The sequence below is a fragment of the Cyclobacteriaceae bacterium genome, assembly GCA_013141055.1.
Lineage (GTDB): Bacteria > Bacteroidota > Bacteroidia > Cytophagales > Cyclobacteriaceae > ELB16-189.
Genome location: JABFRS010000001.1, coordinates 1,384,114 through 1,845,486, shown reverse-complemented (window position 1 = coordinate 1,845,486; position 461,373 = coordinate 1,384,114). Strand labels below are relative to the sequence as shown.

Below are 461,373 nucleotides of genomic sequence, written 5' to 3'. Positions count from 1 at the left end.
AATATCAAAGAACTTCAGTTGACATTAATAATCAACTGGCGCAAAATAAACAGATAATTCCAACAGTAACTTCGAAAACTAACAGCATTACAGATAACGAAATTGTAACGGCTGCCACGGAAAAAATGATTCTATTGAAAGGAGAAAGCCATAGTGAAAAATTAGAACTGTTGGAGAAGGATTTATGGATTTTAGCTACAGCAGATAATTATATCAATATTGTTTATAGAGCGGATGGAACAATAAAACACACATTGTTCAGAAGTACATTAACAAGAATGGAACGACAGGTTGCAGGTTTTGATAATATAATAAGGTGTCATCGTGGGTTCATCATTAATGTGTCTAAAGTAGAAAAAACCATACCCACTGCGCAGGGTTTGAGCTTAAAATTGGAGCAGCAGGTAAAATTGATACCCGTAGGAAAAACCTATTTGAATAGAATAAATGAATTACTCAGGTCGTAAGAGTCTTTTGGCTTCTCGTACTTTTTTCGGATTGAAGGCTTTCGCCCCAAAATTTTGTTTTTAGCCCCAAATGTGCAGCGGCGTTACCCTGGTGCTTAATATATTAATGAAAGCTGCCATAAATTTGCTTGAAAAAAATAATGGACATTTTAGATATGTTGAAAGGAATTCACATTGCCGGTGGCGCAACTGCATTGATAACTGGTGTGCTGGCGATGGCAACAAAAAAAGGGCATGTGAATCATCGACTCTTTGGAAAAATATTTTTCTGGAGCATGGCTTTAACTTGTCTTCTGGGCTTGAATGCAGGCATCTTTCGCTCAGGTTATTTACTATTTATTCCAATAGCCCTGATTAGTTTTTACCAGGTAGCCACAGGATATAGAATACTGTATATCAAAAAATTGCATGAGGGTCAAAAACCATTATTAGTTGACTGGGCACTTACCATTGGTATGCTCATTACCACGATGGCGTTCATTATTTGGGCGATTAACAGTTTACAAACCGATGCCTTTTTGTCGATCGTACTTTTCGCCTTCTCAACAATTGGTATGTATTGCTGTGCCGTAGATCTATTTCATTACATAAAGAAGCCTATTGAAAAAAATTACTGGCTGTTCATCCATATTTTTAGAATGAGCCACGGATTCATTGCAGCACTTACTGCCTTTTTAGTAAATAACTCGAGACTATTTAAATTTTTACCGCAGGTGCTATTGCTTATAATACCTATATCGATCGGTCAACCCATTATAACGTATGTAATATGGACGTATCGTAGGAAAAAGACCAAAGCAGACCTTCTCATTGCTGAAGCCAGGATTTAAAAGCATCCGAAGAATATATTTACGGTTTACGGGACGTTTTTCTGTAAACAAATGCTTCCCTTGTTCCAGAAAAAGCCAACGTGAACAGGAAGAAAAAAAAGAGGCTTGTTGAAATCAGAAAAGTGAGTTCCCTTTCTATTTAAAACAATGAAAATTTCTTTTAAGATATGAACCGGAGATTAAGAAGTTACATATCATTTCTAATCAATGATCTCAATCATCTCGATTAGGAATGACTTGCTATCCATTTGGTTTGAATAAATGATTTTCACCGAATGGAACGCAAATACCCCGCCCGCTTTGAATTTTTGAATAGATCCATCTGGCAGCTCAATGCTACCGCTAAGGTATTTTAACCTATTTCTTCCAAATACACCGAATACAGATTTTCCAATTTCAAGTCGGTCGAATGTCAATTGCGTATTCTCTTTTGCAAGAAAGGTGCAGGTACTGATTACCTCTTCACGACTCGTCGTCCGATTGAATAGGATTTGAGTACGAATAACGCCGTTTCCATTTTTGTCCATTATGGAAGTACGAGTGACTGGTCTTGGACTATCGTTAAGATTTGTTGACTGAATATTTCCGGTATAGAAGACCAAAAGTACAAGCGTGAGTAAAAGTTTCATGTTTATTGCTGGTAGTGTGTTCCTTTTAAAAGTACCACCTATCCCGATCATAACTTTGTATGACTTTGTAAAATGATGTCATGGTATTGTAACACAGTATCATAAACCAAACGTTTTTGGCATGCTTTGCCTTTTTTAATTGGGTATAGGGTGACCACTAATATTGATTGATAAGGCAAGGCGTCATACCAGCACATGCTTAAAGCCTTCATACAAAGTGAATTCTTGTTTAAAGCGCTTTACTTTTTATTGGATCAAGAAAAAGATTTCATTAGTTTGTTCCCCTCCTCGGGGTGCTGAATCTTAGCAGAAGCGTGGCTTTAAAAATGTAATGTGGGTAAGAATATTTCTATGAATAAATGAACTAATCGAATTCTTAAGAAATTCAAAATTCCATAAACTACTCTTACTCATAGGAGATGATTTGCTCCACAATAAGCAGTGTTTAATCAAAGGCTATCTGCCTCTTATCGATTTCTTCGCTTACAATTCTCGAAAGGTTAAGAAAAATAATAAAAGATTCGTCAGCCAATAATTTCTCTCTGGTAACCAAATCAATAGTTTCATCCTGAATGGCCTGCAATTCGGATTTCAATTCTTCCAAACTTTCCTGACTCTCCGATAACTTTACTCTTTTCCGTATGTTCTGTAATCGCTGATAATAGACGTCAATTTTATTCTTCTTTCTTCTGCGTTGCCATTGAGTAAGGGTATAAAGCGCACTTACCAACGTAACCAGAATTGTGACAACTACGCCCATCACTTCCGCATAACGCTCAAAGACAGATGGAGCATCACGATTAAGATACTGGCGCGCACCTTGGTGAATCGAAAAACTGAGTTCGCGCGAGTCAAAATCAGGTGAAAAATGATACAGCAGCGGATTAATGTTTTTTAGATCCTGACTGTTTTCTGAAAGAGTATGAATAACACGGTAGACATAGTCAGCATCGAGGTCGCTCCGGCAAACGAGGACAGCATCCATTTTAAGGTAAGTATTGGGCGCTGTGTAAACGAGCCATACAGATCCTGAGCAATGATGTAAGGCTCAAGCTGAGGATGCCTCGTGCAGATGCCATCAGCAAGGGAGCCTCTCCCCAGATTTGTAACAGTGTCAATACTATATAGTTGGTAACCCTCCAGATCTCTCAGCTCTTCCTGTGTTAACAGATCTGTAAATGAAAAAATTACATCGGCTTCAAAAAAGTCATAAATATCCACGAAAGTGCACTCCGATTTCTTAATACCGATATCGATCATCAGTTCATCTACAAACATTCTTGTCCCGCTTCCGTCAATGCCGGCAAATATTTTACCCATTCTGAAAAGATCACTCAACGAGTGAGGATTCTTTTCCTTTCGGTAGAGTATATGTAAAACTTGAGGATAAAGTGGCAATACAGCCGAGACCTTATCACTAAAACGTGAATGGTTGTCGACTATTCCAAAATCAGCCTTACCTAATTCCAGGGAATCTAAATTGGCTAACGAACCTACTCCCCTAATAACTTTTAAGCTATCGGAAAGGTTGCTATTATGCACAGAAGAAATTGTAATGGCAATTTGATTTTGTGGATCTTCAATGTTTCCCAAAATGGTATAAGTATCGCGATGCTGTACACACCCCTGAAACAAAAATAGAATGAATACTAAATACCACTTATGCAAAATAGCTTTCACTTAATCTTACCAGTGTCCCTATAAAGGGTATAATTATTTGACGCAACCTTTTCATTCGTCTTTGGGTCCATAAGCCATAGCTCGCGCCCGTTAACAGAGATCGTTCGCTCAAACAAATACAATTTACCTTTGATAATTGTAAAATTGTCATACTTTGGGGTGGTTGCTCTTCCCATTGCAAGTGTCATGGAACACCAGCCCCCGAACTGAGGAAGATACTTTGTCGGGTTAGAAACAAACTTCTCTCGATTGGCTTCGGATGAAAATTGATAAGTAACACGCTCAAAGACAGCATTAAATTTTTCAATTCCGGGCAAAGGTTTTCTCCCCTGAAAATAACTAACAGGATCATAGCCGCCGACACCAATGCTTCGCTCGGTGATGCAATATCTCAATGTATCCGCAACTTGCGAATAAGCAACCTGACCAAAACCTAAGGCAAAAAATACTGCAAGTAGTTTCATTTAATGGTTCATTTATCCAAAGATAGTAACATACGAATGACATTCTTATACAATGAAAATGTCTTGTTGACGACAAATTCTTAGGTGTCAGCATTGTTTCAACCAGAGTGTGGAAACGATTACCTGACTTTGTAATACATCAACGAAGGAGTTTCAAAGCACGTGATCCGTTAAGAATAAGCTTGTCAATTACTCCAGGTATTAACTTTTTTTTAGAAACTTTTTCATGGTTAAAAATATTGCCCTATCCCAATAACCAATCCTGCATTTTTGTTATAATCGTATCCATAATCAATACGAAACATAGTGTCAAAAGCCCGCTTGTAGATGAGTCGAAACCCAATACCCGAAAAGGCACGCATATTCCTACTTTCAGTAAAATCTTTAAAGCTTCCTCCAGGTTTACGCCACGAGCCAAAATCTAAAAATCCTACACCTTGTGCTGCCAGTATTCGTTTATCAAAAAGGGTATAGCGTAATTCTGTATTGAATACAATGGACCCGGTGCCGCGGTCGACCCTGTTGCCTACTCCACGAATATTCAAGTAGCTGTCCAGTACAAAAGGGGCAAATGGGTTATCCTCATTTGTAGCAATGCCCGAACGAATACGACTAGCCCAATTAAAACGCCTCCCCATTTGTCTAAAAAACCTGAAGTCGTTAAACACTGTTACAAAATTTTCCGCTTTATCGAGCGAATGAATAATTTCAACATTGAGCTGATTGTAAGTTCCGCGTAGGTAGAAGGTTTCGTAGTTAAGATGGTTACTTTTGAAAATGAGTTTGGAAAGCACCTTGTTTCCCTGAACGATTTTTCCAAATTCATTTTCTTGTGGCTGTTGCGCTTCAAATCGCTCATTAAAAATACCAGCACCCAAATCAATCGTTTCGCGAAAAGTTAAAAACCACACGGCACTGGCGTAAGCGGTATGGTTTGTATAGTCATAATTCAATACCCCTATTTCGGAATTCAGGGGTTCAATGGTTGCCCACTTAGTCAAAGACGCGGTAGTACCCCAGTGTGATTTGCCAATCCGATCCGTGGCATACTGAATATAGAAAGAATGCCTATCATAGTATTGATAGACCGCAAAAAATTTATCTCCACGACCACTAAAATTCAGGCTTTGAACGCCAGTCTTAACCCAGAAATTATCATCCGTTTTACCCAACGCCAGCACAGGCAGGGTGCTGATCATCTCGCTACAAGCGAACACAATTTTTACACCGATATCTTTCGTTTGTATCCTTGTTCCGACTGTAGCAAGAATGCCAAGGTTCAGTAGCCGCTGCCTGTCAGCAGAAAGTTGAACTGAGTCATACTTCTGGCCCGCTGTTACGGTAAGGTATTTCCTTAGAAATGAATCTTTCGTTTTTGTCAGTCCTTCAAACTCAACAGAGGCTATTACTTGTTGTGCTGATAAGTCAGCGCAAACTCCAAAGGCAATAGCCTGTAATACCATCGCCATGCACCGTTTGTTCATGAAAGACTACTTTGAAGTCTTGACATCGAGCATTACAGTTACTTCATCCGAAAGGTTGAAACTGTTCCCGCCTACACCAAAGTCCCTTCGATTAATTTTAAATTGCCCCTTGAATTGCAGGCCAACATTACTCGCTGAATAGCCGAATGGAAATGTGATTTCCTTCGTGGTCTTCTTGATGGTCAACTTACCCGTCAAAATTAGTTCATTAGGATTGCGTGAGACAACAACTCCGGTGGAAACAAATCGTATCGTGGAAAAGTCGGCTACTCCAAAGTAATCAGCCTTGCGCAAATGATTGTCCCGCATTCTAATCCCGGTATCAATAGTGGTTGCATTAACGGCAACATCAAACTTCGCATTTGAAAGATTCGCGGGGTCAAAATCAATAGTGCCATTAAGACCTTTAAAAGTTCCGTCGACCGTCGAGCCAAAGTTTTTAATTTTAAAACTAACCTCTGAGGTAGCATCAATAGGGAGATACGTCTGCGCAGATGTATCTGAATATAGACCCAGTAGAATAAAAACTAAAATGAAATTCATCTTACTGTATTTCAGCTTTACCGAAGAGAACTGAAAATTGCTGGCACCAGATAAGCGTAAATTTGAATTGATCAATATCCGTCCCGTCTGGTATCGCATATGTTTGCTTACCACTGGTTGACTTCAATTTCCCCAAATTTACAAAGGAAGAGGCGTTCGTAGTAGTGCTTAAATAAACTCGCAAGTCAGGTCCGTTGTTACTTGAGAAATTATTGAGTAATAAAATATTTTTTCCATTTTGAGCATAGATCTGCGCTACTCCGCTCACAACATAGCTTCCACTTCCCATCCACGCTCCTTCACGAATTAAAGTTGCCGTCGTTTCATCAAAGACGTCACTTGCAGTCATGGTGGGCGTTGTATCCTCAGGTTTACACCCCGTCAACAATCCCAACATTAAAAGTATCATTAGCTTTTTCATAGACTTAAAATTGTTTAGTTATACCCAGGCTGAACAAACTTGACTTGTTGCGAAACCGGTCGTTGGCCTCTGGTAGCTGCTGCACCTTATTTTCTGTGGTGTATTCTGTAAATAAATATTGATACGCCAGTTTGATGGCAAATTTTTCTTTAATGAAGTAGCGCATGTAAAATTCGGAGTTTAGGGTTCCGCGGTCATTATCACCCACCAATAAAACATTGAACGATGTTGGCTTAGCAGAAACAGCCTGTCCTTGATTCCCATTAACATAAGAACCCGATTGGCTGCCACCCAACGAAAATCCCAACGCATCAATGCTGAATCCTACACCAAACTTTGGCAAAATCCTATATCCCAGGTTGATTGCAATATTTAAAGCATTTACCTGAGGTGCTTGCACCAAAATAGAGTCAGACTTTCTTTTATCTCCAGCAAGGTCAGCTGGAGCGGAAGAGTAGTATTGTGAAGTTCCAAAATAGCTTGTGAAACGACCTCCCAGTCCTACTTCAACTTTCCCCGATCTGCCGAATTTCCAAAGGTGGAAATAATCAACTGAGACGGTTCCTTGACTGCTTCCAATAGCACCTGTGAAATCGCTATAGTTGGTTGTCTTAGAATTCTGCGCTAAAACTGACAATGAGAAAATGCAAAAGAAATAAGTAATTAAAACTCTCATTTTTTATTTTATGTTCTGAACAAGATAACAACTAATTGCTCGAAAAGCTTGGCTCGACTTGTCCTGCGCGTGATAACAAGGAACATTTTGTTATTGTTTCTAGCATTTTTCAGTCATTTTATCTCGGCATTGATTCTTGCTCAAGCGTTCCTGAGATTCGGCAAAGTAATGATGTTAGAACAATTAATTTGTGTGTGAGGAAAATTCGACTGCATCCGGGTATCACGATATTATTCGTTAATAGTGCCTTGTCTCTTAAGCACAGGGCATCTCCAACGTATGATCCAATTAAAAGGGAATTCGTTACACCGTTATAACTTCACTCTAGCCTTCCGCTATTGCAAAAGGAAAATTTGATAGCCTACTTACCACCTGGAATTCTTTTGGCTACCAAGTCTGCATTTTACGCAAACTGTGTCTCGGTAAATCTGCTTTTTTTCATATCCCTTAAAATTAAAAATTCCGAGTTTTAAATTCTTCGTTTTTCGGGCAAGTTTACGGGCTCTCTTCTTCCAATTTCCTTACCGTTTTGAAAGATCATTCAGCATCCTTAGCTTTTTTGCTAAAGAGGGTTAGTCTCCAAGGTATCTTTATACTTTTGGAATCCAACGCCAAAACAGCATATTAACAAATCAGTGTTAGTCTCCAACTCGGCAAAACTTTATTTTGATTAGACTGATCTACCTTAATGCTAAACCGTTAGAGCAATTGGAGTTACATTCAATTTCTTTATTCAGTAGTTAGCATATAGGTCCATACGTTTGGCAATCTTGAATTGCCTCCGATGGTGGAACTATGAAACGAAAGCGCAGAAATGGATAGAGAAAGAGAGTGTGAGCCAAAATATGGTGGCATCAAATCATCCACTACGATTGGGTTTTGGTCAGGCGAAAGTAACCCCAAACCTTTCAAATTTGCGACCTGATTATTAAAAGGAACAATTTCGTCTTTGACGTGAAGCAACGAAAAATGTCTTGTTAAAGGGGTGTGCCCACTTACCGTCAACCAATTTGCAGCAGTGCCATAATATGTGCTATAGTCATTAGGACCAGAGAACATTAATACCCTATTGACTAGTATCTTCTTTCCTATATAGCAAGCATGGCCCGACCCTTGGGAATGTCCCGAAAGAATTATTTTGTCCCACTGCAAGGTATTTGAACTGGTTATATATTGTCCCCAATTCTGTTCTGGATACAGATTTTTTAAGTATAAAACTAATTTCGTTGCTCGGGTTGTTATGCAATTGAAGACATCTACTGATACTTCATCGCTGACCGAATTTCCGAAGCACAGTTCATCCCTGTAATTATCAAAAATGAAGCGATCAGAACTTGTTCCTAACGGAGCAGTAGCCACGCTGTTAGGATAAGATAAACTAATCACATCTAGGCCGATAGATGCAGCGCTTTGGCAAATTAATTCATAATTTTTAGGCACACTGAAACTGCCGCCAATAAACAGCAGCAACTTATTTATGTGAGTTACATTATTTCTTACAATGTAATGAGCCTGTTCGCTTGCGCCATATTTCGCATCGACTTGAACTGGTTGAACCTGAAATGAAATATTTTCTGTACTTGGATCAGTACTCTCGCTGCATGTGAAAAGGACTAGAGTTAGAATGAGAACAAATAATCGTGCCATAATTTTATAATATTTGGTGATCTTCCCGAAATAGTTTTATGGAAATCATGATAGCTCAGAGGCTATTAGTGAAGTAGCAATTTTTTTCCACATTGGCGATGACTGCAAAAGGGTATGTGAATCACCGACTCTTCGGAAAAATATTTTTCTGGAGCATGGCTGCAACTTGTTTTTTGGGGTTGAATGCATGGATCCTTCGCTAAGTTATTTAGTATTTATTTCATAGCTTTTTTTGGTTTTACCAGGTAGTCACAGGGTATCGGATACTTTATATCAAAAATTGTATGAGAGGCAAAAACCATCGGTGTTGGATTGGGCACTTACCATTGGTATGCTTATTACCAAGCTCGCGTTTATCATTTAGGCTATACTAAGTTTGAAAACCGAGGGTTTTTTGTCTGTCGTACTTTTTCTATCCCAATGGTAATATTTTCGACTTCCAAGAATCAAAATGCGATTGATACGATCTATTCATTGGGCGCAAATTACTACATTTCCAAACCTTCCAATTTCGAAATGTTAAAAGAGGCCATAAGCAAATTACTTTCAATAAACAGAGAAGCCCTTTGCGATCGTCCGTCCCGAGATCAATATTATCTCGTTTATTAAGATTTACTCTGTCTTTAAATTCCTTATTCCGGCTGCCCAGTAGAGAGTAGCCTTTAATTTTTCATACTCCGCTTTTAATTTCAGAAGCTTAGACTGTGATTGAATTAGTTTTTCCTGCTGAACGTTAATCTTAAAAAGATCACTTTCTCCATTTTCGAGATTGAGAAGTTCGGCCTGCAAGAGTCGCTCATAGTTATGTGCCATGGCGTTTTGCTGATCAATGATTTTATTGGTAGTGATAATCTGGTTATAAACTGAATTAACCTGATTGATAATCTCCCGTTGTGTTTGTGTAAGTTCATAGTCTGTGCTTTTGATTTTAATCCTGGTTTGTGCAAGTTTTGCACGTTCCTTCCTGATTAGAATGGGCATTGAAAAATCGAGTCCAAATTTATAGTTGTCACCAAGAGTGAATGGCTGAAATTCTCCTGTCGGACGGATGGGTTGATTCAAAAACGTGTAACTCAAATCAAGTCGTGGCTTAAGATACTCTGCGGCGAGCTTTCGATCGATCTCAAGCTGGTCGAGCTTAACGCCCAGCTTTATCAATTCCGGATGATTCTCTTTCGCGAGCAAGGTAAGCTCACTCAGTGTTTGAAGTTCCAGTAAAGTACCATCGTTCCTTTCAAGCACCGGTGCCGCCTTCGATGACAGACTTAACGGGCCACCCGAGGCGTCCCATAAATAATTCGAAATCCTGATTCCGGCAAGCGTAAACTCGAGGTATGATTCCTGCTGTTCCACGAGTCGCTGTTGAAGCGTTATTTTTGCCTGGACGGTATCTACCCCAGACGCTTCGCCGAAGGTAGCATTCAATTTTACACGACTAAAAATCTCCTTGGCTATCGTCGCATTTTGCGATAACAAACGATAATTATAATAATGGTAATACCACTGCCAGTAATCTTTGGCCGCTTCCAGTAATATTTTATTAATCAGTTTTATCTGTTCGGCTTCCGCCATCTTCGTGAAGAGCTTTGCCTGAAGCAATGCTGCCCTCCGGTCATCAATCAACAAGCCTTTTCCAACAGGAAGGGAAATTCCCGTAAAAATCTGCTGATTGTTATCTGCTGCTGGTACGGTATTCTCAGGATCAATAAAAAGACCGCTGTTTTGTTCTATCCCAACCTTTGGATCCAATGGCAGCCAGGTAGGAACGGTAAACGCTGCAATCCATTTGTTGTAGTATTCTTTATTATTAAGTTCTTTAGTACTCAGCCGGGTTTCAATTTTCGGGTCAAACGAACCGCGCGCCAACCTGATTTCCTGTTTTGCTACTTCGCTCAGTAGCCGAGTCTGTTTCACGATCGGATGAGATTCCAGAATCGTGGTGTAAAGTGATTCAATGGTGAAAGCGACCACGGTATCAGGCAAAACAAAAACTGAGTCAAGCGAGCTTCTGGTTTGAGCCTTTGCCATGGTAAAGTAAAAGCTGAGAAAGAGTATAAAAATTATCCTCATACCGCCGATGCTTCAGTATCCTTCTTTGCTTTTTTTGAACCAGGCTTATCGCTGGACGGTTCAGCGTAAAGACTTGCAGGAAATCCGTTCAATTGTCTCCATAGCTCATACCACACAGGAACACTGTCCAGCATTACCCAACTCTTCGTACCCGATCCCACACGAATTTGCTTTGGCCATGAGATATCACTCGAATCGGGAACGACAAGTATTCTGAATTCTCCGGGATGAGTATTCACCACATCGATTACTTCCACTGTTCCGCCAAAAGAACCCACCGAGATACTGGGCCACCCGGAAAATTGTAACGCCGGGAATCCGTCAAATTCAATTCGCACATTTCTTCCACGGCTGATCAGCGGAAGATCCATTGCCTTCACATACATTTCTACCGCGACATCGGTCGATAAAGGCATAATAGAGCATATCGATTCGCCTTCCTTCATAGTCTCGCCAATTCCTGCTTTGGTTGCCTTCACCACCTGGCCCGCCTGCGGGGCCAGTATGAAATATTGCTGACTCCTTATTTCCATATTGACATATTCATTCTGGAGCTTTGAAAGATCGGCCTGAGTTTCAAACTGCTCCGCCATTGTATTATTAAGATCGGATTCAGCTTTATTAATCTTATCAAGAGCATCCGCCTGCACACGATCTATTTCAATTTCAGCACTGATGAAATCGGCTTCACTTCCCTGATATTTGTATTCTATATCTTGAAACTTTGTGAGCGGAATGTTACCCGCTTCAAACAGTTTTTTGTTGCGTTCATATTGATTCTTTGCATTGTTGAATCGTACCCGCTCGGCTTCGAGTTTAGCCTTTGACTGTTCCACTTTTATGTTCATTCCATCTTCCAACGCGTTGATCTGACGTTTGAGAGCTTTGGCTTTGAGCTCTTTTGAGGCAAGGCCTTTCTCTTTGGAATCAATAATCTCCCGAAGTCGCAGCAGCATTTTCGGATCAAAGTATTTTTCCTTGACTTCACTGATGATGGCGATGGTGTCTCCTTTCTCTACGAATTGACCCTCCTGCACTTTCCAATCCTGAATTCTTCCTGCAATAATGGTTTGTATGGTTTGGGGACGATTGCTCGGTGAAAGTGCTGTGACCTGGCCTGTTCCGTGAATGTTCTGTTGCCAGGGAAGAAAAAGAATCAGAATAAAAACTAGCCCCATTCCCAAAAGCCATCGGGCCAGAATTTTTCCGGCCATCGGTGTATTGAGCGACCGTAATGAATACAGCTGATCCTGAGGAAAGAGAGGGGTGGTAGATTTTTTGAGAATAGATGACATCGTCTTGCCTTAATAGGTATACTCTTTTAACTCACCACTCTTCAACAGCACCTCGAATGACCCTTCACTTTTAATCCGTCCACTTTCCATCAGAATAATTTTCTCACAGGCACTCATTATGATCGGATCATTGGAGATAATAATCAGCGTCCACGTCCGGTCTTCCTGAATCAGCGAACCGAGAAGTTTCAACTTATCGGCTTTGGTTAACAGCGCGAAGAAATCATTCAATACAATCAGCTTAGGTCTCTTTATAAGACATCGGGCAAGAATCAATTTCTGGGCAACGGTATGTGAAAGACCTTTGCCACCACTGATAACCGCCGCCTCAAGTCCGCCCGGCATTCGGTGAATGGTATCACTAAGTCCAACACTGTCAATCGCGGCCAATACATGCTCAATGCGCGCGCTCGATCTCCCAACCGTCAGATTTTCAAGCACCGTTCCATCGAACAAATCCTCTTGTGATATATTTTTGGCTATCTGATCACGTAGGTGCGATAGATCAAGGTCCCGTAAAGAATAGTCGTTTATCGTTGCTACTCCCTGAAACTCCGAATAGAATCCGGTAAGGATATTTGTAAGTGTAGTTTTTCCGGCGTCTCCCGGCCCGGCAATACAAACAATTTCACCTGGATTAATGTGAAGGCTAATGTTTTGGAGTGCCGTTGATTGGGTTTCCGGGTAGCGATACGACAAATCTTTTAGTATAATGCTAACACCTCTTTTATCAACGGAATGAAAATCAAATCCACCTGTTTTTTCGATAGGGATGTCCGTCACATGAGAGACCTTGTCAACAGCCGTCAAGAGATCATACACCACATCCATGTACATTATTATTTTTTCAACAGCATTCAGGATAAGAATGATAACGATTTCTGCCGCAACAAACTGGCCCAGCGTTATTTTCCGATCGACTACCAGAAGCGTTCCCATGATCAAAAGACCACCCGTAATCAATGCCTTGAACAGGACAATAAATGAAAACTGGGTGACCAGTGTGTTGAAATGAATCCTCCTGTTCTTCAAATAGTTATTGACATTGTAATCCGTTTTTCGCAGTGGCAAATCTGTATTACCGGCCATCTTGAAAGAGGGTAACGCCCGCGCGAGTTCTTCAAGCCATTGGGCAACTTTATATTTATATTTTGATTCGAGGATGGAGGATGATAATCCCCTTGGTCCGGTGAGGTAGAAGATTACTACAAGTGTTGTCAGTAAAATCAAACCAAAAAAAACAAAGAATGGGTGGTATAGTGAGATGAGCAGGAGACCAAACAGAATCTGTATCGCCGACGAAGTAAGATCAATAAGGAGCTTTGGTAAACCTTTCTGAATGGTCATCACATCAAAGAACCTGTTCACCAGCTCTGGCGCGTAACTTTTATGAATCGCTTCCATTCGTAATCGCGGCAAACGATACGCGAATTCAAAGGCTGCCTTCGAAAAAATTCTTCGCTGTAAAAATTCAACAAGGCTGATTTGAACGATTTGTAATCCACCCGTTAAGAGGACTCCGAGAATCACCAGACCAATCATCACATAGACAGAACTAAACACAACACCGCCAGACACCAGTTCCACTGTGGTTTGAATTCCGAGCGGTAAAATCAAGCTGACGAAGCCTATGACGATAGCATAAAAAAGGATGTAAAAGATTTCCTTTCGTTCCGTTCCCAATAAAGTCAATAATCTTCTGACGGGACTCAACGGCATTCCTTCTTGCGGATTGCCGAGCGGCGAATCATAATTGAATATTGCAAAAAACTTTATTTCTCCATGCTCATTTTGGAATAAGGCAAGATCTTCAATACTTGTGGTTGATTCCTGATTGCGATCTGAATCGAGCGTAATGCATTTCCATTTTTTCTTTTCAGGAACAAGCAATGCAGGCCGTAGACCGTCCGAATATTGTAGCAATGTAAACACGGGGCCGATTTCCTTTTTCAGGAAATCACTGAAGGCTTTCTTCTCAAGATTATATTCCAGGAATAGTATCCTGATTTTGTTACCAGCTTCAATTAAATCACGGAGGTACTCGTTTAACTGCGTGTCATCATATGTTCGTTGATTGGACTCGACGTGATGGATGTCTTCCAGATCAAAATCATGACCTGTAATAAGGGCTGCCTCTCGCAGGGTCCGGTAAATCTGGCCGTTGGTAAGCATTGCTATTTCTTAATGGTATTAAAAACCAGTGACTCCAGAAAAAGGTAAAGGTTCTGGTGGAACTTCTTGTCGTTCTTTAAGTTAGTCAACGATGGCAGATGCTCCGCGAAAAAATGCTGCTTCTTCGCGGCAAGAAGTGCGGTACTAATTAAACCATTTGGATATGGGTATTGAGGATTGATCTCTTTAATAATGGCAGCAATTTTTTTGCAAAGGGATTTGAAACTCAGAAAGAGACCTTCTTTGTTATCGGTATCAACCCATTTTGTCAGAAACGTCTTGTCGAATTCTTCCATTACGATTCTGTCGAGCGCTTCTTCATCGACAAACTCAAAGGTTGGGTCGAATTTCTTCTCTTCGGCGACAATTTTAAGAAATGCCTTGAGTTTATCGCTGGGATTCGTCAGGGAGTTTGTTGCCAGGTCAACTTTATATTCCAGCCAGTTCCAGTACCAGGAGATAAGGTATTGTAATAGACGATGTTTATTCTCAAAATACCGGTAAACTGACGCTTCGGTTGATTCTATTTCCTGGGCGAGCTTTTTAAAAGTAAAATGCTCAAATCCCAGTTGGTCGATCAGATCAACGCTCTTTCTAATAATGTTCTGACCAAGTTCAGTATGCTGCGGATCGCGCAGATACAGGTGTTCATTAAGCTTAAAAGAGAGTACTGATGCCATAAATATGATATTTACATACAAATATAATAGTATTACTATTATAAACAACCATTTAACCTGTCAAGTGAATGAAAATCAATCCCATAGTATCAAGATGCCGTGAGCTAAAACGCGTGCCGGATGTTTCTGTGAAAGCGGAGCACTAATTATTTTATTGCTCAGGTAGGCTTAAAAAAGACTTTTAGCATTCAATGAATTCGTTGATTCGTACATTTAGCAAATATTCGGACATGACTACATTGCAATTCACACCTATTAACAGATCAAACTGGACGGACCTGGAAAAACTATTTGAAAGCAAAGGTGGCCCGCATGATTGTTGGTGTATGGCATGGCGTAAAATGAATGAAGGAACTGACCGAGCAAACAAAGCTGACAAAAAATCATCTTTGAAAAGCTATGTTGATAATAAATCTCCAGTTGGCCTTATTTGTTATGACAACTCTGAACCAATTGCCTGGTGCTCTATCGCACCAAGGGGGAGTTACAAAAAGTTATCGGGTGACATTTCACTCACCGATGTTTGGTCTTTGGTGTGTTTTTTTATCAAAAGAGAATATCGCGGAGAAGGAATAACCGAAGAATTAATAAAAGAATCAATAAAGTACGCAAAAGACAATGGCGCAAAATACTTAGAGGCTTATCCAGTTGACCTTGAATCACCCAGTTATAGATTTATGGGTTTTAAGTCAACATTTCAAAAACTAGGTTTTGATTTCAGACATAAAGCTGGGCAACGGAGACATGTCATGGCCTTAAAACTATAAAAAACACAAACTATTAGCTAAATAGGCACCACCGAGAACAAACGCTACTCGGCTCTCACACGACTGTAGTCTCCGATTACAATAGTCAAATTGATGAAATGTATCACGGATTATGATTATGTCCGCAAACTTCTTGGCATTGCTTATCCTAGATTTCCATCTAATGTTATGGATAAAATCCAAAATATCCTGTATCGACGAATTCGCTAGTTAATATAAAAAGCAAGCCTCATTGATTACACAGTTAAATTTATCCAGTAAGAAAAGTGCGGTTTTTTCTTTTCAGTTTAACATAAAGTGAGTCTTGGGACAGGACCATAATTTCATAGTGACACTGTCTGATATTTTATTATGCAGCGTTATGGTGTGGTCTCTTCTTTTCGTTTTAAACAAATGCTTAATCGTATCCGTAGTGTAGGTAAATCGACCGTTACGAAATTGCTTTTTCAAACATGTGTTTGTGTGCCAGATCCACTTCGTTCAAGGATCATTCTTTCCAGCGAACCGTATCCTGTATTTAAGATAAAAGCCTGTACATCATAAAATTCCGGATGAATGAGCTTATTGAAAGATTCTGTCGGTTGAATTACAGTATTGCCATTAAATTTCAGTGCGAATCGCATCTACATCGCTGACGCATTAGCTACCTCATGAGGCCAGTTCACTTTGTAAAGATAATTTGTATTACTAGAACTTCTGAACACTTTTTAAAACATAACCTTAACTCCTCCAATTACCCATCGCGATGGCATGATGGATCCCAGAATATCGCTATAGTTCTCATCAAAGATATTATCAATCTGAAGAAATATGCTCACCTTACCTCTAACAACAAAGTATTCCACTTTAACATTCAAAACAATGTAGCTGCTTGAAATCGGCGTAGTGATCGTTGATGCAATTTGTTCCGGTCTTGTTTTATAAAGTCCGGTTATGCTGAACGCATAGCGTGGAGTCGAAAATCCAGCAGTGAGGTTTGTCATAAATCTTGCGTGACTTGAAAGATAGAGTGATGGCGTTCCTTCCGGACTTGACGAATCGAGGATAATGAATCCAAGTGCTGAGAAAAGAGCTGACCCATTACCCGTGGTATGTCGCATTGAAATATCAACCTCTGCACCAGAAGTTGTAACATCGGAAATATTTCTTGCCAACGCGTATGTTCCTGAAGGCGAAATATTTTCCTGACGAGGCATCTCTGCGTAAGGCGTGTTTACGTAATCAATCAGCTTATTGAACTTCTGCTGAAAAATGGTGCCGGAAAACTTTACATCTTTTCCCGGGAGCCAATAATCAACCCCTGCTTCGTAGCTAAACGATCGTTCAGCAAAAAGATCCGGATTACCAATTCTGCCACTTGTTACCAATGTTTTGTCATAATTGTTATACCTCTCTGTAAAATCTGCCTGCCGGATTGTTTTTCCACCACTCGCGCGTAACTGAAGGTTTCCTGTGGCGAAGCTAACGTTGAGCTGGGGTACAAATTCAGTCCCACTTCGTTCATCATTATCCAATCGGAGCGTCGGGCTTATCGTCAAATGTTCACCGATAGTCTGTTTGAGAACCAAAAAGATTGCCTGTTGATTGATTGTATGCTGACCGCGGTCGTTCGACGATATATTTCTTTGCTGCAATTGAAGCCCGGCAATAACATTTGTTTTTTTAGAGAAAGAGTACTCATACATAGCAAGTGATTGCAATAATTTCGATTTGCTTTGATTCGCTGCTGACACGGAATTAAATTGATAAGTATCGTTCACTTCTTTGTAACCAGCCTGTAACGAAATGCGGTCTTTTGCGCCAGCATGAGCAATCATAACCTGATTCCAGCTCGTAGTAACTTTTTCATTAGCAGTATCTGACACGAACGTGGTGTAAAAGTTTTGCGCGGCAAATTCACGCGAGTCATATGATGCTCTCAACGCTGCTGACCAGCCACGACCAAGATTTTGGTTAAGCCCTGCAGACAATGTCGTATTATGAAAAAATCCTTTGATACCACGTTGTTGTTGTCCGGATGCATTGTTCGATAAAATACCAGCGTCTATCGATGTATTTTCTGTATTGTATGACCCACCTCCATTTATATTATACAATCCGAATTGTCCCGCAATAACTTGCCCGCCAAACGAATTCGCTTTTGTCGTTATGCTTGCAAATGCTTTGGTAATAATGTGAATCACACCACCCACTGCGTCAGATCCATACAATGCAGAGGATGCTCCCTTTAAAACTTCAATTCGATCGATTTGCGCGGGGGTGATTGGAATATAGGAGGTGAAATGTCCTGAGTTGGGATCATTCAATCTCAAGCCATCAAGAATCACAAGCACTTGTTGGAAAGTCCCGCCACGAACAACAAAATCACTCTGGGATCCCATTGGACCACGCGATTGAACCTCAAGTCCCGGAACATAGCGCAATAGTTCTTCAACCGAATTCACGGGAAGCTTGGCAAATGTGTCACCAGAAATTGTTAAAATATTTCGGCCTGTCTGTGATACACCTGTTGGAATAATACTGGACGTAATCGTTACCTCCTGAAGTAGCAATGAGTCGCTCTGCGCGTTGGCCGTAAATGATGCAAATAAGAAAACCAGTTTTATCAGGTCTGCTGAATAAACGGTGTTGAGATAAGGGATACGCATTTGTAAATAACGTGCAATGATAGCAAGGAAATATCAAATAATAATTACACCAATTTTATAGATGATCAATGCATACCCTGTTATATTTCAAATGAAACTATTTTTAGCATTGAAAGTTTAATGCTGCTAACCTAAAAAACTGAAAGAACATATTTACAATATCAACCCGCAACAAACGAGAAAAGGAATCTTGCTTTAGCCTCCAATGTAGTTAATGACTATGTCTGTCAATTGACTGATAATTTTTGCTTAAATCCTTATGCCTGAATTACGTTAACCTTCTAAATAAACAGGAGGCTTTGAAGGAAATTGTTTGATTCCAAGATTGAAAACCATAAATCGGCAACTATCTAAACGAAATGGCAGCAAAGGGATTTGAATTTTCTGACGAAATAGAAGCTATCGTGTCAAAGCTCAATTTCAAGAATAATGCGTTAAAATTGTAGGTGTCGTCGATAATTTTCATCCACTGGGCTTACGCAAATAAAATCTATCCAACCGTTTTTGATTTTCGAGAGACCGAAACTATTTTATATTGAGTTTCCGCTACGCATCAACAAGAAACCCTAAGCCAATCGAAAATCTGTTTAAAACTTAGGATGCCGATTAAAAATACTTTTTAATTAATAAGGCAATTGAGCGAGGCATTTCCATTATACATGATAATTGTTTGGCGGCTATACACTAGATTTAGGTTGATTACTTTCAAAATCCGTTTGTCTTCAGTAGGATTACCAAAACCTCAGCATGGGTGAGATGAAGGCAATCTTGCTGCAGACTTTGTGTTCAACTTGCCCATGTTGCTTTTTTATTTAAAAAAACCAGTAGTTCTAAAAGTCAATTAATTTAAATCTATGAGTAAAAAAATTGTAATAATCTTCGTGGCAGTGTGCTTGAGTTTTTTCTGCTTCAGCGGTACCAAAAAACAAATGAAATCATCTATTGAAAAACTGGTTACCTCGGACAGCACACAGTACTGGAAAAACAAAGCAAGACTTTTAGAAGAGCAGTCCCATAACATGGCTCGACTCAATGCTGATGAAGCTAAGCGCCAATATCAGCTAAACATCGAATGTGGGAAGCAAAATGAGACCTTACGGAAATTAGTTGACCAACAAAAAAATGAACTAGAAAAATTTAAGGGAGGTAAGCCGTAGTATATCGAATAAGTCAATTATTCGATTGAATTGAACTTCTACACGAATTAATAAAATATTGAAGAGTTTGATGATTGAGATACAGACTTACCGAATGATTTTACTTATTGCCGTAAATACTTCGAATGCCTAGATACTCCTTCTGTTTATATTCCATAATCATTGTTATCTGACTGCCCTTCCTCGGGTGGTATGAAGGAGCGTACTTCATGTATCCTAACCGCTGAAGTTCTTTGATTGCCTTATGATAGGTGGCTTTGGAACGAATGTGCGAGGCTCTCATAAGACGCTTTCGTGAAACACGGTAACGACTCTCAAATTGACTTTCAATCCAGGAGTGACAGAGCGCCATAGAAAGGGATAAGTGGACTGGTTTCAGTCGTTCATCTGAAACCATCTTATCTATATAACAGGTAAGCTGTTGATGTAAGCTATCCATTGTTATCCTTTCTAGTGATGCAGTTGTCTTCCAAAAGTTTAAGAATGTCGTCATGCTTGTAGAATACAATGCCGCCTATCTTTGTGTAGGAGAGGGTTCTATTGACTCTAAGATTTTGTAGAGTGCCAGGTGAAACTCCCAGTATCTTTCTAACTTCAGATGTTCGAAGCCATTGCTTTGGTGATTGACCATTTGAAGTCTTAAGAACGCTTTTGATTTCAAGCAGTAATTCGTTTTTAACGGCTTCCAGATCACCAATTGTTAATAACTGATCGCGATACGTTGACGACCTCTTTAAATTGTTATCATTCGAATTAGATGTATCCATTCCTTTTCCGCTTTACGGCTTCCACTGGTCTACGAAGCAAGGTGTGAAATGAGCTTTAGAAAATTCCTATCTTCCTAACAACATGGAATAAAAAAATTAGTCTTGTCACTTAGAAAGTAAACGATGACTATTCAGCGAAGGTTGGGTTTTAAAAATGGTTTGATTCTGTTTGTGCAGATTTGGAGAATGGCAGCTCGAAAGTCAACGATGGTAATTTGAATTAATCTAATTTGAATTGGAATGAATGCAAAGTTCTTACATTGTGGTATCAGTAATAGTAACTTTTCATATCCCATATGGACCTTAATTCTAAGGGTACGATTCGAAAAGACTAACAATAAAAGAGTTACCGTTGTTAATTAATTTTCTTAAATTGAAAATACTCCCGATTATTATCCATGAAACTCAAGATCGCCATTGCCGAGGATAACCTGCGTTTCAGAACGGCCTTCCAGCGTTATTTAAAAGAACAACAAGATTTGGAATTCGTGATCGTCGCTGAAAATGGCGCGGACTTACTTCTTCAATTAGAATCAGTGATCGCCGATGTAGTTCTTTTGGATATCAGAATGCCAGTGATGGATGGTTTTGAAGCGGCAAGGTTAATTCGCAAAAAATTTCCTGACATAAAGATCGCCGTTCTTACTCAGTTCGATATTGAAGAGAACATTATTGAGATGAACAGGATCGGGATCAACAGTTTCATTGGAAAAGACCAGGTCGAGGAAATTCCAAGGATTCTTGATATTATAGGTCAGGGAGGTGTTTATTATCCTGACCGTGTAGCTGAAATAATTAAAAAATACCTTAACCGGATTTCAGTATTAAATGCAAAATGTCCCGTCCCATTGTCTGAATTGGAGAGGATTTTGCTGCAAAGTATATCTCAGGGAAAAAGCCCGAGTCAGATTGGTGAGCTGATCAACAAAAGCCCTCGGACAGTAGAAAAATACAGAAATGACTTGTATCAGAAATTCAATGTTGCCAACCAGCAACAACTGATTTTCGAAGCTTCAAAATGGTCTTTGCTTAAATAAACACCCAAATCTTACACGGATCTTACATCAAAAATGTAGTAAGGTTACTATAGATTCTTGGTAAACTGAATGTTAGATTTGTTACAGATTGTTAAGCTCCTGTAACTTGGGTGGACAAATAACCTTCCACCGAAAATGAAAACAACTCAATTTAGTACACCCATTGTCATCGTGGTGACTTCACTGTTGGTGTTCAATGCCTATCAAGCAAGTATAAACTTTGAGCGAATGTCCGTAGTAATTATTATTTCCAGCGTTGTACTTGCCTCGGTCGGCCTTCTATTCTATAAGTTGGACATTGCCATAGACTCCGAGCGAATTTTTATGAAATTCGGCATCGGCCTCATCAGGAAAACGATTCCTCTGGAAGCGATCGCAGACACCAAACAGGTAAAAAACTCTTTTTTTGCTGGTTGGGGTTTACGGTATCACGCAAAATACACTTTGTATAACGCTAGCAGTCAAAAGGCCGTTGAACTTTCTTTCAAGGACAAGTCAATGAAAATTCGAATAGGAACCCGCCATCCTGAAGAAATCATAGCCTATTTATCAAGTCACATCCATCGAAATCAAGATTTATGATAGCGACCATTAGAAAGATCAATAAAAGCAAAGGGATTATTTTGTTCTTGTGCACATCCATAATACTTTTTAGTTGCAAGGAATCGGTAACGGGTGTAACCACTACCAGCTATTCTGGCGAACAACTCTTCGACGGGATAATTTTTGGGCTTGGACCCGTAGCGAAGGAACTGTCTGGTATCGGGTCGTTGACAAAGATTGAGGACTTTATGAATATAAATGATCCACTATACAAGGAATTTTTAGCAACCAAGGATTTGATCTTTAAAAGCATCGTAGAGGTTGACAAAGATTATTTTAATAACTTCAAAAAAGGAGTCTTCAGTGGTGACCATAATACAATTCAGGAAACCCTATTGAATTCGTCTCTTAAATTCAAGGAAGCAATGGTTCGGATTTCAGGATATTCTGACGAACAACTGACTCAACTTTCATCTGAAATGGTGGTGAAATATAATATTCTTGATAGCGAGGGTAAGTATTCTGTTGATGGATTGAAAAAATCAATTAAGTCAATAGGGAAAGAAGCTTCCGATATTCAATCAAGAGACGCTTGCTGGGTTCCAGTTGCTATCGCGCTTGCAATTGTAATTGTAGTAGTAATTGCACTCGCTCAGGTTTACGCTGTGTATTTTCAATGGGCCTATGCCGCGCAGGATTATTATGCGGTACCTGAAGCCCCGGAACTACAGCGGTCGGCAGGCTCCCTTTATAGAGAACAACTGGTTAACCATATTTACATAACCTTCACGCCGCGATTCCCTAACTGAGCTTTGACGTGAGGTCGTTGGTCCTGTTGTTTAAGTTACTCATTGCGTTTTCGTGGGTGTGGGTCATAGGGCTTGTCGCAGCATCCTATTTACCGCATAATCCTTTGTCACCCTCTCATCGGGTAAAAGTAATTATCCAGGCATTTTTTCCGCAAGGCTGGGGTTTTTTCACTCGCAATCCAAGAGATGTGGAAGGATTTGTTTATTTCCAGCAAGACACAGCTACCTATTTATCAGCGTTAAGAATTCCCAATGCCGCTGCTGTGAATCTCCTTGGACTACGGAGAGATTCCAGAACGCAGGGCGCAGAATACGGACTGCTATTAAGCCAGTTAGAAAAGGATACATCTATCTGGGTCGGCTGCAAGGGGCTAAGTCACATCGAATGCATTAAATTCCGGCGGGACATATCGGCCATAAAAGTCTCCAATAATAAAAAGAAGCCTACACTCTGTGGGCCGATCTGGATAATTGTCCAAGAACCGGTTCCATGGGCCTGGTATCAATCTGCCGCTAAAATGCCATTAAAACTTGTTAAGCTAGATGTGGAATGCCTTAACTAAAAGCCTGGATACAAGCCTCAAGTCATTTGGGATCAATGCAAATACCAATGTAACGGGACTTGCCAGAACGCTGCTTGCTTTAAGCACACTGCTCACACTTACCTTTAATGATACTGGAATACTTTTTACGGCTACCGTCGAATCGAATCCCCCCTATTGTACTGGACCGTCGGTTATCAGTATTTTTTGCCTATTTGCGCCGCACTATGAGCTTGCGCGATTTGTTGCAATCTTCATTCTAGTCTTGGTTGCTTCAGGATGGCGCCCGCAGATTACATGCCTTTTTCATGCCTGGGTTGCGTTCAGTTTAAAGGCATCCTCATCCATCCTCGAAGGAGGCGATCAAGTCGCATCCATCTTAACGTTATTGCTGCTTCCAATATGCTTGACGGATAAAAGGACTTGGCATTGGGAGCGCTCTACATCAACCTCAACGGCAACAAGTGTTTTTCAAGAACTGACGTATTTTGTTCATGCATCCGCTCTTTTGGTGATACGTCTACAGATTGCTTACCTTTATTTTGACGCCTCCATTAAAAAATTTCATGTGGTTGAGTGGCTCAATGGAACGGCTTTATATTACTGGATATCGAACTCGTACTTTGGTGCTAACGATATAGGCAGATCAATCCTCATGCCATTGGTCCTCAATCCAATAATTGTTAGCCTTATGACCTGGTCTGTTTTGGTATTTGAAGTATTCCTTTTTACTGCGATCGTTGTTCCTGAAAAATACCGTCGGCCATTGCTTATCCTTGGAATTGCATTTCATTTCATGATTGGAATAATACACGGGTTGATGCCATTTTTTTTCTCAATGTGCGGAGCGCTGGTTTTATATCTTAGACCGATCAACGCAGAATTTAATTTTCGACCCTTTCGGTCCAGACCTAAGGAAACTTCACATGCATTAAATTCTGTCTACATAAAAAATGAATAAACTCATTATTGGTCTCATTTGTTTCGCCTCGTCGTGCTATGCGCAGATGCAAACACCCTCTAACGATTCAGTCATCGGAGACTGGGAAGGCACAATTCAGCAAGTCGGTCTAAAGCTTGTCTTCCATATTAAAACAGAAAATGGATTGTTGCAATCAAGTATGGATAGCCCCATGCAAGGGGCTTTCAAGATCCCATGCTCTCTTACAGAATTAAAGAATGGCGAGTTGCTCATAGAATTAGCGGCACTTAATGCCTTTTACAAAGGAACCCTTAACATTTCTGACCAGACAATTTCAGGCTCCTGGAACCAGGGAGGTGCAGCACTGCCATTGGTACTAACAAGGAAAACGGAAAAAATAGAAATAAAGCGTCAAACTCCGTTACCGCCATTCAGTTACTCATCCAGAGAAGTTGAGTTTACCAATTCACAAAAGGATGTTACGTATGGGGCTACGTTAACGTATCCTAGTCAACAACGCCAGAATCTGACTGCCATAATACTTGTGAGTGGAAGTGGACCTCAAGACAGAGATGGTACTATTGGCTCACATAAACCTTTTCTGGTAATTGCAGATGAGCTTTCAAAAAAAGGGTTCGTGGTTTTAAGAATTGATGATAGAGGTGTTGGTAAAACCACTGGAGCATCAGGTAAATTCACAACAAAGGATCTTTCAAATGATTTGATGGAAGCTGTTAAGTACCTCAGAAGTTTAAGAGATTTATCGATCGCTAAAATCGGGCTATTGGGCCATAGCGAGGGGGGTATTGTTACATCAGAGGAAGCTGCAAATGATACCGGCATTGCCTTTGTTATACTGTTGGCAACCCCGGGCATTGCGATACGGGATTTATTGGTGGAACAAAATGAAGCAATTATGCAACAGGCTGGGATAAAACAGGAGACCATTGATTCATACCTGCAATTCTACAAGGATATCACCTCGACTATCCCCAAATCAAAGTCTCCCGCCGAGGCATTGACGACGACGCAACGTAAATTTCGCGAGTGGTCAAGAAAGGCTGGTAAGGAAATTACAGAAGCGTCAACTGGTGTGACCGATTCAGTTACTGAAAAGGCATTCATTAAAACAGTGGTCGGACAATTTTATAGTGATTGGTTCAGAACACTAATTGACTACGAACCTAAATCGGTGCTGAAAAAAATAGTTTGCCCTGTTCTGGCGCTTAATGGCGAAAAGGATGTTCAGGTATTGGCCAAGAGTAACCTAAACGGGATACGACTTTCGTTAAAATTCAATCCAAAAACTGAAATAAAGGAGATCTCAGGATTAAACCATCTTTTTCAAACTTGTAAATCCTGTTCCCCGGTTGAATATTTTGCATTAGAAGAAACATTTTCACCAGATGTTTTGAACATAATAACAACTTGGCTGGAGGGCGTCGCCAACTGATAATATCACTAATCAGTCCTGAGAAATTTGTCTGAATAATGGCAGGCATTGGTTTCTCAATTTGCTGATTTAATGTGTTTATACTAAATTTAACTTAGAATTGCAGTCACGTTAGTGAGTCATCTGGTGAGTACAGAGATTCAATAATATAAGATATTGGTTTTCAGCATAGAAGAATATAGGTTCACAAACCTCCTCCTCTGCGATCGAAATACACGACCCCTGGCATAGCCAGGGGTTTTTTTATTTGGTCACACGAACGAAGCGAGGGAGAATTTTGATAAACACGAAAATGAATTATTCATCTCTTAAATACCGGATCGGATTTGTAAATGCGGCACCCAATGTAACCTTCAAAATGGCGACCAGTGTGATGATCACAACGATCGATATGCCAGCTGCAAAAGAAAGCACATTGATTGAAGTGTGATAAGCAAAACTTGAAAGCCACTGATTCATAAAATATATAACCATCGGTGCAGCCAGTACCGCAGCCAATACCGATATGATGAAAAATGGCAACGAGAGTTTTATCATTAATGAGATCATGCCTGAGCCTAGCAGCTTGCGAACACCAATCTCTTTTCGCTTTGCTTCAGCTGAGTATGCTGCAATGGAATATGCACCCATCATTGCGATGATAATGGCAATCACAGCGAAGTAAAATATTACCCTTCCGAACTTCTGATCATTCTCATGAAGCTTGTCAAAACTCTCGGAAAGTGAAACTACATAAAAAACCTCTGACGGATTGAGATTAACCCAATATTGCCGAATCATATCCAGTGTCTTAGAATTAGCATTGTGAAGCTTAATTGAAATAAAATTTCTCATGAAGAGATCCCAGTCAGTAGCGGCGAGCATCACCATCGGAGGTATTTTTTCATGGATGGATTCAAGATGATAATCATTTACAACTCCAATGACTTCACCCTCAATCGCTCCAGACCAAGTAAGTTTTTTCCCAATAGTGTTATCAATGGTCCAACCGAAAGACCTCATAGCTGTTTCGTTGATCACGAATTTATTAGAATCTGCCTTTGATTCACTATCGATGTTGCGTCCTGCCTTTAATCGAATATCATATACTTCCAGAAATGAGGATGAGATAAAGCAGCTTTGAACAAGGAAGGGATCGGCGTGACCATCAATCCTCACCCTTCTACCATCGTAGTTTAGAGAATTAACCGGAAGCCGCTGCGAGTATGCTATTGATTTTATTTCAGGCATAGTCAATAGTCGCTGCTCAAGCACACGAAGATTTTCGGAATAAGGCAGTGCTACAATGCCATCCACCGTTACACCTTTATCAATGTTGCGGATAAATCGCAGTTGATCTCCGATAATCAGTAAGGAAATAATAAGCGTGCTTGAAATTAGCAGCTGAAAAAAAATAAGGAAGTTTCTCAAATTCAGACTTCCTGGCTTTGAAGAAATCTGCTTTTTAAGGCCATTCACAATTGAGTACGCAGCAATGCCCCTTGAAGGAAGATATCCTGCCAAAATGATGAAGACCATAAAGATACCTATCACGATAAACACAAAATGGATATTGAAAATAAACTCCATCAGCAATGGGGCGCCAGTCATTTCCTGAACAGAAGGCAGCACGGTAATAATCAGCAGTGCCGACATTATCAATGCACACGCAAAAGCAACCGCTACTTCTATAGCAAAATGAGTAACCAACTGTCCTCGTACCGCCCCCATCGTTTTGCGGATACCTACTTCTTTTACACGGATCAGAGCCCTCGCAAGACTATGATTAATAAAATTTACGCAGCTCATTAATAGAATCAGAATTCCTGTGAGTCCGAGAATACGAATCAAACTAAGGCTCCCAGTTGGCTTCATCGGTCGCTCTGCCGCTGATTCAAGATGAAGGGAGGTGAGTGGCTCCAGTATGAACTCAAATTCTTTAACACCTTCTTTACGATCCAGCAGATGCTTGTTGATAAAGGCTGGAAATTTTTCCTTTATCTGGGAGACCTGTGCACCTTTGTTAAGTACTACATAAGTCCATACGGGCTTGAATGATCCCCAGTTGATCAATTCGCGGGTTACAAGTGCATCGAACGAGGCAAGAAAATCAAAAGTGAAGTGAGTATTAACAGGTAAGTCTTTAAATACCCCCGTTACCGTTAATGATAATTTTCCTGAAGGATAGCCATTGTACTCAATAACCTTTCCTATCGGATCATCTTCTCCAAAATATTTTATTGAAGTTGATTCGGAAATTACTACCGAGTTAGGACTTGCAAATGCCTTGTGCTTGTTGCCTTTCACAAATGGGAAATCAAACACTCTGAAAGCTGAAGAGTCCGCAAATATGAATTTGCGCTCCTGAAAAATGTTGTCTTTCCATTTGACAGTAGGCAAATACGCTCTCCAGAATCTAACTGTGTTTTTAAATTCTGGAAATTCTTCTTTCAATGCAGGACCTAATGGTACAGGTGCGCCAGAATCCATATGCTCGACATTGTCAAACGAAACGGAACGGTTGGAAATCCTGTAGATCGATTCATATCCTTTAAACTGTTTGTCGAATGAGAACTCGAACAACATATAATAACTAATAAGCAAACAGCAAGTTAAACCAACTGCCAGCCCGATGATATTAATGAAATTGTATGATTTGTTTTTAGCGAATCCACGGAAAATCACTTTCAGATAATTGAGTAGAAGGGGAGGCAGAATCCTGCGTGAGACACGGAGATAAGTGCGCTCATGCATAATGCGATGCTCAACAACCAACTCATCAACTCTTCCGATTTCGGTTGTTGCGATCAGAAATGCCTTCTCTTCACTAACCCCATTATTTACCAAATTATCTATGCGCCCCAGTAGGTGAGATACAAGCTCTTCCGCTTCTCCATCCTCCACTCCGCCACTCGCTTGCAGTCTTTTGCGCCATTCCTTGATGGCTTGATTCAATTCAAAATTCATAACAGCCGGTTTTCAATCTTCATTTCAGGCATTTCCCACATCCGCATCAATGTATTATGAACGTCAATCCAGGCAAGTTTTTCTTCCTTAAGATTTTTTTTCCCCTTAACCGTTAACTTATAGTATTTCCGTTTGCGGTCATCGATTATCTGCCACTCCGAAGCAATCAATCCTTCTGATTCCATTTTATGCAATACAGGATATAGCATCCCGTCCGACCATTGAAGCGCACCTCCCGAAACTTCCTTGATCCGTTGAATGATCTCGTAACCGTAATTTTTCTTGCCATCAAGAATCGAAAGAATAAGTGGCTTGGTGGAAGCCGCCATAAGACCTTTTGTTATCATATACGTAGAATATCTATGTAAAGGTATGTATTCCATTCAATTCACCAAATGATGAACTTAATGTCCTTCTGGTCTATTATGAATTTAGAGTGAAATCAAGCAGCAGCAATAATCCTTTCATGGGATTTCATGCTCAGGTCTTGGTCATGCAGGCAGTGAAAAATCCAATCAACTCAAATAGATTGGATATCAACAACCGTTTACGAGCGGAAATATTCTGGGTATTCAAAGCACTTTAATATCACTGCACCAAACTTATATTACTATACACCACACTCAGATCCGCAACCGCTGCACCAAAGACACTCGTATAGATATTAAGCCCTACTTGCACACTGGCAGGAAGATCCGGCCGGCTATAGGTTGCCAGCAACACCCAGTTAACATCCGTCGAAGACTTCTTATATAAAGTGAATGAACTTCCTGTGCGTTGTATCCTCAGATCATGCGCCGTTTGTCCATCAGTATGCGGAAGCTGATTGGCTCCGGTTGGTGAATAAAGTGAAGCGCTGTTGGTTGTATTCTTTGTTTCTGCACCGCGACCACCCGGCGTGATGCCTGTTACAAGATGAACATAGTCTTCATCCGCATTTGTCGACGCTGGGTTACGAACCATCAGACCGCCAAGACAAACCATGCAATCTGCTTCCTGACTATTATTGGTTCTTTTAACAGAACTCACCGTTGCCGTAAGTGTAAAATCTCCTGTTACCATCCGATGGATGAGGCCACCTTCACTGTTGTTAAACCATAATGCATTTCTTGCAAGATCCAGTTGCAGTGTTGCACCATTGTTGGACTTTATGCTGTAAACATTTGTGTTGAACAGATTCCAGACAGCACCGGCAAGAGCAATCTGATCGTTATCGGTTACGATCACTGTACAACTTGAAGTAAGACTTCCTTGTGTGGCTGTAATGGTTGTTGTTCCTGAAGCAATGGCTGCTATCTGGCCGGTAGAATTAACAGTCGCGACAGCATTACTGGATGAAGACCATGTAATACTTTTATCAGTAGCATCTGCAGGAGTAATGGTTGCGGTCAATTGCGACGTAACTCCTTTAACAAGCGACAGCGTAGCAGGAGTTACTTCTATTGTTGTGGTAGCAACATTAACAGGTGATGCGGGAGGAATCGGAGTTATTGGTGGTGTAGGTGCAGGTAAAGGTGCTGGAACTACCGGTGGAGGTGTATCTTCCGAACATGCGATCACGGCAAGGAAAATGAATAACAAGAACTTGTTCACAGTCATTTTTTTCTTTGTAGGACTCTTTATCCATGACTGCTTAAAAAATGTAACCGGATCGTTAATTCTCGTCCCCCAAATCGGTGAAGGTCTTCTTCAATTCTTTTTCTGTTGGCACGCCCTGTGGCCTGGCGGATAATTCCAATGTTGTCAATTGATCTGTGTTGAGCAATCTTACTAATTCATCTCTGTCAAACTCAAACTCTGAAACTCTGCGAATAGATTTCAATGCATACTTTCTTGCAAAGAAATTTCCTTTCAGCTGAAGCTGTGTTCTCAGATCACGATTGGTCTTGATGCGATTCTGATATTCTCCTGCAGAGCGGCCGATTACTTGCCCTGCTTCCAATGAATTCAATGTAAGAACAGATGTTCCTCCCACGACTGAAACCCCCTTCGATCCATCGGAATTTAATACCAATGGCGAAATACCCGTCACTGCTCCAAGGGAAGCCGTAAGAATCGTTCTCTTCTTCTTTCCTTTCTTGGCACGGTTGAACGTTCCCTCAAGCTTTTCATTATTCTGATCCAGTAAATCGATCAGATTCTTGGTGGCCGCCAGCGTGTTGAAATATTTTTGATACAGAATCTTGTCTTTTTCTTCAATATTCTCAGCATCGATCACGATCACCCGAATTTTTCTTTGAACACGGTTGCTGCTTTTGTCGAATGCAAAGAATGTTAACAGCACTTCAACTTTCTTTTCTGCTTCATCAACGAAATCGTAACCTGGAGACCAGGTGAATTCGCGCTGTACTTTGGAATTTTCTTTCAACGCACTCTTCGGCACTTTTACATTTGAGCTGATGAAATCAACCTGATCAATATTGTCATCACCGTTGGGATCGGAAACATAGATCTTGAGATTGATCCCTTCATTTTCTTTGATGGTCCAAAGAGTATCTGCCGGAACCAGCAAAAGTTCAGGGGGAAGATCAAGTTGTGTCTGACCCACACGGATCTTGCCAATGGTCTCTGCCTTGTCAGGCTGATCCTGAACTATAAACTCTATATCCAATGGTGTAGTGCGAAGACTGTTGAATTGTGTTCGCGAAGGTGTCCAGGTGATCTGTCCCAATGATGTCATGACCGCACCCTCCGGCATTACCGACTCACGTGCCTTGAAAATAACGGGATCTCCATCCGGATCGTGAACATAATCTGCAGGGATCTGATATTTGGAAGAAGTATTCTGCTTTACATAAAAAGTGGGAAGGTCACCTACTACCGGTGGCCGGTTGACATGCGTTACAAAGAAATTAACAGCATGGCGTGTTCGCTTTCCATCTTTAAGTTCTGCCTGAAAAATAACACTGATCTCTTTTTGCTTTGCAAGACGATCAACAAGATCATATGAAGGTGTCCATGTGAAATGCCCGATCGAGTCAAGCTGCATCCCGAGATCGTTTCCTCCGTCAAGAGAAAATCTTACCACTTTGCTGTTGTCCGTTAACCCAACAGTGAATGAAAATTCTTTTCCTTCTTCCAGCTGTGTCCAGCCTGACTGACTTGGGAAGACCAGTTGCTGTGCGACAAGGCTCAACGCTCCTGAGAGAAATAAAAATAACAGAACAACTCGCATGCAGCCAGATCTAGGTTTCGCAAAAATAAACCATGAGGGTGGATCGCTTACTATATTTTAGATAAAAGCTATCTTTCATATACAATTTGGCATTTATTCATGGCGACCAGCAAAAAAACACCGAAGCGACATAATTTTTTTGAAGATGTTTTCGAAGTAGCGAAGCTTATTCCGAAAGGAAGAGTCACCAGCTATGGAGCGATTGCGCGATATCTCGGAACAGGAATGAGTGCACGCATGGTGGGATGGGCAATGAATGCCGCTCATTCAGAGAAGAAGGTTCCTGCTCATCGCGTCGTCAACAGTCAGGGATTACTGACGGGTAAGCATCACTTCCGGCCACCAAGCTCTATGCAGAAGAGTCTTGAAAAAGAAGGAGTAAAGGTTGTCAAAGACAAAGTGCAGGACTTTGAAAACAGATTGTGGGATCCGGCGAAGGAACTGATGTGAAGAATGTACAGGGTTAAGATCAGGCGTGCTTAAAATCTGATAGGCCTTTCTTCGATATTGACCACAGCAGTGCAAATGTAATGGCACCATTCATGATCAACACTTCACTTCCGATCTTGTATCCTGAAAACCATTGAGTGGAATGCGAGCTGATCCAATAGGAAATCAGCGGAGCAATGACACACACAACCGGTACTGCAATGCCTTTCACCTGGCGTGAAGTATAAAGTCCGAATACAAACAATCCTAACAACGGACCATAGGTATAGCCTGCTACCAATAGAACGGTATCGATCAGTGATCGCTGGTTGAGTTCTTTTGAGATCAGAATGATGACCAGGAAGATCAGCGAGAAGGCAAGATGCACTCTGTTCTTCTGTTTCTTCTTGACAACTTCTGGCTTGTTTTTAAAATCAAGAAAGTCAATGCAGAAAGACGTTGTCAGGGATGCAAGTGCTGAATCGGCACTCGCATAAGAGGAGGCAATAATTCCAAGCAGAAAGAATATACCCGCCAGCAATCCGAATTCATTCAATGCAAGTCTTGGATACAATTCATCGGTGAATTCAGGGATGGCAAGACCTTTCGTGTTGCTGTAAATGTAAAGCAGCGCACCGAGCGTCAGGAATAACAGATTCACAATGACAATGGAGACGGTAAGCCAGAACATGTTCTTCTGTGCTTCGCCAAGATTTTTGCAGGTAAGATTCTTTTGCATCAGATCCTGGTCAAGTCCTGTCATGGCAATGGCAATGAAAGCTCCCGCCAGAAACTGTTTAGGAAAGAATAAGGTGCTGTTGACATCATCAAAGAAAAAGATCTTTGAATAATCACTGTTGCTGACGGTTGAGATCATCTCACCTAATGACAAGCCAAGTCTTTGGGAGATCAGGTAGACACTGATCACAACGGCTGACACCAGAAAAATAGTCTGAAAGGCATCGGTCCACACAATGGTTTTGATGCCACCTTTAAATGTATAGATCCAGATCAGGAAGATGGTGATGGCAACTGTTACGTAGAACGGAACATTCCATGCATCGAAAAGGAATAGTTGCAGTACGGTAGCGGAAAGGCAGAGTCGTAACGCTGAGCCCATCGTTCGCGAAAGCAGGAAAAAGAAAGCGCCGGTGCGGTAAGCCCACTTATCAAAGCGTTGTTCGAGGTAAGTATAGATGGAAACAAGATTGAGTCTATAATATAATGGCATCAGGATGGTCATGATCACGGTATATCCAACGATATATCCCAGCACCACCTGAAAATAGGAGAAGCCGACCTTGCCGACATTTCCGGGAACGGAAACAAACGTGATTCCCGAAAGGGAGGAGCCGATCATTCCAAACGCGACCAGATACCAGGGAGATTGGCGGTTGGCCGTGAAAAATGTATCTGTAGTGGCGCCTTTGGAGGTAATGATAGATATAATAATAAGGGCCGTGAAGTAAACCAGGATGATGGAAAGGACGAGATATGGACTCATAGCGATTTGAGGGGGCAAACTTGTTAAAATTTTTTACTTTTGGAACCAGTATCGCAAACTAATTGTACATCCACCGATGGGAAAAGTTGTGAAGCCGGCATATAAAGAGGAGAAAGCAGTTGAGGTGCTGGAAGAAGAGATTGACGTTAAGGACCTTGTTGTCTTTAATGATGATGTCAATACCTTCGAACATGTGATCAATACGTTGATGAGAGTTTGCAAGCATACCGCAGAACAAGCGGAGCAATGCACAATGCTCATTCACTATAAAGGCAAGTGTGCAGTGAAGACAGGTTTGTTTGAAGAGCTCAAGCCTATGCGGGATGGGATTTGTGAAGCGGGGATCGATGCAAAGATTCTTTGATCGATCAGTTTTCTTAATTTTTACTTTTTGACATTTTGGAATATCCCTCAAAACTTATTGAAGATGCTGTTAATGAAATAGCCAAGCTGCCGGGCATTGGAAAGAAAACTGCCTTGCGCCTGGTGCTTCATCTTGTTAAAGAAAATGAGAACAAGACCTTGGCGCTGACAGAATCATTAAATAAGCTCAGATCCAACATCAAATTCTGCAAGACGTGTCATTCGATCTCGGATAGTGATGAATGCTCGATCTGCACCAGCCACCGCAGGGATAAAACTATTTTATGCATCGTGGAGGAAAGCCGTGATGTCATGGCCATTGAGAACACCGCTCAATACAGGGGTGTATATCATGTTTTAGGTGGAATCATTTCTCCTATGCAGGGAGTTGGCCCTTCGGAATTAACGATCGACTCACTGATCACCCGTCTGTCACATCCGTCAGTGGAAATCAAAGAGATCATTCTGGCCATCAGCCCGACACTGGAGGGAGATACAACGGCGTTTTATCTTCACCGGAAATTAAAAGAGTATCCGGTTAAGATCACATCCATCGCAAGAGGTATTCCCATGGGTGGAGATCTTGAGTATGCAGATGAAATTACCCTCGGTCGCAGCATTACCTCACGCATACTGTTCAGCTAACGTTTGCAGATCTGCTGTTAGCGTCAGCATTCTTTCAATTTTTCATTCTTTAATTCCTCATTCTTATTTGCGTTCTTTGCGGCTCACATAATGCCTTTCTTTTGCCATGAATCAACTTTCCCGCCGCATCGAATCCATTGAAGAATCAGCAACACTTGCCATGGCAGCCAAAGCCCGGGAGTATAAATCCAGAGGCATTGATGTTATCAACCTGAGTCTGGGTGAACCGGATTTTAAAACTCCGCTTCATATCTGTGAAGCAGCCAAGAAAGCAATTGATGATGGAAAGTATTTCGCCTATCCTCCGGTAGCGGGTTATCAGGATCTGCGTGAGGCCATCGCGGCCAAGTATCAGAAGGAAAATAATGTTCCTTATAAAGCAGAGAATATTGTCGTATCCAATGGAGCTAAACAATCCATTGCCAATGTCATGTTCTCACTGATCAATCCTGGTGATGAAGTGGTTGTATTCTCTCCTTACTGGGTAAGTTATGATGCTATTGTACGTTTGGCAGAAGGTGTACCGGTAACCGTAAAGGGAGGAATTGAAAATGATTTTAAGGTAACGGCTGACCAACTCGAAAAAGCAATCACTAGCAAAACGAAGGCTATCATTTTTTCATCGCCTTGTAATCCTACCGGTTCAGTTTTTTCAAAGAAGGAACTTGAGTCCATTGCCCAGGTGGTATTGAAGCATCAGGGACTTCTCATCATTGCCGATGAGATCTATGAACATATTAATTTCAGTGGTGATCAGTTGAGCATTGCTTCCCTTCCGGGGATGTTTGAGCGCACGATCACCGTCAATGGTTTTGCTAAGGGATATGCGATGACAGGATGGAGAGTGGGATACATCGCTGCTCCGAAGTGGATCGCTGATGGCGCCAACAAGATGCAGGGTCAGCTTACATCTGCTAACAGCTCTATCTCACAGCGCGCTGCCTTTGCAGCTATCACAGGCGACATCACACCAACCAATAAAATGGTAGAAGAGTATCGCAAGCGCAGAGATATTGTTTATGCTTTGCTGAAAGATATTCCGGGGGTGAAAGCAAATTATCCACAGGGAGCTTTTTACTTCTTCCCTGATGTAAGTTTCTATTTTGGAAAATCGGATGGACAACAAACCATTAAGAATGGTGATGATCTGTGCCTTTATCTTTTGGAGAAAGCACACGTGTCACTGGTTCCTGGTGGAGCTTTTGGTGACCCGAACTGTGTTCGCATATCGTATGCTGCTTCTGAAAAGGATCTGACTGAAGCCATGAAACGTTTAAAAGAGACACTTTCAGGATTAAAAGAAACGCGCGCATCACATGCAGTCGTGGCCTGATATCTTTTCCGGTTTTAATAATCTTAATGTCCTCATCATAGGTGACGTGATGGTGGATGCCTATACCTGGGGTGCTGTGGAGAGAATTTCTCCGGAGGCTCCTGTTCCTATTATTAATGTTGTAAAGAGAGACTATCGTCTGGGTGGTGCAGCGAATGTTGGTCTGAACATCCTTGCCCTGGGTGCAAAGCCAATTCTTTGTTCGTTGATCGGTGATGACGACAATGGAAAAAAGCTTCTGGATCTGCTGGATGAGAAGGGAATGAGCAAGGAAGGAATTGTGAAGAGCTCAACCCGTCCGACTACAGTAAAGACCAGAGTGATTGCTGCTCATCAGCATGTTGTAAGAATTGATGAAGAGTCGGATGCCGTTGCTACCGATAAAGAAGAGGCTGCACTGCTTGAAAGAATCAATAAGCTGATCGTGAACTGTCAGGTAGTCATCTTTGAAGACTACGACAAAGGCGTGATCACTCCGAAAATGATTGATGCTGTTGTGAAGCTGGCGAAGTCAAAGAACATTCCAACAGTCGTAGACCCCAAGAAGAGAAACTTCCTGCATTATAATAATGTCACATTGTTCAAACCGAATCTCAAAGAACTTCGCGAGGGATTGAAAGTTGATATTGATGCCAGAGAAGAATCATCCATTCATCATGCAGTGGAGCAGGTCAGGAAGAAGCTTGGAGTTGAGGGCGTGATGCTTACGTTATCAGAGCATGGTGTTTTCATAGTTTATAAAGATCAGACGCTAAAGCTTAAGGCTCATAAACGTTCTATTGCAGATGTCTCCGGGGCGGGAGATACCGTTATCAGTATTGCTGCACTCTGCGTTGCATTGCAATTAAGTCCTGAAAAGATTGCTGCACTTTCTAATCTCGGTGGGGGATTGGTTTGTCAGCAGGAGGGTGTAGTTCCGATTGATAAAGAGGAACTATTGCGCGAAGCTTCCGGGCTCTGAATATTCCCATTTAACATAACCTTACCAGTGCCATCCTGACATCATTTCTCCTTTTGTGGAGTGGGTGTCATCTGAATCTCTATGATTGTTGAGCAATCCTTAAAACTTAATTTTTAAGTGTTTAAAGCCATCTTTCCCAGTGTTTTATCTGAGTTTTTCCCATCTCTTCTCAGAGTCTTATCGGATAAAACAGGGGGGGGTGACCGTGGGGTGACTGTGGGGTGACCGTGGGTCGACCGTGCTTTTGAATGATTTTCTTTGAATTGATGCTGGAAACGCTGGTGCACGCTCAAAAAAGTGTGCAACTGAGCAAATTATTAGGTTTTTGACTTTTCGAATTTGCTCTTTTTCCCCTCGGATAACTATCAGAAATGTCAAAATGTCCTGATAGTCCTGAGAATACTAATGGTTATCGGGATCAGAAAACAAACGAAAAAGTTAAAGGGATGGATAAAGGAAAACTACTTTTTTTCGAACTGTCTTTCAAGCGGTCCTTCTCTCTCAAGATCGGTAACGATCTTTTTATCGAGAGGGCTTTCCTTGATGACGTTATAGTTGTCCCAGAATTTTTTATTGTAAGGCTGATCCTGATACTGAAGGCCGTAGCTTCTCATCCTTTGTGTGATGGCAATTTTTTCTTCAGGTTCTGCATAGACATGATTGATCAGAAGCTGTTGCTGAAGCTCTGTTTCGAACTTAAGTTTGTTTGATTCAGGATCATACCAATTCAATTTATAATCGATGGTCAGGTAGTTGAGAAAAAACTTTCCTTCGAAATACTTGAAGTCAACAATTCTTTTGATGCTTTCGAATCTTCTGATCAATCCTCTTTTCTTGCCAAGGTCTTCCGGGATATTGTTTTCATACTCAACGCGAATGATCCCGAAACTCTTTTTGTCGATGTAGAGCTTCAGTTTGAATTCATTCATGTGTGACACTACAAAAATCTCATGGCCGTTGTAATAAGAGTCGGTCTCACGGTGGAGGTTGCTGAAAAAGAATTCTTCTTCAGGAAAGAGACGATAGCGAACGTCGTTGTTGAGCAAGAGAACTTCCAGCAGATTATCCTGATCGAAATAGGTTGTGAATTTATTGGAGTAGCCTAAGCTTCTTCTCACTTCCTGTAATGAGACCCTCTCGCGTAATTTTGATTTATTTCTTGGCTGCTGGTAGTTATCATCATAGATCTTGATGGCGGCTTCGAGAAGAGAAACATACGTGCCTCCGACTTTTTTAAGATCACGATAGAATCCATCCAGCAGAAACGGACCATCGGGATAGTTCTGATCAATTCTTCTCAATGCAATCCGTAAGATATCTCCACCCTGCAATGAATCAGAGATCACCACCGTATTCAGGATAGTTGTAGACTTCAGCATCAGGATCTCAATATCTTTTTGGCCTGCCAGTGTTGATGCAGGCACGTCATAATTTTCATAGCCGAGCATGCTGATGACAAAGGACTCGCTGCGGTATTCCTCCGGGAAGTGAAAATCGAACTCACCGGATAAATTGGTGATGGTACCAATCGGCTTGCCTTTAATTCCTACCGATGCAAAGGGAAGGGGCTCTTTGGTTTCTTTATCCAGAACTTTAGCAGAGATCGTCAGATTCTGACCCTGTGCGGAAAAGCAAACAATAAATGCTAACCATACTATTATGACAAGACGCATCCAGATTATTTGGTGAGGTACCGGGGTTAAAGTTAACAGTTTGAATCATTCTCTTTTCAGACCGTTTAACGACTAAAACATCGCTTTAACTCCATAATTCGCGATTTGACGGCCAATTCATTCAATTCTCTAATTTTATACTGGAGTTTACATCTTTCTGATCTACCTGATTTAAAGACTTTGAAGTGGTTTGATAACATTCCTAAAATCTGGAAAAGGGCGTATTTGCTTATCTGCGTCTGGTATCTGATCAATTTCGCGGTCAGCACTTTTTTTGAGTGGAAGCTCAAAAGACCCTTCCCGTATGTGCTGTGGAATGGTTTTTACTTATGGGAATGTCTCTGTGCTTTAATTCTTCTCATTTTCCTATGGACGCATTTTCTGTTTCGATTCAAGGGCGTGATTCAGCTCATTGGACACGGAGTGGGCATTGCATCATTTTTTATGGTGATGGGAACCCTTTCCTATTATTTCACAGATTATGTTGATGGACTCGTTTATTATGAAAACTGGAAAGAGTTTATGGTGGAACTCCTTAACTGGGATGCCCTCAGATTCTATGATCAGTATATCATCACCGTCGGTATTTATTATGTCATCCGTTATTTCCAGGGATTGCAGAAAGAAGAAAAGGAAAAAAGTGAGCTCGCATTAAAGAACAAGGAAATGCAGATATCACTTCTCAAATCACAGATCAATCCTCATTTCTTATTTAATACTTTGAATTCCATTTCAACATTGATTCATTCCAGCAAGGACCAGGCAAGAAAAGTGATCACGCAGCTTTCTGATATTTTCAGATATGCGCTCGATTCTCACAGCGGTAAGATGGTTCAGCTTCTTCATGAGATTGACTTCATTGAAAATTACATACGCATTCAGCAAGTACGTTTTGGTGATCGTCTTAAATTTCAGAAGCAAATTGATGCGTCGTGCCTGAGCCTTAGCATTCCGCCGATGATCTTACAACCTCTTGTTGAAAATTCAGTGAAGTATGGTATTGGTCCAAAGGAAGATGGCGGAACGATTAACCTGATCGTAAAGCATGTTGCCGGCGCTGTGTTTTTTGAAGTACGCGATGATGGACTGGGCATTCATGCAAAGAAAGTTATGGATGGAAGTGCAGGTGGAGTGGGAATGAAGAATACAGACTTAAGACTCAAGAGTTATTATGGTCATTTTGCCGGATTGAAAGTTAAGTCTACTGAGTACGGTTACTCCGTCAGCTTTTCAATCCCTATCCATGAGCCGCTTAGTAAAAACGGAGAAGTAATGCCAACCCAATACGAAAATCAACTGTTATGAATACAACGTGTTTAATTATTGATGATGAAAAGCTTGCGCGCGAACTTCTTCACGAGTACCTGGAAGGGTTTCCGGATATAGAGATCATTGGAGAATGTTCAAAAGGAAATGAAGCAGTTGAAAAGATTAACAAGCTAAAGCCTGATCTTATTTTCCTCGATGTCCAAATGCCCGGCATGACAGGTTTTGATGTGCTGGAAGAAATTGATCATGAACCTTATATCATTTTCACAACGGCCTACGACCAATATGCTATCAAGGCTTTTGAGAAAAACGCTGTTGACTATCTGTTAAAACCATTGGATGAAGAAAGATTCCGGCTTGCTGTAAACCGTGCGATGAAACGCAAGACCAGCGAACAGGGTAATCTTGAAGAACTTCTGAGGAGCTTTAAGTCTGAAGGAAAGAGTTTTGAGTCTCACATCTTTGTTCAGAAATCAGAAAAGCTTTTCAATCTTCCGGTGGAGGAGATCGTTTATCTCGAAGCTTCAGGTGATTATACTGTCATCACTACCAAGAATGATCAATTTGTAAGTTCTTCAGGAATTGGAAAGCTTGAAGAGATCATGGATCCGGATACATTTATCCGTGTTCATCGCTCCACGATTATCAATCTTAACTATCTCAAGGAAATTGAGCGGCACTTTAATGGTGGAATGGTTGTGAAAATGCAAAGCGGGAAAAGTTTTCCGGTCAGTCGCACCTATGCAAAGCTGATCCGCAAGAAGGTAGTTTAGATTACCTGGCTTTTTTGGGATCAAACTTCACCCGCACTTTCACGAGGGTTTCAACGGCAACATCGTCAAGAGTATTGGGGGTCCACTTCGGGCCTTCCTTTACCAGACGAAGTACTTCTTCGTCACAGCCGTAACCCAGCTTTTTGATAACGTTGAAGTCTGAGAGGACTCCGTTAGGGTCAATGCTGAATTGTACGATCACTCTGCCTTTGATCTGCTGTGCAAGTGCCTGACGGGGATACCGCACACTGTCTTCGAGATATTTATTATATGCTTTGATACCTCCTTCCGGAGAAGCTGTTTTAATGACAGGGTTCTCTGACTCTTTTGTTGATACACCTGTAACCACCACTTCGCTCAGTTGAGAAACATCTTCATTCATTACGATCTTTAACGGGTCGCTGTCCTTTGCTTTTGCCTGAACGGTATGCATCCCAATGAATGAGAAGATAAGCTCGGGATTAGCCACTTCTGTTTTAAGCTGGAAATTTCCTTCGGAGTCTGTAACTGTTCCGGTCTTACTGTTTTTCACCATTACATTGACTCCCGGAATAGCAGACCCATCTTCAGAGGAAACAACCTTGCCTGATATTTTTTTGGCGTTGTCAGCATCGTCAGCAGCATAGCTGGCTTTTAGTTTCTCAGACTTTGTCAAGGACATATCTCTTTTGGCGCCTGCACCTGAAGACTTCTCTTCAGTCGCTACTTCGCGTTCTTCAGCTACTATTATTTCTTCAATTTTACTTTCTGCTATTGGTTCATCCTTAATGCTTCCTATAGATTTTGTATCCGGTGCTGAACTTACCACTGGTGCGGGTAGCTCTTTGGACCTCTCTTTTTTTAGTGATGATGAATTTTTTGGTGAAATTTCTTTTTCCTGATCGGCTTCCGACTCTTCAGGCTTTGCGAGTGTGAGTAGATTGTCGGCTGAATCTTTAGGGATGCTTGTAGAATCATATGAGGCAGCCTGCTTTGCATCTTCGAAAGCAAGTTGCGATGGATCAGAAAGATTCAGGAAGTAGATCATGGATCCAACACCCATAAATAAGATAATGCCCGCAGCGATTCTCAGCGGTGACATCCATGTGACTGATCTTTTGCCTTCTATTTTCTCATGCATCGATCGGACATCAGCAGAAAAATCTTCAGCGGAAATGGATTCGGCTCCTTCCAAAGCATCTTTGAGAAACGGATCGCTCAATGATTTTTTCTCCAGCGCATGGCGTTCAGCAGATCCCATGGATCCATTGTGATAGCGTTCAATATCGTCTTGATGATCAGTCATTACTTTCCATACAGATCTTCAGATTCCGTTTGCCATTTTGAATATAACTCTTCACCTGATTCAGATCAAAGCGCGTTTCTTCCGCAATGTCTTTATAACACTTCTCCTGCAGGTAAAACAGCCTCACGCATTGTTGCTGCTCACCCATCAGGGTTTGAATGCATTTTTCAAGCTTGCTGATATTCTGTTCCAATTCCGTTCCCTCATCAGGATGCTCCTCCAGGCCATTTTCCATAAGGAAAGGTGAAATTTCTTCCATGATTTTGCCCTTTTTTGAGCGAATCTGCATCAGACAGTGATTGCGGGCATTTACATACAGCCAGCTTTTAAAATTGAGGACTTTGTGGTTCAGCAGGCTGGCGATCAGCTTTTCGTGGATCTGCATCACGGCATCTTTCGATTCCTCACGATCCTTCAGGTATTTCAGGCACACACCATATACCATGGACGTATATCTCATGTATAGTACGCTTAGCCATTCCAGGTCACTGGTCGTCTGATACAGATTCAGGAGCTCGTCATCTGTTTTCCCGTTGGAAGCTTTTCGCAAAAACACCCCTCAAGATAATTTTTTTAAAAGTCTTATGGAAAAAAGAAGCGGACCGCATCTTCATTAAAACAAAAACACAATCGTTATGAAAAAGAAATGGATGCTCGTTTTAATAGTCCTATTCGTCTCAGTAATGGCGCAGGCTCAGACCAGAACCATTACCGGAAATGTCATCGCTTCTGACGATGCGAGTCCCCTGCCTGCCGTTAATATAGTTCTAAAAGGTACAACCAGGGGAACCGTTACCGATAGCAATGGACATTACTCTCTTGAGGTTCCTGCCAAAGGTGGGAAGCTTGTATTTTCTTTTATTGGATATAAATCGCAGGAAATAGAGCTGGGCATATCCAATATTGTGAACGTGTCTCTCAATACTGATATACGGCAACTGGAGGAAATCGTGGTAACTGGAGGCGCGGTAGAGATGCGCAAAATGGTTTATGGATATTCTGTTGCCTCTTCTCCGAATGCAGTGTCAAGAGATGACTACGAGCAGCAACCATCTTTCAATACCGAAGATTATACTGGTATCAATGAAAATATTTTTCATGGTGCACTGAAGAATCCTCTTTCTACTTTTTCCATCGATGTTGATGCGGCATCCTATAGCAACATGAGACGCTTTATTCAAAATGGTTCACGTCCTCCGGTAGATGCAGTGCGCATTGAAGAGATGGTGAACTATTTCGATTATAATTACAAGCAGCCCACCAATGATGATCCTTTTTCAGTCTACACTGAAATTTCAACTGCTCCATGGAACCTCAAGCATAAGCTGGTACACATTGGTCTTCAGGGAAAGAAAATTCCTACTGATAATCTTCCTGCATCCAATCTTGTCTTTTTGATTGATGTCTCGGGTTCAATGAGTGACGTAAACAAGCTTCCTTTGTTGAAAGCATCTTTCAAATTACTGGTGGAACAATTACGTGAACAGGATCATGTAGCCATCGTTGTGTATGCCGGAGCAGCGGGACTTGTATTGCCTTCCACTTCCGGTGCTGACAAGAAGACAATCCTTGAAGCACTTGACAAACTTCAATCGGGTGGTTCTACTGCCGGTGGAGCAGGGATCAATCTTGCTTATGCTGTTGCGAAAGAGAACTTTCGTAAGGAAGGTAACAACCGCGTTATCCTGGCAACTGATGGAGACTTCAATGTTGGAGAATCCAGCAACGGAGGAATGGAGCGCCTGATTGAACAGAAAAGGAATGATGGAATTTTTCTGACTGTTCTGGGATTCGGTATGGGAAACTATAAAGATTCCAAGATGGAAATACTGGCAGATAAAGGAAATGGCAACTATGCTTACATCGATAATATCCTGGAAGCACAAAAAGTTCTGGTGAATGAATTTGGTGGAACGATGTTCACCATTGCAAAGGATGTGAAGCTTCAGGTAGAATTTAATCCTGCCAAAGTCCAGGCGTATCGGCTTATCGGATATGAGAATCGTATGCTGAAGAGTGAAGACTTTAATAACGATAAGAAGGATGCGGGTGAGTTAGGTTCTGGACATACCGTCACCGCTCTTTATGAGATCATTCCAACTGGTGTGGAAAGTGATTTCTATAAAATTGATGATCTGAAATATCAGAAGACAAGTGTCAACGCTTCTGCGAATGCATCAGATGAAATAATGACCATCAAACTTCGTTACAAAAAACCGGATGGAGATGTCAGCAAGCTGATCACTCATCCAGTCATGGATGCAAACATTGCCCTGACAAAAACATCAGATGATTTCCGCTGGTCGGCCTCTGTTGCGGCTTTCGGAATGCTGCTTCGCGAATCTGAATTCGTAAAAGGATTTTCTTATGATAAAGTTTTGCAGCTGGCAAGCGCCTCCAAGGGAGAGGATCCTCAGGGATATCAGGCAGAGTTCATCAGCCTGGTCAAATCGATGGGACTGGTTGCCAGTCGCTAATCAAACAGAAACCCTTGCTTTTTGCAGGGGTTTCTTGTTTTAAGGCCCTCCGGAAGCGGTGTTCATCTCAAAATCAATCTTTATCTTTAATTTTGCACGATGGTTAAGATCAGTGTTGTCATTATTACCTACAATGAAGAGAAGAATATTCTTCGCTGCATTGATTCGGTCTTACCCGTGGCGGATGAGATTGTGGTGGTCGACTCTTATTCCAAGGATCTCACCAAGAAAATATGTCTTGAGAAAGGCGTTCGCTTTATTGAGCATCCCTTTGAAGGCCACATCCAGCAGAAGAATTTCGCACTGGCAGCAGCAACCTATGATCACGTGCTGTCACTTGATGCGGATGAGTACCTCTCTCCTGAATTAACGAACTCAATTCTATTTGCGAAAAAGCTTTGGCCGGCAGAAGCATATGAAATGAACCGCTTATCCAGCTATGCAGGCCGTTGGATGAAATTAAGTGCATGGTATCCGGATAGGAAACTTAGATTGTGGAATAGGAAGCTGGGGAATTGGGGCGGAGACAATCCACATGATAAAGTTATCCTGAAGAAAAATGTAAATGTTATGCACCTGCGGGGTGATTTGATGCACGAGGCGTACGAGAATGCGGCGGAGTTTTTAACGAAAGTGCAGTCTTACTCAGATATTTTTGCAAAGGAGAAGCGATTCACCCTTAAGAGTTCATCTTTTAAGATCTTCTATAAAACGTTCTACACCTTTATCTTTAATTTCTTTATCAAGAGGGGAGTCTTCGGCGGATTTGAAGGAGCCATGATCTCTCTTTCCAACACGAATTATACCTTTTATAAATACTCAAAGCTTCATGAAGCAAACCGTCATCTCAGGACTACGCTGATCATTACTACTTATAACCGGAAGGATGCCCTTGAGCTGGTATTGTTAAGTGTTCTGAATCAAACCTCCATGCCGGATGAAGTTATCATTGCGGATGATGGTTCAGGCGAAGACACCCGGCAGATCATTGATTTCTATCAGACTATTTTTCCGATACCTCTTATTCATTGCTGGCATGAAGATTCTGGTTTCAGGCTTTCTGCTATCCGCAACAAAGCGATTGCGATGTCTAAATTTGAATACATCATCATGATCGATGGTGATATGGTTCTTCCTGAGAACTTTGTTAAGGGCCATAAGTCCCATGCATGGAAAGGACAGTTCATCCAGGGATCAAGAGTTCTTCTGTTACAAAAACGTACTGAAAGCATGCTTCGTGAGCGCGCGATGCATGTGGGCTTTCTTTCTTCCGGAATCGGTAACCGACTCAATGCTTTGGAGAGCAACCTGCTTTCACACATATTCTCTTATTTCAGAAAAGGACACATGAATGTAAGAGGAGCAAATCTTTCTTTCTGGAGAGAGGATGTATTTACGATCAATGGATTCAATGAAGACTTTGTGGGTTGGGGACGTGAGGATTCGGAGTTTGCGGTAAGAATGAGCAAGCTTGGAGTCAGAAGAAAGCATGTGAAGTTTGTAGCTTATGGTTATCATCTTTTCCATCCTGAAAATTCACGCAAGCAATTGCCGATCAATGATGCGATACTTCTGAAGACGATTCATGAGAATCTCAGAAGGTGTGAGAATGGCATTGAGAAATCTGTTCCATCGACAGTACTTCGGCCTCAATTCCAAAATTGACAAATACCCGGAATCTGGTTGTTATTCCTTATGGAAACAAGTCACTGCACAGTGATTGGATTTTCAGCAATGCCGATCGACAATTTGATGTAGCATTACTTTTTTATCATTCTGAGATCACTCATCCAAAGATCTCTGAGTCTGATCCAAACTACTCATTATATAAATTACTCGATTTCAAATGGGTGATGATTCAGAATCTCTTTGTTCAGAATCCTGATCTTCTTTCCCGTTATGAATATTTCTTCTTTGTTGATGATGATATCGAAATCACGAAGAGGGACATCGAATTGCTTTTTGAATGGATGACAGAATATCAGTTAATGATGAGTCAGCCGGTATTGTCAAGAGATTCATTTAAAAGCTGGAAGGTGCTGAGGAGGAAGAATCTTTCAGGCATTCGTTACCTATCGTCGGTAGAACTGATGTGTCCTGCCATGCATCGAAAAGCTGTGGAGGAACTGCTTCCGACTTTTAATCTTAATAAATCGGGGTGGGGCATTGATATATTGTGGGGTGAAATGATCCGGAAGAAATTCGGAGAGAAGAGCATTGCAGTTTTTGATTTGCTGGTTGCGAAACACACCAAGCCTGTTGGAAAAGGTGAGCTGTACGACAAGCTTGGAAAATCAGCCTTTGAGGAGCGGGATGAAATTTTTATGAAGTACAGCATCACCAAGCAGGCTATTTATAAATTGTCTGTGCCGGAGAATAACTTTATTAATAAATTGAAAAGTTATTTTCAATTCAGGAAGAAGAAAAACACTCCATAATGGCTGATCTTACTTTAAAACGGGATGATTATTATCAGGGCATTCGTCCTGAAATGCTGAAATACATTCCCTCAGCTGTTAAAAAGGTGTTGGAAATCGGCTGTGGAGAAGGAAACTTCGGTGCCTTCCTTAAAAAAGACAAGAACGCTGAAGTGTGGGGCGTGGAATATCAGCAGGAGCATGCGGCTGTTGCTGAAAAACAACTCGATAAGGTTTTTTGTGGCGACATCGGTGTGATCATCGATCAGCTTCCTTCTAATTATTTTGATGTGGTGGTGTGCAATGATGTGCTGGAGCATCTTACAGATCCTTACATTGTTCTTGAGAAACTTAAATCGAAAATGACATCTGAAGGAATCGTGATCAGCTCACTTCCCAACATCCGCTACTTCAGAAACTTTTTTGATCTGATGTTCAGAAAGAACTGGGATTATGCGGATCAGGGAATTATGGATTTTACTCACTTTCGTTTCTTTACGATTAACAGCATCAGGAAGATGTACGAGAATCTAAACTATGAGATCATCGTTCATGAGGGAATTAATCCCACGAAATCAATTAAGCCCTGGCCTTTGATTATTTTATCATTGGGCCTTTTCAACGATATCAGATATTTACAGTTTGCCACGGTTGCTAAACCGAAACGATAGTTTGTCCTCCGGCGGCTATTAAGAACAGCTATGAAAGTAAGCGGCTTCACCATTGTGCGAAATGCAGTTACGTATGATTACCCTGTTATAGAGGCGATCACTTCCGTGCTGCCGCTCTGCGATGAATTTGTGGTGGCCGTTGGGAACTCCAATGATGGAACGCTTGATCTGATTAAGAGTATTGGCTCTCCGAAAATAAAAATCATTGAAACAGTTTGGGATGAAAATTCACGTGAGGGCGGAAGAGTGCTTGCGCTTGAAACAGATAAAGCTTTCTCTGCAATATCACCGGATACAGATTGGTGCTTTTATATTCAGGCGGATGAGATATTGCATGAACAGTATCATGATGCAGTCCGCAAAGCCATGCTTGAGTTTATTAACAATGAATCGGTAGAGGGACTTTTGTTTCACTACAAGCATTTCTATGGATCTTATGATTATGTGGGAAGTTCCTGGAACTGGTATCGAAGAGAGATAAGAGTAGTGCGCAATAACAAGAATATTTTCTCATATCGTGATGCGCAGGGTTTCAGGAAGAAGCCTAATGAAAAACTGAAAGTCAAATTAATTGATGCAACGATTTATCATTATGGCTGGGTGAGAGATCCGCGTGCTATGCAGCGCAAGCAAAAAGCTTTCAGTCATTTTTATCATGATGATCAGTGGATCGAAACCCATGTAGCGAAAGCAGATGATTTCGATTATGCTCAGATCGATTCTTTGGAACACTTTAAAGGGGTGCATCCGATGGTCATGCATGAAAGAATCAGAAGACTCAACTGGAAATTTGATCATGATATTTCGAAGAACAGATTTACACCCAGAGAAAGACTGAAACGCATCATCAGCAGCATTTTTGGTTACCGGATCGGGGAATACAAGAATTATCGGATCATCTGAAAATAATTTCTTCCAACCTGTCCTCTTTTGTTAATTTTGAAGCTTATGGAGGAGGAAGTTGCACGTCAACACTATACTGATATAGAGAAACGGGAGATATTCAATCATGAATTTCTGCCCCATATCAACTCCATGTACAATTTTGGCTACCGGCTCACACTGGACCGGGATGATGCCAAGGACCTGGTTCAGGACACCTATTTCAAGGCTTTCCGCTTCATAGAATCATTCCAAAAGGGAACTAACGCGAAGGCATGGCTGTTCCGCATTTTGAAGAACAGCTTCATTAATGACTATCGCAAGAAGGTCAAGGAGCCAAACAAGGTAGATTACCAGGAGGTAGAGCAGTATTATAATTCAGATGACGTCGACCGTCAGATCACACCAGATCTCAGAGTCGATGCTTTGAAAGACATGATTGGGGATGAGATTTCCAATGCATTGAATGCATTGGACGTTGATTTTCGAACAGTAATTATTTTGTGTGACCTGGAAGGGTTTAAGTATGAAGAGATGGCGAAAATTCTGGATATACCAATTGGAACAGTTCGCAGCCGTCTTCATCGCGCACGTCAATTACTAAAAGAGAAGCTAAGTGAATATGCCAAATCAATGGGTTATAAAAACTCTTAAGCCATGAGCCTACCAACCAATCCATTTGTGTCAACAACAGGAAAGAAGCCTTCCTGCATGGAGATGCTTCAACTCATTCTTGACGGACAGGATTCTCCTGAACAACGTGAGTACTTCAAAACACACATGGACAATTGCATGCCATGCTTTAAATCCTATCACCTTGACATGACGATCAAGGAATTACTAAAATCAAAATGCTGTGGGGGAGATGCTCCGGATGAACTGGTAGCAAAGATTAAAAGTCAGATCTCCCAAAACATTTCATAATGGCGGGAAAGGCATTGATTTTCTCCGCTCCTTCCGGTTCCGGAAAAACAACCATTGTTAAACATCTTCTTAGCACAAACCCTGGATTGGGTTTTTCTATTTCTGCGTCTACCCGCGACAAGCGGGGTCGCGTGGAAGAAGATGGAAAGGATTATCATTTCTTAAGTCCGCAGGAATTCAAGAAGAAGATTGATGACAATGAATTCATTGAGTGGGAAGAAGTGTATGCGGGTAATTTCTACGGCACTTTGAAATCTGAAATTGACAGGATCTGGGCAGAGGGAAAAGATGTGATCTTCGATGTTGATGTAAAGGGTGGTATCAGTCTTAAGAATTATTTTGGAGATAAGGGCTTGGCCATTTTTGTAAAAGTTCCTTCTCTTGAAGTCCTGGCACAAAGGCTCAATGACCGCAGCACAGAAAGTTCTGACAGCATATCCCGCCGTCTTTTCAAAGCATCTTTTGAGATGACTTTTCAGGACAAGTTTGATAAAGTGCTGGTGAATGAAAATCTGAAAGAGTCTTTAGCGGAAGCGCAGAGATTGTACGACGAGTTTAAGAAATAATTATTCGTTAGCATTTCCTTTTTCGCCAGATAAGCCGCCGCGATCAACGAATAACAATTCCTATCTTTAGTGCCATGACCCCTTCTCAAAAAATCGGTCTTTTCTTTGGTTCATTTAATCCCATTCACATGGGACATATGATCATTGCCAATATCATGGCAGAGAATACAGATCTTACCAAAGTCTGGTTTGTCGTTTCTCCCCAAAATCCTTTCAAGCCAGCAAAAGGTCTTCTACATGAATTTGACCGTTATGATCTGATCAAAGCGGCGATCGCGGATAATTATAAGCTGGAAGTTTCTGACGTTGAGTTTCATCTTCCCAAACCAAGCTATACGGTTGATACACTTGCTGTCCTTACGGAGAAACATCCTGGCAAGACTTTTAAAGTGATCATCGGTGAGGATAACCTTACGAATTTTGAAAAGTGGAAAAATCACGAGCATATATTGAACGAATTCGGACTTTATGTTTACCCTAGACCGGATGTAACAAATTCTGATCTGAAACGTCACCCGAACGTGAAAATGGTAGATGCTCCCTTGCTGAATATTTCAGCAACTTATATTCGTCAATGCCTGCAAAGCAATAAGTCAGTCCGGTATCTCGTTCCTGAACCGGTCGAGCAAATGCTGAGGCTTCGTAATTTTTACAAGTAAAGTAGCACCAAATGGCAACTCCAAAAGCTTACTTTGCGTCTTCCCTGAAATGAACAGATTACTGATCGTCCTCTTTTTGCTTGTCTCTGGTTTCGCCGCTGATGCAGGCGGAATTCGTGGTATCATCAAAGGTGATGATGGTGCTCCTCTTGCCTTTGCCACGATCTATGTTAAGCAAACCGGTTCTGGGGCGGTTAGTGATACGCAGGGTCAGTATGAGGTTGCTCTTGCCAATGGTCATTATGATTTGGTTTTTCACTATCTGGGGTTTGAAACGCAGAGTCAATCGGTTGACATAAAGGATGCATTCATTGAAATAAACATTACGCTGAAGACGCAGGTCATTCAATTGCAAAGTGTGACGATCAAAGCGGGCAAGGAAGATCCGGCTTACACGATCATGCGCAAAGCCATCGCGAAGGCAAAGTATCATACCCAACAACTGGATAGCTATACCGCAAAAGTTTACATAAAGGGAAAGGGCAAGCTGATCGATTATCCATGGATTGCCAAGAGAGCTCTGGAGAAGGAAGGCATCACAAAGGACAGGGTTTTTATACAAGAATCAGTAAGTGAGATCAAATACACACGCCCCAATAAATTCGAAGAGAAGGTAATCGCTGTTTATACGAACGGAAACAATCGCAACTCCTCTCCGAATGCATATGTGTTTGGAAGTTTGTACGAACCTGAGATTGCAGAGACTGTTTCCCCCTTGTCACCAAAATCATTTTCATATTACAAATTTGAATACCTGGGATCTTTCAAAGACAGGACGTATGAGATCAGTAAAATAAAAGTAACACCCCGCTCGAAGGGCGATAATGTTTTTGATGGCACCATCTATATCGTGGAGGACTGGTGGAGCATTCACAGTGCGGAGTTGAATGCTACAAAAATGGGCATCAAGATCAATATTAAATCGATCTATAATCCTATCGAAGACAAGGCATGGCTGCCGGTATCGCAGAAGTTTATCATTGAAGGAAGAGTATTTGGTTTTGAGTTTGTGGCGGACTACCTCGCTACTGTAAAGAATTATTCCATTACTCTTAATCCCGCACTTCCACAGGAGATGACAGTGATTGATGAAACAGTTCAGAAAGAACAGGCGAAGCAGATTGAGAAAAAATACAGCAAGAAAGGTCAGCAGCTTCAGCAGCGCCTTGAATCCGGTAAAGATGTGACTCGAAAGGAATTGAATCAACTTGTGAAAGAGTATGAGAAAGCGGAGAAGAAAGAACAAAAAGAACCTGAAGTAATTGAAGAAACATCCTATAAAGTTGATTCACTGGCGTACAAGAAAGATTCAACGTTCTGGACGGAAATGCGTCCTGCAAAGCTGACAAAGGAAGAAGAGCGTGGATACCATGTTTCAGACAGCATCTCTACCGTTCAGAAGAAAAGAGAAGAGGGAGATTCGCTGAAGCCTTCAAAGAGCAAGGGATTTCAGCCATGGGATTTATTACTCGGCGACCGTTATTCAATATCGAAGACTGAGGATTTTCAGATTCACACTCCCTTTGGAGGATTCAATACAGTTGAGGGCTATAACCTTATTTACCGCATCGGCTATCTTAAAAGATGGGTAAAGCGTGACTCTTTAAATCCGGATGCTCGTCCCAGAACCTCAAGACTGGAGATCACTCCGATCGCACGTTATGCTTTCGACAGGGATGTCTTTTCCGGAATACTGCGTGCAGATTATCGATCGCAAAAAAGAAGAATCACACTGGAAGGAGGAAGATATGTTCAACAGTATAATCCTGAAGATCCTATTCATCCGATCATCAATACTTTTTCAACACTCCTTTTCAAGGATAACCTGATGAAGATCTATGAGCGCAACTATGTAGATCTCAAGTGGCGTGAACAACTTGACGAACGATTCACGGTTTATACTCAATGGACCTGGGCACATCGTAGTGAGCTGTTCAATAATACCGGATATACGATTATCAACTATCGAGAGAAAGAGTACACTCCCAATGCACCTGTCAATGCTGAATTGACAGACACGGGCTTTGCAGCGCATAATGCATTTACAGGACTGGTAGGAATTGAAGCTCGTCCATGGCAGAAATTCAGAATTAGAAATGGACGGAAGTTCCGCGTCAACAACTCGTCACCGATCTTTAAGGCAGAATATCGCAGTGGCTTTGGTGCGCTGGACAGCGATGTGAAGTTTGAGCAAATCGAAGTCGGGTACAAGCAACAGATCAAATTCGGAATAAGAGGAACTCTTGACCTTGCTCTTAAGGGCGGAACGTTCCTCAACACGGATAAAATGTACTTCATGGATTACGAGCATTTTCTCGGTAATCGTACCGCAATCATTACTACAGACCCGGTTGGAAGCTATCGCCTGCTTGATTATTATGCTTACAGCACGAAAGACAAATACTTTACGGCCAACGTGCATTATCACTGGAGAAAGTTCTTGATCACACGAATTCCATATGTCCGCCTTCTTGGAATCACAGAAAATATTTTTGTTAATTATTTGTACACACCTTCTTCCAAAAACTATACAGAAGTGGGTTATGGGCTTGATGGAATCCTGAGAGTGTTCCGTCTTGAATTTGCCACCTCCTTCCAGAACGGAACATACACTGAAAGCGGTTTCCGTATCGGCATAGCCTCTACAATCGGTGTCAACTTCAACGATTAGTTCGCATTAAGTCCGGAACAGTAATTCCAAAATTCAAAATGGTAGATTTGTTTTGAACAAGCATGGCCATTTCAATTCAGGACTTTTTGGATCTGCGGAAAAATCACACCGTAGCAGATGTTCGCTCCGAAGGTGAGTATGAATCAGGGCATATCCGTGGAGCGGTTAATATTCCACTTCTTAATAATGAAGAGCGGGTTGTTGTCGGAACGGCCTACAAACAACAAGGACAGCAGCAGGCGATCAGTGAGGGGTTTCGTCTTGTAGGCCCGCGATTGCATGAGATCATCCAGGCAACAAAGGAGATCTCGAACGGAAAAGATATCATTGTGCATTGCTGGCGTGGAGGAATGCGCTCCAATAACTTTTGTCAGTTCATCTCTATGGCAGGTATCAAATCCCAGTCACTGGCAGGAGGGTATAAATCCTACAGAACACTGGCACTTGAATCTTTTAAGAAGCCTATGCAGATCATCCTGTTGGGTGGCTGCACCGGGAGTGGGAAAAGTGAGATACTGAGAGAACTTGCAAAGCAAGGTGAACAAATTCTGGATCTGGAGAAACTCGCACGCCATAAAGGTTCTGCCTTTGGTGGCCTGATGATGCCACAACAACCAACGACAGAGCAATTTCAGAATGATCTGTTTGAAGAAATACTGGATCTTGATGTATCCAAACGAATCTGGGTAGAGGATGAATCAATTGCCATTGGAAAAATATTTCTGCCACATGATTTCTGGCATCAAATGACGATCAGTCCGTTGGTTCAGATGGATGTATCTAAAGAAGTACGGATCCAACGCCTGGTAAACGAATACGGCCATGCGGATCGTGATCTGTTCCTTGAGATCATGGGGAAGATTGTAAAGAGATTGGGAGGACAACATTATAATGCAGCAAAGGAAAAGCTGATGGAAAATGATATGTTTTCTGTCATGGAAATACTTCTGACATATTATGACAAGGCTTATCTGGGCAGTATTTCTAAAAGAAAAGAAAAAATAAAAGATATTGTTCAATGGGATGGGGAAAGCCCGGCGACCTTTGTAAATCAATTGCGTAAGCGTCTATGACTTCTATCAAACTAACTCAATACTCTCACGGCGCAGGCTGTGGCTGCAAAATTTCACCGGCAGTGCTTGATACCATATTGCATTCTGATCTTCCGAAAGCAAAATTCCCATCCTTGCTGGTGGGAAATGAATCAAAGGATGATGCTGCCGTGTATGATCTTGGAAACGGAACCTGCATAGTAAGCACTACTGATTTTTTCATGCCCATCGTGGATGATCCATTTACGTTTGGTGCGATCGCTTCTGTCAATGCGATCAGTGATGTTTATGCCATGGGAGGAAAACCATTTATGGCGATAGCAATTTTAGGCTGGCCCATTAATACAATCCCTCCAGAGATTGCGAAGGAAGTTCTGGAAGGTAGTAGAAAAATCTGTGCTGAAGCAGGCATTCCTTTGGCGGGTGGTCACAGCATTGATTGTCCTGAGCCGGTGTTCGGATTGGCGGTAAGTGGCCAGTTGAAGAAGGAAAATCTCAAGCGAAATGATACGGCGAAAGCTGGATCTATTCTTTACCTCACAAAGCCGATAGGAATTGGCATTGTAACTACCGCCCAGAAAAAAGGAATTGTTTCTGAGCAGCATTTGAAGGAAGCAGTTGATACGATGCTGACGTTGAATACGATCGGTGGTGAGTTTGGTCAGCTTGAATATGTAAACGCCATGACGGATGTTACTGGCTTTGGCTTACTTGGACATTTATGTGAGATGTGTGAGGGAAGCAATCTCTCTGCGGAGATTGAGTTTGATAAGGTTCCGAAATTTGATTTTCTGGAAACTTACATACAGCAAAAATCAATGCCAGGGGGCACGCAGCGAAACTGGGAAAGTTATGGAAGCAAGATCAGTTCCATCGATGATCGTCAAAGGGTGATTCTGGCTGATCCTCAAACGAGTGGAGGTTTGCTGGTTTCTGTGGACTCTGACAAGGCAACTGAATTTGAGCGCTTCGCAACAGGATGCGGACATGAACTGAAACCTTTCGGCAAGCTGGTAAAAAAATCGCAGCATGTAGTTCATGTGAAATAGTTGCGTGTTGGACTGAACCATTTGTCAGGCGATGTGTACAGCACCAAAACAAACATCTGCTATGAAATACTTTGTATGTGTCACGTTGGTCTTTTTTAGTCTTCCTCTATTCGCTTTGGATGGTGCCGAAACTATTGCTCCGAAAACCAGGATCATTAAATCTTTAAGCTGGTATTCTGATCAGGCAGATCGATGGGAAGAAAAAGTAAGACAAGAACCTGCGAATGCTGATGCATGGTTGAATTTTTATGCTGCTTCGCGCTATTCTCAAAAGTCACTTGCCAGTCTAAGCAGCATTGCAAGTCAGGCTCAAAAAGTTATTTCCGGAACGTTTGAAGCGAAGCTTATCCAGGCATTGAATGAAGGCTATTCTGAAAATTCAATGAAGCTTTTGATGGAGGCTTATGCAATGAAGCCCCAACAATCCGCAACCTATGGACCATTGATGCTTGCGAATGAAATTCGCATGAATACTGCTGATAGAAAAGAATTTGGAAGTAAACTTCTGAGCAGCGGTCAGGTCTCCCAGGCATTACTCAGCTATAGCTACAATGTGCTGATGTCAATCGAAAGCAGCGCAGTTCTGTTTATTGATGGTGATAACACAACGCTTCCGTTATTCATATTACAGGATGTAATGAATGTTAGAAAGGATGTAACGGTATTGAGCCTTGATCTCCTTACATCAGAAGCATACCGCACTCAGAAATTAAAAAACAGTTCGCTGGAATTTTCTTTAGGATCAGGTGATGAGGATATTAAAAAGATGATTTGTTCTGGTTTGCCAGAGCAGAATCCATCAAAGAAATTTTATTATGCATTAACGATTGGTGGAAATAATATCTCTTCTATAAATAATGAGCTTTATGTTGTAGGACTTGCTTCCCAGCACAGTAAAGCACGGCTTGATAACATTTCAGTTATTAAGGAAAATCTTGAAAAGAGATTTATGCTGGATTATCTGCGTGTAGATTTTAATGGTGAAAACGAATTTTCTGCAGGGAAAGTAATGAGTTCAAATTATCTGATCTCCATGCTTTTGCTGAATGACCATTATGTAAAGACGGGTGAGCTTGGAAAGGCAGAGGAACTGAAAAAACTGGTAGCGAAGATTGCTGCTGAAACCGGAAAGCAGGCATTGGTTGAGAACTTTCTTCATCGTGAGGAAGAAGTACCGCTTGCTCCTCCGGTAATAATTTCTCTGGATCTTAAGAAAATGGAAGTTTCGTTGAGACAGGTGAAGGACAATCTCTATGCATACAACACGGAGGTTACGAATGCTCAGTATAATCTCTTCCTGAATTATCTGAAGACCAATCATCTCACAGATACTTACGAAAAGGCGAAAATTGATCTTTCACAATACGATAAAACTTCGCAGGCCTTCTTCAACGGATATCATACCTATCTGGATCCGGCAATTAAAACAAGGGGTTCAGTGACCCAACGCACTAACTTTCGAAACTATCCCGCTGTTAATATTTCTTACGAAGGTGCGATCGCGTATTGTGAATGGCTTACTGAACAATACAATGGAAATGCAGATCGCAAGTATAAGAAAGTAAAGTTTCGCTTGCCTACTGTAAAAGAATGGCAGATCGCTGCCCTGGGCTATGTTGACTTTGCATCCTGGAATCTTGATGAGAACACTGTTAAGGTTACGATCCCACCGCCAGGAAATGAAGATGAGATTGTGAAGGGAAAGGAAACGGTCATTCCTGTTGACAACACGGTTCTTTATCCATGGTTTAAAGCTTATAACTATCGCAACAAAGCCCAGAACAGAAGAAATTGTTTTCTTGGAAACTTCAAAGCGCCTGAAGATTGTAAACCATGTGCTTCACCAAGCGTAGGTATGGATGGCTACAGTATGATGGGACCAGTCGCATCTTACTTTCCTAATGGAATGGGTTTATTCGATGTCGTGGGTAATGTTGCTGAAATGACAGAGGAGAAAGGAAGAGCTGCCGGCGGAAGCTGGAACCACTCACCGGATGAATCAACCATCCGGAGCATCAATGAGTACAAAGGACCAGATGCGACTATTGGATTCAGGATATTCATGGACATCATAGAGAAGTAAGAAATGTTTCAAAACCGATGGACAGCATTGTCCGATGAGGAATTGATGAAACACATACAGTCCGGTCAGGAGCGTGCTCTTACCGAACTGTATGGTCGTTACAGTAAGAAGCTTGTCCGGTATTTTCACCGCATGCTGTGGAAGGATGAAGCAATGGCTCAGGATTTTCTACATGATCTTTTTCTGAAGGTGATTGAAAAGCCTTTGATGTTTGATGCAGAGAGAAGATTTTCCACCTGGATATATTCAGCTGCCTTTAACATGTGCAAGAATGCTTATCGCAAACAATCCTTCCGGGAAACGGCGAAAGATAACTTCCTGCCTGCAGCTGAGATATTTCAACCGGATGTTGACCACAAAGACTTTAAGAAAGTCCTGGAAAATGTTTTAACTCAATGTGAGGAGTCAGATCGTAATCTGTTTGTCTTACGCTATGAACTCGATATACCCTTTGCGGAAATAGCTTCCATCCTGGAGTGTCCGGAAGGAACTGTTAAGTCAAGACTTTTTTATCTGAAGAAGAAAATTGCGCATAAACTGAAAGCTTACAACCCTGCCATAAATTAGAAGACAATGAAAAGTGAAGAAGAAAAGCTGGAGCAATTGGTCCAGCAAAAAGAATTTGATCAGCTGACAATTACTGAAAAGGAATTTGTCATTCGTATGCTTGGCTCAGAAGAAGAATTTGCTGCCATGAAATCTGTGGAATCAAAACTTGCGACGGGGGTTGCGAAGTCAGTTATAGATCCTGATCCCGCGGTACTTCTTTCATTAAAAAGTATTCTGAAAGAGAAGAGGCAGGAGAATTCCATCTGGGCGAAGGTATTTAGCACAAAGGTGCCTGCTTATGTGTCTGCATTGCTTGTAATTTTCTCGTTGGGAATTGGATTCATGATTGGATTGCCTTCCGGAAATAAAATTCCGGCAACCTCCGTTTCTGCTCAGATAAAGATTGATACCGTGTTCATTACACGTGTAGATACTGTCATTAAAAATCAGGTGATCTACCAACAGGTAAGAAGTTCACGTCCATCACAGGCGAAAACAAATGTTGTTATTCCAGACAGGGTGACTGCTCTTCCAGTGGGGGTGAGCATGAAGGATAAGGAAGAACTTAATAAACTTTTGGTTTCTGGAAGCGATTAATTAAACCTCTTCCGGAACGATCGCCCACATCACTGCATACAGGATACACATAGGTATGAGTGCAGTGATAAATCCAATAACCACTATTCCAATCCTTACCAGCGAAGGATCCAGTTTATAGAATTCAGCAATGCCACCGCAGACACCTGCGATCATTCTTTCATTCCTTGAGCGGGTTAATCTCTTTTCCATATCAGGCGTCACTTCTTTTTGTTGATTCAATTTCCATGATCAGGTCAGGGCCATATCCCATAGATGGAGTTTGATATCCGGCCTTGAAATCTCCCTTCATGATCTTCTGAGCAATCAGGACTGCGGTCTTTGCGGTAAGAGCGTAACCGCTTACAGTTTCCAATCTACTAATGCATTCTTTTCCAGAGTTATCCCAGACTTTTCCCCAGAGGTAGCTGCGGGCTCCCTGAAGTTTATCGTCGCTGGGTCCTGCTGGTTGCTTGTCAATTTTTTTGAGCATGATATTTTTTACCCACTGCATCCGCAGCAACCAGCCGAGATAATTGCTTCGCTTTGCATTGGTCACCATTTGTTTGGTAGCTCCCGTATAAACTTCAATGTTTGGAATCCCTGTGCTCCTCCAGGCAGTAGCAATATCTCCCCACGGAATACAGATAGTTAATGTTTTGAATGCGCCGAAATCTATTTCCATAGATTTTGAACCCATTGGGATGGTAATCAGTTTTCCATCTTTTCGAACAGATCCTCCATAGCCTAATCCTTCCGTCATACTTTTTTTAGTGCCGCGTGACAGTCCACCTTTCGACATTGTAAAAGCTAATTGCAAATGTGTAGCAGAGGGCAATCGGTTTTTCAAATGAAGTGCAAGACAGTCAGATGGAACCACATCAAAGCCAGTTCCGGGCATGATGGTAATGTTTGCCTCTTTTGCTTTATTATCAAGTAAGGAAAGAGATTCAAATACCTGGTACTCACCAGTGATATCTGTGTAATGTGTTTTTGTAGCCAGGCAAGCGTCGCTCATCGTTTTGGCTGTGTGGCGAAATGGACCACCGCAATGGATCACAACTGCAGCAGGCTCCAGTAATTTTTTTAAACCTTCCAGATCATCGCTGGCTACTACCTTGTAGGGATATCCGGATTGTTCACTTTGTTTTTTTAATTGTTCTTCATTCCTGCCGGCAAGAACAACTTCAAGATTTTTACTGCGGCATTCGTTGACGATTAACTTGCCTGTATAGCCGTAAGAACCGTACACGACGATGAGTGAAGAATTTTTCACAATGCGATGATTTATTTTTAATAGAACTACTTGACTCTTTCGACTTCCGTCACAAAATATTTTGTATCACCACGCCATGGGAAGGTCATGTAATGTTTTTTGAAATGAAGATTTACGCGTTCTCCGCTTAATGCAACCTCTTCCAGTGTTTTGATGATAGTGTCCTGATGTCCTTCGACAGAGAAATCAAATGATTCTGCGATAGGACTCGTTCCTTTCAAGGCTCCGAATGTGTCAAGGTTAAGCTTGCCTTCATACGTTTTAAATAATACACCCTTTTCGCTGATGCGAAGAACCTTTCCCGCCAGAACCCCCTTTTCAAAAGTTACGAAGTAGAGAAAGGCGAAGATTGCTACGCCAAGAATGACAACAACAAGAAGTATTTTTTTCAAGGCACTTGTGGTCTTTCGTTTGACGCGTTGGCCGAAGCTTTCGTTTTCCATGAAGATGATGTATTAGGCACCCAATTTAGCTTTTCTGCGGGTAACATAGAAATACAGTGCACCGGCGATCAGGAGGATGGAAATGAATTGTGAATTGGATAAATAATCCTGGATGATAAAGCCCCGTTCGATATCGCCGCGGAAAATTTCAATCACCGCCCGTCCTGCAGCATACAGCATGAGATAGATAAGGAATAGTTGTCCTTCGAATTGCTTTCTTCTTTTAATAATCAACAGCAAAATCAATATGAAAACGATATATCCTGCCTCATATAGCTGCGTAGGATGCAGGGGTGTGTTAAGTGGTTCTGCCTGACAAACGGGGCTGGTAAAAACAACTTGAAAGAATCCATCGGTAGGTTTGCCGTAACAGCATCCTGCCATGAAGCAGCCAATCCTTCCGCAGGTATGAAGAATGCAGATCACAACAGCCATGACATCCAGCATTGACCACACTGGAATTTTGTGTTTCCTGAAAAACCACAGCATAAGAGGAATGCATGTGATCAGTGATCCGTAAAAAACAAAACCGTTTCCTGAAAGAAGTTTTAATGGATTTGAAGTGTAGTATGAAAAATCCTCGAATATGATAAAGAGCTTTCCCCCGACAATACCGCCGGCAACGATGATGAGAAACAATGTATTGGATTGATCAGTGGTAATTCCGAATTGCTTTTTCCCTTGCCAGGCCATGTAAATGAAGCCCAGCACAGCACCCATTGCAATGCAAAATCCGTACGTGTAAATGGTGTAAGAGCCAATCTCAAATAATACCGGATGCATGAGAATGTTCCTGGGTGAAGTTATAAATCTACTGGCCGGGGCATCACACTAGACCGTCATGATCTCTGCTTCTTTCTTCTTGCTGAGTGCATCGATCTTTGCGATAAATTCATCGGTAAGCTTTTGAACACTTTCTTCTGCACCTTTCACATCATCTTCAGGAGCTCCTTTGATCTTTTTCAAAGATTCATTTGTCTCTTTTCTAACACTGCGAATGCTCACCTTTCCCAATTCACACTCAGAATTTACCTGTTTCACAAGTTGCTTTCTTCTTTCTTCTGTGAGCATCGGAATGCTGATGAATACCTGCTGGCCGTCACTCTGTGGAGTAAGTCCAAGGTTAGCGGCCATGATCGCCTTTTCAATTTCAGGGATAGAACTTTTCTCCCATGGTTTTATGAATAATGTTCTTGGATCAGGTGAAGTAATAGAGGCAATCTGATTCAGTGGACTCATAGCGCCATAATATGAAACCAGGATACCATCCAGCATCGAGGGATTTGCTTTTCCTGCTCTGATCTTTGTAAGCTCATGGCTGACATGATTGACAGCTTTATTCATTTGCTCACGCGCATCTTCAAGATATAACTCAATCTCTTCCATGGTTCTTTATTTTGATCCTCAATTAATATGTCGAACATTCACATGAAGTGAATGTCAATGGCAAACCGTTAGCTAATAAGCGTACCCGCCTCTTCACCCATCACCACTTTCAAAAGATTTCCGCCTTTGTTCATATCAAACACAATGATCGGCAGCTTATTTTCCATGCACAGCGTGAAAGCTGTCATGTCCATAATATTCAGATTCTTTTCATAAGCTTCCTGAAAAGAAAGCTCTTTGTATCGAGTTGCATCCGGAAATTTTTCAGGATCCTTGGTGTAAACACCGTCAACCCGTGTTCCTTTCAACACAACATTTGCCTGAATTTCTATTGCGCGAAGACTCGCAGTTGAGTCTGTTGTGAAATAAGGATTGCCAATACCTGCACCGAAAATAACAATCCTTCCTTTTTCGAGGTGACGAATAGCTCTTCTTCTTATGAACGGTTCACAAACCTGCTCCATTTTAATTCCGGACATCAAGCGGGTGTAAAGACCCTGACGCTCGAGAGCACTCTGAAGTGCCATGGCATTGATCACTGTGCCCAGCATCCCCATGTAATCTCCCTGAACCCTATCGATTCCAAGAGCTTCTGCCTGACCACCCCTGAAAATATTTCCTCCTCCTATAACGATTGCCAGCTGTATCCCCTGATCTTTTACCAGCTTTATCTCCTTTGAGTATTGCTCCAGTACCTCATGGTCAATGCTGTTGGTTTTGGATTTACCCATCAGCGATTCACCGCTGAGCTTCAGGACGAGACGTTTGTATTTCATGTATAGGATAGATTTTACAAATATGTTGAGGATTTTCCTGAATGAAAAGCATTCTCGGATCAACGGCTTCAAACGTTCGATCTTTCCTGAGTATCTTTAAGGCTAAACCGATTTTTATGGTGGATTCTTTCACTTCCGGGCGTGAAGCCATTCAGCTTGAGGAAAAATACGGTGCCCACAACTACCATCCGCTGCCGGTAGTATTATCAAAAGGTGAAGGTGTTTTTCTGTGGGATACTGAAGGGAAAAGGCATTACGATTTTTTATCAGCTTACAGCGCTGTAAATCAGGGGCATTGTCATCCACGCATCATTCGTGCACTCATTGATCAGGCTCAGGAACTCACATTGACATCCCGGGCATTTTATAATGATAAGCTCGGCGTTGCGGAAAAATATATCTGCGAAACCTTCGGATACCAGAAAGCCCTGTTCATGAACAGTGGTGCAGAAGCAAACGAGACCGCGATTAAACTTGCCCGCAAATGCGGCTATACTAAAAAAGGAATACCTGAAAATCAGGCGGTGATTGTAGCAGTTAAACAGAATTTTCACGGTAGGACAACAACTATTATTTCTGCTTCAACAGATCCATCTTCACAGCAAGGCTTCGGACCTTTCATGCCTGGATTTGAAATTGTGGATTATGATAACATCAAGGCTTTAGAGAAAGCCTGTGCTAATCCAAATGTTTGTTCATTATGGATCGAACCCATTCAGGGTGAAGCAGGAGTATTTGTTCCACATGATGGATATTTGAAAGCTGCTGAGAAGATATGTCGTGACAACAATGTGTTGTTGATGATGGATGAAATTCAAACAGGCATTGCGCGTACCGGAAAAATGCTTGCTTCCGATCATGAAGGAGTTCGTGCCGATCTGCTCATCCTCGGTAAGGCACTGAGTGGAGGTGTTCTTCCAATATCCTGTGTTCTTGCAGATGATGACATCATGCTGGTGATTAAACCAGGTGAACATGGTTCTACTTTCGGTGGTAATCCATTAGCAGCAGCAGTAGTGGTAGAAGCACTGGAAGTAATCAAGGATGAAAAGCTTGCAGAGAATGCAGAGAGACTCGGAAAAATTTTCCGTGAAAGAATGAATTCATTGATTAAGAAAACTCCATTGATTAAACTCGTAAGAGGTAAAGGATTACTGAATGCTATTGTCATCAACGATTCTACGGAAAGTGAGACCGCCTGGAATCTTTGCCTTGCTTTCGCAAAGAATGGATTGCTGGCGAAACCAACGCATGGAAATATTATCAGACTTGCGCCGCCATTAGTGATTACAGAGGAGCAGATTCACGAAGCGTGTGACATTATTGAAAAATCGGTAACTGAGTTTGCCATCAGTCGCTAGAAATTTCTAACGCAGTTCACGGAAAAGGATATAGCATCCCATCATCAGCGTTATCCACCCGAAAGCTTTTTTAAGCTTTGTACTTGCAATGCGTTTTGATAATCTGTTGCCGATGATAATCCCAAGGATAGCCAACGCACTTACCGAAAGTAAAAAAGGCCAGTCCATAGTATAGTTCATCAGATCACCTGCGAAACCAAGCAGGGAATTGATGCTGATAATAAATAATGAAGTTCCTACTGCTGTTTTAAAAGGAAGTCCGGTAAGAAATACCAAGGCGGGAATAATCAGAAATCCTCCACCAGCTCCTACAAGCCCTGTCAGAAATCCGATCAAGGCTCCTTCCACAATCACAAGGAATGTTCTGAAACGTTGGTTGGTGGAGATGGGATTTTTTTTCCCGCGAATCATAGGTATTGCAGCCAGCACCATCAATAAAGCGAAGATTCCCAACAGCAGCAATCTCTTGGTGAAGACGAAGTCGCCGGAAGTGAATAGTATATCCGGAATTGCAGGAACGATCCATCGTCTTGTGCAGAAAATACTAATGATGGAAGGGATGCCGAAAAGAATTCCTGTGCGAAGATTGACCAGATGCTCCCGATACTTTGGAATGGCTCCTGCCAGACTAGTAACCCCGACAATAAATAATGAATAAGCTGAGGCCAGCACCGGCTCCATGTTAAACAGATAAACCAAAATGGGAATGGATAAAATGGAACCACCGCCTCCCAGTAACCCAAGTATCAGTCCTATAAGAATGGAAGCACAGTATCCGAAAATCTCCACGCAGTTGTATTTGTTGGAAAACTATCACCCCTTCCGCTTTATTGGAAGAGATTTATGATAAAATGAAAGTCTATGGGGATGGTTGGGTATCCGTTTTCACGATCATTATCTCTCAACCAAAAGAATTCTCAACCAGTGTTGACCTCTTGTTATTTCATCTTATTGAACTCTGCAATAAATGCATCTGGATATTTAGGCTTGATCTGAGCCAGGAACTTATCCGCTTTATCCCGGGTTGAGAATTGCCCAAGGATGATGCTGTAATATTTTACACCGTTGAGAATTTTCACCTGAACAACAACTTTCTTTTTATAAGATCCTTTAAGGTTGTCGGATAGTCTCATCAGGTTTACCAATTCCTGATACGTTCCTATCTGAACACCAAAGCCTTTTGGCTGCAGCCGCTCTATTTCGAAATCATAAAACTCCTTCTCGTCTACAGTAACACGATCAATGGCTTTGACTTCCATTCCGCTCTTGCCGTCACCTGCATCGACAACTTCGATCTTAACTTCTGCAAGTCCCATGTGAACGAAGCCAAGTTTTTCAGCAGCTGATTTAGAAAGATCGATGATGCGGCCTTCAGCGTATGGGCCACGATCGTTGACAACCACCTCAACTGTCTGACTGTTGGAGATATTGGTGACACGCAGCTTGGTTCCGAAGGGTAAAGTCTTGTGTGCTGCTGTTAATTTGCTGTGCTTGTACTTCTCTCCACTGGCTGTCTGGCGGCCCTCAAATTTGTCGGCGTAGAAAGAAGCTTTTCCTGTCTGAAAGACCTGCGCGAATAAGGAGCTTGTTAGAAAGGCAAGACAGATTATAAAAAATAGTCTCTTCATGCGTCAAATATAGCTTTTGATCCTTTGAATCTGAATAGTCACTGCTGTTTTCAGATAAGTGACATATAAATGAGTTGAATCAAATTCACATTAGCGAATGACCTCATTTGCCATTAGCTTTGCCCGGCAAATAATAGATCCTAAATCTTGTTTGCCATGGCCTTAGATTCTGCCAAGTTCCTCTTTGAAGCCCTCACATACGATGATGTGCTCCTGGTTCCAGCGTATAGCGACGTGCTTCCCCGCGAAACATCCACCGCTACGTACCTGACCAAAAATATTAAGCTGAATATTCCGATTTTGTCTGCGGCCATGGACACCGTCACAGAGTCCGCCCTGGCGATTGGGATGGCTCTTGAAGGAGGCATTGGGTTTATCCATAAGAACATGAGCATAGAGGCCCAGGCAGACCAGGTGCGCAAGGTGAAGCGCTCCCAGAGCGGACTGATTCTCGATCCCGTCACACTTCGCATTAATTCTACTGTGCGGGATGCTGAAAAAATAATGCGTGAATTCAAGATCGGTGGAATTCCTGTTATTGATGAAAATGGCAAGCTTGTGGGGATCATCACAAACCGTGACCTGAGATTTCAGAAGGATATGACGATTCCAGTCAACGATATCATGACAAAGGAAAATCTTATCACAGCGCCTGAAGGAATTACACTCGAACAGGCTGAGATTTTGTTACAGGATTATAAGATTGAGAAGCTGCCCATCATTAATAAGAAGGGCAAGCTTACAGGGCTTGTTACCTATAAAGACATTCTTAAAAAGAAAAATAAACCGAATGCTTGTCAGGATAAATTCGGAAGACTGAGAGTTGGTGCTGCCGTTGGAGTCACTGCCGATATTATGACGCGCATTGATGCCCTGAAAGCAGCCGGTGTGGATGTCATCAGCATTGATACAGCACATGGTCATTCAAAAGGTGTGATTGATGCTGCCAAACTTGTAAAGAAGAAATATCCGGGACTGGATCTTATTGTTGGAAATATTGCAACCGGTGAAGCTGCTAAAGCTTTGGTGAAAGCGGGAGCAGATGCCATTAAAGTTGGTGTAGGTCCGGGGAGCATTTGTACTACCCGCGTCGTTGCAGGCGTTGGACTTCCTCAATTGTCCGCAGTGTATGAGGCGGCAAAAGCAGTGAAGGGTTCAGGAGTGAAGATCATTGCTGATGGAGGTATTCGTTTTTCAGGAGATATGGTAAAGGCCATTGCTGCCGGGGCAGATTCGATTATGATCGGATCGATGCTGGCAGGAACTGATGAAGCTCCGGGAGAAATGATTATCTATGAGGGAAGAAAATTCAAGTCATATCGTGGAATGGGATCTATAGAAGCTATGGATGATGGCTCGAAAGACCGATATTTCCAGGACGCAGAGGATGATATCAAGAAATTGGTTCCGGAAGGAATTTCCGGAAGGGTTCCCTTCAAAGGATTGGTTTCAGAAGTGTTATATCAGATGGTAGGGGGGTTAAAAGCAGGTATGGGTTATTGCGGTGCCAAAAACATTGAGAAACTCAAGCAGGCCAAATTCGTAAAGATCACAGCAGCTGGTGTAACCGAAAGTCATCCACATGATATTTCGATCACCCGTGAAGCGCCAAACTATAGCAGAAAATAAATTGACAGACAGAAGTTGAAGACCAAAGCACTTACCCGATTAGCATTTCTCGGGGCCGCTCTATCGTGGCTGGTGATGATCTTTTCAGATGTCATGGTCTTGTTCAGTGACCTGAAGGGACTTACTCCGGATGTGCCGCTTTGGCTCCCGAAGGTCATGCTTGATCTGTATGTAGTGAGTCTTTTTACTACTACAAATTCAAGGTAGAACGTGATGAGTCGCTCAACTTCACAGATCTTCTTTGGAGAGTGTTTGCTACCGGACTTGTAGCTACCGTAATCTCCCTTTCATTCAGGATGTTGGATTTCCTTTTGGGATCCACTCAACTCTCTTCCAATATTTTTTATGTCGAAGTAGAGTACATCGTAAATCTGGGCTTGATGCTCAGTTTCCTTATTGCTGCAGCAACATGCTGGAAGCGATTGATCCTGTATCAGAAATCGAAATGGCTGATTCGCGGTTGGTGGGTTTTTGAAGTTGCATTCTTCCTTATTTTACTTTCAGATAATCTTCGCATTCTTCTTCAGGAATGGTTGATTCTTTCCATCAGCATTTTTACAGGCCTCCTGGCATTGGTCTTATCCGCAAATATGAAGTGGGTTGCTTACCTCAACTTCAAACAGAAATGGACAAGTCTTTTGCTTTTACTGCTATCTTTCTTTTACCTGGGATATTTCTTTTACACGGCCAATAAATTCTCAGAAGAAATAAGTGCGCAATCAACGGCTTTCCTTGCCTTCCGTGGACACGTATTCAATATCTATCTGTTTTCATTCGTGATGCTCTATAGCATTTTTTCATTTTTGGTAATCCTGTTTAATCTGCCAACCTCTTCTGTATTCGAACAGAAACTTGAGGAGGTTGTGAATTTTCAGCGCATCAGTCAATCTGTTCAAACAGAACAAAGTGAGGAAAGTGTTTATAAGATTTTATTGGAAAGTTCCGTGAGCTCCGTCTTTGCAGATGCTGCCTGGCTGGAAATTAAAAGTGAGCAGCAGGAGAAGGCGCTTCAGACATATCAGATCACTGAAGAGGATGCCAGAAAGATTCAGGAGCATCTTGGCATGCGGAATGTGAAGGGTATCCTTGATCAAAGCAGTGATAAGACCAAAAATCTTTCAGAACATCTGGCGTCGTTGAGAGGAACACGCTTCCGCTCTTTGATGGCCTTCCCTGTTTTGGTGAAAGGTGAGAAGATCGGAACACTTGCGTTGTTAAAGGAATTGCCGGAAGGTTTTAACAAGGAGATGACTCAAATTGTCTCTGCCTTTGCGAACCAGGCCGGTATCTCTATTGAGAATTTCAGGTTGTTGAAAGAGGCTATTCAAAATGAACGTTATAAAGAGGAATTAAAAATTGCCAAGACTGTTCAAAGCAGTCTCCTTCCGGATAAGCTGGAGAAAGATGCTGACTTTGATATCTCAGCATTTTCTGAATCTGCTGATGAAGTAGGAGGTGACTACTATGACACGCTTCGCATCAGCGACCATCAGGTGGGATTGATCATTGCTGATGTTTCAGGAAAGGGAACTACGGCTGCTTTTCACATGTCGCAGATGAAGGGAATTTTCCATAGCCTTTCACAGCAGGCACTGGCTCCAAAAGAGTTTATGATAAGGGCTAATCAGGCTTTGCGGTATTGCCTTGAGCGAGGCTCATTTATTTCAGCAACCTACTTTGTTGTTGATTCAAGGGAGAAGAAGATATTCTATTCACGTGCGGGTCATTGCCCGGTATTGATTTATCGTGCAGCGGCTCAAAAGGCAGAATACCTTGTTGACAAGGGCACCGCTCTTGGTATGGTAAAGGGAAAAGACTACTGCAATTTTGTTGAGACGAATACTATTCCTTATTCCAGCGGCGACGTGATGGTGCTCTTTACAGATGGAATTACAGAAGCCAAAAATCAAAAAGGAGAAGAATTTGGGCTTGAGCTTTTGAAGGAAACGATCGTGGAGGGGGTAGCGAATAGCCCGAAGGATATTCAGGATCATTTGATCAAAAAGCTGTACCAATACACCGGAACTGAGGAAATTGATGATGACTACACAACCATGATTGTGAAGTTTCAATAGAGAACATTAAAAAACCAAATACGTTTAAAACCTATGGTTCACATCAAAAGACTGCAAGAAGACGGAACCGACATTTTGGCGGTCGTAGGGGAAATTGACGCCAGTTCCTCCATTGAACTTGATCTGGCCATTGCCAAAAGTGTTGGCGAGGGATCGACGAAAATTCTGGTGGATTGTAGTGCTTTGGAGTACATCTCCTCAGCCGGGTTGGGAGTGTTTATGTCTTATATCGAAGAGTTTCGTGATAAGAATATTCACATGGTTTTATTTGGCATGAAAGAGAAGGTGATAAACACTTTTCAAATACTTGGATTGGCAGACTTACTTCACATCAGCACTACGAAACAAGAGGCAAAGAAATTTATAAATGACCTATCAGCATAACATCGGCTGCAGCCTGGAAAACCTCAAGGGCGTGCGCGACTTCATCAGGAAGTCGTTGCGTGGCCATGTTGCGTCCGATGTAGTATTGAATGAGATCATTCTCGCTCTTGATGAGATGTGCTCCAATCTGATGATCCATGCACACCAATGCAATCCCGATCATAGTATTGAAATGAAGATCAACATTCCTCAAAAAGGTAAAGTGATTTTTGAAATTGTTGATGATGGTGAGATGTTTGACATCAATCGCTTCCACCAACCTGAAATTGATAATCTGATTCACGAAAAAAGAAAAGGCGGCCTTGGTATACGCCTTGTGAAATCAATTATGGACGAAGTCGTCTACACTACCCACAATGGACGCAATGTCTGTCGCCTCACCAAGAAAATAGGCTAACGCGATTTCCGGGGCCTCAGCCCGTTTCCCCATTCTCGTTCTTCTTTCTATTTTTGCACGTTTTAACAATTTAATTGTGCGGAAAGCCTTATTCATTCTAATAGTGTTGGTGGTAGCGGGGCAGGTAGCAGCGCAGTCGTCAGAGAAGAAATCAAAACCTCTTGTCCTCTTTACGGTTAAGAATACTCCTGTTTATACAGATGAGTTCATCTATCTCTATAAAAAGAATCATCTCAACAAAGAAGATTTTACAGACAAAAAGGTAAATGAATACATTGACTTATTCGTCAACTTCAAGCTGAAGGTGATGGAAGCCAAATCACGTGGATTGGATACCACAGTAGCTTTCATCAAAGAGTTTAAGTCATACAAGGATGAACTGAAGAAACCTTACCTCGCCGAGAAAGATGAGCTTGATCGTTTAACAAAAGAAGTCTATCAAAGACTACTGGAGGAAGTTAAAGCTTCGCACATATTGGTTTTCGTAAAACCGGATGCTGCTTCTGCAGATACGTTGGCGGCACTTTCAAAAATTCAATCCATTCGTACCAAAATTGTGGCGGGGGGAAAATTCGAGACTGTCGCTAAGGAACTCTCTGAAGATCCTTCGGCTAAAAGCAATGGTGGAAGCCTAGGATATTTCACAGCCATGCAAATGGTTTATCCTTTTGAACAAGCAGCTTATAATCTGAAAGTGGGAGAGGTATCGCAACCGGTTCGTACACGATTTGGCTATCACCTGATCACATTAGTTGACAGAAGGCCTGCCCGTGGTGAGGTGGAGGTATCACACATTATATTAAGAACTGGCTCACCTGATGATAAGAAGGTGAAGAATAAAATTCTTGAGATTTATGATCAGCTGCGTGGGGGCCGGAGTTGGGATGAACTATGCAAGGAGTATTCAGAGGATCAATCTACTAAGGATGCTGGCGGCAAGTTGAGACCTTTTGGCGTTGGAGCGTTGTCCAACATACCCGAATTTGAATCCATCGCATTTTCCTTAAAGCCTGGAGAAATATCGGATCCTTTTCAGACTGCCTATGGCTGGCACATTGTGAGATCGGAGAGAAAAATCCCTGTTCCTTCATATGAAGATCTGAAAGACGGGCTTCAGAAAAGGGTTGCCAGAGATGAGCGTTTGCAACAGGTCGGTAAAAAGCTGATGGAAGAAAAAAAGAAGCAGTTTGGATATTCTGAAAATACTTCTGTGAAAAATGACCTTCTCAATTCGGCTGATTCTTCTCTGCTGAACGGTAGATGGAAGTATAAAGGTGCTGCATCCCTTAAAGCCCAAACGTTATTTACTCTGAACAGTAAAAATTATCAGGCGGGCCAGGTGATTGCTTTCGTTGAGAAAAGTGAAGAAACCTCTCCACCCATTTCGCCTTCGGCCTACATGAATCAACTCTACAATCGATTTGTAGAAGAAAGATTGTCAGAAGCTGAAGATGAGAAATTAATGGCGGAAAAACCTGACTTCAGGAATCTGTTAACGGAATACAAGGAAGGAATTCTTCTTTTCACCATTATGGAAAAAGAGATCTGGACTAGAGATGCTGGTGATACTGTTGCTCTTCGGAAAATTTATGAACAGAATAAAATGAAGTATACCGCAGGCGAACGTGTTCATGCCAGGATATTTACAACGAGCGATAAGGTTTTTCTTGAGCAGGTAAAGAAGAAGATTGCCAATGGAGATTCATTGAAGAAAGAAGATCTAAAGAAATTCAAAACAGCTCAACCTTTCAGAAATTATGCTAAAGGTGAAAATAAGGCAGTGGACAAAGCGGGCTGGGCAATTGGCCTACACTACACAGAGATTGATGGAATTCATTACATGATTGAGATGACAAATCTTGTTCCGCCTGGAATTAAAAGTTTTCAGGAAGCACATGCACAGGTTGTTTCTGATAGCCAGGAATTGCTGGAAAAGAACTGGCTGGCAGAATTGAAACTTAAATACCCTGTGAGGATCAATAATAAAGGCAAAAAGTTCGTTGTACTTGAACTGACCAAAAAGTGAAAATCAAAAATCTTTTTAATGCTGGAGTATGGATGATGATGGCATGTATTGTCGTTGTATCCGGTTGCGATCTGATTCGGGTGAAAAAGGATGAGCAAGTCAATACGCCTGCGCGGAAAGCTGTTGCCCGCGTAAGTGAAAAATTCCTTTATCAGGATGAACTTGTTGGAATTGTCGATCAGAACTCAACGGCAGATGACAGTATTGCCCGGGTAACGGCTTATATCAACAGTTGGATTCGTAAACAGCTGCTCATTGAAGAAGCAATGAAACGCATCAATATCAATGAAGCCGAGGTTGAGAGAAAAGTTCTTGACTACCGTTACAGTCTTATTGGATATGAGTATCAGAATTTTTATATCCAGCAACATCTCAATGATAGTATTTCAGAGAAAGACATAGAAGATTATTATCGGGGTCACGTAGATAACTTCATTCTTAAACAGAACATTGTACGCGGAACGTACATGAAGGTTCCTAAAACAGCGCCTCGTACGAATAAGGTTAAGGAAATGATCTTCTCCCGAAAGGAAAAGGACCAGAATGAATTGAAATCATACTGCCTAAGTTTTTCTGTTGCCTATCATTTGAGTGACAGTGCCTGGATTGCTTTTGATAAGCTAACTGTCAATTCACCGATGGCAGAAATTCCTAACAAAATCCAGTTTTTAAAGACCAATCCATTCTATGAAACCAGCGATGCGGACTTTTTGTATTTCCTTAAAATCGACGACTACAAAATTTCTGACAACGTTTCGCCGTTAGAATTCGTGAAAGAAGACATTCGAAATATTCTCTTAAACAAAAGAAAAGTAGAACTTGCGAGGACATTGGAGGATGAAGTGTATGAAAACGCGGTCAAACAGAAGAATTTTGAGATTTTTAATCAGTAGCCTCATACTTATTGGGGTATGGCAGAGTGGTTTCTCGCAAGAAACCAAGGGTTTTGTAGCGGATAAAATCATCGGGAAAATTGATAATTATATTATCCTGCGCTCAGAGCTGGAAGGTGCTTTCCAGAATTATGTGGCCAACGGCGGCAGCTCTTCTGAAGAATCGAAATGCGCGCTTCTCAATCAATTGGTAGTTCACAAAGTTTTGGTTGCAAAAGCAGAGATTGACTCAGTGATCGTGACCGATCTTGAAGTAGATAACAATACACAACAGCGGATGAATATGATCCTTCAGAGCTCAGGTAATTCTCCTGAACAGCTGGAGCGCACTTACGGAAAGTCATTAGATCAAATACAGCTTGAATTGCGTGATCAGATCCGGGAACAGATGTTGGGAAATGAGATGCAAAAGAAGATCACAAAAGATCTTAATGTTACACCTGCAGAAGTGAAAAGATTCTTCAATAAAATTCCTTCAGATAGCCTTCCATTCTATTCAGCAGATGTTGAAGTTGGTCAGATCGTTCGTATAGCAAAGATCAGTCCGTCACAGGAGCTTGAGACAAAGAAGAAACTAAGTGAAATTCGCGATCGGATACTTGCGGGCGAAGATTTCACTGAACTCGCTAAAAAGTATTCTGAGGATCCAAGTGTTGTACAGAACGATGGTAACATGGGATATGTTGGACGCGGAGCAATGGTTGCTGAGTATGAGGGAACTGCCTTCAGAATCAAAAAGGGTGAGATTTCTCAACCGTTTAAATCTCCGTTCGGATTTCACATCTTACAGCTTTTGGACCGCCGGGGTAACGAATACAACTCCCGTCACATTTTGATTGCGGCAACTCCATCGCCTACGGATATTCAAAGAGCGGAAAAATTTCTGGACAGTTTGCGTAGAAAAATCGTGAAAGACAGTATCAAATTTGAGAAGGCTGCAATTGAGTTTTCAGATGATCAGCGCTCAAAAGGATTTGGTGGATATTTTACGCACGAAGACGGAGGATCAAAGGTTTCTATAAAAGATCTGGATCCAGTTGTTTATTTCACGATTGACAGCATGAAGGAAGGCACCATTAGTAAACCTATTGTTTACAGAACTGATGACCTGAAAAGTGCTGTCCGTATTTTATATTTTAAGAAGAGACTGTTGCCACATCAGGCGAATTTAAAAGATGATTGGCACCGTATTCAAAGCGCTGCATTAGGACAAAAGAGAGACAAGATGCTGGATAAGTGGTTTGTGAAAGCCCGTCAGGATGTGTTTATCAAATTAGATCCTGCGTATAACGGGTGCAGTATTTTAGACTAGTATTATAGGTCCAACCCGGTCTGGCCGGTAACTCAACAGCGGATGCAAAAATTTTCAAATGACGTAGAGGCTGCCAATTCACTGGCAGAATCCTATCAAAAACTAAAAAAGGAAATTGCGCGCGTCATCATCGGTCAGGATGAAGTAGTGCGTCTGGTTCTTACAGGAATTTTTTGCCAGGGTCATTCATTGCTCGTTGGAGTGCCTGGGTTGGCCAAAACATTGCTGGTTCAGACAATCGCCAATGCACTGGATCTGAATTTCAAACGAATTCAGTTTACGCCTGATCTTATGCCTTCTGATATTGTTGGAGCAGAGACGATGGACAAGGAGCGTAACTTTAACTTTGTAAAGGGGCCTGTGTTTGCCAACATCGTGCTGGCGGATGAGATTAACCGGACACCTCCTAAAACTCAAGCAGCCTTGCTTGAGTCAATGCAGGAATATTCTGTAACGATTGCAGGGAATCGTTACGATCTTCCAAGACCATTTTTTGTACTGGCTACACAAAATCCAATTGAACAGGAGGGAACCTATCCATTACCGGAAGCACAGCTTGACCGGTTTATGTTCAATATTTTTCTTGACTATCCAACATATCAGCAGGAGTTGAATATTGTAAAGATGACTACTGCCGATAGTGTTAATTCTGTAAGTAAGATTCTGAGCGCTGATGATATTCAATATTTTCAACATCTCGTTCGCCGAGTGCCCATCGCTGATAACGTAGTTGAGTTTGCTGTAAAGCTGAGCCACATCACCCGCCCTGGAAAGAATGGTTCGGCGATCGCCAATGATTATTTAGAATGGGGAGCTGGTCCTCGGGCATCGCAGTTTTTAGTGCTCGGGGCAAAGTGCAATGCATTGCTCAATGGTAAATACTCTCCTGATATTGAAGATGTAAAGAATGTTGCAAGTGCTGTGCTTCGTCATCGCATCGTTCGAAACTTCAAAGCTGAAGCGGATGGGATGACAGTAGATGCAATTATTGAGAAACTGATAGCTTCGGTGTAAAAGAATCAGAAGAGGTTGCTTCGATTGATTAAGCTTTTTCTTTGAACCTTCTCACCATTGCTATAAAGAATCCAACCATCAGCAATCCAGTTCCGAGCCAGAGAACATTAATGTAAGGTTTCTCCATTGCCTTGATAATAACCCAATCTTTCTGACGCCCATTAAGGCCCAGGGTGAATTCATTTGTGTCAGGATGGATATTCAGAAGTGTGATCTTTACTCCCAACTCACCGATTTCATGAGAGATAAGAGCGACGTCAATCTTATTTTTGATCACGAACATCGGTTCAGCGTAGAAATTTTCATGCTCACCTTCAATCCTGATCTTTAATTTAATGGCAGCGTCATCATCCGCGATGGTAAGTCCGGTAATGGTAGTTACGCGTTCCACCTCTTCGATCATTGCTACATAATCATTAACGAAGAATTGCTGACCCTGCTTTACCTTGATCTTTTCAACATCGCCCCATTCAGGTTCAGCTTCACGATTCATGGAAGATGAAACATGGGTATACAAATCGCTCGTCACTCCGCGGCTGATATCAGGAGAGGGTAAAATCCCACCCATCTCTTCATTCAGCTGGATTCTTGGGAACAGCGTTGCGGCTATTTTATCCCCTTTTCTAAGCTGGATCTCATAAAAAGTGTTTTCAGGATAGATCTCAAAGGTGTCTTTTGCATTATAAAGCTTTTCTCCTTTAAAGAGAATATCCTGATTGGCAACAACTTTAAATGGGTCAGGTGTTGGATCTACTTCCCTTCTCTTTACGAATCCTGATTTGTTTCGAGGCTCGAGTCGTTCACCCAGAAATTCAATGTCATAACCACCCATAGTGCGCGGCTCGTTGATGAACAGGAGAAGATTATCCCGATTGAATTCAGTGCCCATCTCTTTATTTAAAAGAAGTCCTGTATTATTCAGAGAGACAACTTTTGAATAACCTGATGAGAACATGATCCCGATCAGCATCATGCCAACGCCGATGTGTGCCAACGCACCGCCTGAAAGTTTTGGATTCACTTTCCAGACAGAAGCCAATACTTTTACATTGGAAATTATGATGTAAAGTCCAGCGATAACCAGCACCATATAAACAGGATCTTTAACCTGCGTGGTGATGAGAATGATTGCGAAAATAATGAGCGTGATCAGGGAAGTAGTGATTACTTCGTTTTTAAGCTTTTGCTTATCAATTTTCTGCCACCAGAAAAACTGCCCTGTTCCTGAAAGCAATGCTACTGCCACAGCAAACCATAATTGGAATTTGGAATAGAATAAGATCTGATTGGCAGGAGGCGCTGCGTTGGAATGGATTCCAAAAATTTCCAGAACCTTATTGTAGACCGGAATAGAAGTTGGCACCAGCACTTGAAATCCCATCAGGCACAAAGTTGTAGCGCCCATGAAAATCCAGAACTCTCTCGAATAGGTTGAGATTTCTTTTTCCGATGTTGGAATTTCTTTCCAGCGAACGGCGACAAGAACAATGGCTGCAATCGTAAAGAACAACATGTAGATCAGTAGCTGACCTGATAATCCTAGATCAGTAAATGAATGAACAGATGCATCTCCTAAAATTCCACTTCTTGTCAGGAAGGTTGAGTACAAAAGCAAAACGAAAACAGCAATCACCAGAACAATAGAAAGCTTGAGAGCTGTCTTGCTGTTTTTATAAGTAATCATGGTATGCAAAGAAGCAATCATGATCAGCCACGGTACGTACACAGCATTTTCCACGGGATCCCAGTTCCAGTAGCCGCCAAAGCTCAACGTTTCGTATGCCCAATATCCGCCCATCAGAATACCTAATCCAAGGATTGCGCCTCCCAAAAGCGTCCAGGGAAGCGCGGGCTTGATCCACTCTGAATACTTTTTCTGCCACATACCTGCCATGCAAAAAGCAAACGGAACTAGCGTAAGAGCGAATCCTAAAAAGAGAGTTGGTGGATGAATGACCATCCAGTAATTCTGTAAAAGAGGATTTAAGCCATTGCCTTCTTTTGGAATGAAGGTTGGGTCTATTTTAAATATGGGATCTGCAATGGCATCGCGTAACAGAATGAAAGGTGAGCTGCCTAATTTCAGGCTCAAGCCTGGAATTACCACTCCCAGAATCATAGATGCCAGAAATGCCTGAACCATAGAGAAAATGGTCATGACAGGTGCTTCCCAGGCACGTTGGGTGAACATTAATATGATTCCCAATACCGCCTGCCAGAACATCCACAACAGAAAGCTTCCTTCCTGACCTTCCCAGAAGCAGGAGACCATATACTGACCCGGTAAGTGTGTTGAAGAGTGAGCGTATGCGTAATGATATTCGAAGTAATGATTGTAGATGATGGTGAAGAGAGAAGCGACAATTCCCAGTACAGCAACAGAATGTAACAGGAAGCCGATGCGACCATTGACGATCCAACCTTGACGTTTTGTTAAGTCGGATGTGACTGTCGCTTTCCAGTAACAGAATGAAGTGATGACCGCCGTTACGAACGAGGTGATGACAAAGAGATGACCGAGATTACCAACGAGAAAATGAAACATGCGCAAAAGTAATTAAACCCCTGCGTTCAGTTTTTGTTCCTGATATTTGGAAGGGCACTTTAATAAAATTTTATCGGCAACGAATAAATCACCACGATAGCTTCCGATCACCACTACTTTTTCAGAACGGGTGAAGTCAGGAGGCATGGGTTCGTTATAATATACTTTTTGCACTTTTTTATTTTCGTCTAAAAGCAGGAAGGAGAAAGAAAGATTGTCAGGGCTTTTTTCAAGGCCGGTGATTTCTCCACGAAAGTCTTTTTTCAATTCGCCAACAACATGGATACTTCCTTTGTTTCCGGTGGAAGCCATTTGATAAGCCTGATCGAATGTTACGTAGCTACTGGCATCACCCGCAGTAGAGATAATGATCGCAATGGCGATGGCAATAACAACAAGACCAATAATGTGCGATTTTTTCATAACCTCTGAATACAGATGGCAAATTTACAACCCAAACGGGGTTTCACCATGCCTTTATTCAGCTGTTATGACGTTTGTTTTCATTGAGGCGTTTTTCCAGACGGGATGCTTTGCGGTCAATGGTTACAAGGTAAATGGCTAATCCCAGTACAATTATGAGGATTATTGCCACCAGGGCATATATTTTTCCATCGGCCCGAAGTGCATCTGCCATTTCAGCATTCTGCGAAAACGCTGGAGTGGTGATGATTAAGGCGATTAAAAGATTACTTAGTTTTTTCATATTCCAGATCCAGAATTTTTTCTTCAGCATTACGAAGGCGGACACGCACTGTTGCAATCCAGACACCAAACAATATCCAGCCAATACATGCGGGATAGAATACCAGTCTCATATTATTGTTGAGGTCATACATATTGAAGCCAGGATTTCCTCCATTGCCCGGATGCATAGAGCTTGCCATTCGCGGGAGAATAAAGATAAGTACGACCATGGGTAAGAATGCGAAAACATTATAGACTGCTCCTAATCGCGCTCTTTGCTCGTCATTATTGAGAGATCCTCTCAAAACAAAATATGCGAGATAGATCAATGTAGCGATGGCAGCTCCATTTTGTTTTGGATCACCATGCCATGGAGATCCCCAGGTATAATTAGCCCATATCATTCCTGTAAATATTCCTAAGAAACCAAAGATGAGACCGGTATGTGAAAATTCCGCTGATAAAATATCGTATTTGCGATCAGGCTTCCTTAAATAGAGTATGGCGTAAACGCATGAGGTAAAAAACATGATGACCATTCCAAACCACATAGGTACATGGAAGTATAAAGCCCGAATGGTTTCATTGGTAATTTCCAGACGTGGAACATCCATTAAAAGCCCACCGACAACGGTATAGATGAGTAAAGCAACTGATAAAACTTTCCACCAGGATTTTTTCATGACTTCCGATCAGATAGATCGTCTTTTAGCTGCGCCAAATATAGGGGAAGAGTAAATAAGAAACGGCCGTTACCAGTAGATTTATGGCCATGAGACTCAGCAATTCATCAATGCTTACGGATCGATCGAGTCCGTCAATGCAATTTTTTGTGATTCTTATTGCGAGAAGAAGAATGCCTACAATGATTGGCAGGCTTAGGATTGCCATCAAAATATGGCTGTTGTCAGCTTTTGAGGCAATTGCAGAAAGAAGTGTGAGGGAGGTTGCAAATCCAAGGCAGGTAAGGGTGGTGGTCAGTGCAAATATCGGAAGGTCCTGAACGGGATTGCTGAAGAAAACAATGAACAAGATGAACCCAGCAAGGGCAAGCAAAAGGCACAGCAGAAAATTGTAAACGATTTTGGAAATGATAATAGCTAGGGGGCTGGCAATGGAATAGTAATATACCTGTTCACCTTTTTTTTCACCAATAAAACTCTTTGCCACGGTGTTCACCGATGTGAAGAGAAGTGTCACCCAAAACAAAGCACTCCATACGATAGGAGAAATAAGATCCTGACGAAGATTAAAGGAAATGTAATAGATGAAGACGGTACTGAACAGATAGATAGCAAGACCTGAAAAAACAGACTTCCGTCTGAGCTCAAGTGTAAATTCCTTTCTCAGTAGTTGAGCAAACAAGATTATTGGTTTTGATTTTCTTCCGCCTTCCTCAAAAGCGATCGAACGCTCTTGAACAAGATAACGAGTGCCACCATGAATAATCCGAATGTAGCACCAGCGGCCAGTGAAACTATTTTTTTGGGAGAAACATGCTTATTGAATCTGCTGAAACCTTCAACTAGATTTACTGCAGAGACATCTCGCAGCTCTTTTTCATATGTGAATTTGTCCTCTGCCATCTTGATGATCTCGGCGTTCACATCGGCTGGGTTCACCATGATATTGCCACCATTCTTTTCAAAAAAATCACCTTTGTATATCCTGCTCTTGAATTCCTCCAGAACGATCATTTCCTCATCAAGCTTTTTAATGATTTTGTTGTAAAAAGTTTTTTTCTGATCTACCTGTTCTTTCGTGTAGGGATTGTTTTCCAGATAGGAGATAATTCCTTTCTCCAGTTTGGGAAGAATATCAGGATTTGAAATTCTTGTTGTGATGAATAAATAGAAAGGAATGACTTCCTTTTCACCGATCTGCTTTTCACTTACAATCTTTTCTTTTCGTACGCCTTCAAAGGAAATAGAATTTATATAGCCTGTTTCCTCAGGGGTAATACCAAGCTTGGAGGCTAGCAATTCATGATTCCCGTCGATAATAATATTGTTGAGAAGCTGATCGAGTTTTTCTACATAGGATTCTGTGAGAAAGTCTGATCTCACCATCATTTTACTTTCGTATTGTTTCTGAGCAAGCATGGAATAGGTATATCCCAGTCCGGTACCCACAACAAAAAAGGCAACAATGAGCCAGAAGTTTCTTTTGATCAGCAATACAAATTTCAGCAGCAGGTCTACCAAATCGATCTCATCTGAAGAACTCTCTCGTTTTTCCATAACAAAAAGCTGAATTTGTTTTTACTTTTGTCGAAATTACAATACGTGGCTCCAGAATCAAAAAAAGGCAAGATTTTAGTTACTGGCGCTGGAGGCTTCATTGGGTACCATCTTTCCAAGAGCTTATTAGAAGAAGGGTATCGGGTGATCGGTCTTGATAACCTGAATGACTATTATGATGTTGGGTTAAAAAATGCCCGACTTGAAATCATTAGAAAGCATGCTTCTTTCAAATTCGTGAAGATTGATCTGAAGGATAAAATTGAGTTGGACTCTTTATTCGAAAACGAGCAATTTGAAATAGTCATTAATCTTGCGGCACAGGCTGGTGTTCGATACTCCATTACTAATCCTTACGCGTACCTTGACAGTAATATTCTTGGATTCTTAAACATTCTGGAAGCTTGCCGAACCTTTCCTCCAAAGCATTTGATCTACGCTTCTTCAAGTTCTGTTTATGGTGCCAATGAGAAGCTGCCTTTTTCAACAAGAGACAACGTCGATCATCCACTTGCACTTTATGCGGCATCGAAAAAATCAAATGAGCTAATGGCTCACGCATATTCTAACCTTTATCATTTGCCAACGACAGGTCTTAGATTTTTCTCTGCCTATGGACCCTATGGAAGACCCGACATGGCATTGTTTATCTTTACGAAAGCTATCATCGAAGGAAGACCCATTGATATTTATAATTTTGGAAAAATGAGGAGGGACTTTACCTACGTTGATGATATCGTGGGTGGAATAAAGAAGCTCATTCCTTTTACTCCGACGGGAAATAAGAACTGGGATGCATCTCAGCCAGATCCCTCAACGAGCTTTGCCCCGTATAGGATATTCAACATTGGAAACAACAAACCAGTGGAATTGCTGCATTTTGTTGAAATGATCGAAGAAAAACTGAAAAAGAAAGCGATCAAAAATTACCTTCCGCTACAGGAGGGGGATGTAGAGGAGAATTTTGCTGACGTCAGCGATCTTGAGAAGCTCACGGGATTCAAATCTTCTACAAGTGTGGAGAGTGGGGTCAGTAGTTTTGTTGATTGGTATTGTGATTATTACACGATAAAGAAATAATAATGGATAAGGTTGCGGTTATTGGTTTGGGATATGTTGGACTTCCATTAGCGGTGGAGTTTGGTAAGATCATGGATACGGTTGGATTTGATATCGATGAGAATAGAATTCAGGAATTAAAAAAAGGTCATGACAGAACAAAAGAAATGTCAACGGAGGAGTTGGCAGAAGCAAAGAAATTCTCTTCATCCTCTGACATAAAAGACCTGAAGGATGTGAATTATTTTATCATAACGGTTCCCACTCCTGTCGATGAATATAAACAACCTGATCTGAGACCGTTGGTTAGTGCCAGTAAGACAGTAGGACAGGTATTAAAGAAAAATGATGTAGTCATTTATGAGTCTACTGTATATCCTGGATGCACAGAAGAAATATGTGTACCTGTACTGGAAAAGGTAAGTGGGCTGGTGTTTAATAAAGATTTTTTCTGCGGGTATTCACCTGAAAGAATTAACCCGGGTGATAAGCAACATCGGGTTGCCAACATAAAGAAGGTCACTAGTGGAAGCACTCCTGAAATCGCTGAAAAGGTTGATCAGCTTTACAAGAAGATAATCAAAGCAGGAACGCACCTTGCATCTTCCATCAAGGTAGCTGAAGCTGCAAAAGTCATAGAGAACTCTCAACGGGATATTAACATTGCATTCGTCAATGAGCTTGCTCTTATATTCGAGAAGATGGGAATTGATACACATGATGTGCTTGCGGCTGCAGGAACAAAATGGAATTTTTTACCATTCAAACCGGGATTAGTCGGTGGGCATTGCATCGGAGTAGATCCATATTATCTGACACATAAAGCAGAAGGTCTAGGATATCGCCCAGAAGTAATTCTCTCCGGAAGAAGAATCAACGATAACATGGGTGTCCACATTGCAAGTCGCGTGATCAAGTTGATGGCTCAGTATGAGCAGCCCATCAAGGGAGGAAGAGTTTTGGTACTTGGACTTACGTTCAAAGAAAATTGTCCCGACATCAGAAACAGTAAAGTAGTAGATGTTGTCAATGAACTTAAGAGTTATGGAACCGAAGTAGATATTTATGATCCTCATGCTGATCCAAAAGAAGTAATCCATGAGTATAAGCTCTCACTCATCTCTTCATTGGAGAAAACATATCACGCTATAGTACTAGCCGTAAGTCATAATGAATTTAAAAATCTCGCCTGGGATAAGATTCGTGAGAAAGGTGGAGTGGTTTACGATGTGAAGGGATTTCTTGATAAATCACAGATTTCAGCAAGATTGTAATGAAAGCGCCTAAAGTTTTAGTGACTGGGGGTGCGGGATACATTGGCATCCACACAGTGGTGGAGCTTGTTCACGCAGGAATGGAACCAGTTATTGTTGATGATCTTTCCAGGAGTGACGTAAGGCTCATCAGTGGTGCGGAGAAGATTCTTGGAAGAAAGATTATATTCCATAAAATAAATTGCCTTGATCACGGTGCGTTGTATAAGGTGATGAAAGATCATCCCGAAATAAGTCAGGTTATTCATTTTGCTGCATTCAAGTCGGTGAGTGAGTCTGTACAAAAGCCTTTACTATACTATAAAAATAACATTGACACATTGCTGACACTGTTGGATGTTATGAAAGATCTTTCGGTTAACGAACTGGTTTTTTCTTCTTCTTGTACAGTGTATGGGCAACCCGATCAGATTCCGGTCACTGAATCCGCGCCATTCAAGGCAGCAGAGTCTGCATATGGAGCTTCCAAACAGATGTGCGAACGAATACTGGAAGATGAGGTGAAGGCGTCGCCGTCGTTAAAAGTGGTATCGCTGAGATATTTTAATCCTATTGGTGCGCATCCATCAGGTTTGATCGGAGAGCTTCCTCTTGGAATCCCCAGCAATCTTGTTCCGTTTATAACGCAAACAGCCATTGGCAAAAGAAATGAACTTACCGTTTTTGGTGGAGATTACAACACACCGGATGGGAGCTGCCTTCGGGACTTTATTCATGTTGTTGATCTTGCAGAAGCTCATGTAAAAGCCATTGATGCAATGAAGACGATGACTTCAAGATTTGAAGCGGTGAATGTGGGTTCTGGAATACCTGTATCGGTGTTAGAATTATTAAGCGCATTCAAGAGGTCAACGGGTGTTGATTTGAAATATTCTATGGGACCCAGACGGCCAGGTGATGTTGAGAAGGTTTATGCTGATCCTTCCAAATCTTTTCAGTTCTTAAACTGGAAAACTAAATCATCAATTGATCAGGCTCTTAAGGATGCCTGGAACTGGGAAAAAAAATTAAAAGATGCTACCAATTAAAATGGTTGACCTTCATGGTCAATATCTTCAAATCAAAGAAGAGATCGATACTGCCATGCAGGAAGTTCTGGATCGTACTGATTTTATTCATGGAAAATCAGTTAGTGATTTCGAAAAAGAATTATCCAATTTTCTTGGGGGTACACACGTGATATCCTGTGCCAATGGAACCGATGCGTTGCAGATAGCAATGATGGCATTGGGATTCAAACCCGGTGATGAAGTCATTCTTCCTGTGTACACGTATGTTGCGACAGCGGAAGTAATCGCTCTTTTGAATCTTGTGCCTGTATTTGTTGATGTTGATGAGGATAATTACACATTAAATATTTCTCAGGTAGAAAAGGCAATCACAAAAAAAACCGTTGCGATTGTCCCTGTTCATTTGTTTGGGCAATGTGCACCAATGGAGTCTCTGCTTGAACTGGCAAAAAAACGTAACATACATATCATTGAAGACGCCGCCCAATCTCTTGGAGCAGATTATATTTTCAAGGACGGCTCAAGAAAAAAATCAGGCACTATCGGGCACATTGGATCCACTTCCTTTTTCCCATCAAAGAATCTGGGAGCATTTGGTGATGGCGGGGCCATCTTCACTAATGATGGAGCGATTGCTGAACAAATCAGAATGATTGCAAGTCATGGGCAAAAGAAAAAGTACTATCATGATGTTGTTGGCGTTAACAGCAGGTTGGATACTTTACAGGCAGCCATATTATTGGTAAAGCTGAAGTATCTAAACCAGTACGCTGAAAAAAGAAAAGCTGTGGCTGATTATTATGATGCTCAACTAAATAGTCTTCAGAATCTAAAGATGCCTCTGAGAAACAAGCAATCCACGCATGTATTTCATCAATATACAATGGTGGTGAAAAATGGAAAAAGGGATCAGCTCAAGGATTATTTGAATAAGAAAAATATTCCGAGTATGATCTACTACCCCGTGCCATTACATCTTCAGTTGGCATATCGTAAGGAAGGTGTCGGAGCAGGAGCGTTTCTGGTTTCAGAAATGCTTGCCTCTTCCGTTATTTCTTTACCTATTCATACAGAAATGGATACGGACCAGTTATCTTATATTTGCGACGCTATTAAGAATTTTAGCTGACTATGAATGATCCAGCCTCTTTTTTTGCGCATGATACTGCGGTAATTGACCCTGGCTGCGAAATCGGAGAAGGCACTAAAATCTGGCATTTCAGCCACATTATGACGGGTTGTAAAATCGGTCAACGTTGCAACATAGGACAAAATGTTGTCATCTCGCCACAGGTAATCCTTGGAGACAATGTAAAGATCCAGAACAACGTTTCGATCTATACAGGCGTGAAGTGTGAAGACGACGTTTTTCTTGGTCCTTCAGCAGTTTTTACAAATGTCACCAATCCAAGAAGTGCAGTTAATAGAAAGAATGAATACGCAGAAACTATCGTTAAGAAAGGAGCAACGATTGGTGCCAACGCAACAATTGTTTGCGGGCATGACATTGGCCGATATGCTTTTATAGGAGCAGGAGCTGTGGTGACGAAGCACGTACCGGACTATGCGCTTATCGTTGGAAATCCTGGGAAGCAAATTGGATGGATGAGTGAATTTGGTCATCGGCTGAAGTTTGATTCAGAAGGATTCGCGGTATGTCAGGAAAGCAATCAGAGATATCAATTAAAAGAAGGGAAAGTAAATAGACTATGAAGAATTTTGCAATTATAGGAGTTGCAGGATTTGTTGCTCCACGACATTTGCAAGCCATCAAGGATACCGGCAATAATCTTGTTGAAGCCCTGGATAAATTTGATAGTGTGGGCATCATGGATTCTTATTTTCCAAAAGCTGATTTTTTTACTGAGTTTGAGAGATTTGACAGGCACCTTGAAAAAATTCGCAGGCAGGGTATTAAAGTAGATTACGTGACAATCTGCTCACCGAATTATCTTCATGATTCTCACATACGTTTTGCTCTGAGACATGGTGCGGACGCTATCTGTGAAAAGCCTCTGGTATTGAATCCGTGGAATCTTGATGCCCTATCAGAAATTGAAAAAGAAACGAAACGTCGTGTTTATACAATTCTTCAGTTAAGACTTCATCCGGTTATTCAGGCTTTAAAGAAAGAAATTGAAAGTGCTCCGAAGGATAAACACTTCAATGTTGATCTCAACTATATAACATCCCGTGGAAGCTGGTATCATCACAGCTGGAAGGGCGATGAATCAAAATCTGGAGGCGTTGCCACCAACATTGGCGTTCATTTTTTTGATATGCTTCGCTGGATATTTGGTAAAGAACAAAAGAATATACCCACGATGATTTCGGAAGATCATGCTTCCGGAAAGTTAATTCTGGAAAGAGCAACTATCAACTGGTCATTAAGCATTAATGCAGATCATCTTCCTGAACAGGCAAAAGCTGCCGGTAAAAGAACCTACCGATCTTTGCAAATCGAAGGAAGGGAAATAGAATTCAGCGAAGGCTTCACAGATCTTCATACTAAATGTTATGAAGAAATTTTAAAAGGAAATGGATTTGGACTGGAAGAAGCACGTCCTTCCATTGAAACTGTTTATCAATTAAGGAATTTAAAATGAAGGCAGTATTGACTCCTTTCAAAGACCTGATGGTGCTGGAACCAACTTTGTTTGGTGATCAGCGTGGATACTTTTTTGAGTCATATAGTAAGAGGTCTCACCTCGCGGTAGATATAAAGATTGATTTTGTTCAGGATAACCAATCCCGTTCAGTAAAAAATGTCATCAGAGGGCTGCATTTTCAAAATGCTCCGTATGCTCAAACAAAACTCATTAGGGTCTTGCAGGGTAATATTTATGATGTTGTTGTGGATCTGAGGAAGGATCAGCCCACCTTCAAAAATGTGTATGGTATTGAATTGTCATCAGAAAACAGACTACAGCTTTTGATTCCGAAAGGATTTGCCCATGGATTTTCTGTCCTGAGTGATGTTGCAGAAATTCTTTACAAATGTGACGAGTATTATTTTCAATCGTCCGAATCTGGAATTTTATATAACGATCCTGAATTGAATATCGACTGGAAGGTCAATGTATCGGATGCTTTGGTGTCTGATAAAGACAAGAAGCAGCCAAGGCTTTCAGAAGCAAAGTTTGAATTTTAGTGTTCTCATTAATTTAGAATGACAAAATCTGACTTCATCCCACCTATTATTACGAGGTTTATCTCTGGTTTGAATCTTTTTAAATCCTATGGATGGTTCGGCAACTTTTCTGCATGGGCAGAAGCCATGAAGCAGGCAGAAGGATATGATGGTGGTGCCATCTTTGAAAAGGTAAAAAGTGCAACGCTAAAAGTTAAAAATAATGAGGCGGTTTATGAACGTGATTCGATACTCTTTGATGAGATTGAATACAGCTGGCCACTGCTCGCTGCACTCATGTGGGTTGCCGCAAGGAAAGATGGAAAATTAAGTGTTCTGGATTTTGGAGGTTCTTTAGGAAGCACGTATTATCAGAACCGCGCCTTTTATGACGGGCTTAAAGAAGTTCGATGGAGCATTGTAGAACAAGAACATTTTGTAGAGGCTGGGAATTCTCAATTTAAGAGTGATCAGTTGAGGTTTTACAAGACCATTCAGGAGTGTATGAAAATTGAGAACTCCGCCGTTGTTTTATTTTCATGCGTATTGCAATACTTGGAGCGACCTTATGATACGATAAAAGAAGCCTTTCAAGGCAATGCAGAATATATTGTAATCGATAGCATGCCTTTTAATACTTCAGAAAAGGACAGGCTCACCATACAGAAAGTTAATCCTCTGATTTATAAAGCCTCCTATCCGTGCTGGCTTTTGAATCGGTCAGAATTTCTTCAATTTTTTAAAGGACAGTACTCTCTTGTGGCAGAGTTTAAATCCCATCTTTATATTAAGGTCGATGGAGAGACAATTCCTTACGAGGGGTTCATCTTTAAGAAATCATAGTCCGGCTTTGTATTTTAGCGCTATTATTTTCAATTACAGGTTACTGACTCGATTTATTAATGCCTGCACCGATAGCATTATTTGTTTACAACAGACCCTGGCACACAACTCAAACGGTGAATGCCCTTTCACAAAATGCTTTAGCAAGTGAGAGTGATCTGGTCATTTTTTCTGATGGCCCCAAGACAGAAAGCGATGTAAAACTGGTAGAGGACGTCAGGAGTTTTATCCAAACGATTAGTGGATTCAAATCAGTAAAGATAATTTCCAGTGAGACGAACAAAGGACTCGCAGAATCCATCATAACTGGTGTTACAGAAGTTTTGAAGTCTTACGAGAGTATTATTGTAATGGAAGATGATCTCGTGACTTCACCTCAATTTCTCAGTTTCATGAATCAGGCATTGACTCTTTATTCAGAAGATGAAAGAGTAATCTCTATTCATGGTTATGTTTATCCGGTAAAACAATCATTACCTTTTACTTTTTTTCTGCGGGGCGCAGATTGCTGGGGATGGGCTACATGGAGGAGAGGCTGGTCGATTTTTGAAAGTGATGGCTCATCATTGTTGAAAAAACTTAATGAGCTAGGACTTATACACACCTTTGATTTTGACGGCGCCTATTCATATTCAAGAATGCTGAAGGATCAGATCGCCGGAAAAAATAATTCATGGGCAGTGCGGTGGCATGCCTCTGCGTTTTTAGCAAATCGGCTAACGCTTTATCCAGCGGTATCATTTGTTAACAATATAGGATTGGACAACAGCGGCACGCATAGCGGTGTTTCTGTTGACTATGAAGGAGAATTGAATACGGAAGAATTGTTATTGCGGAAAATCCCCATAGAAGAAAGCAAAGTAGCTTTTAAAGTATTCTCCCGATATTTAAGAGGTGTGGATAATTCTATAACAAGCAAGATCATTTATAAAATCAAAAACATTTTTAACTGATCTGTGGATTTCATCAAACGATATTCATCAAATCCACTCGTAAGAAATTACCTAAAGGTTTTTAGTGTTGATGTATTGGTAAAAGGATCGGGAATCATTTTGCTTCCGATCTATCTTCAGTTGATGACTCAGGATGAGTATGGATTGTATGGATACCTCATCGCGATCATCAGTTCCTTTTCATTGGTATTTAACCTTGGAATCTACCAGGCACAAAGTAAACTTTATCACGATTATCCTCTCGAAGAGAAGGGTGTTTTGCTTTTTACACTAAACTCTACCCTGCTCGCATTTTTGCTTATTCTTCTTGCTGCGATCCTTTTATTCCGAATAGATTTTCCGATAGTTGAGTTTCTTTTTAAAGGAACCCTTGACTATGAAAGTTATCGGGCATCTGTATTGCTGGGATTTGTTGTGTCTGTTTATTCATTACTGCTGGTGAATTATTTTCTGACCAGTGAAGACATTCGCAAAGTTCAGCTTTTTAATATTTCAAGAGTAGTTCTCATTAACGTCATTGTCATGTTAATCCTTTGGCAGTTTTCGGAAGAGGATCATACTCTTCTCAGAATAAAGTATGCCAACATTGTGGAGCTTGGAATTATACTCTTTTTTGGATCTTATTATGTCCGAAGAATGAAATTCCGATTTGATTCCAGAATTGCTAAACGTGCTATGTGGATTGGGGTGCCTATAATGCTCTCAGCAATCATTGGCCTGTTTGCGAATTTGAGTGACCGGTATTTTATCGAGAAGTACGGAACATTGAAAGATCTCGCAGTCTACAATCTTGCAATGACTTTCGCCGGCATCATTCCATTTGCATTTGCATCTTTTCAAAATATTTGGCTTCCGCAATTCTTGAAAGAAAAAGACCTGGAGATTAATCGCATACGTACAAAAAAAATGGTTGTAAGACTGATCGCTGGGTTTGTTGTACTGTCGGTGGGAATTATAATTACACTGAAGGTCATGCTCATCATTGGAATCATTGATTCGAAGTATGATCTTATCATGCCACTGCTTCCGATTGTTTTAACGACAGCAGTACTAATGTCTCTTACAGTGATGTACAGTAATCATTTAGTTCATATGGATAAGCTGTATGTTATTATTTTAGTAGGTATTCCGGCCTCGCTGATCGGAATAGCACTCAATATATGGCTGGTGCCTCTTTACGGAATTTATGGAGCAGCAGTGGCATCGCTGATGATCAATCTCATATTCCTTCTTTCCTACGCAATTATCAGCAGGTTCTTTTATAGTCGAAGCCAGGCTCATTAGGCCCATTCCATCAAAGCAAGTTATATTTGCTCCCTGATTTGCGGGCAGGCGCCTTGAAAGCGCGTAACCTCCTGAATTCCAAAGCAAAAACCCAGAACTGAAGAAAGAATGACCCAGGATCTCATTGATATAATACTATCTCAACCTGAAATCATTTCAGCACCTCCGGTATTGATTGATATTGGCGCCTCCGGTGAGCTTCATGCAAAATGGAAGAAGATTGCCAAGCACTCTATTTGTATTGCCTTTGATGCTGACAATCGTGAGATGGGCTTTACAGAAAAAGAGACAGATACTTTTAAAAAACTGATTGTATTCAGTCGGGTGGTTACAGATCAGTCAGAAAGCGAAATAGATTTCTATCTGACGAAATCCCCATATTGTTCAAGTGCTTTGGAGCCCGATACCGAAAGACTCAAAGTCTGGTCTTTCGCAGAATTATTTCAGGTGGAGAAAAAGATCAAGCTCAAAGCCATTCATCTTACAGACGCATTGCGTGAAGCGAAGATTGAAAATATCGACTGGTTTAAAACGGATACTCAGGGAACAGATCTGCGACTTTTCAAGAGCCTTCCTGAAAAAATTAGAAATAATGTTATTGTCGCTGAGTTTGAGCCAGGTATCCTGGATGCTTATAAAGGAGAGGATAAATTATACGAAGTCATTCGTTATATGGATGAACTTGGATTTTTCCTATCGACGATGGAAGTGAAGGGAACACAAAGAATCAATCCCAAAGAATTATCATATTTCCAGGGCTTTCAGAAAAAGGCGATCGACAAATGCCTGATGAAGTCACCGGGATGGGCAGAACTCAGCTATATCAATTCTTTGAAGAGAGGAGCATTTGACAGGAGAGCATTTTTATTGACATTCCTTTTCGCTTGCCTTGAAAATCAGTATGGATTTGCCTGCGAAGTAGCGGATGAGGGTTATGGGGTTACTCAGGATTCGTTTTTCCTTGAATTAAAAAAGAAAGCCATCGCTGAGATTAAAAAAAATAACAGACAATGGCCGCGCGTTATGCTAAAGAAAGCAGGTAATAAAATCATATCTTATTTCTGATGTTGAATTTCTGCACTCTTTTTGATAGTTATTATTTGAGCAGAGGACTTTCCATGTACAGATCCCTCGAAAAACATTGCCCCGATTTTCATCTCTATATTTTTCCTTTCGATGACAAGTCTTATGACATGCTGAAGAAACTAAACCTCAGGCACGTTACGCTGGTGAGTTTAAAGGAATTCGAAAATGAAGATCTGTTAAGAGTCAAACCAACCAGAACTAAAGGAGAATATTGCTGGACATCCACGGCATCAACAATTTATTACTGCATCACAAAATTTAATTTGCCTGATTGCACCTATGTTGACGCGGACCTTTTTTTCTTTTCAGATCCTTCAGTCCTGAATAAGGAAATGGGGGAAAAGTCAATATTAATTACTGAGCATCGTTACACTCCTGAATATGATCAGTCTTCCGGGAATGGCATTTACTGTGTGCAGTACATCAATTTCAAGAATGATACTAATGGGATGAGGGCTCTGACATGGTGGAAGGACCGCTGTATTGAATGGTGTTTTAACCGGGCTGAGGATGGGAAATTTGGTGATCAGAAATATCTTGATGATTGGACGACCCGCTTTGAAGGTGTTCATGTTCTGCAGAATCTGGGGGGAGGAGTAGCCCCGTGGAATGTTCAGCAGTATAACATTGAAAGAAAGGGCAAAGGTTATCAGATCACCGACAAAAATGGTGTTACGGATGAACTCGTTTTCTACCATTTTCATTGGGTAAAATTTCTTCATCATTGGAAAGTAGATTTGGGTTGTTATAATCTTGATTTCCCATTGGTGGAGGATATTTACAAGGAATGGCTTGAAGATATTGTGAATGTTGAGAAAGAGCTGGAGAGTAAATTTCAATTCAGGATAATTCCCGCCAAGAATAATTTCATCAGGGAATCCAAAGAGATACTATCAAATATCAAAAGAAGAGTGAAGGGAATGTATTTTATCGTTGATTTAAAAAAATTCGGAATCAGTGGCTAAACTTATTGACTTAAAAACCTTCACTGATAAACGTGGAAACCTTACCGTTATCGAAAAAGTCATCCCCTTCGATATACGCAGAATCTTTTATATCTATGGAGTAGATGATTCTGTCAGGGGTGGGCACCGTCATCATAAAACAATTCAGGCAGCGATTTGTCTGAAAGGACATTGTACCATTAGCAACAATGATGGGAAAAATAAACAGGAATTTGTGCTGGACGATCCTGGGAAATGTCTGATACTCGAACCAAAAGATTGGCATCAGATGCATAATTTTTCTTCTGACGCGATTTTGATGGTGCTGGCATCGGAATTTTTCAATCAGGCGGATTATATCTATGATCCTTATTTATGATTGAGTACGAGAATCTTAATGCGATGAACAAATCATTTTTGATTGACTATCAATCAAAATTTGACAGTGTTTTGAAGAGTGGCTGGTTCATTCTTGGAAATGAGGTCAAAGAATTTGAAAAGGAGTTTGCGCAATACTGTGGCTCAACTTACTCAACGGGAGTAGCTAATGGGTTGGATGCATTGGTGTTAGCATTGCGATGCTTCGAATTTAGACCAGGTTCAGAAGTGATCGTTCCTTCCAATACATACATTGCAACAATTCTGTCTATTCTAAACAACAATCTTGTTCCGGTATTGGTTGAGCCTGATATCAACACCTATAACATTGATCCAAAAAAAATCCAGGAAGCGATCACACCTAAAACGGTAGCGATCATGGTTGTTCATTTGTACGGTAAGTGCTGTGCAATGGATCCTGTTGTGGAGCTCTCTAAAAAGTTTAATCTCAAGCTCATTGAGGATTGTGCTCAATCTCATGGAGCAAAATTCAAGAACAGGAAATCTGGATCCTTTGGAGAGTTTGGCGCGTTTAGTTTTTATCCGACAAAGAACCTTGGAGCTTTAGGAGATGCTGGGGCTCTGAATACAAATGATGAAAACCTGAATAGGGCCATCAGACTCTATCGCAATTATGGATCTGAAAAGAAGTATTATAATGAGAAGATAGGAGTTAACTCAAGACTGGATGAACTGCAGGCAGCATTCCTTCGGGTTAAACTTGGCTCTTTGGATAAGATCAATGATCATAAAAGGGTTCTGGCTGCGATTTATCAAAGAGAGCTTAAAGGTGATTTCATTAAACCAGTGGTAGATAAAGATTATTATGATGTCTTTCACATTTATAACATACGTCATCCAGAGAGAGATGCTTTAAAAGAGTATTTACTTAAAAATGAGATTAAGACAGAGATACATTATCCTGTAGCGCCTCATCGTCAGCAGGCATTAAAAGGTATGTTCGATGGTAAGTTATATCCTATTTCAGAGGAGATTCATGACACAACCCTAAGTCTTCCGATTTCCTACATGCACACTGAGAATGATGTGCACAAAGTGATTGAGGTAATGAATAAATTTTAAACTTGATTTCTTAGGCGTTTACGGGTTACTTTGTCTTTTACTGGTTACGAAATTGAGAATTTAAACGTATTCAGGCTTTTTAAAAACTATCATCCAATAAGAAATTCAAAACAGCATGGTCAGTGTAAAGAAAGCCATTAATGTCCTGACAGAATTCAGGATTTCTAAAATGCTTCTGGGATATTACTGGAAAGGATATTTTGATGAGATGGGTTGGATTCAGTCATTCAAAGGGATGAAACCTGTTGATCGTGACAACAACCCTATTCCATGGGTAACGTATTCTTTCATTTACTTTATACGCGAAAGATTGAAACAGGATCAGGTGCTACTTGAATATGGAAGTGGTAACTCCACTCTCTTTTATAGTAAGTATGTTAAGAAAGTATTTGCAGTAGAACACGAGCAAGGCTGGCACAAGGAAATTTCTTCAATTGTAAAATCAAATGCTCGGGTGGATTTAGTGGCGCTTAATGAAAACGGCGCTTATTCAAAGTATGCACAATCGGTAGGGGAACCTTTGGATATTATTATCGTGGACGGAAGAGATCGTGTGAACTGTCTTAAGAATGGTGTCGATTCACTTACTCAACGAGGAATAATGATTCTTGATGATTCAGAACGAAAGGAATACAAAGACGGAATAGAATTCATGATGTCCAAAGGCTTTAAGAAAATTGATTTCTGGGGCATTGCACCGGGAATTTTCTTCAATAAAGCCACCACTGTATTCTATCGTACTGAGAATTGTCTGGGTCTTTAAAGTTTGAAAAGATAAAATCCATTAATATGAGTTTGCGAAAATTTCTAAAAGGAATAAAATCAAGGCTCAAGAAAATTGAACTTAAAATGCTGGTTAAGCGACCAGACATAAAGCTCGTCGTGGGTGCCAGTAAAATAAAGTATGATGGATGGATCCTTACAGAGATTGATTTTCTGAACATTCTAAAGGATGAAGATTGGCAGTATGCACTGAAGAAAAATACAGTTAGTGCTATTCTTGCTGAACATGTATGGGAACATCTTTATGAGAAGGATGGATTGCTTGGAGCGAAGAACTGCTTTCAATATTTGAAACCAGGAGGACACATGAGAGTTGCTGTTCCTGATGGTTTCCATCCTGACAAAGAGTACATTGAATATGTACGACCCGGCGGTCATGGTGCGGGGGCAGATGATCATAAAGTTTTATACAACTATAAGTCGTTTGGAAAATTATTTGAAGACGCTGGCTTTACAGTAAAATTTCTGGAATACTTTGATGAGAACGGAAAATTTCATTATCAGGAGTGGAGCCCTGACGATGGAATGATCGTTCGTTCAAAAAGATATGATGACAGAAATGCTGACGGGACGTTAAGATACACCTCTCTTATTGTTGATGCTGTAAAAAAATAGACGTCTACACTCAGTCAACAGTGAACGATCAGAAGCCATCTATTTCAATTGTCACCCCGTGCTATAATATGCTTGCATATCTTAAGATGTGCTGCGCATCCGTTGCTGATCAGAATGTAAATCATGAGCATGTTGTGGTCGATGGTGCTTCCAGGGATGGAACAGCTGAGTGGCTTTCCACTACACATGGAGTTGCCTGGACTTCTGAAAAGGATAGTGGCATGTACAATGCCCTCAACAAGGGTATTTTAAAAGCAAAAGGAAAAATTATAGGTCATCTCAATGCAGACGAGCAATACCTTCCGGGTGTGTTGGAATTTGTGGTAAAGTTTTTTGACGAGCATCCTCACGTTGATTTTATCGCTGCCGACTTCATTGTAATTGACCCGAATGGAGAATTCATGGCTTATCGTAAATCATTCCAACCGCGGTGGCCTTATTTTTTCAGCAATTATCTCTACACCACCACAGCTACTATCTTTTACAGAAGGGAAATTTTTGAGAAGTGCACTTTCAATGAAACCTACAAATCGATAGCAGATGTTATCTTTCTGTATGATGTTTTAAAAAAGAATTTTAAGGGAGCTCACGTTAAAAAGTACTTTTCCGTGTTTACGTATTCCGGTGATAATCTTAGCTTAAATCCGATTTCTCAAATTGAAAAAGAGAGATTTAATAAGACCTTACCGCTTTGGTTCAGAGTATTTAAGCCGTTCTTTTTTCTCATGTTTTTTTTGGAAAGAGTTCTGACTGGCACATACTCAGAGGAATCCACCATATCTTATTCTATCTTTACAAAGGAAGATCTTAAAAAAAGAAAGAAGAAAATTAAGGTGAACCCTGGTTTTCGCCTGAAGTTTTACCGTACAGGGGATTAAGCGCATGGACCAACACCTTGCATGTTATGAAAGTCAATAAGTACTATCCGTTTGCTTTCATTTACTTTTTTGTGAATGCTGTTGGGCTGCCTTTTGGTTTATTGTATACAACACTTCTAACACCATTATTTTATCTCTGGGTCTTTTTGAAGGGTAAACGATTAATCATTGTCAAGTTTATTGCCTTTGCAACACCCTTCGTCTTTTTTCATTTGTTAAATGGGGTAAGCAAGTATTTCTACTTAAAATCCTTTCTGCTCTATTTTACAGTTTATGTTTTTTGCTACGCTTTTTACATGTTGATCACAACATATGCTGATGTTGAGTCTATCTATAAGAAACTTGCCATTACAAATTTTCAACTTACGATAGTAGCGGTGCTTTTTGTATTCACTGAATATTATTCATTCTTCTGGACAAACTGGACCATCGCTGTGGGAAGTATTGAGATCACAGATTGGAAAAGACTTACGATGTTCACGTATGAACCATCGTATTACTCTTTTTTACTGGTTCCTATATTCTCGTTTTATTTTATACGGTTTATTCTGAAACAGAACAGCAAGATGGATTTCTACATACTCCTGATGGTAATGGGTTCTTTGGTTTTGTCTTTTTCAATGGGTGTAATCGGTGGATTAATTCTTTCGGTTTTTATCTTATTCTCATTGAATTCTTCTACCATGCTGACCAGCAAGAAATTGTTGTATTCATTCTTTGGCTTAGTCACATTCTTTTTGTTGACTTTTATTTGTCTTTGGATCTTCTTTCCTGAAAATCCTTTCTTTGTGCGCATCAGTGCAATATTTCTTGGGGCAGATGGCTCTGCAAATGGAAGAACCTTTGAAGCGTTGCAGCTTTCCTACATCATAGCCGACCTGAAAAGTGTCTGGTGGGGAATAGGTCCTGGTCAGTTGAAGATCATAGGAGATCCGGTAATCAGAGAATTTTACAATTATCCCGAAAGCTATGGGCAAGTGAGTATTCCAAATGCATTTGCAGAGACGTTTGCTCTATTCGGATTTTTTGGAATAGGTCTTAGGCTTTTCCTTGAGATTTATTTTTTCTTTAAGACAAAGGTGCTTCAGAACTACTATCGGACTTTATTATTTCTCTTTATTTTCATTTATCAATTTACAGGTAGTTTTACGTCTAATATTGCTGAGTACGTAATCTGGATTCTGGCCTTTACCAACATTTTCCCACAGTTTGATAAGAAACAGAATTCATTGACAAAAATTCCCCAATAGAGAAGATGAAGATTGGCATAGATGCAAAATGGTATTTCGAAGGGCCTCCTAGCGGAAAACGTGTTATCAGAGCACTTGTTGATCATTTGATTGAGCAGGATAGAAAGAATGAGTATTGGATCTTTCTCAATGCAAAACATAAAGATCAGCCTTTTCCCGCAGGTCAGAATAAGAATGTCAATCTTTGTTATGTCTGGGCGGGAAATAACATGTTGTCCAATGTGTTTATTCTTCCTTTTTATGCTTCTAAATTCAAGCTGGATGTAACGCTCTATCAGAATTTCATAACACTATTCGGACACGGAAAGAAAGTAGCATATATTCATGATGCACTGTTTCTTTCAAATCCCGAATACTATACAATCTATGAACGGGTTTATCTATCGCCCCTGAAGTTTTTAACTCGAAAAGCCGACGCTGTCATTACTGTTTCTGAAATTGAGAAGCATCGATTGCTTGAGTTCAAATTTGCGGATAATGAAAAAATGATTTCAGTAGCGCATCATGGAGTTGAGAAGAATTTCCGTCCTAAGGAACAGCATAGCGTAAGTGATATTGAAAGAATAAAAACTCAGTTTAATCTTCCTGACAGGTTTCTATTGTATGTTGGTAGATTAAATCTTAGAAAGAACGTAGACAATTTGTTAAGAGCTATCCCAATCCTTCGCGACAAAAGCATTCCACTTGTAATTGTGGGAGCGGATAACTGGATGAAATCTAATCACGCTACTATCATTGATGAGCTTGGGATTTCAAATCGAGTCCTTTTCACTGGTGCTATCTATAAGGATCTGGATATAGTTTACTCCATCTCAACAGTTTTTTGCTTTCCTTCTTATGCGGAAAGCTTTGGATTGCCGCCTCTTGAAGCGATGGCGAGTGGAGTGCCTGTCGTTGTTTCCAACACCACATCTTTGCCGGAAGTGTGTGGTGAAGCAGGTAACTATGTTGACCCTGCAAAGCCAGAGGAAATAGCAGCAGCCATTGACGCGCTATTATCGGATTCCGTTCTCTATCAAACAAAGAAAGAACTAGGCCTGATGCAAGCTGCTAAATTCACATGGAGTGACGCAGCGTTTAAGGTTCTCCAATGCCTGGAGAACTGTAAATGATTACTTTATTTTCTCAATCCAGAAAGCACCGGGTTCACGATCCTGTTCATTTGCCAGGATAGGACACTTTGCAGCCAGTGCTTCGCGATGTTGATGGTGAAGATAGTTAAGCGCTCCTACAATTTTGAAATTGCTATTGTAGCTAAGGAATGCTTCCAGTAAGTATTGTTCTGTCCAGATCTTGCCTTCATCAACTACCCATTCCCGTGGATAATCCTTCGGAGTGAAGATATCATGTACATGAACAACCACACCTGCATTTAGTGTTGGAAGTATTTCAAGAAACTCAAACAGCACATCACCCTGAGGTCTAACAACGTGAGAGGAGTCAATGAATAGAATATCACCCTTGTTTAGAGATTTGAAGAAATCAAGTGGAAGATCTTCGACTTTAGATCTTTTGACATTTACAGGAAGTTGTTCCAGCCACGCCATTTCATAAGGCTCTACACAGATATGATCAATAGCATTTGATTCATTTTCCTCCTTGTTCTTAATGGCAGCTTGCTGAATCATCAATGTAGAAAGCCCACAGCCAATTTCAATGATTCGCTTTGGTTTATGATGACGCACCATATTGTATAAAAACTCTGCATCCCCTGATTCATAGCTTCCGTTATGATAATAAAATGTAAGGGGTGCTTTTTGATCGAAAGGAATGGCACTCAATTCCGCATTGAAATTGAATTTTTTAAGGAGCTCAAGCTGACCTTCTAGATTGAAATCAACGGCAGGTAAGTTCCGATCATCTGACAGCGGTCTTGACAGGTGTCGTGGATTAGATAGTGGCTCGTAGTAATGGTCAATGATAGGATACATCCCCACTTTGTAAAAAATAGCCCGGCTGATTCGCATTTGTTTTAAACCGATGCGCTTCAGGATAAAGAAATAAATTGACCCTATTAAAGTAAAAGGGGAGAGAATAAGATCAGCGAGAGGTTTAATTGCCCGCAGGACCTTCTTAATCAGTTGTTTCACGCATTAATTCTTTGAGTTTTAAAGGTACAAGAAAATCTCAAAAGGCTGGATTCTTCCCCGAATGCACTTTTAAAAAGTTTCTTCAATCGCTTTCAATTGGGAATTTGATAATTTATTGACAATGATCAACTTTAGGGTTGTAAAAGGAAGTCTGATCTGCAATTCATCGATTTTGAAAAAAACAATTGAACGAATCATAGCAACGCTTAAACGCGATCCTGCCTATAAGTTGGATGATAGTTATTCCGGAAGACAATTGTTTAACATTGTTTGGTATCGGTTTTTTCAGATTGTGCGTGGTTGCTTTAGAAAATTAAGTATTTCCACATCGGGAATAATGTTTTGTGGACGTCGTGTTATAATCGAACATGGCTATCAGGTTAAGGCTGGTAAAAGCCTGATCATTGAGGATGGAGTGCATATCAATGCATTGTCTATGAATGGCATTCGACTGGGAGATAACGTTACGATTGCAAAGAATGCAGTGATGACCTGTACCGGAGTCATTGCTAATAAAGGAACCGGCATTACGATCGGAAATAATTCTTCAATCGGAGCTCAATCTTTTTTAGGCGGACAGGGTGGAATCACAATAGGCAATGATGTGATCATGGGACCTCAGGTAAAGATATTTTCAGAGAATCATAATTTCGGAAAGGGTGAAGCGATCATTCGTAAACAGGGAGAGTCAAGAAAGGGAGTGATAATCGGAAACAATTGCTGGATTGGATCCGGAGTAACAATTCTTGATGGCGTGGCTATTGGAAATGGATGTATTCTTGCTGCCGGAACTATTGTTACCAGAAGTATTCCTGAAAATTCTATTGTAATGGGCAGCCCTGGAAAAATTGTTAAATCGAGAGCCTGAAATTTAGCTGTTATCAAAGCTTGTCGAATCCTCTTTATTAAATGCGAGGAGTACAGTCATCATCAGAGCAAAGAATACAATTCCTTTATTTGATTCAAGAATAGATTCTGAAAGACTGAAGCAAAGGGTGATCCATGCAAAATAAATGAAGTAGGGATTGAGATTCCGGTTACTGATTTTTATGGCGTAAATGAAGATCATCAAAAGCAATATTAAACCTGGGAAACCCAGTTGAATAAATGTTGCGAACCATTGATTATGCGGATCAAAATTTAAGTATCCATATTGATCCAGATGATGCGACGTATATGCCTGATTGAGATAATCCTGGCCGTCGCCAGTGCCAGCGCCGAAAACAAGTTTGTCGTTCCAGACTTCAGTAATCGCAGTCTTCCAGAAGAATAAACGCAGATTTAATCCTGTGAAAGTTTCATATTCCGTAAGCTTATCTTCTTTCAGTATGGAGAGATTGTGTCGCATATCCAGAAAACGATCCAGTGTTCTTGGATAGGCCATGATAAAAAGAACTACACACAGAAGTACTCCCGCACTCGAGATGTAAAACATTCTCCTTGAAGGAAGATTTTTATATAGAAAATAGGTCAATCCCAATGCATATGCCCCTATTCCGGTTTTTGAAGAAATAATGACAAGCATGCCAAGAGAATATAGCGCTAACGCAGAGATGACGACAATTTTTTTGACAGGAGCTTTTATTCGTTCACTTACTGATTGCAGAAACAAAAGTGAGCCAGCGGAAAAGTAAATGGAGTAAAAAACATAATGGATGGAAGTATAGTGATCTTTGTCAAACGCCAGATTATCTGATAGAATGAATTCTTTTAAAAGCCCTCTTACTAAAAGGACCAAAGCGCTGATGAGTGTAAGGGCGCCAATATTGAAGATCAGGTTCGATTTTTCTTTTGTTGAAAGCAATTGTATAGCGGGAAAGACGAACAGTGGTACGATGAGTAGCACCGCTTTCTTTTCCAACACAAACAGGGCGTTGTCAAAATTTTGTGAATACAGTACGCCAACAATGTGCAGAAGATAGAAGAGAATAATTAGCTGAATCGCACGATTTGACTTAAGGGATTCTCTAATGGTCTTTAGATTTAATACTAACAAACAGCAGATCAGGAGAATAGCCAGTGTGATATTGCTGACCAGCACATCAAAGAAAAGTCCGGCGTATGCCAGGCATATCGTCCAGGGAACCCATCTGAGAATTTTTTCTTTGAAAGGAGACATCTTTCAAAGATAAGGATTGATTTATCTTCAGGATAACGATGAATTTTTATTGTTAAAGTCGCATTATCTTTGGTCGCAAATCCAACGGATGAAGATCGCATTTCTGGGAACAAAGGGAATACCGAATAATTATGGTGGATTTGAGCAGTTCGCGGAGTACATATCTGTTTTGCTTGCAGCAAAAGGTCATGAGGTCACTGTCTACAATCCGTCATTCCACCCCTGGTCACAGCAGAAATATAGAGGTGTCAGCATTGTTAGAATAAGCAGTCCTGAGAATATCATAGGGAGTGCTGCCAATTTTATTTATGATCATCTCTGCCTGAAGCATGCTCTTCAGCAGGATTATGATATCATCTATGAGGCGGGTTATCATAGCGTAGCGATGTCATATAAGTTACTGAAAATAAAAAAGTATCAGAAGCCTATTATTATCACCAATATGGATGGTATTGAGTGGAAGCGATCCAAATGGAATTTTCTTGTCAGGAAGCTTATAAAATCTTTAGAAAAAATCGCTGTAAAAGAATCCCCATACCTTATTTCAGATAATCCGGGGATACGCCAGTACTACCTGGATGAATTTAATCGTGAGTCCTACTTTCTTCCGTATGGCGCTGACCCTGTCAATGAGTTTGATGAAGGGCATCTTTCAAAACACAATGTTAACAAGAATAATTTTTTTCTTTTGATTGCCAGAATGGAACCGGAGAATAATATTGAATTGATATTGGAGAGTTATAAAAAATCCGGACACAGTTTTCCTTTTCTTGTGGTTGGTAATTACACCAACGCTTTTGGTCGACAGATGGCAAGTAAGTACAAATCAGGAGTTCATTTCACAGGTGGTATTTACAATAAGAAAGAACTTGATTCACTGAGATATTTCTCCTCAGCCTATTTTCATGGTCATTCTGTAGGAGGAACAAATCCCTCTTTGCTGGAAGCGATGGCTTGCAGAAGTATGATTGTTGCTCATGATAATGCTTTCAATCGTGGTGTGCTTGGAGAAGAGGCGGTTTACTTTAATGATGAAAGAGAACTGATCAATCATTTCAAGTCGATGGATCAAATCATGTTTAATAACGCTCCTTCTTTTAAGGAGAAGAATTTTCAAAAGATCATTCATCAATATAATTGGGAATTGATAGCGGATCAGCATGAGGAACTATTTTCTTCTCTGATAAAGAAAAATCTCTAATCGCTGCGGCGGTAATAACGCGCTTTCATTCTGAATAACGAATCTGTCTCTTTCAAAACATAGCCGCTCTCCAACAATTTTGTCTCTCCCGGAGAAATCCCAGAGGCGGGACTGAATCCATCCATCCACCATATTCCTGCAGGTTTTTCGATGTCAGCATTGAACTGTTCAGGGACCGAAGATCGGAAGTCTGACTTAAGTGTTTTAAAATAGTAGTTGCAATACCATGCATATTGACTGATAAAGACATCGTCAGAGTATCCTTTTTTGATCACCTGCTGTATCATTCCTCTCCAGTCTTCTTTCTGCTTTACGGTATAGTATTTCTCAATGAAGATCAGGCTTAGGAGCGAAGTGCTGCAGGTAATAATTATAACTGCTTTTTGAAAAGATGGTTTGATCACCATGAGTCCAAGACAGATCATGATGATCAGGCAGGGTAATGCGATTATGGTATAGCGAACATTGAGTAAAGGGGTTTTAATAATGGAATAGATAATGGGCATGAGAAAACTTAAGGAAACACTACCGATCAGTATAAAATCAACGGGTTCGATTCTTCGATCTGTTCGGTATGTTTTATAAATGTGAAGAAAATAGAATATCAGAAGGCTGGCAAAGACAAAGGATGCTACTACATCTTTAAAATAAACGTAGAAATACTTTATCAGAAAATAGAATGGTTCTGGCTCAAGCCAAAAAGCACCGCCTTTAGCATCAGAAAACAGGATGGGTATCCAGGGGCTGATAATTGCGATGATGATAAAAGCAGAACTGATAGAGCAGATGATGAATTTTTTATTGAATGAATAAAAGACCAAAAGCAGACAAAATAAAATTCCTTGAGTAGCAAATACAATCACTCCAAAATAATGAGAGTACAGAACTCCGGAAGTGAAAATGATGTAGAAAATAAAATCGATTAACCTGGAATTCTTTACCGCGCGAATCAAAAAAAGATAGGAGAGTGTACAAAAAAGGAAAACCAGTGTATAAAACCTGACATCTTGTGAAAAGAAGATATGAATGTAACTAAAGGTTGTGATGGCCGCTGCGGCAAGCCCAACACGGGAATCTCTCACTTCTTTACCAAGGAAATAAATTGCTACAATGCCCGCCAATCCAACAATAAGCGCAAGCAGCCTTCCATTGAAATCTGTAAACGGAACCAGTTTGAACCATCCGTGTAGCAGAAGAAAGAAAGCAGGAGGCTGATCGGCAACACTGTATCGAATAACCGCAGAAACGGAAAGATCTGGATCTGCACCATTCATGGAAGCAATCTCATCAATCCAGAGACTTTGGTAGTCCAGATGGTAGAGTCTTATGCCAGTAGCAATGAGTACAATTGAGAACAGTGATAAAGCAACCCAATGTCTCCTAAAAAATGATTTTATAGCCAATTATCGGGGTGTTTGGTTTAACAGAAGTGTTGGCTGTTTTAGCTAATTTTGCGTTCCATGGTGAAATACAGGTTTTCAAGATACCTAAGATTTTTAATTTTTGTAGGCGATATCCTTGTCCTCAACGGGCTATTCTTTGCACTTTATTTTACAGGCCACTTCATTATTGAAACCTTTTCGTTCGATAGCCATGACATGTCCTGGTTTTACTTTTTGCTGATACTCAACGTATCGTGGCTGGTTATTATTTTCTACACCAACCCATACAAGGTCTCGCGGGTTTTCAGCTTTGTCAAAATTGCCGGAGAAACGATCTATTCAGTCTTTCAGCATTTCCTTGTGACAAGCACGGCTATTTATCTTTTGGATTTCAAGCTTGTTCATAAGTGGGGGCCGCCGCTGGTTTATCTCGGCTTTCTTTTTTTTGTATTGACCTGGAGACTTTTGTTTTTCTACTTTCTGCAGATTTACCGGTCTCGCGGTTATAACTTCCGGTCTGTTATTGTTATTGGATACGGCGCGATCTCCAGGCAGATGGAAGATTTTTTTAGATTTCGCCCAGAATTTGGTTATCGTTTCATAGGATTTTTCGATGATTCACATTCAAATCCTAAAATCCTTGGAAAGATAAGTGAGATCGAGAAATTTCTTCAGACTGAGAAAATTGATGAGATATATTGCTGCCTTCCTTATGTTAAGTATGGGGCAATAAAAAAGATCATTGATCTGGGTGAAGAACGATTCATTACCGTCAAACTCATTCCTGATTATCGCGCCTTTTCATTTAATGGCCTTGAACTGGAAAGGTATGATCACATTCCTGTTCTTAATGTTACTTCCATGCCATTGGATGACAGGAGGAATCAGGTTGTGAAGCGGACATTTGATATGATCTTTTCCGTTCTGTTATTTATTACCGTCTTCTCCTGGCTGTTCCCATTGATTGCAATTGCCATCAAGATCAACTCGAAAGGCCCGGTTTTCTTCAGGCAAAGAAGAACCGGACAGAATAACAAAGAGTTCTGGTGCTTGAAATTCAGAACAATGCATATCAACAAGGATGCTGATCAGATTCAGGCATCGAAAGATGATGCACGGATCACATCTGTTGGTTCATTTCTCAGAAGGACAAGCCTAGATGAGCTTCCCCAGTTTTTCAATGTACTAAGTGGTGAGATGTCCATCGTAGGACCACGACCACATATGTTGAAGCACACAGAAGAGTATTCAAAAGTGATTGGAAAATTCATGGCGCGTCATTTTGTGAAACCAGGAGTTACGGGACTTGCACAAAGCAAAGGATATCGTGGTGAAACAAGGAATATCATTGACATGAAGAATCGTGTGAGACTCGATCGTTTTTATATTGAGAACTGGTCGTTTCTATTAGATATAAAGATCATCGTGTTAACGGCCTATGAACTTATTCGCGGAAGCGAGAAGGCTTACTAAGTATTATGTTATCAGTCACTCAAATTATTATTTTTTCATTTATAGCATTCCTGATCTCGTTCTTGCTGTTTCCGGTTTTTATCAAAATCTTCAAGCAGCTTAAATGGTATGATTCGCCAGGCACACATAAGATTCATTCAGATTTTGTTCCTTCTATGGGTGGAGTTTCCATACTGGCAGGAGCATCGTTTGCATTGCTGATTGGCCTTCCTCTTCAGCAATGGATCACACTTAAATATTTTTTTATTTCTGTTGCATTGATGTTTCTGATTGGACTTCGTGACGATGTGCTGGCTTTAAGTCCAAGACAAAAACTTTTTAGTCAGTTTCTTCCGGTATTTGTATTGGTGTTTCTTGATAGAGTTATTCTTAATTCGTTTTATGATTTAATACCTGACTCTCAGCTCCCTTTGCCTTTGGCTTATTTCATTACATTATTTACGGTGATCATTATCACCAACGCATACAATTTAATAGATGGCATTGATGGTCTTGCTGGTACGATCGGTTTTCTGGGAATGCTTTTCTTTGGTGTTTGGTTTTACCTGGCGGGATATACTTCGCTCAGTATCATTTCACTTTGTTTTGGAGGGGCTCTCCTGGCCTTTCTTTTTTTTAACTGGCAGCCTTCCAGTATTTTTATGGGGGATACGGGAGCGTTGACTGTTGGACTGGTACTTTCATATTTTGCCATCAGATTTATCAACTATAATTTTTTATTGCCTGAAGGACATCTGGTAAAATTCAACGCATCTATTTCTACGGCAATTTGTGTTTTGATCATTCCTATTTTTGATACCCTACGCGTGATCATCCTCCGTTTGCGGATCATGCAGTCTCCTTTTCATGCTGATCGCAATCACCTCCATCATCGATTGCTGGCGTTTGGACTTTCACATGCGAGTGCCGTAAAATGGATCGCCGGCATTAATCTTTCCTTCATTATCATTGCATTATTGCTAAAATCACAGCCAGACTGGGTACTGTTGCCAATTGCAGTATTAATCTGTCTGATCATTAGCTTTGTACTGAAAAGAAAGCAACAAACTATTCTGAACTCGTTTAACAATGCTTGAGCAAGTAGAAACACTTAAAAAGGAGATACAGGCCCTTCAACCGGAAAATTCCCAGGAAGTAGAGTCATTCCGTCTAAAATACCTTAGCCGCAAAGGCATCATTTCAGTTTTGTTTGATGATCTGAAGACGTTGCCTCCAGATAAGAAAAAGGAGACCGGCAAGCCTCTGAATGAGCTGAAACAATTGGCAGAAGCAAAACTAAAAGAATGGTCGGCGGGTATTGGAGAAAAAGGAAGTTCTATCCAGGTAGATATTGATCTTACTTTGCCGCCGGTTGCCAATAAGATTGGTAATCTTCATCCCTTAAATTTAACTCGTTATCGTATTATCGAAATTTTTGAACGATTGGGATTCAATGTTGCTGATGGCCCTGAGATCGAAGACGATTGGCACAATTTCTCCGCATTGAATTTCCCTGAGAATCACCCGGCGCGTGAGATGCAGGATACTTTTTTTATTACCGAAGATCGTAACATCCTTCTGCGTACTCATACATCGAATGTTCAGGTTCGTCTGATGGAAAAGCAGAAACCACCCATTCGTGCGATCATGCCAGGGCGTGTTTATCGTAATGAAGCGATTTCAGCAAGAGCACATTGCTTCTTTCATCAGGTAGAAGGATTATACATTGATAAGAATGTAAGCTTTGCTGATCTGAAGCAGACCTTGTATCATTTTTCCAAGGAGATGTTCGGTCAGGATACTAAGATTCGTTTGCGGCCTTCATTTTTTCCTTTTACAGAACCCAGTGCAGAAATTGATATCTCATGTTTCATTTGTCATGGTAAAGGATGTAATATCTGCAAGCACTCAGGATGGGTTGAGATTGCGGGTTCCGGAATGGTACATCCAAATGTGCTTCGCAACAACAAAATTGATCCGGAAGAATTTACAGGCTTTGCTTTCGGAATGGGAATTGAGAGAATCACGATGCTTCGTTATGCCATCGACGATCTTCGTCTCTTTTCTGAGAACGATATTCGCTTCTTAAAACAATTTAAGCCAGTATTCTGATGAATACGATTCGCACCGTGGGAATAGTGGGTGCGGGCACAATGGGGCTTGGCATAGCACAAGTATGTGCCATGGCAGGTTTCAATACGATCCTGTTTGATGTACAGCAGGACCAAGTTAAGAATGCCTTTAGAGTCATTGAAAAAAACATTTCCTATTTAGTTGAGAAAGGAAAGTTGAATGAAAATCGAAAGACTGACATTCTTTCAAGGGTAGTTGCTGCACCATCTTTATCAGATTTGAAAGCTGATATGATCATTGAAGCGGCTGTTGAAAGGCTTGACATTAAACAGCAACTATTTTTAGATCTTGAAAAGATAAACAGAGGAGAGGCAATCCTCGCTACGAATACTTCTTCGATCTCCGTCACGGAAATTGCTCAGAAACTGAGCAATCCTTCTCGTTGTATTGGCTATCATTTTTTTAATCCTGCCGACAGGATGAAATTAGTAGAGATTATTTCAGGAAAAGAAACGGACCCTGCATTAGTCCAGGTTTTGAAAGAATTTTCCCTCCTCATTCAAAAAATAGCGGTATTGGCGAAAGATTCTCCAGGATTTATCGTTAATCGTGTAGCGCGGCATTTTTATGTTGAATCACTGAAATTACTGGAGGAAAATGTTTGCTCAGTGAATGGTATCGATGAGCTTTTACGATCTGCAGGATTTAAAATGGGACCTTTTGAGCTAATGGATTTGATAGGGGTTGACACCAATCTTGCTGTTACAACATCAGTGTACAACGGATTTCATCAGGCTGCTAAATTTAAACCTAGTCCAATTCAGCAGCAGTTGGTAAAGGAAGGTCATTTTGGAAGAAAGACAGGTAAGGGCTTTTATAATTATTGAATCAATGTTTTCCCGTGTTTTCATTCTGGCTTTGTTATTAATCGTGGCGTGTGACCGTGACCTTTCAGATGATCCTATTCCGATTGTTCCTTTTGCTGACTTCACTATCAATATATATTTTCCTGAGTATCAGGTATTGAATAATGATGGCGGCTTTAAGCAATTTGGAAATCTTGGCGTACGTGGTGTGATCGTTTATAGAAACAGCGCATCGAATTATTCTGCGTATGAAGTGAATTGCTCCTATCATCCCAATGAGGCAGGGTCTAACATTACAATTCATCCTTCGAATTTATACATGCAATGCGGTGGCTGTGGATCTACTTTTGGGTTTACAGACGGGATGCCAACGGGAGGAATTGCCTGGCGACCCTTAAGAAAATACCGAACGGAGTTTAATAGTCCAAACCTTACGATCATAAACGAGATCGCAAATTGAACCCAATCAGGAGGCATAAAAAAAGACCAGTGTGAGCTGGTCTTTTTATTTGATACTTTTCAGATCTACTGCTGTCCTTTTCTTAAGACACTGTTTTTCTTACTATATAAGAAGTAGACGAATAAGCCAACAATCAGCCATGCAAGCGCTGAGAGCTGCGTGACATAATCCAATGAAAAGATAAGGGCTGAGCAAACCAGAATTCCAAGGATAGGAATCAAAGGAACCAAAGGTGTTTTGAATGGTCTCACCGCTTCGGGATTTTTAACACGCATTACCCAGATTCCTGCACATACGAGGACGAACGCGAACAATGTTCCAAAGCTTGTTAAATCTCCTGCAATATCTCCTGGAACAAAAGCGGCAAAGAGCGCCACGAATACAAAGAGTATCATGTTTGATTTAAATGGAGTGCGGAACTTTGGATGTAGCTCAGAGAATACTTTTGGCACCAATCCATCCTTAGACATTGAATAGAATACCCTGGATTGACCCATTAACATCACGAGAATTACAGAAGAGAAACCGGCAAGGATCGCAACAGTAACTAATGTTGCCAGCCATCCATAACCTGTCATGTAAGTATTAATTGCATACGCAACAGAAGCTTCTTTCCCGGCAACTTTAAATTCCTGCCAGTTTGCAACACCGGTTAATACGTGAGAGAATAAAACGAAAAGAATCGTACAGATCAATAATGATCCAAGGATACCAATCGGCATGTCGCGTTTTGGATTTTTGGCCTCTTGAGCCGCTGTAGAGACCGCGTCAAAGCCAATGAAAGCGAAGAACACAATACTGGCCCCTCCCAGCACACCTCCCCATCCATGACGGTTCCATGCTTCATGACCAACAATGTTTGGGATTGTGAAAGGAGTGTAGTTCGCTTCGTTAATAAAGCCCCAGCCTACAACGATAAGAACAAGGACAATAGAAACTTTGATAACAACAATGATCGCATTGAGTGTCGCGGATTCCTGCGTGCCCTTTATGAGGACGAGAGTGAGGAGCACTAAAATGAAAACCGCAGGAACATTCATAATTCCAGTGGCACCACCCATTGATTCCCATGGCGAGTGACACCATTCATAAGGTATTCGACCTCCCAGCAAACTATTTAAATATTCACTCCATGCGATTGAAACTGTAGCAGCAGCGAGAGCATATTCAAGAATAAGAGCCCAACCGATGATCCAGGCTAAAAATTCACCCATGGTCACGTAAGCATATGCATAAGCACTTCCTGCGATTGGAATCATGCTTGCAAATTCAGCATAACAAAGCCCTGCAAAAGCGCAGCCGACTCCGGCAATAATATATGAGATCACAACGGCTGGTCCGGCAGCATCGCCAGCGGCTGACGCTGTTCTCACAAATAATCCAGCGCCAATAATGGCTCCAATGCCAAGGGCTATCAGATTAACAGGTCCGAGCGTACGCTTCAAGCCTTTTTCAGAATCGCCAGCCTGAGACATTAATGCCGAAAGCGACTTTTTAATAAATAAACTCATGAGTTGATAGATTAGGCATTTGGTGAACTCCTAAAAATAAAAAGAATAATGTATTTCGTAGCATCCCTTCCGGGAGGGTGGACTTTGCGATTGATGAGTGGCGGCCTATTCAAGCCACTTTTCCTCTTCCAACAGAGAAATAATTTTATCTCTTTGAAGATTGACGTCGTATGGGGCATTATTAAGCACAACTAATAAAATTCCTTTTTCAGGAATTGCCACATAATTGGCCATAAACCCACCCTGACTTCCTGTGTGTTCAGCAGTGTTATAATTTCCAACCTTAAGGATCTGCCATGACCATCCCCGGTCGGCGGGATGAGAACTCCTCCAATTGGAAAAAGTCTTGATCGTTCTTGAATCATCAATAGAAGTCTTTGAAAGAAATGCTGCTTTTCGAAGAGCGATTTCATAATTCGCCAATTCTTCAACAGAACTCCATACCCCTCCATTTCCAGAAGCGCAGAACGTTGGCTCTTCTCCATAATCATCTTCCGTCCATTGATGCGCAATCATGGTGTACCCATGCGATACACCTTCGTGTGGATGAGCTCCGTCCGTGATTGTACTGGTAGGCATGTTACCGGGAATAAAGATTTTTTCTTTAATGAAGTCCTGCCACTTTTGGCCACTTACCTTTTGTATGATAAGAGCCAACGCATTGTAGGATGGATTGGAATAATTGTATTTTGAACCTGGCTCGAATTCAAGGGTATCTGTTTGTGTTATGGGATACCAATTCTGCTCATCATTGGCTGTCAAAAAGAAAACAGAGTCTTTAACAACCTGACGATTGTCCGGAAGGCCAGAAGTGTGGGTCAATAAATGTTTGATCCTTACTTTTTTAGCAATCTCTTTGTTCTTAAAATCCGGAAAATATTTTAGCAAACTGTCTTCAACGGAGAGTTTACCTTGCTCCTGAAGAATAAGAATCCCATTCGCTACAATTGTTTTTGAAATTGACCCAAGATTGAAGAGTGTTTTGGTTGTTATTGCTTCTTTGGTTTTCAGATCTGCTAACCCATATCCTTTTGAAAAGAGTATAGAAGTATCTTTTAAGATCAATACTGCTCCGCCGGGTTGATCTGAGGAATATTGTGATGAAAAAAAAGAGTCAAGATTTTTTGACAAGCTTGACTCTTCTTCTTTCGGTTTGCAGGATGAAACGATTATAAAGATTACAATAGCCAGTGATGGTATTTTCTTCATAACCAAGGAGTTATTTTTTTCCGGTGAGAGAACGTATTACCTGAACTTCTGATTCCTGATACGGCTTTCCATCTGCATAAAAGATTTCATGGTGCCACACGGCAGGAACTCGACCATTGACATAAGGCTTTTGCCAGGAATCCCATGGAAGATCAGTTTGTGTTTTGCCTTTCACAAATCCCCAATTGTACATGGCGATTTTATTCTCTTTTCCAATAGGAAGTATTGTTTCGAATTTACTGTTGTTGCCGCGAGCGAGATATTCTGTGCACATCATTGGTCTCCCATAGGTTTTGAACATCTTGACGCTTTGTTCAAAGCTTGGAGCATCTCCGTAATTATGAAAACTGATAATGTCAGATTGAGTTAATTGAATTTTTTCAATCGGATTAAGTCCTTTAAAATCATTGTAATTGATCTGCCATACCCCTGATGTTAAAGGCTGTGATGGTTTTGCGGCGCGGGCCCATTCAAATGCTTTCGGAAGGAGTTTCTCAACAAATTCAAGTTTGTTTTTAGGATCCTCGTAATTATTTGAATTCACGTTATCCGGCTCATTCCAGATGTCCCAGCACAAAATTCTTTTGTCATTTGCGTAGGTGCCCACAACACCTTTTACATATGCTTCCAGACGTGGATATTGCTTTTCATCCATCAAGGCTGCTGCTCCAGGACTTTGCACCCATCCTGAATTATGAACCCCCGGTTTTGGATCACGTTGTTTTCCAAGTTTTGGATTTGGATCCCAGACGCTGTCAAACAAAACAAGCATAGGACGGATGTGATGCTTTTCACAAATGGCCAGAAACTCATTGAGTCTTTTCTTGAATCCTTCGGCATCCTGTTGCCATAAAAGATCATGAAGAAAAACGCGAAGTGTATTCATGCCAATGCTTTCAGCCCACCCCAATTCACGATCAATTGTGGCGGGATCCCATGTTTCGGCCTGCCACATTTCAAGTTCGTTGATGGCATTGTTAGGAATATAATTACAACCGACCAGCCAGGGTTGGTCTGCATACCAGGCATTGGCCTGATTGGCCGTCCACATTTGTTGAGCAAATGATGAAACACTGCAAAGGGCCAGGAGAAAAAAGAGAATGGATCGTTTCATGTTATTAGTTCTTTTTATCTAATGAAGGTAGTAAGAAATCGTCGAGAGCACTGGGTAGCTTCATCATTGCTTCGATGTCTTTAACAGTACGGGGTGCAGAAGCTGATAAATGTTCATAACCATCTTTCGTGATCAGGTAATCATCCTCGATCCGCACAGCAATTCCCCACCATTTTTTATCACAATTTGAATTATCCGGAATGTAAATTCCAGGTTCAATGGTAACGGTATTATTCTCTTCCAACACACCACCACCAATGTCATGAACATCCAGTCCGATATGATGAGAGACTCCATGAGGAAAATAAAAATGTCTTTCTGTTATTGATTTAATAATTCCCAAATCAAAAAGTCCTTTATTAATAATCTCCTGACAGATCATTGTGAGTTTTGACATCGGCGTTCCGGGTTTGCAGCTCTTCATTGCCTCTTCCTGAGCTTTCAACACCAGCTCATAGATCTGTTTTTGTTCAGGAGAAAATTTTCCACTGACCGGAAAAGTACGGGTGATGTCAGCAGTGTATCCATGGTACTCAGCGCCGAGATCCATTAGAATAAGTTCTTTGGTTGAAATCATTGGTTTATAGTTATCAACATAATGAAGAATACAGCCATTATGTCCTGCTCCCACGATGGATGGATATCCAACATCTTCTGCTTCATATTTTTTAAAGACAAATTCATGTATGCCCTGAATTTCACGTTCTGACATTCCCGGTTTCATTGCTTTCAATACTTCAACTTGCCCCATGCATGAAATGGAGACTGCTTTGCGAATCATTTCCAGTTCTTCTTTTGTTTTAATTCCGCGCAGACCGGCCATTAATGATTTCAAGCCTCTGGTGTCAAGATTGTTCTTTTGCAACTCACGTGTTACAGTAAGTTTATTGTTTTCAGGATACTGAACTTTTGTTTTGAATTGTGCAATAAGATCATACAAGTCTGAGGAATCCCTTGGATCATTTCGCACATCATTCTGAAAATCATAGAACAATATTTTATCGAATTTTTGGAAATCGACATTGTAGCGTTTGAATTCGCTGTTGTTGAATGCTTGCTCAAAGCCCAGCACTTCTTTTACGCCGGCTTCTCCAAGACGCCTTCCTGTCCACATCTCATCAAGTTGATTGCGGGGTTGGATGAATAGAATTTCATCGTAACTGGTACTGTTTGATGAGGTCTGCTTGTCCTTGAAAATGAAGAGAACTGCATCAGGTTCACGATAACCTGTCAGATAGAAAAAATTGGGATCCTGATGATAACCGTAGTCTACATCGTTGGCCCGATTACGAACTGCATTGGCAAAAACGACTGCGACTGAATTGGGAGGAAGCACATCACGAAGTTTCTGCCTGCGTTCCTTGTGAAAATCCTTGGTGAGAAAATCCGCTGGAAGATCCAAGTTCTGACTGAAAGAAGTAAGGAAGGAGATTATTAATAGAAGCGTGCAGAGTATGCGCATATTGCTGAATTTTAGAAGGATAACATCTTGATAAAAATATCAAAAAGCCGTGAATATAATTTGGTTACTTTGGTGTTGGCCAAAATTGAGTATGAGTGGCGTAGTTCATTACAGAATTGATCTCTGGGCGGTATTTATATTTCTGGGAATTGTTCAGGCAATGTTCCTTTCCCTTTTCTTTTTGTCAAAGGAGAATCGAAAAATTCAGAGTAATTTATTTCATGGCTTTTTGCTGATTGTGGTAGCGTGCTGCATTCTTGAAATATTCCTGATGTACACCGGCTACATCATTCATTGTTTCTATTTGGTTGATTTTTCGGAACCGCTTTCTCTTTTGATAGGTCCCTTTACTTTCCTGATGATCATAAGCCTGATAAGAGGTTCCATTCGAAAAGTGGATTATCTCCACCTTTTACCTGCAGTGCTTTACGCCTTTTACCTGATTCCGTTTTTGATCTTACCTGAGGATGCAAAGTACAATTCATGGTTAGGCGCATATCATCCTGAGCTCTCTTTTAGGGACTTTGATTATCCTTATGACGCGGACATATTGGGAATACGAAACTTTATTACAGAGATCACAATAGCCTCCATTTTTATTTATGCTATTCTTTGCCTTGTTGAAACATACAAGATCTTTCGAAGAAAAAAAGACTCTTTTCTAAAGCCAAAATCCAGCACGCTAAGAATTTTGCAATGGCATGTATTTCAATTATTCTCTTCTGTAGTTTTTATTGTGATCGTCAAGCTTAATAATCCCGATGATACCGGGGATCATATTTTTGCAGGATTTATTGCGATAACTATTTACACCACAAGTTTTTCAGTCATCCGAAACTCCGGATTTTTTAAACCTGCAATTCTCCTTGAACAGCAGAAGTATAAGACCTCATCGCTGACAGAGGATCAGTCACAAAGTATTCTGATCAAGTTAAAATTAGTCATGGAAACTGAAAAGCCATTTCTTCAGCCAATGTTCTCACTGCCTGACCTGGCACAGCGGCTCTCTATTTCAGTTCATTTACTCTCTCAGGTCATTAATGAAAGGATGGAGAGGACTTTTTTTGAACTATTGGCAGAGTACCGGGTTGAGGAAGCGAAGCGATTGTTGAAAGAAAAAATGAATTTGAAAGTAGAAGAAATTGCAGAGCAGGTAGGCTATCACTCAAAGTCTTCTTTTAATACAGTTTTTAAAAAGCTTACCGGAAAGACGCCGAGCGAGTTTAGATCAAGCTGATCGATACTAAGCGATTTTCTTCTCCAGAGATAAGAACTCCAGTTGTTTTTTCGGTAAACCGAAACGATCATCAGGGATATTAAAAGGCTTCAGTCCCCCTTTTTCATAGCCATGCCTCACGTACCAATCGATAAGCTCTGTTCGAACTGAGATTACAGTCATATGAATCGAATTGCAATTTTGCTTTTTTGCTTCGGTCTCAGCCGCCTTTAATAACTCTTTTCCAATTCCTTTTCCCTGTAGATTGGGAAGAACGGTCAGCATTCCTAAATACAATTTTGCTCCTTCGTTTCGTAATTCCATGCAGCCCTGGATTTTTCCATCTTCTACATATTTAAGAATCATGGATCCTGGTTTGCGAAGAGTCTCCTCGATTACCGAAATCTCAGTTCGTGTGCCATCAAGAAGATCGGCTTCCGTGGTCCAGCCTTGTCGGGAACTATCCCCACGGTAAGCAGCATTAACCAGCCTGTCGAGTTCGGCAGCATCAGATAGGTTAGCAGGTGAAATTGTGAAGTGCATAAATCAAAGATAGCAGCAGTTTTTGGTTCGACTTTATAGAATCGGCCTTTTAACTTATAAAAACAGCATTAATTTGTATTTCGTGAAGGTTTCTTTGACAAAAAGAAATTTACATATGAACATTAATTCTAATGACTTGTCCACCCGCCGTCACGATTTAGACTGGCTGCGGCTCATCGCAATTGTCATCCTTCTATTTTTCCACACAGGTATGTGGTTTAATAAATGGGAGTGGCATGTAAAGAATGCAGAAACCTCTGTCAGTTTCAACTACTGGATGGTGTGGTTGCATTTCTGGAGAATGCCATTGCTTCTTTTTATCTCTGGTGCGGGCACATACATGGCGTTGGGCAAAAGAACTCCAAAACAATTTGCGGGGGAGCGTTTCAAGCGACTTTTTATTCCCCTCGTTTTTGGAATGTTTGTAATCGTTCCTCCTCAGATTTATTACGAGCATATCGGTGAGTATAACGGCTATTGGGATTTTTATAAGACCGTTTTTGATTTTAAACCCTATCCAAAAGGAAGTTTCAGCTGGCATCATCTCTGGTTCATTATCTATCTTCTGGTTTTTTCGTTGATGGCTCTTCCTTTTTTGAATTATCTGCGCTCAGAACGATCTACTGGCTTCAGGGAAAAGGCATACCAGATTTTATCACGCCCGGTAACCATTCTATTGGTGCCATCGACGATCATTTTGATAACACAGATTATTTTAAGACCTTATTTTCCTGATGAGACACATGATTTTAAAGATCTTGGTTACTTCGTTTTTTATTTCTGTTTTTTCCTTTTTGGAATTCTATGCTATTCGAATCCGAATTTATGGGAAGCTATCGGTATAAATAGAAAATATCTTTTAATTGCTGCCGTGATCAGCCTTATTCCATTTTATATAATCTATTTCCATTTCAGAGAGCTCATTCAGCTTCCGGGAACAATAGATCAGGTGGAAACGGCTTTCGACGTAGTTGCAATTTTTGTAAGTTGGTTTACCGTAATCACAATCATTGCTTATGGTCAACACTATCTTAATAAACCTCATCCATGGTTGAAATATTTTAACGAAGGATTGTACCCGTTTTATATTCTCCATCAAACGGTCATTATAGCAATCGGTTATTACATCTGCCAGCTGGACTGGAGTATCGCGGCAAAATTCTTCTCAATCAGTTTCCTGACGTTATTCAGTTGCGTACTATTTTATGCAGTGTTTATCCAAAGTAATAATGTAGGAAGGTTTCTATTTGGATTGAAGAAAAAGGAAAAATGAACGAGGAACCATAAACAATAAAGCCGACCCGTATCATGGGTCGGCTTTATTGATTTTCAAATTTCGCCTAAAATTTTCTTAAATTGATTTTATGAAAATCTTCGTCATTATCGTTTGTGTAGTTACCGCTACGTTGCTTGCATTTGGGGCGCTATTTAAAATGCTGCATCTGCGAGGAGCAACAGTAGTTTCATTATCAGGAATATTCTTTTTGGTAATTGTGCTGATCCCATCATCGATAATTTACTTCTACAGAAAAACAGATAGTGTAAAAACCAGAATCTGATCTAACCTTCCAGATCCCTTAATTCAAAATCTTTACCCTTACCAAATTTAATCGTGTCCTTAAGTTTATATCGCTCAAGTGTAATAAGATCTTTTACAGAAAAATCTCCGTTAGATAATATTCTTTCGACTTCAAACTCGTACTTGTCTCCGTAGTTAACAAGCTTATATCTTTTTCCTACACGCAACACATCAAATGATAACCCCGCCATTATAAATCCTCCTCCCGCTCTAGCATCAAAATTGAGGCTTGTGGTACGATATAATATTTCTCGTTCTCATACATAACCTCAATAGCACCTTTTTGCAGAAAGATTGCCAGATCGCCCTCATGTGCCTGAAGTGGTAAATATTTTATAGAATCTTCTTTGCCTCTCCAGGCATCATCTTCGTCGGTTGGCATCGGCAGTGGGTATCCGGGGCCAACCTTCAATACATATCCCTTCTGGATTTTTTCTTTTTCCTGGACGCTTGCCGGAAGATAAAGACCGCTATCAGTCCTGTCAGATTCTTTTGTTGGACGGATCAACACGCGGTCACCTACAACAATTAATTTTTTGAGCTTATTATCGGAAGTCAGTTTCATCTAAAAGAAAGTCATTTACTTTTTTCTCGTTGCTACAAAGGGAAACTCCATTCCACTGGTTGAAAGACTCCCTTTCATGGCATCTTTATCCACTTTTGAATTGAAATCCAGATTTACACCAGAGAAGTCAAAGGTACCTGTTGCTGTTTTTGTTTTGGATGCATAACTGAATGTATTAAAGGGCACCTCACCAGTATCACCGACCAACTTGGCTGCATAACCTTTATCGGTTTTCATTATGGTCATTACACCTTTATAATCCCCTTGTGGAGTACCTGTGACAGAATAATTCCAGGAACCGATGGGACCAGGAGCGCAAGAGTAAAAAATGGCAGCAAACACGAATAGGATAAATACTTTTTTCATGATGTTATATAAGTTGGGTGAAAAATTGGGTGTCATTTAAACAGCTGACCTTGTTCGTCACTGCCTCCATCTTCAAGATCGGAAGTATACAAGGGCAATCTATCAATGCTTTTTGATAGCATTGAGTTTTCTGTAATAATACCTTTTGAATTGGCATCATTATTTAATTCAGTGGTTTGAATTTCGAGCTCTTTCAAATTAATCTGCTTCGCCCTTTTTTCAATTGGCGGATTTATCTTCTCTGATTTTTCAAACTCTGTAACCCTTTCAAGAATATCTTTTGGCAGATCCGACTCACCACGGTACACCAATTCCAAAAACTGTTTTGCGAAGAATGCATCAATCTGAATTCTTCTTTTGGATAGGTGAGCAAATTTCCCGAGTACACGACAAATGTTATCACGTTCCTCAGGACTCAACTCCTGAGCAAATTCGTACTGCTCAATTGCCTTTAAGCTGACAATGATCGGCTCTAAAGCATCCAATGATATGATGTAAACAGTGTAATCCGGTAAACGATAAATGAAATTATCCAGCGTCTCCAATGTATTGGTGGGGACCACAAGGAAAATTTCTCTTCTTACATTTTCTTCTTTAGCGTACTTTTTTACAGACTCAGTTTGATTTTTTAGGTATGAAGGAAAATTTGAAAGATCATCACTGGCAGGACTTTTCGCATCGAAGATCACGTACTCGTCAATAATCTTGATCGTGTTATCAGGTTCTCCTTTGAAGGGAACTTTGTCAACATATTCAACCGTGTGCTTTGAACAGACAGCACGAATAGCATTGCTGACTCTCTCTTCATGGTTCAGCCAGGTTTCTTTTTGTCGCATGAGACGCTGGATCTCATTATTCTTTTTGTCATCCAGTTCGCGCTCCCTGTCTTTTTGAAATTTTTCCTGAATTTGTTTTAAAGAAGAAACCGCATTGGAATGATCTTGTCTCCTGAACTCTTCATCTTTTCTAAGTTTAGAATTATCATCGCGAAGATCACGGACTTCTTTTTCTACTGAGTTTAACTTTTCCTTTGTTATCGTCAACTCATCCTTCAGATCCTGGCCCCGTTTCAAGTATTGCTTGTTCTCAGTTGTCAGCGAGGTAACCTGATTCAATAATTCCTCAAGGCGCTTTGTTTGATTTTGTTCTGCGCCTTTCAGGCTTCCATTTTCAGAGGTAAGCCTGTTGATCATATCCTGATTTCCCTTGATCGAAGCCTTCTCCAGATTCAGCCAGTTCTCAAGCTTTGAATTTTCTGTGCGCAATGATTCGATTGTGGAAATAAGTTTTTGCAGATCCCCACTAGCATCAATTACCTGATTCTTTACTTCTCCCCAACTAAAAAGTCTACCCAGGAACCCGATATTTTTCAGGCTCTCGAAAAGAACTTTTATTCTATCAAAATTGATTTCCATAATTCAAACCCCTCAAAACTCTATCAACAGCTGATTTTTTTCCACTGTATCACCTTTTTTGATCTTAACACTTTTCACAGTGCCTTCATTCGGTGCTTTGATAATATTTTCCATTTTCATTGCTTCCAGCACAAGCAATGCATCTCCCGCCTTCACAACATCTCCTGGTTTTATTCTTAAATCAATGATTAAACCCGGCATAGGAGCCTTGATAACGTTCACCTTTCCGGCGGTCGTTGCATTCATTCCCATCTTTTCCAGTAATAAATCAAATTTGTCACGAAGCTGAAGTGTGTACTTTATTCCATTGATCTTAAGATCAATCGTTTTTGCTTCGCGATCCAACTTCACTAATTCCGCCTGAAAACCCTTGTTATTATAGATTATATGATAATGACCTTCGCCCAGTGAACTTACATCCCATGAAAGTGGATTTCCATTTACCAGCCAGCTTTCTGCTTCTGTTACAATTTCGAATGATTTACCGTTAACCGTAGCTTTATACATACTACCAAAAATAGGAAATTTCGGAACCTAAAGTTGGTCATGCTATCCAGACAGGATTTATGCATTTAATGCGAGATGTATTTGGTGGATCATTGAGTCTTTAGTCTTTCGACATCCTTCATATATCTTTGCCCCGTGAACTGGAAAACCCTTCTTTCTGCTAATCGTCTTGGACAAACTTCAACATCTTCGGAATCCTATCGAAGTGCTTTTGAGCAGGATTATGATCGGATTATTTTTTCTCATCCTTTCCGGAGACTTCAGGATAAAACACAGGTGCATCCGCTTCCGGAACACGATTTTGTTCATACCCGCCTTACGCACAGCCTGGAGGTTTCAAGTGTAGGTCGTTCGCTTGGCAAGCGGGTAGGAGAGAAGATACTTGAACGTCATCCTGAATTAAATAAGGATTTTACTCTTTTTGATTTTGGTGCCATTGTAGCGGCAGCATCCCTTGCACATGATCTTGGCAATCCTCCCTTTGGACACGCCGGTGAAGATGCATTATCAGATTTCTTCATGGAGAATACTTCGTTCAGGAAGAATATGAGCGAGCCTGAATGGACTGATCTAACAAAGTTTGAAGGAAATGCCCAGGGCTTTCGTATTCTGAATCAACAGGAATATGGAATGAAGCTTACATGTGCAACGCTGGGAGCTTTTACAAAATATCCTTGTGCCGCTTACTTCCCGGCACGCAATAAATCAAAAAAGAGTCAGAAGAAGTTTGGATACTTTCAAAGTGAACAGGTATTGTTTGCAAGTCTTTCGCAACAGTTAGAATTAATTGCTGTTCAGGGAGCGTGGTGTCGTCATCCACTTGCATTTCTTGTAGAAGCTGCGGATGACATATGCTATAGTATCATTGATCTTGAAGATGGATGCCGTTTAGGTCTTGTAAGCTTCGAGGAAACTGTTGAATTGCTTGCTCCGATATTGAAGTCAAAGCTTGATAGGCAAAAGCTTGCTGGTGATCAAAGTCTGAATAAGAAACTTGGAACGCTTCGTGCGCTAACGATTGGTGAATTGATTGATTCATGTACGGAAGTTTTTCTGAAACATGAAGCAGATATCATAGAAGGAAAATTTGATCATGCCCTGGCTGACCTTTGTGAATTTGGCGGAGCGCTAAAGAAAATAAGTGAAGTGAGTATTCAAAAGATTTATCGTGCAAGACAGGTTGTTGAGATTGAAGCTGCAGGTCATGAAATTCTTCCTGGACTATTGGAAGAATTCGTTGCGGCCGGAGACATGCTTCGCAAAAAAGGAAAATCAAGGAAGTATGAAAACCTCGCGCTCCTTTTCCCACCCGAGATAAGCAAAGCTATTATTCAAAGTGAAAGTGATTATGAGATGCTCCGCCAGGTGATAGATTTCATTTCTGGTCTCACAGATCGTCATGCGCTTTCGTTATTCAGAAAGATCAAAGGAATCTCATATTGACCTTTTGAATTTTAGTGGAAATCCGGGTCTTTCTGGCTTCACCTTCCCGATTTCACATTCTTAATTCTCGTATTCTCCCCTTACATTTGCGGGTCGTAAAAACACCCTTTTCCCGTGTGGATTCGCATTGCCGATAGTATCATTCGTTTTCGCCTGCCGCTGATGGTAATTATTGCCATTATCACAGCGATAATGGGGTATTATGCCACAAAAGTGGAGATGAGCTATGACTTCACCAGGACCGTTCCTCCCAACGATCCTGACATGGTTTTTCTCAATAAATTCAAGGAACAATTTGGTGAGGATGGTAACATCATTGCAGTAGGTTTTAAGGACAGCTCTATCTACAAGCTTGAGAACTTCCAAAAGTTCAGAAAGCTAAGTGACGACCTTAAGAAAATTGATGGCGTGAATGATGTTTTATCACTTCCGGTTCTCAAGATCCTTTTAAAAGACACTGCTCAAAACAAGTTCTATGCGTCTCCTCTTTTTCCATCAGAGATAACTTCACAATTAGCGCTGGATAGTCTGCTAAACGAAGCAAAAAAGCAGAAGATTTATATGGGCCAATTGGTTAACTCCGACAATGGCGCAACCATGATGATCGTTTCTGTGCAGAAAGGTGTTGCCAACTCGGTTCGGAGAGTGGAACTCATCAATTCATTAAATGCATTGGGAGATGAATTTTCAAAATCTACCGGCATTCAGATTCGTTATGCGGGCTTGCCTTTCATTCGATCAGTAGTTGCTCTTCAGGTAAAAAGTGAATTAGCATTCTTCACATACATGTCGGCCATTGTAACGGGTCTGATTATGCTGTTGTTCTTCAGGTCTGTAAGAGCAGTATTATTTTCATTAGTGATGATAGGTGTTATGGTAGTATGGACATTGGGTACCATTTCGCTTTTTGGATTCAAGATCACATTATTAAGCGGTCTGATCTCACCGGTCATTGTTACGATTGGAATAACGAATGCTATTTATCTTTTAAATAAATATCACCTTGAATTTGTCAAGCAAAGGAATAAGGTTGAAGCTATCAGAATAGTTGTTCAGAGGATGGGGCTTGCTACATTCCTTACAAACCTTACCGTGGCAATCGGCTTCCTTACATTATTGTCAACTGATATTGTAATACTTCGTGAGTTTGGTGTGGTGGCTGGACTAAACATCATTGCTTTGTTTTTTGTAAGTCTTGTAATGATTCCGGGAATTTTGACATGGCTACCTGAACCGACTTCAAAGCATCTCCATCATCTGAACTTCAGATTCATGAACTGGTTTGTAAAAACCATTGACCTGCTGGTGACACGAGCCCGCCCTGCTATTTACATTACCACAATCGCTGTCGTTGTCATTTCGGTTATAGGAATGATGAAGCTTGAAGCAGTTTCTTTTATGGTGGATGATCTTCCGGAGGAAAGTCAGGTGAAGAAAGATTTGAAATTCTTTGAAGCAAACTTCAGCGGCATTATGCCTATTGAGTTCATGGTGGATACCCATAAGCGAAGAGGATTGCTTCAGGTTAATACACTTAAAAAAGTTGAAAAGTTTGAATCGTTCATTGATTCGATCAAATTGATCTCACCTCCGGTTTCTTTGGTAAGTTTCGTAAAAGCTTCAAAACAAGCATTCTATAATAACAATCCGGATTACTACACTATTCCTACCAACGCTGAAAAAGGATTTATCCTTCGGTACATGAGGGGACAGACGGATAACAGTGGCCTGTTAAAGTCATTTGCGGATTCCACATTCCAGAAAATGCGGATCAGTGCTCAAATGGCGGATATTGGATCCAACAGGATGGACTCTTTAATAACGGGTGTAATCAACCCAAGAATTAAAGAAATATTCAAAGCGGAAGGAAAGGATTCTGTGAGTGTTAATGTAACTGGCACCTCTGTCCTTTTTATCAAGGGAAATAAATATCTGGTAAATGATCTGTGGAAAAGTCTTATTCTGGCTTTCATTCTAATCACATTGAGCATGGCTGCATTGTTTGCCAATGTTAGAATGATCGTCATTTCATTGATCCCTAACCTGATTGCTTTAATGATCACTGCAGGAATTATGGGATACTTTCATATTCCATTAAAAGCAAGCACAGCATTGATCTTTAGTATCACGTTTGGGATTTCGGTTGATAACTCAATTCGTTTCCTGGCAAAGTACAGACAAGAGTTATTGTCTTCAGGATTTTTTGTGCCTCGTTCAGTAAGTGAAAGTATTCTTGAGACAGGAAAAGCAATTATCTATACATCTATTGTGCTTTTTGCGGGCTTTATCATTTTTACCTTTTCTGATTTTGGCGGAACCATTGCATTGGGTGTTCTCACATCGACAACATTAGTAATATCAATGTTTACAAATCTTATCTTACTGCCGGCTCTGATTTTGACTTTCGATAAACCAAAAAAGAACACGGGTGAGAAACTTTTGATTGATGATATCGATCCTACTTTTTATGGAGAAACAGAAGATGAGGAAATTGATTTAAGTAAAATTAAAATTTCTGATCGAAGAGGTTCATTTGAATAGACAGACTGCAATACCGAATATCATAGCCTGGTACGTCCTGTGCTATAAAAAGATCTAATAATATTTATTACACGGAGATAGAATGAGTGCGAAGTACAAAGAATACAAGGAACTGAATTTTGCGAAAGTTGCAGATGAAATGTTAGCGTTCTGGAAAGACGAGAGCATTTTTGAGAAATCGATTTCTAATCGCGACGGTAAGCAAACCTTTACATTTTATGAAGGCCCACCATCTGCCAACGGTACACCCGGCATTCACCATGTTATGGGTCGAACAGTAAAAGATATTTTTTGCCGATTCAAGACGCTGCAAGGATTTCAGGTAAAAAGAAAAGGTGGCTGGGATACGCATGGTCTTCCGGTTGAGCTTCAGGTTGAAAAAGAACTTGGCATCACAAAAGATGATATCGGCAAGAAGATATCAATCGAGGAATATAACAGGAAGTGTCGCGAAACGGTTATGAAATATAAGGATCAGTGGGACGATGTCACTCTGAAAATGGGGTATTGGGTGGATTTAAAGGATCCATACATTACTTATAATAATGAGTACATCGAAACACTCTGGTGGATCCTGAAGCAATTTTATAACAAAGGACTGCTATATAAAGGATTTACTATCCAACCGTATTCACCATCAGATGGAACTGGACTTAGTTCACATGAATTGAATCAACCTGGTTGTTATAAAGAAGTAAAGGATACTACGGTTGTTGCTCAGTTTAAGGTGGTCACGGACAGCAAATCAGAGTTCCTTTTCAAGGGGAATACGGATGTGTTTGTATTAGCATGGACCACTACCCCATGGACACTTCCATCCAATACTGCCCTGGCTGTAGGAGCGAAGATCAACTATGTTCAGGTTAATACGTTCAACCCATACACTTTCAAATCTGTAAGCGTAATCCTTGCTAAAGATCTTTTAGGAAAATATTTTTCCGACAAGAATAAAGATTTGAAACTTGAGGACTATAAGTCCGGCGATAAATCAATTCCATTTCAGATCGTTCAGGAATTTACAGGAAAGCAATTAGTTGGAATTCGCTACGAGCAATTAATGCCATATATAAACCCAATGTATGATGCCGATAAAGCATTTCAGATTGTTGCTGGTGATTTTGTAACGACAGAAGACGGAACGGGTGTTGTACATATCTCACCAACATTCGGAGCGGATGACTTCAGGGTTGCTAAGCAAAATGGAATTCCCCCAATGACATTGAAAGATGAACTTGGTAATGAAACCCCAACCGTTGATAAAAAAGGAAAATTCGTAAGTCAGATCGGAGCGAAACTAAAAGAGGGAGTTGCTGCATTTAAAATCAAAACACACAAACCTCTCGGTGCAGATGATTTCTATGTAAAGAACTATACTGATGAGGATGAAACAAATCCCGATTATAAGAATACGGATGTTATCATATCGATCATCTTAAAGGAAGAGAACAAAGCTTTCAAAGTAGAAAAATACGAACACACGTATCCCCACTCATGGCGTACTGATAAGCCAGTATTGTATTATCCATTGGATGCCTGGTTTATCAAAACAACCGCGATGAAAGATCGCATGGTGGCTTTAAACAAGACTATCAATTGGAAACCCGAATCTACCGGAACGGGAAGATTTGGTAACTGGCTTGAAAATCTTGTAGACTGGAATTTATCTCGCTCAAGATATTGGGGCACTCCGTTACCAATCTGGAGAACCAAGGATGGCAAGGAGGAGATATGTATAGGATCAATTCAGGAACTAACATCGGAAATAGAAAAAGCAAACAAAGCAGGACATAAAAATCCGAAGTTTGATTACAAGAACGAATCGTTTGATCTTCACCGTCCCTACGTCGATGAGATTGTATTAATTAGCCCTACCGGTCAACCTATGTACCGTGAGACAGACCTCATCGATGTTTGGTTTGACTCCGGTGCCATGCCCTATGCTCAGTGGGGCCTGAATCAGGAAAAATTGAAAGCGGGAGATAAGTTTCCATTCAACGATGGCTTCAAAGGCGCTTATCCGGCGGATTTCATTGCTGAAGGTGTGGATCAGACACGTGGATGGTTTTTTACTCTTCACGCCGTGGCGTCGATGCTATACGATAGCGTCGCATTTAAGAATGTAATTTCCAATGGTCTTGTGCTTGACAAGAATGGCAATAAGATGTCCAAGCGTACAGGGAATGTTGTGAATCCTTTCTCAACGCTTGAGAAGTTCGGCCCTGATGTCGTGCGTTGGTACATGATGGAAAATGCACCACCTTGGGACAATCTGAAATTTGATATGGAAGGCCTTGCGGAAACGCAGCGCCGCTTCTTTGGAACATTGATGAATACGTATTCATTCTTTGCACTGTATGCGAATATCGATGGATATGAGAAAGATGAAATGAAACTGGTTGCTTTTAAGGATCAATCAGTACTTGATCGTTGGATCATTTCTAAACTTCAGACGCTTGTTGAAGAAGTTACAGCATCATACAATGATCATGATCCGACAAAGGCGGCCCGGGCCATTCAGGAATTTGTAAACGATCATCTTTCAAATTGGTATGTCCGACTGAATCGTAAACGTTTCTGGCAGCCATCATCCAGCGCAGCTTCAGCAAAAAATCAGGCCTCTCTTTCTGAGGACAAAAAAGCGGCATATGAAACTCTTTATGAGTGTCTGATGGTGGTTGGTCAACTGATGTCACCGATCGCTCCTTTCTATTCAGAGTTTTTATACAGAAATCTGACAGATTCAATTCGTGACAAAGCAATTAAAAATAACACTCCACTTCGTCATGAGTCCGTTCATCATTCTGATCTTGTGAAGGCAGAAAAAGCCCGCATCGATTCAGAACTTGAAAAATCAATGGAGTATGCGCAACGCATCTGTTCATTGGTTCACTCCATCCGTAAGAACAGCAAAATTAAAGTCCGCACGCCGCTACAGAAAGTATTATTGCCAGTATTGGACGAGAAATTTGCCCAGCGCATTAAAGGAGTAGAAGACATCATCAAATCAGAAGTTAATGTAAAATCAATCGAATACATTGATGATGCATCAGGTCTTCTGGTGAAAAAAGTGAAGCCCAACTTTGCCAAACTTGGCAAGCAGTATGGATCTCGCATGAAAGAAGTATCTGCAGTCATCAATGCTCTTTCAAAGGATGAAATCAGTGCATTGGATAAAAGAGGAACGTTTTCAAAAGATGGTTTTGATCTCGTGCTGGAAGATGTACTCATCAGTTCAGAAGATGTTCCGGGTTGGGCTGTTGCTACCGAGAACGGACTGACTGTTGCTTTGGATATTTCGATCACTGAAGAGTTGAAGAAAGAGGGTATTGCGCGTGATTTTGTAAATCGCGTTCAGAATCTTCGTAAGGATATGGGACTCGAAGTGCTTGACAAGATTGGAATTGAAGTTCAAAAGGATGGAGTGACGGATGCTCTGAGCGAATTCAGTGATTATATCCGTACGGAGACTCAGGCTCTCAGTCTTGAGTTAAAATCAGAAGTTGCTGATGGAACCGAAGTAGACATGGATGAGTTTGTATTGAAGGTGAAAATCAGTTTAAAGAAATAGTCGTTAATTCAGTTGATTTCGCAGGAATGAAAGTTTATAAGTATTTTTTAATAGCTCTTTTTGTCATCATTATCGATCATGCAAGCAAGTTGCTGGTTTACAATAATATGTACATGCATCAGGAGATCAATGTGCTTGGTGATTGGTTTCGTCTTCATTACTTGTTGAACCCGGGAATGGCATTTGGTCTTCGTTGGGAAAGTGAGTTTGGAAAACTTGCTTTGACCATCTTCCGGATCGGTGCTATGATTGGTATTGCGTGGTACCTGGTGAAGTCATTTAATCGTAAAGCTCACAATGGATTTTTAGTATGTCTTGCTCTGATCCTGGGTGGAGCAATTGGGAATGTTGTCGATAGTATTTTTTATGGAGTGCTTTTAAACAATGCGCCTGAAGGTTCACCTACTCCCTGGTTTCATGGACAGGTAATCGACATGCTTTTCTTCCCGATATTTGAATTCCAATGGCCACAGTGGTTTCCGCTACTGGGAGGAGATACGTTTTTGTTTTTTAGTCCTGTCTTCAACATCGCTGATTCATCGATATTTATCGGAGTTGTTACTATCCTGGTTCTCCAGAAAAGATTTTTCAATGAGAATGGTTCGGAATTTATTTATGAAATTCCAACTGTAAAATCAGAAACAAGTGTTGATGTATCAGAATCATTCATTGAGAATTCGGATGGCTTAACTTCTCCTGATGAAGTTAAAGATGACGAAGTGAAATAATTTTATTGAAAATGGCAGAAACCCTTATCATATCATCGACGAATTCAAAGACTTCCCGTTATGAGACATTGATTCCTCAGATTGAGGCTTTAGTCCAGGGAGAAAATGATGTGATTGCTAACCTTTCGAATATTGCAGCAGCAATCCGTCAGACCTTCGGTTTCTTTTGGGTAGGATTTTATATCGTAAAAAATAATGAGTTGGTACTAGGGCCTTTTCAGGGACCGATTGCCTGCACCCGCATTGGATTCGGAAAAGGTGTTTGTGGATCGAGCTGGAAAGAAAAGGAAACAATCATTGTTCCGAATGTGGATGAATTCCCAGGTCACATTGCCTGCAGTTCAGATTCGAAATCAGAAATTGTATTGCCAGCTTTCAAGAATGGTGAAGTTGCTCTTGTTCTTGACGTTGACAGCGACTCTTTAAATTCTTTTGATGAACAGGATCAGGTCCATCTTGAGAAAGTGATGCGAATCGTAGAGAAATTCCTTTAATTCCTTCTTTGATTTTTTATTTGAGAGAGGAAGCCCATACCCTCATTTCCTCCCACTGCTCCTTAGTCAACTTGGCATCTCCGTGTATGATAAGGTAGCTCTCCAGGGGCATCCATTCAGTTTTTGTAGTTTCTTCTATCTCTTCGAATTTGTGCTTTGCCTTTTTCTCCGGATAAGTACCGAACTCATCAAAATTCAGATGACGCTTGCCATCTTCCACATGACTTTGAAGCCATAGCCCCACGGGTTGGATATTAGTGTACCATGGATATTTAGTGTTGTTGCTATGACAGTCATAGCAGGAGTAAACCAATACTTTATGAACCTGCTCTGGCACAGCGTAGTGCTTGGATATCTCATTTGGATTTTCTCCTGTTGAAATATTCCTGGTCGGTCGGATGAACTGGATCAGGATTAATGCCACGAGTAATCCAATAAGAATTTTCCTTGTCATGATGTGTTAAATTTTACGGAAGTTATAAAAAGTTGGCAGCGTAAACACTCTATCTAAGTCTAAGAGCTTAAGGTAATTAGCTTTTTAGCCTTGACTTTTTCAGTTACCTTTGTAAAACCCTTTTTTTAACGTGGTAAGGAAGTTCTTTCCTCTTGATAAAAATTACCTACTCGAAGAAGTCCAGCTTCGGTTGTATGACCGACTCCTTTCCCAACTGACTGACCGCGCCAGAATTGCCTATGAGCATATCCATAATCCTCTTGGATTGAATGATGTTTTTAGTGAGCGGATAACGGGATTTCAAACGGAAAATTTTACCCCACTTAACTCATTTTATCAGACTCTCGCAGGTATTTATCGGTATAAATTCGGGGAAACTCAGCTTGGATTTTTATGGGATGGAAAGGATCATGAAGAGAAGTATGAGGAAGATTGGTCATCTGTTTTTCAACAATGGACAGAACAGCTCTGCCTTCGTCCTCAATTCGTACAGGCAGTTCTGGATCTTACTGTTTTTCTTCCGAATAACCCCCAGGCTCACCTGGCTGAAAATAGAATGAATGCTGTCATGCTTGATTTATTTGAACTGAAAATCCATAAACAAAAAGGAATTGTGGAAATGAAAGTAGCATAGCTGGATTCATTCTAATGAAGATGCGAAATCTCTGAATCTTCAGATTTTCAAATTGATTATAATTATATTTGACTACTAACCTCCCCTCTATGAGAAAAATCTTTGTCATCACAAGCATTGTCCTCACGACGCTTATTATAATCTGGGCATATTTCTGGATTGATGCGCTTTTTGCGTTTCTCATTGTTGGTCCACTGATCTATATGGGAATTGAAGACATGGTGCAAACGCGACAATCAATCAAACGCAACTTTCCTGTTATTGGAAGACTTCGCTATTTTTTTGAAGCAGTTCGACCTGAGATTCAGCAGTACTTTGTGGAATCAAATACAGACGGAGCTCCGATCAATCGAAATGAACGTTCCGTAATTTACCAACGATCCAAAAAGCAGATTGATACGATACCTTTCGGAACACAACTGAATGTTTATGCAGAGGGTTATGAGTGGATAACTCATTCCATTGCACCAAAAGATTTTCATAAAATGAATCATAATCCACGTGTTCGTTTTGGCGGAAAAGAGTGCATGCAGCCATATGACATGAGTGTGTTGAATATTTCTGCCATGAGCTTTGGTTCATTGAGTCAGAATGCAATTCTCGCTTTGAACGGTGGTGCAAAAATGGGCGGATTTGCACATAACACTGGAGAAGGTGGTCTAAGCCCATATCATTTGAAGCCAGGAGGTGATATTATCTGGCAGATCGGTACAGGATATTTTGGTGCACGGGATAATGAAGGAAACTTTTCAGGTGAAGCGTTTCAGAAAAATGCAGTGACTCCGAATGTGAAAATGATTGAGATTAAACTTTCTCAAGGTGCCAAGCCCGGACACGGAGGTATTTTACCAGCAGCAAAGAATACTCCTGAAATTGCGGCGATTCGGGGAGTTAAAGCCGGGACAACGGTTTTCTCACCACCATTTCACAGCGCATTTGCAACACCAACAGAACTTATTCTTTTTTGTTAAAAAGCTTCGTGAACTATCTGGTGGAAAACCTATTGGATTTAAATTGTGTGTAGGCCGCAAGAGTGAATTCCTTTCCATCTGCAAAGCGATGGTGCAATTAAATATTTATCCGGATTTCATTACGGTTGATGGCGGCGAAGGAGGAACAGGTGCGGCACCTCCAGAGTTTACCAATTTTGTCGGAATGCCTTTGCTGGATGGACTCGCTTTTGTTGATAATGCCTTGCGCGGTTTTGGTGTTCGCAATGAGATAAAGATCATCGCGGCAGGAAAAGTATTAACGGGTTTCCATATTCTTCGCGCGATGGCGTTAGGTGCTGACACCTGCAATTGTGCCCGCGCTATGATGATGGCATTGGGATGTATCCAGGCATTGGAATGTAATACCAATACATGTCCAACAGGAGTGGCAACGCAAGATCCGTATTTCATGAAAGGCCTTGTGGTGGGAGATAAAACGGGCCGTGTGGCCAACTTCCATAAGAATACTGTAGAAAGTTTTGTCGAGCTTTTAGGTGCTGCCGGATTGGATCATCATGATAAAATCAACCGCACTCATGTGTATCGTCGCGTGTTTATGAATCTTGTGAAGACGTACGAAGATATTTATCCCACCATACCAGATGGATCCTTACTGGCAGGTGGAGATGTTCCTTTTGATTACGAAGAAGACTTAAAGAAATCTTCAGCTGAGGTCTTTGAGATAGCTTAGATTGCTATTATTAAATTTATTAATTGCCTTCGGTCTTGTGTCGAAGGCAGTTTTATTTTTAGCTTGGTTTTTACTTTAGATTTCCAGTAAACCCGGCTTTTTTCAAATCTTCCTTAGTCATCTCAATCACATTAACATCCAGCTTTATGGGTGTTAACGGAGCATTCTCTTTGGTCGTCTCAACCACCACGATTCTGTCGATCACATCCATTCCTTTGAATACTTTTCCAAACACTGTGTAATCACCATCCAGACGTGCCAATCCTTTCTTATTTTGAACAATGTAAAACTGACAACGGGCTGAAAGCTTTCCAGGATTGTCGTCACGACCTGCTCCAATCGCTCCATACACATGCTTGATAGTATCTACAAACTCAGGTTTCAACAGATACTCAGGATCTTTAAATCCTTCCGGTGTATCCGGGCAACCCCCTTGTGCAACGAAGTTGTTAATCACGCGATTGAAAGTCAGAGAATCCCAATAACCATCTTTTGCAAGGTGAATAAAACTTTCCTTGTGCTTCGGCGTCTCATCATAAAGCCAGAACAAAACTTCACCCATGCTTGTTTTGATCTGACCAACTGAATACTTCTTTTCCTTCTTCGGTGTGAAGGAAAAGAGTGTAGTCATAATAAGGAGTAAGATTATTTTATTCATTGCTTATCTTCTGATTTCGAATCCCTTTAAACCTTGCCATTCACAATTTTCAAAGGCCACTCTCTCAACTTTAGAACGTGCAGGCCCTTGCTTGCACCATTCAATCAAAGTGTTGATTTGTTCCTGTTTTCCTTCTGCTTTAACATAAACACTTCCGTCCATCTCATTACGAACAAATCCTGAAACACCAATCTTCTCAGCAGCCGTTCTTGTTGAAGTTCGGAAATTCACTCCCTGTACTAAACCGTAAACCCGGATTTCAACACTGGCATTCATACTTTTTAGAAGATATAGTCAGTCGTTAAGAATGCTGACTCACGGTTCTTCAGAATATTTCCAACGATTTGTTTGTTGTCAGGAGTTGATTTTGCTGCCACCAATGTTCGAATGGAAAAAACACGAAGGGCATCACGAATGGATAGTGTTCCTTCAGCTGAATCTTTCCTTCCATTGAACGGAAATGAATCAGGTCCTCTTTGACATTGTGTATTTAAATTAATGCGGCCTACTTGATTTGCAAAAGCATCAATGTATCGGCTGATTCCTTTTGAATCCTTTCCGAAAATGCTAAGCTGCTGACCAAACTGTGAATTAAGAACATAATTAATTGGTTCTTCTTCTTTATCAAAAGCAATGATTGGAATGACAGGACCAAATTGTTCCTCAGAATAAACTTTCATTTTTTCATTTATCGGATATAGAACCGCAGGATAGAAAAATGTATGCATTGCTGTGCCCCCGTTAGTGTTCATCACCTTGGCGCCAAGTTTAACTGCATCATCCACCAACCCCTTTAGATAATCAACTTTTCCTGGCTCTGGTACAGGGGTTAATCCCACACCTGCATCCCACGGCATGCCAGGTTTTAATTTTGCGATTCCTTCATTGAGTCTTTTAATAAAAACATCCACGATAGTCTTATGGACAAAAAGAATTTTGAGCGCTGTGCAGCGTTGACCATTAAATGACAATGTTCCCATCAGACATTCCGCTACCGCATTGTCAAGATCTGCATCGGGCATTACAATAGCTGGATTCTTGGCATCAAGTCCCAGGATGGCCTTGAGTCTGTGAGATTTAGGGTGAAGCTTTTTCAATTCATTTGCGCCTTTGTTTGTTCCGATAAATGCGAACACGTCTATCTTCCCGGTTTCCATTAAAGCGCCCACGGTTTCGCGGCCGCGTCCATAGATAATGTTGATTACGCCAGGGGGGAAGCTATCTCTAAAGGCTTCCAGCAATGGACGAATAAGCAATACTCCATACTTAGCGGGTTTGAACACAACGGTATTTCCCATAATTAATGCGGGGAACAATGTTGTGAAAGTTTCGTTGAGAGGATAATTAAAAGGTCCCATGCAAAGAGCAACACCCAGCGGCACCCTTCTTACTTGTCCCATGATACCTTGCTCCTGAACGAACTTTGCAGAGTTACGATCTAATTCTTTTAAGGCATTGATAGTGTCGACAATGTAATCACAGGTACGATCGAACTCTTTTTCTGAATCTTTTTGTGATTTCCCGATCTCCCACATCAGTAGATTAACGATGACAGTTCGTTGCTCTTTCATCTTTACCAGGAACTTTTCAACATGCTCAATTCTTTCAAGAACAGTCATGAGTGGCCATTTTCCATGTCCAAGATCGTAGGCATTGACAGCAGAGTTCATGGCGTCCATTGCCTCTTGTGAAGTGAGTAATGGAGTACTCCCAATAATTTTTTGTTCGTATTGATTATTCTTTTTCACAAATACCGGGCTCATCACGGGGTTTAGTTCCCCCTGCCAGATGCGCAACTCTCCGTTAATCAGATATTCGCGTTGTTCAATGAAATGTGGAAGTCGTGCTGCAGCAGGAATTGATTCTTCAGCGGGGAAAAGGTCAGCTAGAAATTCGCTCATGATATTGGGTTGGTTGAAGTTTTTGATTGAATCATACTTACTCCGGAAGAAGTTCCAATGCGATCGGCTCCGGCTTCAATAAGTTCAATTGCTTGTTCTCTTGTTTTAATTCCTCCTGAAGCTTTGATTCTTACGCCATCAGGGAGGGATTGCCGCATTAATTTTATGTGTTCTTTTTTCGCGCCTGAGGGAGCAAAGCCGGTAGATGTTTTGACAAAATCTGCTCCGGCATCTGCACATAGTTTACAAGCTTCTATAATTTCATTGTCAGAAAGATATGCGGTCTCAATGATAACTTTTAATAACTTCTGGTGATCATGTGTAAGCTTGGCGCATTTTGCAATTTCAATCTTCGTCCAGGGAATGCCTGTTTTAAATGATGTAAGATTCCACACGACATCAATTTCATCGGCACCGTTATCAATTCCTCTTTTGATATCATCCAGCTTCGTTTCGGTCATATTGTAACCTAATGGGAAGCCAGCAACAGTAATTAATGTGATTGGACTATTCCCAATTTCTCTTTTGGCACGCTTTACCCAAAAGGGGGGAACGCAGAGTCCAAGAAAATTATATTCTTTTACCTCGTCCACCAATTTGTCGATATCACGTATCGTGAGTGTTGGATTAAGATTAGTGTGCTCGATGGTTTGAGAAAAATTCAAGATTTGTTTTAACGTTTTATTGCGAAAGTTATATAAAACCACTGCTAAGATCCATCATTAGTTAATGCTAACGTTTGATCCAGCGTTATTTCAATAAATTTAGTCAGGAATTTTTAATCAATCGACTCTTCGAAGATTGTTACAGAGAACTCTGGATATTAATGTCTGATTCCGCAGACCTTGCAATATTTACGTTTTTCAATTGATCTTACTTTTGGCGGCTTCTTATGTCCAAAGTAAGGTGGCTTCATGATATCACTGCCTTCTCCTCGCTGATAGGTTCTTTCATTCTTCTCACGCTCGCGCCAAGTCTTTTCAACACGATTGTAGTAGTCGTTCTGAGCGTTATAGGTAACTGATTTTTTACTTTTCTTTTTCTTCTCCTTACGAGGTCCGTAATATTTAACTGGATTAACTGGCTGGAGTGTTGTCGGGAATTTTTTATCAGAAGTTTTTGCCGGCTCAGTAGATTGCTGGGCATTCAACTGACCTGTGATGGCCGCTGAAATGATCGTCCCTGCAAAAACCAGTTTGTAATTCATTCTGCAAAGTTAGCGAGGAAAAAATAAATCAGTTTCCCGAACGCAAAGAATTTAATGTCGAATCCCGCATTCGTTGCAATACCTCATTTTGAAGAATGGTTTCCGCTTTGGAATGCGTTTATGGCCAAAATAACGGGGATCTGAGAACTGTGCTTTAGACAGTTTTTTGAGAATGCGTTGCTTTTCCCTGGCGGCCTTTTCCACTCGTTCATAATATTCATAGCGTTGAGTATGCTTTACATTTGGCTTACGAACTTTTTTGACCTTTGCGTGAGGTGCGAAATACACCTTCTTTTTTTCCGGTTCGCGGGAGGTTGCGACAGAATTTTGTGCATCGACGCTTATAAATGAAACGGTTAAAGCCAGTAAACAAAAAAACCTTGGTATTTGCATAGCTAAGGTCTAACGAGCTTATTGAAATATTATTTTATGTCAATAACTCAAATCTTTAGAAAGAGGATGAAGCAAGGCGCTAACCCAATTAAATTAAGATGAAATTCAGGAGTGCCGATGCGCAGAGAGCGATCACCAGAAGTGTTAATAAGGTTTTCATTTCTGAATGGTTAGCTTGATTTTTGTTGAGTTAATGTTTGTTGACGACGGAAGATCCAGGGAGGAGTTGGGTTATTATCTTTCCATAATCCTTTTCCTTTTAGACGAGCTTCCTCTTTTAAAGATTCCAATTCTGAAATGGGATTTTTTTCTGCGGTCCATGCCAATCCCTGTTTGATCAGTTCATGCCTTGGATCAACACCGCTATCAATACGAATTTCACCCAGGCGATTTCCTAAACGGTCTTTTCCATGAATTAGAATTGTTACAGACTTTTTCAGAAGAAGCTTGCTGAGAAGCTTGGTTGCCTGTTCGGCATAATCCTGTCCCGATTCAGGACTATCTATACCATGCAACAATACTTTATAAGTTTCATGATCATCGGCAGAAATTTCAATGGTGTTGCCATCTATGACTTTGGTCACCACTCCTTTGATCTCTTCTGCATGAGCGATTAAAGCAACACAACATAAGATAAGAATTGAAAGGATTTTTGATTTCATAATTTTCTCCGTTGGGATGAACAAAGGTTCAAAACCCTGGAGGGAATTATCAGGTCATATACTCAACCCGCTATCATGTGTAAGATTTGATGAGGTATTCAACAAAAGCGCTTTTGGAGGGTTAAAAGCGCATGGTTTGGGTTAATTTTTGACAAACTTTTTCTAAGTAAAGAACATAGATTAATAAAGGTGCATTCCTTTGAACATTGTCTAAGGGATGACCCTGAGGCCTTATGCAAAAGGAGTAATCCGGGATCAGATGAAACTCAGAACAAATCGAACGATGAAGTATCCAATCAGGCTCAGAACAACAGTAACGCCAAATATTCGGGCTCTATTATGGTAAAATTTTACGGAGGGCATTTTCATAACTAGTTCATTTACAGCGTTGATACCCCAAGCACTCAAATAATCCTGATAAATGCCTTTCGTCCCCCGTTGAACGGTTACGGGAAGGGCACCAATGAACGTTAGAGGCCTTGAGATGGAATTACCAGCAATCTTAGATAATGAACGAAATGGCCAATTTGAGCATTCCAGACATTAAGATCATGGCGCAAAGAATGTATGCACGCGTGATATGATATGACAAGCGATTATATTGATTTTTCATTGATTAAATACTTACTTAATCAACTACGCAATAGCTAGCGCGACTGGATTTTATTTAGGTAGGATTATTTATAACAGATCCAATAACCTGCATGGTTTCCATGGTAGGATTTTCTTTGCCACCACGAGGCTCAACGGTTACAGCAAAAGCTACTGCGCCTTTAATGCTCTTCATCTTTTGTAACCCGGCGAAATTCAGATCAAAAACACCAGCGTCAACAGGCTTTCCATTAACAATGGCCCAAAGCTGAAACTGATTTTCTTTCGAAATTTCCTTCAATTGCTGAATGCTGATGAAGACTTCCTGAGTAGATGCATTCCAATAGACGGAAGCCAGGGCATTGGTGTCGTTGGCTGTACCTTTCATGATCACTTTCGTGAAAGCGGTACTTTCCATGATTGAAAGATCGCCCTGTATCTTATCAAGCTTTTGGTTGACGACGTTGTAATCGTCAGCCATTCTTTGGTTTTCGGCTCTGATCTGAGTCAATTCCAAAGAATCTGTTTTCCACAATTCACGATACTGATAGGCCATGTAAGAGGAGAACAATGCAATGGCAATTGAAGCTGCCGTAGCATATTTCCAAACTGGCTGCTCTGGAGTCAAAGCAACTACCTTAGCTTCAGGCTTCTTCGCAGATGCTGCTATAGAGGCCATTATTTTTTCCTTCACCTGAACGCGAGGCTGAATAGCAGATGCGAAAGCCACTTTTTCAAGGGTTTCTTCGATCTTTTGGAGCTCTTCACGAACTTCAGGATACTGTTTCAGGACTTGCTCCACGCTGGTGCGCTCGGCGTCCGTCACCTCTCCCAAGGCGTAAGACTCTAAAATTCCGCTCGATATGTATTCCTGTATGTTCACGTTACATTTAAAATTGATCGTAATTCTTTCATGGCCATCCGTGTGCGCGTTTTTATCGTGCCTAACGGTATACCAAATTCTTCCGCCAATTCTGACTGAGTAAACCCTTTTAAATACAAATGGTCTATAACAAATCTTTGGTCCTCGGGGAGCTTCGTCAGCACTTCTTTTAATCCGATAGCTTCTATCGGTGAATATGCTGATTCTTGCCGGTCGATCTTATTTACGAGATTATCAATGTCATCGGTTTTCTTTCCCTGACTCATTTCTCGGGAACGGGTTTTATCAATTGCCTGGTTTCTGGCAATATTCAACATCCATGTAAACAAACGGCCTTTTGTAGGGTCGTAGCTGGCCATGCGGTCCCAGATCTTAATGAATACATCTTGTAAAACTTCTTCAGCGATTTCTTCTTTCCGCACCACGCGAAGCACTACACTATATAATGCGCCTGAATAATGATCATATAAATAATCGAGGGCTGATGAGTCTCTTTGACACAACCGCTCTATTAATATACTCTCCTCTATGGTTTTGGACTTGGCGATAACTTTCCTCTTGTTAACGGATGACAAGGTATTGAAAAATTATTTACACGAGCAAGTATGTTTAACAACAAATACTAAAATCCAATCATCAGACAGGTATCGTAGATCGGAAATACAAACTAAACAAGTAAACTATTATCAATTATGAAGAAAATAATTATCTCAGCTCTTAGTCTGTTTTTAGCAGTAGGAGCATTTGCACAAAAACCGGTAGAAGTAGGCGGCGCGATGATGTATCCAGCAAAGAACATCATTGAGAATGCGGTTAATTCTAAAGATCACACAACTCTTGTTGCGGCAGTAAAAGCAGCGGGTCTTGTGGAAACGTTATCTGGCCCTGGTCCATTCACTGTATTCGCTCCGACAAACGCAGCTTTCGCAAAATTGCCAGCCGGAACAGTGGATAATTTAGTGAAACCAGAAAATAAAGCGATGCTTACAACCATTCTTACATATCACGTTGTTTCAGGTAAAATGAGCTCTGCAGATGTTGCTAAAGCAATTAAGGCAGGTAATGGAAAGGCAGAGCTTACAACTGTACAAGGTGGTAAGCTATGGGCAATGATGGAAGGTAAAGATGTTGTGCTGAAAGATGAGAAAGGTAATACTGCAAAAATCACGATCATGGATGTAAACCAATCAAATGGTGTTATTCATGTGATAGATGGAGTGTTGATGCCAAAATAAATTAAAAGATTTCAAGTTGGTTTTTTAAGACCTCGCCTCATAGACGAGGTCTTTTTATTTTCTTTTTGTAGAGAATATTCTACACAATCAAGTTTGGAAATGTTTGTTAAAGTGAAATAATACTTTGATTCAGTTGAAAAAAATATTTTAAATCCAATGTGACTATTGACTCCGTAAGTAATGAATCATACACAAACTGAATTTATGAAATCTCGACTAAACTTAAGAAGAATTGCTCTCGGCCTCATTGGTGCGCTCGCAGTGACTTCAGGTGCCTATCTTATTGCGGCCGATCACATTGATGCTCCCGCCGTTACCGGTAAATCGTCAGACATTACTGACTTTTATGCTTTCCAAAGTCCTTCAAACTCAGCAAACATTGTGTTTGTTGTTAACACACAAGGATTACTAGCTCCCTCTGCAACATCTGCAGCGACATTTGATTCTAACGTAATGCTTGAAGTTAACATTGATAATTCTACAAATAAGGATGGAATTGAAGACCTGGTACTTCAGGTGACATTCCTCAATGGTAAAGTACAGGTCTATGGACCAGTTGCTCCAACCCAGACTGGTTTGAGCAGCACACTGATGTCTGGATCTCGAAAGGTTGAAGGCTCAATCAGTACGTATGGCGGTGCTCCGTCAATTGGAAACAGCAACAACGTTCAGGTGTTTGCCGGCCCACGCGATGATCCATTCTTTTTTGATTTAGATCAGTATAAAAAAGTCATTGCTGGTACAGCAACTGGCTTTAACAATCCAGGTGTTGACACTTTCAAAGGAACGAACGTGATGTCAGTAGTTATTGAATTACCCAAGACAATGCTTGGTAGTTCCACAACAGTCAACACATGGGCAACGTCGAATCGTAAAATCTAAGTCACCTTCAACAAACAAGAAAGAATTATGAAAACAAAATATTTTTCAATAGGTGCGCTTGGTCTTCTTTTGGCGATCGGCGCATGTAGCAGCAATGATCCTGCTCCGGCAGTTAACTACACTCAGGAAGATCAAATGGCAAGACCAGCGATCAATACGGTGTTTGTAGTCGCAGCTAACAAGGATAAGTTTAATACTACTATCCCCTCTGCTCAAGGTGCTGAGTTTGCGACTGCTTTCAAAACGCAGCTTCTGGCTTTAAATGCAGGATACACCACTAACTTGTTAGGGCTTGACGCAACAGCATTTACAGGTGTATTGGCAACTGACGTGCTCACTGTTTCCTTAAATGGAGTGACCACCTTCTATGATGGTACAAATGTGTTAACGGGACGTAAGCTTGATGATGATGTGATCACGGTAGAACTTATCTTGATTTTCGGAGGTCCTAACGGAGCCGCAAATCCAACATTGACGGACGACCATGTAAACGCAAATGATAAAGCGTTTCTAACAACGTTCCCATACCTGGCAGTTGCCAACTAATAATTGATTTGACCCCGAAGGATTTCTTTCGGGGTTTTTTTAATTCTTTAAAAACTAAAGTCATGAAACTCATTCTTTACATAAGCCTTCTCCTGTTTTCAGCTTCCATTTTTGTTGGCTGCTCAAGAAGTCAGGAAGAGAAAATTATTAATCCTCTCGACTATGAAGTCTATCTCAGCAGAAATGATGAGAGTCTCCAAAAGTGTAATAAAGAAATGGCTTTTTGGAGAAAAAAACTTGAAGAAGTTCCTGATGGTGAAGCTTACAGAATTAAAATTGCAGGACTCCTTTCATCACGCTTCATGTTAAATGGAAAAATAGAAGACATCGAAGCATCTGATAGTATTTATCATTTGATCATTTCCAATAATCAGCCTTACGCATCGATACATCGGGCACTCGCTGCCAACGCCATTACGCAACATAAATTCCGTGAAGCTAGGATGGAAATTGATAAAGCTATTGAAATTGGTGAAGGCAAGGCTGCATCATTATACATGCTGGTAGACGTCGATCTTGAACTTGGCGACTACGCTGGTGCAACCTATGCGATGAGTCAGTTTACTAACAAAAATTTCTTTCCGTATGTCATTCGGGAAGCAAAATTGAAGGATCATGAAGGAAAATTGGATTCGGCGATCGTGTTAATGGAAAAAGCCCTGGATCAGGTAAAGGATAATGCTTCTTTGCTATTGTGGACTCAATCGAATTTAGGTGACATGTATGGTCACGCCGGACGTGTTAAAGATTCTTATAAAGCTTATCTAAAAGTATTGCAACAAAATCCAGACTATGACTATGCCTTGAAGGGAATTGCCTGGATTGCATTTTCAAACGACCATAACTTTGCGGAAGCAAAAAGAATCGTCAATCATATAGCGCCAAAAAGAGCAACACCCGACATGCATCTTTTGCTTGCACAGATCGCGGGAGCAGAGAATGACAGGGATGAAAAAAAGAAGCAACTTGAATTATTCATAAAGTCGGCCAGATCTGAAAAGTATGGTGACATGTATAACAAATATCTGGCACTCCTTGAGGCAGAGGAATTTTCAAATCCATCAGCCGCTATTCAGATTGCAGAAATTGAAGTAAGAAACAGGCCCACCACCCAGTCTTACGATTTACTGGCGTGGGGATATTTTCAAAAAGGTGACATCATCCATGCGCTGACAATCGCCAGAGAACAAATAGAAAACAAAACTCATGAACCTGACGCCCTATATCATCTTGGAATGATCTATCAGGCAAATGGAATGAATCAGGAGGCCAAACGCTGCTTTGAGGAGGCGGAAGAAAGTTCTTTTGAACTGGGACCTGTCATTGCTAAGAAAATAAAATCACAACTCGAAGGCTAATAGTTTGTGATTCGTGAAGACATTTTTAATTGTATCTGCAGTTCTTTTCTTGTCCGTCGATGTGTTTTCACAAGGCACTCTTCAGGGAACTGTTGTTGATGATAATACCGAACCATTAATTGGTGCGAACATTGTTCTTCATGGAACGGATAAGGGAACCATCGCGGATAGGTTAGGAGGTTTTCGTCTGATAAATGTTGCTGCCGGATCGTATCAATTGGATATTTCATTTATAGGATACGCAACTCAAACTCTTTCTATTGAGATAAGGGATAAAGAGACAACAATCGTGGCATCGGAACTGATCACTGGTGGGGTTCAATTAGGAGATGTACTCGTTACGGCGTCTCAGGATCGTCCTGTCAATACCCTTTCACAGGTCGATATAAAATTTCGTCCTATCAATACTTCCCAGGATATCTTGCGAATGGTACCAGGGCTATTTATTGCACAACATGCGGGTGGAGGAAAGGCGGAACAGATATTTCTTCGCGGCTTTGATGCAGATCACGGTACCGACATAAATGTTGAAGTAGATGGAATGCCAGTCAATATGGTTTCACATGCACACGGACAAGGCTATGCCGATTTGCATTTTCTGATCCCCGAGATTGTCGGTTTAGTTGATTTTGACAAAGGTCCATACTTTGCTGACAAAGGTGACCTCAACACCGCAGGTTATGTTGCCTTTCAAACTAAAAGCAAGCTTGACAGAAATTTTTTCAAACTTGAAGGAGGATCTTTTGGTTCGGGAAGGGCAGTCGCAGGAATTAATATTCCAATGAATAGCGAAAAGTCATCAGCTTACGTCGCATCTGAATTTTATCGATCGGATGGTTTCTTCATTAATAATCAGCGATTCACCAGATTTAATATTCAGTCAAAATTCAACACACAGCTTGGAGAGAAGACGAGATTTACGGCAAGCTTGTCGGTATTCAACAGCCACTGGGATGCAAGTGGTCAGGTTCCTGATCGCGCAATAGAATCAGGCATGATCAATCGTTATGGCTCTTTGGATCCTACTGAGGGTGGCGGGACCGGAAGGTTCAATGCTTATCTCAAATCGATCCATGATCTCGGGAACGGTTCTTCTCTGGAGAATCAACTTTACGCCATTAAATATAATTTCAGTCTGTTCTCAAATTTCACATTCTTTCTGAAGGACTCAGTTAATGGCGATCAGATTCATCAGCAGGAAGATCGTTGGGTGTATGGGTATAAAGGCCGATATACGCACTTATCAACTTTTCTCGGAAGAACATTGAAAAGTGAAATAGGAGCGGGAGCCCGTTATGATGTTATAAGTAACATCGCTCTTTCTCATACTTTCAAGAGAGATTTTCTCAATGATATCAAACGGGGAGACATTCATGAAGCGAACGCCCATGGATTCTGGAGTGAAACACTTTCTATAACCGAAAGGCTTTCTATCAATGGCGCTGTTCGTTTTGATTATTTTCATTTCGCATATCGCGACAAGCTTTCTGCGGAACAACCTTCAGGAGTGGATAAGTCAATTTTCAGTCCTAAGCTGAATATCAATTACCAGGCATCTAAAAATGTCAACTTCTTTGTTCGTTCGGGCACAGGATTTCATTCAAATGATGCCCGTGTTGTAGTTGCTCAATCTGGAAGAGAAACCTTACCAAGGGCGTACAGCATGGATGTTGGAGCGGATGTAAAAATTACTCCTCAGTTGCTTGTGCACGCTGCCATATGGCGTCTCGATCTTGATCAGGAATTTGTTTATGTCGGTGATGATGGCATTGTAGAGCCAAGTGGAAAATCACAACGGGAGGGAGTTGATTTTTCGATTCGGTACCAGCTTGCTTCCTGGTTATTTCTGGATGGTGATTTGAATGTAACAAGACCACGTGCGAAGGGATTGCCGGAAGGAGAAAATTATATTCCACTGGCTCCAACAATTACAAGCATAGGTGGACTTAGTTTTCGAAATGTAAATGGCTTTAATGGTAGTCTTCGCTATCGTTACCTTGGTGATCGACCTGCGAATGAAGATTACTCAGTTGTTGCGAAAGGCTATGTGATAGCAGATGCACTTGTTGCCTATTCACGTCCTGGGTATGAAATTGGAGCTTCAGTGGAAAATATATTCAATCGTGAATGGAAGGAAGCACAATTTGATACGGAATCGAGGTTAAGGAATGAGACAACACCTGTTTCGGAAATACATTTCACACCGGGCACTCCGTTGTCGTTTAAAGTGAGATTCACAAAATACTTTTAGAAAAATAAAAAACCCAAAGCGGTCAGCTCCGGGTTTCTTACTATTATTTATTATCTATCAAAGATGGATCACTTCTCCATAAGCCGCGGCCGCCGCTTCCATGATTGCTTCGCTCATCGTTGGGTGAGGATGCACAGTCTTAATAACGTCGTGCCCGGTTGTTTCAAGCTTGCGCGCTGCAACAACTTCAGCGATCATTTCGGTTACGTTGGCCCCAATCATGTGAGCTCCTAACCACTCACCGTATTTGGCATCGAAAATAACTTTCACAAACCCGTCCGATGCTCCAGCAGCTTTTGCTTTTCCGGAAGCACTGAATGGAAACTTTCCGACTTTAATCTCATATCCGGCTTTTTTAGCTTGTTCTTCTGTCATTCCAACCGAAGCGATCTCCGGAGAGCAATAGGTACATCCCGGAAGATTATTATAATCAAGTGGCGCTGGCTTCTTACCCGCGATGTTTTCGACGCAGATAATTCCTTCAGCAGAAGCAACGTGTGCCAAAGCGGGGCCTTTCACGATGTCACCTATTGCATAAACACCCGCAACATTGGTTTTATAGAAATCATCAACGACCACTCTGCCTTTTTCTGTCTTTACTCCGGTCTCTTCTAATCCAATGTTTTCAAGATTGGTGGCAACACCGACAGCTGACAATACAATATCTGTTTCAATTTTAATCTCTCCTGTTGGAGTCTTAACAGTAACGACACATCCCTTACCACTGGTGTCTACTTTAGTAACTTCTGAATTTGTATGGATAGTCATTCCAGCTTTTTTGAAAGAACGTTCCAAAGCTTTTGAAACCTCTTCATCCTCAACCGGTACAATGCGTGGTAAGAATTCAACAATAGTTACTTCTGTTCCAATCGTGCTGTAGAAATAAGCAAACTCTACCCCAATAGCTCCTGAACCTACGACCAACAACTTTTGAGGACGCTGTGGCAAGACCATTGCTTCACGATAACCAATAATTTTTTTACCATCGATCTTCATGGTTGGCAATTCTCTTGAACGGCCACCCGTAGCGAGGATAATACTTTTTGCTTCGTAATCTGTTTTCTTTCCAGCAGCATCTGTTACTTCTACTTTGCCACCTTTCTTAAGTTTGCCGAATCCAACGATCTGATCGATCTTATTTTTCTTAAAAAGGAACTGGACACCTTTACTCATACCGGCGGCAACATCACGACTTCGCTTGACCATTCCCGACATGTCTGGAGCCGCCTCTTTTACATTGATGCCATAATCTGATGCGTGCTGAATATATTCGAAAACATTAGCGCTCTTTAATAATGCCTTGGTAGGAATACATCCCCAGTTCAAACAAATGCCACCTAGCTCTGCTTTTTCAACAACACCAACTTTCATTCCCAATTGTGAAGCACGAATGGCTGCAACATAGCCACCAGGGCCGGAACCAATGACAATCAAATCATAATTTGCCATGACAATAATTTATGTTAAGTGAAGGTCAAAGATATACCGCAGAACCATCAAATGAAACGAGCTTTAGTTCCTAATTTACCCGGATAATAATATTCTGGTAAATCGGATAAGAGCCCTTAAAACGATTACTAAACAAGTGAAAAACAGTATTTTTACTATAGATTTTATACTCAGATTCTAAATTTTTAACGGGAATGAAACTTTTACAGAATAAAACAGCACTCGTAACTGGCGCATCAAAAGGGATTGGAAAATCAATTGCAATGCGATTTGCAGAGCAGGGTGCGAACGTAGCCTTCACTTATTTGTCAAGCGTTGAGCAGGGCCAGGCATTGGAAGCAGAATTACAGGCGAAGGGCGTTAAAGCCAAGGGCTACCGTTCCGATGCATCAGACTTTGCGCAGGCCGATAAGCTGATCAATGATGTTGTGGCTGATTTTGGTTCACTGGATATTCTTGTCAATAATGCAGGGATCACAATGGATAATTTATTGCTTCGCATGACGGAAGAAATGTGGGACAAGATCATTAATGTAAATCTAAAATCATGTTTTAATACAGTGAAGGCTGCGTGCAAACCGATGATGAAACAAAAAGGCGGCTCCATTATTAATATGACCTCTGTGGTAGGTTTGAAAGGAAATGCTGGTCAGGCAAACTATGCAGCATCTAAAGCAGGTATTATTGGTTTTACAAAATCGATTGCCCTTGAGCTTGGCTCACGCGGAATCAGATCAAATGCTATTGCTCCGGGATTCATTGAAACTGAAATGACTGGTAAGCTGGATGAGAAAACTGTTCAGACCTGGCGTGATGCAATACCATTAAAGCGTGGAGGCAAGCCTGAAGATGTTGCCGATGCCTGCGTTTTCCTCGCATCAGATATGTCATCTTACATTACAGGTCAGGTGATTCAGGTAGATGGTGGAATGCTTACATAAGAAGCATAACTCTTAACTTCAAATTATGGCATCAGAGATTGACAGATTGGTTAGAATGCTTGAGAAGACATTCGACAAGCAACCATGGTATGGAAACTCCATCGTTCAAACGATCTCCGATATACATCCTTCTATTACAACTCTTCGTCATGGCCCTACCAATAATATTATAGAGCTGATCTTACACATAACTTCGTGGAGACTTTATGTGATTAAAAAATTGATGGGAGATCTGGATTTCGTCATGACGGATGAGTTGAACTTCCCTAAATCGGATAACTGGGAATTAGCCGTCTCCAACCTAAGGACAAGTCAGCAAGAGCTTATAGAATCTTTGAAGAGTTTTCCTGAGTCACGTCTCGATGAATTAGTTCCGGGTGCATCTCATAAGTATACTTTTTATACCCTCATAAACGGTATCATTCAGCATGACATCTACCATCTTGGTCAAATCGCTTACATAAAGAAATCTTTTAGCTAAGCTGAAAGGAATTCTTTTGCCTCTAACTAACACTTGTTTTTTTTCATAATTGTATTTTTTTAACATTTTTTTAGACCGAGTTTGGAAACTCTACTAAACTGGTATACGTTTGTGGTATCAGATCGATGAAGCACTTCAGCTAATCGATTTATAAAGAAGCGTGGAGAGACAAGGCTCTTTGAAGCGCTAGCAACCGCCCCGAAATACGGAGAAAGGTGCTAAATCCTACCCTAAGATGGTCTTAGGGAACTATAAACCGGTTAAAAAATGAAAAACCAGTCAACCAACTTACTCGGAAAAGTCCTCTTCAGGACCGACGTCATCATCGCTGACACCCTCCAATCTATTAGCTCTTTCATGCAACGCTACATGTGTCCTCCAATGGACTGCGCATGTTGTTGCTGCTGTTGCTAAGCATACTTAACAAGTATCGCAAGCTTCATCCACACTGCGACCTTAACAGGTCATAGGATTGTTAATTTCTATTCCAACATTTTAATTTTTATTTAAACATTACTATTATGTCAACACTACGTTTTGAAACACTTCAACTTCATGCAGGGCAGGAAATTGATCCAACTACTGGTTCACGTGCAGTACCGATCTATCAGACAACATCGTATGCATTCAAGAACTCTGAACACGGCGCGAATCTTTTTGCATTAAAAGAATTCGGAAATATTTATACGCGTATTATGAATCCAACCACTGACGTTTTTGAAAAACGCGTGGCGGCACTTGAAGGTGGAGTTGCGGCATTGGCCGTTGGTTCCGGTCAGGCTGCACAATTCATTGCACTAAACAACATTCTTCAATCAGGCGATAACTTTGTCTCCACTACTTTTTTGTATGGAGGAACTTACAATCAATTTAAAGTTGCTTTTAAAAGACTAGGAATTGAAGTGCGCTTTGCGGAAGGAGATAAAGTAGAAGCTTTCGAAAAGTTAATCGACAAGAAAACAAAAGCAATTTATATTGAGACGATTGGAAATCCCGGATTTAACATTCCGGATTTCGAAGCAATCGCAGCTCTTGCTAAAAAGCATGATCTTCCATTGATCGTTGATAATACATTTGGAGCAGCGGGATATTTATTCCGCCCCTTGGAGCATGGTGCTAATGTCGTTGTGGAGTCTGCAACAAAATGGATTGGTGGTCACGGAACTTCAATCGGAGGTGTAATCGTTGATGGAGGTAACTATAACTGGGGAAATGGTAAGTTCAATCAATTTACCGAACCGAGCGAAGGATATCATGGTTTAAAATTCTGGGATGTGTTTGGTGAGAATAATCCGTTGGGTTTGCCAAACATTGCTTTTATCATTCGTGCGCGTGTGGAAGGTCTGCGTGATTTCGGTCCGGCAATCAGTCCTTTTAATTCTTTCCTTTTAATCCAGGGATTGGAGACACTTTCACTTCGCGTTCAGCGATCAGTGGACAATGCACTTGCTCTTGCGCAATGGCTTGAGCAGCATCCGCAGGTGGAAACGGTAAACTATCCTGGATTAGTAAGTAGTACATACCATAAGCTGGCAAAGAAATATCTGAAAAATGGTTTTGGTGCCGTTCTGTCTTTTACAGTGAAGGGAACTAAAGACAATGCCGCTAAGTTGGTTGATAATCTGAAACTGATCACACACCTTGCGAATGTCGGAGATGCCAAAACACTGATTATTCAGCCTTCAGCCACTACTCATCAGCAATTATCAAATGAGGAGCAAATTGCTTCAGGCGTTTTGCCTACGTTGCTTCGTATATCTGTTGGGATAGAACATATCGATGATATCAAGGCAGATTTGGAACGGGCGTTTCTGAAGGTGGGAAAGAAAGAGTTGGTGAGTTGATTTGAACAGCGAATATCAGGTGCCAACTATTAAATGGTGAAGTTAGACCCTGCTTGCTTTGCTTTTTGATTTTGGCGCTTGATATTTAAAATTCGGATTGTTAAAAATTATTTATGAAAACAAAATTGTTATTAATTCTGATGGTTGTAGCTTTTTCTGCTTCGGCACAAACTACAGCATCCACCACACCAGCTCCGATCATTCAATATGGTTTTTCCATCACCCTGGAAAAGGCAAAGAAAATTATTGCTGCAGCAGAAGCATTTGCTGCCAGTAAATCATATACAGTGGTGATTGCAATTGTAGATACCGGAGGTAATCTTGTGGCCCTGGAGAAGATCGACAATACTCAGATTGGATCCATTGAAGTTGCTATTGGGAAAGCGAAAACCGCAAACAATTTTAAACGTTCAACAAAGCTCCTCGAAGATGCAATAGCAGGTGGAGGTGTGGGAGTTCGGGTCCTTTCATTACCCGCAACTCCAATTGAAGGAGGTGAACCGATTTATTCAGATGGGAAGATCATTGGTGCTATTGGTGTATCGGGAATGACATCAGCACAGGATGAAGAAGTGGCAAAAGCAGGATTGGCAGTTAATAAATAAGAATAATGAAGTACGATCACATTTTTCATTATGATCAGGAGTTTGACCTTGAGGGTGGAGGTATTCTTTCCGGCTTCCAGCTTAAGTATACGACGCTTGGTCAATTAAATGCAGACCGTTCGAATGTGGTATGGGTGATTCATGCCCTTACCGGAAATTCTGACGTCACCTCATGGTGGCCAGGATTATTTGAAACAGACGGACCTTTTGATCCGTCAGATTACTTTATTATTTGCGCCAACACTTTGGGAGGATGTTATGGATCAACAGGTCCACTATCCATTGATTCAAAAACCGGAGAACCCTTTTATCATAATTTCCCGCTGATCACTAACCGTGATGCAGTAAGATCATTTGATCTTCTTCGTCAGGAATTAGGTTTGGAAAAAATTCATACTGTCATCGGGAGTTCATTAGGTGGTCAGCAAGCAATGGAGTGGTCTATTCAACAGCCTGAAGTGTTTAACCATCTTGTATTGATTGCTACGAATGCAAACCATTCGGCATGGGGCATTGCTTTTAATGAAGCGCAACGGATGGCCATTGAAGCTGATGCAACATGGAAAGAAAATGACGAACGCGCAGGGTTGGAAGGCTTGAAAGCAGCTCGTGCCGTTGGAATGTTGTCATACCGGAGTATTGAAGGCTTTGCTGAAAGACAGCTCGAAAAGGAATCTGGTAAGTTGGATGAGTTCAGGGCAGCTTCATATCAGCGTTATCAAGGACAAAAATTGGCGGGTCGGTTCAACGCCTTCACTTATTGGACGCTTTCAAAGATGATGGATAGTCATCATGTCGGCAGGGGAAGAAGATCTATTGAAGAGGCGTTACAGAAAATAAAAGCGACTACTCTGGTAATTGGTATTGAAAGTGATATTCTTTTTCCATTAACGGAGCAGAAATTACTAGCGACCCATATTCATAAAGCAAAGTTGGAAGTAATTCATTCTTTGTATGGCCATGATGGATTTCTGGTAGAGTTTGAACAATTAAGAGAAATATTGAAGAAATTTTATAAACATAAGCATTCAACAAGTATTGTATGAGGAAGAATTTAAAGTTGGGAGTATTCGGATTTGGTTGCGTGGGTCAGGGACTATATCACGTACTGCACGAAACAAAAGGACTTAAAGCTGAGATCAAAAAGATCTGTGTTAAGACAAAGAATAAGCAGCGTCCATTAGAGCAGGACATATTCACTTTTGACAAGAATGAAATTTTATCGGATCCTGAAATTGATGTAGTGGTGGAATTAATTGATGACCCTGAAGCGGCATTTGAAATTCTGAAACTTTCTCTTCAGAATGGTAAGGCTGTTGTTACAGCTAATAAACGTATGCTGGCAGAAAACCTGGAAGAGATTTATGAGCTGCAGCAAAAGTATGGCAAACCGGTATTGTATGAAGGATCTGTTTGCGGAAGTATTCCGATCATTCGCAATCTGGAAGAGTATTATGACAACGATCTTATTAAAAGTGTTGAAGGAATTTTTAATGGTTCGACAAATTATATTCTTACCAAGGTTATTGAAGAAAAGAAAAGTTATAGCGATGCTCTGAAGCAGGCACAGGAATTAGGTTTCGCGGAAAGCGATCCAAGACTTGATGTGCAGGCATTTGATCCAAAGTATAAACTCACCATCCTGATAGCACATACGTTTGGCGTATTTGTAAAACCGGAGAACGTCATCAATTTTGGCATAGATCGCATCTCGGCTGTGGATTTAAAGTATGCTAAGGATCATGGACTTGGAATCAAGCTTGTTGCCCGTGCATTTAAGTCGGGAGATAAAATTTACGGATTGGTTGCGCCCCAGTTCATTGAGGCAAATCATCCTTTGAGTTCTGTTCGCAATGAGTTTAATGCGGTAACAGTAGAAGGTGCTTTTGCGGAAAAGCAACTCTTCGTTGGCAAAGGAGCGGGTAGCTATCCAACAGGTTCAGCCGTGCTTTCTGACATTTCGGCACTCACATATGATTATCAATATGAGTACAAGAAGCTTCATCAGGAGAATCGTCTTACGTTTTCTAATGATGCTACCGTAGAAGTAGTGATCAGTTTTTCAAATCCCGGTCTTGTAACCATTGATGATTTTGAGGACTTCAAAGGAGGTTTCCAGGGGAGCGGATTACAAAACCTTCAGGGTGTTGTGAAACTTGAGAAAATCAGGGAGTGGTCGAAGCAGGAAGGCATTAATGTTATTCTGACTCCGGGAGCGGTATTAACTCCTTCCTTGCAGATTGAAAAACAAGCAAAGGCATACGCATAAAGCGTATTTGAGCTTAAACAATCGCCTAATTTTTTGATGAACAAAACCTGTTTTACGGGTCGGGTGAATATATTTGTGGTCTAACTGTTTAGACCCATGCTTCCTATTGTATCCACGTCCATCATAGCCTTTACACTGGTAATTCTGTTGCTGGTGTTTTTATTGTTATTGGCTCAAAAGCAATTAGTGCAATCAGGTCCGGTAAAGATTACCATCAATGGTGAGAAAACAATTACTGTTTCTGCCGGAAGTTCACTCCTATCGACGCTTTCAAATGAGAAAATATTTTTGCCTTCTGCCTGTGGGGGAGGTGGTACGTGTGCAATGTGTAAATGTGTTGTTGAGTCAGGAGCAGGTGATGTGCTTCCTACCGAAGTAGGTCACCTAACACGTCAGGAACAAAAGGATCATGTTCGCCTGGGCTGTCAGGTGAAAGTAAAACAGGACTTGAGCATCCGCATCCCAGAGGAGATTTTCGGTATTAAGAAATGGGAATGTGAAGTTATCTCTAACTATAACGTCTCAACTTTTATTAAGGAGTTTGTAGTAAGACTTCCGGAAGGAGAGAAGTTGAATTTTGAAGCGGGAGGTTATATTCAGATTGATGTACCTCCAGTCAATGTGGATTTCAAAACAATGGATATTGCTCCTCATCCTGATCTTGGTCATAAACCTGATGTATTTAAAGGAGACTGGGATAAGTTCAAACTGTGGGATCTTAAGATGAAAAATGAAGAGGGGATTTTCCGTGCGTACTCTATGGCAAATCATCCCGCAGAAGGAAATATTGTAATGTTGAATATTCGTGTGGCAACTCCGCCATGGGATCGTCAGAATAATAAATGGATGGATGTAAATCCTGGCATCTGTTCTTCTTATGTGTTTTCCCGTAAGCCTGGAGATAAGATCACGATCTCCGGACCTTATGGTGAATTCCACATCAATAAGACACAAAGGGAAATGGTTTATGTTGGTGGAGGTGCCGGAATGGCTCCATTACGCGCGCAGATATTTCATTTGTTCCATACCGAGAAAACTAACCGTAAAGTTTCATATTGGTACGGCGGTCGTTCCAAGAAAGAACTTTTTTATACTGAACATTTCAGGAACATTGAGAAAGATTTTCCAAACTTTAAATTCCACATTGGTCTTTCAGAACCTTTGCCTGAGGACAACTGGAAGATCAGTAAATCATTGGAAGACAAGGATTCAGATGGTTATGTAGGATTCATTCACAAATGTCTTTATGATAACTACTTGAAAGATCATCCTTCTCCGGAAGATGTAGAGTTCTATCTCTGCGGGCCTCCTATGATGAATGCTGCCATGCTAAAAATGCTGGATGATATGGGAATTCCAAAAGAGAATGTCCGCTTTGATGATTTTGGTGGATAATTTTTCTAATAATTTTAAAATGAACCCTCTGGTGAAAGCCAGAGGGTTTTTTTTATGCTTCGGATTCTTCGACAAAGGATTTAATGTGGATAGGAGTTGTCGCGATTAATAGTTTACGGTTAACGTTTAGTAGATTTGTTACACCACCCAACTACAGGCATGGATTTGACCATTCTCTTTTCTCCAATTGATGAATCAGTTTATTCATCAATCAGCTCAACTTCCTCGGTTTTAAAAAATATTAAGATCTATGGAGAGAAGATACCGGATTATAAGGAAGCTCAAATAGCCATTATCGGAATTAATGAAACAAGAGGTGCAGGTCATCATGCAGGTAAAAGCAGTGCTCCGGATGAGATCAGAAAAAAACTCTATCAATTAAAAAAGGGAGCAGGAAGCTACAGGGTTATCGACCTTGGTAATCTTAATCAGGGTATCGATCTGGATGAGACGTACGTAAGACTGAGTGAAGTCTGCAGAATTTTACTGGAGAATAATGTGCTTCCGGTTATTATAGGAGGTTCACATGATCTAGACTATGGCCAGTTCTGGGCATACGAGGGCTTTGATAAACTGGTCAACCTCCTCAATGTAGATGCTTTTCTGGATCTTGAAGACAAGCATGGTGCGCCGGCCAATCGTAAACATTTGCATAAAATTCTACTACATGAACCTAATTATCTTTTGGGTTACACTCATCTAGCCTATCAGAGTTATCTTATAGATCCAACATCAATCGGTGTATTGGAGAAATTATATTTTGAAGCATTTCGTGTGGGACAAATGCGGACCAATCTTGGTGAAATAGAACCAGCCATTCGACAGGCTGATTTGATGTCTTTTGATATAACGGCAATTCGTTCTTCAGATGCTCCTGGTAGTGATAGTGCCCAGCCATTTGGATTGAGCGGCGAGGATGCATGTCAGATATGCTGGTACGCAGGATTGAATGAGAAATTGAGTTCTGTTGGATTTTATGGATATAGCCCTGATCTGGATGATGATCATAAGAAGACAGCGTCTGTTACGGCAACGATGATCTGGTATTTCATTGAAGGATTCTATAATCGTAAGAATGAACAGGATTTCAAGAGTAATGACTTCACCAAGTTTAAAGTATCCATGCCTGTTGAACCTGAGGTATTGATTTTCTATAAGAGCAAATTCACTGAGCGCTGGTGGATGGAAATTCCAATGCCCTCAAAGGGTCCGTATACAAGAAATAGTATTGTTGCGTGCAGCTACAGTGACTATCAAACAGCAACGAAGGGAGATATTCCGGATCGGTATATTTCAGCCTTATCAAAACTTTAAATTGCTTTGATAGTGGTTGGAATTCAGATGAAGAGATTTCTTAGATCTCAGCGATTACTGTTCTTCCGCCTTTTGTAATATCTCCAATATTCACTTTCACCTTTGCATCTAATGGAAGATAAATATCAACGCGTGATCCAAATTTTATAAATCCGAATTCCTGCCCTTGCTCCAGGCTATCGCCTTCTTTGACATACCATTTAATCCTTCGTGCCAGTGCGCCTGCAATCTGACGAAATAATACTTCTGTTCCGTTCTGCATTTTAGTTACCACCGTAGTGCGCTCATTTTCTGTGCTGGACTTTGGGTGCCATGCAACGAGGTATTTACCTGGATGATACTTAAAGTAGCTGATTGTTCCGCCCACGGGCATGCGATTAACATGCACATTAATTGGTGACATGAATATTGAGATCTGCTTTCTTTTTGATTTCAGGTATTCTGTTTCTTCTGTGTCCTCGATCACCACTACTTTTCCATCGGCGGGAGCTAGAACTGTCTTGCCGTCTTTTGTAATAGAGAATATGGGGCTTCTGAAAAACTGAAGAATGACCATATAAAACAGGACACTCGCAAATATTACAAAACCCTGAAGTGTAGTTGAGTCTGGTGCATAATAAGCCACTGCTCCGTTGATGACAACGAAAATGATTAGTAAAACAAACAGCAGAGTTCTTCCTTCCTTGTGAATAGTCATAAAAATAGTGTTAAAAGAAAAAGGCAAGCTTTTCGGCTTGCCTTGCAAAGTTACCTGAAAGATTCTTATTCGTAATTAGAAACTTTTCCGGAAAATCAATATCCGCCGCGATACTTGTAGGTCTTTGAAACCTTGTCAATAGCTACCATATAGGCAGCAATACGCATGGAGACTTTGTATTCAGTTGCAACGCGGAATACATTATCAAAGGCGTCTTTCATGATCCGGTCGCTTCGACGATTAACGCGCTCTGCTGTCCATTTATAGCCAAGGCGATTTTGTACCCACTCGAAATACGACACTGTCACACCACCAGCATTGGCCAAAATGTCCGGCACTACGCTAATACCCTTTCCGTATATAATATTGTCAGCTTTTGAAGAGGTTGGTCCATTAGCACCTTCAACAATAAGCTTGGCCTGAACTTTTGCAGCATTGTTTGTAGTGATCACATCTTCTGTTGCAGCAGGAACCAAGACATCCACAGGCAATGTCAGCAGATCCTGTCCATCGATCTTTTGTGCTTCTGTGAAACCCTCTAAAGTACCATTGTTGCCGTCACGATATTTAACAGCTTTATCGATATCTATCCCGTTCTCATTGTAATAAGCTCCGGACAAATCACTGATCGCAACGATCTTTAATCCACGTTCTTCCAGCAAACGTGCTGCCCACATACCAACATTTCCAAAACCCTGAACAGCACATGTTGCGTTGTACGGATTGATCTTTAACTTACCCATAGCAGCAAGTGTTGCCACCATCACACCGCGACCCGTTGCTTCTGTTCTTCCTAATGATCCGCCTAACACAATTGGTTTACCAGTAACAACTGCGTTGACTGTCATACCACGTGTACGGGAATATTCATCCATTAACCACGCCATTTCGCGAGGACCTGTTCCCATATCAGGGGCAGGAATATCTTTATCGGCACCGAAGATGTCTACCATGGCCAATGTATAGGAACGCATCAGACGTTCTATTTCGCCAGCAGACATTTCGCGTGGATTGCAATTCACTCCACCTTTTGCGCCACCGTATGGAATATCAACAACAGCACACTTCCATGTCATCCAGGCAGCAAGAGCTTTTACTTCATCAAGATTTACGTGCGGATCGAAACGAATTCCTCCCTTTGAAGGTCCGAGGATCGTTGAATGAATAACGCGATAGCCTTCAAATACACGAATGCTTCCGTCATCCATTGTAACAGGAAGGGAAACAATGACCTGTCGTGCAGGCACCTTTAGCACATTATAAATTTGTTCTTCCAATCCGAGTATCTGTGAGGCTGTCTGAAAGCGGGACATCATTGCCTCGAATGGATTCTCTTTGTCAAGCAAAGGAGCAGGTTCTATATAAGCCATTTGTTAAATGAATTTAATATGTGATTCCAACGATGGAACTGAAAGATCGTTCATTTTAGAATTGCGGGTATTATGACCCGAAAACGGTTGCAAAGATAGATAATTTAGAGATATAGAGTCAGTAAAAGAGAAAAAGTAGATTGTTCTGGACATTAACAAAGGATGAAATAAAATAGGTTTTAAATGCACCGCAGGAGCGGTTTATTTCGAAATAACCTGTATTTCAAATACTGGTAAAAAACCACCCGGAAGGAAGTAAATACTATGGGAATATCTCCAGAAATGCGACGATAAACGGAGCGGAGATCAACAGCCCGTCAAAGCGATCCAGAAAGCCCCCGTGACCAGGTAGAATGTTTCCGGAATCTTTTATTTCAATGCTTCTCTTCAAAAGAGATTCTATCAAATCGCCATACGTTCCTCCAACAATGATAATTGATGTGACCGATAGCCATTGCCATAACTCAAGGGAGTGGAAAAAGTTATTCATCAGGAAAGCAAAGCAGAATGCAAGTACCGCTCCGCCCACTGCACCTTCCCATGATTTTTTTGGTGAGATGCGCTCAAACAATTTCCTTTTTCCGAACAAGGTGCCGGCTATATAAGCACCGGAATCGCTGGCCCATAAAATAAACAAGCATCCGAAAATGATCTCAAAATTATACGTACCATTTTCAAACACAGCAATATTTAATAATGAATACGGAACAGCCACATAGAAGATCCCAAGAAAAGTATAGGCTATGTTGGTGAAAGGTTTTCGTTCAAATTTTTTATAAAGTTTGATCATGTACACGCAGGAGAGCATCGGGAAGATCAAAAAGTAAAAGCTGGAAGAGATAATCTTATCTTCAATCAGAAATGAGACTGTAAAAAGACTCATTGCACAGATTGTTCCAAAAGTTTTTTGTACCACCATGCCATCAAGTCCGGCAAGGGTGTAGAATTCCTGTACGGTCAGAAAGCAAATAAGAAAGAAGATTGCAAAGTAGGTCCACTCACTATATACGATACAGCTGACGATGACAGCCGCTCCGATCAGGGCTGTGATGAGACGTTGAGTGAGATTGCTATAGTTTTTAAAAAGAGTCACTGGATGCTGTTGATCTTGATTTAAAATAATTTCTAAGATAGTAGAGGATTGCAAATGTAAGGATCAGAGCAATCGCTACCATTGGGAGAGGTGCACTTTCGGCACTTTCTAAATTGATTGTGATGATGCCCTTCTGGAAAAGATAAAGAGCAATGACCTGAAATCCATTATTGAAAAAATGAGCGAGGATAGGAATCCACAGATTTCCGGACCAATAATAAAGATATCCAAAAAGTGCACCGAGTAGAACACGGGGAACAAAACCCATGAATTGAAGATGGATGGCACTGAAAAGAATAGCTGACAACCATATCCCAACATGAGGATTTTTCACTACACGTGTCATCTCTGTTTGAATCATCCCGCGAAAAACAATTTCTTCACCTAATGCGGGAATGACTGCCACTACAATAAAAGTCAGAATAAGATCGGCGATAGTAAGATTGGAAGTAATTGTCTTAATAAGCTCTGCGGCAAGATCTTCTGTATGCTTTGCCCAATTGCCAAATCCACTCATCCATTCCGGAAATTCAATGTTGGAATTCCACTCCATGATGGGAGAGATAGCAAGTGATAAAGAGATGATGATGATAAAAATGATCACCATGACCATGGGCAATTGTCTTTCTGTCTTAAAAAAATTACTGAAATCCTGCCGTTCAAATGTTTTCAGATACAGATAAGGAACAAAGATCAAACCGATGGCAGATCCGATTCCCTGAGAAAAAAGCAGTGCGTGTTTTATTTCAGGATGATTCTCCGGATCAGTCATGGCTGCCAGAAAATCTCCATCGTATATGAATGAGCCAACAACAATTCCGATCGTTTGGCCTACAAACAACCATCCTACAACTACAACTGCAAGGAGAATTGTGATTAAGGAAGTGAATGGAGGCCTTTGAGAAACTATCATATAATTGATATGCGTGCTTTTGGCTATTTTTGCGGGCAAATATGGTGAATTCTTCCCTTTTGGCGAGGATAACCGCGAAAAGCAACTTGGTAAAAATTGGTAACATAGAATTAGGCGATTTTCCGCTCTTGCTGGCACCCATGGAGGATGTTAGTGATCCACCTTTTCGTGCTGTTTGCAAAGCGGGTGGTGCTGATCTAATGTATACTGAATTCATTTCTTCAGAAGGTCTGATTCGTGACGCTGCCAAGAGCCGTCAAAAGTTGGATATTTTTGAATACGAACGACCTATTGGCATTCAATTATTTGGAGGCGATATCGGCAACATGGTCGGATCCGCTGAGATTGCCAGCGCCGTTAATCCTGATCTCATCGATATTAATTATGGCTGTCCTGTAAAGGCGGTAGCATGTCGTGGAGCTGGTGCTGCATTGCTCCAGGATATACCGAAAATGGTGAAGATGACTGAGGAGATTGTCAAATGCACACATCTCCCGGTTACCGTAAAGACTCGTTTGGGGTGGGATGAAAAAACTAAAAATGTTCCTGAAGTAGCTGAACGTCTTCAAGACATTGGAATAAAAGCATTAACTATTCATGGTCGCACCAGAGTGCAGATGTATAAAGGTGAGGCGGACTGGACACTGATCGCAGCAATTAAAAATAATCCACGTATTAAAATTCCAATTTTTGGAAATGGGGATGTTGATTCACCTCAAAAAGCACTGGAGTATAAGACGAAGTATGGTGTTGATGGTATCATGATAGGCCGCGCATCAATTGGTGCTCCCTGGATATTCAATGAGATTAAACATTTCATGAAGACCGGTGAGATTTTGACTTCTCCCGGAATTTCTGAAAGAGTTCGCGTGTGCCGGGAACATTTTAATTTCTCTATTCGTTGGAAGGGCGATCGGCTTGGCGTGTTTGAGATGAGAAGGCATTATGCAAATTATTTCAAGAGCATTCCGGACTTTAAGCCATATCGATCAAGATTAGTTGAGGCAGATACAGATGTTGAAGTTCACGCTATTCTGGATGAGATCAATGATGTCTTTGCGCTTCAGATTGTGTAAACCATTTTCTGGATAGAAGTTACAATTATCCAGCCACTATAACTTCAACCATTTCCTTTGGAACAAAAAAATTCTCCTCTCGCGATACTTCTTATGTTAATCCTTGCCCTGATCTGGGGCACTTCATTTATTTTAATGAAGAGAGGATTAGTTGTGTTTCAACCACAGGAAGTAGCGGCTCTTCGGGTTACAATTGCCGGGATTGTTCTTCTTCCGTTGGCAATTCTGAAATGGAAGCTGATCAAGAAAGAGCATATAAGTAAACTATTCATTTCAGGAATGCTGGGTGTATTTATTCCCGCATTTTTATTTGTAACAGCTCAACAATACATCAGCAGTTCCGTTGCGGGAATTCTTAATACACTTTCTCCACTATGGACGATGGTTATGGGAGTTCTTTTTTTTCATGTTGTATTTAAAAGAAGTGCTGTATTTGGAGTATTAATAGGGTTGGCCGGAGCTACAATTCTGATGGTTTCAAGGTCGCCTGATGGATTTTTAGGATTTAACGCTGCTGGACTTTTGATCGTTGTAGCGTGTGCTTTCTATGGAGTGAATCTGAATTTTATAAAGTTCAAAATCTCGGATCTTAACTCGCTAACGATTACAAGTATTTCCGTAGTACTTCTTTTGCCGCTGGCCCTCTTTGCTCTTTTCTTTCACGTCGAGCAAACTACAGAACCTGCATTTAAGATAATGATTGTTCAATCCGGATTCATTGATAAACTTCTAAACACTTCGGGCGGATGGAAGGCTTTTGGATTTGTAGCGTTGCTTGCTTTTATGAGTACTGCAGTGGCAGTCTCCATTTTTAATAAACTGGTGAAAATGACCACTCCATTATTTGCAAGCTCAGTTACTTACCTGATGCCGATCGTTTCTGTCATGTGGGGAGTATTCGATGGCGAAGTCCTTACCGTCACGCACTTCATTGGTATGGCAGCAATACTAAGTGGAGTATATCTTGCCAATCGAAAATAATGTTCGTTGAATGATGACGAATATCAATTAACGATTCTTATACTCAAATCTTCAAATGTTAGCAATAGCCAGGCATATCAACTATCTCATCATTGGTCAGGGGCTGGCGGGTAGCGCTCTCGCCTGGGAACTTGTTCAGAGAGGGAATTCTGTGTTGGTGCTTGATAAGCCGGGCAATACCCGTGCATCCTCTGTTGCTGCTGGTCTCTTTAATCCCATTACCGGAAAGTTCATGACAAAAGCATGGAAGGCAGATGTCGTATTTCCGGTGCTTGAAAAATTTTACTCTGACGCTGAAAAAATTCTAAATAAAAACTTTCTTCATCTACTGCCCATCTATCGGCCATCTATCTCTGATGAGGAAAGATTACAATGGAAAATTAGAAGTGAGTCAGAAGAAATGTCAAAGTTTCTTCTTGCGTTTTATGATGAGCCAACATTTGATCAGGTGAATGATCCTTTTGGGGGAATTGATATAGCTCACTCAGGATATGTAAATGTTGGAATATGGCTTGAATCAGTAAGGAATTATTTTTTTAAGAATGATCTTATTGCAGAGGAGCATTTTTCAGAAGAAGAACTTGTAATTGAAGAAAAGGGAGTTCGATATAAAAGTATTACAGCTGATAAGATAATATTCGCTGGTGGTCTCTCAGATATGCAAAGCCGATGGTTCAATTGGCTTCCATTCAAACCACTTAAAGGTGAAACGCTTGAGGTAAGTCTTGATGACCCTGCTCCACGAATGTTCAATCGTGGAGCATATCTGGTGCCAACCGAGCGGGATAATATATATAATGCGGGAGCTACTTATCAACATCCTCCATTTATTGAAAGTCCGTCGCAAGCTGCTCGCCAGGAACTTCAATTAAAGCTCGAAACTTTGTTAGCGGTGCCCTTTAAAATCATTCACCAAGACTGGGGTATTCGTCCAACAACTCCAGATCGCAGGCCATTTATGGGATTTCATCTGAAAGAGAAAAATGTCATTATTTTCAATGGTTTGGGGACGAAAGGAGTAAGTTTGGCCCCTTATCTTGCTCAGCATCTGGCGGACTGGTTGGAGGGCAAAATAGAGTTATCCAAAGAGGTCAATATTTTTCGGTTCAAAGCGTTATATTCGGGTTGATAGTGACTGAATCTATGCGAATGAGGGTGTGTTACCGCGTTGCGGCGGTATTAATATTTTCTACTATTTCTTTTCTCCCCGGACATGCCCAACATGCCAGTGAAGCGTTTGGAAAGAACCGCGTTCAATACCGTACGTTCGACTGGAAATATGTAAGTGCTGAAAACTTCGACGTTTACTATTATGATGAGCGTAGAAAAGTAGCAACGGAATCTCTTCAATATCTTGAAGCTGAGTTTGATCGTATCACCGACCTCATTGGATATCCTCCTTATCTAAAAACAAAAGTTTTTCTATACAATTCAGTAACGGATCTTCAACAAAGTAATGTTGGGATCCTTGGTCAGCAATTTAATGGAGGTGCTCAGACTGAATTCATCAAGCCATATGTAGAGATAGCTCACCCTGGAACTCTTGATGAGTTTAAAGAAGAACTGATCTTTAAAGTATCAGACCTCATGGTCAATGAAATGATGTTTGGCGGAAGCCTTAAAGACATGTTTCAAAATGCTGTACTCCTGAACATCCCAGATTGGTTTGTCGATGGCGCATCATTGTATGCTGCAAAAGGGTGGGATGCAGAGATGGATGATTACGTAAGACAATTGGTGAAAAGTAAAAAAGCTAACAAGGCTCTAAAACTCACAGGGCCCGAATCAGCGATTATCGGACAATCGATCTGGAATTACATTGTTGAGCGATACGGAAAGGGAAGTGTTGCCAATATTCTGAATTATACTCGTGTTATCAGAAATGAACAGAAGAGCTTGTACATCACGCTGGGTGTTGGGTTCAAGCAATTCATGGCAGACTGGAGGAAATTTTATTCTTCAGAACAGGATCTCGTTGACTTAAGCTATACACCTCCTTCCGATTCACAACGTTTTACAGCGAAGCACAGGAAGACGGTAATTTATACAACGATAAAAATCAGTCCCGATGGAAAGAACGTTGCATTCGCAGAGAACGATCGTGGAAAGTTCACAGTAAAAGTAAAATCTCTTGAGAACGGTCGCGAAACCACAATTTTATCCGGAGGCAATAAGGTAGTTAAGCAAACAGTAGACTATCATATTCCTTTAATTAGTTGGGCGGATGATCATACTCTCGGTGTAGTGGGTGTTCGCTATGGTCAGTACATCTTCTGGCTTTATGACCTGAGTACAAGAAGTACAATCCCTCGCACACTTGAAAATTTCAATAATGTCAGAAGTTTTGACTTTTCAGGTAATGGAAGACTTGCTGTCCTCAGTGGTGATATTGGGGGTCAGAATGATTTGTTTCTACTTAGCACACGTACAGAAAGGACCAAACGATTGACTAATGATCTTTTCGATGACTTTGATCCTTCTTTTATTCCAAAGACCAATACAATAGTTTTTAGTTCCAACCGTACAACGGATACCACTAATACAATTAAGAAAGACTTTTCGAAAATACCCTCGAACTATAATTTGTTCAGCTATGATCTTGATACGACCACTACCACTGTAACTCGTATCACAAACACCCTTAGCAAAGACTTCTATCCAATCGCGCTTGACGAGAATAACTTCTTTTATCTCAGCGACCAGCGTGGAATTCTTAATCTTTTCAAGTTCAACAGGCAAACTGGTGTATATGGACAAGTCACCAATTTTCCGTCGAGCATCAGGGATTATGATCTGGATATTGATCATAAAATACTGGCAGTAGTCATGTTGAAAAACATGAAGGAAGACATTTACATTCAGAAAAATTTTAATGTTGATCGACAGATTTTTACTCCTGCAACGAAGAGAAAGGAAAGACAACAGGCGAAAATCATTACTGAAAAACGCAAAAAAGAGTCAAGGCAAGGTGTTTCTGTGAAGCAATTAATCAATGAACGTCTTCAGCAAAAGCGTGATACTTTAAATGCCAAAACTTTGGCTGGCGATACACTCAAGTCAAAGGCACCGGTAATAATTCCTGCCGACACAACAAAATTGAAAAAGGGAGAAATCAACACTGATAATTATTCGTTTGAAGATGCTCCCGTAAAGAAGGACACAATAATTTCCCCAATTGTAACGAAGAAGCCGGATAAGAACCTGAATACAGATGATTATAAATTCGAAGATGAAGCAGTTAAGGAGAAGAAGCCATCTGAAACTTTTCTAAGTCGTTACATGAAAGCCCGTGAGACTGGACGAGTAACAGGGCCTTTTGATTACGAACCTAAATTCAGCTATGAAAATCTGACGACCAATTTTGTTATTGATCCAATACGCGGGTTCAGCATTCGCCTCGAAACTCAGATGAATGATATTCTTGAGAACTTCAGGATCACGGGTGGTATACAAACAGCGTTTGACTGGAAGAGTGGTGACGTGTATGGTGAATTCCAATATTTAAAGCATCGTGTCGACTTTAGTGTAAGGTATGATCGTAAAGTAATTTTCTGGACACAACATGATCCTGAACAAAAAAGTCCAGTGAATGATATGCGGCAAAAATATTCATGGCAGAAGATTGAGTTTGGCGCATCATTGCCGATCAGTGTAAGAACCAGGGTTTCCTTAAAGCCTTTTGTTGGCTACACAAATTTCCTGGATCTGGGGCCGGATCAAATTGCGCTCACGCCTCCTGTATTCCAGGAATCAAAAACACAATTCTATACTGGTGGCAAGGCAGAAATTGTTTATGACAATTCCGTTTCTTCTGCAATGAACATCGTCGAGGGAACCCGTGGTAAAATTAATTTCATTCATTATGAAGCAATGGGAAATAAAAATGCGAGTTTCTCACAACTTTATCTTGATGTGAGACACTATCAGAAAATCTATAAAGAGATTGTTTTTGCTGTTCGTGGTTATACCGGAACATTTTTCGGCAATGCCCCTAAGCAATATGTGCTGGGTGGTGTTGACAACTGGTTTGCAAACTCGACTAATTACAATGGCTTGAAAAATCCTCTGGCTGTAAAGTCAGGCTATAATGATAATCTTCTGTTTGCTGAATTTGCTACGAGCCTGCGAGGGTTTGATTATGCTACGTTGTACGGATCCAGCGTTGCAATGGGTAGCGCAGAGTTTAGAGTGCCATTAATTCGTGCATTATCAAGCAGTCCTGTCACCTCTAACTTTTTCCGTAACCTCCAGCTCATTGCTTTTTATGATATCGGTACAAGCTGGACAGGTGAACCTCCCATTGACTCAAAAAATACTCTTAGAACGGAGCAAGTCAAAAAATCTCCTTTCGTGATTGATCTGAAGCAGTATCTCAATCCGTGGTTGTACAGCTATGGAGCAGGCTTCAGAACCATGATGCTGGGCTATTATCTCAAGTTTGATGTTGCCTGGCCGGTTGAAAATTACAAGGTCAAAGATCCCCGCCTTGTTGTTTCGGTGGGATATGATTTTTAATCCATTTCAAGGCCCACGGATTAATTATCTTGCGTCATAAATTTTTGACATGATCAAATCGATGACAGGCTTTGGACAGGTAACGACTCCTATTGGTGAGGCAACCCTCCAGATAGAAATCAAAACCCTCAACTCTAAATTTCTGGATTTAAGCATTCGTATTCCACGAGTATTATCTGAGAAAGAGGTTGAAATACGTTCTATTATTACCGAAAAGCTTGAGCGGGGTAAAGTTTCTGTTTCCATTGAATACATAAAAGCAGCAACTCAGGAAATTCAGCAACAGTATAATGAGGCAATGTTTGTTGCTCATTATGCTGAGCTTAAAAAGCTCGCTGATAAGGTGATGGCTCCTTATGATAATCTTTTTGAACTGGCATTAAAATCCCCCGAAGTTCAGCAAACACAGGAACGCGAAGCATTTGATGTACAGATGTATGAGCGATTTGTAAGTACTTTGAAAGAAGCGCTTGACCAATGTGATTCATTCAGAAAAACAGAAGGTTCTTCTCTTGTCGAGAAATTTCAAAGTTACATTTCATCAATCGCAGGTTCATTAATTAAAGTGGAAAAGATTGATCCACTTAGAATTGAGAAGATCAGAACGAAGATTAAAAAAGGAATTACGGATTTTTTTGGAGATGAAGGATTTGATTCCAATCGTCTTGAACAAGAGATTATTTTTTATATAGAAAAACTGGATATACACGAGGAGCGTGTTCGCCTTAAGACACATCTTGATTATTTCCTGAAGGTTATGAAAGAGCCTCAGTCCAACGGAAAGAAATTGGCATTCCTTGCACAGGAAATTGGTCGCGAGATCAATACCATTGGATCTAAAGCAAATGATGCTGAGATGCAAAAGGAAGTTGTCAACATGAAGGAAGAGCTTGAAAAAATTAAAGAACAGTTAAATAACGTGTTGTAAGCATCAGGTTTTGATTGCCTGATTTTCTTAACTTGTAGTAACACTTACGGTTTACGGCAAATGAGAAAATTACTCTTTTTGTTATGCCTTTCTTTTTCTGCTTCAGCTCAGATCGGAGCGAAAGTTCAGCAACAAGGTAAAATTTTTGGAATCTGGCAGAATAATCAATTCGGCTACCAAATGACGTTGATGCTTCAGGCAGATGGCTCCGGAGAATTTGACGGCGATCCAATCAAGTTCTCAACTCAAGCAACAATCATTTCAATCACATCTGGTACAGAAACCACGAAGTATAATTATATTCTTCAGGGAAACTCACTCACACTTTCCGGTGGTGATCTGGAAGGAAAGGTTTTATTTTCAAGGAATGGAGCAGGTGATCAAAATTCGTCATCTGCTTTGTCGTCGAAAGCAACACAAACCTTTACTAATACAGACCGGTCACTGATAGGAACATGGGCAGGTAATAATGAGGTATTACTGTTTAAAGCAGATGGAACATGCGTCTATCTTGGTAACTCTTTTTCGTACAAGGTTTCTCAAGGATTTATAATTATCACATCCGCACAAGGCGATGCCAGATTTGGCTATTCAATCGCTGGCTCACAATTGACGTTAACAGCAAATGGACAGAAGGTTATTTATGCCAAATCAGGAAGTGCAGAAACGTCGGCTAACAACGATAAAGGCAAAGGTGGAGTGGCCCCAGAACTGGTAGGTCAGTGGTGCTATCTCAACATGAATCAGAATTCTCAAACAAGCCGCTGTATTGTTCTTAGAGAAGATGGAACCTATACCTATTCATATGAAGGATCGCGAAGCGTCAATACCGAAGCTATTTCGGGTGGGACTTCTTCCCAGAACTCTGATCGTGGAACCTGGTACGTTCAGGGGGACAGGCTTTATTACAATTCTCAATCGGCCGGCCAGGGATCCTACCGCCTGGAAAAAAAGAACCATCCTAAAAATGTAAATGACCCTATGATTGTGCTGGATGGTGAGCCGTTTGTCACAATGACCAGTCGTGCACCGTGGAGGTAACAACGTATAAAGATTATTCGCTATTTTTATATAACACATAAACAACAGCAGCATGCAATCTATTACTAACAGAAGAGGTTGGTTTAAGTCAACACTTTCTCTCACAGCAGGCCTTACGCTTGTTCCCTCTCTTGCTCAGGAATTAATGGCTGCTCCTGTAAGTAAAGCTGAAATGGATTTCCTTGGCAGGGAAAAAAAATATTCGGGCAATGTCCGACTGAATTCAAACGAGAATCCATACGGCCCATCAGATAAAGCAAGACAGGCGATCATTCAAATTCTGACAGAAGCGAATCGTTATCCGTTTGATGCAACTACTGCTCTGAAGGCGACGATTGCCGCAAAGGAAGGTGTTGCCCCTGAATGTATTCACCTTGGTGCAGGGTCGGGAGATATTCTTTGTCAATCATCCGTTGCCTTTGGAATCGAAGGCGGGAGTATTGTTTCCTCCTATCCGACATTTCCGTTGCTAATGAATTTTGCCCAGGTGTTCAATTGCCGCTGGGATAAAGTTGATCTCAACGATAAGCTTGAGCATAATTATGATGCAATGGCTGCTGCAGTAAAGAGCGACACAAAACTTGTCTTTATCTGTAATCCAAATAATCCAACCGGGACTTATGTTGATGCGGCAAAAGTTAGATCATTTTGTGAAACAGTTTCAACGAAAGTTCCAGTGTATGTTGATGAAGCTTACATTGAATTTCTGGAACCTTCACAGCAGATTTCGATGGTTGAATTGGTAAAGAAGAATTTGAACGTAATTGTCTCAAAGACCTTCTCAAAGATTTATGGATTGGCAGGATTGCGAATCGGATATATCGTAGCGAAGCCGGATCTTATCAATCGTGTTGCCAAGTATGCCGGTGACATTCCAATTAACCAAACCGCTATCGCTGCAGCTAATGCAAGTCTTGGAGATGTTGATTTCATGAAATTAACAAGAGAGAAAAATGCTGCAGCACGCTTAGTGCTCACAGATTACCTTGACAAGCACAAAATCATGTATGGTAAGTCTCTGATCAACGTTGTATTCTTTCCAGCTCCGAAAGATGGCAAAATGATTCTTGCCAAGATGGAAGAGAAAGGATTTCTGATGCGTGTATGGGATTACCAACAAAAAGAGTGGTGTCGTGTCAGCATTGGAACAATTGACGAGATGAGATCATTTGTAAAAGCATTTGATGAAGTGACTGCTTAAACTCATCTTCTGCACAAGGAGATTAAAATCTAGTCCCGTTGTTTTTTTTATTCCACGCAAATAGTTTGAGTGCCAGATATCCTGTCAACGCGATTGAAATAGTTGATATTAGCATGATGTGCCCTGTTGGCATTGCGACCCAGGATGAAACAGATTTGTCTATGTTATTCAATCCCATCAACAGAACTGAACCGAAGATGATCAGAAGCACTACATTATAGAATGGCGAAGGACGATGCTCAGAAGGAACGATAGCCGGATCATTGATCAGTAAAATCAGGTAAGCAGTTAGCAGAGGCAGAACAAGTCCATTAAGGGCCTGCACGGCAAGGATAACCGGGATAGGCTTTACTTCGCTGATCCCAAAAGCAAATCCAACCAGGAGTACGAAGATCCAGACGATGCGTTGTTTCTGTTCATTCCAGTTGAAAACAGAAGAAGTAATGATCGATGCTGCATATGGAGACGTAATGGCTGATGAGAAACCTGCAGCAAATAATCCAATACCCAGTGCCCATCCACCAATCGGTCCGCTATTTTCTACAAGGGCTTGTGCCAGCTCATTGAAATTTGAGAAAGATCTTACGGAAGTGCCAGCGACCAGAATTGCGGCAGTGATAAGTCCTCCGATCAAAACAGAGATAGTAAGTCCAATGCGCATCAATGGTACCGTCTGACCCTTACTGATGCCGGATCCAAGAAAGACATTGTAAGGCACAATGGTTGTTCCAACTAATCCCAATGTTAACAATTCAGAACCTACGGGGAGCTGAGGGGTGAGAGACGACTTTAAATACTCCTGAAAGGAAAACGAAGTATCTATGGCCAATGCAAAAAAGGCAACGCCCATGAGGAATACCAGGAATGTCATGAGCCATCCAATTGTATTTCGTTTCCCAGACCAGAGGATGAATGCGCTGGCCGCTGTGATAATGATCGTGAGAATCTTCGTATCAATAGACGACATCAGATTTAAACCTGAAACAGCACCAAGAATATTTCCAGCTTCATAAGCGGCACATCCCAAAATCACGGGTCCGCCCAGTAAAAATTTCAACCAACTACTTTGCTGCTCTCCATACTTTTTAGTCAATGCCTGACCCATTGTCATCCCACTCACAATTGTAAGCCGACCGGAAACCTCCTGTAAAACTATGCATGCGATGGTGGCAAAAGTCACAGCCCACAGAAGATTCAGTTGGAACAGGGATCCGGCGGTTGCTGCTGTTGTTACGGTTCCCGGTCCAATGAAAGCGGCAGAGATGACCGACCAAAGGATAACAGAAGAAAGCGTTTTGTTTTTGTTCATTGCTACCTATCGAGCACTTTCAGGTCGCAAGAAGCTTCCGTAATACACAGCATTCATCAGCATCTTGTTTGTTCCAAACCAAAAAGCTCGAAATGCAAGGTCTTCAGTGAATCCTATGACATGTCCTCTTCCCATAGCAGTAACTCCGATGCCCGAAGTATTTTTCATTTTAGCATAATTCACTTTAGAGATATATCCGGTTAGTAAAGAAGCTGAGCCATAGGTTAACGGATTGGCATAAGCTCCCTTCGCTTTTTCCATAAAGAGATTATTGGATTTAAACATCGGCATTTTTGAATTATAGTATCCATATAACAATGGATTTGTGAGATCTACATCTGCTTCAAAGATTGCTCCACTGGTTTCCTGAGCTCCTGTTGCCTCATCAAGATCAGCATAAGGCTTTGACTTCGCAGGCTCTTTTTTCTCTTCATCCTTTTTCATGTCAAATTTCCCCAACCCTGCAGTATTGAACCATGTTAACGCATTTTCGAAGCCGATTACAGTCCCGCCATTTTGTATCCAGATCTTGAGCTTTTCTTTTGCATTCTCATTAATGCCTGCATAAGTACCTGCCGGAAATATAAGAGTTGAATAACGATTGATATTTGCATTGTTGAAGATAGAAGTTGGCATGCAGGTGACGGGAATATTAAATCGCTGGTCAAGCAGATGCCAGATCTCGCCTGCATCGGTAGCTGAAACACCTCCATCAACAAGGATTGCTATTTCGGGCTTTCTCAATACCTGAAAGGAACTGCTGCCAAGACTTACTCCACGATAATCAAGTCCTGTGTTGAAAGCGTAGACATCAATACCATCGCGTTCCGCAATTTCACGAATATAAACTTCAATCTGATCTGGATTTTTATCCTGGTTATCCAGTGATACCATGATAGAACCAGGTTCAAATTTTTTGCCTGAAGAATGATAAAATTGTTCAGTCGCGACCTTGGTTCGTATGCCATGGCTGGTAAGACGATATAACGCTCTTGGTGAATAAAAACCATACGTTTCAAACACATAAGCATACTGAGTCTTTCCGCCAATGATCTTTCCGGCAGGCATCTGAATCTGTGAGATTTTTTCTCCCAATGCTGGTGCTACTTTCAGCTCTTCATAGTCAAGACCAAAAGCCATTGGCAAAGTCCAGCTTGAAATATCATAGAATAAACTATCCTTGAACTGATTGATCTTGCCAAACATGCCTTTGATCATTCTGTATTGAGATTGATTCAGCGGGACTATATAACTTGATTCCTTATCAAAATTCTTTCCGTTGATAGTTGAGGTGGCGGCAGGCTTGTAAAAATCAATTTGCTGACGGGATAATACTTCAGCAAGATGGAAGACGCTTGCTTTATCTTTTGATCCAAACAGATATCCTTTCACCGGATCTTTTGCGGCTTCTGTCAGACTTCCTTTAAAGAAATCACGCTGGTAGGTAAGAAGCTCTTCACGCAATTCATTCACCGCCTTCAATGAACTTAACATGGTAGTGAAGTGATTGCGAATGGTAAATGGAAATTTGAGAACTCCATTTACACTTTCCTGTGCATGGCCGCGTGAACTTGCCTGTTCAAAAAGAATTCCTATTGCTCCTTCAACATCCGGATAGGTTGACCCTTTTCCATAATAGAAATCATCATAACCCTCCTGTGTAAAATAAAGTGATCCAATCTGATCAAGAGCTTTAGCGTGGTATTCACCCATCTTCCTTGTGATCTCCTGATTTTTTTCAGGTGTAAGGGAATTCACTCTTGTTGGTTCGCCCGGCATAAAAAAGAATGTCGCATTCGTTCCTTGTTCGTGATGGTCGGTAAGGACATTGGGTCTCCATTGTTGGAATTTTTTTATGCGAGCCTGAGATTCCGGCATTTGAGCCACAAGCCAATCCCGGTTAAGATCAAACCAGTAATGATTGAATCGTCCTCCTGGCCATGCCTCATTATGCTCCATATCATTTGGATCAGGTGAGATCAGTTTGCTTTTTCGGGAGTTTGCCCAGCTTGAGAAACGGGTTAACCCATCCGGATTAAAGCTTGGATCAAAAAGGATAACGGTGTTTTCAAGGTATTTTTCAATCTCGGGACCTTGAGCGGCGGCGAGGTAATAAGCCATAATAAGCCCGGCATTTGCGCCACTGGGCTCATTTCCGTGAATGCTGCATCCCAGGTAGAAGACGGAGGGCATGTTTTTCACGTCTGCTGATGCTGATTTTGAAGGATCCGAAAGCAATAAATGCTGTTGACGGATGGCTTCAATATTTTGATGGTTTTTAGGGGAGGTGATAGTGAGTAAAAGGAGGGGTCTGGCTTCGAAAGTCTGGCCTGTAACTTCAAGGCTAATCCTGTCAGAGGCTCTGTCCAGGGCATACATGTAATTTACCAGTCTGTCATGGCTAACATGCCACTCTCCAACCTCATGTCCGATCACTGAAGCAGGAGTTGGAATGGCTGAATTATATGATCCTCCATCAGGCAAATAGTAGGATAAATCTACCTGAGCAGTAGCATTAAAGATCACACATCCAAATAGCAGATACAGAGCAAGTTTCATCATGAGGTTTAAGTTAAGGTTGAGATGTGGTTTTTGTTGTCGAAAAAAAACACAAACCAGCAAACGATTGATGGATGCTATATTAAGAAATTGTTAATAACTTGTTCGTAACATTTAAAGGACTGGTAAAACTGAGTTAAGGTTTAACCAATACTTTTACGCTCCTAAAATCAAGTTACTAAAACCCTAATGCTTATGAGAAAACTTCTACTAATCGTTTCCGCCTTTGTGCTGTCAGCTTCCACGCTGTTGGCTCAGGGTGTAACGACCTCCACGCTGAGTGGATCCCTAAAAGATAAGAACGGGGCTGTCCCGGGCGCCAATGTGGTGGCCGTGCACGAGCCTACTGGTACCACGTATGGAACGGTATCGGCTGCTGATGGTAAATTCACCATCTCGAATATGAGAGTAGGAGGTCCCTATAAGATTACAATCTCATTTGTAGGTTACAAGACCCAAACGTATTCCGACATTTCTCTTCAATTGGGTGAAACTTACGTTTTGAATCACGTATTGAGTGAAGAAGGAACTCAGCTTGAAGAATTGGTTGTAACAGGTGAAGCAACAAAAGATCTTAATACTGAGAAAAACGGTGCGGTGACAAACATCAGCAGCCGTCAGTTATTGAACATGCCAACCATTGGAAGAAGTTTGAATGATATGCTCCGCATGACTCCTCAATCATCTTCAACAAGCACTGGTTCAGTGGGTGGTGGTAACTTCCGTCAGAACAACTTCACTGTTGATGGTTCTGACTTCAACAACTCATTCGGTATTGGTGGTAACCTTCCTGGAAATAACAATCCTATTTCATTGGATGCGATTGAGCAGGTAACAGTAAACGTTACTCCTTACGATATCCGTCAATCAGGATTTATTGGAAGCTCCATGAATGCTGTTACTCGTTCTGGATCAAATACATTGTCAGGTTCTGTTTATGGATTCTTCAGAAACCAGGACATGCAGGGTAATGAGGTTCAGAGAGAAACTCCCTTTGTAAAACAGAAACTTGACATTCAAACGTATGGCGCACGTCTTGGCGGAGCGATCATTAAGAACAAGTTGTTCTTCTTTGCGAACTACGAAACGTCTACATCAATTCAGCCAGGACAGCAGAACTTTGCTTCAACTCCTGAAGCTCCTTATACAGGAACAGGAAACATTGCTCGTCCAACGGCAACGGATCTGAACATGATCAGCGATTATTTAAAGACCAATTACAATTATGATACAGGTCCTTATCAGGGATATGATTTCAAGACTACCAACACAAAAGTAACGGCGCGTATTGACTGGAACATCAATGAGAAACACCGTTTCAACGTTCGCTACAGCCAGGTAGAAAATATCAGCCCAAGCTTCCCAAGTACGTCAAGAACAGGTGCTGGTCCTAACTATCCTCAGACTCGTACAAGTCTTTTTGCATTGCCATATAAGAATGCGAACTACTATCAGGAAAATAATTTGTACTCAGTAGCAGCAGAGCTTAACTCTGTTTTTGGAACCAAGTTTGCCAACACGTTGAGAGCAACATACACTGATCAGAACGAGCCACGCAGTTCAGACAGTAAGATATTCCCATTTGTTGATATTTTGGATGGTTCTGCACCAGCAACGGTTATAACAGGAACAACCAGTACTCCACTTACTTCCTTCGGATACGAGCCATTCACATATGGTAATCTAAGACAGGTGTCTACAATTTCAGTTGTTGACAACCTTTCATGGACATCCGGAAAGCATGGATTTACAGTAGGGTTTCAAGCGGACATGACCTCTACAAAGAATGGATTTCAGAGAAACGGAACCAGCTACTATTCATTCAATAGCTGGAATGATTTCATTACTAATCAGGCTCCAAGAGATTTCGCGATCACTTATTCATTACTTCCAGGATATGAGCAAGCTTTTCCAACGGTTAAGACTTCTCAGTATTCTATCTATGGTCAGGATGAATATCAGGTTAATGACAAGTTGAAGCTGACTGCTGGTTTGCGTCTTGATATGCCTTTCTTTAATTCAACAAAGGAAATTCAAACACATCCACTGGTAGCAAGCCTTACCTTCTCTGAAGGCAGGAAGGTTGATACAGGAGCTCTTCCGGATTCACGTGTATTATTCTCTCCAAGAATTGGATTCAACTATGATGTCAAAGGAGATCGTTCTTTGATTGTTCGTGGAGGTACTGGTGTTTTCACTGGTAAAATTCCAATGGTTTGGATCGTTGCTCAATCGGGTGATGCAGGTTTAATTCAGTTCTCTCAATCATATATTGGACAGGCGGCAACTCAGGCGGCAGGAATTGTATTCAATCCGGATCCAACAGCATACCGACCAGCGACTCAGCCACTTCCTGGAACGGCTATTCCAGCTAACATCAGTGCCTTGACAACTGATTTCAAGTTTCCTCAAACATGGAAATCAAGTCTTGCTATTGATATAAAACTTCCTTTGGGAATCAATGGAAGTGTTGAAGCTATCTTTAACAAGGATCTTAATGTTGCAAAGGGTATCAATCCAAACCTTCAGAATGGCGTGCCAATCAATGTTACAGGATATCCTGATAACAGACCTTTCTATCCAATTAGTGTGACAGATCGTTACATTAATCCTATAACAGCGGCGGGTCAGCCCGTAGCGAGCGGAAGCCCTACAGGAACTGCAGCATTCACGCCAGTTGTTTTGGTAAACTCACAGCAAGGATACTATTCATCATTGACTCTTAAACTTGAAAAACCTTTCAGCAATGGATTTACTGCAATGGTTGCCTATACGCGTAGTGATGCACAAGTTGTGTTTGATGGCGGTGGAGATCAGTTAGGTAATACCTGGACGAACACACAGATCGTTGGCAATCCAAATTTTGCTGAGGCCAGTTATGCGGCTTACATCGTACCGGATCGTTTCATTGCATCGATCAGCTACAGAAAGGAATATATCAAACACCTTGCTACTCAGATATCATTATTCTATGAAGGATCTATTCAGGGAAGATATTCTTATACTTATTCTGGTGACTTCAACAGGGACGGTGTTTCGGGTAATGACCTGATCTACATTCCTAAGGATCCATCTGAGATCGCTTTTGTTCCTACTATTGCTGTTCCTCAAGGAGTATGGACTGCGGCAGAACAGAGCGCATTGTTCTTTAAGTTTATTGACCAAGACCCTTACTTGAGCAAACACAAGGGTGAGTATGCACAAAGAAATGGTGCAGAGCTTCCATGGAGAAGCCAGGTGGATGTAAGGATTGTTCAGGACATTTTCGCGAACATCGGGAAAACCAACAACACGCTTCAATTCACTCTTGATATTTTCAATGTTGGAAACTTGTTGAACAAGGAGTGGGGAGTGTTCAAGGATGCTAACGCTGCAACTCTTTTGGTTCCGGTTAATGCCTCAACTCTCCAGCCAAATGGATCTGTTCTTCCAACATTCCGTCTTTCTCAAATTAATGGATACCCAGTAGGTGATGGAAGTAGCTACGCACTTGGTTCATTCAGAAACCGCAATACAATCGGTTCTACTTATTTCATGCAAATAGGATTTAGATATACATTCTAATTCATACTTGTAATTCAGATTGAAGAGAAGCCCCGAAAGGGGTTTCTTTTTTTATGCCCTTTAAGTGATGTTAAAATGGAATTGATGTAATAAGATGAATTGCTGAATTTTTGGATTTTGAGTACCTTCCTTGATGCCAAGACGGATTTTCCTCCATTCTGCGCTTGTGCTGGCCTTGTTGATGGTAAATTGTTCTCCCAAGGGCAATCTTCCTGAATTTTCGCAAGAGCCAGAGGTTCAAATGGACCTTCAGCAAATTCGCGAAAGAGGCTTTTTACAAGCGATCGTTGATAATAATTCCATTAGTTATTTTATCTACCGCGGTCGCCCGATGGGCTATGAGTATGAGCTTCTCCAAAGTCTGACGAAACATTTAAAGATCAACTTAAAAATAAGAGTCATCAGCGGCATTGAGCAATCAATTGATCTGCTGAATAAAGGAGAGGGGGACATCATCGCTTTCCCTCTGACTGTTACTCAGGAACGTACAAAGTATTTATCATTCACGGATACACAATTTAACACGTATCAGGTCCTGGTTCAGAAGAAACCTCAGAACTGGAGAAGGATGCCTCCCACCAGGTTGGAAAGAAGTCTTGTTCGCAATCCGGTTGAACTCATTGGAAAAGAAGTTCATGTGATGAATGAATCCTCTTTTAAAGAGCGGATGCAGAACCTGTCAACAGAAATAGGAGGAGCGATTATCATTCATGAGGATAGCGCTTACGCGGAGACAGAATCCCTTATTGAAAAAGTTGCCAAAGGAGAAATTCAGTATACTGTAACGGACCAGACGATAGCGATGGTGAATGCTATTTACTATCCAAACCTTGATATAGCCACTGTACTAAGTCTTCCTCAACAGATAGCGTGGGCTGTCAGAAAAAACTCACCTGAACTTCAATCGGAAGTTAATCGGTGGATGGAAGACATGAAGCGAACAGGAAAATTTCAGATTCTCTACAGCAAGTATTTTAATAATCCCAGAACTTCTCAGACTGTTATTAGTAGTGATTATTCTTCCCGTGGTGGAAACAAGCTTTCACCATATGATGAGCAAATAAAGCGTGAAGCAAAGATTCTGGGATGGGATTGGAGATTGCTTGCCTCTATTGTTTATCAGGAATCAAATTTTCAACCAACAGCCGCATCATGGGCAGGTGCGGTTGGGTTGATGCAATTAATGCCGGGAACTGCAGAGCAATTTGGTGCTTCGGATCGTACCAACCCGTATCAAAGTCTAAGGGCAGGTGTTCGCTATTTAAAATATCTTGACAAGCTCTGGGCCAAATACATTACAGATAAAAATGAGCGTTTGAAGTTTGTGCTCTCATCTTATAACGCTGGACTTTCTCACATTGTTGATGCCCGTCATCTTGCGAGGAAGTATGGTAAGGATCCTTCAAAGTGGGAAGATGTGGAGGAGTTTCTCAAACAAAAATCAAATCCAAAGTATTATCGGGATCCTATTGTTGTCGCGGGTTATTGCAAATGCGAGGAGCCGGTGAATTATGTTCGCGATGTGCTCAATCGATATGATGAATATAAGATTCTGTTCAGTGAAGCTTAGTCAAGCTGACTTACAACCTTTTCGAAATCCAATGATTGCCATGTTGTCTCTATGGATGGCGTTTGCATCACCTTGTCCATGATCTGCCTCTGCTTTTTTCCGATTCTTAACGCATCAGAGTATCGAATCTCTTCATGAAAAGTGACCATGGAGTAAAGCGGAATCCATCGATTCGGAAATAACTGATGAAGTTTAGCTTCTATCTTCTTGCGCAAAAGGAAATCTGCATCCGCAACGAGATCCCTCATTTCAACAAAATTTTCTAGCGCCAGTTGAGCAATAGCATCCGCATCTGGTTTTCGAAGCTGTTGAAATTCTGTAGTGACTTTATCCCAATCATCTTTATGCTTATTCAGCAAATCATTCAATACAGCACAATCTTCAAACCCCGCATTCATACCCTGTCCATAAAAAGGGACAATTGCATGTGCCGCATCACCTATTAAAAGTGTTTTGTTTTTCAGCCAGGGAAAGCATTTAATGGTGACAAGAGATGAGGTTGGATTTTTTTGCCAGTCTTTTAACAAATCTGGTATGAGAACATCCACATCCGGAAAAATCTCCTGAAAGAACTTTGCAACTTCTTTTTCTGATTGAAGCGATTGAAAAGAAGGATCCCCTTCAAAAGGAAAGAAAAGTGTACACGTAAAGCTTCCATCAGGATTTGGTAATGCGATCAGCATAAAACTTTCCCGCGGCCAGATGTGCAATGAATTTTTTTCTAATTGATGAGTTCCGTTTTTCCCCGCCGGAATCGTTAATTCTTTATAGCCATGCTGAATATAACGTTGATCATAATCAAACCTGTCGGTGATCTGTAAAGCACCCCTGACGGCAGAGAAGGCTCCGTCTGCCCCGATGATCATATCGAATTTTTCAGTTTTACCATCCTGAAATGTTATTTCAGTGGTTTCCAGATTGACATGCTGAATGCGATGTTCAAAAATTATCGTGGTTCCAAGATGTTCTGCCTCACTCATCAGAACAATATTGAGTCCACTCCGTGAAATTGAATTGATGTATTGACCTTGCTCGCCGTATGGAAGAAAGGATAAGTTTCCTTTGACATCGTGCATTGTTCTTCCATGCATCGGAATGGCAACTGGCTTCATTTTTTCCGCAAGACCAACCTCCTTAAGTGCACGAAGTCCTCTATTGCTTAAAGCAAGATTGATGGATTTTCCTGCATATTCTCCACTTTTTCTCATGTCGGATCTTCTTTCGAAAAGAGATACTTTATATCCCCTTTTTATCAAGTAGATAGAAAGGAGTGATCCAACAAGCCCGGCCCCTGCAATAGCGATGTGTTTTTTCATTTTGTAAGAATCTGCGAATCTGTCTAAGCGATTCGCACATGGAATTATTTTAAAGCATTCTTAAAAATTTCAGCAAACCGATACACTTCTTCAAATGAATTGTACATCGGTACAGGCGCCACCCTGATGACATTGGGTTCACGCCAGTCAGCGATCACGCCAGCCTTAGTAATTTTATCAAATATTTTTCTTCCATTATCCTTCATGAGCATAGACATCTGGCAGCCGCGCTCCTTTGGATCTTCGGGTGTAATGATGATAAAGTATTCCTGAAAACGTTCAGTATTTTTTAAAAGAAACTCTAAGTATCCGGTTAGTAAAATACTTTTCTTTCTAAGTGATTTTATTCCAGCCTTTTCAAACAACTCAAGTGAGGCGAGATGTGCTGCGCCACTCAGAACAGGAAAATTGGAAAGCTGCCATCCGTCAATTCCGGGCATAGGGATGAATCCCTTTTTCATTTTAAATCTATCCTTTTCAAAGTGACCCCACCATCCAGCCAATCGAATCAGACTTGAGTTGGTTGCATGACGCTCATGAACAAATGCTCCCGCCACACTTCCGGGTCCGGAGTTAAGGTACTTGTAGCCACACCACACTGCGAAGTCAACATTATTTTTATGAAGATCCACCTCAACATTTCCAACAGCATGAGCAAGATCAAAGCCAGCATAAGCACCAGCCTTTTGTGCGGTGGCAGTAATTCTTTTGATATCAAAAAGCTGGCCTGAGTAATATTGAACTCCGCCAAAGATCACAAGAGCCAATTGCGATGAATGATGCTCAATGGCACTAATAATATCCTCAGTTCTCAAGGAGTATTCATTGGATCGGGGTTTTAACTCGATCAAAGCTTCTTCGGGTTTCAATCCATGAAGTCTGATCTGTGATTCAAAAGCATATTGATCGGATGAAAATGCTCCAGCCTCTACAATGATTTTGAACCTTTCTTTAGTTGGCTGATAAAATGAAGTCATCATCAGGTGAAGATTCACCGTTAGCTGATTCATTGCTACAACCTCAGTAGGTTTTGCTCCAACAATTCCCGCAAGGGCTTTTTTCCCGAATTTATGATAGTACAACCAGGGGCGTTTCGCATGAAAATGACCTTCAACGCCAAGTTCTGCCCAATCACTTAATTCTTCATTAAGGTACTTCTTTGTGCTCCTCGGTTGAAGCCCGAGAGAATTGCCGCAGAGGTAGAGAGTTGTCTTGCCTTTTATTTTTGGATAGTGGAACTCTGATTTGAATTTTTTTAATGGATCTTTTTTGTCGAGTCCTTTGGCAAAGGAGAGAGAGTTTTCAAATTTCATTTCTTCATGAAATTAGGCAACCGATTGTCGCAATGCAGGATTGATCTGAGAATGATGATGCTCAACATGATAGATGGTGAAATAGATCATTTCTCTCAGAGTAAGCTTACCCAGTAAAGGATGCGGTAAAATAAACCGATCTAGTTCAGCTTCACTGAAGCGATCAATCTTTGAGCAAAGTGCTTTTACGTGTTTATCAACGGCATCATTGAGATTAACGCGATCACAGGATGGATCTGGAAGAAACCGTGTTGTTGATTTTCCACCTGCTTGCAATTTCTCCTTGTACCTTGAGATGAGCTCGTCGTACGTGCGGGAAGAGCGATTGGATTTTCCGAAGATCAGTGAAAGTAAAAATTTCGGAAGAGAGAAAGCCAATTTGACAGGTGACACGCTCTTTTCGATATGACTAAGTTGCTGAAGTGGCGTCCACTTTCCTGGCATTGAATGATTGGCAATTACGTCAGAAAGATTCCTGACAAAGCCAGTAAATGAGCTATGATTGCTAATGAGCCTTTCCTGTAGTTCTGTTTTTTTCATAGTTTATACAAATCGCGGATCAGCTTCCATTACTGTGCCACATTTCTTGCATGTGCGAAGGTCAACATTGCCATAGAAATCCCTGAACCGAGGAATAAAATCTTTTTCAATGTTATCAAGATGGAACTTGTATTCGTGGAGCTTGTTATTGCACTTTTCACAAAACCACATCAGTCCATCATCTTCACTTTCACGCTTTAATTCTATTACCAATCCAATAGAATCCGGTGTACGGATCGGGGAATGGGGAACTCCTCCCGGAAGCAGAAACATATCTCCTGCATTTAATGGAATGGAAACTGCTTTTCCGTCTTCCTGAATTTTTACTGTAATGCTTCCTTCCAATTGATAATATAATTCCTCCGTTTCATTATAATGATAATCCTTACGGGCATTAGGTCCCGCCACAATCATGACAATGTAATCGCCAGCGTCAACGTATAGATTTTTGTTTCCAACAGGGGGTTTCAGCAAATGACGATTTTCTGTGATCCACTGATTGAGGTTGAAAGGACGTCGGATAGGCATATTGCTGAATTGAGAATTTGAAGATTTTAAAATGTTCCTCCTGAAAGTTAGCGTTCTTTTATATTTACTGAAAATGGAATTATGAACCTTGATTTGACAGGCAAAAAGGCGCTGGTTTGCGGTAGTACGCAGGGAATTGGCAAGGCTTCGGCAATTGAATTAGCATTGCTTGGGGCGAGCATTACTTTGGTCGCGAGGAATGAGGAGAAACTGAAAAAGACAATTTCTGAACTTTCGACAAAAGCAGGCCAGCATCATCAATATCTGGTTGCTGATTTTAACTTTCCGGAGCAACTAAAAATGACAATTGAAAAGTATGCTTCGTCCACAGCAACTCATATTCTTATTAATAATACAGGAGGTCCTCCGGGAGGTCCTGCATTGTCGGCCTCACTGGATGAGTTTACAAAAGCTTTCTCAAGTCATTTGCTATGTGGCCAGATACTGGTTCAGGCATTAGCCCCGGGTATGAAAGAAGCGAAGTATGGTCGCATCATAAATATTATATCTACTTCAGTTAAAATGCCGATTCGGGGATTGGGCGTTTCTAATACCATTCGGGGTGCAGTTGCAAACTGGTCTAAGACTCTTTCTCTTGAACTTGCTCCCTTCGGAATTACGGTAAATAATGTTTTACCTGGAGCTTCGATGACGGGTCGTTTGGAATCAATCATTAAGGATCGGGCTGAGAAACAGAATAAAACAACTGAACAGATAACAAAGGAGATGATTGAAGAGATTCCTGCTGGAAGAATTTCATCTTCTGAAGAAGTGGCGGCAGCAGTAGCGTTTCTTGCCTCACCAGCTGCCGGATATATCAATGGAATTAATGTACCGGTGGATGGAGGAAGAACCGGTTCATTATAAAGTTAAAATGAGAATGCCTCACAATTGGACTTCTTTGCTCATCACATTAATTCAAAATAGATGCTTAAAATAAGCAATTACATTAATGGGGTCTTAACTGAACCGCACTCTGGAAAATTTCTTGATAACTATAATCCAGCAGAAGGAAAAGTTTATTCATTGATTCCGGATTCGGATGACAAGGACGTCTCCGATGCAGTGGAAGCTGCAAAGAAAGCTTTCGCAGAATGGTCGACCATGGCAGTTGAAAAAAGATCCGCTATCCTGATGAAGATTGCTGACCTTATTGATCGGGATGCAGAAAAACTTTCTTTAGCAGAGAGCATTGATAATGGTAAACCTTTATCTCAGGCTAAGGCATTGGACATTCCGCGCGCTGCAGCGAATATAAGATTCTATGCTACGGGAGCGATTCATATGGCAACTGAAGCGCATGTGACAGGAATTGAGGCCGTCAACTATACTTTACGGACACCGATTGGAGTAGTAGGATGCATCTCTCCATGGAATCTGCCGCTGTATCTTTTTACTTGGAAAATAGCGCCGGCTTTGGCTGCTGGATGTACGGTGATTGCAAAGCCATCAGAGATCACACCCATGACGGCATTCTTGTTTTCTCAACTTTGCATAGAAGCAGGGTTGCCAAAAGGTGTTTTGAATATTGTTCAGGGTTTGGGTCCCAAAGTTGGGCAATCAATCATTGAGCATCCCGAGGTGACAGCCATTTCTTTCACTGGAGGAACCGTTACAGGAAAGAAAATTGCGGCTACTGCTGCTCCTATGTTAAAGAAGCTTTCTCTCGAATTAGGAGGTAAGAATCCAAACATAATTTTTGCTGATTGCGATTTTGAACTTGCGGTAAGCACGACTATTAATTCTTCATTTTCCAATCAGGGTGAGATATGCTTGTGTGGCTCCCGGATTTTTGTAGAACGAAGTCTGCTTGAGAAATTCACAAATGAATTTGTAAGAAGAACAAAATTGCTGACGGTTGGGGATCCCCTTGAGACAACCACCAGAATTGGTGCATTGGTTTCTGAAGGTCATATGAAAAAAGTTCTATCCTACATTGATCTTGCAAAGGAAGAAGGCGGGAAGATTCTTGCCGGCGGTAAGCGAATAGCAATGATAGGTCGCTGTGCTGAAGGATATTTTGTTGAGCCAACTGTAATCACTGGATTGGATCATTTGTGCAGAACCAATCAGGAAGAAATATTTGGCCCCGTTGTCACCATTCAGTCATTTGATACTGAGGAAGAAGTTTTAAGCTTTGCGAACAGTACGACATATGGTCTATCAGCTACCATTTGGACAGAGAACCTTAAGAAAGCACATCGTGTATCTGCCGGAGTAAAAAGCGGAATCATCTGGGTGAATTGCTGGTTGTTTCGTGACCTCAGAACTCCTTTTGGTGGAATGAAGCAATCCGGTGTTGGCAGAGAAGGAGGATGGGATGCCTTGAAATTTTTTACAGAAACAAAGAACGTTTGCATTAAACTCTAATCCCAATGAAAAAGATCTTTATCGCATTGCTTCTGGTTGGTTGCACTCCAAGCCACAATCCTAACGATCACATTCATATGAGCGCATGGGTCACAAATGGTGATCGCTCATTGTTGTTGAATAAAATAGATACGTTAGTGTTTGAGGAAAGGAGGGCAGTGGGCTCAGTTATTAATCTTGATACGGCCACCACCTATCAAACAATGGATGGCTTTGGATATTCTTTAACGGGTGGGAGTGCCTATCTGATAAATCAAAAATTAAATGCTGAAGATCGGACAGCCTTAATAAAGGAACTTTTTGAGAGAGAGGGAAATAGTATTGGAATAAGTTATCTCCGTGTTAGCATAGGGGCCTCTGATCTTGATGATCATGTATTTTCTTATAACGATCTGTCTGCTGGGAAGACAGATTTGGAGTTGAAGGGCTTCAGTATTGATGCGGATCGCACAAACCTGATTCCTGTATTAAAGGAGATACTTGCTGTTTCTCCTGATATAAAGATTATGGGAAGCCCGTGGTCGGCACCAGTATGGATGAAGGACAATCATCTTCCAAAGGGTGGAAAGCTTGAACCAAAGTACTTCGCTGTTTATGCTCAATATTTTGTGAGATATATCCAGGAGATGAAAAAAGAAGGAATCACCATTGATGCCGTTACATTACAGAATGAGCCCGAGCATCCTGGAAACACACCAAGCATGACAATGACACCCTCCGAACAGGCGGAGTTTGTGAAATTGCATTTAGGGCCTGCGTTTAAAACTGCTGGAATTAACACCAGGATTATTGTTTTTGATCATAACTGTGACCATCCTGACTATCCCATTGCAGTTTTAAACGATGCTGAGGCAAAATCTTTTATTGATGGATCAGCATTTCACATGTATCTGGGAGACATCAGTGCGATGACTATTGTTCACAATGCTCATCCCGATAAGAATGTTTACTTCACGGAGCAGTGGACAAGCGGCAAGGGTGATTTTGGTGGCGACCTGCGCTGGCATGTAAAGAATCTTATTATTGGAGCTCCGCGCAACTGGAGTCGTAATGTTATTGAATGGAATCTTGCAGCCGATGAAGAATTTAATCCACACACCGGAGATGGAGGCTGCAATCTTTGTCAGGGAGCATTGACGATCAATAGTAAAACCGGAGTATTGACACGCAATGTTTCTTATTACATTATCGCTCATGCATCTAAATTTGTTCAGCCTGGTGCTATTAGAGTTAAGTCGGAAATTGTTGATAATTTATATAATGTAGGATTTGTTAATCCCGACGGTACGAAAGTTCTTATTGTTTTGAATGACAATGAAACTGACAAAACCTTTTCAATTTCGGACGGCAAGAAAAGTAGCGCTATCTCTTTAAAATCTGGAGCTGTTGGAACTTATGTCTGGAAGTTTTGAGTGGTTTTAATTTCCCTGTAGTATTTCTGTTTCGTCTGTAGTAGTAATTTATGGCTTCCTTCTTCGACATTAGCAACATCTTTTTCACTGCGCTTGGCTATCCGATGAGCTATCTGGAATTTTTTGGAGTTCTGGTAGGAGCTGCCGCAGTGTGGCTTTCCGCAAAAGGAAATGTATGGAGTTGGCCTTTGGGTATCATTAATGTGACATTGATTTTCTTTCTTGTCTACCAGGTGCAATTGTATCCGGATATGTTCCTTCAGATTTTCTTTTTTATAACAAATCTTATTGGATGGTGGCGATGGACGCATCCAAAGGCTGGGGAAGAGAATCGTAAGAATGAATTGCGTGCAAGTTGGATGGAAGTAAAGCCATTAATTATTTTGACTTTGCTCACGATTGTTGGGACGTTCATTTTTGGATCATTTGCTGGAAATCTTCATGAACTTTTCCCAAAGATATTTTCAATGCCCAGTGCCTTTCCCTATTGGGATTCTTTTGTTGCAGTGATAAGTATTACAGCGACCTACCTCATGGTTCAAAAAAAGGTAGAGTGCTGGTTGGCATGGATACTTGCTGATATCATAGCAACATATCTTTATTTTGCAAAAGGAATCATGTTCCTGAGTCTGGAATATTTTGTTTTCTGCCTGATCGCAACATTTGGATTCATAAAGTGGAGATCGGATAGTAAGATAACAACGCAATGAGAAGAGGGCTGGTTATCGGAAAATTTATGCCACTGCATCAGGGGCATTGTGCTTTGATACGCTTTGCGGCTGTTCAATGCGATGAGCTTATTGTTTCAATGACATACAAACATGATGATCCAATTCCAGGTTTGACAAGATTTGAATGGATCAAAGAAGAATTTAAGAATGAGCCTGCAATCAGACCTGAAATATCTGTTGACGATTTTGATGACGAATCATTACCTCTTTCAGAAAGGATTCCATTGTGGCTGGAGTTTCTCTCAAAGAGATTTCCTCGTATCAGCATCATTATTAGTTCAGAAGCTTATGGTAATGAATTGGGTAAAGCATTAGCAATTCCGCATTTCCCTTTTGACCCGGAGCGCAAGAAAGTTCCAGTATCAGGTTCTTTGATTCGTGAAAACCCTTTTCGTTACTGGGATTTTATTGCACAGCCTGCACGATCTTATTTTGTTAAGAGGATTTGTTTTTACGGACCTGAGAGTACAGGCAAATCAACTATGGCTAAACATTTTGCAGACCGCTATCATACAGAATTTGTTCCTGAAGTTTCAAGAGAACTGATTAGTAGCAATGACTTTACTGTAAATGATATTATTAGAATTGGTAAGACTCAGACAGAACGTGTCATTGAAAAATCAAGGATTGCCAATAAGCTGCTATTCTGTGATACCGACTTGATTACAACGGAAGTTTATTGCCGGCATTATCTTGGTGACATACCTCCAGTACTTTTAGAACTTGAGCATCAAATAACCTATGATCAGTATTTTCTGTTTGATATTGATGTACCCTGGGTAGCGGATGGTCTGAGAGACCTGGGAAATAAAAGGAGAGAAATGTTTGAACTGTTCAAGCTTGAACTTGAAAGGCGAAAAATCAGATATCAGATTGTAAAGGGGAATTTTGCCGATCGTGAAAAACAGATTGCTGAATTCGTAGATCGCTACTTTTTATAATTTCTCCCCGCAGCTTCAGAACGGAAAGTCTCCACACATTTTCTGTCCTGAAGAGTAACGTAACAGGTTTTGCCATCCTTTCCACCAAAGATAAGATTGCTTACAGATTTACCCTTTAATGGAATTTCCCGGAGAAGTTTCCCCGTTGGTGAAATAACAGCAATTACACCTTTGCCATATCGTGTTACAAAAAGATTACCTTTTTCATCACACTTCATTCCATCAAGACCAAAATCAGGAAATTCAAATAGAAGTCTTTTGTTTTTTATGCTGTCCGAGTCAATGTCAAATGCCCAAAGTTTTCGCTGGATACTTTCATTTACATACAGTACTTTTTCGTCTGGACTTAATTCTATGCCATTAGTAGTTCCCATCTGGTCCGTGAGGAGAGTCATCTTTCCATTGCTGTCGATTCTCCAGATTTTGCCAGTACTCTCTTTCCAATTAGGATCAGAAACGAATAACTGATCCTTCTTATTAATACACATGTCGTTTGGTTGATTGAATTGATCATTATGTGCATGGATTGAAATAATTTTAGTTTTTGGATCGATGCTCAGAATATTATGTGCTTTAAAATCAGCAATGAGAAAATTTCCCTTTTGATCGAACATGATGGAATTGCCAATACTGCCCTCCGGAAGAGTGACCCACAGATCGACTCTCCCATCTTTATGCACCAATCCTATAGTCCCGTTTTTCTGATAGTTAACGACGAAGAGCCTTCCCTGCTTATCGATATTCGGACCTTCAATATTCTCTGAGAAAAGATTCTCAACTGTAAGATCTTTTGAAATATAGTTTTGAGATGAACATCTGGTTGATGCTAAAATGAAAATTGAAAAGAGAATCATAATTCTCATGAAGCAATGGATTTCCCTGTTTTATATCCCTTTACGGAATAAAATAGAATGTACAGATAACAGGGAATCATAATGGCAACAAAAGCTGCTTCAGGTCCCCATAGGGATGAAAATTTTCCGTACAACTGCGGAATGATTGCACCTCCTGCAATGCCCATGATCAGAAGCGCTGAACCAATTTTAGTAAATTTTCCTAATCCATCAATGGCCAGAGGGAAGATAGCCGGCCACATTAACGCGTTGGCAAATCCTAACAAAGCAATGAAGACAATTGACGTGTATCCCGTGGTAATGTATGCCGCTATGCTGAAGACAATGCCTACAACTGCAGAAATAGAAAGAGCTTTTTCCTGTTTTATGTATTTTGGAATCGTAAGAATTCCTATGATGTATCCAACAACCATTGATCTGAGTGTGTAGGAGGTGAAGTTCTTGGCGTCATCAAGGCTTATTCCAATAGCCTTTCCATAAATGCTGATCACATCTCCAGCCATCACTTCAGCACCAACATAAACAAATATGCAAAGCGCACCCAATAGAAGATGCGGAAATTGAAGGATGCTTGTTTTGCCATTGGATTCACCTTGCTTTTCGTTTTGAGGATCAATCTCAGGAAGATTTGAGAAACGAATCATGATCGCCAGAAACGCTAGTACGGCTGCGATGATCGCATAGGGAAGAATCACTCTTTGAGATAATTCCTGAAGAAGTAACTCACGGGTGGCAGGATCTGTTGTGGTATTTATCTGTACTTCGATTTCGCTGGCTCCTTTCAAAACAATAGCCCCAAGAACCAGAGGACTAATTGCGCCTGCTACTTTATTGCAAATTCCCATGATACTGATTCTACTTGCGGCGCTTTCCATCGGACCAATCACTGACACATATGGATTGGATGCAGTTTGAAGCAATGAAAGCCCCATGCCCTGTACAAATAATCCTGTAAGAAAAAGATAGAATGTTCTTCCCATTGCTGCCGGAATGAATAGCAATGCACCAACGGCGATAACAGCAAGTCCGAGTGACATCCCGTTTTTAAAACCTGTTTTTTCCAGAATGATTGAAGAGGGAATGGCCAGGAAAAAGTAAGCCATGTAAAAAGCAAAAGTGACCATTAATGCCTGTGCATCTGATTGAAGGTCACAAGCAAGTTTAAGAAATGGGATAAGCGTACCATTCAGCCAGGTGACAAAGCCAAAAATGAAAAATAATGCACCAATAATGATGAGTGAGGAGGTATAATTGACTGGGCGGTTCTGTGTAGACATATGTGTTGATGTATTGATAAGTTTGAGGTGAAAATCCTATTTTTACCGAACTAACTTTAATCAAATCGATCCTTGAAAAATAATCAAAAGCTTTCACTTCTCGTCATGGCAGCAGGCATGGGTAGCCGTTATGGTGGCATTAAACAGATTGATGGATTTGGTCCAAATGGGGAGACCATCATGGATTATTCTCTTTACGATGCGCTCAGAGCTGGTTTCACCAATATTGTGTTTGTTGTTCGTGAAGAGATAAAAGAGACAGTAAAAGAAATGTTTTTGCCAAAGCTTCAGGGTAAGGCAGAAGTTCATTTTGAAGTTCAATCATTGGACCGTTTTGTCCCGACCTCTGTTGGTACCGTTGATCGAAAAAAACCATGGGGAACAACCCATGCGATGCTGTGCGGTAAGAATGTGATTGACGGACCTTTTGCGGTGATTAACGCTGATGATTTTTACGGAAGGGATTCATTCCAATCCCTCGCAGATTTTTTCAGATCAGCACCGGCGGATCATCATGCTATGGTAGGCTATACACTTGCAAATGTTTTGTCAGATCATGGTAGTGTTTCGAGAGGAGTGGCTGAAGAGCGTGATCAGCAGGGGCATCTTCAGAAATTGAATGAGCTAACTAAAATTGTCAAGGAGGGTGGGATCATTGTTTCAAAGGAAGAAAACCGTAATCGTGTCCTGGATCCTTCGTTACCCGTATCTATGAATTGTTGGGGATTTCAATCTTCTATTTTTGATCTGTCTGAGAAAATGTTTGCGGAATTTGTTGAGAAGAATATTAATAACCCTTCTGGAGAATTCTATATCGCATTGATGGTATCGGAATTAATCAAACAAAATCTTGGTAAGGTTGATATCATTGGCGGCGGCAACACATGGTTTGGTGTAACTTATAAAGAGGATAAGGATGAGGTCTCTGGCAAGATCAAAGCATTAGTTGACACTGGAGTGTATCCTTCAAAGCTTTGGTAAGTAATTTTTAATTATTCATTTGTTCTTGAATCATCGAATTAGCCTTGATAGAATAAAGAAAGCAGCCGAAATAATCGATCCTGTTTTTTTGAATACCCCACAATATAATTGTGAGCCATTGAGTCAATTAATAGGAGCAGAGGTAATTCTTAAAATAGAAACCTTTAATCCTATTCGTTCCTTCAAAGGGCGTGGTGCTGATTTTTTACTTTCTCAGGTATCCGGAGAGACAAATCTGATGTGTGCGAGCGCAGGTAATTTCGGTCAGGCGATGGCATATGCCTGTCGGAAAAAGAATGTCAGCCTGATGGTGTATGCGTCTGTCCATGCAAATCCCTACAAAATTGAAAGGATGCGTGCGTTGGGAGCGCAAGTTATTCTCTATGGGGAAGACTTTGATTCCGCAAAGGAAAAAGCCAAAGAGGAAGCAAAGAGATTGGGGATAAGAATGATTGAAGACGGCCTTGCTGCCGAAACGGTTGAGGGTGCCGGAACGATTGGTCTTGAACTTTTAAAGCTTAGGAAACTTGATGCAGTTCTGATACCGCTTGGAAATGGAGCTTTGTTCAATGGTATTGCACGGACATTCAAAGAACTCAATCCACAAACGAAAATGATAGCCGTGCAGGCAGCAGGCGCACCCGCGATGATTGACTCATGGGAAGCCGGAAAAATGATTATCCACAACACAATTCAAACAATTGCTGATGGTATTGGTGTTCGAATTCCAATCCAAACAGCACTGGATGACATGAAGCAACTTGCGGATGAAGCAATACTCGTCAAGGAAAATTCGATCATACATGGAATGAAGCTCTTGCATACATACGCCGGATTGATTTGTGAGCCTTCAGGAGCAGTGGGAATTGCAGCAATACTTGAGAATAAGGATCGTTTTTATGGTCAGCGCATCGCGACGATTATCTGTGGTGGAAATCTCACGGAAACTCAAATTAGGGATTGGCTTTAATGGATGAGATACTCCGATCTTTTAGCTTAACTCTTTCAGATTTTTCTATAGAAAGAATTGGATCGGGTCATATTCATGAGACATTTAAATTAAAAGGAAAAATCAGTTATATTCTTCAGCGTGTTAATAAAAATGTTTTTAAGGAACCTGAAGCGATAGCATCCAATATCCGGTTAGCTTCTGATTTTCTTAAAGAGAAGAATCCTGAATATTGTTTTGTAGGCAGTATCCTCACAAAGGATGGATCAGAAATGGCTTATGATCACGAAGGATTTCCTTGGAGACTCTTTCCTTATCGAGAAAATACTATTACCCTTGATTGGGTTTCAACGGAAGACGAAGCATTCAATGCGGCTGCAGGATTTGCGGAACTTACGCGTCTTCTTGATTCCATTGATGAAAGTAAATTTCAGGAAACAATTCCCCGGTTTCATGATCTCTCAAGGAGATATCAGCAATTTATTGATTCATTGAAAAATTCTACTTCAGAACGAAGGCAGAATGCGGAAGAGACAATTTCCTGCTGTAAGAGTTTTTACTTTTTAGTGGAGAACTATGAAGCCCTCTTAAACAAAAATGTATTGCGTAAGAGGGTCACACATAATGATACGAAAATTAATAATATTCTTTTTGATGAGGTTACTCATAAAGTGGCAGGAGTTATAGATCTGGACACCTTGATGCCCGGATATTTTATTTACGATCTCGGTGATATGGTGCGGACTTTTGTAAGTCCTGTTTCGGAGGAAGAACAAGATATTTCAAAAATAGTTTTTCGAAGGAAAATTTATGACGCCTTATTAGAAGGTTATAAATCTCAACTTGGCTCGACCTTGACAAGTGGTGAGCTATCCGCTATTCCGTTTGCGGGAAAGATGATGACTTTCATCATGGCCTTACGCTTTATGACAGATTTTCTGAACAATGATGTCTATTATCACACTAGCTATCCGGACCAGAATCTGGTGCGTGCAAAGAATCAACTGGAGTTTTTAAGGAAGCTTGAGGCTGAATTAAAATAATTTGATCACATGGGTACATTTACATGCCGCTCTGCATGATAGGAGGAACGAACCAACGGGCCCGACTCAACGTATTTTAAACCACGTTTTAATCCTTCCTCTTTATACATTTCAAATGTATCGGGATGAACAAATTCAGCAACTTCAAGATGCATCTTGGTAGGCTGCAGATACTGACCAAGGGTAAGGATCATTAAGCCATTTTGAACGAGATCATCCATGGCTTTGAAGACTTCTTCTTTTGTTTCACCAACACCGAGCATAATGCCGCTCTTTGTACGCTTGCCAGCTTCACGTGTGCGCTTGATTTGCTCAAGACTTCTTTCATATTTTGCCTGCGGTCTTACGCGACGATACATTCTCTCAACGGTTTCCATGTTATGGGAAACAACTTCCTGACCGCCCTCAATCATTCTGTGTAGAGCTTCCCAATTTCCTTTTGTGTCAGGAATGAGTGTTTCAATAGTTGTGGAGGGACTTGTCTTTTTTGTTTGAACTACTGTCTGATACCAGATCTCAGCACCACGATCTTTTAATTCATCGCGATTCACGGAAGTGAGGACAGCATGCTTCACACCCATTAATTGAATGGCCTCTGCTACGCGACGAGGTTCGTCCTCATCATACTCAGTAGGTCTGCCTGTAGCAACTGCACAAAACGTACAACTCCTTGTGCAGATATTTCCAAGGATCATAAATGTAGCAGTACCTTCTCCCCAGCATTCTCCCATGTTGGGACAATTGCCACTTTCGCAAATTGTGTGAAGCTTATGAGTATCAACCAGCTTGCGAACTTTAGCATATTCCGGACCGATAGGCAACTTGACGCGTAACCAATTAGGCTTGCGTTTCTTTGTTTCTTCAACCGAAATGACGGGTAGCTCTATCATGAATTAGTAAAGAGGTGATGACACTCCTTCTATAACCAATTATTTTCCGATAAGTTCCTTGTATTGTGCGGCAGTTAAAAGTTTACTTGCATCCCCTGCGTCTTTTAACTCCATTTTGATCATCCAGCCTTCTCCATACGGATCAGAATTTACTTTTTCAGGACTCGCGTCAAGGGCTTTATTTACTTCCAGCACCTTTCCACTTAAGGGCATATAAAGATCGCTAACAGTCTTTACTGCTTCCACTGTACCAAATACAGAGTGTTCACTTACATCCTGGCCTACACTGGAAATATCTACATAAACGATATCGCCAAGTTCACCCTGAGCAAATTCAGTAATGCCGACAGTGGCCTTTGTGCCTTCAATTTTAACCCATTCGTGATCTTTTGTGTATTTAAGCCCTTCTGGAATGTTCATGCGTATTTTTTTAGAGTAATGAACTCAAAAATACTCGTAAAACCGCTAACCTCAAAAGTGATGTTAGGGCTGAAATCACCTTGACCTGGCCTCACCAAAATCCTTTCTATTGTGATAGATTAAAAAGAATCTTTGCGCCGACCCGGGTGGTTGCTCTCAGATAGGAGTTGGTAACGAGCGGCTCATTAATGTTCCTGTCAACATACATCTGAACGGTAAGCTTGTTATTCACTGCATAGCTCACATTGGGACGAATTTGGATATTGATGTTACCGTTCGTGATCGTACTGATGTCATCAATTTTTCTTTGAATGGTCCTGTTATCTGTAACACTTAGATTCAAACGGAAATTGATATCATTTTTCATTGTGATAATTCTTCCCTGATCCCTGAAGGGAAGTCTCATATTATTTTTAATGAATCCTATTTCTATAGACCAGTCACGTGCATTTACTTCCGTGATCTGTGAATTCGAAACATTGAGTGAAAGATCACGTTTTGTTTTGTATTCAAATCTTGCTGTCAGTTTGCTTTTGGTTCTCACGCTGATACCAATTAGTGGAGAGAATTGTTCTGAGATTAGCACCTGACTGATAACGTAGAGTGGGACGATATCGCCTTGTGAGTTGAATTGCGTTGCAAAACTATTGGTGTTATAATCCGAAAGCGAAATATTATTACTTACCTCTCCATTCTTACCGTAGAGCAATGAGTTCGTAAAATTGCTCACGGAATAAATAGATGAGTATGCATGCGTTATTGTAATAGAAGTAAATACATCTTTTAAAGCACTGATCTTATTAAGTCCGGTATAATCAACACGCCAGTTTGGTAAAGGTGTGGAAGGGAATGGAGACAAGCTAATGGTTTGTGCACTGGTTCCTGTATAAGCTGAGATAAATGCCGGAATCAATACGTCCTGCGATTGGGATTTATAATTCTCAGGCGAAAAGAATCGACTTTGAATCACAGCGCGATTCTGAACGAACTGATTGAATACGTCTGAGTTAAGGCTTGTGTTATTCATGAAACTTGTGCCCACTGAGATTGTGGAGATCCGGTAACTTCCTGTCCGGGTCGGACTTAGTTCTGAAAATTCAAACTCGTCAGGTGTGGCGGTGGTATTTGTTGGATCATGCCTATAAATCTCCTGGAATGAAGAAGTAGTCGTCTTCTTTACATCAAGTTGAACTTTAAAATCCTGAGTAAGCTCAAGGGATGTTCGAATGCCAAGATCTCTTGTTTCGTTTTGACTAAAAGGTGTTGTGAGAACAGGAGATCGGGTCAACCAGTGATTTTTTGCAGCAACTTTGCGAATGTTACCGTCCTGACTTCCAAGAATGAAACCCCAACCTGGAGCAGCCCACGCATTGTCCATTCCGAGAATGTTTGGAGTGGGTGTAAATCCTGGAAGGATCGTTCCAGCGTTAATATTATAAGTAGCAGTTATGCTTCGCATGGACATCAACAAACGAAGTAATCCCTTCACTGCGTAATTATTTGGCGGTCTTTTAACCGTATCGGCGCGCATGCGTGCTTTTTCTACCGCAGTCTGAGGTCGCTTTGGAGTGTTTATATCTTTTAAATAGGATGATTTATTATAAAGCTTAACGAGATCGATCCGGCCATTCAATCCCTGATCAACTGTATTTTGTATAATGTTACCCAATTTCAAACTATCAACACGCTCAATGGGACCTGCACGCCATGAATAACCGACGTTATATCGATACTCAGCACCAACCCAATTCGTCAAAGGGAATTTATCAAAAGGCACGGTATAATTTGCAGTGATGTTCTGTTCGAAATTTTTCTTTCTTCCGAAACTTTTAAGATTAGTAAGAACGGAATCACGATACTGATCAGCTGAAATATTTCTTTTCAAAATAGGAGAAACTCCACCGATAATGTCAACATCCGGTTCATCAATGATTGCGTTGACGCGCGAGTTGTAATCAATGGTCAATGCTTTTGATATCGCCCATCGGGCAGTATAGTAACGATTAAACAGGAAGTATTTCTGAATATTCGGAAGTGTTGTGCCTTCTGTGACTGTAGCATTTCGATAGATGATCTTATTGTAGGATCGATCCAGTTCACCCCGAACAGAGATACTGGTCGGGACTGGATTGAAATTAAAATCCTTAATCAGCTGAAGCCACTGCGATTTAAACTCAGAATTCTTAAAAGGCTCAAAACCTTTGAACTTTGGATTGAACTGCCACGCTATTGCCCCCTTGATATTACGCTGAGTGTTTTCCTGAAGATTAAAATTTGTCCTGGTTGCCTCACTAAAAGCATATGTAAAAGAAAAATTCTCGATATCATAGAGATTGCTTCTTGCATCTGTTTTTACTTTCGTTTTTCGGACATTGGTGAAATTCAGACTTTTCCGGACGGCATTATCCTGAATGATCTTATGATAGGCAATTCGTTCTGCTTCTGTATTGAATGACTTGTCCATTGCCTCGATCCTGGTGTCGGGATTGGCGGGATCGTAATTGGGATCAATAGTCGTTTTCTCATAGCTGATAAACATCGGAATCTTCAGACCTGTGTTGCGGGGCAATAGTTTATCAACAGCAATACTCGCAGAGATATCAAAAATGTTTGTCTCGCCGCGGGCACGTTCGGAAATTTTAGACTGCACGCCACCATAACCAAAAGTTATCTTCTTAAATGAAGTTGTAATATTTCCAAGATCCGCCAGCTTTGTATTTAAAACCGCGTTGGCTGCCCAGCCTGCTGTGCGGTCAAAGTCTGTAAGACGCATTTCATCTGCCCAGATACAAACATCCACTGGCCTCCCATCATCGCGGAGATTACGAACACCGATCATCATTACTTTCACCTGACTGAGATCGGGTCTTCCAAAAATCCTAATACCCTGACGTCCATCCGAAGAAAGTTTTGGCCCAATACGGGGATATAACTCCTGTAAGGAAAAATTTTCCCTGTCCCGTTGAGCCTTCAATGCATACAACTCATTCAAATCAAGATCAATCTGATTCTCGATCGGCCAAACGTCGTCTACTATTTGTGTAGCACCATTGGCAGTAATCTTCAATGGCAATTCTATTTCATAGTAATTCAGATTATCATCAGTACCCAGACGAAGAAAAGCAGTAAGCTGACCATATTGAATTGTTTTTCCGGAAGGGTTGTGAGCAGATAAGAACATCTTGATGCGACCATAATTGAAGAAGTCAAACCCAACTGTCTTATAAATAGCCCTACCATCTCCATCCTCAAGGTTTGTCACACACATCTGTACTGATTGCTCATTGAGTCTTCGTTGAATAGTTGAAGTAACATCGCGATCACGGGCAATTGGAGGAACGTAAGAAGGTTTTTCGCTATTGCCTTGTCCGTTCTCTTCAACATTCACAACAGAAACGGAAAAATTATCCAGATTGGGCTCAAGTTTTTCACTCAGTTGAGACTGATCAAGGGTAGCCTCATATCTTCTCCAGCGATTTCCAACTGCTCTGAAACTGGCAAAGCGCAAAACTACCGGCTGGGTGAAGCCCGTTAAGATCATTCGCGCATAACGTATTGACTTAAAACCATTGATGCCTCCAACCTTGTCTTCAAACTGACGGATTGGAATCCTCACCAGATACCATGTAACATCACTGTAGTTGTTCGGTGTGATTTTATCAACGATATATTTTTTACCTACCTCAAGCTGACCCGGCTTAAGATCAAGATTGAAGACATAATATTCTTCAAGATCACTGAGTGTGTTATCCTGATTTAAATCCTCGTTCTCCGGAATTGTTGAGCCAGATTGTGCAAAGGGATCGCTTCCCGTGATAATAGGAGAATTATTTTCGAGACCGTTGATATTTTTATAGCGACCCAGGAGAGTTGCATTCCTTGCGTCCTGATCAGGTCCAAGGAAATATTCAAAGTCATCAGCAGAAGGGTCACTCTGAACAGAAGCAGGTGCCCCACCTGGAATTTGAGAGAGGAATGTGTCATTAAAATAATCCTGCTCTTTAACGCTACCAATCCCGTCAAGACCAACATCCTGGTTAGCTCGCGAAGCAACGTCTGTATTGAATGCATTATTGATGAACTGTTGGTTGGTAACAAATCCCCAATTGTTTGGAGTTACGGCGGATAAGTCGGGATTTTGAATGTTTACGCCAGTAGTTGGCAAACCATTTTCAAAGGCATGCTTACCATCTTTCATTAGATCTTCAGAAATACTACCCATGTGGAAAATGAGTTTACCACCCGTGGTATTTGGTTTGGCATCAGGTGATCCATCGGCCACCACACCATTTGCATTATTGATGAAAGGATCCATCAACCAAAACTCAACGTATTCAACGTTGGCTTTATCGAAATCGACTTCAGTGCGAATCGCAGTTGTAATACCTGCCCAATTCAATTCTGGATTTTTCAGAGTTCCATTGGGGTTCAAATCAGGATTGTAATTATAGACCCCTCGCTCTGAAGGATAATAAGCGACATCAAAAAGTTGCTCATAAAAATTTCCGACAAAGGCATCTTTGAAAGGAAAAATCTCCTGTGGAATGACGGGGCGAACATAATGATTCTCAATCTCCTTAGTTCCTATGTTGCTGGGCTTGAATGTACTTGACTCGCGATAGAACAAATTATCAATCTGATACCAGGCAAGCTTCGCCCGTCTGAAACCGGCGCGGACATCGTTAGTGAAACCACCACTTTGATCATACCGATTGTCAATAGTTTGCGGCACTACGGCATACTTCCATGCTACGGGATTCATTAAGCTGTAAGGAGTCGCGGTATTCTCAAAATCGTCAATAAAGGATGTTCCATCACCCTGAACAATATTGGAAGTTCCTGGAAGAAGCTGGGCAAATTCAGCGTTCAGTGTTACAGTTGAGATTTCCTTTGTTTGCAGAAAAGGAAGTGCATCTACTACTTTAGTAAGAATCCTGGAATTTTTTTTCAGATTGAGATCAAGGCCATATTGAATATTTCTTGCAGGCTCTGTGCCAATAAGATTTCTCGAAATAAGGGGGCGCTCATTATAGTACAGGAAAGTTGATCCGAGATTTACATCGTCATTGAGTTTATAATCAAACCGGGTTCCAAGTAGACTCCTGGTTTGAAATGCAAAAGGATCCTGTTGCTCATACGTGATGCTGATATCTTTTCCTGAGCTAAGAATACCTTCATTAAGAATCGTCACCTTTCCAAAGGTATAATCAACCTGGAAGTCTACCCCTTCACGCAAAGGTGCACCTCCGGCAAATACTTTTACAGAACCTTGTGAGATGTTAAATCCCTGAATGATGATATCTTTTCCTGCACCTGCTCTGACAGATCCGGTGATGAAGAACTTATTTTTTGTTGTGACAAGCTCAGCTTCTGTTCGGGTGGTATGATACAAGGTGTCATACAAATACTTTTGAAGAAGAAACTGTTGCGTATTGGGAGTTTCGCTTGCGAAAAGCTTTTTCAGTCCATCATTAAAAGGCTCCAGTAATGGGAATATGATCAATCCTGTTTCCGAATTAATGGTTGCTTTTTCAACAAAATCAAAATTTCCATCAGGCTGGGGATCGTTGTAAGGATTCAGACGATCCAGTCCAAATGCCTGGATAAGTTGTACTGTCTTTGAATAATCTCCATCCTGAAGTTGAGGGTTATCTTTACCAGTAGCATCATCACGATAAATAACACGAAGCTGAAATCCTTCCTTTTGGATTTGCGTTACTCCAAGACTGTAGATATTTTTCATCATCAGATTCCAGGTAGGAAGGATCTTTCCGAAATCATCCTTGACAGCGATCTTTCTTGGCCGTAGCAACTTTAAGAAAACGACTTCACTCTCTTTACGATTGGAATAATCTTCTGTAAGCTCACCAACTTTATAAGATTGTCCCTGATATGTGTATTCGTACGCCACTGCAAGCGCCTCATCATTTTGAAGTTTACGTTGCAGAGTGATGTAACCAAGTTCCTTGTGATACGTGAATTCAGTGGGGGCAAGTTTTCGTGAGCTGGTGATTTTTTCGAAATCGGTTCCGTTAATAAAGGGTCCGGGAAAATGAGTTTCAAGCTCGCCATTTATAACATCTGATTCCAGGCTGGGCAGATTTTGAACCTGCGATAATAATGTATTGGTCTCATTGCTGGTTGGAGCAGGAAATCCCGATCCTCCATAGTACGTCGTTGGTCGATACGCTTTATCGTTTTCTCCCAAATCCATAAGACCAATTACATCACGAAGGGTTTGTGTATCATTGGATCGGTTGAGTAAGTAAACTTCAACACGCGTAATATTGATTCCGGAGTTTGATTGAGGAAGTGTGCTTAGCCATTTTTGAAAATTGTCACGGAAGAACTGCCCTAAGAAGAAGTGACGGTTTTCATCATACTGCGAACCAACGATTACAAAAGGATTCCCCTGAGATGCACCATTCGTGCTTCCGGCAATATTAATAGTGGACTGTTTTCCTCGTTGTGTTGTTGCTATTGAGGTGACAAACAGTTTTCCGAATTGCAACTGAGCTTTCAATCCGAAGAGATTTTGTGCTCCTTGAATTAAACTATTATTCAACGGAAGACTTACGTTACCGATCTCAAGCTTCTTTAAAATGTCTTCTTTAAAACCAGTATATTCGATCTTCATCTGATTTTGAAAATCAAATGAATTATTGTTATCGAAGTTAGTAGTGATCTTCAGTTTCTCACCAACCTTTCCCGTAACGGCAAGGTTGATCTGCTGGTCAAATTCAAATCCACCATTCGTTTGCTGACGGATAGGAATTGATGGATTCTGAATTTTCTGCCATTGACCTCCAAAGTCAAGAGTAACAAATCCACGAGGGATCAATTCCACATAGCTTCCTCCGAAAATCCTGTCAAGGATAGGACTTACATAGAGCTTGGGAAGAAGATTACGGCTACTCACGGCACTTTCACCATCCAACGCGCGGCTTCGACTTTTCCAATAGTCTTTGAGAATGGCCTGATTCTGAAGTCTGGAAGCTTCATCAAAGGTCATGTAGGAGGGCGATCTGAAGTTTACAGAGCCCATTCTTTCATATATAGAATAGATCCTGCCTGTATCTGGCAGCACCTCCAGCTTCATGATTTTAGGATCCTTCAGGAAGAGGGGAGACTGCGTTGTGCCGTTTGAAAACGGATCACCATAACGATCGGGGGGTTGAAAATTGGGCCTGAAAAGAGGCCTGTATTTAAGGGAATCCCGGGTGGTATCTCTCTTATTAAACTGGGCCTGGGCTAAAAACGAAATGAGACATGACAGCAGTATCATGCCCAATCGAAGGGTAGCGTATTTTGTCCAGGTTAGGTGGTTCAAACGTACTCTATGCGTTTTTCAATGCCTGCTTGACCAAATCTTCCAAGCTAATGGTATTTCCCGATTTTTTCAGGACTGTATCGATACTTTTCTCTGCCGCCGACCTTGCGATACCTAAGGTCATCAGTGCTGTTAACGCCTCCTGGCGCATGGTATTGCTCACGATTCCGGTTAAAGTTAAGCTTTCATCACCACCACTTTTCCGGAGCTTATCTTTCAATTCCAGGACTAGTCTTTGGGCTGTTTTGCCCCCAATTCCCTTCACTGCCTGGAGGGTAGCCGTATCCTCACGAAGGATCGCTGCCTTCAACTCCATCGGTGGTAAGGACGACAGAACCATCATGGCAGTATTCGGTCCTACACCATTGACGGAGATCAGGTTTAAAAACATAATCTTTTCGGCCTCAGATGCAAAACCAAAAAGGATCTGTGCATCTTCCCTTACATGAAGATAGGTGACAAGCTTTATATCTTCTTTATCCTTGATCTCAGAAAAAGTATTGAATGAAATAGAGGCCTGGTACCCGATGCCTCCCACGTCCACAATGACGTGGGTAGGCTCTTTATGTACCAGCTTGCCCCTTAGGTAGGCAATCATCTTTTATTTTTTTGTGTTCAATTCTTCCTGAATCTGCGCATCAACAACTGCAATTGAAGCCATGTTCACAATCTCTCTGATGGAACTTCCCAACTGAAGAATATGTACCGGTTTTTTCATACCCAAAAGGATAGGTCCTATTGTCTCAGCTCCACCAATTTCCATCAATAGCTTGTAAGCAATATTAGCAGAAGCAAGATTTGGAAATATTAAAGTGTTTGCGCCTTCTTTAGCCAAAGCACTGAACGGATATAGTTCTTTTTGTAACTCACAATCAAGGGCAACATTGGCTTGAATATCTCCTTCAATAACAAGATTAGGATATTCTTTCTTTGCTAAGCGAACAGCTTCCCTGGTCTTATCGGGAATTTCACCTTTGCTTGATCCAAAATTTGAATAAGATAGAACAGCAACGCGTGGCTCCGCTTCAAAAAATCTGGCGCCTCTTGCGGTAAGCCCTATTATTCCTACCAGATCTTCCGGTGTCGGATCAACATTGACGGTACAGTCTGCAAAAAAGAATGTTCCTTTTTTATTAAGTATGATATACATACCCGCAACCTTTTTCACGCCATCACGCAAGCCGATAATTTGTAAAGCCGGTAGAATAGTTTTTGAATAATCCCGGGTAAGACCAGAGATCATTGCATCTGCTTCACCAAATTCTACCATCATTGCGCCAAAGCCGTTGCGATCACGCATCGCTCGCTGTGCATCAGCAAGAGTAACTCCTTTGCGTTGACGTTTTTGATAGTATGCCTTGGTATATTTTTCGTCGCGGACCTTATCTTCACGAGGATCGATGATTGTACAACCGCTGAGCTCAAGCTTGTTTTCTTTTATAAGACGCTCAATTTCAATTCTGTTTCCAAGTAAAATTGGTTTTGCAATCTCTTCATCCTGAAGGACCTGTGCAGCTTTTAGAATCTTAATATTATCAGCCTCAGCAAAAACCACACGCTTAGGTGATTTCTTGGCGCGGTCAATAATATCGTTGATGAGTTTTTGATCAATACCAATTCTTTTTTGCAAAATCTGGTGATACGCACCCCAGTCGGTAATGGGTTTTTGTGCCATTCCAGATTCCATTGCGGCTTTTGCAACGGCGGGGGCAACGGTAGTGATGAGTCGGATGTCCATTGGTTTTGGGATAAGGCATTCTCTTCCAAACTCAATTTTCTCAGTTCCGTAAGCAAGCATGACGCTGTCTGGAATAGGCTCTTTTGCCAATTCTGATAACGCATGAACTGCTGCCAGCTTCATTGCTTCATTGATTTCTGTTGCGCGTACATCCAATGCGCCACGGAAGATGTATGGAAATCCCAATACGTTGTTCACCTGGTTAGGATGATCCGACCGACCGGTTGCCATAATGATATCAGTCCGTGTTTTTTTAGCGAGGTCGTAATTGATCTCAGGATTGGGATTTGCCAATGCAAAAACAATTGGATCTTTTGCCATAGCAAGAAGATCTTCAGGCGTCAGAACATCTGCTTTTGATAATCCAACAAAAACATCACAGCCCTTCACAGCTTCCTGAAGGGTCTTAACATCTCGTGATGTTACAAATTCGGACTTGATGGCATCGAGATCTTTACGATCTTTTCGAAGCACACCTTTGCTTTCGCACATAATCAAATTTTCTCTCTTCAGTCCTAGAGCGAAATATAATTTTGTACAGGAGACTGCTGCGGCACCGGCACCATTTACAACTAGAGTAATGTCTTCAATTTTTTTACCAATGATCTCCAATGCATTTAATAATGCGGCGCTGGAGATAATTGCAGTACCATGCTGATCATCGTGCATGATCGGGATATTCATTTTCTCACGAAGCACCTGTTCGATCTTAAAACATTCCGGTGCTTTGATATCCTCCAGATTAATTCCTCCGAAAGTGGGCTCAAGGGACTTTACAATTTTAATAAACTCGTCCGGATCTTCTTCTGCGATTTCAATATCGAAGCTGTCAATGCCCGCATATTTTTTAAAGAGCACGGCCTTGCCTTCCATAACTGGTTTAGAAGCTTCAGGACCAATGTTACCCAGTCCAAGCACTGCAGTTCCATTAGAGATTACAGCTACAAGATTTCCCTTTGCCGTGTATTTATAAACATCTTCCTTGTTGGCAAAAATTTCCATGCATGGTTCTGCCACACCCGGCGAGTATGCTAAAGCCAAATCAAGCTGAGAGGTGAGTACTTTGGTTGGCACAACTTCAAGCTTGCCGGGCTGACCCATCATGTGATAGTTGAGGGCGTCTTCTTTTCTGATTTTAATAGCCATTTTCGTTAGATATGAGCCTCCTAAGGTAATGGATTCGACTCAATATTCGTAGGCAAAAGGTGGCTACTGCGAGGAGGGTAATGGCTTACCAGCAGAGACTGCTTTTGTGGCTCTTTAAAATCAAAGAGATGATAAAATTACTGCTTAGGAAGCTCCGTGCTCGTTCTGAAAGTGTAGACAATCGTCTCCAGTTCCCGTATGATCTCACGTTGATCTTTGCCGGGACTGAATGTAAATCCTTCAACATAATAGAATTGTTGAGTGCCCTCATCTACGACTGCGATTCCTGTAAAAGGTCCCCCCATCGCCATAGTATTGGATCTCCAAATACCACTCAGCTTTACAGCAAAGTGCTTATTGAAAGTGATAGTGTCTGCGACAACCGGAATAAAAGGAATGTCAGTTTCTGTCAACAGATAAGTATCAGGTTGAGCTGGATCTTCAAACAAGTATTGGCGGCAAATTGCATCACGAAACTTGATTAGATTTTCTTTTGAAAAATCACTTTGAGAAGAATAAGCTTTTCGTGCGATGAAGAGATTCTTATCATCTTTTGGATTTATCTGACGAAGCCATATAAAATCACTTTTCTTTTCTACCAGTTTGTATCCGAAAGGAATTTTTAGATCGCACTTCATATCCTTTATCAAAAATTCACTCACACCTTTTACCTGGCCTGCCTTGAAAAGGGACTTTGTCATCCGTTCGCGCTCTTTGATATCAAAGAAGTCAGTCAATTTTGACCCGTTTGCTTTGATGTTTCTGATCAGGTTTTCAGAGGTATTGCCATACAGATACATCACCTGTTGACCTTTTGCAAAAACATCGTCATCCGTGTTTACAAATTCTGTTGTCGAGGTTTTTATTTTTTCTATTGACTCTAGAGTGAATATTTTTTTAACAATCTGAGCACCTTCTGTATTCTGATCAAGACTAACGGCAAAGACAATATTTCTGCTTTGCTTGAGGACGAAGTTTAACTTCCTTGGATTGATCCAGCGCAATTTAAAAATTGATTCTTTGCGTGGAAGCCCAGGCATCTCTTCATTGAAAATGGAATCAATGGTTCTTCCCAAAGGACCTCTCCATTGTAGTGAATCCATTACCAGAAAAACGTCTCCTGGAAGTCCTGTAGCATTGGGTACGTTTCTGTTTTTCTCTGACTGGGAACAACTTGCCAGTAAAAAAACACCGATCACAAAGAAGAAAAATCTCATTTCGCTTTATCCTATAAAATCGTCAAATCGCCTTTTCGTCACACTTTTACTGCAAAATATCTGCCAACGCTCAATTGCCTTCAGGATATAACACGGCCTGAAAATAATTGTTCATATTGAAGTACTTTTTCGCTGCTTCCTGAAGATCTTTTGGAGTCAATGCCTTTACTCTCGCTGGAACAGTCAGAATATCCGCAGAATTCAGATTGAGCTCGCTGCTTCTTTGAAGGCGATTGAGCCAATACGCATTGTCCTTTATTTCCTCCTGGTATTTCTTATCAAAAGCTTGTTTTACTTTATTCAGATCTTCAACAGAAGGACCATTGTCTTTGACTTTCTGAATTTCATCAAAAGTAGCCTTGATCAGCTTATCTACATTCTCTGGTCCACAAGGAAGAGAGACATTGATCATATAATTATTATAAGGAATCTTACTTAGATTGCCATTCATTCCTCCGCTGTAAATCCCACCCATGTCTTCTCTCAGAGCTTCAATAAGTTTAATGTTCATCAATTCAATCAAAGCCTGCAATTTCATCTGATCACTTTCTGTGAACGTTGCCTCACCTGTAAAAGCCATGGAGATGAAACTTTTTGGTTCATTACCCTTCTTGATTGCTTTTTTTACAACACCTTTCACTGGCCGTACACCCAAATCACGGAAAGCAGGAGAAGCTTCTGTTGATGAGGGAAGACTTCCAATATAGGTTGCTATCAACGGTTTGATCTTTTCTGGGTCGAAGCTGCCCACAAAATAAAATGTCCATCCACGGGCATTGCTGAAGCGCTCCTTATAGATTTCAAGAATGCGATCGGCACTGATTTTTTTGAAATCATCCATCTGAGGAAATCTTGGCCCCCTGGGATTGTTATTGTAGAGGACCTTTTGTATGGAGTCTTGAAACACAGTGCGTGGATCGCTCATCATGTTTTGAATCATCGCCTCCTGCTTGGTAACAAATGACTTGAATAATTCTTCGTCTTTCCGTGGCTTTGTAAAGTACAGGTGGGTGAGTTGCAGCATTGTTTCAACGTCTGCATTGCCGGATTGTCCACTAATACTTTCTGTAAGACCCGTTAGTCTCGGTGAAACATTAACGCTTTTGCCCGCCAGAACCTTTCTCAAGTCATTAGGGGAAAAATTTCCTACTCCCATTTGATTGATGATGGAGGTTGTATACTGCACATTATAAAGATCTTTCAGATCATACAATGATTGTCCCCCAAAGCGATATGCAGAGAAAATGATCTGATCGTTTTTAAAATCAGTTGGCTTTAAGATAACCTTAACGCCATTGCTGAGAGTTAATTCCGTTAAGCCCAGTGTTGGATTTTTTTTCTCTGATGATATACTTCCGCCTGTCGGAACGACATCCATCAGGGAGGTTGCTACTGCTTTCTCTTCGTATGCTGTTACCGGTATTTTCTCAGCCTCTACCACCATTGCAAGAAGTTCGGTGTTGGTTGGAATTTTGAAATCGGCTTTTTCTGGCCCCTGAAAAATTACAAGTTTCTTATCTTTTGAAGATGGAATATTGCTGGCGGTAAATTCATTTATTTCCTGAAGAGTAATTCCTTCTAGAAATTGCTTGTGATAGTTGTATTCATTTTCAATTCCAGGAATCGGTTCATCGTTCAGAAAGTTGCGGATGTATTCATCAACATATCCATCTGATTCTGTTTTGTCACGCTCATTGTATGCACGCTCCATGCTGCGAAGCAGAGATTTTTTAGCACGATCAAACTCAGCAGCTGTAAAGCCGAATTTTTTAGCTCTTTCATTTTCCTGAATAACGGCATTGATAGCAGGAGCGATGCCAGCCTTGCCAATTAAGGCAAATCCGAAATAAGACTCGTATCCATGAACAAACTCACCTCGTTCACTTCCACCAAAAACAAAAGGAGGCTCTGCCTTTTGGGTTAACTCCTGCATACGCAGACCAAGCATGATGCTGGACAGATTCTTAACGATACTCTGACGATAGTCACCCAGAGTGGTTTGTAATTTTGATTTGCTGGTAGCATAGAAAATCTGAAGCACATGATTGGTTGCCTCCGGATCTGTAATTACGAGGCCTTCTGAAGTTTGGCGCGTTGGAAGGTCGGCATACACGCGTGGTCGTTCACCTGCTGGTGCTTTTAACTTCTCAAAATGTTTTTTTATCAAAGCCTCTACTGCTGCTGGGTCAATATCTCCCACCACAGCAACAGCCATCAGATCCGGGCGATACCAGTCTTTATAGTATCTCTTTATTACTTCAGGCTTAAATGCTTTTAAATTTTCAACAGTACCGATAGGGAGGCGTTTCTCATATTTCGATCCGGCAAGAATGTAGGGAAGCATTTTTTTCTGCATCCGTTCCTGTGCGCCTTTGCCGGAACGTTCTTCCTCCAGTACTACTCCTCGTTCCTTGTCTATTTCTGAGGCATCAAAAGCAACCGTACTTGCCCAATCCTCCAGAACCAGGAAGCCTTTTTCAAGATTTTCAGGCTTGTCGAGTGGGATGGGAAGAATGTAAATTGTTTCATCAAATCCTGTGGAAGCATTGAGATCGGCTCCAAACTCAACCCCGATGGTTTGAAGAAAAGAAACAAGCTCATTTTTTTTGAAATGTTTCGATCCATTGAATGCCATGTGCTCTGTAAAGTGAGCAAGTCCCAGTTGATCATCATCTTCCACAATTGACCCCACCTTTACAGCAAGACGTAATTCAACTTTCTTTTCAGGTTTTGAATTTTTGCGGATATAATAGGTCAATCCATTGGATAATGTTCCTTTCTTTATTTCCGGTGCAACAGGAATCTTGTCAGTCAGATTTGCCTGACCAAAAGAAAGATTTGTGATCAGTAAAAAGACGATCGCGAAAATGAGGCAATACTTTTTATGCATAATGATTTGAATTACTTTTTTACAATTTGATTTAACCGTCGAAATGAAATGATTTGCAATAAGGTGATGCAATTATTTTTTAATCCTCATTTCTCCCACTCTTTTCTTATGATCTCAAGCATTGCCGGCTGTACGCCACACCCTGCAATTAATTCACCACCGAAGACATAATTATTTCCCCCGCTAAAATCAGTTACGATACCTCCAGCCTGCTGAACAAGAAAAGTTCCGGCTGCAACATCCCAGGCATTGAGATTGTATTCAAAGAACCCTTCAAATCTACCACATGCAACATAGGCAAGATCAGTGGCGGCGCTTCCTAGTCTCCTCACACCGTGAGATTGCTTCAGGAATTTTTTTATAATCTCCAGATAGGCTTCCATTTTTTCAAACTCGTAATATGGAAAGCCGGTAGCAAGTAAACTTTGTTGAAGAGTATTAATCGCTGATACATGTATTTCTTTATCATTGAGATAAGCAGGACCTCCCTCGATGGTATGGAACATCTCTTTTTTATTTACCTCATATACGATTCCCAGAACCATTTTGTCTTTAAGAGCAAGGCCAATGCTGATAGCAAATAGTGGCAATGCATGGGTAAAATTGGTAGTGCCATCCAGTGGATCTATGATCCAACGGTATCCACTTGTGCCTTCAATGTTAGTCCCCTCTTCTCCAATAAAACCAGAACCCGGCAGAATTTTAGATAATGCTGCGACGAGTTTTTTTTCTGATTCTTTATCAACGTATGAAACGAGATTGTTGAAACCTTCTTTCTGTTCGATCCTTGAACGGTCGAACAGTGCTCCTTCGCGGGCTATGAAATCGCCTACTTCGCTGCAGGCTTCTATTACATTTTTTTCGATTGTTGAAAGATTGATCATCGCTGTTTCGTTTGACTTTTAACAAACGCGTAAAGAAGAATTAAAACTGAAATCCACGCTGCCGTGCGCCCTGTTACCTCTCCATTCGCAAGATACGTAACATCTTTTGAGGTAGTAAACATATCACTCCTGACAATAGGATGATAATCAAGAATAAAAGAATATGCTATTGGCCCTGCAAGAAAAACAATCGCCAACACAATCCAATACCACTTAAAGGGTTGTTCGGAGAAGAAAAGATAATACGCTATTAAGTTGACCATTAGTATCCATAAACTACCCCCCATAAATCCAGTGTATATATTCCACTGCATCCAGTCAGTATAGCGGCTGAGAATATCTGTTAGAAACTGACTTCTATCAGGAAATATCTTATAAATACCATACTCTAATGCAAGCCAGAAAAGAATAATTATAATTTTGCCAACCCTGTCTCCAAGTGTTTGACGTACCCAAACGTAGCCTATGAACGGAATTGTAAATACAATCGCATACACCATCGAATGAACAATTAGGGAAAGATCAAATCCAAAAGCCAGGAAGAAATAAATGGCCAAAGCTATAAGTACCCACTCCATTCTTTCCCAAACATTTTCTGTGTTGTTGACGCGATCTGTAAGTGCAAACAGGGGAGCAAATCCAAAAAAAATACCGATTGGGAATAGTGGCCAAATGGAACCTTCCATCAGCAATGCGACGGAAATAACAAAAAGAAGAACTGGGGAATATTTACTCTCTTTTGCCATCAATGACAATTACGATCTCTCCTTTGATTTCTTTCTGACTGAAATGAGCCAGAACATCATCAAGGGGTCCGGTAAAATTTTCTTCATGAAGTTTTGTCAACTCGCGTGATACCGAAACCCTTCTATCACTTCCGAAAAATTCTTTCATCTGCTCCAGCGTTTTAATCAATCGATGAGGCGATTCGTAAACGATAATCGTTCTGTCTTCTTCGGCGAGTTTTTTTAATAACGTCTGTTTCCCTTTTTTATGTGGAAGAAATCCTTCAAAGACAAAACGATCTGTGGGGAATCCTGAATTAACAAGAGCGGGTATCAAAGCAGTTGCTCCTGGAAGGCATTCAACTCCAACTCCTGCTGCAAGGCATTCGCGCACGATCAGGAATCCCGGATCGGAAATTCCGGGAGTGCCAGCATCACTCATCAAGGCAAATACTTCACCTTGCTTCATTCGTGATACCAGCTTCTCGACAACTTTATGCTCATTGAAAATGTGAAAGCTTTGAAGTGGTTTGCTGATCTCAAAGTGCTTCAAAAGCATGCCGGAAGTGCGTGTATCTTCTGCAAGAATGACATCCGCATTTTTCAAAGTCTCAAGGGCCCGTAACGTGATATCTCCTCGATTGCCGATTGGAGTAGGAATAAGGTAAAGTGAGATCTTTTTCTCCACCTTATTTCAGCTTATCAATAGCTTCCGCAAGAGTATGATCCTTGGAGGTTACTTTATCCCCGGCATCATGAGTGCTTAATTCAAAGCTCACAGTATTATAAGTATTGGTCCACGTAGGGTGGTGATTCATCTTTTCAGCCACTAATGCTACTCTGGTCATGAAGCCGAAAGCCTCGGTAAAATCCTTGAACTTAAATATCTTTTTAAGCTTGTTGTCGTTCTGTTTCCACATAATCAAAAGATTTTAATAGTACAATTTAGATAAATCTATGAAGTTCTGAGTTGAAGCGCTACTTCGTACACCACTCACAGCGCAACAATTCCCTCAATCTTTTCAACCTTCTTATACACATCGATTACCGCTTCACTGGAAGGCATCATCATCTGATACGTAAGGCTTACATATTTCCCCTTCTCAGAAGATTTTTCTATGGCTGTTGTATGCATTGGGAAAAGCAGCCTTAAATCATCCCGTTTGTCGGCCGGGACTATAAATTTGAATGTATACAGGGAAGGCCAGGCATAGAACTGATCCAGTTTTTCGCGAAATGAATTTATTGTCTGAGAGTCCATTCCGTAAAGATCGAAAAAAAACCTCTCGCGAGTGAATCACGAGAGGTTAAGAAGACTTCAAGCTTGCTGAAATCTCTAAAGTTTTAAATTCTAAAAGAACTTGTAGCGTTTATCCTCGATCTTTGCTGCCTCTTTCAAAGCCTCAGAGATCTGATAAGCACCCATGCTATTTCTGCTTTGAAACAATTGACTCTTGAATATGCTGAAATCTCCGATCTCAGGAGCAAGTGTTTTTGTTTGAACATCTGCGATAACAACTCCATTTTCTCCATTGATTGGATTGGAGCGCTTTCCAGCTTCTACAAAGAAAATATTACCCACTACAATTGGATCGAATCCTACAGCCGGCATTGCCGTTGTATTGATTTTAAGGTCGTTCATTGTATTTACGGTAGCATCTTTTCCAAATTGCTTAGCGAGATCATCCAAAGATTCTGTCTTACCCTTAAGCTTTTCAACAATCATCTTGTTTTGCAAGCTGTGAACAACGGCTGGTCTGATTTCTTCTTTTACCTTGTCGAATGGTTTGAAACCTTTTTCAGTCTCACCAGTCATAACAGCCACAACATAGTTATCGGTAAGATCTTCGGCAGTAGAAACTTTTCCAATTTTTCCATCACGGAATAACCATGTTACAATCCTGCGGGCATCGTTCAGATCATTAACCCTTCTTTCATTTGGATTAATATCATTTGCATCAAATACTGACAGATTCCCTGCCTTTGCTTTTGCTTTGAATGCTTCAACACCTGATAGGTCACTTGCAAAGGCATCAGCCTTGCGAAGAATTTCATTTAGTGTCTCATCGCTTGGAGTGATAGTTCGTTCAATCACTGCTACAGAATAGAAAGTGTTGTCTTTAGTAGCGGTCACATCAATGATGTGATAACCAAAATCCGTTTCGGTAGGAGTGGCCAGCAGACCAGTCTTGGTTGCTCCGAATACTGCATCCTGGAAAGGTTTAACCATTGCACCGGAACTAAACCATCCCAGATCCCCACCTCTTGATGCAGTACCATCTGTTCCGAATTCACGGGCCTTCTCAGCGAAGCTTGCGCCTCCCCTGATGTCCGCCATGATCTTGAGCGCCTTATCCTTTGCCGCTTTCTTTGCTTCAGGAGTTGTATTGTCCCACTTAATCAGAATGTGACTTGCTTTGGCATTATAGATAGTATCAGTTCCAATCTTCGTGATCTTATAAATTTTATATGATCCATCTTCTAACAACGGTCCTATTACAGCACCAGTTGCAAGATTTTCCTTTTGATTGTTTAAAACTGTTGGCAAGGATGAAATGGTGTACTTTGAAAAAGGTGTAGTGCCATCAGAGTTAGAAGAAGCAAAGAGTGAATCCTCAGTGATGGTTTTGAATTCTGTGCTCAACACAGTCATTTCTTCACGAATAGCCAATGAATCCTCTTTGGAAGCAGCTACCTGAAACGAAACATAACTAAGGCTCCGTGTATTCTCTACTTTGTATTTCTTCTTGTTCTTTTCGTAATACTCCTTAAGATCTGAATCTTTTACATTCACATCTCCTTCTTTGATGGAGAACGATGGAACGTACAAATATTTAACTTCCACAACGTCATTCTGATTGTGATAATCACGTTCAGCTTCAGCTTCTGTTACATAAACAGTTTTAGCAACTAGGTTTTCATACTTAAGACGTTCACGACCAGCTTTCAAATCACCCTTGAAGGCATCCCAACGATCTCTTGCTTCTGAACCTGCAGGCATATCAGCAACACTTTGAAGATATTCGATCAATCTTGGTCTATTGAATTTTCCTGCTGAATCAAGGAACGCTGTCTTGATCCCTTCGTCAATATTCTTTCCCCAAACCATATCTTCGACTTCCTTATCGGAAACTTTTACTCCTACTTTTTCATATTGAGGAGTGATCGCGTTGCGGGAGATTAACAATTCCCACGCTTGTGCCTGTAATGTTGCGCGTTCACGCTCTCCAGCCTGGCGGCCAAAGTTCCGTATGTAATTATTTTCGCGTTCCTGAATGACCAAGTTGTATTCATCCACAGAGATGGCATTGCCTGCAATTTCTCCGATCTCTCGTTCGCTTCCACTGAAAATAGATCTCTGACCGCTTCCAAATAGATCACTTCCAACGATAAATGCACCCATCGATAATGCTATTGCTCCCACGACCCACTTGGTCATCTTCGTTCTTAACGTGCTTATTAATGCCATACAACTGAATAATTAATGATAATCGGGTTAATCCTGTGCCACACCAATTGGCAAAAGAGCCGCAAATTTAAACCGTTTGGTGTATTCGGCAAAGTGCATCCAAAAGTATTCAGGAAGGGGGAATTCCCTTGATAATCAGCTATTTCTACTCCTCAATAACCTCTTTTTCAACCTTCACCTTGACCGTGTCGATTCCATTGCCTTTGGTCGACTGAATCGTAAAAATGAAAGGCCCCACATGAAGAATTTCTCCCTTTTGAGGAAAATCTTCTGTGTAGGAGAGTATCAATCCGCCAAGGGTTTCGTAATCCCCGATCGGGAGCTGCCAGAGATATTTTTCATTCAGATAATCTACTTCAAGTCTGGCACTGAACAGATAGGTGCTTTCATCCAGCGTCTGCTCTATCAGATCATCAGCATCATGCTCGTCTTCAATATCTCCGAAGATTTCTTCAATTACATCTTCCATGCTAACCAATCCTGCTGTGCCGCCAAACTCATCTACCACAATAGCGAGACTTCTTCTCTCCTTTATCAGCTGCACCATCATGTCGTTTGCCATCGTGGTCTCTGTGACAATACTGATGGGTGTCAGAATTTCCTGTAAAGTGGATGGGTTCTTAAACAATGCCGCAGAGTGACAATAGCCGATCACATCGTCTATGCTGTCTCGATAAATAACAATTTTGGAGTGACCGCTTTCCACAAATGCAGTACGAAGCTTTTCAATTCCATCTTCAAGATCGATAGCCATGATCTCTGTTCTGGGCACCATGCATTCCCTGACCTTCACCTTTTTGAATTCCATCGCATTGTGCAAAATCTTTTTGTCCAACTCGATTTCTTCATCTTCATGACTAACCTTCTGCATGTTTCGTAAATAATTATTCAAATCGGTTAACCCAAAAAGTGGTGTTGCTTCAGAATATTCCAATCTCAGAATATACTTTATGACAAGCTTGGAAAGATTCACAATCGTAAATGTGAAAGGAGCGAGGATCACATAGGTTATCACAAAAGGCAATGCCAATGCGTAGAGTACGAGATTGGGATTGATCATGAATAGACTCTTGGGGAGAAACTCTGCTGTGAATAGTATTAGCAGCGTTGATAGAACGGTTTGAATCAGCAAGATTGAAGGCTCATTGCTAAATGACTCCGGAAGAGTTTCGGTGAGAACAGGAGCGAACAACAAAGCCATGTTATTACCGAAAACAACCAAGGCAAGTGTATTTCCAATTAGTGTAGTTCCTATAAACCTGGATGGGTTTTGCATGAAATACGACATGATCTTTCCGGACCAAACGCCCTGCTTGCCTTGCAGCTCAATCTGCAACCGATTGGCAGAAAGAAAAGCGATCTCAATCCCTGAAAAAAAGAAAGAGAAGACAAGAGAAGTAATGATCCATGGATACAATGATTCCATCACATCTTGGATATTTTGCGATAGGTAAACCAGAAGATCATCAGAAGGGCAACCATGAGATAAGGGTAGGCGCTTTTAAGTCCAACAGACATTACCTCGTATGCACCGATAATTATAAAGACTACACCCAGAGAGAGTATAATAGTGTCTAAAAGTTTCATGGGGTTGTAAAAATACGATTTTTTGAGACGTTGTGAATCTCAAAAGCCTTGGCGCGAAATTCTAATCCTGAATATTAAATTCACTGTTAACGATTTTCCGGATCGTGTAGGTAGAGAGATCCTGTGCAGCATCGAGTCCTGTGCCGTAGATGATTTCGTTTTCAAGTTTGATCGTGACAAACTTTTCTGTGTAGATCTTCTGTGTGTCGCGCTTCCAGAACAATTCTTCGGTATTAAGCTGTTGCTTCTTTTCAAGATTGATCACTTCTACTTTTTCACGACCTCTCCACAAGTCCTGATCTTTAAAGAAGAAGGCATGATTAGCTTTCAGGGTTGATGTTAAAACCCCCATCTCATTATAGAATTCGAGATAAAGTCCTTCAGGAAATTCCTGGTCGCCGTTTTTATACTCTAATATCTTCTTCGCCTTCATCTTAACGCGAATGTGATCTTTTTCAGAATACATGAGATCCACATCACCCATCTCACTTAGTGGCCCGGTATACTCAACAGGCAAAGGTGTCTCCTTCTGACGGCAGCCTGACAGGATCATTAAGATCAAAAGAAGAACACGTACGTTGTTCATAAGCTTAAATGAAAAGGCCCCCCGAAATCTCGGGAGGCCTTTAATATTTACATGATAAATTAATCTCTTGTTCTAAGACTTACGGTTTCATTGATCCAGCACTTCACTTGCTGGTTAGATCCGACCAGCCAGTTCAAAAGGAAGATATCTTCTTTTGAAGGGAACTGAGCTTTTGCTCTTGACATCAACTGGCTGTTGCCAGCGCGCTGATACATATCATAAGCTGCAATGTAGATGAGGCGATCCTCAGCCTGTGATTGTTTCTTGGAGCAGTTATCAAAGCTGTTGTAATAAAGGTCACCGATCTTTTCGTAAGCTTCCTTGTTGGATGCATCAAGACTCGCTGCCTGGCGATATGTTTCGCGGGCAGAAGCATAATTCCCATTCTTGGATTCAATCATTCCAAGGTACATAGTAGCTTCAGACTTGTCTTTGTTGTTGTTAGCAATCTCCAAAGCTTCTTTGTATTTGGCTGCGGCTTTTGCCAGATCACCAGCGGCAAGATATCTACCAGCAAGGGTCTTCTTCAAACCAAAATCTTTTTCAGTGTTCAGACGATCAATCGCTTCAAGTGATTCCAGCCAAAGCGGATCATCAGTACATTTACCTTGCAACATGAAATTGAAGATTTTTTTAGCCAATCCAAGGTCATCAGGATTCTGTTTGAACTTAGGAGCAAGATTCTTTTTCACGAAATCACAATCCACCTTGACAAGGCCGGTCAGGATTCCGTCAACCGCATCCTTAAATCCTTTAAGCTTGGTAACATCTTCTGGTTTTGTTGCTGCTGCAATTTTGGCATCAGTTACCGCAATGATCTTATCATAACGAGCCAGGATTTGTTCATCTGTAAGATTCTTGAAAAGGGTCTGATTATTTTTAACGACTGTCATGTAGGCAACCAGATTTCCATCAGTTACTTTATTGCCACTCATTTCAAAGACCTTATCATAAGCAGCCAATAGTGCTGGCAGATTTTCTTTTGATTTGAAGTTGTATTTATAAGAAGCATACACCTTGCGGTTAGTGACATTAACTTCGTCTCCGCAATTTTGAATGCGCATATCATAGATCATCATCAATGAATCTAATAATACCTTCTTCTTTGTTGGGTCTGTTTCCTTTTCAGTCAGCTTATCATAGATGTCAGCGCCATCAATGTAAAGCTTTGTGTTCCATTTAGGAGCATTAGCAAGCATCCACTGAATGCCAGGAGTTGCAGAACGATAGTGACCTTGCTTGATCGCGTCAGACCATAAGGCCACACTTTCATCAGCCTTTGCCCTGTTCTCTGGCCAGATGAATTCTTTGCACTGAGCAACGGCCGTAGTGTGTGCTGCTGCAAAGCACATTGCCACAAGAGCCATTGTTATTAATTTCAATTTCATAGTTGTTGTTGAGTTACTGTTAGTCAAATCTTCTTTTAATAAACCATTGATCCATAAATGTTATGCCAAAATAAAGTTTTAAATAATTCTCTTCAATATTATTTAAAGCCTTATCACCCTTTTTCCCCACTTTCAAAGCAACGTCCAAACTCGAATATCTGCCCACCGGGAGGGATAATCCAAAAGTAATGCCAAAATCCTTAACCCCGTTGCCATTCACCAAATAGGGGTAATTTTCATAGCTTACACCTGTTCGGTACGTAGCGCGCTTCAGGTAGCTGCTAAGTGAAGCTCCATCAGGAATCAATTCAAATCCTGCTCCTACTCTCCAGTTTGAACCACTATACGGATTTGTACCATCAAGTGCTCTGTAGCTTGAATAGTCTGAATAAAATCCATCAAGAGATGCGGTCCATTTACTGGCTCTTGAAATTGAAACTCCGAATGCAACGCTTTGCGGAAGGGTTATTTTTCCTGGCTTGTTTGGAATGAGTGCAGCAGAATCAATGATCTGACCGGAAGAATTGAGGCGATCCAATCGTTGAAAGAATGTTGTGTTTAATGTAGTTCCAAAATCATAAACGGCTCCGAAGTTAAGCCTGTATTTATTGTTAAACAGAGAATCAATATGATAGGAGGCAGCAGGGGAGAATTGAAAGCCTGAAACAGAACTTCTTTCGTAAACACTTGGAGCGACTGCAATCGGGAAGTTGGTAATAACATTCGTGAATTCATTTATCACGGCTCCGAACAGGTAAGCAGATTTCAACCCGACACGAAAGTTGTCATTTACACTTACTCCATTAGACCATGTAACCTGATTTACGCCTCCTGAGCCTTGCTCTGTAACATTTACAAAATTATTGGGGTCATTGTTTATGGGGGCTGAGTACTTTAAAAGGAAGTTATTCCTTGTATAAGGCATTAAGGTCAGGGAGGTAGTCCATTTGTTGAGTTTGATAGGGATAGCCAGGGCAAGGTAATTCAGATTACCACTTCCACTGTTTTCACTTCCGGTACTTGAATTCTGGGTTCTTTGCTCTCCAATTATACCTGCCTGGAACGTAGTAAGGCGATTATAAACCAGCAACGAGGGGTTCATATTGTTGACATACCAGTAAGTATGATTACTGATACCTGTGCCTCCCATTCCCATATTCTGGGTCAATGCGGTACTGAATTGCTCACCTACACCAAAGGATGAAAAAGGGCTGCGTGCTGCCTGCCCTGCCGCTAGTGAGCTGTACAACAGGAAACTTATCAGAAGGCAGAATTGAATTTTACGAAGTGACATTATATAACAGAATGCTGTTCAGGCCCATTAAAACCAGATCGGGGGCCACAAAGATGGTAGGATTCAGATGGTTTTCAAAAAAATGAGCATCCCCGCCGCACAAAATCACCCTCAGATCGTGGTATTCAGATTGGTAACGGGCAATGGTTCCTTTTATTTCTTCAAGTACCCCATTCATCACCCCACTTTGAAGGGATGTCAATGTATTGCTTCCTGTCAGGGGGAAATTCTGGGTAGGAGTCGCGTTAGGTAATTTGGCTGTAAAATGATGCATCGCTTCAAAGCGCATCTGCACACCGGGTGAGATCGCCCCGCCTTTATATTCACCTTTGTTATTAATGAATTCATAGTTGATGCAGGTTCCGGCATCAATAACAAGCACATTTTGTTTAGGAAACATCATATTGGCTCCACAGGCTGCTGCAATTCGATCAACACCCAAAGTTTCAGGTGTGTCATAGTGATTAAGAATAGGGAGAGAAAGTTTTGAATTCAAAATTAATTTGGCGCCATTTATTGAATGGTCAGCCAGGACTTCTTCTCCGTTATTTCTTACAGAGCTCACGATAAGGTTTTCGGGTTGAATTTCATTTAGTAATGAATAGAGTTCTGACAGACCGGTGACCGTGTGTTTCTTCAATAAGAAGCTTTGATCGAAAACTCCTGCTTTTATTGAAGTGTTGCCAATATCTATTGCGATGTTCATAAAGGCCTAATCTAAGGAAATGCCGGTTTTCTTGCTGACAAGAATAGAACCCTGAAATGAAATTTTCAATGTTCTAAAAATTATGTACCTCTTATGAGTGACATTTTTGTCATCGCAGAATCTAATGGGGATGGGTTCAAACGTTTGCGAGTTTATGACCAAGGTTTGCTTCGAAGCCTCTTTCATTTTGGCTGTCCTATAATTTCAAAATATAACTAGATTTACGACGTGAAAATCAAAAGGCTTTTATCGCTCACACTCATCCTGCTGACACTGCTGTGTTCATCCAGGAGCTTTTCCCAGGTGGAGAAGGCGGTAAAAGTTCCGCAGGAAAAAGCTCAATTTGTTGAATTTTCACAGGCAAATGCACATGAATTTCGTGAAAGCGTAAAAATTACATTTCAGGAAGAGAGCCGGTCCAACACCACTCTTTTCTGCCAACAGACTCCTCACTATTATTTCCATCAGCTTTCACTCAGAGAGCATGAAGCCTACTTAAAGGCTGATCAATTAAATCTCCCCTCCAAGAAATTATTTATTGATTTCGGAGCGATTATCATTTAAGTCCACCCCATTTTCTTTTGGCGATTCCGCCAGCGTGAACAATTGACCGTGTGTCAATAGATCATAATTTATTTATCAGTTTTTCAATTTTATCGTATGAAAAGATTTGCATGTCTTTTGATTTTTGCTTCGATCGTGTCGCTTGTGAAAGCGCAATCGCGTGATACCGTGCTGAGCTATCAGGAAGCAAAACAGAGAATGCTGAATTATAATCTTAGCATGTTGGCATCTTATTATGAAATCAACATTGCCAAAGCAAAAGTAATTCAGGCAAAGGTTTGGAATAACCCCAACTTTATTGTGAACGGGGACATGTACAACCAGGAGACAAATGAATACTTCGCTTTACGAAACCAATCCTTGTGGCAGTTTGAACAAACGTTCTCGATTGCAGGAAAGCACACAAACTCCGTAAGACTTGCCAGAATTGGTGTTGAAATGGCTGAGAAGCAAATGGAAGATGTCATCCGTAGCCTTCTCTATGAACTTGGTAGCAAATACAGTGACCTCGCTGCTCTTCAATCAAAACAAATTCTCTATCAGCAGGTAATACTGAATTACAATAAGTTAATGGATGCGACCCGCAAGCAACTTGAAGTAGGAGCGATCTCAACAATTGAGGCGGTTCGCCTTGAAGCTGAATACCTTGATGTGAAAGCAGATGCAATTGAAAACTTCAATCAGAAAGAAACAGTCAGCAGTGAACTGAGAACATTATTGCGTTTTCCGCAGGACACAGTGTTTTATGTTGAACAAAGGATACCCGTAGTGTCAGAAGAATTTGATCCTGCCTATTTAGCAACACAAGCAGTGGAAACCCGTCCTGATCTTCAGGCAGCCAAGATCAACATCCGGTATCAGCAAAGAAATTTAAAGCTTCAGCAGTCTTCCGGGATGCCGGATATCAAGTTTGGATATCAGCCTTATGACAGGGGAAGTAATTACATCCGTCCTTATCACGGATTTACGACAGAGCTCTTCCTTCCAATATTCGATCATAATCAGGGACGCATCAAGCAAGCTAAAATGTCCATTGCTCAATCTGATATTCAGTTCAAGCAACTTGAAAATCAGGCGCGAAATGAAGTGATCGCTGCCTACAACAGATATAAAAATTCAAATTCAGGTTTGCTGAATTATAATATTCAATTTCTCGATCGTCTGGCAGATTTGAATAAAAGCACGAATCAGAATTTTCAGAAGCGCAACATCAGCTTGCTTCAGTTTATCGATCAACAACGCATTTTTATTCTGACTAACATTCAGCTGATAGAGCTGAAGCAACAGTATCTGAATAATGTAAATGAATTAAATTTTTCCGTCGGCCAAACTTTAATTGACTATTAATGCCCGCTACTATGATAAAGACAAGTTACTTTTTTGCTCTATTGATTTTAATAGGAGCGTGTTCAAAAAAAGAGGAGAAAAAGCCGGAAGTAAAGGAAGCCTCTAACAAAATTTCATTTACAGATGAGCAGCTAAAATATGTTCAGATTGATACCGCCCGCAGCATTCCTGCTATGGATGAGTTCGCGGCTGTTGGAGAGGTAAGCTTCGATGAGAATAACGTCGTTCGTGTATATCCGATTGTTAGCGGAAGCGTCAGTAAAGTGAATGTCTCCCTGGGTGATTATATAAAGAAAGGTGAAATACTGGCCACCATTCTCAGTACCGATATCAGTACCTATCAACGGGATTACAATATCGCCAAGGCAAACTTTGAAGTAGCAGAATCAAATCTTGCACGCTCTACAGAATTGTTCAAATCAGGAATGTTGTCTGCTAAAGAGTATGCTGAAGTTCAGAAAGACTTCAGCAATGATCAGTCTGAGTTCAATGAAAAAAAGCAGATTCTTGAACTGTACGGAGGCTCTTCCAAAGAACTTGATGCCATGTTCAGGGTAGTGGCTCCAAGATCCGGATACATCGTAGAAAGAAATATTAATGAAGGAACTCAGATCCGTACCGACAATGCGATGAATATTTTCACGATCAGTGATCTTGAAACGATCTGGGTATGGGCTAACGTGCATGAAAGTGACATGGCGAAAGTAAGTGAAGGGGATCTCGTGACGGTTAAAACCATCGCTTATCCTGACAAAGAGTTTAAAGGTTCCATTAAAAAGATCGGCACTATGCTGGATCCTCAATCCCGTGTGATCAGGGTCAGAACAGAATTGGTTAACAAGGACGGATTGCTGAAGCCTGAAATGTTTGCCAATGTAATTATCACCCCAAAGAATCTTGTAAGAGTATTAGCGGTTCCTCAAACCTCCATTGTACTGGAGAACAACAACTACTTTGTTATGAAAGAAGTAGAACACAACACATTTGAAAAAGTGAAAGTGTTGGTAGGAAAAAATTATAACCAAAGCACGGAAATCAAAGGAGGTATAAAAGAAGGAGATCGCATCATCGCTGAAGGATCTCTTTTTGTACTAACCGGTTACAACCTGAAATAAAGTTTCACAGCACGACTCATACTCATGAATAAATTTATCAAGTCGATCATAACATTCTCTCTTAAGAACAAGATGATTGTTTTTATGGGAACCTTCGTTATCGTCGCGCTGGGTATTCGCAGTTTTTTAGCGACGCCTATTGAAGCATTTCCCGATGTGATCAACACCCGTGTTGTTATCATTACCCAGTGGCCTGGAAGAAGTGCCGAAGAAATGGAAAAGTTCGTCACCATTCCTGTAGAAATGGAGTTGAATGTTGTTCCAAAAAAGACAAGCCTCCGTTCGATTTCACTTTTCGGTCTTTCGGTTGTAACGATCTTTTTCGATGATGATGTAGATGATTTCTATGCACGCCAGGTAGTGTATAATCAAATCGAGAACGTCACTTTGCCTGATGGTGCGGAAGCAGAAGTTCAGCCTCCCTCCGGACCAACCGGAGAAATTTACCGGTACACTCTTGCAGGAGAAGGCAAGTCAATACGTGAACTTAAAGAGATTCAGGATTGGGTAATTGATAAAAGGCTAAAAGGAGTTTCAGGCGTTGCTGATGTGATCAGCTTTGGTGGTGAGGTAAAGATCTTCGAGGTGACATTGGATCCCAATCGCCTCATTGCTTATCAATTCTCAGCTGAAGATGTTTTTGATGCCGTCCAGGAAAACAATGGAAACGTCGGAGGTGACGTAATAGAAAGTGGTCCACAGACATTTTTAGTTCGGGGCCTGGGTCTGATCAAAAAAATGTCCGACATCGAAACAATCATCGTTAAGAACATAAATGGAACACCCATTTTCGTGAAAGATGTTGCTGAGGTTACAGAATCCTATAAGCCAAGACTTGGGAAAGTCGGACGTGGAGATGAACAGGATGTTGTGGAGGGTATTGTTCTTCTTCGCAAGGGAGAAAATCCAAGTGAGGTTCTTCAGCTTCTTAATACTACCATCGACGATCTTAACGGCAGAGTATTGCCGGATGGCGTAAAGATCAAAGTTTTTTATGATCGCACGACTCTTGTTAACCTGACCACTCATACGGTCATGGAGAATCTGATAGTGGGAATGTTATTAGTAACCTTCATTCTTTCCATTTTCCTCTTGGACTGGAGAACAACCGTTATCGTGGCGATCATCATTCCGCTGGCGCTGCTGTTTGCATTCATTTGTATGAAGATCAAAGGCATGTCTGCCAATCTTCTTTCTATTGGTGCTATTGACTTCGGAATTATCATTGATGGTGCGGTGGTGATGGTGGAAGGAGTCTTTGTTTATCTCGCGCATAGGCAGCATGAATTAGGTCTCGCCAAATTCAATCCCATGGCAAAAATGGGTATGGTTAAAAGAATTTCAGTTGAAATGGGTAAGCCTATTTTATACTCCAAGCTTATCATTATCACTGCTCTCTTGCCAATTTTTGCATTCCAAAAAGTGGAGGGTAAGATGTTCAGTCCATTGGCTTACACCATTGGGTTTGCATTGGCCGGAGCATTGATCTTTACGCTCACTCTTGTTCCTGTACTATGTCAGATATTATTGAAGAAGAATGTAAGAGAGCGTGATAATATCCTCGTTAAATCACTTGAGAGAGTTTACAAACCAGCTCTTGAATGGTCGCTTTCAAAACCTAAACTGAGCATTGGACTTTCTGTTGCTCTGTTGCTTGTGAGTCTTGGAATCGGTGGTCAGCTGGGAACAGAATTTCTTCCGCAATTGAATGAAGGTTCAATTTATGTAAGAGCAAGTATGCCTCAAAGCATCACGTTCTCAAGAGCAAATGTGATCTCGGGTGAGATGCGTCAGATATTTACAAAGTATCCCGAAGTGAAGGGTGTCATTTCACAGAATGGTCGTCCAAATGATGGAACGGATCCAACCGGATTCTTCAATGTTGAGTTCTTCGTCGATTTATATCCAAAAGATGATTGGACACGCGGCGTTTCAAAAGAAGAGATCATCAAGGACATGCAGGATAAATTGCTTGCTGAGTTTCCGGGTATCGTCTTTGGATTTTCCCAACCTATTTCAGACAACGTTCAGGAGGCTGTTTCAGGTGTAAAGGGTGAAATGGCGATCAAGATTTTTGGTGATGACTTTGTTGTGCTGGAGCGAAAAGCTGATAGCGTAAGAAATATAATGGCAACGATTCGTGGCGTTCAGGATCTGGGGATTTTTAAAAGCCTGGGTCAGCCTGAATTACGCGTTGAGCTGAATCGACTCAAGATGGCTCGCTACGGTGCAAATGTGGTTGAGGCCAATAACCTGATCGAGATGGCTGTTGGCGGAAAGAAGGTTTCTACTTTTTATGAAGGTGAAAGAAGATTTGATATTCGCGTTCGCTTCTCTCCTGAATATAGAAAATCAGAAAAGGAGATTGGTAAGCTGATGGTTCCGTGTACCAATGGAACAAAAATTCCTATGTCAGAAATAGCTGATATCATTCGTCAGACGGGACCCGCCTTTGTTTATCGTGAGGCTAATCAACGATTCATTCCGATTAAATTCTCCGTTCGCGGGCGCGATCTGGGAAGCACCATTGCAGAAGCACAGGGGAAAGTTGGTGCAGCTGTGAAGCTTGGTAAGGGATATCAGATGACGTGGAATGGTGAATTTGAAAACCAGGTGCGGGCCACTAATCAATTAAAAATTGTAGTGCCGATTTCCATTACGTTGATCTTTATGTGGTTGTTCTTCATGTTCAATTCATTGAAGTATGCTGGTATCGTTTTGCTGAATGTGCCTTTTGCTTTAATCGGAGGGATCCTGGGTCTCTACTTTGGGGGAATCAATTTCAGCATCTCAGCAGGAGTTGGATTCATAGCACTCTTTGGTGTCTGTGTTCAGAATGGTGTGATCATGGTAGATGTATTTAATAAAATGTATGATCAGGGACTGGAATTGAAAGAAGCCATTATTGAAGGAGCGATGACCCGTGTTCGTCCTGTTGTCATGACAGCATTGATGGCGGGCTTAGGATTGCTGCCTGCGGCGTTGTCAACGGGGATAGGATCGGAGACACAAAAGCCTTTGGCGGTTGTTGTGATTTGTGGATTAATCTCTGCCACCATTCTTACGCTGGTGACATTGCCAGCTATCTATCAACTGTGGAATAAGAGTACAGGGCATAAAGTTGGAAAATGAAGTTAATTGTAAGTGATATGAAAAAAATTACCTGTCTTGCAGCATTTGCTTTTATAGTGCTGCTTTCTCATTCTGGATTCTCTCAGCAATCGCTGAAAGAGAAGATTATAAGGGATGGAGAATTGGAGGATGCCAACGACAAAAAATTCCATGTTGGGATTAGCTTCAATCAGTATTTCAGTTCGATTTATGGAGAGACGCAAGCCACTTACTTCATCAAACCATCCATTGGATTTAATTTCAGGGCTGAGTATTATTTTAATAAATGGCTCGGAATCGGATTAGGTGTTGGATTTCAGCAACGTGGTGCAGGTATTAATGGCACTGATGTTACAGGTGGAGCTTTTTCTCATCCCTGGGTTTTTGTCAATACTCCTGAAGGATATAGAAGTGGTGATCCTGACTCTACTCATCTGGAACGATTAAGATTCAGCACTATTGAATTTCCGTTGACAATTTTGATCCGCACTCCAAAAGATTTTCTTCAGCAAGGAATGAGATTGAGTGGGGCTGTAGGGCCAACATTGATCCACATGTCACGCGTAAATCAGACGTACCAAAGCATAATAGATGGATTTCATCCTTATAATTTTGTAACGGAGAACTATGAGCGAAATCAATTTGGCATTCAGGGCTCGATTGGGTTTGACATTGATTCAGGCGGTGGTGGTAGCTTATTTCAGGTACACTTTGTGTACACAGAAACGTTTACAAATCTCTATGCAAATGGGGTTGCCAACGGAACTCAATGGACGGCTGGTGTCCGGCTTGGGTATATGTTTTAAGAATGATTTTACTGGATGATCTTTTGAGAGGTTTATTATCGATTGAATAATCATTAAATTTAAATAGTGAAAAAAATACTTTCTATTGGCTTTATCCTCATGGTGCTTTTATCATCAACAGGATATTCTTCGCCGAATGATTTTATGGTTCAGCCTGATGATCTTCCAACAGAAATGGGTTATGATTTCAGTGAGGACTCTGAAGTTGACCTTCATGAATTTCGTCAGGTGGTAAGTTTAAGCGCTTCTAACTCTATCGTATCAAATGAATTTCCCGTTTATCATATAAGTCAAGCGATCTTCTCCACTGTCAGCTTTGTACAGGCGCATAGTTTTCTGCAAATAATTTCGTGCAGTAAGCCCTCTCCCAAATTATTTCTCGATCACAACATTCTCGTACTTTAGAATTCTTCCCTGCTGGCGTATGCATCACGCCTGTTAGATTGATCAGCTCCGGTTTCAATCCTCTGTGATTCTATTTTTTTTGTATGGGAAGGTTTTTATTTATCGCTATTTGTTTGTTGAATGTTATCAGCGCTGCTTCTCAAAGCAAGCTGAATGAACTTACCGTGGATCGACCGGGCGTGGCAGAGACTCCCTTTACAGTTGCTCCTGGTCACTTTCAATTTGAAGTGGGTTTTGATTATTTCAAAAGATATAATGGTGAACAGTATCATTTGCCGATCGTACTTTTTCGCACAGGCCTTTCAAAAAGTGCCGAATTAAGGATTAGCTCAAAGCAATTTTTGGATAGAACAGAAGCTGTCCCCTACAATGAGATATCACCTGTATCACTGGGTGTCAAGCTTAGTATTGTTAAGCAGTATCATGGATTGCCGGAGATCGACATCCTGATGAATGTTATCGTGCCGATTGGCGCATCAACAAAGATGAATGTTGGCCCTGAATTTCTTCTATTATTCCAAAATGATTTCTATCCCAACACGGCAATCAACTATAACATTGGTTTTCTCTGGGATCATGTCCGTCAGAAAAATTATTTCACAGCCTCTTTTTGTTTCAATTACCTCCCGACAGAAAGAGTAGGTATGTTCATTGAGTATTTTAACTATATGCCAGATGGATGGCCAGGAGAGCATGGCTTTGATGGAGGATTTACTTACCTGCTCGCTCCGCAATTGCAAATTGATATTTCTGCCGGGTTGAGTAGAGTGGAAAAAGTAAACAACCTGTTTTTATCAACAGGATTTTCATTCAGGATCGACAGGAAATCCCCTCTTTCAAACTAATGCATGAGGTTGTAGATCAAGAGGTATGATCCGCATCCGGCAAAGTATCCAAGTAAAGCAATGAGACTGATTCGTTTCATATACCAGATGAAATCGATTTTTTCCATTCCCATCACAGCAACTCCTGCTGCAGAACCAATGATCAGAATGCTACCTCCTGTTCCTGCACAATAAGCAAGATATTCCCATATGAAGTGATCCATGGGATATGTATCCATGCTGTACATTCCCATACTGGCAGCTACCAATGGAACATTATCCACAATCGCGGAAAGCATTCCAATAAGTGTGATGATCACTGACTGGCTTCCTACTGTAGAATCTAACCAGACAGCAAAGTGATGAAGGATTTCCATCGACTCAAGGGCAGCTACAGCTAACAAAATCCCCAAAAAGAAAAGGACACTTGAAGTATCAATGCGTTGAAGAGCGCCCGCTGCAGTATAAGGTTTTCTCAATGTCTCATCAGCATGTGGATTGATTAATTCAGAAACTACCCACAATACTCCTAGTCCCAGCAACATTCCGATATAAGGAGGAAGATGGGTGATCGTCTTGAAAGCAGGAACAAAAACCAAAGCTCCTACTCCAAGAAAAAGCATGATGTTGCTTCCCTTGATGTTCTCTTTTTCATCGCCTCCGTTTTCGTCTTCCTTAGGAGCCTCACCCAGGCTTCCCTTCATTGTAAACGTTAGATAAAGCAACGGAACAAGCATGCAGACCATGCTTGGAATAAAAAGTACTTTAATAATATTTCCAGTAGAGATCTGTCCGCCAATCCAAAGCATGGTAGTAGTAACATCCCCGATAGGCGTCCACGCGCCACCGGCATTTGCAGCGATCACAATCATACCTGCAAAAAACATTCGCATATCTTTCGATGGAATCAACTTGCGGATGAGTGACACCATTACTATTGCAGTTGTAAGATTGTCGAGTATGGAGGATAGAAAGAAAGTCACCAAACAGATAAGCCACAAAAGCTTTACTGCATTTTTTGTTTGAATCTTATCGGTGATTAATCGGAAACCCTGGTAAGCATCGACTAATTCTACAATCGTCATTGCTCCAAGCAGGAAAAACAGAATAGAAGAGATCTGACTGAGATGCTCGCCGAGTTGAAGTCCTACATGTTCTTTATCATCCGAGGATAACGCATAAATAGTCCAGCATAACACACCCGTCAATAAGGCTGATGCGGTTTTATTGATTTTGATGGGATGCTCCAGTGCGATGGCGAAGTAGCCAACTATGAAGATGATGACAATGAAGACTTCCATGAGAGAACGGTTTTAGGTCGTAAGTAAAGATAAACCAAAAAACCCCTTTTCAGAGTCCAAGCATATTAATTCTGACTAAATCTTATAAGCGGTTTAACATGGGAAAATTGCTATTCCCCAAGGTTAAAAAGCCCCTGATTTAACAGTCGTAAGGATTTTTCTTTTTGTGCAGTATCCACCAGAATGGAGATGTTATTATGACTTCCACCGTAGGAAACCATGCGGACAGGGACATCTGCAAGCGATTGAAATACCTCTTTCAATACACCCTCCTTTTCAGCAAGCCGATTGCCCACCACACAAATGATTGACTGATTTTTGTCCACTTCAATGATACCGAAATTTTCGAGTTCTCCAGTGATTTCTGATAAGTGGCTGGCATCATCAATGGTGACTGAAACCGCAACCTCGGATGTTGAGATCATATCGATCGATGTCTTGTATTTTTCAAACACCTCAAACACACGGCGTAAGAAACCAAACGCAAGAAGCATTCGGGAAGATTTAATGTTAATCGCAATGATACCATCTTTTGCAGCAATGGCTTTGAATTGTCCGCTGGTTCCTTTGTTGCTGATAAGGGTACCGAAGGCCTTTTCATCCATGGTATTCTTGAGACGCACAGGCACTCCATACTTCTGCGCAGGTACAATGGTAGAAGGATGCAGGATCTTTGCACCGAAATAGGCAAGCTCTGATGCTTCGTCGAACGTGAGCTCTGCAATCGGCATGGTTTTCTTCACAACACGCGGATCATTATTGTGCATTCCATCGATGTCAGTCCAGATCTGGATTTCTTCTGCGCGTATACCAGCACCGATTAGAGAAGCAGTATAATCACTTCCGCCTCGTTTCAGGTTATCAATTTCATTGCGATGATTGCGGCAGATGTATCCTTGCGTGATAAGAACATCAAGATGACTCATAGACGGGAGAAGCGCCTTCAGTCGTTCGCTGATCTTCTCCAATTCAGGTTCCTGATTTTCATCAATTGACATAAAATGAAGCGCAGGAAGTAATCTCGAATCTACTTTCTGCTGACGGAGATAATAATAGAAGAACTCTGTTGAGGCAAGCTCTCCCTGTGCAAGAAGCTCACGATTGCTGCGGTCATCAAATGCTCCTGCTGCCAGAAGACGGATCAGACTGAAGTATCGGCTTACAATATCCTGACCTATGGCAGTGTATTCAGGTGAAGAATATAATTCAGTTGCGTATTGTATATAGTGCTTTTCGAGCTGACTGATCTCTTTCTCTGCTTCACTTTTTTTGCCGGCTAACAAGTGTTCACCAATCTTCACAAGGGTATTGGTAGTTCCACTGAGAGCAGAAAGCACAACAATTTTCTTTCCAGGCGTACGAAGAACCAGCTCTGCTATCGTTTTCAAACGCTCTGGTTTGCCAACCGACGTACCACCAAATTTCATTATCAACATACTCGACCCATTTAAAGGGCCACAAAGATAAATTATAGTTAGGAATTAGGAGCAATGAGCTACTAATAATTGAGGGATCTAATTATAAGTCCTTCTTGTCTATGATTATTAATTTTCGATTGACATTATCGAAGAAGCCAAAAGGGAAAGTATCAGTTCTCATGGATAAGATCAGGTGATCTGGAGTGGTTGAAAAATCTCCAAAAAAGGAATAAGCACCGTTATAAGTGCTCCCATAATTTATGGTTTTAATAGTGCTGCCTGTAATTATGTCAAGCTTCATCAAGGTCGCCAGCGTATAAGATTTCTGAAAAGGATTACCCGCAAACAGATTACCGATTCTTCCACCGAGATAGAGCCCGTCTTTATCACACGCCGCTTTTTGAATAAATACCTCATCATTTTGAGGGTTGATTTTCCTGAAGAAGTTAACCTTACCGGATCCGATGTTTAATGAATGGATGAAGATGCACACATTCGTGTCATTGGGAACAGTATAAATTGAATATAGATCCTTACCAGGACCTGTAATCAGATGTGCCCTGAAAGTCGGAGAGTACCGTGTTTCTTTTTCATAGATAACATTGGACCATTTTTCAATAAATCGATTGTTATACGAAAATGTTCTCAGTGTCATTTTAGACACTTCTGATGGAACGGTCAGTGTTGCATTGAATACGTTTTCTGTTGAGGCTGCCGGACTATTATAATCCATAACTGAAATGAGAGAATCAGTGACAATTGCCTTGTAGAAGCCATGATGTGGAAATGGAAAAACACTGTCGATCCTTGCAGAGCGATCCATGGTGAGATCTCCATGATGATTTAAAAGTTTTTGAATATTTAAATAGGGCCGTGTCCCCGTTGAACTTTGCTGATATCCTGCGCTTAAAATGATAAAAGTTCCAGCGCTGTCCTGAGTTACACCATTATAAAGTATAGTTGTTTGATCACGGATTTCAATCTGAAAGTTCTTGTGCTGATCGTTCAATCGGATATCAACAGGCAGGTGATTATTGACCGGCTCCCCAAAAGCGACAGAGACTTGATTCGCTAAAAGAAAATAGTTCTTTACCTGGAATTCGTAGAGGCTTCCTCCCATGATACCTCGGGTGGTAATAATCTTCGAATGGTAAGGAGCGCCATCTAAAAATACTTCCAGGGTGTCATTTCGCATTGCAAGCGCTGATGGAGGAGGGCCTTCAATTTCATAGGAGATCTCCTGAGGTTTAAAATCAGACGTCACTGTTGTATGATATATCAGGTGTTTGCCATTCACCATCCGATGATAAGCGAATTGAAAAAACGGATCCGCCACAAAGGAGTAAAGGAAGAAAGTGATTGAAACGATCAACACTGATTTCAATACACCCTTAAACTTTTGTTCGTGAATAACACTTAATGAAAAGAGCAGATATGCAAAAGTCGGAATCATCCAGAATAACGTATAGGTCGTCATAGTGGCGGAAGTCGTATCCGATAAGGCTATTTCAGCAATAGCTGAGAAGAAGGTTACTATGAAGACTGACTCAGAGATGATATAAAGACTTATCGGCAGGCTTTGTGATCTGATCTTCTGCCATTTGAGATTTATGATAAGTAATGTCAGGTAGAATACTGGAACGATCTCAATAAGAAAGATTGCAGATTTGAAAGAGTCGTTAAAGTTCGAGTATGATTCTCTTGTTTCAAATACACGTCGTGGAATTGCCCACGTAAAATCATCGCTATCAGAAAAGATCTTCACGGTGAACAGAAGAATGGCACATCCGATCGATGTTAAAATAAGGGAAAACCTCAGTGGGCTTGTATAGGCAGCAGTGTTATCGAGTACTTTTTTGGGATTGTATAGAAGTGTGAGAAATGTCTTTACTAAACCATGATCGACATCCAGAACTTCTGTTAAAGCATCTTTAATTTTCACGCTGAAAGATATTTATAAACGATACAGCAATCGTCAGCACAGTCCATCTGGCCCTAATGTACTGATTAATCATTTTAGTCCTGAGACTGATAATCCAGCTCGATCCTGCGTCTTCAAATTAGTGCAATCTTCTCTGATCCCTTCCCAATGAAAAGGCCTGCTTCACAGCTCTTACCCAGTTCCATTGCCTGGTCTTCCCCTTAAATCGAGGGGGGTGACCGTGGAGTGACCGTGGGGTGACCGTGGGTCGACCGTGCTTTTGAGTGATTTTCGTTGAATTGATGCTGGAAACGGTGGTGCACACTCAAAAAAGTGTGCAACTGAGCAAATTATTAGGTTTTAGACTTCCTAACTTTTGCTATCCAGGCATTCCAGGTATTCCAAAAAGAACCTATAGCCCCCTTACTTATCAGAAGACAAGAACGGGAAATGTATAGTTGAGGTTCATTAAGAAATGGAAGTTATTGTTGAGATCTATTGCTAACTGATATAAAAAAAGCGCTCCAGTTTCCCGGAGCGCTTTTGTTCTTTAATCTATTCTGAATTACTTCTTTACTTCCTCAAACTCTACATCCGTTGCATCAGCACTTCCGGTAGTTGCACCACCTGTGTTGCCGCCATCGGTTGGAGCACCTGCCTGAGGACCACCTGCTGCACCTGCACCAGATGCTGCATAGATTTCCTGAGAAGCAGCCTGCCACGCAGCGTTAAGAGCTTCCATAGCGCTTTCAATCGCTGTGATGTCCTGACCCTTATGTGCTTCCTTCAATTTTTCAAGTCCACCGTTGATGGCGGTCTTGTTTCCTTCTGAAAGTTTATCACCAAATTCTTTCAACTGTTTTTCAGTCTGGAAGATGAGTGAATCAGCCGCGTTGATCTTTTCGATCTTTTCCTTTTCCTTCTTATCAGATTCTGCATTGGCTTGTGCCTCCTGCTTCATCTTTTGAATTTCCGCATCGGTTAAACCGCTGGAAGCTTCAATTCTGATCTTCTGCTCTTTGCCAGTACCCTGATCTTTTGCAGACACATGAAGGATACCATTCGCATCCACATCAAATGTTACTTCAATCTTTGGCATACCGCGCGGTGCTGGAGGAATTCCATCCAGGTGGAATCTTCCGATCGTACGATTGTATTGCGCCATCTCGCGCTCGCCTTGCAATACATGTATTTCTACAGATGGCTGACTATCAGATGCTGTTGAAAACACTTCTGATTTCTTTGAAGGAATCGTTGTGTTGGATTCAATGAGCTTCGTGAATACACCACCCATTGTTTCGATACCCAATGAAAGTGGAGTAACATCCAGCAATAACACATCCTTAACTTCTCCTGTCAATACACCACCCTGGATCGCAGCACCTACTGCTACCACTTCATCAGGATTAACTCCCTTGGATGGTTTCTTGCCGAAGAATTTTTCTACTTCTTCCTGAATTCTTGGGATACGGGTAGAACCTCCTACCAGGATCACTTCATCAATTTGTCCAACAGAAACACCTGAGTCAGCAACCGCTTTGCGGCATGGCTCCAATGTTCTCTTGATCAAGTCATCACAAAGTTGTTCAAACTTTGCGCGGCTGAGTTTTCTTACCAAGTGCTCAGGTACACCATCCACAGAAGTGATGTAAGGAAGATTGATTTCAGTCTCCTGCGAGCTTGATAATTCAATCTTGGCTTTTTCTGCTGCTTCCTTCAGGCGTTGAAGCGCCATTGGATCTTTTCTTAAATCAATATTCTTATCTGACTTGAATTCATCAGCAAGCCAGTTCATGATGCGCATATCAAAGTCGTCACCACCAAGGTGAACATCACCATTGGTTGACTTCACTTCAAATACACCATCTCCCAATTCAAGGATTGACACGTCGAATGTACCACCACCAAGGTCATACACAGCGATCTTCATGTCTTTGCTTTTCTTATCAAGACCGTAAGCAAGTGCTGCTGCTGTCGGTTCGTTGATAATACGTTTTACATCAAGACCTGCGATCTGTCCGGCTTCTTTTGTTGCCTGACGTTCAGCATCATTAAAGTATGCTGGAACTGTAACGATTGCCTCGGTAACAGTTGTTCCAAGATAATCTTCTGCTGTGCTCTTCATTTTCTGAAGGATCATTGCAGATAATTCCTGAGGTGTATATAAGCGATCACCGATGCGAACACGCACTGTGTCGTTGCTTCCACTTTCAACTCCGTAGCTTACCATCTTCATTTCGCCACTTACTTCGGCGAATTTTTTCCCCATAAAACGCTTGATGGAAGAAACGGTGTTCTTTGGATTGGTGATAGCCTGACGCTTTGCAGGATCTCCCACTTTGCGTTCACCTTTTCCGTTATCTAAAAATGCGACGATCGAAGGTGTTGTCCTTCTTCCCTCGCTGTTGGCAATGACCACCGGCTCGCTGCCTTCCATTACGGCAACGCAGGAGTTGGTCGTTCCTAAGTCTATTCCTATTATTTTTCCCATGATATTTCTAGTTGTTTTTAGTCTGGTCTCTCCTCCTTAATCAATGGTTATGCCAATAGGCTTTTTAGGCTCAAAAGTGACACAATGGCAGGAAAACCTTGGATTTATAATGAAAATGATGACTTTTTAGGAAAAATGCCGGGTGCATTAAATAAGCCGTCATGCTCTATAAACTGATGTTGGAAAGGGATGGTCCAGAAGCGTTTTAATGAATTCTTACAATAATGAATTTATAATAGCGCAATCTGTACTCTCACGGCTATTCCTTTTACATTTATTCATCAATACAATTTTTATGAATCTATTTAAAACCAAGAGCTTCGCCATTGATCTCGGAAACGACAATACTCTTTTAACTGATAAAGAGAATATTCTTTTGTCGCAGGCATCCTACATAGTATTTGATAGGGAAAATAATTCAGTGAAGGCAGTAGGGAACGACGCTTATACGATTTTTGAAAAAAGTCACTATAATTTAAAGACAGTTAAACCACTTGTGCGTGGAGTGATCGCTGACTATGAATCTGCTTCCAGGATGATTCGTGAGATGGTATCGAAGATCTATGCACGATCTACCCGTCTGAGAGGTTTCGATACGATCATTTCCGGAGTTCCATATTCAACTACGGAAGTAGAGCGCAGGGCTTTGCGTGATACACTCGACCAATTCAATGCAAGAAAATCCTTTCTTCTATTCGAGCCACTTGCCGCGGCAATGGGCATGGGACTTAACATTCGTGAGCCTGATGGTAAAATGATCGTAGACATCGGTGGCGGCATCACTGAGATCGTTGTTATATCCCTTTCGGGGATAGCAGTATTTCAATCCAGTCGCGTTGCCGGAGATATATTTAATGAAGAGATCCAGGATTTCTTTCGAAGACATCATGGAATGTCTATTGGTTTAAGAACTGCGGAGCAGATCAAAATTCAGGTGGGAGCCGTGATGAATGATATTGTCAATCCTCCAGCGCCCATGATGGTGAGGGGAAAGGATATCCTTGAGGGGATTCCTGTAAACAGGCAGACTGACCACAAGGAGATTGCAGAGGTGTTGAACAAATCAATTACATCAATAGAGGAGAGTATTGTTCAAACACTTGAAACATGTCCTCCGGAACTGGCCGGCGATATTTATTCCAATGGAATTTATGTTACAGGTGGTGGTGCATTGCTGAGAGGCTTGAAAGAACGCCTTGAAACAACCATTGGACTTAAAACCCATATTGATCAACATCCTTTGTTATCTGTCACGAAAGGAATATCAAAGACGCTGAGCGATCCTTCTAAGTTTAAATCAATACTTGTTTAAACTATTGCGACCATTCGGTTGTGGTACGATCCCACCGATGACTTTTCAACTTGAGGGCAAGGGATTTTTCAAGCTTACTACCTGAGCTCGCTGCCATGTTTGCTTCAACATTTTTTACTTTTCTCATCCCGGGTATGGTGGTATGGACATCATCGTTGAGTAAAATAAATTTCAAAGCAAGTTCAGGCATTGTCATTCCTGCCGGGATGTGTGGTCTTAGTGCATCAGCATGCTCCACACTTGAAATGAGATTCTCTTTAACGAAATAAGTTGATCGCCAATCATCTGTTGGGAAAGTAGTGTCTTTCGTCATCGTTCCGGTGAGCGTACCTTCATCAAAAGGTACTCTTGCAATCACCCCGATGTCTAATTTCTTGCAGAGAGGAAAGAGATGATCCTCTGGCGCCTGATCAAAAATATTATAGATCACCTGAACGGAATCTATTAATCCTGTTCTTAATGTATTGAGAACGTTTTCAGGTTCCCATCGATTCACGCTAATCCCAATACTTTTGATCTTTCCTTCTTTTTTCAATTTGGCAACAGCTTCTTTCCATTCATCTGAAACAGACCATTGATCATCCCATACATGAAATTGCTGGAGATCGATGCTTTCAACATTCAGATTCTTTAAACTCTTCTCAGTGTATTCAATAATGTGTGAAGCGGGAAAGCAATCCTCTATCCGGTATTCAGGCTTTGATGGCCATTTGAAATTCATCGGAGGAATTTTCGTGGCAGCATATAGCTTTTTATTTGGATGTCTGCGAAGCAATTTTCCAAGGATCTGTTCACTTTTTCCTGCTCCATATCCCCAGGCTGTGTCAAAGAAATTGCAATCCAACTCTACCGATTTTTCAAGAGCTCTTTCTATTTCATCCTCTTCATTTCCAGTCCATCCGGCAAGTCCCCACATGCCATATCCTATCTCACTGATGTTCCAGTTCGTTCGGCCGAATCTTCTTGTATTCATAATGGTCTTTTGTTTGAGTGCAATTTATAGAGTAGCCATTAGATAACTCCATAGACTTTATAAAACAAAGTTCAGATTTCACCTTTTGACTATACCTTTGCGGCACTTTACTTATGAATATTAGCCAGGAAATCGCTAAACGAAGAACGTTTGGCATCATTAGTCACCCGGATGCAGGAAAAACAACCCTCACTGAAAAGCTCTTGCTATTCGGGGGAGCCATACAAAAAGCAGGTGCCGTCAAGTCATCCAAAATAAAGGATCACGCCCGAAGTGATTGGATGGAGATTGAAAAGCAGAGAGGTATCTCTGTGGCAACCTCTGTTATGGGATTTAATTATCAGGATATTAAGATCAATTTACTGGATACTCCAGGTCACCAGGACTTTGCCGAAGATACATACCGTACGCTTACCGCTGTGGACAGTGTGATCCTGGTCATTGATTGTGTGAAGGGTGTCGAGTCTCAGACTGAAAAATTGATGGAGGTGTGCCGAATGAGAAATACACCAGTAATTTGCTTCATCAATAAACTTGATCGTGAAGGACAGGATGTTTTTGATCTGCTGGATGAGATCGAAGAAAAACTGAGTATCAAAGTTCGGCCTCTTAGCTGGCCGATCAGCATGGGAAAGACTTTTAAAGGAGTTTATAATCTCTATGATAAAACACTGAACCTGTTTACACCCAGCAAGACGGTTGTTCAGGAAGGTATCCAGATAGATGATATCAACAGTGAAGAAATTGACAAGCTTGTTGGAGAGAATAATGCCAGACAGTTGCGTCAGGATGTTGAGTTAGTGGAGGGTGTTTATCCTGATTTTGATATTCAAAAGTATCAGGATGGTATTGTTGCCCCTGTTTTTTTCGGAAGTGCCGTAAATAACTTTGGTGTTAAAGAATTGCTGGACACTTTTATCCGCATTGCTCCGACTCCACGTCCCCGTGAGACGACCGTTCGTGTCATTCCTCCGGAAGAAGCAAAGTTCTCCGGTTTTGTTTTTAAGATTCACGCAAACATGGATCCCAAGCACAGAAACCGGATCGCATTCGTTCGTGTTTGTTCAGGAACTTTCGAGCGAGGTAATAATTACTATCACGTAAGGCAGGAAAAGAGTTTCCGTTTTTCCAACGCAACAGCATTCCTTGCGCAGGATCGGGAGACAATTGATGAAGCCTGGCCGGGAGATATTGTCGGGATCTATGATACAGGAAATCTGAAGATCGGCGACACTCTTACTGAGGGAGAGAAGTATCAATACACCGGGATACCAAGTTTTTCTCCGGAGATCTTCAAAGAGGTCATCAATAAGGATGCAATGAAAAGCAAGCAGCTTGAAAAAGGATTGCTTCAGCTAATGGAAGAAGGCGTCGCTCAGCTTTTCACGTTTGATATTGGAAACAGAAAAGTAATTGGAACCGTTGGAGCACTTCAGTTTGAGGTAATCCAATTCCGCTTAAAGCATGAGTATAGTGCAACAGTTGAATTTGTATCACAGAATATGTTTAAAGCCTGCTGGATCAGCAGCGACAGTGAGACCAAGCTCCAGGAATTTATAAACTCAAAGCTGAGATACATCGCCCGGGATAAGGATGGTAAAGTAGTATTTATGGCCGAGTCAAGAGCATGGCTTCAAATGGTTCAGGATAATTTTCCAGATATCAAGTTTCATTTTACGTCTGAGTTTAAGGATTAGCCTGTTGGTTAAGGTTTGGTATTTCAGAACTCAGTATGTCCAATCTTAGATTAACTATCTTCGCTTAATAAAATTTTGCACTCACATTGAGCCAGCCTCTTAGCATTCTTTATGAAGACAACCATCTCCTTGTCATCAACAAGGCCTCAGGTGTGCTTGTACAGGGTGATGAAACCGGTGACAAGCCTCTGGTCGAAATTGGTAAGGAATACATCAAAGTAAAGTATGGGAAGCCGGGTGAAGTGTTTCTGGGTGTCGTGCATCGCCTGGATCGACCCGTAAGCGGAGTGGTTGTCTTTGCACGTACTTCAAAAGCACTTGCAAGGATGAATGAGCTTTTCCGGTCACGGGAAACTGAGAAAATATATTGGGCCATTACAGATCAACGACCTTCAAAAATTGAGGATACGCTTGTGCATTGGTTAAGAAAGGATGAGAAGAAAAATAAAACGACTGCCTTTAAGAAAGAGACAACAGATGCTCAGCATTCTGAACTGAGTTATCGGTTGATTTCCAGGAAGAAGGAACTCAGTCTGATTGAAGTTCGGCCCATTACAGGAAGGCCGCATCAGATCAGAGTTCAGCTTTCAAGTATAGGTTGTCCGATCCTGGGTGACTTAAAATACGGTTCTGAACTCACAACCGGTGATGGTAGCATCGGACTTCATGCCAGAAGCCTTAGCTTTATTCATCCTGTAAAAAAAGAATTGATGAAGATTGAAGCTCCTGTTCCAAACAAGGAATGGTGGAATGAGTTTGGTGGGAAATAATTATTATTTTAAGGTCTTAACATTATACCGTGAGTTGGATTGATAAACTTCAGGCCCGCTGGAAAGTCAAAAGTGCATTACAGGTTATTATGATCCTGATTGTATTTGCCTGTACTGGATTTACTGTTTTGTTTTTAAAGCGCCCGCTGTTTGCATGGCTGTTCAATGATGCACCTATGCCATTGTGGGCAAGCATTATCTATTACATTCTGATATTGCCTGTGTACAATGTGTTTCTATTATTTTATGGTTTCATTTTCGGCCAATTCCAGTTTTTTTGGGACTTTGAGAAACGCTTCTTCGGCCGTATTTTTAAAAGAAAGAAAACCACTAATCCATAAACCATGAAAATTAAAATCCTTGTCTTGTTGACTATCGTAGCGCTGGCGTCATGTTCTGCACCGAAGTATTCTTACAATTTCGGTCGACCTGATTATTATGCAGGCAAGAAATCTCAAAAAGCGATTGAAGTTTCTCCATTGATCGTTGATCAGGAATCTTTGGTTGCGAGTATATCTGAGCAGCCTGTTGTACTGGCTTCTAATCCTGCAGCAGATGTTACTGCATTGAAGAAGACCTACATGCAAATGAGCAAGTCAGAAAAGAAGGCTCTGCGAACGCATTTAAGGAATGAGATTAAATCCTACGTGGCGAAAAAGGATTCAGAAAAATCCCAGCACGCGGGCAATGCAATGGATAATGATTTGAAGCTTGCCGCAATTTTTGGCGCAGTAGGTCTCGTTGGATTGATTATAGGAGGAAGCGCCTTCAATATTATCGGGGGGATTTCCTTGCTGATCGGTGTTGTGTTCTTTGTGAAGTGGCTCATCAGACAGTAAGCCTGACAAAACAGACATAAAAAAAGCCTTCGAATTATTCGAAGGCTTTTTTTATTTGAGCAATGGTAATTATTCTTTCACACCGTCCGCGAGGACGATTACTTTATTTTTCAAAACTTCTACAACACCGCCAGTAATTTTTACCTGCTGACGTGATTCCTTCGTCTTATACTCCACCACTCCATCTGCCAACAAGCTGATGAGAGGAGCGTGGTTGTTCAATACCTGAAACGATCCATCGGAGCCAGGAAAGGAGGCCAACGAAACTTCGCCTTCAAATATCTTCTTGTCAGGAGTGATGATTTCTAAATGCATGTTTATGCTTTTGCGGCTTCTGCCATTAACTTCTCGCCCTTTGCAATTGCCTGATCGATGTTACCAACAAGATTGAATGCTGACTCAGGAAGGTGATCCAACTCTCCATCCATGATCATATTAAAGCCTTTGATAGTATCCTTGATATCAACAAGCTCACCCTTTAATCCGGTGAACGCTTCTGCTACGTGGAATGGTTGTGAAAGGAAACGCTGAACACGACGAGCGCGTGTTACCACTTGCTTGTCTTCGTCCCCAAGCTCATCCATACCAAGAATAGCGATGATATCCTGTAATTCTTTATAACGCTGAAGGATCATCTTCACACGCTGTGCGCAATTGTAATGTTCATCTCCAACGATGTCTGCACGAAGGATACGTGATGTTGAATCCAATGGATCCACAGCAGGATAAATTCCAAGCTCAGAAATTTTACGGCTCAATACCGTTGTGGCATCAAGGTGAGAGAATGTTGTTGCAGGAGCAGGGTCAGTCAAGTCATCAGCAGGTACATAAACCGCCTGGACAGATGTGATTGAACCGTTCTTTGTTGAAGTAATACGTTCCTGCATCGCACCCATTTCAGATGCAAGCGTTGGTTGGTAACCTACAGCTGAAGGCATACGACCTAAAAGAGCCGATACTTCAGAACCTGCCTGCGTGAAACGGAAGATATTGTCAATGAAGAAGAGGATATCACGGCCTTTGCCTGATCCATCACCATCGCGATAGTATTCAGCAAGTGTAAGACCTGACAAAGCCACACGAGCGCGAGCGCCAGGAGGTTCGTTCATCTGACCAAACACGAAGGTTGCCTTGGAGTCTTTAAGTTTCTCCATGTCAACTTTAGAAAGATCCCATCCGCCTTCATGAATTGATTTCTTGAATGCATCACCGTAATCAACGATGCCTGCTTCAATCATTTCACGAAGCAAGTCGTTTCCTTCGCGGGTACGCTCGCCTACACCGGCAAATACTGAAAGTCCTGAATAGGCCTTTGCAATGTTGTTGATCAATTCCTGGATCAATACGGTTTTACCCACACCGGCTCCACCAAACAAACCGATCTTACCTCCCTTTGCATAAGGTTCGATAAGGTCAATAACTTTAATACCTGTAAAAAGAACTTCTGTTGAAGTTGTAAGATCTTCGTAAAGAGGAGCAGCACGGTGAATAGGAAGTCCCTTGTCACCTTTTGGCTGCTTGATACCATCGATTGCCTGACCTACCACGTTGAAAAGGCGACCCTTGATGTCGTCTCCGATTGGCATCTGAATTGGTGAGCCGCTATCTGTTACTTTCATGCCACGAACAAGTCCTTCTGTTCCATCCATGGCCACCGTGCGTACACGATCTTCGCCAAGATGCTGCTGACATTCCAGTACGACTACCGTTCCATCACCTTTTGTTACAGATAAAGAGTCAAGAATATTAGGGAGTTTAGTACCCGGTTCATCGAACGCAACGTCTACTACGGGGCCGATTACCTGAGTGATTCTTCCAAAGTTTGCCATTGAGGGTATATAATTAGGTGGTCATTAAAATCCGGCCACAAAAGTAGCTTTCGCGAAGGGCTTCGCCAAGAGCCAAACTTAAAAATAAAGGAATTTTTTACCCTTCTAACTGCCTGAAAATCAACATCAAGGCCTAAGCACTTTTTAATTCAATCCGGAAGGTTGTACCCTGATTTTCTTCCGACGATTTGACAAAAATTTTGCCCTGATGGTATAATTCAATAATGCGCTTCGCCAGGGCAAGTCCAAGGCCCCAGCCTCTCTTTTTGGTAGTAAAGCCAGGTTTGAAGGCGCTTGAAATAACGGACTTGTTCATGCCCTTTCCGGTGTCAGAAATGTCAATGAAAACTTTGCCCTCATTACCCCTAAGGATTTTAATGGCAATCGTACCAGTGCTTCCCATGGCATCCACGGCATTTTTACATAGGTTCTCAATGACCCATTCAAAAAGGGGTGCATGAACTTTCGCTCTGATCGTTTCCGAAAGAGTATATACTTCAATATTGATCTTTGATGAAACCCGTGGCTGCAGATAGCTCACTACATTATTAATAAGCTGATAGATGTTTTCATCTTTTAACGTAGGAGTGGAGCCAATGCTTGAAAAGCGCTCTGTCACAACTCTTAGTTTTCGAATGTCCTTGTCAAGCTCCTCAACAATTCCCTTTCCACGGATCTGTGGATCATCTCTCAGCACTTCTATCCATGCCATAAGTGATGACAAAGGTGTTCCAAGCTGGTGAGCAGTTTCTTTTGCAAGTCCTACCCACACACGATTCTGCTCTGCTGTTCTTGAATAATTAAAAGCCAAGTAAGAGATGAAACCAAAAATGGCGATGACGGATAACTGAATGTAGGGATATGCAATCAATTGTGTTAGCAGAAATGAATTTTTGTAATAAACGTATTGCTTGCCGAATACTTCCGATGTCACAGGATCTTTTGAAACGATCTCGATCGGAGGATAAGTTCGTTTCATTTCTTTCAACTGCTTCTGAAGTTCCTTTTCCTTTTCCTTTGGAGTCCAGAGTGAATCGATCTCTACATTTTTGAAATTGACAATGTTATCCTTGTCATCCAGTAAAATAGTAGGGATGGAGTTGTTCTTGTAAATGATCTCCTCAGTAATAAAAAGAATATTGTTGTCGGTATCGTTGGAAGTGTACTCCAGTGCTTTGGCAAAAAGACTTACCTGGTTTCGTTCCCGTCCTTTTAACTGCTCAACAAGAATGTTTGTGTAGTAGATTGTGCCAACACTGATGATGACTGAAACAGCAAGAATGACCCACTTCAGGTTGGTGTGTTCCCGATAGAAGTCCATGGATGCGATCCGAGCGGCTTTGGCCATTTCGAAAGATAACAAAAAGCTATTGGCTCGCGGTGTCTCTCATTGTAGGAGAGGATAGTAGAAAATAAAAAGGCCAGGCAATTAGCCCGGCCTTTTAAAAGATTTGAAATTAATATACTCTGGCGTTGGATTATCCGCGTTGCATAAACCACTTCGCCATCACCTTGAAGCTTACTTTGGTTCCATGCATGAGGATTCCAACACGGTAGATTCTTCCGGCAACCCAGGTGGTCAACAAGAACCCGCCAATGAGAGAACCCATCGACAGCAACAATTGCCATAATGGTACTTCAAAGCCGATTCTACCCATCATTGCAATAGGTGATGTGAATGGTATGATCGATAACCATACACTCACTGTGCCATGAGGATCCTTCACGATAAACATAAACAAGCTCATGTATGAAATCAGTAAGGGTATTGTGATCGGGAACATAAATTGCTGAGCTTCTGCTGGACTGTCTACTGCGGAACCAACAGCAGCAAACAAAGCTCCATAGATCAGGTATCCCCCTAAGAAATAGAAGATAAAGTTGAAAATGAGATAGGTCCATGGCAGACTCATGATCTCTCCCATAATATTCATAACCTGTGAGTTGGCAGCAGCCTGTTGTGCCGCGACCTGATCTCCCATTTGTTGCATTGCCTGTTGTGATGGAGAGTCAACTCCGAAATAACCCAGTACACCAAATGTCAGTGTGCTAATCAGAATGGCCCATATGAGAAATTGCAGAAGACCCACTGATGCAAGTCCAATGATTTTTCCCATCATTAATTGAAACGGTTTCACGGAAGACACAATAACCTCAACGACTTTGCTGGATTTTTCTTCAATGATCCCCTGCATGATCTGGGCGCCATAAATGAAGATGAACATGTACATCAGAATTCCACCCGTCATTCCAATACCAAACAAAACTCCTGAGTTACTGGATTTCTCCTGACCGCCCTCACTTAGTTTTACAGTCTTGATGCTTACGGTAGTTTTAAGGCTATCGAGAAGCTTCTTGTCAATGTTAAGCTTCAGCATCTTGAGTTCTTTGATTTGATTGGCCAATAATCTTTCGACATTGCCCACATCATCAAGACTTGGATTTAATTTTGTGTACAACGTGATTCCGTCCGGTTTTGATAGTTCAAATGCTGGAATGTACAGAAGACCAAAATCCTTTGAATTATCAAAAGCTGTTTTAGCCTCTTTCAAAGGGCCATCGAACTTCTTAAAAATATACTTCGCTGTGTCGGGGATAAATATTTTGCTCTCATCAACGTAATGAATGACTTCCCTCTTAGCTCCCTTTGCAGATTGCTTTGCAACATACACGAGGATACCGATGATCGCCGGAAAGATCAACGGGATCAGAATGGTTGCTACCAAAAATGATTTCTTCTGCACGCGGCTTAAAAACTCACGCTGAATGATTAACCAGATCTTATTCATGGGATTCTCCTTTCACTAGGCTTATAAATATTTCACTCATGTTGGGTATTTTCTCCTGAAAACTACTCACCTCTGTCAATTGAGTAAGAAGACGAATCAAATCGTTTGGTCCTCCCTGTCCTGTCATTTTAATTGTTGATGACAGAATATCATCTTCAACAGCCTTCTGGGAGATCAGATCATAAGGTCCTCCACTGAAAGTAAACGCTCCTCGGTGCTCTACTGTAAATGTGTTGCTCTTATACTTGGCCTTTACCTGTCTCTTACTCCCCTCCAGAATCTTCTTTGATTTATTGATGAGCGCGATATCATCACAGAGATCTTCAACCGTTTCCATTCTGTGAGTGGAAAAAATGATGGTGGATCCCTTCCTCTTCAGATCAAGAATTTCATTGGTAATAAGTTGTGCGTTCACCGGATCAAATCCTGAAAAGGGCTCATCGAGAATGATCAGACGTGGCTCGTGCATCACGGTGCTGATGAATTGTACCTTCTGGGCCATTCCTTTTGAAAGATCTTCTACTTTCTTGTCAAGCCAATCTTTGATATCAAACTTTTCTACCCAGACTTTGATTTTAGCAATGGCCTCGCTGCGGGAAAGTCCTTTCAACTGAGCAAAATAGATCAACTGCTCCCCTACTTTCATTTTCTTATAAAGACCGCGCTCTTCCGGCAGATATCCGATCACTCCAACGTGGTCACCACTGAGTGGCTGTCCAAACAAAGTGATGGTTCCGCTATCGGCATTAATGATCTGATTAATGATCCGGATAAGAGTGGTCTTACCAGCTCCATTGGGTCCGAGTAATCCAAAAATTGATTTTTCAGGTACCGTCAGATCTACATTGTCTAATGCAGTGTGATTAGCATACTGCTTGGTAACTCCACGAACTACAAGTGCTTCCACAATAACTTGGGATTAAAGAGTGAATACCAAAAATAAGACGATAATTACAGCAAGGCAATAGAAAAAATGCCTAGTGAGATTTATTAATATTAATTCTTTTCCTTGAAGATGATCTTTCCCATTGAGACATCCAGGTCGAACGTCAGGGCATCTTTTGGGTTACGGGTATATGCTGCATTAGCATATTTATTCTCGCTGATTTTTTTCAGGTTCTTGCAAAGGTTCACACTGCACAACCACGATTCGTTGATCTTGACCATAACAGGCACAGATTCTTCTGGTAAAAGAATAACAAGATTACCGGCCCCCACACTTCCTTTCACAACAGGCATTACCTCAGGTTTATCTGAGAAATCAAGGAAGATATTTCCAAAACCAACTTCAGCCATTACAAATTTTGACCTGGAAAGATTGATGTGTTTTGCATTGAGTGAGCCGAGATCAACCTTCACGAAAAAAGTGTCCATCTCCACTTTGTTCTCAGTACCGATTGTATAAGCGACATTAACATCCGCACTGCCGGTATTGATTTTCAATTTTTTAATTGACAAGCCAGACAGATCAATGTTGGCATTGCCCAACCCGTAGCTTAAATTAAGTGAATAAGGTTTCGCGTCTGTGAGATATACTTTCCAAAGCTTGTCAGTTGTATTTTCTTCGCCACCAAAAACCTGGTAGGAGATTTTATTGCTGACACCACGCTGACCATCCTGAGACAGGGCCAATTTCACATAAGCCACTTCATTATTTACCTCATTGCTGAAAACATGAGAATACTCACCAGGATTGTGATTGCTGTAAAGAGAAAGTAATTCGTTTGTTTGGCCGGGTCTGATAAAGCAGTTTCCGGTTTTGGCTGTAAGAGAAAGCTCGACCGTCTTGCAGTTTTGCTGGTCATCAACCGACATCTGCTTTTTCATTTGGCCTACCACCACCCCCGCACTCATCCACCCTGCAATTGCCAACGATAAGGTCTTCACCATAGTATTAGTACGATTCTTCCGTCTGTCCAGGTTAAAACGGAGTTAATAAACGTTAAGAAATCGTTAATTATCACCCGTAATTGGTCATATACGGGCAATTCATGGAAAGGTTGGAAAATAATGGTCGGTATGACGAATAATTTCTACTCCTGCCCGAAATACTCCTTCATGCGTTCAAAAAACCCTTTTTCGGAGCTATCAGGATGCGGTTGAAAGTTTGTAGAGGCACGAAGCTTTTCCAGAATTGCCTTTTCCTCTGAGCTGAGTTTTTTTGGTGTCCAGACATTCACATAAATGAGTTGATCACCGGTTCCATATCCATTAAGATCCTTAAGGCCTTTGCCGCGAAGGCGAAGAATTTTTCCGCTTTGAGTTCCCGGATCAATCTTGATCCTCACCTTACCGCCAATGGAAGGAACTTCAACACTTGTACCTAAGGCTGCATCGATGAAGCTCACATGAAGATCATAAACAAGATTATTATTGTCACGCTTAAGATCTTTGTCTTCCTGCTCTTCAATCAAGATCAAAAGATCGCCAGCGGCACCTCCTCCCGGAGATTCATTACCCTTGCCAGCCATGGACAACTGCATGCCATCTGCAACACCAGCAGGAATTTTTATAGAGAGAAGATCTTCTTTGGAAGAAAGTCCAGAGCTGTCAACACCGGAAGGACGTTTGTCAATGATTTGTCCTGTTCCATTACAGGTAGGACAGGTAGAAGCCGATACCATTTGTCCAAGCATCGTGTTCACAACTTTTCTAACCTGTCCATTCCCCTGACAGGTAGAACACGTTTTAAATGTAACACCTTCCGCTCTAACCAGACGGTTAACTTTTATTTTCTTCTCAACTCCATTGGCGATTTCTTCCAATGTGAGCTTGAGTTTAATTCTAAGATTTGATCCTCTCCGTTGTGCACCACCGCGCGAACCCCCACCACCAAAGAAACTTTCAAATGGATTTCCTCCACCACCGCCTCCGCCACCGAAGATATCTCCGAACTGACTGAAGATGTCATCCATGTTCATGTTGCCGCTACCGCCTCCACCCATTCCAGGACGGTTATGACCAAAGCGATCGTATTGCGCTTTCTTTTCAGTGTTACTTAAAATTTCATAGGCCTCCGCAGCTTCCTTGAATTTTTCTTCAGACTCTTTATTGCCTGGATTTTTATCAGGATGAAATTGAATTGCCACCTTGCGGTAAGCTTTCTTGATTTCTTCTGGTGTTGCGGATTTGCTAACTCCGAGTATTTCGTAATAATCTCTCTTGGCCATGATTTTTTTTGATGTTGTTAGATACTAGAGGATTTCAGATTAAGATCCGGTTACCACTTTAGCGAAGCGAATAACCTTTTCATTCAGCAGATATCCTTTCTCAACAACATCAACGACTTTGCCTTTTAATTTTTCTTCAGCCTGTACAGAAGTGATGGCTTCATGTAAGTCCGGATTGAATTCAGATCCCTTTCCAACTTCCATCAGCTTGACACCATATTGATCAAGTGTCTTTCTGAATTTATTCTGGATCAGAAAAAATCCTTCCGACTCTTTATCGTTTTTGTCTTTGAATGCTTTTTCTCCGCGTTCGAAATCATCGACGATTGGGAGAAGTGCTTTGAGTAATTGCTCATTAGCCCCCTGTATCATCTCCAGCTTTTCTTTTGCTGTGCGACGACGATGATTTTCGAATTCAGCGTATAGCCGCACATATTTGTCTTTGGATTCTGCCAATTCGTCCTGCAACTTCTTTAAAGGATCGGCCCCGGCATTACCCTCTGTCTTTGTTCCTGCGTCCTGAGAGGGTTCGATCGGCGTTTCTGCCATCAAATTCTCAGTTTTATCTGATCCTGTTCCCTGTTCCATTGAGTTTCCCATTCTTTTTATGATGAATAACCCGCAAAATGACAAGAATTTTGCCAAAGGCCGAATTGCGCCAAACTGACCTGATTAGTAGGGAAGAGAAATCAGAAATTAAGCAATGTTATTCCATCCGCAGGGAGTCTACAGGATTGTTGCGTGAGGCACGAAAAGCCTGTGAGCCGATGGTAATCAGTCCAAGAGAGAGCAGAATGAAGGCTCCGGTAAGGATGGTACCCCATCCAAAATCAACACGGTTTGGAAAGCGTTGAAGCCAAAGGTTATTCACAAAATAACTCAGAGGTGCGCCGATAAAAACGGACACCGTAAGTACTCTCAAAAAGCTTTTTGATAATAGAAGAGCAATTGTATTGTCTCCCGCTCCCAGTACTTTACGAACACCGATTTCCTTAGTTCTTCTTTCAACAGAGTATGTTGCCATTCCTAACATTCCAAGGCAAGCAATGGTGATCGCAAGGAATGCAATGAATCCAATGATCGAAACGATATCAACAAAACCCTGGTTGTTTTCTGCAAGCTGATCATCGTAGAATTTATAACTCAGTGGATGAGACGTATCAATCTGTTTCCACGCTTCATCAAGACGTGACACAAACTCAGCCCGGTCTGTTGCAACAAACCGGATATTGGCATAGCGATAAGCAGAAGGTTTATCCGAAATCATCAAGGGAGCAATTTCCTCCTGCTCACTGGGCATACGAAAACGGAAGTTCTCCATCACTCCGATTACTTCCAGATTTTCAGAACTGCCACTTCGTTCTATTAACTGACCAATAATATCGGAAGGATTTTCAAAGCCAAGTCTCCTGGCCGCAGAGCGGTTTACTAGAATGTACTTGGAATTTTGACTTGATGGTAAATTTTTTCCGGCAATGATCCTGATGTCAAGATTTTCTGTAAACAAATTGTTTGCCTGCAATACGGTGTGCTGAATAAAATCTTTTTCACTACCGGCAATTTTTAATGAGGCTCCGTTTTGAGTTCCTGTCGCCGGGAGATAGTCGCTGGCAGAAACATTTATTACGCCTGGCGTTTTGACAAGTTCATTGGCAACTTTATCATAATCATTTCCCTGGAGTTTAATGTTTACAACATGCTTTGAATCAAGACCATAATCAATAGCAAGGTGATGTCGGAATTGATTGTATAGAAGGATGGAGGTGGTGATAAAGAACAGAGAGATAACAAATTGAGATGTGCTTAGAAACTTTTGAGTTCCCCACTTATTGGGTTTTTCATTTTCTCTTTTGCGGATAACCTGTAATGGCTGATATTTTGATAACAGGAATGCCGGGTAAGTTCCTGCAAATATCCCGACCAAAAGCGCAAACACGGCAAAAGCCAAATAGACATAAAGATTCTGATCCAACTCAAAGTGTAAAAACTGATTTACCCAGAATCCTTTAAAGGCTGGTTTGATGAAATTCATCAACACCATTGCCAGCATCAGCGCCAAAAATGATATCATTACTGATTCACTCAAGAACTGATATACCAGATCTCTTCGTCTTGCTCCGGTAATCTTGCGAACACCAATTTCTTTGGCACGTGTAAGAGCTCTGGCGGTTGAGAGATTAGTATAATTAACTCCCGCTGAGATCATGATGGCAAGAGCAAGAACTGAAAGAAGATAATAGACTTCGATTGGTAAGCTGAAGCTGATGGGGTTTCCGACAAAAATTCCAGGTGTAATGTCCGGTAGGCTTTGAGCAATCAACGTAAGTCCTTTGAGTTTTTCAAAGTCTTTGTATTTACGTTGAGCCAGATCGTTCAATGCGTCTTTAAGATCATTATCATTGCTTTTTGAATTCAGCAACACATACGTATAAGTATAGGAATATTGTTGCCAGTCATCGGTCCTGTTGAGAATCTTCTCTTCAGTGTAAAGCGCAGGCATAGTGGACGCTGAAATCAACAGATCAAATTTTATATGTGATTTAAATGCACCGTCATCCACGACTCCTGTGATGGTAAAACTTCCCCATGGTGATGCTGATGACTCGCCATCGCCCATTAAATGATTTAGTCCTCGATTGGTGAAATCAACCGTTTTTCCAATGGGATCTTCATTTTTAAATAACCTGTCAGCCATGTTACTGGTGATGATCATTGAGTGGGGAGAAGCGAGTGCATTCTTCTTATTCCCTGCTTTTAGAGGAAAGCTGAATACATTAAAGAAATCCTGATCAGCAAAGAATCCCCGCATCTCAACGCTCTTTTCTTTGTACATAACATCTCCACCGGGACCAGGAGTTAGTTGGGTTGCACTTTCAGTGATAGGGTATTCGGACCTGATCGCCTGGGCTAATGGAAATGGACTTGAAGCATTTGGCTTTAAAGACGTTTTTATTTTTGTCAGCACACGATAGATACGATCTTTCTTTTCGTGAAACTGATCGTAGCTTTTTTGATCAGCCAGCATTAAGATGATCAGCATGCAAACGGACATGGCTACTGCCAATCCGAAAATATTGATGAAGGAAAAAACCTTATACTTAAGGATATTTCTGATTCCTACTTTAAAGTAATTTTTAAACATGCCGTACTGATTTATTTGTTGATATCCTTCCGATGGCCTGATGATTCCTGGTCTAAAGAGAAGCAAAACATCGATTGAGAATTTCCAATCTGCTTTTCGCTTGCCAATTTCCTCGAGACGTTCATTGTATAATTCTGTAAGATCACCCTCAATTGAACTTCTTAGCTTTGGATGGCAAAACCATCGAAAGAATTTCAGAAGAAGTTGAGGGGGATCTTTTTTACCCTTCATGTCATTCTGATCTTAAACTCTTTACAGGATTTGCAATCGCTGCTTTAAGAGATTGGTAGCTCACCGTCAGCAAAGTAATGATCAATGCTCCCAAACATGTCGAGAAAAGCACCCACCATGAAATGTCTGTGTGATACTTATACTTCATCAGCCATTTTTCGAGATAATGTGAAGCAATAGGAACAGAGATCGCGCACGAAACAATAACAAGGATTACAAAGTCCTTGGACAACAATTTCCATAAGTTGGTTACGGAAGCGCCCATTACTTTTCTGATTCCTATTTCCTTTGTGCGTTGCTCCGCCACGAATGATGCAAGTCCTGATAGCCCAAGGCATGAAATAAAGATTGCCAGGAGTGCGAACGCAGTTGCAAGATTGGCGACACGCTGCTCGTCCGCGAATTTTTTACCGTACTCCAGATCAACAAAATTGTAGACGAAAGGTGCGCTGGGATTATGCTTTTTAAATATAGGCTCAATGGTAGCAAAGGCTTCCTGTGGGGAAATATCCTGACGAATTCTGAGAACGATAACACTCTTGCTTTTTTTCATGATAAAGAAAGACGGTTCCAGAGGATCATAAGGTGATTGTGTTAGCATATCATCGGTAATACCTACGATGGTGTATTCCTTATCGCGGAACTTGATCACCTGACCTAAAGGAGCTTCCAGATGCATGGCATCAATCGCACTTTTGTTGAAGATTACCGCTGATGAATCACTGAGTATTTCTCCTGAAAAATCGCGGCCCTCGATGATCTTCCATCCAATCGTTTTCCCGAAATCGGAACTAACATTCACATTGCGGAAGAAGATCGTTAGCGCTGGATCTTTTCCCTGCCAGTCGATGGAGTTGTTATTTCTGAAATGTGCCGGTGATTGTGAGGAAGAGGCAACGTTTTCTATAACTCCTGTCTGCAAAATCTCATGACGTACCACATCATAATGATCACGTAGTTCATCTGTATTAACCCGCACTGTTATTAACCCTTCCCTTGAATATCCAACCGGTCTGTCTTTTGCATATTCTATTTGTTTGAAAATTATGGTAGTCCCAATGATGAGTGTTACAGATACGGTAAACTGTAAAACCACCAGGATTTTTCTGGGAAGTGCTGCCATACTTCCGGATTTGAAAGTTCCTTTAAGTACTTTGATCGGCTTGAATGATGACAGATAAAAAGCCGGATAGCTTCCGGATAGAATTCCCGCAAAGAGCGCAAACCCCAGAATCAAAAACCAGAAGAAAGGCTCACTCCAAAGAATCGTCATCTTTTTATTTGCGATTGAATTGAAAAAAGGAAGGGAGAGCTGAACGAGCATCATCGCTACCATTAATGAAATCATTGCCACCACGATTGACTCAACCAGAAATTGACTGATCAGTTGACTGCGTACCGAACCGATTGTTTTGCGAATACCAACTTCTTTAGCGCGCTTTTCACTTCGTGCTGTTGAAAGATTCATAAAGTTGATACAGGCGAGAAGTAAAATGAATCCGCCAATGATTCCCAGCATCCAAACCAACTCAATTCTTCCATTAACGGATTTTCCTTCCTTGAACTCATTGTAAAGGTGAAGGCGATCCAATGGCTGTAAGGTGAGCTCTTCTTTCCAGCCGGTGATATAAGGCATCGGAAGTCCCTTGATCTTTTCAATTACTTCGTTGATGTTGGCAGGATCTTCCAGTTGGACAAACATGAGGCAGTGGTGATTTCTCCACTCCGTTATAGAGTTGTTGTAATTGTCCGGGTGTTCCCAGGGCAGAAGAAACTTTGTGTTACTGAAAGTTGTGTTGTTGGGAAAATCTTCAAATACTCCTCCAATGGTCATGTCAAATTTATTATTGAGACGAATTGTCTTATTGATCGGATTTGCTTCGCCAAACAATGATTTTGACAAAGACATACTGATGAGCATGGTGGAAGGATCACTGAGCGCTCCACGGGTTCCCTGAATCATATTGAGTGTGAACATTTCAGGAAAGCTTTTCTGGACTGACATTCCGGTGCTCGATAACATCCTGTCTTCAACAGACATGAAGTATTCACTTTCATAAGAAGCGAGTGACATAGATTGAAAATCACTTCCGTACTTTGTTTGCAGTGGATCAGCAATCATGGAGGAAATTGTAGTTCCTGTAGACGATTGACCTTCATTTGACTGGACAACCATGACTTCTGCGATGCTCTCATGATTACTGAAATAAGAATCGAACGAAAGCTCATCTTTCATCCATAGTCCTACCAGAATCGCCACCGCAATTCCGGTTGAGAGTCCGATGATATTGATGAACGAGTAGCCTTTGTTTTTCATCAGGCTTCTCAATGTCATTTTAAAATAACTTTTGATCATATCGAAATGGTTTGAATGAGTGCTTTCAGTTGTTGATTTTATAATGCCCGGACGGAAGAGAAGCAGAACATCCATCCTGAATTTCCAGTCGGCTTTTAATTTTCCGTTTATTTTGATTTTTTCATTATACAGCTCTATAAGATCTCCCTCAATAGAATCCTTCAACTTCGGATGGCAGAACCATCGAAAGAAGAGGAGGAAATTTTCAGGAGGGGAATTTTTCATGTGATCAACCGGCGATTTTAAGACTCAATGCCATTTTAGGAATTGCATCCCAAAGTTCATTACGGGTACTTTTAGAGTACTCCATTGCTTTTTTTCCGAGCGCAGTGATTTGAAAATATTTTTTCGGCCTTCCGGCACGTTCCTCTGTTGCATCTCCTTCACGGGATTTGAGATAGCCCTTGTCTTCAAGACGGATAAGTGCAGATTGAAGTGCACCAACACTGACTTTGCGTGAAAGACGTGTTTCAATTTCCTTTTTGATGGAAACTCCATAAGCCTCAAGATGGAGTATGCCCACCGTGAGCATGACGATCTCTTCAAATTCTCCCAACTGATACTTTTTCATAGGCGGATAATTAATTCCTATTCGTAGTATTAATAATGATGCCAGATTGAAATATTGGGAAATCCGTAAAGAAATAAAGTTTTGTGGTAACTACATTGTACGAATCCGTACAATGTGGGCATAGAAATGAGAGCGGATAAAGGGAGGACTTTCCTTAATTTTTAGTGCAATTCTTTCCAGATCAGGTTCTTCAACTCTGTAATGCCCTGATTGGTTATGGAAGAGATAAAGGTGAATGGAAGATCCTTCGGCATTTCTTTTCGGATGGCTGCTTTCAATTCATCATCGAGCAAATCAGATTTCGAAACAGCAAGAAGCCTTTTCTTATCAAGCAATTCAGGATTGTATTGCTTCAATTCATTCAGAAGAATATCATACTCTTTTTTAATATCAGCTGAATCGGCCGCTACTAAAAATAAGAGAAGAGAATTTCGCTCCACGTGCCTCAGGAATCTTATACCAAGTCCTCGACCTTCCGAAGCTCCCTCAATTAATCCCGGAATATCAGCCATTACGAATGACAATCCTTCACGGTAGGAGACTACACCCAGATTAGGAGTTAAAGTGGTGAAAGCATAATCGGCAATCTTTGGTTTTGCTGCAGAGACAACAGAGAGTAATGTTGACTTGCCAGCATTTGGGAATCCAACCAATCCAACATCTGCCAGTAACTTAAGTTCGAGAATAACCCATTCTTCTTTGCCTGCTTCTCCAGGCTGAGCATACTGAGGAGCTTGTTGCGTTGAAGTTTTAAACCATGCATTTCCTTTTCCACCGCGACCACCAGGAGTGAGAATTACTTCCTGTCCATCGGCATTAATTTCACACAGAAACTCGTTGTCATCCGCCCGGCGGGCAATAGTACCTAATGGAACTTCAATGATTTCATCCTTGCCGTCTTTGCCGGTAGAATCACGTCCTTCACCTGCAGCGCCATTCTCAGCGTTAACATGCTTTCTGAATTTTAAATGAAGAAGTGTCCAGAGATTGGAACTGCCTCTTAATATAACATGACCACCATGACCGCCGTCGCCACCGTCAGGTCCGCCTTTATCAATAAATTTTTCACGATGAAAATGCAGACAGCCGGCGCCACCATTCCCTGATTTGGAACGGAATTTTACATAGTCGATGAAATTCGGGTTAGACATGTTTCTGGGTGCTGGTCAAGTTGTTGCCGTTATCCGGAAACTGTTTTAAAATCTAAGCGTCAATTATTTTGCAGATGCTCTTGAAGATATCGTCAATGTTTCCAATTCCATTCACGGAATTCAGGCGACCCAGTCCTTTATAGAATGGAAGTACATGAATTGTCTTTCCAAAATATTCACTGATGCGCTTATTGAGTTTATCCTCTTCGTCGTCTGCGCGATGCTCAGTGTCTCTTCTCTTGGCAATGCGTCCACGAACCTCTGCTTCTGTTACTTCAAGAGCAATAACATGATGGATGGCAGTACCATTTTCCTTCATGAATTTATCAAGAACCTCTGCCTGAGGAACTGTTCTTGGGAAACCATCAAACAAGAAGCCTTTTGAGTTTGGATTTTTATCAAGTTCCTCTTTCAGCATTGCAATCGTGATCTCATCCGGCACAAGAAGTCCATTGTTGATGATCTCTTTTACTTTTTTCCCAAGCGTTGAATCATTTTTCATGTGCCAGCGAAAAAGATCACCGGTAGAGATGTGAATGAAACCGTACTTCTGTATAAGCTTGTCACTTTGTGTGCCTTTGCCGGCACCGGGAGGACCAAAGAGGACGATGTTGATCATGGCAGTCTTTTAAAAACTAAAAGTAAAGATTGCGAAGATACTTCCTGACCTGTCCCGCTCCAAATAATGATGCAAGAGGGGTTTCTCCGGACTATTTTACTTCTATGATGGCCTGATAAATGTCTTGATAGTTGCGACCTAGTCCGTCATAATCGAGGCCGTACCCAAGGATAAACTCTTCTTCGAGCTCGAAGCCGACGTACTTGACTTCAATATTTTTATCACGGGCACTTTTCTTACGGAACAATGAAATTGCCTCAACAGATTTGGCACCCCGCTCTTTCAAATCCTCCATTATTTTCTGAAGCGTCAATCCGGTATCAACAATATCCTCAATGATAAGAATGTCTAAACCAAAGAGACTTTCATCATGACCGATAAGAGTTTTTAATTGTCCTGTGCTGTTGGTGCCTGCGTAGGAAGAAATCTTTACAAAAGAGATTCTGCAGGAAAGAGTGATTTCTTTCATCAGATCTGAGGTGAACATGAATGATCCGTTAAGAACCGGCAGAAAGACAGGAGATCTGTCTTTGTAGTCCTTATTTATCTGGCGAGCAAGGCTGGCCACCTTCTTTTCTATTTTGTCAGAGGAGATAAACTTCTTGAATTCCAGGTCTTTGATCTTCATGCGCGGTATTACGACGGCACAAAGATAAGGTATTTAGTAAGAAGCAGATTGTTGTGGCGCTAACTTAAGCCCGCCACTCCATCATATATATCAGATTTGTATTGAGCTTATCACCATCATCTTCCGACGCTCAAAGTTCTTTCATTGCCTTCTCATACAATTTGATCATTGACTCTATGTCCTTTTTGTGAACTTTTTCATTCGGAGTATGTGGATCTTTTTCCGGAGCTCCGACAAAACACCAGTCAAAAGGATAAGGTGTACGTTGAAGTTCACCTCCATCACTGGAACCACCACCTTCTACTTCCAATTGATAAGGAATTTTATTTTTCTCCGCGACCTTAATAACACGGTCGATGAATTCACGTCGGGGAATATTTCTGTCACGCAGGGAAATAGCAACTCCCTTTCCATGAGCTACGCCATCTGTAACCCATGTGATATCGGAGATGAGCGCTTGTTTAACGCCCCACTTTTCATAAATAAATTTGGCGAGGAAAGGCACTGTTCCTCCACCATGTTCTTCCCAGCAGCTGAATACGATCACACCATCTTTTAATGTTTCTGCAACTTTCAGTGCAACATAGATCCCCAGACGGTCATCGAGATATGCTGTCTGGATATAATCCTTTGATTCCCTGAAATCAATTTTGTAGGAGAGAGGAGTGCCGCGTTCAATGACACGTCCGAACTTGTACAGCGCATGCTGATCTTTATCAATCTCCAGCTCGCACTCTACAGGACCCTGCCGATCATGCCCCACCAATATTGCTCCTTTATCAGCATCAGGGCTCCCCACTGAAACCAGTTGGTTAAAGTAGCGCACGGTGAATCCAACTGTATCCATATGTGCGAAGATGGCGGTCTTGGGTTTTCCGAACTTTAGAACAATACAATCCTGGAATCCATCTCCATGAAAAATCTCAGGCTTTAATTTCCAGGATTTTTTTTCTTTTTGAATATAGCGGAGTAAAAAATCTTTTATTGCTGCTTCGTGTCCGGAGGTTCCGGGAATAGAACAGAGTTGTTGGAGAAGTTTCATTTTGATGATTGTATCAACGAAACTACTTAAAAGATTAAAGATTAAATCAGGATCAACTTTTAATCTTTGCCCATATCTCTGATCTTCTAAGAAGCTTTCGCCATCTCCCAACCGATGATGCTTTTCTTCCTTGGAGCGCTCCATCGGTATTCTCCAAGTATACCATCCTTGCGAATCACACGGTGACATGGGATCAGATAGGCAATATGATTAGATCCTACCGCGGAGCCCACCGCTTGCATTGCTTTGGGATTTTTTATTTTCTCTGCAATGTTTTGATATGTGGTAACACTTCCCATCGGTAATCGCAGCAAGGCTTCCCATACCTTGATCTGAAAATTCGTCCCCTTTACAAAGACATGAATTTTATTTTGAGAAGCAGATCGTTCGCTTCCAAAGATCTGATCTGTAAACTTAGATGTTAATGCCTGATCCTGATGAAACACAGATTGATTCCAGTGATCTTTCATTTTGTCAAGCTCAATTTTTGGATCATCGCCTATATTAACAAAGGATAGCCAGCAGACACCTCTGTCTGTTGTTCCAATAAGGCTTGTTCCAAAAGGTGTTTCATGAAAACCATATTGAATACTTATTCCTGAACCATGCAATTTATACTCCTGAGGAGTGACGGCTTCCAGTGTTGTAAAGAGGTCATATACCCTCGACTGACTTGATAGTCCGGCAGATTCTGCAGCTTCAACAATGTTCTTTGAACTTTGTATTCTGGTTTTAAGAAAGTCTACGGTTAAGTATTGCAGAAATTTCTTGGGACTAATGCCTGCCCATTCTGTAAAAATTCTTTGAAAATGGAATGAGCTCAGGTGTACTTTTTCTGCCACTTCGTCGAGTTCCGGCTGACGCTGGAAATTTTGCTCCAGATATCGGATGGCCTCTTCAATGCGCTGATAATTGATGTTTGTTTCGGTTGACACGATCATAAAGCTATTGTTTTTTGATGGATCAAAGTTCTTCTGGTGCGTACTCTTTCTCAACCTGTTTCTTGCGGATTGATACAACTTCCTGTTACTTTATTGGACTCAAATCTCCTCCTTATGAAAAACACAGGTTTTTTCTGCCTTCTGATTCTTTGCTCATTCCAGATATCTGCCCAGCAGAATTTTGATACTCTCAGAATCCGTCCACAAAAGATTACAGAGAATATTTACTTGTTGAAGGGAGCAGGCGGCAACATAGGATTGCTGATTGGAAAGGAAGGGACTTTGATGATTGATGATCAGTTTGCTCCACTTTCAAATAAGATCAACGGTGCAATTAAGACGATTGATCCAGGTGAGATACGGTTTCTGGTCAATACTCACCTTCATGGGGATCATTCCGGTGGAAATGAGAATTTCAAAAGGATGGGAGTAACGATCGTTGCGCATGACCTTGTCAGGGATAGGATGATGAAAGAACAAATGAATGTAAGGACCAATCGCGCGACCCCTCCGCGTGACAAAGATGCATGGCCTGCCATTACGTTTGCCAATCAATTGAATTTTCATTTGAATGATGAAGACATTGAGCTCGTTCACTTTGATAATGGACATACCGACGGCGACATATTTGTACATTTCAAAAAGGCAAACATCTGGCATACTGGTGATGCGTTTACACGCACGGGCTATCCCTTCGTTGATACAGGAAGTGGCGGAACTTTTTCAGGCTATATCAGTACTCTTGAGAAAGCACTTGCTATGATGGATGATAATTCGAAAGTTATTCCCGGTCATGGTGACCTGGGTACAAAATCCGATGTGAAGATTTTTCGCGACAAGCTTGTAGACATTCGCGATCAGGTGCTTGCTGCTTTGAAAAAGGGTAAAAAAGTAGAAGACATTCCTGCGTTAGGTATAACAGATAAGTATGAAGCGGAATTGGGGAAGGGTTTTGTAAAGGGTAAGGATTTTGTTTTGCTCGTAGCAGAGCAGTTGAAAGGTGAGCTGCCGGTAAGGGGCAAAAAATAGTTTGAAGATTACTTCATGCAATTTTTACAAGGCCGAAAACCATTGGCAATTGATTCTTTTTCATCTTTAAAGAATACCCGATTCTCTTTCTTCATCCGTTTGCCGGAACTACAGCTGAACTTTCCATAGATCTTTAGTTTACGATTCCCGGCTAAAGTTATTTCACCTCTCTTTATTAAGAGTGCAAGCTCCTTGTCTTGAAGATCTTTATGCGTTATCATCTGGCATCATGAAAAATAATCCCAAGCGCAAATCTTACTCCGGATGTCAATTGACTGATCCCGTGTTTTATTTTTGCCCTGTAATAACCTCTTGTTCCCATCACAGGTCTGAAATTAGTTGTAAAGATCATGGCATCACCCTTCTGAAGATTGATAACCTGAGCTTTTGACTGCGCACGGGGTAATTGCTCCACCAGTACAAATTCACCTCCTTCAAAATCCTTACCGGATTGACTCAATGCAAATACTACCTGAAAAGGAAAGTAAACATCTCCATACAAATCCTGGTGAAGAGTATTGAATCCGCCAGTCTCATATCTCAGTATTAATGGTGTGGGCCTTAGCTGACTCTTGCTTTGGCAAAGCTCTATCAATGTTTTGTGATCCAATGGAAAATTTTCCTCAATCCCCAAATGACGCATCCACTCATTTGCAAGGTTTGCCAGTGGGGGATATAAAGTTTCTCTTATGCATTGTATGACTTCTGGCAGGGGATAGCTGAAATACTTATACTCACCTTTCCCAAAGCGATAACGCTGCATGTTGATGGTGCTGCGATACAAATTATCTCTGAAATATAAATCGGATAATTTTTCGCAATCATCGTTTGAAAATAAGGTTGGAATGATGGCATATCCTTTTTCGTTGAGAGAGTGCAGTGTTTCTTTCCAGGCTAAAGCGTCAATTTTTTTCATGTTACAAAATGATTCTGTTTCGCAAGGATTTTCAACCTGATTCTTGCTGACTTGAATTATCTGCATTGACTTTTCGTTCGCAAGCATATATTGCAATTGATATGAGTAAGATCATCCTTCGTCTTCCTGAGGAATTCAGCTTTGAAAGTAATTTCCAGTTTTTGCGCCGTTCCCCTAAAGAGGTTCTGCACCGGGTTGAGGAAAACTATGTTGTAAAACTTCTGCAGGTCGATAAGGAGTTGTTGCTCTTCTCAGTAAGAGAAGGTCGTGGAACGCTCATTATAGATTTTCTTAATGCTTCCCCATCGGCAAAGGCCAGGTCAGTAGTGAAGACTTATGTTCATGAATGGTTCGATCTCGCAACAGACCTTAGGCCGTTTTACCTCCTGGCAAAGAAAGATGACTTATTAAAGAGTATTGTAAAGAAACATTACGGTTATAGAATAGTAGGGCAACCCGATTTATTTGAATCTTTAATCTGGGCAGTACTGGGCCAACAGATCAATCTGTCATTTGCTTATACATTGAAGCAAAGATTTGTCGAGACTTATGGAGAGCATCTGGAATTTGGAGGTCAGAACTATTATATATTTCCTTCAGCCGCCAGGATTGCAGAACTATCACCTGTTGAATTGCTTCCTCTTCAGTTTTCCAGACAGAAGGCAAATTATGTTGTGGGAATTGCACAGGCCTTTGCTGAAGGCAGAGTTTCACGAGCGAAGATGACGGGATTGTCTCTCCATGAAGCAAAAGAAGAATTGATGAAGATAAAGGGCATTGGCAACTGGACAGCGAATTATGCCTTAATGAAAACATTCCGGCATCCTGATGCATTTCCGCTGGAGGATGCCGGCGTTCACAATGCGATTAAAAATCAATTGGGCCTTAGATCAAAACCCAATCTTGATCGCGTAAGAAGAATCTTTAAAAAATATAAAGGCTGGGAAGCGTATGCAACGCTTTATCTGTGGAAAAGCCTTGTCTAGTTTATGGCTTAGGCTTCCTCAAATAAACATTGCCGTACTTCGATTCGAAATTATACTTGGGCCCGCTTCCAATCTTTGCTGATATCTCCGTCCACTTATCACTCTTATCAACTGGTTTCGTTTGATCGAATTTGATATCGAGATTGGTGAGGATCTCTCCATAACGAGAGCGCGCCAAAAGCTCTCCTGCATTTTGAGAAGTAACCGTTGCATCCACTCCACCATATTGAGATTGGATTGTCAAAGGGGCAGAGAAATTCTTTACTTCAACTAATCCATGTTTTGCAATGATCTTAGTCTCTGTATTTTTTGGAACGAAGATCTCAAGCTTGATATCCTTGATAATTCCCACTGAAGAGTAGGAGTAATCTTTCCCATTTTGTTCAATAAACTTTTGAATTTCAGGATCATTGAAATTGTCTGTCTTGAAATAGTATTCTGTTTCACCTTTTTTGATAGTGATTCTCTTTGGGAGAGATTCTTTGTCTTTAAGGGTAGAGGTGATGGTTACTTCAGGAGTGGTGACATTAACATCAAGACCAAAAGCCGCATCGTTTTCTCCACGATTGATACTGACAGTGCCTTTGATCAGAATTTCATTTTTATCCCATGTCTGGATCCTGATATCCGGATCATCAAAGTTGATTGACAATTTTTGACCAGCCTTGATCTGAACTGTCTTTTCAAAATTAGTTTGAGCATGAGAGAGAATGGAAACACAGGTAAGAACCAGTAATAGTATCTTTTTCATATTTGAATAGTTTATAATGACTGTAAGTGGCTGGTGCGATTGACCAACCACTTACAATAATTTATTTCTTTCTCAGGTAGATGTTGTCATGTGTTGAGGAGAGTGTGAATTCTATTCCTCCACCATTGGTCTTGCCATTCACATTGTTTGAACCATACTTCACATAATCACTTTTCGGTTCGATGTCAAGCTTGATAGCAGGGTCTATAAAAATTTCACCCCAGGTTGTGCTCAAATTCATGGCTGCTTTTGTAGCCAGTGGTATCGTCACATCAACATGACCGTGTACCGATTTGATGGATACAGGGCCCTTCAGATTTGTATTAAGATCCGCCTCAATGTTTCCATGAACCGTTTTAATATCCATTGGTCCTGTTACATTTTCAAGTTCAACATTGTTGTGAACTGTGGACACCTCAATTTCTCCTTCAACATTTTTAAACCTCACCGTGCTTCCATGGGGAGAAGTGTGGCTGAAAAAAACCGTCACTCCTTTCGGTACCTGTATTCTGACTTTCGGCCCATCCATTTTTTTCAATTGAGCAACCTGAATAACGGTGCCTTTATCAACTACTGAGATGCCAATGCCGGTATTGTCTTCAAGACCCATGCTGCTCACAGCGCGTAAACCTTTTGCACGATCATCGCCATCGCGACTTCTATCAGCAGAAGTAAAGATGATCTCATTTCCATTGTATCCTTCGATCGTTACGTTATTGACTTCTTTGATCTCCAGACGTCCGGTGCTTTTAGCCAACTTATACTCCTGAGCACTTAGTATCGTAGTGATGGCCATAGCAAATGCGAGTGTTATTATATTTTTTTTCATTTTTTTCTTTTTAGTAATTAATGACTGACTATCTATTGTTAAAAAATTGCAATTTTTTTCGATTTTAACTTCAATTTATCTTTCTCAGATATACATTTCCGTATTGAGATTCAAAACTGTACTTCGGACCTGAACCTGGCTTGGCAGAAACATAGGTGTGAAAATCTTCTTCCTGCACATTTTTCTTTTGTGTTGAAAAATTCAGATCAGAATAAATGTGTCCGTAATTTGTTTCAGCAACCAATTCACCAGTGGTTTCTTCAATAAGTGCGGCATCCACACCTCCATACGTTGCTTTCACCGTAAGGGGACCAACAAAATCCTTGACCTCTACCATTCCATACACACAATCAACCAGTGTCTCCATGTTGCGTGGTACTTTTATTTCCAGAGTAATGTCGATGTCCACACCTTCATTCATCATGAAATAGGTTCTGCCATGTTCATCTGCATACTTTTTCCATTCAGCTTTATTTCTGAAAACCATTTTCTGTGAACCCTTACTTTCCCGGATTGTGATGCGCTGCGGAAGATTCTTAAAACCATTGATGTCGCTTGAGATAACTAGAGTGTTCCCGCTTGTTTTAGACTGTATGACAAAGGCATCATCATTCTCACCGCCATTGATGCTTACTTTCCCCTGAATTGAGATTTCGTTCTTGTCCCAGGTACTTACTTTGATGGAGGGGTAATCAAACATGAGTTTGATCTTTTGTCCACTCTGTACGGGTACTGTCTTGTTGACTGTGGTTTGAGCTTGTAGTGCGCCAACTGTCAGCAGCACCAGCATGATTGATAGTAATTTCATTTTTTTACTTTTTTCTGAGATAGACTTTACCGTAGCTGCAATTCAGATCTACATTCATTCCTCCTCCGTTGATCTTTCCATTAAGGTTATCGCTGTAGCGAACCATGTCTCCCTGCTTGTTGATATCAATCTTGAAATCGGGAGCAACATATATCTGTCCATGGGAAGTGCTTAGTTTCAGATTCGCTTTTGTGGCGGTTGGAATTGAAACATCCACGTATCCATAAACCGAGACGATTGAGATGGGGCCTTTCGTGGTGGGTTCAAAAACTCCTTCCACGTGTCCATAAATTGTTTTGATCGTTACTGGTCCGTTGCAATTTTCGAGTTCGACACTATTATATTGTACGGATACCTCGATTTCATTTTCCAGATTTCTGAAGCTTACCTCCCCTCCATACTGGGATTCGTGTGAGTATGAGATGATCATTCCTTTCGGAACCTGGATCTTTATTTTTGGTGAGTTCGTTTTTTTCAACTGACGAACTGTTACAACCTCTCCTGTGCTTGTCACATTAATGCCAAGACCAGTATTATCATCAAGTCCGAGGCTGTTGATCTCCTTGAGACCTTTCGCTCTTTCGTCCTTGTCCTTCTCATAATCTGCAGAAGTGAAGATGATTTCGTTTCCATCATATCCCTGTATCGTTGCCCTTCCAATGTTAATCTCCAGGCGTCCGGTGCTTTTGGCGAGCTTGAACTCCTGCGCGAAGGCAGAAGAAAAAGTTATCATGATCAGTATAAATAATATTTTGATTCGATTTTTCATTTTGTGTGTGTCTTGGTTTCCTCGTTAGGAAAGTTTTAAAATTCCTGTGTACGCCTCATCTTTCACTGCTTCCATCGACTTGTTATCATCGATGATCTTTTCCAGATCTTTTACGGCACCCTTTTCCTTCATGCGTACCATGAGCTGAATGAGTGCAATCTGTACGACCGGATCCTTTTGTTGTCCCAGAGATTCAATCAGAATCTTCCTTACCAAAGGTTCCTGATGAAATTTGCTGAGTGCATCCAGTGCTGCCATTCTCACATTCGTATTTGGATCTTCATTCATTCGCTTTGCAAGTGCACGAACAACATCATTATCCGCCCGATCAATCTTCAATGCAACGTTCACTCCCTGGATGCGCTGGCTGGCAGATTGCTGATTGTCCATCATTCCAAGCATCATTTGCTTGTTGTCTTCAATCTGCTTTCTAAGCACAGCCATTTCATTTTCGCGCTGCAGGTTATTGCTCACTACTACGCCAATGGCAACTCCTGACAAGATCAATACTACTGCAGCTGCCGCACGATAAAATGTTGGCTGGAAAAAGATTGTCTTGGTGGGTTTCTCTTTGGCAATCTCTTCCTCAAGAGCCTTCTCGAATGAATTACGCAAGCGCAACCCTGGTTCAAGTTTTCCTGAGAGATCAATTGCACCGAGGACTTTACGCAACTGATTATAGAGTTTGCGGACTTCTTCACTTTTTGCGATCTCTGCTTCGATGATCGAACGCTCTGTGTCGTTCAGTGTACCATCGATATAATCGATCAGCATTGATTCTATTTTTTCCTTTTCCATAACTCAGATCTTTTCCAATTCGAAATAATGTTCTCTCAACTTTGCTATCGCACGATGGATCTTCACTTTAATGTTTGCTACTGTTGTTTCCATGATCACTGCAACCTCTTCATATTTCATTTGCTGAAATCGTGTCAGCACCAGTAATTCACGTTGTTCATCATTGAGCATGGCCATGGAACGGTGAAGGATATTCTCCCTTTCATTCTGTGCTGCTCCTTCGTCCGGATCGATGATGATGTCGCTCATTTTTTCAACGTCTATAAAATCTGATCTTCTGTTTTTGTTAACCTGGTAATGATCCGAGAAAACATTTCTGGCCACCTGGTAGATCCACGACTGGAATTTGTTTCCTTCCCGGTAGCTGTTCCGGTATTTGATCATTCTCAGAAACACATTCTGTGTCAGGTCTTCTGCCAGCGCCCGGTCCATCGTCATGCGGGCGAGAAAGTTGAAAATCCGCTTGTGATATCGTTCAAACAGCACAGTGGCCTGCTGAAGATCGCCGTTTTTCACGGCATCCATTATCTGCTCGTCTGCTATCAAGTCGCTTGATTTTATCAAAATTCGAGTTAGTTACTGGGAGAGGGTGGAAAGGTTACAATCCCATTTAAACTTAGGAATATAGAACGCCATTTCACCCTGAAAACGAGGATTTGATCCATCAACCCTCGGATCACAATTGTCCATTCGGTTGATTTTCAGAGCTTTATCGGACTTTAATTAGGGTTTAATTAGGTTCTAATTAGGTTCTAACTAGGTTCTACTTAGGTTCTACTTAGGTTCCAACTAGGTTCGAATTAGGTTCTGCTTAAGTTTCAATTAAACTCCTGACTGGCTACTTTCAGTCAGTTTTCTGACAGGTAACTTTATCGATCAGTTGAATTATGTTTCAAAAGGAGAAAGGCAGTATTTACCCGAGCCCACTATAAGGGTCTTTGGCATCGCAGATTCAGCAGATGAATCTATTTTTTCTTAAGGCTATCGGATAACATAAACAGGACGCCTGTTATTGCCAGCGCTTCGAACACAGCTGTCCATTCATTTTGATTGCTCATCGCAATTGCTCTTGGGATATGCAAAATAATTAACCAGGTAAGAACCATCCAGCCTGCAAGTGTAGCAGCGAGATGTGCTTTGATGCCTGTTATCAATCCCAGTCCTGCGGCGGCAAGCGCAGCTCCCGCAAAGTAGGTCCAGAATAAACCACCAGGGATCCATGAAGGAACCAATGATTGTACGAATTCGGCATATAGGAAATGCTGGACACCGCTGAAGAAAAGAAACAAGCCTGTTCCATACCTGCACCAGGAGGCGAGTTTTAGAATCGGACTATTAAAAATTGATGCATTATAATTTTCATCATGGCGAAAAGTGGTTGCAGTCAGTAGTGCACCGAATCCCAATGTCAACGACTTGCCCATGAAGGTAAGATTCGCACCTAAGTCCAGATGAGCAACTACCAGATAAACATTTTGCAGCCCGGCCCACGCCAGTACGAAGATGCCGGTAGCCATTAATGTCTGAACTGCCCAGCGATTAATGATGATTGCAAGACCACTGCTGACAATTAATAATCCTGTGATGTAGGCGAAGATAGTCTCCTCGGGGAGCCAAGTTGGCCATGCCGGAGGACGACCTATGATTATTATTTTAAAGATGAATTGCTGAAAGCCGAATCCGACCAATGCGACTGCAAAAAAAATTCTGGCGATGCCTGCTGGGATAATCGGGAGGGATTTTTCAGAGATCATGAAGATTATTTTAATGGAATGTATATCCAAAAATCCGGGGCGCAATAGTGATCAAGTCAAAGTCACGTCTTTTAGGTTAGCAATTGTGGATGTTTTTACTCCTTATTTCAGCATCTGATAAATTCTTATGTTCTAATGGAAAACCTTGAGTGCATCACCAGTCTTTTAAGGCCATGGCAAGCTTTTTTAATCAAGGGTAGTGAGACCAGACACTATGAAAAGCACCGTTGATCACTCTGTTGAGAAAAGTCAGACACTTTATGACTGCCTTGTTAAGGCTGTGGAGAGAGGTTATTACGAAAGTTTCAGAGTGAGTGATCAGGGGCTTATCACTCAGAACGGGAAAAAGATATATACCGCAGAGGAAGTAATGATCTCGGATGTGTGCCGGTTTGATCAAAGCAGCAATTCAAAAGATCATTCTGTTCTATACCAATTGGAGACTATTGATGGACGGAAGGGGACACTTATTGACGCATATGGATCCTATGCGAATGAAAAGCTGATAAGTTTTATACGCCACGTAAGAAGTGTTCCAAAGAATTCGGCTGAGACAAAATCACCCACCAACTTTTTTGGCAAGCTTCTGATGCGACTCAAACTGGTGAGCGCATAGAGTTTGCCGGTTTCGTTTAAGTGTTATCCCATTCACCAGGTTTGTCTTCCCGGATGAGGAATTTGATTTTTTCCTGTTTGAATAATTCCATGACCTTGAGATTGATCTCTTGCTGGACATCCATATACTTTGCATAATCAGGAACCGTCACGAAGTAGATCACTTCAAAAACGAGCGCATAATCTGAAAAATTCGCAAAGTGAGCCCTGTCAAAACGAGTATCGGGAACACCTTCAATGATTGATTTTAGTTTTTCAGGAATGGCCCGGACTTGTTCAAGAGGTGTGTGAAATGAAATGCTGACATTAAACTTGATCCTTCGCGTTTCCTGTCGCTTATAATTGTGAACTCTTGATTTGGTAAGATCACTGTTGGAGATTACGATCTGTTCTCCTGACACGCTTCTCAGCCGGGTGGTCTTCAATCCAATATATTCGATAGTACCGTTTTTATCGTCCACCAGGATGGAATCACCAACCTCAAAGGGTTTATCAAAAAAGATTACAAAGTAATTAAAAAGATCACCAACGATGTTTTGTGCTGCGAGTGCGATGGCGATACCTCCGATTCCTACTCCTGTTAATAACGTTGAGACGTTGTACCCAAGATTATCAAACAGGAAGATTCCGCCAAGTACCCATATTACAATATTAACGATGATCATGAGGCCGCCGACCTGCTTGACCTTCTCTGCACCATTCTCTTGCTTACTGATGTATGAGGAGAGAATGATTTTAATTGTAGTAAGGATAAATCGTATGACGAAATATGCAGTTACAACAGAAGTGGCTACGTTAACTACCTTTTGAACCTGGGGGGATAATGTCAGGGTAGAAATTCCCCAGTAGACAACCATAAAGCTGATCAACGGGAGACCGAAACGCTCCACGCCACTAACAATCATGTCATCGACCTGGGTTTCGCTTTTGGCTACCCATTTTTCCACCCTTTTAAGAATAAGTCTTTTGAATATGCGGATCAGCAGTAATCCAAGTATGATAGCGACCCCTGCAATGAGATAGGCTTCGATGGTATTATTCCAGTATTCTTTAGAAAGTTCTCCCTCTATTAAAGTCATATTTTCCATAATGGAGAATCTGATTGCAAAATTGAAGCCATCGGAGGAGGCATGGCACGATATTCATATCATCGTAATTCATAGTTGATGATGTGAAGAGCGATTGGTGAAAACCCACCCATTCTTTCATTGGGGATTTTTTGCCACAAATTTTTAAAATGGATTCGATAGGAAAAAACACGGTACCACGACAGGTAACAGGGAATGAGTTGAATGTAGAGCATTCGGTTATTTCTTCATCGGTTGCGGCTGCCAAATACTTTTTCAGAAATTCCAGTCAGAAATTACTGGATGTAAACCATTGGCACACGTTAACGCATCCTTCTATTTCTGTTTTTCAACTTACAGATGAAAATGGTAAAGCAGTTGAAAGAGAAGTTCATCAAAATGATTATTTCCGAATCAATGTTCCGGGTCCGACTACAAAAACGGGTAATGGTTATGATTGGGTGAAGGTTGAAAAGCTTGATGTCAAGAATTCTGACAATGAGGAAAGCATATCTCTTCAGGTTCGTCCGGCAGGAAATCCTCAGCATCCGCAGGAAGGGACTTCACACTTCTTTTCTGATTCCGCTACCAGTACTTTTCAAATCCTTAGAAAAGGACTAAGAATTACAGCGGGAATTTATGGAAGGAATGAACTGCCAAACACAGATTCAAATAAGGTCGTTGACAAAGTGAGGAATATCACGATTGCCACCTTTGCCATCATGGGCGCTTCCCGGATGCAATGGGAAAGTCTCACAAAAGGACTTCTTGGCAATCCATTTTAACAACTATTCTTTGTTTTAAAAGTTATTCATCTACACAATAACATTCTTTGTCTTTATCGAGGTTGATTTCTATAACTCCGTGCTCATCGTTGCGTTATTTTGCATATCAAATGAAAACGCTATGAAAAGAGACCAGTTTTTAAAGACATTGGGAATGACTACGTTCCTGATGCCATTGATAGGTGCGTGCAGCAAAAGTGATGATCCATCAGCATCGGGTGCATGTACAGTTACCAATACAGAAACTGCTGGCCCATTTCCAACTAAAACTCCTTCCGGACTCGTGCTTACAGATATCCGCGCGGACAGGACAGGGGTTGATCTCGCAATAAAAATTACTATTCAGAATAAGAATTGTGTTGCATTGACTGGCGCTATTGTTGACATCTGGCATTGCGATAAAGATGGATATTATTCGGAGTATGGTGGTACGGGTATGCAAAGCGTTGATTATACCGGATCGCAGTATCATTTTCTGCGCGGCAGACAAACCACCGACAGTAATGGTCAGATTGGATTCAGTTCAATTTTTCCTGGCTGGTATAGTGGAAGAGCAACGCATATTCACGTTCACATTTATAGTGCCACGGGAGCTTCCTTGCTAGTCACCCAAATTGCTTTTCCTGAAGGTTCAGGAAGTGCGGTTAATCTTGTGAATGCCTCATCCGTGAATGGTTATACAAAGGGCATGACAGGCTATACTAACAATGCATCTGACAATGTATTTTCTGATGGTGTTACCAGTGAATTATCCTCCATTACGGGGAGTGTTGCAGCAGGATTTGAACTTACTCATACAATTGTAGTCAACGTCTGATGCATTAAGTATTGAATTTGTGTACATTCAATCATGGCTTCGTCTGCAACAATTTATCTGGCGGATCAGAGAGGGCGTACTCAATCTGATTGGTTGAGAAGCTTTCATATTTTTAATTTTGGAGATTACTTTAAAGAGAGCAAGAAGTCATTCGGCAATCTGATTGCTTTCAATGATGATACCTTAAAAGGCGGTAGTACTCTTTCGTTTGAAATAAAAGAACCAACAGAGATTACTTTAATTCCCATTGTCGGATCTGTTGAATACAAAACAAATGAAGGCAAAGCTGATACAGTTGAAGTTGGTCAGTCAGTCGTTCTTTCTCTTCGGAAGAATACAATTCTTGAAATTTCAAATCCGTATGAGAATGACCTGATCAATTTTCTGCATCTATGGCAAAAGCAGGATCAGCCTTCCGGGAAGATCAGAAAATCAGAGTTTGATCTTGAGAACAACAGAGATAAGCTTCAGATCATTGGTATAAACTCATTCATTGGCAAATTCTCAGGAAGAAAGGATTCCTCGTATAAATTAAGTCAGCAAGACAAGGGAGTATTTGTCTTTATCCTGGAGGGTGCATTTGAAGTTCAGGATCGCTTGCTGCAGACAAGGGATGGATTGGCATTGTGGAATACAAAGGAAATAGACTTTGAGGCGCTATCAGATAATGCAATTATTTCCATTTTTGAAGTTGATATAGTTTAACAGTCTACGGCATTAAGGGTGATGTATTTTAATAGGGTCGTGGGTAGATTTGATTTTAATAAAACCACCCACATGCGTCATACCACTCTGCTTCTTTCTCTTTTTTTTGTAACACATCTTTGTCAATCGCAATCCACCTTTGGTGAAACTTATACGAAGGCACGTGAGTATTACAAGAACAAGGAGTATCCATTGTTTATAGAGAAGATTGCGGAGGCTGCCAAGATGAATCCCTATCATCAGGGTGCTCTGTTCTATTCAGGAGTGGCGGCTGCTTTAAGCTCAAAGCCGGAGGAGGCAATATTATTTCTTAAGAAGAGCATATTGATTGATGCACGATATGATTTAAATAATCCTGACCTCGCTACTTTAAAGAGCAGAAAGGATTTTCAGGACCTTGTTAAGCTACAAGAGGAGATGAAGACTCCATTTGCCGCTTCGGACACGGCTTTTGTTATAAAGGATCGCCAGCTGCATGTGGAGGGTATTGCGTACAATCCTGACTCCAGATCTTTTTATCTGGGAAGCATTCATAAAAGAAAAATTGTGAAGGTGGACCCAGCAGGTAAGGTATCTGATTTTGCCACCGCACCTGATATGGCTGCAATTTTCGGAGTGAAGATCGACGCGCAGAAAAAATTCCTTTGGGCATGCTCGTCCCCGATCGCAGAGATGGAGAATTTTGATGCGGCAATGCCTTCAAAAGTATTTAAGTATGAGTTGTCTACCGGTAAACCGGCAGGATCCTTTGATGCGCCTTCCGATGTAAAAAATTCTGTTTTTGGTGATCTGGTCCTTTCAAAGAAGAATGAAGTTTTTGTTTCAGACGGTGTAAACAACCTGATTCTGAAATTGAATGAAGCTACCGGGAAGCTGGAGCGATACTTCGATTCACCGGAATTTGTCAATATTCAGGGAATTGTATTTTCGGACGACAATTCAACCATATTCATCTCTGATTATGTCAAAGGCTTATTTAAGCTCGACATCAAATCAAAAACGTTGTCGAAATTAATTTGTGATCTCGACGTCTCTCTTAAAGGAATTGACGGATTGAATTTTTATAATGGAAAATTGATCATCATACAGAATGGAGTAGTTCCCCTGAGAGCTATGTTGTTGAATCTTGATAAAAGCAACGCTACTGTGACCGGTTTTAAGACAATTGACAGAAATCATCCAGCTTTTAATGAGCCCACCCTTGGCACCATCGATAAGGGTACTCTCTATTATATAGCAAATAGTCAATGGCCGGGATATGATAAGGATCATAAAATCCTTCCGGCTGAACAACTACAGGATATTATTATTCTTAAATCAAATCTTGAGAAACTAAAGTAGAGAAGACTACTAAAGTCCTGCTTTAATTTTTTCTACCTCATTGTAATTAACAGTGATGCTCTTCTCCTGGCCATCATAGGTGATCTTTACAGTAAGATCTTTGGGATTGGTGAACCGGAAGCTTCCATCTTTGTTGACAACCCCGTCTTCGGTATTTAATAGCTTGAAGGTTGCGGCATAACTAATAGAGCATTGAAGTCCATTCGAATATCTGATGGTCGGATTGATTCGCGGATAGAACTTTCCGGTGCTTTCACTTTTAATGATCTCAAGCTGAATATCCCACATATATTTTGTCAGATCTGTATTCCCTGAAAAAAGCAGGAGAATATTTTTAATTCTGTCACCTCTCCAATCACTGATCTGGTGATGAGAGCCGAAAATTTCATAATAGAATATTGATTTCAATATTGGCAGTTTAGTGTGGAGCAGCATAGGTACGTAGTAGTTCCATTCGCCTGTTCCTATATCGAAGTAATAGGTCTGAGTGTCCTTAGCTTTTTTTCCTTCTTCAAAGATTTTAAAATCCTGAACCCAATAGGAGGGGGAAAGACTTCCTGAGAATGAAAAGTACTCGGGGTAATTCAATGCAATCCATGTTGAATGAAGCCCGCCGAAAGAATATCCGGCAATCCCTCTGCCAGAAGAGGTTGAGTATCTTTTTTCAATAAAGGGAATTATTTTTTTTATTATGTCTTCAGAGTATTCTTTTGCTTGTGGTTGATAGTTTCCAAAGTCCTGAATCATGCTTGGGTCATTATAAGGAACATAATGACTGGTACGGTTGTAATCGCTGTGAATACCAACAATGATCAGGGGCTCAATTAATTTTTTGTTGATCAGCTCGTCTGCGGATGCATCAACGTTGAGTCCGGAACTTCCGAAAACGGTTTGCCCATCATTAAAGTAAAGCGTCTTGTATTTCCGTGAAGGATCGTAATTCGGAGGAAGGTATATGGATACTTTATATCCGCCAATGGATTTTTCCTCAATTTTATGATTTTGCTGAGCATGAACTTTAAAGCAAAGAATAGACAGCAGTACGAATAATAGCTTACGCATCGCATTGATTTGATGCTAAGGTATAGCGAGGAAGACTTTAAAGGTATAACACGGATATGGTGATTTATTTCAGTCCCTCCAGGGCACGAGCTTAGATCGGTAAAAATCTATGCCCATTGCGCGCATATATTGCCCATGATTTCCCAATCGGACTTTATATTCATCCCAACCTCTGCCGGTTTCCGGTGACCATCCGATTTCGGCATAACCTGGCAGACGAGGGAATGCCAGATACTCAAGCTCGTCCATGTTGCTAATGGTTTCAGACCACAAGGGTGCTTCTATTCCAAGGATACTGAATCGATCAATGCTCTTTATATGTGTTGAAAGATTCCATTTGTAGGCACTGTCAACTTCAATATAAGCTGCCCAGTGCAATCCCAGTTTTGATGTCGAATCATAACTCATGTCAAGATATGCTTTCTTAGCGGGTGACATGATCAGTTTGCTTCCTTTCTCAACAGCCATTTCAGCATGCTTTGCGGAACTCCAGTGCTGGGTTATGATGGATGAATCTATTGCTGCCTGTGCGATCTCATCCCATCCAATCATGATCTTGTTATTATTTTTTACAATCCCTTTAAATCGGTTAATGAAAGTTATGTAGTCCTCTTTTTTTGTGGCCGCGGCCTCATCACCACCAATATGAAAGTAAGGACCAGGAGTTATTGCGGAGATTTCCCGAATGACATCTTCGGTGAACCTGAATGACACTTCTTTCTCAACCCGTAAAGTGCTCCAGCCAACAGCAATGCCTGTATATAATTTGGTGGGCCTTGACTTAGAGCCGAGGTCGGGAGCCACAACAGGTGTTACTTTCCCCTCTTCCGGTACAATGGTTCCTCCATTAAGTTCGCCGTAAGATGCTAATGCAGCGTTAATATGTCCAGGAAGATCAATCTCAGGAATGATCGTAATGAATCTGGTTTTGGCATATTCAATGATATTGATGTATTGTTCTTGAGTGAAGAATCCGCCCTTGCCACCACCCACTGCTGTGCTGCCTCCGTGAGTAGTGAGGTTGGGCCACGATTTAATTTCAATTCTCCATCCCTGATCATCGCTGAGATGAAGGTGCATGATGTTTATTTTGTAATAGCTGGCAAGGTCAATGTATCGCTTTACATCTTCCACGCTGAAGAAGTGACGGGCCACGTCCAGCATCGTCCCCCTCCATGCATAGGCAGGATAGTCTACGATTGTGCCGGTAGGAATTTTCCATTCTGTATTTTGAAGTCCGGGCATTTCTATTTCCGGTGGCAAAAGTTGACGCAGAGTTTGAATGCCATAAAATATTCCTGCTTCAGTAGGGGAAGATATTTTTATGAGGTCTTCTGATACTGAGAGTTCATAACCTTCCGGATTATGATTGTTCGATGTCGAGTCAACGATCAGATAAATTCCAGAAGCAGGAGCTTGATCTCCGGATTCGACCAGTAAATCAAACCCTGTAGCAGTAGAAAATTTTTCAGAGAGATAGTCACCAACTGATTTAAGCATGGTGCTCCCATTTATATAGATCTTCGTATCTGCCTTTAGAGTAAATGATTTTCCTGTGCTGGATACTGAAACAGGTTTGGGGATAAGATTTTTTTGAGCAGGGTCTAAAGGAGTTGGTGCATTGCAGGAAATAATGCTGAGGATGATTACAGGAAAGAGATAAATAATTGAGGTCTTACCGAATCGCATTTTGAACCAATATCCTTTTGGTTCAAGATACAAAATTCCTGAAGTCGTCCGGAGTGTCGAGATCAATTGCTCCTTCCTGGAATTCGATATTTAAGGTTTCATTCTGATGGAGTTGTATGATTTTTTTGGCTCCCTGATCGTCAGTAAGATTTTTAATTTCCTCAAACAACGAACTATCAAAAAGAGTTGGGACACCAAACGTGCCCGAATAATAGGATGCTATTATTCTTTTATCAGAAGACTGATACTTTTCTCTTATCCTTTTCAAGTGAGCGGAGTTGAGAAGCGGCTGATCGCAAACCATAACAATTGCAGCATCTGTATTCTTTGGAAGACTGCTGATTCCTTTTTTAAGAGAATTGCCCATCCCATTTTCCCAATCGGGATTGACGATAATTTTTAAAGTAAGATCCTCTATCGTTTTGCGATTTTCTCCTTCATTCGCACCCAGCACGACGATCGTCTGCATTCCAGACTCAAGGGCAACCACTGACGCATTGCGCAGCATAGATTGTTCATTTATTTTCAAAAGCTGTTTGGATTGTCCCATGCGGGAGGATGAGCCCGCTGCCAGAATCAGGATTACCGGTTCTTTCATTCGATGGGCCTGGCTGCCAGAAAATCCTTTTCAGTGATCTTTCCGTCATCGTTGGAATCTGAATCGACCAGAATTTTCCAGACACCATTCTCTTTGCGAAGGGCCACCTGAAATTTTCCATAATAGACTTTTTTCTCACCGGCTTTGGTAACGTCTTCATTTTTGAAATAACCAACTTCGTAGGCCATATCTGCATTGTTGATACGTTCTGTGAAACGTAATTCAAAAGTATAAGTGATCTGATCTTTTTTAATGGATTCTTTCCAGCGAGGCCAGCTCATCTCCATTGCTTTTTTGTATTCCTCAATGTTAAGGACTCTTTTGCTGTTGCGTTCGGCACGAACAAGATCTTTGGAGTGAACGCTTAGAAACGAAGTGACATCCTGACTCATGATGGCCTTAGTGAAAGGTTTCCAGACCTGCTGGTCAATTTCTTTCTGAACTTCCTGAGCGTGTGCTGTGAAAGTGAAAAGAGTGATGATAAAGAATAATAGTTTTTTCATATCGCTGATTATTTAAATGCGAAACGAATTTTCCTGTTGAAGGTTTTATTTGTCAGCAACTTCCAGATCCAGCTGCTGAATCAAAGGAGTTTTTTCAGGTGTCAGAGTAAAGAATACAAGGATATTCTTTTCCTCACATTCGATGACAAACTTTCCACGAAGCTGATTCTCAGGTATCAGCTTACCAACGCTTATTATCTTCCCCGCCTTCATCAACATTTCAGCACTCGTTGCTTTTCGCGATTCCAAAGAAAAATCCATAAAGAAGTTCTCAGCAAATAAATTCATTTTATTTTCAGGCCATGTTTGAATGCTTTCTACGATTTCTTTTTGTCGTTGCTCCAGGATCGAAGAAACAGGAAGCACTCTTGGTTGAAGTTTGGCTATGTATACAAGTGTATCGAGCGCTGCTGCATTCTGAGAGCCCAATCCACCGTATGTCAGATTACTGAGTGACACGATTCCAATTCCGTAATCCGGAAAGAATCTCCACTCACTTCCATATCCGGGTAAGCCGCCTCCATGACGAATGGATACTGTTCCATTACAATCTTTTCTATATCCTAACCCATATCCATAACCTCCGATTGTCGGACATAAATTTCCACTTCGGGTTTTGAAATTTGAAAGCAGTGCACCAAATCTTTGAAGCTGATGCATTTCCCGTAAGGAACTTCTCTTTAGAACAGGAGACTCATCTTCGTTGCGGGGAGGCCATGCCGACAAATGGAATTGCACATACTTGCTGAAGTCTTCAATGGAACAAATTAAACCTCCCATTGCGCCGAAGATGCCATCATGTAATATGGGTTCTTCTTTGAATGTATTGTCTTCCCAGCGATACCCAAGTGCCAATTGCTCTTTGGGAACTTCCGTAAACTCCCAACGGGTATCATTCATCTGTAATGGTTTCAAAATGTTATCATTGATATACTGCTGATATGGCTGACCAGAGACTTTATTTACAATGAGTCCGAGCATTCCGAATCCGAGATTGCTGTATTCGTATGTAAGCCCCGGAGCATTGGAGAAAGAGATTCCTTCATTAAGCAAAGCAATCAGATCTTCGTTTTTATCTGCCAGTTGACGATCTCCCCAAGGATTGTCTTCCGGGAATCCTGCTGACATCGTCAACAGATGTTCAATTGTCATGGGCTGTGAATCCTGAGTGAGGTAACTAACCTTGCTTACTTCGGGGATATATTTTGAAACAGGATCCGTCAGACTCAGCTTTCCCTCATCTCGAAGACGAAGAATGGCAACAGCTGTAAAGCTTTTCGTCATGGAAGCAATCCTGAAGTTTGTTTTTGAAGTGGTCTGGGTCATCATTTTGACATCAGAAACTCCGAATGCATTGGAATAAATTAACTGTCCATCTGCTACAATGCCGAAGGCTATCCCCGGGAAATGATTCTTTTCAAAGTAATCATGAAAGATCTTGTCGATGGCGGGAAATGCTGCCTTCATTTTTTCGATTCGATCTGTATCCGTAAAGGTGGGAGCAAGATAAGTGTCTGTGAAAGAGACTTTAGAGGCAGGCTGATCTGTTTTGGAATTTGTGCAGCTGAATAATGCGCAGCTGATAGCAAAGGCGTAGCCTACATGAATTTTCATAGCATAGTGTTAGTGGATCTAAAATACGGAAACGAAGTCGTTATTCTTCCTCTTCGTTGTGTGCAAAGAATTGAATATGAAGATGCTCTCCTTCATATCTTTTGAAATGCATGATATCGCCAATTTGCTTGGTGCTGTAGTGACTTGGCAAACAATGTACGATCAGAGTGTCACCAGTCTCCATTACAACGCGGGCAATCCACTGCTCTTCCTTTTGAGTCTGGATGAAGTAGTTTGTTCGTATTGTTCCGCCATAAGGCCCGGCAACATTTGTTCCCTTTTTGGCTACGAATAATTTTTCGACAATTACCCCCTGCATATGAGAGGGTTTTGAATTCAGGATATCATTGGCGAAAAAAATGGCAATGGCCGCCAAAGCAGCAAATAATATTAAAGGCAGTGCCGATTTGATTTTCTCCATCGCGATTAGATTATTTGCGTTCTGCTTTCACCTGTTCGACTGTGACTGCTTCTCCCTTATTACCAAACGAATTTCTTACGTAGTTTAAAACATCGCTTACCTGTTGATCTGTCAGATCAATTGCAATCATGTCTGAATTATAGATTTTACCATTTACTTTAATCTCTCCTGATACGCCTTTTATGATCTGTTGAATCGACCTTTTCTTATTGGCCATCAGGTAATCAGATTTTGCAAGAGGAGGGAAGACATCTTCCATTCCTTCACCTTTCTCCATATGGCAGGTAATGCAGTTGTTCCCATAAACTTCCTTACCTCTGGCAATGCTGGACTTTAAGTCAAATGGTTTTTGAAAGGAGAAAAAACTTCCAATAACAAGGGCAACAAGAACTGCAGGGATGATCTTTTTCATGAGAAAGGGAATAAGTTAGTGTTGAAGTGCTTAACCTTCAGGTGGCACTTCAACACTGGACTTCCTAAACTTAAATATCTTCCAGATTAAAAGGAAGCACTCTGATTCTTTTTCCTGTCAGGTCACAGATGGCATTTGTGAGCGCGGGAGTAAAAGGTGGCAATCCTGGCTCACCTACACCGCCTGCTTTCTCGTCATTGTCCATTATATGAACTTCAATTTCGGGAATGTCAGTGATGCGGGGCATCTGATAAGTGTTGAAATTTTTCTCAACAGCTTTTCCGTCAACGAAGTGCGTAGCGTGTTTTACGGCAGCACCTAATGCCATGACGATGCTTCCTTCCACCTGCGCGCGGATGATATCGGGATTGACATACCAGCCGCAATCCATCACCGCCCAGACTTTATCAATCTTTACTTTGCCGTCAGCCTTTTTCGAAACTTTAACGACCTCACCTACAATGCTGGTAAAACACTCCGTGATGGCTACTCCATAACCTTCATTCTTTCCACGTTTTTTCCAACCGCTTACTTCTTCCAGCTTTTTGATCAGATCCTGATAACGGGGTTCGCCAGCATGTTGCTTGCGGAAATCCATTGGATCTTTTCCGGCTGCCAATGCCATTTCATCCAGGAAACTTTCCAAAGCAAAAGCATTTGTTGAAGCGTAAACAGATCTCCACCACATAACGGGTATAGGCGATTCAAGTGGAGTATCTCCAAAACTGTAATGAGGAATTGAGTCAAAGTATGGCTCAAGCAAACCTTCTGTTGTGCTGTTGTTGTAATTGGACTTATCAGCGTTGGGATTTTGTGTACTCATGTTCTGTCCGGCCATCTTCGTCTCAAATGCTGCGATCGATCCACCTTTGCTTAATGCTCCTTTGCATTGATACACCATTCCAGGACGAAAAGGTCCAAGTGTTGTATCATCTTCACGGCTCCAGATAACCTGAACTGGTCCTTTGATCTCTTTTGAGATCATGGCTGCTTCAAATGGATAATCAGTAAAAGCTTTGCGACCAAAGCCACCTCCAAGAAAAGTCATATTAACTACAACTTTATCCATCGGTAATTTTAATGCACCTGCCAGATTTCCCTGAACCCAATCGGGTGCCTGGATTGGTCCCCATATTTCGCATGCATCTGCTGTTACATTAGCAATGCAATTCAGCGGCTCCATACAGCTGTGCGATTCGTACGGTGTTTCATAAAGAGCTTCCAGTTTTTTTTCTGCTTTCGTGAAAGCAGCATTGAAATTGCCCTTTGTTTTGAAAGAGATGACATCACCCTTCAGCTGCTCTTTCATCTTTGTGTAAAGCTGCTCGGTGCTGTGATAGGTGAATCCGGAATCATCCCATTCTACCTTCAGCACTTTACGTCCTTGCATCGCGGCCCATGTATTATCCGCTACTACCGCCACACCTTCAAACATATTTCCGAATGTGTCGCGTGTTACTTTAAAAACATGTTTAACACCAGGGACTTTTTTCGTTTCCGTATCGTCAAAACTTTTCACCTTCCCAACGAAGCGCGGATTACGCTCTACCATAGCATACAGCATACCCGGTAGTTTTTTATCCAGTCCGAAAATGGCGGTGCCATTGGTTTTGAGAGGAGTATCCTGACGCGGCATGGACTTCCTCAATATTTTATAATTCTTTGGATCCTTTAATGCTATCTCTTTTGGCGGTTCAAGCTTTGAAGCTTCTTCTACCAGTTCGCCATATCCGAATTTTTTGCCGCTTGGTTTATGAATGACAAATCCGTTCTCGGCATAACATTCTGATTTTGCTACACCCCACTTTTTGGAAGCAGCTTCGATCAGCATCTCACGTGCCGTAGCACTGAGCCTTAATAGTTTTTGATAGTTGCCACGAATCGTTGAGCTACCTCCAGTGACCTGGCTTCCATATTTCTTGTTATTACCCTGGGCAAAAATGATATGAACTTTGTTCAGATCCACTTCCAGTTCTTCTGCAATGATCTGTGGTACCGATTGAAAAGATCCTTGTCCCATCTCCGCACGATGGTTGGTGATTGTAACTTTACCCGTTGTATCAATGCTTATCCATGCATTAAGATCGATTCCCAGATTTTCCTCAGATTCAGGGGTAATAATTCCAACAGTATCTTTTCCTGAAGCAGGGAAATAAAGTCCCAGCGTCAACGCCGCACCAGAAAGACCTCCGAGCTTGATGAAATTTCTGCGCGATAAATTTTTATTAATGGTTTCCATAATGAATCTCTTTATTTAGCGGAGGCTTTTTGTGACATCAGAACAGAAGCAGTTTTAATGGCTTTACGAATGCGCGGATATGTTCCGCATCTGCAGATATGACCTTGCATGGCTGTATCAATGTCTTTGTCAGTTGGATTGGCGTTGCCTTTTAACAAAGCAGAAGCAGCCATGATCTGACCGCTTTGACAATAACCACATTGAGGAACCTGCTCCTGAATCCAGGCCACCTGAACCGGATGTGAATTGTCTTCCGATATGCCTTCAATAGTTGTAATGTTTTTATTTGCTGCGACAGAAACGGGAATTGAACAGGATCGAATTGGTTTCCCCTCAAGATGAACGGTGCAGGCGCCACATTGAGCAATGCCACATCCGTACTTGGTGCCGGTAAGTCCTACAACATCGCGGATCGCCCAGAGCAAAGGCATCTTGGGATCGGCATCAATTGTGTAAGCTTTGTTGTTGATTTTTAGATTTAAAGAAGCCATGTTAAATAGTTAAAAAAGGATACTAAAAATAATCAATCAGGCGCCAAAAAACTTGTTAATGGCTTGTTAACTGATCACTTGACATGGATGGCATAATAAATGTATTAACCCTGTTGTATCAAAACCTCCCAGACACCATAAATTGGAACAAATGAACCATATCCTTGTACTCTTTGGACTCTTTCTAAATATACATTTGATGTTTGCGCAGGATTTGGAAGTTGAGATTAAGAATGTTAAAAATTCGAAAGGTGTATTGATGGTAGGATTATTCAACAGCGAAAAGACTTTTACAAAGGAGATATGGAAGGGAAATACCCCAAAGGCGGCAGAGGGCAATATGAAAGTTGTCTTTAAAAATATTCCTGCCGGAGACTATGCGGTTTCTGTTTTTCATGATGAAAACGGTGATGGAAAGCTTAATGCCAATCTTATTGGAATTCCGAAAGAGGGTTTTGGATTTTCCAATGATGCGATGGGAAAGTTCGGGCCACCATCTTTTGAAAAAGCAAAAGTGGTGATGCCATTGAAAAAAACGGTCATAATCACAATGAAATACTTGTAAAAAAATACCATTCATCATATTTCAAACGATTGCATTTCTACTTTTTAAATTCGTATAATAATTGAGTCGCCTACTTTACTGTGGTTTTACTAGTTTGGCAGCCTTTTAAAATACCCCATGAATCTTAGTGAACTGTTTCCTTACGCGTTTGATAAAAAATTCTCAAAACCGGTTGCCTATTTCTCGATGGAGTTTGCCATCGATCAGTCACTGAAAATCTATAGTGGAGGACTTGGCTTCCTTGCGGGCTCACACATGCGCAGTGCATTTGAGCTGAAGCAAAATTTCATCGGCATCGGGATCCTGTGGAAGTATGGATACTACGATCAGGAAAGAAATCGCGATGGTACTATGAAGGCAAGCTTCATTGAAAAGAACTATTCTTTCTTAGTTGATACCGGCATTGTATTTCCGATCACTATACATGAGCACGTTGTTCATGTAAAAGCCATGTTGCTCAAACCCGAGGTATTCAATACTGCACCGCTGTTTTTATTAACAACAGATTTACCTGAAAACGATCACCTTGCTCAAACCATTACAGAACGATTGTACGATCCTCATGAAAGTTCGCGTATTGCTCAATCTAATCTTTTGGGATACGGTGGAGCAAAGTTGCTGGACATCCTGGGTCGTGAAACAGAGATCTATCACATGAATGAAGGACATGCGTTGCCATTATGTTTTCATCTATGGAATAAGTATAAAGACATTAACGAAGTAAAGAAACGTGTTGTATTCACGACGCACACACCCGAAGTTGCCGGCAATGAAGAGCATGCGGTTACCGTTTTGGAAGGCATGAGTTTCTTTGATGGCGTTTCGAAAGAGGATTACATGACACTGATTGAGCCTGAGAGTAAAGTGCTTAACTATACACTTGCGGCGCTTCGCATGGCGAAAGTTGCCAATGGTGTATCGCAATTGCATGGACAGGTATCCCGCGATATGTGGAAGGATTTTTCAAATATCTGCGAGATCAAAGCAGTTACGAATGCTCAGAATCATACTTATTGGAAAGATAAGAAGCTTGAAGGTGCATTAGAGAAAGATTCAATTGATGCAGTAACCAAGCGTAAGAAGGAGATGAAGCGTCGCTTGTTTGAAGTAGTGGCTAATCAATCCGGAAAAAGATTTGATGAAAATGTTCTGACGATTGTATGGGCAAGAAGGTTTGCTGGGTATAAAAGAGCTAACCTTTTAATGAAAGACCTGGATCGCTTTCTCAAGATAGTTAATAACACATCTCAACCGGTTCAGATCATCTGGGCAGGAAAACCTTATCCGGGTGATACGGGATCGATTGAAATATTCAATGACATTTACTGGAAAACGAAGGCGCTTCCTAACTGCACAATATTAACTGGGTATGAACTTGGCTTGTCTGCATTATTAAAGAGAGGCTCTGATATATGGTTGAACAATCCGAAGCTTTACCGTGAAGCATCAGGCACTTCAGGAATGACAGCGGCTATGAACGGAAGCATTAATTTTTCCATTCCTGATGGTTGGGTTCCGGAATTTGCCAAGCATGGAAAGAATTGCTTTTCTATTGATGCTGCCGATCGCGCCTTGCCGGAAATTCAACAGGATGTGATTGAGGCGGAGCGGATGTATGATGTTCTGGAAAATGAAATCATTCCAATGTATTACGATAAGCCTGACAAATGGTATAAGATTCTTCGTCAAAGCTGGAAAGAAGTTATTCCGGAGTTTGATTCAAATCGCATGGCAGAGGAATACTATGAGAAGATGTATTAAGATCTCTCTATTTTAGAGATCCAAGGTCGCGTATTAAGATCCTTCTTCTGTCAAAGTTGATCAGGTTTTGATCTTTCAGCTCATTTAGAATTGTGGTTACAGTCTGACGGGAAGTTCCGGTCAGTGATGCGATATCTTTATGTGTAAGCCGGGTAGGAATCAATGTTTCAAATCCGACTTTCCTGCCTTTCCAGGAGGCGGTGTCTTTCAGGAATTCAATAATGCGCGTGCGTGCATCTTTAAAGACAAGTAATTCCAGTTTTCGCTCAAGCTTGATCAATCTCAACCCCACAAGCTTCAGCATTTTGAAACTTAGTTCCTGATTTCCATACATCAGTGCTTTGAGATCTTCGATGCTCAATGGGCAAACTGAAGTTTTATCATCCATGGATTGGGCAAAGTCGCGACGTCTTTCTTCGCCAGCCAATGCGAGTTCGCCAAAGATCTCTCCCGTAGAAAGAATGGCATTGATTACTTCCTTCCCATCTTCAAGATAATGTCCAATGCGCACACGTCCCTCAGCGATCATATAGATGTGTGTTGCCACCTCATCAGGGAAATAGATGAATTCATCTTTCTTGAAGAAGTGAAAAGTGTGCTTATCGCCCATCACTTTCACTTTATGCGGACACAGCACGTCGTAAAGGTCGACGCTTTCAAAATACCAGAGTGCTGATTCCTTACCCATTCCTTAAATTCTTTCTTTCTCTAAAGTTAATTCTGATCTTTGTTGTATAAAGACTTTACAACAGGTTTTGTTTCATGAATAAACGCATTCTTACGGAAATATGGATTTACCCCGTGAAATCGCTGGGTGGAATCAGGTTGAAATCCTCTCAGGTAATGGGAAAAGGTCTTCGATATGACCGAAGATGGATGCTTGTGGATGAAAATAATATGTTCATGACACAAAGAATTTGCCATAGTATGGCACTATTCAAGTTGTCTTTTGTTGAGAACGGATTTAAAATTCAATTCAAAACAGATTCTCATATCCTGCCACTCCATCATCAGGTAATAGATACCCCGTTGGATGTTCAGGTTTGGGATGATCGGATGAAGGCTTTTGAAGTGAGTGAAGAATCAAGCCGATGGTTTTCTGAGCGCCTGGGACTGAATTGCAAATTGGTTTTTTTTCCGGAGGAGAATCAGCGGCTTATTGATGAGAAGTTCAGAGTAAATAATGAGCAGGTAAGTCTTGCCGATGCTTATCCACTGCTCGTTGTGGGGCAATCTTCATTGAATGATCTCAATGAGCGTTTGGAAGACCCTGTTCCGATGAATCGTTTTCGTCCCAACCTGGTCTTTACCGGGGGAGAAGCTTTCGAAGAGGATCAATGGAAAGATTTTACAGTAGGTAGTAATCGGTTTGTAGGAATCAAGCCATGCGCAAGATGCATTCTTACAACCATCAATCAGGACACTGCTGAGAAGGGGAGAGAACCTTTGCTGACACTTTCCAACTATCGCAAAAGAGACAGTAAAATATATTTTGGATTGAATAGTGTTCCGGTTGATCAAAATGAAATAAAAGAGGGAGATGAAATTATTTTTAAATAGTGCCCAGTTTTTGATGTTTGGCTTTTTACTTCTGGCTTGTGGTCAGAAAAAAGAAGCGCTTCCTATTTTTGGCGAAAGGATAGTGGAGGGAACGGATACCGTGTATCATAAAATTGCGCCGTTTAGTTTTACTGATCAGGATAGCAATGTGATCACAAATGACACATTCAGGGATAAGATATACGTTGCTGATTTTTTCTTCACCACCTGCCGCACGATTTGTCCGATCATGAAAACGCAGATGTTAAGGGTTTATGAGGCAACGGAGAAAATGCCGGATGTTTTAATTCTGTCACATACCATTGATCCGGAATACGATACAGTGGCGCTGCTACGCGACTTTGCGGGAAGACTTGGAGTGGAAAGTAATCGCTGGCATTTTGTCACAGGTGTTAAGGATTCAATTTATAAAGTTGCCCAGACCAGCTATTTCGCAACAGCAATGGAAGACAAGACAGTTCCGGATGGATTTATTCATAGCGGAGCTTTTCTTTTGATTGACAAGAAGGGCAGGATCAGAGGAAAGTATGATGGAACAAAGGAAGATGATGTTGACCGCCTGGTAGTTGACATTCAAAGATTGCGCGAGGAATGAGATCTGCTATTCTTTTCTTCTTTACGCTTTTAGTGTTTATCACCTCGTGTTCCGATGCCGATTCTAAATTCAAACAATACTTTGTTGAGGGAGAGCAGCTCTATCTTAATAACTGCAGCAATTGTCATCACAAGGATGGAAAAGGACTTGGTTTAGTATATCCGCCTTTGTCACCTTCAGATTATATGGATAAGAATTTCGATGAAGTTCTATGTATGATGAAGAACGGTAAAACGGGAGAGATGATTGTGAATGGCAAGTCTTATCATCAACCAATGCCTGGGGTTACGGAGTTAACAGAACTCGAAATAGCTGAAATCGCTACATATATTTATAATAGCTGGGGTCATGAAAAAGGTATGATTGAAATAAAACAAGTTACCAACGCCCTTCAAGCCTGTCCTGCTCAGTAATTTTGTATTCTCAACTCTTTTCCTTTAGTTTTCGAATTCTTTGCAACCCCTATGAAGCAACCGAATTATCGCAAGGCCATCCTTACCGTGCTTCTATTGGTAGTAGTTTACGGCTCTTTTATTACATTATTATTAGATCTCGAATCAGGAGAGCCTGATAGCAAAATCAATACGCTTCAGGATGCAATGTGGTATCTGGTGGAGACACTGACTACTGTCGGATATGGTGATGCTCTGCCGGTAACTTACTGGGGCCGGATGATTGGCTTTGTTTTCCTGTTGTCAAGCTTGGGTGTATATGGTTTTATTATTGGACAGATCGCAAATTTTATGAGCACATTGAAAGAACAAAAAGAACTCGGCCTCAATGGTACGCAGTTCAAAAACCATGTGGTGATGATCGGATGGAATGAATTTGGCCAGTCAGTGATTAGTCATTTGGTGGCAGCCGGCCGGCAAGTTGCGATTATTACGAAAGACCGCGCCAGCATTGACATCATTCGTGAATACTATCAACAGGAAACAGTTTACATCCTGTACTCAGATTACAATAATTTTGAACTACTTGAAAAATCAAATCTTAAGGAAGCTTCTGTCGTTTTCATCAACCTGAATGACGATACTGAAAAGCTTGTTTATATCATTAACATAAAGAAGCACTTCAGTGACCTGAATTATGTGGTAACCCTTGATAATGGAAATCTTAAGAGCACTTTCGTGAATGCTGGCATCACCTATGCGATTTCCAAGAATGAAATATCCTCCAAGCTTCTCGCCAGCTATATCTATGAACCTGATGTCGCTATACTCAGTGAAGAAATCATTGCTTTCGCGCATGAGGATCATGAGTACGATATGAAGGAATTCCTGATCATGGGTTCAAATCCACTTATCAACATGCCTTACGAGAAAGCATTTTTTGATTTGAAAAAGCAATGTAATGTTGTTCTTATTGGAATTGTAAAAATTACCAATGGCAAACGAATCATGCATAAAAATCCGGAAGGCAATATGGTTATCAATGGTGGTGACTATTTGCTAATGCTGATGGATCGAAAAGGCCAGGATAGACTCAAGAAAGTATTCCATATTGAGGAAGGAGTATAGACTGATATTAAAAAGAAAAGGGCACAGCTCCTCAGCTGTGCCCAACCCCTTGCCCACTTTGCATGATGCAAACGCAGACCAAAAAACTCTCAGCCCTGCGGCTGAGCAACACAAACCAACTTCACTATTTTAATGCCGCTTCAGATTCAGTGTTGATGAACTCAAACTCGACATCGTTCTTCATATCAACGTGAATCACTGCGTCTTTATTTATTTTTCCTGCCAGAATTTGTTTCGACAGCTCGTTTAATATTTCCCTCTGTACAACTCTCTTCAAAGGCCTTGCTCCGTATTGAGGATCATACCCCAATTTGGCGAGACGATCCAAAGCTGCTTCTGACACCTCTAGTTGAATTCCTGATTGTCCAAGCCTCTTTTTTATCATATCTACCTGGATTCCCACAATCTTCCTCACATCCTTTTTTACCAGCGGTCGGAACATCACTATTTCATCGACACGATTGATAAACTCCGGGCGAACGTTCTGCCTCAATAACTGTAATACCTGCTCTTTAGTTTCCTCGATCACATCAAAATAATTCTCATCCGTGATTTTCTCGAAATTCTCCTGAATCAGGTGAGCGCCTGTATTCGTTGTCATAATAATAATTGTGTTCTTGAAATTAGCCACTCGACCTTTGTTGTCTGTCAGCCTGCCTTCATCCAGAACCTGCAAAAGTATATTAAAGACATCCGAATGAGCCTTTTCAATCTCATCCAACAGCACGACGGAATACGGCTTTCTTCTTACAGCCTCAGTCAATTGACCTCCTTCGTCATATCCAACATATCCCGGAGGTGCGCCCACGAGGCGACTAACACTATGACGTTCCTGATATTCACTCATATCAATGCGAACCATGGAATTTTCATCATTGAAGAGATATTCTGCCAATGCTTTTGAAAGCTCTGTCTTACCAACGCCAGTCGTACCCATGAATATAAACGAGCCAATGGGGCGCTTTGGATCTTGCAATCCTGCACGACTTCTTCTGACGGCATCAGATAAAGCGCGAATCGCTTCTTCCTGACCTGCCACTCTTTTTCCAAGCTCCTCTTCCAGGTTTAGTAATTTTTCCCGTTCGCTTTGCAGCATTTTTGAAACAGGAATTCCAGTCCACTTCGCCACAATTTCAGCGATGTCTTCACTATCAACTTCTTCTTTTAATAAAGTACCTGCGCTTTGCATGGATTTTACTTTATCCTGAAGGATTTGTAATCGCTTCTCGGCTTCTGTTATTTTTCCATACCGAATCTCAGCAACACGACCGTAGTCCCCTGCCTTCTCCGCTTGATCTGCCTCGAACTTTAATTTATCAATGGCTTCTTTTTCTTTTTGAATTCCATGCACAACTTCTTTTTCGCTCTCCCACTTTGCTTTCAGATCATTTCTTTTCTCAGAAAGCTCTGCGATGTCTTTACTGAGAACCGTTTCTTTATCGCGATTTTTTTCTCTGCGAATTGCTTCACGTTCAATTTCCAGTTGCATGATCCTTCTATTGAGCTCATCAAGCTCTTCGGGCATAGAGTCCATCTCAATCCTTAACTTGGAAGCAGCTTCATCCATTAAGTCGATAGCCTTGTCAGGGAGAAAGCGATCGGAAATGTAGCGATGTGATAATTCTACCGCGGCGATCACCGCATCATCTTTGATTCGAACTCCATGATGTAATTCATATTTGTCTTTTATACCGCGAAGAATGGAGATAGAATCGTCCGTTGAAGGCTCATCGACAATGACTGACTGAAATCTTCTTTCAAGAGCCTTATCCTTTTCAATATATTTCTGATATTCTTTTAAGGTAGTTGCACCAATAGCATGAAGTTCGCCGCGGGCTAATGCTGGCTTTAATAAATTGGCAGCGTCCATGGCACCTTCGCCACCTCCCGCACCAATCAGTGTATGAATTTCATCAATGAAGAGAATGATCTGTCCCGCTGAATCGGTAACTTCTTTAATCACAGCTTTAAGACGTTCTTCAAATTCTCCTTTGTATTTCGCGCCAGCTACAAGTAATCCCATGTCAAGGGAGACAAGAATTTTTCCTTTCAGATTTTCGGGAACATCGCCATTGACGATACGCTGAGCCATACCTTCTACAATGGCAGTCTTACCAACACCGGGTTCTCCCAAAAGTATTGGATTGTTTTTCGTACGACGTGCAAGAATCTGAAGTACTCTTCTGATTTCTTCATCACGCCCGATAACGGGATCGATCTTTCCTTTCTTGGCGAGATCGTTTAAGTTTTTGGAGTAACGTTCAAGTGATTTGTATTTTCCTTCTGCATTCTGATCCGTTACGCTTGAGCCACCACGAAGTTCCTGGATTGCTTTTATTAATTCCTGTTTGGCAAAGCCTGTATCTTTCAAAAGAGAAGACACTTTATCCTTTGTTGCGAGTAATGCCAGAAGCAAATGCTCGATGGAGATGTATTCATCTTTAAATTGACTTAACTCTTTTTCAGCTTGCGTTAAAACGGTATTGGCTGTCGGTGATAAATAAGGCTGAGATCCACCTGTTTGTTTTGGATAGCTTTTGAGAATTTCTTCCAGCTTATTTTCCAGAATGGTTCCATTGACATTTAATTTTTTAATGAGATAATCGACAACATTCTCATCGGTATCAAGAATCGCTCTCAGAATATGCGCTGGTTCGATCGCTTGTTGCTGACGTTCCGTCGCGATTTGAGCAGACTTCTGTAAAGCCTCTTGTGATTTTATTGTGAATTTTTCAATGTTCATATTGATATAGCCTCCACGTCCTTTCAGTCAAAATAATGGCCAATTCATATCTTATGACTTTTAAAGAAATTTTGTCCGGATTTTCTTTCGAAAACGATTGATTTGCGCCAAAATGACTTACTTTATCAGAATAATTGAAAGAGTGCTTCATAGTTTCATCACTATAGTTGGCTCAGTTTTTTATAATTTGATCGTATATCTCAAAGCATGGCTCAGGCAACTAAACCAAATGAATTTCCAAAATCACTTCTTGTTGAAGTTGCTTGGGAAGTTTGCAATCAGGTAGGAGGTATCTATACTGTTATTCGGTCCAAGGCTCCTGCAATGGCGGAGAATGTAAATGGATCATTTTGCATGATCGGGCCCTATATGGGAAAGAATATTCAGGCGGAGCTTGAGCCGTTGGATGATGTTGAGGATGTGTTTGGTCAGGCCGCCGCCAATTTGCGCAAGCGTGGCTATGATGTTCACTATGCAGAATGGCTGATTACCGGTAAGCCTCGTGTTGTCCTGCTCAATCCCAATGTTATTGAAGACAAAGCGTTAGGTGTAATTAAGTATTTGTTGTGGAAAAATTATGGGATCAGCACTCCTGAGCAGAATCCATTGATCAATCAGGTGGTTGCTTTCGCTCATCTCACAAAATTATTCTTTGATGAATTGGTAAAACTTTCAGATGGCACCTTGCCGATCATTGCTCATTTTCATGAATGGATGGCGGGATTGCCGATCCTGGATATCAAGAAGGAGAAAATGCCAGTAAAGACTGTCTTTACAACTCATGCAACTCAATTAGGGCGTCATCTTGCAATCAACTCACCGCTATTTTATGCTCACCTGCCGTTCTTCAATCATGAAACTGAAGCCAAAAAATTTGGAGTAGCTACTGAGGAATCAATCGAGTATGCCTGTGCCCAAAGCTGTGATGTATTCACAACAGTCAGTGATGTAACTGCCCGTGAGTGTAAGCATCTTCTGAAAAGAAAGCCGGAAGTAATTGTTCCAAATGGATTGAATATTGAAAGGTTTGAAGCGCTGCACGAGTTTCAAAATCTTCATGCTCATTACAAGAAGGAGATACATGAATTTATCATGGGGCATTTCTTTCAGTCCTACACTTTTGATCTTGATAAAACACTTTATCTTTTTACTTCAGGTCGATACGAATACAAGAACAAGGGATTTGATCTTACTCTGGAAGCCCTCTGGCATCTTAATGAAAAACTGAAAGCAGAGAAAGTTGATCTCACGGTGGTAATGTTCTTTATCACCAAACGGGAATTTTACAGTATAAAACCAGAGGTATTGCAGTCACGCGCAATTATGGAAGAAATCCGTCAGACGTGTGAGGCGATTGAGAAAGAGATCGGAAAGGGATTATTTTACGCATCCACCACTCGTCAGGATAACCGACTTCCGAATCTTAATGATTTTGTAAATGACTATTGGAAACTTCGCTATCGCCGAACGATTCAAAGCTGGAAAAACAACAGGCTGCCATTAGTGGTAACGCACAAGCTTGTCAATGAAGAGAATGATGAGATATTACAGTTTCTGGTAAGAAGGAACCTGTTGAACAGACCGGAGGATAAAGTGAAAATCGTTTACCATCCTGACTTCATTACTTCTACTAATCCATTGTTTGGAATGGATTACGGACAATTCGTAAGAGGCTGTCACCTTGGAGTTTTCCCCAGCTACTACGAACCGTGGGGATATACTCCGCTGGAGTGTATGGCAAGCGGAGTTCCTTCTGTAACGAGCGACTTGTCTGGATTTGGTGATTATCTGACGCACAATTTTCCTGACTATGAAAAGAACGGAATGTTTGTGGTGGAACGAGGCAAAAGGACATTTGACTGGAGCGCGCGCCACCTTGCTACTTCCCTGTATAAATTTATTACGCAGTCGAGACGTGAAAGGATTATGCAGCGAAACAACGTAGAGAACTACTCTTCCGCATTTGATTGGAAGACATTGATCAAGCACTATCGTCAGGCCTATGAGTTGGCGGTTCAGCCAAAGTCTTGATACAAATAATGAGACATTAGCGATTCATGGGAGAAGAATTATTGAAAGCTGTTCCGGTATACCTGCTGAGCATGCTCAAATTTATTTTTGGACCCATCACTGGGTTTGGTGCAAAGCTTCATATTATAACCACAGTACTCGTGACGATTGGTGGAATGATGACTAGCGTTGTGGCTGTTACTTATTTTGGTGAATGGATCAAAACCAGGGTTATCGAAAAAATGAAGAAATGGTCCTGGGTTAAGGCTGCTAAAAGTTTCTTACGAAAAATTGGCATCTGGTTCAAGTTAAATGTCTATCGTAAAATTTTTAAGCGAAAGCGAAAAGCAAAAGCCAAGGATTATTCGGAGTTCTGGAAAAAGTATGGCTTAACGGGTATTGCTTTTTTTACTCCACTTTTTCTAACGCCGATTGGCGGTACGATTCTCGCTTTGAGTTCCGGATACACGAAAGAAAAGATTTTATTTTACATGCTGATCAGCGCAGTGTCCTGGGCTTTGATCTTTAGCAGCATCATTTATTTTGTAGGTGCGGAGGTGATTCCTGATTTTATTACACCGTGAGGCTCTAGTAAAAGTCTTTAGTTCACGCCTTCATCCGGCAGCATTTCAATATCCCTTATCAAAACTTTCTTTGCAATACGTTGGGCGGTAGGCGTGGCAGCCAATCCACCAAGTGCTGTTTCCTTATACCGTGTTTCCATGCTTGCGCCGATTTCACCCATAGCAGCAATCACTTCGTCTACAGGAATAACACTACTAACATCAGCAATGGCAATTTGAGCAGAGCTATTGGCGATTGCGGCGGCGCTTGCATTGCGAACCACGCAAGGAACTTCAACTAAACCAGCAACCGGATCGCAAACAAGTCCCAGCATACACTGAACGGTAATGGCAACAGCATTGAAAATCTGATCTGTATTACCATCAAGACAATAAACTATGCCTCCTGAGCCCATGGCGGCGGCCGTTCCTGTTTCTGCCTGACAACCACCAACCGCTCCAGAGATAGAAGCCTTTTGTTCCATGATCAAAGCAATACCAGCAGCGAGCAACATTGCTTCAAGAATTTTTTTATCAGATACATGATGTATTTCCTGAAGAGTGTACAGAACTCCTGGCATGATGCCACTGGCTCCGGCTGTGGGTGCTGCTACAATTCTTCCCATGCAGGAATTTACCTCCTTGGCAGCGAGAGCCCGTGAAATTAAATTCTGAAATTCTTTTGAGAGAACGGCGGTAGGATACCTGTAAACTTTCTTCGCTCCATTATTGATCATTCCGGAACGCGAAATCATTTCCTCTTCCAATCCTGTGCGAACGGCATCTTTCATGACGGTCCATGCAGTTCCGAGCTGTTCCCAGATTTGATTTTCGGTCCTTCCTTTCTGCGTTTGCTCATATTCCAATACAACCTGTACGAGAGATAGTTTTTTCTCCTCGCTGTATTGTTTCCACCCCTCAAAAGAATCAAACAAAAAAGCCATATCTGTACGAAGTTAATGCTTTGAAAAGGTATTACAATTTTGACGTAAGGAAAGTTCTTGAGAGCCTGCTTAGTCAATTTTGAAATGTGATATAACAAGTATCAGTTTTTACCTTTCCGCCCTTTCTCGAAATGCAGCATTTGACGCATTCAATTCATTTGTCAGATTTTAATCTGACCTTATTGAAATTTCTTTATTTTTGAATTCGTCCCTAATTATTTAGGACATTCTATTTCTGTCATTTTAAAATCATTATGAAAATCCTCATCACTCTCCTCTTTGTTGTCCTTTTACAAGCGGGCTTTGCTCAAACAAATGACGAAGCTTCTATTCGTCAAATTTATAATGCAGCACTGGAAGATGGAAAATCGTATTCCATGCTTGAGTATTTAACAACAAAGATCGGCCAACGCCTTAGTGGTTCGCCAGGAGCGGCGGCAGGAGTAGAGTGGAGCAGACACGTGATGGAAGATTTTGGATTTGATTCCGTATGGCTACAGCCTGTGATGGTGCCGCATTGGGTTCGTGGTCAAAAAGAAATTGGGAGAATCGTCAATTCGAGAAAGATGGGGACGGTAGAACTTAATGTATGTGCGTTGGGGGGATCTATTGGTACTGGTCCTGCAGGAATTGTAGGTACTGTGATCGAAGTAAAAAGCTTTGAAGAGTTGGCGCAGCTTGGGATTAAGAATATTCAGGGGAAAATAGTTTTTTTCAACAGGCCAATGGATCCAAAACAGGTAGATGCATTTGATGCTTACAGTGGTGCGGTGAATCAACGTGGAGGAGGTGCCTCGGAAGCATCGAAGTATGGTGCAATTGCTGTTATTGTTCGCTCCATGGGTATCAACAGTGAAGATTATCCTCATACAGGTGGTGTGCGTTACAATCCTGCCGTTGCAAAAATTCCTGCTATTGCTGTGGCAACAAAGCATGCAGATCTTTTGAGCAAAGCTTTAAAAGATGATAAGACACTTCAGTTTTATATAGAATCACATTGTGAAATTCTTCCGGATGCTCCTTCTTTTAATGTGGTAGGGGAGATCAGAGGTGGTGAATATAAAGATGAGATCATTGTTGTGGGTGGTCATCTTGATTCATGGGATCTTGCCCAGGGAGCACACGATGACGGAAGTGGTGTAGTTCAATCCATCGAGGTGTTGCGAATATTCAAGACGATGGGCTATAAACCCAAGCGGACCATTCGTGCAGTCATGTTTATGAATGAGGAAAACGGTTTGCGTGGTGGATTGAAGTATGCGGAGCTTGCAGAAAAGAATAATGAGAAGCACATTGCTGCAATTGAATCAGATCGCGGCGGATTCACACCGAGAGGTTTCACGATGACCGCTCCTGATGCTGTAAGGAAAAAGATTCAAAGCTGGAGGCCTCTACTCGAACCATACGGACTTTACGATTTTGGCAAAGAAGGGGGTGGCGCAGATATTGGCCCGTTGTCGAAACAGGGAGTGCCAGTAATGGAATTACTTCCTGACTCACAACGCTACTTCAGCTATCATCACACTAAGGAAGATACGTTTGATAAGATTGATAAGCGCGAGCTGGAGCTTGGCGCAGCGTCAATGGCGGCGATGGTATATCTGATTGATGTCTACGGATTAAAATAGTCTTTAGTACGTCAGTACATCCAGCACAATTTTCCAATCTCCGGAATGTCTGACATTTGAATCACCTTCTCTCTTCCAGACACGGAAGTAGGTTGCGATTTTATTTTCAGTTTTTCCATTGGAATTTATTTCAATGACGGCCTTTCCATAAACGTAGCCAAGATCCCCTGAAGATGATAAATCACTTCCCATAGGTTCAACCTTTGATAATAATTCCGTTTCAGATAAAAATTTCTGCTTTTCCTCAGTGTTGACAAGGGCAAGTCGACCCGAATGGTTCAGACGTGCTTCTTTCGAAAGATATTTTTCATACGCTGATTTGACACCAGTTGACTGAGCGGTCAGAAATTTATTTTCTTCCACCATCATAGGATTACCGCTTATTATCGCTCTGGGAAAACCAGTAATTATTTTTGAGGTTGAAAGCTTGATCGAATCAACAGAAGGTCCTTTTTTATGAGCAATTCCAATATCTAAAACATTTTTCCAGCTACCATCCTTTTGTTTTTTCCAGATGGAATTGAATTCACCAAAAGCAACTGGCTTCTCATCCGTTTTATTCGCGCGAAATTCCCACGGTCCTGTATTGTAACCAAAATCTCCGGATGTAGCGATATCAGAAAATGCCACATCCCACTTCAGCCAACCATTTCCAATTTTTTGTTGTCTGATTTTTTCCTTACCGATGACAGGTCCTTGTGGGCCCGAAGTCACTGCATCTTCTGTGAGATAAAAAAGAAAAGCATCTCGCTGATTTTGATCCTTTGCCATCTTAGCGAAAGCACGTTCAGTATTTATCATGGACTGAAGATCAGGATTCCCCTGCCCCTGGCAGATGGAAACGCTTAATAGGAGAAGAGCAATGAGGAGTGTTTTCATAATGGATCTTTAACGAAAGGAACAACTTCGGGTTTTAAGGACACTTACCCGAATGACGTGATTTATAAAAAAATATCCCTGCAAATTGCTCTGCAGGGATATTTTCATTTTTTGGCATTTTCAAAGTTTACTGATATTCTTCAATCGGAAGACAGCTGCAAACAAGATTTCTATCTCCGTAAGCATTATCAATGCGGGCAACGCTTGGCCAGAATTTAGCATCCTTTACGAAAGGAAGTGGATATGCTGCCTTCTGTCTTGAGTATGGAAGCGTCCACTCATCGGCGGTAATGACTGCTGCTGTGTGAGGAGCATTTTTTAATACGTTGACTTCTTTATCAGCCTTACCTTCTTCAATCTCACGGATTTCATTTCTGATCTCAATCAATGCGTTGCAGAATTTATCAAGCTCCTCCTTTGGTTCGCTTTCTGTCGGCTCGATCATCAATGTACCAGCTACAGGGAATGAAACTGTTGGTGCATGGAATCCATAATCCATCAATCGTTTTGCAATGTCTTCAACTTCCACTCCGGACTTTTTAAAGTCACGACAGTCAACGATCATCTCATGAGCACAACGTCCCTGAGATCCTGTATAGAGAATCTTATAATGACCATTCAGCTTTTCCTTAATATAGTTTGCGTTAAGAATAGCAAGCTTTGTTGCATTTGTTAATCCTTCTCCGCCCATCATTGCGATGTATGCATAAGAGATTGCAAGAATACTTGCGCTTCCCCATGGTGCTGCAGATACTGCTGTGATTGCCTGTTGGCCGCCTGTTTTTACAACAGCATGTCCTGGAAGAAATGGTTTCAATTTATCATTCACGCAGATAGGTCCCATTCCTGGGCCACCTCCACCGTGTGGAATACAGAAAGTTTTGTGAAGATTAAGGTGACACACATCAGCTCCAATGTTAGCGGGAGATGTAAGTCCGACCTGTGCATTCATATTTGCACCATCCATATACACAAGACCGCCATGAGAATGGATTGTCTCACAGATTTCAACAATAGATTCTTCAAACACACCGTGAGTGGAGGGATAAGTCACCATCAAACAGGAAAGCTTGTCTTTATATTGTTCCGCTTTAGCTTTCAGATCAGCAACATCAATTTTTCCTTCTTCATCTGATTTTACGACAACAACATCCATTCCTGCCATTACCGCGCTCGCAGGATTCGTTCCATGAGCAGAAGCAGGTATCAATGAAATATTGCGATGCATGTCACCGCGATTCTGATGATAAGCGCGGATCACCAGTAAGCCAGCGTATTCACCCTGAGCTCCACTATTAGGTTGGAGAGAAACTCCTGTAAATCCTGTGATCTCTTTTAACCATTCTTCCAGGTGCAGAATCATTTCACTGTAACCTTTTGCCTGATTAGCAGGTGCAAAGGGATGTATCTGACCAAGCTCAGGCCATGTAACGGGAATCATCTCAGCGGTTGCATTCAGCTTCATTGTACATGATCCTAATGAGATCATCGAATGAACCATAGAAAGATCTTTGTTCTCAAGCTTCTTAATGTAACGAAGCATTTCATGTTCGCTATGATGAGAATTGAAAACAGGATGAGTTAAAAATGAAGAACTTCTGATCAATGGTGAGGGCCATGAAACTCCTTTGCTCTTTGACCAGGATTCTGCAGAGACAGAGGTTTTATGTGCAGCAGAAGCAATTACTGACAGAACCTTATTGACATCATCTACCGAAGTGGTTTCATCCAGGGAGATGCCGACATGTCCATCCTGAAAATAACGGAAATTGAGTTCATGATTTACGGCTTCACGTTCAATAGCGTGAACATCTTCAACTGAAATTTTTAAAGTGTCGAAGAAATACTCGTTCACTTGTTTTAATCCCATTTCTTTTAATCCATTATCAAGCATAATGGCAAGACCATGAATTCTTCCGGCAATCTTCTTCATGCCTTCTGGTCCATGATATACTGCATACATTCCTGCCATCACTGACAATAGAACCTGTGCAGTACAAATGTTTGATGTAGCCTTCTCGCGACGAATGTGTTGTTCGCGTGTTTGAAGTGCCATGCGATATCCATGATTTCCCTTTGCATCGATCGAAGCTCCGATCAGACGACCAGGGATTAACCTTTTAAACTCGTCACGGGTAGCAAAGAATGCGGCGTGAGGTCCGCCAAAACCCATAGGCACTCCAAAGCGTTGTGAAGATCCCACAGCAATGTCAGCGCCCATTTCTCCTGGAGACTTCATTAATATCAGACTCATAAGATCTGTACCCATCACTACAAAGACTTCTTTCTCATGAGCAGAAGCAATGAAGTTTGTAAAATCTTTTATTGCACCGTTATTGTTTGGATTTTGAATGTATACTGCAAACAAATCGGCATCCGTAACATCAAGTTTTTCAATATCACCGATGATCAGTTCAATACCTAATGGACCAGAACGTGTCTTTAATAGATCGATCGTCTGAGGAAATACATTTTTATCTACAAAAAATTTGAGAGCATTCTTCTTGTTGTTCTTGCGGGAAGCATACAACAAGTGCATAGCTTCAGCAGCAGCAGTTGCCTCGTCAAGTAAGGAAGCATTAGCGATTTGCATACCGGTAAGATCGATTACCATTGTTTGAAAATTGATCAAAGCCTCCAATCGACCCTGGGCAATTTCAGCCTGATAAGGAGTGTAGGCTGTGTACCATCCCGGGTTTTCGAGAATGTTTCTCAGAATCACTCCCGGAGTGATGGTGTTATAGTATCCTGTTCCCAGGAATGATTTGAAAATCTTATTCTTGGACGCGATTTTTTTAAACTCTTTCAGGAACTCAAATTCAGATTTTGCTGGTGGAAGGTTTAGTGGATTCTTCAACCTGATATTGGCCGGAACGGTTTGGTCAATCAAAGCATCGACTGATGGAGCTTTAACAACCTTCAGCATCTCTGCGATCTGCTTTGCGTCCGGTCCGATATGGCGGGATTCGAATTTTTCTGAATAGTGAGGATTGATGTTCATATATAGAGAAGAAGATTGATACTGGTTCAGTAAACAAAATTTGCCACGATCCGTTCGGGATGCGTGGCAAATAAATAACAGGAAAATGGGCTATGCCCAATCAAAGAACGATCAGAAAGCAATATTAAAAGCGCTCGAACTGAGAGAAGAAGAAATTAGATTCTATCTCAGCATTGGCATCAGAATCAGATCCGTGAATGGCATTTGCATCAATTGATTTTGCAAACACAGCACGAATAGTTCCTGCCTCAGCTTTTTTAGGATCGGTTGCACCGATGAGCTTACGAAAATCTTCCACAGCGTTATCTTTTTCAAGGATCATGGGAACAATTGATCCGGACGACATGTAAGAAACAAGTTCCCCATAGAATGGGCGCGCCTTGTGAATTTCATAAAACTTACCTGCCAGCTCTGCTGAAAGGCGTGTTTTTTTCATGGCAATAATTTTAAAACCAGCAGCCTCGATCATTTTGGTAATGCCTCCGGTATTTCCGGCAATCACCGCATCGGGCTTAATCATGGTAAAGGTTCTGTTTCCTGACATTTTTATTGAGTTTGAATGGTTGATTTTCGGGCGCAAAACTATCAAAAGAAGGCAAGAAATCAGTCATTGGTCTCCATAATAGATTCCTTCATTGCAATAGCCCTCATTTATTTTCATTTTTGCCCCCCTGATGGAAAATATCCAGGCTTTCAAAGCCCTTATTAGCGCTCCCAAAAACGTGATCATCATCACGCATTTCAAGCCAGATGCTGATGCATTGGGTTCTTCGCTTGGATTGTCAGGATTTCTTAAAAAGAAAGGTCATAAAGTGACAGTCATTTCCCCAAGCGACTATCCAGCGTTTTTATTGTGGATGCCTGGAAATGAAGATGTAATTGCCCTTTCTAATGAGTCTGAGGAGCCTTTCAAAAAGGCGAAGGAAGCTATTTCCAAAGCTGAAGTTCTTTTTTGCCTTGATTTTTCAAGCCTTTCAAGGATCAACTCACTGTCGGAAAGTATAAGAAATGCAAAAGGGACAAAGGTTCTGATCGACCACCACCTTGAGCCAGAGAAATTCGCGGATTTTGAGCAGTGGGATCCAACAGCGGCCTCCACCGCAGGCCTGGTATTTCAGCTGATCGAACAATTAGGAGAGAAAAATCTTGTCGACTCTGATATTGCCAACTGTCTATATGCAGGAATCATGACAGATACGGGTGGATTTCGTCATTCCAATACAACTCAAACGGAATTTTTGATTGCTTCAGAACTCACAGGACGTGGAGCAAATCCAAGTGATGTTGCCAAACAGGTATACGACACGAACTCTTTTGAGCGTTTGAAACTTACCGGATTTGTATTAAGTCAGAAACTTCAGGTTTTACCACAGTACAATACAGCCTACATCATGCTGACGTCACAGGAGCTAAAGCAATTTGGTTCACAGACGGGAGATACAGAAGGTTTGGTGAACTGGGGCTTATCGATCAAAGGCATTAAACTTTCTGTTCTTATGTACGATCGCAAGGAAGAAATTAAATTATCATTCCGTTCGCTTGGAGATTTCTCTGTGAACGAAATGGCGCGAAAACATTTCGAAGGAGGAGGACACAAAAATGCATCAGGTGGGATGTCCAGACTTTCACTGGAGGCAACCCTGCAGAAATTTTTATCCATTCTCCCGGAATATGAATCAAAATTAAAATCGTAGAACTAGTTATCATTTAAAACCAAATACAATTTAAGCACCATGAAATTTTCTTATTTATTAATAGCTGCTGTTATCCTGTGCAGTGCCTGTTCAAAGACGCGCAAAGCTCCAAACGGGCTTGAGATGGAAGTTGTGAAGGATGGGGATGGCAAATTTGCTGAACCTGGTCAATTCATCGTGATGAACATGCTATACAAGGATTCCAAGGATTCTGTATGGGCTGACACACGCAAGCGTGGAATACCTCTTATTATTCCAGTAGGAGACACTTCTCTTATCAAATCTGAAAAGGGAATTGAAAGCACTTTCCGTGTAATGAAAAAAGGAGATAGTCTTTTGTTCAAGATGGATGCAAAGACATTGTTTGATGGTCAGCCGATGCCGCCAACCATTAAGCCTGACGAAAAACTGACATTCCTTTTTGGTATTATCGAAATAACAGATCGCGATGGTGTTAATAAATTGCAATCTGAGTTTCAGGCTAAGGAAATGGAGAAGAGCAAGCAATTGGCCAATGCTCAGCTGGCTATTGATTCAGTTGCGATCGATAACTATCTCGCTGAAAAGAAAATTGTTGCTCTGAAGGCAACCAGTGGCGTACGCTATGTTATTCATGTGCAGGGCACTGGAGAGAAACCTTCTCTGTCTAGTACGGTGATTGCAAAATACAGAGGAACACTTTTGAGCGATGGTACCGAGTTTGATGCGGGACCTCTTGAATATCCTTTGGCTGGTCTTGTTAAGGGATGGCAGATTGCTTTTCCTTTATTAGCGAAAGGAACTAAGGCAACTATTTACATTCCATCCAGCCTTGGTTACGGAGCAACAGGTGCACCTCCAAATATTCCAGCGAATGCTAATCTTGTTTTTGAAATTGAGTTAATAGATTTTAAATAGACGATTGTCATGAGAAGGATTATTCAGTTCGCTTTCATAGGACTTTTTGCAGGGTTATTCAATTGCAGCACAGATGCCTTTGTTTGTATCAAGGATGTTGCGCAAGCAAGATTGGATGCAGTGCCAAAAACTCAATTGGCGACAGATATTCAAAGAATTGATAATTATCTGACCGCCAATAATATTGTTGCTATTCAGGATCCTACTGGTCTCAGATATCAGATCATCTCCCAGGGTACAGGTCAATCTCCATGCGTGAATAGTAAGATCGCGGTGGCCTATTCCGGAAGGGTTCTTCTTAATACGGGGGTTCTTGCCGGAACAACCTTTGACTCAAGCACGGGTGCGACGTTTACCTTATCGGGATTGATTCTCGGCTGGCAGATCGCATTCCCCAAATTGCCAAACGGAACTACTGCGAAATTGTATGTTCCATCAGGATTGGCCTATGGATCAGTTGCCCAAGGCACATCGATTCCTGCCAATTCCGTTCTTGTATTCGACGTAGAATTACTGGCGTTCCAAAACTGAGAATGCTGAATGCCATATAGGATTTGTTTCGCCACGAACAACCATCACAAATTAGAAGAAGTGATGGCTGTTCTTGGTGATGCAATTGAATTAGTAACATTAGAAAACATCGGATGCAGGGAAGATCTTCCCGAAACGCAAAGCACGATTGAAGGCAATGCGAGTCAGAAATCCAAATACGTCTGGGATAACTATCACACTCCTTGTTTTGCTGATGACACAGGATTGGAAGTAACGATTCTTAATGGAGCTCCCGGCGTTTATTCAGCCCGTTATGCCGGGCCAGAAAGAAACAGTGAAGAAAACATTTCGCTTCTCCTAAAAAATCTTGGTGAGTCAATCCACCGCAATGCGCAGTTTAAAACTGTGATCTCACTCAGACTTTCAAATGAAGAGGTTCTCTTTGAAGGGATTGTGAAAGGCATCATCACCCATGAAAGAAAGGGAAAGGGAGGTTTTGGGTACGATCCTGTTTTTCTTCCTGATGGATATTCCAAAACTCTTGCGGAAATGACGATGCAGGAAAAAAATCAGATTAGCCACCGGGCAATTGCCGTTCAGAAGCTTGCCAAGTTTCTATTGGAATTAAAGGATTAGAAATTCAATTGTTTCTCTCTTCTGATGAGTCAAAGTCTGCTGGAAATCGGTTTGAATTTGTAATATTGAATTCAAAATGAAGAAACCCTTCACCATTGGCATTACCGGCGGAAGCGGATCAGGAAAGACTTTCTTCCTGCAAGGACTTTCATCCTCTTTTACTTCCAATGAACTTTGTCTTATTTCTCAGGATAATTATTACAAGCTTCGCAGTGAGCAACCCATCGATGAGAATGGCGTCAAAAATTTTGACCTTCCTGAATCGATCGACAGAGAAACTTTTCGTCAGGACCTTATTCAATTGAAAGCTGGTCGTGATGTTATAAAGAAAGAATATACTTTTAATAATCCTGCCGCAGAACCCAGAATGCTCACCTTCAAAGCTGCACCTATCCTTGTGGTGGAAGGATTGTTTGTTCAGTATTTCGAAGAGATATCTCAGGAGCTTGATTTGAAAATTTTTGTGGAAGCAAAGGATCATGTAAAGCTTGGAAGAAGGATACGTCGTGATCAGGTAGAGCGTGGGTATGATCTTGACGATGTTTTGTATCGTTATCAGCATCATGTGATGCCCGTTTACGAATCACTGATTGAGCCATTGAAATACAACTGTGATCTTGTGATTCCAAACAACCGCCACTTCGATCAGGCACTTCTCGTTTTGGTAGGATATTTAAAGACCCTTCTGTAGAGATTTCCCCCTCGTTTTCGTCAGTTGCAATTCAACCTTCAATTTTTACCTTTGCATTCCCCTGAGGGGAAATTATGAAAAGAAAGGCTTTTTTGAGGAATTTGATGCTTACTGGTGGTATTCTTGCCGCTGTCATCATTCTTTTTTCCCAAACCTTTCAGGCCGAGACTCGCCAGTTTATGTCGAGGATCGAGGCTTCACATGCCAAGAAGAATGCGGAAAAATCCAGAGAAGGTGAAAAGAAGGTGGTTATTGCCGCTCCTGCAGACGCAGTAACACCAGGCGTTGCAGCTGAAATGGAGGACAACAATCCTTCACTGATCCGCGAAATATTTTATTCTGACAATGGCGAGTTAAAACTGTCAACTGTCAGTAAGAAACTTGTTACAGATTTCTTTAAGACGCTCTTCCGGGTTGTCATTTCGCCACAGGCACCTTAATTCTTTCAATTAATTCTTCTCTCAACATCATAGGAACCCCAGGTTTCATGAGTGTATTATCTCTTAACTGAATCAAATTTTAAATTTTATATTTTATGCGTAATAAAGGAGTAGTCATTATTCTGGGGATTCTAATAACCCTTCTATGCCTGTATTATCTCTCGTTCACATTTGTGTCACGCAGGGTAAATCAGGATGCGATCAACTTTGCCACTGACAAGTCGGGGGCTTTAAGCCTCACTAAAAAACAGAAGTATCTTGATTCTCTCTGGAATCAACCCGTGTACAACCTTTTTGGAGTTGAATACACATATAAGGAAGTAAAGGAAAATGAATTGAGTCTTGGTCTCGACTTGCAAGGTGGAATGCACGTTGTGTTGGAGATTTCTCCGGTGGAGATTATCCGCGGATTAAGCGGTAACAATCAGGATCCTTCTTTTACTGCAGCACTTCAAAAAGCACGTGATCAGCAAAAGAAAAGCGAGGCTAATTTCGCAGATCTTTTTTACGCAGCTTTCAAGGAAGCAAATCCTGATAAGTCCCTTGCCTCTTTGTTCGTCTCTTCAGCTAACAAGGGGCGTGTAAGCCTTTCTGATTCTGATAACACAGTTTTAAAATTCTTAAAGGAAGAAATTGAAAGTGCAATTGATCGTTCATTCACGATCTTAAAAACGCGTATTGACCAGTTCGGAACATCTGCACCAAACATTCAAAGACTTCAGGGAACGGGTCGCATTCAGATCGAAATTCCAGGTGCTGATAATCCTCAGCGTGTAAGAAAATTATTGCAGGGTGTTGCCCGTCTTGAATTCTGGGAGATCGTGGAGTACAGTGATCCCCAACTGAGCCAGGCTTTGATGGGAGTGAATCAAATGCTTCTTAAGGAACAGAATTCCAGGAAAGCCAGCCTCACATCAGCAACTACCACAACGACACAAGGCGACGCAAAAGCTGATAGCAGTGCGTCAGCTCTTGAGAAGCAATTGAATAAAGTTGCAACTGATACAACAGGAAATTCACTTGACTCGCTGGCGAGCCTTAGCATGTCGCCTTTGTTTGCGTTGAGCAACCAGGGAGTTCCTTTCCTTTATAATGTTAAAGACACTTCTGCTATTAATAAACTATTGAAAAGAGAAGATGTAAGAGCATTTATTCCACGCACGATTGGTTGGTTCTGGGATGTAAAATCAGAACCGGAAACTACACCGGGTGTTGAAGACCTTCGATTGAATTTTGTAAATCTTGGTCGTAATGGAAAGCCATTACTGACAGGAGAGGTGATCAATGATGCGCGCCTTGATTATGACCAGTTTGCACGTCCTGCTGTAAGTATGACCATGAGCGCTGCCGGTTCAAAGACATGGGCGAAGGTTACTGCTGCAGCTTCTACTAAAACACCGCAAGGAAGAATTGCAATCGTACTTGATAATTATGTTTATACAGCACCAACCGTTCAGGGAGAAATTCCAAATGGAAACTCTCAGATCACAGGATCATTTGAGCTTGAGGAAGCGAAAGATCTTGCTCTGGTCTTAAAAGCGGGCTCTTTGCCAGCACCTACCAGAATTGTTGAGGAGGCTATTATTGGACCAACATTGGGTAAGGTGGCCTGGAATCAGGGTATTATCTCCATGGGTTGTGGTTTGATCATCACAATGCTGTTCATGGTTGCGTATTATTCAAGAGGTGGTTGGGTTGCAAATTTTGCTTTGTTATTTAACATCTTCTTTATTCTTGGAATTCTGGCGCAGCTTAATGCGGCACTAACATTACCGGGTATCGCGGGTATAGTTCTGACGATGGGTATGGCGGTTGATGCGAACGTATTGATTTATGAACGTATTAAGGAAGAGTTAAGAGCCGGAAGAAAATTAAGAGAGGCTATTGCAAAAGGTTATGAAAGAGCCTTCTCTTCCATCTTTGACTCGAATCTTACAACATTCCTTACAGGTATGTTCCTGTTTATTTTCGGACAAGGACCACTAAGAGGTTTTGCGATCGTATTAATGATTGGTATTGCTACTTCATTCTTCTCGGCGGTTTATATCTCACGCGTTGTGATTGAATTTTTAGTGCGTAAGGGAGATGAAGCGAAAGTTTCATTTGAAACCCCACTTTCGGGAATGATGAACCGTCATCTTTCGTATGACTTTATCGGTAACAGGAAGAAAGCTTATTTATTCTCGGCTTCATTTATCACACTTGGAATTATTCTCATCTTCATTCAAGGTTTGAACCTTGGTGTTGACTTTAAAGGTGGTCGTTCTTATATCGTGACGTTCAATAGTCCGGTAGAGTCGACCAACGTAAGAAACGCACTGGTGTCAAGCTTCGAGAACTCGAGTACAGAGGTTAAGAACTATGGCGGAAACAATGTCATGAAGGTAACAACCTCATACTTGATCGATGATGAGTCTGATGCTGCCGATGATCAGGTGAAGGGAGCTCTCATCAAAGGAGTCCAGGGATTCACAGGGTTGCAGTATGCAGTGGATGACTCCAAGGTTGACGCACAGCACTTCACTATCTCTTCTTCGACTAAAGTAGGTCCTACCATTGCAGATGACATTAAGGGCTCCGCATTGGAAGCTGGACTATTCTCCATTATCGGAATTTTCCTTTACATCCTGGTGAGATTTAGAAAATGGCAGTACAGCACGGGTGCAATCATCGCTTTGATCCATGATTCACTTTTCGTGTTATCTGCATTCGCTATCGCTGGAGCTCTCGGATTTTCTTTTGAGATCGATCAGATCTTTGTTGCAGCGATCCTGACGATCATTGGTTACTCAATCAATGACACTGTGATCATCTTTGACCGTATTCGTGAGTATCTGAGCTTTGGATCAAGTCACGATGAGATCAAAATATTCAACAATGCGATCAATAGCACATTGAGTCGTACATTGATTACGTCTGGAACTACGTTGATCGTGGTGGTGGTGTTATTGTTCTTTGGAGGTGAAGTATTGAGAGGTTTCTCTTTCGCTCTTTTCGTAGGTATTATGATAGGAACGTACTCTTCGATCTTCATTGCAGCACCAATTGTGGTTGACTTTGATAGCAAGAAGCTGAATGAGCCAACAGCTGCTTAATTGGTTTTTAATTTAAAATGAAAGCCCGGTGATTTTATCACCGGGCTTTTTATTTTAGAAAATCTTTGGACTATGGGCTTTAAAATTGCTGTAATGAGGGTCTTTAATGAATTTCTAATTATATGTAGAAGCATTTAATCGGAGTAACGGCGGTAACTTTGATAGATGAAGATCTTGCTGATTGAAGACGAATTGAAGACGGTGACATTTATCAAGCGCGGCCTTGAAGAGAATGCTTATGAGGTAGACACTGCGGTGGATGGAGTTTCGGGACGTGATCTTGCATTAAGTCAATCGTACGACCTTATCATCAGTGATATTATTCTCCCTGGTCTCGATGGCCTGTCACTATGTAAGGAATTACGAAAAGCAAAAATTCAAACGCCACTATTGATGTTAACAGCTCTGGGTGGTGCCGATCATGTTGTTGAAGGTCTCGATAGTGGAGCAGATGATTACCTTTCAAAGCCTTTTGAGTTCAAAGAACTATTAGCAAGAATCCGAACACTTTCTAAGCGTTTCACAAGAGGAGCTGAAAATCAAGGTGTTTTATCATTCTCAAATATTGAAATGGACCTTGAATCGAAGCGTGTAAAAAGAGGTGACCAGGAGATCACATTGACCGCAAAGGAGTTTGCGCTTCTTGAGTTTTTTCTCAGAAATCAAGGAAAGGTTCTGCCCCGGGCGGAAATCGCCAAGAAGGTATGGAATCTGGATTTTGACACCAGAACCAACATGGTGGAGGTATATGTTAATTATCTTAGAAAAAAAGTTGATAGGGATTTTGATAAGAAACTAATTCATACTCAGTTTGGCATGGGATATATCCTAAAAGAAGAATAACGTATGCAAATCAGATCCAGACTTACACTGTTGTTTTCAGTTTCTGTCTGTGCTCTTCTCTTCCTTTCTTTTCTGTTAATCTATTTTTTTGCAGATCGCTTCAACCGTCAGCAGTTTCATGATCGTCTGAATGATAAGGCTGTGACTTCAGCCACATTGCTTTTGCGGGTTGATGAAGTGGATTCTGCGCTCCTTAAAACTATTGACCGTGCAAGAAGAGATGCATTGTTTGGTGAGAACATCACGGTTTATGATCAGGAAAATAAAGAGATATACACGAACAATGACACTGTATATTTTGAAATCACACCAGTACTGCTGAAAAGCATCCGTTCTTCCGGTAAGAAGTACTTCAATCAAAGGGGATTTGAAATCATAGGGCTTGACTTCAGAAATGAAGGCCAGCACTATGTTGTGGTTGCCGGAGCAATCGATATCAATGGGACTCAGCAACTTGCCAATCTTCGTGTCCTTCTGATAATATTGTTCGGTGCAATGTTGGCGATTGTTTCAATAGTGGGATGGATTTATGCCGGCCGTGCCCTGAAGCCTGTCAATAATCTAATCGGAGAAATACAGGCGATATCAATTGATGATTTACGTTATCGCATCAGTGAGCGAAAGTATAATGACGAAATTGGAAAGCTCATCATTATATTTAATAAACTGTTAACCCGCATTGAAAAAGCCTTCTCCCTTCAAAAAGCTTTTGTTAGCAATGTCTCTCATGAGCTGAAAAATCCTCTTACAAAGATCACCTCCCAACTTGAGGTGACCTTATTAAAAGAGAGATCATTGGAGGAGTATAAAAAGACCACAGAATCCGTATTGGAAGACATTAAGGATCTCAATATGCTTTCTGGTAGTTTACTCGATCTGGCATTCCTGCATGAAAATGAAACCGTGGCGATGACAGATCTGCGCATTGATGAAGTGCTCTGGGAAGTACTTGAGAATGTCACCTCCCTTAATTCAGATTATCAGACAGAGATCACAACACTGAATCTTCCGGAAGATGAAGAAAAACTATACATGTCCGGAAATTTATATCTCCTCAAAGTAGCTTTCCAGAATGTTATTGAGAATGCCTGTAAATTCTCACCGGACCATAAGGCCAACATCTCGTTTAATTATTCAGGAGAACAGTTTGAAATCCGTATTTCTGACAATGGACCCGGTATTGATCAAAACGATCTTGAGAATATATTTCAACCCTTTTACCGCGCTGATCGCACCTCCAAGATCAAGGGCTACGGAATAGGACTATCACTGAGCCATCGGATTATAACCCTTCACAATGGAACTATATGCGTATTGTCACAGACCGGAGCTGGAACCACCGTATTGGTGAGTTTCCGAGCAGATTCTCATTCTAATATGTTTCTAATGGCAAAGAAGGAATGAGTTGAAATTGTTTTATTTTCTTTGAAACAATTTCATAGTTAATAATACTGGTTTGAGTTATGCAGGGGAAATAAAGTTGTTGTTATTATTTCCCTGGGAAAGGCCCCGACATTGTTGGGGCTTTTTTTATGCAGCGATTGTGTATTAATCTTTAGACACCTTTTCAACACGTACACCTATGGCGATCACACCTTTTAGTGTATCCTGGCGCATCAACTGATCAAGTTTGATTGAGAATTTTCCTTTGTAGTTGAATTTATTTTTTTGAAGAATTGGAAACTGATGATCGAAAAGATCCCCAAGTCCGCTATCTCCAAAAGGCTTTCCTGTCTTCTGATCAAAAAGGTCATTGTTGATTAACTTCCTTGAAAGCTCCTTACCGGTAGAATCGTACAGATGATATGTCACAAAGATCCGCGCGTAAGGATATTCAAGTGAGTTACGCACATTGTAATAAATGTTGTATTGAGAAGTGGTGTCCGGAATGATAAATTCAAATCGTGGCTCTTCAATAACCTTCCAGCTTCGATCAGAAAATTCAACATTATCTTCATACAGACGATTACTGTCGCATGAGCCAAGAACAAGTAATAAGAGCAATGAGAATAAGAAACTCTTTTTCATCCGGAAATAACTATGGTTTCTTTGGTGCCGGAGGATTATTTCTTGGACCGGAAGGTTTGGCGTTATTGCCAGGACCAGGTCCTTTACGATTTTCTCCACCGCGTCCACGGTTGCGTGATTTCTTTTTATTTTTTCCGCTTCCTCCACGGGTGCTGAATTTCTTGTCAAGTCTGTCAAGATCGCTATTCAGTACAGACACAGGTGCCCTTTCAACCAATTCATTCAATTCAAGTGTCGCTGGTTTACGACCTTCTTTATTAAGAGAAAGAATTTCATTTACACGATCGACATTTAATGGATACCATGCTGCCTCTTCTTTGTAGCCAAACCACATGATCTTTCTGAATATATCAGTCTTCTGCAGTGTGGCTTCTCCTTTGTCGGTCAGCAATGGACGACCTACATCAGGAATGTGCTTTAAAGCCTCCATGTAAGTTTCCAATTCATAATTGAGGCAGCACTTCAGACGTCCGCACTGGCCGCTGAGTTTGCTTGGGTTAAGAGAAAGATTCTGGTAACGTGCCGCACTCGTAGCGACGTTCTTAAAGTCTGTCAGCCACGTAGAGCAGCAAAGCTCACGACCGCAAACTCCAATGCCTCCAAGACGACCTGCTTCCTGACGAAGACTGATCTGTCTCATTTCAACGCGTACTCTGAATTCACCTGCCAGTACTTTTATCAATTCACGAAAATCAACACGTTCATCAGCGGAATAATAAAAGCTTGCCTTCATATTATCTGCCTGAAACTCTACATCGGAAAGCTTCATATGAAGTTTCATCTGACGTATGATTTCGCGACCGCGATGCAATGAAGGAAGTTCGCGTTTTTGTACTTCTTCGTATTTCTCAAGATCCTTTGTATGCGCCAGGCGATAGATCTTTCTGATCTCTCCATCGTTGGCGACATTCTTCTTTTTCATCTGAAGGCGTACCAACTCACCCTGCAATGAAACATGACCTAGATGATGGCCATTCTGAACTTCCACAATGATGGCATCGCCTGAAGTAAGATCAAGTTTTTCTGTATTCCTGTAAAAATCTTTCTGGCCATTTTTAAACCGAACTTCGACCACATCAAAACGATCTGCCATTGGCATCTCCATGTTCGACAACCAATCGAACACGTTCATCTTGTTGCAGCCACCTGTTCCACAAGCTCCATTATTTTTACAGCCGGAAACTTTTCCGTCTTTCTTAGTTCCGCACGAGCATCCCATAAATTAATCTTTAAAAAATCCCCAATTCCTATTGGCTAAAGACCTAATAGCAGAGATAAGGGGCAGGATGAAAAAAATTATAACTAATATCAGTAATGCAATCGGACCCATTTAAATGATTCTTAAGTTCTAACTTAACTGCCCATCAACTCAACCACCACTCTTCACGATCTTTAACAAATCTACTCCAATATCCTTTCTGAAAGATACATCTCTCCAGGAAATGCCGGAAATGGCCTCATAAGCATTATTTCTTGCCTCTTCCAATCCCTTTCCACGCCCTGTTACCGCCAATACTCTTCCGCCATCATTGACAACTCCCCCGTCCGCGTTTTTTGTTCCGGCGTGAAAGACGAGTGCATTGTGCTTTGTATCTAAACCTGAAATAGTATTTCCTTTTTTGTAATCTCCAGGATATCCACCGGAAACCATCATTACAGTCACGGCGTAATCAGGATGAGTTACAATGTTCTTATTTTTTAATTTTCCTTCTGCGCATGCGATCAGAACCTCTAAAAAATCAGAATCAATTCGAGTCATGACAGCTTCAGTTTCAGGATCTCCCATTCGTGCATTGTATTCAATAACCAACGGCTCTCCTTTGACATTTATTAAACCAAAGAATATAAATCCTCTGTAAGGGATCTTTTCTTTTTTCAGGCCATGTATGGTGGGCTTGATAACCTTCTCTTCAACTTTCTTCATGAAAGCTGCATCCGCAAAGGCGACAGGGGAGACTGCACCCATGCCCCCGGTATTAGGACCGGTATCATTGTCTCCAATGCGCTTATAATCTTTTGCTTCCGGAAGAATGACATAATCTTCTCCATCGGTAAGGACGAAAACAGATAACTCAATACCATCGAGAAATTCTTCTACCAATACTTGTGAGCTTGCCTCTCCGAATAATTTATCTACCAGCATTTCCGATAAGGAAGCCTGAGCCTCTTTAAGATCATTGGAGATGATCACACCTTTTCCGGCGGCTAATCCATCTGCTTTTAGGACGATAGGAAGTTTGCCATCAGCCAGGTATTGAAGCCCTTCCTTAATTCCGGAAGCGGTAAAGGTTTTTGCTTTTGCAGTTGGTACGTTGTTTCGCACCATGAATTGCTTTGAGAAATCTTTGCTGCCTTCCAGTTGAGCACCGTTTGCTCCTGGACCAACAATCAGAATATTTTTTAATGCAGGATCTTTTTCAAAGTAATCGCGAATTCCTTTCACTAAAGGTACTTCAGGACCAACTACTACTAGTCCTATCTTTTTGTCAAGGCAGGCTTTTGCAAGGGATGGGAAGTCGGTAACGGATATCGGAAGATTCTCACCGACTAATGAAGTTCCTGCATTTCCAGGGGCAATGTAAAGATGATCGGAAAGAGGACTTTGTTTTATTTTCCATGCCAGCGCGTGTTCGCGACCGCCATTACCAATAAGAAGGATGTTCATGCTGTAGACAAACGTCAAAGATAATGATAATCATTGGACACCTTTCGCGCTGGCCACAGAAGGTTCAGGAAAAATGCTAATTCTTAATTGGCGTATTCGCTCAGGAACTTGATCCTCATCAACCGCATTTCTTCTTCACTGAAATCTGAATTGTTGTTGTCGTTCATGGCTTCTTCTAAACTATCCGTTTCGGAATTGAGGAAATAATCAAAAATCTGATCCTGTTTATTTTCGTCAAGAACATCATCGATGTAATAATCGAGATTAAGCTTTGTTCCTGAATAACAGATGTTTTCAATTTCGGTAAGCAGCTCTTCAAATGGAATGCTCTTTGACTGTGCGATCTCTTCAAGATCAATCTTGCGATCAATCTGCTGAATGATAAAGATCTTGATCTTTGATTTGTTGACCGATGACTTTACGATCACATCAGAGGCTGTCTCAATATCATTTTCATCAACATATTTCTGGATGACTTCAAGAAAGTCTTTTCCGAATTTATTGACTTTCCCCATTCCCACACCATTGACGGCAGCAAGGTCTTCCTTGTTGGTAGGATAAGTTGTCGCCATTTCTTCCAGTGACGGATCCTGGAAGATCACATAAGGAGGGAGGTTCTTCTGTTTAGCAACCTGCTTGCGCAGGACCTTAAGCATTTCAAATAGTTTCTCATCATATGCCTTGGAATTTGCGGGCACACGATCAGTAGAAACCTCTTCATTTTCAATTGCTGTAGTAAAGTCGTGATCACGTGCAAGTTCAACAGCGTGAGACTTCGCGAGAAATTTCTTTCCTTTTTCTGATAATCTCAGAACGCCAATGTTATCAATATCTTTTTCAAGGTATTGATAGATCAGTGTCTGACGAACAACTGATTTCCAAAAATCCGCTTCTTCATTTCCACCGACGCCATAAATTTTAAGATCGAAATGGCTGTAACTTTTTACGTATTCATCTTCAATACCCCTGATAACATTAACCAGGTGATTAAGGCCAAAACGTTCGTTGGTTTGTTTTACGGCTTCAAGAACAATCTTAACGGACTCTGTTCCATCAAACCGCTCTCTTGGATGAACACAGTTGTCACAGGAACCGCAATTTCCCTCCATGAACTCTTCTCCGAAGTAATGAAGTAGTTGACGACGTCTGCAAATAGGTGACTCAGCATAGAACTCCATTTCCTGCAGAAGTACACGTGCGTTCTCACGCTCCTGAACAGTTTTATCCTTATTGAATTTTTCAAGTTTGTTAAGATCATTGTGACTATAGAACATAAGGCAAATGCCTTCCAATCCGTCACGACCTGATCGTCCTGTTTCCTGATAATAACCTTCCAATGATTTGGGTACATCGTAGTGAACAACGAACCGAACATCTGGTTTGTCAATCCCCATCCCAAAGGCAATCGTGGCTACGATAATATCTGTTTCCTCATTCAGAAAGTCATCCTGATTTTTAACACGTACATCAGGATCAAGCCCTGCATGATAGGGAGCTGCCTTAAATCCATTGACATTCAGCAACTGGGCAATCTCTTCAACCTTCTTTCTACTAAGGCAATAAATGATGCCTGATTTTCCTTTGTGATCTTTTAAGAATCTAATGAGTTGCTTTTTTGTTTCCTTTTTTGGGCGAACTTCATAATAGAGATTCTTACGATTGAAAGAAGAGATGAATACATCAGCTTCTTCCATTTGAAGATTTTTTTGAATATCAAGCTGAACTTTTGGAGTAGCAGTGGCTGTCAATGCTATCACAGGCATGTCACCAAGCTGAGCGATCATGGTTTTGATCTTGCGATATTCAGGACGAAAGTCATGCCCCCATTCAGAGATACAATGGGCTTCATCAATAGCCACGAATGAAACATTCACTTTTTGAAGAAATGCAATATTTTCTTCTTTGTTAAGTGATTCCGGAGCTACATATAAAAGCTTAACGCTCCCGCTGATACAATCTTTTTTAAGTCGAGTAATCTCTCCCTTACTTAAAGTTGAATTCATGAATCTTGCATGAATTCCATAGGCATTAAGTTGATCCACCTGATTCTTCATTAACGCTATCAGTGGAGAGATGACGATGGCAAGACCGTCTTTTACCATGGCAGGTAACTGATAACAAAGTGATTTACCAGCGCCAGTAGGCATGATCACAAAAGTGTTCCGGCCTGTTAATATATTTTTAATTACTATTTCCTGGTTTCCCCGAAAGGAGGTGTATCCGAAAAATTCTTTCAGTTGAGCTTTTAATGAGTCCGTTTCTTCAGCCACTATCATGATTCCTTGAGTCGATTAAATCCTTACATTTGCCTTCCGCAATCGATAAAGTGAGAAGGAGCATTGAATATACTAAAAAATAGTTATAATAGCCCCAACAATTTGGCGAATAGCAGGTATGCGAATGGTGAACGGAGAGAATCAAAAAATGTTATTCTGAAGCGATAAAATGGATAAACATTTACACGTAGTGTTAATGGCTGGCGGGATTGGAACTCGCTTCTGGCCCTACAGCAGAAACGGAAAACCTAAACAATTTCTGGACGTATTAGGCACGGGAAAAACCCTTTTACAGTCAACGTACGATCGTTATTTGCCAATCTGTCCTCCTGAGAATATCTGGATCGTTACTCACGAAGAGCATGCAATTCTCGCAGAACAACAACTGGCAATAAAAAACTCTGATCAGATTCTAACGGAGCCAATGAGGAAAAATACGGCTCCATGCATTGCGTATGCCGCAAATAAGATATTCTTAAAGGATCCTGAAGCTGTCATGATCGTAAGTCCTTCAGATCATTTAATCCTAAGTGAAAAAGATTTCCTTCAAAATGTTCAGAAGGCTGTTGATCAGGCAAAGTCGCAGGATAAACTTATAACCTTAGGCATTCGACCAACACGACCTGAAACCGGTTACGGATACATTCAGTTTCTTGAAGGCAAATCCAATCTCAAGAAAGTCAAAACATTCACAGAGAAGCCCGCTATCGCATTAGCTAAAACTTTTTTGGAGAGCGGCGATTTTGTCTGGAATTCCGGAGTGTTTATCTGGGGTGTAAAAGCAATTCTGAATGCTTTCCAGAAATACCTCCCCGAATTGTCAGAAGCATTTGAAGAGATAAGACCTCAATTGTTTACAGCCGATGAAAAGATTGTAGTAACGAAGGTATACGCACAAACTAAAAATATCTCCATCGACTATGGTGTGATGGAAAAAGCTGACAATGTCTATGTTTCACTCGGAGAATTTTCCTGGTCAGATCTGGGATCATGGGCATCTCTTCATGAAGCTTCAGTTCGAGATGATCATAACAATGTAGTGAATGCGGAAGCCCTTGTATACGACACTCGCAATTCAGTTATAAAAGGCGAAGATGGTAAGTTGATTGTTGTACAGGGACTCAACGGTTATCTCGTTGGTGTATTTGACAACGTTGTGATCGTGTGTGAAAAAGATAAGGAAGAATTATTTCGTCGCTATGTCAATGATTTGAAGGCAAAGTCGAACGGAACAGATTACTTATAAAACTTCTGTCGCATCACTTCATAGATTGCTACCCCTGCAGCCACTGACACATTCAGAGATTCTATTTTTCCCTTCATAGGGATTTTTGCAATCTCATCCGATTCCTTCAACAACGTCGGCGCAATACCATCTTCTTCTGAGCCCATCATGAGAGCTGTTGGTAAAGCCAGGTCAAGTTCATAAATATTTTTCGATGCTTTTTCCGTACACGCTATTACCTGAATTCCATTTTCCTGCAAATCTTTAATAGCGTCTTTCAAAGATTTTACACGACAAACCGGAAGATGGTGAAGGGCACCAGCAGATGTTTTGACGGCATCACTGGTAATAGGCGCATTACCCTTGTCTTCAATGATAATTGCATCCAATCCGGCACACTCGCATGTTCTCGCTACAGCACCAAAATTGCGTACATCGGTAATCCGGTCGAGTAAGAGAAAAAATGGAGTTCTTCCTTCATCATAGGCTTTGTCAATTAGACCCTGAAGCGGGGCATAAAGAGCAGCCGATAAAAATCCGACAACGCCTTGATGGTTTTTGGTCGTCAGTTTGTTGATCTTTTCCAGAGGGACCCAACTGTAGGGAACGTCATGCTCTTTCAATGCGTTGACCAGTTCCTTCATAAGGTCATTGTTCAGACCAGTCTGGAGATAGATCTTGTCAATCTGTCTTCCTGCGCGCACAGCCTCCATGACTGCCCGGGTTCCGTAAATAAGATCTAGTTTGTCCATGAGTATTTTGAAGGGGCGAAGTTACGGTAATGCCGTGCATTTCCCTCAGGTCATATAATCAGTATGTAACTGATTAGTAAGGAATCTTAGTGGAAGTAATTTTAATTCTTAAAATCTACTTTTTCTCCAAAGATCTATCGTCAGATACCAGTTCTCTGTGTATTGTTTGTCGCGAACGAGTACATAATGATCTGGCGCGTATACACTCCCTGATTTGGTAAATACAAAGCGTTGTCTTGGATTACGATAATTCCATATTTCCTGCTGACCACTCTTTGTGACTTCATCTGGAGCTCCGAAAACGATAAAGATCATCCCCCGATCAGTTTCCCATCCATCCTTAAATGATGTGAAAAAAGAGTTCGCAATTTCAACGCGCTTGAAGTAGCTGCGCATAAAATCTCTTGCGCGCTCTTTATCACTGGTAATATCCAGTATGACTTTATCAAATTTTACTTTGTCCTCACCGGCTTCTCCAATTTTATCATTCTCCTCACGAGTGGTCACGAACAACAAAGGTCCTTTGAGATCAGCGAGCTTATTATATTTTGGATATGGATCTCTTCTGATAAGAAATGCAAAACCCTGCGTTGATGTGGTATCTTCCTGTGCGAGATATAAACCCTCCTGGGCAAAAGGTCCAACACCGTCACCAGACATAACGGTAAAAGTAGAATCAGGAAAAAAGAAGCGATCCATTTTTAATTCTTTATCAGCAAAAGGAGGAGATGGAGTTGGAAATCCATCTTTATAAAAGGAAAAATGAACGGGTTTACCAGGAGCACTTCCTCTTAAAGTATATCGAACGGTTGCAGATTTATAAGATGACCACTGTTTCTCGCCATCTTTTTCCAGGTAGCCATTAACAGGATAATGTGCTTCTATCTGTTTAAAAAAAATCCAACTCTTGGAGGATGCTGTGTTGGTAACTCTGGCAACAAATAGCCAGGGCTTTTCCGGTTTTGCAAATCTGAATACCCCTTCGGCTTTTCCGTTGATCAATCTCAACGTATCACTCGTGTTGATGATACCACCCTGACGTTGTGAATATGATTCTCTTTTTTCCCATTGCACAACATAGAAAGTGACCGAAGGATTATTGGTCTTAAGAGTATAGATCAGATTGATAGAGTCATTTTTGATGACGGGATTAAATTGCAAATCCGGTTCTCCCTGAAGATTGTACAGGTAATTGAAATTGACGCTGCTTACGGGTTGCGCCACACTCAGGCTGGATACGAACAAAAAAACAACAGTGAAAAATCTCATTTTGAACAGTTTACTCACGGGACAGATTATGGTTATCAATCCTTGTGCCATTGAGAGGATCAGACCCACCAAATTGTCACTCACAGGTTGTAAAATAACGAAGAAACGAATAGAAACGATACAGCACCAAAAACAGTATTTTTGCCGCCATGTCAAAGATTTACACAACTGAAATAACGTCAGACCAGATCGCTTCTGATAATCCCCTGCATCAAAGGCTTCTGAAACCGTATGTAGTATCTCCTGAATGGATAAAGGGTGATCTGCTGGAGGTGGGGTGCGGAGAAGGTAGAGGCATTGACTGGCTTCTTCCATCGGTTAAATCCTATAGTGCCATTGACAAGATTGAATCTGCTGTAATTGGCTTGAGAGAAAAGTATCCGGCCTCAAAATTTATAAGTGGTCACTTGCCGCCTCTTCCCTTCGATGATAACTCTTTCGATTCTGTGGTGAGTTTTCAGGTCATTGAACATATTGAAGACGATGTACTGTTCTTAAAAGAGATCTTTAGAGTTTTAAGACCTGGAGGCATTGCACTGATCACTACACCCAATCGCCTTCAATCTCTTTCCCGTAATCCATGGCACATTCGTGAATACACGGCACCGGAGTTGACCAAACTTGCACGGACTATCTTTCCTACTGTAGAAATGAAAGGTGTGGCTGGAAATGAAAAGGTCATGACTTATCATGAAAATAACCGGAAATCCGTGAATAAAATTATGAGGTGGGACATTTTCGATCTTCAGCATAAACTCCCTGCTGCTGTATTGAGAATTCCCTATGACCTGTTGAACAGAATGAATCGGAATAACCTTCAGCAGACAAGTTCAGATGGATTGGTATCGGGTATTTCCAAAGACGATTATCTTATTAGTGAGGATAAGCCAGATGCACTGGATCTTTTCCTGATCGTTCAGAAATAATCATAAAAGCTTATAAACAAAAAATCCTGCTTCGATTCCGGAGCAGGATTTTTTATAAATTAAATTGGTGTTACATATCCTGCTGTCTTGTTCCTGCGGTCACCTGAAGAGTTTCAACGATTCTTTGATAAGCATCTTCATATTTCTTGGCCAGTTCAAGTTCTCCATTTTCATATAAGATGCGCTGAAGCTCAGAGAGTACATAAAGATTTCTTCTGATATCAAGCGATATTCCTGAAAACTGAGCCATCTCATAATCTGTCATCTCCTCTGCGCGCGGACCTAGAACATTTGCAACTTCAATTGCTTTACTCTTTTCGCCAGCCCTGAAAAGAAGCTCAACGGTAGTTACGGTTGTAAGATCGTATGGTACTGCCTTATCCTGAATCTTATTGAGTGAGAACAAAAGCACTTCTTTGCCTTTTTCAATATTTCCTTCGTCAAGGAAGCCTTCTGCAAGTGAGTTCAGTGAACCACGATGATTTTGAACAAAGCCCCTGTAATCTTCATTGAAATACAATTTTGGGTTATCAAGACCTCTGTAGCCAAAATCCTGGATCATCTTTTTATATGAAGAGGTAGTGTTCACAAGATTCTCACGATCCTTGCGATTGTTTTTAATCGGCAATACCCTGTACGCATTTCCCTCCTGAACAACATAATCCCGGATTTCAATATTTAATTGAGAAAGCGATGTGTTGTTAAGGTAGATGGGGCGCTCCCAGTTATTAGTAGCAAGGATGTCAAGAAATGCCAGGTCTTTTTTCTCAAGCACGTTGCCACGAAGTCTAAGTTTCATTTGATCCACTACCAGACTGTCCATGCCTTTAGGAATAATTCCTTTAGCAATTACATCTGCTTTATTCACCTGAAGAGTAAATACCTTACTTGGTACGATGTTATTGCGTTCAACACGGAGCTGAGGATAATTCTTCTTCAGTAAATCAAGGAACTGGAGCAGGTCAATGCTTGGGATTTTAAGGTCCTGGAAGTATAACACGTCGTTAAAGCCACCCTGGCGATAATGATCAAGTGTCAAAGTATACTTGAAAGGAGGAGAATTATTCACCTTCTTCATCGACTGATCTATGTACCAGTCAGTATTGTAATAACTGAAAACTACCACACGAAGATCATTGCGATACTCTTCAACTTCCTGAGCATACCATAGCATGAAGGTATCATTGTCACCACCGGTAAAGATGATTCCATCCTGATCACAGGAGGCGAGATAATTCTTTCCTGAATCGACAGAGAAGAAGCGATCAGAGCGATTATGATCATCCCAACCTACAGCGCCCATCAGTATTGGAGCGGAAAGGCAGATGGCAGTTGCGGCAATAGCACTGGTCTTGAGATTTTTCAAAAACCCATTGAAGAATTCAGCGATGCCTATTACCGCAAAGCCAATCCAGAATGTGAAAGCATATGTTGAGCCCGCGTAGATGTAGTCTCGTTCGCGTGGTTCTTCTGGCGGAGAATTCAGATACACAACAATAGCAACCCCTGTCATGACAAACAGAAGCCCTACCACGGCAAAGTTTTTAGTGTCCTTAATGAATTGATAGAACATTCCAATAAAGCCCAGAATGAACGGGATCATGAAGAAGTTATTCCGTGCCTTATTATTAGCAATGAGGTCCGGCACTTTTTTAAATGCATCCATGGGACTTAACCAATCCGCTCCCTGGATGTCACTTTCGCGTCCCGCAAAGTTCCACATGAAGTAGCGCATGTACATGTGTCCAATTTGCTGACGGAACATATAGGCAATGTTTTGTCCCCAGGTTGGTTTCTCTCCATCCTTTAAACCAATGATATCACGATAAGATTGCTTGTACTCAGGATTCCAGGCGCGTGGTAAAAAAGTTTCTGAATTTGGCTCATAGACGTATGAGAATTTGTGATCGGTGATCTCGTATTTGTCTTTTCCTTTGGTATAAACTGCTGCGCCTTCCTTGTAGTCTATGATTCTGGAGGTGAAATACGGTCCATATAATAATGGACGACTACCATATTGCTCACGTTTCAGATAACGAACAAATGACATGATGTCTTTAGGAGCATTTTCATTGATAGGGGTGTCAAAGTTGGAACGTATTACGATTGTTGCATAAGATCCATATCCTATCAGGATGAATGCAGTAGAAAGTAAGAATGTGTTTAATACAGGTTTATTATTAACATGTGAATATCGAATTCCAAAAGCAAGTCCTCCGATGAGTATCAGACAGAATACGATCACACCGGATCCGAATGGTAAGCTCAGATTGTTGACAAAGAAAATTTCAAAGCCTGCAGCAAAACCAGGTAAGCCTGGAACAATAATATCATTGATGAATAGTACAAGGAAACCACTCACGCCAAGAGCAGCAATGATTCCCCAGGTGGTAGGCTTATATTTTTTAAAATAATAGATCAGTCCCAACGCAGGGATAGTCACAAGATTTAACATGTGAATACCGATAGATAGTCCTACCACGTATGCGATAAAAATCAACCACCGGTTTGCCGCGCTGTCATCTTCAATAACATCCCATTTCAAAATTCCCCACACGACGAAGGCAGTGAAGAAAGCAGACATTGCATATACTTCTGCTTCCACTGCGGAAAACCAGAATGATTCTGAAAAGGTATAAGCCAATGATCCTACTAATCCAGCTCCCATGAGAGTCCAGATCTGACCGGCAGTTAAATCGGTATCTTTTGCAACACCCATTATCTTCCTTCCAAATAAAGTAATAGACCAGAAGAGGAAAAGAATGGTGAATGCACTCGCTAAGACACTCATGAAGTTGATCCAATAAGCCACTTTAGTCAGGTCGCCCATTGCAAGAAAGGAGAACATTCTTCCCAACAGCATGAATAAAGGAGCGCCTGGTGGGTGGGACACCTCGAGCTTATAAGCAACAGCAATGAACTCCCCGCAATCCCAATAGCTGGCAGTCTCTTCAAAGGTGAGCCAGTAAGCGATCAGAGAAATGGCAAAAGCCAGCCAGCCGGTGTAATTATTGGTTTTTTGAAAATTCATGAGTTTTTAGAAAATCTGGGCGAAAATAAGGAATAGTCGATAATCGCTGTCAGTTTTTATGACCAGCGCTCAAAAAGACCATTATTTTAACGCTTGCAAATTTCAGGTGTTGTTTCAGGTCGTCAAATAAAGATCAGATCGGTGTAACCGTTGTCATTAGTAGACGATTATGTAAAACAGGATCCACAGCAAAAAGATCGGCAAATAGAAACTCAACACAATGGTCCATGCTGGCTTCATTCCTCTTTTGGAGAAATGCTGAATGCCTACCGCCAGTACATACCAATAAAGTATTTCAAACAAGTTCAGGGCTTTGAAGGGATAAGCTAAATGCTTGGGTAACTCCATATAGTTTACAAAATTCATCAAAGAGAAAGGGTAGAAAGCCTGGATATCGTAATAGTTTGGATCACCATAGATAACCAGAAACCAAACGATTTTTATTAATTCAGGGATCAGAAAAACATATTCAGCGACTAACACAATTCCCCAACATTGGGAATAGGTAACTCTATAGCCGAAAAGGAAACAGCCCATCCAGATCACAAGGCCCAGCACCGTAAACTTCCAAGCGTAGATCAGAGGTATAGAAAAATACTGCAATGCGCTTCGTATATAGAGAAAAGAACCGGCAGGCTGGTCAGCAAGGAACTCAAACGCCGCTGTTTCGTTTTCAATCATTGACTTCTTGATATAAAGGAGTGTCAATGTGGCCAGACACAGAAGAATAAATGTTTGCCTCTTAGGCGTATTAAAAATGGATTTTTGCTCGTTGGAAACTTCCATACTGATTACTGAAATCTGGGTGTTACTTTTGCGACCGTGAAATATAGGTTTAAAATTTTAGTTGCCCTTTTAACGGGGTTTATTTCCTTTTCTGCCTCTGCTCAGGCAAAAAAAGACACAACTATTATATTGATTTCCAGCCTGAACGTTCAGATCGAAACCACAGAGGCTTTGAACGATCTTTACAATTTTAAGTTTGCAAAAGCGGAACAGCAATTCAGATGGTTCAAGCAAAAGTATGCGTGGCATCCATTACCATATTTCCTGTTGGGTCTGAGTGAGTGGTGGAAGATTATGCCCAGCACGAATGACCGGTCTCATGATGAAAGATTCCTGGCATACATGGACAGCACAATTATGGTTGCTGAACACCTTCATGATAAAAATCCGGAGTATGCAACCGAGTCTGCATTTTTTCTGGCGGCAGCATACGGTTTTAAAGGAAGACTATATTCAGATGAAGAGCGTAAAGAATGGAGAAAAGCTGCGGTCGCAGGAAAAAAAGCTCTCGGTTATCTTGAAGAGTGTAAGAAGAAGAATTATCTAAGCCCTGAACTATTATTTGGTGATGCGCTCTATAATTATTTTTCTGTTTGGGTGCCTGAAAACTATCCAGCTTTAAAACCTATTCTTTGGTTTTTTCCGAAAGGAGATAAAGAGCTTGGTCTTAAACAGCTTAAGGAGGTTTCATACAATGCTTTCTACACCCGGACAGAAGCCATGGTTTGGTTAATGCGTATCTGGAATAGCTATGAAAACAAAAATGAACAAGCTCTTCAACTTTCCGAATACCTTCACCAGACGTATCCCGATAATCCATATTTTCATCGGTACTATGCAAGAATGTTGTATGCGCGGGGACTATACACCGACATGGAGCGTGAGTCTAAAGAAATATTAAATAGAATCGATAGCTCTAAGGCTGGCTATGAAGCTACCAGCGGAAGGTATGCAGCATTCTTTTTAGGGCAGTTGGGAGAGGGGCGGAGACAGCAGGATATGGCTAAAAAGTACTATTTGCAGGCGGTACAATTCTCGTTACAGAGTGGTGCAACTGATTCAGGGTATTATCTTTACTCTTTGATAGCCCTCGGGGAAATTGCCAGCAAAGAGGGAAACACGGCAGAAGCCAGGAAATACTTTAAAGAAGTGAAGGATAAGGCAGGTCGCAAGGATGAAGCCTTCAAGGATGCAAAGCGAAGGCTGAAAAATTTGGAGAAAGAAGATTAAAATAAAATAATGAAAAAACGTGCATTGATTACAGGAGTTACCGGCCAGGATGGAGCCTATTTGAGTGAACTACTGCTCTCAAAAGGTTATGAAGTTCATGGTATTAAAAGGAGATCCTCGATGATCAACACTTCACGGATCGATCATTTATATCTTGATCCCCATGAGAAGAATTCCAGTTTCCATCTTCATTATGGAGATCTGACAGATGCCTTGAATATCACCCGTATTGTCAAGGATGTTGAGCCAGATGAAATTTATAATCTGGGCGCAATGAGCCATGTAAAAGTATCTTTCGAAGAACCTGAGTACGTTGCTAATGCTGATGGAATTGGAACGCTAAGAATTCTGGAGGCAATTCGTTTGTTGCGACTTACTGAGAAAACAAGATTCTATCAGGCAAGTACTTCTGAGCTTTATGGACTGGTTCAGGAAATTCCTCAAAGGGAAACCACTCCGTTTTATCCAAGATCTCCTTATGGAGTTGCAAAACTTTACGCTTACTGGATCACGGTAAATTATCGTGAAGCATACAATATGTTTGCTGTTAATGGAATTCTTTTCAATCACGAAAGCCCATTAAGGGGAGAAACTTTTGTTACCAGAAAGATCACAAGAGGCGTTGCGCAGATAGCATTGGGACTTGATGATAAAATATTTCTTGGGAATCTGGACGCTGAACGCGATTGGGGTCATGCCAAGGATTATGTGGAGGTGATGTGGCGCATGCTTCAGGCACCTGTAGCGGAAGATTTTGTGGTGGCGACCGGTAAGAAAACTTCCGTCAGGGATTTTTGTAAGATGGCTTTCGAAGCAGCAGGAATCATCGTCTCCTTTAAAGGAAAAGGTGAAAAGGAAATTGGGATTGTTGAATCCATTAAAAATTCTGAGATCAAACTGAATATTGGCCAAACTGTAATTGAGATTGACCCGCGATATTACAGACCTACCGAAGTAGAATTGCTGATAGGTGATGCTACGAAGGCTAAGGAAAAGCTGGGATGGGTGCCACGCACTACATTGCCTGAACTGGTGAATGAAATGGTCGCAGCAGACCTTGAGTTATTCAAAAAAGATATCGTTCTTAAAAAGGGTGGCTTTAAGGTTGTTAGGCGTACCGAATCATGAACAGTCAATCGAGGATATTTGTAGCAGGTCATAGAGGAATGGTTGGCTCTGCCATCCTGCGAAAGTTAAAAAAAGACGGATTTACCAATTTTGTTCTAAAGACATCGAAGGAACTTGATCTTCGTGATCATGTGGCTGTAGAAAAATTCTTTGAGTCGGAGAAGCCTGAATATGTTTTTCTCGCTGCTGCAAAAGTTGGAGGTATAGTAGCCAATAATACTTACAGGGCTGAATTCCTTTATGATAACATGATGATCCAAAATAATGTGATCCATCAATCGTACAAAAATCAGGTCAGGAAACTTCTTTTTCTTGGAAGTTCCTGTATTTATCCCAAGATGGCTCCTCAGCCATTGAAAGAAGAATCATTGCTGACCGGTCTTCTGGAGCCTACCAATGAACCTTATGCTATCGCGAAAATCGCAGGGATAAAAATGTGTGATGCTTACCGTTCTCAGTATGGCTGTAATTTTATTTCAGCGATGCCCACAAATCTCTACGGGCCAAATGATAACTACAATCTTCAGACATCGCATGTGATACCAGCATTGCTGAAGAAGTTTCATGATGCTGCAAAGCAAAAGGAAACCACCGTCAGCGTATGGGGAACAGGAACTCCGATGCGCGAGTTTCTTCATGTCGATGATCTTGCTGAGGCATCTCTTTTTCTGATGAACAATTTTAATGAACCTGGTTTTCTTAACATTGGCACAGGCTCTGATCTCACTATCGATTCTCTTGCAAAATTAATAGCGAAAGTGGCTGGATATTCTGGCACTATCGAATATGACACCACGAAACCAGATGGTACACCACGCAAGTTGATGGATGTTTCAAAAATCCATCAACTCGGATGGAAACATAAAATTGAACTCGAAGAAGGTCTTCGCATGGTTTATAAGGACCTCGATCTTTCTTTAAAGTAATGCCTATTGGAATTACGCGACTTACTTGTTACGCCAATCATTATTCTGCTCATCTATGCAGGTGCGTATGTGATTCGGCCTCATGTAACCGATCAAATTAACAGAGGATATTTTTTCCCAGCCCTTACAGTTCGAATACTCGGAGCAATTGCGCTCGGGTTCATCTATCAGTTTTATTATAGTGGAGGCGATACCTTTAACTATCATACCAATGGCAGTCGGGTTGTCTGGGAGGCATTTACAGATTCTCCAGACATTGGTCTCAAGCTTTTGTTAAATGACGGAAGCAATAGTACGGGTATTTACGAGTACTCTTCACGAATCTATTTCTATAGGGATCATAGTTCATATTTTGTTATCAGAATTGCTGCGTTGTTTGATTTGCTGACTTTCTCTTCATACTCTGCAACAGCTGTTTTATTTGGAGCGGGAAGTTTTGCTGCTATGTGGATGCTTTACTTAACATTCTATAAAGAATTTCCCAGGTTCCATCGCGGGATAGCAGTTGCCACTCTCTTTATTCCCTCAGTGTTTTTTTGGGGTAGTGGGGTTTTAAAGGATACGGTGATCATTAGTTGCCTGGGTGTAGCCACATATCACTTTCATTTGCTGTTCATTGAAAGGAAAGGCTCATTCTGGTCTGTGGTAGCATTGCTCATTTCTCTCTATGTTATTTTCAGTGTTAAGATCTTTATCCTTCAGGTTTACCTTCCTGCTATCATTGTCTGGATTGTTGCTTACAACTTTGGAAGAATCCGATCAACTGTTCTTAAAATGCTGCTGGTTCCGCTCGTAGTAACGTTGGTTTTGGTTTCCAGTATTTATTCAATCGTTAAGATTGGTGAAGACGACGCGAAGTATTCGGTCGGTAATCTTGCCAAGACGGCCCGTATCACCGCATATGATATCAGGTATTGGACGGGACGAGATGCCGGATCAGGGTATACTTTGGATATTGAAGACTGGACACCCGCTGGAATGATACTGGCGGCCCCGGCTGCTATAAATGTTTCTCTTTTCAGACCTTATCTCTGGGAAGTGAGAAATCCTCTCATGTTGGTGTCTGCGATCGAAAGTAGTTTCCTGTTGATATTTACGCTTTACATTATTGTCAGGAACTTCAGGCAGATATTTCTTGGGCTAACAAATTACAACGTTCTGTTCTGCCTTGCATTCTCCATCAGCTTTGCATTTGCTGTTGGTATTTCAACATTTAATTTTGGAACGCTCACACGGTATAAGATTCCTTTGCTGCCATTCTACATGCTGGCACTTGTCATCCTGATGAACTATTCAAACAGCGACAGGAATGTTGAAGAGTTGGAAGAAACGGAATAATATTTCTCTACTTTTTCTCTTCCTTTTTCTCCCATTGTTTTACGCGCTTCAGGATGATGAAGTAAATACTCAAGATGCTGAATCCAGTCTTCTTCCGTTGAACAAAGAAATCCGTTCACGACTTGATCAACGATTTCAGAGTTGACTCCAACGGGTGAAACGAGTGCCGGTTTCTTAAGACTCATATATTGTAAGGCCTTGAAGCCGCACTTTCCCTTAGTCCATGTTTCATTTGGCATAGGCATAATCCCAATATCAATTTTCATCAGGTCATCTATTTCCGTGTCTTTTGACCATTGAACAAAATTTATAAAGGGTTGTTGCCATTCAGGATTTTTATCAGCTATGATGAGCAATTCAATTTCAGGATATTTTTTCCATAGAGTTTCAATAACTGGAAGGAGTGGAGTTAAGTATGGCAATGTTGAATGGGAGCCTGTCCAGCCAATGATGATTTTATTTTTATTTTGTGCTATTGGATGTTTGTCCGGATTATGATGATGAATTGTATCAATTGTTGTAGGATTTACGATTAAAGCATTGTTGAATTGCAGAGCGTAGTCGGCCAGAAATTGATTTCCACAGCTTAGACGGTAGCTGGCATTGCAGATGACATTGAACTTGTGATGCCATTTTAACCCAGAAATAATCTTATTTTCATCAGAAGTATTGGCCAGCCAGATTGCATCATCAAAGTCGTAAATGATCTTCTTCCGAAAGAAATTTGCAATCATCCATTCAAAAAAAGGCGGCCCGATCGGAGTTGCTTCACGGTGAATGAAGATGAAATCGAATTTTCCAATATTAAACAGCAGGCCAAACCTTTTTGTAAAGCCACTTAAGATCCCAAAGATCTTCCTAACAGAATTACCTTTTTTGTAAAGAATTTTCCAAGAGGAAACTCCCAGGAAGGGATAAACATGATATTCAAAGTTATTGCTGCTTAAGAGTTCAAAGTACTGCTCAAACCTGAATCGTTGCGATGGAGATTGTCCAACGGGATAGGGGCAGATGAATGCAATGCATTTTTTAGTCACAAAAAGAAAGATAGTATAAAAACATAATGATTCGGAAAGGTGTGTCGCTAATGAAAAAGAGATGGTGAAACCAAAATAATGATCTCTCCATAATTTTGCGCACTTTTGAGAGAAATTGCCCAGTCTTCAATGAAGGACAATGATGAATTTGTTATAAACCCACCCGGAAAGTTATCGCTTGGCCTGAGTGAAATCTGGCAATACCGTGAGCTCTTTTATTTTTTTACCTGGAGAGATGTTAAAGTAAAATACAAGCAGACGGTATTGGGAATTTTTTGGGCCGTTCTCCAGCCACTCTTCATGATGCTGATCTTTACCCTGTTCTTTAGTCGTGGAATGGGCATTCAAAGTACTGGTCTTCCCTATCCCTTATTTGTTTTCTCAGGATTGATCCTCTGGAATCTATTCTCCAATGGCATCACCAATGCTGGAAATAGCATGGTGACCAATTCAAACATTATCAAGAAAATTTATTTTCCCCGACTGATCATTCCCATCAGCTCCATTCTCTCATCATTAGTTGATCTGTGCTTTGCTTTCATTGTATTTATTGGCATGCTGTTCTGGTATTCGCCCTCCATTGATATATCATCAGCAATATTATTCTGGCCTCTGGGAATACTTTTTTCCTGCATCGCTACATTTGGCCCTGGCTGCTGGCTGGCTGCATTGAATATTAAGTATCGCGACTTTCGATACGTTATCCCATTTCTCGTACAGGCTTTACTTTTTCTTTCTCCTGTGATCTATCCTCAGATGATGGTCAAACAGAAGTGGATAGAAATTCTTCTGGCGCTAAATCCCATGTACGCTGCTATTGAGATTTTCCGTGCACCTTTCAATGGCGGCATGATGAATACTGAGATGGTTACTATCAGTATTGTTTCCGGAGTCATCATGTTGCTGACCGGGATTTTATACTTTAAAAGAACTGAAATGTACTTCGCCGATTTATCATGAAGCCAGTTCTTGAATTGCATAGCGTTTCAAAGAAATTTACGATCCATCACCAGGAATCGTATCTGAGTCTTCGTGACCGAATGTCAAACGTTCTTAGATCTTCTCCCAGGGAAGAAGATTTCTGGGCTTTGAAAGATGTCACCTTCGATGTCAATCCAGGAGATTCACTTGGAATCATTGGAAAGAATGGTGCAGGAAAATCCACTCTGCTTAAAATCCTTTCGAAGATCACTCCACCCACCGAAGGAAAAATAAAAGGAAGAGGAAGGATGGCCAGCTTGCTTGAAGTTGGAACGGGTTTTCATCCTGAATTAACCGGACGTGAGAATGTCTTTTTCAACGGCTCACTGATGGGCATGAAGAAAAAAGAAATTGTTTCAAGATTTGATGAGATCATTGACTTCAGTGGAACAGAGAAATTTCTTGATACTCCCTTAAAGCATTATTCCAGTGGAATGCAGTTGCGCCTGGCATTCTCAGTCGCCGCATTTCTTGAGCCTGAGATATTGATTATTGATGAAGTATTAGCTGTGGGTGATGCTGAATTTCAAAAGAAGTGTCTCGGAAAGATGGACGACGTTAGAAAGAGCGGAAGAACCATTCTTTTTGTAAGTCATAATATGGCTGCTGTTTCACGATTATGTAACCGATCGTTATTGCTTGATCAGGGGGAGATCACAGCAATGGGCACACCGGATCAGGTCATGCATACGTATCTTAAAAATCGTGAAGAGAAAAAGACAGATCGATCCGTTATAAAGCTTGCAGAGGGAATATCATTGCATGATTTCGTTTTTCAGAAGAGTGAATTGAGTTCTGGAGACTCTCTTCATTATTCGTTTCGTATTTCGTCTAGCGCTCCTAACACGATTTCGGGTCTTGCCCTTTTGCTCTACAATGAATTGAATGAACGTATTGGCATCGTTGATCTTCGAAGTGAAGAGTTGTTGTCAAAATCACGGGAGAAGAATGATCTGATATTTTCAGGAACATTAAATGGCCTTCAACTGGTGGATGGAATTTATCACATGGGAATTTATATTTCATCGAATGCCGTTCAGGGTGACTTTTATGATCTCAACTCTTTCCATATTTCTCTTCCTGAAGGAGACATTGTTCCATACGACAAGCAGCACAGAGGATATATTTCATTTCTGCATGAGGGGAGAATACAATCATAGCCTGGATGAATATCAGTGTCATCATTCCAACCTTTAACGGAGCTCACAAAATTGAAGCGGCACTGACTGCGCTTTCACAGCAAACATTTCCTGATTTTGAAGTTGTCATTATCATAGATGGATCCACTGACAACACACAAGATGTAATTAAGAGATTTGATGGTATTCTTCCGCGCATGAGTGTTCATTTTATTGAAAACAGGGGAAGGGCGCATGCAAAGAATGAAGGCGTAAATGCTTCCAAAGGCGAAATTCTGATTTTTATTGATGATGACATCAGGCTTTTTAAAGATGCCGTAGAGCTTCACAGGAACTTTCATTTGGAAAATCAAAACGAGATCATGTTTGGTCACCTGGAGATGGATCCTGAAAAGGCCAGACTTAATGACTTTTGGAATTACAGAAGAACTATTGAATCAGGATGGAGGGAGTTGCAGAGTACCACCATCTCATATGCCAATTATGGAATTACTTCGGCCAATCTTTCTCTAACAAAAAAGACGTTCTGGAAGGTGGGTGAATTTGATTCCACACTTAGAGATTCGGAAGATTTTGATTTTGGGATTCGCGCTCTTCAGCAAGGGATTCCCATTCGTTATATTCCTAAGATCAATGGATATCATGATGATTTTTCAACGTTACTGCCTTACGTTCGTCGTCAGAAGGAGTACATGATGTCTAAGTATGTTCTATTGAAAAAACATCCTGAATACAAGAAAATACTTCCGAACCATTTTAAATGGAGTGCCTCACTCTCCGGTGATGGCATTAAGAAATTCTTCTTCGGGAATGAAAACCGGTGGGAACCATTGTTCGAATCCAAAGTTTTCCTAAGTCTTCCTCAATCCTTGCGTTATAAACTTTACAGTGCTTATATCTACGTACATTCTGTCATGATGACGCGACCTGCTGCTTAAAGTATTATGGTAAGTAATTTCTTGTTTCATCGTGTAAGCCCTGTTCGTGACCCCCTTTGGGATCCTATGGATGTATCGCGTTTCGAAAAAGCTATTCAATACATTTCAAAGAATTATGAAGTTCGCAGACTTGAAGATTTAATTCAATCAGATGAAATTCATAGCAAAAGAAGGTTTGCGACAATTGTTTTTGATGATGGCTATAAAGACAACATTGAGTATGGTGCGGAAATATTATCAAAGTATAATTGCAAGGCTTCTTTTTATGTAGTAACTGATTGTATCGATAAGAATATTCCGACGTGGACTTTTATGCTTGACTATGCTTTTGGGCATACACGGATTTCTAAAATTCATTTAGGATTTAATTTTCTTCCACAGGAATTGAGGGTAGAAGATTTGTTCTCTGCAGATGACAGAATTAATTACGTTAAAAAGTTCAAAGGTGTTATCAAGAAACTGTCACATGTGCAACGTAATCAGTTGCTGGAAGTAGTCTTTCAAACTTATAATGATGTCGAGTTTCCAAAGAACATGATGTCATGGAATGACTTGAAGCAGCTTAGTCAGGCGGGCCATTATATAGGTTCGCACACCGCTGCTCATGGAATGTTAGGCACCATGGATCATGTGAACGAAATACGTTCCGAACTTCTAACCTCAGCGGAAGCTATTGAAAAGAATTTGGGCTATTTTCCTACTACTATTTCTTATCCTGTGGGAAGCTATAATCAGAAAGTGATTGATATCAGTAAGGAGGTTGGCTATAAAACAGGGCTCGCGGTAAAGCAGACCATCTTCAATCCCGAAAAGGATTCACAATTCGAAATTCCCCGAATTGAACTCTACAATGAGCCATGGTGGAAAATGAAATTAAGGATCACTAATTTGCTGGGGAATATCAAAACCGTCACAGGCTACAAATGAAAATTGTTATGTGGATCAATGGGGAAGCGAATCAAAAAGCCCTTTCCAATAAGATTCATGCTTTATTTCCGCTGACTGGCATCGTGATTGAGAACAGGCTACCAAAACGAAAGATCACAGTATCCCGGGTATTTGAAAAAGTAATAGAGAAACTCATGTTGGGTAGTATCTCAAAGGCATGGGTTGAAATGCTTGATTTTTATGAACATAGTTTTTCTCAATTTCCGGATGTTACCAAGTTAAAGGTCTCCGATATAAACAATGGCCAGGTGCTTGCCTTTACACGTGCTTTGGATCCTGATCTGATTATTGTCTCAGGAACATCTTTGATAAAAAATGAACTATTGTCATTAAAAGCAAAAATCGGGATCATCAATCTTCATACCGGACTCTCTCCGTATCTGAATGGCGGGCCAAACTGTACGAATTGGTGTATTGCCAATAATGAATTTCATCTGATAGGAAATACTGTTTTGTGGATCGATGCAGGAATTGATTCAGGTAATATTATCGCTACAGAAACCTCCAGGTTTGACGGCTCTGAGGATCTTTCGGCCGTACATATCAAAGTAATGGAGCATGCACATCATTTATGTATGAAGGCAGTCTCGCATTTGGAAGCTGGAGGAAACTCAAATCATCCACAGTCGGAGATTGGTTCCGGGAGAACTTTCTATTCAAGGCAATGGAATCTCAAGGAAAAGATGAGGCTTGTGAAAAACTTTAAGAACTTTGGAAAGGAAATAAACTCCGAACGCATTTCTAAACTCAGGAGTTCTTTGAAAATGGTATCCATTGACAATTAGTAGCAAACGGTAATAGAATTGACGGATCATAAATCTCAACCTCTCAAAACAAGAATACTTCATAAGCTAAGAAGCATTTTCAAATTCTATTTATTTGAAAAGTGGTTGGTGGCGAAAACACAAGGTGTTTCGATGGACAGGTTGATTTATAAGATCGTTCCTCATAGCTATACCTATCCTCACTCTTCCTTTCGTAAGTTCAACAGGTTTGGTGTAAAGTTAAAAGCAGACATCAGTGATTTTTTAGGCCACGGCCTTTACTTTGGTTATGATAATGAAGAGTCCAGATCATATGACCGGCTATTAAATCTTGTAAAGCCTGGTTTTTTATGCATTGATGTCGGAGCCAATATTGGATATGTAAGCATGCGCATGGGATCAGCGCAGCGCGATGTTACAGTGATTGGATTTGAACCAGATCCATTAAACTATTTCAGAGCGAAGGAAAATCTAGCGCTTAATCACTTTGATAATATTTCTATTCATCATCTTGGGCTTGGTGAGCAAAAAGGTGAAGCGGTTATGGAGATAAGAACCGCCGGGAACCTTGGTGGGAACAGAATAGGCAAATCAGGAACAAGCGGTGAAAAGGTACCGATTACTACTCTGGATCTTTTTTTCGATCAAAGGGAGAGGACGGCAATAGATCTGATTAAAATTGATGTTGAGGGCTATGAGTTAAAGGTCTTAAAAGGGGCAAAAAAAATTCTTTCCGCAGATCATCCGATATTGTTTGTTGAGATCAACGATGATAATCTCCGCTATCAGGGAGACACTGCTCATGAGCTTATAAAATATCTAATGGAGTTGGGTTATAAGGATTTCATTCACACAGGAAATGGAGCAGTTATTTCTGACAAAACGGATTTTAAAAATTTGCATTTCGATCTATTGGCCCAAGCATGAATCAATTGAAAATTGTATTCATTATCTCTCACGTCCACAAGTCGCTTCAGCTTGAATGGATGATTGATGGATTAGTGAGAAAAAACATACAACTTTCATTTATCTTATTAGGACAATCGAAGACGGAGTTAAGTCAATTTCTTCATGATAAGAATCTGAAGGTATTTCATATTCCGTTGGCGGGAAAGGTTTCCATGATCCTTGCTTTCTTCAAGGTATTTTCAATTTTAAGAAGGGAAAAACCTCAGGTTGTACACACACATCTTTATCATGCTAATCTGATCGGACTTTTTGCAGCACGACTCCTCGGAATAAAAAGAAGAATTTACACCAGGCATCACGCCACCCTTCATCATCAGTATTATCCTAAGGCAGTTTATATAGATCGGTTTATTAATAAGCTTGCAACACATATTATTATACCTTCTAATTCTCTCTATGAAACGTTAGTAAACCTTGAGGGTGTTCATTCGGATAAGATAAGATCCATTCCTCATGGATTTGATCTTGCCTATTTCTCAACCAGAGACACAACAATTGAGAAATTCAAATCAAAATATAAACTCAAGGGTAGTCATCCGGTAGTGGGTGTCATCGCGCGCCATACCGAGTGGAAGGGAATACAATTTATCATACCTGCCTTTCGGGAAATTTTAAAAGAATATCCAAATGCACACCTTGTGCTCGCCAACGCTGGTGGTGATTTTGAAAAAGAAATTGCTGCCATGATGCTTGCCATCCCTGATGCAAATCAAACCATCATTCCATTTGAAAATGATGTAGCGCCACTTTATCACTGCTTTGATATCTTTATTCATGCACCTATTGATTCAAAGTGTGAAGCATTTGGACAAACCTATGTGGAAGCTCTTGCTGCAGGTATCCCCTCAATTTTCACATTATCAGGAATTGCCAATGAATTTATTGTTAATGGTGTGAATGCGCTGGTGGTAGATTATAAGCAGAGTGAAATGATTGCTTTTAATATTCGTAGATTGTTAAACGATCCCCCTCTTTCAAAGCGATTAATTGAACAAGGCAGAGTTTATGTTGAAAAGAGATTTTCAATTGATCAAATGACTACCCGGCTTGAAAAACTTTATTTAACTGGTGAATAGTTGGCAATGAGTCATCATAAAGAAGTTTTCTTTTCTATTATCATCCCAACTTATAACAGGGCTGATTTTATTTTAAACACACTTCAAACAGTTTTTGATCAGTCTTTTCAGGATTTTGAAATCATTGTTGTCGACAACGCATCACAGGATAACACAGCCAAACTTCTTGAACCATACATCCGCGACGGAAAACTTAAACTCATTGTTCATGATAAAAACTATGAGCGCGCCAAATCAAGAAATACCGGTCAGCAAAATGCAAATGGCAAATATGTCACCTTCCTCGACTCCGATGATTTCATGTACCCGGATAATTTGAAGGATGCATATCAGTATGCCATGAGTCATCCCGACGTCAGGCTTTTTCATAATTTATATGAGCTCGTTGATTCAAAGAGGGAAGTCATTTATAAGTATCAGTTCAATTCATTGGATAATCCAATACGTGCAATAGCAAAAGGAAACTTCCTTTCCTGCATAGGAGTATTTATGGATCGTGAGATTTATCGGAACATATCATGGGATGAAACTCCTGTTCTGGTCGGTTCTGAGGATTATGAGTATTGGCTGCGGGTTCTGGCAAGCGTTAAAAACGTGGGCCGTATCAATAAAGTAAACAATGGAATTCTTCATCATGCCCAGCGTACAATGAATCAACTTGATCTCCGGGCTGCTGAAAGCAGAGTTGAGTTTCTGATCAGAAAAGTTGAAACAGATCCATCAATGAATTCGGTATATAAACCATTCTTAGGAGAACTGAAATCAGGGTTGTTCATCTTTCTCGCTGGACTTGCCGGGAAGACTGACAAGAAGCTTTCTTTCCAATATTTAAGAATGGCTTTTGCCTCAAATTGGATGGTGCTAAAATCCAGAAGTTTCTACTCGAATTTTTTTCAGTTACTTGCAGGGTTTAATAGAACTTCAAAGCAATGAAGAAAATACTTTTGGTCACAGGAGGCACAGGATTTTTAGGCCGTGAGCTTGCTCTTTCATTAAAGAACAATTACAACGTAATACTGGGTGCCAGGAATAACAAACAGAATTTCAAAGCTAAAGGATACACCGGATGTGAAGTGGTACCGCTGGATGTAACGAATGCGGGTTCGGTGAAAGATGTAATGGTTGAATTCAAGCCGTCAATCGTTGTGCATGCCGCAGCAACCAAATTTGTCGACCTCTCAGAGAAATTCCCAATGGAGTGTATCGATGTGAATGTAACAGGCTCTCAAAATGTTGCCCGTATTGCAATTGACTGCGGCGTGGAAACCGTAGTGGGAGTGTCAACAGATAAAGCTTCTCCACCCGTCCGTAATACGTATGGACTTACAAAAGCGTTGATGGAACGATTGTTCTGTTCAATGAATAGTAAGACCAGCACACAGTTTACATGTGTTCGATATGGCAACGTTGCATGGTCAACGGGTTCAGTTCTGCCGTTGTGGAAAAGGATGCACGATGATACCAAAGTAATTGGAACGACCGGACCTGAAATGCGAAGATTTTTCTTTACCGTTCATGAAGCTGTTGAACTTGTAAAAACAGCCATTGAAAATATTTCAATTGTCAAAGGAAAAGTCCTTTCACGTGAAATGAAGTCAGCGCAGATCATGGATGTCCTCGAGGTATGGATAAAGAAATATGGAGGCCGTTATGAAAAAATTGATGGCCGCCCGGGAGAAAGACTTGATGAATTTCTGATTGGGGATCAGGAGATTCCATTTACTCAAGAGTTAAATTTTTCTGGAGTCAGGCATTTTCTGCTTTCGTTCAATGAGAAAGTAGCTTCACCGGTAACTGTGGCATTGTCTTCTGAAAATGCAAACCGCCTTACGGAAAAAGAGATTGAGCAATTGATTTCAAATCCCCCCTCGCAGGAGTTTTTATAAGAGTATGCGTAAATTAAAACATGCTTTGATCATGGCGGCTGGTCGCGGTACAAGAATGCGTACCATGACCGACCATATTCCTAAGCCTATGATCCGGTATGGAGAATATACTCTTATCGAAAATGGTATCAGAAAACTGATCCAGCATGTGGATCACATTCATATTACGGTAGGATATAAAGGCGCTTTACTCGCTGAACATGTAATCGGCCTGGGTGTAGACACGGTCATTAATACGGAAGGCAAAGGAAATGCATGGTGGATCTATAATTCATTGATGAGTCAGCTTGAAGGACCCGTCGTAGTTCTTACGGCAGACAATGTTACAGATCTTGATTTTGATCTTCTTGAAAAGGAATATGAGAAATTCAATGCTCCCGCATGCATGGTTATTCCTGTATTACCGGTGCCAGGTCTCGAGGGTGACTACATTCATCATGATAAGAATAAAGTGATCGAACTTAATCGCAACAAACCTTCTGACATGTATTGTTCCGGCATCCAGATTGTTGATCTTAAGAAAATAAATAAACTTACCAGGCCCGTTCAGGATTTTTATGAAGTGTGGCAGCAGCTTATTCTTTCCTCTCAACTCTATTGCTCTAATGTGTATCCAAAGAATTGGTTCACAGTTGATACCCCTGAGCAATTGGATCAACTGAATAAAAGCACAGATCTGGCTTAATCCGCTCAAAATGTTGTTAGCAGATAAGACCGAAAAATTCAGGATAACATCGAAAGAACTGGTTGGAAGCAAAGGAACGATCCTGAATTCTTTCAACGAAGTGATCTATTGTGATCAGACACCCAATTATTCAGAGAGCTTTGGGTTTCAATGGAATAAATTTCAGACAACACAGCTTGATAGATTTCAAAGCGGTCAGAAGCAAAGTCATGATCGTTTTTTTGCAGTGACAAAATGGAATGAGGAAGACTTGACTCATCAGAATGTTCTGGAAGTAGGTTCAGGTGCGGGTCGTTTTTCAAGTATTGTTTTGAATAATACGAATGCGAACCTGGTCAGTGTTGACTATTCTCACGCGGTAGAAGCAAACTTCAGAAACAATGGACCGCATCCACGATTAAGATTATTTCAGGCTAGCATCTATGATCTTCCGTTTGAGCCGGCTCAATTTGATAAAGTTTTCTGCTTTGGAGTTTTGCAGCATACGCCAGATGTAAAGCACTCAGTTGAGTGTCTCACTCAAATGGTTAAACCTGGTGGAACACTCATAGTGGATTTTTATCAGATCAAAGGCTGGTACACTAAGATTCATGCTAAATATTTACTGAGGCCCATTACACGAAAGTGGGATCATACAAAATTGCTGAACACCATTGAATCCAATGCTGATCGTCTGATACGTCTGTATCGTGGTTTGAATCGAATTGGACTCGGATTTCTAACCAGATTTCTTCCCGTTTGTGATATTAATCGGACGCTACCGAAGAATTTAAGTCCGGAACAACTGCATGAATGGGTTGTACTCGATACCTTTGATATGTTTTCACCAGCTTTTGACCAGCCGCAGCAACTGGAAGAGGTTGTAAAGTGGTTTAAAGAATTTGGATTGGTCAATGTTTCAGGTCAGATGGTAACCTATGATGGAGTGAATCAGGTAGCCGTTGTAAAAGGAACACGTTAACACATGTGCGGAATCGCAGGAATATTTTCCAATACGGCTATTGATGCTTCTTCTATTGAGGGCATGGTGAGCACTCTTCGTCAACGTGGCCCTGACGCGGAAGGTACATTCATCAATCCTTCAGCCAATGTTCTACTAGGTCATACACGACTGAGTATTATTGATTTAACTGAACAGGCAAATCAACCATTTTATTCAAGCTCCGGTAGGTATGTGATTGTTTATAATGGAGAGATCTATAACTATAAGCAGCTCCGTGATAAGTTAATACAGGATCATGGCCTGATTTTCAAAACAAATTCTGATACAGAGGTTATAGTCGAAGCATTTGAAATTTACGGAGCCGGAATTGCAAAGTATCTGGATGGCATGTTTTCATTTGCTATCTATGATCATCAGGATCACCAGCTATTCTTGCTTCGTGATAGGATGGGAAAGAAGCCACTCTTCTATTTTAAGTCAGATTCCTTTTTTGCCTTTGCTTCGGAAATTAAAGCATTACTAAAGATTCCCCTGATAGAGAGGTCAGGAACAATTAATCGCTCTTCTATTTCTCACTTCCTCCATCTCGGTTACATTCCTGAGCCTGACACAATATTCAAGTCCATAAATAAATTTCCCGCGGCTAACTTTGGATGGCTAAAGGCTGATAATTCTTTTCAAGTAAATAAATACTGGAATATTACGGGAGAGGAAATTCCCCTTCTTGACATCGACACAGTAAATGCAAAGGCATCCCTCAGGAAAATACTGGATCAGGCAGTAAAGAAAAGATTAGTGGGGGATGTTCCTATTGGATCATTTCTCAGCGGTGGGACCGACTCATCTCTGATCACCGCCCTGGCATCGCGTCAAAGTTCGCAGAAGATGAAAACCTTTTCAATTGGTTTTAAAGATCGAAAGTTTGATGAGGCTGAATATGCCAGACGTGTAGCAAACCATCTTGGCACGGATCACCATGAGTATATCATGGAAGAACGTCGAGCCATGGAGATCTTGCCTGCTTACCTTAACTATTTTGACGAGCCCTTTGCCGATCCTTCAGCAATTCCTATGATGATGGTATCCGAAATGGCCCGCAAGCAAGTGAAGGTGGTGCTTACAGGTGATGGCGGCGACGAATTGTTTCAGGGATATGGAGCGTATCAATGGGCGCACAGACTTGAGCTTCCTTTCTTTAAGAATTTTGGAAGTGTTCTTTCAAGGCTTTTATTCGCTACCTCCAATAGTCGTCTTCAACGTATTTCCCATATTCTGGAGCCTGTTGAGATTGGTTCGATCCGCAGTCACATCTTCTCACAAGAGCAGTACTTTTTTTCTCAACATGAGATACGCGATAAGGTGCTGAAAAATAAGAATGAGTTTGATCCATTTGTTTATTCTGATAGCGCTTTGAGCGGAACAATCTCAACTGCAGAGAAACAGGCACGCTTTGATCTTCAATATTACCTTAAAGATGATTTGCTGGTGAAGGTTGATCGTGCTTCCATGTACCATGGCCTTGAATGCAGAAGCCCTCTGCTTGATAAAATGCTGATCGAATTTGCTCTTGCTCTTCCGGAATCAATGAAAAGAACTGAGGGCGTTTCGAAATGGCTTCTCAAAGAATTGCTGGCAGATTATTTACCCCAGGATTTAATTCATCGTCCCAAATGGGGTTTCAGTGTACCGATGACATCCTGGTTGAGGGGTGACCTTCGTTATCTGATAGATGATTATTTAAACAAGGCTGTGCTTGAAGGGACTGGTTTGTTCGACGCTGATGAAGTGCTATCATTAGTCAGACAATTTGATCAGGGTAAGGATTATCTTTACCAACGTCTGTGGGTAATGATCGTTCTGCAGCGTTGGTTTAAATTGAATACCTGACTCTTCATTCGGCATAATAATGAACGTCCTTTATCTTTCGTATGACGGCATGACAGATCCCCTTGGGCAATCTCAGGTTTTGCCATATTTGAAAGGACTTGCAAAGCGACATTCCATAACCTTGATATCCTTTGAGAAAAAGGAGCGTTCACAAAATCTGGATGCAGTTCTCCAACAAGTAAAAGAATCCAATATCAAATGGCTACCCCTGGAATATCACAGGAAGCCGCCGGTATTCTCTACCCTTAAGGATGTTTATACACTTTGGAGAAAAGTGTTATTACTTCATAAGACCAATCCCTTTCAACTCGTACATTGCAGAAGCTATGTTACTGCCTTGGTAGGTCTCAGACTTAAAAGGAAATTCGGCGTTCCATTTCTCTTTGACATGCGTGGCTTCTGGGCTGATGAAAGAGTAGAGGGAGGATTGTGGAACCTGAGGAATCCTCTTTACAGAATTATTTATAACAAGTTCAAAGCGTGGGAAAAGGAATTTATAAAGCATGCCGACGCAGTCATCACGTTGACTCATGCTGCCCAAAAGGAAATTCTCTCCTGGAATCTTAACAGGAACATTCATATTATTCCATGTTGTGTTGATGAAGATTTGTTCAATCCGGATAAGATTGATCTTCAAAGCAAACAGAAATTGCAAGCCAGCCTTGGTATTGAGCAATCCGATTTCGTTTTATGTTATGTGGGCTCACTGGGCACATGGTATCTGATGGATGAAATGATGGAGTTCTATTCTTCACTCCGCGAAAAATTTGCTTCATCAAAATTTTTGATCCTGACTTCTGAGGCTCCGGACTTTTCCATGTTGGAGTGGAAAAAAGAGATTATCACACGTTCAGTCAGAAGGGAAGAGATGCCGCTTTATTTAAGTCTTTCCAATGCTTCTGTATTTTTTATAAAGCCATCTTTTTCCAAGAAAGGATCTTCAGCAACAAAAATGGCAGAGTTAATGGCGATGAATGTTCCATTTGTTACCAACGATGGATGGGGTGATGTAAGGGAGATATTGTCAAAAGGCAGCGGTGGTCTTTTGGTATCTCAACTTAATAAAGTTGATTATGAAGAGGCGATTCAAACCCTGACCCAACGCTCATTGCCTCCTTCCCGAAGCCTTGTAACAAATTACTTTTCTCTCAGTTACGGTATTCAGCTCTATGGTCAGTTGTATGCGAGTCTGGAAAAGAAGAATTTCTGATCGAACGTCAACTGCTATCTTTACGCTTTCATGAAAAGAAGGAAATTCGGATTCGTAGCATTGATGGTGTGGTTGGTTGGCATTTCGGTCTGCAAATCCGCATATTCTCAGCCCAATGCTGATTTTTCTTCTGATGCAGCAGCCTGCCAGCAACAAAATATCCGCCTTAAAAATCTCTCCACCGGAGCCAATAGCTATGAGTGGGATTTTTGTGCCGATGATGCACTTACTATAAAATCTCAGGATGTTACCGTTACCCTTGGAAGTATGCAGGGAGGATACGGTTTTAAATTACTTCAGGACAATGGCGCATGGTATGGCTTCGCAATCTCCCAGGCCAACCACTCCATCATCCGTCTTGATTATGGAAATTCTCCCATTGGACTACCATCGGTTACCAATCTTGGAAATCCCGGAAGTGTTCTTCAGTTGCCACAGGGCATTGATATTATTAAAGCCGGAACCAACTGGGTTGGGTTTGTAGGATTTAGTAATAATGATGCAGGCTTTGTCAGATTGGATTTTGGAACGTCACTCACCAACACGCCTACCGCTACGAATGTTGGAATGTTCGGCCTCACAGGAAGAATGTGGGATGTCAAGCTTGTCTCTAATAGTTCAGGATATTACCTCACAACAGTAAATCGTGATAACAATTCTTTTGTAAGAATAAGTTTTGGAAGTTCTTTTTTGAATTCTGTTTCAGCAGGCAATGTTTTTGAATCGACTATACCAGCAGCGAATCTTTTACTTGGGCTTGATGTGATACAGATCGGATCTGTTTGGAAAGCAGTTTTAGCTGACTATAGCGGAAACAAGATTACTCAACTTAATCTCGGATCATCACTAAGCAGCACGACATCTACCGTTGAGGGAAATTATACATTTCCAAGTTTTTCAAATCCCTTCCGCATACGTCTGGTCAGAGAAGGAAATTCCTATCGTGCAATGGTAGCAAGCAATGGTGCGCTGGTGACAGTGGTTGACTTGAAAGATATGAATCCTGTTAACACACCCGTACAGATAAGTCATCCAACAATTCCCATCATGATTGGGATTGATGTTATCCGCTGGAGCGGAAAGACAATTCTGAATGGTGTGAGTTTTTATGATCAGAAAGTTAATCGTGTAGTCTTTGAACAGGATTGTGGCGCAAGTGTTCTGTTTGCAACAACTGATACCCCTCCGGATGCGTCATACTCCCAAAGTGGAAGTAAAGTAATTGAATTAAAAGCAATTGATGTTGCTTCTGCTGCCTACTCTGTTAAAGCGATCAGCACAGTAGTTTCGTCTTTGGTATCTCCGGATATTAATTTCACTTCGACCAACAGCTGTGCATTAAACCCCATCAACTTTACATCCATTAATTCATCAGGAGCTATTGCGTCTTATTTATGGAAGTTTGGCGATGCACAAACGGATACTCAACCCAATACATCTCATAGCTATTCTGTCGCAGGAAATTATGTTGTCGATCTCACCATAACAGGCACCAATAGCTGCCAGAATTTTAAGAGTCAGACTTTATCAGTATTCAACCCACCTGTTGCAAACTTTCAACTTCCGTCTGCTTCTCCGGTTTGCACTAACCAGGATTATGTTTTCAACAACACTTCAACATTTGATGCGGCATCCAATCCTCAGTGGGAGTGGAGACTTAATGGGACGCTACTATCGTCTCAGTTAAACTTCAATGCAACCTTTGCTTCAGCATCGGCACAACAGATAAAATTAAAGGTGTTGATTCCCGGATGTGAAAATGAGGTTACGAAGAATATCTCCACTGTTTTGGTAGGCCCTGTTGTGAATTTCTCTGCGGTTGATAATTGCCAGGGTACATCTGTATCTTTTGTGAATCTAAGTTCAGGGGTCGACGCAGGATATCAATGGAATTTTGGTGATGCTTCTACCTCTACTGCGGCAAGTCCATCTCACACCTACGCAACGGCGGCGACATTTCAGGCATCCCTTACCGGAAGCAATGCAGCAGGTTGTCAGAACGTTATTACGAAACCTCTTAAGATCTACACCAAACCTGTTCCTGATTTTTCAATTGGACTTCCTCCATTTTCATGTAATGGAACTTCAACTCCTTTTCAAAACACCACCCCGGCATTGACTGACAGTAACATAACCACATGGGCATGGCAGTTTGGAGACATGAACATCTCCAACCAGCAAAATCCAAATCACACTTATTTGCTTGCCGGAAATTATAACGCCAGTCTCACAGCAACTTCTGATAAGGGCTGTGTGGGCACTTTGACGAAAGGAATCAACATTGCCGCAAGTCCGGTGGCAGATTTTACGGTTGGCCCTGCCTGTCTCAATCAGTCTACAAAATTTACGGACATATCCAGTGGAGGCATTCAGACAAGATCATGGCAGATTGCCTCTTCAATCTTTACGACACCCAACCCAACATATACTTTTAATGCGACTGGAAATTATTCCGCGACATTGACAGTTACCAGTGCAAATGCCTGCAGCAGCTTTAAGACAAAACAGATTTCCATTGCTCCAATACCTAATGTTGATTTCTTAGTCTCGAATGCTTGCGCTAATCACAATGCAGTCTTTACAGATATTACTACGTCTCCCCAGGATGTTGTTGTCGGAACGAACTGGAATTTTGAAGGCAACTCAATTGCGGGAAATCCGGCTTCCTACAATTTTGTCAATTCGGGATCAAACAATGTTAAGTTGACAACCACTCATCTTTCAGGTTGTAAATACACCTTGTCAAGAAACGTATTGATCAATGTAAGTCCTGTTGCAAATTTTACCGCTTCCGCTGATCGTGGATCGGCTCCGTTGATTGTGCAGTTTGCCAACACATCACAGCAGGCAACAAGCTATGTGTGGAAGTTCTATGATAAGGTGACAGCAACCAGCACCCAGGTTTCTCCGGCTTACACTTTCATTTCATTAGGAGACTATTCTGCAGAGCTTACGGCCACCAACACGCTCGGATGTTCGGATGTAAAAACGATCCCAATAAAAGTGTTGGTTCCATCCATTGACCTTTCCATGAGTGACTTTACACTCACCCCTGATCCAACCACTGGAAAATTAAAGGCGATCGTGACGATTGTCAACAACAGCAATATCCCGGTTACGACTGCTGAGGTGTCATTGATATTGGCAGAGAAGGCAGTTGTAAATGAAACATTGGTTGTAAATCTTGTGCCGGGACAATCAGCAACACGAACTCTTTCATTCACGATTTCCCCCAATCAATTTGATTTCTCTTTTCTATGTGCAAGCATCATTTCTGAAAAAGATGTGAGTCAGGAAAACAACAGACGTTGCCTCAATCTTAACAGCAATGACTATTTCTTTAATCCATATCCAAATCCATCTGACGGGATCATTCAGGTAGACTGGGTTTCTGTCACTGCGGGCAAAGCACTCATTACAGTCTTTGACAGCATGGGAAAAACAATTTATGCCAGTGAGACTTTATCTACGGTGGGTCTTAATCAGGCAGTTCTTGATCTTAGTGTTGTGTCAGGTGGATTGTATTATGTCAGGGTGGAGACTTCAGGGTCCAAAAAAACAATGCGTTTTATAAGGCGGTAAGCCGTGTCTTTCTCATATATTATTGTTTGCCAACACATGAAATCTTCTGCCGTTGGAATCAATCACTTTGCTAACTTTAGCAAAAATTCACCCGGATGAAAATTAAGCTCGATGCTATTGACAGGAAAATATTGGAATTGCTTCAGGTTAATTCCAATATCACCAATGCTCAACTTGCTCAGGAAATAGGACTTTCTCCAGCGCCAACGTTAGAGCGGGTCAAAAAACTTGAAACTGCCGGTGTTATCAAAAGCTACCATGCCCTGATTGATACGGCAAGCGTTGGTCTTGGAGTCAGCACATTTGTAATGGTTTCGCTGAAGGCCCAGCATCGTGAAAACATTCTTAAATTTTTGGATGCCATTTCCGCCATTGCAGAGATTGTGGAGTGCCATCATCTCACTGGTCAGGCAGATTTTCTTTTGAAGATCGTCTGCACTGATATCCCCGCTTATCAGAAATTAATGCTTGAGAAAGTTGCCAATATTGAAGTGGTAGACAATCTGCAGTCAATGATAATTTTGTCAACTTTTAAGGATACTAAAATCGTTCCTATTCCAGAGCCATGACATCTGAAAAGAATTTAGTGCTGGAAGATGCGCAGGTTCGTCAGAAGATAAGACGAATGGCATATGAGATCTATGAAAACAATTTTTCAGAGAAAGTAATAGCACTTGCAGGAATTGATGGACAGGGTTATGCACTGGCTCAATTGCTTGAAAAAGAACTTCTCAGCATTTCAAAGTTGAATGTGATCACTTGCAAGGTCACGGTGGATAAAGAATCTCCTCAGAAGAGTGAGGTCACACTCGATATCAGCCTGGATGAATTAAAGAAAAAGACAGTCATTTTGATTGACGATGTTTTGAATACTGGTCGCGTGCTTGCCTATGGGATGAAACCCTTTCTTGCGATTGAAGTAAAGAAAATTGAAGTAGCAGTTCTGGTAAACAGAAGTCATCCGAGGTTCCCAGTTCAACCAAATTATACAGGATACGAATTATCCACCACGCTTGCAGAACATGTTGAAGTGGTTTTGGGAAAGAAGTCTGCGGTTTATCTCCATTAAAAAAAAATCGAACATGTCAGTGCACAAGAAAGCAGAGGTTAAGCGAATAACAACGCATCAACTTCGCGAGATGAAGATCCGTGGTGAAAAGATTGCCATGCTTACGGCATACGATTTCAGCATGGCAAAGATCGTCGACAATGCAGGCATGGACGTAATTCTGGTTGGCGATTCAGCATCCAACGTGATGGCTGGAAATGAAACCACTTTGCCCATCACTCTGGATCAGATGATCTATCACGCAACTTCGGTGGTGAGAGGAGTGAAGCGGGCATTAGTCGTGGTGGACATTCCTTTCGGTCACTATCAGGGGAGTTCAGGTGAGGCATTACGATCCTCCATCCGCATCATGAAGGAGTCCGGAGCACATGCAGTGAAAATGGAAGGTGGAAGTGAGATAAAAGATTCTGTTCTGAGAATTCTCAGCGCCGGTGTTCCTGTAATGGGCCACCTTGGATTAACTCCACAGTCAATTTATAAATTCGGAACGTATACTGTTCGTGCAAAAGAAAAAGATGAGGCCGATAAACTTCTCGAAGACGCAAAGCTTCTTGAAGAGTGCGGATGTTTTGCTTTGGTCGTAGAAAAGATTCCCGCTGATCTTGCAGGCAGGGTAGCGTCATCTGTAAAGATTCCGGTAATTGGAATTGGCGCTGGTCCCGAAGTGGATGGACAGGTATTGGTTTTACAGGATATACTCGGAATCACAAAAGAATTCAAGCCGCGTTTTCTTCGTCGCTATGCCGACCTCGATACAGTCATTACCGGTGCGCTGAATAAGTATGTTGATGATGTGAAGACGAAATCATTCCCAAATCAGGAAGAGAAGTATTGACAATGATGTAATTCAACTCAGTCACATACTTTCATTTTCGATTTGTCTTCGGTCTCACCAAACCACACCACTCCATACTCTCCATAGATTCCGATTCCAACGGCTTTCCATTCAAGCTTGCTCCAGCTTCCGGAGTTGATAAGTAATGGATTATGTCCCTGACTTTTTTTCCAGCCCTCTAATCCTTCTGAGGCTGTTGCGCCTGCTGAACTATAGTATGCAATTTCATAACCAGCTCCCGGGTACTCCGCGATCTCTTTTGGCTTATCCCACATGCAGGATGCCTTTGAGTGATCCGCGGTATAACAGCATGCACTCCAGTTTCCCTTGTCGGACCAGCTGTGTGGATTGCATTCACCGCGATTCTCGTAGTCGTAATTTTTATTGAGATCTCTTACATGCGCCTGAGCTACTTTACTGAGCCGGGCAGAATAGGGGATTGGCTTGAGATTTTTACTCTTCCGGTACTGCATGATAAGGTCGTACAGTTTCTTTTCTTCAACGGTAAGACAAACCTCATCATCTTTCAGAAAAGGCTGTTCTGATGAGAAAGAGAATATGAGCCCTAAGGCCAAAAACGCAAGTATTTTCATAAAAAACTGACTTTCTGATACTAACGATGCTATGTAAAAAATCTTTTTGGATGGCCTTAATTTTCTATCTTCGGCCCTGCAATTCAACGCAACATAACCACTTCAACACGTATAACCATGAGTGAGCAAAAAATCAGCATCAGCAACGGAAAGCTAACAGTTCCAGACTCCCCAGTCATTCCTTTTATTGAAGGTGATGGTACCGGTGTCGATATCTGGCCTGCTTCCAAATTAGTATTTGACTCTGCGGTAGAAAAAGCCTACAAAGGCAAACGCAAAATAGAATGGAAGGAAGTTCTGGCAGGAGAAAAAGCATTTAACAAAACAGGAAACTGGATGCCTGAGGCAACACTCACTGCATTCAAGGAATATCTTGTTGGTATCAAAGGACCGTTGACAACTCCTGTTGGTGGTGGTATTCGCTCATTGAATGTTGCACTGCGTCAGGATCTTGATCTGTATGCCTGCTTGCGTCCTGTTCGTTGGTTCAAAGGTGTTCCTTCTCCTGTGAAAGAACCGCACAAGACTGACATGACGATTTTCCGAGAGAACACTGAAGATATTTATGCAGGAATTGAATTCCAACAAGGCTCTGAAGACAACAAGAAGTTCATGACCTGGTTCAAGGAATCATTCCCTAAGCAATACAAGAAAATCCGTTTCCCGGAAACTTCGGGTATCGGTATCAAACCAGTTTCTAAAGAAGGAACAGAGCGTCTTGTAAGATCAGCGCTTGATTTTGCATTGAAGCACAAGAAGCCAAATCTTACATTGGTTCATAAAGGAAACATCATGAAGTTCACCGAGGGTGGCTTCCGTGATTGGGGATATGAACTTGCAAAACGTGAGTATGGTGCAGTAGATCTTGATGGCGGCCCATGGCAGGTCATCGAAAGAGACGGACATAAATTGATCATCAAGGATTCTATTGCTGATGCTTTCCTTCAGCAGATATTGTTACGTCCTGATGAATATTCTGTTGTGGCAACATTGAATCTTAATGGAGATTATATTTCTGATGCATTGGCAGCGATCGTTGGTGGTATTGGAATCGCACCAGGCGGTAATATCAATTATCAAACGGGCTATGCTATTTTTGAAGCAACTCACGGAACTGCCCCTAAGTATGCAGGCCAGGATAAGGTAAATCCGGGATCAGTAATTCTTTCCGGCGCCATGATGTTTGAATATATGGGCTGGCTTGAAGTTGCCGGGCTTATATATAAGGGTCTTGATGGAGCAATTGCTTCCAAGCGCGTCACATACGATTTCCACCGTCAGATGGAAGGTGCTACTTTGTTGAAGTGCTCCGAATTCGCAAAAGAAGTTGTGAAGAATATGTAATCCATTTAAATTTTTACTTTAAGCCCTGCTATCTCCAATGGCAGGGTTTTTTATTTTATGGGTTCTTGATTCCCAACTTCCCGATTCTCATTGTTCTATAATTAGTAATGAAAATATAATGTCATTATATTTAATTCCGGGATCTATTGTGAGATTTTCGCTGATTATTAACACCGCCTATGAAAAGAATTTTACTATCCATCACGACCGTATGTTGTTTCATTTTACTTTACGCAACCACAGCTTCTGCACAGGTTACGTTAGTTGCTTCACCCTATCAACAAAACTTTAATGCACTGACCGCAGACGGTTTGCCAGCAGGCTGGTCGATCAGATCGGGAGCAACAGCATCTGCTTTGGGAACATCCCCGGCATTTTCAGCTGGAGTTTTGAATTGGAGCAATACGGGTGGAAACTTTAAGAATGTTGCTTCTGCCACAGGCCTTACTACAACCAGCACAGCAACGGATCAGAATAATTCAACTAATCGTGCTTTGGCAGTGCGTCAAACCGGATCTTTTGGTGATCCGGGAGCTGCATTTGTTCTTCAGCTGAGCAATACAACAGGTATTACCAATCTCTCATTATCGTTTAAGATCATGTCACTGGATCCGGGAGCGCTGGGACGTACGACAACGTGGAGAGTTGATTATGGAACGGGTGCCTCTCCATCAACCTTCACCGCAGTAACGACAACACCTGCTGTTGTTTCCACTACGTTATCAGCAGCGACCTGGGGAAGTACAGATGTCACTGTAAACTTTGGAACAGCACTGGATAATATTTCTGATGTGATATGGATAAGATTAGTAGCAATAAATGGTACCACCGGATCTAATTCTCGTCCGTTGACGGGTATCGACGATGTTAATTTAACATTCACCGCCGGTGATCTTTCGGCACCCGCTTTCACGGCCAATTATCCAAAGGCAATAAACCCTACAGCTTCCGGTTTTGATCTTGTGACCAATCTTAATGAAGCAGGCAAAACATATTTTGTTGTTGTAGCGGACGGAGCAAGCGAACCCACACCAGGAAATGTAAAAGCAGGAGAAGATGGCACCGGAGTCGCGGTTGCAGCCGGCTTCAGTGGTATGATCAATGTTGCAGCAGGGTCCACGGATTACACTACAACAGTTTCAAGTCTCGCTGACGGAACAGATTATGATGTTTATGTCATAGCTGAAGATGTTACTCCTAATATTCAGGCCGTCGCAGTACGATTGGATGTAAGAACCAACACGGCGGGTGATCTAACACCTCCGGATTTCTCAGCGAATTATCCTGTCATCAATACCATCACTCCATTTGGTTTTACAATTCGTACCAGTCAGACCGAACAGGGTAAAACATATTTTGCAGTGGTGGGTTCAGCCGATGCTGCACCATCTTCTGCACAAATTAAGGCAGGATTAAATGCTGCCGGCGGCACTCTTTCAACAGGCTTCTTCGGTATGATAAGCGTCCCTGCTACCGGCACTGAGTATTCAACAGTTCTGACAAGTCTTTTACCAGGTACAGCATATTCTGTTTACATCGTTGCTGAAGATAATGTTCCGAATATTCAGGCTAATCCAACAAAAATAGACGCTACCACTGGCGCTCTGTTCACTGAAAATTTTAATACATGCGATGGAACAGCATCATTCACCCAATATAGTTCAACCGGTGACCAGACATGGGCTTGCTCTGATTTTGGAAGAGGCTCAAAAGGTATGCGGATGAATGGTTTCTCAGGAGTTGCAGTTGCAAACGAAGATTGGCTCATATCTCCAAAGGCAACCCTGGGCACCAATGCAGCGCTTTCATTTTATTCACAATTTTCATTTGTTGGAAATGGTCTTCAACTGAAGATATCTACCAATTATTCAGGACAAGGAATTCCTCAGTCAGCAACCTGGACTGATATTAATGGAAGTTTTCCAACTGTTGCCGTGGGATCTACCAGCACAGCTTTGGCAGACTGGACGCTAAGCAATGTAGATCTGTCAGCGTATGCCGGCCAGAATGTTTATATCGCATTTGTTTATACCTCTACCGCCGCCGCTGCTGCACGGTGGTCATTGGATGAGATCAATATCACCAACACCACTTCAACGTATTTGCAGGCTTCACCTTCCGGAATAACATTCTCTGCCAGTGGAATGGTTAAATCCTACACAACCAAAGGTTACAATCTTGCCAGTGGAATTAACATTGTGGCGCCTGCAAACTTTCAGGTTTCAAAAGACAATACTGCATTCAGCTCCTCAATATCTTTTACAGCTTTGGAGGCCAATGCTCAGCAGGTAGTATATGTTAAGTTCATAGCACCGGGTGTTACTCCTGAAACTTTTTCAGGACTCATCACGAATGCATCAGCAGGAGTGGCTACAAGGAATATAATATTGTCTGCAACCGACCGTACGCAAACACTTGATATCGCTACTTATAATCTTGAGTTCTTTGGAACAGACGTCAGAGATGCCAGTAATGTTGAATTCGGTCCAATAGATGATGCACTTCAGATCACTAATGTGAGAACAGTAATGCAGACCATCGGAGCCGATATCTATGCGATTGAGGAAATGTCCGATGATAATGCTCTCAATCAACTGATGACAGACTTGCCGCGTTATAAAAAGATCATTTCACCAAAGTGGTCGTATTCTTTTGATCCTCCTGAAGCAACCTTCCCTCCGCAGAAGATTGGATTTATCTATGATACACTAAATGTTAAGTTGATAAGATCAAGGGTAATGTTCTCGAAGATGCACGATGATATTCGTTTGAATGGCCTTACACTGCCAGGTTATCCCACCACAAGCTCAAGCTTCTGGTCTTCCGGCCGGCTTCCGTTCATGGCAACTTTTGAAGTAAAGTTCAACGGTGTAAAGAAGATTATCCACGTCATTGATATTCACGCTAAGTCAGGATCTGCTGCTGATGACTATGACCGCCGTGCATACGATGTGAAAGTGTTGCGTGATTCTCTCAATGCCCATTATGCCAATGATAATGTGATTCTGTTGGGAGATTTTAATGATGATGTAGACAATTCTATCAAGGTTAGTTCAGAATCTACCTATAAAGTATTTGTTGATGATGTTAACAACTTCAGCACGCTTACCTATGCACTAAGTCAGGCGGGTGGCTTCAGCTTCCCAAGCTCCAGCAGCTTCCTTGATCACATCATCATTTCAAATGAACTAACAGCCTCGTACGTTGCAAACTCAATAGCAGTGGAGGAGCCACGGAATTATATCAGCAGTTATACCACCACCACGTCAGATCACTTGCCGGTTACAGCAAGATTCTTCCTGGTGAAAGCTCCGCAAACAATTACGTTCGCAGCACTTGCAGATAAGAAAGTTGGCGATCCGGTATTTGGCTTGACAGCAACGTCAACTTCGAATCTGCCGGTAGGTTTTGCTCTGACGACAGCTACTGATAAGATCACCATTGCAGCAGGACAGGTGACGATCGTTAAAGCAGGTCGCGTAAGCATCACAGCTTCACAAACAGGAGATGAGGTATTTGCCGCAGCAACAGCCGTTCCGAATAGTTTCTGTATCAAACCTGCCCAACCAACAGTAACTCTTTCCAACACCGGATTAAATCCAGTCCTCACATCCAATGCGGCTGCTGGTAATCAATGGTATTTGAATGGAACGTTAATAGCAGGAGCAACCAATGCTACCCTTACCGTTACACAAGCAGGAACGTATAAAGTTCAGGTGAAAGCGGATGACTGTCTGAGTGCATTCTCAACAGACCTTGCTGTAGTGGTCACAGGTGATCTGTTCACAACTTCAGGATCATTGATCAGAACTTATCCAAATCCGGTTCGTGATATCTTGTTCATCAATGGTTTTGATGAAGATGCCAGCATAGCGACGTCACTTACTGATCTTTTAGGTAAGACCCACGTACTGAATGTTGAAAAAGAATCCGGCAACCTTCAGGCGGATGTAAGACATCTATCAGAAGGAATGTATGTACTGACGATCCGGGAAGGACGCAATCTTCATCAGATCAAGTTTATAAAGAAGTACTAGACTATTCCAATAAAAAAATCCCCGATCGACTTTCGTTGATCGGGGATTTTTATTTTAAGCAATCGGGATTACTTTATATTGTCTTTCAGTTCCAGCATTTTAATTGCTGTCACTGCTGCTTCTTCTCCTTTGTTCCCTAGTTTGCCGCCGGCACGTTCCAATGCCTGAGTTTTATTCAGTGTTGTAAGCACACCAAAGATCACCGGCTTATTGGATGAAAGATTTACAGAGGTAATTCCGTTGGCAACCGCCTGACAGATGTAATCGAAATGCGGAGTGTCTCCCTGAATGACGCATCCAAGACAGATCACTGCGTCAATGTTCTTTACATTCGTCATCCATTGGGCGCCGAGTGTAAGCTCAAAGCTGCCCGGAACATTGTGACGGACGACGTGCTTCTTCTTTGCACCAGCTTCTGTCAATGCTGAGACCGCGCCTTCGTAGAGAGCTTCAGTTATATCTTCATTCCATTCAGCAACAACAATTGCAAATCTCTTATTTGATAAATCGATCTTGCTTTTTCCTGATCCTGATTTAAGAATCCCTGCCATAATGATTTTTGTTTGTGATTGGACTTAACAAAAAAAGGATGGAATTGCTTCCATCCCTTCTAATTTTTTAATCTTCGATCGATTAGCTATTCCCATCCAGTCTTGCCTTGTACTTCTTGGCATTCTGAATCTCACCGCTTTCCCAATACTCATCGATCACACGCTGATATGCCTTGATTGCTTTATCGTTCTGACTTGATTTTTCAAATGCAAGTGCCGCCTTCATCAAATAGGTAGGAGTAAAAGATTTGTTAGGCTTGTAATCGGATGCCTTCATGTAAGAGGTTGCAGCATCTTCATAGTTTTTCAATTCCATGTTTGCATCACCCGCAAGGCTGTAGGCACGTGCCTGAACCAGTTCATCATCTGATTTGAAATCTTCCAGATAGAAAATTGCTAATTGAAATTTACCTTGCTTCAGGCAGATGGCTCCGGCATAAAAATTTGCAAGATTACCAGCGGAAGTCATAGGATAATCATCAATGACCTGCTTGAATCCGAGGTTGTTTCCATCTCCGTCCATTGCAAGATTAAGACTGTCTGCTTCGAAATAACGAACCGCCTGGTACATTTCACTTTGTGCAAGAGTATCCTGGCTTTGGTTCCAGTAACGGTAACCGAAATAGCCTCCGACGATCAGAACAATCACTCCAAGGATGCCGAAAACAATTTTTGGATTCTCTTCAATCCAATGTTCAGCACCTTCAACCTTTGCGGCGATTACCTCTGAATTCTCAAGTATGTCCTTCTTTTCTTCGTTTTTTGCCATGATTCTTTAAAAAATAAACCCCGACCTTAAGTCAGGGCTGCAAAACTAAATATTAGGGGCCATTAAACAAATACTAAAAAGCCGGTGTCTTTTGGCTTAAAACGTAACCCTGCCCGTAATTTGAAGGGTATGGCAGTGATGCTAATCCAGCACAAACGGATAATCTGTCTGCACGTAAATATCAGTCAGGGCTTCCTTTGGATCCGGGTAATTAGACTCCTCGGCAAACTTGACACTCTCCTCTACCTGAGCATGTACTTTGTTATCAATTACTTCAAGCTCCTGTTCTGTAGCATACTTCTTTTCAAGAATCGTTTGTCTGCAATTCTCAACAGGATCACGACCCTTGTATTCATCAACCTCTTCTTTCGTACGATACTTTTGAGGATCAGACATTGAGTGTCCCTTGTATCGGTATGTTCTGAATTCCAATAGCGTTGGACCTTCGCCATCTCTTGCTCGGTCTGCTGCGCGTGCAACAGAAGTATGAACAGCTTCTACACTCATTCCATCTACTGGCTCTGAAGGCATATCATATGCTTCACCCAATGTATACAGATCGGTTACGTTGGAAGTTCTTTTTACGGAAGTTCCCATCGCATAGCCGTTGTTCTCAATCACAAAAATTACGGGAAGCTTCCAGAGCATCGCAAGGTTAAGCGCTTCATGAAAAGCACCCTGACGAACCGCGCCATCACCCATGTAGCAGATGCAAAGATTTTTTGTCTTGTTATACTTTTCCGCAAAGGCAATTCCAGCTCCCAGCGGAACCTGTCCTCCAACAATTCCATGACCTCCAACAAAATTCTTCGACTTGTCAAAGATGTGCATCGATCCGCCTTTGCCTTTTGTTGTTCCTGTTTCCTTGCCATATAATTCTGCCATCACCGCGTTCGGACTGGTACCCAATCCCAGTGGATGTGCGTGATCACGATAGGCGGTAATCCATTTGTCATCTGCTGTCAAAGCAGTAATAGCACCAGCAGCACAAGCTTCCTGTCCAATATATAAATGACAGAATCCTCTGATTTTCTGCATACCATACAACTGGCCCGCTTTATCCTCAAACTTGCGCATGAGATACATCATCTCGTACCAGCGCAGGTAAGTCTCCTTCGAAAATTCAGGTTTATCTTTTGAGCTTTTTGGCTTTGCTTGTGCAGTCGTCGGCATATCAGTTACTTTTGAATCGGACTGCGAAAATAGCCCTGAAAACATCAATTCCCAACAGGGAATTATACACAACCACGTAAACGCGTTTGATGCGACTTGAAAAACTTCATTTGGTAAATTTTAAAAACTACACTGAAGCAAAAGTTGAGTTTAAAGGCAATGTTCATTGTTTTTTGGGCAAAAACGGAAGTGGAAAAACCAACCTTCTGGAGGCTGTTCACTACCTCTCTTTTACAAAAGGGAAATTTCATTCCAGTGACGTCGCCAGCATCCGACACGGTCAGGATCATTTTTTTTTGAAAGGAACTTTTGAGAAAGACAAGAAGCATCCTGAAGTAGCATGTGCGTTTTCAACCGACCAGAAAAAAGTCATGTCGGAAGACGGGAAAGAATACAGTAGGTTCTCTGAGCACATTGGTAAATACCCACTGGTGCTGGTCGCTCCAAATGATATCAGTTTAATTTCTGAAAGTGGAGATAGCAGAAGGAAATTCTTTGACACCCTTCTTTCGCAAACCGATAGAGTTTATCTCGACAATCTTATTATCTACCAGGCGCAATTGCGTCAAAGAAACAGTCTGCTGAAAATGTTTGCAGAGCGAAATGCTGTGGATCGCGATCTGATAGCTTCTTATGATGAGAAGATGGTGGTGTCCGGCAACATCTTGTTTAAAAAGCGGACCGACTTTGTAAAATCGTATCACCCGCTTCTGTCAGCACGTTATGATTTTTTATCACAGCTTCCTGAAAAATCCGGTATCGCTTACCAATCAGATCTGCAGGAAATTAATTTTGAAAATGAACTCACCTCCAACCTGGATCGTGATGTTGCGGCAGGAAGAACAACGGTTGGAATTCATCGCGATGATTTTTTATTCACACTTGCCGGCCATGAATTGAAACGATTCGGATCGCAGGGTCAGCAGAAATCATTTCTCATTGCCCTTAAACTTGCAGAGCTTGATTACCTCGTTGCTAAAAATAACTCGAAGCCGATTCTTTTACTGGATGATATTTTCGATAAGCTTGATGATGACAGAATACATCAGTTGATGAAGCTTGTGACAGGTGGATCTTTTGGTCAGATCTTTATCACCGACGCACGCCCGGGAAGGAGCCTGGAGGTTTTAAAAGAAGCGGGGGTTAAATCCCAGAATTTCAGGGTGGAGGAAGGATCCATCAGTGAAATCCGGAATAAATAATGTCTACCTATCTTTGGTCAATGGCCAGAGATCCTCATAATGCAATTCATATCAGCCAGGCAATTCAGGAGCTCCTGAAGTCAGCTAATCTGAAGCCCAAATTTGATGAGGCCAATGTTGTGGCTTCCTGGGATCGCATTGTTGGTAAAGCCATTGCAAAAAGAACAAAGCGGGTTTACGTAAGAAATAAAGTCCTTTTTGTAGAACTCCAGTCCCCCTCCATGAAACACGAGCTTAGCTATCACAAGAGCCAGATGCTGGAACTCTTTAAAAAAGAGTTTGGAGAAGAAGTCGTTGGTGAGATTGTATTCATGTAAGAATTCAAGAATTGGCGATTAGAACTCACCATTAAAAGGGCATTCCAAGCTCATTTCGGCGGTTTTAATCCTAAGTATAACTTTCCTGGAATGGGAGACTTTTCTGCCATGCTGACATCGTCACTTTTTTCCTGATATCAAATCCTCCAAAAATGGGAAGTCATTTTCCAAGCCTCTAAACCGCGCTTTTCTATGGCTAAACCTACTTTTTCCGGTGTTTCATCTGAGTCTTCCCGATCTCTTATCAGAGTCTTATCGGATAAAAGAGGGGGGTGACCACTGGGTGGCCACTGGGTGACCACTCCTCGGCCACTCTTTTCATTGGGTTTCTTTGAATTGATGCTGGAAACGCTGGTGCACGCTCAAAAAAGTGTGCAACTGAGCAAATTATTAGGTTTTTAACTTTTCAAATTTGCTCTTTTTCTCTGTCCTGACCCCTTAGAAATGTCAAAATGTCCTGATGATGGGGCCTGATAGCCTAATAACTGGTGTGATAAGAACGAAAAAGAAGAAAACTGGTTCATTGGAAGGGTAAAAATTAGTGATTTTATGAGGCCTTTGAATAAAGTGATCGGGGTCGTCTAAATTCTTTTGCTGGCTTGCCTATCACGAAAAAGCCATTAATTTTGCACTCCTGTTTTTGGAAAGGGGATTGAATAGCGGGCAGAAAGAGTTTCCAATCAGGGTGTTCTAAGAAATGATAGTATAGTTTCACACTTGTGTTCGTTGGCTGAGTTAATGAGCGTGTGAAGAATAATTCGGGGAGATACTCAAGCGGCCAACGAGGACAGACTGTAAATCTGTTGACTTATGTCTTCACAGGTTCGAATCCTGTTCTCCCCACTTGTCCGCCATAGCCTTGGCGAAGGCGGACGGAGTTGACTAAGAATTGTTCTCAGTTGATTCTAATAAATGAATTCGCCGTCGCTGAAGCTATGGCGAATACATCCACCTTTGCCAAGGCTATGGTGGATAACTCCACCTTCGCTAAAGCTACGGTGGATAAAAAGCGGGAGTAGCTCAGTTGGTAGAGCGATAGCCTTCCAAGCTATAGGTCGCGAGTTCGAACCTCGTCTCCCGCTCAGAGTTGTTAATGGTTGTTCGTTATTCGTTGTTCGCGCGATCTACGACAACATGAACGAACAACGGTTTAAAAGCTGTTGTAGCTCAGTGGTAGAGCACTTCCTTGGTAAGGAAGAGGTCGTGAGTTCAATCCTCATCAACAGCTCATACCCACCGTAGCTGTTTCAGCGAAGGCGGGCCGAACTGAGAATTGAAGTATAAAAGACTCAAAAGTGAGTTTTTATTGAAAATTTAAATGAAATCGATCGAATGCCGATGGGTAGCGCCATCATGAAAGCATCGAAGATCTCTGGCCACGGGGCAAAAACGAATAACCCTTATTCGAAGGCTTAAAATGTTTGGGGTGTATGCTTCTTAGACGAAGAGGCGTTGGATTGTAACTTATTTAATCAATTATACACTTTAAACTTTAACAGGGATTTTCAAATATGGCAAAGGAAACATTTGATCGTTCGAAACCTCACGTTAACGTGGGTACCATTGGACACGTTGACCACGGTAAGACAACTTTAACAGCCGCAATCACTTCAGTGCTTGCTAAGAAGGGACTAGCATCGATGAGAGATTTCTCGTCTATTGACAATGCTCCTGAAGAGAAAGAACGTGGTATTACTATCAATACATCACACGTTGAATACCAGACAGTAAAACGTCACTATGCTCACGTTGACTGTCCAGGTCACGCTGACTATGTGAAGAACATGGTTACAGGTGCTGCTCAGATGGACGGTGCAATCCTTGTGGTTGCCGCAACTGACGGTCCTATGCCACAGACCCGCGAGCACATTCTTTTGGCTCGTCAGGTAGGTGTACCAGCACTTGTTGTTTTCATGAACAAGGTTGACTTGGTAGATGATGCAGAATTACTTGACCTCGTTGAGATGGAAGTTCGTGAACTTCTTTCTTCATACAATTTCCCTGGCGATACAATGCCAGTGATCAGAGGTTCAGCTCTTGGTGCGTTGAACGGCGAAGCAAAGTGGGTTGAAAAGATCGACGAGCTGATGACGGCTGTTGATGATCATATCCCATTGCCAATTCGTGCAATTGATAAGGATTTCCTGATGCCTGTAGAAGATGTGTTCTCGATCACTGGTCGTGGAACAGTTGCTACTGGTCGTATCGAGCGTGGTGTTATCAAGACTGGTGATCCAGTTCAGATCCTTGGAATGGGTGCTGAAAACCTTACTTCTACTATCACAGGTGTGGAAATGTTCCGCAAGATCCTTGATAGAGGAGAAGCTGGTGACAACGTAGGATTGTTGCTTCGTGGTATTGAAAAAGACCAAATCTGTCGTGGAATGGTTATTTGCAAGCCAGGAACTGTAACTCCACACGCTAAATTCAAGGCTGAAGTTTATGTATTGAGCAAGGAAGAAGGTGGTCGTCACACTCCTTTCTTTAACAAATACCGTCCTCAGTTCTTCTTCCGTACAACGGATGTTACAGGTGAAATCATGCTTCCAACAGGAGTAGAAATGGTTATGCCTGGTGACAACGTATCAATCGAAGTTGAGTTGATCAACAAGATTGCGATGGAAAAAGGTCTTCGTTTCGCGATTCGCGAAGGTGGACGTACTGTAGGCTCTGGTCAGGTAACTGAAATTCTTCCTGATTAAGACCATTATCGCTTAAAGCTTTGCGAGAGGCTTGTAAGTGATTGATAATCAAATCAGAGCGTTTCCCGGAAATTTCCTGGAAACGCTTTTGTTTTGAACCCTTTTGTCCTACCTTTGCAGTCCTTTTGAAAAATTGGGCTACGGGTCGGGTTTCAGAAGGGCCAAACGGGTGTAGCTCAATTGGTAGAGTAGCGGTCTCCAAAACCGTTGGCTGGGAGTTCGAGTCTCTCCAACCGTGCAGCATCCGCCTTTGTTTAGGCTTTGGCGGACAAAAAAATTGGAAAACTGTCTGAAAAGGCAGAAAAAAGAAGTAGAAAGTAACATGGAAAAAGTAAAAAATTACCTGTTAGAATCGATCGACGAGGTCCGCAATAAGGTCACATGGCCGAAATTCAGCGAGCTTCAGAGCAGTGCTATCCTCGTACTGGTAGCTTCATTGATTTTCGCATTGGTGATTTGGGTGATAGACTTAGGTTTTGGCGGCGCTCTCGGCTGGTTTTATAAAGAGTTTTAATCAGCATAAAAAATGGGCGAGCTCAAGTGGTATGTTTTACGCGTGATCAGCGGACAGGAGAAGAAAGTTAAATCTTACCTGGAGACTGAAATTGAGCGCTCTAAGCTTACTGAATCAATTCCTCAGGTGTTGATTCCATCTGAAAAGGTGTACGAGATGAGGAACGGAAAGAAGAAGATGCGTGAGAAGAACTTCTTCCCTGGATATGTTTTGATATCTGCGGATTTAGCTCACCCGGAAGCTCATCACACGGTAACAAACATACCAGGTGTTATTGGTTTCCTGGGAAGTAACACAGCAGGTTCTGCTACCAAGGATCCGGTACCTCTGAGACAATCCGAAGTAAACCGGATTTTAGGTAAGGTGGATGAGGTTGATGAAGTAGGAGAGAAGTTGGAAAGACCTTTCATAAGAGGCGAATCTGTAAAAGTAATGGACGGTCCATTCAGCGGATTTACCGGAAATGTTGAAGAGATTTTTGAAGACAAGAAGAAGTTAAATGTCATGGTAAAGATTTTCGGACGGAACACTCCGGTCGAATTGAGTTACATGCAAGTTGAAAAGATAGACTAATAGTATTATGGCAAAGGAAGCAGTAGGCTATTTGAAGTTGCAGGTTAAGGGAGGCGCGGCTAATCCGGCACCACCTATTGGTCCTGCTCTTGGTAGCAAAGGTTTGAACATCATGGATTTCTGTAAGCAGTTTAACGCTCGCTCACAGGATAAGCCAGGGCAGGTATTACCTGTTTTGATCACTATTTATAACGATAAGTCTTTTGACTTCGTGATCAAGACTCCTCCTGCAGCAATCCTGATCATGGAAGCAACAAAGCTTCAGAAAGGTTCTAAGGAGCCGAACCGCGCTAAAGTTGGTTCTATCTCCTGGGATCAGATCAAGAAGATTGCGGAAATTAAAATGCCTGACCTCAACGCATTTAAAGTTGAGTCGGCTATGAAAATGATTGCAGGTACAGCCCGCAGCATGGGTGTCACCGTAAGTGGTGCTGCTCCGTGGGATAAATAATATTATAAGATCATGGCAAGGATTACAAAAAACAAAAAGGCATTAGAAGGAAAATACAATCCTGAGAAGGAGTATTCTCTTGCAGACGCTGCCAAGCTGGTAAAAGAAATCACATTCACGAAGTTTGATGCTTCTGTAGATGTTGACATCCGTTTGGGAGTAGATCCTAAGAAATCAGATCAGATGGTTCGTGGTGTAGTATCACTTCCTCATGGTCTTGGTAAGGTCGTTCGTGTATTGGTGCTTTGCACACCTGACAAAGTTCAGGAAGCAAAGGATGCTGGTGCTGAATTTGTTGGCCTTGATGAATTTGTAACAAAGATCGAAGGCGGCTGGGCAGATATCGATGTGATCATCTGTACTCCTACCGTTATGGCGAAAGTAGGTAAGTTAGGTAAGGTGTTGGGGCCACGTGGTCTGATGCCAAACCCGAAGTCAGGTACCGTTACCCTTGAAGTTGGAAAAGCAGTGAAAGATGTGAAGGCGGGTAAAGTTGACTTCAAAATTGACAAACAAGGAATCATTCACGCATCCGTTGGTAAGGCTTCCTTCAGCGCGGACAAAATAAAAGACAATGCCGCTGAACTTATTAATATGGTTGCGAAGTTAAAGCCAGCCTCTTCGAAAGGAACGTATTTCCAAAGCATTAGCCTTTCGACGACTATGAGTCCTGGTATAATGGTTGACAGCAGTTCCATCGGGAACTAAAATTTAATAACGATGACCCGCGAAGAAAAAGGACAAATTATTGATGAGTTGGCAGAAAAGATTTCTGCTCACCCTCATTTCTACATTACTGATGCTTCAGGTTTTTCGGTTGAGCAGATCAATGCATTTCGCAGAATCTGCTTTAACAAAGGTGTTGAGTACCGCGTGTACAAAAACACATTGATCCGGAAAGCACTTGAAAAGCAAGAAGGTAACTTCGAGCCCTTGTATGACTCTTTGAAAGGATTCTCTGGTTTGATTTTTTCAAAAGAATCAAGCAATGCTCCTGCAAAAGCCATCAAGGAATATCGGAAAAAGAACGAAGGAAAGCCTGCCTTTAAAGCAGCGTCTATCCAGTCTGACCTGTTTATCGGGGAAGCAAATCTGAATGTGCTCAACGACCTCAAGTCTAAAAATGAGCTCATCGGAGAAATTATTTCAAGCCTTCAGGCTCCGGCCAAGAATGTATTGGGTGCGCTTTTAAGCAGCAAGCAAACAGTGGCTGGTTTATTGAAGACCTTGGAATCAAGAGCAAAATAATTATTGAACAAAAATTTTAAACACTTACAAAAATGGCGGACATCAAAGCACTTGGCGATCAACTGGTAGAATTATCTGTAAAGGATGTAACAGAACTCGCTTCTTATCTTAAAGAAACATATGGTATCGAGCCCGCTGCTGCTGTAGCGGTTGCTGGTCCTGCTGGCGGTGGTGCTGGCGCAGCTGCTGCTGAGAAGACTAACTTCGATGTAGTATTGAAAGCTCCTGGAGCTAACAAACTTCAGATCGTGAAGCTCGTGAAAGAACTTACTGGTCTTGGCTTGAAAGAAGCTAAGGACTTAGTAGACGGAGCTCCTAAAACAATCAAGGAAGGCTTACCTAAAGACGAAGCAGAAAATCTCAAGAAGCAACTCGTTGAGGCTGGCGCCGAAGTTGAGTTGAAGTAACTTTTTGAAAGACGCTGGGTACCGTCTAAACGCAGTGTAATCCCCAACTCCTGACTTGTCAGGGGTGGGGTTATTTCTATTTGTACCATTTTATGTTCTAGTCCAGGAACCTTAAATAAAAACGCACCTTGGCAAAGAAGACTATTAATAACAGGATTGATTTTTCAAACATCGAGAAGATTCTTGAATATCCTGATTTCCTCGATCTTCAACTTCAATCATTCAAAGACTTTTTACAGATCGAAACGCCCGCTGAAAAGCGTCAGAACGAAGGTCTCTTTAAAGTGTTCGCAGAGAATTTTCCTATCTCTGACTCACGCGAAAATTTCGTGCTCGAGTTCGTGGATTATACCATCGACCCGCCGAAGTATTCTGTTGATGAGTGTATCGACCGTGGTCTGACTTTCTCAGTTCCTTTGAAAGCAAAACTTCGCCTAACCTGTAACGATGAGGACAACGAAGATTTTGAAACAATCGAACAGGAAGTATTCCTTGGCAATATTCCTTACATGACCGAGAAAGGGTCATTTGTGATCAATGGAGCAGAACGCGTAATCGTTTCTCAATTACACCGTTCACCAGGCGTGTTCTTCGCGATGAGCAAGCACACCAATGGTACCAAACTGTATTCTGCCCGTATCATTCCTTTCAAGGGATCATGGATCGAGTTCGCAACAGATGTGAACTCTGTGATGTATGCTTACATCGACCGGAAGAAGAAATTCCCCGTCACCACTTTGCTTCGTGCAATTGGATACGGTACTGATAAAGATATCCTTGACCTCTTCGGTCTTTCTGAAGAAGTGGAGGCTACCAAACCAACTCTTAAAAAGGTAATCGACCGCAAACTTGCTGCCCGTGTTCTTAAGACATGGACTGAAGATTTCGTGGATGAAGATACCGGTGAAGTTGTATCCATCGATCGTAATGAAGTGTTGTTGGAACGTGATCACGTCCTGACACCTGAAGACGTAGAAGTGATCGTTGAAAGCGGTGTGAAGTCAATCATTCTTCATCGTGATGATGTGAATGTTACTGACTATCACATTATCTTCAACACACTTGCCAAGGATAATTCAAACTCTGAAAAAGAAGCCGTTGAACAGATCTACCGTCAGCTTCGTAACACAGAAGCTCCGGATGAACAAACAGCGCGTGATATTATCCAAAGCCTTTTCTTCAGTGAAAAACGCTACGACCTTGGTGAAGTAGGCCGTTATAGAATTAATAAAAAATTAGGACTTGAATTGAGTGCTGATCAACGCGTGTTGACCACTCAGGACATCATCCTGATCGTGAAATATTTGATCGGATTGGTTAACTCCAAAGCTCTTGTTGATGATATAGATCACTTGAGCAACCGTCGCGTTCGTACTGTTGGTGAGCAGCTTTACACTCAGTTCGGTGTAGGTCTTGCCCGTATGGCCCGTACGATCAAGGAACGTATGAACGTACGTGATAATGAAGATTTCAAGCCTGTTGATCTGATCAATGCGCGTACATTATCTTCAGTTATCAACTCGTTCTTCGGAACCAACCAGCTTTCTCAATTCATGGATCAGACTAACCCATTGGCAGAGATCACGCACAAGCGTAGGATGTCTGCCCTTGGACCCGGAGGTCTTTCCCGTGAACGTGCAGGATTTGAGGTTCGTGATGTGCACTACACTCACTACGGACGTCTTTGTACTATTGAAACTCCTGAAGGTCCAAACATCGGTTTGATTTCATCTCTTTGCGTTCATGCGAAAGTGAACAAGATGGGTTTCATTGAAACTCCTTACCGCAAAGTTGATGGTGGCCGTGTAAAGACAAAGGATATCATTTTCCTCACAGCTGAAGAAGAAGATACATTCAACATCGCTCAGGCAAATGCCCGTTTGAAACCAAATGGAGAATTTGTTGCTGAGAAAGTAAAGGCTCGCTTTGAAGGTGACTTCCCTGTGGTGGAACCTGTAGAAGTGAAATACATGGACGTGGCTCCGAACCAAATCGTTTCGATCGCCGCTTCTTTGATTCCTTTCCTTGAGCATGATGATGCCAACCGTGCCCTCATGGGTTCGAACATGCAGCGTCAGGCAGTGCCTTTGATGAGGCCAGAAGCACCAATCGTTGGTACTGGTCTTGAAGGACGCATTGCATTGGATTCACGCTCACTCGTGCTTGCAGAAGCAAGTGGTGTTGTGGATTATGTAGACGCTAAGAAAATTGTTATTAAGTATGATGTGTCTGAAGAGCAACAAGTTGTTCGCTTTGATGATGAATTCAAAACATATAAGCTGATCAAGTTCAGAAGAACCAATCAGGATACCTGTATCAACTTAACTCCACTTGTTCGCAAGGGTCAGAAAGTTGAAAAAGGCCAACCTCTTTGTCAGGGATATGCTACCGAAAACGGTGAGCTTGCCCTGGGACGTAATTTGCTGGTGGCATACATGCCATGGCAGGGTTACAACTTTGAGGATGCAATTGTAATTTCTGAACGTGTTGTTCAGGATGATATTTACACTTCTATCCACGTAGAAGAATTTGAGCTGGAAGTTCGCGACACCAAACGAGGTGAAGAAGAATTGACTTCTGAAATTCCAAACGTAAGCGAAGAAGCCGTTAAGCATCTTGATGAGAACGGAATTATCCGCATTGGAGCGGAGGTTCGTGAAGGAGATATCCTCATTGGTAAGATCACACCGAAGGGTGAAACAGATCCTACTCCTGAAGAAAAGCTTCTTCGTGCGATCTTCGGTGACAAGGCAGGAGATGTGAAGGATGCTTCCATGAAGGCACCTCCCTCATTGAAAGGTGTGGTTATTGAAACCAAGCTCTTCTCACGTCCTAAGAGAGATAAGGATGTTCGTGTGAAGTCTAAGAAAGAGTTGGATGCTTTGAAGAGCCGTTACAGCAAATCGTTGGGTGACCTTCGTGCTGAAATGGTCAAGAAGCTTACAACGATCTTCACTGGCAAAACCAGCCAGGGAGTAAAGCATAAATTCGGCGATGAGCTTATTGCGAAAGGTGTGAAGTTCTCCGGTAAGGTGATTGAAAGCAATCTCTTCCCTGACAAGAACATCTATCGCGATGAAAGTAACTATAACGTTCCTGAAGAAGTCAATTTGATTGCAGACGTAAGTCTTGAATCATGGACAACGGATGAACACACTAATGAACTCGTTGCAGAGATCGTGAAGAACTATCTCAACAAGCGCAATGTGATCGCGGGTGAGTTTAAACGTGAACGCTTCACACTTGAAGTAGGTGATGAGCTTCCTGCAGGTATCGTTCAGTTGGCGAAAGTTTATGTTGCCAAGAAACGTAAGTTGAAGGTTGGAGATAAGATGGCCGGACGCCACGGAAATAAGGGTGTTGTTGCGAAAATTGTTCGTGATGAAGACATGCCATTCCTGGAAGACGGAACACCGGTAGACATCTGTTTGAATCCGCTGGGTGTACCTTCTCGTATGAACCTTGGTCAGATATATGAAACTGTATTGGCATGGGCCGGTAAGAAATTGGGTAGAAAATATGCTACTCCGATTTTCGATGGTGCAAGCCTTGAAGATGTATCAGCTGAGTTGAAAGAAGCAGGCTTGCCTGAATTCGGAAGAACTCAATTGTATGATGGTCTTACAGGAAACAAGTTTGATCAGACCGTTACTGTGGGTATGGCATACATGCTGAAACTCGGTCACTTGGTTGATGATAAAATGCACGCACGTTCAATCGGACCTTATTCCCTCATCACGCAGCAGCCATTGGGTGGTAAAGCACAATTTGGTGGTCAGCGTTTCGGTGAAATGGAAGTGTGGGCGATTGAGGCATTCGGAGCTTCTCATATCCTTCAGGAAATTCTGACGATCAAGTCAGATGACGTGATCGGAAGAGCAAAGGCATACGAATCAATCGTGAAGGGTGAAAATATGCGCAAGCCAAATATTCCTGAGTCATTCAATGTATTAGTACATGAACTCAGAGGTCTTGCACTTGAGATCACTATGGATTAATAGTTGAGTTAGTGGTTGATCGTTGTTCACTGAGCAACGATCAACCAACAACTATAACAGTCGAATTTGAAGTATTAACTGAAAACTCTACAAAGCATGTCTTTCAGAAAGAATAAAAAGATTAACAACGATTTCTCAAAAATCACCATCAGTCTTGCTTCTCCGGAATCAATTCTTGAGAGCTCACATGGTGAAGTAACACAACCTGAAACCATCAACTACCGGACTTATAAGCCGGAAATGGGTGGTTTATTCTGCGAGCGCATTTTCGGACCTGTGAAAGACTGGGAGTGTCATTGTGGAAAGTATAAGCGCATTCGTTACAAGGGTATCATTTGCGACCGTTGCGGTGTAGAGGTTACTGAAAAGAAAGTTCGTCGTGAACGCATGGGCCACATTGAATTGGTGACTCCTGTTGCTCACATCTGGTATTTCCGTTCATTGCCAAATAAGATCGGTTACTTGTTGGGTCTTCCAACCAAGAAGCTTGATCAGATTATTTACTATGAGCGCTACGCAGTTATTCAAGCTGGTATCAAGGAAGAAGATGGTATCAACCGTCTTGACTTTTTAACAGAAGAAGAATATCTGGACATCGTTGACAAATTGCCCCGCGAGAATCAATTGCTGGATGACAACGATCCTAAGAAATTTATCGCGAAGATGGGTGCTGATGCATTGGAAATGCTTCTTAGCCGCGTTAAGCTGAATGAACTTTCTTATGAGCTTCGTCACCAGGCTGCTACCGATACTTCACAACAACGTAAGGCGGAAGCTTTAAAGCGTTTGAAGGTTGTAGAAGCTTTCCGTGATGCAAACACCCGCGTAGAAAACAGACCTCAGTGGATGATCATCAAGATGGTTCCGGTAATTCCACCAGAGCTTCGTCCATTGGTGCCACTCGATGGCGGTCGTTTCGCAACATCTGATTTAAATGATCTTTACAGACGCGTTATTATCCGTAACAACCGTCTTAAGAGATTGATTGATATTAAGGCTCCTGAAGTGATCCTTAGAAATGAGAAACGTATGCTTCAGGAAGCTGTTGACTCATTATTCGACAACTCAAGAAAAGTAAACGCTGTTCGTTCAGAAGGAAATCGTGCATTGAAATCACTCAGCGATATGCTGAAGGGTAAACAAGGACGCTTCCGTCAGAACTTGCTTGGAAAGCGTGTTGACTACTCAGGTCGTTCAGTTATCGTCGTAGGACCAGAATTGAAATTGCATGAGTGCGGTCTTCCTAAAGACATGGCTGCGGAGTTATTCAAGCCATTCATTATTCGCAAGCTGATCGAAAGAGGAATTGTTAAGACTGTTAAGTCTGCAAAGAAAATTGTTGATCGTAAGGATCCTGTGGTTTGGGATATTTTGGAAAACGTATTGAAAGGACATCCTGTTCTTTTGAACCGTGCTCCAACGCTTCACAGACTTGGTATCCAGGCGTTCCAGCCAAAGCTGATCGAAGGAAAAGCTATCCAGTTGCACCCGTTAGTTTGTACAGCGTTCAACGCTGACTTTGACGGTGACCAGATGGCCGTTCACGTTCCGCTGGGTCAGGAAGCTATTGTTGAAGCATCTCTTTTGATGTTGTCTTCACACAATATCCTTAACCCATCAAACGGAGCTCCTATCACTGTACCATCTCAGGACATGGTGTTGGGATTGTATTACCTCACAAAGGGAAGAAAAGGTGAAAAAGGAGAGGGTAAGACATATTTCGGTGCAGAAGAAGTAATCATCGCGTACAATGAAGGCAAGCTTTCAAAGCATGCTCTTATTAAAGTGCGTGCAAGAGCGAAGGATAAGAAGACTGGAGAGATTGCTGTAAGAACAATCGAGACAGTAACAGGTCGCGTAATCTTCAATCAGGTTGTTCCTGAAGAAGTAGGCTTCGTTGACGAATTGCTCACAAAGAAAAAGCTTCAGGGAATTATCGCTGACGTTTATAAGATCGCAGGTTTGGCGAAAGCCGCTAAGTTCCTTGATGATATTAAGGAGCTTGGATTCCAGATGGCATATCGCGGTGGTTTGTCAATCGGATTGGATGACGTTAAGATTCCTGCAGAAAAAGAAAAATTAGTTGGTACTGCGCAGAAAGAAGTTGATGGCGTATGGAACAACTATATGATGGGTCTTATCACTGATAACGAACGTTACAACCAGGTAATTGATATCTGGACCCGTACAAACACGCTTTTAACCAACACGCTGATGAAGCAGTTGGAAGAAGATCAGGGTGGATTCAACTCTATCTACATGATGATGCACTCAGGTGCACGTGGTTCACGTGAACAAATTCGTCAATTAGGTGGTATGCGCGGTTTGATGGCGAAACCTCAAAAGAATCTTGCTGGTTCTGTAGGTTCGATCATTGAAAACCCGATCCTCTCTAACTTTAAAGAAGGTCTGGATGTATTGGAGTATTTCATCTCTACACACGGTGCGCGTAAAGGTCTTGCTGATACAGCCTTGAAGACAGCGGATGCTGGGTACCTGACACGTCGTTTAGTTGACGTTGCACAGGATCTTGTAATCACTGAAGAAGATTGCGGTACACTGCGCGGATTGAAAGTAATGGCATTGAAAGACAACGAAGATATCGTTGAACCATTGTCAGAACGTATTGTGGGTCGTGTATCTGTACATGACATCTACGATCCTATCACAGATGCATTGATTTGCCCTGCAAGCGGCGAGATCACAGATGAGATCGCGAAGCAAATTGATGAAACAAGCATCGAGGAAGTAGAGATTCGTTCTATCCTTACTTGCGAGTCACGCGTAGGAGGATGTACTAAATGTTATGGACGTAACCTTGCGACTGGTAGAATTGTTCAGGCTGGTGAAGCTGTCGGCGTAATCGCTGCACAGTCAATCGGTGAGCCTGGAACACAGTTGACACTTCGTACTTTCCACGTGGGTGGTGCGGCGTCAAACATTGCAACAGAAGCCAGCATCAGAGCGAAGTTCGCAGGCACGATCGAATTCGAAGGAGTTCGTACGATCGATAGCACAGATAAGGATGGCAACAAGGTTAAGATCGTAATGGGTCGTACCGGTGAAATCCGAATTGTAGAAAAAGAAAAGAATCGCGTACTCATTACTAATAACGTTCCTTATGGTTCATTCCTTTTCGTGAAGGAAGGTCAGAAGGTTGAAAAGAATGATGAGTTGTGTAACTGGGATCCATACAATGCTGTTATCCTTTCTGAATTTGATGGTGAGATCGAATATGAAGCAATCATAGAAGGTATCACATTTAAAGAAGAATCGGATGAGCAGACAGGTCACCGTGAAAAGGTTATCACTGAAACACGTGATAAGACTAAGAACCCTGCCCTGGTTGTTAAAGGAAAAACAGATTCCAAATCATATAACATTCCGGTAGGAGCTCACTTGGCAGTTGATTCAGGTGAACAGATCAAGGCGGGTCATGTGCTCGTTAAGATCCCACGTGCAGTTGGTAAGTCAAGAGACATTACCGGTGGTCTTCCACGAGTAACAGAGTTGTTTGAAGCACGTAATCCTTCGAACCCAGCTGTTGTGAGTGAGATCGACGGAGTGGTAACATACGGTGGCATCAAGCGTGGTAATCGTGAGATTTTCATCGAATCACGTGATGGTGTTCAGAAGCGTTACTTAGTGCCGCTTTCCAAACACATCCTGGTTCAGGATAATGACTTCATCAAGGCGGGTCAACCGCTTTCTGATGGCGCTATTACTCCTTCGGATATTCTTTCTATCAAGGGACCGACAGCGGTTCAGGAATATCTGGTGAATGAGATCCAGGAAGTATACCGTTTGCAAGGTGTGAAGATCAATGATAAGCACATCGAGTGTATCGTAAGTCAAATGATGCAGAAGGTTGAGATCATCGACAGCGGTGATACAAGCTTCCTGCAGGGAGAATATGTTGATAAGCTTGAATTCCGTGAGATCAACGATCTTATCCTTGATAAGAAAGTTGTTCTGGAAGCAGGTGATTCACAGAAACTGAAACCAGGCCAGATCGTATCTGCACGTGAGCTTCGTGATGAAAACTCTTCATTGAAGAGAAAGGATCAGAAGATCGCAGAAGTACGTGATGCAATGCCTGCTGTTTCAAGACCTACATTGCAAGGTATCACACAAGCCTCGTTGAAGACTGAAAGCTGGCTGTCAGCAGCTTCTTTCCAGGAAACAACTAAGGTGTTGAGCGAAGCCGCTATCCGTGGAAAGGCTGATCATTTAGCCGGTCTGAAGGAGAATGTAATCGTGGGTGGATTGATCCCTGCCGGTACTGGTCAGAGAAAGCTTAAGGATCTTATCGTAGGATCAGGAGAAGAGTATGACAAGTTGATGGAATCAACCTCCACTCCGGCACCTGCGAGAAAAGAGAAGGAGTTACAATCATAAGACTCAGATAATATGAAGCCCCTCTCATCGTGAGAGGGGCTTTTGTTTTTTAACCCAATTCATCATGGCAGAAGATAAAAATCAGGTTCAGCAAAATCAGATCAATATTGAGCTGAGCGAAGAGATTGCAGAAGGAGTTTATTCCAACCTGGCAATGATTGCACACTCCAACAGTGAGTTTGTGATTGATTTTATCCGGTTGATGCCGGGTGTTCCCAAGGCGAAAGTAAAATCACGAATTGTGATTACCCCTGAGCATGCCAGACGCCTGCTTGCTGCATTGAAAGATAATATTGAAAAGTATGAAGCTGCTTTTGGCGCGATCAAGCGTACGGATGAGCTGCCGAAGTTCCCAATGAATTTTGGTGGAACGATGGGAGAGGCCTAGTTGAATCCGCACCTTTTTAACTTGAAAACTTCCTCTCTTGAGATGGTAAAATGACCCGGAATCTGATCAGTCTTTTGACTAGTTTCTATCCGGATCCCGTCTCTGCAATTTTGACTGTTTTCTGTGACATTACCCATTAACCCTCAAAATGGGCTCAAAAGGGCCATTAAATCCCATAAAATACTTTGAAGAAGGCCTTTGTTACCTCTTTTCCTTTAAATACCTTTGCAGTCCAATTTTTAAGCGGTTCAAAAAGAGACAATTAAATGCCAACCATTCAGCAACTAGTACGGAAAGGGCGTAAGAAATTGACCTTCAAGTCAAAATCACCAGCTCTTGACTCTTGCCCACAGCGCAGGGGTGTTTGTACACGTGTTTACACGACAACTCCTAAGAAGCCAAACTCTGCACTTCGTAAAGTAGCCCGGGTTCGTCTGACAAATGGAAAAGAGGTTAACGCCTATATTCCAGGAGAAGGACACAATCTTCAGGAACACTCAATCGTGTTGATCCGTGGAGGTCGTGTTAAGGATCTTCCAGGAGTACGTTATCACATCATCCGTGGTGCGTTGGATACTGCTGGTGTTTCTGGCAGACAACAGAGCCGTTCTAAGTATGGTGCCAAGAGACCTAAGGCTGGTGCAGCTGCTGCAGCAGGTAAAGGAGGTGCTCCGGCAAAAGGTGCTCCCGCAAAGAAGAAATAATCAGAAGACGTCATGAGAAAAGCAAAACCTAAAAAGAGATATCTCCTTCCTGATCCTAAGTTCAGCGATACACTTGTAACCAAGTTCGTGAACTACATGATGGAACAAGGCAAGAAAAGCGTTGCATATAACATCTTCTACGATGCCATTGGTATTGTTGAAAAGAAATCTGGTGAGCCAGGTCTTGAAGTTTGGAAACGTGCTATGAACAACCTGATGCCTTCAGTAGAAGTGAAGAGCCGTCGTGTTGGTGGAGCAACGTTCCAGGTGCCGATCGAAATTCGCCCTGAGCGCAAGATCAACCTTAGCATTAAGTGGTTGATCGACTATTCACGCGCTCGTGGAGAAAAGACGATGATGGATAAGTTGGCTGCAGAAATCATGGCTGCTTCAAAAGGAGAAGGAGCTGCAATCAAGAAGAAGGACGATACACATCGTATGGCTGAGGCGAATAAGGCGTTTTCACATTTCAGATTCTGATTTTAGAATAAGTAGATAATGGCAAGAGATTTAAGATATACAAGGAACATCGGTATTGCGGCTCACATTGATGCCGGAAAGACAACTACTACTGAGCGTATCCTTTATTATGCTGGTGTTAACCACAAGATCGGTGAAGTTCATGAGGGTGCTGCCACTATGGACTGGATGGAACAGGAGCAGGAAAGGGGTATTACAATTACTTCTGCCGCTACTACCGTTTTCTGGAAATATAAATCAAACGACTATCACGTAAACATTATCGATACACCGGGTCACGTGGATTTTACTGTTGAAGTAAATCGCTCCCTTCGTGTATTGGATGGTTTGGTGTTCCTTTTTAGTGCTGTTGATGGTGTTGAGCCTCAGTCAGAAACTAACTGGCGCCTTGCTGATAATTATAAAGTAGCGCGTATCGGTTTCGTCAATAAGATGGACCGTTCAGGTGCTGACTTCTTAGGAGTTGTTAAGCAGGTAAAAGAAAAACTTGGAAGCAAGGCTGTAGCCCTTCAGTTACCTATCGGTGAAGAAGATGGCTTCAAAGGTGTTGTAGATCTTGTTAGCAATAAGGGTATCATCTGGAATGAATCCGATAAGGGTATGACTTTCCAGGAAGTGCCTATCCCAGCCGACATGATTGAAGAAGCAAAGGAATATCGTGAAAAGCTTCTTGAAGCTGTTGCTGAAGTAGATGAGACTTTGATCGAAAAGTATTTCGAAGATCCGAATTCAATCTCTGAGGCTGAAATTCTGAAAGCATTGCGTGAAGCAACTGTGAGTATGAAGATCGTTCCGATGGTTTGCGGTTCTTCATTTAAGAATAAGGGCGTTCAAACCATGCTGGATTATGTAATGGAATTGCTTCCTTCTCCAATGGATAAGGACGTAATCTATGGTACAGATCCTGACACCGGTGAAGAAATTGCAATTCACCCTGATGAAAAAGAACCATTCGTTGCTCTTGCATTCAAGATCGCTACGGATCCATTTGTAGGTCGTCTTTGCTTTATCAGAGCATATTCTGGTGTGTTAGAGTCAGGTTCATATGTGTACAATACCCGTTCTGATCAAAAGGAACGTATTTCACGTGTATTCCAGATGCATGCTAACAAGCAGAACCAGATCGATCGTCTTCCAGTAGGGGATATCGGTGCGGTAGTTGGCTTTAAGGATATTAAGACTGGCGATACATTATGCGATGAAAAACGCAAGATCGTATTGGAGTCAATGGTATTCCCTGAGCCTGTAATCGGTTATGCTATTGAGCCTAAGAAACAGGCTGACTCAGATAAGCTGGGTATGGCGATTTCTAAATTGGTTGAAGAAGATCCAACACTTCGCGTTAATACTGATCACGAAACTGGTCAGGTTATCCTTCGCGGAATGGGTGAACTTCACCTTGAAATCATCATCGACCGTCTGCGTCGTGAATTTAAAGTTGAAATCAACCAGGGTGCTCCTCAGGTTGCATATAAAGAAGCTCTTACGAAGTCAGTTGAACATAAAGAAGTTTACAAGAAACAAACTGGTGGTCGCGGTAAATTCGCAGATATCGTGTTTGAACTTTCTCCACGTGAGCTTGGACCGGAAGATAAGCCAGGTCTATTGTTTGAAAATGATATCGTAGGTGGTGTTATTCCAAGAGAATTTATTCCTGCAATTGAAAAGGGATTTGCTTCAGCTATGGTGAACGGACCATTGGCAGGTTACCCGATCGATTCAATGAAGGTTAGATTGTTCCACGGTTCTTTCCACGATGTTGACTCAGATGCATTGTCATTTGAATTAGCAGCTCGTATAGGCTTTAAGGAAGCTGCACGTAAATGTGCTCCTCAATTGCTTGAGCCGATCATGGGTGTGGAAGTAATTTCACCGGATGAATACACTGGTTCTGTAACAGGAGACTTGAACAGAAGAAGAGGTGTAATGAAGGGAATGGATACACGCGGTGGTGCTCAGGTTATCAAGGCTGATGTTCCATTGTCTGAATTGTTCGGATACATTACTGACTTGCGTACTATCACGTCAGGTCGTGCGTCTGCTACATTGACATTTGCTCACTATGCTGCGGTTCCAAGGAACTTAGCTGAAAAGGTTATTGAAGAAGTTAAAGGTGTTGCTGCCAAATAAGATATGAATCAGAAAATCAGAATTAAACTCAAATCGTACGATCACAATCTGGTGGACAAGTCTTCAGAGAAGATCGTGCGTGCTGTAAAGGCAACGGGAGCTGTAGTAAGCGGACCGATTCCTCTTCCTACAGAAAAAGAGAAGTTTACAGTACTTCGTTCACCTCACGTGAATAAGAAGTCCCGTGAGCAGTTCCAGATCTGCACGTTCAAACGTTTGGTGGATATCTATTCCAACAGCGCTAAGACAGTTGACGCCCTTATGAAGCTTGAGCTTCCGAGCGGTGTGGATGTAGAGATTAAAGTGTAGTTATCTGACGCACAAAATATATAACCCTGTTCCGGATTCCGGGTCAGGGTTTTTTTATGATGGAAGAAGAGGATAAGAAAGATAAGCCGCAGCCTTTACAGCCTGATGATTTTTATTGGGAGAATGGCTTTATGGTTTTTACGGAAGCCTATCATAAAAAACGCGGGTATTGTTGTAAGTCAGGTTGCAGACACTGCCCTTATGGATTTATAAAACAGAAGAGAGAGGAGTGATTTTATGAGTAGTTAGTTTCTCTCTTTGAGTTTCTCCCAATATTTTCTCGCCGCTTCTCCAGGAAGAATCTGATCACTCATCACATCCTTTATCAAAGCCTCCTTTTTTTCAGTGAGCGATGGTTCATTCTTTATTAATCTGAAATAGCTTTCAATGCTTTCTTCCAGCCATTCTTTCTTTTGAAGTCTTCGATTTTCTGAAAAGAAGCCATTCGATGTGGTGAATTCCTGATACTCATGAATCATTTTCCACACTTCCTCTATTCCCGTATTCTCGAGTGCTGAGATCGTCAGAACTTTAGCACTCCATCCTGATGGAGAAGACAGCTGGAGGTGTAAGGCATTCTGAACATCAGCTTTTGCCTGTTGTGATGGTTTAATATTTTCTCCATCGGCCTTATTGATCACAACTCCATCAGCCATTTCCATAATTCCTTTTTTAATTCCCTGTAATTCATCTCCTGCACCAGCGAGCAGAAGCAACAGGAAGAAATCAACCATACTTTTTACATTGGTTTCGGATTGTCCTACTCCAACAGTTTCGATAAGAATAATGTTGAAACCTGCTGCTTCACATAATAAGATGGTCTCACGAGTATGAAAAGAAACACCACCCAGTGCCTGTGATGTAGGGGAAGGGCGTATAAAAACATTGGGATTACGACTCAACTGTTCCATCCTTGTCTTGTCTCCAAGAATGCTTCCTTTTGTAAGCTGACTGCTTGGATCGATGGCAAGAACAGCTACTTTTTTGTCGTGCTTAGTTAACAGATCTCCGAAAGATTCTATAAAAGTACTTTTACCTGCCCCGGGTACACCGGTTACGGCAATGCGAATAGAGGTGCCGGTAAAAGGTAATAATTTTTTAAGCAGCTCTTCTGCGATTTGACGATCGCTTTCCTTAGTGCTTTCGACCAATGTAATGGCTTTGGCAAGACCGGACCGATTACCCTGACGGATTTCCCTGAACAGATCAGAAGCATTAATAATCGGTTTTGTGAGTGACATGGATCGGGTTGATTTACAAAGCTAAATTTTTAATTTTACCTATCTCCACTCCCCTGGGTATGAAAAAATTCTGGTTTCAAAGCTTCATCATTACCGTGTTTGTGTTCTTCATGCTTTGGGGCGCGAACAAGGCTGCTGATCTTAAAATATTTACAGCTTTTGATACGATCGGCCAGGCGTTGCGGGATTTTGAGCTTACCGATTATGCCTTTTCAAATCTCAGACCAGACGTGCTTGTTGATGAAAGAATTGTGCTCGTTAACATTGGTAGTCTGTCGAGGCGTGAGGTAGCTCAGCAGATAATGATGATCAGTAAGTTTAAACCTCGCGTAATAGCTTTTGATGGTTTCTTTGATTGTGAAGGTGGTCTTCGTGACAGTGTTAATTGTCCTCAGTTGCTGGATACATTGGGGAATATGATGCTAAGTGCAGCCATTCAGGAATCTCCCAATTTTGTGCTCGCAACTAAACTGTTACAAACTGACTCCCTCGCCAGGTATGATTCGAATGAAGCGGACTCACTGGAGTCTTCTGATCCTATGTTCAATGACTTTGCAACACATGGATTTGTAACTCTGCCAACAGATGCTACTTATCAGGAGGATGTAAAGCAATGCAGAACGGTTTATCCGAGACGATTGATTAATGGTAAGGAAGAATTGGCTTTCTCCGTTAGGGTGGCTATGCAATATGATTCGGTAAAGACCAAAAAATTTCTCGCAAGGAGTAAAGATGAGGAACTTGTCAACTTCAAGAGAAATATTGAAGTCAGACAGCTTCGTATCAATAGTCTAAAAGATGACCTGACAACGTCCACCAATTTTGGTACGCAGTATTACGTTGTTGATGTGTACGATATGATGGAAGGAAACGTTCTGCCCGAGTTGTTTAAAGACAACATTGTCTTAATGGGCTTTATGGGCGACTACCTGGGAGATCCTTCTTGGGATGATAAATTTTTTACTCCTCTTAACAAAGTAGTGGGTGGTCGGGCGAATCCGGATATGTTCGGATTGGTAGTTCATGCCAATATCGTATCAATGATATTGGATGAAGACTACATCAATACGATATCAGACGGAACGAAATACTTTATTGCGTTTCTTGTGTGTCTCCTCACCATAGCATTATTTATTTTTATTGACAGAAAACTTCCAATGTGGTTTGATGCGATGTCTGTAATTATCCAGTTATTTGAATTGACACTTATTTCCGGGATTATTATTTACGCTTTTGCTTTATGGAACCTGAAGCTTGATCTGACACTTGCTATCGGCGTCTCGGCTCTGGTGGGCCCTGCCTATGACATCTTCAAATCCATTCAAAATGAGATAAATAACAGACTTACCAAACGCCGGGAGCGGGTATTAAAGACCTGAGAGATTGGCACGATTTTGACTATATTCGTAGTGTTCAAATCTGGAAAAATGGGCCTTTGCAGGCTCTCAGATCCCTTAAAAAGTTAAAACAATGTTTAAACAACTTATCAATCAAACAATGCTTATGAAAAGAGGCGGAATTCTACTAGGAGTTGGCTTTTTCTTAATTACTATTTCGGGCTTTTCACAAGACTACACATTCAAGGTGTTGGCTAATAAAGGTGCCAACGAATACAAATCTGCCGATGGATGGCAGGCCCTGAAGACTGGTGCTAGTCTTAAGTCTGGAGACGAGTTGAAGATTTCGGAAAATGCTTACCTCGGTCTTGTCCACATTAATGGGAAACCACTTGAAGTGAAGCAGGCAGGTAACTATAAAGTTGCCGATCTGGCAGCCAAAGTTGGTACAGGTACCAGCGTTGTGAATAAGTACACCGACTTCATCTTAAGCAGCAATTCAGCTGAAGCGAAGAAAAACAGACTTAGCGCAACCGGAGCGGTTCACCGTGGAACTCCTGGTCAACTGAACCTTTTGCTTCCTGCTGATCCTACAAGCGCGTATGTGTTTGGAAAATCAATGGTGATCGAATGGACTGATCAGAAAATTGCAGGTCCATACATCGTTACATTAGAGAACATCTTTGAAGAAGAGCTTATTAAAATTGAGACTCCTGAGAAAATGGTTCGCATTGATCTATCGGATCCTAAGTTTGCTAACGAGACAGCACTAATGGTTGTCGTTGTAAGCAAGAAAGATCCAGCTGTTAAGTCTGGCGATAAGAAAGTTGTTAAGAAAATTTCTGTAGCAGAAGGTGAGAGAATCAAGAAGTCATTTGCAGAGATCGCGGGTGACGTGAAGGATGAATCAGCGTTCAGCAAGTTTATTCAGGCAGGATTCTTTGAACAAAACAAATTGCTGATTGATGCGCTTACATCATACGATGATGCCATCAGACTGGCTCCGGATGTAGAAGATTTCAAAATTGGAAAGGAAGAATTCCTGATCAGAAACAACATGGTTCCTGTCAAGAAGTAACCTGATTTCTAAATACTAATCAAAACCCTGGTCATCACTGGCCGGGGTTTTGCTTTTTGGCCAACAGTAATATTCTTCTAATTTTGTAGACTACCCTTAAAAAAATACTCCCATGAGTGTACTGGTCAATAAGAATTCAAGAGTTATCGTTCAGGGCTTTACAGGCTCAGAAGGCACCTTTCATGCCGGACAAATGATCGAGTACGGTACAAACGTAGTGGGTGGGGTGACGCCGGGAAAAGGCGGTCAGGTGCATCTTGGGCGGCCTGTGTTTAATTCTGTAAAAGAGGCAGTAGAAAAGACCGGTGCTGATGTATCCATCATTTTTGTTCCTCCGGCATTTGCTGCGGATTCAATCATGGAAGCTGCTGACGCTGGAATTCAGGTCATTGTAGCCATCACGGAAGGAATTCCTGTGAAAGACATGATGATGGCCAAACAGTATGTGAAGGACCGGAAGGTTACTCTGATAGGGCCAAATTGCCCAGGCGTGATTACCCCAGGAGAAGCCAAAGTAGGAATTATGCCTGGCTTCGTTTTCAAAAAGGGAACCATTGGAATTGTATCGAAATCAGGTACGCTTACTTATGAGGCGGCCGATCAAATAGTAAAGGCAGGACTTGGAATCACAACGGCCATCGGAATAGGAGGAGATCCAATTATTGGAACACCAACCAAGGACGCAGTAGAAATGCTTATGAACGATCCTGAAACAGAAGGCATCGTAATGATCGGCGAGATCGGGGGTAACTATGAACCAGTCGCAGCACGATGGATCAAAGAGAATGGAAATAAAAAACCTGTAGTGGGTTTCATCGCTGGCCAAACAGCTCCTCCAGGAAGACGCATGGGTCACGCAGGCGCAATCATTGGTGGCGCAGAAGATACTGCTGCCGCTAAGATGAAAGTAATGCGCGAGTGTGGCATCCACGTAGCGGAATCACCTGCATTGATTGGTGAGACCATGGCTCAGCTGCTCCGTAAGAAATAATTTTTTTTTATTGGCTAGAATGTCGATCTGAACTCACTCTCAAGATGAGAGTTCAATTGATTGATATTGGCGAATGTTTTGACGTGCTCGACTTCCTCAGAAGGATCGTCGTTATGAAACATCACCTGTACAAAGAAATCTCTCAATAGATAGATATAAACCTGTCGGCCTTCCTGCTTATGTTCTCCAATTAAAGAACCTTCTGTTTTTACCAGCCTGACTATTTTGTTTTTCGACAGTTTCCCGAAAATTGCTTTAAGCCACATATTAAGACCTCTTTATTTGAGATTAATATCATGGCTAAAGCTGAAGTAACTGCTAAAAAATATATTTTCTGTCACCGCAATAATTCCTTTTCAGGCATTTAGAGAAGGTCATTTGCGAGATTTGCCAGTTCAGAACGCTCACCTTTTTCCAGTGTGATATGAGCATACAATTCATGATCTTTTATCCGATCAATCAGATATGACAAGCCATTACTTTGCGAATCAAGATATGGTGTGTCGATCTGAAAGATGTCTCCTGTAAAGATGATCTTTGTATTTTCTCCTGCCCGTGTAATGATCGTCTTCACCTCATGGGGGGTCAGATTCTGAGCCTCATCCACAATGAAGCAGATGTTGGAAAGACTTCTTCCCCGGATATAGGCCAGCGGTGTGATGACAAGCTTTTCGTTCGTAACCATCTCTGTGATCTTGGAATACTCCTTATCGCTTTCGCTATACTGATTTTGAATAAATTTCAAATTGTCCCAAAGCGGTTCCATGTATGGATTCAACTTCGACTTAATATCTCCGGGAAGGAAACCAATGTCTTTGTTGCTTAAGGGAACAATCGGACGTGCAAGGTAGATTTGCTTGTATTCACGTTTTTGTTCCAACGCTGCGGCCAGTGCGATGAGTGTCTTGCCTGTACCAGCAACTCCTTGCATCGTTACGAGCTTAATTTCAGGCTTCATAACTGCGTGCATGGCAAAGGCCTGTTCAGCGTTGCGTGGCTTTATCCCGTAGACCGATCTTTTTTCAACATGCTCTACCATTCCGTTGGCGGAATTGTAGAACGCCAGAATAGATTTCTTCCCGCTTCTTAAAATGTAATAATGATTTTTGACCAGCTCTGTTTTGCCTAACAGATCCTCAGGCGGGCAATATCCTTTTTCATACAATAGATCGATAATATCCGGATCAACATTGTCAAGAACGGTCTTTCCAGCATACAGCGAATTGAGATTTTGAACTTTCCCAGTTGTGTAATCTTCTGCCTGAAGGCCCAGTGACTTCGCTTTCAAACGAAGGTTGATATCCTTTGACACCAGAATAACTCTCCTATCTTTTTCTTCCTTTTGCAGAAGAAGTGCAGAGTTTAAAATTCGATGATCTGCTTTATGCTCGTTGAAGACTTTATTCGCGTCAAGCGTTCCGTTACTTCCGGTCTCCATGAGAACTTTAAAATTTCCTTTGTTCTTGCCGTTCAAAGGATTCCACTGGTGAAGCATTCTATCTTTCGCGAGCTTGTCAATCAACCGAATGAACTCACGGGCTTCAAAGTTTTTAGTGTCATTACCTTTTTTAAAATTATCGAGTTCTTCAAGTACTGTAATGGGAATACCAATATCATGCTCGTCGAAATTCAGAATGCTGTTATGCTCAAAAAGAATAACCGATGTGTCCAGGATGAATACCTTTTTCTCTTTTTTGATCTTTGCCATAGCTTAAAAAAATAAGTGGTTACTAATAAGACAAAATAAAACCGCGAAGACACTTCCTTGCGGAACTAAAAAAGTCCCCGGCAGGCATGAGCAGTATCTTCGCGGTATCCAATCGATCCTATAAACTAAGTGAAGCGTCAGGAGAAAAGCAACAAATCGTCAAAAGATAAAAATCAGGATCTGACTTTGAGTTAAAGTTTGACTTCAGACTCTCGAGAATGTATCTCCCTTATCCGTTGGGGTAATTTTTAAGACGTTTGCCAATACTAACCTCACGATCTTACGAGAAGCCATATATCTATTCAATCCTGTCAGTTGTGAAACTTCCTTGAGGCTGATAGTGGATTGGCCTGCCAGAAAGTGAATGATCTTTTGCTCTGCTTCTCCATAGACAAGCTTTGTTCCAGTAGAGGATTTGCTCCTCCGGATGATCTCACTCATCTCGCGACTTGCTTTAATGCTTTGATCATTCTGGCGGACGTAAGAGCTCTTCTCGCCATTGGACACATAGAAATGCGGCCTTTTTTCACTTTTTGGAATCTTCCATTGCAGCACGTATCTGTTTTCAGAAACCGGAATCACTGTTTCATGAAACGCAATTCCGGGACGACAATTTTTCCTTAACTCATCATGAATTACGATGGATTCTTCTTCAGGGAATTTCACCCCCGGAATAGTCTTGTTATCGTCAACCCCGATGAGCAGAATTCCACCTCCTGTGTTGGCAAAGGCAATCAGTTCTCTTACAATCTTGTCAGGGTAGGAAGCCTTACGCTTGAATTCAAGGTATTGGCCTTCTCCCTGCGAAACAAGTTTTCGCAATTCATTGACTTTCGTCTGGTCATAGGTAATTGATTCAGAACGCAGCATAAGCGTAAGGCTAAGGCTGGAGACGTCAAAGTACTAATTCATTCGATTGCCATAAGTTTCGTCATCATCCTCAATGTCCTGATCACCTTCTTTTGGAACGCTGAACATTCCGCTAATTAGATCCTTGAATTGAAGTCCTTTGGCAAGATAATGTTTGCTAATGAGGCTGTATTCAGCAAGTCCATGAAGTACAAATTCCATCAGGAAAAGCTTGGTAGGAGAGTCCTGACCTTTTTGAAAATCATTAACGACATCTGCAAGACCCGGAACAGACTTGAGACTTTTTTCATACTCCTGATTGGTGATATCGCTGATCAGATCAATTGTATTTCCATCACTAAACCAGGCAGTAATTTTCTTGTAAGGATTCTTGTCTTTTGTTTTTCTGAATTTTTCAGGATCAGGAAAGTAATTTACAAATTGAGAGCGCAAAGCCTTGCCGACAAGATTCTGAGCGACAATGCCAGGTCCCTCTTGCTCACCTTCATAAACCAATTCAACCTTTCCGGTAATAGAAGGGATAACTCCCACAAAATCAGTAATCCGGATAACTGTATTTTTTTCCTGATTGATAATCATTCTTCTCTCTGCTGCGGCAACCAACGCTTCATAAGCCGAGATTGTAAGACGAGCTGAAACGCCACTCTTGGCATCTACATATTCACTCTTTCTTGCCTCAACAGCAATTTGCTCTACCAGATCTTTGGCAGGTTCAAGAAAAACCACTGAGTTCTTCTGACTGCTATTGATCCTCGCTTCCTGTTGCGTGATCTTTTTGCCAATCTCTATTGATTTTGGATAGTGAGTGATGATCTGACTGTCGATACGATCTTTTAAAGGAGTGACAATACTTCCCCGGTTGGTATAATCTTCAGGGTTGGCAGTGAAAACAAATTGTAAGTCGAGCAACAACCGAAGTTTGAATCCGCGAATCTGGATGTCACCTTCCTGAAGAATATTAAAAAGAGAAACCTGGATGCGTGCCTGAAGATCCGGTAATTCATTGATGACAAAGATGCAACGGTGGGCGCGCGGTATCAATCCGAAATGGATCACCCTTTCATCAGAATAGGGGAGCTTTAAGGACGCAGCTTTTATAGGATCAACATCCCCGATTAAATCTGCTATTGATACATCGGGAGTTGCCAGTTTTTCTGTGTAGCGCTCATCGCGATGAAGCCAGCTGACAGGAGTGTTGTCGCCCTTTTCGTTGATCAGATCACGGCCGAACCGTGAGATCGGATTTAATGGATCATCATTTAATTCAGAGCCTTCTATGATGGGAATGTATTCATCCAGCAGATTGACCATTAGTCTTGCCAATCTCGTTTTAGCCTGACCGCGAAGTCCTAAAAGATTGACGTCATGTCCTGCAAGAATGGCTCTTTCAAGATCCGGAATAACAGTTTCTTCATATCCCCAGATGCCTTCAAAAGCACTTTCTTTTCTTTTTAATCTTTCGATCAAATTAGCTCTTAGCTCATCCTTAATTGTTTTTGATTGATATCCGGCAGATTTTAACTGACCTAGTGTTGTGATTTTCTTATAATCCATTGTGAGTGATTGATGTAATCTGGTGAAAAAATTTCCTAGAAGTTCTTCCTTCTGTTTCTTTTAAAATCTTCAAAGACAAGATTTCCTAATCCCTGAAGACTGCTGTAATAAGCATTGCCATTATTTGCCTTTGTAAAATCGCGAACGAAAGATTTTAGGTATGGATCCGTTGCAATCATGAAGGTGGTTACAGGGATTTTTATCTTCCTGAGCTGACCTGCAAGGTTCAATGTTTGATTCAGAATCTTTGGATCAAGTCCAAAGCTGTTTTTATAATATTTTATCCCCTGCTTGATGCAAGTAGGCTTACCATCGGTGATCATGAATACTTGCTTGTTGGCATTCTTCCTTCTTCTCAGAATATCCATTGCAAGCTCGAGACCTGCAACTGTGTTGGTATGGTACGGACCAACTTCCAGATAGGGAAGGTCTTTGATTTCGATCTGCCAGGCATCATCACCAAACACCAGTATATCAAGTGTGTCTTTGGGATATTTTTTTGTGATCAATTCGGCAAGTGCCATCGCTACTTTCTTGGCAGGGGTAATGCGATCTTCTCCATACAATATCATGGAGTGAGAAATATCAATCATCAGAACAGTAGAGGTCTGAGTTTTAAATTCATTCTCAATCACTTCGAGATCTTCTTCTGTCATTTGAAAATCTTCAAAGCCGTGATTGATTTGAGCATTCTTCAGGGAATCGGTCATTGATATCTGCTCCAGTGTATCACCGAATTCATAATCACGCCGATCAGTAGTTGCTTCATCTCCGCGTCCATTATGAGGCGTTTTATGCTCGCCGCCTTTTGTTTTTTTGAGCTTCCCGAAGATTTCTTCAAGAGCAGACTGTCTTAAATTTTGTTCTGTTTTTGCCTTCAGTTTGAATTCCCCTTTTGGACCTTCTTCACTTATGTAACCGTTTTTTTTGAGGTCTTCAATAAAATCCCCCATTCCGTATTTCTCATTGGTCAATTTGTATTGCCGATCGACTTCAGTCATCCACTGCAATGCTTCGGCTACATTTCCAGAGGTAATCAGGATCAATTGCATGAATACCTTTAGCAATCGTTCGAAATCGCTTTTTGAGTCTTCAGGTGGCGGTGTATATTTTGAAAATCTATATCCTAGCACGATAATGGGTCTTAGGTGATTTAAACATAACCATTAATCCAAGGTTTCTGTTTCATAAAACGCGAAAACTGTTAATTTTTAGTTAAGTGGAAACCAGAAAACTAAAATTCACGTTGTCTACAATAAGTTTTCCCTAAAAACGTATACTTTTATACTACTTAATCGAAATTTTATGAAAAAGGCAGTTACTCTGGTGGTTTTAGCGGCAGCGATTATTGTGACGTCTTGCACGTCTTATTCATGCCCTACGTACTCAAAAGCGCCCCAGAAAAAGACAGAGAAGACTACGCGCTTTTAAATAAGCCGCTTTCTATAAGTTCAGCCTCATTTATTGAGGCTTTTTTATTGCTTTGAATTTGGGTAATCCTATTTGGACATTGTGCCGTAGACGTAATCCCAGAAAGGGGAAGATACCCCGTACACACCTTCACCGTTTTTATAATGATGAACAGCATGATTAACCCAAAGCACTTTAAAGAAATTCTTAGGTGGCTGGAACGCATGCACCATATAGTGCACTGAAAGATATGCTGCATATCCTACCAGAAACCCTGGTAGAAAGGAAAATACAAGATCTCCCAGTACTAATCTGAATACAAAAAGAAGTGCAGTAGCCACTGTTATGCTTAAGAGCGGAGGCATTGCTAACCTTGTTTTGTCCTTAGGAAATTCGTGATGAACTCCATGCATAGTGTATTGTGCTTTTGCCCGTTGCTCAGTTTCCGCAGACATGTGAAAAAGATAACGGTGAACAATATACTCTACCCATGTAAACGAAATAATCCCCAGGAAGAACATCGAAATGGTAGTAATCCAGGAAAGGGAGGTGTGGGTAACGCTCCAATATAAAAGCACCGCAGCGTAACTAAAAAATACAGTCAGGGGTACGGAAATATGGGTACGACTTAATTTTTCCAGAATAGGATTCTGAAAAAGCTGTTTAGTGCCTGAGTTATGCGGTTTTATCTCTGGATTCATATAAAAACTACTGCAAATTTAATGCCGCGGCACTGATAATTCAATGATTAATGAGTCGCGCCTGACGACACTTTATCCAAAACTCTCTGATAAACTTTCTCATAGAGCGGGCGGATGTTAGCGATGTCAAATTCCTGTGCACGTTTCAACGCATTTTGCTTGAATGAGTTCAGGTTATTTTTATCGAGAACAAACAGTGCCTTTTTCGTCATGTCCTCTACATCACCAACGTTGCTCATGAATCCGGTTACTCCCTGTATGTTAAGTTCAGGGATACCACCAGCATTTGATGAAATGAGAGGAACTTCACACGCCATTGCCTCCAAAGCTGCCAGGCCAAAACTTTCTTTTTCTGAAGGCATCAGAAAGAGATCTGCGACAGATAATACCTCCTCAACAGATTCAAGTTTGCCAAGGAATCTAACGTCGCCTTCAATGTTAAGTTCACGACTCTGAGCTTCTGCCTTAGCACGTTCAGGGCCGTCTCCTATCATTAACAGCTTTGCGGGGATAACAGAATGAATATTTGCAAAAATCTTGATGACATCAGGAATGCGTTTCACTTTCCGGAAGTTAGACGTATGAACAATAAGCGACTCTCCATTCGGGCAGATTGCTTTTTTGAAATGGTCTTTCTTCTGTTTCTTGAATTTGTCCAGATCGATAAAGTTTGGAATGACATCAATCTCATTTGTGATCTTGAAGTATTCATACGTTTGCTTTCTCAGATCTGATGATACTGCCGTAACGCCATCAGACTGATTAATGCTGAATGTAACAACAGGTTCATATGAAGCATCCTTTCCAACTAAAGTGATATCAGTTCCGTGTAGCGTGGTGACTACCGGTATGAATATCCCTTGTGATCTGAGGATTTGTTTTGCCATATAGGCTGCCGATGCATGAGGAATTGCATAGTGAACGTGAAGCAAATCCAATCCCTCGTTCTTTACAACACTCACCATTTTGCTTGCCAAAGCCAGCTCATACGGAGGATATTCGAACAGGGGATAGGACCTGAAGTCTACCTCATGATAGAAGAGATTTTCGTTGAGGAAGTCAAGACGGCTGGGTTGCGAATAAGTAATGAAGTGAACTTTATGTCCTTCTTTCGCCAGGGCTTTTCCAAGTTCGGTTGCGACCACACCACTTCCTCCAAACGTTGGGTAACAGACAATTCCAATTTTAATTTGTTCCACAGGTTAGATTTTGGGGTTTAAACCACGTTCGCAGTCTTTTAGTTTCAGTTTTTATATGCACAGTAATTAAAAATTGACTGATAGATCACTTCCTGAATCCGGGGACGAATATTGGCATTTAAGAGCTTTGTGTTTCTGTCGGGAAACACCCTATTGGATAAAAAAATGTACACAAGGTTAAATTCAGGGTCGATCCACATACACGTACCGGTAAAGCCTGTATGACCAAAGGTAAGGGGAGAAGCCTGAAGTGATACAGGACTGGTCCAGTCATTCTGTACCGGTTTATCCCAACCCAGTCCTCGGCGGCTTTCTGTGAATTGTTTTGCTGTGAAGTAGTGCATTGTTTCAGGTTTATAAAAAGTCATACCACCGTAGCTGCCTTCCTGAAGTAACATTTGTCCGATTTTGGAGAGATCATTAGCGGTGCTGAAGAGTCCGGCGTGACCAGAAACTCCACCCATCATAGCGGCTCGTTCGTCGTGCACGGTACCAGCCACCAACGATCTCCGGTAGATTTTATCTATTTCTGTTGGGGCAATTCTTTGTTCTGAAAACCTGTCAAGAGGATTGAAGCCTGTGGTGGAGGCGCCAAGAGGTTCATACAGGTTCTGATGTAAGAACTCATCCATGGGTTGGTTAAGAGTTTTCTCAGCCATTTCTTTCATCATCATAAAGCCGAGATCACTATATCTGTAGGGATATTGAGTTCGTGGTATCTTGTCTTGCATTTTTGAATTGATCACCCAACTCCAGACAGAGTCTTTAATAGCTGGAACCGCATAAAGATCTCTGCTGATCTGAAGGGGATGTTGACTATCCCGAATGCTGCTGTAATAATAGGGCATGTACACACTATCTTTTACAGTAAGCGGCCAGAGAGGCATGAAAGGTATTAGCCCCGACTGATGAGTAAGCATGTCGATAATGGTGATATCTTTTTTGTTAGTCTTTTTTAATACTGGTAAATAAATGGATGCCTTTTTGTTAACATCGATCAGGTTCTTTTCATACATGAACATCGTTGCCTGAAGAGTTGCGGATACTTTGGTAAGCGATGCGAGATCGTAAATGGTTTCCTCATCAACGGCAATTTTATTTTCATAGGTTAACCATCCGGCAGATTGTTGAAAAACGACCTTGCCATTCCTTATTACTATGACCTGACAACCTGGTGTGTTAGCCATATCAATGGCTTCTTTCATCAGGATCTTTATTTTGTCAAGTGTGCGACTGTCCATACCAGCAGCTTCTGGTAACGTATAGGACATTCGATCAATTTTTCCGGTACGAATAGGCCGAGGAGAAAAGCCTTTGGATTCAACAGGTAAAACTCCGGAAGCTGGAATTGCTCCAAAAATCATTTGAGGAACTACCTCCATCATCTTATCCTGATCTGTATAAGCGGCAATCAGAGAATTTGCAGAAAGATAAGTTTCAAGGTTAAGCGGATTTCCAAAATGAACGATAATCACCTTGTTGCGTAAGGACAGATTTCTTATCCATGAACTCAGCTGATATTCAAGGGTAGTTGCATAGGAGAATAGTCCAACAATAATGATGTGATCTGGTTTGATGTTAATTTTTAGAGTATCAGAAGCATCTTGTATCGAGAATGCTTCAAAAGCTGCATATCGTTTTAAATAGAGTGTAAAATCATTTGTGTTTTCTTTTCCAATAGAGATGCATTGAAAGGACTTGTTTTCCAAATGAAGGATGGGTAAAAGATTTTCTTCATTCTTCACTACGGTAGTAGTTGCTTCTGCAAGCTGATGTTTAAGAAGATTTGATTCCGGTGTGTGGAGTTTTTGAAAGATGTTCTCTTCATTGAGCAGCTGGCGATGATTCAATCCTGCATCATACTTGGCGGCCAGTATCTTTTTTACGGTCGTCTCCAGTTGTTGTTGAAGGAATTTATCTTTTTTAATCTTCTTTGAAATTACTTTGATGGCTGAGTTAATATTTAGCGGAGCCATTAAAATATCATTACCGGTTTGAAACGCCAGCAGTTCAGCTTCACCAGCTCTTACTTTTGCGCCCACCTTTTCAAAGTTCTTTGTTTCTGTAAATACGAGTCCTTTAAAGTTCAGTCGCTTCTTCAGTATTTCAGAGATAAATACCTGAGACATGCCTGCCGGAACAATTCCTTTTTCATTTTGCAGAGAGAAGTGAAGATAATTGGTGAGAATGCCATTCACTCCGCTTTCAATTAAATGACGGATAATATAAAATTCGGTAGTATCAATCTTCCAAAGATTTAGAACTACCGTAGAATCCATAAGTTGATTTTCAACCATTTTCCTTCTTGGAAGATGCTTGGTGACGGTGAGAATTCCTTCAGACTGTAATGACTTGCTGAAAGTGACGGCTGACCGTATTAGCTTGTTCTGATCATTACTGAAATATCTCAGATAGTCTCCAGGAAAAATCTCTTTATCTGAATTCGGAGCAAAGTTGATATGAAATCCGAGCAGTTTCATTTGTTGAGCAATCTCTTTTGCCCAGATGCGGGTAAGACTGTCACTGTTCCAGGCTGCAGACATCATTGGCTTTTGAAAGCCCATGGTACTGTCCATTGTTTGAGCAAGTCCCCACTCGGCAGAAATCCCTACAAGCAAGGGTATCTTTGAATTCTTTTGGAGCTTGTTGAACAGACGGATGTGACTTATTGGCCCTCCGTCCGTTATATAATAGCCGCCAATGTCATTACCTTTTACGAGATCGGTCAATTCGTCAAGTTCATCCTGGCTGGCATGCGAGGAAACAGGAACCATGAATAATTGGCCGATTTTTTGATTCCTGTCAAGGGTAGAAAAGACGCTATCCACCCAGCGGGTACGGAAATCCTGACCAAAAGAGGGGAAGAACAATACAGAAAGCAGGACAAACGATAAAACCTTTTTTAACATCCGTGAGTTAACTTTGTATTTGAAAACGAATAGAGCAATTTTACTTTTAACGCCTGATTCGCAAAGGTCTGTCAAAACCGGCAAATAAGCCTGATCATTTTTATAATAAGACATTAAAATTAAGAGCATATGAAAATAGTATCCCTTTTTACAAAAGCACCTGGGTACAAGAGATTTTCTTACGAGCCCCGCTTTTATGACCAGAAAGCTGAAGAACGAAAAGAGCGGGAAGATCGTATTCGCCAGGAAATTGAGCGTGAACGCGGTCAGCGCAGTGAAGAAACTTCAGACTATCGCTCAAGAATGACTGGAGCATTCCATTCGGCGAGAAAGAGATCTCAGGCTTCCAAGGGATCTTTAAATACTGCTCTTATTAGACTTGGAGTATTATTATTTCTCACACTTTTTATCATGGCTTTTATGACATGGGGTAAAGCAGCATTTTACAGTCTTCTGTTATTTGCACCACTTTACATTTATCTGAAATTCAGAAATCAACAGACCTCTCCTAAAAACTAATTTCGATTCTTTCTTAATGACTGACATTATTCGCCTTCTTCCTGACTCGATTGCCAATCAAATTGCGGCAGGTGAGGTGGTGCAACGTCCGGCATCCGTAGTAAAAGAATTAATGGAAAATTCCATTGATGCTCATGCATCTTCAATACGTCTCATAATCAAAGAAGCCGGTAGAATATTGATTCAGGTGATCGATGATGGTTCAGGTATGAGTGAGACCGATGCGCGCATGAGTCTTGAGCGACATGCGACCTCCAAGATCAGAACAGCTGATGATCTCTTTACCCTTAGAACAATGGGGTTCAGAGGTGAGGCACTTGCTTCTATTGCTGCTGTGTCGCAATTTGAGATGAAGACCAGAAGAGAACAGAACGAATTAGGAACATTGCTTGCGGTAGATGGATCTGAAATAAAAAAACAGGAACCTGTAGCCTGTGAAAAAGGAACAAGCATCAGTGTAAAGAATTTATTCTACAACATTCCTGCGCGCAGAAATTTCCTGAAGTCAAATCCGGTGGAGATGCGACACATCCTTGAAGAGTTTCAGAGAATTGCGCTTGCTCATCCTGAACTTGCATTCTCTCTTATTCAAGGAGATGAGATAATTTATGACCTTACACCCGGTAAGCTAAGTCAGCGTGTGGTTGCTTTGTTTGGTAAATCGTATCAGGAACAGCTTGCGTCTTGTCAGGAAGAAACCGATCTGATGAAAGTAACAGGCTATATCGGTAAGCCGGAATCATCCAGAAAGACGAGAGGTGAACAATTCATCTTTGTAAACCATCGCTTTGTCAGGAATAATTATCTCAATCACGCTATTACAAGTGCTTACGAAAATTTATTGCCGGAGAATAGTTTTCCGTTTTATGTACTCTTCCTGGAGATTGATCCAAAGCACATTGATGTAAACGTTCACCCCACCAAAACAGAAATAAAATTTGATGATGAGCGTGCTGTCTATGCTGTTGTTAAATCTTCAGTACGACAGGCATTGGGAGCGCACAACCTTACTCCAGCATTGGATTATTCATCAGATGTAAATCTTGTTAATAAGATTACTCATGCCCCTGCATTGAGTCGTGAACAATATCTTGAAGAACAATTGGGGTCGTCCCTTCAACGATCCAATCTGCAGAATTGGGAAAAACTGTTTGATGAAGAAAGGCCTTCACAATCGAGGCTGTTTATGCCAAGCCCGGAAGCTCCTTCGGAAAGAATGGAGGTTATAAGGAATGACAATGAACCTGCAGAGGAAGTGATCTTTCAATTCCAGAATAAATTTTTGGTGAAGCCTGTAAAGAATGGATTGATGATGATCAACCAGCAGGCTGCGCATGAAAGGATTCTCTATGAAAAATTCCTGGCGAAAATGCAGAGACACGCTGGAGCGAGCCTTCAAAGTCTTTTCCCACAGACCATCACTCTGAGTGCTGCCGATTTTGCTCTGGTGATGGAAATGGAACGCGAGATCAAGGCACTCGGATTTCAATTTGAAATCTTTGGAAAAAATACCCTTGTGATCAATGGTATGCCGGTAGAGACCGTTGGGAAAAATGAGAAAGAACTTTTTGAAGGTCTTCTGGAGCAGTTCAAGCAAAATCAATCAACACTGAGCTTGCCTTTAAGTGATAATCTGGCAAGGTCCTTATCGAAAAGGGCCTCTGTAAAAGCTGGCCAGAAACTCACCATAGATGAAGTAAAATCTCTCTCTGCTGCTCTCTTTTCCTGCCGCAATCCCAATTATTCGCCAGAAGGCAGCACAACATTTTTTGTATTAGAAACGTCTAAGATTGAAAATTACTTTAGCTAATGTTTAACATCACGCCACTCGTCCGGAACATAATATTTGTCTGTATTTCAGTTTTTATCGTCGCACGACTGTTTCCGGGATTTTACCTCATGGAAAGAATGGCTTTGTGGAAAATAGGGACGGACTTATTCAGGCCGTATCAGTTATTTACCTACATGTTTGCCCATGGAAGTCTGGGACACCTTTTTTTTAACATGATGACCCTTGCGTTTATGGCCAGCTATCTTGAGATGGTGTGGGGATTCAAAAGATTTTTAAGCTACTATCTGATCACCGGAATAGGAGCTGCAGTGGTTTATTTAGTAATAGAATATTTTCTGGATCCGATGGGACAAGGCCGCATGGTCGGAGCATCAGGAGCGATTTATGGTATATTAGTGGCCTTCGGAGTTTTGTTTGCTGAAAAAGAGATTTCATTAACGTTCCCGCCGATTACGATTAAAGGAAAATACCTTGTGATTGTTTTGGGAGTATTTAATTATCTTTTGGATACAAGCGGACAAACTGCACATTTGGCGCATTTTGGAGGTGCCTTGATTGGATTTATTGTCATCCGTCTAGGGAGATATTGAGTAATTATGTTTGACGAATTTAAATCTGCATTCAGTCGCTCCAACAACGGGCATGTACAGCTGATCATTATCAACGTCGTTGTATTTGTTCTGCTGGGAACCGTGATGGTCTTTTCGAAATGGCTGGGCTTTGATGATTTCTTTGGCGTAGTGCACAATCAGTTTTCTTTGCCCAGTGGTGTTGGTGATTTTCTGACACGACCCTGGACGATTATAACGTATTTTTTTACCCATGATTTGTATGATGTGCTTCACATATTATTCAATATGCTGGCGTTTTACTGGTTCGGCAAACTTATAGTTGAGTATCTGGGAAGTGATAAACTTATTGCAATCTATGTTTTGGGAGGAATTGCAGGCGGAGTTATTTATTTGATGATCTATAATATTATCCCAAATCCTCCTGCGTTTTTGGGAACAAGACCAGAATTAGTTGGAGCATCTGCTGCGGTGTTTGCGGTCATGGTAGCCGCGGCCACGCTGTTGCCTGATTATACTTTCTTTCTCATGTTCTTCGGTCCGGTTAGAATAAAATGGATCGCTGCTATTTTTATCTTTCTTTCATTTCTCGGATCGGTTGGTTCAAATGCCGGCGGTGATATCGCTCATCTTGGCGGAGCCTTGATGGGTTATGTGTATATCAAGCAGTTGCAGGCGGGAGTGAATTGGGGAGGATGGATTACTGCAACGCTGGGATGGATCGGTGGGTTGTTCACGGCGCAGCCGAAAGTAAAGGTGTCATATCGCAAGAACGATTCAGCCAATGGAAAGAAAACCACCAATGCTTCCGGGATTTCCCAAAAGGAAATTGATGAGATTCTTGATAAAATTTCTGATGGTGGGTATGAAAGTCTTACCAAAGATGAAAAAGAAAAACTTTTCAAGGCCAGTAAAAAGTGATCATCGAATCACCAACGCATTCGCAATCCATTGATAGGCGACTATTCCGAATATAAATACATACCACAGGGTCAGCCCTGTTTCTGAACTTCCCATCATTAGTATTGACAATGCTCCCACTAGCAATAGTGCAATCGTGTATGCAACAAGAATTTTTCTTTTGCCCGGTTGTTTGGGATTGAACATGGAGGCAAGGGGTATTGAGATTGCGGTAAAATAGATTGTAAGGAGAAAATAAAACTCGAAATCATAAATGAAATAAAGAGTTATTGTAAAGAGTGCCATTGCCAAGGCAATGCCTACATAATTTGAGGATTTTATCTGTTCTCTTTTAAGAGCGTATCGCCCATACATATTGAGTCTTAGAAACAAATTTGAAAGAGGGTCAATTAGCCATGTTGAAAGAGCAAACGCAAAGTAGAGATATATAACAGGCTTAATAAAAACAGCAAGGTTTTCATTGGCGTCGGCAACCATTCGCAGAATCTTTACGCCAAAATAAAGCCCAAGAATAATAATCCACTGGCCTTTAGCCTTCATGTTGCCTACCCAAAAAGCATACTTAAGAAATATCCGATAGACAAGATAGCGGGCCTTCAATGCTTCCATCATGCCGGATTTCGCATATTCATTTTCTGGATTGAGTCTTAATGCCTCTTTAAAACTTTCAAGAGCTTTTACATGATCTCCTCTTTCAAGCAAGCCCCAGCCGACATTGGCATGCGTATGATCATTTTCAGGATTATAGCTTAATGCCTCACGAATGGTTTCAAAAGATTCTTCTTTCCTATCAAGCTTTAGAAGGGCTGTGGACCTTACATTCAGGCAGGTTAGATTTTCTGAGTCAACGCTTAATCCCTGATTTGCATAGAGAAGTGCTGCGTTCCATTCTTTTTGTTCAATCTTAATGGTCGCAATCAATCCAAAATAGTCTGCGTTATTGGGATCGTAGGCGATTGCATTTGAAATGAACTTCTCAGCTTCTTTCAGATTTTCATTTCTGAACAGGAAGAGAGAATGCAGATATAGAAAATAACTGTTATCAGGCTCCTGACTGATTGCCTGCCTAATCAATTGAATGGCTTCTGCATGCTGACCAATCTCTGATTTACAAAGCGCCAGCAGACTTATGGCTAACGCATTGTTGGGTTCGAATGAAAGAACATCCCGTAACTGAACTTCAGCATCTGTAAATCTTCTTAAATTGATTAATTGGGTAGCCCTTTCCAGCAAATTCGATGTGATCATTTTTTCAATTTCAGATAGTCAAGTATCTCATTATATAATCCAGACTCATTGGCATAGAGTGCATAATTGCGTGCGGATGTGAACCACTCTTTGGTAGATGGTTTTATCTCTTTGGCAGCTTTCGCCAGATCTTTTGTAAAAATAGGCTGAGGAATTCCATCCTTAAATGATTCTCTCAACTTGTGTTCAATAGAGAGGTTTACAATAGCCTGGAGATCGGCGCCAGAAAAATCGGCGGTCATTTTAGCAATGGACCCAAAATCAATATCCTGAACGGGCTTATCTTTTAATAGAATTTTCAGAATGCTTTCGCGACTGGCAAGATCGGGAGGCTGAACAAAAATAATTCTGTCAAACCGGCCTGGTCTGCGGAATGCGGTATCTAAATGCCATGGAGCATTTGTAGCCCCCAAAATCAATAGTCCATCATTGGAAGATTGGATTCCATCAAGCTCGTTAAGAAATTGGTTAATGAGCATTTTAGATGCACTCTGTCTCATGTCTGCCCGACTTGATCCAAGAGCATCGATTTCGTCAAAGAAGACAACGCAAGGAGCCTGACTTCTTGCTGTTTCAAAAAGCTGATGAAGTTTCATTTCGCTGTTTCCCATCCACATGTCGAGAACATCATGGATGCCAACGGATATAAAACTTGCCTGAATCTGACCGGCCGTTGCCCTGGCTAAATAAGTTTTACCACACCCGGGAGGCCCGTATAACAAAATACCACCACCCGTTTTCTTTCCATAAGCTTTATACAGATCTGGAAATTTCAGGGGTTGAATTATCTTGATATTAATCTCTTCCTTCACATGATCCATTCCGCCCACGTCACTGAAATTTATACGAGGTCTTTCGATCTCTTCGAATCCTTTTTCAATCTCATCAAGGATCTTATCTGTTTTCGATTCGCTGCTGCGAAGGCTATCCAATTCTTCATCTTTTAAAGCGGGATTCAACTGAAGTGCTTTTTTGTAAATCTCAATAGATCTAGCTGCTTCACCATTTCTTAAAAGGGCTTTCGCCATCAGGATCCATAAACCAACATCGTTCTCGGAATCGGCCAGTTCTTCAAGAATGACAATCGTTGCTGAAAATTTACCTTGTTCGAAATAGCATTTCGCGAGACCTCTCCTTGCCTTGGCATTGCCTGAATCTGCAGTCAGTGCTTTTTTATATTCTGTCTCAGCTTCTTCAAATAACTTTTCATTTAATAAGTTCTCTGCCAATAACATTCGGAGGGGTAAATTATCAGGTGACAGACGAAGGGCTTCTCTTAAATTCTCAATCATGAACGAGGCTTTAGGCAAATATAAGATCAATGAAATTTGTAACAACATGATAAAAAGAGCATCATGTTATAAGCTTAGCCAGTGCAAAAGCGGCGCCTGCTGCCAACGCACCCACCAACGCAACACGCATAGTTCCTTTGAAAAGTGGCTGACCTGTAAGTTTGCTTTTAATCAAGCCGAAAATAATGAGACATATTAATGTGATGATGCTGGAATACAACAGTCCTTCCTGAGTTGTTTCAGTAAGAAAGTATGCGCTTAAGGGTATCAGGCCTCCGATGATGTAGCTTGTGCCGATAACAAAAGCACTCTGCAATGCCCTGTTCTTGTCAGGACGCTCAAGACCTAATTCAAATCGCATCATAAAGTCAACCCACTTCTTTGGATTTTTCGCCATCTGACGCGCGATCTTTTCTTGTGACTCGTCGTCGAGCCCGTACTCCGCAAAAATTTCTTTTGTCTCCCTTATTTCTACTTCATGAAGCTTTTCAATTTCTTCATATTCCCGCTTTTCCTCAACATCGTAGTGTTCAATTTCGGTGCGACCAGCGAGATAGCCTCCTAATCCCATGGCGATAGAACCTGCAGCTATCTCAGCAAGACCAGCAGTGACGACAATAGTTGTGTTGTCAACAGCTCCACTTAATCCGGCAGCGAGTGCAAAGGGCACAGTAAGGCCATCACTCATGCCAATCACGAAGTCACGGACCTTCTCGGAAGATTTAAAATGTTTTTCTTCAATGGGTACCATCATGGAAATTTACAAAAAAAGCAGCGAGGTTACTTTTGTAAATTTTAAAATCTAACACTTATTTCCTGGCAGAAGCGTGTTCAAAGTAAAAAAGTAATGTGCTGACAATTAGTTCTTCATTGCCAGAATGCATAAGGTCATTATTTGCCTGGTTGAAAGACGCCAGAAGCTCATAAAATCTTTCTTCTGTTATGGAATTTCTTTCCATAACCTCTTCACGAAATGAAGGTGAGTTCACCACGTCGACATAAACTTCCACTTTCTTCATCTCCTGAATGACAGCAACGAGTTTACGTTTCTCTCTTTCTTCTTTTGTGAAATAGGCAAAATTGATACTGTTGGATGCGGCTTTAAGTGGTTTGGTTTCTGATAACGTGCGTGAAGGAACATACTTTCTGTTAAGGTGATAGGCTCGATCGCGGATGACTACTTCTTTAAGCATGATACTCTCATCATGCATACGAACAAACATGATTTCATCATCAAAAGCAACGGGTAATTTTGATTTTGAATATCCAACGTATGAAAAGATAAGTGTATCGCTTTTGTTCACCATGATCATGAAAATCCCATTCATGTCACTGACTGCGGTGAGATCAGAGTTCTTGACTTTGACATGAACGCCGGAAAGGTTGCTGAGTGAAATGGAATCCACCACAATGCCCCTCATCATTTTCTGTGCGCTTGCCGTTCCTGAGAGGATTATCAATAAAAATAAAAGCAGAGAGACCTTGATCTTTCTTGTTTCTGGCGTCATCAAGGGGATGATGATTTCTGGAGGTCAAAGGTTTCGAGCAATGGGATTTATTTTTTTCCGGGTCTAAATGACTATTTCTGAACGATATTGTCCTGGCAGTTTTCGCAAAATGTTTTCTTGAGATAAGCATCCCTTAAGAGTTGAAAGCTGACGCCTCCTTTTTCACGAGAGTTAAATAGTTGACAAAACCTGTCTTGATTTGCATTCACAGCATTAAGCATCACGGTTCGGTATTGCTGACCTTTTGTGTTGGCTTCGTCGAAAATTGTGAGGCTTAGATAATAGAAAAGAATATCTTCTGAAACTTCTAAATTCTTAATGCGGGGTTCAAGAATTTTTTCGGCCCAGTCAAATCTGCTATTGTGAGAGAAGAACTTTGCAAGATTCAAAAGATCCTCATCCGTTAATTCCAACGGCTTGTAGGAATTATAGATAAACTTCACGGCATTGTCTTTATCGGCATACTTCCTTTGATCCAGGGATATCTCAGAGAAAATAACGTAGTAGTTGATTAGTAGTCGCTTCACCAATAAACCAGGAATTCCGATTTTGCTGAGATTTTCAATTTCTTTTTTTAATAAAAGATGATTGACAATTTTTGGAGAATTTATCCAGGATTGCAATCTAAGTGCACAGAGGTTGTATTTTATTTTCGGATTGTCTTTCAGAAGTTCGCTCAGTTTTTCAAACGTCTTAATGGCTTCGTAGATATTGTAGATGGAATTTTCAAAGCGAAATGAGGCATTGTTGAGGAGCAAACTTCCGTATTCAATAGCTTCTGGTAGATCAAGGTCATTCAGGTATTCATTCGGCAACTCGTGCCTTTGTATCTTATAAAAAATGATTTGTTGAAGGTAAAGTGCTTCTTCAATATTGTGTTTGGTTAATTGCTGATTGAAGTATTTTTTTAATTCTTCGCCGTTACTTTTCAAGTAGAGAACTCTCTTCTCCAGATCAAGTTCGATTATAGCTTTTCTATGATGTTTTAGTATTGGCTCAAGCTTTGTCAGCAAATCAGGAGATTTTAATTTTTCTTTGATCTCATCTTTCGAAAGGCTCATTAGTGAACTGTAGGTGCCACCATTGATGTCTTCCAGAAACTCTACCCAATTCTCACTTGACAAAATACTGGACTCAAGCTTTTCAGACTGGAATGATTGAAGTGCCTTTACAATACTTTCGGCACGAAGGGTTTGAAGTTTCTGATTGCGGGCTGTGGATCCCTCTACAGAAGTGTAAGTATGAATCCGGATATCCTTGATTGTATAATCTGTAAGTCTTAGTGAGTCGTATAAAGGACTGATGTCTTGTTTGCTGAATTCCCATTTATCCTTTTCAAAAGGAATGGTAAAATGTAAAGTTTTGCTGATGTCTTTATACTTCTGCTCAAGTTCCTCAGCATTTAATGTGTCATAATAAAGGCCGTTCTTGAGGAGATTCCATCCGTGATAATCCACGTTGACAATATTGGTATAGAAACACATGTATTTACTTTCCAATATCATGTAGTTGGCTTCAACATTTTGTGCGTTTAATGATGAAGGAACTTTGCCCGCCAGGAACGCTATGTAACCTTTCTTTACAGGAATAAGATTTGCAATAATTTCGTCACGGTACATTGGAGGAAGTAAGAAGCCGGTGTGCGACCAACTAGTGGCTCTTCGCTCAATGTTATCACAACTGTATTGTCCTTGTGAAATAAGGTCAATTGCTATGCCATCATTTTTGCCAGGGATCAGTTTCCAAAACCAATCGGCATCACTATGTGTTACGAGAACGCTGTCTCCTTTAATGAAGGTGGAGAATCTTGCTTCTTCAGGTTGGCTCCTTTGAGCAAGAAAAAAATCCTTGCATCGGCTGTTCCTGTCATTACCAGGATTCTTCAGGTCATAATTTTCACGATTGGTGAATTGTGCTTGCGCCCACTCAGCATAAAGTATTGCCGAGAGGATAAGAAGAGCAACTTTCATTTTTTGAGCCTGAAAGCAAGCAAATTACTTTTTTATTTCTTTATTGAATAGGTAAAATCAGAGAAGCCAGGGTTGCCAGTCAATGAAATTCCTTCAATAGTTCCAGTTACAGAAGTTTCTGTGCCTGGATTATAAAATGATACAGAAGCTTTTCCGGTAGGATCGGTCCTTACAACCGGAGCCCAGAAAATTGTACTTCTTCTATCTTTCTCCTGCTGGGAAAGTTGAGTTTCGTATTTAGGAGAATAGAATTCTTTTGAAGTAAAATATCCAGTATTAATGAGGGGGAAAACACCATCTTTAACGACCGGATTATTTTGACTTGTTTTAAGATTGAAGCCAATGACACCATTCGCACCTCGATTCCCAAACATCGCTGTTTCCGGACCCTTCCAGATATCTATACTTTCAATATTCAATACGGAAAGATCTCCAAGAGCAGAGATTGATGATTGAACATTATTAATCAAAATCATAGGATCCAAGCCACTTTGCATAGAATTAATTCCTTGGATTCGAATCGTCCAGTTAGGATCCTGACCATAGATACTTACTCCTGGAACACGACCTTGAATAATCTGAAGTGGATGTAGAAGTTTTTCAAGATTTGGATTGCCAGCAACTTTGATGTTATTTGAGCTTCTTCCATAAACCCTATTAGGTGACTCAGCAACTTCTTCTTTTTTCCCTTTTACATTGATCGGTTCTAAAAGAGTACTCTTCTCAGGATTACCTGAACCATCTACTCTATTTTGAACAGGTAGTTGACGAATGAACTGACGTTCAAAATGATTTAAGGACCCCCTTAATTTAGAAATCTGTTCATCTGGAAGGGAAAGTCCAACAACACTATCCATAACGATCTGGACATTAGTATTTCTTCGTTTTGTTTCTCCTTTTAAAACAATGCCTGAAGCTTTATAATAGATCACATCTTCAAAAGAGAACCTTCCAGCATCATTTGTTGTAGCTGTCATAACCTGTCCGGCGGCTACATTAAGAAAACTCACTTTGCCCTCAGCCACTGGTTTTCTGGTCGTCTTGTCAAGCAGGGTACCTGAAATACGGATTCCCATCTCTGGTGGTGAAGCAGGTGTAGGGAGTTTTCCGATCAAGGCATCATGAGCTGAGAACTTTCTCCATCCCTGTGTTAACATCAGGACGTCAAGTGCTTCCAGTCGGTCAGTATTTTTCTTATCGAAGTAATAGCCTGGTGACTCAATATTTCCTTTTAATTCAGATGTTAAATATAGATACGAAGAGATGTTGGTATGTCTTCTATCAATTGGAACATACTGATCGTCAGAAACAGCCAACGAAAAATTACCCATCACAGGATAACCTTCAGCATCCTTAACTTCAATAGAAAGATTGATTTTTTCAAAGGGTTTATATATTTGCTTGTCAGCTTCCATCTTTATTGAAAGTCCATTCCCGCGATCAACAAAAGATAATCGTTCGCATAGTGGCACTCCATTCTCATCCATTACTGTTATCTGAGCAACACCCGTTTGCATCGTTGTAAGAGGAATAGAAACGAAAGACAATGTGTTTGGAATTTTTATTTTAGCTGCGTAGGAAACGACACCGCGCGTTTGTGCGATAACCAGGATTGTCTTATTTGCTTCTGTGCTTTGAATGCGCGCAACCAATGCTTCTTTATCCGCAACATAATTTACTGTCAAAGTCACTCCTGATTCCTTGGCAGCCGGTAAAGACACTTCATGTGAACCAGTTATCCTTGCGCGATATGTTTTGTTTTTCTGTGGAACGATGGAACACAAGCCCATGCCGAGGGTATTGCTTTGAATTTTTGTAATCACATTACCATCATTGTCAATGATCTCACCGCTGATAGGTTTGCCTAAACCATCTGACCCAATGGCCTTAAAGGCAATCTTACTCTTGATGCCAACTACCCAATCTCCTCCTTCAGGAAAAAACTGGACATCCATTTCTTTGTCTTCTGTATTTTTTATTACAGGATTTGAATTCCAGATTACAATTTCTTTTCTGAAAAGATAATCGGCACTCATCTCCTTCATCCATTTTGTATAAGCTTGAACAAGATATTTACCGGAAGATAAAGTATCCGGAAGGTTTAAGTTGGCTGCGGAAAATCCAGACTCGACCTGTAAAGTCAATTGCTTGACTAATCTTTTATCCACATTATAGAGGTCAACATAAAGTGTCCTGCTGAGTGGAGAGGGCTGATGAAGGGGGCCTGCAACAAGATAGGCTTTAAACCACGCATCTTCTCCAGAGGCAAAGTAGTGGCGATCAAAATGCAAATAGACTTTTTCCTGCGGAGAATTGTCTAGGTAGTGATTAAAGCCCGCAAGAATTTTTTCAAGGGGTTCCTCTGAAGAGAAAGCAAAGAGCAAAAAGAAGATAGGAAGAACTGAATGCCGAAATTTCATAATTATGATTTATTTGCCAATTGACCACATGCAGCGTCAATGTCTTTTCCCCGACTTTTGCGAACTCTGGCCGTAATACCATTGCTCTCAAGCAAATGCTGATACATCAATAGCTTATCGTCGCCAGCTTGTTGAAATTCACCATCATCGATGGGGTTATATTCAATGAGATTTACTTTGGATGGTATGATCTTACAGAACTTTAATAAAGCCTGAGCATGCTCCATATCGTCATTGATGCCTTTCCATACAACATATTCGTAAGTAACTTTTTTCTTTCTTTTTGAATACCAGTATTTCAATGCTTCACCTAATTCTTCCAATGAATTTGAATCATTGATAGGCATAATGGAAGATCGCGTCTTATTAATGGCTGCGTGTAACGACACTGCGAGGTTGAATTTCACTTCATCATCTGCCATTTTGATGATCATCTTGGCAACCCCAACAGTAGAAACTGTGATACGCTTCGCTGCCATGTTAAGACCTTGAGGTGAAGTGATCTTATCTATAGCTGTAATTACATTGGCATAATTCAAAAGGGGTTCACCCATACCCATAAAAACAATATTGGTAAGCGGCCTTCCAAAATATAATTCCGATTGTTGACGAATGGCCACAACCTGATCATAGATTTCATCAGGATTGAGATTGCGCATTCTTTTCAATCGCGCAGTAGCGCAAAACTTGCATGCAAGACTGCAGCCTACCTGAGATGAAACGCAAGCAGTGATTCTTTTCTCTGCGGGGATCAACACAGACTCCACAATCAATCCATCATGAAGCTTAACGGCATTTTTAATTGTCCCGTCAGTACTCCTTTGCATTGTATCCACCAGTACATGGTTGATGATAAAATGTGCGTTGAGCATCTCACGGGTAGCCAGTGAGAGGTTGGTCATTTGCTCAAAATCCTTTGCTGATTTTTTCCAAAGCCACTCATAAACCTGCTGAGCACGAAAAGCTTTGTCCCCATGCTGAACAAAAAAATCTTTTAGCTCGTCCAGCTTTAGTTTTCGTATGTCTCGCTTCGCCTCTGCGTCAGTCACCATTACTTGATTCTTGAAAAGGTTTTGGTTTCGCACTCATTTTTTGCATTGTGAACTTTCAACGTTGACTGTGAAAGCTCATCAATGATTAATTGCTGAGTCATGATCCCCGATTTAATATCCAGCAACAAAAGTTCCTGACCATTTATCGTGTATTTAAAACTGGACATATCACTTCCTTTTTTTCTACCGGCTGAAAAAATTCCATCTTCTCCCGCTCCCTTTTTATCAAACCGTATCAGTTTGGCCACTGAACTGGTTCCTGAAGATTTCATCATCGGAAGCAATTCTTTTTCTGTTTCACTTTCCTTGATATTGCTTTCAAAGCATGTCTTTTCATCAATCAATTGCCATGTTCCAATAATCGCCTGGGCCTGACAGATATAACCTGCCATCACCAATAATATCAGAATTCCGTATTTCATAATTTCCGGGGTTTCGTTTGCAAATTTACGCTAAAATGATGGGTAGTAAATTGAGTTACAGCCCTTCACACCCGAACTGCAAATTACTAGCCACGTTTTCGAATTTCTATACCCCATACTTTACTATTCGAGCTTGGTATTGAAGTCTCTGAACTTTCGTCCTTAAACTAATTTTGTCGAATTTCCCGTCACAAAATTTTAGTATGCAAAAGAGTAATGCAATTGTAATCACAGCAGGATATCTCGACACTAATAGTGGAAAAACAGCTCATGGACTTATCCGGGGAACTGACCGCTTTAACATTCTTGGAGTGATTGATCACAAGTATCCAGGTAAAGATGCAGGAGAGGTTCTCGATGGAAAAAAAAGAAACATTCCTGTGTATAGTTCAATTACCGAATTTATAAAGGTGAGCCCTGTCACAGCAGAGTACTGTGTTCTGGGCGTGGCAACTAAAGGTGGAGTAATTCCTGATTCGATAAACGTGATGATCAGGGAAGCTATTGAGAATAATTTTCATATCGTTAATGGACTCCATGACTACGTTTCGGATCATGCAGATCTTGCGGAGCTTGCCAAATCAAAAGGACGGGAAATAATAGATGTTCGTAAACCGAAGAAATTCAAGGACTTGCACTTTTGGTCAGGAGAAATTTCAAAAGTTAAGTGCCCTAAAATAGCTGTGCTTGGAACAGACTGTGCACTGGGCAAACGAACATCCACCAGATTTCTTACCGAGGCTATGAATAAGGCAGGTTTCAAGGCTGAAATGATCTATACAGGTCAGACTGGCTGGATGCAAGGCGCGAAGTATGGCTTTATATTCGACTCTACGTTGAATGATTTTATTTCTGGCGAAATGGAGCATTCTATTGTTCAATGCTGGAATGAAGTAAAACCCGACATTATATTTATTGAAGGGCAATCTTCACTTCGCAATCCCAGTGGTCCCGCAGGATCTGAATGGATTGTTTCTGCGGCAGCGAATGCAGCTGTACTTCAACATAATCCGGCAAGAAAGCAGTACAAGGACATGGAATTCTACCCGGCCTATATTCCAGATCCAAAGGATGAAATTGCTTTGATCAAAATATATGGGGCTCCAACGGTAGCCTTGTTGATCAATTCAGCAAAGATGGCTGAGGCTGATGCGAGGGATTATGCTTCTAAATATCAAAAGGAACTGGGGATCCCGGTAATTTTGCCTCTGGAGGATGGCGTCGAGCAGCTCATCCCAATTTTCGAAAAAATGATTCAAGAATCTAAGTAGTAGTTGCATTAAACTCGGCCCTTAATAATCCTGAAACCGTGAAAATCAAAACAATAGAAGTCTGGTCTGCAGATCTGGGAAATAAAAAACCCTACACCATTGCCTTTAAAACAGTGGATGAAGTTATTAATGTGTTTGCTGAGATTACTCTTGAAAACGGGATGTCGGGTATTGGCTCGGGTGGACCAAGCGAATATGTGACTGGTGAACACCTGGATCATACCAATGCAGCTCTTGTGGAGAAAAATCTTGAATTCCTGATCGGAAGGGATATTCGCGAGATCAATCTTTTACTTTTTGAAATAGGAGTGAAGTTTTCAAAAACACCAGCGGCCCAGGCGATTCTGGATATTGCACTGCATGATGTATTTACAAAATTTCTGAACGTGCCCTTGGTAAAGTATCTGGGTCAGAAAATCTATTCCATGCCTACTTCCAATACCATTGGAATTAAGAATGTGACAGAGACCTTAAAAGAGGCTGAGGAGTATGGAAAACTGGGTTTTAAGGCCCTAAAAGTGAAATTGGGGAAGGATTTAGAGGAGGATATCGAACGTCTTGTGATGTTGCGCGAAAAGTTTGGGGATAAGTTTTTAATAAGAATAGATGCAAATCAGGGGTACACGTCGGCTCAGACAATAGACTTTTATCATCGTACCAAACAGTTAAACATTGAGCTGATTGAGCAACCAATTCCCGCAAAGGCCATTTCAGAACTGAAGGAACTTCCTGAAGAAGTCAGGGATGTTATCGCAGCGGATGAGTCCCTGCTTTCTCCAAAATCAGCTCTTGATTTGATAATGCCTCCCCGCGCAGCTGGCATATTCAATATTAAACTCATGAAATGTGGAGGGATTCAACAAGGGCTAAAAATTGCGGATATAGCGCTGCAGGGAAAAATTGACCTTTTCTGGGGATGTAATGATGAAAGTATCGTGAGCATTACCGCCGCGCTTCATGTTGCCTTTGCATGCTCTAACACGAAATATATTGATCTTGATGGTAGCCTGGACCTTGCAAGAGATGTGGTGAAGGGAGGTTTTATTCTGAAGGACGGAATGATGACCTGTTCGGAATTGCCAGGATTGGGAGTAGAAAGAATATGAGATTTCTTGAATTACAATTCACTGATAATCAATACTTAAACCTTTATTTCTTGAAGACCTGGTGAGGAATTACTCAATTCCTCACTTTTTTTGAATTCGGCACTTGGTAACTCCGGGTCAGTTCCTATCTTTGCAGTCCTTTTTGCGGCACAAAACCCGCAAATCGGGTTAAAAACAGCAAAATAGGTTTCAACCATGCCTGGAATAATAGGACGTAAGATTGGGATGACAAGCATATATGGCCAGGACGGTCAGAATATCGCGTGTACAGTCATCGAGGCGGGACCGTGTGTAGTCACTCAAGTCAAGAACGACGAGACTGATGGATACAGTGCCGTGCAATTGTCCTTCGGAGAATTGAAAGAAAAGAATGCATCCAAGCCGCTGGTAGGTCACTTCAAGAAAGCTAATACTACACCCAAGCGTGATGTAGTTGAGTTTCGTGACTTCAGCGCAGAGTTCAACAGTTTTGCCGAACTCGGCAAAGAAGTTCGTATTCAGGATGTGTTTGCCGAAGGCGATTTTTTGGATGCCGTGGGTACCTCTAAGGGGCGCGGTTTCCAAGGTGTAGTGAAGCGTTATGGCTTCGCTGGAGTAGGTGGCCAGACTCATGGTCAGCATAACCGTCTCCGTGCACCGGGATCAATGGGTAATGCCTCTTTTGCATCGCGAGTGATCAAAGGAAAGCGTCTCCCTGGCCGAATGGGCAATGACCGTGTGAAAGTTACCAACCTCAAGGTGGTAAAGATCATAACGGAGCACAACCTGATCCTGGTCAGCGGATCTGTACCGGGCGCGAAAAACTCAACTATAATCCTGCAGAAGTGATGGAAGTAGCAATTACAAAACATAGCGGTGAGGCAACGACCCGCAAAGTGAATCTCTCTACAGAGGTTTTCGGCATTGAGCCTAATGACCACGCTATCTGGTTGGATGTGAAAAGCTATCTGGCTAACCAACGCCAGGGTACACATAAGTCCAAGCAGAGAAACGAAATTTCTGGTTCTTCCAAAAAACTTAAGAAGCAAAAAGGAACAGGTGGTGCCCGTGCAGGTAACATCAAGAATCCTCAATTCAAAGGTGGTGGTCGTGTATTTGGACCTGCTCCCCGCGAGTATTCTTTCAAGTTGAATAAGAAAGTAAAAGAACTTGCACGCAAGTCAGCACTTACTTATAAAGCAAAAGACAATCAGATCGCAATCATTGAGGATTTCAGCTTCGATGCTCCAAAGACAAAGCAATTTGCAAGCATGCTGAAATCATTGGGATTGAATGAGCAAAAAACTCTTCTTGTGATCCCTGAAAGCAATCAGAACATCTCTGCTTCTGGAAGAAACATCCAGAACACTAAAGTTATCACTGCATCTCAGATCAATACATATGATGTGATCAATGCTGATAAGCTTGTGTTGGTTGAGAGTTCGGTAGGTAAAATCGATAACCTCTTAAATAAGTAATCCGATGAGTATCCTAAAGAGTCCTTTGGTTACTGAAAAAGTTTCTTCCCTCAATGAAAAGGGTAAGTATGGTTTCATTGTTGAAATCACTGCCAATAAAGTTGAGATCAAGAATGCAGTAGAAAAGATGTACGGTGTAAACGTAGAGAAAGTAAACACACTTAGCGTAATGGGTAAGTTGAAAGTGCGCTCTACTAAGGCAGGTACATTGTCTGGCCGCAAGCCTAATTATAAAAAGGCAATTGTCACTCTCGCTGAGGGTGAAGTGATAGATTTTTACGGTAACGTATAATATATAAGCGATGGCTTTAAAGAAATTAAGACCCATAACACCAGGTACGCGGCATAGACTTGCCCCGGGCTTTGAGGATATTACTGAATCCCGTCCTGAGAAGTCTTTGCTGACTTCTTTGAAAAAGACAGGTGGACGTAATAGCAACGGTCGTATGACAATGCGCTACATAGGCGGTGGTCATAAGCAAAAATCAAGAGATGTAGACTTCAAGCGTGAAAAGTTTGGTGTACCTGCAGTGGTTAAGTCGATCGAATACGATCCAACACGCACAGCACGTATCGCTAAATTGTACTACGCTGATGGTCATAAGTCTTATATCATTGCTCCACAAGGATTGTCCGTTGGACAGACAGTAATGTCTGGAAGCGACATCGCACCGGAAGTTGGTAACACACTTCCATTAGCGAAGATCCCGGTTGGTACAATTGTTCACAACGTTGAGAACAAGCCAGGTAAGGGAGCATCTATTGCAAGAAGCGCTGGATCTTTTGTTCAGTTGCTTGCTCGTGAAGGTGACTATGCAACATTGAAGATGCCTTCTGGTGAAATGCGCCAGGTGTTGTCTAAATGTCTTGCTACGGTTGGTGCGGTTTCGAATCCTGATCACATGAACGAATCAGTTGGTAAAGCTGGTCGCTCACGTTGGAGAGGCATTCGCCCACGCACAAGACCAGTTGCAATGAACCCTGTTGATCACCCGATGGGTGGTGGTGAAGGACGTGCGTCAGGTGGTCATCCAAGATCACGTAACGGCTTGTTGTCTAAGGGCAAGAAGACACGTCACCCTAAGAAGTATTCAGATGGTCTAATCGTATCTAGAAGGAAGAAATAATGGGAAGGTCAGTCAAAAAAGGTCCATACCTCGATGCGCGCCTCGCGAAGAAGGTGACCACACAAGAGTCGTCAGGAAAAAAATCAGTGATCAAGACTTGGTCACGGAGAAGTACGATCACTCCTGATTTGATAGGATTCACTTTTGCTGTGCATAATGGCAACAAGTTTATCCCAGTGTATGTAACTGAGAATATGGTGGGACATAAGTTAGGTGAGTTTGCACCTACCCGCACATTTAAGGGCCATACTGGAAACAATAAGACAGAATCGGCTGGAGCCAAATAATATAATCCTCCATGGAAACAACGGAAAAGAAATTAAAAGGCTCAGTTAAGAAACGCATGAAGATTGCGGCAGTGAAAGAAGCTGCTAAGCAAGGTCCTGCTGTTGCTTACCTGAACAATGTTCCTACCTCTCCCCGCAAGATGCGCCTGGTAGCAAATTTGATCCGCGGTGAGCGCGTTTCAAAAGCTTTGAACGTATTGAAATACGAAGCTCAGCATGCTTCTGAGAGAATGGAGAAATTGCTCATGTCAGCAATCTCTAATTGGGAGTTAAAGAACAAGGATGTAAAGTTGGAAGAAGCTGACCTGTTCGTAAAGGAAGTATATGTTGGAGGAGGTCGTATTCTGAAGAGATTACGCCCTGCACCACAAGGACGTGCACACCGCGTTCGTAAGCGTTCTAATCATGTCACTCTGGTGGTTGATAGAATGCCAGCTCAAGAAGTTAAGGAAACAAAAAAGGTTGAAAAAGAAACCAAGGCATAATGGGACAAAAAATTAATCCTGTCGGCTTCCGCCTCGGCATCGTTCGTGGTTGGGACTCTAACTGGTTCGGAGGAAAGACATTCTCTGATAAGCTGGTCGAAGATCAGAAGATCAGAAAGTATATCGATGCCCGAATTCAAAAGGGAGGTATTGCTAAAGTAGTGATTGAACGCACTATTAAACGCATTACACTTACAATTCACACTGCCCGTCCAGGTGTAGTGATTGGAAAAGGTGGTACCGAAGTCGATAAGATCAAGGAAGAGTTGAAGAAACTTACTGGCAAGGATGTTCAAATCAACATCTTTGAAATCAAACGTCCTGAGTTGGATGCAAGATTAGTAGGTGAATCAATTGCTCAGCAGCTTGAAGCGCGTATTTCTTATCGTCGTGCGATGAAGCAATCTATCGCTTCTTCAATGCGCGTTGGTGCAGAAGGTATCAAGATAAAATTGTCAGGTCGTTTGGCAGGTGCTGATATGGCCCGTACAGAGCAATATAAAGAAGGAAGAATTCCATTGCACACATTACGTGCAGACATTGATTACGCAATCTCTGAAGCAAATACTGTTTACGGAAAGATTGGTATCAAGGTGTGGATTTTCAAAGGTGAGATTTTTGGTAAGCGTGATTTGTCACCAAACATTGGTATTGTATCTCAAGGCGAAGCTAATGCAGCCGGCAAGACACAGAGCGGTGGTCCTCGCAGAGGTGGTGAACGCGGCGAACGCAGAAGCGGTGAAGGCCGTGGCGATCGTGGTGGCGACAGAAGAAGTGGTGGCGGTGGTGACCGTGGAGGAAGAGGCGGAGAGAACAGAAGCGGCGGTGCCGGTGCTGGCCAAAGAGGTGGAAGAAGATAATAGTATTTAGGAACGATAAATAAGGTTTCAGCGATGTTACAACCGAAACGTACAAAATTCAGAAAGATGCAGAAAGGCCGCGTTAAAGGCATGGCCACTCGCGGACATACAATTGCATTTGGATCATTTGGCCTAAAGGCTGTTGAGATGGGATTGTTAACAGCTCGTCAGCTAGAAGCAGCCCGTGTTGCTGTAACTCGTGCTATGAAGCGTGAAGGTCAGGTTTGGATCAGAGTGTTTCCTGACAAACCTATCACACGTAAACCTGCCGAAGTACGTATGGGTAAAGGTAAAGGAGCTCCTGAGTATTGGGTAGCACCGATCAAGCCAGGTACAATCCTGTTCGAAGCGGGTGGTGTAACACGCGCTGTAGCACTAGAAGCATTGAAGCTCGCCGATGGTAAGCTTCCTATTAAAACAAAATTTGTAGTACGAAGAGACTACGTAGAAGCATAAGCGTATGAAGAACTCTGAGATTAAAGATTTGACATTGGATGAGCTCAAGGAAAAACTTGGCTCTGAAAAAGAGACGTTGCGCAAGCTGAAATTTGCTCACCAGGTTTCTGCTATTGAAAATCCAATGAAAATACGCGAGACCCGCAGGGTGATCGCCACAATCAATACAGTGTTGCGTCAAAAAGAAAACGCAAAGTAAACAGTAACAGTATGGAAAGGAATTTAAGAAAAGAAAGAGTGGGTCGCGTGGTGAGCAATAAAATGCAAAAATCCATCACCGTTGCAATTGATCGCAAAGTGAAACATGAGATCTATGGCAAGTTCATGAAGAAGACCACTAAGCTGACTGCCCATGATGAGAAGAATGAAGCAGGTATCGGCGATACAGTGAAGATCAGCGAAACCCGTCCCCTCAGCAAGAATAAGCGCTGGAGATTGGTGGAGATCATTGAGAAAGCGAAGTAATTGGATTGATAGATAAAGAAAAGTTATGATACAGAGCGAATCACGCCTCACAGTGGCAGACAATAGCGGAGCAAAAGAAGTGCTTTGCCTCCATGTATTGGGCGGAACTCACCGACGCTATGCTTCGGTTGGAGATAAAATTGTGGTGACTGTTAAGTCTGCTATTCCTACCAGTCAGATTAAAAAAGGAACTGTATCGAAAGCGGTTATCGTTCGCACTAAGAAAGAAGTAAGAAGAAAAGACGGTTCATATATCCGTTTTGAAGATAACGCAGCCGTGCTTTTGACAGCACAGGATGAGCCTCGTGGTACCCGCATTTTCGGACCAGTAGCACGTGAGCTTCGTGAGAAACAGTTTATGAAGATTATTTCATTGGCCCCTGAAGTATTATAAGATTATGGAAAGAGGTACTAACAAACAGCCTAAGCTTAAGATTCGTAAAGGTGACACCGTAAAGGTGATCTCCGGAAACTACCGTAGCACTGCTGACAAGATTAACTCTGGCAAGGTGTTGGAAGTTATTCTGGATAAGAATAGAGTGATCGTTGAAGGAATCAACATGGTGACAAAGCACCAGAAGCCATCTGCAGGAAAACCTGAAGGTGGTATTAAAAAGACAGAAGCTTCCATTCATATCAGCAATGTGGTATTGCTGGATCCGGCAACCGGCAAGCCTACTAAGGTTGGTCGCAAGCTGAATGATAAAGGTAAGCTTCAGCGCTTCGCCAGGAAGACTGGAAAATTTATAGAAACCGTTAAGTAATAAAGCCATGGCAACGCCCAGACTAAAAGAAAAATATAGCAAGGAGATTGTTCCGGCACTGAAAGCAAAGTTTCAGTACAGCTCGGTTATGCAAGTTCCTAAGATCCAAAAGATCTGCGTCAATAAAGGTATTGGTGCAGCAGTAGCGGATAAGAAAATGATTGATGTTGGTTTGGAAGAAATTACAACCATCACAGGTCAGAAAGCAGTTCCTACAAGATCAAAGAAGGATATCTCCAATTTCAAGTTGCGTTCTAATCTTCCGATTGGTGTAAAAGTGACATTGCGTGGAGAAAAAATGTACGAATTCATGGACAGGCTGATGAATGTTGCCCTTCCACGTGTTCGTGACTTCAAAGGTGTTAGTGATAAAGGCTTCGATGGTCGTGGAAACTATACCCTCGGCGTAAAGGAGCAGATCATTTTCCCGGAGATTTCAATTGATAAGGTTACAAAGATCAATGGTATGGACATCACGTTCGTTACCACTGCTCAGACAGATGAAGAAAGTTATGAGCTCCTGAAGGCTTTCGGGATGCCGTTTACACAGAAAAATTAATACGTTGCCATGGCAAAATTAGCAATCATCGCAAGGGATAAGAAAAAGGAAAGGCTGGTAGCCCGTTATAAGAACAAGCGTCAGGCTTTGAAAAAAGCTGGCGATTGGGAAGGTTTGGATAAGCTGCCACGCAGCTCATCTGCAGTGCGCCTTCACAGCCGTTGCAAGCTCACAGGACGTCCTCGTGGGTACATGAGCAAGTTTGGAATTTGCCGTAACCAGTTCCGCCAAATGGCACACGACGGGAAAATCCCTGGAATGACGAAAGCGAGCTGGTAATTTGAAGTAAGGAAAGGATTAAATATCTTTGCGGCCCCGTTTTACAAAATGGGCCGCGTTTTAATTGAAAAGAACATGACAGACCCGATTGCAGACTATTTGACAAGGCTCAGAAACGCCATTAAATCACGCCACCGCGTGGTAGAGGTGCCTGCGAGCAACATCAAGAAAGAAATTACAAAGGTGTTGTTTGACAAGGGGTATATCCTGAACTATAAGTTCGAGACTACCGAAAACAAGCAGGGAATGATCAAAATCGCCTTGAAATACAATCCTGAAACGAAAGATTCAGCAATCTCAAAGATTGACAGAATCAGCTCACCAGGGTTGCGTCAATATAAGCCGTCAGATGAGTTGCCTAAGGTTCTTAATGGACTTGGCATTGCGATCCTGTCAACTTCAAAGGGAGTTATTACTGATAAAGAGGCACGCGCCCTCAATGTTGGTGGAGAAGTATTGTGTTACGTTTATTAATAGATAAGAAATGTCACGGATCGGTAAATTACCAATAGGAGTTCCAAAAGGTGTTACATGCACTTTTTCAGAATCCAATAAAAAAGTGACCGTGAAAGGTCCGAAGGGAGAATTACACCAGGAATTGAAATCAAACTTCAAAGTGAAGGTTGAGAATGATTCAATTGAAGTAACACGTCCTTCTGATGATAAACCAGATCGTGCGCTTCATGGTTTGTACCGCGCGCTTATCAATAACATGGTTATTGGTGTTAGCCAGGGGTACAAGGAGCAATTGGAATTGATCGGTGTTGGTTATAAGGCTTCAGCACAAGGCAATGTTCTTGAGCTAAGCTTAGGATATTCTCACAGTGTGTTTGTTGCAATTCCTTCAGAGTTGAAACTTCAGGCACAGCAGGAGAAGGGTTCAAACCCAATGATCATTCTGGAAGGTATTGACAAGCAATTGATCGGACAGGTAGCTGCGAAGATCAAGTCGCTTAGAAAAGTTGAGCCTTACAAAGGAAAAGGTATTCGTTACGTGGGTGAATATGTTCGCAGAAAAGCTGGTAAAGCTGCTGCTAAATAATAAAAGATTATGCCAACAGTTAAGACAAGTCGCAGGTCAAGAATTAAGATGGGCATTCGCAAGAATGTTGAAGGCACTTCAGTGCGCCCTCGTCTTTCAGTGTTTCGCAGCAACAAAGCGATCTATGCACAGCTCATAGATGACTCAAAAGGTCATACCATCGCATCTGCTTCTTCAGCAGATATTGAAAAAGCTAAGCTTAACAAGGAAACTTCTAAGACAGTAGGAAAGAAGGTAGCTGAGAAAGCATTGGCGTCCGGCGTAAGTGAGATCGTTTTTGATCGCAACGGATATTTATATCATGGAAACATTAAAGCTTTGGCCGAAGGCGCCAGAGAGGGTGGATTAAAATTCTAAGCGCAATGACACAGAGCAACGTCAGTACAGTAAAGGCCAGCGAAATCGATCTTAAAGAAAAGGTCGTAGCGATTCAGCGCGTAGCCAAAGTGGTAAAGGGTGGACGTAGGTTCAGCTTCTCTGCCATTGTGGTTGTAGGTGATGGCAACGGTGTGGTGGGATATGGCTTAGGAAAAGCGAACGAAGTTACCGACGCGATCACCAAAGGGATTGATGATGCCAAGAAGCATTTGGTAAAAGTGCCCATCATTAAAGGTACTGTTCCTCATGATTCTATTGGAAAATTCGGTGGTGGTCTTGTGTTGTTGAAGCCAGCTTCTCCTGGTACAGGAGTAATTGCAGGTGGTGCGATGCGTGCCGTTTTGGAAAGTGCTGGTGTTCATAATGTATTGGCAAAATCAAAAGGATCTTCAAATCCTCACAACGTGGTAAAGGCGACCTTCAAGGCATTGACAACAATGCGTGATGCACACACAGTAGCCCGCAACCGTGGAGTAGAATTATCTAAAGTATTTAACGGATAAGAGTCATGGCGAAAGTTAGAATTACACAAATCCGTAGCACGATTAAACGTCCGGAAACTCAATTGAGAACAATTCAGTCTCTTGGACTTGGAAAGCGTGATAAGTCAGTGGAAGTAGAATATACACCGCAGATCCAGGGAATGGTAAGAAAAGTAAGTCATCTGGTAAGCGTTAAAGAACTATAACAATGAAGTTGAATACATTAAAACCGGCAGAAGGTTCCACCAAGAACAATAAGCGCCGTGGAAGAGGACAAGGTTCAGGTGGTAGTACTGCTGGCCGTGGTCACAAAGGAGCTCAGTCACGTTCAGGTCATGCCACTAAGGCTGGTTTTGAAGGTGGTCAGATGCCATTGCAACGTCGTATTCCTAAGTTCGGCTTTAAAAACAATAACAAGATCTATTACAAAGGCATCAACCTTGATGCATTGGAAGAACTTGCTCAGAAGACCAAGGCTGCTGCTATCAACTTACAATTGATGATGGACAACGGTATCGTTGGTAAGAAGGACAAGGTTAAAATTTTAGGTCGTGGAGAACTGAAATCAAAAGTGAGTGTGGAAGCACATGCATTTTCTGAAACAGCAACAAAGGCAATTGAAAACGTCGGCGGAAGCGCCACAACAGTGAAATAATGAAGAGATTCTTTACAACCATAAAGAACATTTTCTCAATCGAGGACCTTCGGGTACGGATTCTGAATACTATCGGATTCCTGATCATTTTCAGATTAGGATCTTACATTGTATTACCTGGAATCGAGCCAAGCGCACTCAGCAGCAATGCAGGTGGTGGTGTTTTCGGTTTGTTGGATACTTTGGTTGGAGGTTCTTTCAACAGAGTTTCAATTTTCGCATTAGGCATTATGCCTTATATCTCTGCTTCTATCGTAGTGCAATTGCTTACGGTAGCAGTTCCGCATTTCACCAAACTTCAAAAGGAAGGTGATAGCGGTAGAAAGAAATTGAATCAGTTTACCCGTGTCTTGACAATTGTCATTACTGCGGCTCAGTCATATGGCTATTTAAGATCAATTGTAAATCCTGAGGCGATCATCAATCCAGGAGTATTCTTTACAGTTTCTTCTATCATCATCCTCGTGGCGGGAACAATGTTCTGTATGTGGTTAGGTGAGCGTATTACTGATAAGGGTATTGGTAACGGTATTTCCATGCTGATTATGATCGGTATAGTTTCCCGTTTCCCTGGAGCGCTTTATCTGGAAGCAACAACAAAAGGAATGAGTGGCGCATTGTTGTTCATTCTTGAATTGCTTGCATTGTTCTTTGTAGTAGTAGGAGTAATTGCCTTAACACAAGCAACGCGTCGTATTCCTGTACAGTATGCCAAACAGGTTGTTGGCAATAAGTTGTATGGTGGTAAACGTGATTTTATTCCATTGAAATTGAACTCTGCTGGTGTAATGCCAATCATCTTTGCTCAGGCGCTGATGTTCATTCCGCCATTGATGGCAGGTATCTGGGGAGATAGCGACATTGGTGCCTATGTGGGTTCCACCTTTGCTGACTTCACTTCATGGCAGTATAATTTGTTGTTTGCGATTCTGATTCTGTTGTTCACGTTCTTCTATACGGCGATTACAGTTCCCTCCAACGATATAGCTGATAATTTAAAACGCAATGGTGGATTTATCCCAGGCATTAAGCCAGGTAAACCAACTGCTGAGTTCATCGATGGTATTTTATCAAAAATTACACTTCCAGGCGCTTTGTTTTTAGCAGCGGTCGCGATCATGCCAGCATTTGCTGTGCGTGCTAACGTCACTCAGAACTTCGCTCAGTTTTATGGTGGTACTTCGCTTTTGATCCTTGTAGGAGTTGTGCTCGACACGCTTCAGCAAATTGAAAGCTACTTGCTCATGAGACATTACGAAGGGATGATGAAATCCGGAAGAGTAAAAGGACGTTCTCAGTTTGCTGCGGCTTAAGGTTGATGATTCACCTAAAGTCGGACGAAGAGATTCAGATCATAAGAGAAAGCGCAACAATATTAGCGCAGACTCACGGTGAAGTTGCCAGGCTGATAAAGCCAGGGGTGAAGACGAAAGTTCTGGATCAAAGGGCCGAAGAGTATATTAAAGACAAAGGAGGAATTCCTTCTTTTCTAAAGTATAACGGATTCCCTGCATCACTTTGCATTTCTGTAAATGATACAGTTGTGCATGGTTTTCCAGGAGAATACGAGTTGAAAGAGGGTGATGTTGTTTCGGTTGATTGTGGAGTTAAGTATAAAGGCTACCACAGCGATTCAGCCTACACCTACCCGCTCGAAGGAGTTAGCACAGAAGTGCTGGACCTTTTAAACCGGACGTACGATTCGTTGTACCTCGGTATTGAGCAGGCAAAGGCAGGAAACAGAATTGGCGATGTTGGATATGCGATCCAGTCGTTTGTTGAAAATTTTGGTTACGGAGTTGTAAGAGAGCTGGTAGGGCACGGATTAGGGAAACAACTTCATGAAGATCCGGAAGTTCCGAACTACGGTAAACGTGGAAAGGGACCAAAGATCGTAGCGGGAATGGTCATAGCGATAGAGCCAATGATCAACCTGGGAACCAAGAATGTGGTTCAGGAGAAAGACGGATGGACGATTCGTACAGCAGATCGCAAACCTTCAGCTCACTTTGAGCATACGGTGGCGATTTATGAGGACAGAACGGAAATATTGACAACGCACGAGGAAATAGAAAAAAATTATAGTTATAAGTGGCGAAACAAAAGTCGATAGAACAGGACGGTACCATTCAAGAGGCATTGTCCAATGCGATGTTCAGAGTGCAGTTGGAGAATGGCCATGAAGTATTGGCACATATCTCGGGTAAGATGCGAATGCATTATATCCGGATTTTGCCGGGAGATAAAGTGAGACTTGAAATGTCTCCATATGATTTGACAAAAGGTAGGATAACGTTTAGATACAAGTAATATGAAGGTAAGAGCATCCATAAAAAAGCGCAGCGCCGATTGCAAGATCATTCGTCGCAAGGGCAAATTGTATGTGATTAACAAGAAGAATCCACGTTACAAACAGCGTCAAGGATAAAAACTGTTGATGGCTGATCGTTATTAGTTGTTGAAGAACAACTGAAACGGAAAGCCGGAGACTAATAACTTTTAACGAACAACTAATTTAACATGGCACGTATAGCAGGCGTTGATATTCCGGATAACAAAAGAGGCGAAGTAGGTCTCACGTACATCTATGGCATTGGTCGTAGAAGAGCGCAACTGATTCTTACTCAGGCTGGAGTTAACTGGGACAAGAAAGTTAAGGAATGGAATGATGAAGAATCCAATGCGGTTCGTGCCATCATTGCAGAGAAATTCAGAATTGAAGGTGCTCTTCGCTCTGAGGTTCAGCTTAGCATCAAGCGTCTGATGGACATTGGTTCTTACAGGGGCTTACGTCACCGCAGAGGTTTACCAGTGCGTGGACAGAAGACAAAGAATAATGCGCGTACCCGTAAAGGAAAACGCAAAACAGTTGCTAACAAGAAGAAGGCAACTAAAGGGTAATTGATTTAATAACTGAACGAATAAGACTTTTTCCATGGCAAACGAACCGGTAGAAAAAAAGAAAGACAAGAGCAAAAAACGCACTGTCCAGGTGGAGGCGATAGGTCAGGTCCATATCAGGGCTACCTTCAATAACATCGTAATATCCATGACCAATACAACTGGTCAGGTAGTAGCATGGGCGTCTGCCGGAAAGATGGGATTCAAAGGATCTAAGAAGAACACTCCTTATGCTGCACAAACAGCAGCTCAGGAAGCTTCTACTAAGGCCTTCGAATTAGGTCTTAGAAAAGTTGAGGTTTTCGTAAGAGGTCCTGGTTCAGGACGTGAGTCTGCGATTCGTGCAATTCAAAACTCAGGTATTGAAGTGTTGACGATCAAGGATTTGACACCGCTTCCGCACAACGGTTGCCGTCCTCCGAAGAAAAGAAGAGTTTAAAAGAGTAATAAAGATTTTTAGAAAATATCATGGCACGATACACTGGTCCCAAAACGCGAATTTCAAGAAGGTTCAACGAGCCTATCATGGGAGAGAGCAAGGCTTTTCAAAAGAAAAACTATCCTCCTGGACAGCACGGAAAAACCAAGAAGCGCAAGCAGTCTGAGTATGCTATTCAGTTAGCTGAAAAGCAGAAGGCGAAGTATACTTATGGTGTTCTTGAGCGTCAGTTTTCTCACACATTTGACAGAGCAACCCGTAAAAAGGGAGTAACTGGTGAAGTTCTTTTGCAACTTCTCGAGTCTCGTTTGGACAACATGGTTTATCGTCTTGGTATTGCTCCAACACGTCGTGCCGCTCGTCAGTTGGTAGTGCACAGACACATCATTGTTAATGGTGAAGTGGTAAATATCCCTTCTTACTCATTGAAGCCAGGTGAAACCATTGGAGTGCGTGAAAAATCAAAGTCATTGGAAGCGATATCAACAAGTCTTTCCATTGGCGGTGCGAAAAAATATAACTGGTTAGAGTGGGATAGCACTGAGATGGTAGGAAAGGTTATCAATCTGCCTCCTCGCACAGAAATTCCGGAGAACATCAACGAGCAGTTAATCGTCGAATTGTACTCCAAGTAAGTAGTAGTAGTAATTCTCGAAACGAAAAAAAAGTACCTATGTCAATATTAGCATTTCAAATGCCGGAGAAGGTAGTGATGGAGAAGTCAGATGACTTCCACGGCTTCTTTACCTTCAAACCGCTGGAAAAAGGATATGGAGTTACGATCGGTAATGCCCTAAGGAGAATCTTGTTATCCTCTTTGGAAGGCTACGCGATTTCCGGAATTAAAATCCCGGGCGTACTTCATGAGTTTTCGACCATTGAGGGAGTTGTAGAAGATGTAGCAGAAATTATTTTGAACTTGAAACAAGTTCGCTTCCGTAAGTTGGCTGATAATTTTGACAACAAGATTACAGTTAACATCAAGAAGCAAAAGCATTTCAAAGCAGGTGATATCACAAAGTTCACTTCAGCATTTGAGATCCTGAACCCAGATCATATCATCTGTACATTGGATGAATCATCACATTTTGAGATTGAATTAACAATCGAAAAAGGACGTGGTTACTTGCCAGCGGAAGAGAATAAGCCAAATGAGCAGGTATTCGGATTCATTCCGATCGATGCCATCTTTACGCCAATTAAGAATGTAAAGTTCAGCGTTGAAAACACTCGTGTTGAACAACGTACTGACTATGAAAAATTATTAGTTGAAATTGAGACAGACGGCTCCATCCATCCTGAAAAGGCTTTGGAAGGTGCAGCGTTTATTTTGATTCAACACTTCCGTCTCTTCTCTGATAAATCGATCGAGCTCGAAACAGGAACAGACAGTGAAGTAGAACAAGTAGATGAAGAGATGCTTCACATGCGCAAGCTGTTGAAGACTCCACTTCATGATCTTGATCTATCTGTACGTGCTTACAATTGCTTGAAGGCTGCTGATGTTAAATCACTGGGTGACCTTGTTCAGTTGGAGATTTCGGATATGATGAAGTTCAGAAATTTTGGAAAGAAATCGTTGGCCGAATTGGAGCAGTTGGTTTCTGAAAAGAACCTGACCTTCGGTATGGACCTTGCGAAATATAAATTGGACGAAGACTAATGAGACACGGTAAAAAAAATAATCACCTTGGGCGCAAAAAAGCTCACCGTGATGCACTCCTTTCAAACATGGCATCGTCGCTGTTGATCAATAAGAGGATCACAACGACTCTTGCTAAAGCTAAAGTGCTTCGCAAGTATGTTGAACCTTTGATCACAAAGGCAAAAACTGACTCTACGCACTCACGCAGAACAGTATTTTCTTACCTACAGAACAAAGAGTCTATTCAGGCATTGTTTGGTGAAGTGGCAACACGCACTGCAGACCGCCCGGGTGGCTACACCCGTATCATCAAGTTGGGCGACGCCCGCCTCGGTGATGCTGCTGAAATGTGCCTCATGGAACTTGTAGATTTCAATGATATCTACAAGAAGGATGGAGCAGAGAAGAAAGCTAAGACCCGTCGTAGCCGCAAAGGCAAAAATGCTGACGCAACCGATGCAGTAGTTGAAGAAACTCCTTCTGCTGAGGCCAAAACAGAGAAAAAGGCAAAAGCGAAGAAGGCTCCTAAGAAAGACAAAGAATAGGTGAATACTTCAAAAGATAGAAAAAAGGGATTGAGCATTTGTTCAGTCCCTTTTTTCATTTTCTGTAGGGCAAGCAAATTTGGAAATGTATTTTTGTCACACCAACACTATAAGCATTGAGTCAGAAAGCATATCTCCTTCTTGAAGACGGTCTCCTCCTGGAAGGATTGGCCATCGGAAAAATAGGCACTACGGGTGGTGAAATTTGTTTTAACACCGGAATGACCGGTTATCAGGAGATCTATACGGATCCCTCGTATTACGGTCAGATCATTGTAAACACAACTGCTCATATTGGAAATTACGGGACAATAGCAGAAGAGCAGGAATCAGAGAAGCCAACAATCAGTGGATTGGTGGTAAATGATTTTTCCGACTCCTATAGCCGTAAAGCCTCAAATGAAAGTCTTCAGAAGTATCTGGAAAAGCATGGTATCGTTGGAATCGCCAATGTTGACACACGCATGTTGGTCCGTCACATTAGGAGCAAGGGTGCGCAGAATGCAATTATTTCATCTGCATTAAAACCAGAAGATCTGAAGAAGGAATTGGCTGCCGTTCCAAATATGGATGGACTAGAGTTGGCATCTGTAGTGAGCACCAAGGAAGCATATACAGTAGGTGATGAGAAGGCAGAATTTAAAGTAGCTGCACTCGATGTAGGTATAAAAAAGAACATCCTTAGAAACTTGGTTAAGCGTGGATGTTTCGTTAAGGTATTCCCTGCCAAGACAACCTTTGCGGAAATGGAGAAGTGGAAACCAGATGGATATTTTATTTCCAATGGTCCTGGAGATCCGGCTCCTATGAAGTATGCGATCAAAACTGTTCAGGATATGCTTGAGGCAAACAAGCCTCTTTTCGGGATTTGCCTTGGCAATCAATTGCTGGCACTCGCCTCAGGGTTATCTACATATAAAATGCATCACGGTCATCGTGGATTGAATCACCCTGTTAAAAATCTCATCACTGGTCTCGGCGAAATGACATCACAAAATCATGGCTTTGCAGTAAAGGCAGAAGATGTTGATAAGAATCCGAATGTTGAGGTGACACATATTCATCTTAATGATCAGACGATAATGGGAATACGCCTGAAGAATAGGAATGCATTTTCAGTGCAGTACCATCCAGAAGCATCACCAGGTCCACACGACTCCGCTTATTTGTTCGATCAATTTGTGGATATGATCAAACAAGAAAAATCAAAGTAATAGATAGTTACATCATAAATTAAAAAACACTTTCCCATGAGCTACATTGAAAGCATTCACGCCCGTCAAATATTAGACAGCCGGGGCAATCCAACTATTGAAGTAGATGTATTTACTGAGTCCGGCGCCTTTGGAAGGGCAGCGGTCCCATCCGGAGCATCTACCGGTACGCATGAAGCAGTTGAGCTTCGTGACGGAGATAAGAAGAAATACATGGGTAAGGGTGTTCTGAAAGCAGTCGATAATGTCAATAATAAGATAGCTTCAGAGATCGTAGGTTTTCCTGTTTTCGATCAAACATTGATCGACAAGATCATGATCGAATTGGATGGCACCACGAATAAAGGAAAGCTTGGTGCAAATGCTATTTTAGGAGTTTCGTTGGCAGTAGCGAAAGCTGCAGCAATGGAAGCGGGGCAGCCATTATATCGTTATATCGGTGGAGTGAATGCCAATACACTTCCTGTTCCAATGATGAACATTCTGAATGGCGGAAGTCACGCTGACAACTCAATCGATTTTCAGGAATTTATGGTAATGCCTGTTGGTGCTGATACCTTTTCAGAAGCACTTAGAATGGGAGCGGAAATATTTCACACCCTGAAGGGTGTTCTTCATGATAAAGGTCTTTCTACGAACGTAGGAGATGAAGGAGGTTTTGCTCCTAACATCAAATCCAACGAGGAAGCAATCGAGATCGTGTTGAAGGCAATCGAAAAAGCAGGTTACAAACCTGGCTCTGATGTTTTCATAGCACTCGATCCTGCTGCTTCTGAATTCTTCGACAGCAAGTCAAAAACGTATCATTTCAAGAAATCCAATGGCAAAAAATTGAAACCACTTGAAATGGCTGCTTACTGGACTACCTGGGCAAAAAAATATCCGATCATTTCATTGGAAGATGGAATGGCGGAAGATGACTGGGCAGGATGGAAGGCATTGACTGATAGCATCGGTAAGAAAGTGCAATTAGTGGGTGATGATTTATTTGTAACGAATGTTAATCGCCTGCAAGATGGAATTGATAAAGGAGTTGCGAATGCAATCCTTGTTAAGGTGAATCAAATCGGATCATTGACAGAAACAATTGATGCTGTAAATCTTGCCAAGAGGAATTCTTACAAGAGTATTATGTCACATCGCTCTGGCGAAACAGAAGATAATACAATTGCGGACCTCGCGGTTGCGTTGAACACCGGACAGATCAAGACAGGTTCGGCATCACGTTCTGACCGAATGGCTAAGTACAATCAATTAATTCGTATTGAAGAAGAGCTGGGAGAAGTGGCATATTTCCCTGGAAGAAATCTTTAATAGATAATCTCTTTATATTAAAAAGCGCCTGATCTCGGGCGCTTTTTTTGTGCTTCCTTTTTAAAAACCTGCTTATATTGTAGTGCTCATCGGTAACCTACCATGAAATTCGCCCCATGTTTTCTTGTTTTTTTTCTGATCACCTTTTTGAGTGCCTACTCTCAAATGAGGCCAAGACCTGGTGAATTTGGTGAGCCAGACAAAGAATGGTGGGCCAGTAAATTAAATCCCTCAGATACTTCGATAGCCGCTGTTATCCTTTTCGACTATGGCAAATGCATGCCGGAAAGTTATGGCACAAAGTTCATTCATAAGAGAAGAATTAAAATTTATAATAAAAGCGCATTGAATAAGTGGGCTAATTTGTCTTTCATACTTCCGGGTGTACGTCTTGCTGATTTTGAGTGTGTTGTTTATAATTTGGAGAATGGTCAGATCATTGAAACTGAAGTTGATAAGGGTGATCTTTTAAAAGATGACTATACAAAAAATGTTAAGTTCTCAGCTCTTGCAATTCCGAATGTAAAAGAAGGATCAATCTTTGAATATAGTTATACATTAAAAACCACATCTTTTGAGGTTCCTAAATGGAGTTTTCAACATTCAATCCCAGTTATATGGAGTGAGTATGAAGTTAATTTTTGGGCAACAAATTCCGGTGTGTTTGTTTTAATCAACGGAGAGTATAAAATCGATCTTATTGAGAGTAAAAATAAAAGGACTAGAAAATACGTATTAACTGATGTTCCGGCATTCGTATCAGAACCTTCTATGCCATCAGAACGCTATTATAAATCATCTATTGAATTCAGACCGGATAGATTCAGTCGTGGTATTACAGAGCATTATTCTAAAGACGATCTTCTTAAATACGGATTGATTCGCGACAGTGTAAAAATGGACACCAAAATTTTCGCAGATGTTAAATTTAGATTGAAAGAGGATGGAGAAATTAATGGTGTGATTGAAATAAGGAAATCAGGCTATGAAGCACTCCAGGCCAGAAAAAGTCTTAAAAAATTCAGCGAAGAGGAATTCTTAAAAGACCAATTTTATCAAAAGAACTGGACTGTCGTTAAGCAAGAATTACTAAATCATTTGGACAGTTCAAAAGATCTTATTCTCAAGTATGAGTTGATCATCCAGGATCATGTCCAAAAGACAGATGATTTTATCTATTTAAATCCTTATCTCGTGCTTCAGGAAGAAAGTAATCCCTTTAAGTCAGAGACCCGTATTTATCCCTTGGACATGGGCTCCAGAATGGCAAGAACGGTTGTAACCTCTATTGAAATACCAGAGGGCTATAAGATCGATGAACTCCCAAAAAGTATGGTGATAGCATTGCCAAATAAGCATGCTACCTTCTATACTCAGGCATCAATTGTTGGAAACTCAGTTTACTTAACATGTACAATGAAAATAAATAAGATCATTTTCAATGCGAATGAATATCCTGCCTTACGTGAGTTCTTTGAAAGGATTGTTGCAAAGAAATCCGAGCTATTGGTGTTTAAGAAAAAGTAATAATTTTTCTAGCTGTGATAAACCCTGGATGAAACAATTAATCCATTTTTTACTTCAATGAATTCACCCACTCGTAGCTCGGCTTCATTTTCAACGTGGCGCATGTATTCCATAAAAACTCTATCCTCAAATGGAGTAAGCCTAATGATGTGGTAACGTAACGAGGGGAGCCTGTCAAAAGAATCCTGCCACCATTTTCTCAAATGATCTTTGCCTTTGATAAGTCCATTGGTATTTGGTTCCCGAACCTTGAGCTTTGGACTGTAATGTTCGGCTTCGTCATGGTATAATGAGAGGAGCATCTCGAGATTGTGATTATTGAAAGCCGCAAACCATGTCAATGCTATTTTATTTAGATCTTCATTATTCTTCATAGTTCTAATGAATTTTGGGTGACAGAATTGGAAAGTTAAAGGAATAACAAATGGAAAATAGCTCATTTTGGCCCTCAGGGTTCATTTTGTAGTCTGGAATAACAAAAATCCTCTATCTTCGTATAACCATTTTTTAAACTTATGTTAAAGCAAATTCCGCCCACCTTTAGAAATTTTTATTTCGTAACTGGTGTTTCTTTTTTGGTCTGGATGACTTTTTTGGATTCAAATGATCTGATCAATCGTTTTAGACTGACAGCAAAACTTAATTCACTTGAGAATGAGCGTGAATACTATATGGAAAAAATTCAAGCAGTGGAAAAAGACCGTAACGAGTTGATGGGCACCACTGAATTGCTTGAAAAATTTGCTCGAGAGAAATACCTGATGAAAAAACAGACTGAAGATATTTTTATCATTCAAGAAAAAGATTGAAAAATGAAACCTCTCCTGATTTGCAGTTTTTTATTGCTGACCACATTGAGCTCTTTTGCCCAAAGAGAAATTGACGAGGATAGCAATCCTAAGTTTATGGATCGTGTTTATTTTGGTGGTGGCCTGGGATTCAGCACAGGAACGAGTTCATATAATGGAAAATATACCTATGTCGGACTTTATCCAATGATAGGATACATGGTTAATAACCAGTTTTCAGTAGGAACAACAATTACCTATCAATACTATAGTTATCCGGATGTGAATCTTTCCATCTCTCAGTATGGCTTCAGTCCTTTTGCGAGGTATAATTTTGGACCTGTATTTTTATACAGTGAGTTTATGGTTCTTAATACTCCTAGCTATGATCAGGGTGCCAGTAGAAGAATTTACAATAGATGGCTTAATGGGGTAGGATACTCACAGCCAATTGGATCACGCGGTTCAATCAATGCGATGGCGTTGTATGATGTATTATACAATGATTCTGAACGTGTATTTAACTCTCCCTGGGTATTTCGTGTGTTCTTCTCTTTTTAGAGCTCAGAACTCAACATGGAATTTCTCTCCAAGTTGTTTTAGATCGTCTGCAACCTTTGGATCAAGGGGTATTCCTTCTTTTCTTCTTTGAATCTCAAACTCACGTTCCGGATCACCGGGAATCACCAGATGAGACTCACCTGAAATTGTTTTAGCAGCTCTAAAGCGAGTGATCCAGTTGTCCATGTGATGCTTGAAATCAGATGTTGGACGAAATGCATCAACTCTCATAGCCCCAAAGAAATGTCCAATGCCATCTCCTACCGGATCAGATGGAGGAGCAAGAAAGCTTACAAAAGGGGGAACCCACGGTCCGTAGTTAGCGCCAGGCAAAACAGCAGAAAAAATATCCACCCATGCTCCAAGACAAAATCCTTTATGACTTCCATGCTCACGGTCACTTCCCAGAGGAATGAGAGCTCCGCCATCTTTTAATTCATGTGGATTCGTGCTGGGCGATCCGTCTTTTTTTTGAATCCAACCAACAGGTGCTTGCTGATCTTTGCGCTGTAATATCTCAAGCTTACCATTAGCAGCAGTAGTAGTTGCAAAGTCCGCCACAAAGGGAGGTTGCTCACCTGCAGGTATAGCAACACAAATAGGATTTGTTCCAAGTAATCTTTCAACAGAAAATGTCGGTGCCACTAATGGGCTTGCATTGGTCATCGCTATTCCGATCATGTCGTGTTCAAGTGCCATCATTGCATGTTGGCCAGCGATGCCAAAGTGATTTGAATTTTTTACTGCTACCCAACCCGTGCCGCATGTTCGGGCTTTTGCAATTGCGACATTCATAGCAAATGGAGCTACTACCAAACCTAGACCCTGATCGCCATCAACCACAGCGGTGCTGGGCGATTCATGAACGATGCGAAGGTTTGGTTTGCTGTTAATCCTTTTGGCTTCCCAAAGACGGATATACCCGCTAAGTCTGGCAAGTCCATGTGAATCAATTCCCCGCAAATCGGCCCGAAGTAAAACATCAGTTGCTTGTTTTGCTTCGGCTGGTGAACATCCAATCTTAATAAATATGTTATTGGCAAACTGCCAGAGTCGGTCGTGCGTAAAAATCTGAGCTTTCATTTGGTAAAAATAAGACGGGAACTGAGAATTACGCTATTCCCTTTCCTACTTGTATTTTTCTATTTTTATGAATGATCATCTGTAGACTTCTCTTTATTCTGTTGCTAATGCTCCCTGTATTGAGTTATAGTCAGGTCATTAACACGGCTACGATGGATACCGTTGAAACAACTGTTATTGGCCGTGTGGGAATCGGAGGATACGTTGACTCTTATTATGGATACAACTTTAACAAACCTTCTGATGGAGTTAATCCATATTTTGTGTCGTCAGCCAGGCACAATGAATTTACCATCAATCTTGCCTATGTAGACATTCGCTATCGTTCTAAATACATGCGTGCGAGATTTGTTCCTGGTTTTGGCACGTACATGGATGCAAACTATAAAAGTGAACCAGGCTCCCTTAAAAATATGGTGGAAGCCAATGTTGGCGTACTGATTTTCGAGAACAGAAAAATCTGGCTTGATGTGGGGGTGCTGGGATCTCCTTATACAAATGAGAGCGCAATTTCTAAGGATCACTTAATGTATACTCGGTCCCTTGCTCCAGAGAATGTTCCGTATTACATAACGGGAGCAAAAGTATCAATACCGCTTTCGTCAAAGTTTAATGCGTATCTCTATGTTATGAATGGTTGGCAGGTTATTCAGGACAATAACACTGGAAAATCATTTGGGACACAATTGGAATACAGACCGAATAGACAGATGCTCGTCAATTGGAACACGTACGTTGGTGATGAGCGTTCAGCCGTTCATCCCAATTTCAGAACAAGATATTTTAATGATTTTTATTGGATCTATAATTCCGGAGGTAAGTTTTCCGCTACTTCATGTGTTTATTTTGGATATCAGGAAAAGAACGGAGCACCGACAGCTTCATGGTGGCAGGCTAATTTTATTGGAAGCTATGCCTTTACCGAAACGATCTCACTTTCAGCGAGGATAGAGCGATTTGAAGACAACGGAGGAATCTATGAATCATCGATCACCGGCATCGCCGGCTTTAAGGCATCCAGTTTTGGTGCATGTCTCAATCTGAAATTGCATCGACTAGCGATGCTTCGCTTCGAAGCAAGAAGATTCTTCTCAGAAGACAAGGTCTACATTGATGAGAATCAATTTCCTAGTAATGGATCTACTTTGCTAGTGGGTAGTTTAACAGCCTGGTTCTAGGAGTATTGGTTCTCGATTAAGATAATTGTTGTTGCTGGGCTTTAAGCCTCAGTATTTCTATCGCCATGGCTCCTTCTTTCAAGGAATAGGAGGACACCCTGATGCTGGTGAGATTAAACTTTTTGATCAGGTAATCCACCAGGCAACTTCCTACTACAATCATATCAACCCGCATCTCTATCATTCCCGGAACTTGCATACGTTGAGCCCTGTTTTTGGAAACTAACTGCTTATATATTTTATGAAATGCTTCAATTGTCAAAGGTGTTTCAGCATCATTCTTTGATATGGGAATATTATTTTCCATGCAATAGATTTCACTGAGTGTATCAAATGTTCCAGAAGAGCCAGCAAGAACTGTTGGTGTGTATTTTTCAACGGCATCTTGCAATGACCCTAGAGATTTTTCAAAGTACTCATTCAACTGGACTAATTCACTTTCTAAAATCGGGTCGTGTTTGTGATACATTTCAAGCAGGCGTTGTGCGCCTATTTCAAAGCTTTGCTTCCAGAATATATCTTTTCCATCGCCAATAATGAATTCAACACTTCCGCCACCAATGTCTACGATCATTGATGTTTTATCTCCTAATGTCACCGCAGATCTAACCCCATAATAGATGTACTCTGCTTCCTGCTCACCTGAGATCAGGTGAACCGTGATTCCTGTTGCTTCATAGATCTTATTTATAACTTCTTTGCTATTCTTTGCATTTCGAAGAGCGCTTGTTCCGAGTGCAAGAACAAGCGCGACCTGGTATTCATCAAGTTTGATTTTATAATTTTTAAGACATTGTATTGCCCGCTCCATTCCATCATTCGGAATGATATTCTGATTGATGCCTCCTACGCCGATTTTTACAGCTTGTTTTTCGCTATGAATTATTCTCCAATCTCCATCCTGAAGTCCCGTAATCAGGAGATGAAAAGTATTTGTCCCAAGATCAATAACGGCGATTTTTTGCTCCATTTTCAGCTTTCCAATATTTTCTATGTCCATTTTGAGAACAACAGACAAGTTAGTATATCGCTTCAAACAATAATATATTTGAGTTTCAACTGTATCAACAATGAGTCAATCGAAAGTGCCGGAAAAAGGAAAATTTGCTGAGCTTGATCGCAAAAATGCTGAAGCATTAACAGGTGGTGGGGAGAAAAGGATTGAGCAGCAGCATGCAAAGGGAAAATTAACAGCGCGTGAGCGAATTCATTTATTACTTGACGAAGGCTCCTTTGAAGAAATGGGCAAATTCGTTATGCACCGGAGCAAGGACTTTGGTCTTGACAAGGAATATTATCTGGGGGACGGTGTTGTGACAGGATATGGTACAATTGACGGACGACTTGTCTATGTTTTCTCTCAGGACTTTACTGTGTTTGGTGGCTCACTTTCTGAAACACATGCAGAGAAGATTGTAAAAGTTATGGAACTGGCCATGAAGAATGGCGCACCTGTTATTGGACTTAATGATTCGGGTGGTGCGAGAATTCAGGAGGGAGTCGTTTCTCTGGGGGGTTACGCAGATATCTTTTACAGAAATGTAATGGCTTCTGGTGTGGTGCCGCAGTTGTCAGCGATCATGGGACCTTGCGCAGGCGGTGCTGTTTACTCTCCAGCAATTACAGATTTCATTTTCATGGTGGAGAATACTTCATTCATGTTCGTTACAGGCCCTAATGTTGTAAAAACTGTTACACATGAAACTGTTACAGCGGAAGAATTGGGGGGAGCGTCGGCACATAGTTCAAAGAGCGGTGTTACACATTTTTCATGTGTGAATGAGGCGGAGTGTATTGCCCAGTTGAAGAAACTATTCAGCTACATCCCGCAGAATTGTGAGGAAACTGCTCTTAAAATTCCTTATACGATGGCGAATGAGAAGAGATCAGTTTTGAATGATCTGATTCCTGCCAACCCAAATCAGCCGTATGATATGCGTGAAGTGATTAACGGTGTGGTGGATGAAAATAGTTTCTTTGAAGTTCACAAAAATTTTGCAGAGAATATTGTTGTTGGTTTTGCCAGGCTTGCAGGAAGAAGTATTGGTATTGTTGGCAATCAACCGGCATCTCTTGCAGGGGTACTTGACATTAACTCAAGTGTAAAAGGCGCAAGGTTTGTGCGTTTCTGCGACAGCTTTAATATTCCATTGCTGGTGCTCGAGGATGTTCCGGGTTTCCTTCCGGGAACGGATCAGGAATGGAATGGAATCATTGTGAATGGAGCCAAGCTCTTATATGCATTTTCAGAAGCAACGGTGCCGCGGGTTACTGTGATTACGCGCAAGGCCTATGGTGGTGCATACGATGTGATGAACTCCAAGCACATTGGAGCGGATATGAATTATGCGTGGCCTACGGCGGAGATTGCTGTTATGGGTGCAAAGGGTGCGGCGGAGATTATTTTCAAGAAGGAAATTTCAGAAGCTGCCAATCCTGAATCCAAGCTTGCTGAGAAAGTCGAGGAGTACACGAAAAAATTTGCCAATCCTTATAAGGCTGCACATCGGGGTTATGTAGATGAGGTGATTTATCCTGATCAGACCCGTGAGAAACTGATTCGCGCATTTCAGATGCTTGAAAATAAAGTGGCGGTGCTGCCAAAGAAAAAACACGGAAATATTCCGCTATAGCGGTGGGCACGATTATGGTATTGTGTGGTTCAAAATTAGTTTGAAAGCCACACTCTTCATTTTTATTATTTTTCTAAGTCCATTTTTTCTGCATGGACAGGATTCATTGCTATTTAAAATAGTATGTGCTACGGAGGGAGTTAAGCTTGACGGAAAAGCTGTCGTTCCAGGCACTGAAGTTTTCTCCAGATCCAAAAAACTTACAATTCGAAAGAATGAACATGCAGGAATATTAACGCATGAAGGTTATGCTTTTATGCTTGAGAAAACCATCAATGTAGATAAGGTGGTGAAATTTGTTTACCGAAAAAGCAATGGACTGAATATTCTGGGTGAGAAACCAAAAGGCCCATTGCTCAAGCCAGCGATTGATGACAATATTGAAATGATGGGACTCACTGTTGATCCCTGGTTGAAATCTTCCGGAGATTCATTGATTCTATTTTGGACGGATAAGCTTGGTGACCGTAATCCGTACGTAATACGCGCTGGGAGTGATTACGGAAAATACCTCCGCATTGATACTGTACGCACTAACTGGAGATTGTATCACAAGAATCAAATATTAAAGAACGGCTCAGTGTCTATTATTCAAGTAAATGATTCTAAAAGTGCGTTTACTGAACATACACGACAGTATCTTTTTTATGGAAAGCCAGCTGATCTTGAGCTCTTGAAAGATCATCTTTCAGGAATACCACGCGGTGAGAAAGATCCCGAGGTAATGAGAATGATTATTTATGAAGTGCATGACTATAACTATGATCAATTGTATCATTGGTTTCGGTGGGTCAGCAAAAAGAAAGGTGCGAAAGCCGAATTTTCAAAAACATATCTCGATGTTAAGGCGAGAACATATCATTTGGATCAGTTTAACTTTCATAAATAATTTCAGCGGTTGATTGCTGGTTATCAATTGGTTCAGAATCTCCAGGAACGAAGCTATGTTAGGTGAGTAATCAAGCAAAGGAACCCCCCTTGAATTATTCAGTTTCCGCAAAAGTTAAGCTTTAAGAAATTTTGACTTTCTTGCCTTAAATTTAGCTTCAATTCAAACGACCATGGACAAAAAAAGCAGAGATTTCCTTTTTAAGTATTTAAATAACTCATCCCCAACTGGCTTTGAATCAACGGGTCAGCAAATCTGGCTTGACTATATGAAGCCCTACATTGATGATCGCATCATTGATGTTTATGGCACTGCTGTTGGTGTGATCAATCCAAAAGCGGAGTATAAAGTTGTTATCGAAGCTCACGCGGATGAAATTTCATGGTTTGTTAACTATATCACAGAAGAGGGATATATCTATGTCCGACGCAATGGAGGATCTGACCATCAAATTGCGCCGTCTATGCGTGTCAATATTTATACAGATAAAGGAATTGTAAAAGGAATCTTCGGATGGCCTGCTATTCACGTTCGTGATGCAGGTAAAGAAGAAACGCCAAACCTTAAAAACATTTTCATTGACATCGGTGCGGAATCAAAGAAGGAAGTTGAGGATATGGGGGTTCATGTAGGCTGTGTTGCAACGTTTCAGGATGAGCTCATTGAACTTAATAAAAACTATCTCGTTGGTCGTGCATTAGACAATCGCATGGGCGGATTTATGATTGCGGAAGTTGCCCGTCGACTAAAAGAGAATAAAAAGAAATTGCCTTTTGGATTATATGTGGTGAATGCTGTTCAGGAAGAAATTGGATTGCGTGGTGCGGAAATGATCTCCCGCCGGATCAAACCAGATCTTGCCATTTGTACAGACGTTACTCATGATACACAGTCTCCAATGTACAATAAGAAGGAGAGTGGTAATATGAAATGCGGATTGGGTCCTGTGCTATGTTATGGTCCAGCGGTTCAAAATAATGTTCTGAAAATGATTATTCAAACAGCCGAAAAGAAGAAGATAAAATTTCAGCGCCAGGCAGTTTCACGTTCAACAGGTACGGATACAGATTCTTTTGCGTACTCAGCAGAAGGTGTTGCGTCTGCATTGATATCTCTTCCATTGAAATACATGCACACAACAGTGGAGACGGTTCATAAAAATGATGTTGAAAATGTTATCAACCTGATCTATGAGGTATTGCTGCAATGTAAGCCGGGTCAGGACTTTAGATATATTAAATAGTTAATAATTATGTTCAAAGCCGGAGATTAAGTTCTTCGGCTTTGAACTTTATATAAGTTTATGACAAAGCCCAGCACTCTCGATCAAATGGGTAACGGCTTTGTTTTTCTCCAGCCGCCTCAGCGAATCATTTCTCTCGTTCCTTCGCAAACAGAATTGCTATTCGATCTTGGTCTTAATGAGCAAGTTGTTGGCATCACAAAATTCTGCGTTCACCCGAATCGTTGGATAAAATCAAAAACAATTATAGGAGGGACAAAAAACTTTCATTTTGATGTTATTGAGCGACTAAATCCCGATCTCATCATTGGAAATAAAGAAGAGAACTACGAAGAGGGAATAGCAACATTGCAGAAGAACTTTCCTGTTTGGATGAGTGACATTATAACAATTTATGATGCCACTAATATGATCCGGTCAGTCGCCCGGATAACCAATAGGAAGTTTGAGGGAATCAAAATTGTTAAGGAGATTGATCAGGCTTTCAAAAGACTTGGAACATTTAAATCAGAGCGAATTCTCTATCTCATGTGGAGGAATCCATGGATGGGTGTTGCCAGTAGAACTTTCATTCACTCAATGCTGGAAAAAATAGGATTCACCAATGTTTTAACTGATCACGATCGTTATCCTGAACTTTCCATCTCCGATCTCCAGTGTTTAAACCCTTCAATAGTTCTGTTATCCAGTGAGCCATTCCCTTTTTCTGAGAAACACATTCCTGAGATACAACAGATCTTGCCCAATGCGAAGATCATCCTGGTGGACGGTGAAATGTTTTCCTGGTATGGAAGTAGAATGAAACTTGCGCCGGATTACTTCAAATCTGTATTTGGAGATGCAACTAATCGGGGTTTATCAGCTATTGATCTTTAGGCTGAATCCTAGTCCCTTCATATCATCCCAAAAAGTAGGATATGATTTTCTTACTACATCGGGAACCTGAATAGAAATATCCATTTGAGTTGCAAGAGGAGCAAATCCCATTGCCATGCGATGGTCATGGTATGTTTCGATAACTGGTTTTGTGGTTGGAATCTTTCCAGGAATTAATCTCCATTGATTTTGATCTTCAATAAACTGGGCTCCAACCTTGATCAACTCTGCCTGAAGAGCAGCGATGCGATCAGTTTCTTTAATTCGCAGGCTTTCAAGTCCCGTGAATTCCCCCGGAATATTTTTAACTGCACACACAGGAAGAATGGTCTGAGCAAGGTCAGGGCAATTTGTGAAATCCCATATCAGCTTCTCCGTTTGAGATTTTGATTTTGTAAGACGCAATCCTTCTTTGTTAAAGGCTGCTTCCACACCAAGTTGACTCATAATGTCAACTATGACCCTGTCACCCTGCAGGGCGAAGGAATCCACATCAGGTAGTAATATTTCAGCGGACGTAGCCAATGCAGTGAATCCAAACCAATAGCTTGCTGCAGACCAATCTGGCTCCACCCTGTAAAACGCGGGTTTGTATTGGCCCGGCGCAATCCTAATCTGCTGTTCTGACATTTCCGGCCGGATGCCAAACAAAGCCATAAGTTCGGCGGTCATCATCAGATAAGGTAAACTTCCGATTTTTCCTTCCAGATCAATTGTAAGTCCCTCTGGAAGGGTAGGAGCAGTCATCATCAGAGCAGATATGAACTGACTGCTGACGTCTCCGCGGATAGAAATCCGGTTTGTCAATTGTCGCGCAAAGCCTTTTGTTTCGATAGGAGGAAAGCCCTCTTTTCCCTTATAATCGATGGATACACCAATTTTTCGAAGAGCGTCAACCAGCAGATGGATAGGCCTTTCTTTCATTCGATCACTCCCGGTCAGCATTTTGGACCTGCCTGTCACACTGAAATAGGCCGTTAGAAAACGCATTGTTGTGCCGGCGTCCATCACATCAATAACACTTTCATTGCTGTGAAGAAGCGCGTGCATCAATTGAGTATCTCTTGCCGTAGAAAGGTTTTCAAGGGTTCCCTTATGCTCGGTGAGTGCATTAATGATCAGTGCACGATTGCTCAGACTTTTAGAAGAAGGAAGCGAACGAACGTTTCCTAGTAGTGAAGAATTCTTTACTATATCAATGCGAGTGCTCAAGTCGTTAGGAGTTTATTAGAATGTTTTGCCGTCATATAAAAAGCAGCGACTTTTTTTGACGATTTTATTATTTTGTGAAACCATTTAAAATCAAAAGTAGTTAAGACCGATATGAGTACAACACGCAAAGTTGCGATTGGTATTGGAATAGCCGGAGGAGCATTGTTGGCGGCCTGGTTGCTTACGGGCGATCGGAAAAAAAAGACGAAGGAATTCATCGTTCGTAACGCTAATGGGTTGAAGCGCACTCTCAAGAACAAGCAGGAAAAGGTAGTTCTTGAGGATGATGCTCACTATGTTTAAAATGACCGGTAGTAATCCAATGATTCGCGGATTTCTTTCGCGCTGACCACCACATCCCATGTGGCTTTTCCAAGCTGTTTTGGAAGAGCCATTAATATCTTGTTTCCTTTATTTTTCTTGTCATGCTTTAATAATGGAATCCAGGCTTCCGTTCCCGGAAGGTCGATACGGCCATATACAGACAGAATGTAGCCCGTAATTTCCTTTAGGTCATTGCTGGAAAGCAGTTTTCTACGATTAGCAATGTATGATTCCATGACCATACCGATTGCGATGGCTTCTCCATGAAGGATTCGTTTGCCGGACGTAAGAAAATATCCCTCCAGTGCGTGCCCGATAGTGTGGCCGAAGTTCAGAATTTTTCTAAGTCCTTTTTCCTTAGGATCTTTTTTTACTACAAGACTTTTAATCTTAACGGAATGCTTGACGAGTTTTAACCAATCCTGAGTGTTGAGTGATCGCTTTGAAATCTTTTTCCACATCGCTTTATCAGCTATGATGCAATGCTTGATGACTTCTGCAAACCCGGACCTTAATTCTTCTGTCGAAAGCGTCTTCAAAAAATCGGTAGCAATGTGAGTTGTGACAGGCTGTTGAAAAATGCCTATGTGATTTTTATAAGATCCAAAATCAATTGCAAGCTTTCCTCCGATGCTCGCATCAACCTGAGAAAGGAGTGTTGTGGGAACCAGCAGAAAATCTATACCTCTTTTGAAGGTAGCAGCGCAAAAGCCTCCCATATCTCCCAGAACTCCTCCACCAATAATAACAAGAAGAGAATGTCTATCCAGTCCCAGATCCGTCATCTTTTGCCAGATCACCTGAGCCGTTGCCAGCGTCTTATTTTCTTCGCCACTTTTAATCTCAATTAATCCGTGTTTTGGCAATTTATCAATCAATCCATCGTAGCAATGGCGTCGGGTGTTTTCATCAACCAGAACAGCAATTGAAGAATAGGCTTTAAAATAGCTTTTTGATATGAGGGTGCCTGCTTGAATTTTAGTTTGGATCATATACTTTAAAGATCAAAAATAATAGAATTATTACCCCATATTCTGATTATCGGCAGACTCATTTTATTAAGAACCGTCTGTAAAATAGAATCCACTACTATATTTGAGTCCTTAAATTTGTTACATGGAAATTGACCCCCTGGAGAGGTTCGACGATACAGCCACCGCCTTTCGCTATAAATCTGATAGTGAATTAAAAAGGGCCAATTTTATTTTTACCGTTGTAAACAACCCTTTTATTTCCAAGGTATCTACGAGCGCTGTCAAATTGGGAATGTTTCTGAAGCTTCCGATAAAAGGTATTGTGCGATCCACGGTATTTCAACATTTCTGCGGTGGTGAAACCATTGAGCGAACTGAAAAGACAGTAAAGCAACTGGGAGATTATAATGTCAAGACGATCCTTGACTATTCTATTGAAGGCGAGAAAACAGAGAAGGGCTTTGATCTGACAACAGAAGAGGTATTGAATACATTTGAAAGAGCAGTTCAATCGCACAACATACCCTTTTGTGTTTTTAAAGTCACTGGACTAGCAAGTGCAACGTTGTTGGAAAAGATACAATCCGGATTGACTTTAGATAAGGAGGAGAAAAATCAATTTGAAAAAGTAAGACAGCGTGTAGATAAAATATGTTCAAAGGCGCATGCTACCGGTATTCCTGTTTTGGTAGATGCGGAAGAAACCTGGATTCAGTCACCAATCGATATGCTTGCCTATGAGATGATGGCAAAGTATAATTCGCAGAAAGCGATTGTATTCAACACGTTTCAATTGTATCGTACGGATATGCTTGAGAATTTGAAGATGGCTTTTCATTCGGCAGCTATGCACAATTATCAATTGGGAGTAAAACTTGTAAGAGGTGCTTACATGGAGAAAGAAGCTGCCAGAGCTGAAAAGAGCGGATATCCAAATCCCATTCATGCGTCTAAGCAATTAACGGATGATGCTTTTAATACTGCTCTTTCTTTCTGCATCGATAACAAGCAAAGAATTTCGGTTGTATGTGGATCGCATAATGAGTATAGCAATCATTATCTAACGCTTCTAATGGAGAAATACAACATGAAGCCTAATGATGACCATGTATGGTTTGCTCAACTGTTGGGAATGAGTGACAACATTTCTTTTAACCTCGCGAAAGCAGGTTATAATGTTGCGAAGTATGTTCCATATGGTCCGGTAGAGGCAGTAATGCCATATCTCCTGAGAAGAGCGGCAGAAAATACTTCAGTTGCAGGTCAGAGCAGCCGGGAATTATCTCTTATCCGGAAAGAACTGACAAGGCGAAAAAATCACAAAGCCTGATTTCGTAATTAATTCATTGTCAATTTCCTCTATTTTTGCCCCACCGTTAAAAAGGCGGTTTTTACTTGTAAAAAGCACATGCAGTTAAGCGAACAGGAAATTATCAGAAGGCAGGGCCTCGAGGAACTTCAAAAGTTGGGAATTAATCCCTATCCAGCAGACTTATTTGAAATCAGCACCTCTTCTCAGGAAATTTTTGAGAAGTTTCCTACCGCGCCTGAGGCGTTTAAAAACGTTTCTTTCGCCGGAAGGATCATGAACCGTCGTATCATGGGAAATGCCTCTTTTGCAGAACTTCAGGACGAGCATGGGAAGATCCAGGTCTATTTCAGAAGAGATGACATCGCTCCTGGTGAAGACAAGACACTTTATAACACGGTTTTCAAAAAACTATTGGACATCGGAGACATTATTGGCGTCACGGGATTTGTTTTTGTTACACAAACCGGAGAGACTTCCATCCATGCAAATACTCTAACGATCCTTTCAAAATCATTGCGGCCACTCCCGGTTGTAAAAGAAACAACAGATGAGCAAGGAACTGTTCACCGTCATGCTGCATTCACTGATCCAGAGCAACGATACCGTATGCGTTATGTTGATCTGGTGGTTAACCCGGAAGTGCGGGCTGCATTCATTAATCGTACGAAGCTTGTCAACTCCATGAGAGGGTATCTCAATACACAAGGTTATCTGGAAGTTGAGACACCTATCTTACAGCCACTCTACGGAGGAGCGTTGGCGCGACCATTCAAGACGCATCACAATACGCTGGACATGACGCTGTACCTGCGTATTGCAAATGAGCTATATCTTAAAAGACTGATTGTTGGTGGATTCAGTGGAGTGTATGAGTTTTCTAAGGATTTCCGGAATGAAGGCATGTCGCGCTTTCACAATCCTGAATTCACACAAATGGAATTGTATGTTGCCTATAAAGATTATCACTGGATGATGAATCTTGTGGAAGAGATGGTTGAGAAGGTAGCGATTGATCTTCACGGCACAACAGAAGTTAAGGTTGGTGACAATGTTCTGAATTTTAAAAGACCCTGGAAGCGCTTCACAATGTTTGAGGCCATTCATCACTTTACAGGAATTGATATCTCTTCAATGAATGAAGAGGGACTTTTAAAAGTTTGTAAGGATCTGAATATCCCCAATGATGCCACTATGGGTAAGGGAAAACTCATTGATCAGATCTTTGGCGAAAAGTGTGAGCCTTTGCTGATCCAGCCAACCTTCATTACCGATTATCCGGTTGAGATGTCACCGCTTGCAAAGAAGCATAGGAGCAAACCGGGTCTTGTTGAAAGATTTGAAGCTATCTGCAATAGCAAGGAGATCTGTAATGCATTTTCTGAACTCAATGATCCCATTGATCAGCGTCAGCGATTTGAGGATCAGATCGAGCTGGGCAAGCGTGGAGACGAAGAGGCAATGACATTGGACGAGGATTTTTTAAGAGCGTTGGAATTTGGTATGCCCCCTACAGCCGGATTGGGAATTGGTATAGATCGTCTTTCCATGATCATGACGAATTCTCCATCTATTCAGGATGTGATTTTCTTTCCTCAGATGAAACCGGAGAAGCATACAGCTGCAGGAGATAATCAGGAATTCAAGGAAGCAGGAGTGAGAGAAGAATTAATCCCACTTCTTCAAAAATTGAATATTGCATCTGTAGAGCAACTACGCGAGATCAAGCCATCCAAACTTCTGAATGATATGGGCGGAATGAGAAAAAAGCTAAAACTTGAAATAGCTCCAATAACACTTCCTGAAATAGAATCCTGGCAAAAGAAATAAGACCTTAAAGATCGTAGAAGGAACGGGTTCTGTTAAGCTTAAGATCCTTCAAAAGGGAAGATTTTACACCTATAAAGAAAGTGTAGGAAGTGAATCTTCCAAACGGAACCCAGCTTAAGTTGACAGTCCAGCAATGAAGGTCACGGGTAATACCTAATTGAGTTGTTGTAATCTCTTTAGCCTCGAAGTCATATCCGGAATTGTAAGTCACCTTCCATGCTTTTGTAAGGCTGAAATCTCCATTGAATCTTAATGATTGAGTAACCTTAGGAGTGCTATTTACAGAATGAGAATAATTGGCGTTATAGCTTAGCCTTAGATTCCATGGAATATCAAAATCAACATACGAGTCCGGATTTTGAATAAGATACTGTTTCTCTGCCGGGGGAGCATTTGATTTTAAGATCTTATCCCGAGTATCATTATCCTTTTTCTGTCCTTTTGAACTGAAGTTTGTGCTGAGTGCAAGATTAGCGCTGGTAATTCTGCCAATGCCAAAATTTGATTCTTTAATAACTCTAAAGGGAATTGCCTGAGTACTTTCCCATGCATAGTTACGCGTTTGAATTTCAACTACCTGTGTTCGGTTGGCAAGATCACTGCCACCAACTGCCACAACGGAATCATATTTGGCCTGCTCATAGATTTTAACATACTGATAAGGATCCAGCACAGCACTTAAGTTCACGTTTAGCTTATCGTTCAGAACATTTGTATTGGCTGCTAGACTAAAGGGTTGTAGTCTGAATGAATCTGCGGCGAAGTTGTATCCACTGTTAATGGAAAGGGTGTTAAATATTGGTATCTTCTTAGCGACCGTGTCTTTCTTGCTTTTAACCTTCATCTCAATGGTGTTATTGATCCCAAAGCTCAATACAGAGCTCGTGCCCGTTCTTGCTCCGCCATAAGTATATCCCTCGTGGACAGATTTATAAGTGTCATACTTTGCATTTTTAAGGCGCAACACATCAAAGTACTCATACTTTGGATCTGCAAAATTGGGTGTATAACTATAACCTATCGTTGGATTAATGATGTGTCGTATGGCTTGAACCCCATAAGCTCTCTTAAAAAAGTAAGTTCCATAAATGCGTGTTGTAAGATTCACACTGGTGGAATAAGTCACCAGTCTGTTAAATCCTTGCTCCTTTCTGTCAATTACTGCAGCAGTACTATCATCAGATAATTTCCAGCGAGTTTTGTCAAAATACCATATCTCATCATAATTGAAACTTGGACTGATCGTGAAGAAATTCAAAAACTTGAAAGAAGTTGAGAGAGGGATAGTGTGACGCACGCCTTTATTGGCATTGCGAATGAAAGTTGGAAGGTTGGTAAAATTGAAGGGAGCAATACTGTCGTGGGTGATAGGGTTACCAGATAGATCAAGATAAGGCTGACGGGTACCGTTTATATCGATCCTTCCAAGATTATTGGTGATCTGATTGGTGGCAGTCATTGTATAACGCATAGAAAGATTCTGAAAGATCATGCTTTCAGAGACTTTCTTCAAAGGATAAAGATTGTTAAGGTTAAAGCTAAGATCAGGCAATGGCATGTCAACCTGCTTGGTTATAAGATCCTGGTTGATTCTATAATTGATACCAAGTGTTGCAATCGATCCGAAAGTTTTTGAATAGGAAATGTTGGAACTTAATTTTCGACTTGTTGCATCAATTCTGTTGGTGGTAGAATTAGAAGCAAGAGGCAAGAAATTACTGAGATTATAAGATGCAGTTGCAGCATTAACAGAAGCGGAGAATCTTCCGCTTCCACGACTTAATGGCGTATGACTCCAGGTTACACGAAAATCTTTTACAGTGTTGGGATCTTCAATGTTGCTGGTAAGACGATTATTGGTGTAACTGAAGTTAAAATTTCCGCTGTAGCTGTAGCGTGAGCGGTAGCTTGTATTGATATAAAGTCCGGAGGATCCTTTTGAGTAAATATCTCCAGTAAGTTGGAGCTTGAAGTAATCACTGATATCAAAGAAATATCCACCATTTCTCAGAAAAAATCCTCTGTTGTTCTCTTCTCCATAAGCAGGAACAATAATTCCTGAACTGCTTTGTCGTGGAGAGGGGAAAATTCCGAAAGCAAATCCTAGTGGTAAGGGAACGTCATTGAATTCCATATGAAAAGGACCTACTACTATTTTATCTCCGGGTATTGCTTTTGCTTTGGATGCTATGATCTGATAATGAGGATGAGCGAGATCACAGGTGGTGTAAGCGTTGCGTAAGCTAAGTAGTTCGTTCTTTTCATTTTTGAATACTGCTTGTCCGTGGAGAAATCCCTCGCCTTGTTTTGTGACAACTTCAGTAATGAGTGCCTTCTTTGTTTTAATGTTATAGATCATTTTTTTGGTCTCATATTTTTCACCTGAATTGGTGAAAATAGGATAACCAATCCATCGACCTAGAGTATCCTGCCTTCCGTTAGCCGTGATGGTAGACTGCTCATAGTCAATAGTTATTTCTTCTGCGATCAGCTCAACCTCTCCGTACTTGATTTTTGCATCGCCATAGAGGTGAACGATTTTGCGATCCAGACTTGAGTTGATGGAATCACGGGCAGAATAATTGATCGTCGTTTCAATGTCACCTTTCTTTTTTCTTGCAAGGGAATCACTTTTTACCCGGGCGGTATCTTGTTTTAAGCCTATAGAATCCTTGGGAAGGGTCTTTAAATCACCTTTGGGCGACGCAACAGGTTTCTCAACCTGACCGTATGAGGAGATTACTGTTATTAAAAGAAAAAAAATACCTACAAATCGCACTGTGGTGTTAGGAAAGGGTACAGCTAAAAATTTAGTTTTAAGCGAAAAATTCACGATTTTGTGCGAATTTATGTCAAATACCTCACATCGCTGCAACTGTGAATATTCGCGCTAAGCTCTTTTTGTTAGCAATAACCTTGCTAAACTCTTCGGCAGTGACCCGGCGCGTTGATACGGGTGTCCATATAGTCGTTATTGATGCCGGTCATGGGGGAAAGGATCAGGGCACCAGAGGTATTTCTTTAAAAGAGAAGGACGTGGCGCTGAAGATCGCCTTAAAGGTTGGAGCCTACATAGAAAAAAATATCCCGGGAGTGAAGGTTATTTATACCCGGAAGGATGACCGATACATTGCCCTTGACGAGCGGGCAGCCATAGCGAATAAAAATAAGGCTGATCTTTTCATCTGCATCCATGCCAATGCAGTGTCAAAGGCAGAGATCAATGGTACTGAAACATATGTTATGGGCCTTCAGAAGGCAGGTGGAAATCTCGATGTTGCCAAACGCGAGAATTCAGTGATTGTACTAGACGATAATTATCAGGAGCGGTATGAAGGATTTGATCCCAACAGCCCTGAGTCAAATATTTTATTTTCCCTTGCGCAGAGCGCTTATCAGGAGAGCAGTCTTAACTTCGCGGGAAAGGTAGAAGCTGAATTCAAGACTCGGCTTGGACGAAAAAGCAAAGGTGTAAAGCAAGCGCCTTTCTGGGTCTTGTGGCGTACAGGAATGCCAAGCGTATTGATCGAAGTAGGCTTTCTTACTAATCCCAAGGAAGAAAAATTCCTGAGTGAAGAAGCCGGACAAAATCTGATTGCTTCAGGAATTTATCGGGCTTTTAAAGATTATAAAACACAGGTAGAATCTATAAATTAATATTCGTGAGAAATAAAGAGTTGATGGTGGGGATTTTTGCGGCGGTAGCAATCGTCCTGTTATATTTTGGATTTAATTTTTTGAAAGGCATCGATTTCTTCTCATCGACCTCCAAGTATTATGTCATTTATGAAAATGTAGATAACTTGGCTGTTTCCAATCCGGTTCAGGTGAGTGGATTTTCTGTGGGTCGGGTAAGCAAAATTGAGATCATGCAAAACAAGACCCACAGCGTGCTGGTTGAGATCGACATTGATTCAAAGATCCAGCTTGGAGATTCTACAAAAGCAATTTTAGATAGTGAGCTATTGGGTGGTAAATATGTTATTCTTTCCATTGGAGATGTCAAGAACCCCCTGCCCGCAGGCAGCACGCTTCGCTCTGAAGTAGCAAAGGGAATGTTTGATAAGATCACGGAAACAGCCGAACCTGTTGCCAGCAATTTGCAGACTACGCTTCGTAAATTTAACACAGCAATTGAAGGGCTTACAAAAGTTTCTCAGCGTCTTGATTCTATTTTTACAGATCTGCAGGCTACGCCAAATCTTTTAAACGCAACATTGCGCAATGCCAATGGAAAGATCACAACACTTTCCACAAGTTTCTCTGATGTCGCTTCCAATCTTAATGTTACTCTTACTGAATTAAAACCCACTTTAAAGAACTTCGCTGTTTTATCAGATTCATTAAAGAGAATGGAATTGAACAAAACGATATTAAAAACTCAGCAAACATTAACCAGCCTCAATGAAACCCTGGGAAGGCTGAAGAAGGGAGATAATACAGTAAGTAAACTCATGACTGAGGACTCACTGTACGTAAATATGAACCGACTGTTGATCAGAATGGATAGCCTGGTTAGTCATTTAAACAATTATCCGAAGCACTTTACGGCACCTCTAGGCAAAAGCCGTAAAAAAGTAGTTCGTGATCTCAAGCGTGATGAAGATAAGAGGAAGGCAGACGAAGAAAAGAAAAAAGCTGCGGCTAAAAATTAAGCCATTGCTTTTTATGTAACAATCTCAGACCTCATGGATGTAGAATTCAATCGAAACGAAGATCTTTTTAAGCAATTATGTTTCCAGCTGGAGACAAGAGAAAAGAAACTTCGTTTAGGTGGAGGTGAAAAGAAAATTGAAGAGCAGCATCAAAAGGGAAAGCTTACCGCACGTGAACGTATCGATTATCTCATCGATAAAAATTCAGATTTTATAGAAGTTGGCCTCCTCGCAGGAGAAGGCATGTATAAAGAGCAAGGTGGTTGTCCAGGTGGTGGTGTGGTTACTGGATTGGGTCGTGTGAAGGGCCGCTTGTGTGTGATTGTTGCAAATGATGCAACTGTAAAAGCAGGAGCATGGTTTCCAATCACGGCAAAGAAAAACTTAAGAGCTCAGGAGATTGCAATGGAAAATCATTTGCCCATCATTTACCTGGTGGACAGTGCAGGGGTTTTTCTTCCTATGCAGGATGAAATTTTTCCTGATAAAGAACATTTCGGCCGACAGTTTCGAAACAATGCAAAAATGTCTTCGATGGGCATTGTGCAGATTGCCGCTATCATGGGAAGTTGTGTTGCCGGTGGTGCCTATCTTCCGATTATGTCGGATGAGGCAATGATCGTGGATAAGACAGGTTCCATATTTTTAGCAGGATCCTATTTGGTTAAAGCTGCTATTGGCGAAGAGATTGATAACGAAACACTGGGAGGGGCTACCACGCATTGTGAAATCTCCGGCGTCACTGATAATAAGTTTCCGAATGATCAGGCTTGTCTAGATTATATCAGGAGCATCATGGATAAAGTCGGCAAGGCACATGATGCAGGCTTTGATAGGATCAAATCACAGGCACCCAAGGAAAAACCTGAGGAACTTTATGGAATTTTTCCCGCAGATCGATCCAAGCCTCATGATACGATGGAAATTATCAGACGCCTGGTTGATAACTCCGAGTTTGATGAGTACAAAGCACTTCATGGAAAGACCATTATTTGCGGCTATGGCAGAATTGATGGATGGGCTGTTGGTATTGTAGCCAATCAGCGGAAGGTGGTTAAGAATAAAAAAGGTGAGATGCAGATGGGTGGAGTAATTTATTCTGACTCTGCGGATAAAGCCGCTCGCTTTATAATGAATTGTAATCAAAGAAAGATCCCATTGCTATTCCTTCAGGATGTAAGTGGTTTTATGGTTGGTAGCAAGGCAGAGCACGGCGGGATAATAAAGGATGGTGCGAAGATGGTAAACGCAATGGCCAATTCAACCGTTCCAAAGTTTACTGTGATTCTTGGAAACTCGTACGGTGCAGGGAATTATGCGATGTGTGGAAAGGCTTATGATCCGCGGTTGATAGTTGCCTGGCCGACGGCGCAAATCGCAGTAATGAGCGGAGCATCTGCCGCTAAAACATTGCTGCAAATCCGCATCAGCACATTGAAGGCGCAGGGGAAGAAAATAGAGAAACAGGAGGAAGAGCAGTTGTTGAAAGAGATTACTGACAGGTATAACGAGCAGCTAAGTCCATATTATGCCGCAGCGAGATTGTGGGTGGATGCGATCATTGATCCTCTTGATACCCGAAAGTATATTTCAGCAGGGATTGAGGCAGCCAGTCAAGCGCCTGTAGAGAAGTTTAATGTAGGGGTGATTCAGACGTAAATAGTTATTCAGGTATGCAGGAAAGTGAAATCAAAGCTCTTATTTCTTTACTTGACGATGACGACAAGCAGGTCGTTACGCACGTGGAGGAAAAGATCCTTTCACTTGGACGTGAAGCCATTCCATACCTTGAGAAAGAATGGGAGACGAGTTTTAATCCCACACTTCAATCACGTATTGAAGATATCATTCATGTTCTTCAATATGAATTGTTAAAAAATCGTTTACTGGAATGGTACAAGAGTGAGGATAAGGACTTACTCACAGCAATGTGGCTGGTGGCAACTTATCAATATCCGGATCTGGAGCTTGATAAACTAAAACAGGAGCTGGAACAAATCTATTACGAAACATGGTTGGAGTTCCGACCCGATCTTTATCCCAATGATCAGGTGAAAGTTGTGAATGGCGTACTATTCAATAAGTTAAAATTTGGGGCGAATACCAAGAATTTTCATTCCCCGGGAAATTCGATGTTGAATGTTGTGTTGGAAACAAGAAAGGGTAATCCGATTACACTTTGTGTAATTTACATGTTGGTAGCTCAGAAGTTGAAATTGCCGGTGTATGGAGTAAATCTTCCAAATCTTTTCATTCTCACTTACAAAGACAACCAGAACAATCAGTTTTATATCAATGCTTTTAACCGCGGTCTGATCTTCTCAAAGCAGGACATTGAGAATTATATCAATGAGTTGCACCTTGTTCCACAGAATTCATTTTTTGAACCCTGTGATAGTCTTGAGATTATTCGCAGAGCTTTACGGAATCTGATTATGTCCTTTGAAAAAATGGGGGAACATGCAAAAGCGGAGGAAGTAAAATTGTTGCTTGTGGAGATTTCTGATGGAGGAGATCTGGGAGTTTAAAACGAGTAGAAAGCCTTACTACTTCTCTGACCTCTTTTCAAAATATTCATACATATCAAAGACCCAGTTGATTATTTTCTTTGAAAAAACAACCACACCAATGCCAAGCAGTTTGAGGTATAGTAGAAATAACATTATTTCTTTCTTATCGTACAGCCAACAGGTCTGACATTTGTAAGTTCTATCTTTTGCCCGGCAAGAAGTTTATCAATAGATGCTCGTAGATATGTTTCAGATACAGCGGCAGAAACCTGTGCGTTGTCATCAATAGCCCCACTGAACACTACTTCATATTTTCCGTTGATGCTTTTCAATAGAAAGACTTCAGGACTTTTTCTGGCAGTCAGGCATTCCATTGCGACCTGGTCCTTATCTGCAAGGTAGGGAACAGGTAAAGTCCATCCATCATAGGCTGCCTTCATTTTATCTGCTGATTCTTCAGGCTCGGTGTAAGAATTGATAAGCAGAAACTGAATCTTGCCCTGATAAGTTGTGATAAGATGCTTTAACCTGGCGGTATAATATTTATCGTAAGGGCATGCATTACTGGTGAAAACAATTACCATTCCGGAACATGATGGATAACTTTCCAGGGACACAGTTGATCCATCAACAACATTTGTCAAAGAGAAATTCCTGACTTGAGCCTTTGAGCCTAAGGTTATCATAACCATGAACAAAAAAATAAAAGAAAACCTTTGCATGCTCAGTTCATTTATACAGTATAAACAATTACAAACTCTTTCATAATAACGTAATAGAGACTAACCGTTGTATTAACTTCTGGTAATTGAATTTTCCCGGAAATACTTCCTTCATTTTCCATTGCAAAGGGCATGATCAAAAGGTGATCTGTAAAAAGAAGGTTCCGTTTTCCGTAGATCTTATACAGCGCCTCTTTGGCACACCAGTAAATACATAATTTAACAATATTGTCACCGGCATCGTCGACTTCAATTTTACTAAAAACTCTTGGGGCAATTTTTCGCAGCTTTTCCTTTGGCTGCTCCAGATCAATTCCAACGGAATTATCCCGATCGATTTGGGCGGCAACATACGGATAAGAATGAGATAATGATATTTGATGAGGATGTCCTTTAAGAAAGGGTTTTCCAAATTCATCCTTTGTTAAACCCAAATATTGAAGTTCCAGACTTTCCAATAAAATTCTAATCAACTTCCTGCCTGAAAGCCATTCTCGTCGTTTTATTTCATTGACGATCTCTGCCGGGCATGATTCTTCCAACATCTCTGAAAGCTCAGATTCTGACTCCGTCATGTGCCAAAGGGCCCATGCTTTTTCTTCTCCCAATGAATGTATTTTAAGAAGCGGCATTAGGTTAATCTCCTATTCTGATTCAATTTTACAGATACCTTTCTGTAAAGATAGTAACTGTTAACCGGTGTCAGTTAACCGCTAAATGTAATTCGATTACGTAATTTGTGTAGAGACTCATCATGGCAATTCAAATACAAAAGCTGCACACACTTACGGGTCACCGAGATTGTGTTTACACCCTGCAATCTTCAGGGGACTCTTCTGTATTTTTTTCAAGTGCTGGTGATGGAATGGTGGTTCAATGGGATATGAACCATCCTGAAGAGGGGGAGAGAATTGCTCAATTGCCAAATTCAATTTATGCTCTGCATTATTCTTCCTTTAAGGATATTCTGATAGTTGGCCATAATTATGAAGGGATTCATTTGCTTGACTGGCGGAATAAAAAGGAGATTGGGTCCCTGAAAATTTCTTCCGCAGCAATTTTTGATATTCAAACGGAAGGAAGAATATGTTATGTAGCCTGTGGCGATGGGGCTGTTGTTGTAGTAGATCTTGATCGTCTGATCATTCTTAAAACCTTATCCAGAACGGATAAAAGTGCCAGGACGATCGCGGTGAATCCAATCCGAAGAGAGCTCGCCGTTGGTTATAGTGATCAATATATCCGAGTATTTGACCTTGACAGTTTAGAGAGCAAGTATGAGTGGGAATCTCATTCAAATTCGGTTTTTACCCTCGTCTATACCCCCGATTTTAAGTTTTTGTTAAGTGGATCCAGGGATGCAAGACTAAAATCATGGAATGCGGATGCCGATTATGCACTTCATCAGGAGGTGGTAGCTCATCTGTACGCGATCAATAACATTGTTTTTAGTCCGGATGGCAAACATTTTGTAACTTGCAGCCTGGATAAATCGATTAAGGTCTGGCAGGCGGCTGACCTCACACTTCTGAAAGTAATTGACAAGGCTAGACACGCTGGACACGGAACTTCCGTTAATAAGCTACTCTGGACTTCTTTTCACAATCAGTTAGTCAGCGCCAGTGATGACCGAACGATATCCATATGGGACGTAATTTTTTAAACTTTTAAACATTAACCCACTACGTCATGAAAATCACACCTTTAGAAATTCGTCAAAAATCTTTTGAGCGAACTCTCCGTGGTTACGACAAAGATGAAGTAAATGCTTTTCTCCTTTCTCTTTCCCAGGAATGGGAACGAATGAATGATGAAGCCAAAGAACTTAAGATGAAACTGGATGCCTGCGAGCGTGAGGTTTCAAAGCTTCGCGAAGTAGAAACATCACTCTTTAAAACGCTGAAGACTGCAGAAGACACCGGCTCAAGCATGGTAGATCAGGCCAAGAAATCAGCGGAGCTTTATGTACGTGAAGCTCAGATCAGTGCAGATGCGCTTTTAAATGAAGCGAAGGACAAAGCAAAGAATACAATTGAAGAAGCTGACATGACTTCGAGACAAATGCTTGGAGAAATGGAGGACAATCTTCGCGAACTGGTTAATCAGTATAAGGCAGCGGAGTCACAACGGAACAATTTGTTGGATGACTTAAAGCGTCTTGCCAACGAAACATTGGATCGTGCCGATCGCGTTACCCAGTCAACTAAGAATTTTAATCCAGAAGACCATCTTATACTAGCCCGACGTGAAGCTAAGAAGTCGATGTATCCCAATGATAATAACGGAAAGCATCTTCACTCACAAACGCAGCCCGAAACTCAAAAGCCTGTCATCAAGGAATCAGAGCCTATGCGTTCCTTCTTTGATGAAGTAGCATGACCGGAAAAGTCATTCTTGAAGGACTGGAATTTCACGCCTATCATGGAGTGTATCCGCATGAGCGTTCTTCCGGAAATAAATTCGAGTTGGATATAGTTATTGAAACCGAATTTTCGGAAGCTGCCTTTCATGATGACTTATCTGGAACGATTAATTATGAAAATGTCTATGCCTTGGTAAAAGCGGAGATGGAGAAACCTTCAAAGTTACTGGAGCGTGTGGGTCACCTGATCGCAGAAGAAATTCTGAAGGTGTTTACAGATGCGAAGGTAGTTCAGGTTAGTATTTCAAAATTCAATCCGCCGATCGGAGGAGTTTGTAAGAAGGCGTCTGTTGTGATTAATAAGAAGAGATAAAATCTCTGACGGTTAAGATTTTTCGCTCACCTGCTCAACAAACATAAACCCTCTTCCTTCATCTCCTTCATAAAAGTCAACCTCTTTTCCGATCACATACATAGCATGCTTTTTATCAACATAGACCGGAATTCCATTTATTTCATAGGAGATATCTGAATCATGTTTCTTGTCGAAGCCGACAATAAGTTTTGCTCCACCACAACCACCACCACCTTTTACTCCAATTCTTAAACCGTAGTCAGAAGGAATATTCTTTGTAAACATGATTTTTTGCACTTCTTCAGCGGCCCTGGAGGAGAGAGTCACGGGCTTTACCTGATCAAACATAATTTTCTACGCGTTTAATTGAGTGCTTTTTGCGTGCACAAACAAGGATTCTTGCGAGTTTTCGTTATCGATGCACTCACATCCCTGAAGACCTTCAAAATTAGCTAATTTTTAAACACCTTTACGGGACAAATAATTCTATGGAAGCTCTGATTGAATACGGAAAAATATTGTTGCCAGCGTCTCTCGTCCTTTATGCCGTCTACCTGATGGTTCGCTCTTTCATAATTAAAGAGATTGAGCTCAAGAAGCTGGAGATACGAACCCGTAGCATTGAAACGATTCTTCCCAATCGTCTTCAGGCATATGAAAGAATGTGTCTGTTCCTGGAGCGCATCTCACCGCCCAACCTTTTGCTGCGACTTAACAATCAGGGATACTCTGCCCGTGAGTTTCATAAACTTCTGCTCGATGAGATCCGAAATGAATACAATCACAATGTATCTCAGCAGATTTATATGAGTGAAGATGTCTGGAATATGATCAAGAATGCAAAAGAGGATTTAACCATTCTTATTAATGAAGCGTCGTCACAAATGGAGGCAGAATCAACAAGTCTTGATTTGGCGCGCAAGATCTTTGAACTCACCATGGATAAGAAAGTAGAGCCTATTTCGCATGCTCTTTCTGAGTTAAGGAAAGAAATTCAACAGACTTTCTGATGAAGATCGCTATTATCGCTGGAGCTACCGGTTTAATTGGCTCTCAGCTTCTTGACTTATTGCTTGAGGATACTTATTACAGCAAAGTCATTGCGGTAACAAGAAAACCAATAACAAAATCCTCTGCAAGATTTGAGAATGTTGTTATCAACTTTGATAAAATGCAAGAATATACAAGTCAATTGAAAGCGGATGATGTTTTCTGTTGTCTTGGAACCACTATCAAACAGGCCGGCTCAAAGGAAGCTTTCCGCAAAGTAGATTTGAGCTACCCTGTTTCATTGGCCACCATTACTAAAAGCATGGGAGCTCAGCATTTTTACCTGGTAACTGCACTCGGATCTAATGAAAAATCTTCAATTTTTTATAATCGGGTAAAGGGTGAAGTGGAGCGGATGATATCAGAAATTGGTTTTGAATCCCTTCACGTTTTTCGACCCTCCATGTTATTAGGACCAAGAATTGACGAACGGGCAGGAGAGAATGTTGGGCAAGGCGTTATGAAGGTTCTTGATTTTGTGATTCCCAAAAAATACAAGGCTATTGAATCCATCAGGGTTGCCAGAGCAATGCTTAGTATTTCAAAAGCCCCTGGAACCGGAAGTTTTTTTCATGAATCTGGAGAATTGCAATCATTCTGATTACAGATGATTGCCGTCATACAACGTGTTAGAAATGCATCAGTTGAAATTAGTGGTGCAATTAAATCAAGAATCGATAAAGGTCTTCTGATCCTTGTTGGAATTGAAGAAGCCGATAATGATGAAGATATTTTATGGCTATCGTCCAAGATCATTAATCTGCGTATTTTCAATGACGAGCAGGGTGTGATGAACGTCAGTGTTCGTGATGATGGTGGCGATATCATTGCAGTGAGTCAGTTTACGTTGCAGGCAAGCACAAAGAAGGGAAACAGACCTTCTTACATCAAGGCAGCGCGCCCTGAGATAGCCGTTCCTATTTATGAAAAATTTGTAAAGCAGTTAACAGATCAGTTAGGAAAACCCGTTCAGACAGGAGAGTTTGGTGCAGATATGCAGGTGAATCTTTTAAATGATGGACCCGTAACAATTGTGATTGACACTAAAAATAAAATCTAGGAGAATACCATTCTCAAAAGTGGGAATTGAGCACGCTCAACGCTCTTTTTTAGATTATTGCCAGCCAAATGAAGAAGATGTTTAAAAGAGCATAAACGCCTACTACAATTCTAGATCCGTATTTATTCACTTTCAAACAATCTTCTTTTCTCCCGCGATCATACAAACGTAATGAGATCGCCGATACCAATAGCGTTGCAAAGATTGCCAGGAAAGTTATAGTATGAAGAGTGTCCACAAGACTGAATTGTGAAGATTCCGGCAGGAGTGAGTCAATAATATATTTGTTTCCAACCGCGGCAAACAAACCGCCGACTGGCAATCCAAATCTTGGCTCAAGCTCCCATGGATGCGGAGTGAAGCTGATCATAGAAATCAGGAAGGCTATGTACATTCCAATAAAGATCTTCATAAACAAGCCCCAGGCTTCACGTTCAATATTCATGTCAATATTGAACGTCGCAAACTCCGTGTGCTGACTGGGAAGTCTGTAGTCCCCAAAGCCTGTCTCATATTCACTGATTTGTGAATTCACGGAAAAATTACTGATGGTCCATCCGTCAATTGCAATCTTTTTTCCAAAACGACTTCCTTCAAGATCAGGATCAAATACGAGTGTGTTTTTATCGAAGAGCGTATTTTCAATCTGAACATTCAGATGCTGTGAATCAAAAGGAAAATCGCCGACCTCCCAGCTCTCCTTCATTGTGCATTTCATTTTCATCATCACCCAAGCCTTGCCGTCAATACTATCGACGATGATTTCTGGTGGGTCAATGCTTTTTGCGTTTGGAATATCCAGTTGCTTGCTGAAATCGAAGTTGGGGTTGCTGTATTGAAACCAAAGCCAGAACCTGATGGTGTATTCTTTATCATGAAAGTTAATATCATGAATACTGATGATATATGCACCTGCACGCACAGTATCAGGCGGCGTAGCACTGGCTATCAGAGAACTGAATAAAATGGAAATGGTGAATAGTAATTTTTTCACAGGTTAGGCAGAGGCAATGTAATAGATATTCAAAAGTACAAAAGCTCCCGCTACAATCCGGGATCCGATCTTGTCAGCTTTCAGACAAGCTTCTTTGTTTCCGGCATTGAAATACTTAAGAGAAATCGCCGAAACAGCCAGAACGGATAAGATTCCAAAGAAAGTTATACTATGCAGCGTATCAACCAGACTAAACTCCGGAGATTCCGGAAGCAGTGAATCGATAATATATTTGTTACCCACCGCAGCAAACAGACCACCGACTGGCAACCCAAAGCGAGGTTCCAGTTCCCACGGAAAGGATACAAAGCTGATCAGGGCAATAAGGAAGGCGATGTACATTCCAATGAAGATTTTCATAAAAAGTCCCCATGCATCGCGCTTGATATTCATGTCTATCTTAAACGTAGAGAAGGTCTGAGAGTCATGGCCAACCCGTGGGTCACCAAAGCCCGTTCCGTAACGAGTTGTGTCAGATGAAACTTTAAAATCCTTGATATGCCATCCATCAAGGCCCTCAATATCATCAAACATTGAATGCCTTTTATCAGCAAGAAAGATTAGGCTATTCTTGTCGAAGACAGAATTCTCAACTCGTACTCTCAAGTGCTGTTCGTCAAACGGGAAGTTATGAACTACCCAATTTTCTTTCATGGTACATTTCATTTTCATCTGCACCCATTTTTTCCCGTTCACGCTGTCTTCTACAATATCCGGCTCGTCTATTTCTTTTGCGTTAGGGATGTCAAGTTGCTTTAGAAAATTAAATTCCGGATTACTGTATAAAAACCATAACCAGAAACGAATGGTGTATTCCTTGTCATGAAAATTAATATCATGAACACTGATAATATAGGCGCCAACTTTTACTGTATCGGCACTCTGTGCTTTTGATGATAAAAAAGAGCACGCGAAAATGAGAAGCAGGAAGAGTTGTTTCATAGGGGGTATAAAAAAGAAAGATACCGAGATTACCCGATATCTTTCTTTCCTGGAAAATCGAAATTTTTATTTTGTTCCGATCTTGGCCTTCATTTTATCACCTCCCTTTACATAGGTTTCAAGCATATTATCCATTTCCCACAGCATGTGCATGATAGATTCCTTTGCCCGGTAGCCATGACTTTCGTATGGCAGCAATACGTAACGTGCTGTTCCGCCATGTCCTTTTATAGCATTGTAAAATCTCTCTGTCTGAATTGGAAAAGTTCCGGAATTATTATCCGCTTCACCATGGATGAAGAGCACGGGAGTCTTTACCTTATCGGCATAAGAGAATGGAGACATTTTATTATACACTTCCGGCGCTTCCCAGTAAGTACGTTCTTCCTGCTGGAAACCAAAAGGAGTGAGCGTGCGATTGTATGCGCCGCTTCTTGCAATTCCTGCTTTGAATAGATCGGAGTGTGCCAGTAAGTTCGCAGTCATGAAAGCTCCATAACTATGACCACCCACTCCAACTCTTTTTGGATCAACATAACCTAATGACGCTCCGTAATCGATGGCTGATTTTGCACTGGCAACGAGTTGTTCGATATATGTATCGTTAGGTTCAGCATCTCCTTCTCCAACAATCGGAATAGATGCATTGTCCAGCACGGCATATCCTCTTACCACCCAATAGATCGGGCTGCCGGAGCTGATGCGGGTGAAGGTATAAGGTGATCCCTTTACCTGACCAGCATTGTCTTTTGACTTGAACTCGGCAGGATAAGCCCACAGAAAGGTTGGCAATGGACCATCTTCTTTTTTATAGCCTGGAGGTAAATAAAGATCTGCAGTTAGATCTACACCATCAGGACGTTTGTATTTTAATACTTGCTTCTTCACATCCTTGATTTGTGGATAAGGATGGGGGAAAGAAGTTACGGCTGTTACATTTTTCGATCCTATAGTGTGAATAAAGTAGTTAGCGGTTTCATTTTGAGATTCACGTGAAGTTATAAATGTTCCTTTCTTTGGATCAATGAAGCTCACTACGAATTCATAATAAGGAGCATCACTCTTCCAGAGGTTTGTGATCTTTCCGGATGTAAGATCCATTTTGCTTAGAAACGGACGATCACCTTGTGGTGAAGAACCATCGCCATCAAGATATATTGAATTGTCAGAATTAATCAGGATCACCGAACGACCATATTGATTGAAGGTAGTAACAATATCGCCCGGATCTGTGTAAGCATCTTCGTAAGAACGATCAAACAATACTTTTTTCTTTGAAAGATTAGATGGGTCTATCTGATAGGTACGGATCTTGCGATCAGCCCACCAGATTTCGTTTACCATCGCTAACTTTTCATTGCCCCACATCATCCCTGCATATCGTAATGGAAGACTGATGACATCAGATGGGTTGCCAGTGAAGGGTGCACTCAGTTGAATAACCTTGTCGCGGATTTCGGCTTTAATCTTTGGATCTCCCTGATCCTGGGCTTCTGCCCAATAAAGTGTTGATGGCTGATCAGCACGCCATGCATGACCTCTTGGTCCTTTTATGACAGCATTGAATCCAACAGGAACATTATCTCCCAGTGGCACATCAACAAGTTTTTTTACAACATTACCATTCATGTCCATCACCTGAACCAACTGTGGAAATAAGTTAGCAGGTACGAGATAGGAGTATGGGCGATGAATGACTTTTGCAAGCACAAAAGAACCATCCGGTGAAACACTCTGAGTGGAATATACTCCTGGTACACCTACTGCTTTCTCAGTTCCGTCCAATGAAATGGAATATAATTGAGAAGTACAATGATAATCGAATAGCGTTTCATCATAAGGATTTTTCAAAAGATCCTGGTAAGTACGCGCGGGAGCTTTCTTTCCAAGATTTTCTTCTATCACAGGTCCGGCCGGTACACGGGTCTTTTCAGGAAGTTTTTTGCTTTCGACCGCTGCGAGGAAAATGATCGTGCTGGAATTTGATAACCATGCAACAGGATTGGCAAGAGTTGCATTAATTTTTTTCTTTGTGAGAGGCTTTGCACTTGCAGTTGAAACATCAACCAGCCATAATTCAATCCGATCAGGATATGTTTGAAGGAATGTAAATTTCTTTCCATCAGGAGAAAAACTTGTATTGCTGATCTGCAAAGGAGTTGGAAGTCCATTTACAGAATACTCTTTCATGTCTTTGAGATTCTTGAATTTTAATCCAATGAAAAAGTTGTTCCGGCTTGGTCCAAAATTTTCTGGATTGATGCGAAGGCCTGCAATGCGCAATTCAGGACGAGATAGTTCTTCAATACTTGGATAATCAGAACGATCCATCAAAGCCATCCAGCTTTTATCAGGTGAGATGATGATCGCCGGAGTAAGAGGAGCCTCGACCAGTTTCGCGATCTCTTCAGGGGGTCGCTGATAACCCTGGTTGTCCTGGGCCAGGGAGACCGAAGTAATGAACCCGAGGGTCATTATCAAAAGATATTTTTTCATAGCATAATATTTTGAAAGAAAAGGTAAGCACTGGAAATGAAATGCACCAACGGTTTTGGATAAGCGGACATAAAATCACTGAATCTTGTGATTATATGCTCTCAAACAATTAATTTCGGTTTCTTAATTACATTATATGTATCCGGGACTACTTCACACCCATTCGTTTTTACGCTATTTCGTCCTGATCCTTTTACTGGTGGTTATTGTAAAATCATTTCTGGGATTTTCCGGAAAGAAGGCTTTCACTAAAGTTGATAATATTCTGGGTCTTTCTCTTTTCTCTGTTACGCACACCCAATTGCTCGTCGGTATTATTCTTTACTTCTCTAGTCCGTTTGTGCAGTTTAGCGGTGGCACTATGAAGGACGCTACTCTTCGCTATTGGACGATGGAGCATAATGTGATTATGTTAATTGCGATTGGGTTCATCACTATGGCAAGAATTACTTCCAAGAAAATGACAGATGGCACGGCAAAACATAAACGCATGCTCATTTTCAATTCAATTGCTTTGCTTTTGATTTTGGTTGGAATTGCTATGGCCAAGCGTGGTTTCTTTTCATTGCCGGGAACAGCGTCTTAATTTCGGAGCCGAAAGCCCGTTCCGGAAGGTTAAACGAACTTCGTAAAGAAGCATTTATCTGCTAACTTTACTTCAAATCTTTTTGCATGAAGTCACCCCTTATTCTTTGCTTCGTCTTACTGAGCTTTATTGGATTTTCTCAAACATTTACACCTCGCTACGAGCTGATCAAGCTTAAGGAGGTAAACTCTATCTATCACGACGCAGCACCGGTTGTATCCATCGATGGAAAAAAACTTTACTGGTTTGTTGTAAACAAGGAAGGTGCTCAGGATATATGGATGAGCAACAGAGACGAGAAGGATGTATGGGGACCTCCTCAGCATCTTGGCGCACCTTTCAATCAGAATAAGACGAATCAGGTATTTCAGGTTTTGTCTGACGGTACATTGCTTGTCAGGGGCGGTAAATCCAGAAACTCTATCGGTTTTTCTTTGGTTAGAAATGGCAGCACCTGGACGGAACTTTCCGTAAAAGATCTTGCGACAATGGTGAAAGGAAGATTTAATGGCGCTACCATTTCAGCAGACCTTAAACATATGATCCTCTATTTTTCCGAGCAGACCGCGGGAGTCAAGAGTGATTTGTATGTGACGCATGAACAGAATGGAGCGTGGACAAAACCAGAAAAGTTGAAGATCAGCACAAGTGCAGATGAGTTTGCACCTTTCATCGGTCCTGATAACAAGACACTTTATTTTGCCAGTGACCGGTTGGTTCCGGGAAGACAGGGAGGTTCAGATATTTATAAGTCAACTTTGCAAGATGAGAGCTGGAACAACTGGACTGATCCTGTGAATCTGGGTAAACCGATCAACACGGTTGCGGCCGATGATTATTTTTCAATGGATCAATCAGGTCATATTTATACTGCGCGAAGCAATAGCAGAATGGATGGAGGAAATCTTGATATTTCGATATTAATACCCAAGCCAATTAAAGTTATGCTAACCGGAACGGTGTATGATGACAAAACAAAACAGCCGATTGCGTCCAGTGTAAATGTTACTATCAAGGACGTTAAGCCGATTAGTCTGAAAACTCCTTTGACTGGAAAGTTCGAAACAAGAATCCCTGAGACAAATGAATATATTCTTTCTGCAAGCGCTTCGGGTTATCAGCCACAAGACATCGATATGATTGTTCCTGTGTTAGGAAATGACACAACGCTTTATGTCGAGGTTTATTTAACTCCAATTGCCAAGAAACTTATTCTTACAGGAACAGTTCGCAACAAGAAGACAAACGAGCCTATTAAATCTAAAGTCGACTTTACATTGAAGCCGGAGAAGAAAAGCAGCTACTCACTTCAGGCAGATAATGGGAAGTTTGAATTGCAGATTGGTAAATTGGGATGGTATGTGCTGGCAGGTACGGCAGAAGGATTTTTATCTGCGACAGACAGTGTTGAGTTCAATTCTGAAGACCTTTCTCCTCTTTCGAAAGACTTGTATCTCACTCCGATCGAAGTAGGTCTTACAGTACGATTGAAAAATATTTATTTTGATTTTAATAAGACAACATTAAAATCGGAATCCTTTATTGAATTAAATAAAGTGGTAAGCTTCCTGGATGAGAATCCAACAGTGGAAATAGAAATCTCCGGCCATACCGACAGCAAAGGAAGTGATGAATACAATCTGAATCTTTCCCAGGGTCGCTCTCAGGCGGTAGTAGAGTATCTTGTCACACAAAATATTGACAGAGGTCGACTGACTGCCAAAGGTTATGGAGAATCAAAGCCCATTGAAACCAATGATACAGAAGAAGGCAGAGCAAACAATCGCCGTGTTGAATTTACTGTTTTAAAGAAGTAGTCAGTCGAAGTAATAAGATCAAACCCCAATCTTAATTTCTCATGAAAATTCTATTAACTCTTTTGAGTGTATGCATAGCTCATCTCGTTTTTGCTGCAGCAGATACAACTCGTTACTCTATTGTTACTACAGAAAAAATTTCAGGAAAGCAGTTGATGTGGTCAGATGCACCTGGAAAAATTTCATATCTCTATCAATATAACGATCGCGGCCGCGGACCTAAGCTTAGGGTTGATCTTACAATCAGCAATGGTGAGGTGATTTATCGCAAAGGGACAGGCGTAGATTATTTTAAAGGTGCTGTCATGGAGACCTATGAAAACTCAGGCGGCATTGCAAAGTGGAAAAATAGCCTTGAGGATGATCAACGTAAGGTCACCGGACCAGTATTGTATTCGCCTTATGAATCTGTTCCAGGAGAAATTGAATGGATGCTGAAGTTGCTTATGAAGCAGCACATCCATGAAATGGAAACGCTTCCAGCGGGTAAGCTGAAGGCCACCCACATTAAGAATCATTCAGCAAAAGTGAACGGTTTCCCGGAAGAACTTGAACTCTATTCATTTACCGGTTCGGGTGGCCCTCCTGAGTATGTTTGGGTAACTCCGAAGCATGAGTTTTTTGCTTCCATTGGTGGATGGATGTCAACCATCAAGTTTGGCTTTGAATTTCTGATTCCTGAATTGAAAAAACTTCAGGATGAAATGGAGGAGGATTACTTTACCGAACAGTCATTAACATTTACTCAGAAGCCAAACACTCCCGTTGCTATAAAGAATGTGAGTGTATTTGATTCGAAGACTGGTAAGGTTTCATCTGACCAGACCGTTGTTATCGACAAGGGTAAGATCTTGAAAGTGGGTAAGACAAAGAATATTGAAGTTCTTCCTGGCTACAAAGTGATTGAAGGTAAAGGGAAAATGCTTTTGCCAGGACTCTGGGATAATCATTCTCACTTTGATATGACTCAGGGTCTGTATCATCTTGCCGCTGGCGTAACCAATATTAAAGACATGGCCAATTCTTTGGACTTGCCAGAGATCAAGAAGAAAGTCGATAGTGATGAACTGATGGGTCCTGAAATTTCTGTTATGTCAGGGTTCGTTGATTTTGCAGGACCGTATGCTGGACCAACAGGAAAAATTGTAAAAACCCTTGAGGAAGGGCTGGCAGGGATCAACTATTATGCGGATCATGGATATCAGCAGATCAAATTGTATAGTTCTATTCCTGTTGATTGGGTAAAGCCGTTAGCCGCCGAAGCGCATAAAAGAGGAATGAAAGTATGTGGACACGTACCTTCCTTTATGACAGCAGAAAGAGCCATCAATGATGGTTATGATCAGATTATTCATTTAAATATGATCATGCTGAATTTTATGGGTGATTCGATTGACACCCGTTCGATGGGGCGATTTATAAAGGTTGGCGAGCGTGCAAAGAATATTGATTTAAATAGTCCTGCCGTCAAGAAATTCATTCAGCTTTTAAAGGACAAGAAGATCGTAGTTGATCCAACGGCCGCAATCTTTGAAGGGATGTTTGTCAACGAACCCGGTAAACTTGCTGCAGGTTATGAGTCGATCCAGTCAACTTTTCCTGCGGAATATAAGAGAGGATTATATCATGGAGGTCTTCCAACAATGAAAGGGAGAGAAGCTGATTACAGGCAATCTTATGATAAGATGCTCAAAATGCTTCAAATGCTATATGCGAATGGTGTAACGTTCGTTCCGGGTACAGATGATTTTCCTGGTTTTGCGTTGCAACGTGAGCTGGAGTTGTATGCGAAAGCCGGTGTTCCAAATGCCGAAGTCTTGAGAAAGGCAACTTATATCTCAGCACAGGTAGCTGGAAAAGATGCCGAACTTGGCTCCATCGAAGTTGGAAAGAAAGCCAATCTCATCCTGGTGGATGGAGATCCTGTTAAAAATATTTCAGATATCCGCAAAGTAGACCTTACCATCAAGAACGGGCATTTGTATGATCCAAAGGCTATGTATGCGAGCTATGGATTTGGCTTTTGGAAGTAAGAATGAATGATCATTAGGGTCATTCAC

431 protein-coding genes, 4 tRNA genes, 1 pseudogene and 1 riboswitch (2 of these 437 cut by a window edge) are annotated in these 461,373 nt (G+C 41.3%); of the genes and pseudogenes, 255 read left to right on the top strand and 181 right to left on the bottom strand.

The annotated features are described in order from the left end of the window. Both HOP08_08215 and HOP08_08210 read left to right on the top strand, forming a co-directional pair. Positions 1 to 467 carry the 3' portion of a LytTR family transcriptional regulator gene (locus tag HOP08_08215; protein ID NOT74901.1) on the top strand. It extends 448 nt beyond the left edge of the window, so 467 of the gene's 915 nt are visible here — the last part of the coding sequence; its start codon lies beyond the left edge, outside the window; the stop codon is at positions 465 to 467. A gap of 128 nt (positions 468 to 595) precedes the next feature. Further along, positions 596 to 1,297, top strand: a complete 702-nt coding sequence (locus HOP08_08210; protein ID NOT74900.1) for a hypothetical protein — start codon at positions 596 to 598, stop codon at positions 1,295 to 1,297. Positions 1,298 to 1,497: 200 nt separating this feature from the next. Here the strand turns inward: HOP08_08210 and HOP08_08205 are convergent, their stop codons facing one another. From HOP08_08205 to HOP08_08145, 13 genes are all read right to left on the bottom strand, one after another. Then, positions 1,498 to 1,926, bottom strand: a complete 429-nt coding sequence (locus tag HOP08_08205) for a hypothetical protein (GenBank protein ID NOT74899.1) — start codon at positions 1,924 to 1,926, stop codon at positions 1,498 to 1,500. A 445-nt stretch (positions 1,927 to 2,371) separates the two neighbouring features. Beyond that, the gene (locus tag HOP08_08200) at positions 2,372 to 2,911 is read right to left on the bottom strand and encodes a hypothetical protein (GenBank protein ID NOT74898.1); all 540 of its coding nucleotides are present in this window, start codon (positions 2,909 to 2,911) and stop codon (positions 2,372 to 2,374) included. Continuing rightward, positions 2,821 to 3,246 carry a hypothetical protein gene (locus HOP08_08195; GenBank protein NOT74897.1) on the bottom strand — a complete coding sequence of 142 codons (426 nt, stop codon included), beginning with the start codon at positions 3,244 to 3,246 and terminating at the stop codon, positions 2,821 to 2,823. The genes HOP08_08200 and HOP08_08195 overlap by 91 nt, the downstream gene beginning before the upstream one ends. Positions 3,247 to 3,602: 356 nt before the next feature. Then, positions 3,603 to 4,070, bottom strand: coding sequence for a hypothetical protein (locus HOP08_08190; GenBank protein ID NOT74896.1), 468 nt, complete (start codon positions 4,068 to 4,070; stop codon positions 3,603 to 3,605). 230 nt (positions 4,071 to 4,300) lie between these two features. Continuing rightward, a complete protein-coding gene (locus HOP08_08185; GenBank protein NOT74895.1) occupies positions 4,301 to 5,539 on the bottom strand; it encodes a hypothetical protein in 1,239 nt (412 codons plus the stop codon). Positions 5,540 to 5,560: 21 nt separating this feature from the next. Next, a complete protein-coding gene (locus tag HOP08_08180; GenBank protein NOT74894.1) occupies positions 5,561 to 6,097 on the bottom strand; it encodes a YceI family protein in 537 nt (178 codons plus the stop codon). A 1-nt stretch (position 6,098) separates the two neighbouring features. Beyond that, a complete protein-coding gene (locus tag HOP08_08175) occupies positions 6,099 to 6,518 on the bottom strand; it encodes a DM13 domain-containing protein (GenBank protein NOT74893.1) in 420 nt (139 codons plus the stop codon). A 4-nt stretch (positions 6,519 to 6,522) separates the two neighbouring features. After that, positions 6,523 to 7,194 (bottom strand): hypothetical protein, encoded by a 672-nt coding sequence (locus tag HOP08_08170; GenBank protein NOT74892.1) that lies wholly within the window; start codon positions 7,192 to 7,194, stop codon positions 6,523 to 6,525. 729 nt (positions 7,195 to 7,923) lie between these two features. Beyond that, a complete protein-coding gene (locus HOP08_08165) occupies positions 7,924 to 8,841 on the bottom strand; it encodes a hypothetical protein (protein NOT74891.1) in 918 nt (305 codons plus the stop codon). A 612-nt stretch (positions 8,842 to 9,453) separates the two neighbouring features. Continuing rightward, complete coding sequence (locus HOP08_08160; protein NOT74890.1) at positions 9,454 to 10,911, bottom strand: TolC family protein; 1,458 nt, start codon at positions 10,909 to 10,911, stop codon at positions 9,454 to 9,456. Further along, on the bottom strand, positions 10,908 to 12,206 hold the full coding sequence (locus HOP08_08155) for an HlyD family efflux transporter periplasmic adaptor subunit (GenBank protein NOT74889.1): 1,299 nt from the start codon (positions 12,204 to 12,206) through the stop codon (positions 10,908 to 10,910). The genes HOP08_08160 and HOP08_08155 overlap by 4 nt, the downstream gene beginning before the upstream one ends. Positions 12,207 to 12,215: 9 nt before the next feature. Continuing rightward, positions 12,216 to 14,378: an ABC transporter ATP-binding protein gene (locus HOP08_08150; protein ID NOT74888.1), complete on the bottom strand. Its 2,163-nt coding sequence runs from the start codon at positions 14,376 to 14,378 to the stop codon at positions 12,216 to 12,218. A 2-nt stretch (positions 14,379 to 14,380) separates the two neighbouring features. Then, positions 14,381 to 15,058 (bottom strand): TetR/AcrR family transcriptional regulator, encoded by a 678-nt coding sequence (locus HOP08_08145; GenBank protein NOT74887.1) that lies wholly within the window; start codon positions 15,056 to 15,058, stop codon positions 14,381 to 14,383. 230 nt (positions 15,059 to 15,288) lie between these two features. On the opposite strand from HOP08_08145, the gene HOP08_08140 reads away from it, so the two are divergent. Beyond that, positions 15,289 to 15,825 carry a GNAT family N-acetyltransferase gene (locus tag HOP08_08140; GenBank protein ID NOT74886.1) on the top strand — a complete coding sequence of 179 codons (537 nt, stop codon included), beginning with the start codon at positions 15,289 to 15,291 and terminating at the stop codon, positions 15,823 to 15,825. A 446-nt stretch (positions 15,826 to 16,271) separates the two neighbouring features. Here HOP08_08140 and HOP08_08135 read toward each other — a convergent pair whose 3' ends face one another. Both HOP08_08135 and HOP08_08130 read right to left on the bottom strand, forming a co-directional pair. Next, complete coding sequence (locus tag HOP08_08135; GenBank protein NOT74885.1) at positions 16,272 to 16,448, bottom strand: hypothetical protein; 177 nt, start codon at positions 16,446 to 16,448, stop codon at positions 16,272 to 16,274. 84 nt (positions 16,449 to 16,532) lie between these two features. Then, a complete protein-coding gene (locus HOP08_08130) occupies positions 16,533 to 18,473 on the bottom strand; it encodes a TonB-dependent receptor (GenBank protein ID NOT74884.1) in 1,941 nt (646 codons plus the stop codon). Positions 18,474 to 19,327: 854 nt separating this feature from the next. Between HOP08_08130 and HOP08_08125 the strand changes: the two genes are divergently transcribed. After that, positions 19,328 to 19,630, top strand: a complete 303-nt coding sequence (locus tag HOP08_08125; GenBank protein ID NOT74883.1) for a hypothetical protein — start codon at positions 19,328 to 19,330, stop codon at positions 19,628 to 19,630. A 431-nt stretch (positions 19,631 to 20,061) separates the two neighbouring features. Here the strand turns inward: HOP08_08125 and HOP08_08120 are convergent, their stop codons facing one another. Continuing rightward, positions 20,062 to 20,397, bottom strand: coding sequence for a helix-turn-helix domain-containing protein (locus HOP08_08120; protein ID NOT74882.1), 336 nt, complete (start codon positions 20,395 to 20,397; stop codon positions 20,062 to 20,064). 398 nt (positions 20,398 to 20,795) lie between these two features. Here HOP08_08120 and HOP08_08115 point away from each other — a divergent pair, with 398 nt between their 5' ends. The 6 genes from HOP08_08115 to HOP08_08090 all read left to right on the top strand — a co-directional run bounded on the left by HOP08_08115 (position 20,796) and on the right by HOP08_08090 (position 25,703). Continuing rightward, positions 20,796 to 21,434 (top strand): response regulator transcription factor, encoded by a 639-nt coding sequence (locus tag HOP08_08115; protein ID NOT74881.1) that lies wholly within the window; start codon positions 20,796 to 20,798, stop codon positions 21,432 to 21,434. A 135-nt stretch (positions 21,435 to 21,569) separates the two neighbouring features. Beyond that, entirely contained in the window at positions 21,570 to 22,016 is a 447-nt protein-coding gene (locus tag HOP08_08110) for a hypothetical protein (GenBank protein ID NOT74880.1), read from the top strand. Then, entirely contained in the window at positions 22,013 to 22,786 is a 774-nt protein-coding gene (locus tag HOP08_08105) for a hypothetical protein (protein NOT74879.1), read from the top strand. The genes HOP08_08110 and HOP08_08105 overlap by 4 nt, the downstream gene beginning before the upstream one ends. A gap of 8 nt (positions 22,787 to 22,794) precedes the next feature. Next, a complete protein-coding gene (locus HOP08_08100; protein NOT74878.1) occupies positions 22,795 to 23,349 on the top strand; it encodes an SdpA family antimicrobial peptide system protein in 555 nt (184 codons plus the stop codon). Beyond that, a complete protein-coding gene (locus HOP08_08095) occupies positions 23,330 to 24,289 on the top strand; it encodes a hypothetical protein (GenBank protein NOT74877.1) in 960 nt (319 codons plus the stop codon). Before HOP08_08100 ends, HOP08_08095 begins: the two co-directional genes overlap by 20 nt. Next, on the top strand, positions 24,282 to 25,703 hold the full coding sequence (locus HOP08_08090; protein NOT74876.1) for an alpha/beta fold hydrolase: 1,422 nt from the start codon (positions 24,282 to 24,284) through the stop codon (positions 25,701 to 25,703). The genes HOP08_08095 and HOP08_08090 overlap by 8 nt, the downstream gene beginning before the upstream one ends. A gap of 297 nt (positions 25,704 to 26,000) precedes the next feature. Here the strand turns inward: HOP08_08090 and HOP08_08085 are convergent, their stop codons facing one another. The 4 genes from HOP08_08085 to HOP08_08070 form a co-directional block, all read right to left on the bottom strand. Next, on the bottom strand, positions 26,001 to 28,649 hold the full coding sequence (locus tag HOP08_08085) for an FtsX-like permease family protein (GenBank protein NOT74875.1): 2,649 nt from the start codon (positions 28,647 to 28,649) through the stop codon (positions 26,001 to 26,003). Further along, entirely contained in the window at positions 28,646 to 28,996 is a 351-nt protein-coding gene (locus tag HOP08_08080; protein ID NOT74874.1) for a PadR family transcriptional regulator, read from the bottom strand. Before HOP08_08080 ends, HOP08_08085 begins: the two co-directional genes overlap by 4 nt. Before the next feature lie 241 nt (positions 28,997 to 29,237). Further along, complete coding sequence (locus HOP08_08075; GenBank protein ID NOT74873.1) at positions 29,238 to 30,248, bottom strand: hypothetical protein; 1,011 nt, start codon at positions 30,246 to 30,248, stop codon at positions 29,238 to 29,240. A gap of 55 nt (positions 30,249 to 30,303) precedes the next feature. After that, positions 30,304 to 31,824, bottom strand: coding sequence for a hypothetical protein (locus tag HOP08_08070; protein ID NOT74872.1), 1,521 nt, complete (start codon positions 31,822 to 31,824; stop codon positions 30,304 to 30,306). A 99-nt stretch (positions 31,825 to 31,923) separates the two neighbouring features. Here HOP08_08070 and HOP08_08065 point away from each other — a divergent pair, with 99 nt between their 5' ends. Then, positions 31,924 to 32,274, top strand: a complete 351-nt coding sequence (locus HOP08_08065) for an MGMT family protein (protein ID NOT74871.1) — start codon at positions 31,924 to 31,926, stop codon at positions 32,272 to 32,274. 19 nt (positions 32,275 to 32,293) lie between these two features. Here the strand turns inward: HOP08_08065 and HOP08_08060 are convergent, their stop codons facing one another. After that, positions 32,294 to 33,757: a sodium:solute symporter gene (locus tag HOP08_08060; protein ID NOT74870.1), complete on the bottom strand. Its 1,464-nt coding sequence runs from the start codon at positions 33,755 to 33,757 to the stop codon at positions 32,294 to 32,296. 76 nt (positions 33,758 to 33,833) lie between these two features. Between HOP08_08060 and HOP08_08055 the strand changes: the two genes are divergently transcribed. The 4 genes from HOP08_08055 (at position 33,834) to HOP08_08040 (ending at position 37,059) form a co-directional block, all read left to right on the top strand. Further along, a complete protein-coding gene (locus tag HOP08_08055; protein ID NOT74869.1) occupies positions 33,834 to 34,121 on the top strand; it encodes an ATP-dependent Clp protease adaptor ClpS in 288 nt (95 codons plus the stop codon). Between the two features lie 35 nt (positions 34,122 to 34,156). After that, entirely contained in the window at positions 34,157 to 34,765 is a 609-nt protein-coding gene (gene recR, locus HOP08_08050; protein ID NOT74868.1) for a recombination protein RecR, read from the top strand. A 106-nt stretch (positions 34,766 to 34,871) separates the two neighbouring features. Then, positions 34,872 to 36,098: a pyridoxal phosphate-dependent aminotransferase gene (locus HOP08_08045; protein NOT74867.1), complete on the top strand. Its 1,227-nt coding sequence runs from the start codon at positions 34,872 to 34,874 to the stop codon at positions 36,096 to 36,098. Continuing rightward, positions 36,082 to 37,059, top strand: coding sequence for a D-glycero-beta-D-manno-heptose-7-phosphate kinase (locus HOP08_08040; protein ID NOT74866.1), 978 nt, complete (start codon positions 36,082 to 36,084; stop codon positions 37,057 to 37,059). The genes HOP08_08045 and HOP08_08040 overlap by 17 nt, the downstream gene beginning before the upstream one ends. Positions 37,060 to 37,520: 461 nt before the next feature. Here HOP08_08040 and HOP08_08035 read toward each other — a convergent pair whose 3' ends face one another. Continuing rightward, a complete protein-coding gene (locus HOP08_08035) occupies positions 37,521 to 38,732 on the bottom strand; it encodes a carboxypeptidase-like regulatory domain-containing protein (GenBank protein NOT74865.1) in 1,212 nt (403 codons plus the stop codon). A 399-nt stretch (positions 38,733 to 39,131) separates the two neighbouring features. Between HOP08_08035 and HOP08_08030 the strand changes: the two genes are divergently transcribed. Both HOP08_08030 and HOP08_08025 read left to right on the top strand, forming a co-directional pair. After that, complete coding sequence (locus HOP08_08030; GenBank protein ID NOT74864.1) at positions 39,132 to 40,037, top strand: histidine kinase; 906 nt, start codon at positions 39,132 to 39,134, stop codon at positions 40,035 to 40,037. Continuing rightward, positions 40,034 to 40,774, top strand: coding sequence for a response regulator (locus HOP08_08025; protein ID NOT74863.1), 741 nt, complete (start codon positions 40,034 to 40,036; stop codon positions 40,772 to 40,774). The genes HOP08_08030 and HOP08_08025 overlap by 4 nt, the downstream gene beginning before the upstream one ends. Before the next feature lies 1 nt (position 40,775). On the opposite strand, the gene HOP08_08020 is transcribed toward HOP08_08025, so the two are convergent. Next, complete coding sequence (locus tag HOP08_08020) at positions 40,776 to 42,059, bottom strand: TonB family protein (GenBank protein NOT74862.1); 1,284 nt, start codon at positions 42,057 to 42,059, stop codon at positions 40,776 to 40,778. Beyond that, positions 42,052 to 42,519, bottom strand: a complete 468-nt coding sequence (locus HOP08_08015) for a sigma-70 family RNA polymerase sigma factor (GenBank protein NOT74861.1) — start codon at positions 42,517 to 42,519, stop codon at positions 42,052 to 42,054. The genes HOP08_08020 and HOP08_08015 overlap by 8 nt, the downstream gene beginning before the upstream one ends. A 175-nt stretch (positions 42,520 to 42,694) precedes the next feature. Here HOP08_08015 and HOP08_08010 point away from each other — a divergent pair, with 175 nt between their 5' ends. From HOP08_08010 to HOP08_07940, 15 genes are all read left to right on the top strand, one after another. Beyond that, entirely contained in the window at positions 42,695 to 44,536 is a 1,842-nt protein-coding gene (locus HOP08_08010) for a DUF3520 domain-containing protein (GenBank protein NOT74860.1), read from the top strand. 99 nt (positions 44,537 to 44,635) lie between these two features. Beyond that, positions 44,636 to 46,201 carry a glycosyltransferase gene (locus HOP08_08005; protein ID NOT74859.1) on the top strand — a complete coding sequence of 522 codons (1,566 nt, stop codon included), beginning with the start codon at positions 44,636 to 44,638 and terminating at the stop codon, positions 46,199 to 46,201. Next, the gene (locus HOP08_08000) at positions 46,198 to 46,974 is read left to right on the top strand and encodes a DUF707 domain-containing protein (GenBank protein NOT74858.1); all 777 of its coding nucleotides are present in this window, start codon (positions 46,198 to 46,200) and stop codon (positions 46,972 to 46,974) included. The genes HOP08_08005 and HOP08_08000 overlap by 4 nt, the downstream gene beginning before the upstream one ends. Positions 46,975 to 47,027: 53 nt before the next feature. After that, on the top strand, positions 47,028 to 47,624 hold the full coding sequence (locus HOP08_07995) for a class I SAM-dependent methyltransferase (protein NOT74857.1): 597 nt from the start codon (positions 47,028 to 47,030) through the stop codon (positions 47,622 to 47,624). A 30-nt stretch (positions 47,625 to 47,654) separates the two neighbouring features. After that, entirely contained in the window at positions 47,655 to 48,527 is an 873-nt protein-coding gene (locus HOP08_07990) for a glycosyltransferase family 2 protein (GenBank protein ID NOT74856.1), read from the top strand. 45 nt (positions 48,528 to 48,572) lie between these two features. Beyond that, the gene (locus HOP08_07985; protein ID NOT74855.1) at positions 48,573 to 49,160 is read left to right on the top strand and encodes a sigma-70 family RNA polymerase sigma factor; all 588 of its coding nucleotides are present in this window, start codon (positions 48,573 to 48,575) and stop codon (positions 49,158 to 49,160) included. 3 nt (positions 49,161 to 49,163) lie between these two features. Then, a complete protein-coding gene (rsrA, locus tag HOP08_07980) occupies positions 49,164 to 49,430 on the top strand; it encodes a mycothiol system anti-sigma-R factor (protein NOT74854.1) in 267 nt (88 codons plus the stop codon). Further along, entirely contained in the window at positions 49,427 to 49,996 is a 570-nt protein-coding gene (gmk, locus tag HOP08_07975) for a guanylate kinase (protein NOT74853.1), read from the top strand. The genes rsrA and gmk overlap by 4 nt, the downstream gene beginning before the upstream one ends. A 74-nt stretch (positions 49,997 to 50,070) precedes the next feature. Continuing rightward, positions 50,071 to 50,655, top strand: coding sequence for a nicotinate-nucleotide adenylyltransferase (locus HOP08_07970; GenBank protein ID NOT74852.1), 585 nt, complete (start codon positions 50,071 to 50,073; stop codon positions 50,653 to 50,655). Between the two features lie 49 nt (positions 50,656 to 50,704). Beyond that, the gene (locus HOP08_07965) at positions 50,705 to 53,326 is read left to right on the top strand and encodes a carboxypeptidase-like regulatory domain-containing protein (protein NOT74851.1); all 2,622 of its coding nucleotides are present in this window, start codon (positions 50,705 to 50,707) and stop codon (positions 53,324 to 53,326) included. Between the two features lie 62 nt (positions 53,327 to 53,388). Next, on the top strand, positions 53,389 to 54,399 hold the full coding sequence (mnmH, locus tag HOP08_07960) for a tRNA 2-selenouridine(34) synthase MnmH (GenBank protein NOT74850.1): 1,011 nt from the start codon (positions 53,389 to 53,391) through the stop codon (positions 54,397 to 54,399). Next, positions 54,396 to 55,427 carry a selenide, water dikinase SelD gene (gene selD / locus HOP08_07955; GenBank protein ID NOT74849.1) on the top strand — a complete coding sequence of 344 codons (1,032 nt, stop codon included), beginning with the start codon at positions 54,396 to 54,398 and terminating at the stop codon, positions 55,425 to 55,427. The genes mnmH and selD overlap by 4 nt, the downstream gene beginning before the upstream one ends. A gap of 61 nt (positions 55,428 to 55,488) precedes the next feature. After that, on the top strand, positions 55,489 to 57,510 hold the full coding sequence (locus HOP08_07950; protein ID NOT74848.1) for an SUMF1/EgtB/PvdO family nonheme iron enzyme: 2,022 nt from the start codon (positions 55,489 to 55,491) through the stop codon (positions 57,508 to 57,510). 3 nt (positions 57,511 to 57,513) lie between these two features. Next, on the top strand, positions 57,514 to 58,077 hold the full coding sequence (locus HOP08_07945) for a sigma-70 family RNA polymerase sigma factor (GenBank protein ID NOT74847.1): 564 nt from the start codon (positions 57,514 to 57,516) through the stop codon (positions 58,075 to 58,077). Between the two features lie 6 nt (positions 58,078 to 58,083). Beyond that, positions 58,084 to 58,656, top strand: coding sequence for a hypothetical protein (locus HOP08_07940; protein ID NOT74846.1), 573 nt, complete (start codon positions 58,084 to 58,086; stop codon positions 58,654 to 58,656). Here the strand turns inward: HOP08_07940 and HOP08_07935 are convergent, their stop codons facing one another. The 6 genes from HOP08_07935 to HOP08_07910 all read right to left on the bottom strand — a co-directional run bounded on the left by HOP08_07935 (position 58,657) and on the right by HOP08_07910 (position 62,516). Beyond that, positions 58,657 to 58,848 (bottom strand): PspC domain-containing protein, encoded by a 192-nt coding sequence (locus tag HOP08_07935; GenBank protein ID NOT74845.1) that lies wholly within the window; start codon positions 58,846 to 58,848, stop codon positions 58,657 to 58,659. Position 58,849: 1 nt separating this feature from the next. Further along, positions 58,850 to 59,911: a hypothetical protein gene (locus HOP08_07930; protein ID NOT74844.1), complete on the bottom strand. Its 1,062-nt coding sequence runs from the start codon at positions 59,909 to 59,911 to the stop codon at positions 58,850 to 58,852. A 26-nt stretch (positions 59,912 to 59,937) separates the two neighbouring features. Then, positions 59,938 to 60,354 carry a 6-phosphogluconate dehydrogenase gene (locus HOP08_07925; GenBank protein NOT74843.1) on the bottom strand — a complete coding sequence of 139 codons (417 nt, stop codon included), beginning with the start codon at positions 60,352 to 60,354 and terminating at the stop codon, positions 59,938 to 59,940. Between the two features lie 12 nt (positions 60,355 to 60,366). Next, on the bottom strand, positions 60,367 to 61,137 hold the full coding sequence (lgt, locus tag HOP08_07920) for a prolipoprotein diacylglyceryl transferase (protein NOT74842.1): 771 nt from the start codon (positions 61,135 to 61,137) through the stop codon (positions 60,367 to 60,369). A 48-nt stretch (positions 61,138 to 61,185) separates the two neighbouring features. Then, positions 61,186 to 61,740 carry a ribosome recycling factor gene (gene frr / locus HOP08_07915; protein ID NOT74841.1) on the bottom strand — a complete coding sequence of 185 codons (555 nt, stop codon included), beginning with the start codon at positions 61,738 to 61,740 and terminating at the stop codon, positions 61,186 to 61,188. A 68-nt stretch (positions 61,741 to 61,808) separates the two neighbouring features. Further along, on the bottom strand, positions 61,809 to 62,516 hold the full coding sequence (locus HOP08_07910) for a UMP kinase (GenBank protein NOT74840.1): 708 nt from the start codon (positions 62,514 to 62,516) through the stop codon (positions 61,809 to 61,811). 116 nt (positions 62,517 to 62,632) lie between these two features. Between HOP08_07910 and rocD the strand changes: the two genes are divergently transcribed. Next, a complete protein-coding gene (gene rocD, locus HOP08_07905) occupies positions 62,633 to 63,877 on the top strand; it encodes an ornithine--oxo-acid transaminase (GenBank protein ID NOT74839.1) in 1,245 nt (414 codons plus the stop codon). 6 nt (positions 63,878 to 63,883) lie between these two features. Here the strand turns inward: rocD and HOP08_07900 are convergent, their stop codons facing one another. After that, complete coding sequence (locus HOP08_07900) at positions 63,884 to 64,666, bottom strand: sulfite exporter TauE/SafE family protein (protein NOT74838.1); 783 nt, start codon at positions 64,664 to 64,666, stop codon at positions 63,884 to 63,886. A gap of 149 nt (positions 64,667 to 64,815) precedes the next feature. Then, complete coding sequence (locus HOP08_07895; GenBank protein NOT74837.1) at positions 64,816 to 65,505, bottom strand: septal ring lytic transglycosylase RlpA family protein; 690 nt, start codon at positions 65,503 to 65,505, stop codon at positions 64,816 to 64,818. A gap of 156 nt (positions 65,506 to 65,661) precedes the next feature. Here HOP08_07895 and guaB point away from each other — a divergent pair, with 156 nt between their 5' ends. The 9 genes from guaB to HOP08_07850 all read left to right on the top strand — a co-directional run bounded on the left by guaB (position 65,662) and on the right by HOP08_07850 (position 75,235). Next, complete coding sequence (guaB, locus tag HOP08_07890; protein ID NOT74836.1) at positions 65,662 to 67,134, top strand: IMP dehydrogenase; 1,473 nt, start codon at positions 65,662 to 65,664, stop codon at positions 67,132 to 67,134. A gap of 15 nt (positions 67,135 to 67,149) precedes the next feature. Then, positions 67,150 to 67,341: a hypothetical protein gene (locus tag HOP08_07885; GenBank protein ID NOT74835.1), complete on the top strand. Its 192-nt coding sequence runs from the start codon at positions 67,150 to 67,152 to the stop codon at positions 67,339 to 67,341. 41 nt (positions 67,342 to 67,382) lie between these two features. Next, positions 67,383 to 69,209 (top strand): SpoIIE family protein phosphatase, encoded by a 1,827-nt coding sequence (locus HOP08_07880; GenBank protein NOT74834.1) that lies wholly within the window; start codon positions 67,383 to 67,385, stop codon positions 69,207 to 69,209. Positions 69,210 to 69,242: 33 nt separating this feature from the next. Continuing rightward, positions 69,243 to 69,593, top strand: coding sequence for an STAS domain-containing protein (locus HOP08_07875; GenBank protein ID NOT74833.1), 351 nt, complete (start codon positions 69,243 to 69,245; stop codon positions 69,591 to 69,593). Continuing rightward, positions 69,577 to 69,990, top strand: coding sequence for an ATP-binding protein (locus HOP08_07870; GenBank protein NOT74832.1), 414 nt, complete (start codon positions 69,577 to 69,579; stop codon positions 69,988 to 69,990). Before HOP08_07875 ends, HOP08_07870 begins: the two co-directional genes overlap by 17 nt. A gap of 76 nt (positions 69,991 to 70,066) precedes the next feature. Next, positions 70,067 to 72,016, top strand: a complete 1,950-nt coding sequence (locus HOP08_07865; protein NOT74831.1) for a peptidylprolyl isomerase — start codon at positions 70,067 to 70,069, stop codon at positions 72,014 to 72,016. A 35-nt stretch (positions 72,017 to 72,051) separates the two neighbouring features. Next, positions 72,052 to 72,909 (top strand): peptidyl-prolyl cis-trans isomerase, encoded by an 858-nt coding sequence (locus HOP08_07860; protein NOT74830.1) that lies wholly within the window; start codon positions 72,052 to 72,054, stop codon positions 72,907 to 72,909. Continuing rightward, positions 72,890 to 74,221 (top strand): peptidylprolyl isomerase, encoded by a 1,332-nt coding sequence (locus HOP08_07855; GenBank protein NOT74829.1) that lies wholly within the window; start codon positions 72,890 to 72,892, stop codon positions 74,219 to 74,221. The genes HOP08_07860 and HOP08_07855 overlap by 20 nt, the downstream gene beginning before the upstream one ends. Before the next feature lie 42 nt (positions 74,222 to 74,263). Continuing rightward, on the top strand, positions 74,264 to 75,235 hold the full coding sequence (locus tag HOP08_07850) for a MoxR family ATPase (GenBank protein NOT74828.1): 972 nt from the start codon (positions 74,264 to 74,266) through the stop codon (positions 75,233 to 75,235). 28 nt (positions 75,236 to 75,263) lie between these two features. Here HOP08_07850 and ccsA (HOP08_07845) read toward each other — a convergent pair whose 3' ends face one another. Genes ccsA (HOP08_07845) through HOP08_07820 form a run of 6 tightly spaced genes read right to left on the bottom strand, consistent with a single transcriptional unit; the run spans position 75,264 to position 80,707 of the window. Further along, positions 75,264 to 77,780, bottom strand: coding sequence for a cytochrome c biogenesis protein CcsA (gene ccsA / locus HOP08_07845; GenBank protein NOT74827.1), 2,517 nt, complete (start codon positions 77,778 to 77,780; stop codon positions 75,264 to 75,266). A 12-nt stretch (positions 77,781 to 77,792) separates the two neighbouring features. Then, complete coding sequence (locus HOP08_07840) at positions 77,793 to 78,203, bottom strand: cytochrome c maturation protein CcmE (GenBank protein NOT74826.1); 411 nt, start codon at positions 78,201 to 78,203, stop codon at positions 77,793 to 77,795. A gap of 58 nt (positions 78,204 to 78,261) precedes the next feature. Continuing rightward, positions 78,262 to 78,486 carry a CcmD family protein gene (locus HOP08_07835; protein ID NOT74825.1) on the bottom strand — a complete coding sequence of 75 codons (225 nt, stop codon included), beginning with the start codon at positions 78,484 to 78,486 and terminating at the stop codon, positions 78,262 to 78,264. Continuing rightward, positions 78,470 to 79,150, bottom strand: coding sequence for a cytochrome c biogenesis protein CcsA (gene ccsA / locus HOP08_07830; protein NOT74824.1), 681 nt, complete (start codon positions 79,148 to 79,150; stop codon positions 78,470 to 78,472). Before ccsA (HOP08_07830) ends, HOP08_07835 begins: the two co-directional genes overlap by 17 nt. Before the next feature lie 25 nt (positions 79,151 to 79,175). Next, complete coding sequence (locus HOP08_07825; protein NOT74823.1) at positions 79,176 to 79,817, bottom strand: ABC transporter permease; 642 nt, start codon at positions 79,815 to 79,817, stop codon at positions 79,176 to 79,178. 17 nt (positions 79,818 to 79,834) lie between these two features. Next, a complete protein-coding gene (locus HOP08_07820) occupies positions 79,835 to 80,707 on the bottom strand; it encodes a hypothetical protein (GenBank protein NOT74822.1) in 873 nt (290 codons plus the stop codon). Between the two features lie 45 nt (positions 80,708 to 80,752). Between HOP08_07820 and HOP08_07815 the strand changes: the two genes are divergently transcribed. The 19 genes from HOP08_07815 to HOP08_07725 all read left to right on the top strand — a co-directional run bounded on the left by HOP08_07815 (position 80,753) and on the right by HOP08_07725 (position 98,389). Further along, a complete protein-coding gene (locus tag HOP08_07815) occupies positions 80,753 to 81,787 on the top strand; it encodes an NAD-dependent epimerase (protein ID NOT74821.1) in 1,035 nt (344 codons plus the stop codon). Between the two features lie 2 nt (positions 81,788 to 81,789). Further along, positions 81,790 to 83,040, top strand: coding sequence for a nucleotide sugar dehydrogenase (locus HOP08_07810; GenBank protein NOT74820.1), 1,251 nt, complete (start codon positions 81,790 to 81,792; stop codon positions 83,038 to 83,040). Beyond that, complete coding sequence (galE, locus tag HOP08_07805; protein NOT74819.1) at positions 83,040 to 84,068, top strand: UDP-glucose 4-epimerase GalE; 1,029 nt, start codon at positions 83,040 to 83,042, stop codon at positions 84,066 to 84,068. Before HOP08_07810 ends, galE begins: the two co-directional genes overlap by 1 nt. After that, positions 84,055 to 85,179, top strand: a complete 1,125-nt coding sequence (locus HOP08_07800; protein ID NOT74818.1) for a DegT/DnrJ/EryC1/StrS family aminotransferase — start codon at positions 84,055 to 84,057, stop codon at positions 85,177 to 85,179. The genes galE and HOP08_07800 overlap by 14 nt, the downstream gene beginning before the upstream one ends. A gap of 2 nt (positions 85,180 to 85,181) precedes the next feature. Then, a complete protein-coding gene (locus HOP08_07795) occupies positions 85,182 to 85,763 on the top strand; it encodes an N-acetyltransferase (GenBank protein ID NOT74817.1) in 582 nt (193 codons plus the stop codon). Further along, positions 85,760 to 86,656, top strand: a complete 897-nt coding sequence (locus tag HOP08_07790; GenBank protein NOT74816.1) for a Gfo/Idh/MocA family oxidoreductase — start codon at positions 85,760 to 85,762, stop codon at positions 86,654 to 86,656. Before HOP08_07795 ends, HOP08_07790 begins: the two co-directional genes overlap by 4 nt. Further along, positions 86,653 to 87,201, top strand: a complete 549-nt coding sequence (gene rfbC / locus HOP08_07785) for a dTDP-4-dehydrorhamnose 3,5-epimerase (protein NOT74815.1) — start codon at positions 86,653 to 86,655, stop codon at positions 87,199 to 87,201. The genes HOP08_07790 and rfbC overlap by 4 nt, the downstream gene beginning before the upstream one ends. 18 nt (positions 87,202 to 87,219) lie before the next feature. After that, the gene (locus HOP08_07780) at positions 87,220 to 88,023 is read left to right on the top strand and encodes a methyltransferase, TIGR04325 family (GenBank protein ID NOT74814.1); all 804 of its coding nucleotides are present in this window, start codon (positions 87,220 to 87,222) and stop codon (positions 88,021 to 88,023) included. Positions 88,024 to 88,082: 59 nt separating this feature from the next. Next, the gene (locus tag HOP08_07775) at positions 88,083 to 88,976 is read left to right on the top strand and encodes a glycosyltransferase (GenBank protein ID NOT74813.1); all 894 of its coding nucleotides are present in this window, start codon (positions 88,083 to 88,085) and stop codon (positions 88,974 to 88,976) included. A 3-nt stretch (positions 88,977 to 88,979) separates the two neighbouring features. Then, complete coding sequence (locus HOP08_07770; protein ID NOT74812.1) at positions 88,980 to 90,260, top strand: lipopolysaccharide biosynthesis protein; 1,281 nt, start codon at positions 88,980 to 88,982, stop codon at positions 90,258 to 90,260. A gap of 108 nt (positions 90,261 to 90,368) precedes the next feature. Next, a complete protein-coding gene (locus HOP08_07765; protein ID NOT74811.1) occupies positions 90,369 to 91,325 on the top strand; it encodes a hypothetical protein in 957 nt (318 codons plus the stop codon). Beyond that, entirely contained in the window at positions 91,325 to 92,311 is a 987-nt protein-coding gene (locus HOP08_07760) for a glycosyl transferase (GenBank protein ID NOT74810.1), read from the top strand. The genes HOP08_07765 and HOP08_07760 overlap by 1 nt, the downstream gene beginning before the upstream one ends. After that, positions 92,304 to 92,669, top strand: a complete 366-nt coding sequence (locus tag HOP08_07755; protein NOT74809.1) for an FdtA/QdtA family cupin domain-containing protein — start codon at positions 92,304 to 92,306, stop codon at positions 92,667 to 92,669. Before HOP08_07760 ends, HOP08_07755 begins: the two co-directional genes overlap by 8 nt. Further along, positions 92,666 to 93,751 (top strand): DegT/DnrJ/EryC1/StrS family aminotransferase, encoded by a 1,086-nt coding sequence (locus tag HOP08_07750; protein ID NOT74808.1) that lies wholly within the window; start codon positions 92,666 to 92,668, stop codon positions 93,749 to 93,751. The genes HOP08_07755 and HOP08_07750 overlap by 4 nt, the downstream gene beginning before the upstream one ends. A gap of 115 nt (positions 93,752 to 93,866) precedes the next feature. Further along, positions 93,867 to 94,514: an FkbM family methyltransferase gene (locus HOP08_07745; protein NOT74807.1), complete on the top strand. Its 648-nt coding sequence runs from the start codon at positions 93,867 to 93,869 to the stop codon at positions 94,512 to 94,514. 86 nt (positions 94,515 to 94,600) lie between these two features. Beyond that, positions 94,601 to 95,149: a hypothetical protein gene (locus tag HOP08_07740; GenBank protein ID NOT74806.1), complete on the top strand. Its 549-nt coding sequence runs from the start codon at positions 94,601 to 94,603 to the stop codon at positions 95,147 to 95,149. A gap of 68 nt (positions 95,150 to 95,217) precedes the next feature. Then, the gene (locus tag HOP08_07735; GenBank protein ID NOT74805.1) at positions 95,218 to 96,027 is read left to right on the top strand and encodes a glycosyltransferase; all 810 of its coding nucleotides are present in this window, start codon (positions 95,218 to 95,220) and stop codon (positions 96,025 to 96,027) included. A gap of 26 nt (positions 96,028 to 96,053) precedes the next feature. Beyond that, positions 96,054 to 97,277: a hypothetical protein gene (locus tag HOP08_07730; GenBank protein NOT74804.1), complete on the top strand. Its 1,224-nt coding sequence runs from the start codon at positions 96,054 to 96,056 to the stop codon at positions 97,275 to 97,277. Between the two features lie 5 nt (positions 97,278 to 97,282). Continuing rightward, positions 97,283 to 98,389, top strand: coding sequence for a glycosyltransferase family 4 protein (locus HOP08_07725; GenBank protein ID NOT74803.1), 1,107 nt, complete (start codon positions 97,283 to 97,285; stop codon positions 98,387 to 98,389). On the opposite strand, the gene HOP08_07720 is transcribed toward HOP08_07725, so the two are convergent. Next, positions 98,390 to 99,244 carry a class I SAM-dependent methyltransferase gene (locus HOP08_07720; protein NOT74802.1) on the bottom strand — a complete coding sequence of 285 codons (855 nt, stop codon included), beginning with the start codon at positions 99,242 to 99,244 and terminating at the stop codon, positions 98,390 to 98,392. A gap of 244 nt (positions 99,245 to 99,488) precedes the next feature. Here HOP08_07720 and HOP08_07715 point away from each other — a divergent pair, with 244 nt between their 5' ends. Beyond that, entirely contained in the window at positions 99,489 to 100,235 is a 747-nt protein-coding gene (locus HOP08_07715; GenBank protein ID NOT74801.1) for an acyltransferase, read from the top strand. A gap of 3 nt (positions 100,236 to 100,238) precedes the next feature. Here the strand turns inward: HOP08_07715 and HOP08_07710 are convergent, their stop codons facing one another. Continuing rightward, entirely contained in the window at positions 100,239 to 101,486 is a 1,248-nt protein-coding gene (locus HOP08_07710) for an O-antigen ligase family protein (protein ID NOT74800.1), read from the bottom strand. A gap of 88 nt (positions 101,487 to 101,574) precedes the next feature. Here HOP08_07710 and HOP08_07705 point away from each other — a divergent pair, with 88 nt between their 5' ends. Next, complete coding sequence (locus HOP08_07705; protein NOT74799.1) at positions 101,575 to 102,687, top strand: DUF1972 domain-containing protein; 1,113 nt, start codon at positions 101,575 to 101,577, stop codon at positions 102,685 to 102,687. Here HOP08_07705 and HOP08_07700 read toward each other — a convergent pair. Beyond that, the gene (locus HOP08_07700) at positions 102,684 to 104,090 is read right to left on the bottom strand and encodes a hypothetical protein (GenBank protein ID NOT74798.1); all 1,407 of its coding nucleotides are present in this window, start codon (positions 104,088 to 104,090) and stop codon (positions 102,684 to 102,686) included. The genes HOP08_07705 and HOP08_07700 overlap by 4 nt on opposite strands. A gap of 57 nt (positions 104,091 to 104,147) precedes the next feature. On the opposite strand from HOP08_07700, the gene HOP08_07695 reads away from it, so the two are divergent. The 5 genes from HOP08_07695 to HOP08_07675 are packed head-to-tail and all read left to right on the top strand — an operon-like array spanning position 104,148 to position 108,920. Next, positions 104,148 to 105,542, top strand: coding sequence for an undecaprenyl-phosphate glucose phosphotransferase (locus HOP08_07695; GenBank protein ID NOT74797.1), 1,395 nt, complete (start codon positions 104,148 to 104,150; stop codon positions 105,540 to 105,542). Positions 105,543 to 105,547: 5 nt separating this feature from the next. Then, a complete protein-coding gene (locus tag HOP08_07690; GenBank protein NOT74796.1) occupies positions 105,548 to 106,618 on the top strand; it encodes an undecaprenyl/decaprenyl-phosphate alpha-N-acetylglucosaminyl 1-phosphate transferase in 1,071 nt (356 codons plus the stop codon). Beyond that, positions 106,611 to 107,633: a phenylalanine--tRNA ligase subunit alpha gene (pheS, locus tag HOP08_07685; GenBank protein NOT74795.1), complete on the top strand. Its 1,023-nt coding sequence runs from the start codon at positions 106,611 to 106,613 to the stop codon at positions 107,631 to 107,633. The genes HOP08_07690 and pheS overlap by 8 nt, the downstream gene beginning before the upstream one ends. Next, entirely contained in the window at positions 107,633 to 108,481 is an 849-nt protein-coding gene (locus tag HOP08_07680; GenBank protein NOT74794.1) for a 3-hydroxybutyryl-CoA dehydrogenase, read from the top strand. The genes pheS and HOP08_07680 overlap by 1 nt, the downstream gene beginning before the upstream one ends. 4 nt (positions 108,482 to 108,485) lie before the next feature. Beyond that, positions 108,486 to 108,920, top strand: coding sequence for a hypothetical protein (locus tag HOP08_07675; protein NOT74793.1), 435 nt, complete (start codon positions 108,486 to 108,488; stop codon positions 108,918 to 108,920). 65 nt (positions 108,921 to 108,985) lie between these two features. On the opposite strand, the gene HOP08_07670 is transcribed toward HOP08_07675, so the two are convergent. From HOP08_07670 to HOP08_07655, 4 genes are all read right to left on the bottom strand, one after another. Then, complete coding sequence (locus tag HOP08_07670) at positions 108,986 to 110,431, bottom strand: amino acid permease (protein NOT74792.1); 1,446 nt, start codon at positions 110,429 to 110,431, stop codon at positions 108,986 to 108,988. Positions 110,432 to 110,536: 105 nt separating this feature from the next. Next, positions 110,537 to 111,640 carry a beta-lactamase family protein gene (locus HOP08_07665; GenBank protein ID NOT74791.1) on the bottom strand — a complete coding sequence of 368 codons (1,104 nt, stop codon included), beginning with the start codon at positions 111,638 to 111,640 and terminating at the stop codon, positions 110,537 to 110,539. 10 nt (positions 111,641 to 111,650) lie between these two features. Further along, positions 111,651 to 112,754, bottom strand: coding sequence for a cellulase family glycosylhydrolase (locus tag HOP08_07660; protein NOT74790.1), 1,104 nt, complete (start codon positions 112,752 to 112,754; stop codon positions 111,651 to 111,653). A 4-nt stretch (positions 112,755 to 112,758) separates the two neighbouring features. Next, complete coding sequence (locus tag HOP08_07655; GenBank protein ID NOT74789.1) at positions 112,759 to 114,216, bottom strand: aminopeptidase P family protein; 1,458 nt, start codon at positions 114,214 to 114,216, stop codon at positions 112,759 to 112,761. A 91-nt stretch (positions 114,217 to 114,307) separates the two neighbouring features. On the opposite strand from HOP08_07655, the gene HOP08_07650 reads away from it, so the two are divergent. Continuing rightward, on the top strand, positions 114,308 to 115,453 hold the full coding sequence (locus HOP08_07650; protein ID NOT74788.1) for an AraC family transcriptional regulator: 1,146 nt from the start codon (positions 114,308 to 114,310) through the stop codon (positions 115,451 to 115,453). A gap of 6 nt (positions 115,454 to 115,459) precedes the next feature. Here HOP08_07650 and HOP08_07645 read toward each other — a convergent pair whose 3' ends face one another. Further along, complete coding sequence (locus tag HOP08_07645) at positions 115,460 to 115,975, bottom strand: GNAT family N-acetyltransferase (protein ID NOT74787.1); 516 nt, start codon at positions 115,973 to 115,975, stop codon at positions 115,460 to 115,462. A 115-nt stretch (positions 115,976 to 116,090) separates the two neighbouring features. Between HOP08_07645 and HOP08_07640 the strand changes: the two genes are divergently transcribed. Both HOP08_07640 and HOP08_07635 read left to right on the top strand, forming a co-directional pair. Beyond that, positions 116,091 to 117,248, top strand: a complete 1,158-nt coding sequence (locus tag HOP08_07640; GenBank protein NOT74786.1) for an acyltransferase family protein — start codon at positions 116,091 to 116,093, stop codon at positions 117,246 to 117,248. A 91-nt stretch (positions 117,249 to 117,339) separates the two neighbouring features. Next, positions 117,340 to 117,534 (top strand): hypothetical protein, encoded by a 195-nt coding sequence (locus tag HOP08_07635; protein NOT74785.1) that lies wholly within the window; start codon positions 117,340 to 117,342, stop codon positions 117,532 to 117,534. 1 nt (position 117,535) lies between these two features. Here HOP08_07635 and HOP08_07630 read toward each other — a convergent pair whose 3' ends face one another. The 5 genes from HOP08_07630 to HOP08_07610 are packed head-to-tail and all read right to left on the bottom strand — an operon-like array spanning position 117,536 to position 120,407. After that, positions 117,536 to 117,745, bottom strand: a complete 210-nt coding sequence (locus HOP08_07630; GenBank protein NOT74784.1) for a hypothetical protein — start codon at positions 117,743 to 117,745, stop codon at positions 117,536 to 117,538. Next, positions 117,745 to 118,119: a co-chaperone GroES gene (locus HOP08_07625; protein NOT74783.1), complete on the bottom strand. Its 375-nt coding sequence runs from the start codon at positions 118,117 to 118,119 to the stop codon at positions 117,745 to 117,747. Before HOP08_07625 ends, HOP08_07630 begins: the two co-directional genes overlap by 1 nt. A 15-nt stretch (positions 118,120 to 118,134) precedes the next feature. Then, positions 118,135 to 118,485 carry a hypothetical protein gene (locus HOP08_07620; GenBank protein NOT74782.1) on the bottom strand — a complete coding sequence of 117 codons (351 nt, stop codon included), beginning with the start codon at positions 118,483 to 118,485 and terminating at the stop codon, positions 118,135 to 118,137. 32 nt (positions 118,486 to 118,517) lie between these two features. Next, the gene (locus HOP08_07615; GenBank protein NOT74781.1) at positions 118,518 to 119,900 is read right to left on the bottom strand and encodes a hypothetical protein; all 1,383 of its coding nucleotides are present in this window, start codon (positions 119,898 to 119,900) and stop codon (positions 118,518 to 118,520) included. 12 nt (positions 119,901 to 119,912) lie between these two features. Beyond that, positions 119,913 to 120,407: a biotin/lipoyl-binding protein gene (locus tag HOP08_07610; GenBank protein ID NOT74780.1), complete on the bottom strand. Its 495-nt coding sequence runs from the start codon at positions 120,405 to 120,407 to the stop codon at positions 119,913 to 119,915. Positions 120,408 to 120,542: 135 nt separating this feature from the next. On the opposite strand from HOP08_07610, the gene HOP08_07605 reads away from it, so the two are divergent. The 5 genes from HOP08_07605 to HOP08_07585 all read left to right on the top strand — a co-directional run bounded on the left by HOP08_07605 (position 120,543) and on the right by HOP08_07585 (position 129,181). After that, on the top strand, positions 120,543 to 121,850 hold the full coding sequence (locus HOP08_07605) for a deoxyguanosinetriphosphate triphosphohydrolase (protein ID NOT74779.1): 1,308 nt from the start codon (positions 120,543 to 120,545) through the stop codon (positions 121,848 to 121,850). A gap of 162 nt (positions 121,851 to 122,012) precedes the next feature. Beyond that, on the top strand, positions 122,013 to 124,391 hold the full coding sequence (locus HOP08_07600; protein ID NOT74778.1) for an MMPL family transporter: 2,379 nt from the start codon (positions 122,013 to 122,015) through the stop codon (positions 124,389 to 124,391). 82 nt (positions 124,392 to 124,473) lie between these two features. After that, on the top strand, positions 124,474 to 127,959 hold the full coding sequence (locus tag HOP08_07595) for an isoleucine--tRNA ligase (protein NOT74777.1): 3,486 nt from the start codon (positions 124,474 to 124,476) through the stop codon (positions 127,957 to 127,959). 26 nt (positions 127,960 to 127,985) lie between these two features. Further along, on the top strand, positions 127,986 to 128,687 hold the full coding sequence (locus tag HOP08_07590) for a lipoprotein signal peptidase (GenBank protein ID NOT74776.1): 702 nt from the start codon (positions 127,986 to 127,988) through the stop codon (positions 128,685 to 128,687). Between the two features lie 11 nt (positions 128,688 to 128,698). Continuing rightward, complete coding sequence (locus HOP08_07585) at positions 128,699 to 129,181, top strand: GAF domain-containing protein (GenBank protein NOT74775.1); 483 nt, start codon at positions 128,699 to 128,701, stop codon at positions 129,179 to 129,181. Positions 129,182 to 129,197: 16 nt separating this feature from the next. On the opposite strand, the gene HOP08_07580 is transcribed toward HOP08_07585, so the two are convergent. Continuing rightward, a complete protein-coding gene (locus HOP08_07580; protein NOT74774.1) occupies positions 129,198 to 129,635 on the bottom strand; it encodes a heme-binding domain-containing protein in 438 nt (145 codons plus the stop codon). 130 nt (positions 129,636 to 129,765) lie between these two features. Between HOP08_07580 and HOP08_07575 the strand changes: the two genes are divergently transcribed. Beyond that, positions 129,766 to 130,269: a hypothetical protein gene (locus HOP08_07575; protein NOT74773.1), complete on the top strand. Its 504-nt coding sequence runs from the start codon at positions 129,766 to 129,768 to the stop codon at positions 130,267 to 130,269. 89 nt (positions 130,270 to 130,358) lie between these two features. Then, positions 130,359 to 131,952, top strand: a pseudogene (locus tag HOP08_07570) (FMN-binding glutamate synthase family protein). 70 nt (positions 131,953 to 132,022) lie between these two features. On the opposite strand, the gene HOP08_07565 reads toward HOP08_07570, so the two are convergent. The 8 genes from HOP08_07565 to HOP08_07530 all read right to left on the bottom strand — a co-directional run bounded on the left by HOP08_07565 (position 132,023) and on the right by HOP08_07530 (position 138,795). Then, positions 132,023 to 132,610, bottom strand: a complete 588-nt coding sequence (locus HOP08_07565) for a peptidylprolyl isomerase (protein NOT74772.1) — start codon at positions 132,608 to 132,610, stop codon at positions 132,023 to 132,025. A 3-nt stretch (positions 132,611 to 132,613) separates the two neighbouring features. Beyond that, complete coding sequence (locus HOP08_07560; protein ID NOT74771.1) at positions 132,614 to 132,886, bottom strand: acylphosphatase; 273 nt, start codon at positions 132,884 to 132,886, stop codon at positions 132,614 to 132,616. A gap of 5 nt (positions 132,887 to 132,891) precedes the next feature. Next, positions 132,892 to 134,511, bottom strand: coding sequence for an NADP-dependent glyceraldehyde-3-phosphate dehydrogenase (locus HOP08_07555; GenBank protein NOT74770.1), 1,620 nt, complete (start codon positions 134,509 to 134,511; stop codon positions 132,892 to 132,894). Further along, positions 134,508 to 135,179, bottom strand: coding sequence for a deoxyribose-phosphate aldolase (gene deoC, locus HOP08_07550; GenBank protein NOT74769.1), 672 nt, complete (start codon positions 135,177 to 135,179; stop codon positions 134,508 to 134,510). Before deoC ends, HOP08_07555 begins: the two co-directional genes overlap by 4 nt. A 155-nt stretch (positions 135,180 to 135,334) precedes the next feature. Further along, positions 135,335 to 135,718 (bottom strand): hypothetical protein, encoded by a 384-nt coding sequence (locus HOP08_07545; GenBank protein ID NOT74768.1) that lies wholly within the window; start codon positions 135,716 to 135,718, stop codon positions 135,335 to 135,337. Positions 135,719 to 136,281: 563 nt separating this feature from the next. Next, complete coding sequence (locus HOP08_07540; GenBank protein ID NOT74767.1) at positions 136,282 to 136,773, bottom strand: nuclease; 492 nt, start codon at positions 136,771 to 136,773, stop codon at positions 136,282 to 136,284. Positions 136,774 to 137,440: 667 nt separating this feature from the next. After that, positions 137,441 to 138,247 carry an anti-sigma factor gene (locus tag HOP08_07535; protein NOT74766.1) on the bottom strand — a complete coding sequence of 269 codons (807 nt, stop codon included), beginning with the start codon at positions 138,245 to 138,247 and terminating at the stop codon, positions 137,441 to 137,443. Next, positions 138,244 to 138,795: a sigma-70 family RNA polymerase sigma factor gene (locus HOP08_07530; protein NOT74765.1), complete on the bottom strand. Its 552-nt coding sequence runs from the start codon at positions 138,793 to 138,795 to the stop codon at positions 138,244 to 138,246. Before HOP08_07530 ends, HOP08_07535 begins: the two co-directional genes overlap by 4 nt. Before the next feature lie 144 nt (positions 138,796 to 138,939). Here HOP08_07530 and HOP08_07525 point away from each other — a divergent pair, with 144 nt between their 5' ends. From HOP08_07525 to HOP08_07505, 5 genes are all read left to right on the top strand, one after another. Next, positions 138,940 to 139,482, top strand: a complete 543-nt coding sequence (locus tag HOP08_07525; protein NOT74764.1) for a fasciclin domain-containing protein — start codon at positions 138,940 to 138,942, stop codon at positions 139,480 to 139,482. 204 nt (positions 139,483 to 139,686) lie between these two features. Then, complete coding sequence (locus HOP08_07520; protein NOT74763.1) at positions 139,687 to 140,364, top strand: DUF4331 family protein; 678 nt, start codon at positions 139,687 to 139,689, stop codon at positions 140,362 to 140,364. A gap of 27 nt (positions 140,365 to 140,391) precedes the next feature. Next, positions 140,392 to 140,910: a DUF4331 family protein gene (locus HOP08_07515; GenBank protein NOT74762.1), complete on the top strand. Its 519-nt coding sequence runs from the start codon at positions 140,392 to 140,394 to the stop codon at positions 140,908 to 140,910. A 62-nt stretch (positions 140,911 to 140,972) separates the two neighbouring features. Next, on the top strand, positions 140,973 to 142,268 hold the full coding sequence (locus HOP08_07510) for a cell surface protein (GenBank protein ID NOT74761.1): 1,296 nt from the start codon (positions 140,973 to 140,975) through the stop codon (positions 142,266 to 142,268). 13 nt (positions 142,269 to 142,281) lie between these two features. Next, the gene (locus HOP08_07505; GenBank protein ID NOT74760.1) at positions 142,282 to 144,519 is read left to right on the top strand and encodes a TonB-dependent receptor; all 2,238 of its coding nucleotides are present in this window, start codon (positions 142,282 to 142,284) and stop codon (positions 144,517 to 144,519) included. A 57-nt stretch (positions 144,520 to 144,576) separates the two neighbouring features. Here HOP08_07505 and lpdA read toward each other — a convergent pair whose 3' ends face one another. Beyond that, positions 144,577 to 145,968 (bottom strand): dihydrolipoyl dehydrogenase, encoded by a 1,392-nt coding sequence (gene lpdA, locus HOP08_07500; GenBank protein ID NOT74759.1) that lies wholly within the window; start codon positions 145,966 to 145,968, stop codon positions 144,577 to 144,579. Between the two features lie 194 nt (positions 145,969 to 146,162). On the opposite strand from lpdA, the gene fabG reads away from it, so the two are divergent. From fabG to HOP08_07460, 8 genes are all read left to right on the top strand, one after another. Then, positions 146,163 to 146,909, top strand: a complete 747-nt coding sequence (gene fabG, locus HOP08_07495) for a 3-oxoacyl-[acyl-carrier-protein] reductase (GenBank protein NOT74758.1) — start codon at positions 146,163 to 146,165, stop codon at positions 146,907 to 146,909. Between the two features lie 25 nt (positions 146,910 to 146,934). Continuing rightward, positions 146,935 to 147,390, top strand: coding sequence for a DinB family protein (locus HOP08_07490; protein NOT74757.1), 456 nt, complete (start codon positions 146,935 to 146,937; stop codon positions 147,388 to 147,390). 145 nt (positions 147,391 to 147,535) lie between these two features. Continuing rightward, a riboswitch (SAM riboswitch) is annotated at positions 147,536 to 147,648 on the top strand. A 263-nt stretch (positions 147,649 to 147,911) separates the two neighbouring features. Continuing rightward, positions 147,912 to 149,234: an O-acetylhomoserine aminocarboxypropyltransferase/cysteine synthase gene (locus HOP08_07485; GenBank protein NOT74756.1), complete on the top strand. Its 1,323-nt coding sequence runs from the start codon at positions 147,912 to 147,914 to the stop codon at positions 149,232 to 149,234. Between the two features lie 113 nt (positions 149,235 to 149,347). Beyond that, a complete protein-coding gene (locus HOP08_07480; GenBank protein ID NOT74755.1) occupies positions 149,348 to 149,839 on the top strand; it encodes a heme-binding protein in 492 nt (163 codons plus the stop codon). Between the two features lie 5 nt (positions 149,840 to 149,844). Continuing rightward, a complete protein-coding gene (metX, locus tag HOP08_07475; protein NOT74754.1) occupies positions 149,845 to 150,885 on the top strand; it encodes a homoserine O-acetyltransferase in 1,041 nt (346 codons plus the stop codon). Continuing rightward, on the top strand, positions 150,882 to 152,108 hold the full coding sequence (locus HOP08_07470; GenBank protein NOT74753.1) for a homoserine dehydrogenase: 1,227 nt from the start codon (positions 150,882 to 150,884) through the stop codon (positions 152,106 to 152,108). The genes metX and HOP08_07470 overlap by 4 nt, the downstream gene beginning before the upstream one ends. Before the next feature lie 96 nt (positions 152,109 to 152,204). Next, complete coding sequence (locus tag HOP08_07465; protein NOT74752.1) at positions 152,205 to 153,503, top strand: NADH:ubiquinone reductase (Na(+)-transporting) subunit F; 1,299 nt, start codon at positions 152,205 to 152,207, stop codon at positions 153,501 to 153,503. A 159-nt stretch (positions 153,504 to 153,662) separates the two neighbouring features. After that, entirely contained in the window at positions 153,663 to 154,817 is a 1,155-nt protein-coding gene (locus HOP08_07460) for a formimidoylglutamase (protein ID NOT74751.1), read from the top strand. Between the two features lie 40 nt (positions 154,818 to 154,857). Here HOP08_07460 and HOP08_07455 read toward each other — a convergent pair whose 3' ends face one another. From HOP08_07455 to HOP08_07440, 4 genes are all read right to left on the bottom strand, one after another. Next, complete coding sequence (locus HOP08_07455) at positions 154,858 to 155,514, bottom strand: phosphatidylserine decarboxylase family protein (protein NOT74750.1); 657 nt, start codon at positions 155,512 to 155,514, stop codon at positions 154,858 to 154,860. Positions 155,515 to 155,609: 95 nt separating this feature from the next. Beyond that, complete coding sequence (locus HOP08_07450; GenBank protein ID NOT74749.1) at positions 155,610 to 156,884, bottom strand: Glu/Leu/Phe/Val dehydrogenase; 1,275 nt, start codon at positions 156,882 to 156,884, stop codon at positions 155,610 to 155,612. A gap of 262 nt (positions 156,885 to 157,146) precedes the next feature. Then, entirely contained in the window at positions 157,147 to 157,977 is an 831-nt protein-coding gene (locus HOP08_07445; GenBank protein NOT74748.1) for a phosphatidate cytidylyltransferase, read from the bottom strand. Beyond that, positions 157,964 to 158,890, bottom strand: coding sequence for a CPBP family intramembrane metalloprotease (locus HOP08_07440; GenBank protein ID NOT74747.1), 927 nt, complete (start codon positions 158,888 to 158,890; stop codon positions 157,964 to 157,966). The genes HOP08_07445 and HOP08_07440 overlap by 14 nt, the downstream gene beginning before the upstream one ends. Positions 158,891 to 158,976: 86 nt before the next feature. Between HOP08_07440 and dusB the strand changes: the two genes are divergently transcribed. Genes dusB through HOP08_07405 form a run of 7 tightly spaced genes read left to right on the top strand, consistent with a single transcriptional unit; the run spans position 158,977 to position 168,632 of the window. Beyond that, positions 158,977 to 159,966, top strand: coding sequence for a tRNA dihydrouridine synthase DusB (dusB, locus tag HOP08_07435; protein ID NOT74746.1), 990 nt, complete (start codon positions 158,977 to 158,979; stop codon positions 159,964 to 159,966). Positions 159,967 to 160,023: 57 nt separating this feature from the next. Next, positions 160,024 to 160,947, top strand: coding sequence for an EamA family transporter (locus tag HOP08_07430; protein ID NOT74745.1), 924 nt, complete (start codon positions 160,024 to 160,026; stop codon positions 160,945 to 160,947). A 55-nt stretch (positions 160,948 to 161,002) separates the two neighbouring features. Then, the gene (locus HOP08_07425) at positions 161,003 to 162,076 is read left to right on the top strand and encodes an FAD-binding oxidoreductase (protein NOT74744.1); all 1,074 of its coding nucleotides are present in this window, start codon (positions 161,003 to 161,005) and stop codon (positions 162,074 to 162,076) included. Positions 162,077 to 162,096: 20 nt separating this feature from the next. Next, on the top strand, positions 162,097 to 165,462 hold the full coding sequence (locus HOP08_07420) for a translocation protein TolB (GenBank protein NOT74743.1): 3,366 nt from the start codon (positions 162,097 to 162,099) through the stop codon (positions 165,460 to 165,462). Positions 165,463 to 165,511: 49 nt separating this feature from the next. Continuing rightward, on the top strand, positions 165,512 to 166,390 hold the full coding sequence (locus tag HOP08_07415; protein NOT74742.1) for a YicC family protein: 879 nt from the start codon (positions 165,512 to 165,514) through the stop codon (positions 166,388 to 166,390). A gap of 60 nt (positions 166,391 to 166,450) precedes the next feature. Next, a complete protein-coding gene (locus HOP08_07410) occupies positions 166,451 to 167,431 on the top strand; it encodes a hypothetical protein (protein NOT74741.1) in 981 nt (326 codons plus the stop codon). A gap of 52 nt (positions 167,432 to 167,483) precedes the next feature. After that, a complete protein-coding gene (locus HOP08_07405) occupies positions 167,484 to 168,632 on the top strand; it encodes an aminotransferase class I/II-fold pyridoxal phosphate-dependent enzyme (protein NOT74740.1) in 1,149 nt (382 codons plus the stop codon). Between the two features lie 22 nt (positions 168,633 to 168,654). Here the strand turns inward: HOP08_07405 and HOP08_07400 are convergent, their stop codons facing one another. Beyond that, complete coding sequence (locus tag HOP08_07400; protein ID NOT74739.1) at positions 168,655 to 169,941, bottom strand: divalent metal cation transporter; 1,287 nt, start codon at positions 169,939 to 169,941, stop codon at positions 168,655 to 168,657. 6 nt (positions 169,942 to 169,947) lie between these two features. Then, positions 169,948 to 172,503, bottom strand: a complete 2,556-nt coding sequence (locus HOP08_07395) for a zinc carboxypeptidase (GenBank protein ID NOT74738.1) — start codon at positions 172,501 to 172,503, stop codon at positions 169,948 to 169,950. A 186-nt stretch (positions 172,504 to 172,689) separates the two neighbouring features. On the opposite strand from HOP08_07395, the gene HOP08_07390 reads away from it, so the two are divergent. Continuing rightward, entirely contained in the window at positions 172,690 to 176,064 is a 3,375-nt protein-coding gene (locus HOP08_07390) for a TonB-dependent receptor (protein NOT74737.1), read from the top strand. A gap of 133 nt (positions 176,065 to 176,197) precedes the next feature. Further along, complete coding sequence (locus tag HOP08_07385; GenBank protein NOT74736.1) at positions 176,198 to 177,634, top strand: transporter substrate-binding domain-containing protein; 1,437 nt, start codon at positions 176,198 to 176,200, stop codon at positions 177,632 to 177,634. On the opposite strand, the gene HOP08_07380 is transcribed toward HOP08_07385, so the two are convergent. The 4 genes from HOP08_07380 to HOP08_07365 are packed head-to-tail and all read right to left on the bottom strand — an operon-like array spanning position 177,631 to position 181,331. Then, positions 177,631 to 178,950, bottom strand: a complete 1,320-nt coding sequence (locus tag HOP08_07380) for an FAD-dependent monooxygenase (GenBank protein ID NOT74735.1) — start codon at positions 178,948 to 178,950, stop codon at positions 177,631 to 177,633. The two genes, HOP08_07385 and HOP08_07380, sit on opposite strands and share 4 nt — an antisense overlap. 44 nt (positions 178,951 to 178,994) lie before the next feature. Further along, positions 178,995 to 180,263, bottom strand: a complete 1,269-nt coding sequence (gene kynU / locus HOP08_07375) for a kynureninase (GenBank protein NOT74734.1) — start codon at positions 180,261 to 180,263, stop codon at positions 178,995 to 178,997. Positions 180,264 to 180,275: 12 nt separating this feature from the next. Next, complete coding sequence (locus tag HOP08_07370; protein ID NOT74733.1) at positions 180,276 to 180,803, bottom strand: DinB family protein; 528 nt, start codon at positions 180,801 to 180,803, stop codon at positions 180,276 to 180,278. 3 nt (positions 180,804 to 180,806) lie between these two features. Beyond that, on the bottom strand, positions 180,807 to 181,331 hold the full coding sequence (locus HOP08_07365; protein NOT74732.1) for a 3-hydroxyanthranilate 3,4-dioxygenase: 525 nt from the start codon (positions 181,329 to 181,331) through the stop codon (positions 180,807 to 180,809). Between the two features lie 81 nt (positions 181,332 to 181,412). Between HOP08_07365 and HOP08_07360 the strand changes: the two genes are divergently transcribed. Genes HOP08_07360 through HOP08_07340 form a run of 5 tightly spaced genes read left to right on the top strand, consistent with a single transcriptional unit; the run spans position 181,413 to position 186,785 of the window. Further along, positions 181,413 to 182,198, top strand: coding sequence for an SDR family oxidoreductase (locus HOP08_07360; protein ID NOT74731.1), 786 nt, complete (start codon positions 181,413 to 181,415; stop codon positions 182,196 to 182,198). A gap of 60 nt (positions 182,199 to 182,258) precedes the next feature. Continuing rightward, entirely contained in the window at positions 182,259 to 183,701 is a 1,443-nt protein-coding gene (locus HOP08_07355; protein NOT74730.1) for an aldehyde dehydrogenase, read from the top strand. A 5-nt stretch (positions 183,702 to 183,706) separates the two neighbouring features. Continuing rightward, positions 183,707 to 185,113 (top strand): glucosylceramidase, encoded by a 1,407-nt coding sequence (locus tag HOP08_07350; GenBank protein NOT74729.1) that lies wholly within the window; start codon positions 183,707 to 183,709, stop codon positions 185,111 to 185,113. 50 nt (positions 185,114 to 185,163) lie between these two features. Further along, positions 185,164 to 185,823: a nicotinamide mononucleotide transporter gene (locus tag HOP08_07345; GenBank protein ID NOT74728.1), complete on the top strand. Its 660-nt coding sequence runs from the start codon at positions 185,164 to 185,166 to the stop codon at positions 185,821 to 185,823. After that, positions 185,820 to 186,785 carry an AAA family ATPase gene (locus HOP08_07340; GenBank protein ID NOT74727.1) on the top strand — a complete coding sequence of 322 codons (966 nt, stop codon included), beginning with the start codon at positions 185,820 to 185,822 and terminating at the stop codon, positions 186,783 to 186,785. The genes HOP08_07345 and HOP08_07340 overlap by 4 nt, the downstream gene beginning before the upstream one ends. Here HOP08_07340 and HOP08_07335 read toward each other — a convergent pair. Next, a complete protein-coding gene (locus tag HOP08_07335; GenBank protein ID NOT74726.1) occupies positions 186,773 to 187,648 on the bottom strand; it encodes an SMP-30/gluconolactonase/LRE family protein in 876 nt (291 codons plus the stop codon). The genes HOP08_07340 and HOP08_07335 overlap by 13 nt on opposite strands. Beyond that, positions 187,645 to 188,916, bottom strand: a complete 1,272-nt coding sequence (locus tag HOP08_07330) for a sugar MFS transporter (protein ID NOT74725.1) — start codon at positions 188,914 to 188,916, stop codon at positions 187,645 to 187,647. The genes HOP08_07335 and HOP08_07330 overlap by 4 nt, the downstream gene beginning before the upstream one ends. 105 nt (positions 188,917 to 189,021) lie before the next feature. On the opposite strand from HOP08_07330, the gene HOP08_07325 reads away from it, so the two are divergent. From HOP08_07325 to HOP08_07315, 3 genes are read left to right on the top strand one after another with little or no spacing between them, the layout of a single operon-like run. Next, positions 189,022 to 189,897 (top strand): nucleotidyltransferase, encoded by an 876-nt coding sequence (locus HOP08_07325; protein NOT74724.1) that lies wholly within the window; start codon positions 189,022 to 189,024, stop codon positions 189,895 to 189,897. Positions 189,898 to 189,922: 25 nt separating this feature from the next. Further along, a complete protein-coding gene (locus HOP08_07320) occupies positions 189,923 to 190,867 on the top strand; it encodes a pyridoxal-phosphate dependent enzyme (GenBank protein NOT74723.1) in 945 nt (314 codons plus the stop codon). Then, complete coding sequence (locus tag HOP08_07315) at positions 190,867 to 191,889, top strand: aminoglycoside phosphotransferase family protein (protein NOT74722.1); 1,023 nt, start codon at positions 190,867 to 190,869, stop codon at positions 191,887 to 191,889. Before HOP08_07320 ends, HOP08_07315 begins: the two co-directional genes overlap by 1 nt. 5 nt (positions 191,890 to 191,894) lie before the next feature. Here the strand turns inward: HOP08_07315 and lipA are convergent, their stop codons facing one another. The 19 genes from lipA to HOP08_07220 form a co-directional block, all read right to left on the bottom strand. After that, positions 191,895 to 192,779, bottom strand: coding sequence for a lipoyl synthase (gene lipA, locus HOP08_07310; GenBank protein ID NOT74721.1), 885 nt, complete (start codon positions 192,777 to 192,779; stop codon positions 191,895 to 191,897). A gap of 39 nt (positions 192,780 to 192,818) precedes the next feature. After that, the gene (gene gcvH, locus HOP08_07305) at positions 192,819 to 193,199 is read right to left on the bottom strand and encodes a glycine cleavage system protein GcvH (GenBank protein NOT74720.1); all 381 of its coding nucleotides are present in this window, start codon (positions 193,197 to 193,199) and stop codon (positions 192,819 to 192,821) included. Between the two features lie 106 nt (positions 193,200 to 193,305). After that, positions 193,306 to 200,298, bottom strand: coding sequence for a cell surface protein SprA (sprA, locus tag HOP08_07300; GenBank protein ID NOT74719.1), 6,993 nt, complete (start codon positions 200,296 to 200,298; stop codon positions 193,306 to 193,308). 238 nt (positions 200,299 to 200,536) lie between these two features. Further along, positions 200,537 to 201,127 (bottom strand): Holliday junction branch migration protein RuvA, encoded by a 591-nt coding sequence (ruvA, locus tag HOP08_07295; protein ID NOT74718.1) that lies wholly within the window; start codon positions 201,125 to 201,127, stop codon positions 200,537 to 200,539. Between the two features lie 3 nt (positions 201,128 to 201,130). Beyond that, a complete protein-coding gene (locus HOP08_07290) occupies positions 201,131 to 203,407 on the bottom strand; it encodes an NADP-dependent malic enzyme (protein NOT74717.1) in 2,277 nt (758 codons plus the stop codon). Positions 203,408 to 203,550: 143 nt separating this feature from the next. Further along, the gene (locus HOP08_07285) at positions 203,551 to 204,630 is read right to left on the bottom strand and encodes a DUF4837 family protein (protein NOT74716.1); all 1,080 of its coding nucleotides are present in this window, start codon (positions 204,628 to 204,630) and stop codon (positions 203,551 to 203,553) included. 70 nt (positions 204,631 to 204,700) lie between these two features. Further along, a complete protein-coding gene (locus tag HOP08_07280; GenBank protein ID NOT74715.1) occupies positions 204,701 to 207,520 on the bottom strand; it encodes an insulinase family protein in 2,820 nt (939 codons plus the stop codon). Positions 207,521 to 207,606: 86 nt separating this feature from the next. Then, positions 207,607 to 208,404, bottom strand: coding sequence for an inositol monophosphatase (locus tag HOP08_07275; protein ID NOT74714.1), 798 nt, complete (start codon positions 208,402 to 208,404; stop codon positions 207,607 to 207,609). Next, the gene (locus HOP08_07270) at positions 208,401 to 209,150 is read right to left on the bottom strand and encodes a hypothetical protein (GenBank protein ID NOT74713.1); all 750 of its coding nucleotides are present in this window, start codon (positions 209,148 to 209,150) and stop codon (positions 208,401 to 208,403) included. The genes HOP08_07275 and HOP08_07270 overlap by 4 nt, the downstream gene beginning before the upstream one ends. Further along, on the bottom strand, positions 209,134 to 209,805 hold the full coding sequence (gene rsmI / locus HOP08_07265) for a 16S rRNA (cytidine(1402)-2'-O)-methyltransferase (protein NOT74712.1): 672 nt from the start codon (positions 209,803 to 209,805) through the stop codon (positions 209,134 to 209,136). The genes HOP08_07270 and rsmI overlap by 17 nt, the downstream gene beginning before the upstream one ends. A 13-nt stretch (positions 209,806 to 209,818) precedes the next feature. Further along, entirely contained in the window at positions 209,819 to 210,049 is a 231-nt protein-coding gene (locus HOP08_07260; GenBank protein NOT74711.1) for a pterin-4-alpha-carbinolamine dehydratase, read from the bottom strand. Positions 210,050 to 210,123: 74 nt separating this feature from the next. Then, the gene (locus HOP08_07255) at positions 210,124 to 210,390 is read right to left on the bottom strand and encodes a DUF493 family protein (protein NOT74710.1); all 267 of its coding nucleotides are present in this window, start codon (positions 210,388 to 210,390) and stop codon (positions 210,124 to 210,126) included. A 90-nt stretch (positions 210,391 to 210,480) separates the two neighbouring features. Continuing rightward, positions 210,481 to 212,598, bottom strand: a complete 2,118-nt coding sequence (locus HOP08_07250; GenBank protein NOT74709.1) for a hypothetical protein — start codon at positions 212,596 to 212,598, stop codon at positions 210,481 to 210,483. A gap of 145 nt (positions 212,599 to 212,743) precedes the next feature. Further along, positions 212,744 to 214,024 carry an HlyC/CorC family transporter gene (locus HOP08_07245; protein ID NOT74708.1) on the bottom strand — a complete coding sequence of 427 codons (1,281 nt, stop codon included), beginning with the start codon at positions 214,022 to 214,024 and terminating at the stop codon, positions 212,744 to 212,746. Beyond that, positions 214,024 to 214,185 (bottom strand): hypothetical protein, encoded by a 162-nt coding sequence (locus tag HOP08_07240; GenBank protein NOT74707.1) that lies wholly within the window; start codon positions 214,183 to 214,185, stop codon positions 214,024 to 214,026. Before HOP08_07240 ends, HOP08_07245 begins: the two co-directional genes overlap by 1 nt. 61 nt (positions 214,186 to 214,246) lie before the next feature. After that, entirely contained in the window at positions 214,247 to 214,738 is a 492-nt protein-coding gene (gene lptC, locus HOP08_07235) for an LPS export ABC transporter periplasmic protein LptC (protein ID NOT74706.1), read from the bottom strand. 92 nt (positions 214,739 to 214,830) lie between these two features. Continuing rightward, on the bottom strand, positions 214,831 to 216,159 hold the full coding sequence (locus tag HOP08_07230) for a tetratricopeptide repeat protein (GenBank protein ID NOT74705.1): 1,329 nt from the start codon (positions 216,157 to 216,159) through the stop codon (positions 214,831 to 214,833). 19 nt (positions 216,160 to 216,178) lie between these two features. Beyond that, the gene (locus tag HOP08_07225; GenBank protein NOT74704.1) at positions 216,179 to 217,453 is read right to left on the bottom strand and encodes a hypothetical protein; all 1,275 of its coding nucleotides are present in this window, start codon (positions 217,451 to 217,453) and stop codon (positions 216,179 to 216,181) included. After that, a complete protein-coding gene (locus HOP08_07220) occupies positions 217,440 to 218,159 on the bottom strand; it encodes a type III pantothenate kinase (GenBank protein NOT74703.1) in 720 nt (239 codons plus the stop codon). The genes HOP08_07225 and HOP08_07220 overlap by 14 nt, the downstream gene beginning before the upstream one ends. Before the next feature lie 228 nt (positions 218,160 to 218,387). On the opposite strand from HOP08_07220, the gene HOP08_07215 reads away from it, so the two are divergent. The 7 genes from HOP08_07215 to HOP08_07185 all read left to right on the top strand — a co-directional run bounded on the left by HOP08_07215 (position 218,388) and on the right by HOP08_07185 (position 226,352). After that, positions 218,388 to 218,723 (top strand): hypothetical protein, encoded by a 336-nt coding sequence (locus HOP08_07215; GenBank protein ID NOT74702.1) that lies wholly within the window; start codon positions 218,388 to 218,390, stop codon positions 218,721 to 218,723. A gap of 96 nt (positions 218,724 to 218,819) precedes the next feature. Next, positions 218,820 to 220,070 carry a TolC family protein gene (locus HOP08_07210; GenBank protein NOT74701.1) on the top strand — a complete coding sequence of 417 codons (1,251 nt, stop codon included), beginning with the start codon at positions 218,820 to 218,822 and terminating at the stop codon, positions 220,068 to 220,070. A gap of 11 nt (positions 220,071 to 220,081) precedes the next feature. Next, positions 220,082 to 221,185 carry an efflux RND transporter periplasmic adaptor subunit gene (locus HOP08_07205; GenBank protein NOT74700.1) on the top strand — a complete coding sequence of 368 codons (1,104 nt, stop codon included), beginning with the start codon at positions 220,082 to 220,084 and terminating at the stop codon, positions 221,183 to 221,185. 24 nt (positions 221,186 to 221,209) lie between these two features. After that, positions 221,210 to 224,317 (top strand): efflux RND transporter permease subunit, encoded by a 3,108-nt coding sequence (locus HOP08_07200; protein NOT74699.1) that lies wholly within the window; start codon positions 221,210 to 221,212, stop codon positions 224,315 to 224,317. A 17-nt stretch (positions 224,318 to 224,334) separates the two neighbouring features. Beyond that, positions 224,335 to 225,102 carry an outer membrane beta-barrel protein gene (locus tag HOP08_07195; GenBank protein NOT74698.1) on the top strand — a complete coding sequence of 256 codons (768 nt, stop codon included), beginning with the start codon at positions 224,335 to 224,337 and terminating at the stop codon, positions 225,100 to 225,102. 66 nt (positions 225,103 to 225,168) lie between these two features. After that, entirely contained in the window at positions 225,169 to 225,507 is a 339-nt protein-coding gene (locus HOP08_07190) for a hypothetical protein (protein ID NOT74697.1), read from the top strand. Positions 225,508 to 225,590: 83 nt separating this feature from the next. Continuing rightward, entirely contained in the window at positions 225,591 to 226,352 is a 762-nt protein-coding gene (locus HOP08_07185; GenBank protein ID NOT74696.1) for a transporter, read from the top strand. Here the strand turns inward: HOP08_07185 and nhaD are convergent. The 4 genes from nhaD to dnaK form a co-directional block, all read right to left on the bottom strand. After that, complete coding sequence (gene nhaD, locus HOP08_07180) at positions 226,349 to 227,632, bottom strand: sodium:proton antiporter NhaD (protein NOT74695.1); 1,284 nt, start codon at positions 227,630 to 227,632, stop codon at positions 226,349 to 226,351. The genes HOP08_07185 and nhaD overlap by 4 nt on opposite strands. A gap of 110 nt (positions 227,633 to 227,742) precedes the next feature. Then, positions 227,743 to 229,068, bottom strand: a complete 1,326-nt coding sequence (locus HOP08_07175; GenBank protein NOT74694.1) for an aspartate kinase — start codon at positions 229,066 to 229,068, stop codon at positions 227,743 to 227,745. An 82-nt stretch (positions 229,069 to 229,150) separates the two neighbouring features. Further along, on the bottom strand, positions 229,151 to 230,992 hold the full coding sequence (locus HOP08_07170) for a hypothetical protein (GenBank protein NOT74693.1): 1,842 nt from the start codon (positions 230,990 to 230,992) through the stop codon (positions 229,151 to 229,153). 544 nt (positions 230,993 to 231,536) lie between these two features. Beyond that, the gene (gene dnaK / locus HOP08_07165; GenBank protein NOT74692.1) at positions 231,537 to 233,462 is read right to left on the bottom strand and encodes a molecular chaperone DnaK; all 1,926 of its coding nucleotides are present in this window, start codon (positions 233,460 to 233,462) and stop codon (positions 231,537 to 231,539) included. A 295-nt stretch (positions 233,463 to 233,757) separates the two neighbouring features. On the opposite strand from dnaK, the gene HOP08_07160 reads away from it, so the two are divergent. Continuing rightward, positions 233,758 to 234,774, top strand: a complete 1,017-nt coding sequence (locus HOP08_07160) for a rod shape-determining protein (protein ID NOT74691.1) — start codon at positions 233,758 to 233,760, stop codon at positions 234,772 to 234,774. A gap of 1 nt (position 234,775) precedes the next feature. On the opposite strand, the gene HOP08_07155 is transcribed toward HOP08_07160, so the two are convergent. Then, positions 234,776 to 235,747 carry an aldo/keto reductase gene (locus HOP08_07155; GenBank protein NOT74690.1) on the bottom strand — a complete coding sequence of 324 codons (972 nt, stop codon included), beginning with the start codon at positions 235,745 to 235,747 and terminating at the stop codon, positions 234,776 to 234,778. Between the two features lie 113 nt (positions 235,748 to 235,860). On the opposite strand from HOP08_07155, the gene HOP08_07150 reads away from it, so the two are divergent. The 4 genes from HOP08_07150 to HOP08_07135 all read left to right on the top strand — a co-directional run bounded on the left by HOP08_07150 (position 235,861) and on the right by HOP08_07135 (position 239,053). Further along, positions 235,861 to 237,444: a peptide chain release factor 3 gene (locus HOP08_07150; GenBank protein ID NOT74689.1), complete on the top strand. Its 1,584-nt coding sequence runs from the start codon at positions 235,861 to 235,863 to the stop codon at positions 237,442 to 237,444. 86 nt (positions 237,445 to 237,530) lie between these two features. Then, positions 237,531 to 238,214 carry an RluA family pseudouridine synthase gene (locus HOP08_07145; protein ID NOT74688.1) on the top strand — a complete coding sequence of 228 codons (684 nt, stop codon included), beginning with the start codon at positions 237,531 to 237,533 and terminating at the stop codon, positions 238,212 to 238,214. 38 nt (positions 238,215 to 238,252) lie between these two features. Then, positions 238,253 to 238,555 carry a prolipoprotein diacylglyceryl transferase gene (locus HOP08_07140; protein ID NOT74687.1) on the top strand — a complete coding sequence of 101 codons (303 nt, stop codon included), beginning with the start codon at positions 238,253 to 238,255 and terminating at the stop codon, positions 238,553 to 238,555. A 3-nt stretch (positions 238,556 to 238,558) separates the two neighbouring features. Beyond that, a complete protein-coding gene (locus HOP08_07135) occupies positions 238,559 to 239,053 on the top strand; it encodes a hypothetical protein (GenBank protein ID NOT74686.1) in 495 nt (164 codons plus the stop codon). A gap of 69 nt (positions 239,054 to 239,122) precedes the next feature. On the opposite strand, the gene atpC is transcribed toward HOP08_07135, so the two are convergent. From atpC to HOP08_07055, 16 genes are all read right to left on the bottom strand, one after another. Continuing rightward, positions 239,123 to 239,368, bottom strand: coding sequence for an ATP synthase F1 subunit epsilon (atpC, locus tag HOP08_07130; GenBank protein NOT74685.1), 246 nt, complete (start codon positions 239,366 to 239,368; stop codon positions 239,123 to 239,125). Positions 239,369 to 239,370: 2 nt separating this feature from the next. Further along, positions 239,371 to 240,882 (bottom strand): F0F1 ATP synthase subunit beta, encoded by a 1,512-nt coding sequence (locus tag HOP08_07125; GenBank protein ID NOT74684.1) that lies wholly within the window; start codon positions 240,880 to 240,882, stop codon positions 239,371 to 239,373. A 133-nt stretch (positions 240,883 to 241,015) separates the two neighbouring features. Next, entirely contained in the window at positions 241,016 to 242,230 is a 1,215-nt protein-coding gene (locus HOP08_07120; GenBank protein NOT74683.1) for a HAMP domain-containing histidine kinase, read from the bottom strand. 130 nt (positions 242,231 to 242,360) lie between these two features. Continuing rightward, a complete protein-coding gene (locus tag HOP08_07115) occupies positions 242,361 to 243,671 on the bottom strand; it encodes an ABC transporter permease (GenBank protein ID NOT74682.1) in 1,311 nt (436 codons plus the stop codon). Then, on the bottom strand, positions 243,664 to 244,578 hold the full coding sequence (locus tag HOP08_07110) for an ABC transporter ATP-binding protein (protein NOT74681.1): 915 nt from the start codon (positions 244,576 to 244,578) through the stop codon (positions 243,664 to 243,666). Before HOP08_07110 ends, HOP08_07115 begins: the two co-directional genes overlap by 8 nt. Positions 244,579 to 244,667: 89 nt before the next feature. After that, positions 244,668 to 245,561, bottom strand: a complete 894-nt coding sequence (locus HOP08_07105; GenBank protein NOT74680.1) for a hypothetical protein — start codon at positions 245,559 to 245,561, stop codon at positions 244,668 to 244,670. A gap of 143 nt (positions 245,562 to 245,704) precedes the next feature. Then, positions 245,705 to 246,841, bottom strand: a complete 1,137-nt coding sequence (gene dnaJ / locus HOP08_07100; protein NOT74679.1) for a molecular chaperone DnaJ — start codon at positions 246,839 to 246,841, stop codon at positions 245,705 to 245,707. A gap of 39 nt (positions 246,842 to 246,880) precedes the next feature. Then, positions 246,881 to 247,429 (bottom strand): nucleotide exchange factor GrpE, encoded by a 549-nt coding sequence (locus HOP08_07095; GenBank protein NOT74678.1) that lies wholly within the window; start codon positions 247,427 to 247,429, stop codon positions 246,881 to 246,883. Positions 247,430 to 247,547: 118 nt separating this feature from the next. Continuing rightward, a complete protein-coding gene (locus HOP08_07090) occupies positions 247,548 to 250,214 on the bottom strand; it encodes an FtsX-like permease family protein (protein NOT74677.1) in 2,667 nt (888 codons plus the stop codon). A 1-nt stretch (position 250,215) separates the two neighbouring features. Further along, complete coding sequence (locus tag HOP08_07085) at positions 250,216 to 252,570, bottom strand: FtsX-like permease family protein (GenBank protein NOT74676.1); 2,355 nt, start codon at positions 252,568 to 252,570, stop codon at positions 250,216 to 250,218. Between the two features lie 229 nt (positions 252,571 to 252,799). Further along, a complete protein-coding gene (locus HOP08_07080; GenBank protein ID NOT74675.1) occupies positions 252,800 to 253,141 on the bottom strand; it encodes a PadR family transcriptional regulator in 342 nt (113 codons plus the stop codon). 161 nt (positions 253,142 to 253,302) lie between these two features. Continuing rightward, positions 253,303 to 254,292, bottom strand: coding sequence for a GTPase ObgE (obgE, locus tag HOP08_07075; GenBank protein NOT74674.1), 990 nt, complete (start codon positions 254,290 to 254,292; stop codon positions 253,303 to 253,305). Between the two features lie 52 nt (positions 254,293 to 254,344). Beyond that, the gene (locus tag HOP08_07070) at positions 254,345 to 254,911 is read right to left on the bottom strand and encodes an adenylate kinase (GenBank protein ID NOT74673.1); all 567 of its coding nucleotides are present in this window, start codon (positions 254,909 to 254,911) and stop codon (positions 254,345 to 254,347) included. Between the two features lie 91 nt (positions 254,912 to 255,002). Next, positions 255,003 to 255,539: a hypoxanthine phosphoribosyltransferase gene (hpt, locus tag HOP08_07065; protein ID NOT74672.1), complete on the bottom strand. Its 537-nt coding sequence runs from the start codon at positions 255,537 to 255,539 to the stop codon at positions 255,003 to 255,005. A gap of 130 nt (positions 255,540 to 255,669) precedes the next feature. Continuing rightward, positions 255,670 to 256,581, bottom strand: coding sequence for a M20/M25/M40 family metallo-hydrolase (locus tag HOP08_07060; protein ID NOT74671.1), 912 nt, complete (start codon positions 256,579 to 256,581; stop codon positions 255,670 to 255,672). An 86-nt stretch (positions 256,582 to 256,667) separates the two neighbouring features. After that, entirely contained in the window at positions 256,668 to 257,522 is an 855-nt protein-coding gene (locus HOP08_07055; GenBank protein ID NOT74670.1) for a methylated-DNA--[protein]-cysteine S-methyltransferase, read from the bottom strand. A 114-nt stretch (positions 257,523 to 257,636) separates the two neighbouring features. On the opposite strand from HOP08_07055, the gene HOP08_07050 reads away from it, so the two are divergent. Then, positions 257,637 to 258,551, top strand: a complete 915-nt coding sequence (locus HOP08_07050) for an MBL fold metallo-hydrolase (GenBank protein ID NOT74669.1) — start codon at positions 257,637 to 257,639, stop codon at positions 258,549 to 258,551. Between the two features lie 8 nt (positions 258,552 to 258,559). On the opposite strand, the gene HOP08_07045 is transcribed toward HOP08_07050, so the two are convergent. Together HOP08_07045 and HOP08_07040 are read right to left on the bottom strand one after the other, a co-directional pair. Then, entirely contained in the window at positions 258,560 to 258,772 is a 213-nt protein-coding gene (locus HOP08_07045) for a metal-binding protein (GenBank protein NOT74668.1), read from the bottom strand. Next, positions 258,769 to 259,467 carry a 2OG-Fe(II) oxygenase gene (locus tag HOP08_07040; protein NOT74667.1) on the bottom strand — a complete coding sequence of 233 codons (699 nt, stop codon included), beginning with the start codon at positions 259,465 to 259,467 and terminating at the stop codon, positions 258,769 to 258,771. Before HOP08_07040 ends, HOP08_07045 begins: the two co-directional genes overlap by 4 nt. A gap of 101 nt (positions 259,468 to 259,568) precedes the next feature. Between HOP08_07040 and HOP08_07035 the strand changes: the two genes are divergently transcribed. After that, positions 259,569 to 260,453, top strand: coding sequence for a DNA-3-methyladenine glycosylase 2 family protein (locus HOP08_07035; protein ID NOT74666.1), 885 nt, complete (start codon positions 259,569 to 259,571; stop codon positions 260,451 to 260,453). A gap of 1 nt (position 260,454) precedes the next feature. Here the strand turns inward: HOP08_07035 and HOP08_07030 are convergent, their stop codons facing one another. The 7 genes from HOP08_07030 to HOP08_07000 all read right to left on the bottom strand — a co-directional run bounded on the left by HOP08_07030 (position 260,455) and on the right by HOP08_07000 (position 266,162). After that, complete coding sequence (locus HOP08_07030; GenBank protein ID NOT74665.1) at positions 260,455 to 261,204, bottom strand: hypothetical protein; 750 nt, start codon at positions 261,202 to 261,204, stop codon at positions 260,455 to 260,457. Between the two features lie 61 nt (positions 261,205 to 261,265). After that, positions 261,266 to 262,033, bottom strand: coding sequence for a DUF4097 family beta strand repeat protein (locus HOP08_07025; protein NOT74664.1), 768 nt, complete (start codon positions 262,031 to 262,033; stop codon positions 261,266 to 261,268). A 70-nt stretch (positions 262,034 to 262,103) separates the two neighbouring features. Then, positions 262,104 to 262,841, bottom strand: a complete 738-nt coding sequence (locus HOP08_07020; GenBank protein NOT74663.1) for a hypothetical protein — start codon at positions 262,839 to 262,841, stop codon at positions 262,104 to 262,106. Between the two features lie 4 nt (positions 262,842 to 262,845). Beyond that, entirely contained in the window at positions 262,846 to 263,610 is a 765-nt protein-coding gene (locus tag HOP08_07015) for a hypothetical protein (protein ID NOT74662.1), read from the bottom strand. Positions 263,611 to 263,634: 24 nt separating this feature from the next. Continuing rightward, entirely contained in the window at positions 263,635 to 264,408 is a 774-nt protein-coding gene (locus tag HOP08_07010; protein NOT74661.1) for a HEAT repeat domain-containing protein, read from the bottom strand. 3 nt (positions 264,409 to 264,411) lie between these two features. After that, complete coding sequence (locus HOP08_07005) at positions 264,412 to 264,951, bottom strand: sigma-70 family RNA polymerase sigma factor (GenBank protein ID NOT74660.1); 540 nt, start codon at positions 264,949 to 264,951, stop codon at positions 264,412 to 264,414. A gap of 422 nt (positions 264,952 to 265,373) precedes the next feature. Then, on the bottom strand, positions 265,374 to 266,162 hold the full coding sequence (locus tag HOP08_07000) for a hypothetical protein (GenBank protein NOT74659.1): 789 nt from the start codon (positions 266,160 to 266,162) through the stop codon (positions 265,374 to 265,376). A gap of 214 nt (positions 266,163 to 266,376) precedes the next feature. Between HOP08_07000 and HOP08_06995 the strand changes: the two genes are divergently transcribed. Beyond that, positions 266,377 to 266,778, top strand: coding sequence for a hypothetical protein (locus tag HOP08_06995; GenBank protein NOT74658.1), 402 nt, complete (start codon positions 266,377 to 266,379; stop codon positions 266,776 to 266,778). Between the two features lie 16 nt (positions 266,779 to 266,794). On the opposite strand, the gene HOP08_06990 is transcribed toward HOP08_06995, so the two are convergent. After that, the gene (locus tag HOP08_06990; GenBank protein ID NOT74657.1) at positions 266,795 to 267,865 is read right to left on the bottom strand and encodes a mechanosensitive ion channel family protein; all 1,071 of its coding nucleotides are present in this window, start codon (positions 267,863 to 267,865) and stop codon (positions 266,795 to 266,797) included. A gap of 149 nt (positions 267,866 to 268,014) precedes the next feature. Between HOP08_06990 and HOP08_06985 the strand changes: the two genes are divergently transcribed. The 4 genes from HOP08_06985 to HOP08_06970 all read left to right on the top strand — a co-directional run bounded on the left by HOP08_06985 (position 268,015) and on the right by HOP08_06970 (position 271,492). Continuing rightward, positions 268,015 to 268,629 (top strand): hypothetical protein, encoded by a 615-nt coding sequence (locus HOP08_06985; protein ID NOT74656.1) that lies wholly within the window; start codon positions 268,015 to 268,017, stop codon positions 268,627 to 268,629. A 121-nt stretch (positions 268,630 to 268,750) separates the two neighbouring features. Then, positions 268,751 to 269,446, top strand: a complete 696-nt coding sequence (locus HOP08_06980) for an intradiol ring-cleavage dioxygenase (GenBank protein NOT74655.1) — start codon at positions 268,751 to 268,753, stop codon at positions 269,444 to 269,446. A gap of 33 nt (positions 269,447 to 269,479) precedes the next feature. Continuing rightward, positions 269,480 to 270,151, top strand: coding sequence for a pirin (locus tag HOP08_06975; GenBank protein NOT74654.1), 672 nt, complete (start codon positions 269,480 to 269,482; stop codon positions 270,149 to 270,151). Positions 270,152 to 270,223: 72 nt separating this feature from the next. Continuing rightward, the gene (locus tag HOP08_06970) at positions 270,224 to 271,492 is read left to right on the top strand and encodes a hypothetical protein (protein ID NOT74653.1); all 1,269 of its coding nucleotides are present in this window, start codon (positions 270,224 to 270,226) and stop codon (positions 271,490 to 271,492) included. 9 nt (positions 271,493 to 271,501) lie between these two features. Here the strand turns inward: HOP08_06970 and HOP08_06965 are convergent, their stop codons facing one another. The 9 genes from HOP08_06965 to HOP08_06925 form a co-directional block, all read right to left on the bottom strand. Then, positions 271,502 to 272,554: an esterase family protein gene (locus HOP08_06965; GenBank protein ID NOT74652.1), complete on the bottom strand. Its 1,053-nt coding sequence runs from the start codon at positions 272,552 to 272,554 to the stop codon at positions 271,502 to 271,504. Between the two features lie 69 nt (positions 272,555 to 272,623). Then, positions 272,624 to 274,243 carry a family 20 glycosylhydrolase gene (locus tag HOP08_06960; protein NOT74651.1) on the bottom strand — a complete coding sequence of 540 codons (1,620 nt, stop codon included), beginning with the start codon at positions 274,241 to 274,243 and terminating at the stop codon, positions 272,624 to 272,626. Between the two features lie 22 nt (positions 274,244 to 274,265). Beyond that, positions 274,266 to 274,841, bottom strand: a complete 576-nt coding sequence (locus HOP08_06955) for a nucleotidyltransferase family protein (GenBank protein ID NOT74650.1) — start codon at positions 274,839 to 274,841, stop codon at positions 274,266 to 274,268. Beyond that, positions 274,838 to 275,344: a nuclear transport factor 2 family protein gene (locus HOP08_06950; GenBank protein ID NOT74649.1), complete on the bottom strand. Its 507-nt coding sequence runs from the start codon at positions 275,342 to 275,344 to the stop codon at positions 274,838 to 274,840. The genes HOP08_06955 and HOP08_06950 overlap by 4 nt, the downstream gene beginning before the upstream one ends. 45 nt (positions 275,345 to 275,389) lie before the next feature. After that, positions 275,390 to 276,958 carry a beta-lactamase family protein gene (locus HOP08_06945; GenBank protein ID NOT74648.1) on the bottom strand — a complete coding sequence of 523 codons (1,569 nt, stop codon included), beginning with the start codon at positions 276,956 to 276,958 and terminating at the stop codon, positions 275,390 to 275,392. A 40-nt stretch (positions 276,959 to 276,998) separates the two neighbouring features. Next, positions 276,999 to 277,379 (bottom strand): hypothetical protein, encoded by a 381-nt coding sequence (locus tag HOP08_06940; protein ID NOT74647.1) that lies wholly within the window; start codon positions 277,377 to 277,379, stop codon positions 276,999 to 277,001. Between the two features lie 10 nt (positions 277,380 to 277,389). Continuing rightward, positions 277,390 to 277,791: a cytochrome c gene (locus HOP08_06935; GenBank protein ID NOT74646.1), complete on the bottom strand. Its 402-nt coding sequence runs from the start codon at positions 277,789 to 277,791 to the stop codon at positions 277,390 to 277,392. A 70-nt stretch (positions 277,792 to 277,861) separates the two neighbouring features. After that, positions 277,862 to 280,030 (bottom strand): xanthine dehydrogenase family protein molybdopterin-binding subunit, encoded by a 2,169-nt coding sequence (locus HOP08_06930; GenBank protein NOT74645.1) that lies wholly within the window; start codon positions 280,028 to 280,030, stop codon positions 277,862 to 277,864. Positions 280,031 to 280,041: 11 nt separating this feature from the next. Beyond that, entirely contained in the window at positions 280,042 to 280,521 is a 480-nt protein-coding gene (locus tag HOP08_06925; protein ID NOT74644.1) for a (2Fe-2S)-binding protein, read from the bottom strand. 151 nt (positions 280,522 to 280,672) lie between these two features. Between HOP08_06925 and HOP08_06920 the strand changes: the two genes are divergently transcribed. After that, a complete protein-coding gene (locus tag HOP08_06920) occupies positions 280,673 to 281,086 on the top strand; it encodes a DUF2141 domain-containing protein (GenBank protein NOT74643.1) in 414 nt (137 codons plus the stop codon). A gap of 117 nt (positions 281,087 to 281,203) precedes the next feature. Continuing rightward, positions 281,204 to 282,847 (top strand): alpha-glucan family phosphorylase, encoded by a 1,644-nt coding sequence (gene glgP / locus HOP08_06915; GenBank protein ID NOT74642.1) that lies wholly within the window; start codon positions 281,204 to 281,206, stop codon positions 282,845 to 282,847. 7 nt (positions 282,848 to 282,854) lie between these two features. Here glgP and HOP08_06910 read toward each other — a convergent pair whose 3' ends face one another. After that, entirely contained in the window at positions 282,855 to 283,535 is a 681-nt protein-coding gene (locus HOP08_06910; GenBank protein ID NOT74641.1) for a Crp/Fnr family transcriptional regulator, read from the bottom strand. 74 nt (positions 283,536 to 283,609) lie between these two features. Here HOP08_06910 and HOP08_06905 point away from each other — a divergent pair, with 74 nt between their 5' ends. The 4 genes from HOP08_06905 to HOP08_06890 are packed head-to-tail and all read left to right on the top strand — an operon-like array spanning position 283,610 to position 286,522. Beyond that, positions 283,610 to 284,407, top strand: coding sequence for an MOSC domain-containing protein (locus HOP08_06905; protein ID NOT74640.1), 798 nt, complete (start codon positions 283,610 to 283,612; stop codon positions 284,405 to 284,407). Then, positions 284,388 to 285,002: an SCO family protein gene (locus HOP08_06900; GenBank protein ID NOT74639.1), complete on the top strand. Its 615-nt coding sequence runs from the start codon at positions 284,388 to 284,390 to the stop codon at positions 285,000 to 285,002. Before HOP08_06905 ends, HOP08_06900 begins: the two co-directional genes overlap by 20 nt. Next, entirely contained in the window at positions 284,999 to 285,415 is a 417-nt protein-coding gene (locus tag HOP08_06895; protein ID NOT74638.1) for a cytochrome c, read from the top strand. The genes HOP08_06900 and HOP08_06895 overlap by 4 nt, the downstream gene beginning before the upstream one ends. A gap of 51 nt (positions 285,416 to 285,466) precedes the next feature. Then, positions 285,467 to 286,522 (top strand): potassium channel protein, encoded by a 1,056-nt coding sequence (locus tag HOP08_06890; protein NOT74637.1) that lies wholly within the window; start codon positions 285,467 to 285,469, stop codon positions 286,520 to 286,522. A gap of 124 nt (positions 286,523 to 286,646) precedes the next feature. Here HOP08_06890 and clpB read toward each other — a convergent pair whose 3' ends face one another. Further along, on the bottom strand, positions 286,647 to 289,265 hold the full coding sequence (gene clpB, locus HOP08_06885) for an ATP-dependent chaperone ClpB (protein NOT74636.1): 2,619 nt from the start codon (positions 289,263 to 289,265) through the stop codon (positions 286,647 to 286,649). A gap of 207 nt (positions 289,266 to 289,472) precedes the next feature. Between clpB and HOP08_06880 the strand changes: the two genes are divergently transcribed. After that, entirely contained in the window at positions 289,473 to 291,296 is a 1,824-nt protein-coding gene (locus tag HOP08_06880) for a glycosyltransferase (GenBank protein NOT74635.1), read from the top strand. A 26-nt stretch (positions 291,297 to 291,322) separates the two neighbouring features. Then, on the top strand, positions 291,323 to 291,859 hold the full coding sequence (locus HOP08_06875; protein ID NOT74634.1) for a hypothetical protein: 537 nt from the start codon (positions 291,323 to 291,325) through the stop codon (positions 291,857 to 291,859). A 17-nt stretch (positions 291,860 to 291,876) separates the two neighbouring features. On the opposite strand, the gene sdaAA is transcribed toward HOP08_06875, so the two are convergent. After that, complete coding sequence (gene sdaAA, locus HOP08_06870) at positions 291,877 to 292,782, bottom strand: L-serine ammonia-lyase, iron-sulfur-dependent, subunit alpha (GenBank protein NOT74633.1); 906 nt, start codon at positions 292,780 to 292,782, stop codon at positions 291,877 to 291,879. A 251-nt stretch (positions 292,783 to 293,033) separates the two neighbouring features. Here sdaAA and HOP08_06865 point away from each other — a divergent pair, with 251 nt between their 5' ends. Next, positions 293,034 to 294,410 carry a M20/M25/M40 family metallo-hydrolase gene (locus HOP08_06865; protein NOT74632.1) on the top strand — a complete coding sequence of 459 codons (1,377 nt, stop codon included), beginning with the start codon at positions 293,034 to 293,036 and terminating at the stop codon, positions 294,408 to 294,410. A gap of 3 nt (positions 294,411 to 294,413) precedes the next feature. Here HOP08_06865 and HOP08_06860 read toward each other — a convergent pair whose 3' ends face one another. From HOP08_06860 to ndk, 3 genes are all read right to left on the bottom strand, one after another. Next, positions 294,414 to 295,289, bottom strand: coding sequence for a nuclear transport factor 2 family protein (locus HOP08_06860; protein NOT74631.1), 876 nt, complete (start codon positions 295,287 to 295,289; stop codon positions 294,414 to 294,416). Positions 295,290 to 295,416: 127 nt separating this feature from the next. Then, complete coding sequence (gene gcvP / locus HOP08_06855; protein NOT74630.1) at positions 295,417 to 298,290, bottom strand: aminomethyl-transferring glycine dehydrogenase; 2,874 nt, start codon at positions 298,288 to 298,290, stop codon at positions 295,417 to 295,419. 124 nt (positions 298,291 to 298,414) lie between these two features. Beyond that, entirely contained in the window at positions 298,415 to 298,834 is a 420-nt protein-coding gene (gene ndk / locus HOP08_06850; protein NOT74629.1) for a nucleoside-diphosphate kinase, read from the bottom strand. A 130-nt stretch (positions 298,835 to 298,964) separates the two neighbouring features. Between ndk and HOP08_06845 the strand changes: the two genes are divergently transcribed. The 9 genes from HOP08_06845 (at position 298,965) to HOP08_06805 (ending at position 308,482) form a co-directional block, all read left to right on the top strand. Further along, a complete protein-coding gene (locus HOP08_06845) occupies positions 298,965 to 299,984 on the top strand; it encodes a bifunctional oligoribonuclease/PAP phosphatase NrnA (GenBank protein NOT74628.1) in 1,020 nt (339 codons plus the stop codon). Between the two features lie 39 nt (positions 299,985 to 300,023). Then, a complete protein-coding gene (locus HOP08_06840; protein NOT74627.1) occupies positions 300,024 to 300,881 on the top strand; it encodes a hypothetical protein in 858 nt (285 codons plus the stop codon). Positions 300,882 to 300,890: 9 nt separating this feature from the next. Further along, positions 300,891 to 301,412, top strand: a complete 522-nt coding sequence (locus tag HOP08_06835) for a hypothetical protein (GenBank protein ID NOT74626.1) — start codon at positions 300,891 to 300,893, stop codon at positions 301,410 to 301,412. Between the two features lie 9 nt (positions 301,413 to 301,421). Then, the gene (locus HOP08_06830) at positions 301,422 to 302,009 is read left to right on the top strand and encodes a non-canonical purine NTP diphosphatase (GenBank protein ID NOT74625.1); all 588 of its coding nucleotides are present in this window, start codon (positions 301,422 to 301,424) and stop codon (positions 302,007 to 302,009) included. Between the two features lie 76 nt (positions 302,010 to 302,085). After that, positions 302,086 to 302,700 carry a uridine kinase gene (locus HOP08_06825; protein ID NOT74624.1) on the top strand — a complete coding sequence of 205 codons (615 nt, stop codon included), beginning with the start codon at positions 302,086 to 302,088 and terminating at the stop codon, positions 302,698 to 302,700. Between the two features lie 74 nt (positions 302,701 to 302,774). Next, positions 302,775 to 303,140 (top strand): hypothetical protein, encoded by a 366-nt coding sequence (locus HOP08_06820; GenBank protein NOT74623.1) that lies wholly within the window; start codon positions 302,775 to 302,777, stop codon positions 303,138 to 303,140. Between the two features lie 95 nt (positions 303,141 to 303,235). After that, on the top strand, positions 303,236 to 306,235 hold the full coding sequence (gene secDF, locus HOP08_06815) for a protein translocase subunit SecDF (GenBank protein ID NOT74622.1): 3,000 nt from the start codon (positions 303,236 to 303,238) through the stop codon (positions 306,233 to 306,235). Positions 306,236 to 306,400: 165 nt separating this feature from the next. Beyond that, positions 306,401 to 307,078, top strand: a complete 678-nt coding sequence (locus HOP08_06810; protein ID NOT74621.1) for a response regulator transcription factor — start codon at positions 306,401 to 306,403, stop codon at positions 307,076 to 307,078. 3 nt (positions 307,079 to 307,081) lie between these two features. Further along, positions 307,082 to 308,482, top strand: coding sequence for a HAMP domain-containing histidine kinase (locus HOP08_06805; protein ID NOT74620.1), 1,401 nt, complete (start codon positions 307,082 to 307,084; stop codon positions 308,480 to 308,482). A 144-nt stretch (positions 308,483 to 308,626) separates the two neighbouring features. Here the strand turns inward: HOP08_06805 and HOP08_06800 are convergent, their stop codons facing one another. From HOP08_06800 to recQ, 4 genes are all read right to left on the bottom strand, one after another. Continuing rightward, complete coding sequence (locus HOP08_06800; protein NOT74619.1) at positions 308,627 to 309,106, bottom strand: gliding motility lipoprotein GldH; 480 nt, start codon at positions 309,104 to 309,106, stop codon at positions 308,627 to 308,629. A 10-nt stretch (positions 309,107 to 309,116) separates the two neighbouring features. Next, positions 309,117 to 310,238: a Signal peptidase-like protein gene (locus HOP08_06795; GenBank protein ID NOT74618.1), complete on the bottom strand. Its 1,122-nt coding sequence runs from the start codon at positions 310,236 to 310,238 to the stop codon at positions 309,117 to 309,119. A 237-nt stretch (positions 310,239 to 310,475) separates the two neighbouring features. Continuing rightward, a complete protein-coding gene (gene purD / locus HOP08_06790) occupies positions 310,476 to 311,771 on the bottom strand; it encodes a phosphoribosylamine--glycine ligase (GenBank protein NOT74617.1) in 1,296 nt (431 codons plus the stop codon). Positions 311,772 to 311,854: 83 nt separating this feature from the next. After that, positions 311,855 to 314,047 (bottom strand): DNA helicase RecQ, encoded by a 2,193-nt coding sequence (gene recQ / locus HOP08_06785; GenBank protein ID NOT74616.1) that lies wholly within the window; start codon positions 314,045 to 314,047, stop codon positions 311,855 to 311,857. A gap of 169 nt (positions 314,048 to 314,216) precedes the next feature. Between recQ and HOP08_06780 the strand changes: the two genes are divergently transcribed. Then, complete coding sequence (locus tag HOP08_06780; protein NOT74615.1) at positions 314,217 to 315,293, top strand: mannose-1-phosphate guanylyltransferase; 1,077 nt, start codon at positions 314,217 to 314,219, stop codon at positions 315,291 to 315,293. Here HOP08_06780 and rlmB read toward each other — a convergent pair. Together rlmB and HOP08_06770 are read right to left on the bottom strand one after the other, a co-directional pair. Further along, a complete protein-coding gene (gene rlmB / locus HOP08_06775) occupies positions 315,284 to 316,024 on the bottom strand; it encodes a 23S rRNA (guanosine(2251)-2'-O)-methyltransferase RlmB (protein NOT74614.1) in 741 nt (246 codons plus the stop codon). The genes HOP08_06780 and rlmB overlap by 10 nt on opposite strands. Positions 316,025 to 316,132: 108 nt before the next feature. Beyond that, a complete protein-coding gene (locus HOP08_06770; GenBank protein NOT74613.1) occupies positions 316,133 to 317,293 on the bottom strand; it encodes a GWxTD domain-containing protein in 1,161 nt (386 codons plus the stop codon). A gap of 149 nt (positions 317,294 to 317,442) precedes the next feature. Between HOP08_06770 and HOP08_06765 the strand changes: the two genes are divergently transcribed. Next, positions 317,443 to 318,219: a methyltransferase domain-containing protein gene (locus tag HOP08_06765; protein NOT74612.1), complete on the top strand. Its 777-nt coding sequence runs from the start codon at positions 317,443 to 317,445 to the stop codon at positions 318,217 to 318,219. Positions 318,220 to 318,289: 70 nt separating this feature from the next. On the opposite strand, the gene HOP08_06760 is transcribed toward HOP08_06765, so the two are convergent. Next, positions 318,290 to 321,250 carry a DUF2723 domain-containing protein gene (locus tag HOP08_06760; GenBank protein ID NOT74611.1) on the bottom strand — a complete coding sequence of 987 codons (2,961 nt, stop codon included), beginning with the start codon at positions 321,248 to 321,250 and terminating at the stop codon, positions 318,290 to 318,292. 156 nt (positions 321,251 to 321,406) lie between these two features. Beyond that, positions 321,407 to 322,036: a hypothetical protein gene (locus HOP08_06755; GenBank protein ID NOT74610.1), complete on the bottom strand. Its 630-nt coding sequence runs from the start codon at positions 322,034 to 322,036 to the stop codon at positions 321,407 to 321,409. A 36-nt stretch (positions 322,037 to 322,072) separates the two neighbouring features. Between HOP08_06755 and HOP08_06750 the strand changes: the two genes are divergently transcribed. Genes HOP08_06750 through HOP08_06735 form a run of 4 tightly spaced genes read left to right on the top strand, consistent with a single transcriptional unit; the run spans position 322,073 to position 326,658 of the window. Next, positions 322,073 to 323,266: a tol-pal system protein YbgF gene (locus HOP08_06750; GenBank protein NOT74609.1), complete on the top strand. Its 1,194-nt coding sequence runs from the start codon at positions 322,073 to 322,075 to the stop codon at positions 323,264 to 323,266. 9 nt (positions 323,267 to 323,275) lie between these two features. Then, positions 323,276 to 324,394 (top strand): GDP-mannose 4,6-dehydratase, encoded by a 1,119-nt coding sequence (gene gmd / locus HOP08_06745; GenBank protein NOT74608.1) that lies wholly within the window; start codon positions 323,276 to 323,278, stop codon positions 324,392 to 324,394. Continuing rightward, positions 324,391 to 325,320 (top strand): GDP-L-fucose synthase, encoded by a 930-nt coding sequence (locus HOP08_06740; GenBank protein ID NOT74607.1) that lies wholly within the window; start codon positions 324,391 to 324,393, stop codon positions 325,318 to 325,320. Before gmd ends, HOP08_06740 begins: the two co-directional genes overlap by 4 nt. 6 nt (positions 325,321 to 325,326) lie before the next feature. Then, complete coding sequence (locus tag HOP08_06735) at positions 325,327 to 326,658, top strand: hypothetical protein (GenBank protein ID NOT74606.1); 1,332 nt, start codon at positions 325,327 to 325,329, stop codon at positions 326,656 to 326,658. Here the strand turns inward: HOP08_06735 and HOP08_06730 are convergent. Then, positions 326,610 to 327,695 carry a glycosyltransferase family 4 protein gene (locus HOP08_06730; GenBank protein NOT74605.1) on the bottom strand — a complete coding sequence of 362 codons (1,086 nt, stop codon included), beginning with the start codon at positions 327,693 to 327,695 and terminating at the stop codon, positions 326,610 to 326,612. The two genes, HOP08_06735 and HOP08_06730, sit on opposite strands and share 49 nt — an antisense overlap. Positions 327,696 to 327,800: 105 nt before the next feature. Here HOP08_06730 and HOP08_06725 point away from each other — a divergent pair, with 105 nt between their 5' ends. The 17 genes from HOP08_06725 to panB all read left to right on the top strand — a co-directional run bounded on the left by HOP08_06725 (position 327,801) and on the right by panB (position 346,607). Then, positions 327,801 to 328,655 (top strand): ABC transporter permease, encoded by an 855-nt coding sequence (locus HOP08_06725; GenBank protein ID NOT74604.1) that lies wholly within the window; start codon positions 327,801 to 327,803, stop codon positions 328,653 to 328,655. Further along, complete coding sequence (locus HOP08_06720) at positions 328,652 to 329,836, top strand: ABC transporter ATP-binding protein (protein ID NOT74603.1); 1,185 nt, start codon at positions 328,652 to 328,654, stop codon at positions 329,834 to 329,836. The genes HOP08_06725 and HOP08_06720 overlap by 4 nt, the downstream gene beginning before the upstream one ends. A 5-nt stretch (positions 329,837 to 329,841) precedes the next feature. Then, positions 329,842 to 330,753: a glycosyltransferase gene (locus HOP08_06715; GenBank protein NOT74602.1), complete on the top strand. Its 912-nt coding sequence runs from the start codon at positions 329,842 to 329,844 to the stop codon at positions 330,751 to 330,753. Between the two features lie 6 nt (positions 330,754 to 330,759). Continuing rightward, entirely contained in the window at positions 330,760 to 331,680 is a 921-nt protein-coding gene (locus HOP08_06710; protein NOT74601.1) for a polysaccharide deacetylase family protein, read from the top strand. Further along, positions 331,677 to 332,486 (top strand): hypothetical protein, encoded by an 810-nt coding sequence (locus tag HOP08_06705; GenBank protein ID NOT74600.1) that lies wholly within the window; start codon positions 331,677 to 331,679, stop codon positions 332,484 to 332,486. Before HOP08_06710 ends, HOP08_06705 begins: the two co-directional genes overlap by 4 nt. 18 nt (positions 332,487 to 332,504) lie before the next feature. Next, positions 332,505 to 333,392, top strand: a complete 888-nt coding sequence (locus HOP08_06700) for an FkbM family methyltransferase (GenBank protein ID NOT74599.1) — start codon at positions 332,505 to 332,507, stop codon at positions 333,390 to 333,392. After that, entirely contained in the window at positions 333,389 to 334,510 is a 1,122-nt protein-coding gene (locus HOP08_06695; GenBank protein ID NOT74598.1) for a glycosyltransferase family 4 protein, read from the top strand. Before HOP08_06700 ends, HOP08_06695 begins: the two co-directional genes overlap by 4 nt. Positions 334,511 to 334,516: 6 nt before the next feature. After that, on the top strand, positions 334,517 to 335,443 hold the full coding sequence (locus HOP08_06690) for a glycosyltransferase family 2 protein (protein NOT74597.1): 927 nt from the start codon (positions 334,517 to 334,519) through the stop codon (positions 335,441 to 335,443). Next, complete coding sequence (locus HOP08_06685; GenBank protein ID NOT74596.1) at positions 335,440 to 336,396, top strand: polysaccharide biosynthesis protein; 957 nt, start codon at positions 335,440 to 335,442, stop codon at positions 336,394 to 336,396. The genes HOP08_06690 and HOP08_06685 overlap by 4 nt, the downstream gene beginning before the upstream one ends. A 4-nt stretch (positions 336,397 to 336,400) precedes the next feature. Further along, complete coding sequence (locus tag HOP08_06680) at positions 336,401 to 337,081, top strand: NDP-sugar synthase (GenBank protein NOT74595.1); 681 nt, start codon at positions 336,401 to 336,403, stop codon at positions 337,079 to 337,081. Positions 337,082 to 337,091: 10 nt separating this feature from the next. Continuing rightward, positions 337,092 to 338,042 carry a methyltransferase domain-containing protein gene (locus HOP08_06675; protein NOT74594.1) on the top strand — a complete coding sequence of 317 codons (951 nt, stop codon included), beginning with the start codon at positions 337,092 to 337,094 and terminating at the stop codon, positions 338,040 to 338,042. Positions 338,043 to 338,045: 3 nt separating this feature from the next. Beyond that, positions 338,046 to 339,911, top strand: coding sequence for an asparagine synthase (glutamine-hydrolyzing) (gene asnB, locus HOP08_06670; protein ID NOT74593.1), 1,866 nt, complete (start codon positions 338,046 to 338,048; stop codon positions 339,909 to 339,911). Between the two features lie 19 nt (positions 339,912 to 339,930). Next, positions 339,931 to 341,121: a glycosyltransferase gene (locus tag HOP08_06665; GenBank protein NOT74592.1), complete on the top strand. Its 1,191-nt coding sequence runs from the start codon at positions 339,931 to 339,933 to the stop codon at positions 341,119 to 341,121. 30 nt (positions 341,122 to 341,151) lie between these two features. After that, positions 341,152 to 344,703: a PKD domain-containing protein gene (locus HOP08_06660; GenBank protein ID NOT74591.1), complete on the top strand. Its 3,552-nt coding sequence runs from the start codon at positions 341,152 to 341,154 to the stop codon at positions 344,701 to 344,703. A gap of 95 nt (positions 344,704 to 344,798) precedes the next feature. After that, a complete protein-coding gene (locus tag HOP08_06655; GenBank protein ID NOT74590.1) occupies positions 344,799 to 345,272 on the top strand; it encodes an Lrp/AsnC family transcriptional regulator in 474 nt (157 codons plus the stop codon). After that, positions 345,269 to 345,772, top strand: coding sequence for a phosphoribosyltransferase (locus tag HOP08_06650; GenBank protein NOT74589.1), 504 nt, complete (start codon positions 345,269 to 345,271; stop codon positions 345,770 to 345,772). Before HOP08_06655 ends, HOP08_06650 begins: the two co-directional genes overlap by 4 nt. 13 nt (positions 345,773 to 345,785) lie before the next feature. Further along, a complete protein-coding gene (panB, locus tag HOP08_06645) occupies positions 345,786 to 346,607 on the top strand; it encodes a 3-methyl-2-oxobutanoate hydroxymethyltransferase (GenBank protein ID NOT74588.1) in 822 nt (273 codons plus the stop codon). A gap of 17 nt (positions 346,608 to 346,624) precedes the next feature. Here the strand turns inward: panB and HOP08_06640 are convergent, their stop codons facing one another. After that, positions 346,625 to 347,200, bottom strand: coding sequence for a CAP domain-containing protein (locus tag HOP08_06640; GenBank protein NOT74587.1), 576 nt, complete (start codon positions 347,198 to 347,200; stop codon positions 346,625 to 346,627). 117 nt (positions 347,201 to 347,317) lie between these two features. Here HOP08_06640 and icd point away from each other — a divergent pair, with 117 nt between their 5' ends. Together icd and HOP08_06630 are read left to right on the top strand one after the other, a co-directional pair. Continuing rightward, positions 347,318 to 348,544, top strand: coding sequence for an NADP-dependent isocitrate dehydrogenase (icd, locus tag HOP08_06635; protein NOT74586.1), 1,227 nt, complete (start codon positions 347,318 to 347,320; stop codon positions 348,542 to 348,544). Positions 348,545 to 348,723: 179 nt separating this feature from the next. Beyond that, positions 348,724 to 352,581, top strand: coding sequence for a T9SS type A sorting domain-containing protein (locus HOP08_06630; protein ID NOT74585.1), 3,858 nt, complete (start codon positions 348,724 to 348,726; stop codon positions 352,579 to 352,581). Positions 352,582 to 352,649: 68 nt separating this feature from the next. Here HOP08_06630 and HOP08_06625 read toward each other — a convergent pair whose 3' ends face one another. From HOP08_06625 to pdhA, 3 genes are all read right to left on the bottom strand, one after another. Beyond that, positions 352,650 to 353,132, bottom strand: coding sequence for a 6,7-dimethyl-8-ribityllumazine synthase (locus HOP08_06625; protein NOT74584.1), 483 nt, complete (start codon positions 353,130 to 353,132; stop codon positions 352,650 to 352,652). Positions 353,133 to 353,214: 82 nt separating this feature from the next. Then, a complete protein-coding gene (locus tag HOP08_06620; GenBank protein ID NOT74583.1) occupies positions 353,215 to 353,901 on the bottom strand; it encodes a tetratricopeptide repeat protein in 687 nt (228 codons plus the stop codon). A gap of 141 nt (positions 353,902 to 354,042) precedes the next feature. Continuing rightward, on the bottom strand, positions 354,043 to 355,074 hold the full coding sequence (gene pdhA / locus HOP08_06615; protein ID NOT74582.1) for a pyruvate dehydrogenase (acetyl-transferring) E1 component subunit alpha: 1,032 nt from the start codon (positions 355,072 to 355,074) through the stop codon (positions 354,043 to 354,045). 89 nt (positions 355,075 to 355,163) lie between these two features. Here pdhA and recF point away from each other — a divergent pair, with 89 nt between their 5' ends. From recF to HOP08_06510, 21 genes are all read left to right on the top strand, one after another. Beyond that, a complete protein-coding gene (gene recF / locus HOP08_06610) occupies positions 355,164 to 356,276 on the top strand; it encodes a DNA replication and repair protein RecF (protein ID NOT74581.1) in 1,113 nt (370 codons plus the stop codon). 20 nt (positions 356,277 to 356,296) lie between these two features. Further along, positions 356,297 to 356,593, top strand: coding sequence for a DUF721 domain-containing protein (locus HOP08_06605; GenBank protein ID NOT74580.1), 297 nt, complete (start codon positions 356,297 to 356,299; stop codon positions 356,591 to 356,593). Between the two features lie 760 nt (positions 356,594 to 357,353). Further along, positions 357,354 to 357,436: transfer RNA gene (locus HOP08_06600), tRNA-Tyr, on the top strand. 166 nt (positions 357,437 to 357,602) lie between these two features. Continuing rightward, positions 357,603 to 357,675, top strand: a tRNA-Gly gene (locus tag HOP08_06595). Positions 357,676 to 357,749: 74 nt separating this feature from the next. Then, positions 357,750 to 357,821, top strand: a tRNA-Thr gene (locus HOP08_06590). A gap of 283 nt (positions 357,822 to 358,104) precedes the next feature. Beyond that, positions 358,105 to 359,295, top strand: coding sequence for an elongation factor Tu (gene tuf / locus HOP08_06585; protein NOT74579.1), 1,191 nt, complete (start codon positions 358,105 to 358,107; stop codon positions 359,293 to 359,295). A gap of 165 nt (positions 359,296 to 359,460) precedes the next feature. Beyond that, a tRNA-Trp gene (locus HOP08_06580) sits at positions 359,461 to 359,533 on the top strand. Between the two features lie 84 nt (positions 359,534 to 359,617). Continuing rightward, positions 359,618 to 359,809 (top strand): preprotein translocase subunit SecE, encoded by a 192-nt coding sequence (gene secE, locus HOP08_06575; GenBank protein NOT74578.1) that lies wholly within the window; start codon positions 359,618 to 359,620, stop codon positions 359,807 to 359,809. 12 nt (positions 359,810 to 359,821) lie between these two features. Beyond that, a complete protein-coding gene (gene nusG, locus HOP08_06570; GenBank protein ID NOT74577.1) occupies positions 359,822 to 360,382 on the top strand; it encodes a transcription termination/antitermination factor NusG in 561 nt (186 codons plus the stop codon). 7 nt (positions 360,383 to 360,389) lie between these two features. After that, positions 360,390 to 360,833 carry a 50S ribosomal protein L11 gene (rplK, locus tag HOP08_06565; protein NOT74576.1) on the top strand — a complete coding sequence of 148 codons (444 nt, stop codon included), beginning with the start codon at positions 360,390 to 360,392 and terminating at the stop codon, positions 360,831 to 360,833. A gap of 12 nt (positions 360,834 to 360,845) precedes the next feature. Next, positions 360,846 to 361,541, top strand: coding sequence for a 50S ribosomal protein L1 (locus HOP08_06560; protein ID NOT74575.1), 696 nt, complete (start codon positions 360,846 to 360,848; stop codon positions 361,539 to 361,541). 12 nt (positions 361,542 to 361,553) lie between these two features. Beyond that, positions 361,554 to 362,081, top strand: a complete 528-nt coding sequence (locus tag HOP08_06555) for a 50S ribosomal protein L10 (GenBank protein ID NOT74574.1) — start codon at positions 361,554 to 361,556, stop codon at positions 362,079 to 362,081. 32 nt (positions 362,082 to 362,113) lie between these two features. Next, complete coding sequence (rplL, locus tag HOP08_06550; protein ID NOT74573.1) at positions 362,114 to 362,488, top strand: 50S ribosomal protein L7/L12; 375 nt, start codon at positions 362,114 to 362,116, stop codon at positions 362,486 to 362,488. A gap of 128 nt (positions 362,489 to 362,616) precedes the next feature. Then, a complete protein-coding gene (gene rpoB / locus HOP08_06545; protein ID NOT74572.1) occupies positions 362,617 to 366,486 on the top strand; it encodes a DNA-directed RNA polymerase subunit beta in 3,870 nt (1,289 codons plus the stop codon). Between the two features lie 96 nt (positions 366,487 to 366,582). Next, on the top strand, positions 366,583 to 370,884 hold the full coding sequence (gene rpoC / locus HOP08_06540) for a DNA-directed RNA polymerase subunit beta' (GenBank protein ID NOT74571.1): 4,302 nt from the start codon (positions 366,583 to 366,585) through the stop codon (positions 370,882 to 370,884). Positions 370,885 to 370,948: 64 nt separating this feature from the next. Beyond that, positions 370,949 to 371,272, top strand: coding sequence for a DUF3467 domain-containing protein (locus HOP08_06535; protein NOT74570.1), 324 nt, complete (start codon positions 370,949 to 370,951; stop codon positions 371,270 to 371,272). A 266-nt stretch (positions 371,273 to 371,538) separates the two neighbouring features. After that, positions 371,539 to 371,976, top strand: a complete 438-nt coding sequence (locus tag HOP08_06530) for a 30S ribosomal protein S12 (GenBank protein ID NOT74569.1) — start codon at positions 371,539 to 371,541, stop codon at positions 371,974 to 371,976. Positions 371,977 to 371,988: 12 nt separating this feature from the next. After that, a complete protein-coding gene (rpsG, locus tag HOP08_06525; protein ID NOT74568.1) occupies positions 371,989 to 372,456 on the top strand; it encodes a 30S ribosomal protein S7 in 468 nt (155 codons plus the stop codon). 18 nt (positions 372,457 to 372,474) lie between these two features. Next, positions 372,475 to 374,586 carry an elongation factor G gene (fusA, locus tag HOP08_06520; protein ID NOT74567.1) on the top strand — a complete coding sequence of 704 codons (2,112 nt, stop codon included), beginning with the start codon at positions 372,475 to 372,477 and terminating at the stop codon, positions 374,584 to 374,586. 3 nt (positions 374,587 to 374,589) lie between these two features. Further along, positions 374,590 to 374,895, top strand: a complete 306-nt coding sequence (rpsJ, locus tag HOP08_06515) for a 30S ribosomal protein S10 (GenBank protein ID NOT74566.1) — start codon at positions 374,590 to 374,592, stop codon at positions 374,893 to 374,895. A gap of 56 nt (positions 374,896 to 374,951) precedes the next feature. After that, entirely contained in the window at positions 374,952 to 375,128 is a 177-nt protein-coding gene (locus HOP08_06510; protein ID NOT74565.1) for a hypothetical protein, read from the top strand. A 12-nt stretch (positions 375,129 to 375,140) separates the two neighbouring features. Here the strand turns inward: HOP08_06510 and meaB are convergent, their stop codons facing one another. After that, on the bottom strand, positions 375,141 to 376,136 hold the full coding sequence (gene meaB, locus HOP08_06505; GenBank protein ID NOT74564.1) for a methylmalonyl Co-A mutase-associated GTPase MeaB: 996 nt from the start codon (positions 376,134 to 376,136) through the stop codon (positions 375,141 to 375,143). A gap of 59 nt (positions 376,137 to 376,195) precedes the next feature. Here meaB and HOP08_06500 point away from each other — a divergent pair, with 59 nt between their 5' ends. From HOP08_06500 to sucD, 3 genes are all read left to right on the top strand, one after another. After that, complete coding sequence (locus HOP08_06500; GenBank protein NOT74563.1) at positions 376,196 to 377,515, top strand: CHASE2 domain-containing protein; 1,320 nt, start codon at positions 376,196 to 376,198, stop codon at positions 377,513 to 377,515. A gap of 124 nt (positions 377,516 to 377,639) precedes the next feature. Further along, positions 377,640 to 378,551: a hypothetical protein gene (locus HOP08_06495; GenBank protein ID NOT74562.1), complete on the top strand. Its 912-nt coding sequence runs from the start codon at positions 377,640 to 377,642 to the stop codon at positions 378,549 to 378,551. 112 nt (positions 378,552 to 378,663) lie between these two features. Continuing rightward, on the top strand, positions 378,664 to 379,542 hold the full coding sequence (gene sucD, locus HOP08_06490) for a succinate--CoA ligase subunit alpha (protein ID NOT74561.1): 879 nt from the start codon (positions 378,664 to 378,666) through the stop codon (positions 379,540 to 379,542). 14 nt (positions 379,543 to 379,556) lie between these two features. Here sucD and HOP08_06485 read toward each other — a convergent pair whose 3' ends face one another. From HOP08_06485 to HOP08_06450, 8 genes are all read right to left on the bottom strand, one after another. Then, entirely contained in the window at positions 379,557 to 379,808 is a 252-nt protein-coding gene (locus HOP08_06485; protein NOT74560.1) for a hypothetical protein, read from the bottom strand. Between the two features lie 98 nt (positions 379,809 to 379,906). Beyond that, positions 379,907 to 381,250: a PhoH family protein gene (locus HOP08_06480; GenBank protein NOT74559.1), complete on the bottom strand. Its 1,344-nt coding sequence runs from the start codon at positions 381,248 to 381,250 to the stop codon at positions 379,907 to 379,909. Between the two features lie 204 nt (positions 381,251 to 381,454). Further along, positions 381,455 to 382,120, bottom strand: a complete 666-nt coding sequence (locus tag HOP08_06475) for an ATP-binding protein (GenBank protein NOT74558.1) — start codon at positions 382,118 to 382,120, stop codon at positions 381,455 to 381,457. 33 nt (positions 382,121 to 382,153) lie between these two features. Continuing rightward, complete coding sequence (locus HOP08_06470) at positions 382,154 to 383,674, bottom strand: magnesium chelatase (protein ID NOT74557.1); 1,521 nt, start codon at positions 383,672 to 383,674, stop codon at positions 382,154 to 382,156. A 35-nt stretch (positions 383,675 to 383,709) separates the two neighbouring features. Continuing rightward, on the bottom strand, positions 383,710 to 384,807 hold the full coding sequence (locus HOP08_06465) for a VWA domain-containing protein (protein NOT74556.1): 1,098 nt from the start codon (positions 384,805 to 384,807) through the stop codon (positions 383,710 to 383,712). A 366-nt stretch (positions 384,808 to 385,173) separates the two neighbouring features. Then, the gene (locus tag HOP08_06460; GenBank protein NOT74555.1) at positions 385,174 to 385,785 is read right to left on the bottom strand and encodes a fatty acid hydroxylase; all 612 of its coding nucleotides are present in this window, start codon (positions 385,783 to 385,785) and stop codon (positions 385,174 to 385,176) included. Positions 385,786 to 385,832: 47 nt separating this feature from the next. After that, on the bottom strand, positions 385,833 to 386,975 hold the full coding sequence (gene bshA, locus HOP08_06455; GenBank protein NOT74554.1) for an N-acetyl-alpha-D-glucosaminyl L-malate synthase BshA: 1,143 nt from the start codon (positions 386,973 to 386,975) through the stop codon (positions 385,833 to 385,835). Positions 386,976 to 387,028: 53 nt separating this feature from the next. Next, positions 387,029 to 389,893 carry a serine hydrolase gene (locus HOP08_06450; protein ID NOT74553.1) on the bottom strand — a complete coding sequence of 955 codons (2,865 nt, stop codon included), beginning with the start codon at positions 389,891 to 389,893 and terminating at the stop codon, positions 387,029 to 387,031. Positions 389,894 to 390,022: 129 nt separating this feature from the next. Here HOP08_06450 and HOP08_06445 point away from each other — a divergent pair, with 129 nt between their 5' ends. From HOP08_06445 to HOP08_06430, 4 genes are read left to right on the top strand one after another with little or no spacing between them, the layout of a single operon-like run. Then, entirely contained in the window at positions 390,023 to 390,412 is a 390-nt protein-coding gene (locus HOP08_06445) for a hypothetical protein (protein ID NOT74552.1), read from the top strand. Between the two features lie 16 nt (positions 390,413 to 390,428). Further along, positions 390,429 to 392,222, top strand: a complete 1,794-nt coding sequence (gene mutL / locus HOP08_06440; protein ID NOT74551.1) for a DNA mismatch repair endonuclease MutL — start codon at positions 390,429 to 390,431, stop codon at positions 392,220 to 392,222. Beyond that, positions 392,222 to 392,794, top strand: a complete 573-nt coding sequence (locus HOP08_06435; GenBank protein NOT74550.1) for a rhomboid family intramembrane serine protease — start codon at positions 392,222 to 392,224, stop codon at positions 392,792 to 392,794. The genes mutL and HOP08_06435 overlap by 1 nt, the downstream gene beginning before the upstream one ends. A gap of 6 nt (positions 392,795 to 392,800) precedes the next feature. Then, positions 392,801 to 393,694: a rhomboid family intramembrane serine protease gene (locus tag HOP08_06430; protein ID NOT74549.1), complete on the top strand. Its 894-nt coding sequence runs from the start codon at positions 392,801 to 392,803 to the stop codon at positions 393,692 to 393,694. Here HOP08_06430 and HOP08_06425 read toward each other — a convergent pair whose 3' ends face one another. The 8 genes from HOP08_06425 to HOP08_06390 all read right to left on the bottom strand — a co-directional run bounded on the left by HOP08_06425 (position 393,695) and on the right by HOP08_06390 (position 403,606). Further along, the gene (locus HOP08_06425) at positions 393,695 to 394,942 is read right to left on the bottom strand and encodes a tetratricopeptide repeat protein (protein NOT74548.1); all 1,248 of its coding nucleotides are present in this window, start codon (positions 394,940 to 394,942) and stop codon (positions 393,695 to 393,697) included. Then, positions 394,939 to 396,234: an AAA family ATPase gene (locus tag HOP08_06420; GenBank protein NOT74547.1), complete on the bottom strand. Its 1,296-nt coding sequence runs from the start codon at positions 396,232 to 396,234 to the stop codon at positions 394,939 to 394,941. The genes HOP08_06425 and HOP08_06420 overlap by 4 nt, the downstream gene beginning before the upstream one ends. Before the next feature lie 61 nt (positions 396,235 to 396,295). Further along, positions 396,296 to 396,985: an iron transporter gene (locus HOP08_06415; GenBank protein ID NOT74546.1), complete on the bottom strand. Its 690-nt coding sequence runs from the start codon at positions 396,983 to 396,985 to the stop codon at positions 396,296 to 396,298. A 58-nt stretch (positions 396,986 to 397,043) separates the two neighbouring features. After that, a complete protein-coding gene (locus HOP08_06410; protein NOT74545.1) occupies positions 397,044 to 397,742 on the bottom strand; it encodes a hypothetical protein in 699 nt (232 codons plus the stop codon). A 71-nt stretch (positions 397,743 to 397,813) separates the two neighbouring features. Next, entirely contained in the window at positions 397,814 to 399,712 is a 1,899-nt protein-coding gene (locus HOP08_06405; GenBank protein ID NOT74544.1) for a hypothetical protein, read from the bottom strand. A 32-nt stretch (positions 399,713 to 399,744) separates the two neighbouring features. After that, positions 399,745 to 402,132: a TonB-dependent receptor plug domain-containing protein gene (locus HOP08_06400; protein NOT74543.1), complete on the bottom strand. Its 2,388-nt coding sequence runs from the start codon at positions 402,130 to 402,132 to the stop codon at positions 399,745 to 399,747. Between the two features lie 2 nt (positions 402,133 to 402,134). After that, on the bottom strand, positions 402,135 to 403,184 hold the full coding sequence (gene rlmN, locus HOP08_06395; GenBank protein ID NOT74542.1) for a 23S rRNA (adenine(2503)-C(2))-methyltransferase RlmN: 1,050 nt from the start codon (positions 403,182 to 403,184) through the stop codon (positions 402,135 to 402,137). Beyond that, positions 403,184 to 403,606 carry a hypothetical protein gene (locus HOP08_06390; GenBank protein NOT74541.1) on the bottom strand — a complete coding sequence of 141 codons (423 nt, stop codon included), beginning with the start codon at positions 403,604 to 403,606 and terminating at the stop codon, positions 403,184 to 403,186. The genes rlmN and HOP08_06390 overlap by 1 nt, the downstream gene beginning before the upstream one ends. 203 nt (positions 403,607 to 403,809) lie before the next feature. Between HOP08_06390 and HOP08_06385 the strand changes: the two genes are divergently transcribed. The 34 genes from HOP08_06385 (at position 403,810) to HOP08_06220 (ending at position 424,864) form a co-directional block, all read left to right on the top strand. Next, complete coding sequence (locus HOP08_06385; GenBank protein NOT74540.1) at positions 403,810 to 404,877, top strand: DUF1611 domain-containing protein; 1,068 nt, start codon at positions 403,810 to 403,812, stop codon at positions 404,875 to 404,877. Positions 404,878 to 404,915: 38 nt separating this feature from the next. After that, positions 404,916 to 405,983, top strand: coding sequence for a dipeptide epimerase (locus HOP08_06380; protein ID NOT74539.1), 1,068 nt, complete (start codon positions 404,916 to 404,918; stop codon positions 405,981 to 405,983). Between the two features lie 195 nt (positions 405,984 to 406,178). After that, positions 406,179 to 406,811: a 50S ribosomal protein L3 gene (gene rplC, locus HOP08_06375; GenBank protein ID NOT74538.1), complete on the top strand. Its 633-nt coding sequence runs from the start codon at positions 406,179 to 406,181 to the stop codon at positions 406,809 to 406,811. Further along, a complete protein-coding gene (gene rplD, locus HOP08_06370; protein NOT74537.1) occupies positions 406,811 to 407,440 on the top strand; it encodes a 50S ribosomal protein L4 in 630 nt (209 codons plus the stop codon). Before rplC ends, rplD begins: the two co-directional genes overlap by 1 nt. A gap of 4 nt (positions 407,441 to 407,444) precedes the next feature. After that, positions 407,445 to 407,732: a 50S ribosomal protein L23 gene (rplW, locus tag HOP08_06365; GenBank protein ID NOT74536.1), complete on the top strand. Its 288-nt coding sequence runs from the start codon at positions 407,445 to 407,447 to the stop codon at positions 407,730 to 407,732. Positions 407,733 to 407,742: 10 nt separating this feature from the next. After that, the gene (rplB, locus tag HOP08_06360) at positions 407,743 to 408,567 is read left to right on the top strand and encodes a 50S ribosomal protein L2 (GenBank protein ID NOT74535.1); all 825 of its coding nucleotides are present in this window, start codon (positions 407,743 to 407,745) and stop codon (positions 408,565 to 408,567) included. Next, positions 408,567 to 408,854 carry a 30S ribosomal protein S19 gene (gene rpsS, locus HOP08_06355; GenBank protein NOT74534.1) on the top strand — a complete coding sequence of 96 codons (288 nt, stop codon included), beginning with the start codon at positions 408,567 to 408,569 and terminating at the stop codon, positions 408,852 to 408,854. Before rplB ends, rpsS begins: the two co-directional genes overlap by 1 nt. Before the next feature lie 11 nt (positions 408,855 to 408,865). Next, the gene (gene rplV, locus HOP08_06350; protein NOT74533.1) at positions 408,866 to 409,339 is read left to right on the top strand and encodes a 50S ribosomal protein L22; all 474 of its coding nucleotides are present in this window, start codon (positions 408,866 to 408,868) and stop codon (positions 409,337 to 409,339) included. Beyond that, positions 409,339 to 410,199: a 30S ribosomal protein S3 gene (rpsC, locus tag HOP08_06345; protein ID NOT74532.1), complete on the top strand. Its 861-nt coding sequence runs from the start codon at positions 409,339 to 409,341 to the stop codon at positions 410,197 to 410,199. Before rplV ends, rpsC begins: the two co-directional genes overlap by 1 nt. Before the next feature lie 33 nt (positions 410,200 to 410,232). Further along, a complete protein-coding gene (rplP, locus tag HOP08_06340; GenBank protein ID NOT74531.1) occupies positions 410,233 to 410,655 on the top strand; it encodes a 50S ribosomal protein L16 in 423 nt (140 codons plus the stop codon). A 4-nt stretch (positions 410,656 to 410,659) separates the two neighbouring features. Continuing rightward, positions 410,660 to 410,854, top strand: coding sequence for a 50S ribosomal protein L29 (gene rpmC / locus HOP08_06335; GenBank protein NOT74530.1), 195 nt, complete (start codon positions 410,660 to 410,662; stop codon positions 410,852 to 410,854). Between the two features lie 11 nt (positions 410,855 to 410,865). Next, positions 410,866 to 411,120 (top strand): 30S ribosomal protein S17, encoded by a 255-nt coding sequence (gene rpsQ, locus HOP08_06330; GenBank protein NOT74529.1) that lies wholly within the window; start codon positions 410,866 to 410,868, stop codon positions 411,118 to 411,120. A gap of 25 nt (positions 411,121 to 411,145) precedes the next feature. Then, positions 411,146 to 411,514 carry a 50S ribosomal protein L14 gene (rplN, locus tag HOP08_06325; GenBank protein ID NOT74528.1) on the top strand — a complete coding sequence of 123 codons (369 nt, stop codon included), beginning with the start codon at positions 411,146 to 411,148 and terminating at the stop codon, positions 411,512 to 411,514. A gap of 4 nt (positions 411,515 to 411,518) precedes the next feature. Then, complete coding sequence (gene rplX / locus HOP08_06320) at positions 411,519 to 411,884, top strand: 50S ribosomal protein L24 (GenBank protein ID NOT74527.1); 366 nt, start codon at positions 411,519 to 411,521, stop codon at positions 411,882 to 411,884. A 7-nt stretch (positions 411,885 to 411,891) separates the two neighbouring features. Beyond that, entirely contained in the window at positions 411,892 to 412,443 is a 552-nt protein-coding gene (gene rplE / locus HOP08_06315; GenBank protein ID NOT74526.1) for a 50S ribosomal protein L5, read from the top strand. A 9-nt stretch (positions 412,444 to 412,452) separates the two neighbouring features. Next, positions 412,453 to 412,722, top strand: coding sequence for a 30S ribosomal protein S14 (gene rpsN / locus HOP08_06310; protein NOT74525.1), 270 nt, complete (start codon positions 412,453 to 412,455; stop codon positions 412,720 to 412,722). 75 nt (positions 412,723 to 412,797) lie between these two features. Continuing rightward, positions 412,798 to 413,196: a 30S ribosomal protein S8 gene (rpsH, locus tag HOP08_06305; protein ID NOT74524.1), complete on the top strand. Its 399-nt coding sequence runs from the start codon at positions 412,798 to 412,800 to the stop codon at positions 413,194 to 413,196. 10 nt (positions 413,197 to 413,206) lie between these two features. Then, a complete protein-coding gene (rplF, locus tag HOP08_06300) occupies positions 413,207 to 413,764 on the top strand; it encodes a 50S ribosomal protein L6 (protein ID NOT74523.1) in 558 nt (185 codons plus the stop codon). 9 nt (positions 413,765 to 413,773) lie between these two features. Then, positions 413,774 to 414,121: a 50S ribosomal protein L18 gene (locus HOP08_06295; protein ID NOT74522.1), complete on the top strand. Its 348-nt coding sequence runs from the start codon at positions 413,774 to 413,776 to the stop codon at positions 414,119 to 414,121. Positions 414,122 to 414,126: 5 nt separating this feature from the next. Continuing rightward, positions 414,127 to 414,645: a 30S ribosomal protein S5 gene (gene rpsE / locus HOP08_06290; GenBank protein NOT74521.1), complete on the top strand. Its 519-nt coding sequence runs from the start codon at positions 414,127 to 414,129 to the stop codon at positions 414,643 to 414,645. 5 nt (positions 414,646 to 414,650) lie between these two features. Beyond that, positions 414,651 to 414,830: a 50S ribosomal protein L30 gene (gene rpmD / locus HOP08_06285; protein NOT74520.1), complete on the top strand. Its 180-nt coding sequence runs from the start codon at positions 414,651 to 414,653 to the stop codon at positions 414,828 to 414,830. A 2-nt stretch (positions 414,831 to 414,832) separates the two neighbouring features. After that, positions 414,833 to 415,279, top strand: coding sequence for a 50S ribosomal protein L15 (rplO, locus tag HOP08_06280; GenBank protein ID NOT74519.1), 447 nt, complete (start codon positions 414,833 to 414,835; stop codon positions 415,277 to 415,279). After that, complete coding sequence (gene secY, locus HOP08_06275; GenBank protein NOT74518.1) at positions 415,279 to 416,592, top strand: preprotein translocase subunit SecY; 1,314 nt, start codon at positions 415,279 to 415,281, stop codon at positions 416,590 to 416,592. Before rplO ends, secY begins: the two co-directional genes overlap by 1 nt. Before the next feature lie 5 nt (positions 416,593 to 416,597). Continuing rightward, a complete protein-coding gene (gene map, locus HOP08_06270) occupies positions 416,598 to 417,392 on the top strand; it encodes a type I methionyl aminopeptidase (protein ID NOT74517.1) in 795 nt (264 codons plus the stop codon). Beyond that, positions 417,371 to 417,589, top strand: coding sequence for a translation initiation factor IF-1 (infA, locus tag HOP08_06265; GenBank protein NOT74516.1), 219 nt, complete (start codon positions 417,371 to 417,373; stop codon positions 417,587 to 417,589). The genes map and infA overlap by 22 nt, the downstream gene beginning before the upstream one ends. 1 nt (position 417,590) lies before the next feature. Next, positions 417,591 to 417,707 (top strand): 50S ribosomal protein L36, encoded by a 117-nt coding sequence (gene rpmJ, locus HOP08_06260; GenBank protein NOT74515.1) that lies wholly within the window; start codon positions 417,591 to 417,593, stop codon positions 417,705 to 417,707. Positions 417,708 to 417,799: 92 nt separating this feature from the next. Next, entirely contained in the window at positions 417,800 to 418,180 is a 381-nt protein-coding gene (gene rpsM / locus HOP08_06255; GenBank protein NOT74514.1) for a 30S ribosomal protein S13, read from the top strand. A gap of 34 nt (positions 418,181 to 418,214) precedes the next feature. Further along, positions 418,215 to 418,619 (top strand): 30S ribosomal protein S11, encoded by a 405-nt coding sequence (gene rpsK, locus HOP08_06250; protein NOT74513.1) that lies wholly within the window; start codon positions 418,215 to 418,217, stop codon positions 418,617 to 418,619. Positions 418,620 to 418,648: 29 nt separating this feature from the next. After that, positions 418,649 to 419,254 (top strand): 30S ribosomal protein S4, encoded by a 606-nt coding sequence (gene rpsD / locus HOP08_06245; protein ID NOT74512.1) that lies wholly within the window; start codon positions 418,649 to 418,651, stop codon positions 419,252 to 419,254. Positions 419,255 to 419,292: 38 nt separating this feature from the next. Continuing rightward, complete coding sequence (locus HOP08_06240) at positions 419,293 to 420,282, top strand: DNA-directed RNA polymerase subunit alpha (GenBank protein ID NOT74511.1); 990 nt, start codon at positions 419,293 to 419,295, stop codon at positions 420,280 to 420,282. Then, positions 420,282 to 420,809: a 50S ribosomal protein L17 gene (gene rplQ / locus HOP08_06235; GenBank protein NOT74510.1), complete on the top strand. Its 528-nt coding sequence runs from the start codon at positions 420,282 to 420,284 to the stop codon at positions 420,807 to 420,809. Before HOP08_06240 ends, rplQ begins: the two co-directional genes overlap by 1 nt. A 116-nt stretch (positions 420,810 to 420,925) precedes the next feature. Continuing rightward, the gene (carA, locus tag HOP08_06230; protein ID NOT74509.1) at positions 420,926 to 422,023 is read left to right on the top strand and encodes a glutamine-hydrolyzing carbamoyl-phosphate synthase small subunit; all 1,098 of its coding nucleotides are present in this window, start codon (positions 420,926 to 420,928) and stop codon (positions 422,021 to 422,023) included. Positions 422,024 to 422,059: 36 nt separating this feature from the next. Further along, positions 422,060 to 423,337 carry a phosphopyruvate hydratase gene (gene eno / locus HOP08_06225; GenBank protein ID NOT74508.1) on the top strand — a complete coding sequence of 426 codons (1,278 nt, stop codon included), beginning with the start codon at positions 422,060 to 422,062 and terminating at the stop codon, positions 423,335 to 423,337. A 165-nt stretch (positions 423,338 to 423,502) separates the two neighbouring features. Continuing rightward, positions 423,503 to 424,864 (top strand): hypothetical protein, encoded by a 1,362-nt coding sequence (locus HOP08_06220; protein ID NOT74507.1) that lies wholly within the window; start codon positions 423,503 to 423,505, stop codon positions 424,862 to 424,864. A gap of 8 nt (positions 424,865 to 424,872) precedes the next feature. Here the strand turns inward: HOP08_06220 and HOP08_06215 are convergent, their stop codons facing one another. Continuing rightward, positions 424,873 to 425,238 (bottom strand): nuclear transport factor 2 family protein, encoded by a 366-nt coding sequence (locus tag HOP08_06215; GenBank protein ID NOT74506.1) that lies wholly within the window; start codon positions 425,236 to 425,238, stop codon positions 424,873 to 424,875. Between the two features lie 141 nt (positions 425,239 to 425,379). Between HOP08_06215 and HOP08_06210 the strand changes: the two genes are divergently transcribed. Together HOP08_06210 and HOP08_06205 are read left to right on the top strand one after the other, a co-directional pair. Next, positions 425,380 to 425,673: a septum formation initiator family protein gene (locus tag HOP08_06210; protein ID NOT74505.1), complete on the top strand. Its 294-nt coding sequence runs from the start codon at positions 425,380 to 425,382 to the stop codon at positions 425,671 to 425,673. Positions 425,674 to 425,676: 3 nt separating this feature from the next. Then, positions 425,677 to 426,213 (top strand): hypothetical protein, encoded by a 537-nt coding sequence (locus HOP08_06205; protein NOT74504.1) that lies wholly within the window; start codon positions 425,677 to 425,679, stop codon positions 426,211 to 426,213. Between the two features lie 3 nt (positions 426,214 to 426,216). On the opposite strand, the gene HOP08_06200 is transcribed toward HOP08_06205, so the two are convergent. After that, entirely contained in the window at positions 426,217 to 427,296 is a 1,080-nt protein-coding gene (locus HOP08_06200; protein ID NOT74503.1) for an Ldh family oxidoreductase, read from the bottom strand. Between the two features lie 71 nt (positions 427,297 to 427,367). Here HOP08_06200 and HOP08_06195 point away from each other — a divergent pair, with 71 nt between their 5' ends. Further along, a complete protein-coding gene (locus HOP08_06195) occupies positions 427,368 to 428,474 on the top strand; it encodes a porin (protein NOT74502.1) in 1,107 nt (368 codons plus the stop codon). Between the two features lie 16 nt (positions 428,475 to 428,490). Here HOP08_06195 and HOP08_06190 read toward each other — a convergent pair whose 3' ends face one another. Further along, complete coding sequence (locus tag HOP08_06190) at positions 428,491 to 429,450, bottom strand: exopolyphosphatase (protein ID NOT74501.1); 960 nt, start codon at positions 429,448 to 429,450, stop codon at positions 428,491 to 428,493. A 94-nt stretch (positions 429,451 to 429,544) separates the two neighbouring features. Between HOP08_06190 and HOP08_06185 the strand changes: the two genes are divergently transcribed. The 4 genes from HOP08_06185 (at position 429,545) to HOP08_06170 (ending at position 434,115) form a co-directional block, all read left to right on the top strand. Then, the gene (locus tag HOP08_06185) at positions 429,545 to 431,107 is read left to right on the top strand and encodes an acyl-CoA carboxylase subunit beta (GenBank protein NOT74500.1); all 1,563 of its coding nucleotides are present in this window, start codon (positions 429,545 to 429,547) and stop codon (positions 431,105 to 431,107) included. A 40-nt stretch (positions 431,108 to 431,147) separates the two neighbouring features. Then, the gene (locus HOP08_06180) at positions 431,148 to 431,996 is read left to right on the top strand and encodes a hypothetical protein (GenBank protein NOT74499.1); all 849 of its coding nucleotides are present in this window, start codon (positions 431,148 to 431,150) and stop codon (positions 431,994 to 431,996) included. Positions 431,997 to 432,168: 172 nt separating this feature from the next. Next, positions 432,169 to 433,239: a M42 family metallopeptidase gene (locus tag HOP08_06175; GenBank protein ID NOT74498.1), complete on the top strand. Its 1,071-nt coding sequence runs from the start codon at positions 432,169 to 432,171 to the stop codon at positions 433,237 to 433,239. A gap of 60 nt (positions 433,240 to 433,299) precedes the next feature. Next, positions 433,300 to 434,115, top strand: coding sequence for an ABC transporter substrate-binding protein (locus tag HOP08_06170; GenBank protein NOT74497.1), 816 nt, complete (start codon positions 433,300 to 433,302; stop codon positions 434,113 to 434,115). Here HOP08_06170 and HOP08_06165 read toward each other — a convergent pair. After that, positions 434,098 to 435,315, bottom strand: coding sequence for a 3-phosphoshikimate 1-carboxyvinyltransferase (locus HOP08_06165; GenBank protein NOT74496.1), 1,218 nt, complete (start codon positions 435,313 to 435,315; stop codon positions 434,098 to 434,100). The genes HOP08_06170 and HOP08_06165 overlap by 18 nt on opposite strands. Before the next feature lie 123 nt (positions 435,316 to 435,438). Between HOP08_06165 and HOP08_06160 the strand changes: the two genes are divergently transcribed. Further along, positions 435,439 to 435,630: a hypothetical protein gene (locus tag HOP08_06160; protein ID NOT74495.1), complete on the top strand. Its 192-nt coding sequence runs from the start codon at positions 435,439 to 435,441 to the stop codon at positions 435,628 to 435,630. Here the strand turns inward: HOP08_06160 and aroB are convergent. Further along, positions 435,627 to 436,643: a 3-dehydroquinate synthase gene (aroB, locus tag HOP08_06155; protein NOT74494.1), complete on the bottom strand. Its 1,017-nt coding sequence runs from the start codon at positions 436,641 to 436,643 to the stop codon at positions 435,627 to 435,629. The genes HOP08_06160 and aroB overlap by 4 nt on opposite strands. 124 nt (positions 436,644 to 436,767) lie before the next feature. Between aroB and HOP08_06150 the strand changes: the two genes are divergently transcribed. Next, entirely contained in the window at positions 436,768 to 437,955 is a 1,188-nt protein-coding gene (locus HOP08_06150; protein NOT74493.1) for a proline dehydrogenase, read from the top strand. A 78-nt stretch (positions 437,956 to 438,033) separates the two neighbouring features. Continuing rightward, positions 438,034 to 439,764 (top strand): lysine--tRNA ligase, encoded by a 1,731-nt coding sequence (gene lysS, locus HOP08_06145; GenBank protein NOT74492.1) that lies wholly within the window; start codon positions 438,034 to 438,036, stop codon positions 439,762 to 439,764. 4 nt (positions 439,765 to 439,768) lie between these two features. Here lysS and HOP08_06140 read toward each other — a convergent pair whose 3' ends face one another. Further along, positions 439,769 to 442,597 carry an LPS-assembly protein LptD gene (locus HOP08_06140; protein NOT74491.1) on the bottom strand — a complete coding sequence of 943 codons (2,829 nt, stop codon included), beginning with the start codon at positions 442,595 to 442,597 and terminating at the stop codon, positions 439,769 to 439,771. A gap of 44 nt (positions 442,598 to 442,641) precedes the next feature. Between HOP08_06140 and HOP08_06135 the strand changes: the two genes are divergently transcribed. The 4 genes from HOP08_06135 to HOP08_06120 are packed head-to-tail and all read left to right on the top strand — an operon-like array spanning position 442,642 to position 446,947. Next, the gene (locus tag HOP08_06135) at positions 442,642 to 443,421 is read left to right on the top strand and encodes an N-acetylmuramoyl-L-alanine amidase (protein NOT74490.1); all 780 of its coding nucleotides are present in this window, start codon (positions 442,642 to 442,644) and stop codon (positions 443,419 to 443,421) included. 5 nt (positions 443,422 to 443,426) lie between these two features. After that, positions 443,427 to 444,419 (top strand): MCE family protein, encoded by a 993-nt coding sequence (locus HOP08_06130; GenBank protein NOT74489.1) that lies wholly within the window; start codon positions 443,427 to 443,429, stop codon positions 444,417 to 444,419. A gap of 33 nt (positions 444,420 to 444,452) precedes the next feature. Beyond that, complete coding sequence (locus tag HOP08_06125; protein ID NOT74488.1) at positions 444,453 to 446,078, top strand: acyl-CoA carboxylase subunit beta; 1,626 nt, start codon at positions 444,453 to 444,455, stop codon at positions 446,076 to 446,078. 14 nt (positions 446,079 to 446,092) lie between these two features. Then, positions 446,093 to 446,947 carry a hypothetical protein gene (locus HOP08_06120; protein NOT74487.1) on the top strand — a complete coding sequence of 285 codons (855 nt, stop codon included), beginning with the start codon at positions 446,093 to 446,095 and terminating at the stop codon, positions 446,945 to 446,947. A gap of 134 nt (positions 446,948 to 447,081) precedes the next feature. Here the strand turns inward: HOP08_06120 and HOP08_06115 are convergent, their stop codons facing one another. Both HOP08_06115 and HOP08_06110 read right to left on the bottom strand, forming a co-directional pair. Beyond that, positions 447,082 to 447,621: a redoxin domain-containing protein gene (locus HOP08_06115; GenBank protein NOT74486.1), complete on the bottom strand. Its 540-nt coding sequence runs from the start codon at positions 447,619 to 447,621 to the stop codon at positions 447,082 to 447,084. A gap of 41 nt (positions 447,622 to 447,662) precedes the next feature. Continuing rightward, positions 447,663 to 448,283 (bottom strand): 4'-phosphopantetheinyl transferase superfamily protein, encoded by a 621-nt coding sequence (locus tag HOP08_06110; GenBank protein ID NOT74485.1) that lies wholly within the window; start codon positions 448,281 to 448,283, stop codon positions 447,663 to 447,665. A 122-nt stretch (positions 448,284 to 448,405) separates the two neighbouring features. Here HOP08_06110 and HOP08_06105 point away from each other — a divergent pair, with 122 nt between their 5' ends. From HOP08_06105 to folB, 3 genes are read left to right on the top strand one after another with little or no spacing between them, the layout of a single operon-like run. Further along, positions 448,406 to 449,314 (top strand): WD40 repeat domain-containing protein, encoded by a 909-nt coding sequence (locus HOP08_06105; protein ID NOT74484.1) that lies wholly within the window; start codon positions 448,406 to 448,408, stop codon positions 449,312 to 449,314. A 26-nt stretch (positions 449,315 to 449,340) separates the two neighbouring features. Then, positions 449,341 to 450,030 (top strand): DivIVA domain-containing protein, encoded by a 690-nt coding sequence (locus HOP08_06100; protein ID NOT74483.1) that lies wholly within the window; start codon positions 449,341 to 449,343, stop codon positions 450,028 to 450,030. Further along, complete coding sequence (folB, locus tag HOP08_06095; GenBank protein ID NOT74482.1) at positions 450,027 to 450,386, top strand: dihydroneopterin aldolase; 360 nt, start codon at positions 450,027 to 450,029, stop codon at positions 450,384 to 450,386. Before HOP08_06100 ends, folB begins: the two co-directional genes overlap by 4 nt. Before the next feature lie 12 nt (positions 450,387 to 450,398). Here folB and HOP08_06090 read toward each other — a convergent pair whose 3' ends face one another. Continuing rightward, complete coding sequence (locus HOP08_06090) at positions 450,399 to 450,716, bottom strand: iron-sulfur cluster assembly accessory protein (GenBank protein ID NOT74481.1); 318 nt, start codon at positions 450,714 to 450,716, stop codon at positions 450,399 to 450,401. 140 nt (positions 450,717 to 450,856) lie between these two features. Between HOP08_06090 and HOP08_06085 the strand changes: the two genes are divergently transcribed. The 3 genes from HOP08_06085 to HOP08_06075 are packed head-to-tail and all read left to right on the top strand — an operon-like array spanning position 450,857 to position 452,478. Next, complete coding sequence (locus HOP08_06085) at positions 450,857 to 451,378, top strand: hypothetical protein (GenBank protein ID NOT74480.1); 522 nt, start codon at positions 450,857 to 450,859, stop codon at positions 451,376 to 451,378. Further along, positions 451,378 to 452,019, top strand: a complete 642-nt coding sequence (locus HOP08_06080; GenBank protein NOT74479.1) for an oxidoreductase — start codon at positions 451,378 to 451,380, stop codon at positions 452,017 to 452,019. The genes HOP08_06085 and HOP08_06080 overlap by 1 nt, the downstream gene beginning before the upstream one ends. Positions 452,020 to 452,025: 6 nt before the next feature. Continuing rightward, positions 452,026 to 452,478, top strand: a complete 453-nt coding sequence (locus tag HOP08_06075; GenBank protein NOT74478.1) for a D-tyrosyl-tRNA(Tyr) deacylase — start codon at positions 452,026 to 452,028, stop codon at positions 452,476 to 452,478. Positions 452,479 to 452,527: 49 nt separating this feature from the next. On the opposite strand, the gene HOP08_06070 is transcribed toward HOP08_06075, so the two are convergent. The 3 genes from HOP08_06070 to HOP08_06060 all read right to left on the bottom strand — a co-directional run bounded on the left by HOP08_06070 (position 452,528) and on the right by HOP08_06060 (position 456,910). Beyond that, positions 452,528 to 453,472 (bottom strand): hypothetical protein, encoded by a 945-nt coding sequence (locus HOP08_06070; protein NOT74477.1) that lies wholly within the window; start codon positions 453,470 to 453,472, stop codon positions 452,528 to 452,530. Between the two features lie 3 nt (positions 453,473 to 453,475). Beyond that, positions 453,476 to 454,414: a hypothetical protein gene (locus HOP08_06065; GenBank protein NOT74476.1), complete on the bottom strand. Its 939-nt coding sequence runs from the start codon at positions 454,412 to 454,414 to the stop codon at positions 453,476 to 453,478. Positions 454,415 to 454,480: 66 nt separating this feature from the next. Next, positions 454,481 to 456,910, bottom strand: coding sequence for a S9 family peptidase (locus HOP08_06060; GenBank protein ID NOT74475.1), 2,430 nt, complete (start codon positions 456,908 to 456,910; stop codon positions 454,481 to 454,483). Between the two features lie 136 nt (positions 456,911 to 457,046). Between HOP08_06060 and HOP08_06055 the strand changes: the two genes are divergently transcribed. The 3 genes from HOP08_06055 (at position 457,047) to HOP08_06045 (ending at position 461,346) form a co-directional block, all read left to right on the top strand. After that, positions 457,047 to 457,496 carry a cytochrome B gene (locus HOP08_06055; GenBank protein ID NOT74474.1) on the top strand — a complete coding sequence of 150 codons (450 nt, stop codon included), beginning with the start codon at positions 457,047 to 457,049 and terminating at the stop codon, positions 457,494 to 457,496. 86 nt (positions 457,497 to 457,582) lie between these two features. Then, on the top strand, positions 457,583 to 459,313 hold the full coding sequence (locus HOP08_06050) for an OmpA family protein (GenBank protein NOT74473.1): 1,731 nt from the start codon (positions 457,583 to 457,585) through the stop codon (positions 459,311 to 459,313). Positions 459,314 to 459,354: 41 nt separating this feature from the next. Next, positions 459,355 to 461,346, top strand: a complete 1,992-nt coding sequence (locus HOP08_06045; protein ID NOT74472.1) for an amidohydrolase family protein — start codon at positions 459,355 to 459,357, stop codon at positions 461,344 to 461,346. Between the two features lie 19 nt (positions 461,347 to 461,365). On the opposite strand, the gene HOP08_06040 is transcribed toward HOP08_06045, so the two are convergent. Further along, positions 461,366 to 461,373, bottom strand: partial view of a DUF3445 domain-containing protein gene (locus HOP08_06040; GenBank protein ID NOT74471.1) — the 3' portion only. 913 nt of this gene lie beyond the right edge of the window; the window shows 8 of its 921 coding nt (coding positions 914-921); its start codon lies beyond the right edge, outside the window — the gene reads right to left on this strand; it ends in the stop codon at positions 461,366 to 461,368.

What these genes read in the sequence shown, in the direction of transcription:
- guaB (NOT74836.1), top strand. Translation starts at nt 65,662, where the DNA reads ATGGCCTTAGATTCTGCCAAGTTCCTCTTTGAAGCCCTCACATACGAT.
- HOP08_07725 (NOT74803.1), top strand. Translation starts at nt 97,283, where the DNA reads ATGAAGATTGGCATAGATGCAAAATGGTATTTCGAAGGGCCTCCTAGC.
- HOP08_08005 (NOT74859.1), top strand. Translation starts at nt 44,636, where the DNA reads ATGGTTAAGATCAGTGTTGTCATTATTACCTACAATGAAGAGAAGAAT.
- HOP08_07595 (NOT74777.1), top strand. Translation starts at nt 124,474, where the DNA reads ATGAGTGCGAAGTACAAAGAATACAAGGAACTGAATTTTGCGAAAGTT.
- HOP08_06990 (NOT74657.1), bottom strand. Translation starts at nt 267,865, where the DNA reads ATGGAAAATATGACTTTAATAGAGGGAGAACTTTCTAAAGAATACTGG.
- HOP08_06965 (NOT74652.1), bottom strand. Translation starts at nt 272,554, where the DNA reads ATGCGTAAGCTATTATTCGTACTGCTGTCTATTCTTTGCTTTAAAGTT.
- mutL (NOT74551.1), top strand. Translation starts at nt 390,429, where the DNA reads ATGACTGACATTATTCGCCTTCTTCCTGACTCGATTGCCAATCAAATT.
- HOP08_07710 (NOT74800.1), bottom strand. Translation starts at nt 101,486, where the DNA reads ATGTCTCCTTTCAAAGAAAAAATTCTCAGATGGGTTCCCTGGACGATA.
- HOP08_06405 (NOT74544.1), bottom strand. Translation starts at nt 399,712, where the DNA reads ATGAAAGTTGCTCTTCTTATCCTCTCGGCAATACTTTATGCTGAGTGG.
- clpB (NOT74636.1), bottom strand. Translation starts at nt 289,265, where the DNA reads ATGAACATTGAAAAATTCACAATAAAATCACAAGAGGCTTTACAGAAG.
- hpt (NOT74672.1), bottom strand. Translation starts at nt 255,539, where the DNA reads ATGAAGATCAAAGACCTGGAATTCAAGAAGTTTATCTCCTCTGACAAA.
- HOP08_06795 (NOT74618.1), bottom strand. Translation starts at nt 310,238, where the DNA reads ATGAACGTGTTCGATTGGTTGTCGAACATGGAGATGCCAATGGCAGAT.
- lgt (NOT74842.1), bottom strand. Translation starts at nt 61,137, where the DNA reads ATGCATCCGGTATTATTTGAGATTGGCTCTTACACCATTTACACGTAC.
- HOP08_07205 (NOT74700.1), top strand. Translation starts at nt 220,082, where the DNA reads ATGATAAAGACAAGTTACTTTTTTGCTCTATTGATTTTAATAGGAGCG.
- HOP08_07705 (NOT74799.1), top strand. Translation starts at nt 101,575, where the DNA reads ATGAAGATCGCATTTCTGGGAACAAAGGGAATACCGAATAATTATGGT.
- HOP08_06500 (NOT74563.1), top strand. Translation starts at nt 376,196, where the DNA reads ATGAAAAAATTCTGGTTTCAAAGCTTCATCATTACCGTGTTTGTGTTC.
- sucD (NOT74561.1), top strand. Translation starts at nt 378,664, where the DNA reads ATGAGTGTACTGGTCAATAAGAATTCAAGAGTTATCGTTCAGGGCTTT.
- metX (NOT74754.1), top strand. Translation starts at nt 149,845, where the DNA reads ATGAAGTACGATCACATTTTTCATTATGATCAGGAGTTTGACCTTGAG.
- HOP08_07715 (NOT74801.1), top strand. Translation starts at nt 99,489, where the DNA reads ATGATCAACTTTAGGGTTGTAAAAGGAAGTCTGATCTGCAATTCATCG.
- HOP08_07650 (NOT74788.1), top strand. Translation starts at nt 114,308, where the DNA reads ATGAGTGGCGTAGTTCATTACAGAATTGATCTCTGGGCGGTATTTATA.
- HOP08_06415 (NOT74546.1), bottom strand. Translation starts at nt 396,985, where the DNA reads ATGGTACCCATTGAAGAAAAACATTTTAAATCTTCCGAGAAGGTCCGT.
- HOP08_07450 (NOT74749.1), bottom strand. Translation starts at nt 156,884, where the DNA reads ATGGCTTATATAGAACCTGCTCCTTTGCTTGACAAAGAGAATCCATTC.
- HOP08_07675 (NOT74793.1), top strand. Translation starts at nt 108,486, where the DNA reads ATGTTTTCCCGTGTTTTCATTCTGGCTTTGTTATTAATCGTGGCGTGT.
- HOP08_08090 (NOT74876.1), top strand. Translation starts at nt 24,282, where the DNA reads ATGAATAAACTCATTATTGGTCTCATTTGTTTCGCCTCGTCGTGCTAT.
- HOP08_07615 (NOT74781.1), bottom strand. Translation starts at nt 119,900, where the DNA reads ATGGAAATCAATTTTGATAGAATAAAAGTTCTTTTCGAGAGCCTGAAA.
- HOP08_07680 (NOT74794.1), top strand. Translation starts at nt 107,633, where the DNA reads ATGAATACGATTCGCACCGTGGGAATAGTGGGTGCGGGCACAATGGGG.
- HOP08_06715 (NOT74602.1), top strand. Translation starts at nt 329,842, where the DNA reads ATGAATATCAGTGTCATCATTCCAACCTTTAACGGAGCTCACAAAATT.
- HOP08_06485 (NOT74560.1), bottom strand. Translation starts at nt 379,808, where the DNA reads ATGTGGCTTAAAGCAATTTTCGGGAAACTGTCGAAAAACAAAATAGTC.
- atpC (NOT74685.1), bottom strand. Translation starts at nt 239,368, where the DNA reads ATGCATTTAGAAATCATCACTCCTGACAAGAAGATATTTGAAGGCGAA.
- HOP08_07665 (NOT74791.1), bottom strand. Translation starts at nt 111,640, where the DNA reads ATGAAGAAAATACCATCACTGGCTATTGTAATCTTTATAATCGTTTCA.
- HOP08_06660 (NOT74591.1), top strand. Translation starts at nt 341,152, where the DNA reads ATGAAAAGAAGGAAATTCGGATTCGTAGCATTGATGGTGTGGTTGGTT.
- selD (NOT74849.1), top strand. Translation starts at nt 54,396, where the DNA reads ATGACTTCTATCAAACTAACTCAATACTCTCACGGCGCAGGCTGTGGC.
- HOP08_07525 (NOT74764.1), top strand. Translation starts at nt 138,940, where the DNA reads ATGAAGAAAATAATTATCTCAGCTCTTAGTCTGTTTTTAGCAGTAGGA.
- HOP08_06875 (NOT74634.1), top strand. Translation starts at nt 291,323, where the DNA reads ATGGGAGAAGAATTATTGAAAGCTGTTCCGGTATACCTGCTGAGCATG.
- HOP08_07485 (NOT74756.1), top strand. Translation starts at nt 147,912, where the DNA reads ATGTCAACACTACGTTTTGAAACACTTCAACTTCATGCAGGGCAGGAA.
- HOP08_07150 (NOT74689.1), top strand. Translation starts at nt 235,861, where the DNA reads ATGAATATTAGCCAGGAAATCGCTAAACGAAGAACGTTTGGCATCATT.
- HOP08_08065 (NOT74871.1), top strand. Translation starts at nt 31,924, where the DNA reads ATGGCGACCAGCAAAAAAACACCGAAGCGACATAATTTTTTTGAAGAT.
- HOP08_06970 (NOT74653.1), top strand. Translation starts at nt 270,224, where the DNA reads ATGCGTCATACCACTCTGCTTCTTTCTCTTTTTTTTGTAACACATCTT.
- HOP08_06050 (NOT74473.1), top strand. Translation starts at nt 457,583, where the DNA reads ATGAAGTCACCCCTTATTCTTTGCTTCGTCTTACTGAGCTTTATTGGA.
- HOP08_07545 (NOT74768.1), bottom strand. Translation starts at nt 135,718, where the DNA reads ATGAATTACAAACTGGTTTTTGCAGGGACGATCATTTCAGCGGCCATC.
- HOP08_07660 (NOT74790.1), bottom strand. Translation starts at nt 112,754, where the DNA reads ATGAAACGATCCATTCTCTTTTTTCTCCTGGCCCTTTGCAGTGTTTCA.
- rplB (NOT74535.1), top strand. Translation starts at nt 407,743, where the DNA reads ATGGCTTTAAAGAAATTAAGACCCATAACACCAGGTACGCGGCATAGA.
- HOP08_06940 (NOT74647.1), bottom strand. Translation starts at nt 277,379, where the DNA reads ATGGAGAAAATCAAATCGGCACTGCCTTTAATATTATTTGCTGCTTTG.
- HOP08_07195 (NOT74698.1), top strand. Translation starts at nt 224,335, where the DNA reads ATGAAAAAAATTACCTGTCTTGCAGCATTTGCTTTTATAGTGCTGCTT.
- secDF (NOT74622.1), top strand. Translation starts at nt 303,236, where the DNA reads ATGCGTAATAAAGGAGTAGTCATTATTCTGGGGATTCTAATAACCCTT.
- HOP08_06295 (NOT74522.1), top strand. Translation starts at nt 413,774, where the DNA reads ATGCCAACAGTTAAGACAAGTCGCAGGTCAAGAATTAAGATGGGCATT.
- HOP08_06765 (NOT74612.1), top strand. Translation starts at nt 317,443, where the DNA reads ATGTCAAAGATTTACACAACTGAAATAACGTCAGACCAGATCGCTTCT.
- lipA (NOT74721.1), bottom strand. Translation starts at nt 192,779, where the DNA reads ATGATAGAGCTACCCGTCATTTCGGTTGAAGAAACAAAGAAACGCAAG.
- HOP08_07185 (NOT74696.1), top strand. Translation starts at nt 225,591, where the DNA reads ATGGGAAGGTTTTTATTTATCGCTATTTGTTTGTTGAATGTTATCAGC.
- HOP08_08205 (NOT74899.1), bottom strand. Translation starts at nt 1,926, where the DNA reads ATGAAACTTTTACTCACGCTTGTACTTTTGGTCTTCTATACCGGAAAT.
- HOP08_08105 (NOT74879.1), top strand. Translation starts at nt 22,013, where the DNA reads ATGATAGCGACCATTAGAAAGATCAATAAAAGCAAAGGGATTATTTTG.
- HOP08_08080 (NOT74874.1), bottom strand. Translation starts at nt 28,996, where the DNA reads ATGATAACAAAAGGTCTTATGGCGGCTTCCACCAAGCCACTTATTCTT.
- HOP08_06820 (NOT74623.1), top strand. Translation starts at nt 302,775, where the DNA reads ATGAAAAGAAAGGCTTTTTTGAGGAATTTGATGCTTACTGGTGGTATT.
- HOP08_07225 (NOT74704.1), bottom strand. Translation starts at nt 217,453, where the DNA reads ATGTCACTTCGTAAAATTCAATTCTGCCTTCTGATAAGTTTCCTGTTG.
- HOP08_08135 (NOT74885.1), bottom strand. Translation starts at nt 16,448, where the DNA reads ATGCGATTCGCACTGAAATTTAATGGCAATACTGTAATTCAACCGACA.
- HOP08_06755 (NOT74610.1), bottom strand. Translation starts at nt 322,036, where the DNA reads ATGGAAGTTTCCAACGAGCAAAAATCCATTTTTAATACGCCTAAGAGG.
- HOP08_08095 (NOT74877.1), top strand. Translation starts at nt 23,330, where the DNA reads ATGTGGAATGCCTTAACTAAAAGCCTGGATACAAGCCTCAAGTCATTT.
- rlmB (NOT74614.1), bottom strand. Translation starts at nt 316,024, where the DNA reads ATGGACAAACTAGATCTTATTTACGGAACCCGGGCAGTCATGGAGGCT.
- HOP08_07285 (NOT74716.1), bottom strand. Translation starts at nt 204,630, where the DNA reads ATGAGATTTTTCTTCTTTGTGATCGGTGTTTTTTTACTGGCAAGTTGT.
- frr (NOT74841.1), bottom strand. Translation starts at nt 61,740, where the DNA reads ATGGAAGAGATTGAGTTATATCTTGAAGATGCGCGTGAGCAAATGAAT.
- HOP08_07470 (NOT74753.1), top strand. Translation starts at nt 150,882, where the DNA reads ATGAGGAAGAATTTAAAGTTGGGAGTATTCGGATTTGGTTGCGTGGGT.
- HOP08_07315 (NOT74722.1), top strand. Translation starts at nt 190,867, where the DNA reads ATGGATGAGATACTCCGATCTTTTAGCTTAACTCTTTCAGATTTTTCT.
- HOP08_06560 (NOT74575.1), top strand. Translation starts at nt 360,846, where the DNA reads ATGGCAAGGATTACAAAAAACAAAAAGGCATTAGAAGGAAAATACAAT.
- HOP08_07625 (NOT74783.1), bottom strand. Translation starts at nt 118,119, where the DNA reads ATGAAACTGACTTCCGATAATAAGCTCAAAAAATTAATTGTTGTAGGT.
- HOP08_07640 (NOT74786.1), top strand. Translation starts at nt 116,091, where the DNA reads ATGAACATTAATTCTAATGACTTGTCCACCCGCCGTCACGATTTAGAC.
- HOP08_07055 (NOT74670.1), bottom strand. Translation starts at nt 257,522, where the DNA reads ATGATCGTGTCAACCGAAACAAACATCAATTATCAGCGCATTGAAGAG.
- ruvA (NOT74718.1), bottom strand. Translation starts at nt 201,127, where the DNA reads ATGATTGCCTACCTAAGGGGCAAGCTGGTACATAAAGAGCCTACCCAC.
- HOP08_07995 (NOT74857.1), top strand. Translation starts at nt 47,028, where the DNA reads ATGCTGAAATACATTCCCTCAGCTGTTAAAAAGGTGTTGGAAATCGGC.
- HOP08_07480 (NOT74755.1), top strand. Translation starts at nt 149,348, where the DNA reads ATGAAAACAAAATTGTTATTAATTCTGATGGTTGTAGCTTTTTCTGCT.
- HOP08_06910 (NOT74641.1), bottom strand. Translation starts at nt 283,535, where the DNA reads ATGGGTAAGGAATCAGCACTCTGGTATTTTGAAAGCGTCGACCTTTAC.
- HOP08_06240 (NOT74511.1), top strand. Translation starts at nt 419,293, where the DNA reads ATGTCAATATTAGCATTTCAAATGCCGGAGAAGGTAGTGATGGAGAAG.
- HOP08_07690 (NOT74796.1), top strand. Translation starts at nt 105,548, where the DNA reads ATGTTATCAGTCACTCAAATTATTATTTTTTCATTTATAGCATTCCTG.
- HOP08_08125 (NOT74883.1), top strand. Translation starts at nt 19,328, where the DNA reads ATGAGTAAAAAAATTGTAATAATCTTCGTGGCAGTGTGCTTGAGTTTT.
- HOP08_07330 (NOT74725.1), bottom strand. Translation starts at nt 188,916, where the DNA reads ATGTCTACACAGAACCGCCCAGTCAATTATACCTCCTCACTCATCATT.
- HOP08_06605 (NOT74580.1), top strand. Translation starts at nt 356,297, where the DNA reads ATGGCCAGAGATCCTCATAATGCAATTCATATCAGCCAGGCAATTCAG.
- rplV (NOT74533.1), top strand. Translation starts at nt 408,866, where the DNA reads ATGGAAACAACGGAAAAGAAATTAAAAGGCTCAGTTAAGAAACGCATG.
- HOP08_06105 (NOT74484.1), top strand. Translation starts at nt 448,406, where the DNA reads ATGGCAATTCAAATACAAAAGCTGCACACACTTACGGGTCACCGAGAT.
- HOP08_06425 (NOT74548.1), bottom strand. Translation starts at nt 394,942, where the DNA reads ATGATCACATCGAATTTGCTGGAAAGGGCTACCCAATTAATCAATTTA.
- HOP08_07925 (NOT74843.1), bottom strand. Translation starts at nt 60,354, where the DNA reads ATGGAAAACGAAAGCTTCGGCCAACGCGTCAAACGAAAGACCACAAGT.
- HOP08_08025 (NOT74863.1), top strand. Translation starts at nt 40,034, where the DNA reads ATGAATACAACGTGTTTAATTATTGATGATGAAAAGCTTGCGCGCGAA.
- HOP08_07050 (NOT74669.1), top strand. Translation starts at nt 257,637, where the DNA reads ATGAAAAACACAGGTTTTTTCTGCCTTCTGATTCTTTGCTCATTCCAG.
- HOP08_06620 (NOT74583.1), bottom strand. Translation starts at nt 353,901, where the DNA reads ATGGCAAAAAACGAAGAAAAGAAGGACATACTTGAGAATTCAGAGGTA.
- HOP08_06125 (NOT74488.1), top strand. Translation starts at nt 444,453, where the DNA reads ATGGATGTAGAATTCAATCGAAACGAAGATCTTTTTAAGCAATTATGT.
- HOP08_08175 (NOT74893.1), bottom strand. Translation starts at nt 6,518, where the DNA reads ATGAAAAAGCTAATGATACTTTTAATGTTGGGATTGTTGACGGGGTGT.
- HOP08_06210 (NOT74505.1), top strand. Translation starts at nt 425,380, where the DNA reads ATGTTAAAGCAAATTCCGCCCACCTTTAGAAATTTTTATTTCGTAACT.
- HOP08_07370 (NOT74733.1), bottom strand. Translation starts at nt 180,803, where the DNA reads ATGAAAAAAACAGAACTACAGGAAAGGCTCATTAGCAATCATAGCTCA.
- HOP08_07340 (NOT74727.1), top strand. Translation starts at nt 185,820, where the DNA reads ATGAGAAGAGGGCTGGTTATCGGAAAATTTATGCCACTGCATCAGGGG.
- secY (NOT74518.1), top strand. Translation starts at nt 415,279, where the DNA reads ATGAAGAGATTCTTTACAACCATAAAGAACATTTTCTCAATCGAGGAC.
- HOP08_07810 (NOT74820.1), top strand. Translation starts at nt 81,790, where the DNA reads ATGGATAAGGTTGCGGTTATTGGTTTGGGATATGTTGGACTTCCATTA.
- HOP08_07515 (NOT74762.1), top strand. Translation starts at nt 140,392, where the DNA reads ATGAAAACAAAATATTTTTCAATAGGTGCGCTTGGTCTTCTTTTGGCG.
- HOP08_07780 (NOT74814.1), top strand. Translation starts at nt 87,220, where the DNA reads ATGACAAAATCTGACTTCATCCCACCTATTATTACGAGGTTTATCTCT.
- HOP08_07175 (NOT74694.1), bottom strand. Translation starts at nt 229,068, where the DNA reads ATGTTGATAATGAAATTTGGTGGTACGTCGGTTGGCAAACCAGAGCGT.
- eno (NOT74508.1), top strand. Translation starts at nt 422,060, where the DNA reads ATGAGCTACATTGAAAGCATTCACGCCCGTCAAATATTAGACAGCCGG.
- pheS (NOT74795.1), top strand. Translation starts at nt 106,611, where the DNA reads ATGCTTGAGCAAGTAGAAACACTTAAAAAGGAGATACAGGCCCTTCAA.
- HOP08_06955 (NOT74650.1), bottom strand. Translation starts at nt 274,841, where the DNA reads ATGAAAGAACCGGTAATCCTGATTCTGGCAGCGGGCTCATCCTCCCGC.
- HOP08_07465 (NOT74752.1), top strand. Translation starts at nt 152,205, where the DNA reads ATGCTTCCTATTGTATCCACGTCCATCATAGCCTTTACACTGGTAATT.
- HOP08_07555 (NOT74770.1), bottom strand. Translation starts at nt 134,511, where the DNA reads ATGAGCGAATTTCTAGCTGACCTTTTCCCCGCTGAAGAATCAATTCCT.
- HOP08_07060 (NOT74671.1), bottom strand. Translation starts at nt 256,581, where the DNA reads ATGAAACTTCTCCAACAACTCTGTTCTATTCCCGGAACCTCCGGACAC.
- HOP08_06120 (NOT74487.1), top strand. Translation starts at nt 446,093, where the DNA reads ATGCAGGAAAGTGAAATCAAAGCTCTTATTTCTTTACTTGACGATGAC.
- HOP08_08185 (NOT74895.1), bottom strand. Translation starts at nt 5,539, where the DNA reads ATGGCGATGGTATTACAGGCTATTGCCTTTGGAGTTTGCGCTGACTTA.
- HOP08_06110 (NOT74485.1), bottom strand. Translation starts at nt 448,283, where the DNA reads ATGCCGCTTCTTAAAATACATTCATTGGGAGAAGAAAAAGCATGGGCC.
- lpdA (NOT74759.1), bottom strand. Translation starts at nt 145,968, where the DNA reads ATGGCAAATTATGATTTGATTGTCATTGGTTCCGGCCCTGGTGGCTAT.
- HOP08_07385 (NOT74736.1), top strand. Translation starts at nt 176,198, where the DNA reads ATGCCAAGACGGATTTTCCTCCATTCTGCGCTTGTGCTGGCCTTGTTG.
- HOP08_08160 (NOT74890.1), bottom strand. Translation starts at nt 10,911, where the DNA reads ATGAGGATAATTTTTATACTCTTTCTCAGCTTTTACTTTACCATGGCA.
- rplN (NOT74528.1), top strand. Translation starts at nt 411,146, where the DNA reads ATGATACAGAGCGAATCACGCCTCACAGTGGCAGACAATAGCGGAGCA.
- HOP08_06495 (NOT74562.1), top strand. Translation starts at nt 377,640, where the DNA reads ATGAAAAGAGGCGGAATTCTACTAGGAGTTGGCTTTTTCTTAATTACT.
- HOP08_06430 (NOT74549.1), top strand. Translation starts at nt 392,801, where the DNA reads ATGTTTGACGAATTTAAATCTGCATTCAGTCGCTCCAACAACGGGCAT.
- HOP08_06845 (NOT74628.1), top strand. Translation starts at nt 298,965, where the DNA reads ATGGAAAATATCCAGGCTTTCAAAGCCCTTATTAGCGCTCCCAAAAAC.
- HOP08_07850 (NOT74828.1), top strand. Translation starts at nt 74,264, where the DNA reads ATGCAAAAATTTTCAAATGACGTAGAGGCTGCCAATTCACTGGCAGAA.
- HOP08_07860 (NOT74830.1), top strand. Translation starts at nt 72,052, where the DNA reads ATGATGGCATGTATTGTCGTTGTATCCGGTTGCGATCTGATTCGGGTG.
- HOP08_08055 (NOT74869.1), top strand. Translation starts at nt 33,834, where the DNA reads ATGGGAAAAGTTGTGAAGCCGGCATATAAAGAGGAGAAAGCAGTTGAG.
- HOP08_07120 (NOT74683.1), bottom strand. Translation starts at nt 242,230, where the DNA reads ATGGCCAAAGCCGCTCGGATCGCATCCATGGACTTCTATCGGGAACAC.
- HOP08_07990 (NOT74856.1), top strand. Translation starts at nt 47,655, where the DNA reads ATGAAAGTAAGCGGCTTCACCATTGTGCGAAATGCAGTTACGTATGAT.
- ccsA (NOT74824.1), bottom strand. Translation starts at nt 79,150, where the DNA reads ATGAAAAAATCCTGGTGGAAAGTTTTATCAGTTGCTTTACTCATCTAT.
- HOP08_07405 (NOT74740.1), top strand. Translation starts at nt 167,484, where the DNA reads ATGCAATCTATTACTAACAGAAGAGGTTGGTTTAAGTCAACACTTTCT.
- HOP08_07740 (NOT74806.1), top strand. Translation starts at nt 94,601, where the DNA reads ATGCTGGTTAAGCGACCAGACATAAAGCTCGTCGTGGGTGCCAGTAAA.
- aroB (NOT74494.1), bottom strand. Translation starts at nt 436,643, where the DNA reads ATGATCCAAACTAAAATTCAAGCAGGCACCCTCATATCAAAAAGCTAT.
- HOP08_07580 (NOT74774.1), bottom strand. Translation starts at nt 129,635, where the DNA reads ATGACAAGGAAAATTCTTATTGGATTACTCGTGGCATTAATCCTGATC.
- fabG (NOT74758.1), top strand. Translation starts at nt 146,163, where the DNA reads ATGAAACTTTTACAGAATAAAACAGCACTCGTAACTGGCGCATCAAAA.
- HOP08_06160 (NOT74495.1), top strand. Translation starts at nt 435,439, where the DNA reads ATGAGTACAACACGCAAAGTTGCGATTGGTATTGGAATAGCCGGAGGA.
- HOP08_07070 (NOT74673.1), bottom strand. Translation starts at nt 254,911, where the DNA reads ATGATCAACATCGTCCTCTTTGGTCCTCCCGGTGCCGGCAAAGGCACA.
- HOP08_07460 (NOT74751.1), top strand. Translation starts at nt 153,663, where the DNA reads ATGGATTTGACCATTCTCTTTTCTCCAATTGATGAATCAGTTTATTCA.
- HOP08_07510 (NOT74761.1), top strand. Translation starts at nt 140,973, where the DNA reads ATGAAACTCATTCTTTACATAAGCCTTCTCCTGTTTTCAGCTTCCATT.
- rpsN (NOT74525.1), top strand. Translation starts at nt 412,453, where the DNA reads ATGGCAAAATTAGCAATCATCGCAAGGGATAAGAAAAAGGAAAGGCTG.
- fusA (NOT74567.1), top strand. Translation starts at nt 372,475, where the DNA reads ATGGCAAGAGATTTAAGATATACAAGGAACATCGGTATTGCGGCTCAC.
- HOP08_06085 (NOT74480.1), top strand. Translation starts at nt 450,857, where the DNA reads ATGGAAGCTCTGATTGAATACGGAAAAATATTGTTGCCAGCGTCTCTC.
- dnaK (NOT74692.1), bottom strand. Translation starts at nt 233,462, where the DNA reads ATGGGAAAAATAATAGGAATAGACTTAGGAACGACCAACTCCTGCGTT.
- HOP08_06630 (NOT74585.1), top strand. Translation starts at nt 348,724, where the DNA reads ATGAAAAGAATTTTACTATCCATCACGACCGTATGTTGTTTCATTTTA.
- rfbC (NOT74815.1), top strand. Translation starts at nt 86,653, where the DNA reads ATGAAGGCAGTATTGACTCCTTTCAAAGACCTGATGGTGCTGGAACCA.
- HOP08_07800 (NOT74818.1), top strand. Translation starts at nt 84,055, where the DNA reads ATGCTACCAATTAAAATGGTTGACCTTCATGGTCAATATCTTCAAATC.
- HOP08_06655 (NOT74590.1), top strand. Translation starts at nt 344,799, where the DNA reads ATGAAAATTAAGCTCGATGCTATTGACAGGAAAATATTGGAATTGCTT.
- HOP08_06185 (NOT74500.1), top strand. Translation starts at nt 429,545, where the DNA reads ATGAGTCAATCGAAAGTGCCGGAAAAAGGAAAATTTGCTGAGCTTGAT.
- rpsQ (NOT74529.1), top strand. Translation starts at nt 410,866, where the DNA reads ATGGAAAGGAATTTAAGAAAAGAAAGAGTGGGTCGCGTGGTGAGCAAT.
- HOP08_08085 (NOT74875.1), bottom strand. Translation starts at nt 28,649, where the DNA reads ATGAATTTTGAATTGAATCAAGCCATCAAGGAATGGCGCAAAAGACTG.
- rpsG (NOT74568.1), top strand. Translation starts at nt 371,989, where the DNA reads ATGAGAAAAGCAAAACCTAAAAAGAGATATCTCCTTCCTGATCCTAAG.
- ndk (NOT74629.1), bottom strand. Translation starts at nt 298,834, where the DNA reads ATGTCAGGAAACAGAACCTTTACCATGATTAAGCCCGATGCGGTGATT.
- rpsD (NOT74512.1), top strand. Translation starts at nt 418,649, where the DNA reads ATGGCACGATACACTGGTCCCAAAACGCGAATTTCAAGAAGGTTCAAC.
- gcvP (NOT74630.1), bottom strand. Translation starts at nt 298,290, where the DNA reads ATGAACATCAATCCTCACTATTCAGAAAAATTCGAATCCCGCCATATC.
- HOP08_08155 (NOT74889.1), bottom strand. Translation starts at nt 12,206, where the DNA reads ATGTCATCTATTCTCAAAAAATCTACCACCCCTCTCTTTCCTCAGGAT.
- HOP08_06895 (NOT74638.1), top strand. Translation starts at nt 284,999, where the DNA reads ATGAGATCTGCTATTCTTTTCTTCTTTACGCTTTTAGTGTTTATCACC.
- secE (NOT74578.1), top strand. Translation starts at nt 359,618, where the DNA reads ATGGAAAAAGTAAAAAATTACCTGTTAGAATCGATCGACGAGGTCCGC.
- HOP08_06830 (NOT74625.1), top strand. Translation starts at nt 301,422, where the DNA reads ATGCCATATAGGATTTGTTTCGCCACGAACAACCATCACAAATTAGAA.
- HOP08_06410 (NOT74545.1), bottom strand. Translation starts at nt 397,742, where the DNA reads ATGACGCCAGAAACAAGAAAGATCAAGGTCTCTCTGCTTTTATTTTTA.
- HOP08_06720 (NOT74603.1), top strand. Translation starts at nt 328,652, where the DNA reads ATGAAGCCAGTTCTTGAATTGCATAGCGTTTCAAAGAAATTTACGATC.
- HOP08_06810 (NOT74621.1), top strand. Translation starts at nt 306,401, where the DNA reads ATGAAGATCTTGCTGATTGAAGACGAATTGAAGACGGTGACATTTATC.
- HOP08_06475 (NOT74558.1), bottom strand. Translation starts at nt 382,120, where the DNA reads ATGCTGCGTTCTGAATCAATTACCTATGACCAGACGAAAGTCAATGAA.
- recQ (NOT74616.1), bottom strand. Translation starts at nt 314,047, where the DNA reads ATGATAGTGGCTGAAGAAACGGACTCATTAAAAGCTCAACTGAAAGAA.
- HOP08_08145 (NOT74887.1), bottom strand. Translation starts at nt 15,058, where the DNA reads ATGGCATCAGTACTCTCTTTTAAGCTTAATGAACACCTGTATCTGCGC.
- HOP08_07795 (NOT74817.1), top strand. Translation starts at nt 85,182, where the DNA reads ATGAATGATCCAGCCTCTTTTTTTGCGCATGATACTGCGGTAATTGAC.
- rplO (NOT74519.1), top strand. Translation starts at nt 414,833, where the DNA reads ATGAAGTTGAATACATTAAAACCGGCAGAAGGTTCCACCAAGAACAAT.
- HOP08_08060 (NOT74870.1), bottom strand. Translation starts at nt 33,757, where the DNA reads ATGAGTCCATATCTCGTCCTTTCCATCATCCTGGTTTACTTCACGGCC.
- HOP08_06055 (NOT74474.1), top strand. Translation starts at nt 457,047, where the DNA reads ATGTATCCGGGACTACTTCACACCCATTCGTTTTTACGCTATTTCGTC.
- HOP08_06890 (NOT74637.1), top strand. Translation starts at nt 285,467, where the DNA reads ATGAAGCAACCGAATTATCGCAAGGCCATCCTTACCGTGCTTCTATTG.
- HOP08_07940 (NOT74846.1), top strand. Translation starts at nt 58,084, where the DNA reads ATGAAAAGTGAAGAAGAAAAGCTGGAGCAATTGGTCCAGCAAAAAGAA.
- rpsC (NOT74532.1), top strand. Translation starts at nt 409,339, where the DNA reads ATGGGACAAAAAATTAATCCTGTCGGCTTCCGCCTCGGCATCGTTCGT.
- HOP08_06400 (NOT74543.1), bottom strand. Translation starts at nt 402,132, where the DNA reads ATGAAATTTCGGCATTCAGTTCTTCCTATCTTCTTTTTGCTCTTTGCT.
- asnB (NOT74593.1), top strand. Translation starts at nt 338,046, where the DNA reads ATGTGCGGAATCGCAGGAATATTTTCCAATACGGCTATTGATGCTTCT.
- gmd (NOT74608.1), top strand. Translation starts at nt 323,276, where the DNA reads ATGAAAAAACGTGCATTGATTACAGGAGTTACCGGCCAGGATGGAGCC.
- HOP08_06860 (NOT74631.1), bottom strand. Translation starts at nt 295,289, where the DNA reads ATGAAAACACTCCTCATTGCTCTTCTCCTATTAAGCGTTTCCATCTGC.
- HOP08_07985 (NOT74855.1), top strand. Translation starts at nt 48,573, where the DNA reads ATGGAGGAGGAAGTTGCACGTCAACACTATACTGATATAGAGAAACGG.
- HOP08_07410 (NOT74741.1), top strand. Translation starts at nt 166,451, where the DNA reads ATGAGAAAATTACTCTTTTTGTTATGCCTTTCTTTTTCTGCTTCAGCT.
- HOP08_07400 (NOT74739.1), bottom strand. Translation starts at nt 169,941, where the DNA reads ATGAACAAAAACAAAACGCTTTCTTCTGTTATCCTTTGGTCGGTCATC.
- HOP08_06690 (NOT74597.1), top strand. Translation starts at nt 334,517, where the DNA reads ATGAGTCATCATAAAGAAGTTTTCTTTTCTATTATCATCCCAACTTAT.
- HOP08_06045 (NOT74472.1), top strand. Translation starts at nt 459,355, where the DNA reads ATGAAAATTCTATTAACTCTTTTGAGTGTATGCATAGCTCATCTCGTT.
- HOP08_07970 (NOT74852.1), top strand. Translation starts at nt 50,071, where the DNA reads ATGACCCCTTCTCAAAAAATCGGTCTTTTCTTTGGTTCATTTAATCCC.
- HOP08_07420 (NOT74743.1), top strand. Translation starts at nt 162,097, where the DNA reads ATGAGGGTGTGTTACCGCGTTGCGGCGGTATTAATATTTTCTACTATT.
- HOP08_07730 (NOT74804.1), top strand. Translation starts at nt 96,054, where the DNA reads ATGAAAGTCAATAAGTACTATCCGTTTGCTTTCATTTACTTTTTTGTG.
- HOP08_07220 (NOT74703.1), bottom strand. Translation starts at nt 218,159, where the DNA reads ATGAACATCGCAATAGATATTGGCAACACTTCAATAAAAGCAGGAGTT.
- HOP08_06665 (NOT74592.1), top strand. Translation starts at nt 339,931, where the DNA reads ATGAACGTCCTTTATCTTTCGTATGACGGCATGACAGATCCCCTTGGG.
- HOP08_08045 (NOT74867.1), top strand. Translation starts at nt 34,872, where the DNA reads ATGAATCAACTTTCCCGCCGCATCGAATCCATTGAAGAATCAGCAACA.
- HOP08_06445 (NOT74552.1), top strand. Translation starts at nt 390,023, where the DNA reads ATGAAAATAGTATCCCTTTTTACAAAAGCACCTGGGTACAAGAGATTT.
- HOP08_06740 (NOT74607.1), top strand. Translation starts at nt 324,391, where the DNA reads ATGAACAGTCAATCGAGGATATTTGTAGCAGGTCATAGAGGAATGGTT.
- HOP08_07635 (NOT74785.1), top strand. Translation starts at nt 117,340, where the DNA reads ATGAAAATCTTCGTCATTATCGTTTGTGTAGTTACCGCTACGTTGCTT.
- HOP08_08070 (NOT74872.1), bottom strand. Translation starts at nt 31,824, where the DNA reads ATGCGAGTTGTTCTGTTATTTTTATTTCTCTCAGGAGCGTTGAGCCTT.
- HOP08_06220 (NOT74507.1), top strand. Translation starts at nt 423,503, where the DNA reads ATGAGGCCAAGACCTGGTGAATTTGGTGAGCCAGACAAAGAATGGTGG.
- obgE (NOT74674.1), bottom strand. Translation starts at nt 254,292, where the DNA reads ATGTCTAACCCGAATTTCATCGACTATGTAAAATTCCGTTCCAAATCA.
- HOP08_06390 (NOT74541.1), bottom strand. Translation starts at nt 403,606, where the DNA reads ATGAAATACGGAATTCTGATATTATTGGTGATGGCAGGTTATATCTGT.
- HOP08_07365 (NOT74732.1), bottom strand. Translation starts at nt 181,331, where the DNA reads ATGCCTATCCGACGTCCTTTCAACCTCAATCAGTGGATCACAGAAAAT.
- HOP08_07000 (NOT74659.1), bottom strand. Translation starts at nt 266,162, where the DNA reads ATGATCTCTGAAAAATCCCTCCCGATTATCCCAGCAGGCATCGCCAGA.
- HOP08_06200 (NOT74503.1), bottom strand. Translation starts at nt 427,296, where the DNA reads ATGAAAGCTCAGATTTTTACGCACGACCGACTCTGGCAGTTTGCCAAT.
- HOP08_06760 (NOT74611.1), bottom strand. Translation starts at nt 321,250, where the DNA reads ATGAATTTTCAAAAAACCAATAATTACACCGGCTGGCTGGCTTTTGCC.
- HOP08_06470 (NOT74557.1), bottom strand. Translation starts at nt 383,674, where the DNA reads ATGGATTATAAGAAAATCACAACACTAGGTCAGTTAAAATCTGCCGGA.
- HOP08_08190 (NOT74896.1), bottom strand. Translation starts at nt 4,070, where the DNA reads ATGAAACTACTTGCAGTATTTTTTGCCTTAGGTTTTGGTCAGGTTGCT.
- HOP08_07095 (NOT74678.1), bottom strand. Translation starts at nt 247,429, where the DNA reads ATGGAACAGGGAACAGGATCAGATAAAACTGAGAATTTGATGGCAGAA.
- rpmD (NOT74520.1), top strand. Translation starts at nt 414,651, where the DNA reads ATGGCGAAAGTTAGAATTACACAAATCCGTAGCACGATTAAACGTCCG.
- HOP08_07230 (NOT74705.1), bottom strand. Translation starts at nt 216,159, where the DNA reads ATGAAATTGAAATTAATAACAATGGCTCTTGTGGCAATGTGCTTTGCA.
- HOP08_07600 (NOT74778.1), top strand. Translation starts at nt 122,013, where the DNA reads ATGGTAATTATTGCCATTATCACAGCGATAATGGGGTATTATGCCACA.
- HOP08_06695 (NOT74598.1), top strand. Translation starts at nt 333,389, where the DNA reads ATGAATCAATTGAAAATTGTATTCATTATCTCTCACGTCCACAAGTCG.
- HOP08_07560 (NOT74771.1), bottom strand. Translation starts at nt 132,886, where the DNA reads ATGAATGCCAGTGTTGAAATCCGGGTTTACGGTTTAGTACAGGGAGTG.
- HOP08_07135 (NOT74686.1), top strand. Translation starts at nt 238,559, where the DNA reads ATGAAAATTAAAATCCTTGTCTTGTTGACTATCGTAGCGCTGGCGTCA.
- HOP08_07350 (NOT74729.1), top strand. Translation starts at nt 183,707, where the DNA reads ATGAAAAAGATCTTTATCGCATTGCTTCTGGTTGGTTGCACTCCAAGC.
- HOP08_07790 (NOT74816.1), top strand. Translation starts at nt 85,760, where the DNA reads ATGAAGAATTTTGCAATTATAGGAGTTGCAGGATTTGTTGCTCCACGA.
- HOP08_06215 (NOT74506.1), bottom strand. Translation starts at nt 425,238, where the DNA reads ATGAAGAATAATGAAGATCTAAATAAAATAGCATTGACATGGTTTGCG.
- HOP08_08120 (NOT74882.1), bottom strand. Translation starts at nt 20,397, where the DNA reads ATGGATACATCTAATTCGAATGATAACAATTTAAAGAGGTCGTCAACG.
- HOP08_06530 (NOT74569.1), top strand. Translation starts at nt 371,539, where the DNA reads ATGCCAACCATTCAGCAACTAGTACGGAAAGGGCGTAAGAAATTGACC.
- HOP08_08110 (NOT74880.1), top strand. Translation starts at nt 21,570, where the DNA reads ATGAAAACAACTCAATTTAGTACACCCATTGTCATCGTGGTGACTTCA.
- HOP08_08115 (NOT74881.1), top strand. Translation starts at nt 20,796, where the DNA reads ATGAAACTCAAGATCGCCATTGCCGAGGATAACCTGCGTTTCAGAACG.
- rplE (NOT74526.1), top strand. Translation starts at nt 411,892, where the DNA reads ATGGCAACGCCCAGACTAAAAGAAAAATATAGCAAGGAGATTGTTCCG.
- rocD (NOT74839.1), top strand. Translation starts at nt 62,633, where the DNA reads ATGGTGGATTCTTTCACTTCCGGGCGTGAAGCCATTCAGCTTGAGGAA.
- kynU (NOT74734.1), bottom strand. Translation starts at nt 180,263, where the DNA reads ATGAAATTTGAAAACTCTCTCTCCTTTGCCAAAGGACTCGACAAAAAA.
- map (NOT74517.1), top strand. Translation starts at nt 416,598, where the DNA reads ATGATTCACCTAAAGTCGGACGAAGAGATTCAGATCATAAGAGAAAGC.
- HOP08_06075 (NOT74478.1), top strand. Translation starts at nt 452,026, where the DNA reads ATGATTGCCGTCATACAACGTGTTAGAAATGCATCAGTTGAAATTAGT.
- rplK (NOT74576.1), top strand. Translation starts at nt 360,390, where the DNA reads ATGGCAAAGGAAGCAGTAGGCTATTTGAAGTTGCAGGTTAAGGGAGGC.
- rplD (NOT74537.1), top strand. Translation starts at nt 406,811, where the DNA reads ATGGAAGTAGCAATTACAAAACATAGCGGTGAGGCAACGACCCGCAAA.
- HOP08_07735 (NOT74805.1), top strand. Translation starts at nt 95,218, where the DNA reads ATGCTTGCATATCTTAAGATGTGCTGCGCATCCGTTGCTGATCAGAAT.
- rplF (NOT74523.1), top strand. Translation starts at nt 413,207, where the DNA reads ATGTCACGGATCGGTAAATTACCAATAGGAGTTCCAAAAGGTGTTACA.
- HOP08_06800 (NOT74619.1), bottom strand. Translation starts at nt 309,106, where the DNA reads ATGAAAAAGAGTTTCTTATTCTCATTGCTCTTATTACTTGTTCTTGGC.
- HOP08_08075 (NOT74873.1), bottom strand. Translation starts at nt 30,248, where the DNA reads ATGACTGTGAACAAGTTCTTGTTATTCATTTTCCTTGCCGTGATCGCA.
- HOP08_06985 (NOT74656.1), top strand. Translation starts at nt 268,015, where the DNA reads ATGGATTCGATAGGAAAAAACACGGTACCACGACAGGTAACAGGGAAT.
- rplL (NOT74573.1), top strand. Translation starts at nt 362,114, where the DNA reads ATGGCGGACATCAAAGCACTTGGCGATCAACTGGTAGAATTATCTGTA.
- HOP08_07240 (NOT74707.1), bottom strand. Translation starts at nt 214,185, where the DNA reads ATGAAACTTTTAGACACTATTATACTCTCTCTGGGTGTAGTCTTTATA.
- tuf (NOT74579.1), top strand. Translation starts at nt 358,105, where the DNA reads ATGGCAAAGGAAACATTTGATCGTTCGAAACCTCACGTTAACGTGGGT.
- HOP08_08020 (NOT74862.1), bottom strand. Translation starts at nt 42,059, where the DNA reads ATGACTGATCATCAAGACGATATTGAACGCTATCACAATGGATCCATG.
- HOP08_07250 (NOT74709.1), bottom strand. Translation starts at nt 212,598, where the DNA reads ATGGCATTAATAAGCACGTTAAGAACGAAGATGACCAAGTGGGTCGTG.
- HOP08_06930 (NOT74645.1), bottom strand. Translation starts at nt 280,030, where the DNA reads ATGGAAACCATTAATAAAAATTTATCGCGCAGAAATTTCATCAAGCTC.
- HOP08_07695 (NOT74797.1), top strand. Translation starts at nt 104,148, where the DNA reads ATGGTGAAATACAGGTTTTCAAGATACCTAAGATTTTTAATTTTTGTA.
- rsrA (NOT74854.1), top strand. Translation starts at nt 49,164, where the DNA reads ATGAGCCTACCAACCAATCCATTTGTGTCAACAACAGGAAAGAAGCCT.
- HOP08_07520 (NOT74763.1), top strand. Translation starts at nt 139,687, where the DNA reads ATGAAATCTCGACTAAACTTAAGAAGAATTGCTCTCGGCCTCATTGGT.
- nusG (NOT74577.1), top strand. Translation starts at nt 359,822, where the DNA reads ATGGGCGAGCTCAAGTGGTATGTTTTACGCGTGATCAGCGGACAGGAG.
- HOP08_06420 (NOT74547.1), bottom strand. Translation starts at nt 396,234, where the DNA reads ATGATTGAGAATTTAAGAGAAGCCCTTCGTCTGTCACCTGATAATTTA.
- HOP08_07820 (NOT74822.1), bottom strand. Translation starts at nt 80,707, where the DNA reads ATGGAAAAACGAGAGAGTTCTTCAGATGAGATCGATTTGGTAGACCTG.
- HOP08_08150 (NOT74888.1), bottom strand. Translation starts at nt 14,378, where the DNA reads ATGCTTACCAACGGCCAGATTTACCGGACCCTGCGAGAGGCAGCCCTT.
- HOP08_07040 (NOT74667.1), bottom strand. Translation starts at nt 259,467, where the DNA reads ATGAAAAAAATTGACGCTTTAGCCTGGAAAGAAACACTGCACTCTCTC.
- rpoC (NOT74571.1), top strand. Translation starts at nt 366,583, where the DNA reads ATGTCTTTCAGAAAGAATAAAAAGATTAACAACGATTTCTCAAAAATC.
- HOP08_07440 (NOT74747.1), bottom strand. Translation starts at nt 158,890, where the DNA reads ATGATAGTTTCTCAAAGGCCTCCATTCACTTCCTTAATCACAATTCTC.
- HOP08_06460 (NOT74555.1), bottom strand. Translation starts at nt 385,785, where the DNA reads ATGAATCCAGAGATAAAACCGCATAACTCAGGCACTAAACAGCTTTTT.
- HOP08_06435 (NOT74550.1), top strand. Translation starts at nt 392,222, where the DNA reads ATGTTTAACATCACGCCACTCGTCCGGAACATAATATTTGTCTGTATT.
- HOP08_07655 (NOT74789.1), bottom strand. Translation starts at nt 114,216, where the DNA reads ATGCGCATACTCTGCACGCTTCTATTAATAATCTCCTTCCTTACTTCT.
- rlmN (NOT74542.1), bottom strand. Translation starts at nt 403,184, where the DNA reads ATGGTGACTGACGCAGAGGCGAAGCGAGACATACGAAAACTAAAGCTG.
- HOP08_07125 (NOT74684.1), bottom strand. Translation starts at nt 240,882, where the DNA reads ATGGCAAACTTTGGAAGAATCACTCAGGTAATCGGCCCCGTAGTAGAC.
- sprA (NOT74719.1), bottom strand. Translation starts at nt 200,298, where the DNA reads ATGAAGCTGGAGGTGCTGCCAGATACAGGCAGGATCTATTCTATATAT.
- HOP08_06945 (NOT74648.1), bottom strand. Translation starts at nt 276,958, where the DNA reads ATGAAAATTCATGTAGGCTACGCCTTTGCTATCAGCTGCGCATTATTC.
- HOP08_07015 (NOT74662.1), bottom strand. Translation starts at nt 263,610, where the DNA reads ATGAAAAATCGAATCAAAATATTATTTATACTGATCATGATAACTTTT.
- HOP08_06640 (NOT74587.1), bottom strand. Translation starts at nt 347,200, where the DNA reads ATGAAAATACTTGCGTTTTTGGCCTTAGGGCTCATATTCTCTTTCTCA.
- HOP08_07670 (NOT74792.1), bottom strand. Translation starts at nt 110,431, where the DNA reads ATGAGTTTATTTATTAAAAAGTCGCTTTCGGCATTAATGTCTCAGGCT.
- rpmC (NOT74530.1), top strand. Translation starts at nt 410,660, where the DNA reads ATGAAGAACTCTGAGATTAAAGATTTGACATTGGATGAGCTCAAGGAA.
- HOP08_07415 (NOT74742.1), top strand. Translation starts at nt 165,512, where the DNA reads ATGATCAAATCGATGACAGGCTTTGGACAGGTAACGACTCCTATTGGT.
- rpsM (NOT74514.1), top strand. Translation starts at nt 417,800, where the DNA reads ATGGCACGTATAGCAGGCGTTGATATTCCGGATAACAAAAGAGGCGAA.
- HOP08_07540 (NOT74767.1), bottom strand. Translation starts at nt 136,773, where the DNA reads ATGAAATCAAAAATCCTTTCAATTCTTATCTTATGTTGTGTTGCTTTA.
- HOP08_06510 (NOT74565.1), top strand. Translation starts at nt 374,952, where the DNA reads ATGATGGAAGAAGAGGATAAGAAAGATAAGCCGCAGCCTTTACAGCCT.
- HOP08_07085 (NOT74676.1), bottom strand. Translation starts at nt 252,570, where the DNA reads ATGATCAAAAGTTATTTTAAAATGACATTGAGAAGCCTGATGAAAAAC.
- HOP08_06115 (NOT74486.1), bottom strand. Translation starts at nt 447,621, where the DNA reads ATGGTTATGATAACCTTAGGCTCAAAGGCTCAAGTCAGGAATTTCTCT.
- HOP08_06840 (NOT74627.1), top strand. Translation starts at nt 300,024, where the DNA reads ATGAAATTTTCTTATTTATTAATAGCTGCTGTTATCCTGTGCAGTGCC.
- HOP08_08195 (NOT74897.1), bottom strand. Translation starts at nt 3,246, where the DNA reads ATGGGTAAAATATTTGCCGGCATTGACGGAAGCGGGACAAGAATGTTT.
- glgP (NOT74642.1), top strand. Translation starts at nt 281,204, where the DNA reads ATGAATCTTAGTGAACTGTTTCCTTACGCGTTTGATAAAAAATTCTCA.
- HOP08_08035 (NOT74865.1), bottom strand. Translation starts at nt 38,732, where the DNA reads ATGCGTCTTGTCATAATAGTATGGTTAGCATTTATTGTTTGCTTTTCC.
- HOP08_06780 (NOT74615.1), top strand. Translation starts at nt 314,217, where the DNA reads ATGGATAAACATTTACACGTAGTGTTAATGGCTGGCGGGATTGGAACT.
- HOP08_07490 (NOT74757.1), top strand. Translation starts at nt 146,935, where the DNA reads ATGGCATCAGAGATTGACAGATTGGTTAGAATGCTTGAGAAGACATTC.
- HOP08_06650 (NOT74589.1), top strand. Translation starts at nt 345,269, where the DNA reads ATGACATCTGAAAAGAATTTAGTGCTGGAAGATGCGCAGGTTCGTCAG.
- HOP08_06835 (NOT74626.1), top strand. Translation starts at nt 300,891, where the DNA reads ATGAGAAGGATTATTCAGTTCGCTTTCATAGGACTTTTTGCAGGGTTA.
- HOP08_07835 (NOT74825.1), bottom strand. Translation starts at nt 78,486, where the DNA reads ATGAAAAAACTAAGTAATCTTTTAATCGCCTTAATCATCACCACTCCA.
- HOP08_06535 (NOT74570.1), top strand. Translation starts at nt 370,949, where the DNA reads ATGGCAGAAGATAAAAATCAGGTTCAGCAAAATCAGATCAATATTGAG.
- HOP08_08180 (NOT74894.1), bottom strand. Translation starts at nt 6,097, where the DNA reads ATGAATTTCATTTTAGTTTTTATTCTACTGGGTCTATATTCAGATACA.
- HOP08_06995 (NOT74658.1), top strand. Translation starts at nt 266,377, where the DNA reads ATGAAAAGCACCGTTGATCACTCTGTTGAGAAAAGTCAGACACTTTAT.
- HOP08_06555 (NOT74574.1), top strand. Translation starts at nt 361,554, where the DNA reads ATGACCCGCGAAGAAAAAGGACAAATTATTGATGAGTTGGCAGAAAAG.
- HOP08_06450 (NOT74553.1), bottom strand. Translation starts at nt 389,893, where the DNA reads ATGTTAAAAAAGGTTTTATCGTTTGTCCTGCTTTCTGTATTGTTCTTC.
- HOP08_06710 (NOT74601.1), top strand. Translation starts at nt 330,760, where the DNA reads ATGGTAAGTAATTTCTTGTTTCATCGTGTAAGCCCTGTTCGTGACCCC.
- HOP08_07355 (NOT74730.1), top strand. Translation starts at nt 182,259, where the DNA reads ATGCTTAAAATAAGCAATTACATTAATGGGGTCTTAACTGAACCGCAC.
- HOP08_07360 (NOT74731.1), top strand. Translation starts at nt 181,413, where the DNA reads ATGAACCTTGATTTGACAGGCAAAAAGGCGCTGGTTTGCGGTAGTACG.
- gcvH (NOT74720.1), bottom strand. Translation starts at nt 193,199, where the DNA reads ATGAACATTCCAGAAGGGCTTAAATACACAAAAGATCACGAATGGGTT.
- rplC (NOT74538.1), top strand. Translation starts at nt 406,179, where the DNA reads ATGCCTGGAATAATAGGACGTAAGATTGGGATGACAAGCATATATGGC.
- HOP08_07945 (NOT74847.1), top strand. Translation starts at nt 57,514, where the DNA reads ATGTTTCAAAACCGATGGACAGCATTGTCCGATGAGGAATTGATGAAA.
- lptC (NOT74706.1), bottom strand. Translation starts at nt 214,738, where the DNA reads ATGATCCTGTCAGGCTGCCGTCAGAAGGAGACACCTTTGCCTGTTGAG.
- HOP08_06065 (NOT74476.1), bottom strand. Translation starts at nt 454,414, where the DNA reads ATGAAACAACTCTTCCTGCTTCTCATTTTCGCGTGCTCTTTTTTATCA.
- HOP08_07255 (NOT74710.1), bottom strand. Translation starts at nt 210,390, where the DNA reads ATGGACTCTCAGACAATAAATTCATTTCGCGAAAAACTGGATCAGTTC.
- dnaJ (NOT74679.1), bottom strand. Translation starts at nt 246,841, where the DNA reads ATGGCCAAGAGAGATTATTACGAAATACTCGGAGTTAGCAAATCCGCA.
- HOP08_07155 (NOT74690.1), bottom strand. Translation starts at nt 235,747, where the DNA reads ATGAATACAAGAAGATTCGGCCGAACGAACTGGAACATCAGTGAGATA.
- HOP08_06150 (NOT74493.1), top strand. Translation starts at nt 436,768, where the DNA reads ATGGAAATTGACCCCCTGGAGAGGTTCGACGATACAGCCACCGCCTTT.
- HOP08_06480 (NOT74559.1), bottom strand. Translation starts at nt 381,250, where the DNA reads ATGGCAAAGATCAAAAAAGAGAAAAAGGTATTCATCCTGGACACATCG.
- purD (NOT74617.1), bottom strand. Translation starts at nt 311,771, where the DNA reads ATGAACATCCTTCTTATTGGTAATGGCGGTCGCGAACACGCGCTGGCA.
- HOP08_07750 (NOT74808.1), top strand. Translation starts at nt 92,666, where the DNA reads ATGATTGAGTACGAGAATCTTAATGCGATGAACAAATCATTTTTGATT.
- rpsK (NOT74513.1), top strand. Translation starts at nt 418,215, where the DNA reads ATGGCAAACGAACCGGTAGAAAAAAAGAAAGACAAGAGCAAAAAACGC.
- HOP08_07840 (NOT74826.1), bottom strand. Translation starts at nt 78,203, where the DNA reads ATGAAAAAATCGCACATTATTGGTCTTGTTGTTATTGCCATCGCCATT.
- HOP08_08130 (NOT74884.1), bottom strand. Translation starts at nt 18,473, where the DNA reads ATGCGTATCCCTTATCTCAACACCGTTTATTCAGCAGACCTGATAAAA.
- HOP08_07025 (NOT74664.1), bottom strand. Translation starts at nt 262,033, where the DNA reads ATGAAAAAAAATATAATAACACTCGCATTTGCTATGGCCATCACTACG.
- HOP08_07455 (NOT74750.1), bottom strand. Translation starts at nt 155,514, where the DNA reads ATGACTATTCACAAGGAAGGAAGAACTCTGCTGTTTGTTTTACTAATC.
- HOP08_07270 (NOT74713.1), bottom strand. Translation starts at nt 209,150, where the DNA reads ATGGCAAAAGAGAGTAAATATTCCCCAGTTCTTCTTTTTGTTATTTCC.
- HOP08_07590 (NOT74776.1), top strand. Translation starts at nt 127,986, where the DNA reads ATGAAAGTTTATAAGTATTTTTTAATAGCTCTTTTTGTCATCATTATC.
- HOP08_06960 (NOT74651.1), bottom strand. Translation starts at nt 274,243, where the DNA reads ATGCGATTCGGTAAGACCTCAATTATTTATCTCTTTCCTGTAATCATC.
- HOP08_06060 (NOT74475.1), bottom strand. Translation starts at nt 456,910, where the DNA reads ATGAAAAAATATCTTTTGATAATGACCCTCGGGTTCATTACTTCGGTC.
- HOP08_07160 (NOT74691.1), top strand. Translation starts at nt 233,758, where the DNA reads ATGAATCTATTTAAAACCAAGAGCTTCGCCATTGATCTCGGAAACGAC.
- HOP08_07895 (NOT74837.1), bottom strand. Translation starts at nt 65,505, where the DNA reads ATGAAGAGACTATTTTTTATAATCTGTCTTGCCTTTCTAACAAGCTCC.
- rplW (NOT74536.1), top strand. Translation starts at nt 407,445, where the DNA reads ATGAGTATCCTAAAGAGTCCTTTGGTTACTGAAAAAGTTTCTTCCCTC.
- HOP08_06950 (NOT74649.1), bottom strand. Translation starts at nt 275,344, where the DNA reads ATGAAAAAACTATTATTCTTTATCATCACTCTTTTCACTTTCACAGCA.
- rpsH (NOT74524.1), top strand. Translation starts at nt 412,798, where the DNA reads ATGACAGACCCGATTGCAGACTATTTGACAAGGCTCAGAAACGCCATT.
- HOP08_08040 (NOT74866.1), top strand. Translation starts at nt 36,082, where the DNA reads ATGCAGTCGTGGCCTGATATCTTTTCCGGTTTTAATAATCTTAATGTC.
- HOP08_08140 (NOT74886.1), top strand. Translation starts at nt 15,289, where the DNA reads ATGACTACATTGCAATTCACACCTATTAACAGATCAAACTGGACGGAC.
- HOP08_06925 (NOT74644.1), bottom strand. Translation starts at nt 280,521, where the DNA reads ATGGCTTCTTTAAATCTAAAAATCAACAACAAAGCTTACACAATTGAT.
- HOP08_07760 (NOT74810.1), top strand. Translation starts at nt 91,325, where the DNA reads ATGTTGAATTTCTGCACTCTTTTTGATAGTTATTATTTGAGCAGAGGA.
- HOP08_07585 (NOT74775.1), top strand. Translation starts at nt 128,699, where the DNA reads ATGGCAGAAACCCTTATCATATCATCGACGAATTCAAAGACTTCCCGT.
- HOP08_07425 (NOT74744.1), top strand. Translation starts at nt 161,003, where the DNA reads ATGTTAGCAATAGCCAGGCATATCAACTATCTCATCATTGGTCAGGGG.
- HOP08_07395 (NOT74738.1), bottom strand. Translation starts at nt 172,503, where the DNA reads ATGATGAAACTTGCTCTGTATCTGCTATTTGGATGTGTGATCTTTAAT.
- HOP08_07910 (NOT74840.1), bottom strand. Translation starts at nt 62,516, where the DNA reads ATGAAATACAAACGTCTCGTCCTGAAGCTCAGCGGTGAATCGCTGATG.
- HOP08_06205 (NOT74504.1), top strand. Translation starts at nt 425,677, where the DNA reads ATGAAACCTCTCCTGATTTGCAGTTTTTTATTGCTGACCACATTGAGC.
- HOP08_06935 (NOT74646.1), bottom strand. Translation starts at nt 277,791, where the DNA reads ATGAAAAAGATCATCCCTGCAGTTCTTGTTGCCCTTGTTATTGGAAGT.
- pdhA (NOT74582.1), bottom strand. Translation starts at nt 355,074, where the DNA reads ATGCCGACGACTGCACAAGCAAAGCCAAAAAGCTCAAAAGATAAACCT.
- HOP08_07245 (NOT74708.1), bottom strand. Translation starts at nt 214,024, where the DNA reads ATGGAATCATTGTATCCATGGATCATTACTTCTCTTGTCTTCTCTTTC.
- HOP08_07380 (NOT74735.1), bottom strand. Translation starts at nt 178,950, where the DNA reads ATGAAAAAACACATCGCTATTGCAGGGGCCGGGCTTGTTGGATCACTC.
- HOP08_06900 (NOT74639.1), top strand. Translation starts at nt 284,388, where the DNA reads ATGAAATTATTTTTAAATAGTGCCCAGTTTTTGATGTTTGGCTTTTTA.
- HOP08_06770 (NOT74613.1), bottom strand. Translation starts at nt 317,293, where the DNA reads ATGAGATTTTTCACTGTTGTTTTTTTGTTCGTATCCAGCCTGAGTGTG.
- HOP08_07645 (NOT74787.1), bottom strand. Translation starts at nt 115,975, where the DNA reads ATGCACTTCACAATTTCACCTGCTAACCTATCTGATGCTGCCGAACTC.
- HOP08_07260 (NOT74711.1), bottom strand. Translation starts at nt 210,049, where the DNA reads ATGTGGAAACAGAACGACAACAAGCTTAAAAAGATATTTAAGTTCAAG.
- recF (NOT74581.1), top strand. Translation starts at nt 355,164, where the DNA reads ATGCGACTTGAAAAACTTCATTTGGTAAATTTTAAAAACTACACTGAA.
- HOP08_08170 (NOT74892.1), bottom strand. Translation starts at nt 7,194, where the DNA reads ATGAGAGTTTTAATTACTTATTTCTTTTGCATTTTCTCATTGTCAGTT.
- HOP08_06975 (NOT74654.1), top strand. Translation starts at nt 269,480, where the DNA reads ATGGCTTCGTCTGCAACAATTTATCTGGCGGATCAGAGAGGGCGTACT.
- HOP08_07115 (NOT74682.1), bottom strand. Translation starts at nt 243,671, where the DNA reads ATGAATAAGATCTGGTTAATCATTCAGCGTGAGTTTTTAAGCCGCGTG.
- HOP08_06980 (NOT74655.1), top strand. Translation starts at nt 268,751, where the DNA reads ATGAAAAGAGACCAGTTTTTAAAGACATTGGGAATGACTACGTTCCTG.
- HOP08_07390 (NOT74737.1), top strand. Translation starts at nt 172,690, where the DNA reads ATGCTTATGAGAAAACTTCTACTAATCGTTTCCGCCTTTGTGCTGTCA.
- HOP08_08165 (NOT74891.1), bottom strand. Translation starts at nt 8,841, where the DNA reads ATGGCACGATTATTTGTTCTCATTCTAACTCTAGTCCTTTTCACATGC.
- ccsA (NOT74827.1), bottom strand. Translation starts at nt 77,780, where the DNA reads ATGTTTCATTTTCTCGTTGGTAATCTCGGTCATCTCTTTGTCATCACC.
- HOP08_06170 (NOT74497.1), top strand. Translation starts at nt 433,300, where the DNA reads ATGACAAAGCCCAGCACTCTCGATCAAATGGGTAACGGCTTTGTTTTT.
- HOP08_06680 (NOT74595.1), top strand. Translation starts at nt 336,401, where the DNA reads ATGCGTAAATTAAAACATGCTTTGATCATGGCGGCTGGTCGCGGTACA.
- HOP08_07030 (NOT74665.1), bottom strand. Translation starts at nt 261,204, where the DNA reads ATGAAAAAGATACTATTACTGGTTCTTACCTGTGTTTCCATTCTCTCT.
- HOP08_07870 (NOT74832.1), top strand. Translation starts at nt 69,577, where the DNA reads ATGACCTATCAGCATAACATCGGCTGCAGCCTGGAAAACCTCAAGGGC.
- rplQ (NOT74510.1), top strand. Translation starts at nt 420,282, where the DNA reads ATGAGACACGGTAAAAAAAATAATCACCTTGGGCGCAAAAAAGCTCAC.
- HOP08_07765 (NOT74811.1), top strand. Translation starts at nt 90,369, where the DNA reads ATGACCCAGGATCTCATTGATATAATACTATCTCAACCTGAAATCATT.
- HOP08_06905 (NOT74640.1), top strand. Translation starts at nt 283,610, where the DNA reads ATGAATAAACGCATTCTTACGGAAATATGGATTTACCCCGTGAAATCG.
- HOP08_07620 (NOT74782.1), bottom strand. Translation starts at nt 118,485, where the DNA reads ATGAAAAAAGTATTTATCCTATTCGTGTTTGCTGCCATTTTTTACTCT.
- HOP08_07775 (NOT74813.1), top strand. Translation starts at nt 88,083, where the DNA reads ATGCCTGCACCGATAGCATTATTTGTTTACAACAGACCCTGGCACACA.
- HOP08_06175 (NOT74498.1), top strand. Translation starts at nt 432,169, where the DNA reads ATGGACAAAAAAAGCAGAGATTTCCTTTTTAAGTATTTAAATAACTCA.
- HOP08_07345 (NOT74728.1), top strand. Translation starts at nt 185,164, where the DNA reads ATGGCTTCCTTCTTCGACATTAGCAACATCTTTTTCACTGCGCTTGGC.
- HOP08_07080 (NOT74675.1), bottom strand. Translation starts at nt 253,141, where the DNA reads ATGAAAAAGTATCAGTTGGGAGAATTTGAAGAGATCGTCATGCTCACG.
- HOP08_07720 (NOT74802.1), bottom strand. Translation starts at nt 99,244, where the DNA reads ATGCGAATCAGCCGGGCTATTTTTTACAAAGTGGGGATGTATCCTATC.
- HOP08_06625 (NOT74584.1), bottom strand. Translation starts at nt 353,132, where the DNA reads ATGGCAGGGATTCTTAAATCAGGATCAGGAAAAAGCAAGATCGATTTA.
- HOP08_07565 (NOT74772.1), bottom strand. Translation starts at nt 132,610, where the DNA reads ATGAATAAAATAATCTTACTCCTTATTATGACTACACTCTTTTCCTTC.
- HOP08_07035 (NOT74666.1), top strand. Translation starts at nt 259,569, where the DNA reads ATGAGTAAGATCATCCTTCGTCTTCCTGAGGAATTCAGCTTTGAAAGT.
- HOP08_06920 (NOT74643.1), top strand. Translation starts at nt 280,673, where the DNA reads ATGAACCATATCCTTGTACTCTTTGGACTCTTTCTAAATATACATTTG.
- HOP08_07020 (NOT74663.1), bottom strand. Translation starts at nt 262,841, where the DNA reads ATGAAATTACTATCAATCATGCTGGTGCTGCTGACAGTTGGCGCACTA.
- meaB (NOT74564.1), bottom strand. Translation starts at nt 376,136, where the DNA reads ATGTCACTCACAAAACCGATTATTAATGCTTCTGATCTGTTCAGGGAA.
- HOP08_07745 (NOT74807.1), top strand. Translation starts at nt 93,867, where the DNA reads ATGGTCAGTGTAAAGAAAGCCATTAATGTCCTGACAGAATTCAGGATT.
- HOP08_07275 (NOT74714.1), bottom strand. Translation starts at nt 208,404, where the DNA reads ATGATCAATCTTTCAACAATCGAAAAAAATGTAATAGAAGCCTGCAGC.
- HOP08_07875 (NOT74833.1), top strand. Translation starts at nt 69,243, where the DNA reads ATGGTTCACATCAAAAGACTGCAAGAAGACGGAACCGACATTTTGGCG.
- HOP08_07105 (NOT74680.1), bottom strand. Translation starts at nt 245,561, where the DNA reads ATGGTGAAGACCTTATCGTTGGCAATTGCAGGGTGGATGAGTGCGGGG.
- HOP08_08010 (NOT74860.1), top strand. Translation starts at nt 42,695, where the DNA reads ATGAAAAAGAAATGGATGCTCGTTTTAATAGTCCTATTCGTCTCAGTA.
- HOP08_07010 (NOT74661.1), bottom strand. Translation starts at nt 264,408, where the DNA reads ATGGAAAAGGAAAAAATAGAATCAATGCTGATCGATTATATCGATGGT.
- HOP08_07335 (NOT74726.1), bottom strand. Translation starts at nt 187,648, where the DNA reads ATGAGAATTATGATTCTCTTTTCAATTTTCATTTTAGCATCAACCAGA.
- HOP08_06805 (NOT74620.1), top strand. Translation starts at nt 307,082, where the DNA reads ATGCAAATCAGATCCAGACTTACACTGTTGTTTTCAGTTTCTGTCTGT.
- HOP08_06705 (NOT74600.1), top strand. Translation starts at nt 331,677, where the DNA reads ATGAAAATTGTTATGTGGATCAATGGGGAAGCGAATCAAAAAGCCCTT.
- HOP08_06100 (NOT74483.1), top strand. Translation starts at nt 449,341, where the DNA reads ATGAAAATCACACCTTTAGAAATTCGTCAAAAATCTTTTGAGCGAACT.
- lysS (NOT74492.1), top strand. Translation starts at nt 438,034, where the DNA reads ATGCAGTTAAGCGAACAGGAAATTATCAGAAGGCAGGGCCTCGAGGAA.
- HOP08_07950 (NOT74848.1), top strand. Translation starts at nt 55,489, where the DNA reads ATGAAATACTTTGTATGTGTCACGTTGGTCTTTTTTAGTCTTCCTCTA.
- nhaD (NOT74695.1), bottom strand. Translation starts at nt 227,632, where the DNA reads ATGGAAGTCTTCATTGTCATCATCTTCATAGTTGGCTACTTCGCCATC.
- rplX (NOT74527.1), top strand. Translation starts at nt 411,519, where the DNA reads ATGGAAAGAGGTACTAACAAACAGCCTAAGCTTAAGATTCGTAAAGGT.
- HOP08_06385 (NOT74540.1), top strand. Translation starts at nt 403,810, where the DNA reads ATGCAAAAGAGTAATGCAATTGTAATCACAGCAGGATATCTCGACACT.
- HOP08_06080 (NOT74479.1), top strand. Translation starts at nt 451,378, where the DNA reads ATGAAGATCGCTATTATCGCTGGAGCTACCGGTTTAATTGGCTCTCAG.
- HOP08_07935 (NOT74845.1), bottom strand. Translation starts at nt 58,848, where the DNA reads ATGGAAAAGAGATTAACCCGCTCAAGGAATGAAAGAATGATCGCAGGT.
- HOP08_06090 (NOT74481.1), bottom strand. Translation starts at nt 450,716, where the DNA reads ATGTTTGATCAGGTAAAGCCCGTGACTCTCTCCTCCAGGGCCGCTGAA.
- HOP08_07610 (NOT74780.1), bottom strand. Translation starts at nt 120,407, where the DNA reads ATGTATAAAGCTACGGTTAACGGTAAATCATTCGAAATTGTAACAGAA.
- galE (NOT74819.1), top strand. Translation starts at nt 83,040, where the DNA reads ATGAAAGCGCCTAAAGTTTTAGTGACTGGGGGTGCGGGATACATTGGC.
- sdaAA (NOT74633.1), bottom strand. Translation starts at nt 292,782, where the DNA reads ATGGCTTTTTTGTTTGATTCTTTTGAGGGGTGGAAACAATACAGCGAG.
- HOP08_07090 (NOT74677.1), bottom strand. Translation starts at nt 250,214, where the DNA reads ATGAAGGGTAAAAAAGATCCCCCTCAACTTCTTCTGAAATTCTTTCGA.
- panB (NOT74588.1), top strand. Translation starts at nt 345,786, where the DNA reads ATGTCAGTGCACAAGAAAGCAGAGGTTAAGCGAATAACAACGCATCAA.
- HOP08_06195 (NOT74502.1), top strand. Translation starts at nt 427,368, where the DNA reads ATGATCATCTGTAGACTTCTCTTTATTCTGTTGCTAATGCTCCCTGTA.
- HOP08_07630 (NOT74784.1), bottom strand. Translation starts at nt 117,745, where the DNA reads ATGGCGGGGTTATCATTTGATGTGTTGCGTGTAGGAAAAAGATATAAG.
- HOP08_07280 (NOT74715.1), bottom strand. Translation starts at nt 207,520, where the DNA reads ATGCATAAAAAGTATTGCCTCATTTTCGCGATCGTCTTTTTACTGATC.
- HOP08_06825 (NOT74624.1), top strand. Translation starts at nt 302,086, where the DNA reads ATGAAGAAACCCTTCACCATTGGCATTACCGGCGGAAGCGGATCAGGA.
- HOP08_07965 (NOT74851.1), top strand. Translation starts at nt 50,705, where the DNA reads ATGAACAGATTACTGATCGTCCTCTTTTTGCTTGTCTCTGGTTTCGCC.
- rpsS (NOT74534.1), top strand. Translation starts at nt 408,567, where the DNA reads ATGGGAAGGTCAGTCAAAAAAGGTCCATACCTCGATGCGCGCCTCGCG.
- HOP08_07200 (NOT74699.1), top strand. Translation starts at nt 221,210, where the DNA reads ATGAATAAATTTATCAAGTCGATCATAACATTCTCTCTTAAGAACAAG.
- HOP08_07045 (NOT74668.1), bottom strand. Translation starts at nt 258,772, where the DNA reads ATGATAACGCATAAAGATCTTCAAGACAAGGAGCTTGCACTCTTAATA.
- rpmJ (NOT74515.1), top strand. Translation starts at nt 417,591, where the DNA reads ATGAAGGTAAGAGCATCCATAAAAAAGCGCAGCGCCGATTGCAAGATC.
- mnmH (NOT74850.1), top strand. Translation starts at nt 53,389, where the DNA reads ATGGCCATTTCAATTCAGGACTTTTTGGATCTGCGGAAAAATCACACC.
- HOP08_08015 (NOT74861.1), bottom strand. Translation starts at nt 42,519, where the DNA reads ATGAGATATACGTCCATGGTATATGGTGTGTGCCTGAAATACCTGAAG.
- HOP08_06880 (NOT74635.1), top strand. Translation starts at nt 289,473, where the DNA reads ATGGCTCAGGCAACTAAACCAAATGAATTTCCAAAATCACTTCTTGTT.
- HOP08_07210 (NOT74701.1), top strand. Translation starts at nt 218,820, where the DNA reads ATGAAAAGATTTGCATGTCTTTTGATTTTTGCTTCGATCGTGTCGCTT.
- rpsE (NOT74521.1), top strand. Translation starts at nt 414,127, where the DNA reads ATGACACAGAGCAACGTCAGTACAGTAAAGGCCAGCGAAATCGATCTT.
- rpsJ (NOT74566.1), top strand. Translation starts at nt 374,590, where the DNA reads ATGAATCAGAAAATCAGAATTAAACTCAAATCGTACGATCACAATCTG.
- HOP08_06675 (NOT74594.1), top strand. Translation starts at nt 337,092, where the DNA reads ATGTTGTTAGCAGATAAGACCGAAAAATTCAGGATAACATCGAAAGAA.
- HOP08_06685 (NOT74596.1), top strand. Translation starts at nt 335,440, where the DNA reads ATGAAGAAAATACTTTTGGTCACAGGAGGCACAGGATTTTTAGGCCGT.
- icd (NOT74586.1), top strand. Translation starts at nt 347,318, where the DNA reads ATGAGTGAGCAAAAAATCAGCATCAGCAACGGAAAGCTAACAGTTCCA.
- folB (NOT74482.1), top strand. Translation starts at nt 450,027, where the DNA reads ATGACCGGAAAAGTCATTCTTGAAGGACTGGAATTTCACGCCTATCAT.
- HOP08_08200 (NOT74898.1), bottom strand. Translation starts at nt 2,911, where the DNA reads ATGGATGCTGTCCTCGTTTGCCGGAGCGACCTCGATGCTGACTATGTC.
- HOP08_07325 (NOT74724.1), top strand. Translation starts at nt 189,022, where the DNA reads ATGGCAGCAGGCATGGGTAGCCGTTATGGTGGCATTAAACAGATTGAT.
- rplP (NOT74531.1), top strand. Translation starts at nt 410,233, where the DNA reads ATGTTACAACCGAAACGTACAAAATTCAGAAAGATGCAGAAAGGCCGC.